Genomic DNA, 461,373 nt, shown 5'->3' on the forward strand with positions numbered 1-461,373 from the left:
GGTAATGGTCAGCGGGCTGGAGTACGAGAGCTACGAGTCTGTATTGCCCGTACCGGGACCGGATCTGACGGTGACGGATATCGGCTGGCATATTGTGAACAGCGACGGCAGCCCTTCCGCGCACAGCACACCGCAGCTGGGCGACTCCCTGATCTTCTGGGCCAAAGTGAAGAACATCGGTGTCCGTCCCACACCGCTGAATGCCTCGACCGGACTCGGACAGATTACCGGCGGCGCCTTCTCGGTTAACGGCGGAGTGGTCTCGTGGACGGACACGAATACCAGTGTGATTCAGCCGGGCGAGGAGATAACATTGACGGCTAACGCCAGTGCGCAGGGCACCCCCCGGTGGACGGTGCCGACCATCGGCGAGTTTACAGTCAGCTTTTTTGTGAATGATATCTGGCGGTATGCGGAGATGAACAAGGAGAATAACAAGCGGGCACGGGCGCTGGAGATCAGCCTGCCCTGACGGGCTAATCAGCCGGTTGGCGGATCGGTGCAGGCAGTCTGTAGAATTTTGAACTTATATTATAGCTGGCTGTATGTAGAGCAGCTTCGTGATCCGGTACACTGGATTTAGAACAGAACCTGCCGGGAGGAGCCTTAAATGATGCAGAAGCCGTTAAGCAAGGAAGAACAGGAATGGGTGGAGGAGACGCTTGAAGCGATGAGCCTCCGGGAACTGATCGGGCAGACGATGCAGGACCATGCGGGCAGGCTGCCGTTCAAGGGGGATGATGAGGCCGCTCTCCGCCGGTATCTGGAGCAGTATCCGGTGGGCAGCTTCTTCATCGGCGGGGAGGTTATTCAGAAGGCCGCAGGCAAAGCGGAGGATTACCGGGACTGGGCGGGACTGCTGCAAGGTATCAGCAGGTTCCCGCTGCTGTTCTCCGGTGATCTGGAATTCGGGGCAGGCTCGGCGGTGAGGAGTCTCACGGCCTTCCCGCCGCTCCTCGCGCTTGCGGCAGCAGATGATGAAGACCTGGCTTACGAATACGGAAAATATACCGCGCTGGAAGGCCGGGCGGCCGGGTTCACCTGGGCGCTGGCCCCGGGAACCGATCTGTTGCTGAATTGGATGAATCCCGTCATTACGACCCGTTGCCTGGGAGATGACGCCGGGCGGGCGGCGCGCCTGTCCGCCGCTGTCATGCGGGGCATGCAGGAGCATGGCCTTGCGGCCTGCGCCAAGCATTTTCCCGGTGACGGGGTCGACTACAGGGATCAGCATATCATTACTACGGTGAACAGCTTATCTGAAGAGGAATGGTTCTCCACTTACGGGCAGGTGGCCGGGGAGATGATCAGCCAGGGGGTCATGTCCTATATGACCGGACATATTGCCCTCCCCTGGATCGAAGACGGGGCAGGCGGTGCTGGATCGGGGCCGGTCCCGGCAACCGTCTCGGAGCGGATTACAACAGGACTGCTGCGGGAGCGGCTTGGCTTCGACGGAGTGGTGTTGTCGGATGCGCTGGATATGGGCGGATTCTTATCCTGGGGAGACTATACACAGCGCATCATAGACTGCTTCAATTGCGGTACGGATGTGCTGCTCTGGCCGGGAGTACGGTACTTCGCAGTGATGGAGCAGGCGGTGGAGGACGGACGCGTCAGCCGGGAACGGCTGAAGGCCAGTGTCCGGCGGATTCTGGAGCTGAAGGCACGGCTTGGTGTGCATGCTGCCTGTGATGGGAGAGAGGACGCAAGGGCTCAGCCGCTGCTGGACGACAAGCTGCCGCCTGGTCTCGACCGGCAGGTCAGACAATTCAGCCGCGAGCTGGCCGGGCGCTGCATTACCCTGGTCCGCAGCCGCACCGGCCAGCTGCCGCTGAATCCGCAGGAGGTCCGCCGGGTGCTGGTCATCATGATGAACAAGGTGACGGAGGGGCGCAGATATGAGCGGATGAATCTTTTTGTGGAGCAGCTTAAGGCCAGGGGGCTAGAGGTGGATATTCTGGATGAATTCGAGCCGTTGACGACACTGCGGCAATGGGAGCAGTCGGGGGTCCGCTGGGATGCTGCCTTCGCCCCTTATTTCCTTCCGCTGCACGGAATGATGAATACCGCCCGTCCGGTGGGTGAAGCGGCCAAGGCCATCTGGGCCATGCAGCATGCGGAGACAGTCCGGCCGATCGGTATTTCGTTCGCTACGCCATATCTGCTGCAGGACATTCCCTTCTTAGATACCCTGGTGAATGCGTATTCTCTGCATGAAGATACAGTAGAGCTGACGGTTAAGGCGCTGTTCGGAGAGATTCCGTTTCAGGGAAGCTCCCCGGTGAAAGCGGAGATTTGAGAGGGCGATTACGGTTCAGGGAGGCTTCAGACGTCTTGAGTGCGAAACAGGAATCAGAGGCAAAACGGGCAGCGGGCAGGAAGCGGGAACTGGAGGCGAAGCTGCACAAGATCTTTGAATATATGCGTCTTGAAAGGCACCAAGGGAATTGGGGAATGGATATTAACCACTGGGACTGGGTGCCCGGTGTCGGGGTCATCTCTATGCTTGAATATGGCACAGGGACTGGTCAGGATGAGGTGACGGATTACCTGCTGCATTGGGTGAACCGGAATAAGCAGAAGGCCGAGGGGGTTAGGGTTATCAATTCCCTGGCTCCCTACGCGGTCTTTCCTGAGCTGTACCGGCTGACCGGGGACCCGTGGTTTCTCAGCCGGGCGCAGGAGGTTGCCGCATGGATGCTGGATACTGCCCCCCGGACCCGGGAAGGCGCGCTGGAGCATACCGTGACAGAGGCGGTGGAATTCCCGGAACAGGTATGGGCCGATACGGTGTATATGGCCGTGCTGTTCCTGGCCCGGCTTGCCGGTCTGACCGGCGACCAGGAGCTTGCTGCCGCCGCCGTGCAGCAGACCTTGCAGCACCTTCGGCTGCTCCAGGACCCGGCGACGGGGCTGCTATTTCATGGCTGGAACAGCCGGGCAGGCAGCCATATGTCGGCAGCCCGCTGGGCCCGGGCCAATGCCTGGGTGGCACTTGCGGTCCCGGACATTGTGGCCGGGACCGGAAGCCTGACTGCTATTCCACAGGAGCTGTACAGCCGCTACCGCAGGCTTGCTTCTGCCCTGCGGCAGGCGCAGGGGGCCGGCGGCTTGTGGCATACGGTGCTCGACCGGCCGGATTATTACGAGGAGACCTCGGCCAGCGCCGGTATTGCCTGCGGCTTCCTGAAGGCGGTGAAGAGCGGACTGCTGGAGGATGCCTATCTGGAGAGCGCGGAGGCGGCACTTGCGGGGATTCTTCCGCTCATCCGCGAAGACGGTGAGGTGCAGGGGGTATCGGGAGGCACTCCGGTAATGCCGTCGATAGCGGCCTATAACACCATTGAGAGATATCCGGCACTGTATGGGCAAGGGCTGGTGATGCAACTGCTGACAGAGGCATTGGATCTGGGGGAAATGAAGCATCGGCTTGAGAGGCAAGAGCATGAGGAGCGTCAGGAGCACCAGGGGCCTGAAGAACATGAGGAGCGCCAGGGACGACAAGAGGACCAAGGGCATGAAGAACATGAGGAGCGTCAGGGAGGACAAGAGGACCAAGGGCGTGAAGAGCATGAGGAGCGTCAGGGAGGACAAGAGGACCAAGGGCGTGAAGAACATCCAGAGCGTCAAGGGGGTCAGCGACGTCAGGAGCAATCCGAGGGGATAGGTTCATTAAATGTTGAATGGGAGGCAGGGGGATGACGGTGAAGGATAACGCAGAAGCTGCGGGTGGAGGCCTGGATCAGCGGCAACGGCTGATTCATAAGGTGACCGGACTGGAATCCCGCTATGACTCGGACATTTGCATGCTGCGCTCCCCGTTCAGCAGCCCGGGGTATCATACGACGCTGAAGCAGGCGGAGTTCATCCACTCCACCAGAGACTCGCTCAGCTATGCGCTTGGACTGCTCGACACGGAGCTGGCCTGTTATGAAGAGCGGGCATTCGATATTATCCGGCAGGTCATCTCCTTGCAGGATACGGACCCGGCGCATGATACCTTCGGCATCTGGTCCTGGTTCTATGAGGAGCCGCTGGACCAGATGGCTCCGCCGGACTGGAATTGGGCGGACTTCTGCGGCAGCCGACTGGTGCAGGCCCTTTCGCGCCACGGCCACCGTTTCCCGCACGATCTGCGGGAAGCAGCCGTCTTGTCCATAGAGTGTGCCTGCGAAGCCATTATCCGGCGCAATGTCGGACCGGATTATACCAATATTGCGATTATTGGCGCATTCGTGACCAGAATTGCCGGGGAGAAGCTGGGGCGTAAGGATTATGCGGACTATGGGCTGGAGCGGATCAGGAGGCTGCATGCTCATACCCTGAAGCATGGGGCTTTTCAGGAATATAACAGCCCGGTCTACACCTACATTGCCATTCTGGAGCTGTCGAAGCTTCAGTCCGAGACCTCGGACAGCAGGGTTAATGCATGGACCAGAGAGCTGCTAGAGCTGACCTGGAGGACCGTGGCCGGGTATTATCACCCCGCCACGGCCCAGTGGTCCGGCCCGCATTCCCGCTGTTACGGAGTGTTGCTGGAGGACCAGAGCAAGGCGTTTCTGCAACTGGCGACAGGAGGAGCCGTGATGTTCTTCCCATGGGAGGAGCTGCCCTACGAAGAGGAATGGTATATGAGCGGCATCCATTGTCCCCCTGCCTATCTGAAGGGCTTCAAGGTTCCTGAGACGAAGGAGATAAGGCAACGCTTGGAAGGGGAGGAGAAAGGGCAGGAGCAGGGGACAGGGAAAGAGCGGAAGCGGGAGTTGGGCCAGGAACAAGGGCGGGATCAGGAATGGGATCAGGAATGGGATCAGGAATGGGATCAGGAGCGGAATCGGGAGCAAGGTCGGGATCAGGAGCAAGGTCAGGGTCAGGTGCAAAATCAGAATCAGGGGTATGACGGCAAGTGGGCGGTCACTTATATGACTCCGCAGTGGAGCATGGGCTCCTTCACCCATAGTGATCTGTGGAACCAAAGACGGCCGCTGCTGATCTATGCCAATAATAACGGACAGCCCTCATATCTCCGGCTCCGCTGCCTGCATGACGGCTATGACTACTGCTCCGCACGCTTCCAATCGCTGCAGGAAGCAGGCCGTGTGCTGTTCGGGATCGATTTCATGACAGATGGCGGGGATACCCATCCGAATCTGGACCGGACCGGCGGTGTGATTGCGGCTTCGGACCTGCGGCTGCGGCTGGAGGTTGGCGGCGCTCTGGAGGGAGTTACAGCCACATTAACAGAAGAAGGTACGGTTATCACCATTGCAGGGACGGAGTTTGGCCTGACAACCTGGTTCGCGGCATTCAGCGGGCAAGCGGATACAGGCAACCGATTGGTGTGGGAACTTCATAAGGCAGACGGCCAGATGAATATCGATATGATTCTCTACGCCGGTCCGCGCAGGATGCTGGACTTCACCTCCATGCAGCAGGCTGCGCTGGTGTTCTCTCTGGCGGCTGGGGAGGAGGGGAGATTGAACTCTGCCCCGCTTCTGGAGCTGACGGATGAGGGCGGCCTGCGGGTTAGCAGTGGAAGCGAGCACGAAGGGGGCAGAGCGCAGGGAGTTGCAGGAGGGAAGGCGGCGGGAGCGAATAAAGTCAACGAATGGAATGAAGCGAATGAAAATGATGAAACGAATGCTGCGAAGGGAGAGCGGGGTGTAAGAGTCGTGAACAGCATGAACAGCGCGAACAGCATGAATAGTATGAAGGGAGGTTTCGTACTTAACCTGCGGCCCGCTCCGGGAGAGTAGCTGACATCACCCCTCAAAGGCTGAATGTATGCGAAATACCGAACACAATAGGCAGGTACAAGTGCGCGAAGCCGAATGTAGTCGAAAAACCGAACACATTACACGCCGCGACGGCTGACGGGCCGAATGCTCGAAAAACTGAACACAATCGGTGCTGCTGCGAAGAGGGATGGGCCCCATGCTCCGCAGCCCGTAACATTGTAGAGATCCTGCAAAATGTGCAGCAATATTGCCCAGTAGAAGCGACTTAGGCTGAAATCTTGCATGAAATGCAACAATGTCAGCGCTAAGTTGCAGTACACACCGGAATTCCTGCAAATGATGCAACAATGTACCGTAGGTGGTAAACATTTTTAGAGGAATCCTGCAAAATGTGCAACAATGCTATCCATACAATCGGTCGGTGAGAGAGAATACTCAGAATGGGGAAGAGATAGGCGGAGCACCGCCTGGAAAGGAAGAAGCACTTCAGAACGAATGCGATAACCGGTTACAAGGTGTGGCCAAAAAGGCATATGACTGGAGGTATGTCGCCAGAAAGCGATGAGGCACCAGTATCGTTCACCCGCAGGGTAATTTGACCCTATAGTCTCATGGACAACACAAGGAGCTGGCCCCGTATTGCGGGGACCAGCTCCTGTGACTTTCAGCGATTTTATTGTGGCAGCTCTACAAAATCATCTCTGAACCGCTCGTAATCGGCGGCCCGGCATTCCAGCTTCAGGCGTGTGCCCTGCTCTTCGTAGCTGACGGACTGCACATCGGCATGTTCGTTGAAATAGGAGACAATGCTGCCCCGGTCGAAGGGGACCAGGATCTCACACTGTACATAGTCGGTGAAGATGCGGCTGCGGATCAGAGTGACCAGCTCGGCGATCCCGCGGTTTTTCTTAGCAGACAGGGTTACAGAGTTCTCCTCCACCTGCGGGTAAGGGTCCTCCCTCAGATCAGCCTTGTTGTAGGCGTACAGGGTAGGGATTCCGTCAGCGCCCAGCGCCTTCAGGGTCTCATTCGTTACCGCCATATGCTGCTCATGCTGCGGATCGGCAATATCGACGACATGAATCAACAGATCGGCTTCCGTTACCTCCTCCAGGGTCGAGCGGAACGCCTTCACCAGATGATGAGGCAGCTGGCTGACGAAGCCTACGGTGTCGGTTAACAGGAAGGTCTTGTGATCGGGCAGCGCAATGCTGCGCACTGAGGTCTCAAGCGTCGCGAACAGCATATCCTTGGCGAGCACGCCTTTGCCTGAACCGGGATGATAGGTCTCTACCAGGGTGTTCATTAAGCTGGACTTGCCGGTGTTGGTGTAGCCGACCAGACAGACCACAGGCACCTCATTCTTATGCCGCTGCTTACGCTGGATCTGACGCCTTGCGACCTGCGTCTGCAGCTCTAACTGAAGCGCCGAGATCCGCTCTTCAATCCGTCTGCGGTCCAGCTCCAGCTTCGTTTCCCCAGCTCCCCGGTTCTTCAAGCCGGCCCCGCCGCCCTGTCTGCCGAGAGATTCGCGCAGGCCGCTCAGGCGGGGAAGCATATATTGCAGCTGTGCGACCTCTACCTGCAGCTGGGCTTCCTTGGTCTTCGCCCGTGAGGCGAAGATATTCAGAATCAGAATGGTCCGGTCAATAACCTGGCGGTCCAGGGCGGACTCCAGATTGCGGATCTGGGAGGGGGACAGCTCATCGTTGAAAATAACGATCGGTGCTTCATGCTGCTCCATCAGCAGCGCAAGCTCCTGGATTTTGCCGGTTCCGATGTAATGCGAGGGGTTCACCCGGCTGGATTTCTGGCTAAGCTCAGCCACGACCTCAATCTCGCAGGCGGCTGCCAGATTGCGCAGCTCCTCCATCGAATAAGCGAAGTTCGTGTCGTTCTGCAGCTGCATGCCGACGATAACGGCTTTCTGTAGTATGGGTTCCATATATAGATCAACCTCCATAGTGTAATTTGAGCATCAAAAAAGCACAGGCAGTCTGCCTGTGCTAACAGTAGTTGGAGGAACAACAGAATAAAGTCTGGTATAGCCCGCTGCGCGGGAGCAGCTATACGGCCATGCTTGCCATAGACACCATGATGGTTCAAGCGGCAAGGGCGAGGGCCCCGGCAACTTCAAAAGATATAGAGCTAATCCTCCCGGTAAACACAGAATCTGGCAGAGCGGATACAGGCCTTATTGGGCACAGGGTACCGGTTCCGGGAATCAGTGTACGGGTTGCGGATTAACGGGTGTATGCTATGGGTTACGTGTTATGGACAGACTTATCCTGAGTCCTCTGCACAAGGCAGAGCTTTCGCGCTATGGGAAAATAATTAGCCGCGCAAAGTGCGAATCCGGATATAGTCTATCACACGCAACCCTCCGTTCTAAAAAAGTTACATTGATTTTAGCACAGTGTCTGTGAATTGACAACTGCCATGGTCTGTCAATCGACCAGAAACTTCCAATTATATCTGCATATCCTATTGAATACAGCTCTAACGGAGGGTGATAACTATGCCTATACTGACAACCAATATGTTAACAAAGAACCCTACCCCGGGAGCAGGACTCATCAGTCAGGCAGTAGTGAAGGTAGTAAACAATGGGATGGCCCAGGGATCGGTCTATTTGACTGGTTACAACAACGATGTAAGTCCCTCAACGCTGTTCGCGCAGGAGTTGTTCGAGTCGAACTATCGGGAGGTTGTGACCAAAACGTATAATATTACGCAGAATTTTTTCCAATTCAATATCTCCTACTCCCAGGAGCAGGTACGGGTGCGGATCTTCCTTGTGGACAGCAGCGGGCTCTGGAGTCCCGTTACCCTGCAGCCCGTGGCGCTTAGCCGGATTACCTCAGAGTTTCGTAACAATATCCCCGTAACGAGCAGCGACACCGCAGTCATCAGCTTCCGCAGAAGCACCACCATCGCCGTTCCTGAAGCAGTGGCCGCCGAGATCGTTCCAGACGGGCTGGAGATTCTGGCCTCTACCCCTATCCGCTATAAGGTGATAGCCGGGGGGACCGTGAATGGAGCTTTTGTGAATTACCCTACGCCGACTACGGCTATTCCAGTCACTGAAACAGCGCTGCTGGTGAACTATACCTGTACAACAGTCACCGGCGGACGGGTGCTGACTCAAGGCATCGGCTCCGGCATATCCGGAGCCTACCAGAATGTGGCGGTGAATCTGCTGAATCAGCGGCTCGCCTACGATCTTCAGCAAGTGCCGGTCACGCTGGTGGTCAGCTCGCTTGCCGGTGAGGATAATGTGGCGGCTACCTTCAGAATGTCCGAGCAATGGTGAAGGCCGAAGGGTGAAGGTCCAGTAATGCCACGCTGGCTGACTGGTAATAGACCGATGCCAGACTGATGCCAGACCTGTAGCAGATAAAAGATAGCCGGAACAGGCGGTATCCACAGTGGCGGGTTATCCCACCCATTCCCGGCGCAGCGTGAACAGATCCTTCAGCGCGTCTGTGGACAGCTCGGTGATCCAGCCCTCGGAGCCGGAGATGACGTCGTCGCTGAGCTGCTGCTTGCTCTCCAGCATCTCGTCAATCTTCTCCTCCAGCGTGCCGAGCGAGATGAACTTATGCACCTGTACATCCCGGGTCTGGCCCATACGGTAGGCACGGTCTGTGGCCTGGTTCTCCACCGCCGGATTCCACCAGCGGTCGAAATGGAACACATGGTTGGCGGCCGTCAGGTTGAGGCCGACCCCGCCCGCTTTGAGTGAGAGGATGAATACATTCGGCTGATCGGACGGCTGCGCACCGGCAGCTGCATCTGCAGTGGCTTCGCCCGCAGGCAGCGGGGGAGCCTGGAACCGCTCAATCATGCGGTCGCGCGTGCTCTTCGGCGTGCTGCCGTTCAGGTACAGCACCGGTTCCTGAAGCTCCTGCTGAAGTACTGCCTGGAGCATTTTACCCATGCCTACATACTGGGTGAAGATCAGGCAGCGCTCGTTCTCCTCGCGCAGCTCGCGCACCATCGCGAGCAGCCGTTCCAGCTTGGCGGAGCGTTCGATCAAGGAGGTGGTGTCCAGAGCGCTACCGTCTTCCGGCTCAGGCAGTGCCTCCTTGGTTAGCAGCATCGGATGGTCACAGAGCTGCTTCAGGCTGGTCAAGGCGGCGAGAATGGCCCCCTTGCGTTCGATGCCCTCCAGCTTCTGCATCCGTTCAAGCAGGCTGTTCACGTTCTGATCGTAGAGTGCGGCCTGCTCGGCCGTCAGGTTAATGTAGGTCTTCATCTCATTTTTATCCGGGAGATCAAGCTGGATCGCCGGGTCCTTCTTCTTGCGGCGCAGCATGAACGGCTTGACCAGCCGCTGCAAATCAGCGGTCCGCTCGGCATTGCGCTCCTTCTCAATGGCATTTGCGAACCGGTCCTGGAACCCCTTCGGGCTGCCGAGATAACCCGGTGTGATGAAATCGTAGATCGACCACAGCTCGGACAGCCTGTTCTCAATCGGCGTACCAGTCAGGGCGATCCGGTGCAAGGCCGGGAAGCTGCGCACGGCGGCGGACTGCTTCGTTCCGGCGTTCTTGATATTCTGTGCTTCATCCAGGCATACGGTTGCCCAGGTGAACTGCTTCAGCAGCTCCTGGTCCAGTGCAGCGGTAGCGTAAGAGGTAAGCACAACATCCGCCTGCGAAGCCGCGCCATAGAAATATCCGGCATCCAGCCGCCGGCTTCCGTAATGAAGCATCACATTCAGGGAAGGCGCAAAGCGCTGCAGCTCCTTCTGCCAGTTGCCCAGCACGGAGGTCGGACAGATGATCAGCGAAGGCCAGCCGGCCGGCTCGGTCTGCCGCCGGGCCACGGGTGCGCCGGAAGCTGCGGCTTCCTCCTCCTGCTCCTTCAGATGGAGCAGGTAGGAGATCAGCTGCACCGTCTTGCCAAGCCCCATGTCATCGGCCAGGCAAGCGCCCAGCCCGAAGCGGCGGAGGAAGACCAGCCAGGCGAAGCCCTCATGCTGGTAGCTTCGAAGCTCGGCATGCAGACCGGCCGGCACCTCCGGCTTCGGCCACTGGCTACGCTGCCCGAGCTGTCCGATCAGCTTCAAGAGGTGCTCGTTCAGTTCGACCTCCAGCCGGACGCGGACCGCTTCTTCCTCGGCACGCTGCGCTTCCGCTTCCTCCGAATCGCCGTCTGCACCTTCGTTCAGCAGGTGCAGCTGCAACACATCCTGGAAGGACAAGCCACGCGACTTGTCCATCCCGGCCATGGCCCGCTGAATCTGCGCCAGCAGCGCAGGGTCCAGCGGAATCCACTTGCCGCGGAACTGGACGAGGCGTTCCCCGCGCGCTACGAGGTCGGCGAACTCCGCCTCGGTCAGGTCGGCGTCGCCGATGGAGATGCGCCAGTCGAAATCAACGAGCGCATCCAGGCCGAACAGCGACTGCCCGCGGCTGCCCTCAGCCGTGCCGGAGCTGATCTTCGCGCGCAGGCGCGGCTTCCTGCGGCTGGCGGCTTCCCACCACGCCGGCAGCAGCACCTGCCAGCCCGCCTCCAGCAGAGCGCGGCTGTCGGCCGTAAGGAACCGCCACGCGACCTCGTCGCCGAGCGGCTCTGCCAGCACATCGGCGCCGCGCCCGATGTGCTCCGGAAGGCTGTCACGCAGCCGTGACAGCCACCCGCCCGCGCGCTCGTGGACATGCGCTGTCCACGCTGCGGGCCAAGTGCCCTGCGGCTCGCCGTCCCCGGTGAGCCGCAGCGGCACAAGCGCGGACTCGTCGCGCTTGTCCTGGAGGAGCAGCTGGAGCCGCCAGTGCGGCAGCTCATCGTCAGGCTCAAGCAGCTGCAGCACCGGCCGGAACGGCGCGGTGTCTGCCTTCCAGCCGATGGACATCAGCCAGCTGTCCTCGTCCATACCGGCTGCGCTTCTCCCGCCTGCGCTGAACAGCAGCGGGAATTCACTGCGCAGATCACCGGCCTGCGCCTCGGTGCTGTAGTGCCGCTGGAAGACTGCCGCCGAGAAGGCGGCCTGCAGCCCTTCGGCGAACCCGCTGCGCTCCTGAAGACGATGCAGCGCGGCCGCATCGTCCCAGTCTGCCTCGGCGGCTTCCGCAAGCACTTGCTCCGTCCAGGCCCAGCGGAGCTGGCCTTCACGGTAGGCTGCGAAGCTCGGGGCATACTGACGGGCCTCCAGCATTCCGGCCAGCAGCGGGGCCAGCCGGGTCAGCAGCTGGGCATCGCCCTGCCAGCTCCAGCCGACATGCCGGAGCAGCCGCAGGTCCGCAAAGAACGGCAGGACCTGCTCGGCAGGCAGCACCACCAGCTCGACCTCATCGGCCTTCGAGGTGCTGAGCTCCGTGCCGTAGAAGGATTCCTCGTGCCAGGCGAACAGCTTCTGCTTGAGCTGGACACCGGGCATATAATCATCCCGGTCATCCACACCATAGATCAGCGCATCGCCATACTGGGTAAGGGCGAGCTGGACGGTAATATTGCGCATCTTCATATTCATGGGATCAGTTTTCCTTTCCGCAGCTCCTCCTGTAGGGCGCGCAGGCGGCTGTGTCTATCTGTGAAGCCGTCCAGGAACACTTCCCAGCGTGCTTCGCGTTTCAGTTTTTTATACAGCTTGGCGAGCCGCTTCAGCAGCTTCACGGCCGCTTTGTAGCTGTGCCGGTTCTTCTCCAGCACGAAGCGCTCCACCGCCTGATGATAGAACGGCAGGAGCAGCTCCGGCGCATTCTTCTCAATCGGCTGCAGGTCGCTCACCCGGAAGTCGGAAGGCTGATGGCCGGAGGAGATCTGCATATCCATCCATTCCTGCCATTTGCCGTAGGCAAGTAGCTGGGCTTCATAGATCTCGCGGGACAGCGGCAGCATACCGGACAGCGTATCCCACATCTGCGGCTCCGCTTCGGGCAGGCGGCGCACCGCCTCATCCCAGTAGCCCGCATAATCCAGCAGATTGTACATTCGGCTGTTCAGCAGCGGGCCGAGCGCGGCCAGCCACAGGGCCAGGCGTCTCCACTGGCCGGCTTCGGCCAGCGGAGGCAGGAAGCTCATCAGCTCCTCCGGGTGCAGCCCGGGCCGTTCGGACGCTGTGTGCAGCTTCTCTATAGCCGCAGCATCCTCATGAAGCAGAGCGTACATCCGGCTCTCGGCCAGCAGCAGGGCGTGGCGGGGAGCAGCGGCGCTTAGCCCTTCTCCGGCTTGTTGCAGCTCCTTCAGCTCTTTGGTGTACAGCTCCGGTCCGCTTAGATTCGGGGTAATCCAGTTGATCCACAGCAGGCTGTAACAAGCAGAGAAATAAGGCTGTTCTCTGGCGCGGTCGCGGGCCTCCGTCAGCATCTCGCTCCGCAGATAGGCAATCGTATCGTAGACTCTCGGCCACTCCTCAGGGGCCTCTGCCAGCGGCAGCGCCCGCTGCATCAGGTCTGTAATATGCTTTTGCAGCTCGGAAATCGCAATAGAAGTGTAGTAGCCCACAGAATAACCAAGGGAGGAGAGGTTGGCCGAGAGCGGCTGTCCGCCAGGCCGGATCAGGCTCTCCAGCACACAGAGATGAGCATGGAGCTTGAACAGCATGGCGGCAGCGGGAGGCAGCTTGGGCTGGCCCCCTGTGATGGCGGCGAGCGCCCGGTCGGCATACTGCGGGTTGCGTACCGTATGGGCAAGCGGCTCCACCAGCAGCGCCATGTATTCACGCCACTGCTGCACCGTAGCCTCAGGAATCAGGGCGGCCAGCTTCTTCAGTTGTTCCCCGCGCCGTCCCGGAACAGCGGATGCCGGAGCAGAATGAAGCTTGGGCTGGTCAATCAGCGCCTTGGCGTTCGCGATGGAATGCACAGGCCGCTCCTGTTCCTCGGCGTATTGCATCAGCACAGCCGCCATATGCTTGCACATCCCGGATACAGGGCAATCGCAATGGCTCTCCTGCAGATCGTCCAGGTCAATGGAGACCGCATAATCCTCCCGCCCTTCGACCAGCGCCATGATTCTGTACGGCGTGACCATTCTGAAGGCCTGCACGCGCTGCTGCTTATAATATTGAAATCCCCGTTTCAGGGTCAGATCATCGAAAGAATGGGCAACCTCCGAGATGAGCTTATCCCACCCGGCAGCATCCATGATATAGTTTGACTGCATCGCTATCGTTCTCCTGTAGCAGATTGGGTGAATCCATCGTTCCATTATATCATTATTGTATAGCGTATCCCGGAAAAGTCTGAAATCCTGGCAGGTATGATATGCCCCATATTGAAAAATTAGGGGAACATGCTAATCTGAAATCTAAACCTATGAGCAACCGCTGGAAGGATGAAGCTTAAGCAATGCTGCGATTTAAAATGAAATACCTGCTGCACAACAAACAGAACCGTCTAATCCTGATGCTGACAGCCGGGGTATCCCTTCTGATTACTATGATTGGTCTATTCTCCTATAGAGAGTACCGTAATGCACTGGACACCGAGCTGAATACACCGAATATTGAACTGCTGCAGATTAATGTAGATGTTACGAACCGGGCCTTCCGGGAATCCGACAACAAGGCAGTGGATCTGTCCTTCCATCCCGCTGTACTGAGCTATATCGATGCGTCTGAGGCGGATAACCGAGGCAGAGCCGCAACGGCGCAGGAATACCTTAAGGCGCTGGCGACAGAGCCGGATGTACACGCGATCAGCGTGGTCAAATTCAAGGACCGGTCTGTGCTCTCCAGCCGCTACGGCTATGTTCCATCCTGGGGGGAGGCGCCTGAGCATGAGTGGGAGTCCTGGATCGGGGGAATGAAGGAGAAGCCGCTTTTGATCAAAAGAAGGCTGTATACCGGCCCCGGCTCCCGCCCCGGTGATACTGAGCTGTTATCGCTCGCCCGGCCGGTGGTGGTGAACGGCGAAGTGGCCGGTGCCGTGCTGATTGATCTGGATTACGATACGCTGTTCTCCAAAATGTACACCCATCTCTCCAGCTACCAGCTCGTCTATAACCTGGAAGGAGAGCTGATCTACCCCAAGCTGAATCTTCCGTTCCCGCAGGCGGAGCTGGGAAAGGTGCTGGAGGACATCGATGTCAGTCCCTTTGCCCATGTCACCATCGGAGGCCAAGCCTACATGGCGAATCAGACCTTCTCCAATGTGACCGGCTGGCGCCTGCTCTCGCTCGTACCCATGGAGCAGCTGCTCAAAAATGTGAAGATTGCGCGGAATATGATGCTGATGCTGTCACTGATCTCCATCGCCGTAGGTCTCGCTGCCATGTATTATTACAATTTTGCAGCCTTCCGGCCGCTCAAACGGATTAACAAGCTGCTGCTTCCTGAGCAGAAGGCAGCCGGGCAGGGCGGACTGTACGATCTGGAGCCGGTCATCGGCAAGCTGGTCGGTGATTTCCGCAGTAAATCGCTGGTGGCGGACTGGAGTCTCCCGGAGCTGCGCTCCAAATTCCTGCAGGACCTGATCACGCGGAGTATCGGCACACAGGAGACACAGACCCGGTTTGAGCACTACTTTACCGGCTGGAAGGAAGGTCCGTTCGAGCTGCTGGTCTTATCCATAGACCGGCATACCGAGTGGTCCGCGGGCTTTAAGGAAGAGGATCAAATGCTGCTCAAATACGCGATGATTAATATGGCCTATGAAATCTGCGAAGCTTCCTGGCGGACCGTGGTCGCTGCACCGCAGCAGGACAGTCTCGTCATCCTGTTACAGGCGGCAGGCGGAGAGGAGCAGGAGCTGTATGCAGATGCCCGGCGGCTGGCGGCTGCCATGCTCGATGTGCTGAAGATTCCGGTGTCCGTTGGCATCGGTGAACAAGCGGGCTCAATTACCCATATCGCCCAGTCCTACTTAGAGGCGCAGACTGCGCTCTCCTACCGGTTATATGAAGGGTATTCCCATGTACGGGTCTATTCCCGCGCAGAGAACAAATATGAAGAGAGCAGCGGGGCGGCAGATGAGCTATGGAAGCAGGAAATGCTGAACGCCCTGAGAGTATCCGATGCCGCCGCTGCACAGGATTGGATCCGCAGAGGGATTGCCGAGACCCGCAAGCGGGGAATTCAGCCGCAAAAAGTATTCCGCTCGCTAAGTGACCTGCTGGAGGAGATTCTGCATATGGCGGCTGCCGGGGGATACCCGGTGCCTGCGGAGCTGGCTGACTACACCTGGCATCAGGTGACAACGATGGAGCTTAATGAGATTGAGCAGATGCTGTGCAGCATAGCGGTTCAGCTATCGGACGCCTTCGGGGCGCACCGGCAATCGAAGGAGTTCCTGCTGGTTCAGAATCTTATAGAGTATATGAAGGAGAATCTGCAATTCAATATCGGGCTGTCTGATATCGCCTCCCATGTGAACATGGGGGTATCCTCGGTGAGCACCATCTTCAAGGAAGAGACCGGAACTACCGTCTATGACTATCTGACCAACTTGAGAATCAATAGAGCCTGCGAGCTGCTGCAGGACAGCAGTCTGAGAATTGCCGAGATTGCCCAGCAGGTGGGTTATCAGAATGAGAACAGCTTCATCCGGGTCTTCCGCAAGATTAAATCGACCACACCCGGCAAGTTCAGGGAGAGCAGCAAATCTTCCAAGGAGTATGCAGATCGGCCAAAACCGCGCCATTCCGGCGTTTCTGAGGATTCGGAATAAGATTATGCGATTGAAGGCATACCCCCGGTTGCGATAAAGTTCTATTTGAGAAAACTTTCACATCCTCCATGGCAGGCTGCTGATACTCAAATAAAACGGGGGTGAGGGCACGGGCGCAAGGCTAGGCATCAAGCATCTGGAGGCTGCCCGATTACTTCTAATTAGAGAAGAGGGATGGACTTGAAACGTACAACTCGAATAGGACTCTGGACAGCAGCTGTAGCGGCAGTGGTCCTGCTGGTGCTTAGAATCGGCAATCCGGCGGGCGGCGGCCCGGGCCAGGAGACGGTGGGCACCGGTTATCCCGGACGGCCAATCACACTGCTTGTGCCCTACGCCGCAGGAGGAGGAACGGACGCCACCGCGCGAGCGCTCGCCACCGCGACAGAGAAGGTGCTGGGCCAGCCGGTAATTGTGGTTAACCGCACCGGCGGCGGTGGCTCCGTAGGACTGATGGAAGGCGCGAATGCCAAGGGAGACGGCTATACCGTGACTTTTTTGCCGGCCGAGCTGACCATTCTTCCACATCTGGGATTATTGCCGATTACCTATGAGAGATTCAAACCGATCGCTCAGACGAATTTTGATCCTTCCGCCATCACCGTAAGACAGGACGCGCCATGGCAGGACGTCAATGAATTTCTCGACTTTGCGAAAGCGCATCCAGAGGAATTGAAAATGGGAAACGCAGGAACGGGGAGTATTTGGCACTTGGCCGCCGTAACGTTGGAACGGGAGACCGGTGTGAAGTTCGCGCATATTCCCTTTGAAGGTGCAGGGCCGGCCGTCTCCGCCTTAATGGACGGATTCGTGGATGCGGTACCGGTCAGTCCCGCCGAGGTGAAGAAGTATGTGGATGAAGGGAAGCTGCGGATATTGGCAGTCAATGCCGATAAGCGCTCAGAGGCGCTGCCGGATGTGCCGACCCTGGAAGAGCAGACCGGAATTCATGTGAACTTCACAGGAACATGGAGAGGACTGGCTGTACCGAAGGATACGCCGGATGCGATTGCGGAGGTATTGGCCGGGGCATTTATCAAAGGGACCGAAGACAGGGAATTCCGCGAATATATGAATTCGAACGGGCTGGGGCTGCTGGTGAAGGACGGCAAAGCCTTTGCGAAGCAGCTCAAGGAGAGCGATGATCTGTTCGCCGCCATGATTCCCGAGCTTGGACTAAGCCGCAAGTAGAACATACACACTCATCACGAGTAAGAAAGGGTAGGGTAATCATATGAAAATCAAAAAGACACTGGATCGGATTCCCGGCGGAATGATGCTCATTCCACTATTTCTGGGAGCGATCATTCACACTGCTTTTCCTGATGCGGGCGAATATTTCGGAGGGTTCACCAAAGGCCTGATGACCGGCACCGTGCCGATTCTGGCCGTGTGGTTCTTCTGTATGGGAGCCGCGATCGATGTCAGAGCTACCGGAACCGTACTGCGCAAATCCGGTACGCTGGTATTGACCAAGATCGCCGTAGCTTGGGTCGTAGCTATGATCGCGATCCAGTTCCTGCCTGAGGGCGGGGTGCAAACCGGCTTCTTCGCCGGACTGTCGGTCCTCGCCATCATCTCTGCTATGGATATGACCAACGGCGGGCTGTACGCTTCCATTATGCAGCAGTATGGGACCAAGGAAGAATCCGGTGCCTTCGTGCTGATGTCACTAGAATCCGGGCCGCTCGTAACCATGCTCATTCTGGGCAGCACCGGTGTGGCTGTATTTGAACCGCATCTCTTCGTTGGCGCTGTCCTGCCGTTCCTCGTCGGGTTCATCCTGGGGAACCTGGATCATGATCTGCGCGCCTACTTCGGCCGAGCTACTCAGACGCTCATTCCCTTCTTCGGCTTCGCTCTGGGGAGCTCGATCGATCTTGGCGTTATCGTTGACACTGGCCTGCTCGGTATTCTGCTTGGTATTGTCGTTATCATTATTACCGGTATCCCGCTGATTCTGGCTGACAAGTTCATTGGCCGCGGCAACGGAACTGCCGGACTGGCCGCTTCCAGTACCGCAGGTGCTGCGGTCGCCAACCCTATGCTGGTAGCGAACATGAAGCCCGAATTCCTGCCGGCCGCCCAGTCCGCTACAGCGCTGGTAGCCGCATCCGTGATCGTTACATCCATTCTCGTCCCGGTCATCACAGCTTACTATTCCGACTACATGAAGAAGAAGAATCCCCCGGCAGCAGAGGGACCTGTAGCTGCTAAAGTTCAGAAGGCAGCGGGCTAAACAGCGGATAACAACGTATATAACACATAATAATTTGTGAGACTTAGGTTGATCAGAACCCCCGGACAGCGTTAGGGCTGCTCCGGGGGCTTTTTTTTAATCATCTGAATGAAGGAAGAGTAGATGGAGAAATCCTGCAAGAAGTGCAACAATGAAATCCATACAAGCGGTTGGTGAGTGGACCCGTTAGGGTGATTTTGTTCTTAGTTCAAGCAATCAAACGAATAAATACATAATATTGATTTTATAGAAAACACCCTTTTCCCGGGAGCTAACTTTGGCATATAAGTTCCTTACTCCGGGATGGCCCGGATCAGCTCAGTATAAGAGAGGCCGGGGAACTTAAAGGTTGTTACAGTACCGTCGCTAAGCGTGTGATAACCACTATATACACCTTTGTTGTAGCTAAAAGAATCCTGGAACAGATCGGAAATATACGCTGGCTGCACACCGCCGAATGTAGTAGCAGGATAACCTGGGATATCTGCCTCCGAAGCTTGCCATACGGCTGTGGCCGCTGTGCCTGCAATCTCAACCACTGTGGTTATTTCTCCATTGCTGTAGGCATAACGGGTGGCGTCCTTTGAGGCAAAGGCATACGAGTAGTAATGGGATTGATCACTTTGTACTCTTGTACCGGGTTTAAAAGCGTAGCGCACCGGCAACGAAATGGCCGCCAGGCGGGCCTGCTTAAGATCTGCTGAATGGATGGCCTGGGCATCAGGAGTGAAATTCTTGGATTGAATGAAGATGATCTCCCTTATCTTTTCATAGTACACACTGTATCCAAATGCTTCACTGACAAACTTTGCGGGAACCATGATTCGTCCGTTGTAATTATTGGCTTCACTGTCCATCTGTACAGGCTGGCCATTCTTATAAGCATTAGACTGTCCCTGAGTCATTTCAAAGAGGTCGTTGGAGGAATTCGTGATTGTTACCATATGGCGGGTAGCGTCCCATGAATATTGGAGCCCCAGGGAAGCAAGCGTGCGGATGGGAATCATCGTTCGGCCAGACTGTATAAAAGGACTGCTATCAGCAGAGATAAAAGCACCATTGATGTTAACCTGTATAGGTCTTGTGGTTGACCGGGCCGGGCTGGAAGCAGGGGCTGCCAGAATAACGTTGGGAAGCATAAGCATGAACAGCATAATGCAACAGGCAGGAAGCCACCTTTTTAATGAAGACATAGACCAATCATTCCCTTCCAGTTATTTGTATATATTGATTATAGCGTGAGAATTGAGAGGTTAACAATCCGTTACCCTGGCCCGGAAAAAAGCCCTCCAGATGCCTTTATGGCTGGTAGAGGGCTTATAGGGAATGTTGCATTTTATTTCTTTACCACAGGAATCCATACCTCGCAAATACATTCATCGTGCTCATCATTCGTCCAGAAGTATTTCTCAATGCACGGACCTTCTACTTGTTCAAAGCCTGACGACGGGAACCATTCCGCATAGATCCGCCGCCACACATTCTTAATGTCTGACCCCAGCTCCGGGTCATTTGGCACTTTATCCAGGCAATCGAATACAGCATACGTCTGGCCGGGTATAGTCAGGTTAACCAGCTCTTCTGATACCTTCTGACCTTCCGGCAGCTCGGTTCCCATCAGATAGCGTTTCGTCCCATCCTCACGGAAGTCATAGTAATAACCGAACAGCAGCGAACCGGAAGGCCTTCCGGCACATTCGTTAATAAGGTCATGCGTACCATCGTTCCAGATTTTCTCAACGAATGCAGGGATTTCACTATAAGCATCCTGGTGGATAATAACCTCCTTACCCATGACGCGGTAGCCCTTCTCTTCAACCATCCTGTAATTCATTTCGCTTTCCCCTTTGATCTGAATTTGAAAGGAGATGCGGGGGAACGATTTGAGCTTCACGTTCTTTTTCTTCGCCATATTGGGGGTCACCCCATGCACCCGCTGAAACGCTCGGGCGAAGGCCTCAGGCGTCTCGTACCCGTACTTCAGCGCAATGTCGATCACCTTGCCGTCCGTCCCTGCCAGTTCTTCCGCCGCCAGTGTAAGCCTCCGGTTACGTACATATTCGGTAACAGTGAACCCTGTCAAGGCATGGAACATCCGCTGAAAATGGTACTTCGAGGTCATCGCCACTCCGGCAATATCCTCGACGCCGATGGCGTTATGCAGATTCTGCTCTACGTAATCAATCGCCTGTTGGAGCAGCCGTATCGTCTCCATCTCCGCACCTCCCTTTCAATATTCATTGTAGAGAAGCGGGCAGGGCGGGGCCTGACCGGGAATGCTCTGAGTTGTCCGGACTTTTTATCATATACTCCATTCGATGCGTTTCCTGAAATCCAAGGCTGTTATACAAATGTATGGCTTCATTCCCAACGACGCAGGATAGGATAACGCTGGTGTAGCCGCGACGGTGGATCTCGTTGCATAAGTACTTCATGAAGGTTCGTCCGATTCCGCGTCCCTGAAGGTCAGAACGTACACTTACACTGCTGATTTCATTCCCGTGGATGTGGCTGTAAGCCGCAATTTCCCCGTCAAGCTCATAGACCAGCCGGTCCTGTGCATCTGCTGCCCAGGCTGTTCGTCTGCCTTCATTAGGCTCTGCAACCACAGAATCGGGGAAGCATCCGACGCGTACCCGCATTTCATGAAAAGCAGTAGCATACAGCGAATGGGCGTCAACAAAGTCTTCATCTCTATACAACCTTGCTGAAGCCGTTTCCTGAGGAAAAGAACCTCCGGTTCGTTCCATATAAATAAGAGAATAGTATGGGGTATAGCCAAGGCTGCGGGCGAACGCAAGGGAAGGGGATACCCCGGACCGGACGGAAGTACTGATCTTACGGGTTCCGCCTGCCTGTAGTTGAGCTTCTGCCACCTGCATCAAAGCCCTGCCAATGCCTTGCCGGCGATACTGCGGGGCGACGAATACATTTAAATGAGACTGGGGTGCAGACGCTTCCAGTTGGACTAATGCAATAAGCGTCTCTTGCACATAAGCGGCAATAAACACTTCCGGCTCCTCTTCCAGCACCTGCAGGAGGTCATGACCGGTGTCCGCGTCCAGGCTTAATAGTTTTGTGGCGGTGAGAGAATCCTTCTCGCGCAGGCGTTCGCAGCGGATGTCTGATAGTTTCATTGGGTTCTTAGTCCTCCGAATAAAGATTGTAGTTGGATACACCACTTAGAAGCCCTAATTATAATCCAAGTAGTCAATACTAGCATTAAAATAGCTACTGGTTTTCCACTTCTGCTTGGCGAGAAAAACCCTCTGCTTCACTGTCGTAATCTTGCTCTCCTATTGCAATAGGCTGCATATGTCAAAACGAATCGTTTATACTGGCGGTAAGAGGTGATGGGGATGGACCCGCAATTGTTCGAGCGTATCTATGAAACGGTGGTGCGGCGCGAGCCGACCTATGACGGGATCTACTATACGGCGGTGCTGACGACCCATATTGTCTGCCGTCCGTCCTGCCGGGCGAGAACGCCGAAGGCAGCAAATGTTGTATTCTATGGCTCCTTGCAGGAGGCTGTTTCGGCAGGCTTCCGTCCCTGCAAAAGATGCCGTCCCGAGGAAGGCGGCACCCTCCGGCCTGATGCGGTACTAGCGGCGCAGGCGGATGCCATAATGGACGGAAGGTTCGGCAGCAAGCTGACTCTGAAGTCGATGGCTGAAGAGCTGAAGGTCAGCCCGTTCCACCTGCAGCGCACCTATAAGCGGGTAACCGGCCAGTCACCTGCTGCCAGATTGGATGCGCTGCGCACGGAAGAAGCCCGCAGGCTGCTGACGGAGACAGCGGCGGAGATGGGTGAAATCGGCCGGGCTGTGGGGTTCCGTACGCCCTCTCATTTTGCCGCCTGGTTCGTGAAGAAGACGGGGCTGTCCCCTACAGAGTACCGTAGCAAGCATCAAGAAGGAGGAGATTCGCATGAAGCCAAGCCGGAATAACAGCCGGAGTACAGATACTATAACGATTTATCATCATACCCTGAACCTCGGGAAAGGGGAGTGGACCCTGTGGGCCAGTGATAAAGGCCTGGTCCGCGTATCCTTCCCGCAGGACGAAGGGCAATTACCCGCCTCCTGGTTGAAAATGTACGCGCCTGCCTATGAGTTCTTGGAGGATGCCGGGAGATTTGAGCAGGTTGGGGTGATCACGCTGCTGGAGCGGTATTTTGCCGGAGAGCCGGTAGATTTCAGCAGTGTGGAGCTGGATCTGTGGGGCACCCCGTTTCAGCAAGAGGTGTGGCGGGGGCTGCTTACCATCCCGCATGGGGAGACGGCCAGCTACAAGCAATTGGCTGAGCGGATCGGCAGACCGCTGGCGGTTCGTGCTGTCGGTGCGGCCAACGGGCAGAATCCGGTGCCTGTCATTGTACCTTGCCACCGGGTCATCGGCGCGAACGGCACCTTAACCGGCTTCCGGGGCGGACTCCAGATGAAGCAGGAGCTGCTCCAGCTGGAAGGGATTCTGAATGTGAAGGCGGCGGGTCATGAACGATTTGCTTTTTGAGCTGCCGCTGCCGGAGGATTTCGACCTGAAGGCTTGTCTGGAGTACATGAACCGCTCGCCGCTGGAATGCCTGTTCCGCACGGATGAAGCAGGCGTCAGCCGGATGTTCAGGATAGAGGGTGGCCCGCTGCTGGTGCGGCTCAGTGTGTCCGAGAATCACAAGCTGAGTGTAACCCGGCTGCATGGGGCGATTCCCGGTGCGCTGGAGCAGGAGCAGTTGGCCCGCTACATTGTGGAGTGGTTTGATCTGGATCGTGATCTTGCCCCGTTCTACAGGCTGGCGGCAGCGGCCCCGCTGCTCGGGCCGCTGGCCAGCGAGCACCGGGGCCTGCGGATCATCGGCATCCCGGATCTGTTTGAGGCGCTATGCTGGGCGATTCTGGGCCAGCAGGTGAATCTGGCTTTTGCCTACAGGCTGAAGCAGCGCCTGACCGCAGAATACGGCGAAGCGCTGGAATGGGAAGGGCAGGCCTACTACCGTTTCCCTGGCCCTGAGGTGTTCACAGGGGTGCAGGTAGAGGAATTATGCGCCTTGCAGCTAACCCGCAGCAAAGCACAGACAGTGCTCACCGTAGCCTCGCTGATCACAAGCGGGGAGCTAAGCCGGGAGGAGCTGCTGGCGCTACCGTCCCCGGCTGCCGCCGAGCAGCGGCTGTTGCAGATCCGCGGGATCGGCCCGTGGACCTCGCAATATGTCCGTATGCGCTGCCTGCGCGATGCGTCCTCGTTCCCTGTAGGCGATGTCGGCCTGCAAAATGTAATCAAGTTCCTCACCGCCATGGACCGCAAGCCGACACCGGCGGAGCTGCTGGAGCTGGCCCGGCCGTGGCAAGGCTGGGAAGCCTACGCCACCTTTTACTTGTGGCGGGCGTTATATTAGAACAAAGCCCTGTCTCGCCGGTTGTTTCGGGAGACAGGGCTTTTTGGATGACATTGTAGAGTGAAGTGGTGCCGAACGTAGCTGAAGGATCGCCGGGAGGAGCAAGAGTAGGTGCTTGGTTCCACTGGTCAAAGGCCGAATGTATGCGGAAAATCGAATACAATTCGAGTTGGGACGGCACATGGACCAAATGTAAGCGGAAAACCGAACACATTTGCAGCCGTGGGGCGCTCGCCCTCCCACTCTCCACCCCATTCCTACTTCCTATTATCCATAAAAATCTGGAAACATACGCCGAACTTATCGGTCACCATGCCGTAAGCGGGACTGTAGTAGGCTGGGGCCAGCTCGATATCGACAGTTCCGCCTGCCTTCAGTGAGTTAAATAGCTGCTGTGCTTCCGCCTCGGTCTCCACCGTGAGACAGATGTTGATGTTGTTGCCCCGGCTGCGCGGCATACCCGGCTCATAATCCGCCACAAAAAACTTCGTCTCTCCCGCCAGCAGCACCGCATGGGCAATCTGCGCCTTCTCCTGCTCCGTCATCGGGGCGTCCGGGTTCTGCGGGCCTTCGCCCATCGTTTGCTTGAACAGCACCACAGCACCAAGCGCTTCCTGATAAAAGGCTATCGCCTCCCCAGCAGATCCGTCCACCAGAATATAAGGGTTCATTTGCAGTTTCATGTCTTGTTCGCTCCTTGGAAGGTATATTTGCCTGTACTAACCGGCTATGGTTATAGTGTAGACTATAATAGTGACAGCTCTTGTCATAGTTAAAATAATAAATGGAGTGAACCCTGTGTCGAAATCCAAAAGGCTGCTGGACCTCATGATGACCGTCAACCGCAAGCGTAAATTCACCGTCAGGGAGCTGGCTGACGAATTCCAAGTTTCTTCACGCACAATCCTCAGGGATTTGCAGGAGCTGGGGGAGCTGGGCGTACCGCTCTATTCCGAAGTGGGGCCGCATGGAGGGTATCAGGTGCTGAGCGAGAGAATCCTGCCGCCGATTGCGTTCACGGAGGAAGAGGCGGTGGCGATATTTTTTGCCAGCCATGCCCTGCGCCATTATAAATATCTTCCCTTCAAGGAAGAATCCTTATCCGCCTTGTACAAATTCTATAATTACATGTCTGGCGATGTCCGTGACCGGATTGATGAGATGAAGAACAGAATTGATTTCCTGACCCCGTCGCGGCAGGCGGAATTCCCTTATCTTCCCCAACTGCTGGACGCGGCTACCGGGCAAAAAGTGCTGCTGATCGATTACCAATCGAAGGGCCGGCGGCAGCAAAGGTGGATTCAGCCCGTCGGCATCTATGCCAGTAACGGCCTGTGGTATTGTCCGGCGTATTGCTTCCTGCGGGGCGGCATCCGTACTTTCCGCTGCGACCGGATTCAGTCTGCCGGGTATGATGAAGCGGGACCGGCCGCGCTTGATCTGCGTCATATCCACTTGGACAATACGGAGCATTACGGCAGCCCGCCGCAGGAGCAGGCCGAACAAAGCCTTATCCGGCTGTACGTGGAGCTGGGGAATGAAGGGGTCCAGTCCTGCGAAGGGGAGGTATGGTCCCCGCAGCTGCTGCATATCCGTGCAGACGGCACAGGCTGGCTGGAGGGAGAGATTCCGGGAAGCGATCTGGGCTTCTTCGCGCGGTTTGTGATTAGCCTGTGCAGCGAGGCAACGGTGCTGGAGCCGCCGGAGCTGGTGGCTGAGGTGAAGCGGACGCTTGCGGATATACTGGAGAAGTATAGCTGATCCAAAATCTATATTGATTGAACTTGAAGCATAAATTAAGGGAGGAGTGGCGGAAGGGGATTTTGGAACTGGAGGAGCGTTAGCGTCCGCCTTTGTCTGCGGATTTCCACCGCGAACAGCGGTATGAAAATTCAAGAAATCTGCAGACAACAGCGGCTGGAAGTCCAAATATTCTCTGGAGCCACGCCTCTCCCAAAATAATAAAATTAGTAGTTCAATCCATATGGCCCAGCCATATCCCCGCCAATCTGCGGATGCCCTCATCGATCAGCTCCTCGGCGATCCCGCCGAAGCCCAGGATGAATTCCGGTTCATCGTAGTCCGGCTTGGCCCACCAGGTATAGGACATGGGGGTAACGCGAATGCCCTCGGCTTCCGCTACTGCAGCGAGCTCCCTGGCGCTGGTGCTACTGCTAACTCTGTTGCCAACTTCTGAGGGCGGCTTAAAGGTCAGCAGCAGATGAAATCCGGCATCCGTTCCGCTGAGCACTGCGGCATCGCCGAAATGCTGCCTGACCGAACGCATCAGCAGGTCATGCTTACGCTGGTAGAGCAGGCGCATCCGGCGCAGGTGCTTCTCGAAATGACCCCGCTCCATGAAATAATGCAGCGCAATCTGATGAAGCCGTGAGGCCGAATGCTCCAGGTACAGCTCGCTTCTCAGGCTGTGATAGTCTGGCAGCAGCTCCTCCGGCAGCACCATATAGTGAATACACAACGCAGGGGTTACCGACTGGGCGAAGCTGCACATATAGATCACCGGACTGCCCTCAGCAAGCCCTTGCAGCGCGGGGATCGGCCGCCCGTGATAGCGGAATTCCCCGTCATAATCGTCCTCGATGATATATCCGCCTGTGGACCGGGCCCACTCCAGCAATGCGAGGCGTTTGGTGATTGGCATGGTCATCCCCCGGGGAAACTGGTGGGACGGCGAAATGTACACAGCATCTGCCCCGCTGCTGTACAGCTTGTCTATCTGCAATCCATCCTCCTCCAGCGGAATGGGCAGAATGCTATATCCGCTGCGCCGGAATGCCGCAGGCAGCAGGTGGTACCCCGGATCTTCGATACCCAGCCCGCTCACCCGTCCTTTCAGCAGCAGACACAGCAAAGAACACAGCGTATACTGGTCGCCGCCGACTACAATCTGCTTCTCCGTGCAGCGCAGCCCGCGGAATTGCCGCAGATGGGCGGCGATGCTCTCGCGGAGGGCCGGCTCCCCCTGGGGATCGCCGTACTGGAGCAGGTCTGGATTCGCGAGCTGCTCCTGGTAGAGGCTGCGCCATATTTTGTGCGGGAACAGGGAGAAATCATTGCGCGACATATGGAAATCATACGCGTAGTGCCGTGAATCACGGGGCGTGATCGGGCGGGGTGCCGGACTGGGCCGTTCCCCGGCGGCAGCAGGGCTGCCTTCCCGGTGAACGGGCAGAATATAGTAGCCGCTGCGCGGCTTGCTGGCGATGAAGCCCTCTGCCAGAAGCTGCTGGTATGCAAGCTCCACCGGAGTGGCGCTGATTCCGCATAACGCCGCCAGGCGGCGGATAGAGGGCAGGCGCGTCCCGCTCTGGAGGGTGCCGCCCAGGATTGCTTTTGCCAGATAATTATAGAGCTGTATGTAGTACGGGACCTCGCTGTGTTCATTCAGATCAGGGACAAGCAGCATCCTTCACCTTCAATCTGTCCTTTGAAATTAGACGTTTTTGTATATTTTATAGTATGCAGCTCTGCATTACCATAAGAGCTATAACAACAGGTGGGAGATGACGGAAATGAACAGGCATTCAGAACTTGTAACAGGGGATAAGGTGTATCTGCGCCCGCTTAACGGGGAAGATGCCGAAATGTATTACCATATGTTCTACGGCACGGAAGTCCGCAGGCTTACAGGAACGAAGAAGCATATTACCAAAGAGCAGATTGAGAATTATATCGCCCATAAATCAGGGGATGACAGTACGGTGCTGCTGCTGATTGCGCTGAAGGAGAACGATGAGGTTATCGGCGACATCGCCATTCAGGACATCGATGGGGATAACCGGAATGCCAATCTGCGGATCGCCATCGGGGACGAGCGGCATCAGGGTCAAGGGTACGGGCGTGAAGCGCTGCTGCTTATGCTGGATTATGGCTTCGGCATTCTGAATCTGCACAGGATTGAGCTGGAGGTCTACAGTTATAATGCCCGTGCTGCGCATGTATATGAGTCCATCGGGTTCGTGCAGGAGGGGGTGCGGCGTCAGACGCTGTTTTATAACCATGAGTATCATGATGTGATAATGATGGGCATGCTGGAGAGTGAATACCGGGAGCGTTATTTGAAGTAGAGCAGGAAGGTCAAATAAGGTCAAATCCTTAATAATGTTAAAATTTATTATAAAAAAAGAGCCGAAACGCCGGATTTTCCCGGATTTTCGGCTTATACCGGTTTTGTTTTCTCCGGAGGTGCAGGCTATAATAAAGCCATAGGTCAGACAAAGTCAAAGTCTTAGCAAGACCGAATTCAAAAAATCAAAAATCAAAAGTCAAATGAGAGGAGAATGAAAGATGTTTGATTTGGTTCCTTTTGGTAAACGCAGAGATGATGCTTTTGGTGTGCTGGCGAAGTCGCTGAACGAAATGTTTAATGATGATTTCTTCGCACCGCTGACAAGTAACGCGCTGTCTTTCCGGACCGACATCCGGGAGAGTGAAGGGGCATATCTGATCGAGGCTGAGCTTCCGGGCTTCCGCAAAGAAGAAATCGACATTGATTATTCCAGCCCTTACTTGACGATCAAGGCGGTTCGTACAGAAGAGAGCAATGAGGAGAACAAGGACCATCAGATGGTGCGCCGCGAACGGCGGTATGGTGAATATGTACGCCGGTTCTACGTGCAGGATATTGCAGAGGAAGACATTCGTGCTTCCCTGAAAGACGGTGTGCTGAGCCTGGAGGTGCCGAAACGGCAGAAGTCCCAGGGCAAACGGATCGAAATTCAGGATGGCGGAAACGATAATTCAGACCGGAAAGAGCTTCAGTAAGCGGAAGGACAGCCTTATGAGGAAGATGGACATCCAAGTCCGGCTGAAGCTGCCGCTTCCGCAGGAACTCCGGGCTTAGCGGCTGTAGCCGCTGGCCTATCCGGTTCACCGGGCGGCAGCAGGATTTCACCGGGCTTTTCATATAGCACTTCATATTAGACGCATTGTAGTGGGGGTTCCGGCTATAATGCGTCTTTTCCCGGAGGAAGGCAGAAGGTTCCCATTACACGAAAGGAGGAGGTTCCGGTGGCGGCAAATTATTATGAGCGTCTTGGGGTAGACAAGAAGGCCTCGAAGCAGGAGATCAAGAAGGCCTACCAGAAGCTGGCCAAAAAATGGCATCCCGATGTCAACAAGGCCCCGGAGGCAGAGGCGAAATTCAAGGAAGCAGCCGAGGCATATGAGGTGCTGGGCGATGAAGAGAAGCGCAAAATCTATGATGAGGAGCTCCGCTATGGAGCCGCAGCAGGCTCGCGGGGTCAGCGCAGCCATGGATCAGCCTCCTCCGCTTCATGGGAATCGCCGTTTGGCGCGGGCTGGAGCAGCGGAGCCGCTTCTTCCGGCGGTATACCGGAAGAGGATCTGTTCGGGATGTTCTTCGGCAGCCGGGGCGCGGCTGACCGTACCGGCTTCTTCTCGGGCAGCAGTGGTGCCCGTCCAGGCGGAAGCCCGTGGGGGGATGAGTTCAGTACGATGCAGGCCCAGCTTGAGATTACGCTGGAGCAGGCCTACAAAGGCGGCAATATCAGCGTTCAGGCGGCAGGCAAAGACCTGAACGTACAGATTCCGGCACGCTCGGCGGAAGGGACGCTCATCCGGGTACCCGGCGGCGGAAGCGGAGCGGCGCAGGGCGGCGATCTGCTAATCTCGCTGCACCTCCTGCCGCATGAGATCTATGAGCCGGACGGCGGGGATCTGCTCGGCACGGTTGAGATCGCCCCTTGGCAGGCTGTGCTTGGCGGGGAAGCCAAGGTAGCACTGCCGGATGGCAGCAGCGTGAAGCTGAAGATCCCTGCCGGAATAGCAAGCGGCGGAACGCTGCGCCTCTCCGGCAAGGGGCTGAGACGTCCGGACGGAACGAATGGTGACATCCTGTTCCGGATGGAGATGGTCATTCCGTCTGATACATCGGAGGCAGAGAAGAAGCTGTACCGTCAGCTGGCGGAGTCCGGCAGCTTCCAAGCCGGTGCGAAACGGCGTACCACAGGCGGAGCGCAGCGGCGAAGAGCGGCAACACGGTAAAGAACATTTAAGTTCAGCATATATAACAGCCGGGCATCCGGTTGATTAACCTATACATTAGAAAGGCGATGATTTTATGGATTTCAATAAGCTTACCCAGAAGCTGCAGGAAGCGGTAGCAGAGGCGCAGTCGCTGGCGGCTTCCGGCGGGCATCAGGAGATTGACAATCTTCATCTGCTGAAAGCCTTACTTCAGCAGAATGAGGGCCTGCTGCCTCGGCTGCTGCAGAAGATGAATGTTCCCGCAGCCGAGCTGCTGCAGGGAACCGAGGCGCTGCTTCAGCGCAAACCCAGTGTAAGCGGGAGCGGAGCTGGCACCATGCGGCGCTATGCATCGCCCGCGCTGATTGCCATGCTGGAACAGGCGGAGCAGGAAGCGGCCAAGATGCAGGACGAATTCGTCGCGGTGGAGCACGCCGTCCTGGCGATGGTCTCGGATGCGAGCAGCGGGAACCGCGAGCTGCGCGGGCTGTTCACCAGCCGGGGCGTTACCCGGGAGAAGCTGCTTGGAGTGTTAGCGGAGATTCGCGGACACCAGCGGGTGACCAGCCGGGAGCCGGAGGCCACCTATGAGGTGCTGGAGAAGTACGGCCGCGATCTCGTGGCTGAGGTGCGGGCCGGCAAGATCGATCCGGTCATCGGTCGCGATGCCGAGATTCGCCGGGTGATCCGCATCCTCTCCCGCAAGACCAAGAATAACCCTGTCCTGATCGGGGAGCCGGGTGTCGGCAAGACGGCGATTGTCGAAGGGCTGGCCCACCGGATTGTCCGCCGGGATGTGCCGGAGGGACTGAAGGACAAGACAATTTTCTCGCTGGATATGAGTGCGCTGATTGCCGGTGCGAAATACCGGGGGGAATTCGAGGAGCGGCTGCAGGCGGTGCTGAAGGAGATCCGCGAGAGTGACGGACGGATTATTCTGTTCATTGACGAGCTGCATACGATTGTCGGTGCGGGCAAGACGGAGGGGGCTATGGATGCGGGCAACATGCTGAAGCCGATGCTGGCCCGGGGTGAGCTGCACTGTATCGGGGCGACCACGCTGGATGAGTACCGCAAATATATCGAGAAGGACCCGGCGCTCGAACGCCGCTTCCAGCAGGTGCTGGTCAGCGAGCCGGATGTCGAGGATACCATTTCGATTCTGCGCGGCTTGAAGGAACGCTTCGAGGTGCATCACGGAGTCAAAATCTATGACAGCGCTCTGGTAGCAGCCGGTGTGCTGTCTAACCGTTATATCACGGACCGTTTCCTGCCGGATAAGGCGATCGACCTGGTCGATGAAGCCTGCGCAATGATCCGCACGGAGATTGACTCCATGCCCGGTGAGATGGATGAGGTAACCCGCCGCCTGATGCAGATGGAGATTGAAGAAGCCGCGCTCAAAAAAGAAACCGACGACGCCAGCGCGCGCCGCTTGGAGAACCTCCAGCGGGAGCTGGCTGACCTCAAGGAGAAGCATCTGGGGATGACGGCCCGCTGGGAGAAGGAGAAATCGGCCATTCAGGGCATCCGCGACCTGAAGAAGCGGCTGGAGCAGGCCCGCAAGGATCTGGTCGATGCGCAGGAGATCTATGATCTCAACAAATCGGCTGAATTAAGCTATGGCATTATTCCTGATCTGGAGCGGCAGCTTAAGGCGGCAGAGGAAGCGGCGCAGCAGGACCAGGAGACCCGGCTGCTGCGTGAAGCCGTGACGGAGGAGGAGATCGCCGATATTGTCTCACGCTGGACGGGAGTTCCCGTAAGCAGGCTGGTGGAAGGCGAACGGGATAAGCTGTTGCGGCTGGAGGAGACGCTGCATGAGCGGGTAGTCGGGCAGGATGAGGCGGTCCGGCTGGTAGCCGATGCCGTTCTTCGGGCAAGAGCCGGCATCAAGGACCCGAACCGTCCGATCGGCTCGTTCCTGTTCCTAGGGCCGACCGGGGTCGGGAAGACGGAGCTGGCCAAAGCACTGGCGGTCTCGCTGTTCGACCGCGAGGACGGCATGATCCGTATCGATATGTCGGAGTACATGGAGAAGCACAGTGTCTCCCGTCTCGTAGGTGCTCCTCCCGGATATGTCGGCTATGAAGAAGGCGGCCAGCTGACGGAAGCGGTGCGCCGCCAGCCATATACCGTCGTGCTGCTGGATGAGGTGGAGAAGGCGCACCCGGATGTGTTCAACATCCTCCTGCAGCTGCTGGATGACGGGCGGCTGACCGACTCGCAGGGCCGGATGGTCGACTTCAAGAACACGATCATCATCATGACCTCCAATATTGGCTCACCGCATCTGATTCAGGGCACGGATGACAACGGCGAGCTGACTGAAGCGGTGAAGGACCGGGTCATGAAGGAGCTGAGCGGGCATTTCCGCCCGGAATTCCTCAACCGGGTAGATGATATTGTAATGTTCAAGCCGCTGACTATGAATGAGACGGAGCAGATTGTCGTGAAGCTGGTAGGCGGCCTACGCTTGCGCTTGGCTGAGCGGAACATCGGTCTGGTCCTCAGTGATCGGGCGGTCCGCTTCATTGCCGAGGAAGGCTTCGATTCCATATATGGGGCCAGACCGCTGAAGCGGTTCATCCAGCGCAGTCTGGAGACCCGGGTAGCGCGCGCGCTGATCGCCGGAGAAGCGGAGGAAGGCTCAGTGATGACAGTGGACGAAGCGGACGGCGAGCTGACTGTTGCAATAGCGAAATCAGAGTCTGTGAAGCCAGTAGGATCGATGTGAAATGTAATGGGCCCCGGCGTCACCTCTTAGTACAGTGTCAGATTTAAAAGGGTGGATAAGCTTGTGAAACTCAGGGGTTCGTGTAATGAAACCCTATCATCCCAAAAAATCTAACGGACCGAAGAGACCTTATCCCCACGAGAACGCCACCTTTTGCAACGTAACGGACTCAGTGGACCTTATCGTCTTTCTGCGAGACGTTTTGGAGCTGAATTGCAGGGGATAAGGTCCTTGCGGTCCGCTAATCGCCTAAGTGACGACTTTCTTCCCGGATAAGAGCCCCTGTGTCCGTTACGCTAAGCCAAACGCCCCCAAATAACAACTCTCTATTGAAAAAAATATGTAATTTGAAGGGTAATTTATTCTACTCCACTATTTTAAATCTGATGAGGTACTAGGATAAATCTTATGTCAAATAAGGTTCGTTAGAAAGAGACAAAAGCATATCTTTGTAGATGATATAAATATGGACTGGAACTGCCGTTGGAAGCGGTGCGGGGCAAAGCGAACATGGGCCTTTGGCGCTTTTACAGACCTCCCGGCTAGGTCTTTGGTATGGTCCAACCAGCATCCGATTGAGACTATGCGACGATTTTTTGTAAATATGTGGTTGGAATGTTGTCATGGCGGGAGCTGCCGGGTAATAAAAATGATTAGAACTTTCGAATATGGCTGGATTTGCAGCAGAAGCCAAGGAAACGGAGGGAGAGATCATGGCGGCACAGACGGTATCCGGTATCAGCCCGGTACAGGCCACTACAGCTTACGGCAGCACACAGAGCGATGTCAGTTCTCTGGAGAAGCAGCGCAACCGGCTGCTGATGGAGCTGGACAAGGTGAATGCGGCGCAGGGCGGAGAGATGCAGACTCCTTATCGCCGGGAGCAGCTGCAGCGGCAAATACGGCAGCTGGAGGCCCATCTGGTGCAGAAAAGCGGGAGTACCGCTTCGGCTTCATTTGTACCTGCTCCCCCGCTTCAGGATCATACTCCGCCCTGGCGGACTGAGGGAAAGGGAGGCCTTAAGGGCATCGGTCTGACCGATCCCCGGACAGCGACGGTAGACGCAGAGGGCCATTTCGACGCGTTGATTTAGATAAGGGAGTAGTGAACCCAATCCTTCCCTTTGACCGCGTTCATGTTTTCAAAGAAGCTTTGAGCGCGTTTGTTGTTAGTAGAAGTAATCCAAGTCATGTTGGCATAGCCATGATTCTGTGAGTATTTTTGACATGCCAGGAATATTTGTGATTCCACTTCGGTATCTCTAAAGGGTTCTCTTACAAAGAGGTCGTTCATAACACTGATTTTATCTGCTTTCATAGTGCTGAATGTAAAGAATAGGGTAGCAAAGCCGACTAACTCTCCATTCTGCTCTGCCACGAACTGCACCCCCTGCTGCTGGTCAAAAAGGGTCTGGATTAAAGTGTTGATTTTATCGGCAGGAGGTTTAGGATTCTGATAAAAACCAACGATGTATTCATACATCAGCTCGGTCAGACTGTTTACATCCTAAGGCTCAGCGTTTCTAATTATCAATGGCATAGGTATGCTCCTTTTTCGCGAATAATGAATAATAATACAACTATTAGAATAATAATTCAATGCGCGATAGACATATCCGTACAAAAAAGGCCATCCATAAAGGATGACCTTATCCAAAATCTAAAAGATTCTCACTATATTGTTAGAAACGGCCGGATAGTGTTCGAATATTTGCAGATCATGGAATGGGAGCGGAATTAATCCGCTGTGATGAGCCTCATTTAGAAACCGTTCGTTATTTTCTGTACTGGAAAAAACCCCGTTCGGCCGATTGCTTAGCAAATTATCGCACCAGTAGCATTCATCGCCGGTGATTATATAGTTGGTATTAACCGATTCAAAGTAAACCACCGATGAACCAGGGCTATGCCCGCCGATCACCTTGAATCTGAACTGGTTGTCGTAAATATATTCGTTGTCTACGGTGACAACCGGGCCTTGAAGCAGCTTCTCCTTGATGGCCGGCGGGCACTGCTGTAGCGCAGTTTCATAGTCGGTTTTTGAAATAATGATTTCAGGCTTATCAAACAAGTCAAGATTCTCAATATGGTCAAAGTGACTATGCGTAATGATGACTGTATCTACGGAGCTTAGATTGCCAATGATGCCTCTTAACTCGTCTGCAACGTCTGTTAGTGTAATCCCCCATTGCTGTGCCACATTCTCATCGCGAAAGCCTGCATCGATACAGATTGTTTTATTATTATGCTTGGCAATATAAAATGACCACGCAATCTGGACTAATTCCTCCGAATGATGCATATCGCGGTATACGTTGCTTAAGCGAAATGAAGATTCACCAAATTTTACGGCGTAGAGTTCCATGGATTGGTTCAACCCCTTCTCGTGGCATCCGAGTTATACAATGTACGATTCAATATTTAATGAGTTTACCCCATTTCGCCGTGCCCGGTCTAGAGTGTCGATGGAAGCCTCGATAATGATGCGGATATCTGTGCTGGCTCCGAACGGTCCGACCAGACCTCCGATGTAACATCCCATGGGCCTCAAGCTGCGAACTCTCCGATCTTCAACGCATGAACACCCTTTCATAAGTTATTCCGTCCGGAACTTCTTATAGTAACCATAAACCTTACCCTAGCAGGAATGTCAATACCTAGGGTGCAGTCAGCATGAATGCTGGTCTTGCCTGATAGATTAGCTATTCCCAATGAATGACAAGCGGGCAGCGCCACGATAGGTCGGCGTTTGCCCGCTTGTTCATGTGCTATCCCCCGCCTGTATGAAGTTAAGAATCTCCGTCACAATATGTGAAATGGCATCCTCCCGCGGGAGGAGGATGCATTGACTGACTATTTCGATGTCCTCCTGAAATAGCTCGATGATCTGGAGCATGGCCTCCGGCTGTTTCTGGCGGACACCTGTCAGAAGGTCTGCGAATTCGCTGTCTGTGATAGCTGCTGGAGCATTTTTTGCTTCCATTTGTTAACCCCCTGTTGACTCATATGCAGCTGTGCCGCGACCTCAGCCTCTGTCATTTCCTGCAGATAAATCTTTTGCAGAATCACCTTTCCTTTGGCTGGAAGGGTATCTAATAGCTGTTCAACGGACAACCGGTTAATCATCTCCTCCGCTTCATCCCGCTGAGCCGGGCGGATATCCATGAAGGTACATTCATGCCGGCGGGTTCGCTTGCTGCGGTATTGTAAGCGCCAGCCGATTCGATAGATTTCCTGCCGGTAACGCTGTATCATTTGCTGTTCCATCACTGTTATGCCTCCTCTTCTATATATCCTTCTAATAATAGGGAATTATTAGGATGTATTTTACAACCAAAATACGAACTTATGTTCTGTTATTTTAGCATATTTGCCTGCGGACCTATAGTGATATATTTCCTGAAGCTTATTCGCAACAAAAGAAGAAGCTCCGATAAGGAGCTTCCTTCTCTCTTCTTATGACTTAGCCCTCCGCCTTATTCGCTCCAACTCACCAGCCGGGGCTTCGGGTCAAGGATAGACTGATACTGCTCCCTCCAGCCGTACTCGGCATCCGGGTCCAGCAGCATATAACGCAGATACTTCTCCAGCCGGAATTCCGGCTTCGACCAGCCAAGATGCTTCAGGCGCAGGTTGCTTAACTGATGGGGCAGCTCGAAGATATTCTCCGGCAGCCGCCCGCAGTGCTGCGGAAGATCATTCCAGGTATAGGTGAAGTCTTCCCGGTAACGGAGCAGGAACGGGCGGTAGCTCTGGTGGGCCTGCCAGTACATATCCTCGCGGTAACTTCCCTCATCCCAGAAGTCGTAGAGCCGGAAACAGAATAAGTCGCAATCTGCTGTCCGCAGCAGGGAGTCAACCTCCTCTGGAAAACAGGACTCGAACAGCTCATCCCCGTCCAGATTAAGAATCCACTCCGGACGGGTTGCAACCACCGCCTCCCACTGCTGCTTGCGCAGCTCTGATTCATTATGGAAGCGGGAGACAGGATTCTGTATCAGGTGGAGCGGAATCCCCTCAAGAGCCTCCCGGCAGATATCGGCTGTATCATCGGTGCTTGCGTCGTCGATAATGACGGCCTCATCAATATACTTGCGGTGCTCCTCAAGCACCTGGCGCAGGAATCTGGTGCCTTCGTTCTTGACGATCATCGTGAGGGTCAGCTTGGGCCGGCGGGAAGCAGGGACTGCCGGGATGACGGGGGACGCTGCAGAAGCGGATTGAGGCTTCTGCAGACTTGCTCCTCCGTCCCTGCCTGTGCTGGCTCCTTCTGCCGTCTCGCCTGCGTCAGCAGGCAGAGGCTCCTTGGACAAGCGCTGCCGGGCTTCGGCTTCGGTCCACAGCACATCCCACTGCGCTGCTGCCTCTTGTACTCTTTTGTCAGCAGGGGACGGAGCTATCTCTGCATGGCCCGGCAGATCAGCAGCGGCTGCTGTATCGCCGTCCTCCGGGACCGCTGCTTCAGTCCGGGCTCCGTATGCTTCATTGTCATCCCCGGTCCCGGGCACCCCTTCTGCTATAGGAGCAGCTTCCGCGCCCGAGGTGTGCCGGATGAACTCCGCGACCAGATCCAGATCACTGTCTCTGTAGAGGTGCAGCGCAGGGAAGTGGGTATCCACGAAGAGCGGAAGGCCGAGGGCCGCTGCACGGATGCAGAAATGACGGTCCTCTCCCCAGTAGGAGATGTTGTGTACCCGATCATAGCTGATCCCGGAGCTGAGGGCTGAGCTGCTGATCAGCGTGCAGGCGCCAAGTCCGCCAACCTCATAGATTCCAGGCTGCTGCATCTTCAGCAAAAAAGCATGGAAACGGCGCTGAATCTCCTCCGGCGAGAGCTGCTCCCCCGGATGAATCTCCCACTGGTTGTATTCGTCATGCATCCATACCTGCGGCTGCAGCAGTGTATTCGGCTGCCACTGTGTCCAGAAAATCTCGGAGATAATATCCTTGCCTGTACCGATCAGATGCAGCAGCGTATCCGGGTGCAGAATGAGGTCGGAATCAATCAGGAACAGGTAGTCATAGCCGAAGGCCTCCGCCCGCCGGATCATCAGATTCTTGAATCCGGCCACCTTCCAGACCAGATTGGAATGCCAGACATGAGTATGCTCATCTCGGATATAGTCATCATGGTAGCCGGAGGATTGCAGGAAGACGGATCTGCCGTTCCGGGCGAACTGCTGCAGCAGCTGGCTTGCGGCTTCATCCGGGTTATCGTCAATTAGATAGAAATCAAGATCGATATCCTTCAGGTTCAGACGCAGCAGAGAGTTCAGGAATTGCTCCAGGATCGCCGGTTTTTGATGGATCGGGCTGCCCAGCAGCACCCGGGTTCTATTCGGATTCATAGCAGCCACTCCAGAATAAGGTCAACATGATAGAACATCCCCTTGGATTCGCAAATAGTTGATATAAATTATATGTATTCGATATTTTTAGAGAAGTACCAGACTTTCCCCATTTCCCCGAAATAATCACCTGCATGTATAGAAGAGAGCCGTATTGCCGTTTGCCCTGAGCTATTGTACAATACCGCTAATATATATAATCCCCGGAAGAGGGCTGGCAGGAGTGAGAGGATGGACAAGCCAACGTTAAAAGTACAGCAATTGATCAATGTCCTCCTGGCGATGAATCCGCGCGCTGAGGTGTTCCTGCATATGGAGGGCGGAGAGCTTAGGCCGCTCGTGGACGAGGATATCGAGGAGATTTATGCGCCGCTGCATGCTGCCAAGACGGCCGTCTATATCGGTGTACCGGCAGACACTGCAGCCCGTGTAGAGGAGGAGGCGCCATGAAGCAGGCTCTGATCCGTCTGGAGCAGGGACCGGAGGTTCGGCTGGAGCTGTTCGATCAGGAAGCGCCGGGAACCGTAGCCAATTTTGAAAAGCTTGCGAACAGCGGCTTTTACAACGGTCTGGCCTTTCAGCGTGTGGTTCGCGGCTTTGTTGCCCAGGGCGGCTGCCCGGACGGCAACGGCAGAGGCGGCACAGATCCCATTCCCTGTGAGACGCAGGGGAATCCCCATAAGCATGTGCGCGGGGCGCTGTCTATGGCGCATTTTGGACCAGGCACGGGGTCCTGCCAGTTTTTTATCTGTTATGATACGTTCGATTATCTGGACGGCTGGCATACGGTATTCGGCAGGGTTACGGAAGGAATGGAGCATGTCGATGCCCTGCGGCGCGGAGCGGTCATGCAGGAGGTCCGCGTCTGGTAAAGCCCATGGTAAATTCATACATTGTAATTCCTAGTATTCCGATATATAATGACTCAACAACGAGCGGGAATGCTCATAGACATGGAGGAAGAGACAATGCGTAAAGGGATAACAGGGGTTGCTATTCTACTATTATTAACACTGATGATCAGTGCATGTTCGAGTGGGAATAACGCTTCATCTACCAATGCCGCACAGACACCGGCTGCATCGCAAGAGCCTGCTGCCGGCGAACCGAAGGATGGAGGCAGTCTGATTATAGGGGTCGCTTCCGACCCGGTAGTGCTGAATCCGAACTATGCGGGTGACCGTGTCAGCCTGACCATTGACCAGGCCCTGTATGCTCCGCTGTTCCAGGTGAACAACGGCAAGAAGACCTTCTACCTGGCAGACAGCCTGACACCGTCAAGCGATAATCTGACGTATACATTGAAGCTTAAGGATGGATTGACCTGGCATGATGGAGAGAAGCTGACGGCGGATGATGTGGTATTCACCATCGACAGCATTCTTGATGAGAAGCAGAACAGCTTCCTGCGTGCCAACTTCCTGATTGGCGACAAAGCGATTAAGGCTGTCAAGGTCGATGACCTGACTGTGGAGTTCAAGCTGCCGCAGGTCAGCCCGGCTTTTGAAGCCACGCTGGTACAGGTATTCCCGATTCCGAAGCACATTTACGAGAATGAGACCAACATTGAGAAGAGCACGAAGAACGCTTCTCCTGTCGGCTCCGGTCCCTTCAAGTTCAAGGAATACAAGGCCGGCGAGTATCTGACGCTGGAACGCTTCGACAACTACTTCGGGGGCAAGCCGCATCTGGATTCGGTCACTTACCGGATTGCCAAGGATACCAATGCTGCGAATCTGGCTCTGCAGAACGGCGAGATTAATGTACAGTATCTGGACCCGAAGGATGTTCCTACGATTCAAGCGACGAATAATTTTGAGATTCTCCCGTATAGCGAAGGCCGCCTCGCTTATCTGATGTTCAATGCGAACAGCGATACCGGTGCCCTCGCCAAAAAAGAAGTCCGGCAAGCCCTGTCTTTGGCCCTCAGCCGCGACGAGCTGATTCAGACGGCGTACACTTCCAGCGAATATGCTGATCCGGCAAAGTCTTTCCTGACTCCGGATGCACTGTACTTCACCAACGATGTCCCTACCTTTGACAATGATGCTGCCAAGGCGAAGGAACTGCTGGCCACTGCCGGTGAGAGCAACCTGAAGCTCCGGTATATCGTACAGAGCGGTAACAAGGCGCAGGAAGCCATCTCGCTGTATGTGCAGCAGAAGCTGAAGGCAATCGGCGTAGAGGTTGAATTGCAGAACATGGATTCCTCGGCCTGGGTGCAGAAATTCATTGATCTGAAGGCGACCGACTATGAGCTGGCTCTGACCGGCTATATCATGGGCTATGATCCGGATGCGTACCGTATCCTGTTCACTACGGACAGCTCGTCCAACTACTCGCATTATTCCAACAGTGAAGTCGATAAGCTGATGAATGACGGTGCAGGCGAAGCAGATCCGGCTAAGCGTGCAGAGATCTACAAGAAAGCACAGGAGCTGGTAGCCGAGGATGCACCGATCTATCCGATCGCTTATACGAAGACTGTTGTAGCTGTCTCTAAGAACTACGGCGGAGTTGATGAGGCTGTCCTGAAGCCAGTCGTTATCTTCGAAGACCTGTCCAAGATCTACAAGAAATAATCTGCCTCACAAAATAAGCAAGGCAAAAAAATAAGCTGGTTCTCCCAGCTTATTTTTGCCTGTTAAGAGCTGGGAGAAGCTGCGTATGAGACAACTCATCGTCCGAAGGTTGCTGCAAACATTGCCGATGCTGTTTTTTGTATCGGTGGTCTGTTTTACCATGATTAAGCTGGCTCCGGGAGATCCGGTGCTGTCTTTCGTGACGCCCAATATGCACGCTGATGATATTGAGCGCATCCGTCATAATCTGGGGCTGGATAAGCCTGCTTATATCCAATATTTCATCTGGATCAAAGAGATGGTCCAGGGCAATTTCGGGTACTCGCTGGTCAATCACCAGCCTGTGCTGGATCAGATTCTGGACCGCCTCCCCGCAACTGCAGGTCTGATGGGCAGCGCCATTGCCCTGGCCGTCCTTCTGGCCATTCCGCTGGGCCTCGTGGCCGGTGCGAACCGCAACCGCTGGGTAGACAAGCTAATCAATTTTATCGCTTATATCGGCATCTCCATCCCCTTATTCTGGCTGGCTATCCTGCTGATGTATCTGTTCGCGATCAAGCTGCACCTGCTTCCAAGCATGGGGATGCGCACCATTGGTGTGGAATCGCCGATTGATGTGCTGAAGCACGGGATATTGCCGTGTACGGTGCTGGCCTTCAGTTTCCTGTCCGGGTATGTGCGCTATATCCGCTCCAGCACGATCGGACAGCTTAAGGAGGAGTATGTGCAGATCCAGTACGCTTTTGGCTCGAAGAAATCCACCATCCTGTTCCGGCATGTGCTGAAGCATGTACTGCTGCCGGTGATCACGCTGATCGGTATGTCGATGGGAGATCTGGTGGCTGGGGCGATTGTTACGGAAACGGTGTTCTCTTGGCCGGGGATCGGCTCCCTGGGGATGACGGCGGTGAAGGGGATGGATTATCCTGTCATTATGGGGATTACCCTGTTCTCTTCCTTAATGCTGATCTTCGGTAATCTGGTGGCAGATATTCTCTACAGCGTTGTCGATCCAAGAATCAAACTGAAGGGGTGACCTCATGAATCGCAGTAAATGGAAAAATCTGAAGTCCGAGCTGTTTACGAACGGTCTGGGTGTCGCTGCTCTTGTCATATTGCTGGTGTTTACACTGGGGGCGGTCTTTGCCTTCCTGTCCGGTCATGATCCGAATGCCATGGATGCCATGGCCCGCCTGACGAAGCCCGGCGCCGCGCATCTGTTCGGCACCGATGATTATGGCCGCGACTATCTGTCCAGAGCCTTATACGGAGGCCGGGTCTCGCTGCTGGTCGGGTTTGCCTCCATGGTCGTAGCAACCTTTGTGGGCGTGCTGGTTGGGGTGATTAGCGGATATTTCGGCGGCTGGATCGATAATCTGCTGATGCGGATGCTGGATATTATCATGTCGATCCCGTCCTTTCTGATCCTGCTGCTGCTCAGCGTCTATCTGAAGCCGAGCATCGGCAATCTAATCATTATTATTGCTCTCTTGATGTGGATGAATGTGGCACGTGTCGTCCGCGCGGAGACCCTGACAATCAAGGAACGGGAGTACGTGCTATATGCCAAAGCCTCGGGACAGAGTGCCTTCGGAATGATCTGGCGGCATATTCTTCCGGGGCTGATACCGGTGATTATTGTAGGTGCGACGAATAATATTGCCTCGGCCATTATGATGGAATCGTCGCTCAGCTTCCTCGGCTTCGGGGTACAACCGCCGAATGCCACATGGGGGAGTATGCTGAACAGCGCACAAGGGTATATTGCCCAGGCGCCTTATCTGGCGCTGTTCCCCGGGCTGATGATCCTGTTTACGGTGCTGAGCTTTAATGTGCTGGGAGATATTTTGCGGGTCGGCTTTGAACCTAAGCTGATCCGAAGATAGGAGGGCTTAACATCATGACTGAACGGCTGCTGACTGTTGAGAATTTACAGGTATCCTTCGCTACCCGGGACGGGGAGAATCAGGCCGTCCGTGGCGTTAGCTTCCATATTGATGCGGGTGAGACCGTAGGCATTGTCGGGGAATCCGGCAGCGGCAAAAGCGTTACAGCCAAGGCGGTCATGTCACTGATCACACCGCCGGGCCATATGACTGCCGGGAAGCTGGAATTCCGCGGCAAGAGCCTGAAGGGGCTTACGGAGAAGCAGTGGCGGTCCTTACGGGGCAACCGGATTGCGATGGTCTTCCAAGACCCGATGACCTCGCTGAATCCGGTCAAGCGAATCGGCCAGCAATTGACAGAGGTTATCCGCAGACACCGGGGACTGGATAAAGCGGCGGCGTATACCGAAGCGGCGGAGCTTCTCCGCCAGGTCGGCATCCGTGATCCGGAGCAGCGGCTGAAGCAATATCCCCATGAATTTAGCGGAGGGATGCGCCAGCGGGTGATGATCGCGATGGCGCTCTCCTGCCGCCCGGAGCTGCTGATTGCCGATGAGCCTACCACCGCGCTGGATGCGACCATCCAGGCGCAGATCCTCGATCTGTTCAAAGAGCTGAAGGAACGGGGAGATACAGCTGTTGCGCTTATTACTCATGATCTGGGAGTGGTAGCCCAGGTCTGCACGCGCGTCATTGTCATGTATGGCGGACTGGTGATGGAGGAGGGGACGGTGCAGGATATCTTCTACCGGCCTCAGCATCCGTATACGCAGGGCTTGCTGCGTTCCATACCGAAGCGCGGTGGCGGTGAACGTGAGCGGCTGATTCCGATCGAGGGCACACCGCCCGATCTGCTGAATCCCCCGCCCGGCTGCCCGTTCATGGACCGTTGTCCGCATGCCTTCGCCCGCTGCAGTGAACGTCCTCCGGTAGTCGAGTTTGCACCGGGGCACCGCTCGATGTGCTGGCTGACCGAAGGTACAGAAGAGAAGACGGCAGTTACAGCGGGGAGGGATTTCACTTGAGTGAGCGCAAGGTGCTTGTGGAGGTTAGCAATCTGAAGAAGCATTTCCCGAAGGGCAAGGATTTGCGCGGACGGGATAAGGGCGTACTTAAGGCTGTGGATGGGGTCAGCTTCCAGATCCGTCAGGGCGAGACCTTCGGACTGGTTGGTGAATCCGGGAGCGGCAAGTCCACGGTCGGACGCTGTCTGCTCCGTCTGTACGATTATACAGACGGCGAGGTGTTCTACGACGGGAAGCCGCTTGGCAAGCTGGGCGAGAAAGGGCTGAAGCCCTTCCGCAGGCGGATTCAATCGATTTTCCAGGACCCGTATTCCTCGCTTAATCCAAGCCTGAACGTACTGGAGCTGATCAGTGAGCCGATGCGGATTCACGGTCTCTATCCGGGCGAAGAGCGCAAGGAAGCGGTGGCAGAGCTGCTGGAGAAGGTGGGGCTGAAGCGGGAGCATCTGTACCGCTTCCCCCATGAATTCAGCGGCGGGCAACGCCAGCGGATCTCCATTGCACGGGCGCTGTCGGTCCGGCCTGAGTTCGTCGTCTGCGATGAGCCCATCTCTGCGCTGGATGTCTCTGTCCAGGCTCAGGTCGTTAATATGCTGGAGGATCTGCAAGCCGAGTTCGGACTGACCTATCTGTTCATCGCCCATGATCTGTCGATGGTCCGCCATATTGCTGACCGGATCGGCGTGATGTACGGCGGCCGGCTGGTGGAGGTTGCTCCAAGCGATGAGCTGTACGATAATCCGCTCCACCCCTACACCAGAGCCCTGCTGTCCTCCATTCTGGAGACAGACCCGATGAAGGCCAGCCGCAGAATCCAGCTGGAGGCTTACCCGGCTACGCGCGGGACAGAGGAAGCCGCTGCACTGCGGGAAGTGAGTCCCGGACATTATGTGGCCGGGGAATATGCAGACTAATATTATGAACGAATCTTAGAAGATACACATCTGTGAATCAAGGAGGAGATACAATGACAATACCGACTAGCAAGGTCAAGCTATCACAATGGGATGCCCTTCTGCTGGAATCGCTGCGCGCGCTGTCCGGATCTGACGAAGAGCTGCTGCGCAGAGTCAGCGAAGGGGATCTGCCGGCCGATGAGAGTAAATACGAGTTCGATTACGGGCAGTTGTCTGCCCTTGCAGAGGAACAGCCGGAGGGATTCCGCCGGGCCGTTCTGGAAGGCTACCAGATTAAATACAATACCATCCGCGGAATCCGCAGCTGGATAGAGGTTGCGCTGGGTATTGAAGCGAAGCTGGAGCTTGCGGAGGGGCAGGAAGCGGTGGAAGCGGAATTAACGGAGGCTGAACGCGAACGGTTAGAGGATGTATTGTCTTACGGCTGGGCGGTCACTGGCGGGCCTGCTGGAGACGGCAGTACCGGAACGTACCGGATTGAGCCGATTCAGCGCTAGCATCTGATAAGGGAAAGCCAAAGACAGCCGCTCCTGGAATGGGAGCGGCTGTTTACATTTACATATTCAACTGAATTCTGCGCGTGCTTAGTACGCCTTCCAGTCCGGTAGGGTCAGTGCTGACCTTGCGGGCCACGAAGGCTTCGGCCCGCTCCGAGGTGCGCAGGCGCAGCGGCTTGGTCTCAAGCTGTACCAGCTCCCACATCACATCCGCAACAGAGTCTGCCGTCTGCGGCTCCACATTGCGCTCCAGGAAGGTCGCTCTATAAGCATCCAGAATCGGCTTGTACTCGTCTTCCAGAACGCCGCCGGTGCTGGCGACATGCCCCATGACGGTTGAATTGAACTCAGTAGCAATCGCTCCTGGCTCCAGCAGGGTGATATCGATATTGAACTGCGGCTTGTAATAGGTGGCCAGACTCTCCAGCAGCCCTTCCACTGCGAATTTGCTGGCGCAGTAGACCTCATTCATCGGTTGCCCGACCAGTCCGCCGACACTGGAGGTCGCCACAATCTGGGCGTAGCCAGTCTTTTGCAGCAGCGGCAGTGCAGCCCGGATCGTATGCATGACCCCGTACACGTTGGTATTGAAGACATCCTCGATCTCAGGGAACGGTGCCTGCCCAAGCGCTCTCAGATATCCGAATCCGGCATTACAGAATAATAGATCCAGCTTGCCTTGCTCTGCTTCTATCCGGTCTATAACCTGCTGAATACTCTCCGGCTGTGTCACCTCCAGCTCAACGAACTGCAGACCCTCCACATTCTGGTACAGCTCCTGTTCACGCTTCAGATGGCGGGTTCCGGCATAGACCGTCCAGCCCTCATGGGCGAACTTCAGTGCAGTGGCAAGGCCGATGCCGGAGGATGCTCCGGTGATACAGATTACTTTGTTCATACCAGCTTTCGCCTCCATTAGTTTGAACTTCATTGATTTGGACCTGTTGAAAAAGGTATATATGTTCCAGTTTTGCCCACATTATAGCATATAGCAATAGAGCTTCCTGTAAATCGACATAAAGTTCGCGGTTTCGCGGGAATTGGGCGATGCCAAAGTTGCTATATTTGTTTTCAGTACGGTACACTATAATAAAAATCTTATCTGCCAGCGAATGGAGAGGAACAAGGGAACAATGGAAGTATTCAAGCGTTATGTCGCCAATTTAACAGTCCGGCGCTTCTTGATTCTGGGATTGATTGGACTGCTGCTGTACAGTATCAGAGATATGCTGAATCTGGTGCTGCTGACCTTCCTGATCGCTTATGTGATGAACAGCTTTCAGGTGCTATTAAGCAAGCGGATCGGCAAATTTGTGAAGGTGAACAGCAAGGTCATCATCATTATACTGTATGTGGCGCTGATCAGCATGATCGTCATGGCACTCGTCAAATATATGCCCAAGGTATTCTCACAGATCAAGCAGTTAACCACTTTTCTCGGCACGCTGACCTCCGATGATATTCCGCAGAATGAAATTATGCAGTACTTGTTCCGAAAGGTCAGGGAGCTCAATTATCAGAGCTATTTGAATCAGGGGATCGAATATGTCTTCAAAATCAGCAACTGGGGCACCACCTTCGTCCTGTCCACGATTCTAAGCCTTGTCTTCATTCTGGAGAAGAACCGGATCGTCAGCTTCACCTCCCGTTTGAGAGACAGCAAGATCTCCTGGTTCTATGTGGAGCTGGAGTATTTCGGCAGAAAATTCATCTCCTCCTTCGGCAAGGTCATTGAAGCACAGATTCTGATTGCGCTGTTCAATACTTTGTTTACCGTGGTCGGGCTGTGGGTGCTTGGTTTCTTTTTCGAGCCATTCCCGTATCTGTTCGCCCTCTCCATTATGATCTTCATGCTCAGCTTGATTCCGGTCGTCGGCTTTGTCATTTCGCTGATTCCGCTGTGCATTATCGGTTATAACACGGGTGGACTGATGCTGACGGTCAACATTCTGGTGATGATTGCCCTGTTACATGTCATAGAGGGCTACTTCCTCAACCCGAAGCTGATGTCCTCCAAAATGAACCTGCCGATGTTCTACACGCTCGTAGTGCTTTTGTTCTCCGAGCATTATATCGGGGTATGGGGACTGATTCTCGGGATTCCAATCTTCGTCTTTTTCCTGGATATTCTGGATATCAGCCGGGACAATAAGCCTTCACTGGAATGACGCAGCCAATGATATAATCCGTAGTACGCATAGGGCGATATTCAACCTGCTCAAGGTTCGGGTATCGCCTTTTTTATAGAATTTATATGTTTTGGGGTCCCCGCAAAGTACCTGAGTCATCATCGAAGCTAAAGCCCCACTTGGTGGGGTTACCTTAGGAGGAATAACCGGATGATCAGATATCCCGTATTAGAAGCAGAAGCTGTTATTGGTGTAACTGCACCCTCATCAGGAGTGGGGGAGGAGCTTCGTGAACTGCTTGAGCTGGCTGTAGAACGGCTGCAAAAAAGAGGGTACGGCGTAGTCTGCGGACCCACAGCATGGACACAGGAAAAGGCTAAATCGGCTCCGGCTGCTGTACGTGCCGCTGAATTCAACGCGATGATGGCCGATGAGTCCATCGGACTCGTCGTGCCTCCCTGGGGCGGGGAGCTGCTGATTGAGATGCTGGAGCAGGTGGATTTCAGCAAGATGAAGTGTAAATGGATTCTCGGGTATTCCGATATCAGTGTGCTGCTGCTGGCTGTCACGCTGAAGACGGGGATTGCCACTGCTCATGGCACGAACTTCATTGATCTCCGGGGAGAAGAGACAGACCCGACAACCGCCATGTGGGACAAGGTGTTGTTTACGTCAAGCGGTGGTTCTGTACTCCAGCAATCCTCACAGCAGTATCAGCTGGAATGGGGAGGCGGCAAGCCGTCGCCCCATGTGTTCAACCTGACAGAAGCGACTAGCTGGAAGACGGTGGGGAATCAAAAAGTGACGATGCAGGGCCGCTTGCTGGGCGGCTGCATTGACGTTATCCGGCATCTGATCGGGACGCCGTATGGAGAGGTCCGGCATTTCCAGCAGCACTATATCCATAATGAGCCGATTGTGTGGTACTTAGAGAACTGTGAGCTGTCCGTGACCGACCTGCGCCGCTCCCTGGTGCAGATGAAGCTGGCGGGCTGGTTCGAGCATTGCAGCGGACTTATGTTCGGCCGCAGCGCGGCTAACCGCCCTATGGACGGGTACACCGTAGAGGATGTCTACCAGGAGCTGGCCGATGAGCTGGGCCTGCCAGTCGCATACGATATCGACTGCGGACATCTGCCGCCGCAGGTTACTTTGGTGAACGGTGCTTTTGCAGAGGTGGTGGTTGGTGCAGGTAAGGGAAAGGTGACGCAGTACTTCCGGAAGTAGAGGAACTTAGTAGGATGCTCGTACGAACTCTATTTTCCGCTTTTTCTCATACCATAATCAAACCTCTCTTAAACAGGTATATTCGTCATATATAATGTGAATTTATGTCGAATTTAGTTGAAAAAAAGTGCTGGAATTATGCAAGGATCGCTCTACGCATGCCTGGCTTCCTGTATAATTTACGAATATACAGACAGCCATAGCTGCCGATTCCTGATCGCAGTGAATTCCTCACGAAAGAGAGTAATGACTATGAAATCCATCGCCTGGGTGACTGACAGCACCAGCACCATTGATTCTGAATTCGCTATGAATAACCATGTGTATATCGTCCCCCTCCGTCTAATCGTCAATAATGAATGTTATAGAGAAAATATAGATATTAACGCTGATCAGTTCTATGACAAAATGCGTCAGCATGACAAGGTAGGCAGCTCCCAGCCGCCGATTGGCGAGTTCGTGGAATTATACGAGCGTCTGAAGGAAGAGTATGACGAGATTATTGCGATCCATTGTTCCTCCGAGCTTAGCGGGACCTTCAACACCTCGATGCAGGCGGCAGACATTGCTGGAGTGAATGTAATTGGTATCGATTCCAAAGTAGGCGCATACCCCATCCGTGAGATGCTACTGCGCGGTATGCACTGGCAGCAGGCAGGCTGCTCTGCACAGGAGATCAAGAACAGAATTGATAATATAATCGAGGAAATGTCCTTCTATATCATCCCCGCCAGCCTGAGCCAGCTGCACCGCAGCGGGCGGCTCTCCGGCTCCCAGTTCCTGCTGGGCCAGCTGATGCGGATTCATCTGCTTCTGCGGTTCGATGAGGGCAAAATTGTCGTTGTTGATAAAATCCGCACCTTCAAGAAGACGAAGCAAAAGCTGCTGGAGACCATCCAGGAGGAAATCGGCCGCTTCCAGGATATATGTATTATGCACGCGAACAATAAAGAAGAAGCGCTGAGCCTGGAGTGGGCCATTAAGGCCATGTCCCCTTCGGTGCGTACAGAGATTATGACCTTTGTCCCGGTGGTAGGTGCTCATATGGGCGAGGGAACACTGGCGCTGTCTTGGATTAACCGTACGGCATTGAATAGTATTGATGCTGAGGATGAAGTGCTGGAGTCTGTACTCTAGGCTGATTTGCGCCAGGTTTAACTGCCGCTCCCGTCCCTAATGAACCTGATAGACGCTTGGACTTCCGCATGTGGGAGGCAAGCGTCTTTTTGCTTTTGAGAAGACTCCGGTCAACCCGTGTTGACAGTACGAATCCTATTCGTTATGGTGATTAAAAACAGGATTCAATTGAGAATGATTATCTGTTAGATCATTTAGGGGGAGCTTGCGAATCAGCTATGGATGCTCTGAGAATTATACAATTGTGGAATCAGGTGACGGTGCGCGTGCTTGATGTGCGGCTGAAGCAGGCCGGAACCGGCGGGGATTTGAAGCAGTACCGCTTACCGGCGAGCGCATTTTTATTTGTTTTCCAAGGACAGGGTGAGTTGTGGGTTGACGATGAGGTATGGCTATGCGACCGTTTTTACGTGCTGCACGCCGGTAAAGGTGCTCAGGTGACGATCCGGAGCCAGGAAGCACTAAGCGTATATATCGTACTGTACAAAGCTTCGCTGCCCGCTTCGGCCTCGTATGAATTTCATAGGATGATGCATGAATCCGACCCGTTTCTGGACAACTGGGGCTTCCCGCCCGTTGAACCGCTGGCTATGTTAGAGCTGCTTCAGACAATATGCGGCAGTTGGCTTCAATTGGATGACGGATTGACCCGGCTGTCGGTCAAGGGAGATTTCATCCGCTTCGTCCACGCAGTTCTAAGCGAGCGCTTGTTCAGACCCGGTGAGCTATCCTTGTCAGAGCAGGTCATCCGGTATTTGTCCAGAAATTACCGTAAGCACATCTCGCTAGAGGAGCTAGCGCGGCAACTGAATTACAGCCAGCAGTACATTTCGAGAAAATGTAAAGAACAGACAGGACTCAGTCCGCTGGATTATGTTATCCGTTTCCGGATGGAGGAAGCGAAGAATCTGCTGGCCGGTACGATGGCAACACAACAGGAGATTGCAACCCATGTCGGTTATCCAGATCTTATGTATTTCAACCGCATGTTCAAGAAATATACCGGCATAACGCCAGGCCAATATCGTAAACGATACGGACAGTCCGTTTCAGATTATGCAAGGAATAGGTCACAATCGTCCGTTGTTCCAAGCCGGTCATTACGCTATCCTTTTCATGTGAGTGATATTGATTATCAATTTCAATGGAATGAGGCGAATAGAATGACCAGAGCAACCAGAAGCTTGTATGCAGTGATGCTGTTATGCTTAACCGTTATGTTAACGGCTTGCGCTGGGCCGGTGAACAACGGGAGCGCAACGCACAGCCAGGTTGCCGTCAGCGCTTCTCCAACCGTAACCGGGGCTAAGGCCTCTTCGGGGACCAAGATGGTTAGTACCGCTTTTGGCGATGTCGAGGTTCCTGAGCACCCTCAGCGCATAGCGGCAATCTCTTATCTCGGTACTGTACTTGCGCTGGATGTTCAGCCGGTTGCAGCCGAATCGTTCCTGATGTCGAGCCCGTACCTGGAGGGAATGCTGGATGTTGTGACGGATGTCGGCGACTCGCTTGAGAAGCTGCTGGAGCTGAATCCGGATTTGATCATAACGCATAATCCACAGCCTGAGGTAGTTGAGAAATATCAGAAGATTGCGCCAACGGTATCTGTGCCTTACAATCAGTTCGCATCCATTCAGGATGAGATGCTGTATTTCGGCAATTTGCTGGACCGGCGCGAGGCCGCGGAGCAATGGAACGAACAATTCGAGAAGGAAATTGCAGACATTCGGGCGAAGGTTAAACAAGCGGTTCCTGAAGGGAAGACGCTTTCGATTATGCAGGAGTATGACGGAAACGTGAGCCTGTTTGGTCCGAAGTCGGGTCGGGGCGGCCGGCTGATGTATGAAATCATGGGGCTGAAGCCGCCGGCTGCCGTTCCCGGATATATGCTGGAGGAATCCTATTACGAATTTTCACTGGAGAAGCTTTCAGAGTACATGGGGGATTATTTAATTCTGACTACAGAGTCCAGTTTAGAATCGTTGCAGGCTGATCCGATATGGGGGTCGCTGGGCCCCGTTGCCCACAATCGGGTGTTTATATGGACGGAGAACCAATCCTGGTACCGTGACCCGATCGCTGTGAAGAGTCAAATCAACGAACTGACCGACTGGATCATCGAGGTAGCTAGCCGGTAAGGATTTAGAATTGGGTTGACATAAGCTACGCTGGGAGGGAGCGGAACGATGTTCTTATATCATTATTATGATGCATCTGTGGGTCCGTTTGTTAGCCTATCTGATTTGCCGGGCGATCAGGCGAGGGCCGTGCTGGAGACGATTAAGCAGACCAAGCCCAAGGCCCAGAGCGCCCAAAGACATGATAAGTATGTGGAATATCGGCGGAACTGCGAGAGCATCATCCGGGCGGAATTTATACGTAAGGGCGGTGTGGTCCAGCGGTCCTCCCCGCATTATATGGTAGTTGAACACAGTCCGTGGCTAAGCACATGGTTCGAGAATGGCGCATCGCTCAAGATTCCGATTGAGGAATTTGATGTGAACACGATTTCTTTTACCTATGGGGACTCCATGCCCACCTTCAGCCCGCTGATTAACGATGGCAAAGAGTACAGGCACACTCTGTATACCTATCCCGAGATTGTGAGCATCATTGACAAGTACGGGTTACCGCAGAATTGGAACAATGACGGAAAGTACGGTCCGGAGCGGTACGTCGAAGCGCATGTCTGGAGCGATGGGGCGGTTGGCCGGTATCTGAGTGAGCGGAGCTGGGCCCGATAATATGGTATCGAAATAACCAGAAAACGGCTGGATCAGGGGAACCTGACCAGCCGTTTTTAATGGAATAGTATTATTATCAAGACTTCAATCTAAATGATAACAGAATTCAAATGAATAGTCTAGTAATTTTTGGGCGAGATGTTAACATAAGGTTACCGGTAAAACAAAATGTGAGTGCGCACTGTTACATGAAATGGAGTCTGCAAATGAAGGGTTTAGACTTGAGCGAGGAGTTCTATTGGGAGATTGTGAGGCCGCTGATCGCCAGACGTTTCCCGCAACTAATGGAGAAGCATGCTGCCGGATTGATTGGATATGGCTCGGATGTTCTAGGGCATGATGACGACTTATCAAGAGATCATGAATGGGGAGCCAGATGCTACATTTGGCTGCAGGACTCGGACTAAGATCAATATGCTGTAACCCTCGATCAAGCGTTGGATGAAGAGGTTCCGGCTTTATTCAAAGGGTATCCCGCCCGCTTTTCTGTAGATGAGTCTCACAAGGTGCTTATACCCTCTAATGGTAGTGGCAATCTGCATCATATTGCTATTACATGTGTCTCCCGGCATATGCGAATCCAACTGGGTCTGCATAGTGTGCAGCCTTCCTTACACGAGTGGCTAATGCTTCCTGAGCAGAAATTGCTCGAATGGACAAGAGGGAGAATCTTCACAGACCCTATAGGGGAAATAACAGAAGTGCGTAAGACCCTTGCTTATCTGCCAGATGATATCTGGCGCTATAAATTGAAATATGCCTGGAGTTCATTCTGTCATCTCTATGTGGTAAAGCTCGCTGAACTTCGGGGAGAAACGTTGTCAGCCCGGCTGCTGTTAAACCGGATGGTGGAGCAGGCGGTGCAATTGGTCTTTCTCTACAACAAAAGGTATCGGCCGGGGACCTACAAATGGCTGTCCAGGGAGCTGGCGCAGATCAGCCCTGTGGTCAATGAGCATGTTAAGCAACTTGAAGCGATCCTGATGGAACCCTCTATTGCAATAGCAGTGCAACAACTGGAAGGCTTGTTAATGAAATTGGCGTATCAACATAATGGATTGAAAATAACCGAATTTATTGAACTTCAGCCAGCGCCGTTCTACGCAAGAGGCCTGCAATCGTATTCTTATGTAAATATAGAAGATGCGATACTGGCTACGTTACCTGGAGAACTCCAGCATCTTGAAATCCCGGGTGCACTGGATCAGTTGATTACAAGTGATCACGTGTTGATCTGGGCGGATCATTATTCCAAATTCAGGCCAGTATACAGTGCCAAGTCTGATATAACAAGAACCGGGATAGGGGATATGATTGTCTAGCTGACCGTGTTTAATAGTCACCGCCGAAACGATGAACATGATATTTTTAACAGTTTTTTTACCAGAAGATGAAATAATATATTTTATAACATCTGGGATTATATATCATAAATGAATCTTTATCACATAATTATATTTCTCTTGAAATAGACCGTGAATGGAGGTGAAACTATGAAAAAGCCAGTAATGATCCATCCTTCGTCTGTTAAAACAAATTTAAACCCATTGACGACTAATCGTCCTTGCTAATCTAACCAGGGATATCTGTGGACCTCTTAGGGCACTCAGATATCCCTTATAACTTATAACGGAGGATAAATATGAAGGTTTTGTATAAGCTAGCCCCTAACTTAATCAAGTATTCTATTACGGATGACTATTACTTTATCTACAATGCACTGTACGGAAATGGAAGAATAGTTTCTAAAGAATGTAATGACTTTTTTGATGGTCATACTATAATTTCGGAGCATGAAGTATTGGAGTATTTTGGCGATGAAATGTTCAATGATTTAATTGCTTTGAATTTTATCTATAAGGTTGAGGAAGATGAACGGGCCTTGTTGGAGAAAGAATTGGATCAACGGCAGCAGGAGTTACATACTGGTATTTATTTTGACAGGCTTCATCTTTCTACAACTAACAAATGTAATATGAGCTGTAGCTACTGTTTTTGTAGCACCTTTGACTATAGTGAAGCTAACCCGCAAGATGATAAGCTGAGATTTCCGCAGCAGGCAATGTCTTTTGAGGTTGCCAAGGAAGCTATTGAGAAATCGATTCAGGTCATTCAAATGAACGGAAAGAACAAACTGTCAATTGAGTTTTTTGGTGGAGAACCTTTTTTGAACAGTAAGCTGATTGAAGAAGTATTATTACACTTTGGCGATGGTACAAGCTTTGGCATGGATTTGGAATACGGAGTCACGACAAATGGTTCATATTTGCCATCCAGCATATTGGAGCTGTTGGCTAAGTATAAGGTGCGAGTGGCTGTAAGCATTGATTATATTGATTACCTTACAGGTGAGTTCCGTGGAGAAGGAAATAATCTGATTAAATGGGCTACACTGGACAAGAATATTGGCAAGCTTAGAGATCGCAATATCAATATTGAACTGCAGTCAGTGATGTCAGAAGAGACTTGGGATCATTTTAATTATGAGCTCATAGACTATGCTGCAGCAATGGGAATAAAAAGTATTGAGATTATCATGTCTTTTGATTTTGATTTTTATAGGAAGTTTGGTTCCAAAGAGATTGGTGACCGAATTCTTGATGCTTATGATTATGCTCAGACTAAAGGCGTGTTGTTATCAGGGTATTGGTATCAATCATTCTGGGGAATTGTTCATCCGGACGAATGGGTGGAAAGAAGAGCCTGGAAGACCTGTCCTACCATCGGGCGTCTAATAAGCATTGAGCCGGATGGCAGTGCCTATGCCTGTAAAACAACTTCAAAAAAATTAGGAAATACAGATTTATTTCAGGAGATTTTTGCCGGTGAAGCATACCGTTATTATGCGATGAGAGCGTATTCCAACTCCACGGGTTGTGTCGATTGCGAATTGGAGGGATTTTGTTCGGGGAACTGTACAGGCGCTGTAGAGAATGAATTTGATGATATCTATAACTATGATGAAGCATACTGCAAAACAATTAAACATATAGTTAAAGGATTGCTGGAACGTTATTTCGTGGAAATTAAAGCGCAACTGCCGGAGACCGAGAAAAAAGCAGATTATATATCAGGATAAAATATGTTAACCAGGCTCCGTCTTGTTATAGGATGGGGCTTTGTATAGTTTAACTATTTAATTTCGCAATAAGTGAAGGGATGAACAGTTTGACTAACCCGAATCAGAGCCGCTCTCTTGAAGAGATATCAAATCCTATTCAAAGGATATTTTTTACGTGGACACGTTCGTTTACTAAGCAAGCTATTCGTAAGGATCAGCCGCTAAGTACCATCCAAGAATCCATTCTCACTATTCCTTCCACATATGGAATCGGTCGGTTTCAAGAAGAATCAGCATCCGTACGCAGATCCAAAAAAGTGATGCCGCTGGTTATTCATATCGTATGCCAATTAAAATCCTCTTTCCTGGCCTATGCACTACTTTCGTTTCTGACCCTGGCCCTACAGTTCTCTATCCCGTATTTGTTTCCTGATATCCTTCGCGCCATTATTAACGATAGCTCACAGCCTCACGGGGCAACACTGGGAGCGATCTTTCTGTTTGTCGCCATTCAAATGGTGAAGGTGATCTCCAATTCTCAATTTCTGCATTTCCGCTGGAAGCTAATTATCTCCACTGAATTCAATTACCGCAATATCCTGTTTAAGAATATTCTGCGGAAAAAAGAATCCGCGCAGCGTGCAGGGCAACTGATAGATTTGTACGGAAATCAAATTAGCTGGTTCAGAGGAATAGTTTGGTTTATAGACGGCATAAGCAGCGCGCTCGGGATTCTATTTGGCGTTGCACTCCTGGTAATGTATTTAGGCGCCGGGGGTCTTATGGGGTGTATTTTGCTATTCGCAGCACCTATGTTTTCGAGGCTGCTTCATAAACTGAATCGGGTGGATACTGAGCTCAGCCGTGCAAACAGTAAGCGATTATTTGAAATCAACGATTACCTTAATAAATATAGAGAAGCTAAACAAATGAACTTCACCAATTACTTCATCCGCAAGATTAATAAAGCAAGATCGCGTCAATCGGAATTTTTACATAAAAAAAGTAAGATTCAAATTCTGCTAACTCTAATCAACTATTCTCTGGTTCCGTTGACGGCCATGATATGTATTGGCTTCTCCTCTCTAGTGGGCTATCCGCTAAGTGTTGAGAAAACCATGGCATCCTTTATTGTATTTGGCCTGCTGGATCGGTGTATTAACGATTTCCTCGTCAGTATCAACACAGTTAGACAAGGGCTAAAGGCTGCCTCACTCGTAAAGGAATATGTTAGCCTGGATGAAGAAGAATGGGAGGGAAGCAGAGGGACTGTAGAGAAGGCAGGGACGATCTCACTGAAGAAAGCAACGTATAGCAGACCTAATGACCCTGGCCAGATTCTGCTTACAGATATAGATCTAACGGTCAATCCAGGACAGTTAGTTATCATTGTAGGTGAAACGGGGTCCGGGAAAACGAATCTGCTGCGAGCCCTTGCCGGATATCTGGAACGCGTTCAAGGAGAAGAATCTGCGGAGCTGCGCTGTGAGGAGGTCATGGATCATTCACCTTTATTCCCGGTAAGCATCAGAGATAATATCATCCTTGACAGGCCTTATGAGGAGGCGCGTTATCGTCAGATCATTCATTTATGCGAGTTAAGCAAGGATTTGGAACAGTGGACAAACGGTGATTCTACTGTTATCAACACAGATATGGTCAATCTGTCAGGCGGGCAGAAAAAAAGAATTTTGCTGGCCCGGGCTGCATATCAGAATGCTAAGACTGTATTGCTGGATCAGATTCTGAATTCTTTGGATGCAAAGGTGCGAAAGAGAGTACTTAAAAATTTGATTCTGGATTATTGGAATGATACAACTAGAATTATGGTGGCAGCCACTATTGATCAGGAATTATTCGAACGGGCAGACCAAGTGATTGTAATGAAACAAGGCCGTATCAACAATGCTTTCCAAAAGAATGCATTCGATTACAATACACTTCGTGACTTTCTTCCTGATGAAAAAGTAATTCAAATGAATAACGAAAGTATCACAAAGGAATTGTCAGAAGAACAGAGCTTAAAGCGGGAAGAGCCGGGCCCTGAAGAGCAGGAGAAGATTAAGCAAGCTAGTCTTAGAGTACTGAAGCAGTATTTTTTAGCATTAGGAAGCAGGCCGCTGCTGATTCTTTTCATAGCTTTATTTATATTAGCGCAGGTTATCGATGCTGCCTCTATCTATATTGTGCCGAGGTTTGGTGGAAATACTGCAAACCCTATGTTATTCGCCTCTATTTATTTTGGCATAGCTCTATTGCTGGTTATTACCAATGTTGTGCGTATAAGTATAATCTACTTGGGGAATGTAAAAGCCGGTGAAGCCCTTCATCAGCAATTATTACAGCGGGTATCGAAACTCAGTTTTTTGCAGTTCAGTAAACAACAGAACGGGGCATTATCCGCGCGTTTTTCCAATGATATGAAGATTATTGATATGGATATGAGCGGGTACACCAGCAATCTGCTGGAATCGTTTTTCAAAATTATTGCCGCAGCAATTCTAATTGCTTACTCGGATTTCTATATGGTGCTGGTTCTGGGTGTATTTTTAATATTTTTTAATAAAATTCAGAAGGAAGTTCGGATCACAGGCAAAATTACATCCAGGCTAGCCAATGAAGCCCACGAGCCCTGCCTCGCTATTCTTAAATCTGTGGCCGCAGATTCTAATTATGTAAGGAAGCAAAGCCTGCAAACTTATTTTACGAATATCTGGGAAGGGAAGATTACAGACGCATTAAATGCAGAGTATACAAGACAGTCAGTGAATAGACTTTATCTGTTCTGGATAGAGGTGGCAGGGTATTTTACATTTTCTGTTTTCTTGATCCTTATGAGCTTGAGGGGCTTCTCGGGAGACTCCGTTATCATCTATGTGACTTTAACCTATACGTTAACGGCATTTTCCAATTTTGAAGTGCTGCTCAGAGATCTTCGTCATATGGAAATTGGGACTAATTCACTTGAAAGAATTTTGGGGCTTGAGCGCGGAAAATCCCCGGTAAGCGCAATGGAGGCTACACCTTCAGTTATGGATACAGCAGGCGGCCTGACAATCAAGAATTTGAGCGCCAAATATAGTGATTCAATACCAGTCATCTCCGGATTGACACTAAAACTGGAACCCACTGAAAACCTGCTGGTCAAAGGAAGAACGGGAAGCGGTAAATCTACGTTATTTTACTGCCTGACCCGATTTATGGAGTATGAAGGCGAGATTCTGCTCGGAGATACTAATGTTAAGTCCATTCCAGATCATCTGCTGATGAAAAAAATAGTCACCCTGCCGCAGCGTCCGGTGCTGTACCATGGAACGCTAAGAGATAATTTGGACCCCGAGCAGCAATGTACGGATCAGGAGATATGGTCAGTGCTTGAAAAGTTAAACCTTAGAGGGAGAGTAAGCTCACTTCAACAAGAAATTGATGAAGATCAGGGGAGCTTCAGCCAGGGTGAAAAGCAGCTTCTTAATTTGGGAAGATGTCTGTTACTCAAGCCGGAATTGTTATTAATTGATGAAGCAACCACCGATATTTATGGAGCACAAGAATCAGATTTGTACAGACTGATAAGCAGGGAATTGCCGAATACGATGGTCATTGGCATTTCACACAAAGAGACCCAGTCCAGCTTTTATCATAACATTCTGGATATGGAAGAGATGAAACTCCAAAAAATACGATAAGGGTCTCTTTGAATTAGATGCAGGAAACTGCAGGCAGCCTTTAGGCTATCAAGCTTATGCTTGATGGTCTTTTTTTAAATTTTCTTCCTCTAATATTCCAATTTATACAATTTCCTAGTATCAATATACATAGTAAATGTACATAGTCCTATTGTAGAATCAAGAAGTTGTCGAATTATGGAGCGATATTCCATCCTTGGAACTCTGTAGGGCGATGGTTTATGAATTTTTTTACAAAGAAAGAGGGGGAAGAAATTTTGTTATTCCAAGCAGCACGCCGTAAACTCAGTCTGTTGATTGTATTTGCCCTGTTAATCAGCAGCCTTACGCCACATCTGGTGTTCGGGGAGTCCGCGCAATTGAAAGATATCGCAGGCTCTTATGCTCAAAAGGAGATTCAATCTTTAACTGAAGCAGGAATCATCTCGGGGTATGAAGATAACACCTTCAAACCGAATAAGGCTATGTCGCGCGCCGAACTGGCGAAAATTATAGTCCTGTCCTTAGGACTGGAAGTAAGTGGTGATCAGGCCGCAGCATTCAAAGACGTTGCCGCTACCAGCTGGTATCGTGGTTATGTAGGTGCGTTGGTGAAGGCAGGCATCACAGAGGGGACATCGGCGAGCACGTTCAGTCCTAATTCGAGTGTAACCCGGGAAGAGCTGGTTGTATTTTTCATCCGGGCCTTTGAATTAGATGAAACGGCGAAGAAGCTGCCGCTTGGCAGTAAGCTGTCGGATATGTCTGAGGTGTCTGAATGGGCAAAAGCTCAAGTATCCCTCGCCTTCAACAATGGGTTCATCAACGGAGTAGAGGGCATTGACGGCACGCTGAAATTCAAACCTAAAGAGCGCGCAGAGCGCCAGGCTCTGGCCCGTCTCGCATATGAGTTCAAGACGAATAAGGCACTATATGTTGAGAAGTCCAAGCAGCTCCTTGCTGAAGAGACGAACATTGTTAAGACTCCGGTGGTTACTCCGGCTCCTACAGCGACACAAGCTATCCGTGATACGTCTGTGAGCGCTCCGGCAGCCCCGGGTCCAGGAACGCCAGCATCGGCAACGCCTGCACCCGCAACACCGGCACCAGCGGAGCCGACTCCAGCACCCGCAACACCGGCACCAGCGGAGCCGACTCCAGCACCCCCAACACCGGCACCAGTGGAGCCAACTCCAGTACCGGCCAATGCTCTCCAGATTGTAGTGAAGGGGGAGAGTACAGATGCTATTTATGCAGAAGAGTCCACTGAAGTTATTTTCCGTACAACGCTTAATGCGGCAGAGACAGTAACTGCAAGTGTCTATCAGGTAGATGACAGCGGAAAAATGATGTCACAGATCACCCTGCTGTACGATGATGGTCAAGAAATTCATGGAGACAGCCTTGCGGCAGACGGACTCTATAGCGGCAAAGCAGCATTAACTGAAAATACAGAGGGCTACATAAATCTGCAGGCCTTTGTTGGAGAGGTACCTAGCAGTGCAGTCTTTAAACTGTCTGTACTGAAGCATCTTACAGATGAACAGCTTGCACAAACAGAAATGATTGAAAATAATACACAGAGTATGCTTGATCAACTGGCTGCTTCTACAGGTGATTTGCAACAGGCAAAGGAAGAGACAGTGGCTTGGCTTCAAACCCAGGACGAAGTAGAGCATGCAGGAATATCAGGTGAAGGAGGAAGCATCTGGTATTTGCTGGACAACGGGATTCTAGGCGGAATATCCTCGGCCCCTGAGAATACAAAAGGATTAAACAACACTGTAGAAGAGGCTGCGTCCAATAATGCTTTGACGGCGCTCACGCAAGATGTGGAACAAACCGTAGCCACCATAGGAAGCCAGCGGGTTGCTGTGGTCTCTCCATTCTCCGTCACCCTTCCATCTTCGACGGTGTATGACGCTGTATATCAAAGCTTCGAGCAGTCGAATTATCCCTTCCTTGCGGAGAGAGTAAAGGACAGCGCAGCGGGCGTTAACTTCTTCAAAGGACTTGATCAGTATGGTGTTGTGGTCTTAGATTCTCATGGGGATACGTACTATGATGAGATTGTGCTCCAGACATTCCATGATAAATACGGTGTTGATTTCAAATATGCGGGGCCGCAAGTCATGTTCCTGACTGGAGAGAAGGCAAACGCAGAGAACAACAAGACCTATGAACTGGATCTGAAAAAGGGAAGATTGGCTATCATATCAGGTTATTATGCGATTACGCCTTCTTTCATTACACGGTACAATGATATGCTTCCCGGCACTATTGTATATAACGGCAGCTGCCGCAGCGCATACAACGATTCCATGTCGGATGCGTTCATCAACAATGGCGCCAGCACTTATTATGGTTACACCGATTATGTAAAGCTTGCTTATGATCAGGTCATTGCTCCATCCGTATTCAATGCCTTGAATAATGAGAATATGACAACCGGACAAGCTTTTGAGGCAGCAGTGGCTGCTCATGGAACCGATGACGGGTTGGCAGCATTCGTTATGAAGGGAAGCAGCATCGGTACGAAGACCGAAGGGATTATCAACGGAACCTTTGAGAACGGAAAATGGACCGGCTGGAATGGAAACGGAGATGTCCGGGTCATCTCAAAGCTGGGGCCGCTTAAGCCTACAGAGGGTAACTACATGGTGATTATCAGTACTGGCCTTGGGTTTGAAAACAATGATAAGGGAGGATATGACTACAATTCCGATAGTTATATCGAGCAGAGCTTCATTGTCCCGGCGGGAGCCACAACCTTGTCGTTCGATTACAATTTCATTTCTGAGGAGCCAAAGGAGTTTGTTGGAACCAAATACAACGATACATTTAGAGCAACAGTAACTTCCAGTGTATACATCAATCCGGCTTCCCTCGTCACCTCACACTTGAATGGCGGACCTACGGTGACGTCCAGTGTCTACGGACAGGAATCTGTGATTGTGGGTAAGGAATCGATTAATGAGTCCACAGCCTATTGGATTGATGAGAACAAAGTAGACGTTAATTTCTACGGCGGGGATGATACGGCCTACATGACGAATTGGAAGCACGTCCAATTTGATGTGAGCCAATTTGCCGGCAAGGGCTCCATTGTCCTCCGGTTCCATGTGTGGGATCAAGGTGACAGCGTTTTTGACACGGCAGTATTGATCGATAATGTAATATTGAAATAACCGTAAATGGCTGGATCAGGGGAACCTGACCAGCCGTTTTCTAATGGAATGAGCAATCAAGACCACTACATAGCCTTTTGCAACCTAGAGTTGCAGAATAAATTTAGAATACTCTACTTACGCTCGATTTCGATATCAGCTCCTCTATGCTACTATTGGCTGTGTTGAGTGATAGTAGAGTGGAGGTGTGGTCACGTTGATAGATAATAACAAAGCCGGGCAGAATATATTGAACTTAAGGAAGGGGCTATCCCTGACCCAAGCAGAGCTGTCCAGCTTAGTGGGCGTAAGCCATCAGGCGGTTTCCAAGTGGGAGCAGGGTGACTGCCTGCCTGATATCGGGGTGTTGCTGAAGCTTGGACAGGTCTTCGGGAAGTCGGTGGAAGAGCTTCTGTTAGGGGAGAGCGTTAGCCGCGATTCAGCTTCTGAGGAAATTGTAAGCCCTCCCATCGAGCTGCCGGATGAGGTCTGGACTGCGGCCTTGGATCGTATCCAAGGCCGCATCTCACCACCCAGCTTCAACACCTGGTTCAAGGGCACGAAGGGGAAACAGCTGGGGGAGACTTACTGCGTCTACAGTCCGAGCCGTTTTGCTTCAGAATGGTTATATCACCGTTATTCCAATTTGATTGTACCGGTTCTCGAAGATATTACAGGCACATCCAGCCTTAAGGTCGAGTTCTGCTCTATGGGAGCATGGGACACCAACCGTAAGGGTTAGGTTTCTGCCCGGTAGGTTTTGCCAAGCTGATGACCCAGACCAAAATAATGGCGGAAATTGTAGATGAGCGGACTCCATTTCAGAGGATCGATATGATTGTCATCCATAATAATTAGGTGCAAGGAATGAAGCTACCACTCCATAAAATTCTCTTCAATCAGCGCAGCAAACGATTCTGCGATCACCTCGTAATCCCCGTTATCATGGTCGATGAGCAGCACGCGGCCCTCGGGGTCAAGCAGGATCGGGTTGCCCGAGCCGTCCATGGAAAAGACTGCACTTCGTGCAAGCAGCCCGCTCATAGCGGTATCCTTGTAATCCTCGCGGAAGGACAACGTTAACTCGGTCACACTCTCCCGTCCGATGGAGGAACCGTTGCTGAAGGCGTGTACGGGTAGTCCGGCATAAGCGCCGCCAAAGCTTCGGATGAATTGAACATAATCCTGATCCAGCGACAGACCCAGTTGCTTCTCTGCCTCAGCGATTTGTTCCTCTGTTGCCGGTGTACCGAGCAGACTCTGATTCCCTTCTTTGGTTAAAAAAAGCTGTAAACGTTCCATTAGCGCATCATTCATTGTTCTTCCTCCATTTCTAAGAGTATCTATTAATCATAACAAGAGCGGGACTTAGGTCAATAGTGCTCTTTGAATGATCTAAATGTGTTGCTGCGAAGGCATATGAGCCGGATATAAAAAAGCTGTCCCATACGCAGTAATTCTGCGAAAGGGACAGCTTTTTAAATACTTTCAACCCTATTTAGTTATCGCTGCGCCCATTCACTCAGCCAAACGAAGTTTCGACACTCTGCGCGACAATCTCCCTCAGCTCGGCCTTCTGTGCGTTGAACTGCTGCGGGGTGATGCTGCCGCTGGCGAGTCTGGCTTCGAGCTGCTGGGTCAGCTGCTTGACTTGCAGGTTGATGACCTGGGTCACGTTGCCGCCATTCTCTTCTGCGATGTTACGCAGGGACTTGCCTTCATATAAGGCGTCGTATAGCTCTTCGTCAGAGGTCGGGTTCAGGTTCAGGGCATCCAGCAGCTCATCGGTATCGGCCACATCAGAGGTGGACCATTTGGCGACAGGAAGGGTATGTAAAGCCGGCTTACCCCAGGCCGTTCCTCCGAACGACATAGCTACGATCATTGTTCCTACAATCATTACACGCTTAATATTCATATGTTTTATATTCATGTGTATAATCCTCTTTTCGTGGTTGGTTATATCGGTCAAGGTTCATCATTTACGGCGGCTAGTGAACTTCAGCTAAGTACAGTTTACCCAATAATACTGAAATGAAGCTTAAGTCTTCTTAAAGATAACCTAAACTTTGCTTGGCTCTGCCGGTTCCTTGCTCCGGCTTCTTCATCTGCGTTATTCTTGAAGGGCAGTAACAGATCAGAACAAGCGTGAGCGGAAGGATGAACCGTCTATGAAAAAAATACTGGTCGTCGATGACGAACCGGCCATTGTAAGTGCGATTGCCTACGCGCTGCGGCGTGAAGGCTATGAGGTCGATACTGCCGGTGACGGGGAGGAAGCGCTGAGCAAGGCGAATACCTTTCGTCCGAATGTGCTGGTGCTGGATGTAATGATGCCGAAGCTGAGCGGTTATGATGTCTGCCGCAAGCTGGAGGACCGGGATGATATTGGAATCATCCTGCTGACTGTCAAGAATGATATTGTTGATAAAATTGTCGGTCTGGAGCTGGGTGCAGACGATTATATGACCAAGCCCTTCGAGATCCGCGAGCTGCTGGCCCGGGTGAAGGCGCTGCTGCGCCGGCTGGAGAAGAATACGGCTGAGATCCGCAGTGAGCTGATCGAATACGGCCTCCTGCAGGTTCACCCGGACCGGCGCAGCGCCGAGCTTGGCGGGGAGCCGCTGGAGCTGACCCCGAAGGAATTCGATCTGCTGCATCTGCTGCTCTCGCACCCGCAGCGGGTGTATATGCGCGAGGAGCTGCTGGAGCAGGTCTGGGATATGGACTATGCCGGGGGAACGCGCACCGTGGATATTCATATCCAGCGGCTGCGCAAAAAGCTGGGCGAGCCCTACCAGAATATCCTGCAAACCGTCTACGGTGTAGGCTATAAGGCCGTGCCTGCGGGGAGCTACTCATGAGAATCAGCATCAAGCTGAAATTCAGCCTGTTCCTGGCGGCACTGCTGATTCTGGCCGTCGGCGTGCTGAGCTACTTCGTCCTGCGCGGCGTGGAGCGCAATGAGCAGGGCCAGACGGAGCGCAGTCTGGCCCAGCATGTCAACACGGTCAATCTGCGTGTGAAGCAGACATACTATACCGGTGCGCGCCTTACGCCGCAGGTCTTCATGCAGCAGCGCGGCAAGGCGCTGGCTGCAGAGCTGGCCGGATTCACCGGCTTGGAGGTGACCCTGTACGACAGCCAGGGCCAGCAGGCGGGCACCTCGGCGCAAGGCGGGCCTGTGCCGGGTCCGGGTAAGCCCGATCTCAGCACAGCGCTGGACTACGCGCTGAATAACAAGGTCGCCTACCAGAGTGAAGGCGATAAGCTGTTCTACCTGGCCCCGCTGCAGGGGCCGGAGGGCCAGATGGGCGTGGTGCAGCTGCAATACTCCCTGGAGGGAGCCCGCAGCTTCCAGCAGACGCTGCTGAATCTGTTCCTGACGACAGGCGGCGTGGTTCTGGTGTTCAGCTTCATCCTCGGGTATCTGTATTTCAACCGTGCGGCTGCCTCCATCGGGCGGCTGAAGAAGGCGGCGGAGGATATCCGCGGTGCCAACTATATCACGGCTCCGCCGGTGCGGCGTAAGGATGAGCTGGGTGAGCTGGCCGAGGGCATCTACTTCATGAGCCGGGAGATCGAGCGCAGCATTGCCGCCAAGGATGAAGAACGGCGTAAGCTGGAGCTGGCGGTGGAGAAGCTTCAGGCGCTGGAGCAGCAGCAGAAGCAGTACATCGGGAACATCAGCCATGAATTCAAGACGCCGCTGACCTCGATTAAGGCGTATGTTGATCTGCTGAATATGTATGACGATGACCCCAAGCTGCTGCATGATGCCAAGCTGAGTATCGCCAAGGAGACAGAGCGGCTGTACGAGATGGTGGAGAAGGTGCTGCAATTAACGGCGCTGGAGAAGTATGATTTTGAATCCCAGGCAGAGCTGCTGGAGGTTGAGAGTACGCTGCGCGATATCTGCGGACGGATGAAAGGCAAGGCGGAGCGCTACGGCCTCACAGTCACGCTTGACGCCCAGCCCGCGCATATCTGGATCGATAGAGAAAGCTTCATGCATATCTTCATCAATCTGCTGGACAATGCGATCAAATATAATGTCCCGCAGGGGAGTGTTCATCTGTACAGTGAGGTCAGGGAGCAGCGGGTATGGATCACCGTGCAGGATTCCGGCATCGGCATTCCGGAGGCGTCGCGGGAGAAGATCTTCGAAGCGTTCTATACGGTCAATCGTGACCGTTCCAGAGCCTCGGGCGGCACAGGGCTTGGTCTTTCGCTGGTCCGTAATCTGGTGGAGAAGCAGGGCGGAACCATTGCCTTGCTGGAAGGCTCAGGCGAAGGGGCGGCGTTTGAGCTGTCTTTTCCGCTGGTGACCTGAAGGGATAAAGTTTACAAGTTGGAGATATTTGCGATGCGGTTTGGAAATAAGCGTCCGCTATGCTGAAGTGGCAACATGAGCGATGAGCTGGAGGGAAGCCTGAATGAATCATAAGAGCCATAGAGCCAGGGGCAAGATCTGGAGCATTCTGCTCTGCGGAGCTGTTCTGCTAACGGTTACTGCCTGTAGTACTGAGAGCACAGATACACGTGAGGTTGTAGAGAAGGCAGGCCGCAAAATTACAGTCCTCGATAATATCAGCGAACCGGTCTATACAAAGCTGAAGCTTGCGGGCATACAGAAGGTGGAGGGGGTGCGGGGGACGGATTTTGCCGGTGAGGATGTAATGGTAGTGACCAAGGAGAACCGCAGTCTTCCCTCGCAGATTATTGAAGGACAGGAACGGTATCCGCTGAATCTCTATCTGCATACCCTGTCCACAGGTGAGGAAGCACCGCTTCAGACGGGAGAGCTGAATTACGGCGCGCCGCAGTTGTCTCCGGACAAGATGCATGTCTTCTTCAAGGAGCTGTATGACGTCACAGGGTTCGGCTATATTATGGATCTGTCCGGGAGCGCACCGGTGAAGGTAAGTGATGCAGAGTTTCGGCTGGAGGAAGGAAAGTGGGCGGATGACGCGCATGTGATTTTTCCTGATATGGAAGGCAATATTCTAAGTGCAGATCTAACCGGCAAGCAGGAGACGATCGTGAAGACGGGCATCCCGTATGTGCATGAGGTGGTTCAGACCGGCAGCCGGATTCTCTATGTTACAGGTGAAGACAGCCAGCTTAGCGCCTATGACACAGCGACGAAGCAGACCAAGGTGCTGCGAAAGAATGTGATCTGGGCGGTTCCCTCTCCGGACGGAAGTCAGATGGCGATTGTCGAGCGTATCGGACGCGGAGAGATGACTCTGAAGCTCTGTGACAGCGAAGGCAATGAGCAGTCTAAGCTAGCTTCAGGGCAGCAGATCTTCGGCACCAGCTGGTCGCCGGACGGCAAGCTGCTGGCTTATGCAGTGACGGCGGCCGGTTCAACGGATGACCAGCAGGACCTGTTCATTACCGAGGTGGAGACCGGAGAGCAGACGCCTGTGCTGAATGATTTTCATCTGGCTGATCCTCTCCACTGGAGTCCGTCCGGCAAGAAGCTGCTGGCTACAGCTACGGTACTGAAGGATAATATCTATCAGTTTCTGACCTATGTGGTTAGCCTGTCTTAGCTTTCTTATTCGCCAAAAGGTAAAGGCCGCTGGAATGGCGGAATCGACTGGCGGGATTCGTGGTATAATGGGGGAATGTGCAAGCAGGATGAACAGGAAGGAGCAGTACCCCCAATGGAAGTAACCGCACAGGAAGTAGCGGAGTGGATGGTGAAGGAGATTAAGTTCACAGGAACTTTATACCAGACCGCTGCGATTGAATATGTGAAGGCGAATTTCGGTGAGGAATTTGTATTCGTGAATGAGAATGGCAATGCCTCGTTATCCAAGGAAGTGAAGAAGGCCTTCCGCAAGCTGCATGGCGGCCGGATTGCCTGGGACCGCGACGGGTTCCTGTGGGCCTGGACCTGAGGCTGAACGAGTAGAGGATAACCATAAGAACATAACAAAGGGAGCATTGCTGTAATAGCAGTGCTCCCTTTTGTATGCAAATAGAACTTACGTGGCATCCCCTATACATATTCCAGCATGCCCTTGTCCTTGAGCAGATCAACGATATCTTTAACCGACTGCGCCTTATCCTTGGGACAGATCATGACCGCGTCCCCGGTGTCGGCGATAATGAAGCCGTCCACGCCGATGGTGGTAATCAGCCGCCCGTTGCCATAGATAATGGAATTGCGGGTGTCGATGCCGACATGATTGGCCTTGATAATGTTGCCTTCATCATCAGGCGGGAAGATGGCGCCGAGTGCGTCCCAGCTGCCGATATCATTCCAGCCGAACTGGCCGGACAGCACCACTACCTCATCAGAGCGTTCAAGTATGCCATAGTCAATGGAGATATTCTGCAGCAGCGGATAGATCCGGTTAATCGTCTCCTGCTCCTGGTCTGTACCGAGCGCTTCACTGATCGGCAGCATCGTATTATATAGCCGCGGCAGATAACGTTTGAAGTTATCGATAATGACCGAAGTTTTCCAAATGAAGATCCCGCTATTCCAGAGATAATTGCCTGAGGCCAGATACCCCTGTGCCTTCTTGAAATCCGGCTTCTCCACGAATTCAGCTACATCGTATACAGCAACCGGTTTGACTGCGATCGGCTCCTGGTCATAAGCGATGTAGCCGTAGCCGGTGGACGGGAAGGTCGGCTTAATCCCGATCGTGACAATGGCGTCACTCTCCATCGCGACGGTGCAGGCTTCGTCCAGCGTAAGCCGGAACTGCGGCTCATCGGTAATATAATGATCGGAAGGCAGGACGACCATTAGGGAATCCCCTTCACTCATCTGCTGGATGGAGAAGGCGGCGAACAGGATGCTTGCTGAAGTATTCCGGGCCACAGGCTCGATCAGAATATTGCTCTTCTGAACACTGCTGTGCATAATGCTCTCCAGCAGGACCGCCTGGGTGCGGTTCGTCACAATAACGGTATTCTCCTGCGGTATGATGCCCTTGAAGCGTTCGATCGTATCGTTCAGCATAATATCGTTGCCGCTGATGTTCAGCAGCTGCTTGGGGATTTCCTGTCTGGACAGCGGCCAGAAGCGGGTGCCGCCACCGCCTGCAAGTATGGTTGCGTATTTATCCATGATGAGTCACCAGATGGGCAATCGAGAAGGATATAATGCTCTCCGATCCCTGATTGAGGTTCAGCCCTGAGCTGTGAATGCCGTCGTAGCAAGCCCCGGACTGGGGGTCAATCAGGGAGATCTGCAAGGAATTATTCCCTGTATACCAGGCGTAGCACAGGTCAGCCCGCTGCAGATAAGCCGGGTCCTTCAGCACAACGGCCGCTTCCTCGCAGGCCAGCAGCATTTCGCAGGCTTCGATGGGCTGTTCATCATATAACGCAGGGCTGCCGCCGCGCAGCAGCCAGCCGTGGCTGCCAATGGGCTTGTAATAGCCTTCCGGCGCGAAGGTCCGGGAGATCAGGAAATCGAGGCTTTCCTTAGCCGTGATTCTCAGCGCCGGATTGCCGGAAATCTTGTAAGCCTTAAGCAGCGCCCAGGGCAGCATTGAGTTACCATACGTAAGACTGTCTTCATACCAGTTCCAGCCTTCGCCCTTGGTGAGATTGTATTGGTCATTCAGCCGGACGGCAACAGATTCAATAAGTTCTGTGATGAAGGCTTCAGGCAGGAAGGCACGTTCTTCTTCTGTACTTGGTATATGCGTATAAGGGAAGGAGTAGGTGAGTGCTCCTGGAGTCCCGGGTAAATAGCTGAGTCCGATCACGGCATAGGCCAGAGCCCGGGGTGACCGCAGGCCTGCGATATGCGGCAGCGCCTGGTTGATTAAATAACGGCAGGTATTCAGCAGATTATCAGGCAATATGGAGGAATAGGAGAGTACGAAGCCCAACGCCCAGAGGGTACGCCCCTGGCAATCCTCAGAGCCCCGTTCTTCCAGGAAGGAACGGTTATAGTCCATGAAGTTCCGGAAGTTGCCTTCTTCAGTCTGTGCATGGTGGACGAAAGAGAGGTACGTATGGATCAGGTCGAGGGAGGCGTTGTCCTGATTTTTTTTGTACATCAGAACGGCTGCAATTAGAGCCCGCGCATTATCATCGGTAGTGTAGCCTTTGGCACGGTCGGGAACCCCGAATTTCGTATGCTGAAAAATCCCTGTATCATCGGTAATCCGGCGCATATAGTCCGGCTTGAACTGTAACACTGCTGGCGCCTGCATCAGATCACACTCCGGTCAGCCGGTGTGGCAAGGCCTATAATGTCCTGGAAGATGGCGGCATAGGTCTTCGCAACCTCACTCCACATCATTGTACTGCCGAGTTCCTGTGTACGCTGTTCCATATCCCGGACTTTGGCCGGACTGTCCAGCAGCTCCAGAATACAGGCCTCCAGGGAAGCCGAATCGCGGAATTCTGCCAGCAGTCCTCTGCCTCCCGCCAGCATTTCTTCGGCATAGCGGTAAGGGGTGGAGATAATCACTCTGCCATAGCCGACTCCATAAGCGAGCGTTCCGCTTACGGCCTGTTCCTTGCCCAGATAAGGAGTCATATATATATCCGACATCACCAGGGACTCAATGACCTCTTCCTGGGTCAGTAGCTTGTCGACGAACAGCACATTATTGACCAGGTCTAATTCATGCACCAGATCGGTCAGCTTTTGCCGGTAGACTTCACCGGTCTCCTGCTTAACGACCGGATGCGTCTTGCCCCAGATGATATAGAGCGCGTCAGGATGCTGCTTCACTACGCCGCTCATAGCCTCAATCGCATATTCAATGCCCTTGCCGGGACTCAGGAAGCCGAAGGTCGAGAGGATTTTGCGTTCGCCGAACTTGTACTGGAGCTTCAGCTCTGCACGTGTGGAGGTCTGGACAAAAGGAACGCCGTGATGAATGAATGCTATTTTGGCGGCGTTAATATGATAGACAGAGATTAGATCCTCTACTGTGGACTGGGCCATGGTGACTACCTTGACGCTTCCTTCGGCGAGCCGGGTGATAATCTCATGCTGCTTGGGGGTAGGCTTGGTTAAGACAGTATGGAAGATAACCACGTAAGGGATCTGAAGCTCTTCTGTGAACTGCAGCAGATATTCGCCGCTCTCTCCGCCGTAGATGCCGAATTCATGCTGAATGACTAGCAGATCGGTATCTGACTGGTTGATGTCCCTGGCTGATTCTATATAATCAGATAGCTGATGTTGGTTGATTTCCCGCATGACCTGATCCGTGTAACGGTAGTTCCCGTTGTTATTCATGGCGATGATGCGCGGTTTGTTGAAGCCCTGAAGCTTCGTGAATTCATCCAGCAGATCCTGGGTGAAAGTAGCAATTCCGCATTCTCTAGGCAGGCTGGTGGACAGGAAAACAATGTTTTTATTGCGGTTGCTGTGGTTCATAATAGAAAGCCTCCCTATTGATTATCGAACTTTTGGGGACAAAAAAAGAAAATAAAGAGGACTTTATTTTCCGGGGATGAGTGGTATAAAGTTTTGTTTCTGCAAATTATTTCCTGACCAAACTATAACATGACCATTTAATCTTGTCAATTTATTGACTCCCTTGAAATCACCGGATATAGTGATGTAGGAGGTGTATGGATGCCAGTCATACGCAGTAAATTGAGTGAGGTTATGGATAAGCATGACCCGAAATTATCGATTCGCAAGCTAGCGAAGGACATTAATTACCATTTCGATTCCGTCCGGCGGATGTACAAAGACGAGATGGTGCAGTATCCCCGGGATCTGCTGCTGAAGCTGTGTACGTATTTCAATATTCAGCCTGGGGAATTGATCCGGATGGAACCGGATGAGAACGATTGGGCAATAGATAAGGCAAATGAATATGAGGAGGAAGGCAATGACAAGGAGCCCGGCGAAGACAGCAACCTGTAATGAACTGCTGGATACCTTTTATGCCAATCTCCGTACCGTGCACGTGGAGAAGCTGGTCTTCTCCGGTGTGGGCGGACGCGATGTATACAATATAACAGCTCCGTTTCTGCATGACGGGGAGGAAGTGATCTTGGGAAGAGTTGAGGAACGGGATAGCGAGTTCTCTCAAGTCTTCTTTTTTACATCCGGCGCAGATGGGGTATGGGTTCCCCGTGCGCATACCCATACCTATAATCTGCAGGACCCCTGCGTAACCCGCGTTAAGGGAGAATTGATTGTCGGCGGAGTTGAGGTGATTACGGCTGGGGATAATCCGCCCAAGATAGTCTCCTGGGTTACCCAGTTCTACCGGGGATACCGGATTGATTCAATGCATCATTTCTCCTCCGGTCCGGCAATGATGAAGGATATCCGGCTGATTGAGCTGCTGGATGGCAGAATTGGCGTGCTCACCAGGCCTCAGGGAGAGGTAGGCGGCAGAGGACAGATTGGCTTCACCATTATTGATTCACTGGAGGAGCTGCATGAACAGACCTTACTGGAGGCGGAGATTCTGCAGCATCAATTCGTGCCGGAAGAGTGGGGCGGAGCCAATGAAGCCCATCTGCTGCGCAATGGCCATATAGGTGTGCTGGGGCATATTGCCTGCTTCGACCGTCTGGGGAAGAAGCATTACTACTCTATGGTCTTCTCACTTAATCCGGACACTTTGGAGACTACCCCGGTTAAAATCATCGCAGCCAGAAGCGATTTCCCGATCGGTCCGGGCAAACGTCCTGATCTGCAGGATGTCATCTTCAGCGGCGGACTGGTACGCGGAGCGGACGGCCGGGCGGTATTGTCTGTAGGCGTCAGCGATGCGGAAGCCTATAGAATCGAGATCCCTGATCCTTTTGCCGAATATGAAGTCTGATTGCCGCAGGTTTGACTAGATTCTATGGTCATGTTACACTTGAGGTGACAAGAATTTATGGTCGAAGAGAGCGGGAACCAAGCAATGAGTAAATTTATTCAACTAAGCAATCGTACGTCTGACACGAAGTCCAACCTGAATGTGGCAAGAAAGCAGGGCCGCATCCCGGCTGTACTGTACGGAATTGGTAAAGATACTCTTAGTCTTGAAGTGAACGAGAAGGAACTGCTGGAAGTGCTGAGAACGAATCCGCGGGCGATCCTGCAAGGGAAATTGACCGACGGTACAACCGTTCCGGTAGTGGTTCAGAACATCCAGAAGCAATCCATGTCCGGTAAAGTGCTGCATATTGATTTCCAGCATGTGAACATGAGCATCAGCATGGACAGCAAGGTGACCATTCATTTTGCAGGCGAAGCTGTTGGCGTCAAAGAAGGCGGCGTACTGCAGGTGGAAATTTATGAAGTAGAAGTCCGCTGTATGCCGGGCGATCTGCCTACTTCCATGGAAGTGGATATCAGCGGCCTTGCCATCGGCGACCAATTGCTGGTGTCGGATCTGATTTTCCAGGATGGCATTGAAGTGCTGACCGATCCAAGTACGGTCATGATTCAGATCAAGACTGTACATGAAGAAGTTGAAGAACCGGTAGTAGTTACTCCGGCTTAAATACAGTATGACGCATAGCCCTTTCGGGCAGAACGTCTTGGAAGCTCATGATATATCATGATTCCGCTACGTCTGCCCGAAGGGGCTTTTTGTTGTTGTGGGGGACAGGAAAGAAGTCAGGGGGAGGTTATTTCAGCGCCCCTTCTGTCAGGCCGGCAACGATATAGCGGTGGAAGAAGAGGTATACGACAATCATTGGGAGCGTAATAATCGAGAGTGCTGAGAACAGCAGCTTATAGTCGGTCATATACCGGCTGGAGAAGGCCAGCAGACCAACCGGTATCGTCTTCAGTGCATCATTCTGGATGTACAGCATGGCCAGCAGCAGCTCATTCCATGCATTCAGCGCTGAGAAGATCCCGACGGTGGCCATGTTCGGAATAAGCAGCGGAAGGATAATCCTGCTGTACATTCTCCAGTTGCCGCAGCCGTCTATCCGGGCAGCCTCCAGCAGCTCTTTCGGTATAGAATCCAAGTATGCCTTGAGCAGGAATATGGCCAGCGGAAGGCCGGTTCCAATGTAAGGGAGGATTAAGCCCATATAGGAATCCTTCAAATTCAGCTGCTCAAAAATATAGCTCTGGGCAATGAAAAAGGATTGCAGCGGCATAAACAGTCCGAATACGAACATCAGCATCAGGAAGCTGCTGCCGCGGAAGCGGAGCTTGCTGAAGGCGAAGGCTGCGAGGCTCGCGAAGAGCAGAATGCCCGCAACGGTGGCCGAGGTTACAATTACACTGTTGCCGGCGTAGGTGCTCATATTGCCGACGGTCCAGGCTTTGGACCAGTTCTGGAGATTGATCTGTTCCGGCAGTGCGAATGGAGCGGAGAAGATCTCCCGGTTCTCACGGAAGGAGGAGAGAATAAGCCAGAGAATCGGGTAGAAATAGAAGCAGGAAATGAAGATCATGAACAGATAATACAGAATATGCGAGAACGCTCTGCGGCTGGCCGCTTCCCCGCCGCTGTAAGCGTCTTTCTTGAGATCCAGGGCTGTGGTCGTCAAGCGGTACACCTCACTTTCGTATAATGTACATGTATCGGGGTCCCCGCAAAGTACCTGAGTCATCACCCGAAGCCTCTTTCAGAGGACTGCGAAGCCGTGTCTTTCTAATACTCCAGTACACTGGAGTCTTTCTTATTCAGTCTGCCGGCCACAAGCCCGATCACTGCGATCACAATTGTCATGATGACGGCAAGTGCGGAGCCGTAGCCGATGCTCATATGGGTGAAGACTACTTTGACCAGGTAGGTCGTAACGATTTCGGTTGAATTATACGGTCCGCCGTTGGTCATTACATAGAACAGATCGAAGGACTGGAAGCCGGTAAGTACACACAGCATGATGCCTGTCTCCACCAGATTACGGATCATGGGCACCTTGATTTTGAAGAAGATCTGTCCTTCCCCTGCACCGTCCAGATAGGCCGATTCATAGACTTCTCTAGAGATGCGCTGGATTCCTGAATAAAAGATGGTCATATAGAAGCCTGCGTAGACCCAGCCGGATACGATGCAGATGGCATAAAGCGCGGTATCGGGGTTGCCCAGCCAGACACGGGTCCAGCTCTCCAGGCCGATCTTCTCCAGCAGGATATTGATGAGGCCAAAGTCGGAATTATAGACGAATTTCCATAAGTAGGAGACGACTATCATCGGCAGCATGACGGGCACGAAGAAGGCGAGCCGGAAGAGTCCGCTTCCCTTGCGGCCCATCGTGATCAAGCCTGCGAGCCCGAGTCCGGCAATGACTTCAACAAAGACAGTGGCGACAATATAGATAAGCGTGTGTCCGTAGGAGTTCATGTAGACACGGTCCTGAAAAGCCCGGATGTAGTTGTCGAAGCCGGTGAATTTCATAGTGCCGATCCCGTTCCAATCGTAGAAGCTGAATACGAAGGTCATAAGGACGGGGACAAGTACAACAAAGCCAAAGAGCAGGAGGGCTGGAGATATGAACAGGTAGGGAGATAACTTATTGCTTCGGCCGGACATGGGTCCACCTCCAATTCAAGGTATAAGGGGGGATGCGTAATCTTCGATTTCCGGATGAAGCCGCCTTATGGACGTACTCATCGTTACTTTAGAGGGGCGATAGTTGTCTCCAGCTCAGCCAGAGCCTCTTCAGGTGATTTAGCGCCGCCGATAACTTCAGAGGTGGCCATATTGAGCGCGTTGGCAACTTCGATGGAATAGCCGGTATCGGGCGGCGACACAAGCGCTGGAGCATTTTCCATCAGATCGTTCAATTCCAGCGAGAGCGGAAGCATGGTCTCCTTGTCGATCCCGTCTTTGGTAATCGGAACAGCTCCGGCATCGGACAGCTTCTTGGAGGATTCGGGGGAGCTGTAGAGCTTCATGAATTCAATAGCCTCGTCGATCAGCCTGGAGTTTTTATTGACCACCATTCCGTTCAACACGCCGATTACACTGTCCTGATTGCCCTTGCCGTCCGGTATGGCCGGAGTATTGAAGTAGCCAAGCTCAAGTTCCGGCGTCTCTTCGACTGCGGTTGGAGCCAGCCAGCTTCCGATCGGGTGCATGGCACCGCTGCCGTTCAGGAACAGCATGTCCGCCTCACTGTCGCTTGCGGCAGTTACATTCTCGTTAATATAGCCTTTATCCCAGAGTTCCCGTACGTAACCGTAGGCTTTGACGAAATCAGGCGAATTGAACGGCTGCTTCAGCTGCATAGCCTCACTGTAGGCGTCTTCGCCCACAACCCGGGAAATGATATGGGCGACCCAGTTGCCTGCTGTCCACAGATCGGAGTTGCCGATCACGAGCGGGGTGATGCCTGCCTGCTTGATAGTCTCGCATATCTTAAGGAATTCCTCCCAGGTGGCCGGCGGCTGAAGACCCAGATCATTAAATACCGCTTTATTGTAAAAGATTACGTTCGTCACATCGCCCGCAGTAGGAATCATATACGTCTTGCCGTCGATCACCATACCATTGAAGGTACCCTCCGCGAACATATCCTTCAGTCCTGAGCTTTGGAGCTGCTCTGTAATATCCGCCGCATAACCGTCCGTTACTCTTGTCTGCAGGCGCTGCCCCGCCCATTCAAAGTACAGGTCAGGAGCGTTCTTGCCGCTTAGTAGATTTGGCAATCCGATCGTCTGATAGGTGTCATCGTCCTGATAGCTGAATTCCACCTTAATCCCCTGATGCTGCGCTTCAAACTCCTTGCCGATCGTTTCCCAGACCTTGATTAATCCTTCGCCGGGCGAACCCATAGCAATACGGAGTGTTTCCGGTTTGGCACCGGAGCCTCCGTTATTGGCCGGGCTGTTATTAGAAGCTGCAGAAGAGCAGCCCGTTAAGGCGGTAATCAGCATCGTTGAGATCAGTGCAATCATCCGTTTGTTCATTTGTTAATCGCTCCTTTGATTGGTATTGGCAAATAAGTTGACCTAAATGTAATGTTATATGACTCATCTGAGTGAGGTGTTTCTGATTTTTGTTTGTGATTGGTTGAGTAACAAATATTTGTAGTAACAATATTGCTTTCATTATTCATGATAGCAAGAAGCCTGTCAATTGTTTTTTCATGCAAAAAGACATATAAAAATCATTTTATCCAGAAAGTAAGCAGTAAATATTTTTGACCAATGGATTATTGTAAGCGCAAACAACATTGATTTTACATGGAAATTTACGATGTTATGGGAGTTTGTGGAAAAGAGAGGAAGAATATCTCTCTAATTAATAAATGTATTGACAATTTGTTATGATTAAAAATAGAATGTGGGTAAATGTTACTACAATAACATTGATAACATGACATGGAGGTGACATTAAAAAACCTGCAAATTTGAAAAGATAACCTGAAAAGGATGTCACCCCTGGAGATTATGCAGCACATGCTTCCGAAGCAGTTGTGTACGAAGTTATCAGCTGAAGTACCGCTTAACAAAACCTTGAGGAGGAGTGCATATGAAGTTCAAATGGAAGCAGACGCTTGGAGTATTCGCCGTAGTGTCATCCGTGGCGTTTACGGGCATGCCCGCAGCATCTGCAGAAGTAGCGGAGAAGATTCCTGCATGGGCCGCAGAGGAAATAGCCTCGTGGAAAGAGATGGGGCTGCTCAAAGGCAATCAGGAAGGTCTCGTTCTGCCGAATGAAGGAATCAGAAAAACAGAATTCGTCGCCCTGATTAACCGGATCTTTCATTTCAGTGAGGAGAGCGGCCAGAGCTTTACTGACGTCCCTAAGAAGGCATGGTACGCCTCTGACATCAGCAAAGCGGTTGCTGCCGGTGCTCTTATTGGTAACGGCGAAGGCAGGATCAATCCGCTGGAGGTCCTGACCCGTGAGCAGGCGGCGCTGATTCTCAGCAGAGTATTTAATGTTGCAGCCTCCGGGAATTCCTTCGTCCCGTTTACCGATGATGCTCAACTTGCCGGCTGGTCCAAGGAAGCGGTCTATGCTATGAAGGAAGCTGGTTATGTGGCGGGCACACCGCAAGGCGCGTTCCAGCCCAAGAAGGCACTGACGCGGGCCGAGGCCGTGAAGATGATGAATAACACCATGGGCCTCTTGGTTGCCGACGGCGGAGATCATTCGGGAACCTCCGGCAGCAACCTGATTGTTAACACAGCTGGAGGCACGCTATCGGATCTGAACTTCTCAGGGAATGTATATATTACTCCCGGCGTTGGCGAAGGTAATCTGAGTTTCATCAATGCTAAGATTGGAGGCACCGTTTACATAAACGGCGGCGGTATGAACAGCATCACCTTAACGGACAGTCATGTGGGCAGAATTGTAATCAGCAAGCCCGCATCTCCGGTAAGGGTTATGCTGAAGGGAAAGACGATAGCCGGGAAGATTGATGTAACTTCTGCTGCCCGGATTGTCAATGAATCGGATCAGACGGTAAGTACCGTTAACCTGCTTACGCGGGCTTCCGATGCTGTCTCTGTATCAGGGGATGTTAATGAATTGAATGTAGCTGCACCGGCAAGCTTCACGCTGGAGGGCGGCCAGATTGGAAGCTTCAACGTCTCGTCCAAAGCAGGCGGCTCAGCGATTAAGCTGAATAAAGGCGGGGTTGTCAAGAAAATGACCTTGAACAGCGCAGCAACTATAACCGGTGAAGGAATAATCGCAGAAGCGGTGGTCAATGGAGAAGGCGTGACTTTCTCTGTCAAGCCGGACAAGCTGACGATGAATGCCGCGAAGGTAAGCATAGGCGGACAGGATTTTGATGCTTCAGGTCAACTGATCACTTCAGCGGCCGGCCATTCGGGAGGAACCGGTTCAAGCGGCGGCACGGGAAGCCAGGCCCCTACTCCTACTCCAACTCCGGCTCCAACCTCAAGCCCGGGTACATGGAGTCCAACGCCAACCCCGACACCAGTGCCGACACCGACACCAACAACGAAACCGACACCAACACCAACAACGAAACCAACACCAATACCGACACCAACACCAACACCAACAACGAAACCGACGCCGACACCGACACCAACACCAACACCAACAACGAAACCTACCCCAACCCCAACACCTGAGCCCAAAGGTCCGGAGCTGTATACCTATGCCGAAGCCTTAAGCTCCTTCAGCTCCACAGGAGCGGAAGGATTGGCCAAGCAATACCTGACCTTCCTTCAGGACCCTTCATACACGCCTTCGATAGCGAACAAGGGTGTGACCATGCCGAACCTTGTGAATGCAATAACCTTTGTAAATTATGAATTTAATATCAAACCTTCCATATTTGCTTCGATGCGGGGGATTAACACCTCTGTATTGGATAAAACCCGGACTTATTTGTGGATCGGAACAGACAGCGGAGTCACCAAAATCAATCTCGTCACGAATGAAATGACCAGTTATTCCGCTCAAGGCAAGCAATTGTACGATGACAAGGTGCTTTTGCTTTTACCGGATGAAAGTACGGGTGTACTGGTTATTACACAAACCGGCGTATCGCATATCTACCAATAAGGAAAGGGGAGCTTACCATGTACATGATGAAAAGAAATGGCGTGAAAATCACGGGTGCACTGCTTGCCTTAACGCTGTTCGTACTGCCGGCAGCGCCCGTGCTTGCGGAGAAGCTGCCGGGTGCGGGCTACTCTCCTGTTCAGCTGGAGGCTGTGCAGACCAAGGAAATGACCTATTACAAAGCCGGATCTGCCTCCATCCCGGGCACCCTTGAATGGGTCACCGGTACTGCTGCGCTCAAATTCCTGCCGCTCTCGGTAACCGGTGATGTAACCAGTGTAGTTCTGGACGGGGGGGTCTACTGGATTGGAACGGAGACCGGCCTGCAGCGGGTTGACTTCGGCGCAAGCGACACTAAGGATATCGTTCAGTATATGGCCGGACCGAGGTATTTGTACGGTGGTGATGATCATGTGACAGGGCTTGCCAGCGACGGGAAGGGCGGTATCTGGGTCCGGACGGCAAGCGGTGTGACCCATATCGCCATGCCGGAGAAGACGCTGCATGACAAATCGTTTATCTATGAGGATCTGGTGAAGTCGATTCTGGACCGGCGCGGCATGGTTCATGGCGCAGGCTTTACGTTTACGGAGACGGACAGCAAGCTGGATGCGGTTAATTACAACTCTGCAACCGGAGTGTTCACATCCACACCAACCACCAGTGACAATGACGGTCTATGGACAGCGATGTATGCAATGGGGGAGATTTTCCGCTATAAAGCACTGCAGGAGCAGTACGGAGCCAGCCCGGCTTCCGGGGAGCAGGCAGAAATTGCGGATGCAAGAGCGGCGGCGCTTGGAGCGACCAAGGCCGTTCTGCTGCTCGATTATGTCTCCGGACGCGGAAACGGATTTCCGGCACGCTCCTATATGCTGACCAGCGAAGCGAGTGCGGCTACAGTGGGCAATTCAGTGTACGGCTACCAATCTCAGAACGGCTTCTGGTTCCAGAACTTTGTCGGGCCGGACATGACTAACCCGAATGGAATCATTCCAAGCATGCAGCGTAACGACGGGGTGGAGCCTATCGGCTATTCCATGGTGAGGGTAACCAAAGACGCAGAGAACAAAAAAGGCTCCACGCTGTTCCCGAGCGGAGGTACCGATGTGCTCAATTACAATGGGCTTGGGCTTAGTCAAGCCGCCATTGACGAGCTGAACCTGACGCGTCCTGAAGGCCAGAAGCTGGGGATTGATATCAAGACACGGGTTGGAACTACCGTAACCGGCGCAGTATATCAGGTGCTGCCTGTCATTACGGCCGCCACTAACAACAATGATGCGAAGGAAGATAAGACAACGGGCATCAATAATAAGCCGCTGTTTCAGCTGACAGCTCCCGTCTATGAGCAGATTCCGGAATTCTTTAATGATTTGTTCCCGGATAGCGCAATTGTGGACGGCCATATCGACATGAACCAGATTGTGTATAAGGCAGATACTTCTGCAGATGAAGTGGATGGCCATTATGCCATGTTCTATACGGCTTATAAATATCTGGTCGGTGACAGCACCGATCCTGAACTTCTTGAGCTGAAATCTCTCATTGAAGAAACCACGCACCGCATGACAGAGCTGATTTTGAAGGACGACCATTATTATATTGAGGATGCCACCGGCAAATCAACACAGTGGTCCAGATGGTTCGCCAAATACTTCAACGACAGCCTTGGCGTTATGGAGCAGCAGGTACAGTGGCAGTCCAAGATCGGCGTTGACGAAAAAGGGGATGATGCGCTGTCCTACGGTTACGAAGACGGCCCGCTCAACGCACTGCAAGTCATGGCTGCGCTGAAATCAGCAAGCTATATTGTCGCAGCGAGCTATCCGGCTGATTCGGCCAAGTATGAGCTGGCGTATGAGCAGGCTTTTGCAGGCAGCTACAGCAAGGAAGAGCCGTATATCAACGGTAAGGGCTATATGGCCATGGCACAGGACTATATTGAGCGCAGACTGGTGCGTCAGGCTACCAATGCATATAGCGAGAACGACAACCAGCCGGTAACTATGGATAATGCAGGCGACGGCACGAACACCAATGCGACGCTTCATAATGACTGGACCCAATATATCAATTACTCGGATGAAGAGCTGGGCTGGTTCCCGGTATTCATACTTGTTACGCTTGAGCAGGATGCAGGCAGACATGCGCAGATTGTAGCAGCCTATGATCAATGGTACTCCAATGAGGTGCGGGAGGAGAATCCGTTCTACACCTTCCTCTACCAGCTTGCGCATCCGGACAAAACCGATGTCGATCTGCAGTCGGCGGTCCGCTTCCTGTACCGTTTCCCTGAATTCCAGATTGAATTCCCGGTGCAGTGGGACCGTCAGGATGTGCTGTATATTGAACCGGGTGACCGCGATGATTATAAACAGACGAACTACGCACTGGCTCCGGATGAGCGGCGCATCATTAAGCATAACTCGAATCCGTTTGAAAATGACAGCCAGACTACCGGGGCCAATCCGGGGTATAACTACCATACAGGCAGCATTGAGGCGGGTTCGGTATTCACACTGCCCTACTGGCTGGGGCGCTATTTTGAGATCATCAAGGAGTAACAGGGCTTACTGAACTGAAGGTAACGGAGCCGGAGCGCCCCATCCAGGGGTGCTCCGTATGCTCTCTGGGCTGACGGTCGCCCGGCCTTCCTTCATCCAAACTGTCTCTCGATAGTATAGCTGGGGAAATCACCCCGGAATACGCCGAAGCTGTATTCCAGAGGGGAACCGTCGGCCAAATACGTAAAAGTTCTCACTTGCAGGCAGGGGGAGCCTTCTTTGACACCAAGCAGCCTGCTGGCTGTTTTGTCCGCGAGTACAGGCTTCAGCTGCTCCACAGAGCGGTGGGCCTTCAGGTTATACTCTGACTCAAGGAAGGAGAAGAGCGATCCATCCTTATATTCATTAATGAGCCCCGGGGCGAGATCCCAGGCAATATAAGTAGTCTCATACAAGAGTGGTTCATTATCGGCATAGCGGAGCCGCAATAGCTGGTTTACCGGTGCTTTCAACGGAATATTGAGGAATTCATTGAGCGGGATTTCCGCAGGTGTCACTTTGGCTTCAATAATTGTACTGGTCGGCTCTTTGCCGCTCATCAGCACATCTTCAGTGAAGCTTCGTTTCTGGTTAAGCTGGAGCTCCTTACGTTTGACAAAGGTGCCCTTACCCTGGTGCCGCTCAAGAATATCCTGAACCTCCAGTTCGCTGAGCGCGAGGCGGATGGTGGTCCGGCTGGCGGAGAACATCTCGCATAACGCGGCTTCGGTGGGAAGCTTCTCTCCGACAGCATAGAAGCCGGATTGGATCTGTTTGAGCAGTTGTTCTTTAATATTGAAATATAATGTATTATTTGTTCTCTTTGTCATTACAAGTTTCCTCCGATGCCAATTTGTTATATTATATCACGGAAAAAGAGCAGGAGAAACCATATGGAAATGACGGGATTTTGAATCCATAATGTGTGCACCCTTTACCGGGTATAGAGATTCACAAATCATTTGAGTGATTAGAAAATCCAATGAGGAGAAAAAAGGTTAAAAAAAGACATGTATTTGTAGGAACAATAAATGGGATTGTTATTATAAACATCTAACCGGGGCAATAATAGAGCATTTCAAGAGAGACGGAGGAAATCACAAATGAAGAAGAAACACTTGAAAATCGCAGTCATCGGAGGAGGTTCCTCCTATACGCCGGAGCTTGTTGAAGGGCTGATCCGGTATCATGATGAATTTCCGGTTGCTGAGCTGTATCTGGCAGATATCGAGGCAGGGGCGGACAAGCTGAGAATCATAGGGGAACTGGCGCAGCGTATGATTGATGCAAGCGGCAAGCCTATCAGGCTGCATACGACACTGGACCGGCGCGAAGCGATTCGCGGTGCGGATTTTGTCGCTACGCAGATCCGTGTCGGTATGCTGGATGCACGCTCCAGAGATGAGAAGATCCCGCTGGCCCACCATTTAATCGGCCAGGAGACGACGGGCGCGGGCGGGTTCGCCAAGGCGCTTCGCACCATTCCGGTCATTCTGGACATTTGCCGGGATATCGAGGAGCTGGCTCCGGGTGCGTTCATGATTAACTTCACCAACCCGGCCGGTATCATTACGGAAGCCGTCTCGAAGCATTCCCGGGTCAAGTCTGTGGGGCTATGCAATCTTCCGATAAGCACGAAGATGCAGATCGCTGAGCTGTACGGGGTTCCGCAATCGGAAATGTTCATTGAGATTGTCGGGATCAATCACCTCAACTGGACGACCCGGGTGCTGATTGAAGGGGAGGACGTGACGGAGGACTTTCTCAATAAGCTGTCGGGAGCCAAGGGGCCTTCGATGGCCAACATCCCCGATCTGGAGTGGGATTCGGAGTTCATTCAGTCCGTAGGTGCACTTCCCTGCCCGTATCACCGTTACTACTATATGAAGGAAGAGATGTACCGGGAGATCTCTGAGCATTACCAGGAGAGCGGCAAGACACGTGCCGATGATGTGAAGGAAGTAGAAGCCGAGCTGTTCGAGATCTATAAGCAGCCTGAAGTGAACAGTAAGCCGGCTCAATTGGAGAAACGCGGCGGTGCCTACTATTCGGAAGCGGCGGTTCAATTGATGAAGTCTATCTATAATGATACCGGCGATATTCAGACCGTCAATGTGCGTAATCAGGGGGTTATTCCGGATCTTCCGGGTGATGTCTCCATTGAGATCAACTGTGTCATCAAATCCGATGGGCCGCATGCGCTTGCACCAAGCAAGCCACTTCCCCCGCAGATCCGAGGTCTGCTGCAGGTAGTGAAGGCTTACGAGGAGTTGACCATAGATGCTGCAGTAAGAGGAGATTATGCCTCTGCACTGCAGGCCCTGACGATCCATCCGCTGGTAGGCGACGAGCGGATCGCCAAGGAAGTACTGGCCGACATTCTGGAGCAGAATGCCGAGTACCTGCCCCAATTCCAGGTGCGGGCCAGATAAACCCGGGAATAACGGCATCAGCCCCTTTCTGCAGCGCCGATTAGCTGCTGAAAGGGGCTGATGTTATGCATGGCAGCCGTGCGTCCTGTTATACCGGGACCTCCCGGGTGCTAGGTTCCATCGGGGAGCTGCAGAGCGGACACGGCTTCGAGGTCAGGTGATCCTCTGCGCCGCCCGCCTTCTTGCGGGTCCAGCCCGGACAGGCTTTGCCGGTGCACTGCCAGACCGGAACAGTATGTGTTCTCACTGCGGCTGAACCGTGTGTGCCGCTGCGTGTTACATGCGTTCTGTTCGGGCTGCTGGCTCCGGCGGCTGGAGCCGGTGCCTGTGGGCGGGCCGCCGAGCGGAAGGCCGCGAGCATGAAGCGCGAGACCTCCGCTTTCTTGCCCCGATGCCTTGCCGGCGAGCTGATGAACAGCTCCTCCCTGGCCCGGGTAACGGCCACGTAGGCGAGCCGGCGCTCTTCCTCCAATGCGGCAATGCCCGCTTCGGCTGCGGCTTTTGCAGCAGCCGCGCTGATCACTTTGACCGAGGCCTTCGCTGGCTTGCGGTCCTTCGCACGGCCCTCCTCCAGAGCGGAGCTATGCGGCAGAATGCCTTCGGAGGCTCCGATCAGGAAGACGACGGGGAACTCCAGTCCCTTGGATTTGTGGATGGTCATCAGCGCCACCCGGTTGCCTTGCTCCTTCAGCCCCGGCTGCCGGTTCTGCTCGTTACGCTCCGTTACGTTGTCGATGAATTCGAGGAACAGCGGAATTGTAGCGAAGCGCTCCGCCGAGGACTCCAGCTCATCCAGCATTTCCTTCAGCGTCTCCCGGTGCAGCGTAGCCTGATGGCGCTCGCTGCCTTCGATGAAATAATCATAGAATACCGTGCGGATCTGGCGGATCGCTTGTAGCGGTGTCAGCTCCCGCAGGCCGCGGATCAGGTCCAGCCGCTCGCGCAGCTTGACGCCCTTGAAATCTTCCATGCCCGGCATGGACAGCAGATGAATCAGCGGGCCCTGCTTCGCTTGCACCGCCTCCATACGCCGGATGTGCTCCATTCCCTTGTCCCGGTTCATGTAGAGTGTCGGCAGAATGTTCTCCATGGCGGCGAAGTCACGGCGGTTCACCGACAGGCGCAGGTGATCCAGCACCGGAGAGATTAGCCAATGCTCATAGAGCAGCTGGCCTTCGCCGTAATCAATATAAGGAATATCGCGCAGCAGCAGCAGCTCCAGCACCGCCCGATTACTGCTTGTGGCGCGGTACAACAGGGCGAAATCACGGTATTCCCGGGCCCCGCTCTGCGTTTCACGCTCAATATGCTCCACGATTTGTCCAGCCTCGTCATCTGCTGTCTCCGGACGCAGGTAACGGGGCGGCAGGCCGCTGCTGCGGGCTGCCTGCAACGTCTTGGCGCGGCGCCGCGAATTATGGCGGATAATGCCGTTGCCCAGCCCGATGATCGCCGGACCGGACCGGTAGTTGATATCCAGTGTGATCACCTTGGCCTGCGGATACAGCTTCTCGAACTCCAGGATGAACTCGCTGCGGGCACCGTTGAAGGAGTAGATCGTCTGGTCATCGTCGCCGACCACCATCAGGTTATCCTGCGGAGCAGCAACCATCTTCACCAGCTCATATTGCAGCGCATTCGTATCCTGGAACTCATCAACCATCACATATTGATACTGCTGCTGCAGCTCCCGCAGCAGCGCCGGCTGTTCCCGGAGCATCTGGTAGGCGAGCAGCAGCACATCGTCGAAATCGATTTTGAAATGATCGGTCTTCCACTGCTCATACTGAGCCAGGATAGCCTTCATCTCCTTCTCTGCCTCGGTAGTCTCCGGCAGCTGTACGGGCAAGCCCATATTCATCTTCCAGGCGGAGAGCAGACTGAGCAGATTCTCAGGAGGATAGGCATCCTTCGGCAGTCCCAGCTCGCGCATAATCTGCTTCAGCAGAATATGCTGGCGGCGAGTCTCGCTGAAAATATCCTGCCGCAGTCCCTGCCGCCGCAGGAAATAAAGAAAGAACGAGTGGAACGTACGCGCCTGCAGGCGAGCAGCATCCCCCTCGTTCACCCCCGGCAGCAGGGCAATCCGCTCGCGCATCTCTGCTGCTGCCTTGCTGGAGAAGGTCAGCAGCAGCAGGCGACCGGGGGCGATGCCGCGCACAGACAGCAAATACCCGGCTCTGCAGATCAGCACCGAGGTTTTGCCGGAGCCGGCTCCAGCCAGTGTCAGCAGCGGCCCGAGATGATGGCGTACCGCTGAGATCTGCGGCGGATTGAGCAGAATGCCGCCTGCCTCCAGCCTGCGGAAGTATGCCGCATCGCTGTCCCCCGGCTGTACCGTCTCCCGGCTTGTCCGGGCTGAGGCTACCTTCGCCTGGGGGATATGCTCACCGCTGGCTCCCAGCGGGATATTATGAAATAAGAGCTTGTTCATTATGTTCACCTTCGTTTGTTTCTGAATGCGTAATCAGTCATGCGGTTTTGGCCAGTATACACTATACCATTCCGCACTCTATTCTGCACGAGGCTATCTCCCGGATGCATTCAGCTTGGCCAGAAAAGAATTCACCTTGCGCTCGTACAGCCGGGGCTGGTCCTCCTTGATCTCCTCCAGCAGGAAGGCCAGGCACTGCCGGATTCTTGGCGGCATACGGACGGCGATCTCGGCGTAATCCTTGCGGTAGCGGTCGTCCTGGAGAATTCTTTGATTCAGCACAATCGCCCAGTTGCGGGCATGCTCCAGCATCTCCGGCAGCGACTCCAGCAGCTGGGTCAGATACATCTCCATTTGGATACTCTCTACAAAGTGAACAAGGCTGAACATCACCTCTTCCTGCTCCGTATCATCGTCGAATACTTTGAAGATCTGGTGAATGACGGCATCCTCTGTATCACCGGCCAGACCCTCCAGTGCCTGATCGAACTGCTCGCATTCCAGCTCGGTGCGCAGCAGCCGGTTCTCATATAACCGGGCAATCCCGGGGTATAGGTGGTTCATAGAGTAATTCCTCCCAGCAGAAAATAACGCCATTTATCATAAAGTCCACTTTTTGACAGATAATACTAATATATTGAACAAAGGACTAGCTGATTATAACAGATAGACAAATAGAAGTGAGGTATGGAGGGATATCATGTTTATTCCGGTGCTTATGGAATTAACCAATGCCGAACGGTTGACGCTCATTCTATATTTGGCAGTCAACCTGGGCGCCATCTCATTATTATGCTTTCGGCGCTCGGGAACCGACCGCCGCTAGCGGAAACAGCCTTCATTTGAAGGCTGTTTTGCTGTTCAGAAGATGCCGCAGTCCCGCCGCAACACCGTTCTCCGTATGGCTCAACGTAATGAAGTCGGCGGTCTGCTTCAGCACGGGGGCGGCATTCTCCATGGCAATCTTGTACCCCGCCATCTCGAACATAGGCAGATCATTGTAGCTGTCGCCCATCACCGCCACTTGCTCCGCAGGAATCCCGTAATGGGCTGCGAGCATGCTAACACCGGTGCCCTTATTCGCTTCCTTATGGTTGATCTCGATATTGTTGACATGCGATGCGGTAATAATCAGCCCGGGAATGGCGGCGAACCGCACAGAGGCTTCCTTCAGCAGTTCACGGTTCAGCGAGAAGACCAGAGTCTTATAGATCAGATTCTCTTCCTTGCTCCAGACGTCCTCCATCTTCTCCACGTAGGTTACCGCTGCCTGCTGGAACTGCTGGTCTACCATCGCCTGGAGCAGCCAAGCTAATTCCTCGGGTACCTCAGTATCCTTAAGAGTAGCCAGCTTCTCCAGCTTTACCCGCTTGTCCAGCTCTACATATACGTTATCCTCAGTGTATACCTCGTAATACAATTCAGGAATTTCATTCATCCAGCGCAGTGCGGGGATAATATCCTCTTTATTCAGCGGAGTGCTTGCCGCCACCGTCCGGTCAGCCAGCGTGATCACAGCACCGTTAAGACTCACCACAGGGCACTCCAGATCAGCCAGCCGCAGCTGCCGTTCAGCATCCATGTAGGAACGGCCCGTAGCGATAATCACGATATGCCCCAGGCGCTGTGCTTGAAGAATAGCCTCTTTATTCTCGTTGCTGATTTCACCCTCCGCATTGAGCAGTGTTCCGTCCATATCCAGTGCAATGAGCATGTGATTGTTCTCCTGTTCTATCTGTTTATTTTAGGTTCCCCTTCAAGGGCGCGCAGGCTTTGCCTGAAATATAAGAAATTATATGTTTCACACGATAAATTATCCTTCTATTTCTCGCTGAAACGGTACCGTCCCTTAAAAGGACGGCAAAGCCGTTTCCACTTATATTTTATCATTATTTACTCGGAAATTTAAAATTAAAGTGTTCATCTATAGTATTACAGAACTGCTTCCCTGCTGCATGCAGCGTGACGGATTTTCAGAAAAGAGTGCTCCCGTGGTACAATGTAAGGCAGACCTGTAACCTGACAGCCTGGTTCGTCTTCTGCATGAGCAAGGGATGATGACCGGGATGCAAGCGGCATGGGGTCGCTATGTAAGGGGGAAAAGATACTGATGAAATCCAGAAATTTAGCTACGATCTCTCTGGCTATTATGGCCTGCGGCTTTCTGTTCACCTTGTTTCTGCCGGAGAATCTGGCAGTTATTCTGCTGAGAGGCGGCTTCGAGGCAGGTCTGGTCGGAGGAATCGCCGACTGGTTTGCTGTGACAGCGCTGTTTCGTCACCCGCTGGGCCTTAGAATTCCTCATACCTCGCTGCTGCTGAAGAACCGGGATAAGCTGATCCAGTCCCTGATCTCTGCGATGGAGAATGAACTGCTGAACAAGGAGAGCATTGAGAACAAGCTGCGCACCTTCAATATAGTCTCGCTTGGAGCTGGCGTACTGACCCGGTTCTTCTCCAGAAAAAAAGCGCGGCAGGAAGTGCTGGAGCAGCTGAAGGGCTTCGTGCTGCGGCTTCCGGTAGAGCAGGCTGTTCCATATATTCAATCGGCAGCAGCAAGCTATCTGCGTGAAGCTAAGCTCGGAGTCGCAGCAGATACCATAGCAACCAGCCTGATGAATGAGGGCAAGGATATTGCAGCCCTTGATTTTGCGCTGGAGGGGATCTCCGCCTGGAGCGGACGCCCGGAGACGCGGGCCATGCTGGGCAAGATCGCCAGTGAGAAGCTGGCCGAGGTTAAGCTTGGCGGACTGAAGGGAATGGCCTTCCAGGCCTTCGTCGGGTTCGTGGATGCTGATATGCTAGGGGAAATGCTCCAGGGTATGGTGCAGTCTACGATCCGTGACTTTAAGGAAGAGGACAGCCCTTACCGGGAGGAGGTCATCCGGGAGATCCGGGTGGCTCTGTTCCAGCTGCTGAGCGATGAAGAACGGATTGCCTCACTGAAGAATTGGGCGCTGAATGAGCTTCAAGGGGAAGCCGCTGCCGCATTTGTACTACAGCAGCTGCAAGGGCTGCGCGGCAAGGCGGTTACGCTGCTGGAAGAGGACCGGGGCCGGGGCGGGCGCAGGCTGTTCTCGCTGTATGCCGCGCTGGTCCGGCGGGTTAGCCAGGAGAAGGAATGGATTCAGACATCAGAGGACCGGATTCGCGGTACACTGATCTCCTTCGTGGAAGCTAATCATTACCGGATCGGGCAACTGGTCAAGGAGAACCTCGATCAGATGGACGATGCCGCTCTGGTGAATATGCTGGAGGAGAAGGTCGGCAAGGATCTGCAGTGGATTCGTGTCAACGGGGCCGTCTGCGGCTTTGTGGTCGGGCTGGTGCTTACCGTCATCCAGCTGATCTGAGGTTGATGTATCAGGAACTCAGGAATTCATAAAGGCAGCAAGGCAGTCCCCGGTCTTCCGTGAAGACGGAGAGCGGGGGGATGCTTTGCTGCCTCTTTCATAGACGCTCTATAACTGGTTCTTGCCGTTGCTGATGGTGAAGACCTCCTGTACCGGCAGGACAAAGATTTTGCCGTCGCCGAAGGAGCCATGCTCACCGGATCTGGCCGTACGCATAATAATGCTGATGACGTCATCCTTATCTTCATCCTGAATGACGATCATCAGCAGCTTCTTGGAGATTTGATTGTAATGGTTGGTTCCGACCTGAATGCCCTTTTGCTTGCCGCGCCCGAGCAGATCCATCTTGCTGATGGAGGGGAAGCCGGCCAGCAGCAATTCGGCCATTACTTCATCCGCTTTCTCAGGTCTTACGATAGCTTTGATCATTAACATAACGATGCACCCTTTCTACAGCGAATAATAGGTTGTAGGGGGTTGCCAATATCTCGGTGGCTTACTGTATAGTGCATTTGTTTAATGGTAACGCTTACACGTGTAGTATATTATTAACTCCGGCTGCATCCTGCGAGAAGGATCACAAAATCCGTATTACACATTGTCGTATCCTGACTGGACTTACAGTTCGGCGCTGTCCGCCCGCCAGGAAAGTATTTCAAGGTAAAGTGTTGTGCCCCTCGTTAACCGGAGGAGCCTTCTAGAAGGATGCTTCCTCTGGTTAACGTGAAGGAACCAGCTTCAGATAAATATTCTCCAGCAGCTCTGCGGTATGCTGCCACTCATACATCTGCAGCGCATCACTTCTTCCCTGCAGTCCGATCCTTGCGGCAAGGTCCGGATTGCGGCCGATCTGCAGCATACGGCTGGCAAAAGCAGCGGGGTTCCTGTACTGCTTCACCAGATAGCCGTTACGGCCCGAATCAATAATCTCCCGGATTCCGCCGTTGCTGGAGGCAATTACCGGCAGCCCCGAGGCCATTGCCTCCACATTCACCAGCCCGAAGGCTTCATGCTGCTGGGAGGGGCAGATAAAGCAGTCGGCAGCCTGATACATACTGTGGATATCCTCATGGGGAATATTGCCGAGAAATGACACCTGTACGCTCAGCCGCCGGGCAAGGGCTCTCAGCTGCCGGAGATATGGCGGCTTCCCTTTGCCCGCGATCAGCAGCCGTGCGGGCATATGCCGGTTCAGGCGGTGCATGGCCCGGAGCAGCACAGGCACTCCCTTGCGCGGAATGACCCGGCCTACGAACAGGACCGTGAAGCCGGGGCCAAGACCATGCAGCGTGCGCAGGCGCGCCTTCTCCTGCGCAGATGCAGGAGTGAAGCGCGACAGGTCTGCTCCCAGAGGAACCACGCGAAGCTTGCTGCGGATGCCGGGGAACCTCCGGATAAGCCGCTGCTCCAGGGAGCTGCTGTTGGCCGTGACGGCATCGGCCAGGGCCAGACAACGGGCGATGCCGGGCTCCTGCGGCACGAATGTGAGAGAGTGAAGAAATATCATCACCGGAGTGCCGGGGTACTGCCGCTTCACAGCCGCCGCCAGCCGCGGCCGGTTGTCGATCTGAATAAGATCGAACGGCTCTGAGGCTTCCAGGAATGTAAGAACGGAGCTGCGGTACCGGGAAGGGGTGCCTGAGGGCAGCCGGATGAACTGGACCTGCTCGAGCTCATCCGTGTCAGGAAGCCCGGCGGCTCTGCGGCTCACAATGGTTACCTTGTGTCTCTTGGTCAGCCTCCGCGCGATATTCCAGATGCAAATCTCCACAGAGCCGTCCCCGGGAACCGTGAACTGCTCCGGTGCAATCATGCAGATGTGCATTGTGGCTGCTCCTCCCGCTGCATAGTAGTTAGGGTTCTTAACCTAACATATGCGTTCAGGCGTGCAGAAGACACAGGAGCAAGCAGGGAGCGGCCGTCTGCGGTCTAGCTGCCTGTCTGTCTAAGAGTAGCTGCAATGACTCCGGCAATCGTCTGCTCATACTCCAGGATCTTCAGCTTCCCCGCCGCGATCTGCTTGTACCCGGCGACCATAGAAGATAAGGATTGTCCGGCCAGAGCCGGATTCTGCTTGCGGATAGCCGCTTTGAAGTCACTCCAATCTGCCGTTAGCCGCTTGTTCAGGGCAGAGACTGCGCTTTTCTGTGATTTGATTAAGCTTTGCGGTCTGTCAATGCCCGCCAGGGTCTTGCGGGCAGCGGCCATCCGGCGGGTACGGGTATCCTTGGCGGCCTTGAGCAGCGCTTCCTTGTCGCGGATCTCCTGGCGGGCAATCTGGACCAGCAGCTTCATGGCTTCCGACTGGGCCTTCAGGACGGAGTTCAGCGTCTTGTCCTTCAGTCCCTTGAGCAGGGAGATCCGCTTGTTCAGCGCGCTGTATTGATCGAACAGCGGCTGATAACGCTGCTTGGCACTGCTGACGGCGGCGCTCAGCTTGGCGATGGAGGCCTGGTCCATATTCTTGATGGACTCCCGGACTGCATTCAACGCCTCTGTATTCTGATCATGGAGCGTCCTGATCTGCACCTCCCGGCTGTCATACCCGGCAGACAGGGTGGTCAGCTCTGTGAACTGGCTCTTCATCCGGGCGCGGGCAGTGCTGTCCGCCTTCGCAGCAGTCAGGTCAAAGGAAGCCTGAACCGATGAGGTTATCACCGTCGCCGCTGCCGAAGCCGGACCGGCCGGGAAGCTTAGGGCAAGGGCAATCAAGAGGGACAGCAGCAGACAACTTGGCTTATACAGATTGTTCATTAACATTCCTCCGCTTGTCTCCATGTCCCGGAACACAAAGAAAGCACCCGCAGTAAAGGCCAACAGGCCTCTATTACGGGTGCTTCCGGCGTAATGAGTCACGAAGATAGTTTTGCTTTTTATTATAGATATAATATCTTATTTTTGTCAATATTATCAATTTTAACTTATGCGAATCAAGGGGGAGGACCTTCATTTCATTCCGTGACGGTCTTATCGTATACTGTGAAGGAAGAACGTCAAGTGAAGCACAACAGAGGGTCAGCAGAAGCGCCAGCCCCAAGATGAAGGAGGCCTTAGATGATGGATAACCTGGCTAGGAATAACAGCATTCTCGATCAAGCCTTCCAGTTATCTCCGGTGGGGATGGCTGTATTGTCTCCGGAAGGAGGCAGATGGATGAAGATTAATCCTGCTTTTTGCAGTATGCTGGGCTGCACTGAGCCTGAATTTCTCTCAGGGACTCTATCGGGGGCCGGCCGGGACCTGCAGGAAGAATTCTCTATTCAGCGAATCGGGACAGAGCTTGCACAGCGGCAGGGACAGCCTCTTCAGGTGGAGCAGCGGTTCTCCGGCAGTGGCGGGAAGCCGTTCTGGCTCGCCCTGACCTTCATTCCGGCCCAAGAGGAGCCTTCCGGCCGGACCGTTATTGTATATGCACAGGATGTAACAGACCGCAAAATTGCTGACCAGCTGACCGTAGACAGCCGCGATCTGTACAATTTATTCATAAAAGACGATCAGAGCATGATCTCCTTCTCCCTGCCCGACGGGACGATAACCTTCATATCGCCGTCCTCCTATTCCCAGATCGGATACCATCCGGAGGAGATCGTCGGCAGGAACCGCGCCGAATTCTATCACCTGGAGGATGTTGAAGCAATCAACAGCTCCGGCAGCCTGCTGAAGAACAATATCTCCAGTCGCCGCCTGCGCCATAAGGAGGGCCATTATCTATGGTTCGAGACATCCTTCCATGTGGTCCGCGGCGATAAGGGTGAAATCACACGGATTATGGGGATTGGCCGTAACGTCACCCGGCGCAAGCACAGCGAGGAGGCCCTTGCGTCCGCGCAGCGGGTGGCGCGAATAGGCTCATGGGGCTGGGATCTGGTGAAGGGCAGAATCACGTTCTCCGACGAACTGCGGCGTATTCTGCAATATAGTGTGGAGACAGGCCAAGTGAATCAGGAGGCCTTCCTGGCACTGGTCCATCCGGAAGATGTCCGGATTCTGCAGGAGGCCGTAGAACGGGCTATGGGACTAGGGGAGCCGGGGAATACGGCTTACCGGATGATTTTGCCGGATGGGGAGGTCCTGATGGTGCATGTCCAGTGGGATGTCATCCTGGGACCGGAGGGCCAGCCAGCCCAGCTGTTCGGCATGATGCAGGATATTACGGAGCGTATGCATATGGAGGAGCAGCTGCGGGAGAGTGAACGGAATTTCCGGCTGATGTCGGAGAACTCCCTCGACCTGATCTCGCGCCATGCGATTAAGGACAGTATCTTCCTGTATTGCTCACCGGCCAGCCGTTCGCTGCTCGGTTATGAGCCTGAGGAGATGATCGGCACCAGTGCCTACGATTACCTGCATCCTGATGATCTGGAGATGATTCTGAATCAGATGTCGGAGAGCGTGGATTCGGGATTGATTCCGCCGGCCTCCTACCGCTACCGCCACAAGAACGGTACCTATGTCTGGTTTGAAACGAACAGCCGGTATATTTTTGACGCGCAGGGACAGAAGACAGAGATTATTGCTGTAGGCCGTGACATTACTGAACGCAAGCAATTCGAATCGAAGCTGCAGGAGAGTGAGCAACGCTACAAATCCCTGTTCGAGTATAATCCTGCGGCGGTATATTCCATGAATCTGCAGGGGGATTATCTGACGGCGAATGCCAATCTGGAGAAGCTGAGCGGCTACTCGCTGGAGGAGCTGCTGGGCAATTATTTTGGACCGCTGGTGGCTGAGAAGGATATCCAGAAGACGCTGCATCATTTCACCCTGGCCAGCCAGGGGGAGCCGCAGAGCTATGATCTGACGCTGATCCACAAAGACGGGCATCCAGTGGAGATCAATACGATTAATATTCCAATAGTTGTGGATCATCAGGTGGTTGGGGTATATGGGATCTCCCGCGACATTACGGATCATATCAGGTACACGGAGCAGATTGAGAAGCTGAGCAATGATTATACCCTGATTCTCAATGCCGTGTCCGAAGGAATATTTGGTCTGGACAACGAGGGGCGGGTCACCTTTATTAATCCTGCGGGGGCGCATATGCTGGGCTTCGAATGTGATGAGATTACCGGGCATCCTTACCTGGACCCCATCCAGCAGACCGCGCTTGACGGCAACCATTACCGGCCGGAGGAGTCTCCGCTGATGCGGGCAGTCCGGGCAGGAGAAGCTCATCAGAGCCTGGATGCGGTACTGTGGCGCAAGGACGGCTCCAGCTTCCTGGCCGAGTACCAGGTAACCCCACTGTTCGACAAGGGTGAGCGCAAGGGAGCGGTTGTTGTCTTCCGTGACATTACCGGGGAGAAGGAGATTATCAGAGCCAAGGAGCTGGCGGAGAAGGCGGACCAGGCCAAATCGGAATTTCTCGCCATCATGAGCCATGAGCTGCGTACACCGATGAACGGAATTATGGGCATGACCGATCTGCTAAGTGAGACGGAATTGACGGAAGAACAGCGGGGGTATGCCCAGATTATCAGCGAGAGCAGTGCATCCCTGCTATATATTCTTAATGAAATTCTGGATTTCAGCAAAATCGAAGCTGGTAAAATGACGCTTACCCACGAGCCGGTAAGTCTGGTGGAATTACTCGACAATATCACGGAGCTGTTCATGCCGAAGGCCCGTGAAAAGAATATTGAGCTGTCCTGCCGCATGGCTGCGGATGTGCCGGAGCTGATCATGGGAGATGCGGCCCGGCTGCGCCAGGTGCTGGTGAATCTCGTCAGCAATGCCGTGAAATTCACCGAGACGGGACAGGTCTCCATTCTGCTCAGCAGAGAATATAGCAGGGAGCGCAAGAAGCTGACGCTCAAATTCAGCGTGGCCGATACAGGGATAGGAATCCCTTCTGAGAAGCAGCCGCTGTTGTTCCAGTCCTTCTCGCAGCTGCACCCGTCCATTAACCGCAAGTATGGGGGAACCGGACTGGGGCTGGCCATCTGCAAAAAGCTGGTGGAGCTGATGGGCGGTGCCATCACTGTGGATAGCGTAGTCGGGGAAGGTTCGAATTTCTATTTCATCCTGCCTGTAGATATGGAGCTGGAGCCGGAAGGCGGCTGGGAGGATACGGTGATTGTCTCTGATCCGGCGCCGATCTCTGAACATAGTAGCATCCCGGAAAAAGGCGAATCCGCTGCTGAATTTGGGCCTCTACGTATCTTGGTGGCGGAGGATCATCCGGTGAATCAGAAGCTGCTGGTGACTATGCTGGACAAAAGAGGCTATTCCGCCGATCTGGTCGATCATGGCGAAGCGGCGGTGCAGGCAGTGCTCTGTGAGCAGTATGATCTGGTATTCATGGATGTACAGATGCCGGGGATGAGCGGGCTTACGGCAACAGCCAGAATCCGCGAGCAGGCGCCTGCCCCGCATCAGCCGTATATTGCAGCTGTGACAGCGTATGCCAGAAAAGAGGACCGGGAGCGCTGCTATGCGGCGGGCATGGATGACTTTGTCAGCAAGCCGTTCCTGGCTGCCGATATTGACCGGGTGCTGGAGCGTTGCAGCCATAGGGTATCTCTATGAGCCGGAGGCCTTCTGGTGAGCGATTGAAGGCGAAGGCGTATACACAGTGGGAGACAGGCGTAGCCTCGCCTTCCTCAGCCTGCGGGCCGGCGACCATGGCGGCCCTCCTGGAATATTGGCATTCGCATATGGGCCGGACGTTTATTCCGGGAATCCGTCATTTTGATTCCATGGCCGCGCATATCAATTACATCTACACCCATCATGGCGGGACGCCCTGGGGCATGAGTGCACGCAGCTTTGTCAGAGGCCTCCGGGCGTACATCGGCGAAGCCCTGCCGCCTTTAAGTAACCGCTCCGACCTGATTAAGGTATCCGTGTTCAATGATATCGGTCGCTACCGGGCCGAGATTGATGCCGGGCGTCCGGTCGCGCTCAAATTCGACAAGTGGTTCAGCTTCCGCTGGCGCGGAAGATATGCGTATGACTATCATTGGGTGCTGGGAATCGGTTATGAGGCTGAGGAGGACGGCTCCTGTAAGCTGATTGTCCATGACAACGGGATGCAACATCCTGGCGGCGGTTATACGCCGGGCAGAGAACGGCAGATATCCTATTCCGCGAATAAAAAAATACTTACAATGGTTTCGCTCAATCTGCCGGAATCGCCAGATGTGCCGTGACAGACGGGCAACTCCTATTCTGGAAGGAAGCCACCTTTAGCAAGTAAAGAACTCCTTGGAGTAAAGAGGCAGGCATTCAGTTCGTAGCGAACCATATCAGAGATAAATGTATTCTATGCAACTAAAAACACTGAAACGGGTAGAATCCCTCTTCTAATTGTAGTCTGTACAACTAAATTTGCCCGAATGGGCGAAAATCCAGGTATAGAGGGATTATAATTTCAGGAAATACAACTAAACGTTGATTAAGCGGCACATAGGGAGATTTAGTTGTACAAATTACAATTAAGCCTACCCCTTGCAACCTAATTTTGGCCCAGTAAAGCCTCAACAAGCAATTAGTTAAAATAATTTCTCATGCATTTAAATCTGATGAGCTACAGTCTGCTTCAAGATCATGGCCGGGCCGGGGCAGGATATTTCTTGTGTCCCGGCCTTTTCTAAATATAGAATTTATATGTTGCAAAGGATAACTTATCCTTCTATTTCTCGCTGAAACGGTACCGTCCTGTAAAAGGAAGGCAAAGCCCTTTCCACTTGCAGAGTGTGATTCAAACGTTTGCACAATGTTGGCGGTTAGGATAAAATTTCAAATAGAGAAAAGAGGAATTGTATAAATCCCAGGAGCCCTGCCGTATATTTAGTTAAGGGTAAAGGAGGCGGTATGCCTTGTCAGTACAGAAGGAAATGAAGGAACCGATTGATTACGGGGACCCGGCGGCTACTAGCGGAATCTCCGTCTTCGACCGGAATTTCGATGAGCTGTTCAGCTATGACGGAGAGGATCTTGGCCTAACCTATTCGGCGTCCGGCTCCGCGTTCTGTCTGTGGGCCCCGACGGCCCAGGAAGCGGAGCTGGTGCTGTATCCATCCTGGAAGGATCCTGCGCAGCGGCAGATACCCATGGTGCGAGACGTCCGGGGAACCTGGAGACTCAGCGTTCCGGGCGATCTGGATGGGATGTTCTACACCTACAGGGTGCGTATCGGGGAGCTATGGAATGAAGCGGTGGACCCGTACGCCCGCGCGATCGGCGTGAACGGGGACAGAGGGGCTATACTGGATCTGCGCAAGACCGATCCCGCGCGCTGGACGCAGGATAAGCCGCCGCTGGAGGACCCGGTGGATGCGGTGATCTATGAGCTTCACCTGCGTGACTTATCGGTTCATCCTGCCAGCGGGATTAAGCATACAGGGCAATACCTCGGCCTTGCAGAAGCCGGAACCCGGGGTCCTGAGGGCATTGCCACCGGTCTTGATCACATTGCCAGTCTGGGTGTTACCCATGTGCAGCTGCTGCCTATCTATGATTATGCGACAGAGAGCGTAGATGAGACCCGCCTGGAGGAGCCGCATTATAATTGGGGATATGACCCCAAGAATTACAATGCTCCTGAAGGCTCTTATGCATCAGATCCGTATGTTCCGGGCCTGCGCATCCGGGAGCTGAAGACAATGATTCAGGCGCTGCATGACCGCGGCCTGCGTGTCATTATGGATGTGGTCTACAACCATGTCTATGACGGCTTCCGGGTGAACTTCACCAAGCTGGTTCCCGGCTATTATCTGCGGTATAAGCAGGACGGGCGGTTGTCGAACGGCTCAGGCTGCGGGAATGATACTGCTTCCGAGCGGAGGATGATGTCCCGCTTCATCGTTGAGTCCGTGCTGTACTGGGCCAGGGAATACCATATCGACGGCTTCCGCTTCGATCTGATGGGTCTTCATGATGTAGGGACTATGAACGAGATCCGCCGTCGTCTGGATGATCTGGACCCTTCGATTATAACGATAGGCGAAGGCTGGGTGATGGACACGGAGCTGGCCGAGGACCTTCGGGCCAACCAGTGCCAGGCCAATCAGATGCCGGGCATTGGCCACTTCAATGACGGCTTCCGCGATGCAGTGAAGGGTAATATATTCCTGCATGACCAGAAGGGCTTCATCAACGGTGGGTTCGGCTTCGAACGCAATGTGAAGGCAGGCATTGCCGGAGCGATCTACTACGGGCCCGGCCTCGGGCAATACGCCCAGGAGCCGCAGCAGTGTGTGAACTTCGTGGAGTGCCACGACAATCATACACTGTGGGATAAGCTGGTCTTGTCTACGGCAGGAGTGGAAGACGGGCAGCGCCGCGCTATGCACCATCTGGCCTCGGCTATGGTGCTGACGAGTCAGGGGATACCTTTCATTCATGCCGGTCAGGAGTTCCTGCGGACCAAGGACGGTGTGGAGAACAGCTATAAATCGCCAGTGGAAGTGAACTGGCTGGACTGGGAACGCTGCGCGGAACATGCCGGATCTGTAGCATACATGAAGCAGCTGATCGCGCTGCGCGCCGCTCATCCCGCCTTCCGGCTGCGTACCGCAGAGGAAATCCGCGACCATCTGGTGTTCGAAGAGGCACCGGCGCATGCGGTGGCCTTCACGCTCCGCGATCATGCCGGAGGAGATTCGGCGGAGTATCTGTACGTTCTGTACAATGCCAATCCCGAAGGTGCAACCCTGATGCTGCCCGAACTGGGCGAATGGGACATTGTATTCGGCGAAGCGCATATTGGACGGCTGGAGAGCGGTGCTTTAACCACTGCAGGAATAGGAATGATCGTACTTGCTGTGAACTAAATCATAGGTACCGGGATTGTAGGTATCGCACAAAAGCAGGCTGCCGGGGCAGTCTGCTTTTTGCTGTGGCGGAAATATGCTTAGTGTAGGCGAAAAACCGAATACAATGTGCTGGGGTCGGGGGCTGTATTAAGCCCAAACACTCACCTTTTGTTAAACATTAGAGCCGAAATGACAGTGAGCAGCCAAACCAGTAAACAGAGGAGGGCAAATATCGGGAACAAGCTAATCTCAAACATAGAACGGCCAAGACTGGTCTGAACGGCTATTACCAAAATGGCAATCAGCCAAGCTATACAACCTGTATGCAGGAGCAGACGCTGTTTGCCGGACCCTAGATTCGAATGTTCCAGCAGCCAGGCGGGTAACAGCAGGGTTTGGAGAGAATGGAGGCCAATTCCATGTAGTACAATATAATTGCCTCCAGCTCCGGTAAAACGTCCTTGTAAGCTCATCATGATCAGTCCGGCCAGATTAGCTATAAATACCGCCAGCAAGGCATAACGGATACCGTTGATTAGTACAGGGCGCGATAAGGGAGCCTTCATTTTCAGAAATTGGACAGCCAGCAGGATACCCCCGATGACAAAAGAAAGAGATACGACGCCAAATAAAGCTCCCCCAAGGGTATCCACTAGGCCGCCGGCTTTAGAGAAACGGGGATTGAAGCCCCGGAAATTCTGCAGGGTTTCAATTACATAGCTGTATGAAGCAGCAGCAATAAAAAGCCGGCGAATCACTTTTCTCATGCGAGTGGTAAAGCCTGCAAAGGGTAAGATCGCAGCAATGGATAACAGAAAAATTCCTAAGGCTGCTGCAAACGAGAATACATTTTTGATATTACCCTCCGGTAGAACAACTGCTCCTTGAAAGAACATAAAGACAGCAGCACATCCCGCAATAACAAACCCGAGCCCTCCAAGCATAACGAGTCCTTTTTCACGCCTATAAATAGATACGGCAGATGTCATCAATTCGGTTAACATAGTATGCATGGTTAGCTCACCCCTTTATTTATTTATCGATTAATAAATAATTATCAAAATAATTGCAAGCAGTAACAGATAAGATTTATCCGTTTGCTGCTTGCATTTACTTCATTCTTTAGTCATCAGTATGGATTGTTTTATTTCTGACAGATCAAGCACCTCGGATAACGTGACTAGCAGCCCTATGCTCATAAAGCGGATTGCATTTCCTTCCGCATCAGGTACCCCGGCTTTCTGAAATTTGGCAGTCACTTCGTCAAAAATAGTCGTATAGAGCTTAGCAGAATGTTGTTTGATCCCAGCTTCCGATATGGTGTAAGCCTGCATGACCATCAGTACTTCGGAACGATGTGTCTCCATTAAGTTGAAAAAACTGGCGCCCATCGCGCCAACCAGCTGATCAGCAGGTGCCTCGACTTCCATGAAAGTGTTATGAATCCGATCGTAGGCACGTTTTAGCACAGCTATATATAAGTCTTCTTTGTTGTCAAAAAAATGAAAGATGTAGGGCTGCGTAACTCCCGCGGCTTTAGCTACCATAGCAGTTGTTGTCCTGTAGTAGTCATATTCTGCAAATAAGGTCAAGGCACTTTCCATAATTTTTTGCTTCTTATCTTCCTTTGCTGCCATTGTGATCATTTCCAATCGTTTATTTATCGAGCGATAAATAAATCATATAAAAGAAACATTTGTCTGTCAATCCTGCTGTTCTTGCTAACAGCTCGATGCACGGATAACGCCCATAAACCCGCTTTTAAAAATAATTCTCCATTCATCATAAACACTACTTCATCTGTCGTAGTAATTGTGCTACACTGAATTTAATTACTACGACAGATGAAGTATAGGAGGCAGGCAATTGATCAGCAGTGATGTGATTAGGGGATACAACGACACGATGATCCTCTACATGCTTCTGGACGGGGAGTCTTACGGCTATGAGATTTCCAAGAACATACGGAAGCTATCGGAAGAGAAATACATTATGAAGGAAACCACTCTCTATTCGGCATTCACCCGGCTGGAGAAGAACGGTTATATTGATTCCTTTTATCTGGATGAGACGTTTGGCAAAAGACGCACCTACTACCGCATCACTCCGCAGGGTCTTGCCTACTACCGGGCCAAATGCGAGGAATGGCAGATCACGCAGGAAGTTATCAACAAATTCATAAAGGAGCTGTGAGGAACTTGGATACCATCATTGGATACTTGAACAATATGTTCGCATCTCTGCCCAGAACGGAACAGATGGCGATGCTGAAGCAGGAGCTGCTTGGCAACATGGAGGAGAAATACTATGAACTGAAGCATGAAGGGAAGTCGGAGAACGAGGCGGTGGGCATCGTCATTTCCGAATTCGGCAACATTGATGAACTGGTCAGTGAGCTGGAGCTTGGAGAGGTTCGTAAGGAGGAAAGACTAGGGCTGCCCATGCTGGATGAGCTTGCTGTAGAGGGATTTATCGCTGCCCAAAAAAGATCCGGCTTGCTCGTAGGTTGGGGCGTTGGGCTAATTATGTTTGGTGCTGCTCTGCTTATCCTGATCTCAGGTCTGGGGGAGAACGGGTTCATGGGAAATGTATTCTCTGAAGATGCTATGAGCATGATCGGGCTGATCCCCCTGTTACTGCTGCTCGGTCCGGCTATCGCATTATTTATCTACAGCGGTACGAAGATGGAGAAATACAAATACATGGAGTCGGGTTTCAGTCTGCCGTATCCGCTGGAGGCGTATATTGAGCAGAGACAGTCCGCTTTTGCCGCCACCTATACGCTGTCGCTTATCATGGGTGTTTGTTTATGCGTATTGTCGCCGATTGCCATCTTTGTATCTTCCGCGTTTGGAGATGAATACATTTCCTACGGGGTAGCTGTTCTATTGATTATAGTGGCTGTAGCCGTTTTCCTCTTCGTGTATTACGGGAATATCCGGGGGGCTTATCAGAGACTGCTGAAGACCGGCGATTTCAGTGAGGAGAAGCAGGAGGAGAAGAAGGAGGAGGACCGGATTGTCGGTGCGGTTGCCGCTATTATCTGGCCGCTGGTTACCTGTGTTTTTCTGGTCAGCGGTTTCGTGTTCGACCAGTGGGAGATCAACTGGATCGTCTTCCCGTTAACGGGCATTCTGTTCGGGGTGTTCAGCTCGGTCTACAATATGTTCAAGAAAAAAGATGCTGCCTGAGTCTGCTGTACATTATTTGCCACACAACGTTAATAAAAAAGGTGACATTGCTCATGTTCCCTCCCTGCGGGTAGATGGTAATATGAAGGCATTTATTCCCCTTATGATAACCGTGCAAGAGCCTGTACCGGGGTGATTTGAAGCCCCGTTATAGCCTCTTGCTTCGCTGCTTTACAGTGACAGAATAACGGACGGTGACAGAAGAGTGTGTTTCTTTTTGGAGCCGGGTGTGGGCATGAATGCCGTCTATTACCTTTCGGCGGCCAATCAGAGAGACTCGGAGGATGACAGGGATGGGTAAAACAACCGGATTTATAGAATATCAGCGGCGGACGCCTGCTGAATGTGAGCCAATGGAGCGGATTAAGAACTGGAATGAATTCTCGGTTCCGATGGAGGAAGAACAGCTGCGTGAGCAGGGTGCCCGCTGTATGGATTGCGGAACACCGTTCTGTCATGTGGGGCGTATGTTGTCAGGGATGGCCAGCGGCTGTCCGCTGCATAATCTGATTCCAGAGTGGAATGACATGGTGTACCGCGGGAACTGGCAGGTCGCGCTGAAGCGCCTGCATAAGACGAATAACTTCCCGGAATTCACGGGACGCGTCTGCCCTGCGCCATGCGAAGGCTCTTGTACAGTAGGGAAGAACGGCGATTCGGTAACAATTAAATCGATCGAAAAAGCGATTGTAGATAGAGGGTTCGCTGAAGGCTGGATCGTTCCTGAGCCGCCGCTTACCCGTACGGGCAAGAAGGTGGCTGTCGTAGGCTCCGGCCCTGCTGGGCTGGCCTGTGCCGCCCAGCTGAACAAGGCGGGACACAGTGTAACGGTGTATGAGCGGGCGGACCGGATCGGCGGTCTGCTGACCTATGGCATTCCAAACATGAAGCTGGATAAAAAGAAGGTGCAGCGCCGGGTGGATCTGCTGGCGGCGGAGGGCGTTACCTTCGTCACCCGGACTGAGATTGGCAGAGATATTGCAGCAGCTCAGTTACAGGAGGAGCATGATGCAGTTGTCCTCTGCGGCGGCTCTACCAAGGCGCGTGACCTGCCGCTGGAGGGGCGGGATCTGAGTGGCATTCATCAGGCGATGGAGTTCCTGACGCTGAACACCAAGAGCCTGATGGATTCCGGGCTGGAGGACGGAGAGTATTTGTCGGCGGCAGGCAAGGATGTTGTCGTCATCGGCGGCGGAGATACGGGGACGGACTGTGTAGCCACTTCGATCCGCCACGGCTGCCGCAGCGTGATCCAGCTGGAGATTATGCCGCAGTCGCCATTGACCCGCCAGCCTGGCAACCCTTGGCCGGAATGGCCGAAGGTGCTGAAGGTGGACTACGGACAGCAGGAGGCTGCTTCTCTATATGAAGAAGATCCGCGCCGCTATCTGGTGAACACCAAGCGCTTCATCGGCGATGCAAGCGGACATGTACAGGAGCTGCACACGGTGCGTATTGAATGGAAGCGCACGGAGGACGGACGGATGGCCCCTGTAGAAGTGCCGGGCAGCGAAGAGATCATTCAGGCGCAGCTGGTGCTGCTGGCTCTGGGCTTCACTGGACCGGAGGAGACAGTGCTTGGAGAGCTTGGCGTGGAGCGCGATGAGCGTTCCAACGTTAAGGCAGAGTTCGGCGCGCAGGCAACGAATGTGGAGGGAGTCTTCACGGCAGGTGACATGCGGCGCGGCCAGAGTCTGGTGGTCTGGGCGATTAACGAGGGCCGCCAGGCCGCCCGCGAGGTAGACCGCTTCCTGATGGGCTCGTCCAATCTGCCTTGAGGCATGACGGAGTAAGGGGAGAGAGTTTGAGTTTGGCGCTCGCTCCATTATGAGACGTCCTGTTAAGGAACGCTGATAAGGCGTGTTCTGCCAAGCGATGTCTGCCAAGAGACGCCCTCCCGGGCGTCTTGCTTTACGTTCACCCGCCAAGGCTGATCATCTATAATAGGATGCAGGTGTGGCGTTCAGCGTTCGCATCTAATGTTGCACATAATGCAATTTCTACCTGGCAATATGCGGGCTTTACGCGGAATTGTTGCACAGAATGCAGGATTCAGCCTGCTATTTCGCCCGGAGGAGAAGGAATACTGCCTTTTATACAACAATTGTGGATTGGGACTGGAGTGCTGAGCGGAATGTTGCATTTTGGGCAGGATTTTGGCTGAGAGTCTTAGCTGGAGTGGCACAAGGCGTTATAGTAGAAGTTAGTGTATAAGCAGCAGTCAGGCATTAAACTATACCAATAAACTATACCAACAGAAAGGAAGCACTCACATGAAGCTGATGTTTATTTCCGATATTCACGGATCGCTGTACTGGCTGGAGCAGGCGCTGGCGAAGGCGGAGGAGGAGCAGCCGCACACGCTGGTTATTCTGGGGGATTTCCTGTATCACGGACCTAGGAATCCACTGCCGGAGGGGTACAACCCGCAGGGGGTCGCCGACAGGCTGAATGCTTACAGCCAATCGAGCAAATCGTTGGCGGCGGTAAGAGGTAACTGTGACGCCGAGGTGGATCAGATGCTGCTGCACTTCCCGATGATGGGCGATTATGTGCTAATTCTGCACGAGGGCCGCAAAATCTACGCCACGCACGGGCATGGCTTCAGCATCGACCACTTACCGGCGCTGGCTCCGCAGGATGTGTTCATTCAGGGGCATACGCATCTGCCGGTGGCAGAAGTGAAGGACGGCATTACTGTGCTTAACCCCGGATCGATTGCGCTGCCGAAGGAGAACAACCCGAACTCCTACGGCGTTCTGGAGAATGGGGAATTTCTCATTAAGGACTTCAGTGGCAATATCATCAAGCAGATCGGGTTGTAGCAAGTCAGCTTCACACTCTAATCCCTCTGGATATTTCCAGAGGGATTATTGCTGCGCGGCAATTGAGCCTGCCGGCATATTCATGTATGATGGGTGAGGAGCTTGCGGGCAGATCCCCGGCTTCAAAAACTAAACAGCAGAGGTAACTAAATGATGCATCCACGTGATTTACACTATACAATGCCGGCCGAATGGGCCAAGCATGAACGGACCTTTATTTCCTGGCCGGTGAAGGACTCTATGGTACACCCTGATAATCATGAAGCGGTTAGTAGGGGCTATGCTGAGATTATCCGGGCGATTGCCGAATTCGAGCCGGTGACGGTTATCGTCAATCCGGATGAGCTGGATACGGTAGAGAAGCTGGCGCTTGGGGACAATGTAACGCTGCTCCCCATCCGGCACAACGATGCCTGGCTGCGGGACAACGGACCGACCTTCCTCACGGGTCCTGACGGGAAGCTGGCCGGAGTCAACTGGAAATTCAATGCCTGGGGCGGCAAATACTCGCCTTGGGATCTCGATGATGAGGTAGCTCCGCAGATTCTGAAGCACCTGGAGGTCAGCGCGTTCGATGCTCCGCTGGTGATGGAGGGCGGCTCCATTCATACGGATGGCGAGGGCACCCTGCTGACCACGGAGGAATGTCTGCTCCATACGAACCGTAATCCTGAGCTGAACCGGGAAGAAATTGCTGATTATGTCAAGCAATATACCGGGACGGAGTCCATCATCTGGCTGAAGCGCGGCCTCAGCGGGGATGAGACGGACGGGCATGTCGATAACATCGCCTGCTTCGCGGCACCGGGCAAGGTGATTATTCAGGTCTGCGAGGACCCGCAGGATGAGAACTATGCGATTACGCAGGAGAATCTGCGCATCCTGGAGCAGGCCGTCGATGCCAAAGGCCGGAAGCTGGAGATTATCCGCATTCAGCAGCCGCCCCGCGTGGACTTCGAGGGTAGCCGCCTGACGCTGAGTTATCTGAACTTTTATTTTGTGAACGGCGGCATTATCTTGCCAGTCTTCGGCGGTACAGCGGCTGAGACGGACAAGCTGGCTGAAGAGACGCTGGCCGGGCTGTTCCAAGGCCGCAGAATCCGCACGGTGAACGGAATGGCCGTGATCGGCGAAGGCGGAAACGTGCATTGCACCACCCAGCAGATGCCTGCGGTGGATGGAGCTTAGCGAAAAGCGAAAAGAAGCGGAGGGGAAATTTGGAACTGTAGGAGCGTTAGCGTCCGCCTTTGTCACCGGATTTCAACCGCGAAGAGCGGATTAAATCAAGAAATCTGGTGACAACAGCGGCCGGAAGTCCAAATGTTCACCGCAGCGACGACCAAGCTTTGAGTTCTAAGTGTTATAAGTTCATACAAGGAGGAACAACCATGAGACAAGTAAAAGTAGCCGCGACGCAAATGAGCTGTTCCGGCGACATCGATGAGAATATCCGCAAGGCGGAGACACTGGTTAGGGAGGCGGCAGCCCAAGGCGCGCAGATTATTCTGCTGCAGGAGCTGTTCGAGACGCCGTATTTCTGCCAGAAGGAGAAGTCGGATTACTATGCCTATGCTACAGAGCTTGAGCAGAACAAGGCGGTGAACCACTTCAAGGCTATCGCCAAGGAGCTTGCGGTGGTGCTGCCGATCAGCTTTTATGAGAAGAAGAATTATGCGCGGTACAACTCGCTGGCGGTCATTGATGCAGACGGAACCGTGATGGGCAAATACCGCAAGAGCCATATTCCTGACGGTCCGGGCTATGAAGAGAAGTTCTACTTCAACCCGGGCGATACCGGCTTCAAGGTGTGGAATACCCGCTATGCCAAAATCGGAGTCGGCGTATGCTGGGACCAATGGTACCCGGAAGCTGCCCGGGTGATGAGCCTGATGGGTGCGGAGATTCTGTTCTATCCTACAGCCATCGGCTCGGAGCCGCAGGACGGGTCAATCGATTCCAAGGATCACTGGCAGACCTGCATGCTGGGTCATGCTGCCGCTAACCTGATTCCTGTCGTGGCCTCCAACCGGATCGGCAAGGAGACTGACGAGGATTCCAGCATTGATTTCTACGGCTCGTCGTTCATCGCTGGTCCGCAGGGCAACAAGATTGTCGAAGCCGGACGGGATGAGCAGACCGTGCTGGTCAGCGAATTCGACCTGGATGCGCTTGAGGTAGGCCGGATTGAATGGGGGATCTTCCGTGACCGCCGTCCGGAGCTGTACCGGATGATTGCTTCCTATGATGGCGATCTGACCTTCTAACTTATGCGCTAATATGTATAGACCATTAAGCAGCCAGAATGCTGCCGGAGCTCTCTCCGGGGCATTCTGGCTGCTTTTTTGCATGAGATGTTACAATATATCGATAATAATGTCATATTATATTACACAAAAGGATAAAGTTAATTGTCATCACTACTTTAATCTGATAAAATCTCCTTAAGTTATTTTACAAATAAGTAGGGGGATTGGAGAATGGGAATCCGGAAAAAATGGGCGATGTCAGGTATGGTGGCACTCCTGGTCTTGGCAATGGCGGGTTGTAGCTCTGGTAATGATGCGAAAGGCGGCAGTGCGGACGGGAAAAGCCTCAAAATCGCTACCGATGCCAGCTATGCACCAATGGAGTATATGGATACCGATACGATCAAGGGCTTTGACATTGATTTCATTAAGGCGGTGATGGCGGAGGCCGGCATTGATTACACGGTCACCAACACAGGCTGGGATACCATGCTGACCAGTGTGAAGCAGGGCACTGAATATCAGGCGGGTGTATCCTCGGTATCAATTACAGATGAGCGCAAGGAAACCTATGACTACTCTATCCCTTATTTCGAATCTACGAACATGATCATGGTGAAGGAAGGCAGCGATATCAAATCCGCCCTGGACCTGAAGGGGAAGAAGGTTGCGGTTCAGGCAGCCACGACAGCAGATGAGCTGATGAGCGGCATTATGGGCGTCGACAACGGTAACCTGAAGCGGTTCGACAGCAATGCGGTAGCGCTGATGGAGCTGAACGGCGGCGGAGCGGATGCGGTGGTCGCGGATATCGCCATCGTGAACGAATACATCAAGAACAATCCGAAGGAGAAGCTGACAGGCATTATTGATAAGGAGAATTTTGGCTCCGAGTACTACGGCATTCTGTATCCGAAGGGCAGTGAATGGAAGGCGAAGCTGGACCCGGCGATCAAGAAGGTCATCGAGAACGGCAAATATGCGGAGATCTACAAGGAATGGTTCGGCGAAGAGCCGGACACGGCGGCGCTTATGAACGCGAAGTAGCATAGGGGCCAGCAACAATTAAGCATGCGTAATGATTGCTATTGCGCGTGCTTCTTTTTTTGAGCAAGCCACAAGCAGAAGAGAAGGGAAGAATTCTATGGATTTCAGATTCGACATCATCATTCATTATTTACCGGTTCTGCTAAAAGGGACCCTGTTCACCATCGGCGTATCGCTGGTCTCCATTCTGTGCGGTTCCCTGCTGGGACTGGTGATCGGCTTCGGCAAAATGGCGCCCAAATGGTATTTCCGCTGGCCGTTTCACGCGTATATTAACCTCTTCCGCGGTACGCCGCTCTATGTGCAGATTCTGATCGTCCACTTCGGGCTGATCCCGTTGTTCTATGGCAAAACCTATGCGCTGATGAGCGCATTCGTGGCGCTGTCGCTCAATTCCGCCGCCTATTCTGCGGAGATCTTCCGCGCCGGTATCCAGTCCATCGACCCCGGTCAGCGGGAAGCGGCCCTATCCCTCGGAATGACCCGGCAGCAGGCGATGCGCTTCATTATTCTGCCTCAGGCCATCAAACGGATGGTTCCCGCCTTCGGGAATGAATTCATTGTGCTTGTTAAGGATTCCTCGCTGCTGGCGCTGATTGCCGCCCCTGAGATTATGTACTGGAGTAATACCATGAAAGGCCAATACCTGCGGATCTGGGAGCCGTATCTGACCGCTGCACTGATCTACTTCATTCTTACTTATTCGCTCAGCAAGCTGCTTAATTATATCGAACGGAAGGTGTAGCCCCTATGGAACCGGTTATTTCAGTCAAGCATCTGCACAAATCATTCGGTGCCCATCAGGTACTGACGGATATCAGCGTCGACATTCACAGCCGGGAGGTTGTGGTTGTCATCGGGCCTTCGGGCTCGGGCAAATCGACCTTTCTGCGCTGCCTTAATCTGCTGGAGCAGCCGCAAGCGGGCGATATTATGATTGAAGGCACTTCCTTGATGGCCAAGAGCACAAGGATTAACGATATCCGTACCGAGGTGGGAATGGTCTTTCAGCAGTTTAATCTGTTTCCGCACCGTAAGGTGATCGAGAACATCATGCTGGCCCCGATGAAGGTGCGGAAATGGACGGAGGATCAAGCGAGGCAGAAGGCGCTGGAGCTGCTGCAGAAGGTAGGGCTTAGCGAGAAGGCGGAGATGTATCCGGCCTCGCTCTCCGGCGGTCAGGCCCAGCGGGTGGCGATTGCCCGGGCACTGGCGATGGAGCCGAAGATCATGCTGTTCGACGAGCCGACCTCAGCTCTGGACCCCGAGATGGTGGGCGAGGTGCTGGCGGTTATGAAGGAGCTGGCAAGTGAGGGGATGACCATGGTTGTGGTGACTCATGAGATGGGCTTCGCCCGTGAGGTGGGGGACCGGGTGCTTTTTATGGAGCAAGGGGCCATAGTGGAGCAGGGTGCGCCGGAGCAGCTGTTCGGCAGCCCGTCGCATGAGCGTACACGGGAGTTCCTGTCCAAGGTGCTGTAAGAATCGCCCAAAGTAGAATATTGTTATTTAATCGGTTATATTAGAGGAGTAAGAAATAGGCAATAAGTCCAAGCGTGAATAGCTGCCCAGGGTGGCGGGGAGGAGGCTCGGGGATATCTTTTTTTAAAGTATAAGGATGACAGCGGTTCTGCATAATGATTTATCCTTATATTTCCGGCAGAAAAGGATAGGGTGCTTAATAAGACGGCATAGGCTTTCTGCTGGTCATAATTCCATAATGATAGAAGGAGAATACGATGAGCACATTCAAAAATTGGCTGAATACCACCAAGAGCGGACTGACGGATCAAGTGAAAAAATTTAAAAATAAAGACTTTATGAATGCGGTAGTAGCTGGCTGCGCGCTGGTCGCTGCTGCTGACGGCAAGATTGAGGAAGCTGAGAAGAACAAGATGGCGGGATATATGAATCTCAGCAATGAACTCAAGGTATTTGACATGAGGGACGTCATTGCCCAGTTCAATTACTATGTAAGCAACTTCGAATTCTCGCCGGAGATCGGTAAGCAGGAAGCGCTGAAGGCTATCGGTAAGTTTAACGGCAAACCGGAGGTTGGACGGTTAATCGTGGGCGTATGCTCGGCGATTGGTGCAGCCGACGGTGACTTCGACGAGCATGAGAAGGCAGTTGTGCGGAATATCTGCAGCGTACTGGGACTTAGCCCAAGCGAATTCAGCCTGTAATTACAGGCTGGATTTCATTTGCTAATTACTGAAACTTTAGGCGATGGACCGCCGTATCACTGATGTAACACCCGCAAGCACACTTCTATCTGGAAACGGAGGTACTTCAAGTTGGCTGGAATTAATCTGGTAAAAGGTCAGAAGATCGATTTAACCAAAGGCAATGCCGGACTGTCTAACGTAATCGTAGGACTGGGCTGGGACCCTGCCGAACCGGCAAGGGGATTCTTTGGGGTTAAAAAACAGGCGAATGTTGACTGCGATGCTTCAGCGCTGCTGCTGAATGAGAACGGCAAGCTGACGAACAAGCTGAACCTTGTCTGCTTTCACAACAAACAGAATGCGAATAACTCTGTAGTCCACTCGGGGGATAATCTGACGGGTGAGGGCGACGGGGACGACGAACAGATCATGGTGAATCTGAAGCAGATTCCTGCCGATGTCCATAAGGTCCTTGTTGTAGTTAACATCTACGATGCGGTGAACCGCAAGCAGGATTTCGGAATGATCAAATCTGCGTATATCCGCATTATTAATGCGGCAGGGAATGCAGAATTGGTTAAGTTTAATCTGACAGACAATTATACAGGCTTCACGGCACTGATCTGCGGCGAGCTGTACCGTCATGGAGAAGAGTGGAAATTCGCAGCCGTCGGTGAAGCGGCCCACGCCGCGCATATCAATCAGCTGGCAGAACGCTATATCTAAATCCAATTTGAGAAAAGAGGGCTCTATTCATGGCTATTAACTTATCCAAGGGACAAAAAATTGATTTAACCAAAACAAATCCAGGCTTGTCCAAAATCACAGTCGGCCTCGGATGGGATACGAATAAATATGATGGCGGCAAGGACTTCGACCTTGATGTGTCTGTGTTCCTGACCAATGCCAGCGGTAAAGTGGACAAGGAGTCCAACTTCATCTTCTTCAACAACAAGCAGAACGAGAACGCTTCTGTTGTTCACACCGGCGATAACCGTACCGGGGAAGGCGACGGAGACGATGAGCAGGTTCAAGTCGATTTGCTTAATGTTCCTGCAGATGTGGACAAAATTGCCTTCACCATTACCATCTATGAAGCAGAATCCAGAAGCCAGAACTTCGGACAAGTCTCCCGTTCTTATGTACGTATCGTCAACGATGCGAACAGTGAGGAACTGATCCGCTTTGACCTGGGTGAAGATTTCTCCGTTGAAACAGGCGTAGTTGTAGGCGAATTGTACCGTAACGGCGCAGAATGGAAATTCAATGCGATTGGCAGCGGCTACAAGGACGGTCTCTCCGGCTTGACCCGTGATTACGGTCTGCAATAAGGCTCTGACATTACGGGAATTTAATCTGTAAGGAAAGAGGGTTTTTGACAGTGACGATCAGTCTTTCCAAAGGACAGCGGATTGATCTTACCAAGACCAATCCGGGTCTGACCAAAGTAGTTGTAGGACTGGGCTGGGATACAAACAAGTACAGCGGCGGCAAGGATTTCGACCTCGATGCATCAGCATTCCTGCTGCATGAGGACGGCAAAGCCAAAAGCGAAAATGACTTTGTATTCTATAACAACCCGAGCGGCGGTACAGGCTCTGTAACCCATACAGGGGACAATCGCACAGGTGAAGGCGACGGGGATGATGAGCAGATCGTCGTAGACTTCAGTCTGGTGCCTGCCAATATTCAGCGGATCGGGATTACGGTCACGATCTATGATTATGAGGCCCGGGCGCAGAACTTCGGACAAGTCTCCAACGCTTTCGTCCGTGTAGTTGATGCATCCAGTGACCGTGAGATTCTGCGGTTCGATCTGGGCGAGGATTTCTCCACCGAGACGGCTGTGGTCTTCTGTGAATTCTACCGCCAGGGGGCGGATTGGAAATTCCAGGCGATTGGCAGCGGCTTCGCTGGCGGACTAAGCGCATTATGCAAAAACTACGGGCTGGACGCGCAATAAGAGCTTCAAAGGCGGGATCATCATCGATCCTGCCCTTTTTATACACAAAATCTGATAAGTTGCGCTCTTATCCATGTATAAAGGTGGCGTAAGAATGAACACAGAAGTAGTCAAAGGACAGAAAGCAGATCTGACCAAAGGGAACCCGGGGCTTCGCAGCATTACGGTTGAGATCGGGTGGAAAGCTCCGTCTTCCATGGATATTGATGCTTCCGCATTCCTGCTTGGAGCTGGCGGTAAAGTGAGCAGTGATGACGATCTGATCTTTTACAATAACCCGTCTACTCCATATATCACTTATAAGGATGTGCCGGGTACGGCTTCGGGCGGACTGAAGCAGTTCGAGGTCTCGCTGGAGCGGATTCCGGCAAACATAGTGAAGATTGCCTTCACGCTTACTCTGTATGACGGAGAAAACCGCAAGCAGATGTTCGGACAAATGAGTGAAGCGGAGTGCCGGATCGTGAATCAGACGACAGGTGCGCAGCTTCTGCGGTGTAACCTTGGAAATCAGTTCTCTGTGGAAACGGCTGTTGTAGTTGGAGAATTATATAGACATGGTGAAGAATGGAAATACAGTGCGATTGTTGCGGGCTTCTCGGGCGGGCTTAAGGCGCTCTGCGGCAACTATGGCATAGAAGTAGAGGACGAGCCTGCACCGGCACCGAAGCCGCCTGCACCGACACCGACGCAGGCACGCCCGCCGCTTCAAGTACCGCCGCCCCGCGCAGAGTCGTCCAGACCGAATATTGTGATTCCGCCACCGCCTGCACCGGCACCGCCTAAGCAGGAGGCTGCTCCCGCACCGGCGCTGAATCTCAATCTGAAGAAGATTGAGCTGAAGAAGAAGGGCGATTCGATTAACCTGAAGAAATCCGCTTCCGGTCTGGGTGAGCTGCTGATTAACCTGAACTGGAACCAGAAGCAGGGCGGAGGGCTGTTCAGCCGTAACAAGGGCGGGGTGGACCTCGATCTGGCTTGTCTGTATGAGCTGAAGAACGGCAGCAAAGGCGTGGTGCAGGCACTGGGCAATGCGTTCGGTAACCTGCAGCAGCAGCCTTATATGATGCTCGATGGAGATGATCGGACAGGCTCCGTAACATCCGGCGAGAATCTGCGTATAAACGGAAGTAAGGTAGCCCAGATCGAACGGATTCTGGTGTTTGCCTTTATTTACAAAGGAGTTACCAACTGGTCTGAGGCGGATGGGGTGGTTACCCTGAAGCAGGATGGAGGGCCGGATATTATCGTGAATCTGGACGAGCATAACAACCGTAAAGGCATGTGCGCCATCGCGCTGATCCGGAATGTGGATAACGAGACCTTCAGTATTGAACGGCTCGTGCAATATTTCAGCGGTCACCGGGAGATGGATGAGGCTTATGGCTGGGGGCTTCGCTGGGTAGCGGGAAGTAAATAATTTGATATTACCGGAGGCGCAAGTGGAATGGACTGGTTCAGTGATTTTTTTAGGAGTATCGGTGAGAATTACGGGCATTTCTTCTCATGGAGTGATATTGCAGGAACGCTCTCCGACCCTGTCAGCTGGGGGATAATCGGAAGCCTGATTCTGCTGGAGGGTCTGTTGTCCGCTGATAACGCGCTTGTACTGGCGGTCATGGTTAAGCACCTGCCGAAGGAGCAGCAGCGTAAGGCGTTGTTCTATGGTATTATCGGTGCTTATGTATTCAGATTCCTGGCGATTGGGCTGGGGACCTATCTCGTCAAATTCACGCTGGTGAAGGTGCTTGGAGCCTTGTATCTCTTCTACATTGCCTACAAAGGGTTGTTCAAGGGCAGCGGAGAAGAGGGAGAGATTAAGAATAAAGGCGCATCCTTCTGGAAGACGGTACTCCTCGTTGAATTAATGGATATTGCCTTCAGTATTGACAGCGTGGTAGCCGCATTTGGTCTTAGCAGTGAAGTATGGGTACTCTTCCTGGGCGGTATTCTCGGCGTGCTGATGATGCGCGGAGTGGCACAGGTGTTCCTCAAGCTGATTGCCAGATATCCTGAATTGGAACAGACAGCATTCCTGCTTATTGCACTGATTGCCGGTAAAATGCTTGCCGGAGCCTTCGGCTATGAATTGCCGCATGTAATTTTCTTCGGTATTCTAATTGCGGTGTTTGCAGGTACTATCGTGTACAGCGCAAGCAAACGCAAGAAGGCTGAGAACCACAAGGCCTGATGGTTGTGCGTGCTTCATCTCTTTATCCTTTATAGCTGTGCAGGAAGGCGCGGGGTTCACGGGAAGGGTGGACTCCGGCACGCCTTTCGGGTAATCGTAACAGGTTTATAGCATGGCCTTTGCTTGGGTTCTAAGCAAGCCGGATACCGTCCCCGAGAGGACGGCATAGCTGGTTCTGCTCGCAGCCAAAGGCCATTTGGATTGTGCTGGCACAACATTAAGGGGGAAGGGCCTTGAGATATTTCGATTACCTCACACAAGAACAGGAAGCCTCATTATTCCATGTTCCGCCGGTTTCATTTGATCATACTACCTGCAAGGATTTACTGGCTTATGCCGTCGGAGCAGCCCTTTATATGCCGGCCACCCGTGCCAGTGTTGCCGAAGATATTATTAAGCTGAGAGCCTCGGGGCTTATCACGGTAATCATAGATTTGGAGGATGCCATAGGAGACGGTGAAGTGGATTATGCCGAAGAATCCATCGTCAGGCATCTGGCATTTCTGTCCGCTTATGCGGAGAATGAGCCGGACCAGCGCGGCAGTCTTCCGCTGCTGTTCATCCGCGTACGTAACCCTGCACAGCTGCGGGATCTGATCTTTCGGCTGGGATCATTAATCACCATGCTGACCGGCTTCGTCTTCCCCAAGTTCTCCGTAGAGAACGGTACGGATTATTTCGAGGCCATTGCCGATTACAATGACACACGCAGCTATTCAGCCCCGGTGCTGTACGGGATGCCAATTCTGGAGAATGCACCGATCATCTACCGGGAGAGCCGGATGGACACTCTGCTTGGGGTCCGGGATCTGCTGGGGCAATACCGCGAGTATGTGCTGAATGTCCGGATTGGGGCTACGGACTTCTCCAGTCTGTTCGGATTGCGGCGCAGCCCGGATATCAGCATCTATGACCTGACGCCGATCCGCGACTGCATGTCGGATATCATTAACGTATTTGGCCGTGTGGAGGAAGGATACGTGATCTCGGGTCCTGTGTGGGAGTATTTTGCCAGCAAAGGACACCGGGTCCTCCGCCCGCAGCTGAGGGAGACGCCCTTCGAGGATACTTATGGCAAGCATGGCCGCGAGATGCGCAACAGCTTCATTTCAAGCTCGATGGACGGGCTGATCCGGGAAGTAATTCTGGACAAGGAGAACGGCATTGTGGGCAAAACCATTATCCACCCTTCCCACCTCAGACCCGTGCAGGCGATGTATACCGTAATGCATGAAGAGTATGTGGATGCCTTAAGTATTGTAGACAGCAACGATGGCAGCCGCGGCGTGTTCAAGAGTGAATACTATAACAAAATGAATGAAATCAAGCCTCATTTGAACTGGGCCAGACGAATCTTATTACGATCTCAAATATACGGGGTGTTACATGAACAACAGCATTTTGTCGGATTACTGCCCGAGAACGAATACACACACGTTTAATATCGTCGAGAATCTGCAGGTTACGGTAACAGAAACCTCCAATCCTTTTCATATGCCTGTGGAGTCCTTGTTCTCCATGGCTGCACGAATCAATAAGAAGCGCTCCTTCCTGTTCGTCAGCAAAGTGCTTGGCAAGCACATTCCCGTAGGGCCCTATACCCCGCTGCTTAGCGGAGCGGCACTCGCCTTGCTCCTGTATCTGGAGATGAGTGGGGATACCGCTGACCGGGAGGTTATGGACCCGCTGATGAACCAGGCCGTTCATGGCCTGATCCATCCTGAATATGCGGAAGAAGCTTATCATGCTCTGCTTGCTGCGCGCCTGGCTCTGCCTGAGCCAGTTCTGTTTATCGGGTTCGCCGAAACCGCTACCGCCCTGGGCCATAGCATGTATAATGCATTCGCCGGCGGCGCGTCTTATATTCATACCACGCGTGAGATGATTCCTGAGCTGGAATCGGTGGTGACCTTCGTGGAGGAGCATTCCCATGCGATGGACCACCTCTGTTACGCGCTGGATGCCAGCCTGCTGTCAGGGACTGAACCGGTCATCCTGGTGGATGATGAGATTACCACCGGCAATACGGCGGTCAACATCATCCGGGACATTCAGTCGAAATTCCCGCGCCGCGAATATGTAGTGGCTTCGCTCCTCGACTGGCGGAGCGAGGCGAATATTCAGGCGTACCGTGAGCTGGAGCAGGAGCTGGGGATACGGATTACCGCTCTATCCCTGCTGCAGGGAAGCATTAAGGTTGAGGGGGTTCCGCTGCTGCAGCCTGCAGCCGATAACGGAGCCGCTGCTACCACAGGTGCAGAGCTTGTAACTACTTATGTGCGGGACGGCCTGGAACGGCTGCCTGTAACCTCTGTGGATGCACAAGGCGTGATCAATCCTGCGGCATATTTGAAGCTCAGCGGCCGCTTTGGCCTGAAATCTGCGGATAATGTGCAGCTTGATGCCGGTGTAAGCCGCGTGGCCGAGCAGCTCCGGAGCTTGCGGGAAGGCTCCCGTGCCCTGGTGATGGGCGTAGGCGAGTTCATGTATCTGCCGATGCGGATCGCCGCAGAGATGGGAGGGGGCGTGCTGTACCAGTCCTCAACCCGCAGTCCGATCCATCCCGAGCGGCGTGCGGATTACGGCGTGCACAGTGCGGCCGCGTATCCATCCGCAGGGGATACGGAGATCATGAATTTCATCTATAATGTGGACCCCGGCCAGTATGACGATATCATCGTCCTGCTGGAGCGCGAGGTGCCCCGGCAGCGGATTGCGCCGATGACGGATATTTTACAGAGGCTGGCGGGCAATAAGGTACATCTTGTTGTACTCAGCTCAGAACCAGATACGGGAGGCTCAGGGCTATGAAGGGAATAGATATCGAAGCCATTCACAATAGAACAATATCCCCTCCGGTGGCACTGGGCAGCTATCCTGCTTCCGATGTTACCTTCCTGCTCAAGGATCTAAGCGATGTATCCCTGGAGCGGGGAACGGCTGAGCGGGAGGAAGCGATTCAGTCCGGCGTGCATTATTCGGAGATGCTTCCGGTGGAATACCAGCCGACAGAGCAGTATATCGAATTGTTTCATGAGACGCTGCAGCAGACTGCGAGGAAGGTGGCGCAGGCTGTAGCTGTGGTGTCCGAGATGATTGTAGCCCGGCGGGGAACGGCGCATACCGTGCTGGTCTCCCTGGCGAGAGCAGGGACTCCGATCGGGGTATTGATCAAACGTTATATTCTTGAGAAATATGGAGCGGATCTTCCGCATTACAGCATCTCGATTATCCGCGGCAAGGGGATTGATGAGAATGCGGTGCTCTATATGCTACAGCAGCATGGAAGGGATGCCGAACTGCAATTCATCGATGGCTGGACCGGTAAGGGGGCCATCCGGCAGGTGCTGATAGAGGCCTGTGAGAGTATGCATAAGAAATATGGCATTACGCTAAATGATGATCTGGCGGTACTCGCAGATCCCGGGCACTGCTCGGGAACCTACGGCACCCGGGAGGATTATCTGATTCCAAGCGCCTGCCTGAACTCCACGGTGTCCGGCCTGATGAGCCGTACAGTGCTCCGTGATGATCTGATCGGGCCAGAGGAATTCCACGGGGCCAAATTCTACAAGGAATGGCTGGACAGTGATCTGTCCAACGTATTCGTTGAAGCGATTACCCCGTATTTCGCGGAAGTAGCAGCAGAGGCACTTGCACAGGCTGCGGAGATGCTGGAGCATCCGCCGGAGATTACCTGGCAGGGGCTGGCCGATATCCGCAGTATCCAGGATACCTTCGGCATCGATAATATCAATCTGGTGAAGCCAGGAGTGGGGGAGACGACACGTGTGCTGCTGCGGAGAGTGCCCTGGAGAATCCTTGTTGACAGGCTGGACAATCCAAACCTGCGGCATATTCTGCTGCTGGCGGAGGACCGGGGCGTGCCGGTAGAGGTCTATCCCGGGCTGACCTACTCCTGCTGCGGAATCATCAAGCCGCTGAAAGGGGAGAGTGAATGATCTACGCCAGCGATCTGGACCGCACGCTGATCTACTCTCTTAGCGCGATAGGCGTTCCTGAGGATACCCCCGGTCTGGTTCCGGCAGAGGTTGTTGACGGCAAGGTGGTATCGTATATCTCACAGCAGGCTCTGGCTACACTGAAAGAGCTGGCGGCGAAGATCGTCTTCATGCCGGTGACTACACGTACCATTGCCCAGTACCGGCGGATTAACCTGTTCCAGGAGACGGTCATTCCGGATTATGCCATCACCAGCAATGGCGGCAATATTCTTGTGAACGGGATAGTGGACCAGGATTGGCGGACGGCTGTCGGCAGAGCGGTGGAACGCGGCTCCGCTGCGGCGGAAGAGGCCGAGAGCATCGTGCGTGCTGTTGTTCAGGAAGAATGGATCATTAGCCGGCGGTATTGCGATGAGCTGTTCTATACCTTCGTGGTTCACCGTGATTCGCTGCCGCTTGAGGAGATTGCCCGGATGTCTCAACGGCTGGGTGAGCTTGGCTGGAGAGTATCCCTGCAGGGGCGCAAGCTCTATATCGTGCCGGAGGCGGTGAACAAAAGCGATGCCATTCTTCATGTCCGCCGCACCGTGCATTCAGAGCCGATGGTCGCCTCCGGTGACTCTCTTCTGGACAAGAGCCTGCTCGCCGCCGCCGACTATGCCATAGCTCCCTGCCACGGAGAAATATTTGCCGAGCAGCAGGCGGGTTTAGTACACTTAGAGTATCCGTTTACTGAGCGGCCGGGGGTATTTGCCGCGGATGAGATTATGCAGTATGTTCACAGGATCTATACACATTCGACAGCATTGGGAGTTGGACCGCCACCATGAAAAAGGTAAATATATATTTCAACCGCTGGTTCTCTGTTGCCTATCACTATATGAATCTCATCCGGAGCAATGAAGACGGGATTCCGGTGCAAATCTTTGCCACCCACCCGGATATCCACCATATGTCGCTGCAAGGCGCGGATGTGGCCGGAACCGAGCCGGCGCTCGAAGGCATTGAATATGTGCAGTTCTGTGTTGATTTTTGCCGCCGGAACGAGATTGATATCTTCATCCCCCGGCTGCATATGCTCGATATCGCGCTGCATGCTTCGTTGTTCGATGAGATCGGCACGAAGGTGCTGGTCTGCCGTGATCTGGACTTGCTGGAGATGATCATGGACAAAGGCAAGTTCTATGAGAGTGTGAAGACCACCGGGATTATGACGATTCCTGATTATCATGTGGTTAGTAATGCGGAGGAGTTCAGGGAAGCTTATGAAGACCTCTCGGCTAAAGGACACAAGGTCTGCTTCAAGCCAACCGAGACGGAAGGGGGACTCGGATTCCGGATCATAGACAATGACCGCAGTCCCGTGGAGGAGCTGTTCGGCCATGTGACTCCGCTGATCTCCTTCGAGGAAGCTTACCGTATCCTTGATGAAGCCGGAAGCTTCCCTAACCTGATGGTGATGGAGCTGCTGGAGGGATATGAATATAGTATTGATTGCTTGTCGGATGAGAAGGGCAGGCTGCTGGCCGCAGTTCCCCGCCGTAAGGCAGGCGGCCGCCTGCGGTTGATGGAGTATATCCCGGAGCTTGCGGAGGTGGCCCGCAGGGTGGCTGAGACGTACCGGATTCCGTTCAATTTCAATATCCAGATGAAATACAGCGGTGGCGTCCCCAAGCTGCTGGAGATTAACCCGCGGATGTCCGGCGGCCTGCATATCTCCTGTCTGTCCGGAATCAATTTCCCTTATCTTGCTGTCAAAAGCGCGCTCGGCGGCGAGGTTATGCCTGCATCGTTCGAGCATAATGTCTTGGCCAGCCATGTCGAGCAGCCGCTGATCATGAGAATAAACGGAGAATCCGTCATTACGGATTCCGTGAATTGAGCGTGTAGCATTCACGCTCATAAGAGGTGAGAAGGAATGCAAGCTAAATTCAAAGTACTGGCGTATGCCGGTGCCGGTTATGTTGTAGCCGTACTGACCAGCGGCTTCCTGCCTGAGCTGGTCTCGCTGCTGCTCCCGGTAATCGGGGCAGCACTTGCAGTGCCGGAGCTCAGGCGCACCAAAGTGAATCTCCCGGTAGAGGTGATTCCTGCCGGACAGGAGCCGCAGGCAATTCCGGCGGCATCCTCCGCCGCGCCGCAGGCTTCGTCTGCTGCCGCTGCCTCTCCTGCTGCTGCGGGACAGGCCTCCCCGGCCCATTCGGGTGCCGGACACAGGGAGGACATACAGATCGGAGCAGAGTTCGCTCCGGTGGTGGAGTATCTGGGCATCCTGGAGGATATGATCATCTCCGAAGGGCAGAAGGATACGCTGGACAATGAGATTGTCGAGAAGTCGCTGGCGCTGTTCGCCAGGCTGCAGCGCGTCATTCCACTGCTGCAGGAGCTGGGTAACGGTGAGATTAACCATACCGTCCGCAGGCTGGTGCTGAAGGACCTTAATGGAGTAATCAACCCGTTCCTGCGCCTGGGCGGCGAAGCCAAGACAAGAAACCGGAGAATGCTGCTGAACGGTCTGCGTGATGTTGATGCCAAAATTTCCGATATTGCGTCGACGATCGAGCACAAAGACCTGATGGAACTTCAGACCAAGGCGGAACTGATTCATCAGCGCTACAGCAGTTCCGAATTATAGGAGGAGGATAGCCATGTCCACGCAGTTAATTGAGCTTAGAAAAGAAGATGAGCAGAAGGTAGTCCAGGAGGCTTCCCAGTTAATTGAGCAGGTGGCCAAGACTGACACGGTGGCACTGGATTCCCTGATGGATGATATCGGGAAGCTTGGGGTGAAGACGCAGGAGAAGGCAGGCCAGACCCTGAAGCTGCTGGACCGCCCCGTCAATGACCTGATGAGCGGCAAGCGGGTGGAAGTGCCGAATATGATTATGAAGCTGCGCAATGAGTGCGAGAACCTTCAGCAGAGTAAGAATGTCAGCTTCTTCGGCAAAATGCTGCGCAAAAGCCCGCTTAAAAATTATGTCTACAAATATCAGTCGGTCCGCACCAACATTGATGCCATTATCACCGGTCTGCGTGACGGCCGGGATACGCTAGAGGAGAGCATCGTTAACATGCGCCAGTTGAAGCGCACCTCCATGGAGGAGATCTATAACCTCCAGACCAAGATCGCCTTCGGCAACAAGCTGAAGGAGCTGTTCGAGGTGGAGATCGCCAAGCCCGAGAATGAATTCCGCAAAGCGTATCTGGAGCGCGGGCTGCGCAAGGTTATGGTGCGGATTCAGTCCATGACCGAGATGATTCTGCTCTACAATCAGGCGATTGCGGCAACGGATATCATCAATGACAATAATGACAAGCTGATCGATTCCGTAAACAACGCGATCGATAAGACCTCTAACCTGATCACCGTCTCAGCGATGATTGCCATGTCCCTGGCCGATCAGGAGAATGTCATCAATGCGGTCGAAGCCACCAACAAGACCATCGAGGACCAGTTCAAGGAGAATGCACGGCTGCTGCGCACGACGACCGAGAAGACAACGGAGCTGCTCTCCAAGCCGTCCATGTCGCTGGAAGCCGTGAATCAGGCTATTGGCGACTTGCTCAGCGCCCTGGATACCTCAGAGCAGTCCAACCGGCGGATCATCGAGAGCTGTCAGGACTATACGTCCAAAATGACCACCATCAACACCCAGCTGAACAACCGGCTCGGGCTTAACGAAGGCTCACAGCCGCAGGCTTTGAAGCAGGCGGAGAACGGCCTGAGCAGCTTTTTGAATTAAGGGTTTGCTTCTGGGCCGGTAAAATAACTTGAATAATGCACCAAGCCTGCTGATATGGATTCGGCGGGCTTTTTTTGTTGTTAAATTTCTAATTTACTAATATATTCCGGTGAGATATTATGAGATGGGTTCAGTCGTACATTCAGGGGGAGAGTATTGATGATCAGGAAGTTAACGGGAATATTGGCAGGTATAGTCGGAGCGGGGATGCTGTTTGGTTCTATGGGGACAGCGGTAGCCGAGTCTACAGTGACAAAGGATTATGAGGGACATTGGGCTCAGCAAACGATTCAGAGCTGGTTGGATAACGGCTTGCTTAAAGGCTTCGGAGATGGATCGGTTAAACCGAACCAGATCATAACCAGAGCGGAGTTCATGACGCTCATCAACCGTTCTTATCATTTTACGGAACAGAGTAAGGTGAAATTCACCGATGTGCCTTCTACCAGCTGGGCGTATAGTGAGGTTGCGAAGGCTATAGCGGCTGGATATATCCAGGGCTTCAACAATGAGATGCGCCCGAATGCTCCGATTAACCGCCAGGAAGCAGCAGTTATAGTCAGCAAGCTGCTGAAGCTGGACGCGGGCAGTATAGAGGTATTGGAAGTATTCAGTGATGCAAGCCAGATTGCATCCTGGAGTAAAGGGAGTGTTGCTGCCGCAGTCACAGCGAAGGTGCTTAAAGGGTATCCGGATGGAACCTTCGGGCCTGTCAAAGCCTTGACCCGTGCAGAATCCTTAGCGCTGATCGATGCGGCAGTCTCCCGATCGGGTCAATCTGCACAGGGAGCGGCGACGCCTGCTCCAGCCGTAACACCGTCGGCTACTCCCGCAGCTACAGCTGCACCAACTGCAACTGCTGCTGTAGCTGCGGGAGGAAGTGGCGGCGGTAGTGGCGGTGGCGGTGGTCCTCAGGTGACACCAACCCAGGCTCCGGCGGCAACACCAACGCCGGTTCCAACACCGACACCAAGCCCGGAATCTGTTAATGAATTACCGGTCAAGGAGCTTCCGGCGCTGGATATCAGCATCACCTCTCGCCCTGACGATTCAGTTACGAATGCTGTTTATCTAGAAGTTGATTATAGCAGGGTGATTGGAAGAACTATCAGTCTAAATGACCAGATAACTTATTATGTAACAGCGAAGCCGATCAGCTCTAGAGATCTCCACTGGGAGCTTACCAATCTCCAGTACGCTTCTATTAGTACGGGATACTCGTTGAAGACGCTGACATATACCGGTGTTTCGATTCCAAAGAGCAGGATTGGCACAGCAGGCGATAAATATGTCTCGGTTGTGGTACGGAATTCATCTAATGAAGTGACCGGATTCTATACTCAAAAGGTGAATTTGCAGCCCTCAGTTACTGAGGCTTATAGCAGTATAATGTTACTAAACAGTGGTGTGACTATTACCCAGGAGAAATTCAGCACAGTGTCTTCCCAAGTATATTATCGGGATACTATTGATGTGGAAGATGCTGCTTTGCAATTTGGCGGAAGAGCAGTGGGATATACAATTACCCCGAAGTACTATATGGACAGTAACCTGAATTTGGAATTGAATGATATCATTCATGCTTCGCGTAAAGTGTACAGAGACGGCTGGGTCAGTGTGGTTGATGCCACAGTATCCTCTAATGCAGCAGCAGGTGCTTCGTCACCGGGCTATATCCCGTTTGCCTATGACACATTATATAATTTCAAAACATATAACGAAGATGAATACACCATTATTTTCCTCGATTCCGAGATGAAGCCATTGGGTTATTACACGGGTAAGGTGATACTTAGCACAGACCTGAAATTAGAAGCAGCCATGAAAAGAATTGACGAGCTTCCTTCGAATGTAACTTTAATGGATGAAGATGCAGTTAACAGGGCTTATAGAGCCTACTTGCCGTTTGATGATTCTTTCAATTGGGGAGAACGCAAGACTAAGCTTAAGAATGCTGTATCAGCTCTTATGGACGCCAAGAGATCGGGACCACTTCAAAATATGGATCTGGTTCAATCCGTAATTATTGATGGGTATAATCAATTCAACGGCAAGACAATAAGTATGAATTGGATGGGTTTCCCGGATGAGTTGAAGGGAAGCGTAGGCAGCTTCTCGTATTACATTACAGCCAATCCTGTTCGTGCAGAGGATTTAGCACAACCAAGCCCTTATGGGGAATTTGATTTTGCTGACATTCATTCAGTAGTTCTTCCGGTGACAGATAAGAGCGGACAGAATTACGTTACAGTGGTCTATTATAATAAGGCAGGGCAAGCAATACGTTATACCACCAAGCTGGTAGATTTCTCGTCGAAGCGGCCGGTGTGGGACGGAACGGCGGCACAGATTGGGGATGGAGTTAAGCTGGTCCGGGATTATAATAACGGTACCCGTATAGACTATGTATCTTTAAAAGATTATCAGAAAACGCATCCCGAGGCGGTCTATTTCACAGCGACCTCTAAATCAGCGTTGGCAGCAGCTAAGCAAGAATTCTCTGCAGAATCTGCAGTACAGTATTTAAATGATTACCGGAATACTAACAGTATCTATCCTTATGAGCGAATTCAGTTATCTGATGATGCGGCGCGGAATGGACAGCCGGAAGACTACATTATCCTGTTCTATGATGCTAATTATAAGGCGCTTAATTATTATATTGGCGGTTTGACTGACTGATTCTCCGCTAATCCTACTCATATTATCCCGCTCCTCCACATACGTTGTCACTAAGGCGACCTGTGGAGAAAGAGGGGATAAGCGGGATGATTCTGGGATGCTTGATCGTGGTGCTTATCGTCGTAGCCAGCAGTGAGAAGGCGGAGGCGATTGCCAGCCTGAATGATCGGGAAGATAATGTCCTGTGACAAGGGTGCAGACAGTGAACGAAATCCATAAATTATTGATGCTCTGTGATTCAAGCAATTTCCAGTGGTTTATTGGGTATAATAGCTGGAGGCTGTACATCAGTCTTCCGGCACCACTGAAAATATAAAGTGAATACGGAGGGTCAAATGGAGAACGAGGCACTGCTGCAGGTAGAGAAGCTTGCACTTAAGAAACAGAAGATCTTCCGGCAAAGCGTATGGCGGTACATTGCCAGGGCCATGCTCGCCAGCATGTTTATCGGATTCGGCGTGATCGTAGCCTTTAAGACAGGCAACTTCTTCTATATGGAACAATCGCCGATGACCTATCCGATGGCTGCGATCACCTTCGGCGCAGCCATCATCCTGATTTCCTACGGTGGAGGAGATTTATTTACCGGGGACACTTTTTATTACACCTATGCGGCACTGAGGCGCAAGCTGGCATGGACTGAGGTTGTGCGGATGTGGGTCGTCAGCTATCTGGGCAACATTCTTGGGGCTACGGCGTTTGCCCTGCTTATTTTTCTGACCGGATTGTTCTATGATTCCTCTGTCAACGGGTTCCTGCTGAATGTGGTGGCCCATAAGATGGAAGCACCGGCGATGCAACTGTTCTTCCGGGCGATTCTCTGTAACTGGCTCGTCTGTCTGGCCTTCTTCGTGCCGATGTCAATGAAGAACGACGGTGCCAAAATGTTCGCCATGGTGCTGTTCGTGTTCTGCTTCTTCATCTCGGGGTACGAGCATAGTATTGCCAACATGTGTACCTTCGCGATTGCTCTCGTCCTGGATCACCCCGGTACGATCTCCTGGGGAGGCGTGGTGCATAATCTCGTCCCGGTCACATTAGGCAATCTGATCGGCGGCGGCGTGCTAATGGGCGTGATGTATTACTATGTGAACAAGCCGTTTCTGGAGGATGAGTCTCACTGAACGGCAATAACATGACACAACAGCGATTCTCCGGTTACCGGGGGATCGCTGTTGTGCGTGCGCAGCTCGGAATAGGGAACTGGGGGATATCATAGTGAGCTGTCAGATATGTTCCAGTATAAGGGGCATACTCCGGCAGCAGGGAGAGCTGGGGTGCTAACCCAGCAGCTTCAGCTCCTGGGCCTGGGCGATAGCTTTGGTGCGGCGGTTGACCTTGAGCTTGGCAAAAATATTCTTGACATGCACTTTAACGGTACTTATGGCGATGATCAGCTGGTCGGCAATTTCTTTGTTCGATAATCCTGCTGCCAGCAAGGTAAGAACCTCCAATTCACGCTCTGTGAGCGGTTCATCCAGCAGGGCAGGCAGTGGCAGTAGCGCCTCGGTCTGCTCTGTTTGTGAACCCGGAGTCTCGCCCGAACTCTGCAGCACACACATAAGCAGGGCGCGGGAGGCCAGTGCCAGCAGAACCGCCTTATGTTCATCCGCGAAGATGCCGCTGGTCAGCTTGTTCTCCAGGTAGAGGACGCCAAGCATCATACCGTGTACCGTTACGGGAATACACAAGGCAGAACCGGGCCGGTGGTAGGCCATGTAGGGGTTATGAATCAGCCAGCTGTCGCTTCCGCCGGTATAATGCACCTCCTCCTGTGTACGGTACACATACCGAATAATCCCTTCCGGCAAAAGAATGCTGTCTGTCAATTCGGCAGGTGACGAGACCGAAGGGTTCTCAGAATCCGCATAGGTTTGAATGTACAGGGTATCCTGATTGCCTGTCAGCAGTGAGCCTTTGCTTGCCCCGGCATATTTCATCAGCGTACTCATCATCTCTCTGAGCACAGTGTCTATATCCAGCGGATTTGTGATGGCCTGGGAGGTTTGAAGGATTGCAGCCAAATCCATCGGTTCCACAGCATGCGCCTCTTTCTGGACTGAATGTAAGGGTTCCGCGCTCTGACGGGGATTTCCCTGGCTAATGGCTGTCGATGCAGGCACAGGTACCGGATCGACTGCAGCCTGCCATTGGAGGCGCAGCTCTTCTATCTGGGACACCTTGATCAGCACCTCCCAGTCGCTGTAGCCCCCGGCAGCCGTCTCTAAATAGAACAACGCCGTGGTGCTTTTGCCGCAACTCCAGTAATATCTGGCAGCCAGTTCACCGGTAAGAGCGGTGATCTGCACCTCTTCATATTCCCTGGCCTCGCGGATCGCACGGTCATACATCTCCTCAGCTCTTGGAAGCTGCCCTGATACCCGGGCGAATTCGGCTTGCAGCAGATCATATCTGGACTGGTAATTGACCGGACTGGCCAATGACCATTGTCTGAAGCGGCGTAGAATGCGCCGCAGGCGGCGGTGTTCAGGTGCGGATTTGCGCCAGTGTACAGGCATGGACATCAGAGAGAGAGCTTCGTACATCAAGCATTCAGGCAAATGGGGCAAATGGGTGGCATACGCCTCATGTACACGAGCCTTCCTCGCCCACTGCAGCGCCTGATCGTAACGGCCCAGCAGCCAGCATAGCTGCGTTTTGTAGGTACAGTATTGAAATAAAGTGGTGGACGAGGTCTCTTCCTTACGGATTTCCTCCAAAAACAGCTCTTCCCTGAAGCCAGCTCCGCTGAAGGAATCGGGTTCAGCCGACCGGCCTTGCAGCGCCAGAATCCATTGCTGGAACAGCTGAATGTTCTTCTTCACGAACTCGTCTTTGGTGGTATCAAGCACTACGGCATACTCGGCCAGTGTCCGCGCGAATTCCCCCAGCGGTGCTCTTGAGTACAAGGCGTTGATATGCGCGCCTATGGCATAGCTGGCAAACACATAATCCCCCGCATCCAGGCCATGGCGCAGCGCTTTCGCCAGATAGGCCTCCCCTTCACGTGAATTTCCGGCAAATTGGCACAGAACGCCGCCGAATACGGTGTAGGTCTTGCTTTTAATGGAAGGAATATTATAACGATCCGAGAGCTCCAGCCCTACCTCGCCGATAGTATAACCTTTGCGGGCTTTGCCCGGTGTATTGCCCAGAATCATACCATAAGCCGAGTATACGGCTGCAGAAGCAGGCGTGTTCCCGTATGTGAGCGAGAGCTGGATGGCACGGCACACCAACAGGAAATACACCTTCTTGTTGGTGAAAAAGGTTGAAGGCACCACGGCAAAAAGCAGATTCATAGCAGCAATCCGTTCAGGGTCCGACATTTCCTTCAAATGCGCGAGGCGGTCATACCGGCCGTTCAGCAGGAGCTCAAGCTTCATACTCTCCATCAAAAGCATGACTTTGCCGGGCCGGGGAGAGATCATAATGCGATGCTCCCGCAGACTGCTGAGTCCAAGCGCAGTGCCTTCCAGATATCTGCCCTGGTTGATGTACTGCATGATCCGGATTAACTGAATCCGGCTGCGTTCAACCGGATTGCGGGCATGCTGCAGCAGAGCATCAAGCTCCAGTTCGGATTGTCTGATATTTCCGCATAAATATTCGCATTCTGCTTTATGTATATACAATTCGAAACAAAGGTCGAACTCGTTCTCCCAATCCTTTGCCGGCAGCAGCTCCAGTCCTTGGGCAAAATACTCCAGCGCGATGTCGTAAGCAGAGGAGGTTTTGGCCCTTATTCCCGCCTCCAGATTGAGGCGCACCAGCTGCAAGATCTCTCGCGGGTCTGTTATTCCCGCCGAGCCCAGGTTCAGCTGATTGACTGCATCAAAGGCATGCGCTATCCAGGCGCCGTCTCTTTCAAGCAGGAACCTGCCAATCCTGAGATGGAGGTTATGCCTTGCCTCATCGTCTATTCTGCTATAGATCAGCTTCTGAATATTGTCGTGGGCAAACCGGAATTGGCCGTCGCCGCACGAAATCATCATGCCTTCGGCTTCAAGGATCGACCAGGCGTCGCTGCGCTCAGAGTGGGTCTGCCCGGCGATATGCACAATATCCTGCGCTTGAAGCACACTCCCGATACAGGCGGCAATGGCGAGCAACTGCCGCGCATCCTCTGGGAGACGGTGCAGTCTATGCTCCAGCAGATCCTTGACGGCATAGCTGGGAGTCTGCTCTATAATCTGTCCCAGATTCCATTGCCAGCGACGCTGCTCGGGACTGTAGCGCAGAATGCTGTCATCTTGAAGCCGGCGGAGAATTTGCTTGAAATGAAATGGATTGCCTCCTGAAGAGGGATACACCAGTTCGGTCAAAGCAAGTGCTGTATCGGCCGGACTGTTCAGGGCTTCCATCACAATCGGATTCATCTGCGCAAGGCTCAGCGGAGCCAGATGAATGTGATGGACAAGTGCCTGATCGGTTACCGTGCCATCCTCTTCATATCCCGGAAGCTTGCTGAGATCCGTCTCATGCCGGTAGGCACAGACGAACATCAGATACTGGCACTCCGGATCACATAACAATTCATGGATCAGCTGGAGCGAGGAGTCATTCGCCCATTGCAGATCATCAATGAACAGGACGAGCGGATGCTCACGGGAAGCGAGGGCCTGCACAAACTTGCGGAAGACATAAATAAACCGTTTCTTGGATTCATTGGCCGGCAGTGTCTCGGCCTCCGGCAAGTCTCCCAATATCCGTGCGGCTTCCGGAATCATCGCAGTAATGATGTGGGCGCTTGAGCCCAAGGCATTCCGCAGCCGCTCCGCCCAGAATTCGGACGTGTCCCTGCGCTCTCCCAGCAGATGACGCAGAAGTCCGCGAAAGGCCTGGATAATCGGATGATAGGGACTTTGGCTGGAGATTTGCTCGAACTTGCCGGTGATATAAAAGAACTGCCGGGCATGCTGCTGGTTCTGGAACATTTGCTCCATCAGGCTGGTTTTGCCGATTCCGGCTTCTCCGGATATGTACACCATTTCCGTGGAGCCCAGGCAAGCGGAATAGAAGGCTTGTGTCAGAGTAGCAAGCTCATGCGTTCTCCCGTGATAACGTGTTTGTGTAAGGATTCTGTCCTGGACTAGTCCAAGGGTATCCAGGTCCGAGATCAGCACATGAGTACTCGGATAGCGCTTATCCGGATTCTTGCTGAGCAGCTTCATGATGATGGATTCCAGCCCCTCAGGCAGATCGGCTCTTGTATGTGCAAGGGGGGGAGGGCTTTGGGCCAAGTGCATATATACCCATTCGAGTGAATCTTCAGCCTGAAAAGGAAGCCTGCCTGCAAGCATTTCATAGAAAATAATGCCTAACGAGTATAGATCACTGCGCTCATCTACCGCTCTGTGCATCCTGCCGGTATTCTCCGGTGAGCAGTACGGCAGACCGGCAGCTGGGAGGCTGTAGCCGGGGGGGAGGATATACCCTTCTGCTGAGCGGTACACGGCAGAACAGGGAGCTGTTATTTCAGCCGTCTGCTCACCTTGGTAAACAACGATATGTTCCGGCCGCAGAGCAAGATGGAGAAGCTGCTGCTGATGCAGCTTCCCTACCGCGGCGGCAATGGCCCGGGCCAGATGCAGAAACAGCTCCGGCTTCAGGCAGGGCTGCCCGTTCATCAATGCCCTGAGCGTAATTTCTTGAGTATACTGAACTTCTTCCATTTTATTAACACCCCTACTGTATGCGTACTGGTGATTTCTATCCTATATTCTAGAGGATACTCCTTTATAGGTATAGAGAATTTGAAGCATTTGCTCTATCTTGAAATTGAAGCAATATAGGTCTGCGGCTTACTAGACGGCGGAACAGGTTCCTCTTGTTCGCTGCATCAAACTTAAGGAGGTAGGGGGATACATTAAATGGAGAACGCACTCATCGCTTTTGTAAGTATATTAATCCTCGGAATCGTCGTCTTTGTCAAGATCTGGTGGGAAGGTACCGGAGCGAGTCTACGGTTCACCAAATGGTATTTTGGCTTTTTTACTTTGGTGGCCGCAGGGGTTGGAATGTACACGTATTTCGTGAGCTAATGAGTTCATTACATAATGCAGGAAGACAAATGGGGAATTCAATCAAATCTCTGCCGTGAAGTGGGCAGCAGGGAGCCGGGATATTGCCTATTTCACTGCAGCAGGTACAGAGATTAAAGATCATTTTACCGTGCAAGAGAATGGAATTTATTCCGTATACGTGGCAGACGGGGCGGGGAACGCGAATGTCAGCGTCATTGAGATTAGCAACATTGTCCCTCTGAGCAGTAACACAGACTTAATAGCTTGGGAGCTCACAGGTTTGGGAGGGCAAGTCGGATTTGATTTTAAGCCGGGGGTAGCAAACTATACGGTAAAAGCAGATCACGCTGTATATGCATTGAAGATGCGGATTACTGCTGCAGAGGAGCTGTCGGCCCTTCAAGTAAACGGATCGCAGATCAGCCCTAACTTGACCACCGGGGAATACCCGCTTGCAATCGGTGAGAACCGGTTTGAGGTAACAGTCACAGCGCAAGACTATACTATCCGCACATACATCCTGACTGTGATTCGTTCAGCTGCGCCAGCAGAGCCGGCTGTCGATTCAGGCACAAACCATTCGTCATCGCCTGCGGTTACTCCAAGTCAGCCGCCGCAGAACCGTTCAATAATGATTCGGATTAATGATAAAGGGGTATCTGGAATGGCTTCATTTGAAATGAGTGCGGACAAAATAAAGGCGATTGCTGTACGGATAGATACAGGCTCACTTAAGAACGTTCTGGATTCGCTGTCCCTTAAGCCGGAGGAGGCTCTTACGATTGCCATTGAAGAAGAGGCGGATAAGATGACGCTTCGGCTACCGGGCAGTGCGATTTCGTTCATGGAGAAGCAGGTAGGGGCAATTACACTGAAGACCCGGAACGGGCAATACCGTTTGCCTTTGGCTGAAATCGTACATCAGCTGCCGGACTTCACAGACGGGACCGAGGTTCAAATTACAATCGAGCGCGGGGACAGTGAAGCGCTTGCCGGATTGAAGGAAGCGGCCGATCAGGGCGGGTTCCAGCTGGTTGCGGCCCCGATTTATTTCGATGTGCATGTGGTGCGTCAGGAGGTCAGGCAAGAGATTTCCAGCTTCAACCATTACGTGGAACGGGTCATCTACTTGCCTAAGGATGTCCTGGCAGCATCCACTGTCATGGTCTGGGATCAAAAGCTGGGTGCGCGTCCGGTATCTACAGCATTCGTCGAAGTGGACGGGCAGCGGGCTGCGGTGATTCATAGCCTTACGAACAGCGCGTATATACTGGTCGCTAAGACACCGGCATTTATAGATCTGGAGGGTCACTGGGCTGCAAAAGAAATCAGCAACATGAACAGCAGAATGATCGTTCAGGGGATAGACGGAACAAGATTCGCCCCCGAGGCGGCGATTACGCGGGCCGAGCTTGCTGCACTGCTTGCCAGAGCGCTGGGTCTGCCGGAAGCCGAAGGTCATCTGGATTTCAGCGATGTAGCAGAGTCCGGCTGGTACAGCGGAGCCGTAGAATCTGTCCAGGCATACGGAATTATGGATGGCTTCGCCGACGGGACCTTTAAACCGCATCAAGCGGTAACACGGCAAGAAGCGATCGTTACGATAATCCGGGCCTTGCAGATGGCCAATGCGGCCTCGGTTACAGATTCTGCGGGGAAGGCTGTCGATTTGTCAGTCTACGTGGACAGCGGTGAAGTTGGGAGCTGGGCTGATGAGGCGATCCGTATAGCTATTGCAGGGGGACTAGTGCAAGGGTATGAAGACGAGCTTCGTCCAGGCAAGGCGTTAACCCGTGCAGAGACAGCTGTGTTATTGTACCGTATGCTGATTCATGCGCGGCTGATCAATGGCTGAGTCCTGTCTCATGGGGATACTTCAATTTCAAGAAGAATGATCATGAATAAAAAAAGACTTCAGCCATTAACCCTGGCTGAAGTCTTTTTGCTTGTGTCCGTGCCCACTGCTACCACTTGGAGCCGCCGGAGCTTCGGCCGGATTTGCCGCCGCCAAACGAAGAGCCGCCGGAGGAACGTCCGCCGCCACCGCCGCCGCCCCAAGAAGAGCCGCCGGAGGAGCGTCCGCCGCCAAGCCCGCCGCCGAATCCTCCGCCCGGCGGGCCGGAATTGCGTCTGCGGGCTTGTTCCCGGCGCTGCTGCTCCCGCAGCATGGCCATTTGGGCTGCGCGTTCGGCCTCTTCCTTCTGACGGACCAGCCGGTTCGCTTCTTCTACGAAGGAAGCAATCTGTGAAGCATAGGAGCGTCCTGTCTCCTCCAGTTGATCCAGATCGTAAGGACCCGAGGCCAGACGCTGCTCCAGCTCGGTATACTCAGGCAGCAGGGATAGCTGGAAGCGGTTCTGCGAGGCAATTCCTCTGCTGTGCAGCAGATTGTAGGCGGCATCCACCCGGCTCTGCCCTTCTGTGAACAGCCTGCTCAAGCTGTCGAGGCGCTCCTCCAGAGTGTCCAAACTGCTGCTCATGCTACTCATGCTGCTTGCCGTCTCATCCTGCAAAGCAAGGAGCCGGTCCAGCCCGCTGCGGGCATTGTCATACTCTCCGCGTGCATCGCTGGTCCAGGTCTCAAGCTGAGGCACTTCCGCCGCGCCTTGCCGCAGCGTGCCTCCGGCCTCCTCAAGCAATTGCTCCAGAGCGTCCAGGTGCTTCCGGGCGAACCGGTTCTTCGCCCCGGCAAGCCGGCTCTGTAATTCGTTCCGCCGCTGGCTAAGCGTTGCCCATGTGCTGCGTACAGTCTCCAGATCCTTGAGGTTATTCTGCCGGATCATAGCCTGGCGTTCCGTCATGGCCACGGCTTCAGTCAGAAGGGCATCCATGTCAGCGCCAATCCGGCGCACTTCGTCCATATCGCCGCTGTGCAGCGGCGCTTCCATGGAACTGGCGGCAGCGGAAGACTGCTCCAGGCTGTCGTAAGGCTTAACCTTCATATTGTGCAGGGAGTTCTGGTCGATCAGCCCGGCAATCCGGCTGCGGGTAGTCGCCAGGACACCGGGGAAGGCCTTCAGCTTATCGTCAAAGGTCCCCACATCCTGCATATCCTGCTCAATCTGCTGTTGCCGCTTTTTAGCTTGTGCAGTAATCTCCTGGGCAGCAATGGGGTCGAACAGCTCCAATTGATCTGCCTTGGCCGTCTCTTCGGCCAGCTCTTGAAGATCTTGGGCAATCTCCTCCAGCGTATAGCCCGTCTCCAGGGCCGCTTGCTGCCGCTGTTCTTCAAGCTCCGGGGCAGCCTGCTTCAGCTCGGTGATCTGCTGCTTGACGTTCCGGTCGGCATCGCTGACGACTGCGATATTCTTCTCCTCTTCCTCCAGGGAGGCACGGAATTCCCCCTCTGTCTGCTGAAGCTGCTCTGCCGCCGCCTTAAGCGCAGACAAGCGGTAGAACGGCGGCAATGGTGCTTGCCCGGCGGTCTGCAATGCAGAGATTTCGACCAGCCGGGAGGTCAGGCGCTTCGAGATGCCCTCGACCCTCTCACCAGTCTTGCCCTGCACAATCCCCTGGAAAGGCTGAAGGGACTCCAGAGCGCGGTTCGCCCGTACCAATAGGTCGGCGAGCTGCTCACGCTGCACGGACAGTCCCTTGCGGCGGCGCATTCCGGTAATTGCCACATACAGCAGCAATATCAGCAGGGCGGCCAAGACAAGACCGCCTGCGACCGGCAGGAGAGGGAATCTGCTGCTGCTGCCGTTAGGACCGGAGCCAGCTCCTGCCGTACCGGCATCCGCACCGCCTGCCGCACCGCTGCCGGTATTACTGCTCTGTCCGCTGCTGCCAATGGCTTGCATCTGCTGGATCACAGAACGTATGCCTTCAGGGATATCTCCGTTTTTGGCATAAGGATTGAAATATTTCTCCAGCAGCTTGTTAATTGCTGCGTTACCTGCAGCTCCGCCCTGTTGTAAGGACCAGGCATCGAGCGCATCCTGCAGCCCGGGGTTAATGAAGCTGATCTCAGTCAGCTGATTTTCATAAGCGATCAGGAGCAGGATGTCCCGGGACTTCAGCCCCCAGGTATCATATACATCCGCGGCATAACTGGACATGTTGCTTCCGGCCAGCGAATCAACGGTTAAGACATGGAAGGTGTACCGGTCTGTAGTAGCAATCCGGGCAAGGCTCTCTGCTTCCTGGGCAGACAGCAGCCGGGCTTCATCCGTAATTACTCCTTGCTGTGCAGGAATATTTGCAGCATAGACCCCTGGAATCCACAGCAGGGAAAATATCAGGACCAAGGCGAGGGTGAGGTTTTTTCTCAATCTGACACACTCCGATCTATAGGCTATTGTTCATTGTAGTATGCTGATCATTATACTATATCATTACACATTCTAAGCCCCGCAGATGCAGGTACCCCGGAATTGGCGGAATAAACGCACAAAAACCGCACCCCGGTAAGGGATGCGGCTGTGTAAGAAGTAAGCTATATTCATCTATTTCTGTATGAAATGGGCTATCTGGTCTCTAGGCACAGGATATACTGCAACCGGGACTTGATTTCTTTCTGCCATTTCATATCTCCGACTTTCACAGCAAGATTGAGCAGGTCCAGGTAATCGTCAACCTGCAGGGCGGTCCGGGTAGTGGCTGCGTTCATGGGGGTTCAGTCTCCTTTTAGCTCAAATATAGAAAATAATGAATGTTGTACATCCAATAATGATAATCATTATCAACCGTTACTGTTATTATCCACACTTTAACCGCAAAAAGCAATACAAATCTAAAGTTTTTGATTAAATCTAAGATGATGCACTAAAGAATTAAGGATATGAAACCGCAGGATGTGCACAATTTATCGGAAATGAGAAAAAAGGAGCAGGAACCCTACCATATTTTGTCGAATAAGCTTGTATACATAGTTATGCCGATCTTACTTGGGATAAAGGAGAATTGCGATGAAGCGGTGTAAATTGTTGCTTCTAATTAGCATTGTGCTCATGCTTGCACACCCCGCTGCCGCTTATGCCGAAAGACAGGAAATTAAGTACCAGGCAGAACTGGAGTATCCACCTTATAAGTACATACAGAATGGTTATCTGACGGGCTTCGATATTGACCTGACAAGTATGATCTTTGAGAAGAACGAATATCTTGTCCACTACAGCACCGGGAAGTGGGAGCAGACGTACCGGCGGCTGAGTGAGGGCGGGATTGATACTACCGGGCTTATGGCTGTCAGCGAGGAGAGGAAGCAGAACATTCTTTTCTCGAAACCCGTGTTAAAAAGCTATATTTCTGTCTATTCGCGTCAGGAACTCCAGGTTGACGTGACGCTGGGCACACTCCGTAAGTACAAGATCGGTGTTGGCAAAGGACAATATGCAGAGACCATCCTGCAGAACGAGGCGGGTATCCCGCCATCAGAATACATAGAATATGCAACCGTACCGGATGCGTTGGACGCTCTGCGTCAGGGGGAGATCGACCTGCTGTTCGAGAATCAGGGGGTTGTCGATTATCTGATTGTAGAACAGGGCTTAACCGGTAATATTATCCGCAAAATGAGCAATTTGTATCCGCAGGATGTGGCCTACGGCATCAGCAAGTCCAAGCCGGAGCTGGTGTCCTATGTAAATGCAAGGCTAGAGCATCTGGTAAGCTCAGGTGCCTTCGAAGAGCTGTACCAGCAGTATTTCTTCGTGCATTCCGACCATTATAATGAAAAGATGCGTAACCGGATTTTTACCGTATTCTCCATCGGGACCCTTCTGCTGGTATTCGGTGCCGTCCTGCTCCGGATGTATATCCGGCGGCTGCGCCGTACGATTCACTCCGAACAGGAATTCTTCAAGGATGTGATCGAGAATGCCGGAGTGATTGTGTGGGCTGTTCACGGGGACAAGCGGAGCGTGCGCTTCAATAAATATGCCGAGATGATGACCGGGCTGGAGGAGAAGGAGGTGCTGGGCGTAAGCATAGAAGAGCTGCCCGGCCTGGAAGACGGTGCAGCCGTGCTTAGAGATCTCCTTGCCAGGGCGGCAGCCCGGGATTATGTGACCAATGTCGAGCTGAGGCTTCCCGGCCATTCTTCGGGTGCGCATTATTTCTCCGTCCGCACAGCCCTCATTAAGGGAATGGACGAGCAGGCGGAGGATATCTTCGTACTGGTCGGCATCGATATCGATGAACGCAAGCAGAATGAGCTTAAGCTGCAGCTTAGCTACGAGGAGCTGGAGTCTACATATGAGGAGCTGGCGGCCACAGAGGTAGAGCTGCAGGATCAGTTCAATAAGCTGGGGGTCAGCGAACGGCGGTTCCGCCTGGCCTCGGAAGGCTCTGGTGCGTACATGTGGGAGCTGGACTGGGACAGCGGCTTCTACAAGCTCTCGGACCGGTGGTACGAGGTGATGGGATATACCGAGGCGGAGATCAACTCCTTCGAGGGAGGCGTGCTCAGCATTATTCACCCGGACGATCAGGAATCCGCGCGCAAGGCCAGACAGGAGCATCTTACCGGATTGACCCCGATCTATGAAACCGAATACCGGATGAGAACAGGGCAGGGGGAGTACATCTGGTTCGAGGTGCGGGGCAAGGCAATCGTTGACCCGAAGGATCAGATCGTCCTGTTTCTTGGTTCCCTGATCGATATCAGCAAGCGCAAGCAGGCAGAATTCAAGCTGAATAACAGCTACCAGGAGCTGGAGGCGACTTATGAGCAGCTTACAGCGACCCAGCAGGAGATTGTAGGACAATATGATATGCTGCTGGAGAATCAGAAGAATATGCACCGTCTGGCCTATGTGGATTCGCTCAGCAATCTTCCGAACCGGCTCAGTCTGCTGGAGACGATGGAGAGTTATTTCCGCCGGACGGGAGGCAGTGCGGCGCTGCTTTTCGTAGATATGGATAATTTCAAATACATCAATGACACGCTTGGACACAAGTCCGGCGATATTCTGATCCGCAAGGCCAGCGAACGGCTCCAGTCTGTAGTGCGTGAGGAGGATCTGCTGTCGCGGCTGGGCGGGGATGAATTTGTGATTTTCCTCAAGGATATTGAGAGCCGGGTGGATGTGCTTAATCTGGCCGAGGATATTATGCGTGCGTTCCGCAAGTCTTTTCTTATCGGTGAGAGCAATCTGTATGTGTCCTCCAGTATCGGGATCTCCTTCTACCCGGAAGACGGCGAGACGACGGAAGAGATTCTGAAGAACGCCGATGTAGCGATGTACCGGGCCAAGGAAGAGGGGAAAAGCACCTACGTCGTATATGATAAATCGATGCATACCGCCTTCAATGACCGGATGAATATTGAGAAGCATCTGCGCAGTGCGATGAATAATAACGAATTCGAGCTGCATTATCAGCCGCAGGTACAGATGGAGACCGGGCTGATCTCAGGCTTCGAGGCTCTGATCCGCTGGAACAGTCCGGTCCTCGGCTTTGTCTCCCCGCTCTCCTTCATTAAGATCGCCGAGGATTCCAGGCTGATTATCTACATCGGCGAATGGGTGCTGCGGGAAGCCTGCAAGTCCATGAACAGCATCCATCAGCGGACCGGCATTCCTTATAAAATATCTGTCAACATCTCCATCATTCAGCTCCTGCAGGATGATTTCGTAGAGATTGTGCTGGACAGTCTGGAGGAGAGCGGCCTTGTGGCATCCAGTCTGGAGCTGGAAATCACAGAGTCTATCTTCATGGAGTCGTTCGGGAGTACGGTCAGCAAGCTGGAATTCCTGCAGTCCCGGGGGATACGGATTGCCCTGGATGATTTCGGAACGGGGTATTCCTCCCTTAGCTATCTGCAGCAACTGCCGATCTCTACGCTCAAGATGGATAAAGTCTTCATCGATTCCTTGGCCGATAAGGCCTTTAGTGAATCTTTTGTGCAGACGATTATTACTCTGGGCCACAAGATGGGTCTGGATGTAGTAGCCGAGGGCGTGGAGGATGCCAGCCAGTGGGCCTTCCTTAGAGAAGCTCATTGCGATAAAGTGCAGGGTTATCTGATCAGCCGGCCGGTGCCGCAGCGCCAGGTCATGGAGCTGCTTGTTCCGCAGAGACGGTATGGGGCGGAGGAGCTGGAATAGATATCAGACAGGTTCAGATGACAAGCGGGTCCCCGGCATAGGCTGCTATGCACGGTGGACCCGCTTTTTTGAAATATAGAAATCATATGTTTGGGGGCCCCGCTAAGTACCTGAATCATCATCGAAGCTAAAGCCACACTTTGTGGGATGGACGGACTTAGAAGATGACGATTTTGTTCTTGCCGGTTTTCTTGGCCTCGTACAGGGCGTCGTCCGCCTTCTGAAAGATAGAGCTCTTAGAATCCCCGCCGTTATATTCATGCATTCCGATGCTCACGGTAACCGATTCATTGTCCATTTCGCTGATCGGAAGGCTTGCAATTCCTGCGAGGATATTCTCCATAATGCGGCCCGAATCTTCTAATGTCTTGGATGTCAGAATAATCACGAATTCCTCCCCGCCGTACCGCGCTGCGAAATCATCCGAGCCGATATGCTGGAGCATGACAGCGGCGACCTGCCGGAGAACGATGTCTCCGACCCAGTGCCCGTACCGGTCATTGACCTTTTTGAAATTGTCGATATCAATAACCGCCAGCTGCATCGGAAAAGGATTGCTCTCTTGATGGTCAATCAGCCAGCCCAGGTACTCATGAAAGGTCTTATGGTTGTACAGGTCGGTCAGCGGGTCGATCTTGGACAGCCGGTCCATAATAATATTCTGGATGCGCAGCTCCTGCTCTGACTTCAACGAATTCTCCAGCGAGCGCATAAGATCCTTGCCCCGGGCTATAACACCGAAGCCGGCCAGGGAGGTTCCGGCTAAGATCAGGGTGATAATGATGTTTTGGATGCGTAGCGTGTAATCGGTAATAGAGGTGTTCAGAAATAGTATGATGATGTAGATCAGGCAGATCACAGAGGAAGCCCTCAGATAATTCTCCCTCAGATAGATCATGGACACCAGCAGCGGAAGCAGCATAATCAGCGGCTTCACATGATATTCGGAACTAAGATTCAGGATGAACACGATACCGCACAGGTGACTTCCAAGAATAATTGAGAATTCGGATAACAGCGGCTTGTATTTATGAACAGCCTCCAGAATCAGCAGCAGGGCGAACAGAATAGCATCTGGAATCCAGATATGCCTAATGAGATATGGCTTGTCGGACAACTCGGGCCGGTGGCCCCACATGGATAAGTAAACATATAGCTGGCTTGCCATATAAACAAAAAGCGCCATCCAAAAGGTATTGAGGAGGACGCGGTTCCAATACATTTGGCGAGGAGTAGGGGGTGGGATCTGCATAAGATGTTCCTCTTTTCCAGTGGCAATGTACTTATATATTCGACAATGTTCTCGTTTCTCCTTCTAGGTCTTATGTCAGGGAATAGGTCTGGAATAACGTTCGTGTTTCTAAGGTGTGTGTTAGGTTATCTGGGTATGTGATTCTGCATAATGCTATAAACACGAACTATTCATGCTATTCATCATTGACACATTCGGATTTATTCGGTAAAATTCCAATTGCCCCGTAATAACGGGTTAAGTTGTTCGTATATCCTCAATGATAAGGTTTGGGGGTTTCTACAGGGGACCGTAAATTCCTGGCTACGAATAGGGTGCATTTTGCATACCTATGAAGAGGCCGGGTTTTTTTGTGTGCTGTTGTGTGCTGCTTGGTTAAGTGGACTAATATACTGCAGAGACGCTTTGCGGCCCCTGTCAACCGCAGGCCGAAGCCGTTTCACCTTGGGAGGAACAGAGAAGATATGAGTAAATACGATGTAATTGTTGTTGGAGCCGGTCCGGCTGGAATATTCGCCTGTTATGAATTAACACTGAAGGCCCCTGAGCTGAAGGTGCTGCTGGTGGACAAGGGACATGATATCTACCGCCGCAACTGCCCGATCCTGGAGGAGAAAATCAAGCTCTGTCCGCCCGCCTCCGGCCGCAAGGAATTCGCCGGGTGTCTGCCGGCCTGCTCCATTACTGCAGGCTTCGGCGGCGCTGGTGCGTACAGTGACGGCAAATTCAACATTACCACCGAATTCGGCGGCTGGATGACGGATTATCTGCCTCCTTCCAAGGTGATGGAGCTGATTGAATATGTAGATGGAATCAACCTGGAGCACGGGGCAACCCCGGTCATTACCGATCCGACTACGGAGAGCATTCGCGGTATCGAGCAGCGGGGATATGCCGCTGGGCTGAAGCTGCTGCGGGCGCAGGTCCGCCACCTCGGAACCGAGCAGAACCTGGAGATTCTGAAATCGATCTATGAATATCTGCGGACACGCATTGATATGTTATACAAGACAGAAGTTGAAGATATCGTTACCGTCAAAGAGAACGGAACGCACCGCATTACAGGCATTATGCTGAAGAACGGGGAGAGTCATGAGGCTGGCCTGGTGATGATTGCTCCGGGACGGGACGGCTCGGCCTGGCTGACCGAGGTGCTGAAGAAGCGCAGGCTCAAAATGTACAATAACCAGGTCGATGTCGGGGTGCGTGTAGAGACCTCGGATGTGGTGATGCGGGAGATCAATGAGCATCTGTACGAGGGCAAATTCATCTTCAATACCTCCGTAGGTACACGCGTCCGCACCTTCTGCAGTAATCCCTCGGGGCATGTGGTTGTGGAGAATCACAGCGGAGCGATGGCCGCGAACGGGCACTCCTATAAGGACCCTGCGCTGGGCTCGAAGAACACCAACTTTGCGCTGCTGGTCTCCCATACCTTCACCGAGCCGTTCGACAAGCCGAATGAATATGCCCGGGAGATCTGCAAGCGGGCGAATGATCTGTCCAGCGGCGGGGTCATTGTACAGAAATACGGAGATATCCTGCGGGGCCGCCGGTCTACGGAGACCCGGATTAAGGAAGGGTTCCTGGAGCCGACGCTGAAGGAAGCGGTGCCCGGTGACCTGGGTCTGGTGCTGCCGTACATCACGATGAAGAGCCTGATTGAAATGGTGGAGGCCTTGGAAAAGGTAACCCCGGGCATCGCCTCCGAACATACGCTGTTCTATGGCGTGGAAGCGAAATTCTATTCCGCCCGTCCGAAGCTGACGGATGAGTTCGAGACCGAAATCTCCGGCCTCTACTGCGGCGGCGACGGGGCAGGCATTACCCGCGGCCTGGCCCAGGCCGGAGCGGCTGGCGTGTGGATCGCCCGCGGCATGATGGCGAAGAATGCCCAAGAGGTTAGCGTACAACCGGCAGGGGTATAATCCTGGGCGGGATGACGCCGGAAGTCCAAAACTTCTATGGAGTCACGGCAATCCCATATCAGAAAAAATATAAGTGCAATCTATATAGTAGTGGTTTCCTTAATTTAACTCTGCTGATATTATGTTAGAATACATAACATGATAGAGTGGAGTGAACGTGCAGAATGGGAATTCGCCGGAGCAAGGCCGCTATCGTTATTATTTTGCTGCTAGGTGTGGGGTTGTATGGCTTATGGATGGAGATGTACTGGGTACATAAGGTTGTCTATCTGCTGCTGATGGTAGCGCTGGCCGGGTTTGCGCTGGATATGGGGCGGAACGGAGCGGTTGGAGCCCGGAAATTGGCGGAATCACAGAGCAAGGTAGAGCGGCTGGGCAATGAAATTGTTGTCACCTCGGACCGGCTGCATGGTGCTCTGGAGGAGATTACCCGTCATACCGAAGGGCTTCAGCAGACAGCGGACTATTCGCATGCCTACGAGGTGGAGCTGCAGACCCGCAGCAATGAGGCGAAGGCCAATATTGAGGGGGCTTTTGCCAGGATGGGCGGAGTCGCAGCAGTTACCGGACAGATTGGAGAGCTGACCGGACGGCTGAGTATGGCGATGCAGGCAGCACGTACAGGGATGGCGGGGATGGTGGATTCTCTGAAGAATACAGATGAGGTCATGGAGGAATTGCAGGAGCAGAGCGGAGATATGCTGGGCAAATTCACCGTGTTAAGCGGACATATTGCGCTGGTGGAGGAGATGAACGCCCTGATCGTAGGCATCGGCAATGAGACCTCGCTGCTGGCCCTGAACGCCTCGATTGAAGCTGCGCGGGCCGGGGAAGCGGGCCGCGGATTTGCTGTGGTCGCAGGCCGGATCAGGCAGCTGGCCGATCAGAGCCGGGATTCCGTGGAGCGCTCAACGGCGGTGCTGCGGGATCTTAATCATGGCGTACGGCAGGTGCTGGAGTCGGTCACGAAGGAGCAGACAGCGGTTGCGCATGGCGTGAATGAAGTGGCGAAGGTGAAGCAGCGCCTCGGGGATATCTCGGCCCGGGTGGAGGAAGTCGGGGTCATAGTTACGGAGTCAGCGGCTGCGGCCGAGCGGCAGAACAGTCTGATCGAAGAGGTGACCGGCGAGCTGAGCGGTGCAGTGGGGATTGTCAATGAGACCATAGCAGGCGTAGACCTGACCTTGGAGCAGGTGACCCGCCAGCGCACGCAGATTGGGCAGCTTAATGAGATCAGCGCAAGTCTGCTGCTGGAATCTCAGACCTTGCAGCAGTCAGTGAACGGCATTGCCGGACGCGAAGTCATTGAGCTGAGTCAATATACGGCGCGGCTTGAGGAAATGCAGACGGTGCTTCAGGAGATAGCAGCCAAGCAGGAGATGTGTGCAGCGGATGCGGACATCCATGGCAGAGTTCTTACGGCCTGTAAGAATAAGGTGCCGGATGTGCAGGCCATCTGGTCCAACCGGACGGATGGCACCTTCATCTACTCTGAGCCTGCGGCCGGCCTGCTGAATGCGAAGCGCCGCGACTGGTGGAACGGGGCGATGGCGGAAGGCCAGTACGTCTCCCAGCCGTATGTCTCGGCCATTACGAAGCGTTCCTGCATTACGCTCTCCAGAGCAATTACGAACGGGGACGGGGAGATTGTGGGTGTGGTGGGGATTGATCTGGCAGTCTAGAGGCATTGAACAGTGGACGCATACGGCGCAGTAAGAGAGGGATAGTAGGTTGAATTGATTAGCGGGTCATTAGGCTGGAATGGAGATATAAGCATTTTGCGAACAAACTCAAATTTGCATAAGGTGCATTAAAAACATTGGCCCCAAAAATTTCAACGACGACAGCTCTTGAACGAGATAATAAAGTCATAGACTGCCGTTGTGTTATTGAGTTAACGTGGCTCTTTAGCATAACGAAGGACTACCATACGGTAGCCCTTCGGTGTTCAAGAGTCATTCCCTGTTAATTCAACGCTTATCGCCGTACTTTCTTGCCAACAGCGAGCCCTAGACTCAACCAACGTCCTTCATCGTGCAAAATAAAATCCTTCTCGCCTTCGTAATATCGGAAATTATCGAGCATCCATTGGTAACTCTCAGAGAAGTAAGAACTTTCGGTAATTAAAAAACCTTGATTTCGAAGTAAATTGCAATTCCAATCTAACGTCCGAATCCATTTTTTATAAGACTGTAAGATATCGAAATTCTCCAAACCAAGCGGTATTGGATTCAATGTACACATAGGTTCTGCAATTCCAAAAAAACTGTTAGTGCGAGTAATGCGTGTGATTTCTTTCAGAGCTTGTTCCCTATCCTCTATCATAAAAAAAGAGCCGATACTAAAGACTGCATCAAATGCTTCGTCAGGAAATGGCATAAGTTCAGCATTCGCTCTTACTGCCAGAACGTTATTATCTACACCCTGTTCTGATGCATATTCCTGGATAACACTCAATGTTTCCCACAATTCCAATGTAATTACAGTTACTCCCCAATGTTTAGCTACCGTTGCCGCAACTTGACCAGTACCAGCGCCTATTTCCAATACACGCATACCTGGCTTCAATTCTAAAGCAGTAATTAGTGGCAGAGCCATTTCGTATGAACCCGCGCCTAATGGAGTTGGGTTTTGGATACTTAGAAAAGGATTATTCAAGACATTTTTCTCCCTAATGGGGAGTCGCAGTTATAGGGCTAATTAGGCGCTATATTCCCCGTTTTTTTGCCCATTATTCTTCTTACTTTTCATGTTAACCGCCTCCAATTCTTATATATTCCAAGTTTATCAAAAAACAATCAAGGATACCATCATCTACTATCCTGCCTTGAAACTTTTTCATCGAGAGTCATAGTGACTGTTGCGCAGTCCGAAGAAAAGGTGCAGCAGTTATTTTGAGGGGCTGTTATAGCCCCTATAGATTACTTTCGTTTGTTACGGCCAATTAGGCCGCCCACAATCCAAAAGATCAAAATGCCAACAAAGGCAAATACAATCCAAAAAGCTATACGCACAAGCTATCACTCCTTTAAAACAACCTTACGATAATAGTTAATTTTCCGCAATAGAAGGGCTTTTATACTCAGGAGGGAACACGACATGCCTGGTTTGGAAATCCAATAGGATTACCTCAACCCTTAGCGGCGGCTGCGCAGATTGCTATAACCATTATCCCAACTTATAATGGACCGATAGCTTGTCCTATGGAGGCGTGAGTGTGCAATATAATCTGAGTATTTTGCTCCAATTGTTTGAGCGGGCAGCGCTGCTGCTGATGTGTCTGTTCGTTCTGAGCCGGGTGCCGCGGTTCAAGGAGATTTTTGCCAAAGGCGTTCATGCGCCGCAGGAGCTGGCGATTGTTACGGTCATCTTCAGCCTGTTCGCCATCTTCGGAACCTACAGCGGGATTAATGTGGAAGGGTCTCTGGTCAACGTGCGGATTATCGCCATCATAGCCGGAGGGATTCTGTTCGGTCCTTGGGTCGGGCTGATTACCGGGATCATCTCGGGCGTACACCGCTTCCTGATCGATATCGGCGGGGTCACCTCGCTCCCGTGTCTGATTACCAGCATTACGGCGGGCGTGGTATCCGGGATCATCTACCGGCGCACTTCGCCTGAACGCCGCTGGATCGCTGCCATTGCCGCCGGGATGGCCTGCGAGGCATTGACGATGGCGCTGATTCTGGTAATGGCTGATCCCCATTCGCTGGGCGTGGATATCGTGTCCAAGATTGCTTTTCCGATGATAGTGGGGCAGATCTGTGCCGGGCTGATCGTTACGCTTGTGCAGAGTGTAGAAGGGGAGAAAGAACGGATTGCCGCGAAGCAGTCCAAGCTGGCGCTGGAGATTGCCAATAAGACGCTTCCGTATTTCCGCAGTATTACTCCCGAGTCGCTGCGTACCATCTGCGGAATCATCCAGGAGGATATCGGGGCGGATGCGGTGGCAATTACCGATACCAGAGTCATTCTGGCCTACGTGGGTGTCGGGGAAGAATATTATGCCGAAGCTAATGAGATCATCAGTGAGGAGACGAAGCAGACGCTGAGCAGCGGGGAGATTACCATCCGTGACGACGATACCGAATACATGAACCGTGACATCCGCTCGCTGATCATTATCCCGCTGAAGGAGAAGGGGGAGGTGACGGGATCACTCAAGATCTACTATACCCACGCGCATAAAATCACCTATTCCCTCCAGGCTATGGCGGTAGGGCTGTCACAGATCATCTCCACACTGATGGAGGTGTCACGGGTTGAGGGGATCAAGGAGATGGCCAACAAGGCCGAGCTGAAGGCACTGCAGACCAGCATCAACCCCCATTTTCTGTTCAATGCGCTAAATGCAATTATCTCCTCCATCCGGATCGACCCGGACAAGGCGCGCGAGCTGATCGTCAATCTGTCGGGGTATATGCGGTATAATCTGGAGCTGACCGATGAGTCCATAGATATCCGGCGCGAGCTGCAGCAGGTGCAGCATTATGTGGAGATTGAGAAGGCCCGCTTCGGCAGCCGGCTGAGCGTTCTGTACGATATAGATGAGGTAACAGTACGTATTCCGAGTCTGGTCATTCAGCCGCTGGTGGAGAATGCGATTATCCACGGGATTTTGAAGGGGAAAGGGAACGGAACGGTAGACATCTCGGTCAAGGATCACGGAGACAGCGTAAGGGTGCGGATTGCCGATACCGGAGCGGGGATCAGTGAAGAGACGATTGCGAAGGTCTACAGCGGAAGCATGGAAGGCAACAAAATCGGCCTCAACAACGTGCACCAGCGCATCAAACTGATCTATGGCACGGGTCTGACCATCCGGCGGCTGGCTAAGGGGACGGAAATCTATTTTGATGTGATAAAGGAGCAGCGATGAGAGCGATCATTGTCGAGGATGAAGTGCTGGCAAGACAGGAGCTTACGTATCTGATTCAGACCCACAGCCGGATCAAGATTGCGGCGGAATTCGAGGACGGGCTGGATGCGCTGAAGTATCTGCAGACGGATACGGTGGATGTGATTTTCCTGGATATTAATATCCCTTCGATTGACGGGGTGCTGCTGGCCCATAATATCAGCCGGTTCGCGGTCAAACCGTATATTGTGTTCATTACAGCTTATAAGGAGCATGCCGCCGAGGCGTTCGAGATTGAAGCGTTCGACTATATTCTGAAGCCCTACAGTGAGACGCGGATCAGAGCGATGCTGCAGAAGCTGGAGGGGGCCATCACGGCCGGAAGCCGCCAGGGGGAAGAGGGGCCGGTGAAGCTGGGCAGCGATAAGGTCAATCTGTGGAAAAATGAAAAGATTATCGTCGTCGATGCAGACGAAATCTATTATGCTTCGGCGCAGGAGAAAATAACGAGTGTGATCACCAAGGGGGAGGAATACAGCATGGCCCTCAGTATCAGTGAATTCCATACCCGCCTGCCGCAGGAGCAGTTCTTCCGCTGTCACCGCTCCTATCTGGTCAATCTGTCCAAAATCAAGGAAATCATCCCCTGGTTCAACAATACCTATCTGCTAAGGCTGCGGGATCTGAATGTGGAGGTTCCAGTCAGCCGCAGCAAGGTGAAGGAATTCAGGCAGATTATGCGTCTCTAACGGCAGTTCATGCCCCGTCAGTGTCATCTCATTCCGGATTTCTCTCAGAAGGAGCTCCTTTCGCTACAATGAAGAGGCAGAGTAAGCCTTGAAGCGACTTCAGAGAGAAAGAGGGAAATTCTGATGATAACGGATACAGCCAGTAAAAGGTGGCTCATCGTATTAGGTACAGTGATTATGCAAATGGGACTCGGCACCATCTACACCTGGAGCCTGTTCAACGCACATCTTGTCAGTACATTTGGTTTTGAGCTTAGCTCAGTTTCGATAACGTTCTCTATTACCAGCTTTGCCTTGGCCTTCGCCACACTGTTCGCAGGCAAGCTGCAGGATCGGTTCGGTCTCCGCAGACTGACCGCAGCTTCCGGTATCCTGCTGGGGCTGGGGCTGATTCTAAGCTCACAGGCCAGTTCCCTGCCGATGTTCTACCTGCTGGCTGGCGTAGTGGTCGGGTATGCGGACGGAACGGCGTATATTACTTCGCTGTCTAACCTGATGAAGTGGTTCCCGAAGAATAAAGGACTGATCTCCGGGGTGTCCGTGGGTGCTTACGGAACGGGCAGTCTGATCTTCAAATACATCAACGGCAGCCTGATTGAATCGGCGGGGGTGTCGAATGCTTTTCTATACTGGGGCCTAATGGTCATGCTGATGATTCTCCTCGGCTCGCTGCTGATCCGGGAGGCTCCGTTGGCTGCACCTGCTGTAACTGCTGCGGGAAACCGGGTATCGTCCGCTTCCGGGGCGGCTCTGCTGCCCAAGGATTATACCGTGAAGGAAATGCTCCGCACGAAGGAAGCGTACCTGCTGTTCGTGATTTTCTTCACCGCCTGTATGAGCGGCCTCTATCTGATCGGTATCGTGAAGGATATCGGTGTGCAGCTGGCGGGTATGGATGTGGCGACGGCGGCGAATGCTGTAGCGATGATCGCTATTTTTAATACGGCTGGACGCCTGATTCTTGGCGCATTATCCGACCGGGTAAGCCGCACTAAGCTGATTAGTATCACGCTCGCGGTAACGGCTGTGGCGATGTTTACCCTCAGCTATGCCACACTGAGCTATGGCCTGTTCTTCACCTGTGTGGCGGCCATCGCCTTCTGCTTCGGCGGTAACATTACCGTCTTCCCGGCGATTGTCAGTGACTTCTTCGGCCTGAAGAATCACAGCAAGAACTACGGCATCATCTATCAGGGCTTCGGGATCGGCGCGCTGTCCGGTTCGTTCATCGCCGCCTTCCTCGGCGGGTTCAAGCCTACTTTTAACATCATCGGTCTGCTGTGTATTCTGGCCTGTATCCTGGCGGTTTCGCTTAAGCCTCCGGTAGCCAGAGCAGCCAAAGCCAAGGGAATGAGCCTGAAGCCTTCACGGCATACGGCTTAAACCATATAGAGTAATATGTCGGCTGGACATAATTAGAGACAAAGAGATCGTTTTGGAGAAGAGACGTTCCTGCGCTTGCGTAAGCGGGTGGGGAGTGTCTTTTTTTCGTTGTTGTTAGGGGGAAAACGAACACATTCGGCGTTGCGTGGGAGCGTGGGCCAGATGCAATAGGCTCGCGAAAGGCGTGTGGGCTCAATGTATGCGGAAAACAGTATACAATGGGGCTCGTGAAAGGCGCGTGAGCGCATGAGTTAAATGTAATCGAAAAACTGAACACAATGGTACATCGAGGGTGGCTGCCGGAAAAAGGAGGATGGTGGTATGAGCGGGTATGGCGGAGGCAGAGTCAGCGGATATAGCAAAAAGGCATCCGGGAGGGCGTAGGGTTACGCTCTAACGGGTGCCTTTATGTTAATTAAATGGTTGGAGAAGCGATGGGCCGGGGGCTTAGCCTTCCAGCAGCAGGGATTCCGGGTCCTCCAGCAATTCCTTGACTCTGACCAGGAAGCTGACCGCTTCTGATCCGTCCACGATCCGGTGATCGTAGGACAAGGCGATGTACATCATCGGACGGTTGACCGTGCGCTCCTCATCCAGCGCGATGGGGCGCAGCTGGATTTTGTGCATGCCGAGAATGCCGACCTGCGGGGTATTGAGGATCGGTGTGGACAGCAGGGAGCCGAACACTCCGCCGTTCGTGATGGTGAAGGTGCCGCCCTGAAGCTCCGGCAGGCTGAGCGTATTGGCGCGCGCCTTGGAGGCCAGCTCGCCGATACGCCGCTCGATCTCTGGGAAGCTAAGCCGGTCGGCATCGCGGACGACTGGTACGACCAGGCCTTCCTTGGCAGCTACGGCAATGCCGATGTCGTAATATTTCTTCAGCAGGAGATCTTCTCCGTCGATCTCGGCGTTCAGCATCGGATAAGCCTTGAGCGCGCCGATGACGGCCTTGGTGAAGAAGGACATGAAGCCGAGTCCGACCTCGTGCTTCTCCTTGAAGGCATCCTTGCGGCGCTTGCGGATGTCGAGAATGGCGGTCATGTCCACCTCGTTGAAGGTGGTCAGCATCGCGGCCGTCTGCTGCGCTTCGACCAGGCGGCTGGCAATCGTCAGCCGCCGCCGCGACATGCGCTTGCGCTCGGTGGCCTTGCCGTCCTCGGCGTGCGGCGCCTTGCCCGCTGCCTGCGGCGCGGGCTTCGCCGGCTCCGGCCGCACGGCCGCCGGAGCTGCTGGCGCAGCGGCCTGCGGCCCGGCTGCGCCATGACCATCCACATCGGCCTGACCGATCCGGCCGATTGGGTCGCGGGCACTGACCTCGCCGAGGTCGATGCCCCGCTCCCGCGCCAGCTTGCGCGCCCCCGGCGAAGCCAGGGCCGCAGTGCCTGCCGCCGCACCTTCGGCGGCGGCTGGAGCCGTTACCGCAGCGGCCGGTTCAGCCGCTGCGGCACTTGCGGCACTTGCGGCACTTGCGGCAGCAGCAGGCGCGCTGCCGCTCTGCGGAGCATTATCTGCTGCAGGCTTGCCCCCGCTGGCAGCACCTGCCCCGGCGGCGCTGCCGATGATGCCGATGGCTTCGCCAACGGCAACGTTCTCGCCCGCCTGGCGCAGGATGGAGGAGATGACGCCGTCCTCCTCCGCACTGATCTCGAGATTGACCTTGTCGGTCTCAAGCTCGGCAAGCACATCTCCCTGGCCGACAGTGTCGCCTTCTTTAACCAGCCATTTGTAGATCGTTCCTTCGGAAATCGATTCGCCCAAATCGGGTACTTTTATCTCGGACACAGGCCGTACCTCCCCAAATATAGTGGTGTGCGTGATATCGGATGACCGCCTTGCTGTGCTCAGGAAGACGGTACAGGTGCTTGCACTGCAGCATTCAATTTCAGGGCTTCCCGGACAATGCGCCGCTGCTCGAAGCTGTGGACATCTGCGTAGCCGCTGGCCGGACTGGAACGGTCCGGACGGCCGATATACTGGACAGTGACCTTCTGCGGTGAGATGGCGCGCAGCCGGGATTCGGCATACGTCCACCCGCCCATATTCTTCGGTTCTTCCTGCACCCAGACGATCTCCTCCAGAGAGCTGAAGCTGCTAAGGTGAGCGCCAAGCTCGCGTTCCGGGAACGGATAGAGCTGTTCCATGCGCAAAATGTGCAGCCAGGAGAAGTCCTGTCCGCGCGTTGCCTCCAGCTCCGTCTGCAGGTCGATGGCCACCTTGCCGCTGCATACCACGAGGCGCTTCACGGCTTCCGGCTTACTGCCGAGCAGCGGCTCGGGAAGAACCGGCTGGAAGGTGCCCGAAGCGAGGTCCGCTCCGGCTGAGGTGCTGCGCGTGTTACGGATCAGGCTCTTCGGCGCCATGATCACCAGCGGCCGGGCATCCGGTTGTCCGCAGAGCGCGGCCTGACGGCGGAGCAGATGGAAATACTGCGCAGCGCTGGTCAGGTTGGCTACAGTCCAGTTCTCCTCGGCGGAGAGCTGGAGGAACCGTTCCATTCGGCCGCTGGAGTGCTCTGGTCCTTGGCCTTCATAGCCATGAGGCAGCAGGATCGTCAGATTGCTGCGCTGCGTCCACTTGGCACGGCCGGCGGAAATGAACTGGTCGATAATGACCTGAGCGGCATTGGCGAAGTCGCCATATTGAGCCTCCCAGATGACGAAGGTCTCCGGTGCGAACACGTTATAACCATATTCGAAGCCGAGGACAGAGGCCTCGGACAGCGGACTGTTGTAGACGCCGAAGGAAGCGCTGGAATCACTCAGCTGATGCAGCGGCGAATAGAGTTCGCCGCTCTCGCTGTCATGCAGCACCAGATGGCGGTGGGCGAAGGTGCCGCGCTGTGAATCCTGTCCGCTGAGGCGGATCGGCGTGCCATCCTTCAGGATGGTAGCGAAGGCAAGTGTCTCTGCCAGTGCCCAGTCTACCCGCTCTCCGTCATTCAGCGCATCCTTGCGGCGCTGCAGAATCCGTTCCAGCTTCGGATAGACCTTGAAGCCTGCCGGTACGCGCAGCAGCTCGCGGTTAATTTCCTGCAGACCGGCCAGAGGGAAGGCTGTCGGACGCTGCTGGGGACTGCTGTTATCCAGCGCGACGGCGGTTTTGGACTCCGCATTCTTCTGCTTGCCTTCCTTCATCTGATCGAAGGCCTGCTGGAGGACGCTCTCCGCCTCGGCAATCATGTTCTTCAGATCATCGGCTGTGATTACCTTCTCGCGCTCCAGGCGTTCTGCATAAGCGCGGTACACAGTAGGGTGGTTCCGCACTTTGCCGTACACAATCGGCTGGGTCGTCTCGGGATCATCCATTTCATTATGTCCGTGGCGGCGGTAGCCGATCAGATCAATCAGGAAGTCCTTCTTGAACATATGGCGGTAAGCGCTGGCCAGACGGACTGCGGCAATACAGGCTTCCGGGTCATCGGCATTGACATGCACGATTGGAATCTCATACCCTTTGGCCAAGTCGCTGGCATAATGGGTGGAGCGGGAATCCTCGCTCTCGGTGGTGAAGCCGATCCGGTTATTGACGATAATATGCACGGTACCGCCATTCTGATAACCCTGCAATTTGCCGATATTAAGCGTCTCAGCGACAATACCTTCGCCAGGGAAGGCTGCATCGCCGTGCATAAGCACAGCCATAGCCTTGCTTGTGTTCAGCTTAGGCAGTCCCGGAGCGTTGCGTTCTTCCTGTGCGGCGCGTGTGAAGCCCTCGACGACAGGATTGACGAATTCAAGATGGCTCGGGTTATTGGCCAGCGTGATCCGGGTACGTACGGTCTCGCCTTCGCGGACGGCACGGTCAGCCCCGAGATGGTACTTCACATCACCGCTCCACCCGTAAGTCACGCCCATGGAGCCTTCCGAAGGGAACAGCTCTTTGTTCGGCGAATGATGGAACTCTGAGAAAATAATATCATAAGGCTTGCCCAGAATATGGGCCAGCACATTAAGTCTTCCGCGGTGGGCCATACCCATCAGGATATGCTCGGCGCCGTCATGCGCGGCAGCCCGCACAATCTCATCCAGCATCGGCACAAGGGCATCATTGCCCTCCAGGCTGAAGCGCTTTTGGCCGACGAAGGTCTTGTGCAGGAAGGTCTCGAAATGCTCCACCTGAACCAGCCGCTTCAGCAGCTCTTTGCGTTCTGTATTATTCAGCGGGGCAGGGGAGGTCATAGATTCCGCCTGGCTGTTGAGCCAGCGCAGCTCGCGTTCATCATGCACATGCCCGAATTCATAAGCAATGGTCTGTGTATAGGCCTGGCGCATTCTGTGGACGGCATCCATTGCGGTATGCACATCCGCAGGGGCATTATCCCAGATCAGCGAAGCGGGCAGGGCATTAAGATCCTCGCGGGTAAGCTCGTAGGTCTCCAGCTCCAGCCATTTGGCCATCGGGTTCGTGCTGCGCTCCAGCGGGTCAATGTCTGCGGCCATATGGCCATATATTCGAATATTGGCGATCAGCTTCGAGGCCTTGACAGCCTTCTTGAGCCACTCGGCATCTGCTGATACGGCAGGCCTTGGAGCCCTCTCGGCATCGGGTGCCAGTGGAGGGGGGCCGGATACGGTGAAGAGATCGCGGTAATGCTGTTCAACAGAAGAGGGGTCCTTGACAAATTGCTCATATCTTTCTTGGATGTAGCCCAGGTTGGGGCCGTAGTATTTGCTCCATACTGTGTCGTTATAGGGCTCTTTGACTGCCATGAATAGGTCCTCCTAACGGATAAACTCCACGCGAGGCATCCAGTGTGCCACTTGGCGGAGCTGCAAATGTTTGCGGTTTCATTCTCATCCTATTGTGCTACTTTCCGGCGGGGTAATCAATTCATACTTTCGGTCAATCCGTTCGCAATTTGGCATGATTCATTACAGTATTCATACGGAACTATCATAAATAGAAAAAACTCATATAACAGCCCGTTATACATACAAATGGGTAATTGTCTCTATACGATGTTGCGTGCAGCGGCAAGTCGGGGCGGATGGGGTTCCCTTTAGTATATTTAAACTATTAGCTAGTGTTTGAACTTGGAACTGGAAATATTTATACAAGCCGCTGGCAATTTCAGCTAAGTTTCCTCACATTTTTTCATAAAAAAATTCCAGAAAACGACACACTAATCGCACATGATCTTGTATAATGTTATTGCGGAGAACGGTTTCATCGATTCTTGCCAGATCCTTTCATGATGGAAAGGGTCCAGTAAAAGGTAAACCTGCCGAAAGACAGGGGCACAAAGTCTCGGATCTAAAGTAGAAATACTACAAAGTAGCAATACTACTATGATGGCCGGACTGCCTGGGGACGCGAAAATTCTAGGAGGAGATTTCTTGGATATGTCCAACCAGGGGAATGACGAGCTGCAGGCAGTAGATCTGGATTTAGAATGGGTGCACTTGCTGATGTCTGCCAAGCAGGCGGGGATCGCGGCGGAGGATATCCGCCGGTTTCTAAGTGAGAAGGCGCTCCAGGCGATGTAAGGCGGTCATCATTGTTCGGATACATACAGAAAAGGCACAGCGTCCGGTACGCTGTGCCTTTTCTGTATGCCGCTTGAAAGGCTGCCTTCGCCGAAGGCGGCCTCCCTGCCGTGCGGAGTCTTCCCTGTGGCATATAATGCTCGTCTAGTTGTCCTTTTGTTCCATGCGCCATTTCTGGTAATCGAGGAATTCCTTGAATTCGCGTTTGCTTATACCGGAGGCCATGGCCTCCTGAACAAGCCGGAACCATTCCCCGTCCAGAGCCTGTTCTTCCGTCTCTGCCAGTCCGCCATACAACAGTGCATGAATGGATACCTGAAGCGCGTCAGCGATTTTTTCGATGAATTGAATGGAGGGGTTGGATTGAATGTTCCGTTCCACATTACTGAGGTATGATTTCGCCACATCAGCCTTATCGGCAAGCTCGGATAACGAATAGCCCTTCTCCAGTCGGAGTTTGTGGATGCGGCTTCCCATAGTATCTGACACGATTACAACGCCCTCCGTACTTTTTTTGGTGAAAAATAAGAAGTGATATGCTTCGCGCTATACATTCTCCTTATCTTTCTCGTTGAAACGGTACCGCCCGTTCAAAGGCCGGCAAAGCCGTTTTCTCTTGTCAGTATAACAAAAATCCGCAAAACGGACAAAAATCCTTGAACCCGGCAGCGGGGAAAAAGAAACGGCATACCCGGCCCGGATGGGGGAGGATATGCCGTCTTGATGGATTGCTGAAACGCTGCCTTCCTAATAAAAGGACGGCAAAGCCATTTTCACTTGTATAGGCTGGCCCCTGATCTACTTGGCTTCTCCCACTCCTTGAAGAGCATCGAAGGTCCAGTTCAGAGCTAAGCCGTCACCCTGGAAAATGTTCTGATCGAGCGTGTTGTCTACGAATTCGAAGGCGATCTTGAAGGTCTTGGACCCGGCGGCGGCAATCCCTCCTGGCAGTACACCTGCTGCTACGAGATCGTAGCTGGGGGTGTTTTTCAGATCCTTCAGGGAGATCTCGGACAGCACATGACCGCTTAGTGAACCGCCGGTGTACGTATTATCCAGGAGCTTGACCTTGAAGTGGTCTCCGAGATCCTGGCCCGCGTTATCGCCCTTGGCATCGGTCACGGTGTAAGTGGTGGCAAGCTTGAGGAATTTGATATCCAGTGTGCCGTCATTGGACAGGGTGAAGGTGCGGACGGTGTAGTCTCCCGGCTTCAGATTCGTCAGCGCTACCGGAGTATTGAAGGAAGAGCCGAGCTTCAGCGTACCGGCTGCGAAGGTTGCCGTGCTGGTAGCTGTGGAGCTGAAGTAAGCGAAGGTGCCCCCGCCGATTAAAGACAAGCCCAGTGCTGCCGATGCTACGCCAAGACCCAATGTTTTTTTGATACCCATTATTTATTTCCTCCTCGAATGGTTTGTTTTTGTGGAATTATTTGAGCGTGCCTTTTTCCTGGTTGGCTTCGAAATTCAGAGTCAGTGCAAGCGTGTCGCCCTGATAATAGTTCTGCGGCTGGAGGGTCTCCTTGAAGGCGAACTGGATGGTCAGGTTATCCGAGGTGCCGGCTTTGATGCCGGACTTCTCTCCGCCTAAGATCGCTCCGAGAATTCCCCGGGCCACCAGATCGGGACTCTCCTGCTCCAGATCGGCCAGCGAGATGACCAGGAGCGGCGATTCCTTCTTATCCTTGTTCACGAGGAAGGTCACAATAATATCATCCTTGAAATTATGGGAGCCGTTGTCTCCCTGGGCGTCTGTAATGGCCGATGAGGTGCGCAGTACCACTTTGGGAATATTGAGCGTCCCGTCATTTTTGAGCTTGAAGTCCCGTAAGACGGTATCGCCCGGCTTGAGATTGCTGAGATTAACAATGACGGAGGGATCAGATTGTAATGATAGGGTTCCGTTGTTAAAAGAAGCTGAGGAAGTAGAAGTGCTGCTGAAGTAAGCGAAGGTGCCTCCGCCGACCAGGGTTAAGCCTAATGCTGCCGATACAACGCCGAGACCTAATGTTTTTTTGACGTTCATTTGTTCATCCCTCTCTTATGAGTCTGCTTTGTGCATAGCCGGTGCTTCCGGCAAGCTGTATTGTGGCTCCGCGTTTCGTAAACGGGAGAGGACAATTGATCATTGTACGAGATCAGTCAGAGTATCCGGCCCGCCGCTGCTGGCTGCGGATGACGGGGCATTCTTCTTTTCCAGTGCTGCAACGGCCTTCCAGGAAGAATACAGCGCGTAGAGAAGCAGGAGCAGTCCGGGAATAATCATCAGCACTACGCTTCCGGCTTTGGAGACTGCGAAGCTCATGGCATAGCCCACATAGGGGACGGTCACGCCGGTGTACTCACCTACCACATAAGTGGAACTGACGGCTGCGGTGTCGGCTGAATCATTATTGTCGCCCTTGGTGGTGTAGCTGGCTTCCCCCAGAGCACTGTTCAGCTCGGCAGCGACCACGCGGTGGGTAATCAGGATATTATCGGGATTCAGAAAAGTGATCACATCGCCCTTCTGGAACCGGGTCATGTCCCCGCCCGGCTTAATGGCCACAATGGAACCGGTCTGGATGCCGGGCTCCATGGAGCCGGATAATACCGTCTTGATCTGGTAGCCGAAGAAGGAGGGCTCGCCGCCGGAGGCTTTGGAGATGACAACGGCTGTGATTAGCACCAGGAACACTATAAGAATCAGAGTGGAAATTATCGTATTGACTATTTTTCGGATGCGCATCTTATTCGCCGCCTTTGCTGGATTCAGATTGTGGAGCCGGTGTAGCTGTAGGAGCAGGCTGCGCGCCGTCCATTACAGTGCCTGGAATTACACTGCCGGGTAATGGATCTGGAGTTGCTTCCGGTAAAAGAATCTCAGTCGCCGGAGTGGCAGTGGGAATAACCTCTGCTGCTGCTGAAGCTGTGGGGACTGGATTGTCCTCTACAGGCACTGCGGGAGCAGGCTCCTCTCCCGGCTGGCTTTTGTCAGGAAGACTGGTTGCGGCCGGCTGGTTCTGTGCTTGTTCATGCTCCAGCTTCAGCGCTTCGTCAGCAGCCTTCTGCTTCTCTATGGCGAGCCGCTGGGCTTCCTCCGCTCTGGCTTTATCGGCCTTTTCAAGCGCCAGGCGTTCCTCTTCCTCTTGCTGTGCCTTCGCTTTGTCCTCAAGGGTTGTTTTGGCTTCAGCGATTTCTGTGAGCCGCTCCTGTAAGGTATGGATTGTGGAGAACAGGGTATCCTTGGACGCAGTTAATTCGGTATTCAACTGCTCATACGTGGCCAGCAGCGCGGGGGATACCTGCGAATCTGCTTGGTAGGCGCTGGTTACGAATGAGAGGATAGGCTCTTCAGCAGGGAAGCTGTAGTCATCCTGCCGGAGCAAGACGCGGTCCGGATTGCCGGTGGGCAAGGATCCGCCGATATCATGAATCGAGCCAAGATACTGCACAATTCCGCTTAACGTCTCTGCCAGCGATTCGGACAGAATCCCGCTTTGATGAAGGCTCTCTTGAATCTGGTCGAAGAACTGGGCATCACGGATTTCCAGACAGTTAGGATCGAGGTTCACCATATATCCTCCAAGCTTGTGCAGAATGGCCGCTGCATTGCCAATTTCCTGCAGAATGTGTTGCCAGACCGTCCCATTGAAGCTCAGCTGCTTCTCCAGCAGGTCGATCTCGCTGCCAGCTTGAGTGAGCTCGGACGAGAGTTCATCCGCAGCCTGATCCAGCTCTGCAAGCGACAGCTCTCCGGCAGCGACTGAGGTGTTATACACTCCGCTGATGCTATGGCTGCCAAGGGAAGCTTTCAGCTCTATGACGGTGTTTAGATGCCCGCTGAATTCCGACAACAACTGCTCAATCTGACCCGGGAAAACCGAACACAGCCCGATGGAGCTGATCTGTTCCTGGGAGGTGTTGAACTCTCCATAGGTGCTGCCGATCTGGCCTGAGGTGTACATCAGGAGCACAGATACGGCCATACCCGATTGCAGAATCCGCAGGCCGAGCTTCCTGGTTTTCCGTTTGCGCCGCTTGGCAGATCTGGGGTACATAGCTAAGCCCCCTCTCGAGTTGCTAATGAATAATTCGTTATATTCGTTCTTAATAAAGAACGATATCGTAAGCAAATCATACACTGTGCTGCTCAGAAAAGAAAAATGTTATTTTCAGCGAAATGTTCGCAATAAAGTACGAAATGTATTAGATATCTCTATTTATCTGACGATATCGCTGTTTTTCACAAATTTTCTTTATAAAGAACGAGTATTAGGGGCGGGGGAAGGTGAGGGGGAGATAAAGTGCCTGTGAGGAATGCGGGAAAGTGGGCGGTAGGCGAGAATGAGGGGCATTAGTGCCCCTGAATGGTGCAAAAGTGGGCGGCGAGCGGGAATGAGGAAAGTAATCGGACTCAATGTATGCGAATACAATTCGGATGCTGCACCAGTTGGCTAAACGACAGGGTTAGCGTATTTCGACACAAAGAAGGGACTGTCCATACAAGGACAGTCCCTCTCCGCTATTTTATGAAAATGTCCGGTTTCCCTGAATCTGAACCTGTTCAATCATGTATTTCCAGTAAAATTCAATCTCAAGGAAGCTTCTCCCCGCGGGAGGTGACGTACAGCTCATACCATTCCTTGCGGGAGAGCTCTAGCTGGTCTGCGTCTGCACAGGCGGCGATCCGCTGCGGATTCACCGTGCCAATGATAGGCTGGATGGCTGCGGGATGGGTCATCAGCCAAGCCAGCACGATAGCCTCGGGCGTTGTGCCCTTCTCGTTAGCAAGCCTCTGTACCATGGCTGCTGTATGCACAACCTTCTCCGGCTGGCCTTCAAGCGGCCGTCCGCTGAAGAGTCCTTGGGCCAGGGGGCCCCAGGCCTGAAGCTGGATGTTCCCGGCGCGGCAATACTCCATGGTGCCCTCCGGGAATGTAATGTCCTTCCACGGGTCGCGGTTCACGCTGAGTACGGCGTCGACCCAGCTGATCCGGGACAGGCTCATGTGGAGCTGGTTGACAATGAACGGCTCGTCGCAATAAGTCTGTAACAGCTGGATCTGGGCGGCGCTCATGTTGGAGACGCCGAAGTGGCGCACCTTGCCGGAGGCCTTGAGCTGATGGAGTGCTTCCGCCACCTCTTCAGGGTCCATTAACGGGTCGGGGCGGTGCAGCAGCAGAATATCAATATACTCTGTGCCCAGCCGTGCGAGAGTTCCATCGACGCTGGACAGAATGTGCTCCCTGGAGAGGTCGAAGCTATTGGAGATATCGCCTGGCTCCATCAGCTTGATGCCGCATTTTGACTGGAGGAGAATGTCCCCGCGCAGCCCCGGCCGCTCCTTGAAGATCTGCCCGAACACCTTCTCCGCCTTGCCCCGGGTATAGATATCCGCATGGTCAAAAAAATTAATACCTATAGACAGCGCCGCATCCAGCGCCTCGTGTCCCTGCTTTATGTTCGCAGCCGTGACCGGTTCACGGTCCCACCCGCCGCCCAGCCCCATGCAGCCCAGGGCGATACGGCTGGCAGGTATGCCGCGCCGGTTAAGGGGTAACGCTCTCAGCAATGTGATCCCTCCATACCATTAAGCTTGTAAATGCTCCGATGATACTACCGGAAAAGCATACATCTTTAGAACCCGGTGTGGTATCTCTTGTCACTGGAGGAGCGGTGTTTTGTGGTCTCTTTATCCTTCTCTTCCTCTTTCTCAAGAGTCAGGTCCTCTACCGGTATCGGGTCCACATGCTGCTCGCTCTCATCTACATCGAACAGGCTGGGCTTGTCTGTAGGGTATTGCTCCGGGTGGTCACGCTCGTCTCTGATCGGCTTTTTATCATCGCTCATAGCGGCTTCACTTCCCTTTCCAGAGTATCCGCCAGGGCGGGGCCGGCACACCGCACGAATACAAACTGTAGTACAGCCGGATGCCCAAGCCGCTCGCCAGCGGTTTGCTCCAAATATAAGAATTTATATGTTGCACACGATAACTTATCCTTCTATTTCTCGCTGAAACGGTACCGCCCTTTAAAAGGTCGGCAAAGCCGTTTCCACTTGCTAATAAACACATATCGTCTTCGCTAAACAATCACATCGGCTATCTACTTCTTTTAGTCTGCGATAATCGGTCTGCCGATATCATTCATTTTGCGGACGGCTACATCCTCATACAGGCGCTTCAGCCATTTCAGCTCGGTCTGGCTATGCTCATATCTGCCGTACATCATATGCAGCACCGAGCGGGGCACGATGGAGATATGCTCCTCGTATACTTGGTAGGCATAATTCACCTGATGCTCCGCCTCCCGGATGCGTTCCTCCAGCAGCTTCGCCACCTTGCCCTGGTCGATATGACGCGCGAGGGCCAGGGCCATGTACAGCGGATGATAGGGCGGATCACTTTTCTTAATCTGCTGGAGAATGAGCTGCTCCATCAATTCTTTGCCTTTATCCGTAATGCGGTAGATGGTCTTATCCGGCCGGTCCGGGCTGTGAATGATCTCCACCGCCTCGATATGGCCGCCTGCAGCCAGCTTGTCAACGGCATAATATAAGGAACCGGTCTGCAGCTTGATGACTTGATCCATGGAGCGTTCCTTCATGACCAGGGTAATCTCATAGGGATGCATATCCCGCTCCAGCAGAAGTCCCAGAATCAGCAGCTTCATCGGCATGGGCTTACCGCTGACCTTGATTTGCACCGTGCTGGCTGCCCTGCGGCAGCAGACGGTCCTTCGGCATCAGCAGGACGAAGACCACCGTAAGCACCGCCGGAACGATGGCCCACAAGAAGGTATGCGAGATCGACGAAGACAGTGAGTTCGTGATTTTCTCCAGTACAGGCGGCGGAATCTGCGCTCTGGCCTCGGGCGTCAACGCGGAACGCGGGTCGCCGAAGGAAGCGGCCTGGCCGCTGTCTCCGAAGGCTGTACTAAGCTCGGAGGCGAAGTGGTTACGCTGGATGATGCCGAAGATCGTTATCCCCAGCGTCATCCCGAGCGAGCGCATGAAGGTACTGGTGGACGTTGCCGAGCCGCGCTGGCGCATGTCGAAATGCTGGATCGAAGACAGGCTGAGCACGGAGAAGGAGAAGCCGACTCCGAAGCCGGTCAGGGCCATGAAGGCATTAAGCGCCATCCGGGAGGTCTCCGGGGTCAATGTGCTGAGGGAGTAGATCCCGCCTACGAAGCAGACTGCTGACAGCAGCATGATGTTGCGGAAGCTCGTTTTGGTGGTAAGCAGGCCGCCGGACTGGCTGCCGATAACGGTACCGATCATCATCGGCATCAGAATCAGGCCGGAGTTGGTGGCCGAGCCGCCGTATACCCCCTGGACGTAGATCGGGATATATACCGTTGCTACGATGAATGCCGAACCATAGAACAGCCCCAGGATACTGCTGGTTGCGAACAGGCGCCCCCGGAACATGGCGAAGGAGATGACCGGCTCTGCCGCGAATTTTTCAATGACAATGAAGGCGATCAGAAGCACGGCGAACGCAGCGAACAGTCCGATAATGGCCGCAGAGTCCCAGGCATACTGATTACCGCCAAGCTCCAGGGCGAACATCAGGCAGATAATCCCTGCCACCAGGGTGAAGGCGCCGCCCCAGTCAATCCGCTGCTTGGAATGCGATATGGATTCCTTGTAGGAGGTCATAATAAGGAAGAACGAGACAATCCCGATGGGCAGGTTAATATAGAAAATCCAGTGCCAGCTCATATATTCGGTGATATAAGCACCAAGCAGAGGCCCAATCACACTGGAGATCCCGAAGACAGCGCCGAAGAGTCCGGTGAGCTTGCCTCTTTTCTCAGGCGGGAAGATGTCGAAGACAATCGTGAAGGCAATCGGCATCAGTGCACCGCCGCCAATCCCTTGAATCGCACGGTAAATACTGAGCTGGGTAATGCTCGCCGACGTTCCGCACAGGGCGGAGCCAATCAGGAACACGATAAGCCCGAAGATGAAAAACCGCTTGCGCCCGTACATATCGGACAATTTGCCGAAGATCGGGGTGCCGGCCATAACCATGACCATATAAGCAGAGGTGACCCAGACGATTTTATCCAGTCCTCCAAGATCGGACACAATCGTGCCCATAGCTGCGGCAACAATGGTATTATCCATGGCCGACATCAGAATGCCGAGCAGCAGTCCGACAATGACGAGCTTGAGATTACTTTCTTTGGTGTGCATGTTAAGCTCCTTTATGTTTAAAATTCAATGGAATTTTATTATATTCAAATTTGAATAGGGTGGCAATTGTTTTTTTTAGGAGGACAGACGGGTTGGGATCTGCTTGGGAACTTGCATGCGTGTACTTGGTATTCCTTATCGGCCGGTCCTTTATTCCAGCTGCAATAGGGCAAAATATCTGAAGGAGGGGCGGAGGGCGCTTGTCCGCTAAGGTCTTGACATACCCATGGGGGGTATATTATATTGGTACATAAGGAGGTTGATTCCTGTGTCTACAAATGAGAAGGACCCTGCCGGACAGGATTTCGCCGAAGCCTGCCATTCTTCTGCAGCATCCGGCGGCCGCAAGAGTCATCATTCCCCGGAATTCAAGAACGGGCTGACGACCCGGCTGAACCGGATTGAAGGGCAGATCCGCGGTGTGAAAGGCATGATTGAACGCGATACCTACTGTGATGATGTGCTGAATCAGCTGGCGGCGGTGCAGGCGGCCCTGAACAGTGTCGGCAAGCTGCTGCTTGAAGGCCACATGAAGAGCTGTATTATTGAACGGATCGAAGCCGGTGAGCATGAGGTGATTGACGAGCTGCTGGTCACGGTGAACAAGCTGATGAAATAAAGGTGGGGCCTGGAGAAATGGAACGGTGAAGATCACCTTTGTAGGGGATTTAATAGTTCAAGTTCTCAAAGGTCTGATTGTACTTAGTGCAATAGAATTCCTGCTAAACAATCCAAACACCTATTCTATTGTATTCCGTACAATTGAAGTCAGGGAAATAAGGTTAAAGTGCCTAAAAGTTGAAAATCTAATGTACAAAATACAATAGATTCGATTTGGAGGCTGATTTATCCGGTATCTGTTGTACAAAGTACAATCAAGCACAGCCATCCCTTCCTCGCGTATCAAAATCTATATAGCTGGCTGTCGAATATGAACACAAATTATGTGTATATCAACAACAATTAGGAGGTTATTCAAATGTCGAATGTAACACTGAATGTTGAAGGAATGTCCTGCGGTCATTGTGTAAGTGCTGTAGAGAAGGCTGTGAGCGGTGTAGGCGCTGCGGCGAAGGTGGATCTGCCGGCGAAGACGGTGGCGGTTGAATTCGATGAGAATACGGTAAGCCTGGATAAGATCAAGGCCGCTATTGAAGATCAGGGCTACGACGTAGTGTAAGCTAAGGGTTGTAATATAAGGGCTTGGAGCAGGGAACCCTGGGGTACAGGGCCGGGCGCCAATGCCTTTTCTTTTCAAAATAAATATACCCCTTGGGGGTATGCGGAGGTGCATGATGATGGAAAAGAGTGCTGAAGCCCCGGAACAGCAGGCTACCCTGCAGATTACCGGCATGACCTGCTCCGCCTGTGCGGCGCGGATCGAGAAGGGCTTGTCCCGCATGGAGGGGGTATCCCGGGCGAATGTCAATCTGGCGCTGGAGCAGGCTACGGTGGGCTTCGATCCGGCCGTTGCGGATGTGCCGCAGATCGAGGAGAAGATCCGCTCCCTTGGCTACGATACGCTGAAAGAGTCGGCGGATTTCGATATTACCGGGATGACCTGTGCCGCCTGCTCGGCGCGCATTGAGAAGGTGCTGGGACGGATGCCGGGGATCGCGGCCGTCAATGTGAACCTGGCGCTGGAGACTGCGCATGTGGAATATTCGCCGGGCAATGTCAGCACAGCCGAGATTATGGATAAGGTGAGCAGCATCGGCTATAAGGCCGCACTTAAGCAGGACCGGAAGGATATCGCGGAGCAGCGCAGCGAAGAGATTACACGCAAGCGGAATAAGTGGATGCTCTCCGCGTTGTTGTCCCTACCGCTGCTCTGGGCAATGGCAGCTCACTTCTCGTTCACAACCTGGATCTGGACGCCTGAGCTATTCATGAATCCCTGGTTCCAGCTTGTGCTGGCGACCCCGGTTCAGTTCGTGATCGGCTGGCAGTTCTATGTCAGCGCCTATAAGGCGCTGAAGAACGGCAGTGCCAACATGGATGTGCTGGTGGTGCTGGGCACCTCTGCGGCTTATTTTTACAGCCTATACCTGACGATCGATTCCCTGAAAATGAGCGGGATGAACCATACCGTGGAGCTGTACTTCGAGACCAGCGCGGTGCTGATCACGCTGATTCTGGTGGGCAAATGGTTTGAGGCGCTGGCCAAAGGGCGTTCATCAGATGCGATCCGCAGCCTGATGGGGCTGCAGGCCAAGACTGCGCTGGTGCTGCGGGACGGTGCAGAGCTGAGTATTCCCGTCGAGGATGTAGTGATCGGCGATATTGTGCTGGTGAAGCCCGGCACGAAGGTGCCTGTAGACGGTGAAGTCGTAGAGGGGCTATCCTCCGTCGATGAATCCATGCTCACGGGCGAGAGTATCCCGGTAGAGAAAAAGCCGGGGGATTCCGTTATCGGAGCTACGCTCAACAAGAACGGAATGCTGCGGGTTAAAGCCCGCAAGGTCGGCCGCGATACGGCGCTGGCACAGATCATCAGAGTCGTGGAGGAAGCGCAGGGCTCGAAGGCGCCCATTCAGCGGGTTGCCGATGTCATCTCTGGGATCTTCGTGCCGATTGTGGTCGGTATTGCTGCCGTAACGTTTGGTGTCTGGTATATCTGGGGAGCGCCCGGTCAGTTCGCGGAGGCCTTGGAAAAAGCCATTGCGGTGCTTGTCATTGCCTGTCCGTGCGCACTGGGACTGGCGACGCCAACCTCGATTATGGCCGGGTCCGGGCGGGCTGCTGAGTTCGGCATTCTGTTCAAGGGCGGGGAGCATCTGGAAGCTGCGCAGGGCGTGAAGGTAGTGGTTGTGGATAAGACCGGGACCGTGACCAACGGCAAGCCGGTGCTGACCGATATTGTAGCGACTACAGCAATAGCTGCACAAGGCCGGGTGCTTGGCGAGAACCGGCTGCTGGCCATAACAGCGGCTGCGGAGAAGCTCTCGGAGCATCCGCTGGCGGAGGCCATTGTGGCCGGAGCACAGGGCAGAGGAATCGACCTGCCGCCTGCGGGCCAGTTCGAGGCGGTACCGGGGCGCGGGGTGTCGGCGGTAGTGGACGGCCAGAAGGTAAGCGTAGGCACACGGCGGATGATGGTGGAGAACGGGCTGGATATCGAGCCGTGGACAGGGATCATGACCAAGCTGGAGCAGGAAGGCAAAACAGCGATGCTGGTAGCCGTCGATGATGCGGTAGCGGGAGTGATTGCCGTGGCTGACACCATCAAGGAGACCTCACGTGAGGCGGTATCCCGGCTGCATGCCATGGGTATCGAGGTTGTCATGATTACTGGAGACAACAAGATTACGGCCCAGGCAATTGCAGATCAGGCGGGTATCCGCACGGTTCTGGCGGAGGTGCTGCCTGAGGGCAAGGCGGAAGAGATCCGCAGGCTCCAGAGCGGCGGGGTCAAGGTGGCTATGGTCGGCGACGGCATCAACGATGCTCCGGCGCTGGCGACTGCGGATACGGGCATGGCGATCGGCACAGGCACGGATGTGGCGATGGAGGCGGCGGATATTACGCTGATGCGCGGCGATCTGCTGGGCATCCCGGATGCGATCCTGATGAGCCGCAAGACCATGCGCAATATCAAGCAGAATCTGTTCTGGGCGCTGGCCTACAATACGGTCGGAATCCCGATTGCGGCACTGGGCTTCCTGGCGCCCTGGCTGGCCGGAGCCGCGATGGCCTTCAGCTCGGTGTCGGTTGTACTGAATGCGCTGCGGCTACAGCGCGTCAAGCTATAAGAATTATGCGGCCTGCCGCAGCCGGAGTCATCCGGACGGACAGAAGGCCGCAACTCAAAGAATCGCCGGCAAGCATCTGCCGGCGATTCTTTATTTAAATATAAGAATTTATATGTTTTACTCTATAAATTATCCTTCTATTTCTCGCTGAAACGGTACCGTCCTTTAAAAGGACGGCAAAGCCGTTTCCACTTGTTATCGAAGAAGCTGAATGGATAGGCGAATGAAGTCTAAGCTACTCTATTCGCTGGCTGCTGCGGAAGCCGCAGCGGTCTTTTTCCGGCCAAGCAGGTTCGTGCCAATGACCCCGGCGATGATCAGGAAGGATCCGATCCAATGATAGACCGTGATCTGCTCACCCAGGAAGACCGCTCCGGCTGCAATGGATACGATGGTAGACAGATTAGTGAAGACGCTCATGAGTGAGGCCTCGATTTTGGATAAAATATAGGTTGAAGTCAGGGTTGTGACCAGCGAGGCGACCACCCCAAGATATACGGCGGACAGGACAAACGTTGCGCTTCCCAGCGGATTCAGGAACTCCCCGAGCGTCCCGCTGACTGTATGACCGGTGAGCGAGATGATCAGGAAGGTGGCGAAGCCGACCCCCATCATCAGGTAGCTGAGCTCAGCGGGGCTGAAGTGGCTGGAGAGAGAGCGGGCCAGCACACTGTACCCGGCAAAAGCGAGACAAGTCATGAACAGCAGCACAATCCCGGTCATATTGGACAGCTGAATGCCGCTTCCCTTCATGACGAAGATGAATACCACGCCGAATACCGAGAGGAAGATGCACAGCTTTTGCAGCAGTGTGGTCTTCTCCTTCAGGAAAATCGCAGCGATGATCATCGTCACCACCGGAGTGAATGAATAAAGGATGCCTCCCTCGGCTGAGGTGGCACGCTGAAGTCCGAAGACCTGCAGGGTGAAGAAGCCGAGCGGGTACATCGCGGCGAGCAGCAGGGCCCGGCCAATCGGCTTGCCCCGGTAGGAAACCTTGACCCAGCCGAGGGCGACCGGAACCGACATCACAGCAAAAGAGGCGGCGAACCGGAAGGTCAGCGTGTCGAGCGGCCCGGCATGAACGAGCGCCACTTTGGTGAACAGGAAGGAGAAGCCGATAATGACCGCATTGAGTACGGCGAAGCTGTAGGCCAGCTTGAGTCCTTGTTTGTGCATGGGTACATCTCCTTGTAGGTTAGTGAAGATTGGATGCTGTAAACATTCGATCTATTACTTTAAAATTAAAGGAAAAGGCGTACACCAACAATACAAGGTTTCCTTAACTGTACCGGTACAGTTTGCAGCGATCCCTATATAATAAGGGAAGAATAATAGGATAAAATACAAGGCATAGCATGGTAATGACGGCGAACGGAGGCGGGCGATGAACAAGTATCATCAGGTGATCACAGAGCTGGAGCGGCAGATGAAGGAAGGGCAGTACCGCCCCGGGGATAAGCTGCCGTCTGTGCGCAGTGCTTCAGAAATCTATGGCTGCAGCGTCAGTACCATTCTGAAGGCTTACGGGGAGCTGGAGCGGACGCATACGATCTACTCTATTCCGCAGAGCGGCTATTACATGGTGGACAAGAGTGACGATTCGGCAGCGGCGGGGAGCGAAGGGACGGTTGATTTTGCTTCGGCTTCGCCGGATCTGAACGTGTTTCCGTACCTGGACTTCCAGCATTGCCTCAATAAAGCGATTGACCAGTACAAATACCATCTGTTCACCTATGGCGATGCGCTGGGGCTGGAGACACTGCGCCGCACCCTAGTGTCGCATCTGGCGGAGTATCAGGTGTTCGCCAAGGCGGAGTCGATCCTGATTACCTCCGGGATACAGCAGGCGCTGGAGATTCTGGCCAGAATGCCTTTTCCCAGCGGCAGGACGGAGATTCTGGTAGAACAGCCGGGATATGATATCTATCTGCGGTATTTGGAGGCTGAGGGGCTGCCGGTGAGCGGAATCGGGCGTTCGGCGGCGGGCATCAACCTGCAGGAGCTGGAGGAGCGGTTCGCTAGCGGAAGATTCAAGTTTTTTTATACGATGCCCAGGTATCACAACCCGCTTGGGACAACCTACAGCACAGAGGAACGCAAGGCCATTGCCGGCTTGGCAGCTAAATACGATGTCTACATCGCCGAGGATGATTATATGGCGGATCTGGGGATCGGACGGCGTTATGACCCGATCTATGCGTATGACCAGACCTCCCATGTCATTTATCTCAAAAGCTTCTCCAAAATCATCTTCCCGGGCCTCAGGCTCGGTGCAGTGGTTGTGCCGCAGCCGCTATTGGAGGCCTTCCGCTCCTATAAAGGCTACACCGATACCTCGCTGCTGTCGCAGGCTGCGCTTGAGGTATACATCAAGAACGGGATGTACGGGCATCACAGGCACAAGATCAAAGCTATGTACGCCAAAAAAATCCGCGCGGTATACGAAGCGCTTGGGCGGCATAATACGGACGGCTTCATCGAAGCCTCTGCGGACAGCTCCGGCATCTATATCCAGTTCAAGCTGCCGGTCACCGTCAACCTGGAGCGTCTGGTCAAGCGCCTGGCCGGGCGGAAGATCCACGTGGTGCCGGGGAACGGCTTCTATCTGCCGGGTTACCAGACCCGGGACAAATTCCTGCGCATCAGTATTTCCCGGGCGGGGCTTACGCAGATTGATGAGGGAATCCTGGCGATTGTCCAGGAGGTGAAGCGGGGGAGCCGGTGGTAGAGGCGGAGGCGGAAGAGGAAGAGGAAGAGGAAGAGGAAGAGGAGGAGGAAGAGGAGGAGGAAGAGGAAGAGGAAGAGGAAGAGGAAGAGGAAGAGGAAGAGGAAGAGGAAGCCACGCTTGTTGTCTGTGCCGTGAAATGGGATCATAATAGGCTTATATATGAGTGAAGAGAGGCGGAACGATAATGAAACCTACGAATGAAACCCTTGAGCTGTTGAACCGTCATACCTCTGTCCGCCAGTACCAGGACAAGCCGGTCAGTGACGAACTGCTGGCAGCAGTGATTGGAGCGGGGCAGATGGCTTCGACCTCCAGCAATGTCCAGGCGTACACAGTAATTGCTGTAACGGAGCCAGCGCTGAAAGCCCAGTTATCTGCCTTATCCGGCAATCAGGCCTACATCGAGCAGTGCCCGGTCTTTCTGGTCTGGTGTGCGGATCTGTACCGGCTGCGGGAAGCGTCTGCTCCGCATTTGGAGGGGAAGCCGTCCTATGAGGATACGGCCGAGAATCTGATTGTAGCGACTGTCGATGTGGCGCTAGCCGCGCAGAATGCTGCTGTTGCCGCAGAATCGTTCGGTCTTGGCATTGTCTACATCGGCGGCATCCGCAATCAGATCGCTGCGGTATCTGAGCTGCTCGGCCTGCCAGAGCTGGTCTATCCGGTCTTCGGCATGTGCCTGGGGTATCCGGCCGCCGTGAATGGCATCCGCCCGCGCCTGCCGCAGGCAGCGGTGCTGCATCATAACGGCTACAATGCCGAAGCCGCAGTGGAACAGGCCCGCGTATACGACACCATCTCCAGCGACTATATGCGCGAGCGTACCGGCGGCCAGAGCGCAGCCTCCTGGTCGGAGATGATGGCCGGCCGGCTGGCTCAGCCTGCCCGGCTGCACATGAAGGAATTCCTGCTTAGCAAGGGATTCATGCAGAGGTAGTGAACAGTAAGGCCTTCTCCAGAGTCAGTGGGGAAGGCCTTTTTTGATTGGAGGAGGATGGACAGAAGGTATGCGTAAAAGTGAAAAATGTAGGCTTGTGCGAAGGTACGCACGTTCAATACGCCACAGCCAGTAACAAATATTGAAATTTTCTGCAAGAAATGCAACAATGCTGCCCAATATAAGCGGCCTATGCAGAAATCCTGCACCAAATGCAACAATGTCAGAGCTAACCTGCTCCAAACACCAAAATTCCTGCAAATGATGCAACATTGCACCGCAGCCAGTAACATGTCTGGAGAAATCCTGCAAAAACTGCAACAATGTTGCTCCATACAAGCGGTTGGTAAGAGTGAAAACCATCAAAATTAGCCAGAGATAGGCAGAACGTTGCCATGATGTGCTGATGCGGGGATATCGGGGTAAATGTATGCCGAAAACAACACACAATGTGCAACTGCAAGGGTTAGCGGGGTAAATGAATGCCGAAAACAACATACAATGTGCAACTGCGAGGGTGAGCGGGGCGAATGTATGTGGAAAACAACACACAATGTGCAACTGCAAGGGTTAGCGGGGTAAATGAATGCCGAAAACAACATACAATGTGCAACTGCGAGGGTGAGCGGGGTAAATGTATGCCGAAAACAACATACAATGTGCAACTGCAAGGATGAGCGGGGCGAATGTATGTGGAAAACAATATACAATGTGCAATTGCAAGGTGAACGGGGCGAATGTATGCCGAAAACAACATACAATGTGCAACTGCGGGGGGGATCGGGGCAAATGTATGCGGAAAACCGAATGCAGTGGGTTCGAGTGGAGGTGAGGGAGCCGAAGCGAGCGGAATACTATTCCCCCATTTGATTATTTTGCACGTATTGAAAAATTGCATTACAAGAAATATTGCGTGTTGCGCAAAAATATGGAAAGTGCTAAAATCTGGTTAGAGGCCGAATTTCGCTGGACGCCAACACCCGGGCCCGGAATCGCGCCGTAGCCTGATTCCCTCTTCCGCTTCGCGGCTGTGTCTGCTGTGGATGATCTTGAAAGGATAGATTGGAGAAGGAGGAGAATGGTATGGTACAGGTAGATGGGCAAGAGACAAAGGTGGCTGCACGGTTGACACACAAGGTATTCTTTGAGCGGGATGACATTGAATTCACGTTCCAGTGGCTGCTGTCGTTCGTACACTGCGGCGGTGTGGCACAGGGGGAAGTATTCAAGCTTGCAAGGAACATCGATCCCGGCTCTTTGACCAGCTGGAAGACTGAATTCGAGAAGGAAGCCGTTAAAATCGAGGCAACAGCAGAGCGCTGCCTGAAGAAAGGGCATCTGATCAGCGCCGGTGAGGCATTCATTCGTGCCCATTCGTATTACAGGGCAGCCTTCTATGGAGCTTTTCCCGGTGAACCGGATTTCGTTCGGTATCACGGCAAAAGTGTGGAATGCTTCCGCAAGGCGCTTGATGCGAAGTCTGAGCAGATCCCCCATGAGTGGGTCGAGGTGGAATACAAGGGGTATAAGTTCCCGGGCTGCTTCCTGAAGGCGGAGCACAGGAATGCGCCTAAGCCAACGATTATTTTCCATAACGGCGGGGAGACGCACAAGGAAGATACCTATTTTCTCGGAGGGCAAGCGGCTATTGACCGGGGATACAACGCGCTGATCGTAGACCTTCCTTATGATGTATGTGTCAGATTCTATGAGCCTGAGGCGACAGCACGGAACTTCCCGCGCGAGGAGCTGCATAATGTCTACAGAGCCACCACGGATTTCGTCCTGGCCCGTCCGGATGTGGACCCTGAGCGGCTGGTGGTCAGCGGCATGAGCTATGGCGGGGCCAAGACGATGGTGCATGCCAGCTGTGACGACCGCTTCGCTGCGGCAGTGCCGAACTCGCCGGTGTACTCTATGGCGTCCTTCATTGAACGCGGGATGCCTTCATTCCTGCGGGGCACCGCGGAAGAAGCGGCGGAGCAGAGCAAGAAGATGCCCTATACCGGCCAGGTTCTATTCGCCGGATCGGCTTGGTCGCACGGCTTCGACAGTATTGCCGAGTGGTATCATGTAGCCAGGGAAGCTATCGAGGTGGACCCGAAGGACGTCAAATGTCCCCTGCTCTCCATGTATTCGGAAGCAGAGCATCCTGAGATGCAGCGGCAAGCGATAGACACTTACGAGAAGGCTCCGAATGAGAAGAACGCGATATTCAAGGGGACGGAAGAGGATGGTGCCGACCTGCATTGCCAACTGAACAATCTGCCGCTCAGCTATCAGGTGATGTTTGACTGGCTGGACGAGGTGCTGGATTATAACATTCAGCTTCCAGTGGCGCAGTAAACCATTCCGCAGAATGATACCAGGGTCTGTAGTGCTGAAATTTTCAGCACCGCAGGCCTTTGAATACATATTGAATTGACTACATACAGGAATGGAGACATAGACGGACATGACGACTGAGAAACCGGGCTTGAGAGAACGCAAGAAGGAAGAGACCAGGCGGACGCTAAGTGATGTAGCCTGCAGACTTGCCATGGAGAAAGGGGCCAGTCAGGTTCGGGTGGAGGATATTGCCGCAGCTGCGAATGTCTCCATGCGGACGTTCAATAACTATTTTACGTCCAAAGAGGCTGCTATTGTCGGCAATGCCTATCAGCGTTCCGAGCGGATAGCGGCTACCCTTGCCAGCCGTCCTTCAGGTGAACCGCTTCAGGACTCCATCCGTGCCGCTGTGCTTGACGGATTCGCTGAGACTACAGACCGGCAGTGGTATGCACGCATCGTCCTCCTCCGCGATGATCCTGCATTGTTCGGCGCGACACGGAAGGTGGAGATCGAGATTGAGCGGGAGCTCGCCAAGGTGATATCGGAGCGTACACACAAGGATGTGAAGCTCGACCTGTACCCGGATTTATTGGCCGCGCTGCTTATGGCAGCGATACGCACAGCGGTTTTCCATTGGGTAAGCGCCCCTCCCGGAGGGGAGACGCTGAACGGCATGCTGGAACAGGCGATTGGGCAATTGAGGTTTGAATAATATGCACACGGAGGCGCTCCTGCTACGATAACGGAATCGTGGATAGGAGCGCTTTATTTAAATATAAGAATTTATATGTTTCACATGATAAATTATCCTTCTATTTCTCGCTGAAACGGTACCGTCCTTTAAAAGAACGGCAAAGCCGTTTCCACTTGTTGCCCGGGTGACAGTTGTCACTTTGAATCGGTGACAGTCCATACTGATGCTTCTCTCCGGTCTCCGGTACTATAGCAATATAGCCAAGAGGGCAGAAGGACACGGAGGGATACACGATGGAACATGTCATTGAAATGAACAATGTCAGCCGCAGCTTCCAGGAGAAGCAAGCGGTAAAGCAGGTGAGCTTTACGATTAGCCGCGGCTCGATCACAGCGGTGCTTGGCCCTAATGGAGCCGGCAAAACCACTACACTGGCGATGCTTCTGGGCTTGCTCGAGCCCTCGGAGGGCAGCGTGAAGGTGTTCGGTCTTAAGCCGGCAGACGTCAGAGTGAAGCAGCGGACCGGAGCCATGCTCCAGGAGGTCAGTGTCATGGACCGGCTCAAGGTCCGGGAGCTTCTGGCCCTGATCCGCAGCTATTATCCGCAGCCCATGGAGATGGAGGTGCTGCTTCAGGCGACGGGGCTGGGGGAGGCGGATCTGAACCGCTATGCGGAGAAGCTCTCCGGCGGGCAAAAGCGCAGCCTCAGCTTCGCGCTGGCGCTGGCGGGCAACCCGGATCTGCTGTTTTTTGACGAGCCCACGGTGGGGCTGGATACGACAGCGCGGCGGCATTTCTGGGAGAGGGTGCGGGGACTGGCCGGTCAGGGCAAGACGATTCTGTTCAGCACCCATTATCTGCAGGAGGCGGAGGATATCGCGGACCGGATTCTGCTGTTCAACCGGGGAGTGCTGGCGGCGGACGGAAGCCCGGATGAGATTAAGGCGAGACTGGTCAAGAAGTCGCTGTCCTTCCTGGCGTCCGGCGACCCGGCGCTGCTGCGCGGTCAATTGCTGGAGCTGCCAGCCGTGGAAGGCTGCTACGAGAAGGATGGACGGCTGCATGTGTCGACAGGGAATACGGATGAGGCGCTGCGGGCTATTTTCGTGAACGGGCTGGCCGTGCAGGATGTACGGATCGACCAGGGGAAGCTGGATGAAGCGTTCGAGCAATTGACCCTGAATCAAGAGGAGGCGGCAGTATGATGAACCCTATGATAGCCCAGTGCAAGGCAGAGCTGCTGCGGATTATCCGCAATCCCTATTATGTATTCTGGTCGCTGCTCATGCCGATTATGTTCTACTTCATCTTCACCCGGGTGGTGAATACGGGGACGGACGATACGAAGCAGTGGCAGGCGCATTATCTGATGTCGATGGCGGCCTTCAGCGTGATGGGCTCGGCGATTATGACCCTCGGCGTCCGGCTGGTGCAGGAGCAGACGCAGGGCTGGAATACGTTTATCCGCATTACTCCGCTGCCGTCTTCGGTATATTTTTCCGGTAAAATGTTCGGTCAGAGCATCATGCATCTGTTCTCGGTTCTGTGCATTTTCGCAGCCGGGTACCTGATTAACGGGGTATCGCTGACAGCAGCGCAGTGGCTGCTTAGCGGACTGTGGCTGCTTGCGGGCTCTCTGCCTTTTCTGGCGCTGGGTACGATTATCGGTTCCATGAAGCGGGTGGATACGGCCAGCGGGGTGAGCAATGTGCTCTATATGGGGCTGGCGGTGGCCGGGGGCATGTGGATGCCTCTGGAGATTATGCCTAAGCTGATGCAGAAGATCGGACACTGGCTGCCGTCCTACAATTATGGAGATGGAGCCTGGGCGATTGTAGCGGGAGATTCCCCGTCGTGGAAGGCCGTACTGCTGCTGCTCGGTTACCTGGCTGTATTTATGTTATTATCGGTCTATATAAGGCGAAAACAGGAAGCGGTGTAATCCATGGTGGCACGTAAGCAGTTCCGGATATTTCCGAAAAGATTCGGCTTCTTCCCCTATATCTGGCTGTTCTATCTGGTGTTCCCGGTGCTGAATCTCGATGGCTACAGCGGCTATAAGCTGATGTGGGGAGTGGCGCTGCTCCTGCTGTTCCTGGTGATTTACCGCCAGCTCTACTGGGCGGAAGAGAGAACGTATACGGCCTGGCTGGGGCTGCAGATGCTGATTATTGTCGTGCTAACCGTAGTCTATAGCCCCTACAACATGTATATGGGCTTCTTCACCAGCAACTTTATCGGCTGGTATACCGACTTGCGCCGGTTCAGACGGGCCTTGGCCATATTCACAGCTATGCTGATCGCGTTGGCTCTGCTGTCCCTGGATCAAATGTATAGCACGGGGGGATTGCTGTTCATGGTGCCCTTTGCGCTGATGATGCTGATTACTCCCTTCGGTATCCGCTCCATGAACCGGCGGAGGATGCTGGAGAAGGAGCTGGATCAGGCCAATGAGGTGATTAGAGAGATGATCAAGCGCGAGGAACGGATGCGCATCGCCCGCGATCTGCATGACACGATGGGACACACGCTGTCACTGATTACCTTGAAGAGCCAGCTTATTGAGAAAATGGTGGTGAAGAACCCCGAGCGGGCGCAGGCGGAAGCCCGTGAGATCCAGTGGACCTCGCGGGCCGCGTTGCGCCAGGTGCGGGAGCTGGTCTCAGAGATGCGTGCAGTCTCAGTTGCCGAAGAGCTGGTTGAGGCAGCGGAGATGCTGCGCAGTGCGGAGATCGCGCTTGAAGTTGAAGGGGATGCAGCACTGCTAGGCGTATCCGCTCTGACGCAGAGTATTCTCAGCCTCTGCATCAAGGAGGGCGTGACCAACATCGTCAAGCACAGCCGTGCGGACCAGTGCCGGATCAGCATCGTAATGACACCCGGCGAGGTACAGATTACGCTGGAGGATAACGGCATAGGGGTAGATGCCTGCGGCTCGGAGAGCACGGATCGCCGGGACGGCAATGGCATGAAGGGAATGGGCGAGCGGCTGGCCCTGATTGACGGTTCACTGACGCTTGCCCAGAGACCCGGAGGGGGAACCCGGCTGACGGTGGTCACACCAAGAGTAGTTAAGGATGGAAAGGATGGGGAAACGGCATGATCAGCATCATAATTGCCGAAGATCAGCGGCTGCTGCGCGGCGCAATGGCATCGCTGCTCGATCTGGAGGAGGATATTGAGGTAGCGGGCGAAGCGGGAGACGGGGCGGAGGCGTTGGCTCTGATCGAGCGTGTCCAGCCGGATGTGTGTCTGATGGATATTGAGATGCCGCTGATGAGCGGTCTGGAGGTGGCCGAGCTGCTGAAGTCGCGGGGCTGCCGCACCAAAATCATTATCCTGACCACCTTCGCCCGTCCCGGTTATTTCGAGCGCGGGGTGAAGGCCGGGATTCAGGGGTATCTGCTGAAGGATGAGCCGGTGGATAAGCTGGCGGATGCCATCCGCCGCGTGATGGGCGGGGGCCGCGAGGTTTCCCCGGAGCTGGTCTTTGGCAGCCTGCGTGAAGAGAACCCGCTCTCGGACCGGGAGCGGGAGATTCTGAAGCTGGCTGCCGCAGGCCGCAGCGCCGGAGAGATCGCCGCGGCGCTCCACCTCTCCTATGGCACGGTCCGCAACTACATCTCGGAGATCCTCAGCAAGCTGGAGGTAAAAACACGGATTGAAGCGGTACGGCTGGCGGAGGACAAGGGCTGGATGTAGGGCGGGGGAACCTGGTATTTATAGCTTGATATTACTCATTCGGGCAGATTTAATTGTACAGACTACAGTTATAGGAGGCGAGCGATCCTTTTTACTGTTTTTAAATGTACAGAATACAACTACACGGGTGAAGTGGTTCGCAACTTACATTACACCACCTGAGTTTGTTCTAGACCATTGTATTTTCTACAACAGATGCTCCTTAAATCCACCGCAAATTTGAATCTAATGCACTTCGTACAGCAGAAATCTGCGAAAAAGGCTCTTTGGGGCCAAAGAACAGAAATCTGCTGTACGAAATACAGCAGATTTGAGTTTGGCCCGGAGTATTGCGGATTCTATTGCACCAAATACAATCAGTTAGAAATAAGTTGCTGCCGAGACGGCACAGCAATGAGCGCAGCAGTACCAGCAGGCAAAGAGCCTACTTAGCTCTGGCTCTTCGCCTGCTCCTCGCGCATCCACTCTGAGAGCTGGCGCCGCATCCGGAGGAACTCCGGCGAATCGGCGATCTCTTCGCGGCGCGGACGCGGGAACGGGACCTCCACGGTGTGGAGGACGGAGCCGGGACGCCCCGAGAAAACATAGATGCGGGTGGAGAGCAGCAGTGCCTCTTCAATGTTATGAGTGATGAACAGCACGGAACGGCGGTTTTCCTCCCACAGCTCCAGCAGCCAGCGCTGCATCTGCTCGCGGGTCAGCGCATCGAGCGCGCTGAACGGCTCGTCGAGCAGCATCAGCTCCTGCGGCGCGAGCATGGCCCGCAGGAAGGCGGCCCGCTGCTGCATGCCGCCGGACAGCATGTGCGGGTAGGCCCGCTCGAAGCCGCCTAGGCCGATCTTCGCCAGCCAGTGGCGTGCAGCCTCGCGGGCCTCCCGCTGCGGGGCGCCTTGCAGCTCGCCGCCAAGCAGGACGTTATCCAGTGTGCTGCGCCACGGGAACAGCGCGGGCTGCTGCGGCATATAGCTGATCTTGCCGCGCTGCCCGGTCACGGGGATGCCGTTCATGCGGACGGTTCCGGTATCCGGCAGCGTAAGGCCGCCGATGATATGGAACAGCGTGCTTTTGCCGCAGCCGGACGGGCCGACAATGGAGACGAATTCCTGCGGCTCCACGGTCAGGGACACCTGATTCAGCACCTGTGTCTCCCGGCGGCGGTGCTTGAACGACTTGCTGATGCCGCTGACTTCGAGCGCAGGCGGCACACTCCGTGTACCCAGGCGTCCGTCTCCGTCCGCCTTCTCCAGTTCAATCCTCGTAAGCTCAGACACTTCGCGTAACCTCCTTCAGTTGATTATAAGTACTTCCGTGTTGGGGTATCCTCCCGTGGCATTAAGCTTCCTTGCGCGGCTTCCAGCGCACCAGCCATCTCTCCAGCAGGGCAATGAGCGCGAATAATACGAGACTCAGCAGCACGATAATAGCGATGGCCACGAACATCCGGTCCGCACGGTAAGAGGACTTCTGCAGCAGCATATAGTAGCCGATCCCTTTGTCGGCGCCGATCCATTCGGCCACCACTGCGCCCATCACCGCATAAGTGGCGGAGATTTTGAGCCCGGAGAACAGGGAGGGCAGCGAGCCGGGAAGCTCCAGCTTGGTGAAGATCTGCCACTTGCCTGCACCGGCCATCTTCATATAATTCAGCATTACCCGGTCGCTTTGCGTCAGCCCGCCCATGGTCGCAACAGCCACAGGGAAGAAGCAGACGAGGGTGATCAGGATGATTTTGGGCAGCAGGCCGAACCCGAACCAGATAATCAGCAGCGGGGCAAGCGCAATGGAGGGCACATTCTGGCTGAGGATCAGCAGCGGATAGAGCGCTCGCTTGACCCAGGGCAGCAGATGCAGCAGCAAGGCGGTGAGCAGGCCGATGCCTGTGCCGACCGGGAAGCCGATCAGGGTCAGCCGCAGCGTGGCGGCGGTGTGCTCCCAGATCCCGGAGGCGTTGTTCTTCGACTCACGCGCGATATCCGTGGGACTCGGCAACTGGTAAGCTGGGATGTCGAACAGCATGACTGATAGCTGCCATATCCCGACAAAAAAGAGGACCGCCACAAAGGGCGGCCACACTAGCTTCCAGGTGCTTCTCACGGCCGGTATTTCTCCGTCAGTTTCTCCATGCTGATGCCGCCCGGATTATGGGCGATCTTGATCTGTGAGATCACACTCGGACTGCCGGAAGCGATCAGCGCCTCATGCATGTCACGCACAATATCCAGCAGCTCGGACAGCTCGCCTTCCATCGTGGTCTCCAGCGGATTCACCTGATGCTTCACGCCTGACTTTTGAATGACCTCTATAGCCTTGTCCACGTAAGGGATGGAATCCTCGTTGTTCGGTGTCTTGGGAATTACCTGAATGCTGAGCAGTGTGTTAGCCATGATGAATCCTTCCTCTCCAAGTTAGGTATAAGATTCCCGCCATGCGGGCTCATTATGATTCCGGCAAAAATTCATTCGTAAACGTACTCTCCGCATCCAGCGGCTTATCCAGCAGCTTCAGGCCGTACATCCAGTCGGCGTAATTCTTCCAGATCTCAAGCTTCTGCTCACCCCAGCGCGGGGCGTCGTCCTTGTATTTCGGGCTAAGCCATTTCTGGCTGGCCAGCACCAGCTTGGGGTCCAGATCAGGTACAGCATCAGACAAGACCGTCGCGGCTTCTTCCGGGTTATCGATAGCATACTGATACCCCTTGGACGTAGCCTTAAGGAAGGCCTTCACCACTTCAGGATGCTCGGCGATCTCCTTCTCGCTGGTGGTCAGCACCGGTGTGTAGTAATCAAGCTGCGGCGCATAATCCTTAAGATACAGCATATCCAGCGGCTCGCCGCGCAGCTCGGCCTCTACCCCGGTCCACGCATAGAAGATCCAGGCGAAGTCAATATCCCGCTTCACAGCTGTGAAAAAGTCCGCTTCGCCGATATTCACCAGCTTCACCTTGGAGACATCCCCGCCTTCGGGGTCCATAATCGCTTTCATGGCGGCCTGCTCCGCAGGGGAGCCCCAGCCTCCGTACGTTTTGCCTTCAAAATCCTTCGGCGTCTTAATATTGCGGTCCTTCGGAGCCGCGAAGCCCGAGGTATTATGCTGAATGATTGCAGCAATCGACACCAGCGGCACATCCTGCAGGCGGGCCAGGGTCAGCGCCTCCTGGGCGCTGATGCCGAACTGGGCTTCGCCGGAAGTGACCATTGTATCCGACCCGGCAGCGCCTGGCTGTACAATCTGTACGTCAAGACCTTCCTCCGCGTAATAGCCCAGCTCCTTGGCTGCATACAGGCCGGTATGATTCGTGTTCGGCGTCCAGTCCAGGGCAATCTTGACCGGAGTCAGCGCCTTAGGTGCATCTGTGGGTGCGGCTGCGGTTGCATCAGGTGCAGCCGTACTGTTCCCGGCAGCAGGTGCGCTGGCCCCCGCATTGCCGCTGTTGTTCCCGCCGCCACATCCCGCGACCGTGAGAACCAGCATGGAACTGAGCAGCAGCATTACTGTTTTTTTGACTCCCATTTCTCTTTTTCTCTCCTTCCAGCAACCCCTGGTCTTCAGAGCTTACAGAAACCCTATTCCTGTACATCCATATAATCAAAAAAGCGTCCCGAAGATCGGGACGCCAGTTACTTGCGTGAGGGGAATTCAGCTTCAGTACCGCTTAAGGCACTGTGCCGAATGAAGATTCCTACGCTGGCATTATCCAGATCAGGTATAAGGGTCAGTATCTTGTGGGATACAATCTCAGCCGGCCAATTCCAGCACCCCTGGTTCTATAAAGTTCACGGGTATTGCTATGTTCTTACGGTGTATTATAGACGGCAGCTTCGACATTGTCCACCCTCTGTGTCTTAATCCCTCGTATAATGCCGCTTCTTGCGGCGGCTGCGGATGCCGTTCCAGATCTCTCTCAGCGTTAAGCCGACACTGACGGTGATCCCCGAGAAGGTCAGGAACAGAGCCAGATACTCGAACGCGGAGTACTCCAGCATTTTGCTCCAGTCGATCTGGCCCTTCAGATCCTCGATGACCTGATTCATCCCGTATATCCCGCTGATGACCGTAAATACGGTGAGCACCATCAGGAGTGTATCCCGCCGTTTGGCCTGGAATTTGTCCTGGTACTGGAACAGGTCATTCAGGGTCATTTTCACCTCATCGAACAGAGCATCATTGCCATATACCTTACGCAGTTGAAAAAAAATCTCCCGCCCCTGCGACTGTGAAATCAGCTCCAGGAAGTAGAATTTGGCCGAGAATTTGTTGATCAGGAAGATCAGATTCTCGATCTCGTCGTTATCGTGGTTGATGCGCAGCCGGGAGTGGAGGTTGGCGAGCTTCAGTAGCACGATTTTATGAAAAATACTCAGCAGCATTCCGTAATAATATTCGCCGTACATCTGGCTGATCAGGCCTGCGGCAATCTCCGGCTTCGCCCGGCTCACGCAGCAGAAGGTCTGCTCATTGGTCATATAGTAGGTGTCCGGTCCCCAGCGGCTATAGCAATGCTCCCGGGTGTACTGCTTGATATAGTCTGGATCACTTGCACTCATGTAGGGGCTGCCGTCGATGGTCAGACCATCCACCTGAGAGGCACGGTAGAGCATTTCGACACTGATCTCTTCCTCATCCTCCGGGAGATTAACGCCGTAGAAGGCCTGCACCAGCATCCGTTCATCGACGAAGAAGGGCAGGGTCTCGAAATAATTGCCATTGGTCTCCGCAGGATCGAGATACGGCTCCAGCCCGGCTGCCAGATGCCTGAACACGAAGTCCTCCACCCGGGCAAAAGACTTCTTATGACAATGGATGAAGGTATGCTCATCCTGAACACTCACATCCTCCAGGTTGCGGAACCGGTCGGCGAATTCCAGCACCATGCTGAAGGGGAGATTCTCCTCCTCAATAGCCACTCTTACCGTCAGAAAGCCCAGCTCGAACGGGCAGAGGAACACATCGGTCGACAGCACGCGGAAGGGAACCGTCTGAAAGGGCATTTGCAGCCCGCACAGCAGATCATTGGCCCGGGAAAAGCGGCGGAAGGAATCCCTGTCCTTCTCACGCGGAAACAAGACATGGGCGGCAAACGGAAGATAGCTGCGCTCCATTTTCTCATGGGATACACAGTGGCTCTCTCCGTAATAGGCATGCTCCAGTTCCTTGTTCTCAAGAAAAAAACGCGTAAATCCATCCTTCTGTAAACTCTCAATCAGCTCTTCATCGACCTCGGCCTTGATGGAGAAGGGGAAAATGAATTGCAGCAAGGCGGTATGCAGAGTGGGCTCGGAATGCGGTATAGCCATGGGTGGGTTCCATCCTTATTCGCAGAATATGGACCTTGTAGCTTCAATTACCCGATTCTCCAGGCGGTTACGCTCAGCACGAATAACAGCGCGGCAAAAGCGGCCAAAAGTCCTGAGGTCTGGGCGATCTGCAGATGATCCATGGACCAGCCGGTCAGCAGCGGCAGCACTGCGCCGCCAATTCCGCCGGAGGCGATCATAATGCTGGGCGTGGATTCTTCCGCGCCGGGCAGCAGCTTGCTGGAGAAGACCAGCGCGATCGAGAAGATGCCGGACATGAACAGGCCAAGCAGCAGGATGATCGCAAAGGCGGCAAGCCGGTGACCGGCGAACGGGAAAATAACGAGCAGCAGCAAAGCGGCAAAGCAGCTGACGAGCACATAGATGCGGTAGGAAATCTTCTCGGCGATGACACCGGCGAACAGTCTGCCCGCCGACATGGCCAGCCAGAAGAAGGTCACCGTGAGTGCAGCCGCGGCCTCGCTCATGCCCAGCTTCGCAATGAAGATCGCCGGCATGAAATTCACCAGGCTCATCTCAGTGCCTACATAGAGAAAGAAGAACAGAATGAACAAGCCCAGCACGACCCATTGCTTGCCCTTGTAGGGCAAGGACAACCGTCTGGTGGTTCCCGCTTCCGCTGCCGCAGCGCGGTCAGGGCGGGCAGGCCGCTCATTCAGCGCGCTGTCCAGCGGGCCGAATCTGCTCTTCGCCCAGAAGAGCAGCGAGAGGAGGGAGAAGGCGGCAACGATCAGGAAGGCCAGCCTCCACTGCCCTGCGGCAATCAGCGGACTGGCCGCCAGCGGCATGAGCAGCGCCCCGACACCGAACAGCACCTCCAGCCGGCTCATGGCAACCGCCGTTCCTTCGGTGACTGCGGCTATAATAATCGTGCCGATGACGGCTTCGATCATCCCGAAGCCGAACCCTGCGGCTACGGCAATTACGTACATCCAGCCCCAGGGCGGGAGGAAGGCGTAGGTAATCTCGGCGCTGAACAGCAGGCCGGTGGCAATCAGAATGCCGCCGCGCTTGCCGAACCGCCGGTTCAGCAGCGGCGAGACCAGTACGCCGGCCAGGAAGCCCGCGAACTGGCTGAAGATCAGCTCGCCCCCTGCACTGTAGCTGCGGTCATAATGCTGGAGCAGCACTGGAAGAATGGAGCCCAGGACGACATGGGCGAGGCCGATTACGAAATAGGAGAGACAGCCGATCCAGATTAGTTTTTTCAAGAATAAGACTCCTTATGAATCAATTTATGAACAGATGGCGGGATTCAGAATGAACGGGAAGGGTACACTATATTAGGCACAGGTTAATCATAAATCCAAACCGTGGACGTGAATATATAAACTTATATTCACATGAATTTGAAGGGAGCTGTGACGTCAATGGATAACAAAGAGCTGGAGAAAACAATCATACAGGTGCTGGACGATAACAGGTTCGGTTCCTTCGGCACGATTGAGGCCGGTAACAAGCCTAAGGTGCGTTACATGGCGATATTTCATGACGGACTGTCCATCTATCTGGCAACTAACCGCAAGACTCATAAGGTAGAAGAGCTTCAGGATAATCCGAATGCTAGTCTCTTGCTTGGCTATGAACAGGGCGGCGGTAAGGATGTACTGGAGATTGAAGCTACAGTTGCTGTGACGAAGGATGATAGCTTGCGCTCTAAGGTATGGAATGAATCCCTGGAGAAATGGTTCAAGGGACCGGATGATCCCGATTATGTCATTCTTGAGCTGTCCCCTTCGCGGATTGAATATATGGGCAAGAACGGTGAGCACGGGGTATGGCAGTCTTAAGCGGTTGTCTCCGGTAAAAGGATGGCAGTGGCCGGTAACGGATAAGTTCCGCCTAAGCCTAAGTACTATATAGTCCGGCAATCCGGGCCTCTTAGGAACCTTCATGGTTCATAGGGGGCCCTTTCTGCTGCTGCTTTTCGGATTGTGCCGGAGGAATCATGATATAATGACCTCAGGTTATCGACATCATGAGGCGGAGGGGATTGCCATGAACTGTGTTGATTGTGCTGACATCGACCCGATTGAGGATCAAGGGGAGCTGAAGCTCCGCCCCTGCTCTGATCCGCTGGCTGCTGCCATCCGGAATGCCGGTTATGAAGTATTTCAGACAAGCAAGACCTGTATCATTCCATATCATAGTAAGGAAGAGCTGTTGAAGCTTATAGAAATGCTTGTGGCGGCTAAGGACATAGCGGACTCCTTATCCGTATGCGTTAAGAGCAAAGGTGCTCCTGCGGCTCCGGACCGGTGGCTGACCTTCGATCAGCTGAAGGTCCGCTTCGCTAACGAGAATCTGGTGTCCATCATTATGAGCCATGATTTTTGCAGCCACATGCAGCCGATTGTGAATTTCAGCGAGGAGATTGTCGGCTTTGAATTTCTGCTGCGCCCGCTGCCCCAGGGCAGTTATTTTCAGCCCTATGAGCTGTTTGAGATTGCCCGGCGGACAGGATTTCATTCCTTCCTTGACCGGGCCGCCCGGATCTCGGCGATCGAGACCGGCAGTAAGCTGCTGCCTAAGGGCATCAAGCGGTTCATTAACTTCCTGCCCTCTTCTATTTATAATCCCAAGTATTGTCTGACCCATACCTTCGAGGCGATCCGGAGGCTGGACCAGGACCCGGAGGATTATGTATTTGAAGTTGTGGAGACCGAGCAGATCAGCGATATTGCCCATCTGCGCGCCATCTTCGCTGAATACCGCCAGCAGGGGATGCGCGTTGCGCTGGATGATGTCGGCGCGGGCTACTCCACGCTAGAGCTGATGTCCCTCCTTCAGCCGGATTATGTCAAGGTTGACCGTAGTCTGATCAGCTTCTGTGACCGGGATGAGGGGAAGCAGCGGATGCTTAGGGAGATTATCTCCAGGGCCGGAGAATTCGGTGCAAGCCTGCTGGCCGAAGGCATTGAACGCCGTGAGGAATTCCTGATCTGCCGTGATCTCGGTATGGACTTGGGACAAGGCTATCTGTTCGGGCTGCCGGAGGATAAGCCGCCGGGAAGGTTCGGAATTACGGCCTGAACAGCAAGTATGATTCTCCCCGGATACCGGCAGACCTCAAGACTGCCGGTATCCGGGGATTTGTGATGTCACTTGGAAGGAAGAAAGGACGGTTAACAACGTGAGTGTAACCCTATTGTACGTAGAAGACGACCGGGAGATCGGCAGTGTCGTAGCTGCAGATCTGCGGGAACGGGAATATGCTGTGCGCTGGCTGGAGAGCGGAGACGGGGCGCTTGAAGCTGCAGAGGGCTGCCAGCTTGCGATTCTGGATGTGATGCTGCCGGGGCTGGACGGCTTCACCGTCGGCCAGCGGCTGAAGCGGGCTTATCCGGAGCTGCCGGTTCTGATGCTCTCGGCGCGCACCTCCATTGACGATAAGCTTCAGGGGCTGGACTTCGCGGATGATTATCTGACCAAGCCGTTTCATCCCGATGAGCTGGCGGCGAGAATCGAGGTTCTGCTGAGAAGAAGCGGCGCTGCCGCGCCCGCTCAGTTGACCCTTAAGCATCTGGTTGTCATACCGGGGAGTAGTGTGGTCACGGAAGCTGCGACCGGACGGGAGATTATGCTTACCGGTAAGCAGTTTCAGATCTTCTCTTATCTGCTGCGGCATCTGGGCCAGATTCTGACCAAGGAGCAGATCTATGAGGCGGTCTGGGGGGAGAGCTATATCGAAGGCGACAAGACGCTGATGGTACATATCCGTTATCTGCGCGAGAAGCTGGAGCTTGATCCGGCCGCGCCGGAGATTATTGAGACGGTCCGGGGGATCGGCTACCGGGTGAGAGGGTGAAGGGGGCAGGGCGTTTCCAGCTGCTGCACCGTTCGCTGCTTTTTCGTTATCTGCTGATTATTGTAGCTGCACTGCTGTTCGTGCCGGTTGTTATTCCGCTGACGATTGCCGTATACAGCATCTTCGCGGGGGCTACTCATACAAGTCCACCCAAGGAGTATGAACAGTATTCCAGTATAGATAAGCTGGAGATTCTGTGGCATGAGGAAGCGCGCAAGCTTCTTGGTGAACCCCCGGCGGATATTACCAAGCGGCTGTCGGCCTTAGGTGAAGCCTATCCGTTGTCGAGAATATTCTGGGTCGATCCTGCGGGCACAACACAGCTGGTTACAGAGCCTTCAGGACCGCCGCTGCTCTTGACGGGAGAGGCTCCGGCTGTTCCCGCCCAGTGGAGCGCCGCTGAAGCGGTATCCTTCATGAAGGACAGTGCGGCGCTGAAGCCGCTGGCGATTGTCGCTTTTATAGGAGACCGGGCAGAGGCCGCAGAGGGCTTCATGGTCATGCAGATTCCTGAGGATATTACGGAAAGCAAATATGCGGCAGGACTGGATAAATGGTATACGATTGCCATGCTGGTGTTCTTCCTGCTGTTCATCACCAGCTCCTGGTTCTTCTTCATCATGATCCGCAGAAGACTGCTGCGGCTGCAGACCGCTATGGTGTTCACCGGGCAAGAGGGCTTGCCGCAGATTGTTCCGCCGGGGAAGCCGGATGAGATCGGGCGTCTGGAGGAAGCCTTCAATACCATGGTGACGGAGCTTAAGGCAGGCCGTGCCAGAGAGGCGGAAGAAGAGGCGCTGCGCAAGCGGCTGGTGGCCGATCTGTCGCATGATCTGCGGACTCCGCTGACCGTCATTCGCAGCCACCTCCATGTACTGGGCAAGGAGCCGTTGTCACCGCATGGCCAGTCCTCCCTTGAGCTGATGGATCAGCGGATTGAGAGCCTTGGCATCCTAATTGAGAACCTGCTGTCCTACAATCTGCTGAACAGCGGACGCATTGCGCTGCACCCGGAACGCCGGGATGTGCTGAGACTGGTGCGGGAGAGCGCCGCCGCCTGGTATCCGGTGTGGGAGAAGGAGGGGTACCAGATCGAGATTGATCTGGAGGGAGCGCCGCTGTACTGGGAGATCGATGACAGCTGGTTCCGCAGAGTGCTGGATAATCTGTTCCAGAACATTCTGCGTCATGCGCGCAGCGGATTATATGTAGGCATACTTACGGAGATCCGTGAGGGCAACCGGGTGATTATCATCTCCGATCACGGCGGCGGCCTTGCGCAGAGCACGGATTCCGCAGGAGCCGGCCTGGGCCTGTCGATTGTCGATCTGCTGCTGAAACGGATGGACCTGGAATGGAGCATGGAGAGCACGGCGAAGGGGACCGAGGTTGTGATCTGGAAGCGGGACGCCCCGAACAATTTAAACAAAATTTAAACTTGCTGCTTCCGTGCTTTTAACCTTGGGGCGTTATGCTGTTACCGAGGTGAAGAGAATGAAGGATACAGTGATAGAGACAAGAAATCTGCTTAAGGAATACCGCGGCCGTGCGGCTGTGAAGAACCTGAATCTCAATATTACAAAAGGGGAAATCTACGGCTTCCTCGGACCGAACGGTGCCGGCAAGACAACAACCATCCGCATGCTGCTCGGCCTAATCAAGCCGACCTCCGGCAGCATTGAAATCTTCGGCAAGGAGCTGCGTGCGAACCGGATGCAGATTCTGCGCAAGGTAGGCTCGCTGGTGGAATCGCCGTCCTACTACGGGCATCTGAGTGCATGGGACAACCTGGAGGCGATCCGCCGCATTCTGGGTGTGCCCAAGGTGCGTATTGCCGAGGTGCTGGAGATCGTATCGCTTACCGGGGAGGAGACGCGGCCAGTCAAGGGCTTCTCGCTGGGCATGAAGCAGCGGCTGGGGATTGCGGCAGCCCTGCTGGGCAGCCCGGAGCTGCTGATTCTCGATGAGCCGACCAACGGACTGGACCCGTCAGGCATACAGGAGATCCGCTCCCTGATTAAGCGGCTGCCTGGAGAGCAGGGCATTACAGTTCTGGTATCCAGCCATCTGCTGAGCGAGATTGAGCAAATGGCCGGTACGGTCGGCATTATCCGCGAGGGGCAGATGGTCTATCAGGATACCATTGCACATCTCCAGCAGCAGGCGGCCGGCCATCTGCGTCTGGCGTTATCCGAGCCGGAGACTGCGCTGATGACGGCGGTGCGGCGCGGCTGCGGCGGCGAGCTGCAGGAGGGCCGGCTGGTTCTGCCCCGGATGAGTGATGCGAGAGTATCGCTGCTGGTCAAAGAGCTGGTCGAGGAGGGTCACGCAATCTACAGGGTGGAGGAGCACAGGCAATCTCTGGAGGAATTCTTCCTGCAGGTGGTTGGGGGAGGGGAGCTATGATGTGGCGTGCGCTGTCGGCGGACTGGCTTAAGATCCGCGGCAAAGGCATTTGGTTCCTCGCCTTCCTCGGCCCGCTGGGTCTTATCGCTATGCAGGGGCTGAATTTCGGCCTCCGTTATGACTATCTTCGCGGGCAGTACCGGGAGGACCTGTGGGGTGGACTGCTCAGTGAGGTCGTACCCTTCGTACCGATTGCCCTGTATCTTGGAGGCACACTGATCTGCTCTCTGATTGCGAATGTCGAGCATCAGACCAGCGCCTGGAAGCAGCTTCTGGCGCTGCCTGTCTCCCGTACGGCTGTGTTCATGGCGAAGCTGCTGCTCTGCCTGCTGTTGCTTATCGTGTCCTGCCTGCTGCTGTCGGCAGGAACTGTCGTCCTCGGGCTGCTGCTCGGATTCGGCGCTCAGCCGATACCGCTTGCAGATGTCCTGCGGATAGGCTTCGCCGCTTATGCTGCGGCCATGCCTGTCATTGCACTCCAGCTGTGGCTCTCTCTATCCAGCCGGAACCAGACCCTTCCGGTATCGGTGGGATTGACCTTGTCGCTGGTCAGCCCGTTCGGTGTGTACTTCACGGAATGGTTCCCGCTCTCCTGGCCGGTCTTGGCCTGGAGTGATCCGCGTCCTTGGCTGTTCAGCGGAGCCGGCCTGTTGCTTGGACTCCTGGTAATCCTGCCTGGAGCCATACATTTCGCGCGAAAGGATGTGGACTGAATATGCGGACTTTTCTGCGAATAATGTCTGCGGAGTGCATGAAGATAGCCGGATTCCGCACCTGGCTGTTAATACTGCTCAGTCCGCTGATCTCCCTGCCGATAGGCGCGCTTTCGGACATGCAAGAGGATAGGGTGATAACCTGGCAGGTTCTGCTGAGCACAATGTCAGCGGTACATGCGCTGCTGTTTCTTCCGGTACTCTCTGGACTCTTCGCCGCTTTAATCTGCCGCAATGAGCATAGTGACGGCGGCTGGAAGCAGCTCCTGGCGCTTCCGGTTACACGAACCTCCGTATATTTTGCCAAATATGCATTAATTGTAGCGCTGCTGGGTGCGGTTCAGCTGCTGTTTCTTGCAGGGGTTCTGGGAGTGGGATGGTATCGGGGTGCAGAAGGGGGAGTTCCTTGGGGGCTGATGCTGAGCAGCCTGTTCGGGGGCTGGTTTGCCTGCCTGCCGCTGGCTGCACTGCAACTGGCGATATCTCAAGGCTGGAGCAGCTTCGGCGCCCCGCTTGCGCTGAATGTCTGCTTCACCATTCCCAATATACTGATTGCGAACTCCTCCACCTACGGTCCTTATTATCCATGGGTGCAGCCGGTGCTGGCCATGTCCCCCTTCGGCGAAGAACGGTTCGGCGCCTTCAACCTGCCGCTGGAGAGCCTGATGATTGTCGTGGCGGGTAGCCTGCTTCTGTTCCTGGGTGCTGGCTTGATAGCCTTTTGGCGTAAGGCGGTATAAGGTTAGCAGGTATCGGAATGCGGCTGGCGGGAAATGTTAAACTAATCCTATGTTAGGGTTCACGTACGATTTAAGTATGCGATTAAGGTATACGAGGTATGCTTAAATGCACTCTGTACAACTAAATCACCTGATATATGGCCTAGGAGTGGTTTAGTTGCACTTCGTACATTTAAAAATCCATCTGTACCGGATTCTGACCCATTCGGGCAGATTTAGTTGTACAGACTACAGTTAGAAGAGGAAAACCTTTCTTTTCGGGGTTTTTAGATGTACAGACTACAACTATCACTGAATGTTCGAAGCGAACCCGAACGAAACTGATCATACTAGCTGATCTCGCTGACGGATAGGCTATACATCGCCGCATGTTTAAGTGAATTCCCTCCCGTATTTTCTTCTCAATGGACATTGGACGCCATTTTTTCTATAATTAATCGTAGAAGATACTATTAAGCGCCGGTGACACCGGATGAGCATATGGAGGAGGGCGGGAGCATGGAACCAGCGGCACTTGAAGAATGCGACAACACCTGTAATGGTTCCGAACTGGAACCGGAATCGATGGCCTTGATTCTGCCGGACCGTGAGATCACAGATAAGATGGCAGAAATGTTCAAGGCACTGGGTGATCCGACAAGAGTTCGGCTGATCTACGCGTTATCCCAGCAGGAGCTATGTGTGCATGACTTGTCCTCTATACTGGATATGGGACAATCGGCAGTCTCCCATCAGCTCCGCTATCTGCGCAATCTGCGGATTGTGAAGCGCCGCAAGGAAGGTAAGACCGTATATTATTCGCTGAATGATGCACATGTGGAGCAGATTTTCCTGCAGACCCATGAGCATATCCGGCATGAATAGATTGTTATGATAGCAAAGGGGCTGCCCCCAAGCCAGGTAACGGCTTGGGGCAGCCCCTTTTATATTATGATGTGCGATAAACCAAATATATGTGGAAAACAGCATACAATCGGTCGTTGTGAGGGCAAGTGGCCGAATATATGTGGAAAACAGCATACATTCGGCAGGCATACAGAATCGTTAGATTTTCCTCGGACTCCCTCATTCTCCCTTACCCGCTTACCACCTCTTCCTCAGACCGGAAGATCACCGTGCTTCACAGCAGAATTCTCAATTTGCAGTGTGGAGTGCTGGATGCCGAAATTCTCTTCCACTAATTTAAGTGCCTGCTGCAGCACCTGCTCCGTATTCACCCCGTCTTTGATCAGCAGATGACCGCTGAGAGCATCCAGGCCGGAGGTGATGGTCCAGATATGCAGGTCATGCACATCCTGAACCCCTTCAATTTGAAGTAGCGCCTTTTCGACCTCTTCGGCATTCACGCTAAGCGGAGTTCCTTCCATAAGGATGTGGAAGGCCTGCTTGATGACACCCCAGGCGCTGCGCAGGATGAGCAGGGCGACCAGCACACTGATGATAGGGTCTGCCACATACCAGGAGAACAGGTTCATAATCAGTCCAGCCGCCAGCGCGCCGACGGAGCCGAGAGCATCGCTGATTACATGCAGGTAAGCGCTGCGGATATTGATATTGTCTTTAGCCCCGCTTTTGCGCATCAGTGACCAGGCGCTGACGAGGTTGGCCAGCAGTCCGACACTGGCAATCAGCATCATCGTTCCGCTGGCTACCACCGGAGGGGCGGAGAAGCGCTGGAAAGCTTCATACATAATGAATCCGGAGATTACAAACAGGGTCACCCCATTGAACAAAGCCGCCATAATCTCAAACCGGTGGAAGCCGTAGGAGTTCTTGGAGGATGCCGGTTTCACCGCGATAATCATGGCCACAAGGCTAAGGGCAAGGGAGGCGGTATCGCTGAGCATATGCCCCGAGTCGGACAAGAGAGCCAGGCTCCCGGTGAACAGGCCACCGAAGAATTCAAGGAACATAATACCGCCGGTGATAATTAAGGCGATCAGCAGGCCTTTCTTATTATCCGGTGCGTGGGAATGTGCATGTGAATGTGCATGTGAATGGGAGTGGGAATGCGAATGCCCGCCAGCGTGCGAATGAGTGTGTGTTCCAGCATGTGAGTGAGTGTGTGAATCGGTTTTGGAATTGTTCATTAGATAGGACCTCTTTTCAGTTAACATATGAATGATTGCTCATATGTTAATATTATGGCCAGCTCAGACAAATTACAAGCTTTTTTATATAGATGAAGAATAGTTTGTCCAAAATAACTCCATCGGCATCCAGATTCTTCACAGTACATAATTAGCCACAATCTGTGGGCTGAATGCATTGACACTGCATGATTCAGGGGAATATAATAGGTGTAAGTTAACATATGAACAAATACTCATATATAGGGACGATCAAGGGAGATGAGTCATTTGAGTACGGTAGAAGACAATGTGAAGCGCAAGTGGGTCCTGGATGGGCTGGACTGCGCGAACTGCGCTATGAAAATCGAGAATAAGGTCAAGAAGATTGAAGGCGTGTCCTCCTGCTCCGTCAACTTCGCGACGAAGACCATGACACTGGAGACAACAGCTGCTGCTGCAGATGAGATCGCGAAGCAGGCTGAGCATACGGTAACCAAGCTGGAGCCGCATGTGAAGCCGCGGGCGGTTCGAGCTTCGCGGGCTGCTAAGAAGCCTTTGTCTGCCGAAGGTGTAGCTCAGGTGCGCGGCGCAGCGGTTCAAGGACAGGGTCATGTTCATACCCACGGCGAACCGCACGGTCATGAGCATGCCCATGGAGAAGGACATTCCCATGAAGAGGGGCACCCGCATTCACATGCTGCTGAGCATAGCCACGGCCAGGAGGATTCACATGGCCACGGACACAGCCATGAGCATGGGGAGGGCGATACGCGCCGCATCCTGATGCGGCTGGGCGGCGGTGCCATTCTGGCTGCGGCCGGGATGTTCCTGCCGGTCAGCGGGATCACCGAGCTGCTGATCTTCCTGGCAGCTTATCTGATTGTCGGCGGAGAGGTCGTCCTCGCCGCTGCCCGGAATATTGTAAGGGGCCAGGTGTTCGATGAGAACTTCCTGATGGCCCTTGCGACCATCGGCGCCTTCGCCATCGGCGAATATCCCGAAGGCGTTGCGGTTATGCTCTTCTATCAGGTAGGTGAGCTGTTCCAGGGAATGGCGGTGAATCGTTCACGCCGTTCGATCACAGCGCTGATGGATATCCGGCCGGAGTTCGCCTATCTGAAGGAAGGCAGTAATCTGCGGAAGGTGTCCCCCGAAGAGGTTAGAGTAGGAGACAGCATCGTAGTTAAGCCCGGTGAGAAGGTTCCGCTGGACGGGATTATTCTGGAGGGCAGCGCGATGATGGATACCTCGGCACTGACCGGAGAATCCGTTCCCCGTTCTACTCAGCCGGGCAGCCAGGTACTCAGCGGATTCATTAACCGCAATGGTGTGATTACCATTGAAGTGACCAAGGACTTCGGTGAATCGGCAGTCTCGCAGATTCTGGAGCTGGTCCAGAATGCTACGAATAACAAAGCAAAGACAGAGAATTTCATCACCAAATTCGCCCGTGCCTATACGCCGGTCGTAGTCATAACAGCGCTGCTGCTGGCCGTGGTTCCGCCGCTGATTCTGAGCGGAGCCACCTTCTCCGACTGGATCTACCGTGCACTGGTCTTCCTCGTTATCTCTTGCCCTTGTGCGCTTGTCGTGTCGATTCCCCTCGGGTTCTTCGGAGGGATCGGTGCCGCGTCGAAGAACGGGATTCTGGTGAAGGGCAGCAACTATCTGGAAGCCTTGAATGATGTGAAGATCGTTGTGTTCGATAAGACAGGAACCTTGACCAAAGGCCAGTTCACCGTGACCGGCAATGTTCCGGCAGAAGGCTTCACCGAGCAGGAGCTGCTGCGGGTAGCGGCGTATGCGGAGAGCCACTCCAGCCACCCGATTGCGGAATCCATCCGTGCAGCCTATGGCGAAGCTATTCCGGGTGAAGCCATTAAAGGCTATAATGAAATTTCCGGCCACGGCATCGCCGTTACCGTGGAGGGGAAGGCAGTGCTGGCCGGGAATGCGCGGCTGATGGAGCGTGAAGGGATTGCCAGCGTAACTCCGCAGGAGTACGGGACGATCGTTCATATTGCTGTAGATAAGCGCTACGCAGGCTATCTCGTCATTGCAGATGAAGTGAAGGACGATTCGCTTAAGGCCATTCAGGCTCTGAATGCACTGGGAATCCACAAGACGGTTATGCTGACTGGTGACGCTGCCCCTGTAGCCGAGTCTGTCGGCAGACAGCTGGGCATTCAGGAGATTCATGCTGAGCTGCTGCCGGGAGATAAGGTCGCGGCGATTGAACAGCTGGAGCGGGAAAAGGGACCGAAGGAGAAGATCATTTTTGTCGGGGACGGGATTAATGATACTCCGGTGCTGGCCAGAGCGGATGTCGGGATTGCCATGGGCGGACTTGGCTCGGATGCGGCCATTGAGGCAGCGGATATTGTAATCATGACGGATGAGCCTTCCAAAATCGCTTCCGCCATCGGGATCGCCAAACGGACGCGGACCATTGTCTGGCAGAACATTGCTTTTGCGCTGGGAGTCAAAGCGGTCTTCCTGCTGCTGGGAGCGTTCGGAATTGCCACGATGTGGGAGGCCGTATTCTCAGATGTCGGAGTTACTGTACTCGCTGTACTGAACAGCATGCGCGCCTTACAGCCGCCGAAATCGGTATAATCGTGTAAGATGAATCCATAATGAAATAATTATGAAAAGTATAAGCCTTAATGATCCTAATTTTTGGGTCTTAAGGCTTATTTTTATTGTATGTATTATGTTTTTTGTCTATTTATGCCGATATATCAATATATATATTTACAGCATATGGAAGACCAGAATGGGTTTCTAGGGGGATTTTGCGGTGAATGAGGGAAGTGTACGGTCAAAAATGAAAATGAATGCAAAGAATGGAAAATCATTATCGCTGCAAAGCAAGTATTCGCTTGTTATTTTGGCAATTGCTATTGTACCTCTGCTCGGCGTCACGATTTTTTTCATGCAGTACTTCGGGGGTGTAACCAGAGACGACAGTGAGGAGCTGGCCCAGAATATTCTGGAGATGAACACCACACGGATCGTAGAGTGGCTGAATACGCGGACATCTGCGGTTCAGGAGCTGATTGCGCAGCATCCTGAATTCGATACCGCAAGACCAGATACTATTTTTCCCGTGGTCAAGGTACTGGAAGAGAGCGATACGCAGTCCGAAGGCTACAGTGTCATTAACAAGCAAGGTATTCTGGCTAATTCCCTTAAGCTTACGGCGGATGTAGGCCAATCGGCATATTTCATGCAGGCCAAGAAGAGTCTTGCCCCGGCGGTAGCGGAGATGTCTTATCTGGAGCAGCTCAGTAAATATATTATCCCGGTATTCGTTCCCGTAGTGGACAAGGACAAGCAGTTTGGCGGCGGCATCGCCTTCTCGGTGACACCGGACATTCTGATGGAGATGGGCAAAAACATCCACGTGGGCGATACCGGCTACGGATACGTGATCTCGGGCAAGGGAGATTATTACGCCTACTCCGAGACCGAGCGGATCGGCAAGAATATCGCGGATTACGCCAAGACCACAGAGATGAAGCAGGCCGTAGCGCATATTCTCGGCAAGGAAGCAGGCTCGGAGGCCTACAAGGGAGAGGACGGCCAACAGGTGATTACCTATTTCCGTACCGTCCCGGGCACAGACTGGAAGCTGCTGATTACGGTTCCCAAAAGCGAGATTACCGCCAAAGTTACCTCAGCCCAGCGGATAACCACACTGTTCATTGTAATCATCATTCTGGCGGTCATTGCCTTGGCCTTGTATCTGACCCGTCTGATTGTGAAGCCGATTGTGGCAATCTCCGGGGTGATGAAGAAAGTAGCGGACGGCTATCTCAGCGAACGGGTGACCGTGCGCTCGGGTGATGAGATCGGCCAGATGAGCCAGAGCATTAATGATATGATCGGATCATTGTCCGGCATTGTTGGCAAAATCGATGCTACCGTGGCGCAGGTTGCTGTCTCGGCAGAACGCGTGCTGAATTACGCCAGTCAGACCTCGAATACGTCGGCTGAGATTGAGATGGTCGTCCAGGAAGTGGCCCAGGGAATGGGCGAGCAGTTCAAGGGCTCGGAGCAGGCGGCCAGAGCTACGGAGGAGATGGCGATCGGGCTGCAGCGGATTGCGGAATCCTCCGTTAATGTGTCCGACCAAGCGGAGACGGTCAGCACTGAGGTCGAGAACGGCTACGTGGAGATTCAATCCACACTTAAGCAGATGACTGTAATCAGCGGCGCTGCGGAGGAGACCTCGGCTCTGATCAGCAATCTGAGCATTCAATCCGAACAGATTGGCCAGATTGTTGATGTAATCTCCGAAATCTCCAATCAGACGGGGCTGTTATCGCTCAATGCGTCGATTGAAGCGGCCAGAGCAGGCGAGCACGGGCGTGGGTTCGGCGTGGTGGCGAATGAAGTGAAGAAGCTGGCGGAGCGCACGAACAGCGCCATTGTGAACATTGTGGAGCTGATCCGTCAGATTCAGGAATCCACCAGAGCGGCCGAGGTCTCTATGGAGAAGAGCATTGCTGAGATCGGAGACGGGATGGGTAAAATGCAGAATGTAGGCACCTCCTTCGACCATATCCGCTCGTCCATCCGTGAGGTATCGGTTCAGATCCAGGACGTCTCTGCCGTCAACGAGCAGATGTCCGCCGGGACAGAAGAGATTACGGCCTCCATTTCCGACATGCTGATTATTGCCAGAGATTCTGCCGAGAGCGCCGAGATGGTGGCGGAGGCTTCCACCGAGCAGCGGAATCTGATGGGTCAGGTTGTCACCTCAGCCCAATCCCTCAACCAGCTGATGAGCGAATTGCGCAGCGAGATCGAGAAGTTTCAATAATATCAGGTAAAATCATCGCAAACACCCCTCTGCCCCACAGGTTACTGTGTGAAGCAGAGGGGTGTTTGCGGTATAGGCTGTGCTGTTTAGCTTAGTGCTGCTCCTCCAGCGTGAGACTATCAATTCCCGCGCGGATGATATTACAGGAGTCAGTGAATTTAGCCATCTCTGTATCGCTGAGGTTCAGCTCCAGCAATTCCTGAATACCGCTGCTGCCGATAATGGCCGGAACTCCGGCGCATACGCCGCTTTGTCTGTATTCCCCGTCCAGGATGGCGGAGACGGCGATAATTTTGTGCTCGTCATTCAGAATGGAGCGGGTGATATAGGCAAGGGCACTGCCGATTCCGAAGTGAGTCGAGCCCTTGCGCGTAAAAATCTCCCAGCCTGCATCCTTCGTCTTGCGGGCAATATCCATAAGGTCCAGGCTGCTGAAGCGCTCGCGGTGCTGCTCCATAATCTGCAGAATCGGCTTGCCGCCGATTGTCACATGGGACCAGGCTACGAACTGCGACTCCCCGTGCTCGCCAAGGGCGTAGCCGTTAACGCTGCGCGGATCAATCGTGAACACCTCCGACAGCAGTGTCTTCAGCCGGGAGGAGTCGATGGAGGTGCCTGTGCCGATTACCCGGTGCCGCGGCAGGCCGGAGATCTGCCAGACCATATAAGTTACAATATCTACAGGGTTCGCAGCGACGACGAAGATCCCATCGAAGCCGCCCGCCATAATCTCGGTGATGATCTCCCGGGTAATTACAGCAGCGGCATCCAGTACATCCAGCCGGGTCTGCCCGGGCTTGGGGTTGGCGCCTGCCGTCAGAATGACGACATCCATCCCCGCACAGTCACTGGCGGTGCCGGCATAGACCTTGGTGCGTGTTCCGGTGAAGTCCATGCAGTGCGAGAGATCAAGCGCTTGTGCCATGGCGCGGTCGTAGGTGCGGTCGATCATCATGATCTCATCGCATATGGCTTGATTCACCATGGAATAGGCAACGCTTGAGCCGACCATGCCGGAGCCGACGATTGCCACTTTTCTCGATTTACTTTTCAATTGCCCAGTCCCCACTCTCTACAAGTATGGTACTATTCTAACTGATCTCATCGCAAGTTACCTGACATCGCACCGAAAATGCCCGCCGCACTCGTCCGTTATTTGGCCATAATTCACATGGAAGGTTAGAGTATCAGGGTTCTTATGAATTATAATATGCAGCTGATGGGCATTTGGGAAGGCAGAAGGAGAGGGTGTCTCCGGCAGTCATCCCAACGGCTGCCGGGGACACCCCCTTGTACATAATTATATAATCCATCCCGCCCTCACCCTAGACCCGGGGCTGCGGAATCTGCGGCTCGGCAGGCAGCATTCCGGTATAGTGCTTATACATGAACAGTCTCCAATGGAGGATCATGCCGAAGGCCAGAATGAAGAATAATCCGCCGGACTGCGGAACAGAGACATACCGGTTGATGAACTCATGGAGCAGGGTGCGGACCAGCAGCAGTCCAAGCAGAATGAAGGCGAAGCTCTTGGAGCGCTGGGCATAGATCAGCCCTTCACGTTCTTCGAACCGCGTACTGCGGATTAGCGGGTAGGCAAAAATAAACCAGCCGACCAGGAAAGCCGCTACCGCCCACCACCAGGGGAAGCGCACTTCCGGTACGACGAACATGGCGAAGCCGGTGGACATGCCAAGCGGCGGAATCCATATTTTGCGGATGGTTACCGGGCGGGCGCTGGCCTTCATGCGGATAAAAATCACCATCAGCGCCATGAATACAGCTCCCAGCGTGGAGCCCACATGCAGAAGTGAGGGGTTGATGTTACCCATAATTCACGTTCCTCCTCTGTGATATCGGTCACTATTTACTTCATTATAGCAGATAATGAACGGATTTCATTAATGATGCGCAGCCTGCTCTCATGCGGGTGATCTGTCTGAAGCACACAGCAAACCCGCCAGAGTCTAACCCCGGCGGGTCTGCTTGCTAAGTATAGTACAGCAGCTTCGTTAAAGCATGCTGCCATAGAGCTTAAGAACGGCTACGTCCGCCAACCGAACGCAGAATCAGGCTTACGATAAAGATCAGAACCACAGCACCGATCAGTGAAGGGAAGACATAGTAGTCGCTGATCTTAGGTCCCCAGCTTCCCAGCAGCATGCCGCCGAGCCATGAACCGAGAATACCAGCGATAATGTTGCCGATAATTCCGCCTGGAATGTCTCTACCCATAATCAACCCGGCCAGCCAACCAATTACGCCACCAACAATCAACATCCATAGTAAACTCATTAACTCTCAGCTCCTTTTGTGTTTGTTGTCTTCGATGGTTACTATTAACCTTATGCACAGCGTTTAAACCAGTGTTAAATTTTGCCGGCACACATTTATTTAGTATTCCAGTCTGTCCAAAATTATGCTGTTTAACCCTGATAACGCAGTGGGTACATAAAGATGTTATAGTGAATTTATGGTTCACCCGCTGAGTGAGTATAGGGGTGTACAGGGTATATAAGCTTATATACTATACAAACAAAGGAGCCGCTGCCATGCACCAGCCTAATGAAGTATTATTCTATATTGGAACGTACAACAGTGAGGAGAAAGAGGCCATCCTGCTCGGTGCGCTGGATAAGGAGACCGGAGAAATGAGGGTTATGGGCGGTACCCGGGGGACCCGGAACCCTTCCTATCTGGCGGTTAATGCGGCGCAGACGGTATTATATGCAGTGAGTGAGCAGGATGAGGGTGCGGTTCATGCCTACGCCATTGATCCCGGCAGCAAAGCGCTGCATCCGCTGGGCAGCAGAGCGACCGGGGGCGGCGCGCCCTGCTATGTCTCGGTGGCTCCGAAGGGAGATTACATAGCCGTGTCTAACTATACGGGAGGGAATGTCAATGTGTTCCCGCTGAACCCGGACGGGTCCTTGCAGGAAATGTCTTCTCAGGTGAAGCATGAAGGCTCGGGAATCCGCAGCGACCGTCAGGATGCCCCCCATCCCCATTCCGTGATTCCGGACAAGACGGGTGATCATGTGCTGGTCTGTGATCTCGGTCTCGACCAGATCGTGTTCTACCGTGTGGAGGACGGGAAGCTGGTCACTCACCGGGAGGTAGAGCTTCCTCCAGGCTCAGGACCGCGCCATCTGGCGGTTCATCCTTCGCGGCAATGGATCTATCTGGTTAATGAACTGAACAATACGGTCACCGTATTCGCCAATGATGAGCCTCAGGGCAATCTGAAGCTCCTGCAGAGTATCAGCAGTCTCCCGGAGCATTATACCGCCGGAAGTGATGATACGGCTGCCGATATCCATGTATCCCCATGCGGACGCTATCTCTACGTATCCAACCGTGGGCATGACAGCATCGCACTGTTCCATATTGATAAGGCTACGGGTCTGCTGGAAGCGGAGGACTGGGTGACTTCCGGAGGACGGACACCGCGTAACTTCGCTCTGATCGGCGGCATGCTGCTCGCTGCTAACCAGAACAGCGGCAATATTGCCTCCTTCCGCATAGACAGTGAGACCGGACGGCTGATCCCCACCGGCAATGAGCTGGAAGTGCCGGCACCTGTCTGCCTTGTAGCCCTGGACTAACCTGTACAAGCATCTCTGTGCAGGAACAGCAAAGCCCCCTGTGAGCCGGAGTATGGCGGACAGGGGGCAATTTGGGCTGTTGTTATTATTTATTTTATAAATAGAATGATGTCCGGTTAATACACTCCTGTCAGCGGGTCCTCCCGTTCATAGAAGCCGATGTCATCCAGCATAATTTTGTCTTCTGTCCCTTGCAGATAAAAGGTAATATCGGTCAGACTAGCCGGATCAAGCTCGGGCTCTTCCTCAAGGAACAGCTCGAAGGGCAGCTTGTACGTCTGGTAGACGGCTTCCGAGCGGTTGCCGAATTTGCCGTCACTGATCCGCTCCTCCAGCCACGGACTAAGCGTAAATTCCGTCTGCGGCAGCGGCAGAATATCCATCACCTCGTCCAGGGGGATTCTTGCGGCGGTGTCGTTGCTGTCAGTCAGCTCCACCTCCACATCCGGGGAGAGCTCAGTTTCCGGCAGCGGTTCAGCATCGCCGTCCTGGTTAGGATCGGAGTTATGGTTCGCCAGGGAGAAGGTCAGTCCCTCTACGGCAGGAGATTCCGCAAGCGTCTGAGTCAGCGTGTCGCTAAGCCTAATGCTGTAAGCGGCCTCGGCATCCGTATGATCCTGATCAGGGCTGCTACTGCGCTCCAGCAAAATACCGTAAGAGGGCTTGTTGTTCTGTTCGCGGTCCTTCGCGGCCTCTTCGCTCCAGTGAAGCCCCGTAGTAGTAGAGACGGTCCCGCCTTGGACGGCGCCCCGGTTGCGGTCTTCATCATAGTCCGCCACCGTGATATAGGCCCCGCTCTGGAAGCGGTTATAGTAGGCGGTATCCGGCAGCCACCGGGCACCGCTGCGGTAATCGCGGAACATTTGCCGGTACTCGCTCCTCCCGTGCAGCGTGGTCTCCAGGAAGGCAGAGACATAGACCTTGGCGATTCTCCGCTGCTCCTCCCCGTCCATGATCCGGGAGCGCTTCAGGAACAGGCCGGTAGGCAGCGTCTGGTCATATAGCCCCCAGTCCGTATTGAACTGGCTGTGATTAGCGTCGGCAATATAGAGCGAGCTTTTGAAGCCAGGGGTATTGCCGGTGTAGGAAGAGCGCATATATTGACGGTCCCCGTAGAAATCATGTACATCGCCGTCACGGGCGCCCTGGAGTGTCAGATAGCTCACATCGGTTAGACGGGCCTGCTTGCTGTCGATCATTTTATCCGTAGGAGCCAGGGCAATGACTGAAGTAATATGGAACTGCTGAATAGCGTCCAGAACCGGATCACTGCCGAACCAGCGCGGCGCATCCGCAGCCATGGCTACGGCCTGTCCGCCGCGACTGTGGCCAAGCAGTGCAACAGAGTCATAATCAACCTTCTGGTAAAAGGGGGTGCCAGGCTGCTCCGCGAAGCTGCCGATCTGCTGCAGATGCTTCAGAATCATCCAGGTCCGCGCCTTGAAGTCGTTGTCCGGAATACCCGACCAGGCCGAATAATTCAGGAAATTCTCATCCAGGGTGACCGCGATGAAGCCCCGGCTGGCCAGTAATTCACCAAGATAGGCATAGCCGTCCTCGGAGAAGTCCTCCATCATATGGTTGCCATGGACCATGAGCACCAGCGGATAAGGCCCGTCCCCATCCGGCATCCACACTCTGGCATTCAGCGGGAGGGAAGCGGGATCGAACCCCCAGAACAGGGTCCGCAGCACGGGCCAGGAAGAGATATATTCAGTAGCATCCACGGAAGCAGAGGCTAGCAGGACATCCTTGCCATACGCCTTGCGCTGCAGATCCTTGCCGCTGCCATAGGTGAAGGTGTGGAACTCATAGACGCCCGGCTGGGCGGGATCGTCCGCCGTTACGGGAAGTACCTGTCCATCCGCCGCCAGACTCTGAAGCGAGGGTACAGGTACCGGGCTGCTTCCCGTCTCATAGCCATAGGCAAGTGCGAAGGGGGAGAGGAAGAGTGCCGCTGCCAGCAGACCACCGGTGAACATTCTCCGGGTCCGCAGCAGACCGGCCGCTAGTCCCCCTATCCCGCAGGCCAAGGCTGCGATACAGGCGATAACGGCTGCAGCTCCAAGCTCCAGATCGGAAAAATACAGAATCAGCAGTACAGCCCCATAGGTGCTGAGTAAAGAGCCTGCGAACAGATGCGGAAGCCGCAGTCCGGTTAAGGAGAGCAGCACAGCCAGCAGATTGCAGGACAGTGCCATAACAAGTGTTCCCGCACCGGCTGCCAGCATGATATCTGCTGCGCTCCCGAGGCCGGTAGGGATACCCATGACAGCTATAGTAAAAGCCAGAATACATAGAATCCAAGGACCGCTCAGCGCAGTCCTCCATAAAGTAGTATCATACCTGTAAGTTTCCAGGATACGTCTGCCCAGTTCTCTGAGTACACGCCTGTGCAGCCGCGGTCCCTGCGGCGCGGGGCCATACTCCAAATCCATTCCCATGATTATTTCCCCCGGTGTAAGCGGCAATAATAGAAACTGCGCTGCCGTTTCTATTTATATGAATTCGCTCTATTTTCGCTCAATAAGATGTAGCAATGATATTACTTTGGGGCAACAATAACAAGTGGGTCTTACAGGAACGGAAGCCACTTCCTGTCCTGGGTCCATCGGTAACTGTCTTTCATTCAAAGTGAAAAAAAGGTTTGACAGCGCGGGAAGCGTTCAGTATTATATCTGTATAACCTACTAAATGGGTAGGAATAATCGAATAAGTTCTTACCGTACAGACGGAGGAACGCCTGCTTCAGGCTCGCAGATACGTGTCTACAAGACCGGTTTGACTTGCCGCAAGCGGGCTTTCCTGCGTCTATTGCTTGTTACAAGACTATTATGGGGGAGTGGACTAAGATGACAAAAGGGATCAAGAAGGGGCTTCTCGCCGGGGTTGCATTGATATTGACGGCAGGGCTTACGGCTTGCGGGAACAGCAATACGGGGAACAGTGCGGGTGCCGGAACAGCGGCCCCGGCCCCCACAGAAGCGGCTGCAAATTCTCCGGCCGCAACGGAAGCTGCCCAGACACAGTCAAAGGAACCGGTCGAGCTGCTGAATGTATCTTACGATCCGACGCGTGAGCTGTATGAGAACTATAACAAAGCCTTCGCCGCCTACTGGGAGCAGGAGACCGGCCAGAAGGTAACAGTCAAGCAATCACATGGCGGATCAGGCAAGCAGAGCCGGGCGGTGCTGGATGGCCTGGAGGCGGATGTTGTTACGCTGGCGCTCGGGTATGACATTGATGCTCTTCAGGAAGCTGGCTTGATTGGCGCGGACTGGCAGAGTAAATATGAGCATAACAGCTCCCCGTATACCTCCACCATCGTCTTCCTGGTCCGCAAAGGCAACCCGAAAGGCATCAAGGATTGGCCGGATCTGCTGAAGGAGGGCGTAGAGGTCATCACCCCTAACCCCAAGACCTCCGGCGGTGCCCGCTGGAACTACCTGGCTGCCTGGGGCTATGCGCTGGACCACAATAATAATGATGAAGCCAAGGCGCAGGAATTCGTGCAAAAGCTGTTCAAGAATGTACCTGTCCTGGACACCGGCGCCCGCGGCTCGACCACTACCTTCGTGGAACGCGGCATCGGAGATGTGCTGATCGCCTGGGAGAATGAGGCGTATCTGTCCATCAAGGAGCTGGGGCCGGATAAATTCGAGATTGTGAATCCGTCAGAGAGTATTCTGGCTGAGCCGCCGGTTGCTGTAGTGGATAAGGTCGTCGATAAAAGAGGAACGCGCGAGGTAGCAGATGCCTATCTGAAATATCTCTACACCGAGGAAGGCCAGAAGATTGCTGCCGAGAACTATTACCGTCCGACACTGGATAGCGTAAAGGCCGAGTTCAAGGATCAATTCCCGGAGATCAAGCTGTTCACCCTGGCGGATAAATTCGGAACCTGGAAGGAGACGCAGGCGAAGCACTTCAATGACGGCGGGATTTTCGACAAAATCTACGTACCGGGCAGCTGACAGCGGAGTTCGTGAACGATGATGCAGAAGCGGCAAGACCATACTGACAGGCGGAATTCCGCCAGAGGCTGATCGGCCATATGCCGAAGGCAGGAAAGGATGAATGGGCAGATGAATGTCACGACCAAAGCTGCTGCAAGGACGGTGTCACGGCGCAGGCTGCTGCCGGGGTTCGGGATTACGATGGGATTCAGCGTGCTGTATCTGAGTCTTGTGGTCCTGCTGCCGCTGTCCGCGCTGCTCTTTAATTCAACGGGGCTGAGCTGGGCGAAATTCTGGGATGTGGCTACGGATGCCCGCGTCCTGGCCTCCTACCGTGTCAGTCTGAGTACGGCGGGCGCTGCGGCCCTGATCAATGTTGGTCTGGGACTGCTGCTGGCCTGGGTGCTGGTGCGGTATGAATTCCCCGGCAAAAGAATCTTCGACGCCCTGATCGACCTGCCGTTCGCGCTCCCTACAGCCGTGGCGGGCGTATCGCTGACCGCCCTCTATTCCCAGAACGGCTGGATCGGTTCCCTGCTGACGCCGCTGGGCTTCAAGGTAGCCTTTACGCCGCTGGGCATCACGCTGGCGCTGATGTTCATCGGCATTCCCTTTGTCGTCCGCACGGTGCAGCCGGTGCTGGAGGATCTGGACAGGGACATGGAGGAAGCCGCTGCTACGCTCGGGGCAGGCCGCGGGCGCACCTTCCTGCGGATTGTCCTGCCCGAGCTGCTCCCGCCGCTGCTTACGGGCTTCGCCCTGGCGTTCGCCCGGGGCATCGGCGAGTACGGCTCTGTCGTGTTCATCTCCGGCAATATGCCGATGCGCACAGAGATCGCCCCGCTGCTGATCATGTCCAAGCTGGAGCAGTTCGATTACGCCGGAGCCACCGCCGTGGCCCTGATTCTGCTGCTGCTCTCCTTCCTGATGCTGCTGGTCATCAACAGCCTTCAGCATTGGGCACGGAGGAGCTCGCGGTAAGGGAGAACGGGTATGCTTCATAAAACTTAAGCGTATGCTTCCGAAGCGAGTTTTGTTAGGAGCGGATTCAGGATGCATATACTAACAAAACTTAAGCATATGCTTCCGAAGCGAGTTTTGTTAGGAACGGATTCAGGATGCATATACCAACAAAACTTTTAGGAGGAATAAATATGGCCGGTACGGTTCCCTTGCATGTCCCCGGGCCGCGTACAGGCGCGTCATCGCCCTCTACCACAGAGTCCCAAGCGGTGAAATGGGTGCTCATCTCCCTGGCCGGACTGGTGCTGCTCTGGCTGATTGCGCTGCCGCTGATCATTGTCCTGGTGGAGTCGCTGAAGCGGGGGCTGGATGTCTACTGGGCCGCATTGACCGACCCGGACGCCGCCTCGGCGCTGAAGCTGACGCTGCTGGTCGCCGCCATTACGGTTCCGCTGAATACGGTCTTTGGGGTAACGGCGGCGTGGGCGGTGACCAAGTTCCGTTTTCGCGGCAAGGGCTTTCTGGTGACGCTGATCGATCTGCCTTTTGCCGTATCACCGGTGATTGGCGGGCTGATCTTCATTCTGGTGTTCGGCTCGCACGGATGGTTCGGCCCCTGGTTAAGCGACCATGATATCAAAATCGTCTTCGCTCTACCGGGCATTGTGCTGGCTACACTGTTTATCACGTTCCCGTTCGTAGCCCGCGAGCTGATTCCGCTGATGGAGGAGCTGGGCACACAGGAGGAGGAGGCTGCGATTACACTCGGTGCGCACGGGTGGCAGATCTTCTGGCGCGTAACGCTGCCGAATATCAAGTGGGGCCTGCTCTATGGCATCATTCTCTGTAATGCACGGGCCATGGGTGAGTTCGGGGCCGTCTCGGTGGTGTCCGGGCATATTCGCGGGGAGACGAATACGTTGCCGCTGCATGTCGAAATTTTGTACAACGAATATCAGTTCTCGGCATCCTTCGCGGTGGCTTCTCTGCTGCTCCTGCTGGCACTGGTGACGATGGTTGTAAAAAGCCTGCTTGTACGCAAAAATGCTCATTGACAGCTATTGGGTGCCGTGCTAAGTTAATTCATAGTATACAAGGTGGTAATAACGGAATTTAGGCAGAGTTATTCCCTAACCGGGAAAGGGAGGCTTGCGAATGGCGAAACCACTGAAGGTGGATGAGGTATGGCTTGCGCGGATAACGGAACTGCTCGACGATATGGAATTCGGCTCCTTGCACATCGTAGTGCATGAAGGCCAAATCGTACAGATGGAGCGCACGGAGCGCAAACGTTTCGAGAACAGCACAGCAAATTCACGTGGTAGTGGAGAGACCGGAAGCCGGCGGACCGATACCCGTGCAGGGGGACGAGGATAATACAGAAAGACCTTCCATTGGGCATCCAATGGAAGGTCTTTCTTGTGGTATAGGAAATTATGATTTTCTTCTGTTGTGAATAAGTGGCGCGCAGGCGTGTGGCTCAAATGTATGCGGAAAACAGCATACATTGTGCTCACATGCAGACGCGTGGCCCGAATGTATGCGGAAAACAGCATACATTGTGCTCACATGCAGACGCGTGGCCCGAATGTATGCGGAAAACAGTATACATGTCGGTTTCCCTGTAGGTTCCTCTCAGCATGGCTGCTGGAACTAATCGCTGGACTTCCTGCACAACTCCTCCCACTCCTCAAAAGACAGCTTGCTTGTGATCGTCTTCAACCCCTGAGGGACTTCGATATGACACATCAGCTCCAGAGAGTTGCCGTCCGGATCATTGAAGTAAACCGAGGCATTGCCTTGATGGGGGCGGATAAAAGGCTCAACCGTGCTTCTGCTGCCGAAAGGAACCGGGTCAATCTGTAGGGAACGCAGCCAGGCGAGCGATTGCTTCAGGTCCTCATAAGTGACTTCGAAGGCAATATGCCTCAGGGAAGGGTGATAAGGGGTCTGAACCTCCGGCCCTTCCCATAATCCGATCCAGCTCCGCCCCTCTGTAATCCAGAAGAACGCGGTGTCCTCATCACGCCAGGCGAATTTCAGTCCCAGCCTTTTATAGAATTCAATAGATGCTTCCAGATTAGAAACGGGTAAATGGGCTTCGTATAATCCTTTAATCATAATTAGTAAGGTACTCCTTGTTCATTGATTAATGTGCTTACTGTCAGTAACGTGGATTGCGCCGTGATCCGCTTAGCCCTTCTACGAGCAGAATAATAGCGGTAATTGCATGCATCACCCAGCCGACAAAAGGAATCAAGGCAACCACCGAGGTGACCACGCCCACTGCATTCCCGATAATCGGACCGCGCTCTCTCAGCAGAATGATTATGGCTACAGCATGCAGCAGAAAAGCGATTCCTAGCGGCGCCCAGGCATTTGCCACCACAAAGCTTCCCCCGATAATCGGCAGCGCCAGAAAAGCCTCATAAGCGAAAGTTCCCCATTTAAACAGTTTCCCTGTAGGAGACATAATTACTTCACCAACCTTCCAAAATAGTAGTGTTGCTTGTCTATCCACAGTTTACCCAAGGACACGGGGTAAGAATAACCTGCCCGTCTGCAGAGTGCAAGAGCTGTGTTTTGAGTTATTGTACGCCGGAGGAGGCGGGGCGTTTCAATTTTGAACAAATACATATATATTGGTATCAGTATAGCAGGCGGGTTATGCATGCAGATTGCAGTAAATAGGAGGAGTAGCATGACAAATTCAGCACAGCCGGAGATCCGGCAGGAGTTGCCCTCAGTAGAGGATTATATCGCACTGCGGCAGGAATCCGGGCTTAGTCCGATGAGCATAGAGGGGGCGGCAGCCGGACTGCCTAATTCTGCTTTTGCAGTTACTGTGTATGCGGGCGAGCTGCTGGTGGGAATGGGCAGGGTTATTGGGGACGGGGGATGTTTTTTTCAAGTGACGGATATAGCAGTGAAGCCTTCCTTCCAGGGACGGGGTCTCGGAAAAATCATCATGGGGGAAATCCGCGCATTCCTGGACAGTGTGCCGGAGAAGGCATATATCAGTCTCATTGCTGACGGGGAAGCGGCCAAGCTGTATGCCAAATACGGGTTCGCGCCGGTAATGCCTGCTTCACAGGGAATGTTCCTGCGGCGATAAATCGTGTGAATTCGTGTAATGCTAATGGATAGCAGATTAGGAAAGTGAGGCAGCGGGAGAATGGATATTGTAGTGTTTGGAGCATCGGGCAGGGTTGGAAGTGCCATCGTACAGGAAGCGTTAAAAAGAAAACATGAGGTCACGGCTGCGGTACGCAGACCTGAAGCCTTCAGCCTTCAGCATGAGCGGCTGCAGGTGACGGCTGCTGATCTGCTGGACCCGGCCTCGGTAACGGCAGCCGTGCGCGGACATGAGGAGGTAATCAGTGCTTTCGGTCCGGCGGCAGGGCATGAGAATGATCTGCTGCGGGTAGCGGATTCACTGCTGGAGGGGCTGCGGGCGGCTGGGCTTGAGCGTCTGATCATTGTCGGCGGAGCAGGCAGCCTCAAGACGGAATCGGGAGAATGGCTGATGGACACCGCCGGATTCCCGGAGGACTACCGCGCGCTGGCTTCGGCTCATGCTAATGCCTATGAGATCTATAGGGGGTCGGAGCTGGACTATACGTATCTTAGTCCGCCTGCCGCTCTGGTAGACGGGCGCCGTACCGGCCAATTCCGCATCGGCCTCGACCGGCTGATTGTAGACGAAGACGGCCGGAGCAGCATCAGCATCCAGGATTTTGCCGTGGCGGTCATCGATGAGCTGGAGGAAGGCAATTTCAGCAGAGCCAGGTTTACTGTAGGGTATTGATGGGGGGTACGCGGAGGCGGAAGGTGAAAAGGCAGAGGTAGAGTCGGCGGCGGGTTTAATCGCACTCTGTACAACTAAAACGCCTGATTTTCCACCGATTATCCGTTTAGTTGTAGTCTGTACATTTAAAAATGCCGCTGTGCCGGGATTCTCTCCAATTGGGCAGATCAGATTTAGTTGTACAAACTACAGTTAGAAGAGGCCAGCCTTGATTTTGAGTGTTTTTAGGTGTATGGAATGCAACTATGGATCCAATTATGCTTATCTGATCCTCAAGACTAAGCAGTTGGGATCATAACCTATCTAACATAGAAGTCCTCTTCGTAGCGGGAGGGCTTTTTGCTGTTCTGGGGGCTTGTTGCTCGTTGGCTGCCATGAGCTACCTGGGTTATTTGCTTGCTGAAACGGGACTTAGTACAATCGAAGCAACTATGAAGGAGGTCTGGACCAATGGATGTGGTGACAGCGGAGGAGATGCGGGCATTCGACCGCGACACGATCGAGCGGCTGGGCATCCCGGCCATCGCCCTGATGGAAAATGCCGGACGGGCCATTGCCGAGGAGGTCATCGCCCTATGCCGCCGCCGGGCAAGTGAAGCTGGTGTGCCTGGTGGCAGGGTGTGGGGGGCTGGAGCGGGAGCGGCTGGAGGTGGAGCGAAGCGGGATGGAGCGGGAACGACAGGTGGCGGAATGATGCGGAACGGAGCGGAAGCAGCTGGTGACGTAGCGGGCGCCTTAAGCGGGCGCGGGGCGCCTGGCTTCGGCGCTGACGCTGCGGGCTTCTCCGTCAGCGGAGATGCAGCGCTGACGCTTGCCGGTGCCGGAGGAGAGCATTGGCTCGTCCTCGCCGGCAAGGGCAACAACGGCGGCGATGGCCTCGCCGCCGCCAGGCACCTGCGTGAGGCCGGCATCGCCGTCACGCTGGTGTACGCGGCCGCGCCGGAGTCGCTGGCCGGCGAAGCCGCGCTGCAGCGTGATGCCGCTGCAGCTATGGGCATTCCTGCCGTAGTCTACGGCAAGGACGCCCTGGACCTTGCCTCATGCAGCGGCATCGTAGATGCGCTGCTCGGCACAGGCAGCGCGGGAGCCCCGCGCGGTGCCTATGCGGAGCTGATTGCCGCTGCGAACGCCAGCGGCAGAGCCATTGTGTCCGCGGACATCCCCAGCGGGCTGGATGCGGACACGGGGGAGACGCATGAGCCCTGCATTCATGCGTCAGTGACCGTCTGCCTCGCGTTCCTGAAGCGGGGGCTGCTGCAATATCCCGGCGCGCAGGCCGCCGGGCGGGTCGTGGTCCGCTCCATCGGCATACCCGCTGCCCTTGCCCGGGAGGGCGGCGTCCAGGTCAGCCTCCTGACGCCGGAAGTACTGACGGCGCGCCTGAAGGTTGACCTGGCGCGCCGCCGTTCGCCCGAGGGCCACAAGGGCACCTACGGGCATGTCCTGCTTGCAGCAGGAAGCCTGCGCATGAGCGGCGCAGGCCTGTTGTCTGCCCGCGCTGCACTGCGCGCAGGCTGCGGGCTGGTAACCTGGGCGCTGCCGGAGAAGCTGCTGCCCAATGTGATCGGTTCTGTACCGGAGCTGATGCTGGCCCCGGTCACCGGAGGTGACGGGGAGTGGAATGCGGGTACGGCCGCTGAAGTGCTGCGGCTGAGTACCAGCCGCGATTGTACAGCCATCGGCCCCGGCCTGGGCCGGTTCGAAGGAGACACGGAGTGGCTCCGCAGACTATGGGAGGAGACGGAGGGTCCTATGGTTATTGATGCGGATGCGCTGAATATACTGGCGGATACCGATTACCGGAGCTGGAGCCGCCGCCATCCGGTTATTCTGACCCCTCATCCGGGGGAGATGGCCCGTCTGGCGGGGATATCTACAGCGGAGGTGCAGCGGGACCGGATCGGATTGGCATTGTCTTACGCAGTTCAGCATGGGGTAATCCTTGTGCTAAAAGGAGCCCATACCGTAATAGCAACGCCCGAAGGGCAGGCCTATATCAATATCACCGGGCATCCCGGTATGGGTACCGGCGGTGCGGGCGATGTGCTGACAGGCATCATCTCCGGTCTGCAGGCCCAGGGCCTGGAGGCGGATCAGGCCGCCGCGTTCGGAGTCTATCTACACGGGCTGGCTGGAGAACGTGCTGCCCGGAAGCGGGACCATCCTGCTGCCCTGATCGCCGGGGATATTATCGAGGCGCTGTAAATGTAAGCACCGGGTTTGATGTCTCCAACCAACAGCGCCAGCCCTCCATTTCATTAACAAGTTCAAGCTCTTGCTCGCTCTGGCGCACGGGCTGCTTGGAGTTCAAAGTCTATGTTAGTCTGCTGTCTGCTTTAGCGGATAACAGGTGGATTTTGTCCACCTGCTGATGAGCGGATGAGCTCTGGCGGGACGTTAGTTGGATAAACGGCACTTAATTTAGCACATTTCACCCCAGGCGACAAAACTAACTTTATTAGTTGGAGCTTTTCCACTTGCCTGCCTGTAAACGGCAGAAACGGATGAAATAAGACACATTTCTCCAATTGTTTGCTTCGGGCATCCTATTGAGCGCGATGCACCGGACGATAAGAGTTAACGCAATGTGCCAGCGCGAGGTCATCGGGCCCAATGTAATCGAAAAACCGACCACATTGGGCGTGACGGAGACGTGTGGTCCAAATATAGTCGAAAAACCGACCACATTGGGCGTGACGGAGGCGTGTGGTCCCAATGTATGCGGAAAACCGAACACAATGTGCCGTGAGAAGGGTTTGCGGTTTCCGGATACTGATCCCATCCAGCCCGGTATCCAGCCTTACCCGCCATCCCGGCCCTCCCCAATGCTCCGCCCTGCCTGAACCCGCCAGGTCAGAACAAGACCAGACAGATCAGCGGAATGAACAGAGCGAAGAAGGGAAGCAGGATCGGGAAGCGTTCGCCCGCGATCTGGGCGATGCGGAATAGCAGCAGGATTGCGAGGCCGGTAAGGCCGGAGACAAGGGAGTCGCCGCCCTGCTCCGCAGCGAGCCACAGGCCGGCGCCATAGCCGGCAATGGCGTACAGGGCCAGCGCCGGGCTGAGCGAGGTGGAGCGGAACATGCGCAGGAGCGCATCGGCCAGGATGGCAGCCGGCAGGCCGTAAGCGTAGATGGCATAAGGCACCGATACCGGCCAGCCGGACGGAATTCCGTTCTCATAGCCATGGATCAGCATGAACAGGGAGATCAGGATGAAGGTCAATCCGGCGGCCGACAGCTTGGTCAGAGCGTACATGCCCGCATTCAGGCGGACAGAAGGCAGGTTGAAATCCTTGTGTTGATTCATCGCTATACATCCTCTCGGGTTGGGAATAAACAAGGCCGGCGTGACCGGCTGAAGCCTGGACATGGATCAGCTGGTAACGGTCCTGGTGCTGAGGGGGAAAAGCAACAGGCTGCACATGGGAGACCGTCTTTTCAAAATATAAGAAACTTATAGGTTTCACACGATAACTTATCCTTCTATTTCTCGCTGAAACGGTACCGTCCTTTCAAAGGACGGCAAAGCTGTTTCCACTTGCCATAATAAGGATACATGGGGTTCATCGGCGGTTACTCCTCCTTGCCTGCTCAGCTCTTCCGTATATGGGTATGCATGCGCCCAGAAAAGCGTGCGGCGTGAAGTGGAGTCATAAACATAGAAATGGGGAGAATGCATGATATATAGAGCAATGATAGGGGACGATTACGAGGCGGCTTACCGGTTGTGGGAGAATACGGACGGAATGGGCCTCAGTGAAGCCGACTCACGTGAGCATATTATCCGTTATCTGGAGCGGAATCCGGGGATCAGCCAGGTATGCGTGAAGGAGGACGGTACCCTTATGGGCACAGCGATGTGCGGGCATGACGGACGCAGAGGCTATATGTATCATGTGGCTGTTGACAGCAGCAGCCGGGGAAGCGGTGCAGGCCGTGAGCTGGTGAGGCGTTGCCTCGCGGAACTGCGGGAAGCAGGCATCACTAAATGCCATCTCATGGTGATCGAAGATAATGCCCTTGGCCGCAGCTTCTGGACCGGTATCGGCTGGCAAGAGCGGGACGGGCTGTTGCTTTTCTCAAAATAAGAATGTATAGGTTTCACGTTATAAATTATCCTTCTACTTCCCTCACAATTCATGTAATAGTGTAGCTTTGGTGCGGACGCAGTATAATATATAGGTGCTGTACAATGAGCGGATGGACATCATTACATCATTCGCTGTACATGGCCGAATTCAGATAGCGGGAGACCAGAACTATGAGATTTAAAGATGTATTCTCAATTATAGGTCCGGCCATGGTCGGGCCTTCCAGTTCTCATACAGCGGGAGCCGCGCGGATCGGGCGGGCCGCAAGGCAGGTGCTTGGTGAGCTGCCGCGAGAGGCCGAGGTTACGTTCTTCGGTTCTTTTGCCGCGACTTATCAGGGACACGGGACAGACCGGGCGATCGCCGGAGGTCTGCTTGACTTCGCCACGGACGACCACCGGCTGCCGGATTCCATTGAGCTTGCGGCCAAAGCCGGGATGAGCATCTCCTTCGGTCAGGGAACGGGGCTGTTTCCCCATCCCAATACGGTCCGTCTGCGCCTTACAGGCAGGGAGAGCGGGACGGAGATGACCCTTACCGGCACATCCATCGGCGGCGGCAATATTGAGATTGTAGATATTGACGGCTTCAGCGTGAAGCTGACCGGCATGTACCCGACGGTGCTGATTCAGCATATGGATTATCTGGGTGTGCTGGCCAGTGTTACGGATGTCATGCGGGAGGGCCAGTTCAATATCGGACATATGTCACTCGACCGGAAGAACCGCAGCGGGGCGGCCTTGACGGTGCTGGAGCTGGATGAGCCAGCCACGGCGGAGCTGCTGGAGAAGCTGCGGGCGCTTCCGGCAGTGAACAGCGTCAAGGTAGTCGATTTGAACGGCAATACACAAGAACAGACACAGAAGGGGAAGGACATCACAACATGAATTTTCAAACACTCAGCCAGCTTGCTGTACTATGCGGGGAGCGGGAGCTTGGAATCGGTGCTCTGATGCTTGAGGAGCAGAGTGCCGAATCCGGCCGTTCCCAGGAGCAGGAATTCGCCACCATGCGTGAGTATTACGGGGTAATGAAGGAAGCGGTGCAGCGCGGCATGACCGAAGATACCACCTCACGCAGCGGCTTGACAGGCCTGGATGCCCAGCGGGTGGCCGCCTATAATGCAGCGGATGAGCCTTGTCTCGGGGGACCGGCAGGCCAGGCGATGGCGTATGCCCTTGCCGTCTCTGAAGTGAACGCTTCTATGGGCCGGATTATTGCCACACCGACTGCCGGCTCCTGCGGAATTATCCCCGGTGTGTTCCTGAGCTGTCAGGAGCGCTTCGGCTGGGACGATGATTATATGGTCTCCGGTTTGTTCGCGGCTGGAGCGATAGGGTATGTTATTGCTAATAATTCTTTTGTATCGGGTGCGGAAGGCGGCTGTCAGGCCGAGGTGGGCTCAGCGATCGGTATGGCGGCCGGAGCCTTGACCGAGATGCGCGGCGGGACTCCGGCACAGGCTGTACATGCGGTAGGGCTCGCGCTCAAAAATACACTGGGGCTGATCTGTGATCCGGTAGGCGGACTTGTGGAGATTCCATGCATTGTCCGCAACGGCTTCGGTGCCGTTACGGCGCTTGCGGCGGCGGATATGGCCCTGGCCGGCGTCCGCAGCGTGATTCCGTCCGATGAAGTGATTAAGGTCATGCTGGAGGTTGGCTCTGCGATGCCCGAGAAGCACCGGGAGACGGCCGGGGGCGGGCTGGCCCAGACCCCGACCGGCCGCCGGATTATGAAGGATCTGCGGAACCCGAAATAACCGCCCGGTCGCAGGCGCTCCGCAGTCTGCCGTTCATCAGAGCATACGGAAGCGTTCCAGGTGCTCCCATAAGCCCTCCTGCCTGAGAATCTCCACCTGCTTCGGGCCCATGAGGTCGAAGTGGGGGAACGGCTGGCGGTTATGAATATACCGCGCCGGGAGACCGTGCTTCCTGCACCACTCTCGCAGGCGGGGCAGATCGCTGCAGCCCACCTTGGTGACTGTTGTGATCTCAGGGTAACGTTTATCGATCCAGTAATGGGTCAGGAACGCAATCTCCCCTGCGGAGACGGCCTGTTTCCAGCGGGTTAATTCCGCCCGGTTGATTCCAAAAGCCATGGCTGTTCATCCTTATCTGTAAGAGTAAGTAGACTATATATTACGCGAATATTAGCGGAAGGAGAGTGTATTATGAACGGACAAGTAAGAGCAGATATCCGCCCCGGCATTCAGGTAGACATCGTGCTGAAGCAGGATCAGGCAACCGGCAAGCTCACGCACGGCACAGTGAAAGACATCCTGACCAACTCGCCCCGCCATCCGCACGGGATCAAGGTGCGGCTCTCGGACGGCCAGGTTGGACGGGTCAAGAACATTACCGGCTCATGAATTGCTCCACCAACTGGTCGGCCTTCGTCTGATTGCATAGATTGCAGGCACAGACGCAGTTATCCGGCGTAGTATGCCCGCCCTTGGCGCGGGGGAGTAGATGATCGATGGTATCCCCGTATTGACCGCAGAAATAACAGGTATAGTTGTCTCTCGTCAAAATATAGGCGCGGAAGTCCTTGTTGCTGTATAAGCGGCGGATCGTCCGCCGGTTCACGACGATGGCCGCATGCTCCTTGACCAGCGTCACGGCAAGCTCAAGGTCGATCTCCTGATGCCAGCGGCGGCCCTTATCGCTGTGCCCGCGCATGAGAATCATGCCCTTGGCCGAAGGAATCAGGGCAGAGGCATCCTGCGGATCGGGCTTCGGCCCGCGCTGCTGCGGAAGGCTGCGCCCGGTCTCGGCGGCATGCCGGGGACGCGCCTTGCCCTTAAGGCCTGGCGCTCCCGCGCTGCCTCTGGCGTCCCGGGCACGTTCCGGCCGGGAGGCTGGACGGGGCTGGGCCATGGGCGGCTTTGCCTTCTCGGGTGCAGCTGCCCCGGAGATAGAGACCTGCCCCTTGTCCCGCTTGAGGGGGCCGGCCGGTCCGGCCTGGCGCTCCGGCAGGGCAGGCGCTATGCTTGAATGCACTGGCGGCAAGGAAGCTTCGGCCTCGCGGAGCTTGCGGCATTCCCGGCACGCTCCGCGCCGGGACATGCCTTTGGCGCGCTTGCCTGTGCGCCTGCGGAATTCAGCGAGCGGCTTAAGCTGATGGCAGTACGCGCATTTTTTGGATGGTGGTAGAGTTGTGGTCTCAGTCATAAGTGTACTTGGCAGAAGCAGCCCTTAAGCCGCAACCGTCCAATCCCTTCTGTATTGTGAATGATAAGTACATATACTTGCATGCATCCATTGATGTCAGTAGTTGTCCTAATTGATACTAGTATAGCGTAAACCGCAGACATTCACACAGCAGGCACATCATGCAAATTTTCCGGAGTGTGATTTCTTTCCCGGCAATCTTGAGGAGAAATCTGTAAAATCTCAATAAAGCATAGGCGCTAACCAGAAATAGCCCTAATCCGTAGCCGGAAAATAGGTGCCTGAAATGAGGAATGAGGATGAACGCTGCTAAAAAAATGCCAGGTGCTGTTAGGGTGCTGTTGGTACTTCAAGGTTTTTTGAGCTTGGGGGCCATCGCAGGCGGGCTGGCGCTGCTAACTGATCCCAGCGGGGAAATGCTCGGTATGCCGGTCTCGGCAATGGTACGAATGCCCTTTCACAGCTTTGCGGTCCCTGGGCTGATGCTCCTGTTCGTATTCGGCGTGCTCCCGCTGCTCGTGCTGTACGGCCTCTGGAAGCAGCCGCAGTGGGCTTGGAGTTACGCCTTGACACCATTCAAGGAACGGCATGCGGCCTGGAGCTTTTCGCTCTATATCGGCTTCGGCCAGATTATCTGGATTATGGCGCAGACCTACATGTGGAACATGGTCAGCTTGATTCATGTGTTCTATATGTCGCTGGGAATGCTGATTCAGATCGTGACGCTGCTGCCTGAGGTCCAAAGATATTTTATGCTGGACGGCCGTGCCGAAAGAAGTTAGAATGTCAGTGAACATAAAAGGGCTTTCATTGAGCTGCGGGAGTGAACCGGAAATGACCACGATATACGATATTGCCAAAAGGACCGGTTACTCACCAACCACAGTGTCCAAGGCGTTCAATAACTATTCCGATGTGCGGGAGAAGACGCGTGAGGAGATTCTGCGTACCGCCCGGGAGATGGGTTATCTTCCCAATGCGCATGCACGTACACTGACGACCAAGAAATCCTGGACCATCGGTGTGCTGTTTGTGGAGAATACGGGGGCGGGAATCCGCCATCCTTTTTTCAGCGCAGTGATTGAGAGCTTCAAGCAGGTTGCCGTAGCCAAGGGCTATGCCCTCATGTTCATCTCGAAGGATGTAGGCGGCAAGCAGAGCGGATATCTGGAGAACTGCCGGATTCGCGGCGTCGACGGGGTGGTAGTGTTCCTCTCTGATTATGATGACCCGTATTTCCGGGAGCTGCTGGAGAGTGATATTCCGACCGTGGTGCTCGATTTCGAGACGGAGCTGTCGCATACAGTCTGCTCGGATAATATGACGGGTGCGCTGCAGGCCGTGGAGTATCTGGCCAGTCTTGGACACCGCCGGATTGCCCATATCTCGGGAGGCGGGAACACCTATCCGGGGCAACAGCGGGAGCTGGGGTACAGAACGGCGATGGAGCAGCAGGGACTTGAGGTGCCGGATGAATATGTGGCTGAGGGAGCCTTCTACGCGCTGGAGAATGGTTATGGTGCAATGAAGCGTCTGCTGGCGTTGCCGCAGCGGCCGACGGCTGTTTTTGCTTCGGGTGACTTGCTGGCCCTGGGTGCGGTAATGGCGGCCAAGGATCAGGGGCTTGCGGTGCCGGAGGATGTCTCTGTGATGGGCTATGACGACATTGAGCTTGCCGGATATGTTACGCCTGCGCTGACCACTGTACGACAGAATACCGAAATGCTGGGGACCCGGGCGGCGGAGCTGCTGCTGGCATCTATGAACGGTCCAGGTACGGCTCAGGAAGCACTTGTGCTGCCTGTGGAGATTATTGTGAGGGATTCCTGCGCACCGCCGCGCATGTGATGAAGGTGCGTACATTCAGGAATACCTTTTTTTTCGGCAAAATCGAAACCGGTTTCGATTTCTTTCGTCCCTGGTTTCGCCTAGCAAAAATAATAAAGGAGTGATAGACATGACAACCGTTCAAACCGTAGTCACCGCCAAAGATACAGGAGATCGCTTGAGTCGCAAGGATGGCATTCAGTTTAGCGCAGAGGGCACAGTAGCAAAAGCAGATATCGTGCTGCACCCGGAGCAGGCGTTCCAGACCATTATTGGTTTTGGCGGCGCATTCACAGAAGCAGCGGCGTATACCTTGTCCCGGATGAGTCCTGCGAAGCGCACAGAGGTCATCCGGCGGTATTTTGACCCGGTAGACGGGCTGAATTACAGTATGGGCCGTGTGCATATCCATAGCTGCGACTTCGCACTCGGCAATTATACGTATGTGGAGGATGGGGATACGGAGCTTAAGACCTTCGATATCTCGCGTGACCATAAGTGGGTTCTGCCGCTGATTAAGGATGCTATGGAGGTCCGGGGCGGACCGTTCACCATGCTGGCCTCCCCGTGGAGCCCGCCCGCCTGGATGAAGACGAACGGGGAGATGAACAACGGCGGCTCGCTGAAGCCGGAGTATGCGCCGATCTGGGCGCGGTATTATACCAAATTCATCGAGGCCTACCGCAAGGAAGGCGTTCCGGTCTGGGCCGTCTCAGTGCAGAATGAGCCGGCAGCGGTGCAGACCTGGGATTCCTGTGTGTACAGTGCTGAGGAAGAGCGTGATTTTGTCAAAAACCATCTCGGCCCCGTGATGCACGAAGCCGGAATGGGCGATGTGAACATCGTGATCTGGGATCATAACCGCGACATTATGGTCGAGCGTGTGACCCCGATTCTGTCAGACCCGGAAGCTGCACAGTATGTCTGGGGGACCGGTATCCACTGGTACGGCGGCGAGGAGTTCGGCAATGTGAAGCAGGTGCATGAGCTTTTCCCGGATAAGCATGTGCTGTTCACCGAGGGCTGTCAGGAGGGCGGCGTGCGTCTGGGAGAATGGTTCACGGGCGAGCGCTACGGCCGCAATATGATCGGCGATCTGAATGCCTGGACCGAAGGCTACCTGGACTGGAATCTGGTGCTGGATGAGACAGGCGGGCCGAACCATGTGGGCAATCTCTGCGATGCTCCGGTGATCGCGGATACGGCTACTGACGAGGTCCACTACAACAGCTCGTATTACTACATCGGGCATTTCAGCAAATTCATCGCTCCGGGTGCGGTGCGGATCGGCCTGGAATCGGCGGCAGAAGGTGTGCTGTCGGCCGCATTCCGTAATCCGGACGCCAGCCTCGCCGTGGTGCTGATGAACGAAGGCGGGGAAGCACGTACACTGACGCTGGGACTGGGCGCTGAGACTGCCGAATGCACGCTGCCTGCGCACTCTATCGCGACACATCTGATTACGCAGGGGTAGGCCTGCACTGCAAGCATTCATTGATATTTTAGGAGGAGTAAATATGAGCCGTTATACTTTTGACTCAGGAAAATTTGTGATCAAGCAGTTCCATGAAGGCAAGCCGTTCGCCAGCTTCCTGCCGGGCCTTGCCGGACTGAAGGGGATACCGATGTGGACATTCTATGTGAACCGCGGCCAAGGGATTAGCAGCTTCGGCGTGCGGGACAAAAACTCGCCGATCATGGAGTTCTCGCCGGCCAATATCTCCTACAAGAATGTAACATCGACCGGCTTCCGCACCTTCATCAAGCTGAAGGGGAACGCAGAGATCTATGAACCGTTCCAGTCGGCCCGCCCGGACCAGGCAGCCCAGCGGATCATGACCATTCTGCCGAACGGACTGACCATTGAGGAATCGCATGCCGGACATGGCCTGAAGACCACAGTCCACTATTTCAACCTTCCGGGGGATGATTATGCCGCGCTGGTCCGTCAGGTGGAGATTCAGAATATCGGCGGAGTTGAACTTGCGCTTGAACTGCTGGACGGTCTGCCGGAGGTGCTTCCGTTCGGAGTGGCGAACGGAGGCTATAAGGAGATGGGGAACCTTCTCCGCAGCTGGATGGATGTGTTCAACCTTGAGCACGGGATTCCGTTCTACAAGCTGCGCTCCGGCACGAATGACGATGCCGAAATCGGCAAGATCGAGAGCGGGCATTTCTATCTCTCCTCCACGGCGGAAGGAGAGCTGCTCCGCCCGCTTGTAGATTATGAAGTGATCTTTGGCGGAAATACGTCACTGACCTATCCTGACCGCTTCGCGGCGCTTCCGCTGGCCGAGCTGCTGGCACAGGCGCAGTATCCGGTCAACAAGGTGCCGTGCGGATTTAGCGGCACTGCCCGGACGCTTGCCCCCGGGGCTTCGCTGAAGCTGAACACCATCATCGGGCATGTAAATGATATTGCCCGGATTAATGAACGGACGGCGGAGCTGTGCCGTGAGGAGTATTTTGCCGCCAAGTCCCTTGAAGCTGCCGCACTGACCGAGGAGTTAACTGCGGATATCGCCACCCGGACGTCCTCGCCGATCTTTGACGCGTATTGCCGCCAGTCCTATCTCGACAATTTCCTGCGCGGGGGATATCCGTTTATCTTTGACAATGGGGAAGAGGGCTTCGTGGTCCATCTCTACTCCCGCAAGCATGGCGATATGGAACGGGATTATAACTTCTTCTCGCTGGCCCCCGAATATTATTCGCAGGGGAACGGGAATTTCCGCGATATGAACCAGAACCGCCGCAACGACGTCTTTTTCCATCCCAAGGTGGGCAGCTTCAATATCAAAATGTTCTATAGCCTGATTCAGGCAGACGGCTACAACCCGCTCAGTGTACAGGGCACCAGCTTCGAGATTCTGCCGGGTGCGGAGGAGCAGCTTAAGGCATGGCTGACCGGGGCGCTTGCAGAGCAGCATGCGGGACTTACTCAGCTCCTGGCCGGACGCTTCACCGCAGGCAGTCTGATTAACTATATTGCCGATCAGCAGATCGTGTTAACCCTAAGTGAGCAGGAATTCCTCAGCGGGGTGCTTGCGTTGTCGCAGCAGAACATTGAAGCCGCCTTCGGCGAGGGGTTCTGGTCGGATCACTGGACGTATAACCTGGACCTGGTGGAAGGCTATCTGGATATTTATCCTGAGCGCCTTGGAGAGCTGCTGTTCGGGGATGAGACGTATGCGTTCTACGACTCTCCGGCCTATGTCCTGCCGCGCAGCGAGAAGTACGTGATCAGCGGCGGCAAGGTGCGGCAGTTCGGAGCTCTGCTGGAGGATGAGGAGAAGCTGCATAAGCTGAAGCGCAAGGCATCCGGTACCGAGTGGCTGCGCACACAAGGCGGGCACGGGGAGATCTACCGGACCAGTCTGTTTGTGAAAATGCTGTCGCTCGCCCTGAACAAATTCGCCACGCTTGATCCATACGGTATGGGTGTGGAGATGGAGGCGAACAAGCCGGGCTGGAACGATGCGATGAACGGACTGCCGGGCCTGATGGGCTCGGGCATGAGCGAGACACTGGAGCTGAAACGGATGCTGGTCTTCATGGTGGAAGCGCTGGAGAACAGTGCCGGGCTTCCTTCCACAGTGGCTCTTCCATCGGAGATTGCGGCGCTGCTCACACAGGTAGGCCAGGCTGTAACGGAAGTGCTGGACGGTTCGCTGGCTGAGTTCCCGTATTGGGACCGTGTGGCCGCAGCGCGTGAGGCATACCGGGCGTCCGTTCGGTTCGGGATCACGGGCGAGACCGGCGAAGTCTCCCTTGAAGTGATCCGCGGAATGCTGGAGCAGTGGCTGCACAAAGTGGATCAGGGGATTGCGCGTGCGGTAGACATGGGCGGCGGACTGGTGCCAACCTATTTCCGTTTCGAGGCTACGCGCTTCCGGCCGGTCACGGATGCTGCCGGCGAGCCGGTCATCAGCGGCTATGGACTGCCGAAGGCAGTCGTAGAAGAATTCGAGGCTTCGGCGCTGCCGTATTTCCTGGAAGGCCCAACCCGCTGGCTGAAGACACTGGAGGATCAGCAGACCGCCAAGGCTATCTACAGCAAGGTGAAGCGGAGCGGGCTGTTCGATCCGGTCACCTCGATGTACCGGACTTCGGTATCACTGGAGGAAGAGGGGCATGAGATCGGACGCATCCGGGCGTTCACCGCAGGCTGGCAGGAGCGGGAATCGAACTTCCTGCACATGTCCTATAAATACTTGCTTGAGCTGCTGAAGGCGGGACTGTATGAAGAATTCTACAGTGAGCTGAGAACGTCGCTGATCCCGTTCCTTGATCCTGAGGTATACGGACGCAGCACGCTGGAGAATTCGTCGTTCATCTCCACCGGCGGCAACCCCGACCCTGCCACACATGGCAGAGGGTTCGTGGCCCGGCTGAGCGGATCCACGGCCGAGTTCCTGAGCATGTGGAGAACGATGATGGCAGGCAGCAGCCTGTTCGCTACCCGGGATGGCGAATTAACGCTGGCGCTGCATCCGGCTCTTCCCGGCTGGCTGTTCGACGAGCAGGGAGAGGTCTCCTTCAAGCTGCTGGGCAGCACGGAAGTGACGTATGTGAATCCGCGTCATGCGGATACCTTCGGCGACAGCAAGGCAGTTATTCAGACGCTGGCACTGACCTTCCGGGACGGTGCGGAGCGCATAATTACCGGTGGCCTGCTGCGCGGCGCAGATGCCGAAGCCTTGCGGCGCGGGGAGATTGCCGCGATCCGTGCGGTGATGGAATAACGGGCATAGAAAGTGGTGGATAGGAGGTCCTTGCGGGGGCCTCCTTTCTGATGTATAAGAAGTCTGGATTGAATGCGAAATACAGAATACAATGGCTGATGTGAAGTTGCTTATAATAATGGGTATACATCTGTTAACAGGAGAGGGGCAGGATGAAGGAATGAGCGAGCTTAAGATCGGACTGATTGAGAAATACTCCATGATTATTCCCGCCGCTGAACGGGAGACGTGGGAGGCTAAAGGCTGGACGGAAGAAAGTTCGTTCAGGGACTTCCACTATGAAGCGGAGGAAGGCGAGGCGATGATGACCGCCAGACCCCGGACGATGACAGAGATGGACAAGGACGCGCTGCTGGGCAGCAGGGCAGTGGGATTCTCTACCCATCTGGGAACCTATGGCATGGGAGGTCCCGGGTTCTTCGGACTGCTGCTGGAGAAGGAAGGCGTTAGACAGTATCTCGTATATGCCGTCTGGGCATCGGGCCAATATATTCTGCTGGACGGCAGAGTGATTGAATGCCACCTGAATTATAACAAGAGCCACCGGCCGTGGATATCCAGCTGGGCAGGGGAGCCTGAGGAAGAGCAATGGGATGAGCTGACGGCAAAAGTAACGGGGAGCGTGGTGTCCGCTGTCTGTCTGACCGATGAGGAGCTGCGGCTTGAGCTGACGCAGGAGGGGGCGCGATCCCAGCTTGTTTTCTACAAATACCATCAGGATCTGCCCCCGCTGGGAAACGGCCAGCCCCGCAAGCCTGCCTTTGAGGACGGCGTGATCGGTGACTATCTTGTTTTGTCGGAGGAGCATGCGGTTCTGCATGTGTAAGAGGCTCGGCTTGGGGAGCCCAGAAGAATACTCCAAGCCGAAATATGAGCCCCTAAATACGAAATATGAGGCCTTTTACCGTATACCTAAAACGCATACAATACTTACATAGAGATGAAAACGCTTCACATAAACAGATAGGTATCCTGGAGGTCCACACGATGGAGAACAAACGAAATACCAAGCAGGACCCGGTCATGGGTCCGCTCATTCCGGCGTCAATCGAAACCGGTTCAGGTCGGAAACATTCACTCTGGAGGAAATTTGTAGCCCAGCGGCATTTGCAGACGATGGCCCTGCTTGGCGTAGCCTGGATGATTGTATTCAACTACATTCCAATCTATGGCCTGATTATTTCCTTCAAGGAGTACAACATCGTCAAATCGATTGCCGAAGCCCCCTGGGTGGGCCTGCAGCATTTCAGGGAATTATTCGACGACGACGAGTTGCCCAATGTTATACGCAATACGCTGGGAATCAGTCTGATCAAGCTGATTATCGGATTCCCGCTGCCGATTATCTTCGCTTTATTTCTTAATGAGGTCCGTTCCCTCCGGTATAAGAAGGCGATTCAGACGATCTCCTATCTGCCGCATTTCCTCTCCTGGGTCGTGCTTGGCGGGATTCTGGCCACCTGGCTGGCCGATGTGGGGATTATCAATAGTATCCTGATGGCGCTGCACCTCATTGACCAGCCGATTACGTATCTGGCCGAGCCAAGCTACTTCTGGACCATTATCATTAGCTCCGACATCTGGAAAGAGCTGGGATGGTCAGCCATTATCTATCTGGCGGCGATCGCCGGTGTCTCTCCGGAGATGTATGAGGCGGCGACGATTGACGGAGCCGGGCGGTTCCAGAAAATGTGGTTCGTTACGCTGCCGTCCGTCCGGGGCACGATCAGCATTCTGTTCATTCTCGCGGTCAGCGGAGTGCTGAGCTCCAACTTCGACCAGATTCTGGTGCTGCGCAACTCGCTGAATGAAAGTGCTTCTAACGTCATTGACTATTATATTTATCAGACAGGTATTGTCTCTAACCGCTTCTCCTACTCTGCGGCGGTCACTCTGGTTAAGGCGGTCATTGCACTGATTCTGCTGCTGATTGCTAACCAGGTATCCAAAAAAATCAACGACACGTCGCTGTTCTAGAACAAGGAGGATCTATCTATGTTTGCACTCAAACGCAGAACCAAAGGCGAAGTCATCTTCGACATCATCAATAATCTGGTCATGCTCTGCGTCTGCTTCCTGACGCTCTATCCGATCTGGTATGTGCTGGTCAACGCCTTCAATGACGGCAATGACGCCATGCTGGGCGGAATCTACTGGTGGCCGCGCATCATCACACTGAAGAACTTCGAGGCGGTCTTCGCAAGTCCGGGCATTATGCTGGCGATGGCCATTACCGTAGCCAAGACAGTAGTCGGTGTTGCCGTGCATGTATTCTTCACAGCAATGGTCGCGTATGCTCTATCCCGCAGGGATCTGGTGGGCGGCAAAATCTACATTCTGATCGGTACGGTCACCCTGTTCTTCAACGGCGGGCTAATCCCGACCTTCCTGCTGAACCGCGACCTGCATCTGCTGGATAACTTCCTGGTCTATATCATCCCGGTGATGTTCAGCTTCTTCGACCTCATTATCTTCATGACCTTCTTCCGGGAAATTCCGGATGGTCTGGATGAAGCGGCGCGGATTGACGGGGCCAACGACTGGTCGATTCTGCTGCGGATTGTGCTGCCGGTCTCCATGCCGGTCATTGCCACCATCGCCCTGTTCCACGGAGTCTACCAGTGGAATGATTATTTTACAGGCATTATCTACATCAACAACGTGGATCTTCAGCCGATTCAGACCTATCTGTTCCGGGTCGTGGCCCAATCCAGCTCCAATACCATGATGACCGCTGTCCAGGGCAGCGCGGCCACAAGAACGGTCACCTCACAGTCGATCAAGCTGGCCACCATGGTCGTGACCACACTGCCAATCGTATTCGTCTATCCGTTCCTGCAGCGTTATTTCGTCAAAGGTATGATGATTGGTTCGATTAAGGGCTAAGTATCTGCAAGCCACAGGTAACTCCTCCAACGCCCGGGTGTCTGAAGGGCTACGGGGTTGAGCTTATAAATATTATGATCTAGAAAAGGGGTAAACAAATGGGCATGAAACATAAGCCGAAGAAAACGGTCCTGCTGATGTTGGGACTCATGCTGGCCTTATCTGCAACGGGCTGTGGTAACAGCAATAATGCTTCATCCGGAAACAAGGCGAATGACAAGCCGGCGAACACGGAGGCTACGGCGGCACCTGCAACAGACGCTGCAACTCCGGCACCTGCGGCTTCGGCCGATGAACCGGGCTGGAAGAGCGATACTTCACCGATTACCTTTGACTGGTATCTGAACTTTGCCTGGTTCCCGAATAAATGGGGTGTAGACCCTACTTCCCAATATGTGACCAAGAAGACCGGCGTTAACCTTAACTTCATCGTGCCTGCAGGCAATGAGAACGAGAAGCTGAACACGCTGATTGCTTCCGGCAAGCTGCCGGATTTCATTACCCTTGGGTTCTGGGAAGATGCGATCAAAAAAATGATTGAAGGCGATCTGGTTCTTCCGCTGAACAAGCTGGCCGATGAATATGACCCGTACTTCTACAAAGTATCGGATAAGGATAAGCTCGGCTGGTACACTCAGCCGGACGGCAATGTCTACGGGTATCCGAACTCCTCGTCCTCCCCGGCTGATTATAAGCAATATGGCGACGCCTATGTATCCAACCAGACCTTTGCGGTTCGCAAGGATATCTATGAAGCGATCGGCAGCCCGGATATGCGTACTCCTGAAGGTTTCCTCGCCGCGCTGAAGGCTGCGAAGGAGAAATTCCCTGAGGTGAACGGCCAGCCGCTGATCCCGCTGGGGCTGCATGAGTTTAAAGAGACCGGCAACGACTCGCTGGAAGGCTACATTCAGAACTTCCTGAACATTCCTTGGGAAAAGGACGGCAAGGTCTATGACCGTGAGACGGATCCGGAGTATGTCCGCTGGATGAAAACGCTCCGCCAGGCCAACCAGGACGGGCTCTTGGCCAAGGATATCTTCATTGACAAGCGTGCGCAGATGGAAGAGAAGATCGTACAAGGGCGCTACTTCGCCATGCTGTATCAGCGCACAGACTTCGCTTCCCAGCTCGGTACGATTTTCCAGAAGAACCCTGAGCAGGTGTACATTGCAGTTGACGGACCGGCCAACACCAAGATGGACCCTCCGGCCCTGGACGGCCCCGGAATCTCAGGCTGGACGGTGACCCTGATCTCCAAGAACGTGAAGGATAAAGCGCGTGCGATTAAATTCCTCAGCTATCTGAACAGTGAAGAAGGCCAAAAGGATCTTTTCCTGGGTGAAAAAGGGGTCAGCTATGATACAATTGACGGCAAGGACCAATTCCTGCCTGAAGCGCTGAAGCTGATGAACAGTGACCGCGGAGCCTTTGATAAGCAATACGGTTCATCCTTCACCTTCTGGATGATGCAGAACACCAATATTACCGAACAATGGAAGCCGGAATCTGTGGAGCCTTACAAGCAACTGGAAGACTGGACAAAGGGCAAATCCGTCAATACCTCTGAATTCCAATTGATTGACCCTACCGGCAACTCGCCGGAAGGCATTATCGCTACCAAACTGAAGGAACTGCGCGGTAAAACACTGCCGAAACTGCTGATGGCGGATTCCGATGCAGACTTCGATAAGATCTGGAGCGATTATCTCGCCAAGAAAGAAAAGGACGGCCAGGCGACCTTCGATGCCTACCGCCAGACGAAATATGAAGAGAACAAAAAGAAACTCGGAATGTAAGTTTTTAAATATAAGACCCATTGGCCCGCAGACTGCGGGCTTTTGGGCTATTTTCAAGAGGTGAGCATGCGCGAACGAACAGGGGCATTATGGAATTCCTTCCGCTATTGGTGGGGGCGGAGGTCACTGCAGAGCCGGCTGATTGCTGCATATATCTTCATTATTCTGGGACCCAGCCTGCTGGTGTCCCTCTATTCGTACAGAGCGATCAATAATACTTATAAGCGTGATTCTATTGAGAAGAACAGCTATCTCCTCCAGATGGAGAAGCTGTATGTGCTCAACCAGATTGAAGCGATGGAACGGGTCGCCCAGATGGCTTCCTCGGATAAAGGGGTGGAGAGCTATCTGGTCAGCGAGGATGAGCCTTCGCTTGGAGAACTGATCGATTTCAATACAACTACCTTTGTGAGCTTGAGCCAGATGCAATTCAATAATCCGAATATTGAGCATCTGCGGCTGTTCTCCAGCAATAAGAATGTGCATGAGCTGTGGCCGGTTATTTTCAGTGAGGACCGGGTATCGATGGAACCGTGGTTTCAAAAAGCGCTGCAGATGGAGGGACAGCATTACTGGTCCTTTCAGAAGCGGGATCCCGACCTCATGAAGCGCTACGCAGGGGAGGTGGAGGCTGGTCCGGCCAAGGTGTCGCTGCTTAAAGAGAAAAGCATTCCTGCCGGGCATCATGTCGGGATGGTGCAGGTCGATATGCAGCTGAGCAAGTTCGCACCTAAGGCATTCACCTCTGTGCAGGACAATGAATCGCAGATGATGATCGCAGATGAGGAGCTGAACCTGTTCACCCGGACGGACCACTCCTTCTTGGAGGAGAATCCGGGACTCTCTGCGGCCGTTAAAGAACGGCTGGATGTCTACCGTAAGATGGGCGGATGGGAGATGGATTACGAGGAGAACGGGAATTCATTCCTGCTGATTCAAGCGCCGCTGGAGCAGATTAATGCTTCCCTGGTCACGGTGGTCTCCATGAAGGGATTAATGAAGGATATTTCGCGTACCCGCAACCTGATTATTGGGGCGAATATCGTTTTTATTTTCCTGGTAACGGTCATTGCCTATATCATGAACGCATTTATTCTGAAGAATCTCCGCCGCCTGACCGAGACGATGAAGAAGGTCCGCAGAGGTGAGCCTTACGGCAGCATCCGGGTCAACGGCGGCGGTGAGGTCGGGGAGCTGGCCCATCATTTCTCGAAGCTGCTGAATACGATCAATACGCTGGTGGCCCAGGCGGTCCATAAGCAGGCGCTCTCCAAGGAAGCGGAGCTGCGCACCCTGCATAATCAGATCGATGCCCACTTTCTCTATAATACGCTGGAGAATATCAAGATGCTGGCCGAAATCGAGAACCAACGGACCATCTCGGATGCATTGACCCGGCTGGGCGGCATGATGCGTTATAATTTCAAGTGGAGCGGAGAATACGTCAAGCTGAGGGACGAGATCCGCCATATTGAGAATTATGTGGAGGTTATGAACATCAGGTTCGAGCATACCATCCGGTTAGAGCTGGATATTGACAGCGCTTATCTGGAAGTGGAGGTGCTTAAAATGTCGCTGCAGCCGATTGTCGAGAACAGTGTGAAGCATGCCTGGAATGCGGACGGAGTCGAGCTTAAGGACCGCGTGGTGCGGATTGATCTGACGGAGGTCGGGACGGAGATTCTAATTGTCGTGCGCGACAATGGTCTGGGACTGACGCCGGAGCGGCTGCTGGCGCTGCATGAGGCGATCTATGCGAAAGAGGAGCCTGGAGCGGACGCTTCCGGGATCAGCAGCGGAGGATATAAGGCGGGCGGCGTCGGACTGCGCAATGTGCACCAGCGGCTGCAGCTATTCTACGGTGAAGCCTACGGGCTGGAGGTACAGAGCGAAGCGGGAAAATGGACGGCCGTGTACATGTCACTGCCCAAAGTTCTATTGACGGGGGATAACAGCTATGACTAATCTGCTGATTGTGGATGATGAAAAAATGATCCGTTTAGGCCTGAAGGCGATGATTGAACGGGAATATCCGGCTGTCTACAGCATATCGATGGCGGGCAACGGCGCGGAAGCACTGGAGCTGTACAAACAGGAGCGGCAGGATGTGATTATCACCGATATCCGGATGCCGATCATGGACGGAATTACACTGCTGGCGCGGCTGTCTGCGGAAGCAGCGGCGGATGGGGCTCCGGCTGTCATTATACTCAGCGGCCATGATGATTTCGAATATGCCAAAAGCGCGATCCGCTACCGCGTCAAGGATTATCTGCTGAAGCCGATCCGCCGTGAGGAGCTGTTCGAGATTCTGGAGCGGATAGCCAAGGAAGGGGAAGAGCGGGAATTCAGCAGCCACAAGCAGCTGCAGGAAGCAGAGGGCTACCGCCGCGAGCTGCGGGCGGCCCGTCTGCGCAGCCTCCTGATGCAGCAGGAGGGCGAGGTATCGTCTGCGCAGCATGAGGAGCTTGCGGGGCTTGAAGTGCCTTTTACAGTAGGAGTGCTGAACTATTATCACAGTGACGGTACACGGATGAAGCCTGCAGAAGTGCAGGGGCTGCTGGAGCAGCTGGGCGGACCGCTAGAGCACAAATTCAAGGAGATTCTGACGGACGGAGACGGGAAGCTGGTGCTGGTCGGTGGCGGGGAGAGCTTCCTGGAGCTGGCCAAGAGGGCCGAGTCCAAGGAGCTTACGCGGCTGCTGCTCGGAATCAGCAGGGAGAGCCGCAGCGCCGGGCAGTTCCGCGCCTGTTATCTGGAGGCTTGCCGGGCGCTGCAATATACCTTCCTGTCGCCGCAGGCCAGCTTCGTGGACTATACGGATATTCAGGCTGGACGGCTGAGCTTCCCGCTCCCGGAGGAAGAGCTGCGGAAGCTGCTTAATATGCTGGGAACCGGGCGGGAGAAGGAAATCAAGGCGCTGCTTGGCGTTATTTTTCAGACGGAGCATCTGCTGAGGCTGGATCTGAGCTACCTGGAGAATGTAGGACGGAGTATGAATGAACGCGTACTGGATGAGGTGTTCCGTACGCATGGCGAAGCTTCGGTGGAGGTGCTGAAGCTCTACCGCCAAGTGGGCAACCTGCATAATTTCCGCCATTTCCACGACTATTACCGTGCGCTGGAGCATCTGCTCCTGAGCGTTAACGATTATATTATAGGCATCAAATCCGCTCATACCGAGCATGCCGATATGGAGGAAGCGCTGGCGTATATCGAAGCGAATTATGCGCGTCCGCTGAACATGGCGATGGTCAGTAATTATGTGTCCCTGAACTATTCTTATTTCAGTGAGGCCTTCAAGGCCTATACCGGGGAGAGCTTCGTGCTGTATCTCAAAAAAGTCCGCATCCGTCACGCCAAAGAGCTGCTGGCCGATAACCGGGTCAAGCTGGCCTCCGTCTCCGAGTCCGTCGGCTTCGAGAACAGCAAGCAGTTCGCACGGGTATTCAAGGAGCTGGAGGGTATCTCTCCCGGGGAATACCGGGCGAAGCTGCTGATGGGGCGTTATCCCGGCCAGGCTGAGGATAAGGAGTCTTAGGATTAGAGCAGCTGCAGGAATGATAATGAGCGGGAGTTAAGGGCCGGGTGGCAAGACTTGAGGTTCAAATATAAGAATTCATATGTTTCACATGAGGAATTATCCTTCTATTTCTCGCTGAAACGATACCGTCCTTAAAAGGACGGCAAAGTCGTTTCCACTTGTGATCTATGATAGGATAGATGGAAGGTCTGGAGGTATTTGTATGGAAGAGATCCAAGGAACACTGATTACGGCAGACAGACTTGCCGCCGATTTCCGGCAGCTGGGTGTGCAGGAGGGGATGACGCTGCTGCTGCACTCCTCCTTGAAGTCACTCGGGCAGTGGGTGGCAGGCGGACCCGTTGCCGTGATCCTCGCGCTGGAGCAGGTGCTGGGTGAAGACGGCACGCTGGTGATGCCGACGCAATCCTCAGACCTGACCGATCCGTCCGGCTGGAGCCGGCCGCCGGTGCCGGAGGCCTGGTGGCCGGAGATCCGGGAGCATATGCCGGCGTACGACCCGGACCTGACGCCTATTCGCGGTATGGGGATTATCCCGGACTGCTTCCGCAAGCAGCGGGGTGTGCGGCGCAGCAGCCATCCGATTGATTCTTTTGCCGCCTGGGGGAAGCACCGGGATGTCATTATTGACAGCCATGGCCTGGAATATGCCTTCGGAGAGCGGTCGCCGCTGGCCCGGATCTATGAGCTGGGGGGAAGCGTGCTGCTGCTTGGCGTGGACCATGGGAACAATACCTCGCTGCATCTCGCGGAGCACCGGGCCGATTATGCAGGGAAGCAGGAGGTTATCGCAGGTGCTCCGATGCTGGTGGATGGCGTCCGGAAATGGGTGGAGTTCAGTGATTACAACTGGAATTCGGATGATTTCGCTCAGCTTGGCGCGGACTTTGACAAGGAGACCGGGCGGATTGCCAAGGGCTTCATTGCAGCATCTGCGGCGCAGCTGGTCCCGCAGCGGGAGATTGTCGATTATGGGGTGAAGTGGCTGGAGCGCCGCCGCAGGTAATTATCGATACATACTTGGGTAAAGGGGAATCGGAATTCATGACTACTACGGTGTATATTACAAGACACGGGCAGACGGAATGGAATGTGCAGAAGCGGATGCAGGGTCATCAGGATTCGCCGCTTACGCCGCTGGGCGTCCAGCAGGCGGAGTGGCTGGGCAAGGCTATGAAGGATGTCCATCTGGACGCGGTCTATGCCAGCTCCAGCCCCCGGGCGCTGCGGACGGCAGAGATTATCCGGGGCGGGCGGGAGATCCCGCTTACCGCTTATGATGAGTTCAAAGAGATTAACCTTGGCGTCTGGGAAGGCCGGGAGGCCGGTGAGCTGGAGGAGCAGTACCCGGAGCAGCACCAGCTATTCTGGGGGGACCCGGCGCTGTTCAGCATCCAGGGCGGCGAGACCTTCGCAGCAGTGCAGGAGCGTGCGCTCGGCAAGCTGCGTGAGCTCATAGACCTGCACGAAGGCGGCACGATCCTTATTGCCACCCATACGGTAGTAGTGAAGGTGTTGATGGCTTATTTTGAAGACCGGGCCATGGACAAGCTATGGGATCTGCCCTACATTCACCCTACCTGCCTATGCAGAATTGATATTACTGACGGCGTGCCGGAGATTGTGCTGCACGGGGACACCAGTCATTATGTGACCAGTGAGGGCGGCTGGAGTCCTGAGTAGCAGTTACTGGATAGCAGCACAGCAGGTAGAGTTACGATAAACAGGCGATGCGCATGTGGCATCGCCTGTTTGGCGTGGGGCGGCGTAAGGCGTGCGCGGGAATTTTGCACATTGTGCAACACTGGGGCTCGCTAGGGGGCAGTGTGTAGGAATCCTGCATGAAATGCAACAATGGGGCTCGATAAGAACGGCCTGTGCGGAGATCCTGCACGAAATGCAACAATCCAGCTCCCGTTAGCCCCGAATCGCCCGAAATCCTGCAAAAGCTGCAACAATGTGCCATAATCAGTAACAAATTAAGAAAAATCTTGCATAAAGTGCAACACTGGAGCTTGATAGGGGCGATCTACGCAGAGATCCTGCACGGAATGCAACACTGTCAGCTCCTTAAGGTCCATCTACATAGATGCATTGCCCGTCAGCGCAGCCTCCTGGCGCTGGCGGTCCCGCTGCTCCAGCACAGACAGGTCGCCGTCCAGCGCTTTCAGGCCGGGCAGGCGCAGGGCCACTCCGGCGTACAGCACCGGAAGAAGGCCTGCGGCAATCAAAAGCACAGGAACCCCGTACAGCTCAGCGACCGTACCGGCTGCCAAGGCGCCAATCGGCGACAGGCTCCCGCCAATCAGGAAGCGGACCGAATTCACCCGGCCCTGAAGCTGACCGGGTACGAGCCGCCCGTGCAGGGAGGAGCTTAGGGAACTGAAGAACGGCCCCATCAGCCCGGCGGCGAATACGGCGAACAAGGCGAAGGCATAGCTGGGGATGAAGCCCCACAGCATGGTGACGATACCTGACAAGCCCAGGCTGCCCAGCATGACAGCGCGCCGCTGCTTAATCTCGCCCATGATGGAGATGACCCCGAGTCCGGCGAGGTACCCAAGCGCAGAAGCTGTAGACAGCGTACCTACAGCCGCCGCATTGCGGTGCAGCACCTCGCGGACATAAGGGACCATCATCGTCCATATGGCTGTGGAGCTAAGATTGCTGACGGCAGCCATCATCATGATCGTCAGCATGGCCGGGAACCGCCGATAGAACGAGAAGCCTTCGGCTACCTCCCGCAGATAGCCGGATACGGAAACGGCAGCAGCAGGCGGCCCGGCGGGCTTGCCCATCCGGGGCAGCCACAGCAGCATGGCAATCGCAGCCATATAGCAGACGGCGTTGACCCCGAGCGCTGGCAAGGCGCCGCTGGCCGCGGTCAGGATACCGGCAAGCGCTGGACCGAGCAGCACGGCAGCGCCCTTGCAGCCGTCAATGATGGCGAAGGCGCGCATCAGCTTGCCGGTTCCGGCGATTTCCGGGATGACGGCCATGGCCGTCGGCAGGAACAGCGCGGAGCAGGCGCCGCTCAGGCTGGCGGCCGCGAACAGCTGCCAGAGCTGGAGATGGCCGGCGAGGCCCATGCCGAGCGGAAGCAGGAGCGCCAGCAGCCGCAGCACGGCAAGGCAGGCCATGAACCGCACGCGGGGCAGCCGGTCGGATAGCGGCGAGCCGAGCAGGCGCAGCACTTGCTCGGGAATCATGGAGCTGAGCGCAAGCGCCCCCATCGCTACCTTGGAGCCAGTCAGGTCATAGACCAGCCACTCCATGGCCAGCAGCCCAAAGGCGTCGCCGAAGGCGCTGAGTGAAACCGTGGATAACAATCCGTAATAGCTCCGTTTCTGCAACTTTCTCACCCCTTCAGGTAATCCTCAATTTGCCCAGGCAGATCGTCCAGAGCCTCCAGCCGCAGGCTGTAGGAGACACTTTTGCCGCTGGTGTGAACGATGACCAGACCTGCTGCGCGCAGCGCGATCAGGTGGTAGTGAATCGTGCTTTTGGACAGCTGGACCGCCTTCACAATCTCTGTGAAATTCATCTGGCTGCCGGTAAGCTGCCGGAGAATGAACAGCCGGGTCTCATCCGATAACGCCCGGGTAAGCCGCAGTAGCGCGGCAGTGGGCCGTCCTTCTTCGGGGGGAAGCGCATCACAAGAGTAGCTGGTGAACACAAACTCATCATATTGAGAGGAGATGACCAGCGGTCGGGCATGATATTGCGGAGTGATAATAACCTGCTTCAGCGTCTTAGACGGATAGAGCCGCATTCCTTCGGTAGCTGCCTCGTAGATGGCCATATCATTCGTGCCGTCCAGCATCGCTGCCCGTGCTTCGGCCTCCTGCCGCAGCCCTTCCATAATGGCCGGATCAATGCTGCTGAAATAGCTGTCATTCCACACCCGGATCACTTCAGCCGCAGCATCCCGCAGCCCGGCAAGATTCGCAGGCACACTCTGCCCGAACCGCCCGGCAATGTCGTAGAGCTCCCCCGGAGACAATTCTTCGAACCAATGCAGGAATGCCTCCGGCGTACGCTCTCCGGGACAGCTCCAGATGTAGGGGGAGAGACTGAAATTATCGGTGAGCTTCAGCACTTCCTTCATGCGCTGGAGCATGACAGGGGCAAACTGCGTCTGGACCTGGCGGACCCAGGAGGTCCCGGCATCCATAGCCGTATGATTTTGCTTGCCGATAAAAGCGTTCAGGCTGGTAATGCATTCATAGACAGGCGCGAAGTCCACAGTTACTTTATAATCCATAAGGAATTCCTGCTTTCTGGTGTAGTGGGGTTAGATATAACAGAGATAATAGATAGTGAAGGATAACTGAGCTTGGAATTAAAAAAAGTTCTATAAACATAGAACTTATATTTGTTTTATCATAAACGAACTTTTCTGGTTTGGCAAATCTTATTATTCAAAAAAAGGCGGTTCCCGCAGCGCATCATGCGCCTTGGGAACCGCCTTTACTGATTTAAACCTCGTATAACGCTGTAGCGTGCGTGCGTTAGTTAATGAATTGCAGCGACTTCAAGGTCTTCTCCAGCATCGTAGCCGCTTCCGCACGGGTAGCCAGCTTCGCCGGAGCGAACGCACCATCAGGGGTACCCTGGATGATGCCTGCGGCGGCGATCTCTGCTACCGCTGCTCTGGACCAGGCCGGGATGCTTGAGGCATCGCGGAATTTAGCCAGTACAGCCGAATCGGCCGTCAGGGTCTTGCCGGTGTATTTCATAGCTTTGGACAGGACGGCTGCCATCTCCTGCCGGGTAATCGGACTGCCCGGCTTGAAGCTGCCATCGGTATAACCGGTAATCAGACCTGCGGCTGCTGCTGTCTGTACAGCATCCGTGTACCATGCGCCAGCACGGACATCACTGAAGGATGTTCCTGTTGCTGCCGGTGCAAGCCCCAGCGAGCGGGTGATCAAGGCTGCGAACTCTGCCCGTGTAATAGACTGCGCAGGTGAGAAGGCGGTATTGCTGGTGCCGTTAATCACCAGCTTGGAGGCCAGCAGCTCAATGGAGCCCTGTGCCCAATGGCCGGCAGTGTCACCGAAGGTCTTGGACGATTTAACGACAGTGTAGTAGCTGTTGCTGTTGCGCTTGATCGTTACCTCTGTATGTCCGTCTGCCGGGCTTGCGAAGACAGAAGGCACGAAGGAAAGCTTGCCCGTGGCCGGGTCAAAGGCGACACCGGTCGCACCCTTGGCATCAAGTGCACCTGTGGCCGTGATTGTCCGCTTCACATAAGTGCTGCCGAAGCTGTTCAGCGGTACATTGGTGGTGCCTGCCTGGGCAGTGACACTGAATTCAATGACGGGGCCGGCTAGTGTGACCACATTGCCCTGTGCGGCAATGGCCTTGTTCAGACCGTCAAGTGCAGCAGGTCCGGCCTGAAGCAGCGAGACAGTGACCGTGAACTCCCCGGTGCCAAATCTTGCAGCCAGTGCTGATCCGTTCACAACGCTCAGCGGCAGGGAGTAGGAGGCTCCGCCTGATGAGGTGAAGGTAAGCACGGTATCAGGGCGGGCAGCCGCCTGCTGAACCAGCACACTGCCTGGCAGGACAACCTGTGCGCCTCCTGCCGACGCTGTAAGCGGAATGATCAGCTCACTAGAACCGGCTGGCAGTGCGGCCAGCTTCGCTGTAAGCTCTGCTGCTGTAAGCGTGGTAACCTGCGGTGCTGCCGCGCTTGGAGTAGAGGTTACTGATGGCGTTGCCGTAGGAGTCACTCCTCCGGTGCCCCCTGGGCTTCCGCCTTCCGGTGCCGTGGTTGGAGCCGGAGTAGGCGTTACAGTCGGACTTGGGTTTGGAACGGCACCCTTCAGATCGGTGATCCGTCCTTCAACGCTTGAAGTTACCGGATTATGCTTCTTCAGATAGGCCAGCAGGACTTCGAAGTCGGGAAGACCCAGTTCATAATAACGTCCATCCGCCTTGGCTGAAGCCAGTGCGCGGTAGAAGTCCCCGCCGCCAGCCATGAAGGAGTTCGTGGACAGAATATAATAGCCTGCCGGATCAATCGGCTGGTAAGATCCGTCCGCCTGCTTGATCTCAACGGAGATGATGCGTTCCCCGGTCTGGGTCACCTGACCGGTCAATGAACTCACAATCTCTGGTTTTTTAGTCGAATCATACGTGTATTTCATCCCCGAGACATGGGCGAAACGTCCCTGGTCTAGCTCCAGGCCGCTGACTGCGTTCTCCAGGGAGGAGATAATCTCCGCGCCGGTAACCTTCAGGGCAACCAGGCTGTTATTGAATGGGAGTGTGGTTAACACTTCGCCCATCGTAATCTCACCCTTATCAATCGCTGCACGGATCCCTCCGCCATTCTGGATGGCCACGACGCCTTTGATCGTACCAAGCTCCTCCTTGGACACGAAGTTAGGCATCAGCTCGGTAACCTTCTCCGCAATACTGTCCGCAATCATATTACCTATCGGCGTCTCTTCCTTACGCACCACGCGGACGGATTTCCCGTCGATGTCGCGGTTTGTGTAGAGATCAACGTCTGAATATCCTACCTTCTCAGCCCGAACGGCGGAGAGCTTAGAATCGTATTCAGAAGCGAGCTTGGCTTTGGCCGCCGGATCTTCAGCGTATTTGGCTACATCCAGCAGCTTTCCGTTGTACGATACAATTTCACCGTTTTTGTCAAAGACAACATTCAGCTCACCCAGATTTTGGCCGTATTCTCCTGTCTGGACCACCAGCACAGGCTTACCTGTACCAACGTTGGTAACCGGCTCAGGAGGGTTGTCGATCTTGGTATGAGAATGCCCGCCGACAATGATGTCAATGCCGTCGACGGCGGCAGCGAGATTCTTGTCTACGGTATACCCCAGATGGGTTACCGCGATAATCTTATTAACCCCTTTAGCTTCGAGCATCGCTACAGTGTTCCTCGCGCTCTCTATATGGTCCTTGAAGCTAATCTTATCCCCCGGAGAAGATAATCCGACCGTATCCTCAGTGGTCAGGCCGAAGACACCGACCTTCTCCCCGTAGACGTCTTTGATTACAGCCGGATAGATGTTCCCGTTATACGCGGTGTCACCTTCGCCGATGGTAACGATATCGTTGTGGTACCGGTCTGCAAGCTCACTGTTCTTAGAGGTAAAGTCAATGTTTGCGCTCGCGAACGGGAATTTCGCCGCTTCCACGAAATTTCTCAGGTATTCAGGATGCTCCTTATTCTGATCAAATTCATGGTTGCCGAAGGTCATCGCGTCATAGCCGAGGTCGTTCATGAAATCAACATCCGCCATGCCTTTAAACGTAGTGGAATAGAGTGTCCCTGAGAACACATCTCCTGCATCTAACAGTAGAGTATAGGGATTGCGTTCCTGCTTGATCGCCGTAGCACGCTTGGCAATCGTCTCCAGATGTCCATGCGTGTCATTCGTGTGCAGCACACGCAGAGCGAAGTTGGATAGGTCGAACTGAGCGACTACCGGATCATGGTCGGATGCCCGTCCACGCGATGCCGGGAAGTCTGCATTAAGATGGACAACGTCCATTTCTGCGGATTTCGCAATATTTTTACTCGCCAAAATATGATCCAGTACCTGTGAGTTTCCGTCATACGTATAAGTGTACTGTTCATTAAGCGGCAGCTTGTCAATCAGATTGTCCAGCTCATTACCTTTGAGAATATCTGCGGTCTTGGTGAATTGGAAATCATTCAAGTCGCCCATGGCAATAATATTCGCCGACGGGTTGGCTGCGAGCACATCCTTGACGAAGCCGTTCACGACGGCGGCAATCTTGTGACGCTGTGTCTCACTTGACAAAACCGGTGGCTGAACGTTCTCAAACGGGCCGTTGTCCCCCGACTTGGAATTGAAGTGATTGGCAATTACAATGACCTTCTTGCCTTTGAACTCGAATTGTGCCGCAAGCGGCTTGCGGGATTCTTTAAAGGCATCGTTCGCCGGGTCAATTCTTCCCGGATTGTAGGTGAGCTTGTCCGCAGCCGCATTGTAGCTGACCGCTTGCAGAGCGGAACCCTTCTGTCCGCTGATGCTGTCAGACAGCTTGACTCTTACCGGATTGTAGAGGAATCCAACCCGGATGTTACCGCCGGGAGCACCGCCGTCTGCTTTATCCGATGGAGCAATATCAATATACTGGTACGCCGGGCCTCCGGCGGTCTGAATCGCTTCGATCAGCTCGGCGGCATTGGCTTCCACGATACCGTTGTCAGTCTCGCCGTTGCTGTCCTGCATTTCAACGACGCTGATAATATCCGGCTTCTGGAGATTTACAGCGATGGACTGAGCCAGCTTCTGAATCTTCGCGGCTCCTACGCCAGGGTAATAGTTCTCGATATTATACGAAGCCACCAGCAGCTTGTCCTCAGCTACAGCAATCGTAGAGGTCTCCTGTGTGAAGCTTCCTTGCGTAATGCCGGGCAGACTTCCATTCGCCGGAATAACCTTGAAATTTCCATTGTTGTAGCCGATTACTCCGGTCACATCACCGTTGAATGTATCACCGGTACCAACCTCTTGGCCGGGATTGCCATAGGCGATCAGCAGCCGTTGCGGATTAAGGTTTTTGGCGCCTTTTAGAACAAGTCCGCCTGCCGGTGTAATAACATCGTCCATCATATTGTCCACTCTCGTAGGAATGTTATATACGGTGGAGGTACCGCCGCCGCTTGTCCAATACGGACTGAGAATCGTAGGAGTCGGAAGTGTAACGAGCATCCCCTCAAGCGATTCATAAAAGTCCATAGCATCCTCATCGGGCTGGAATTCGGTTAGTTTATCATCGTCGATGACTGAGGACGGGATGATCCGCCCGCCTTTGCCCAGAACTACAGGCTCTGGAAGTTTTACGTTTTTGGCAACTGTCTTGATTGTACTGAGTGTAATTTGGGTGGAAGTCAGATTCTTGCTGCTGCCCTCATTGTACTCCGACACCATACCCGATACAGTCACATGATCTCCAATATCGGGCTTCAGGCTGGCATTCGTGCTGTATACGAATATGCCTTCAGAGGTATTGTCATTGCTATCCGGCTTAGGGTCCTGGATGAAAAATCCTTTATAATTGCCGTTCGCAAATGTATATCCATATTGGGTAACAATCCCCTCGACATCAGTAACGGTCTGGCCGGCATATTCAGAGGAATGGGATTCCCCTTGAATATCATGGATGCGCGGAGGCGCTGAAGCGGTATAACTGAACGTGAATACTTTGCTGGTCTGGCCCGGAATGGAAGCGATAGCTTTAATTACAGTATCCTTAGTAATCGTAACCGGAACGGTATACAACGTACTGGTCACGGTAGGTTCTGAGCCGTCGAGCGTATAATAGATAGCTGCTCCTTCTGTAGGACTGGATAGTGTTACAGAGCCTCCGCTAATGATTCGTCCGGCGCCGGGGCTGGCGGTCACAGAGAATAGCTCTTCTACCAGACTCTCGGCATTCAGCGGAATGAATTGATAGACATCATTAAACTGTTCAATAACACCGGTGATTCTATCAAAATGCTTTTCTGCGGTCAGTTGAGGCAGGTCAGAGTAAATTCTGAACGGCTGCTCAGCTTGAATGGCGGTGACATTCTTACCGTCTTTACTTTTGATTGTTACATTCTCAAGTGTGACAAGTTTAGCCTCATAAGCTTCACCATTTGCTGTTGTCAGTTCTGCGGCGGTAATTAACTGGGGAGCAGGAACACCGGCATCCGGAGTCACTACACTGTAGTTAAGCCCGGCGGACGGTTTAAGTTCCTGGAGGTTACTGTAGATATCCATAACACCTTGAATATTAACAATATCTCCTGCTTTGGCGAAGTCAGGGTACCCGTACAGCACAAGGCCAGCAGTGGCATCCTGAATGTACATTTTTGCGCCGTCGATGTGTGTAACCGTTCCTTCCGTCCATACGTTCTGACCCTTAGGTGCCGGGCGGACAGAGGCAATATCCTGTTGTTTAAGGAGAGTGTAATCATAGCTCGATTCTGTGCTATAGACTGCATCGGATACAGCATAGGTTTTGATTGTCGTGGGTGCATTTAGTAGGATAGGGGTGCTGTATGGCTTGAATGCCGCTTCGGCGCCGTCTATGTAGACTGCGGCGTACACGGATGCGCCAACGGTTGAAGTATTAAGGGAGATTTCAGTGCCTGCGGGCCAGGCATTGGCAGACGGAGTGGCAATAACCGGCGCTACAGTCTGACTGAGACCATAATGGCTATTGCGGGGATCAGGGGGCTGGACGGTGAAGTCCTTAGAGTTATTATCGGTATCGAAGGCACGGTTATCTGCAGGTGAAATGTCTGCGGTCTTGCGCACTGCGGCAAGGGTACTGCTTAGTGCGGCTGTAGCTCCGCTGCCTTCATAAGTAGTGGCAGTTCCGAAGCCAACCATATCAACACCTGCATTGGAGGCATCTACAAGGTCAATTTTGCCATTGGTAGCTCCAAGCTTTAATGTTCCTGTATAATCAGGGGCTGGCAATTCAACCGTACCTCCGGTACCAGCCGATTGCTGGATCAGAAAGTATCCCTTCGCGGCAATGGTTCCTGTTAATACTGAGATGTCGGATGTGTTAATTAGGTCACCATTGGCACTGGCATAACGCACCTTCCATCCCTCAAGACTCACTGCTGTATCCGTAGGATTGTATAATTCAATGAAGTCATTTTTGTATTTAGCGCCGCCGTTGCCGCCGCCACCGTAGACTTGTGAGATTACAATATTACTGTTATCCGCTGTTGCCTGTGCACTTTGTCCAGCAGGCGTTAACAGTCCGAGCAGCATTAGCACGGATAACCCTGTAGACAGCCATCTTCGCATCCTGTGAGAAATAACCATGATCCTAAACCCACTCCTCTCAAAACTATGATTGGCATTCCCCATTATTCTACCATTTAATTGTTAAATAAAGGGTCGCTTCATATAAATATATATTAAATTGAGACCAATTCAAAAGAATAATAGAGAAGTTTATTAGAAATGCATAAAAATAGTAGTAATGTTTAGTATAAAATCTATATAAATAGCCATTCCCCAATATTGGGGAATGGCTATTATCGATTATTAATAGAAAATCAATTATAGTCGACGTTGTAGAACCGGATATCAGCCGTGATTCACTCCCGTTTCAATCCGCTCCGCCCCGCCCATATACGGCCGCAGCGCCTGCGGGATATAGATCGATCCGTCCTCCTGCTGGTGGTTCTCCAGCAGCGGAATCAGAATGCGCGGCGTGGCCACCGCTGTGTTGTTCAAGGTATGGCAGTATTGCAGCCGCCCGTCTTCATCACGGTAGCGGATGCCCGAGCGGCGGGCCTGGAAGTCGAGCAGATTGGAAGCCGAGTGGGTCTCCCCGTAAGCTTCTCTGCCCGGCATCCAGGTCTCGATGTCATACTGCTTATGGGTCTTCATCGCCATGTCTCCGCTACAGACGGCGACTACCCGGTAAGGCAGCTCCAGCAGCTGAAGAATATGCTCGGCATTGCCGAGAATCTCCTGGAGCATCTGCTCTGATTCTGCCGGATCGTTCTTGCACATGACCACCTGCTCGATCTTCGAGAACTGGTGGACCCGGTACAGCCCGCGCACATCGCGGCCGGCCGAGCCGACCTCGCGGCGGAAGCAGGCCGACATCCCGGCCAGCCGCAGCGGCTGATCCAGCTCCAGAATCTCATCGCTGTACAGCGAGACCAGCGACACCTCCGAGGTCCCGGCCAGCCAGCGCTTCTCGCCTGTCAGCTCGTAGGTCTGGTCCCGGCCGCCGGGGAAGAACCCGGTCCGCTCCAGCGCTTCCGGCCGGACGATCACGGGCACATCCATCGCGGTGAAGCCGCGCTGCATCAGCACATCGAGCGCCAGCCGCTGCACGGCGAGGTGCAGCAGCAGCCCGGCCCCCTTCAGCACATAGCTGCGGGGCCCTCCGGCTTTGACACCGCGCGGAAGGTCGATGATGTCGTGCAGCTCTCCGAGCTCGACATGGTCCCGCGCGCGGAAGCCGAATACCGGCGGCGCGCCATGCCGCCGCAGCTCCACATTCGCGCTGTCATCCGGCCCGATCGGCGTATCCGCCGACACGGGATTCGGCGCTTCCAGCAGCAGCTCGCCGCAGCGCTGCTCCGCTTCTGCCAGCTCCGCCTCCAGCAGCGCCAGCTCGCTGAGGGTGCCCCGCACCTGCGCCTTTGCGTGCTCGGCGCCTTCAGGGTCGCCCCCGCGCAGCAGGCGCTCGACCTCCTTCGTCAGCGCGTTGCGCTCCGCGCGCCGCTGCTCGGTGGCCCGGCGTACCTCCCGCCGCCGGTCATCCCACTCCAGAAGTTCCTCCAGGGGGAACTTCAATCTTTTCCATTCGGCCGTCTTCCGTACAAGGTCCTCATTCTCCCTGATCCAATTCATATCCAACATCTGCATCCGCTCCTTAAGTGTGGGTAAAAAAACGCAAAAAACGCCCTCATCCATGGGACGAGGAGCGTCAGCTCGCGGTGCCACCCAGGTTGACCTCATTCGCGTATAGCAGCTAAGCAGCGCGGAATCAGGCCCTCTTTGGTCTTCGCGGTAACGGGCGAAACCCGGTAAACTTAGGGAACAGGAAGCTGCTCCGGTCGCAGACGCCTCGCGGTTGGATGCCGGTCGTTGGCCTGGTCGGGATATAGGTTTGCCGTTTATTATAACCAGAGCGGCAGCAGTTTGCAAGCATAAGAGGGGTTTGACAATATTCCTTGTACTCTGCTAGGATTATTACTAATTTAAAGTATTGATGCCCGGCGAAGCAGCCCGGTTTATCCTATTATGCGGACGGAAGAGGTGCGGAAATGGCCAAAATAGTCGTAATTAACGGAACACCCTCGCTGGTCTCACGGATCAATGCCGTGATTGAGTATGCAGAGAATGCCCTGCGGGAGCGCGGGTATGAAGTGGAGCGGATCAATGTGGCGGAGCTGCCTGCGGAGGATCTGATCCATACCAAATTCGAGAGCGAGGCCATTGTCAAGGCGAATGGGCTCGTAGCGGAAGCTGATGCGGTAATCGTAGTCAGTCCGGTATATAAGGCTTCTTACACGGGAGTACTGAAGACCTTCCTGGATCTGGTGCCGCAAAAAGGGCTGGCCGGCAAAATCGTCCTGCCGCTCTTCATGGGCGGAAGTCTTGCACATCTGCTGGCGATCGACTATGCACTGAAGCCGGTACTGTCCGTGCTTGGCGCCCGCTACATTCTTGGCGGCGTCTACGCCGTAGACTCCCAGGCGGTTCGTAACGACCAGGGCGTAGTTGAGCTGGCTGAAGAGCTGCGTTTACGCCTGAACAGCGTGCTGGAAGAGCTGGCGGAGGAGACGGAGCATAAGGTGGGGCGCAAGGCAGGACAGACAGGAGCCGCGGAATAAGGTTACGCTGCCGGTCCGATCATCCCCGGTACAATCAAAAGGCACTAAACCACCCGGATGCGGGAGTTTAGTGCCTTTGTCTATTTAGGAGTTATACTCCTTGAAAGCTCAGCTCCGGCTCCCACAGAACAACCCTATCTCCCGCCAGACTCGCCGGAATATCAATGATCCGCTGGTTGCTGCTTCCCCGGTAGGAGAGGGTAAGGTCTTTGAGCTCTTCGACGAACCGTCCGTCGATCACGACCTGGCACAAGGCCAGCAGCTTCCATTCCGCAGAGCCCGGGGAAGCCGTAAGCTCCTCGTACGTATAGCCGGTATAGATCCAGACCGGGAAGGCCGGCAGCTCGGCGCGCAGCTCGTGTATGAAGTCTGCAGCCTCCTCAGCCGAGAAAAAAGGGTCCCCGCCCGCCAGCGTCAAGCCGTCCAGCAGCGGATTGCCTGCAATCTCCTCTATAATCTCCCGCCGGCGCTCCGGGGTAAAGGCCTCCCCGTAGTTAAAGTTCCAGGTCTTCGGGTTGAAGCAGCCCGGGCAGCGGTGGCGGCAGCCGCTGACGAAGAGGACGGCCCGCAGGCCTTCCCCTTCATTGATCGACTCCGGATAATATCCGCAGATGTTCATAGATGCTTAACACGGTCCCGGACTTCGGCTTGCTTGGCCGCATTGAAACGGGTCTGATAGTCACCGGTCAGATACCCGGTAACCCGGCGCAGACGGCGGATATGGGTGGTATCCTCATGGGCATTGCAGGTCGGGCAATTCGTGCCGATGACCCCTTCATAGCCGCAGCCGGAGCAGCGGTCAATCGGATGGTTGATGCTGAAGTAGCTGATGTCCTGCTCCAGCGCATATTTGATGATTTTGACGAAGGCTGCAGGATTGCTCCGGGCATTGCCGTTCAGCTCGACATAGGAGATCGCTCCGGCGTTGCAATATTCATGGAACGGGGCTTCCAGGCTGATCTTCTTGGCTGCGCTAAGTTCATGGTAGACCGGAATGTGGAACGAGTTCGTATAGTATTCACGGTCGGTTACCCCAGGGATAGAACCGAGCACCTTGCGGTCGATCTTGGTGAACTTACCGGAGAGACCTTCGGCCGGTGTTGCGAACAAGGTGATGTTGAGGTTAAGCTCCTCGCTCTTGCGGTCGCAATATTCACGCATGTGGCGGACAATGGCTACAGCCTTGGCGTGAATCTCCATATCTTCGCCGTGATGCTTGCCGTACATGGCTTTCATGCATTCGGCCATCCCGATGAAGCCCAGCGACAGGCTGCCGTGCTTCAGCAGTTCGCCTGCACTGTCATCAGGGGCAAGCTGCTCGCCGCCCTCCCAGACGCCTTCACGCATCATGAAATCGGAGGCTTTGGCCTTCTGGGAAGCCTGGATACGGAAGCGGTGCAGCAGACCGTCCAGCGCAATATCCATATAGTGATTCAGGTCGTCGAAGAACCCTTCTTCATCAGCAGCCAGGCGGCGGCCGGTTATCGTGCCGTGGGCCAGTCCAAGACGCACCAGGTTGAGCGTATTGAAGGACAAGTTGCCTTTGCCGGAGCAATGGTTGCGTCCGAAGCGGTCGCCGAGCACACGGGTCCGGCAGCCCATCGTAGCGAACTCGGTATCCGGGTCAGCCGGATCATAATATTGCATGTTCAGCGGAGCGTCCAGGTTGGCGAAGTTCGGATACAATCTGCGCGCCGAGCACTCCGCTGCCTTCAGGAACAGCTCATAGTTAGGGTCACCCGGTTGCTGGTTGATGCCTTGCTTGCATTTGAAGATCTGAATCGGGAACACCGGCGTCTCCCCGCTGCCCAGTCCGTTCATCGTAGCCGTCAGCAGTGAGCTGATCACAAGCTGGCCCTCCGGGGAGGTGCAGGTCCCGTAGTTGATGCTGGTAAAAGGAATCTGGCCGCCGGAGCGGCTGGACATCGTATTCAGGTTATGTACCATACTCTCTGCGGCCTGCAGGGTCTCGCTCTGCGTCTCCTTCAGGGCAAAACGGAAGGCGCGCGGATACTGCTCAGCCAGATCGCTGCGGCTCATCGTAATCTCCCCAAGTTCTGAAACCTCTGCATTCTCCTCGAAATACTCCAGACCTTTGCGGAAGAGCTTGGAGAAGGACTTGGTCACATAAGGAGCCAGATCATAATCCAGCTTGTTGGCGGACACACCGCCGTACTGCGCATTCTGCTGCGACTGGAAAATAATCGCCACCAGCGACATCGCCGTCATAATCGAGTTGGGAGGCCGTACGCTGCCGTTGCCGGTGTTGAAGCCTTCACGGAGAAGCCGTTCGAACGGGATGAAGATGCAGTTGGTGGTTCCGATGGCGTATTGATCCAGGTCATGCACATAGACGACATTATCCAGGGTAGCCTGTACCAGCTGCGGCGGCATGGTGAAGTTGCGGGCATACCATTTGGAGTATTCACTGCCGAATTTGCTCATTTTGCCGGAGAAGCTCTCCCCGTTCAGGTTGGCGTTCTCGCGCAGCAGATCCAGATCCCGGCTGTCGATAATATCCCGTCCCAGATGAATGACCTCTTCCAAAAGATCCTCCTGTGCAGCTTGTCCTTCGTTATAACGTTTCTCCAGCAGCGTCATTATATAACTCTCTCCTCTCGGGTATTGTAAGCGTTAAAAAAGCACCTCCGGCCGGGAAGGCCGGAAATGCCCGAATGCATGATGCAAAGATCCGGGAAGCGGAAATTTGCCTGTGGTCTGGGTGGAATATACGAGCAGACAAGGGGCAAATAGCTTACGCCCGTTCTTGTATATTCCGCAGAGCCGATACCTGAAAATAATCCGCGATCGTCCTCAGGTATCGGCAGCCTCTGGCCCGATTGACGGAAGGCTAACTCTGCTATTGCAGGCCGCATACGGACACCTTCCCTGTTCCTCGCAGGAGTCTAAGCGGTGCCACCGAAACAGGCAGGTCTCCTGGCTTCCGGCAACTCCTCCGGCGCCTTCCCGGGGGGCTTATTCCGCCCCTTAGTGGCAATTAGCCGGAGAATGCGGCCCTGGGCATCGCACCCTGGGAGCATCCGGTTACAGTGGCGGGACCGCAGCGGTTTTGCACCGCGCTTCCCTATTAAGTCGCACCTCTATTACAAGGGGTGAAACACCCGTTTCTACTATATTTTGTTGTTATCTATTAAAGCTACCGCAATATATTGTGTTTGTAAATGTTTTTTTGCAATCCCGCACGGGGAGCGGGTTCGGCGCTTTTACTCACAGCTGATCCACAGTTAGTCCACAGGTAATCCACAACTTTCCTATGAATCTGCCGTGAATTTTTCATAAAATCTCCGAAAATACGCCACAAAGAATCCATAAATAGAGTGCGTCTAATCCTGGTAATCATTTTGACGGATATTAATAGAATAGAGAGGGTGCAGGTGATTTGTAGCAAGCCTGGCGAAGCGTTACAATAAGAGGATAAGTTAGAGGCAGGCACATCAGATCATTAGGAGGCAGTTCACAATGGCAATTGGCGAAGTGACCGTTATTCCGATTGGGACAGGCAGCACCAGTCTCAGCAGCTATGTGGCCGAGATGCAGCGCGTGCTGGAGACGGTGGAGGGCATTACCTACGAGCTAACTTCTATGGGTACGATTATTGAGGGGCCGGTAGCGCGGATTCTGGCTGCGGTAGAAGCGCTGCACGAGTCGCCGTTCACCGCCGGGGCGCAGAGAGTCTCAACCTCGCTCAAGATCGATGACCGGCGCGACAAGATCTCGACCAGTCGCAGCAAGCTGGAATCCGTGGAGCGCAAGCTACAGGGAGAGTAGCGGGAATACAGTATCTAATCAGAAATGATAATAAGGAGCGGATTATTCATGGCAGAAGCAGCTCAGCAGATCGGAATTCAAATGTATACACTGCGTGACCAGACGGAACGCGATTTCCTCGGCACACTGGCCAAGGTGGCAGAGATGGGGTACCAGGCAGTGGAATTCGCCGGTTATTTCGGTGTATCTGCAGGGGAACTGCGCCGTAAGCTGGATGAACTTGGCCTGGCGGCTCCTTCGGCGCATGTAGGCCTGGACTTCAGCAGTCTGGATAAGATGGAACAGGCATTAGCCAAAGAGATTGAATACGGTGTAGAGCTCGGACTGCAATATATGATCACCCCGTCGGCACCGCTTCCGCCGAACCCTTCCATAGAGGATGTAACGAGAATCATTCCATTCCTGGAGAAGGCTTCCGCGATGGTCCGGGCGGCGGGGATGCAGTACGGCTACCACAACCATGATTATGAATTCAAAGAGGTTGACGGCAAGGCGGTCATCGATATCTGGCTGGAGCAGATTCCTGCCGAGCATATGCTGGCTGAGTTTGATCTGGGATGGGTATACAGGGGGGGAGCCCGGCCCGTTGATTATGTGTCACGGTACGCCGGCCGTGTTCCGCTGGTTCACATGAAGGACTTCGGAGCAGACAATGAGGAGACCGATCTCGGAAAGGGAGAGGTTGATTTCCGGAGCGTCTTCGAGATCGCGGAGCAGAGCGGAATTCTCTATTATATTGTGGAGCAAGAGGCCTATGAGGAGTCCTCCCTTGCAAGCGCTAAGCTCGCACTGGATTATTTCCGCGGGCTGGGGCTGATGCACGGCTGAGGACACAGCAACCAGCGGAAAAAGGGCTTGCGTTTTCCGCTGGAAGAGTTATAATATTTTTTGCTTGGCAGACGCAAACGTCTGTAAGCTGGTGTAGCTCAGGGGTAGAGCAACGCACTCGTAATGCGTAGGCCGGGGGTTCAATTCCCTTCACCAGCATTCTTACAAAGTCGATAGTGGCGCGGGTTTCCGGTTTTTTGGAACTGCGCCTTTTTTCTATGCAAGCATCAACATCTACCATTCTTCTAACCTTTAGTTAAGTAAAGTGGGGAGCTTATGGTTGGATGCTAGGAGGCAAGGAGGCAAGGATCTTATATGGGAAACCGGACATTCCTGAGTGTTACCAGTGCCGATACAGATTTGATTGATTATGAGAATACAGCTTTCGAAACGAATAATTTTCTCGCTCCAATATGGTTTTGTCTAGTCAGCCAAGACCAGTTCCAGCGCTATAGCAGGCAGCTTATGCAAGCTTGGAGCAAGATTCAACCCCATATGGACCAACCGGATGTGGAGGATTTGCCTGAGTGGGAACATTTTTCAGAGGCCTTCCAATGGCAGATTCCATGGGCGGATGCTGCAGAGCAATTGCGCCTGAGTTTACCCGGCACGCTGGCCCATTTCCCAGCGCTTTCCACTCCTGTACATGAGTGGCTGGTAACCTTATCGACCCATGTACAGCGTTATTCTTCTGCTGTTATTCATCTGGAGCTTTCGCAATATTTCTCATTCACGGGCGATCCTGCCCTGTATCTAAAAGACATTCAAGAATACGTTACCCTCTGGCAGTCGCCGCATCCCTCGCAGGAGAAGGTCTGGCAGGGAGCAGCCGATAACTTTTATATGCTGAATGGGGAGCATTTGCCTAGGAGGGAACGAACGGCAGCTCAACCGGAGCAAGCTACCGATATTCAACCAGCACAGTCCATTCCTCCAGTATCCGGGAAGCGCCAGTCCAAATGGAGGCAGGAGCTCTACATCTGGTTGCTTGCGATTCTATCCGCAGCCCTCTTTTTTGCCGTCTATATCAAGACCTCCAGTGGTTGGTTGGCGGTGCTCTGCTTCTTCATCCCCTCCCTGTGTATCGTTTTGTGGAAAATAGTTATCGGTCGTAAACAAACCTCCCGCCATCAGCTGGAAGCCGCTAGGACCTCGAAGAGGAACAGTCTCCCCTCTTATCCTGTGCTAAGGATTGAGTATTTCGACGGGCGTTCACCTATTGGGGTGGATGGCATGGAAATTGGTCCTTCGGAGGATAAAGCGTTACCGGATATTATCCCCTGGCTGCAAATCCTGCAAGCAAAGGTGCTTTCATCTCATGAGGTCGAGCTCATTGTTTCTGCTAACCAATCATCAGTCTCTACCTTACAACTTCATTTGAGGCTGGATGAACAGTTGGATGCCAAGGATATCGTATCAGCGGTTAATGCGATGGTGCTGGCTCATGACAAAGCATTGGTATGATTACATTCACTAACCGGCTTGGTGGCATCTCCCTGGTCGTTGGTACACCAGGATTGGGATTGGAAGGCCAGGAAGATAGCCACCCATCTGTGTTCATTCTCGAAATGAATAAGGACGCCGCCGTCTTGCCATGTGCCATTTTCACTGGCGTACCCGCCCGCATTGCCTTGGTTCATATGAATATTATGAACGCCCTGCCCAGGGGAGAAGCCGAAGTACTTATCAGGCTTATCCTCTTCGGGTCCCCAAGGCTCGCCGAATACGTACAGGGTTGCATCCTGTTGCTGTGCCTCCTTGAGATAAGAGGTGATTTTATCATAAAGATTGTTGCGGGGATCGCTGTCTTCGGGTTCATTCCGGTTCGTATTAGGCAGAGCTACCATCTTACTGGGAATCACCAGGTTTCCCCTGATATAATCAAGGGCAAGGCTCCGGTTATGCCCGGTGATCTTCGTGAAGCCGGATTCAAGCGTGAGCCAACGGGCCGTTTCTTCCGCTTTGAAATCTTCGCCCACATAATAAAGCACCTGATTTGCGGTGTCCTCCGGTAAATGTTCCGCTTTTGCGCTTGATCTGATATTGATAGCCACCCTGTACTTTTTATTAATATCACCTTCAACCTCAACCAGTACCTGGACATGATTATTTTTGACACCTAGCTTATATATGGTATTCTCATTAGATAATTTGCATTTTAATACCCCGTACCCTTGATCTAATCCGTTACCCATAGTTCGTCAGTCCCCCTTCTTAGCTATTAATGTTTCCCATAGAAGGCCATAGTCATTCTGAATAAAAAGGTGTTCAACAGAGGAGGCAAGCTGCATTATGAAATGCCTAACCATTCGCCAGCCGTGGGCCACGTTAATTGCGCTGGGAGAAAAACAAATCGAAACCCGGACCTGGCGGACCGCCCACCGGGGAGAGTTAGCCATTCATGCCGGGATGCAGGTGAATAAGGCGATCTGCCGGACGGAGCCGTATCAGTCGTTGCTGGCACGTTACGGTTACACTGCGGACAACCTGCCAACCGGCAAGATCATTGCAGTCAGCCGCATTGCGGATTGCTGTGAGGTGACGCCGGAGCTTGCGCAGCAAGGCTGGCCGGGCGGAAATGAATATGTATTCGGCAATTATGCCGAAGGAAGGTATGCCTGGATGCTAGAGAAGGTTGTTCCGCTGGTACATCCCATACCTGCTAAGGGACGTCTGGGTTTCTGGGAATATCCTGTGCTGGAAGAGGAATTGTGAATTTCTTGACGGCAATGTGAAGAAAAATTGCTCCAGATTGGCTGTCAGCTGGTATAATTGGGATATTCGGCGGGAAATCTTCCTATATATAAGGAGAGTTGTGCTCTGAGGCGGTCTACCGCTGGAGAGGGGCAGAAATGCCGGGAAGGAGCGTATGCATAATAGATGGGAAGCCTTCTAATTGCATGGCTTTGTATGCTTTGTTTGTTTCTTGCGTTCAGGGATCAGGTAAGCCGGAGAATCCTGTACCCGGTAGCTGTGGTGGTGATATGCGGCACATTGGGGTATTGGACGTTGTTAATGTAGCCGCATCCGGGCGATCATTTAATGCAGAAGTCTGCCGCTTGCGGCAGGCTTCTTTGTTAGCGCTGCTCCATCTTCTCCATACCCAGATATCTGCGCATATGCAGAGTGGCCTGGGCGGCAATCACATCATCCAGCAGCAGCATCCGTTCGTGATAGCCCCTGCAGACAAATTTGGCTTCAACACCCGTCTCCAGCCGCTGCTGCTCATAGACCTTCAGACCACGTGCGCGCATTCCGGCACGGACCTCCCGCAGATCGGCAGAAGCGGCATGAGCGGCCGACTGGATTACCTCCAGATAAGGTGCAGGCGTGCGCAGCTCAGAGGCTATAGCAGAAGCATCGCGCTCGAAGGCGGATAGAATAAGCGGCAGCAAAATATAAGATTTGACCAGCAGGTTGTCCTGGCTCTCTGCTCTTTGCATCCTTCTCAACCCCTCGAAGAGAACGTATATTCGCATTGTAACTCATCCTTCAAAAAATAATCAATGGGTTTTATAAATTAACTCAAATAATGTGATATATTTCACAAAAAAATAAGATGAATTATTTTATATTAAAATTGAAATATTAAAGATTGAAAAATAAATCAGCTCAAAGGAGAATGGCAATGAGTCGTGAAGGAAGCCTCCGCCGTGGTTTGGTATTCGGGATCATTCTAAGTGTTCCGCTCTGGGTATCGATGATTGGCTGGGTTCAGCTGTTCGGGTCTGCCTAGGCGACATTTTATTCAAAATATATGAAGTCTATTAGCAGGTGTCGTCCCTATGGGCGGCACTTTTTTTTCGAGCTGAGGTGCCTGTAAATAGGTAAAATTGCATTGAACAGGAGCAGACAATGAGTAGGAGGGGTCTGAAGGCGATAAAATAGGACAAATGCATCAAATTTAAATAATATAAATTGATATTATTATAGGTAAGAGAGATAAACGGCTACAGCCAATCCTCTGATTTCTCGACTTTTTTCGTCAGCATATAAAAAAAGATTCGCCCCTGAAGCCTTATGATAAAAGGGTTAAATGAGGAATCTTCGCAAAAATAATTTCAAAAAATATACTGGGAATGGATTGACAACAGGGTGGGGGAGCGGATAAACTGAAATTAGTACAAAAGTAACAAATGTCATAGACTCAACAATGATCTTACATAAGCAAATCTTAATTGCATACCGAAATCATGTACAAACGCAAACCGTATCGAAAGAACGGGACGCAAAGTCAGGAATCTACTGTCTCTAAAGTTGAGGCTAGGGTCGTCCGGCCGCCGTGAAGCTAACCCTTCGTGGCGGTCTTTTTGTTGTTATAGTCGCGTGACAGATTCATAGAATAGTAACTAGGAGGTGTGGACTATTGAAGAAAAGAGTACGTAAAACAGCTGCCATCCTTATGGCAGGCCTATTGACCCTATCCAGTGCCTTTACGTGGGGGACGGATGTTAGAGCAGCTTCAGGGGTGCCGTATACGCCAACACCGGTTTTGGGGGTTGCAGGGAATTTTAATGCTTTTATCCTCGGGGATTTTAAACAAGCCAATGACCAGATTGAAGGCCGCCTGGCAGCGGCGGGGAACATTACCCTCTCCGGAGGATACGGAGTAGCCAGGGCATACAGGGATGCTTCGCCGACGGATGTACTTGTGGCCGGTAAGAATTTTGTACATTTAGGCAGTGGAGAGATCTATGGAAATGTGGTATTTGGGGATAGCTTTACAGCCAATGAGCCTGGTGTCAACATCAAAGGCGGGAAGAAAAATGCCAGCCCGATTGATTTTGCAGCCGAGCAGCAAGCTCTGATCTCCCGATCCACAGAGTATGGGGCCTTGGCCGACACGAATGAGATTGGCGATAATCATTATGGACAGCTCAAGATAAGTGCACCGGATCGTTTCAATGTAGTTCATTTGGATGCCTCGACACTGGCGAAGACCAACTATATCGAATTCAACATTGCACAGAACGCTACGCTGATTATTAATATAAGCGGGTCTACAGTCAATGTGCCGAGCTTTTCAATGAATAACGGCAGAGCCAGTCAGGTATTGTTCAACTTTTACGAAGCTTCTGAGGTGAATATCGCTTATACCTCATTCTTCGGGACGATCCTCGCACCTAGAGCGGATGTTCATTATGCCGGAGCAGAGCTGTACGGAACCCTGATTGCAAAATCTTTTAGCGGCGGGGTAGAGATGCACCTGGGATTGTACGAGGGAGAGGGGCCGCCGCCGAGTCCGACGCCGACCGCAACGCCGACACCTAGTCCATCACCGACACCAACGCCGACAGTGAAACCAACACCAACGGTAACGCCAACACCGACTGTGAAACCAACACCAACGGTAACGCCAACACCTACAGTGAAGCCAACACCGACGGTAACGCCTACACCTACAGTGAAGCCAACACCGACGGTAACGCCTACACCTACAGTGAAGCCAACACCGACCATAAAACCGTCACCTACACCTGTGTGCACTCCAACTCCAAAGCCAACACCGACTGTAAAACCGACACCAACGCCGACCGTGAAGCCGACACCAACGCCAACGGTGAAGCCGACACCAACGCCGACCGTGAAGCCGACACCAACGCCGACCGTGAAGCCGACACCAACGCCGACCGTGAAGCCGACACCAACGCCGACCGTGAAGCCAACACCAACGCCGACCGTGAAGCCAACACCAACGCCGACCGTGAAGCCGACACCAACGCCGACCGTGAAGCCAACACCAACGCCGACCGTGAAGCCAACACCAACACCGACCGTGAAGCCGACACCAACGCCGACTGTGAAGCCGACACCAACGCCGACCGTGAAGCCGACACCAACGCCGACTGTGAAGCCAACACCAACGCCGACTGTGAAGCCGACACCAACGCCGACTGTGAAGCCGACACCAACGCCAACGGTGAAGCCAACACCGACGCCGACCGTGAAGCCAACACCAACGCCGACCGTGAAGCCGACACCAACGCCAACGGTGAAGCCAACACCGACACCAACAGCGGTGCCGACGCCAACACCAACGGCAGTTCCGACACCAACGCCAACAGCGGTACCGACACCAACGCCAACAGCAGTACCGACACCAACGCCAACGGCAGAACCGACACCAACGCCAACGGCAGTACCGACACCAACACCAACGGCAGTACCGACACCAACACCAACAGCAGTACCGACACCAACGCCAACGGCAGTACCGACACCAACACCGACGGTAGAACCAACACCAACGCCAACGGCAGAACCGACACCAACGCCAACGGCAGTACCGACACCGACGCCAACAGCGGGACCGACACCAACGCCAACGGCAGAGCCGACACCAACACCAACGGCAGAGCCGACACCAACACCAACGGCAGAGCCGACACCAACGCCAACGGCGGTACCGACACCAACGCCAACGGCAGAACCGACACCAACACCAACGGCAGAGCCAACACCAACACCGACGGTAGAACCAACACCGACACCAACGCCAACGGCAGAGCCGACACCAACACCAACGGCAGAGCCAACACCAACGCCGACAGCGGAACCGACACCAACGCCAACGGCAGAACCGACACCAACACCAACGGTAGAACCAACACCAACGCCGACAGCAGAGCCGACACCAACGCCAACGGCAGAACCGACACCAACGCCAACGGCAGAGCCAACACCAACGCCAACGGCAGAGCCAACACCAACACCGACGGTAGAGCCAACACCGACACCGACGGTAGAGCCGACACCAACACCGACGGTAGAGCCAACACCGACACCGACGGTAGAACCGACACCAACGCCAACGGCAGAGCCAACACCAACACCAACGGCAGAGCCAACACCAACACCGACGGTAGAGCCAACACCGACACCGACGGTAGAACCGACACCAACGCCAACGGCAGAGCCAACACCAACACCGACGGCAGAGCCAACACCAACACCGACGGTAGAGCCAACACCGACACCGACGGTAGAACCGACACCAACGCCGACGGTAGAGCCGACACCAACGCCGACGGTAGAGCCGACACCAACGCCAACAGCAACACCGACGCCAACGCCAACACCGACACCGACGGTAGAACCGACACCAACGCCGACACCAGAACCAACACCAGTAACAACACCAGCGCCAACATCGCCGCCGTTCAGTTTCCCTCCAGTGCCTACGCCGACTCCGATTATCGGATTTATCGTGAGCAATGATGTGGTTGTGAATGATGATCCGCTGCCGCTTGGACCTGTAGCAATTCCAATAGCTACAACAGTGCCGACACCGACACCGGCTGTTGCGGTTGCGCAAATAGTAGCAACACCGGAGCCAACGCCTTCAGCAGAACCGGCACCCGATGTAGTCCTTATTGATGATGAGGTTCCTCTAGGCGGTGTGCCTGTGGATGGAACCTTGCCGAAGACGGGCGAATCCAGTCCTGCGCCTTATTATATTGCCGGTTTGGCACTCGCTGGTCTGGGCTTGATTCTTAGAAGAACCACCAGAAACAGCAAACGTAAATGAGTGACCGGAACTGAGATTTATATAAACAAACGATGATCCTGTAATTTGACAAGGGCTGCTTTCGGAGAAGATGTTCTCCTGGAAGCAGCTCTTTTTTTGTTGGAAGTAAGTACCCGGATACAGAATGTATGCGAAAAACAACATACAATGTGCCGGTGAGAGAGTCAGCGGACCAAATGTATGCGAAAAACAATATACAATGTGCCGGTGAGAGAGTCAGCGGACCAAATGTATGCGAAAAACAATATACAATGTGCCGGTGAGAGGGTCAGCGGAGGTAGCGTCAAGAAGTTTGTGTAAAAGAGTAGAAGTGCCTCCCCCGGGTTACGGGTTGGGATGTAGTGTTTCTGGGGGGAGGGGGAACCTCGACCCCCAGAAACTGGATTTCTCTGCTATGCCTCTTCCGGTGTGGGCAAAGAGGGGTAGCGTGTTTCGAATAGCTCTTTTAGCTTCTTTTTAACGGCATCCACTCCAAAGCCTTGGGCGACCCGCCCTGCATGACGTTCATTGTATTCCAGCATCTCCAGGTACACGATTTTCTCTGCGGCATCCATGTTTGTCAGACTGTTCATCGGTTTCAGACGCTTGCGGATTTCCTTGTTCATCCGCTCGATGGGGTTCGACGTGTAGATCGCTTTACGGATCGACAGCGGATAGTTGTAGAACGTCAGGAGTGTGGATAACTGTTCCTCCCAGGACCTCATTTCCTTCGGATACAGCTTGTTCCACTTCGCTTTGACCGTATCAAAGTTAGCCCGGGCTACCACTTCATCCGGTGCCGTATATACGGTTTTCAACGCCTCCATGACATCGGTTTTGTGCTCCACCCGAATTTTATGAAACGTGGCCCGCACTTTGTGCACTACGCAATGCTGTACATCCGCCTGAGGATAGGTCTCTTTAAACGCCGCATCCAGTCCCGGTAGCCCGTCAAACACACCCAGCAGGACTTCCTGCGCTCCGCGGTCGTACAGGTCTTTGAGTACCTCCCGCCAGCCATTTGAACTCTCTTGGCCACCCACGTAGAACCCGAGAATTTGACGCTGTCCCTCCTCGTCAATTCCCATCGCAAAGTAGACCACTTCACCACGAACCGTGCCCCGTTTCAGCTTCACGTACAGCCCATCTAAGTAGATGACGGAGTACCGTTTGCTCAGTGGCCGCTTTTGCCACTGGTGGATATCGTCCAGCACTGTAGCCGTAATATTGCTGACCGTCGTTGGGGAGTAGTGGCTGCCAAACATACTTTCAATGAACCGGGCCACATCCCGCGTACCCATGCCCGATTTATACATTTGGATAACGGCCTCTTCTAACCATCCGTCCCGCCGCTGGTACGGCTCAAACAACTGCGTCTGGAAAAGGCTTTGGCGGTCCCGGGGCACCTGAAGATCCTCGATATGGCCGTATTTCGTGTGTAAATCTCGCGTATAGTAGCCGTTGCGACTATTGCTGGCACCGGCTTCTTCACTGTCCATAAACCCCTGGATTTCGGCGCGCAACAGGCGTTCCATGTTGTCTTTCACAAAATCTTTAACAAGTTTTTCAAATAGATTATTCAGAGAACTTTCGGGTAAAATATTCATTGGTAGGGTTCCTCCTTGGTGGTTTCGCAATCCCGAGGATACCCTACTTTTTTGGTGCCTGACTAGGCTCCAAATCTTGGTACACAACTTACTTTACGCCATCTCAGCGGACCAAATGTATGTGGAAAACAGCATCCAATCTGCTGCAGGAAGACGAGTGTGCCCATTGGAGTCCATCTGCTTCTTTCAAGAGTCTTGCAAAGTACAATGGAGTTGAAGTTTGCGCCCCAGCCGTATTTTTAGTTGGCCGTACTCCCATGCTATACTAGGCTCAAATTAATATGGTTGCTTACTGAAGGAGGAACGTTGATGTGGATGATATACCTGCTTGTGGTGCTGATCGTGGTGGCCGGAGGGGTGGGGTATGCCGGATTCTATTTTTATGGAGTAGCCATTAAACGGGCCCCTAAGGAATTCCTGGCCAAGACCCCAGACCTAAAGATCGATCCGCCGCCGGTGGCCGGAGCCTCGTGGGGAGAAGGAGCGGAGTGGGTGTCCCGGCAGACCTTCCGTGAGGTGGAGCTGGTCTCTGAGGATGGGCTCAAGCTGCAAGGCTATTATCTGGCGTCGGAGCGTGCTGCGGGACGGACGGTCATTGTTGCCCACGGTTATTCCGGGAAGGCCAAGGATATGGGAGCGACCGCCAAAAACTATTATGAGAACCTGGGGTATAATGTGCTGCTGCCTGATGCCAGGGGACACGGGAAAAGTGAAGGAGATTATATCGGCTTTGGCTGGCCGGAGCGCCGGGATTATCTGAAATGGATCGGATTCGTCCTGCAGGAGAACGGCCCGGACGCGCAAATCGTGCTGCATGGCGTATCTATGGGCGGAGCCACGGTGCTGATGACGTCCGGCGAGGAGCTTCCTCCGCAGGTCAAGGCGATTGTCGCCGATTGCGGCTACACCTCGGTCAAGGCACAGCTGTCCTATCAGCTGAAGCGGATGTACCATCTGCCGAGCTTCCCGTTTGTGCCGGTGGCCAGTCTGGTGACCCGGATGAAGGCCGGTTATTCCTTCGGGGAGGCGTCTGCGCTGAAGCAGGTTCGCAAGGCCAAGGTGCCGATTCTGTTCATCCACGGGGATGCGGATAAGTTCGTGCCCTATGCAATGATGAATGAGCTGTATGAGGCCTGCCGGAGTCCGAAGGAGCAACTGGTGGTGCATGGAGCGGGGCATGGTCTTGCCTATGATACGGATAAAAGCACATATATCCGCACAGTAGGCGAATTCGTGGAACGCTATGTACACAGCCCGGCTGCCGCTGAGTCTGTCAGATAAAAGTCCCTGGAACGTAGACGCGCCCGATATCCGCTGACAGCGGTTATCGGGCGCTAATTATGTTCCACACATGGAGCCTTTCCCTGAAGAACAGAGAAGCAGCTATCCATGTCTTATTCGGTATATTAATCCCCCGCCGTCTGTGAGCAAGACGGGTGTCGTTATTCCTTGTTATTTCCAGCAGCCGTGTGGCGAGAATAATCCTTCCAATACGACAAAAGCCCTACCTCTCTTTTGTCCTTGCGGCTCCGTGGCCGCGCCAGTGTGAATCGGAATGCTATGTTCGAATTTAGTCTCATAAAAGGGATAAGTACTGCAAGAAAACGTAAGATATTGTGTCCAAACCGCCGATAATATAGAGAAGTGATTCATCGGCCTGACATCTTCTTGATGGGGATAAACATACTCGAAAACAAATATTATTTTAATATAGCATGGTCTTTACATAAATGCAACTGTATATTGGGCTGAGGCCGGACGGGGATGAGGGGACAGATGAGACTATACAGAAGCTTTTTGAGAAATCAGATCCGGAACTATATCTTCGGCTCAGCGGTAGCGGTACTCGCGGTCGGGAGTCTGCTTATGTTATCTTCCCTGGAGATCAGCCGGGTTGAATATTACCGCCTCTTGCTGGTGCTTGCTTGTTCTTTCTTAATAATGGCCTCTATTGAGATTACTGTCTTTCTCAGACAGATCAGGCCCGTACGGGCTGCGCTGGTTCAGGAGAATGCCGCATTGTCTATGCTGGAGGAAGCTTATCTGCACACGCACCAGCTGCCCAAACGGGCCATACAGCGGATTATGGGGCCACATCTGCTCGGATTATCGGTGCCGGCCCTGCTGTTAACGTTCTGGATGATTCATACGGGCTGGGTTACGTTCCCTTATATCTATCTGATTCTGGCGATGTGCTGCGCAGTACTTGTGGCTTGTATGCATTCCCTTATTGAATTCTTCCTGACCTGCACCTCCATTATTCCGCTGATCAAGGAATTCAGGAACCGTGCACTGGAGCAGTATGGTGTGGATTTTTCCCTGGAGGGCCATGTGTTCGTGCCGATACGCCCCAAATTCCTGGTAAGCTGTATGCTGATCGGCACCTTCCCGCTGTTCCTGTTTATTATGGCCACGCATATCCGTATGAACGGTGAAGGGGATTCGATAGTTGTCGTCGGACTTCAGAGCTACTGGGCCTGGGCGGGGATGGTGCTGCTGATCGGCACGCTGTTCTCCTCCATTGCAGCCTGGCTGCTCACGAACAGCGTGCAGCATCCGATCCATGAGCTGTATCAGGCGATGAACCAGGTGAAGGACGGGAATCTGGTCCAGGTGCAGGATGAGTACTCCGATGAGTTCTCGAAGCTGGTGGCGGGCTTTAACATGATGGTCCGGGGGCTGCAGGCGCGGGAGCAGCAGAGCCGCCAACTGCTGGACAGCTACTTCTCCACCCTTGCCGTGGCGCTGGACGCCCGCGATTCCTATACGGCAGGACACTCGCTCCGTGTAGCGGAGTATTCGGTGATTATCGGACAGCTGGCCGGACTGAGGGGGCAGGAGCTGGATGATCTGCGCAAGTCAGCGCTGCTGCATGATATTGGTAAGATCGGGGTGAGAGACAGCATCCTGTTCAAGGAAGAAGCCTTAACGGATGAGGAATTCCTCCAGATTCAGAGTCATACTGTGCTGGGAGAGAATATTCTGCGGCAGATTGAACCGGCGGACAAAATGGCACCCTATCTGGGCGGCGTCCGCTCGCATCATGAGCGTTATGACGGCCGGGGCTACCCGGATGGTCTTGCCGGTATGAATATTCCGTTGCACGGCCGGATTATCGCTGTGGCGGATGCTTATGATGCTATGACGTCCGACCGGCCTTACCGGAAAGGGATGGACCATGAGCGGGCGCTGAATATTCTGGAGCAGGGCAGGGGGAGTCAGTGGGACCCTGAATTCGCCGGACTGTTCCTGGGGTACTTCGGCCGGAATCCGGAAGCCCGTAAGGGTGCTCAGCCCGTCCAAGCCGGGTAATTCTATAAATGATTGCATTATCCTTATATTCCTTGCCGAAGCGGATACTATCCAGTTTATGGAGGATCCGCTTCAGCTTTGCGTGCCTATTTTGTGAACTGACATGGAATTGCGACAATTAACGACTACATTCATTGAAGGATTGAGGGCAGACCGTTATAATTATTAAGTCTGGATTTTAATTAAAAAATAAGGGAGATTTCTATGAAACGCGCAGATGTGCTGCTGATTTCTATCGTTCTGATTGCTGCGCTCGCTTTTCTCATGCCAAGATGGCTGTCAAACGATGCTGATAAAGGTGGGCCGGGCAAAGAACTCAAGGCCAACATCACGGTAGATGGTAAGTTATTCAAAACGATAACCCTTACCAAAGAAGAGCAGACTATTGAGGTCCGCACCGAACGGGGCTATAACATTCTGAAGGTGCATGATTACGGGGTCGAGATGTTTGATGCGGATTGTCCCGATAAGGTATGTCTTGGCTTCGGATTCATCACGTTGCCCAAGCAGACCATCGTCTGTCTTCCGCACCGGGTATTGGTTGAGATTGCAAGTGCGGCCGGGGAGGATGAAGTAGATGGCTATGTCCAGTAGTGAATCGGCTACAGCTCTGAAGCGGACCGTAATTATCGCTATATTCGCTGCCGTTGCTGTGGTGCTGAGTATTGTGGAGGCGCAGATCCCGCTGGCTGGAGTGGGGCTCATGCCCGGGGCGAAGCTGGGCTTCGCCAATATTATGATTTTGACCTGTATTTACTTTTTGCGCGGACGGGATGTCCTGGTTCTGGTGATCCTGAAGACACTGCTGACCGCCTTCCTGCTCGGTACGCTGTCCAGCCTGCTGTTCAGCCTGTTCGGCTCCCTGTTCAGCTTCATCGTGATGTTCGCGCTGGTGAAGCTTGGCCGCAGAAAGTTCAGTGTCATCGGCATTAGCATTGCAGGCGGATTGGCTCACAATACGGGGCAGCTACTGGCAGCCTCGTTCGTTTTCAATTCAACGAGTATTTTCTATTACCTGCCGGTGCTGCTGATTACCGGTATTATTACGGGCATTGCTGTCGGCTTCGCCGTCCGGTATGTGGTTGACTCGCTATCCAAAATATCCTTGTTTGAAGAGTTCCTGAACGGACCGGGTCACTAGCTGCGGAAGGATGAGTAACATGAACCAAGCGTACAACGATACAAAAGCCGGTGAGAAGCCGGCAGTGATTGCCCTTGAGGGAGTATCCTTCGGCTATGACCCGGAGCATCCGATTCTCCATGATATCAATGTGTCGATCCCGCAGGGCCAATGGGTGAGTATTGTGGGGCCTAACGGCTGCGGAAAATCGACCCTGGTCAAGCTGTTGAATGCGCTGCTCCCGAAGAGCGCCGGCCAGATCTCTGTCTGCGGACATACGCTGCAGGAAGAGACGGTTCAGTCCATCCGGCAATGCATCGGAATGGTCTTCCAGAACCCCGATAACCAGTTCATCGGTCAGACGGTGGAAGAAGATATTCTCTTCGGCCTGGAGGGCCAGTGCCTATCCTACGAAGAGATGAAGGAGCGGCTTGAATTCTATACTGGTAAGCTCGGGATTGGCCATCTGCTGTCGAAGCATCCCGGAGAGCTGTCGGGCGGGCAGAAGCAGCGAGTGGCCATCGCCTCGATTCTCGCCATGAAGCCAGGCATCGTCATCTTCGACGAGGCCTCTTCTATGTTGGACGAAGGCAGCCGCGATGAGCTGATGGGGATTCTGCGGGACATGCAGGCCGCGGGCAGCTACACGATTCTGCTGATTACCCATGATGCCGATGAGATTCTGGCTTCGGACCGGGTGCTTGCGCTGCACGGGGGAAGCATTGCGGCAGATGTATCACCTGCGGAGCTGTTCCGTGATGCGGAGCTGCTGGAGAAGTGTCATTTGCGGGAGCCTTATACTTGGCAGCTAGCCCGTGAACTGGAGAGCCGGGGAATTACGGTGGATGTACCCGCCAGCGAAAAGGAGCTTATAGACACACTATGGCAATACAACTACAGCAAGTAAGCTACACGTATGCCGACCGCAGTATGTGGAAGCAGACGGCGCTGCACGGGATTAATCTGGAGATTGCCGAGGGTTCGCTGACCGGCATTGCCGGAGCTACCGGCTCCGGCAAATCTACACTGCTCCAGCTGTTCAATGGCATTCTTAAGCCGACGGAAGGCACGGTGCAGGTGCTGGATGTAACGATAACTGCTGGGGAGAAATCACCGAGGCTGCTTCCGCTGCGGCGGAGGGTAGGCCTCGTCTTTCAATTCCCGGAGCAGCAGATGTTCGAAGATACGGTGGAGAAGGATCTCTGCTTCGGGCCGCTGAACTTCGGAGTCAGTCTGGAGGAGGCCAAGGCACGGGCCCGCAAGTCGATGACGGACATGGGGCTGGATCTGGCGCTGCTGGAGCGCAATCCCTTCCGGCTCAGCGGAGGACAGATGCGCAAGGCGGCTATCGCTTCCGTGCTGGCAATGGACCCGGACATTGTGGTGCTGGATGAGCCGACAGCCACCCTGGACCCGGTAAGCCGCGCGGAGCTGATCGCGCTCTTGGAGCGGCTGTGCCGCGAGCAGGGCCGGACGATCATCATCGTGACGCACCGGATGGATGAACTGTTGCCGTATGCCGACAACTGGGTGCTGCTTAAGGATGGGGAGCTCGCCTTCCAGGGCAGTGGCGGCGAGCTGGCCGCTGATCCGGCGATTCTGGAGCGCTGCGGACTGCGGGTTCCGCAGTCTCTGCGTTACTGGCAAGCTGCCGCTGAGCGCTTCGGTCTTAGCGGCGAGAAACCGCTCCTTACAGCGGAGGGCCTCGCGGGGCGGCTTGCGGCCTTGCTGGAAGAGCGCCGCACGCTGAATGTCTCCGGCACGGAAGAAATGGGGAATGGCCATGAATGAGCGTCTGCTGCTGGGACGCAGCATTGATACGGGCTCCTGGGTCCATAAGCTGGATGCCCGGTCCAAAATCACCGGGATGCTGCTCTATGTAGCCATCATCCTGCTGTCTACTTCGTGGATATCAATCGGGCTGGTTGCGGTCTTCTCCATCGTGGTGATGGCGACGACCCGCATTCCACTGAAATATTTCATCAAGGCTGCGAAGCCTCTGCGTTATCTGATGTTGTTCATCTTCATCGTACAGGCGCTGTCCGTGAAGGAAGGGGAGGTGCTATGGTCGCTTGGCTCGTTCTCGCTGCATGCGGGCGGCCTGCGGATGGGAGCATTTTCTGTCATCCGCATGTTATTCCTGCTGACCTTCACAGCCCTACTGACCTTCACGACGACACCCGCCAAGCTGAATCAGGGGCTGGAGGGAGTGCTGGCCCCGCTTAAGAAGCTCCGGCTGTCACCGGACCGGATTACGCTGATGATCAGCATCGCGCTCCGCTTCATCCCGACGATTCTGGATGAGGCGCAGATTATTCTTAAGGCGCAGGCCTCGCGCGGAGCGGATCTGAAGGAGCTGCCGCTGAAGGAGAAGGCGCGGATGCTTGTCTCGCTGCTGGTCCCGGTTATCGCCAGTGCGTTCCGGCGCGCCCAGGACCTGATCTATTCCATGGAAGCCCGGGGCTTCCGCATGGATGCGCCGCGCAGCCGGTATCACCGGCTCAGGTGGGGCGCGGCGGATACGCTTTTTGTTGCTATGTTCGTTGTACTGGGAGTTGCAGTTGTATTATTGTAAGACATTTAGGGGGATACGGGAATGGCACGTTATTTTAATGGTAAGGAAGTAGAGTTACTGGCACCTGCGGGAACCTTCGAGATCTTCAAGGCTGTTATTGAATCGAAGTGTGACGCGGTGTATTTCGGCGGTCCGGTGCTGAACATGAGAATGATGCGCAAGGGCTACAACTTGAGTCATGAAGAGATTATCGAAGCCCTGAATATCGCTCATAGTATGGACAAAAAAGTATATATCACGGTCAACAATCTGTTCAGCGAAGAGGATGTGGAAGAGGCCAGAGCGTACCTTAGCTTCCTGGACACGGCCCGACCGGACGCGCTGATCGTGCAGGATATGGCGGTGCTGGAATTGATCCGCGAGATGGGGCTGAATCTGCCGGTTCACGCATCCGTCATGATGAATGTGCATAATCTGGAGATGATCCACGCGCTGAAGGAGCTGGGCGTCAGCCGGGTGGTTACCTCGCGGGAGATGGATCTGCAGACTGCGAAGCTGCTGGGACGCCAGAGCGGTATGGAGCTGGAGTATTTCATCCATGGCGATATGTGCTCTGTCCACGGGGCGAACTGTTATTTCAGCTCCCAGGTGTTCGGGATGAGCAGTAACCGGGGCAAATGCATGAAGCCTTGCCGCTGGGATTACCGGATCAAACGTGACGGCTATGTCTTCCCTGCGGAATATCCGCTGGCGGTGAAGGATATGTTCATGTATGAGCATCTTCCGGAGCTGATTGAATCGGGCATTACTTCCTTCAAAATCGAAGGCCGTATGCGCGATAAAGACTTCATGGTGATGCTGTCCAACAGCTATGGCGATGCGATTGACCGTTATATCGATGATCCGCTGGGCTTCGACCGGACCCAGGATTCCAAAGAGCTGTATAACAACCGTAAGCGTGATTTCTCCACGGCGTATGCTTTTGGCAGACCGGGACTGTCGAATATCAACCGCCGTTATGAGGGAACAGGCAAGTTCTACAGTACCGGCAAAGTGTTCAGTACGCCGACTGCCGAGCGTGAGCTATCTGCAGAGCGGGTGACTGAACTGCGGGCACGAATGGCTGAAGACAGACGCAGTACCCTTATCAAGCCTGAGCTGGCAGTGCGTGTGAATAATATGGAGCAGGCGCGTCTCGTACTGGAGATGGGAGTAGACAGCTTGTATCTGCCGGGCGATGTGTTTGAGCCGGACCGTCCTTTTACGAAGCAGGATATTAAGGATCTTGGAGCGGTAAAAGGCCATACCAAGCTATATCTGGGTCTGCCGCGGATGATGAACGAGCTGCATTTCGACCAATATGATCATCTGCTGAACGGGGAACGGCTGCCGATTGACGGCCTGATCATTACGAACCTGGGAGCGATCCGCCGCTACCGTGGCACCGGTTACCCGATGATGGGCGATGCCAATCTGAATGTATACAACCATCTGTCAGCCGGACTGTATGCCGGACTGGGCCTGACGAAGCTGACCGTTTCGCCGGAGATGACGCTGGAGCATTTCGCCTCCTTCACCTCGCACAGTGACTTGCCGCTGGAGGTTGTGGTTCACGGAACGCCTGCTCTGATGTATATGGAGCATGATCTGTTCGAGAATACAGAGGTGATGGAGCCGATTGGGGAGGAAGACAACCAGTATGTCCGCAATGAAGTGCTGGTGCTCAAGACCGACAAGGGCGAGAACCCGGTCTACCGTGACCAATATGGCCGCTGCCATCTGCTGTTCGCTAAGGAGCTATGTTATCTCCCGATGCTGGGTGAAATGAACGGCCTGGGAATTACAAGCTTCCGGATTGAAGGTGCGACATACAGCATAGAGGAGCTGCGCGCCATTATTGCTGCTTATCAGGCTGCGATGGATGGGGCGAAGCCGGAGGAGGAACTGCTGGGCGGGCTGAAGCCGGTCTATGCGGGATACACCCTCGGTTCACTGCAATTCAACTAATGTTAATAATTCAATTTTAAAATAACGCCGAGGAGAGTATAATAGGGCATATGGCGCAATTATAAGTACCTTTTTTCACAAACTAGTCATCTTGAATTATCAGCAGTTGAAAGTGAGGGATTTACATGGAACAGAGCGTCATCATTGGAAGAGAAGCGGTAGCTGCCAAAAGAAAGCAGTATTTCTACCCGTGCACCGCACATTTTTACCGGGATGCCCCGCAATTGGTGCGCGGAAGCATGCAGTATGTCTACGATGAGAACGGCAAGGAATACACCGACTTCTTCGCAGGAGTCTCAGTGGTTGCCTGCGGCCACTGTAATCCGGCTATTACTTCCCGTACGATAGCACAGCTTCAGCAATTGCAGCACACTTCGCCGATCTACCTGACCCAGCCGAATGTAGATTTGGCGGAACGCCTGGAAGAAGTGCTGCCGGGCGCGCTGCGCCGGACATTCTTCGTCAACAGTGGCTCGGAGGCGAATGAAGGGGCGCTGCTGCTGGCGCGGATGCATACCGGCCGCAAAGGCTTCATCGCCCTGGAAGCTGGCCTGCATGGCCGGACCAACCTCACCATGAGTGTGACCGGGCTGCAAATGTGGAGAACCGATGCCTACCTGGATGAGGATGTTACGTTCATTAAACGCCCGTATCATCCGGAATTGACGCTGGAGGAAGTGGCGGCGCAGTCGATCAAGAATCTGAAGGAGGTACTCGCTGCCCAAGGAGACACCATTGCCGCCATGATCGTGGAGCCGATTCAAGGGAACGGCGGGATCGTCATGCCTGCGCTGTCCTATTTCCGTGAGGTGAAGGCGCTGCTTGAGCAGTACGGTGTACTGCTGATTGACGACGAAATCCAGACCGGCTACGGCCGGAGCGGAGCTATGTTTGCAATGGAGCATTTCGGCGTCGTGCCGGACATTATCAGCATGGCCAAGGCGCTGGGGAACGGAGTGCCCATCGCTGCCTTTTCCACAACAGATGAGATTGCGGCATCGCTGAACAAGCCTTCCGCCTCGACGTTCGGAGGGAATCCGGTCTCAGCGGCTACGGCGCTGGCGGTGCTGGACTACATCCGTGATGAGCGGCTGGCGGAACGTGCGTCTGTGCTCGGCGGACAGCTGAAGCAAGGCTTGCTTGCTCTCCAGGAGCGTTACCCTGCGTTGATTACCGACGTACGGGGCAGCGGACTTATGCTGGGGGCCGAGCTGGCCGGTTCGGAGACTGAGGATGCCGCTGCGGTGACAGACTATGTGCTGGAGGAGCTGAAGGACCGCGGATACCTGATCGGCAAAAACGGTATAGGCCGCAACGTCCTCGCCTTCCAGCCGCCGCTTGTGGTCACTTCCGGTAATATCGATGCCCTGCTGGATGCACTCCATGAAGTGCTGCAAGCGATCCACTGAGAAAGAGGCCTAACAATATGGTTATCATTAATGCTTTTAAACATACGGCGCTTAAAATGAAAATGTTCAGCGAGCTGGTGATGTTCTCGCATACGCTGTTCTCACTGCCTTTTGCCATCATCTCGATGGTCTGGGCGGCGGGAGGCTGGCCTTCCGGCCATATGATGTTATGGGGACTAATCGCGCTGATTGGGGCACGCAACGGGGCGAATGCGTTCAATCGTCTGGTAGACCGCACCTTCGACGGCAATAATCCGCGAACCGCCCACCGGCATCTGCCGCAGCGTCTGCTCGCAGAGAAGGAAGTCATTCTGTTCATTATCATCAATTATGCCCTGTTCATTGTGGCCTCCGGGATGCTGAACCTGCTCTGCCTGGTGCTGTCCCCGGTAGCTATTGTACTGATCTCATCCTACTCTTATACGAAGCGGTTCACCTTCCTGAGCCATCTGTATCTGGGCTTCGTGATTGCTTCGGCCCCGATTGGCGCCTGGTTTGCGGTTACCGGGAATATCGCGTTCACGCCATTCGTGATCGGAACCGTGGTGATGCTCTGGATTGCCGGGTTTGATATCATCTACGGGACTCAGGACATTGAGTTCGACCGGAAGAACGGCTTATGGTCCATACCGAGCTTCTTCGGCCTGGAGAACGCGCTGCGGATCTCCAAAGGGCTGCATTTCATTATGGTTATGCTGCTGCTGTTCCTGTACGTCTGGCGTGATCTCGGCTGGATGTATCTGGTGGGCATCGGCATCGCTACGGTGCTGCTCATGACGGAGCACAAGATCATCAAGCCTGCTAACCGCAAGCTGATGAAGGTGGCTTCTTATAATTTGAATCAGGTGATCAGTATGGTGATCTTGCTGTGTACGCTGATTGATTATTTTTACGTTAATTAGGTTGGGGGGGGAAGGAGGTTGGGATGCTGCACTGCGCGGAATGTTTGGACTTCCGGTCGCTGTTATATTTGGATTTCCTGATTAGAACCGCTGGCCGAGGTAGAAATCCAAATATAAAGGCGGACGCTACCGCTCCTCCAGTTCCAAAATTCCTCTCCGTTCCGTCCTAACCTCCCCCAGGCAGGATTAACTTCAAAAAGACAACAGGCCTACCCAGAGGGGGGAGGCAGAAAAAGCGCGAATAAGCTTAGAGCTTCGCGCTTTTCTTCTTTTTGGGCGGCAAACAACCCCGAACCCCAACCCCCAATAGCCAAAGCTCCCTGCTAAACTCACTCACGTACGCTCCGCTGCGTTCGCTATTTAGCGGATAGGTGAGATGTGGGCGGTTAAGTGTATTTCGTACAACTAAAAGACATCCAAAAAGCTAATTTCGTATGATACATGTATTCTGTACAACTAAAATAATGAAAAGTAGCTTTTGAGGGCATTCCAGCCTAAATAGGTGTACAGAGTGCAATTAAAGCACCTGCCAGCTCATTAGAGGGGACTTTAGTTGTACAAAATACAATTAGCGCGGCGAAGTGTGATAAAAAACAAAAAAACGAGCCTTACTCAGGCTCGTTTACTTAATATGTGTTAATACATATAGTGTGAAGGGTGGAGCGTACAGTATGAACTAATAAAGCAGCGTGGAGCTTGCAGCATCATAATACAGCTGAGCTACGTAAGCATTGTACGAAAGCTTACAGATGCTAACCGATTGCAACAGCCTTGGCCAGGTATTCTCTGCTGACGGCCACAATGCGTTAGAGCATCGCTGGCTATAACCCATTCAGTCCGGAGCTCAGCGGTCACGCCCAGCGAAGTACTGCAGCAGGGTTTCCAGATCGGCATGCGCCGGGAAGCTGGAGAGCTGCTCCACAATCGCAGCAGCCCGGGCCAGATAGTCCTGGCTGACGGCCTCTGAGCGGGTTAGGGCATCACTGCCCCTTACCAGCTCCAGGACTTGTTCGATGTCGGCGGGAGATGAGCCAGGGCCTATTCTGCGGATGACAGGGGCAAGCTCGGCATCCTCTAAGGCAAAGAGCACCGGAAGGGTAACCTGGCCGTGGCGGAGATCGCTGCCGGCCGGCTTGCCTAGTACATCCGCCGATTGCGTGAAGTCCAGGATATCATCCTGGATCTGGAACGACATCCCCAGCGCTTCGCCGAAATCATAGAGGAGCTGGGCTGTCTCTGTGCTGCTCTCCGCCGACAGTGCGCCTACCCGCAGGCAGGTGGCCATTAGCAGCGCGGTTTTGTTACGGGATTTCTCCAGATATTGCTCCAGCGTAAGATCATAATCGAAGGCATGCTCTAATTGCTGATATTCGCCAAGACACAATTGGGAGGTGGCGACAGAGGACAGATCGTGAACGTAACGGTCCTTATCCCCGGTGTACTTGCTGAGCAGTTCAATGATGCGGGCAGACATATAATTACCGATATGAACAGCGGATAGAATGCCTGTCTTGATATGAAGCGCAGGCTCGCCCCGCCGCAGCTCGGCGTTATCAATAATATCGTCATGAATCAGTGAGGCCACATGGATAAATTCAGCCGCAGCGGATAATTGCAGAGTTCGGCGTCCGGCAGGTCTCAGGCCAAACCGGCTGCCGACAATAACCATCAGCGGGCGGAGGCGTTTACCGCCGGAGCCTGTTAATTCGAGAATGCTCTGCGCCAGCTGCGACTTTTTGGGAACATCCTTATCATGGGTGACCAGATTCTTAATTTCACGGTTAATTTCATTCAGATCAATATTCAAGGCTTCATGCAGCTTCATCGTTCATGTTCCCACCTGTCAAATGGCTTTACTGGTACGGCTTCGTTGTCTGCGCTCCTGAATGAGGAATTCATCCAACTCCCGGGCCGGATTGTGTTCGGTGAACTCTCCATTTGAACGTGCGATCTGCATTTTTTTGATGGAAGGGGCCATGTAGGCAACCAGATCCAGCTCCCGGCATTTCACTGCAAACTGCAGATAGAAGCTGTACAGGTAATCTCCATCCAAAATGTTACGGGTCAGGTCAGGATGATGTGGGACACATTCCATATGGCGCTGTGCTGCCACGGTAAGAATGGTATAAATACCTAGCAAATGGGTTTTGCGGTCATATTCCAGATCATGGCGTTCCAGTACCGAGAGCATTTGCTCACATTCTGCCGGAGAGAGAGACAACTGAATTCCGGCGATCTTAGACATCTCAGCCTGAAGCAACCGGAATGTATCTTGGGCGATTTTTTGGTTCACAAGCTTCTCTCCTTCATGTCGGTTTTGCTGGATAGAACCGAATCCCTGATTATCCCTACAAAACCATTTTGTTGAAAACGAACATATAAATGTACTTTCACCTCGTTAAACAAGGAGAGTAATGTGTCCTAGGGACACATTACTCTTAAGAATATCCTATTCAGCTTGCAGCAGCGCAGCTTGTGCATACGCTGCTGTTATAAATGGATGTAGTTCTTAACCACCGGTTACCCGGTTCATCAGTCGGTATACAGATACCAGCGCCGGACCAGAGGTATTCTCTTCCACTGCTTCTTGAGCCAAGGAAGAACATAGTAATCCAGGCTGAACACGGTGCCGGAACCGCCGATGCAGGCAATCGCTGCCCCAACATACCAGAGCATTTCTGTTGCTGCCATCTTGGTGGTCCAGATCATAACCGCCATACCTATCGTAGCTATAGCAGAGATAGCTGTGAACAGACCGACGATCAGCATTACACCGAAGACGATCTCGGCACAGACCATACCGATTTGGAACCATTTGGCCAGGAAGGTGTAAGAACCATCCGGGTTATAGAACATGAGATCCATGAACCAGTTAGAGATATCATAAATGAAGCCTGGAACCGGAAGAGCCGATACAGCTTCTTTGGCAGTGGATACTGCGGAAGCGGCAGATTGGGCATCTACGGTAGTTTTGACTGCATCCACAGCCTGACTTGCTGCCGATGTGGCGTCTGCATAAGGAGCCGCAGGAATCAGGAAAATCTTATTCGGATCAACCCAGATCTTGCGGATCTTCTCTATACCTTCATATAACCACATTCCCCCAAGGAGCATACGGAGCGGAACGAGCCAGAAGTTCGGCGAGCGCTTGGAGAAGTAACCGCCAACGAAGCTCTTGCGGTTCTCAACATGGAAGAACTCGTGCATCATGTAAGTCCAGACCTTATTGAAGCCTACAACCTGTGACAGATAGAACATATTGATGAAATGTTTGGACAACATAGCCATGAAGCCGGTCAGCATGAAGAACTTGCCCGGAAGACCAACGTTCGCTACACCGTAGCGGCTGCCGATCGAAACCATGGTGCCGTGGAAGCCTGGTTTGTATGCTTTTTTAGGCGTACCCTTGATATCGGCAGTGATATTGCCTGCGATAACCGGAGCCGCTTGTTCAGCATTCTCAACCATTTGCGGAACTGGACGTTCTTCGCCTTCAGGGATGAAGAAGATGTTATCCCCTACAACGTATACGTTCTTATGGTCAACACTTTCAAGGTGTTCATTGGTAACAATACGTTTGCGGCCTTGCTGCTGAACATCAAGGTTGCCGACAATTTCGGAGCCTTCAACACCGGCTGTCCAGACAATTGTCTGTGCATCCACGATGTTCTTCTCGCCGAGGGCAACAGAGCCTGCGCCTACTTCGGTGATTTTGGCGCCTGTAACAATTTCTACCTTCAGCTTGCGCAGACGGGCTTCGGCTTTCTGGATCAGCTTATCCGGCAGGATAGGCAGGATCTTCGGAGCCATATCAGCCACGATTAATCTCACTTCGGAAGGATCGATGAAGAATTCTCTGCAGAGCTCATCGCGCTGCTCGGCCATTTCACCTACAAGCTCAACGCCGGTAAAGCCGGCACCGATAATTACGAAGGTCAGCATAGCGCGGCGTGTAGCCGGGTTCTTTTCCTTCGCAGCTTTGGTGTACATGTCGCGGATTTGACGCTTCAAGGCAACTGCATCATCATAGGACCAGAAGGAGAAGGTGTTCTCTTCTGCTCCGGGGATTCCGAAGAAGGTTGGCTTGCTTCCTGTGCCGATGACCAGATAATCATAAGCATAAGTGGCTTTGTCGGACTTCAGCTTCTTGTTCTTGAAATCAATGTTGCTGATTTCGTCCAGAACAACATCTACCTTCAGGCCGGCAAAGATTTTCTTCAAGTCAATTTTGATCGAATCCTCAGGTGCGCGATTCGCAGAAACCTCATGCAGCTCAGTCAAAAGAGTGTGGTATGGATTTCGGTCGATCAGTTTGATTTCTACATCTTTGTCGTTCTTAAATTTCTTTGCCAGTTTCTTAGCCGTGAGTACGCCGCCGTAGCCGCCGCCCAAAATGACTATTTTCTTCAAGAGAAACTCACCTCATTCATCTGATTAGCTGCAAAAGGGTAGCGAATAATTATTTCGCGCCTTCGAGTGCTTTTTGTGCAAGTGTGAAATATTCACCAACGTGGATGGATACGCCGGAGATTGCATCTGTTTTACCTTCAGCATCCAGGGTAGGAGCTACGCCTTTGTTCTCAAGGAAGTATTTCTCGGCAAGGGCGATTTCTTCATGCCATTCAGCAGCAGCGCCGCCGGCTTTCATGCCGTATTTGCCATCTACAGAATATTGTTTCTTATCGTCGCCTGCAGCATTCACACCGCTGAAATTAACAGCTACAACGTTGCCGTTAGCAACAGAGAGAGCTACTGTGGACTTCCAGCCGGATTTAGCATCCATTTCACCTTCAGCAGTATATCCGCCATCTTTGTATGGGCCTGCTTGTGCAGGGCCGGCAGCAAGTGCAGCCTGAGCCGCGCCAACGAAATCACTAACGTGTACGGATACACCGGAGATTGCATCTGTTTTGCCTTCAGCATTTACAGTGAGAGCAGCAGGATCTTGTTTTTCAATCAGGTAAGCTTCAGCAAGAGCAGCCTGTTCATGCCATTCGGACTTCGCTCCGCCGATTTTTACCAGGCCGTAGTTGCCGTCTTCAGATACTTTTTTCTTCAAATCGCCCGCTTTTTTAACATTGAAAGCATTCCAGTCAGCTTTGGTGATTTTGCCGCCTTCTACAGTCAGTTGTGTAAAGGTCTGCCAGCCAGTCTCTGGATCGGCATCCACCGTACCGTAGTAGGTTCCGTCCTGGTACTTGCCTGTTTCGGCTGCAGGTGCAGTAGTTGCTTCAGTTGCAGCAGTAGCAGTTGCCACAGGTGCTGTTGTTGCAGCAGCGTTCTCTGCTTTGTTGCTGTTGCCACAACCTGCGAGTAAAGTACCCAATACCAGAGCGCTCGACAAGATTACAGAAGCTTTTTTCATTTTGATATGACCTCCAAGAAAATAGTTTAAAATATATATATTAAAATGTAAAACATTTTAATAGCGGTGGAAGTGATAAAAATCACTTTATAAATGATAAATGTCACTTTCATCTCGGTCTTAAGTCCCTTTTTGTAGCAGGCATACGACATATATCGGCAGGCAATAAGAAAAAATTTAATCATATCGTTTCTTGTTCGATGGCATTTTAGCACAAGCTATGGAACTATCATGTGAAAATAATCACTTAAATCATAAATAAATTTACTTCTGAAGTATATCAAATTTTAAGATAGTTGAATAGCTTTTTAAAAAGACTTTTATGTGACAAAAGTTGAGTTGTTTTGCATGGTTTCAAGCAATTGTAGGTGCAGCCCCTGCACAGCCTGGCGATTCAGCCAAAAGTCATGGGGGTAATAGTTCACAAGCAATTATAAGCTTTCGCCAGACATTAAATAGACAACTAAGGAGATGAGCTTGTAGTGGATAACAATGTGATCAAAGGTAAATGGCTGCAGATTAAAGGTGAAGCCAAGAAGCAATGGGGCAAGCTGACAGATGACGACCTGGATATCATCGATGGTGAAAAAGACAAGCTGGTAGGCAAGCTGCAGGAGCGTTACGGCCATTCCAAGGATGAAGCCGAAGCGGAGTACCATAAATGGGAGTCCTCCCACCGCAGCTAATCAGAAGGATAATTTATAGCGTAAAACATATAAAATCTTATATTTCAAGGAAAGAGCGCAAATCGTATCTGATTTGCGCTTTTTTGCTGTCCCCGGGACATTCCGCAGCTATCACTCTCATACATATACATATGCAATAGCTCTCACGCTTCATGTTTTTCATTCCTCCAGTATGATACTATAAATATTATTGTGAACTTATTTTCGCTGCAGGAGTGAAGCCATGGAATATGTCAAAATCTTTTTTGTGAATACAGCTTTACTAATCACTCTGTCGTATCTGGCGAATCTAATATACAAGTACACTGTAACCCACGCATCCGAGCCTGTAAAAAGAGTAAGCTGGGTGCTGCTTGCGGTCTTTGCAGGGTGGATCAGCACCTTTTTCGGCTACAGACTGCATGAGCATGTCATTTTTGACCTGCGGTATGTACCGCTGATCATCTCTACACTGGCTTACCCCCAGCCCTTGGTCCTGATTATCATCGGAATCGCAACCGGGCTTACGCGCCTGACCTTTGGAGTAAACGAGGCAGCGCTGGTAGGCGTGCTGAATCTGACTATCCTGGGCTTTGTCTGTGCCGCGCTAAGCGTACAGATGAAGCGTTCGTCTTCATCGGTGATGTATAAGGGAATTGCTACTATTCTGGTAGTCAATGTAGTGAATGTGCTGAATATTGCCGTATTTGGGGTCATTCCCACACATGATTACATAACGAAGATTCTGCCGGTTACCTTTCCCGCAGGCCTTGTCCTCAGTGCGTTGTTCGCGCTGATTATCCGCGATTTTCATCTGGACCTGATGCGTACAGGACAGATCATTAGAGCGAATAAGCTGTTGTCCGAGCAGACGGAGGAGCTGCATAAGAATAAAATTGTGCTCGAGGAAAGAGCCAAGCAGCTCATGCTAGCCTCACAGTTCAAATCGGAGTTCCTGGCGAACATGTCCCATGAACTAAGAACCCCGCTGAACAGCATTATCAACCTGTCCCAGATGATTGAAGAAGGCGGTGAGTCCCTGAGTGCGGAGGAGCTTGCTGAATATGGGGGGATCATTCACCGCTCCGGGGAGGATCTCCTGTCGCTCATCAATGATATTCTCGATCTGTCCAAGGTGGAGGCAGGGAAGCTGGATATTATTATAGAGGATTTAAATACCAGCGAGGTCCCTGATCTGCTCGTCCAGCAGTTCGGCGTCTTAGCCAGACAGAAGCAGCTCACCTTCAGTGTCTCCCTGGACGAAGGGGTGCCTGCGGTAATCTACACGGACCCCCAGCGGGTGCAGCAGATTCTGCGCAATCTGCTCTCGAATGCGTTCAAGTTCACGATGACTGGCGGGGTCACTATGAATATCCGTGTAGTGGAACGTCAGGAGGGGGCTGCTGCACAGAAATGGATTGCCTTTGAGGTGCAGGATACCGGAATTGGCATTCCCCCGGAGAAGCATGATCTGATCTTCGAGGCCTTTGAACAGGCGGATATCAATGTCAGCCGCAAGTATGGCGGTACGGGGCTGGGCCTGTCTATCAGCAATGATCTGGCCAGGCTCCTGGGCGGCTTCATTACCCTGCATAGCCGCGAAGGCCAGGGCAGTATATTCTCCTTATATTTACCACTGCATTCAGACGCGTCCGTATAATCCCCGCAGCTCCAACTTTATTTGTGATTTCGGTGTATTGACAGGAACCTGGTGCTGAGTAGAATGAAGCAAAAGCCGCATCAAAGGAGAGTCAACACCCCATGAACATCATGAGAAGCCGGCCGCTGCGGAACCGTTCCAAGGATTTGCGCAAGGCCTCCGTACACCGCAAGAATCTGCAGATCGCTACCTTTGAGGGGATACCATCCACCATATTCCAGGTGCTGCTGCAAGGCCAATTTCTTACAGGATTTTTGTTATACCTGGGTGCCAGCTCCAGTCAGATCGGATTTGTCCTCGCGCTTACTACGCTGGTGAACGTCGCACAGATCGGTGTGGCTTTCCTGATTCAGAGGCTGCCGAGCCGCAAGTGGGCGCTCGTGACTTTTATTGGCTTACACCGGCTGTTGTGGGGATCTACGGGCCTGGTTCCGTTTATTTTTCCGCAAGAGCACTGGGTTACTGCCTTCATCGTACTATATACCATTGCCTTTATTGCCAACACTGCCGGCGGTGTGCTCTGGAATTCGGTCATCAGTGACCTGGTGCCTGCAAGGGTCCGGGGCCGGTATTTCGGTATTCGCAATACGTTCCTTAATGCGCTGGGAAGCCTGGTGATGTACGGAGGCGGTATTATTCTTGACCGTTATCCGGGCGGACACGGATTCCTTATCCTGTATATTGTAGTGTGGATTTTCTCGATCTCGAATATTGTGGTGTTCTTCTTCTACCCGGATGTGCCGTTTGAGAAATCGGAAGAGAAGGACTTCCTGCCGATGCTCAGGAAGCCGCTTCAGGACAAGATGTTCATGAAATCCACGCTGTTCCTGTCTGCTTGGCTGCTGCTGCAGAACCTGACCGTGCCGCTGTATTCCTATGTCATGCTGCAGCTGCTGAATATCAATTATGAGAAGCTGTCCCTGCTGAATGTCGCGCAGACGGTCTTCATGATGGCCAGCTTCTATGTATGGGGCAATCTGAACGCCAGGCACAGCAACAAGAAGCTGCTGCTGTGGACGCTGCCGATTATCGCGGTCTCTTCCCTGATCTGGGGACTCTTGTCTGTGCTGCCGATGCTTCCGGTATTATTTGCGGCCCATATTGTGTTCGGCGTGGGTGTGGGAGGCTTCAACCAGCTCGCCTTCAACTTCATTATTGGCGATACGCCGAAGCGCGAACGGCCGATGTATATGGCGATGTATGCGGCGCTTACCGGTCTGGCGGCCTTCTTCGGCCCACTGCTGGGCGGCCGTATCTATGAATGGATTAAGGAATGGCCCCAGTGGATGCAGATCTACGGCATGCAGTTAGTGGTAGGCGTGCTGATGATTCTGCTGGCACTGCTGCTGGGCCGCCGTATTCTGCGGGATGAATAAGGAGGAATAGAAGGAGGCTATTTCGGTGACAAGAATTGCACTGGTACTGGGAGCTACAGGGCTGGTCGGCAGTGCGCTGACCCGGGACCTGCTGGGCGGGAATTGGGACGAGGTCCGTGTACTGGTCCGCCGTCCGCTTGCGCTTGAGCATCCGAAGCTGAGACAGATTCAAGTGGATTGGGACCGGCTTGAGCAATACAGCGAGCAATTCGCCGGTGTATATGCAGTATTCTGCTGCCTGGGAACGACGATTAAGCAGGCGGGCTCGCAGGAGCAGTTCGAACGGGTGGACCTGGAATATCCGCTTGCGGCTGCGGCCCTGGCCAAAGAGCATAATGTGAAGCAGTTCCTGGCCGTGTCCTCTATGGGAGCCAGCGCCAAATCGCGCACCTTCTATAGCCGGATCAAGGGGCGGACGGAGGAGGGCCTGATTGCTGCCGGATTCCACGGCCTGCATCTGTTCCGGCCTTCTCTGCTCCTTGGGGACCGGGCAGAATTCAGGCTGGGTGAACGCGCCGCAGCTGTGGTTATGAAGGCGCTGGATTTCGCGATGGTCGGCAAGGCTGCGAAGTTCCGGGCCATTCCGGCTGCAACGGTAGCGCGGGCGATGATGAACATTGCCCTGGCCGATACAGGCGGCGTTCATATCTACACCAATGAGGTTATTCATGTGATTGGCAAGCATTAGCTGGGCAGCAGGGTTTGCAAACCGCAGACCCCAGGACTTACAATAAACTTACGATTAGAATGTACATAGCGGTCTACAGGCCGCGTACAGCATGCAGGAGGCGTTCACTATGACCAAAAAACAAGTAGCTACAAAGAAAGCTCCAGGAGCGATCGGCCCTTACAGCCAGGCCATTGTTGCCGGCAACTGGGTCTACACTTCAGGCCAGCTGGGAATGGACCCGGAGACGGCGGAACTGCCGGGCAGTGTGCAGGAGCAGGCACGCCAGTCGCTTAACAATGTGAAGGCCATCCTGGAAGAGGCCGGAGCATCAATGGATCAGGTGGTGAAGACAACCGTGTATCTGAAGGATATGAATGATTTCGCGGCGGTTAACGAGGTGTACAGCACCTTCTTCACCGAGCCTTACCCGGCCCGCAGTGCCGTTGAAGTAGCCCGTCTGCCGAAGGACGCGCTGGTCGAGATCGAAGCGGTAGCACGCAAGAAATAACCCAGGCCGGTTACAACCGGTAAGGGTATGGTACAACGAAATCCCCCGCACGTGAATCAGGCGTGCGGGGGATTTTGCGTGCATATATAAGCATATCTACATAGATTGAACTTGAATCAAAACTTCTCTGGAGTCACGGCTAATCCCAAAATAGAAAACCATTAGTTCAATTTATTTAGTATCTGCTGCGGGAACGGCGCGGAGTCAGCAGCAGCCAGATACTGTAGAGCAAGAGAAGGCCTGCTGCAATCAGGCCGGTGAAATACACCTCATTCGTGTCCTTATGCTCGATAGCAATGGCGATATAGGCCCAGACGAAGACGAGCGGATAGATGCTGTCCCGGTACGGGAAGCTTACCAGCACAGCGAGCACAGCACCGACGCAGAGCATGATGACGGCCCAGAACGGGCCGCTGAGTCCGAAGCCTCCCCAGTCGTTCTTCACCAGCACAACGCTGACATTGACGATGGTGGCTACCGAGATCCAGCTGAGGTAGAGGCTGAACGGCAGCTTCACGAGCCATTTCTCGCCTGTCGTGGGATCTGCGATGAAGCGGGTTTTGCGGTAAATGACGATCAGGGAGAGCAGCAGAAGCACCATCGCCACCAGCGACAGCTCAATGTACAGGTAATGCCAGAGGAGCAGCCAGCCCATATTGAAGAGACAGCTGAGCATGAACCAAATCCCGATCCGCTGGACGGAATCCCTGCCCCCGGTATCGCTGCGGAACTGATAAATAATGAATCCGGCCAGCAGCAGATAGATCAGGGACCAGATGGAAAAAGCATATCCGGCCGGTGTGAGGTACGTATGATACCTGTCCGAGATTTCGGCGGTGCTGTTCCCGCCAAGCGGCAGGACGACCGAAAGGGTATTGACGGCAATGACGCCGAGGAAGAGCAGTAAATTCCCCCACTTATAAGGATTAGTTCTAGTCATATGACCACTCCCTAACTTGTTTGATAACTACGTTTTGACCTTGGCCTATATAGAATATACCCGCTGTGGCGGCAATTAAGACTAATCCGGCAAAAAAAATGACCAATTGGTCATAAGAATCGCGGATAGTATTCCTTAGGCCCGGGGTAATATGTAGTCAAGAAGTAGATCAGCAAGCAGCGAAGGGAGAGAAGATTCATGGAGAGCAGTGAGGCGATACGCCCCGAGAAGATGGGGCCGATGGTGATGAAGGAGACCTGGAACACGCCGGGCAGCGTGGTGTCCTGGGAACGCTCCGAGAATATCTACATCGTCCGGGGGGAATGCGCCGGGATGGCTTTTATCTTCCTGAGCGATGATATGTTCCGGATGAAGGTCTTCCATAGCAAGGTACCGGACCTGACCACCTCGGAGGCTGTGCTGAAGGAGTGCTGTATTCCGCATCTGTTTCCGGTAGAGGAGACGGAGGAGCAGCTCATTTTTTCTACAGGCGCTATCCGGCTAATTATTGAGAAGGCCTCGTTTCTGCTCCGTGTGGAGAATACATCCGGAAAAGTGATCATGCAGCAGAATCTGGCGAGCTGGAACCCGCGCGGCGCAAGCCATGCGGAATATGATATGCAGCCGGACTCGCATTTCTACGGACTGGGTGAGAAATCAAGCTTCCTGGACAAACGCGGGGAGCGTTATACGAACTGGAACACCGATGTGTTCGCCCCTCATCTGCCGGAGATTGAAGCGCTCTATGAGTCGATACCGCTCATTATCCACATGCACGGTGACCTCTCCTACGGGCTGTTTCTGGATAATACGGGCCGGAGTGATTTTGACATGCGCTCGCACGGCGTTGCTTTTACCATTGGCTGTTCTACGGGAGCTTACGATATCTATTTCATTAATGGGCCCGAGATGAAGGATGTCGTCCGAAGATACACCACGCTCACCGGCCGGATCGCACTTCCGCCTAAGTGGGCGCTCGGTTATCACCAGTCCCGCTACAGTTACATGAATCAGCAGGAGGTGCTGCAGCTGGCCAAGACCTTCCGTGAGAAGAATATCCCATGCGATGTGATCTATCTGGATATCCACTATATGGACGAGTACCGCGTATTCACCTTCGACCCTGTCAACTTCCCTGATCCGCAGAAAATGATCTCGGAGCTTGCGGAGCTGGGTGTGCGCATTGTCCCGATTGTAGATCCCGGCGTCAAAAAAGACCCCAAATACGAGGTGTATAAGCAAGGGGTGCTGGAGAAGCATTTCTGCCGCCGCCTGGAGGGCGATATTTTCTTCGGTGAGGTGTGGCCGGGGATCAGTGCCTTTCCTGATTTCAGCGACAGCCGGACCGCCGAGTGGTGGGGAGATTTGCACAAATACTACACAGAGCTTGGCATTCAGGGCATCTGGAACGATATGAACGAGCCTGCGGTCTTCAATGAGACCAAGACGATGGATCTTGATGTGATGCATTTCAACAACGGGCGGCCGGTGACGCATGAGGAATACCATAACCTGTACGGGATGATGATGTCCAAAGCGACCTATGAAGGGCTGGCCGAGCATATGGGGGGTGAGCGTCCCTTTGTGCTGACCCGTGCGGGGTATGCGGGCATCCAGCGCTATGCAGCCGTATGGACCGGCGATAACCGCAGCTTCTGGGAGCACATGGCGATGGCGATGCCGATGGTGCTCAACATGGGGCTGTCCGGGCTGGCCTTCTCGGGGCCGGATATCGGCGGGTTCGCCCATCATACGTCGGCGCAGCTGCTGGTGCGGTGGACGCAGATGGGCGTCTTTTTCCCATACTGCCGCAATCACTCCTCCATCGGGACGCTGCGCCAGGAGCCGTGGTCCTTTGGGGAAGAGGTGGAAGGGATTCTGCGTGAATTCATCGGACTGAGGTACCGCTGGATGCCGCATTTGTATAATCTTTTTCATGAGGCGGAGAAGAGTGGTCTGCCTGTCATCCGTCCGCTGGTGCTTGAATATCCGCGTGATCCGCATGTCAGTAACCTGTGTGACCAGTTCCTGCTGGGTGAAAATGTGCTGATTGCCCCGGTCTACCGCCCGGATACGGATCACCGCTCTGTCTATCTGCCGGAAGGCCGCTGGCTGGATTATTGGGACGGAGAGATTCACGAAGGCGGACGGCATATTCTTGCGGCTGCACCGCTGCACATCATGCCGATGTATGTGAAGGCCGGCAGCTTCGTGGCTGAAGGCCCGCTGAGACAGTATGCGCTGGAGGACACGGAGGAGAAGATCATCTTCCACCTCTACGGGGCGGAAGCGGCTGCGGGCTTCTCTTCGTCCTTCAAGCTGTATGAGGATGACGGCCACAGCTTCAGCTACCGCAAGGGGCAGTGTACGGAGCTTGCCGTGCAGGCCGAAGGCGGGGAAGGTCTGCTTGCACTGAAGTGGGCGTATGCGGTGCATGATTATAAGCCGCGCCGGGAGACGCTCCGCTTCGCGCTCTGCTATCCGTTCTTCACTGTCGCTGCGGTGGAGGGACTGGCAGAGATTAGCCTGGAGCAGCTGAATGAGGGGGCGCTGGGCTGGGCCCGGAACGGCAAGAACGGCGCGATCATCGTTCAGGTAGCGGATGCTGCCGGGGGCGGGGAGCTGCGGATTCTGGCAGGTACGGATTAGAGGGCAGGTAGATGTAGCCCGTCAGATTTTGGTAGTCCAGCACGAGTTGCTGCACAGGATTTCAGGACCGGCTAGCCTGGAGAGGGCGGGCCGGTTCTTTCTGCTGCAACGCTATCTGGACAGTAATCGCCTGATCTGAACAACAATCTGCTGAAAATCACAGAAAATGTGCAGAAAAGTTTTTAAATATAGGCTTTTTCGTATAAGATGAAGGGATGAAGAAAAAGTTGCAGCAGACAACGTAACAGGAAGGCTGTACGGCTAGAGCTATTGCTGCCGGTGCAGCTTCATAATATATTTCTCGCGCAGCAGGAGGCAGTCTTCCGGATTGGAAGGGCTGCTCTTGCTGTTTGCTCACAAGAATGGAGATTAACCAACAATGATTAAGCATCTGTATGCAATATGGTTAGGGGACGTATTATTCTGCTTCTCGGGCGAAACCTCCGAGCCGAAGGTGGACGCATGGACACGCGTGATCAAACGGCTGGAGCTCCGCAGCGGCTGGCGTCCTTTTGCGGGTGCTGCACTGCGGCTGGCGGAAGTGAAGTATCCTGCGGCCGCCGCCGTGGAGGGCAAACCGGCGCGGCGCGGACTGCCCGGACGCACGCTGGAAGGGCTGGCGCTGTCGCCGAAGGATGCCTTCGAGCTGCTGCTGGCTTGGGATGAGCAGGCGAGCCGTGCCCAGGGCATTGAACCCGGGGGGGAGCTGCGCTACTGGTCGGCAGCCGCCCGCTTCGCGCTGGAGCTGATGGGCAAGGGCGGGATTGTGCCCGGCGCCCAGCCGCCGCGCAAGATCGGTTCGCGGCGGCGCGGCGGCGAACAGGCCGCTGCCGTATGCTGGTCACCGGCGTTCCGGGAAGAGGCGGATAAGGAGTTCTTCCTGCAGATGGCGGCTTCCATGCCGGTGCTTGCACTTGGCACACACGTAGCTGAGGAAGGCGACCTGTCCTCGCGGGAGGAAGCGGGCGGGTATGTGCTGTATTCCTTCCTGCAGGCGGTCATGACCGCCGAGATCAAGAATGTGGTTGCCGCCCATGAGAGCGTGCTGTCGCCGTATAAGGCCAATTACCGCCGCGGCTATTCTCCGCTGACGGAGCTGTGGTGGAACAGTCTGCTCACGGGCAGCCGGGATATCCCCGTGCAGGGGACTCCGGCTGAGGTAACGGAGCTGCTGGCAGTGGTGAACGAGACGGCGGGCCATGAGGTGCCGCATTTCGAGACCGAGGAGGCCCGCAGCGGACAGCTAAGCCTGGGCCTGCGGCTGGAGCCTCCGGCGGAGGAGAGCGAGCTGTGGCAGCTGACCTTCTGGGCGGAGAGCCGGGAGGAGGGGGAATTCTGGATTCCGGCGGAAGCGGTGTGGAGCAGCCGGGAGCGGGAATTCACCCTATGGGGCAAGCGTTACCGCAATATTCAGCAGCAGCTTCTGGCTGCGCTGGGACGGGCGGCGAAGAGTTCGCCGGACATCCGGCGCTCGCTGGCTGAACCGGCCCCGCGCGGGATTGAGCTGCCGCCGGAGCGGCTGTATTTCTTCCTGAAGGAGAGCGTGCAGCAGCTGCGGGAACGGGGAATTACCGTGCAGATGCCTTCGCGCTGGAGCCGGGAGGGACGGCGGCGGATCGGCATGAGAATGAAGATGCAGCCCCCGGCGGGTGCAGCGGATGGCCCGGTGCAGTCTGCGCTGGGTATGGAAGAGCTGATCTCTTTCCGTATTGAAGCCTCTCTGGGAGATTCAGACATCACAGAGGAGGAACTGAATGCCCTGGTGGAAGCAGGCGTGCCATTTGTGCGCTTCCGGGGAGAATGGATTGAAGTGGACCCGAAGGAAGTTCGTCAGGTCCTGAGATATATTAAGCGTGGTGAGAGCGGAGAGATGACCGCAGCCGACTGGATGCGCCTGGAGGCTGAAGATGGTGAAGAGCGGCTGTGGAAGGGAATGTCGGTTACCGGCATGGAGACCTCTGGCCTGTTGGCCTCCCTCATGCACGGCGATGTGCTGCGCGGGATGCCGCTGCGTCCGGTGCCGGAGGATCTGAACGGAACGCTACGGCCATATCAGGAGCGGGGTTATCAGTGGCTTACGGCACTCAGCAATCTCGGCTTCGGCGTCTGCCTGGCTGATGACATGGGCCTCGGCAAAACCGTGCAGGTCATCACCTGCCTGCTCGACCGGGCGCTGAATGCCCCGCCGGGCGAGAAGCAGGAGCCTGTGCTGATCCTCTGCCCGACTTCGCTGCTGGGCAACTGGCAGCGGGAATTGCAGCGCTTCGCCCCTTCGCTTAGCTTGCATATTCACCATGGAGGGCGGCGGGTGCGCGGTGAAGGATTCAGGGAACTGGCGGCCAGCCATGAGATTGTGCTAACTACCTACCATCTGGCGGGCCGGGACAGCGAGGATCTGGCCGGGGTGCGCTGGTCCACGGTTGTGCTGGATGAAGCGCAATACATCAAGAATCACCGCACCAAGCAGGCGCAGAGCGTCATGAAGCTGAGCGCGCCGCACCGGATCGCAATGACCGGGACTCCGGTGGAGAACCGGCTGGGCGAGCTGTGGTCGATTTTTCATTTTCTCAACCCAGGTTATCTGGGGACGTATCATTCCTTCCGCCAGCGTTATGTGTCGGGAGAGGGCGGCGAACGGCTGCGTGAGCTGCACCGGCTGGTCTCGCCCTTCCTGCTGCGGCGTCTCAAGAGTGACCCGGATATCTCGAAGGATCTGCCGGAGAAGCTTGAGCTGAAGTCCTATTGTCCGCTTACGGAGACCCAGGCCGCGCTGTATCAGGGGGTTGTGGATGAGATGCTAGGCGTCATCGGCGAGCGTTCGGGCATGGCCCGGCGGGGACTGGTGCTGTCTTCCCTGACCAAGCTGAAGCAGATCTGCGATCATCCCCAGCTGTTCCGCAAGGACGAGGGGCGGAGCCTGCGAAGTGAGCCTTCGGGCAAAATGGACGTCATGTTCGAGTTGCTCGACAGCATCTCTGAGCTTGGCGAATCGGCGCTGATCTTCACCCAGTATGTAGCGATGGGCGAACTGCTGGTCAGCCGGCTGGCCAGACGATACGGGCAGACGCCGCTGTTCCTGCATGGCGGCATCTCGAAGCGTGAGCGCGACGAGATGGTGCATGCTTTTCAAGAGGGGGACGGTCCGGCCTTCTTCGTTCTGTCGCTTAAGGCGGGAGGCGTAGGCCTCAATCTGACACGGGCGAATCATGTGCTGCACTATGACCGCTGGTGGAACCCGGCTGTAGAGAATCAGGCGACGGACCGCGCCTTCCGGATTGGACAACATAAGAATGTACAGGTGCATAAGCTGATCTGCCAGGGAACGCTGGAGGAGCGGATCGACGAGCTGATTGAACGCAAAAAAAGCCTGTCCGAGCAGGTCGTCGGCTCCGGCGAGAACTGGTTGACCGAGATGTCTAACCATGAGCTCAAAGAGCTGATTGAACTCCAGGGACAGGACTGGATGTAAACAGGGCAATACATTGTAAGGCAGAAGGAGGCAACATCTATGAATGAGCTGCTGGAGCTGCGGCTGGAGGTGCTGCCCGGGGTCATTAAGGCCATCGGGAGTGTGGGGCCTGCTGCTGAAGGAGCAGACAGACGCAGCAGCAAAGCCGGAGCAGAGATAGAGAAGCAAGGGGAACAGGGCCAGCGGGCGGTTGTTACTCTGCGTATTCCGCAGTGGACACCCGCCAGGAAGAATGAAGTGCTGCATCAGCTCGCTGCGCATCCGGGCGAATTGTATGATCTGCTGCAGGGTAGCCTGAATGGCGGGCTTGCTGCACTGGAGCTGCTGCCTGTAGATGACGAGCTGAGGCTGGCTGCAGAGGAACAGGGCACGGGTCTGTTGCCTGTTGATGAGCTGGTGCAGCGGGTCCGGCAGCAGCTGACCCAGGAGCCGCTGCTTGCATTCGCCCTGCGCGGACTGTCCAAGGAAGAGCTGCTCTCCGGCGTATTCGCCTTGTGGGCGGAGCAGGAGAACGAGCGGAGCACTGAAGAAGACGCGCCTGCGTCTGTGTCGCTCGCGTCCGAGCTGGCCCGGCTGGAGCGTAAGGGGCCGGCCGTATCCTCTGGAGAGTGGCTGGCTGAGGCAGCGGCTGAAGGCTCTCTGCACCAGCCGGGGCCGCTGTTTCACGAGATCTCCTCACGTCCGTTTCCGGCTATACCTGAGGTAATGGAGCCAGAGGAGGATTGGAGCGCACTCCTGCCACAGACACCCAAGGCGCGTGAAGGGCTTGCGCTGCTGATGCGCCGGGTCTCGGAAGCTGCTGCGAAGCGCGCGGCGGGCTTGAATAAGCTATAGCTGCGCGGGGTTCGTGAGATGGGGCTTGAGTAAACTGGAGGAGCACGGATAGGTGTGATGGGAATGAATGAGCTATAGCTGGTCGGGTTCGTGAGATGGGGCTTGAATAAGCTGTAGGAGCATGGATAGGTGTGATGGGAATGAATGAGCTATAGCTGATCGGGTTCGTGAGATGGGGCTTGAATAAGCTGTAGGAGCAAATGAGCTATTGTTTGTGCGGCGACTGAAACTGCTCTTTAAGTAATATTGAGGGTAAACTAGGCCAACTGGTGGAATTGAATCGGATGCCGGGACACGAACGTAAGAGTTGTTCTACCAAGTAACATTAGTTTTGAGCGCAGTGCGCCGGGTAGGTTGCGAGGTGGCTGCACGGGAATAAAGTAGATAAATCCCTCTGGATCGGCTAGAAGTCGGCGTGCGGACATTTTGCTACTATTCAGCAGGCGGGAATGAGGAGCAGAAGAAGTGGCAGAAGAGCACCTCACTTCCGTCCTGATCGCCAGAAAGAAGTGAGCAAAACAAAAGAGGAGCACACAAGTGCCCCTCTAGTAGCCGGATAACGACCTGGCTGCAGCCATTTTACCCTAAGATTATGTCTGCTTGGTTATGTTATTCACTTATACTACGGCAACAAGCGCAATTAAGACTCGTTGCCGCCGCTGCCTTCTGACAGCTCCAGGATCTCCCGGCGCAGGCGGAGCATCTTCTGGTCCAGCTCATCGGCAGCACGAGCGGCTTCCTTCAGCTCCTCGGCCACATGGGAGGGCAGCTGTTTGTCGAATTTATAGTAGAGAATATGCTCCATGCTGGCCCAGAAATCCATGGCTAACGTACGCAGCTGCATTTCTGCCTTCACCCAGCGGGTGCCATCAAGCAGTACCAGCGGTATAGCCACGATAAGGTGCAGGCTCTGGTAGCCGTTCGGCTTCGGGTGGGCAATATAATCCTTAATCTCAAGCACACGGATATCCTCGCGGGCGCACAGGTGGTCCACCAGCCGGTAGATATCCTTCACGAAGGCGCAGACAATCCGCATCCCCGCAATATCATGGATGTGCTGTTCCATATTATCCAGGTTAAGCTCATAGCCCTTACGCTGCATTTTTTGCACAATGCTCTTCGGTTCTTTGATCCGGCACTTCACATGCTCAATCGGGCTGAAGCCGTCACGCACCTGCCACTCGGTCCGGATGATATCGATTTTATTCTCAAGCTCATTCAGAGCATGACGGTACAGCGCCGGCAAAGCCTTGAAATTCTCAACCTGCTTGGCAAAATCCTCGTTAATCTGCCACTTCTGCATATCCTTCACATGGACCTGTAACTTGTTCAATGTTACTTGTGTACTATCATATTCTTCCACTGAAACTCTCCCGGTTTTCGTTATTTGTGACTGTAGACCATGAATGGATGACTACGGCAATCTTATACAGCGCTAGCTGCGGTTCTGATTCTATTTTAACCGATGTACAGCCCCGGAAGCAAAATAAAACCGTAACCCTGACCCAAGAGAAACATTCTTCCCTCCGGCGCGTATTAGCTCAGTATAGGCTTTAGGCCGTCCTTATGGTGCAGCTCCGTTCATTCTTATTTGTTGGTGGGAGAGCCTGTGCCGTAGCCTTCATCCTGATAGCCTGTATTCTCCAGCTTCTGCAGGACGTTCAAGCCTTCGATCTGAAGGCGGGTCTCGTCAGTGCCATGGTCGTGCAGATACTGGAACAGGCGGATGGTGGTGTCATCGAACTGCTCTGCGGCATCATCATGATCGGCTGACTTGTAGGGAACCAGAGCACGCCGGAAGGCGTAGTCATCCCCGCTGGCCAGATCGGCCAGAAGATCCTGAAGCACAGTCAACCCGTCACTGGACAGCAGAACCTCATACTCACTGGAGTCGCCTCTCTCTTCCTGAATCAGACCGTGATTCACAGAGACGAAATATCGGTTAAGGTTATCGTCAGGCACAATTCATCCCTCCATCATTCGATAATGTACGGGTACGCAGGAACGGATCCAGCAGAAGGCAATATGTATGATTGCTTCTTCCGCAGCATACTCATTCCAATAAGAACGCTAACCGCCTCTACTTGGTATTTACCACATGACGACAAATAATGAATCTGCCGTGGACTTTTGGTATGATAGAATCACGTTTCCGCTGCTGCGTGGGGCGGCAATCGGAATGTAAGGATATACGCGGCTGCGAATCAGCCTATTCTCACTCTGGAGAAGGAGGAACTACAATGAATTTACTGCAACGCATTAAAGACGGTGCCAGCCGGGTGAGTGAAAAAGCGCAAAGCTCGGTGGAAGTGAGCAAGCTGAATGGGCAGATTTCGGATATTGAGCACGAGATGCAGGTTGAATTTCTGAAAATGGGGAAGCTGTTCTACGAGGGATATCGTTCAAGGGATATGTCGGTGGCTGAAGGCCAGATGATCGAGCTTGCGCGGGGCTGTAACAAGCTGCAGGAGCAGATCGAGGACGTACGCTCAAGAATTGCCGAATTGAGAAATGAACGCTTGTGTGCCTGCGGTCAGCTCGTAGGGCTGGATGCCAATTTCTGTCCGCATTGCGGACGTAAGCTGGAAGCACGCAAGCCGGAAGATAAGGAGATTTCACTGCGTAAAGAGCCGTCTTCGGCCGCCGCCGCTACCGCAGCACCGCCTGTGGTTACCGTACATAAAGTACTGGAGCATGAAGATGAGGAAGACCAGTACTACGGTGAGGAAGAGCTGACCGAAGCGGAACGGGAGCTGGCCAGAAGACCCGAAGCACGTGTGCAGTATGCGGAGGTGTTGCCTGAACTGGAAGAAGAGGCAGAGCTGGAGGATGCGGACCGGATGGCTTCAGGTTCTGACCGGAGCCGCCGGGAGGCAGATGAACTGGAACGGGAACGGGAGCGGCAACTGGAGCTGGACCGCCGGATCAGGGACTGGAAGGCAAGTGAGCCAGCCGAAGAGCGGGTAGCCGGAGACGCGGATACACGGGAGATTGTGAACTGCCAGATCTGCCGCGCCGATCTGCCGAAGGGCTCCATGTGGTGCCCGCGCTGCGGCTCGGAGCAAATATAGACAGTGTAGTACTGACAGCTTAGGGGGACAACATAGATGGAACAGTTGCTGCTGCATCTGCGCAATTTGGGTTTCACAGAGATGGAATCCAAAATTATGGTTGAGCTGGCCACCAAGGGCCAGGCTTCGGGCTACGAAGTGGCAAAGCAGCTAGGAGTATCAAGATCGAACGTATATGCGGCGCTTCAGCGCCTGACTCAGCAAGGCTACGTGCGCTGCGGAGAAGGGGAGCCGGCACGCTACAGTGTACTGGACCCGGAAGAGCTGGCCACGATGATATCCGGCCGGGTGCAGGCCTCGCTCGCCTATATGGAGAGTGAAATGCCGCGCGGAGGTCCGGTCAGCCCCTCCTTCTACAACGTGGAGGGTGACCGGAATGTCATAGGAGAGCTGGTCCGCCAGCTGAATCTTGCCGCCCAGGAGATTGTAGTGGATGTGTGGCGGGAGGAAGCCTCGCTGCTGCGCAGTGAGCTTGAGCAGGCGGAGAAGCGCGGAGTGAAGCTGCTGTGGGCTTTTGACGGCGGTGATGCTGTGCCGGCACCTTATCCGGTATGGCCGCCCCTGCCGGGGAAGCCGGAACGCAGCGGAGGCCGGAAGTTCTCCTTCGTCGTGGACCGGAGCTGGTGCATGCTCGGCATGCGTTATGAGGACGGGAGCGCCCAAGCCGTGATTACCGAGCATCCGGTGCTTGTGGAGCTGCTGCTCAAATCTTTTACACAGGAATTGGTATTGTTCGAGCTGGAGGAAGATATGGGCCCCGAACTGCAGCGACGCTACGGGGAGCGCTATAGCCGGATCTACAGCAAATATGTGCTGCATGATCAGGAGGAATCGGGGGAAGAGCCGGAGGAATAGGGCTGCAATAGTAAGTGCCCAAGTTCACTAAGCAAGGGAGGTGACAAGCATGGAGTGTATTGTACATTTTGAAGTGCAGCATGCAGAGGCCGTCAAGCCGCTGCGCGGACTGCTGTTCCTGGAAGAGGGCAAGACCCCGGGAGAGCGGGAGCTGGTGGAGATGTTCAAGGACATGAAGTTCAACGTCCGGCTGGATAACCGGGAGAAATGGATTTTCAAGCCCGTGGCTCCGGGAGAAAGTTATTCCGAGATCCGCATTACCAGCTTTGACAACGGGAAGAAAAGCAGCACGACGGAGGGTGAGCTGAAGTCGATTGTCGGCAACCTGCTGCCCCAGAAGCCAACCGGGATATAACCGGAGCAGCGTGGTTCCAGCGGTTTTTATCCAAAGATAAGAATGTATATGCTTCGCGCTATAATTATCCTTATCTTTCTCGCTGAAACGGTACCGTCCTTTAAAAGGACGGAAAACCGGTTCAGCTTGGCCAGCAGAATTACTGCTGCTAGCGGAAGATATCTTTGAGATGAAGGTCTATTCCTGCACGAAGCAGGAAACGGACCCGGCGGAAACGTGAAATATGTAACAAAGAGCAGGCCCAGGGGAATACCCGGACCTGCTCTTTGTGTTGGGAGAAATATCATTCCAACTTCTTCATTAGCCAGACCAATCTGCTCCTATCGGACCTGAGAGACCTTATCCCCTGGAAAACACCACTTTTGGTGTCTTAACGGACCGAGGAGACCTTAAGGTAGCTCAGAACGATACTTAAGAGCAGTGTTTCAGAGAATAAGGTCCTTGTGGTCCGTTGCCTGCCTAATTTATGACTTTCATCCAGAATAAGAGCGCCTCAGTCCGTTACGCGGAGCCACATATGTGCCCACCGCGCCGCGTCCCGCCGCGCCCGGCCTAGCCGCCCGCGCGGCAGGACGCGGCGCCGGCAGCCACCGCCGGGGCTGCCGCCAGCGGCGAGAGCACGCGCAGCGCGCCCGGCTCGCAAGCCACGGCCAGCGGCGCTGTGCCGAGCGCTTCGCCGTCGCCGATGGCGTGGCGCGGCTGCGCGAAGTGCACGGCTACGCTGCGTCCGCGCAGCATCGTGACATAGGGCAGCTTCGTGTGGCTGCCCTTCACCACCGTCGGGAACAGCCGCAGCAATTGCATACGGCTGACCCCATGCACGACGCAGACGTCAAGCAGGCCGTCGCCTGATTCCGCCTGCGGGCAGATCAGCAGCCCGCCGCCGTAGCTGGGCAGGTTGCAGACCGAGACCAGCCACGCCTGGTCATAGGCCTGCTCCTTGCCGTCGCAGGTCACGCTGACGCGGCAGGGCTTGAAGGTCATCAGCGTATGCAGCACGCCGATGATATAGGCTAGGCGCCCGGCGCCAATGGCGTTGCACAGCCGCTTGTAGCGGCTGCCGTTCACATTGACGGCCACCTGCGCGTCGAAGCCGCTGGCCACCGCCGTCAGGGTGAGACCACCTGCCGCGCTCATCAGATCGGCTTCGATGCAGTGTTCCTGCAGCGCGGTGTCCAGCGCAGCCTCAGGCGCGAGCGGGATGCTGAACCCGCGCGCAGTGTCATTGCCCGAACCCGCCGGGATGACTCCCAGCGGGACCCCTCTACGCCGCAGTGCGCCCAGCACGCTGTGGATCGTGCCGTCGCCGCCGACAATGATGGCGGCGCGCCAGTCCTCGCGGCGGGCAAGCGCCTGCAGCACCTGACTCTCTGCACTGTCAGCGCTCTGGGTGAACAGCGCTTCATACGGAACAGTCCGCGCCGCAAGCAAGGCCTGTACGGTGTGCCAGATCCGCCGTCCCGCCCCGCCGCCGGAGCGGGGATTTATGATGAACAAATACATGGATGCTTCCCCCAGCCTGTAGATTCCTGCATGTCTTATCCCATTGTAAGGAGCGGGCAGGCAAAAGGGAAACTATTTTCTGCTGCGCGGGGCTACATCTACAGCTATAGCTGCCGCAGCTGGCTTTCGGCGATCTCTCCCACCCAGGGGAGCTTGAACCATCTGCTGCCAAGGGCATGGTAGATCATCAGGAGCCAGACTGCGAAGCTGCATAGGGAGATCAGGGCGCCTGCCACATCACCGAGAAGCGGAATGAAGCCGCTGAGCACATGGGCGATCATAAGGACTCCGAAGGCAATCAGAGATTGAAGCGAGTGGAACAGGACAAAGCGGCTGCGCTTCTCCAGAGCGAGGAAAATAATCGCACCGATAAATGGAAAAAAATAACACAAGGCGGCGGCAAGGTTATCGGGCAGTCCGGTCGAAGATCTGAAAGGCGACAAAGGGCTCACTCTCCTTGGATTGTAGAAGAAAAAGGCAAAGATTATTCGTGCTTCTTCCCTACAAGCCTATGAGGTGTCCGGGCAAAGTATGAGCTGTGCGGAATGCTGTCCAATAATTTTTGGGGATAGGGGGCATACTATGATCAGGTTCCCAAACGGAAGGTCAAGCATATACTATAAAAAAATTCCATTTGCATTTTTACATGGAAAGGTGGAAGTTAATCTGGAATATGATACAATATAACGATAAGGCCCGAAAGGAGTGATTCAGCAAGTGGCTCTTCGGGTAATTAAAGTGTCAAGGTGTCTTTGCAGTGGGACATCCTTACTCTCAGCCCAAATCACGACGAACCTGCTTCACCGGCAAGGCGGATTTCCAAGTTCATGGAATGGTAGTCTGGACGGGTAATGCAAGCCGCGTATGTGTAATGGTTTCTTACTTGCATTTCAAGGTTACGGCGAACTTTTCATCATGCATTCTCTACAACGGAGCATTCATTTTCAATGTTTTGGGAGGGAACTGATCATGGCAAGTAAAGGTCATAACGAAGTCAAGGAAAGTCTGCGGGAAATGACACGTATTTTCCGGCCCAAAGATCCCAAGAAATTTGTGAAAGAGTACGTCCGGAAGTATCGGATCACGGGAGGATACGAGGAAGAGCTGACCATGGTTGTGGAGCATGAGCTGGTTAGAATGAATTCTTCCGTCTCCTGAAGAAGCGGGCAGAGAGAGTGATTCTGTTTCGTGCTGTTTGATGCCGACAACTATACATTTAATCTACATTCAAGCGATAACATCCATGAGGATTCTCATAAACCGTGCCCGGGCAGCCTTCTGCTTCTGGAATCGGTTTTTTTTGTATGCATATTGCAGATCATCTTCGTATGTCAAATGAATGTTTAGACACAAATAAATATGAATACGCTTCAAAAGTAGTTTAACAGTTTTCCGGGAAAATTGAAAGCGCTTATAAAATCAGTATTGACAAGCTTTCCGCGACTTTAAAATGATTATGTGAATTTGTTGTGAACGATTGACAAAAACGTAGACCGAACTTATATTAATAGTGATTGTTATAATTGACAGGAAAATACTCTAATCTACGAATTCGGGAAAAGCGGGGTAGATCAATGATGAAAACGTGGCAGGCTGGTAAGCGGCTTCTTCCCATGACCGCAGCACTTGGACTCCTTCTGGCCGGATGCGGGCGGGAGGACTTGTCGGTACTCAGACCGCAGGGACCCGTAGCGGAAAGCTCTTACGGACTGATGAAGCTGTCGATCACGATCATGATTGTGGTGCTGCTGATCGTCTTCTCCATTGCGGCTTATGTATGGATTCGCTTCCGCCGGAAGAAGGATCAGGATGAGATTCCGAAGCAGGTGGAGGGCAGCTTCAAGCTGGAGGTGCTATGGACGGTCATCCCGCTTATTCTCGTCATTGTGCTGGCGATTCCTACGGTGAAGGTGGTCTTCGCTGCCGGCAATGATCATTCGGATGACAAGGACGCCATCAAGGTCAAGGTGACCGGCCACCAGTACTGGTGGGAGTTCGAATATACGGATTACGGAATAACGACCGCGCAGGATCTGATTATTCCTACAGGTAAGCACATTGCCTTTGAGCTCAGCACCAAGGATGTGCTGCATTCCTTCTGGGTACCCTCGCTGGCCGGGAAAATGGACACCAATCCCGACGGCACGGTGAACCGCTTCAGCTTCAGTGCGCCGAATGAAGGCGTTTACCGGGGGAAATGCGCAGAGCTGTGCGGACCCTCCCACGGGTTCATGGAGTTTAAGGTGAAGTCGGTCAGCGGTGAGGCCTTTGACAAGTGGGTGGCTTCAATGAAGGCGCCGGAGTCGGTGATGCCGGAAGATCCAGTACTGGCTGAGAAATTCAAGTCCCAGTGCCTGACTTGCCATGCGATTGGCAGCATGCCTGCATCACCGGTGGCTCCAAGCCTGACCGGAATCGGCTCCCGTGAATCGGTTGCCGGAATTCTGCTTAATGATGACACTCGAGAAGACGGGGCGCCGGTCCTTGAGAATCTGAAGACTTGGCTGCATGATCCGCAGAGCGTGAAGCCCGGCAACAAGATGCCGAACCCGAAGGATATGGGCTTAAGTGATGAAGAGATCGACGGCATTGCCGAATATCTGGCCGGTTATACGCTGGAATAGGGGCCTATGACTGAAGCGGAAGCAGCATATTTGATAAGGGGGTACATACCTTGGCTCACGCAGCGCAATCCTTGCAGCCCTCCCAGCCCTTGCAGCCCGGCCACAGCGCCAAGCGGCATACCGGGCTGATGGACTGGATTACCACCGTCGACCACAAAAAAATAGCCATCCTGTATCTATGGGCCGGCGGCCTTTTCTTCGGCATTGGCGGCCTGGAGGCGATCCTGATCCGTATTCAGCTGATCAAGCCGATGAATACCTTCCTGGATGCCCAGACCTTCAACGAGCTGATTACCATGCACGGCACGACCATGATCTTTCTAGGAGTCATGCCGGTTATTTTCGCGCTGATGAATGCGGTGATTCCGCTGCAGATCGGCGCGCGGGATGTCGCCTTTCCTTTTCTCAACTCGCTGGGCTTCTGGACCTTCCTGTTCGGCGGTCTTCTGCTTAACCTGAGCTGGGTGATGGGCGGCGCGCCGGATGCGGGCTGGACGGCCTATACCCCACTTTCAAGTACGGGCTACAGTCCCTCACACGGAGTGGACTTTTATACGATAGGGCTGCAGATTGCCGGACTCGGCACACTGATTGGCGGGATTAACTTCCTGGCTACCATCATCACGATGCGTGCACCGGGGATGTCCTTCATGCGGATGCCGATGTTCGCCTGGGCTACCTTCATTACCTCAGCCATTATTCTGTTTGCATTCCCTGCGGTTACCGTAGGACTTGTCCTGCTTACCTTCGACCGGATTCTGGACGCCAATTTCTTCAATGTTGCCGGAGGGGGCAATCCCGTGCTGTGGCAGCATATCTTCTGGATCTTCGGGCATCCCGAAGTGTATATTCTGATTCTCCCGGCCTTCGGCATCATCTCCGAGGTCATTCCGACCTTCTCGCGCAAGCGGCTGTTCGGGTACAGCTCCATGGTCTTCGCGACAATTCTGATCGCCTTCCTGGGCTTCATGGTCTGGGCGCATCATATGTTCACCACCGGCCTCGGTCCGGTCGCGAACGCCTTGTTCTCCGTCTCTACGATGCTGATTGCCGTCCCGACCGGGATCAAGATCTTCAACTGGCTGTTCACCATGTGGGGCGGACAGGTACGGTTCACGACCCCGAATCTGTTCGCGGCCGGGTTCATTCCTACCTTCACGATGGGCGGAGTAACCGGGGTGATGCTGGCCTCCGCGCCGGCAGACTTCCAGTTCCATGATACGTACTTCGTGGTGGCGCATTTCCACTATGTAATCGTTGGCGGTCTGGTGCTCGGGCTGTTCGCCGGGCTGCACTACTGGTGGCCGAAGATGTTCGGGCGGATGCTTAGCGAATCCTTGGGCAAGTGGACCTTCTGGACCTTCATTATCGGGTTCCACTTAACGTTCTTCGTGCAGCATTTCCTGGGACTGATGGGGATGCAGCGGCGCGTATTTACCTATTTGCCGAACCAGCAGTTCGATACGCTCAACCTGGTCAGTACGGTGGGGGCGTTCCTGATGGGAGTGGGCATGATTATCTTCCTTGTAAATGTGTTCTTGACCTCCAGACGGCCGGCGGATGCGCCGGAAGACCCGTGGGAAGACGGGCGGACCCTGGAATGGACGATCCCTTCGCCGCCGCCGGAATATAACTTCAAGCAGACGCCGCTGGTGCGGGGCCTGGATGCTTTCTGGAAAGAGAAAATGGCCGGGCATAAGGCCATGACCCCGGCGGAGCCGATTGGTCCGATTCATATGCCGTCGGCCACGATTCTGCCGTTCCTGATGTCCGTCGGTATCTTCATTGCGGGCCTTGGCTTTATGTTCAGCCGCGATGAATTCAGCAGCAGCATTATGAGCTTCCTGTTCAATAATTATATTGTTACAGCGCTGGGGCTTCTTATTACCTTCGGATCGATGCTGATGCGGTCGCTGTTCGACGATCACGGCTGGCATATTGAACCCGAAGAGCTGGAAGGAAGGTGAGCAGAGATGACAACGGCACATGCTGAAGCGGCGGACGGTACACTCCCGCATGAACCCGAGAAAGCGACCCTGGAAGGACGCAATAAAGTGTTGGCCTTCTGGCTGTTCCTCGGAGGGGAAGCGGTGCTCTTCGGCACCCTGTTCGCTACCTTCCTGGCGCTGCGTAATCAGACGAATGAGGGACCCTCGGCGGCTGAGCTATTCCATCTGCCGCTTGTTGCGGCAGCGACCTTCCTCCTCCTGGTCAGCAGTCTGACCAGTGTGTTCGCCATTCAGGCCATGCACCGGGGAAATGTGGCCCAGCTACGGAACTGGCTGGTGGTGACTGTCCTGCTCGGCCTTGCTTTCCTGATCCTGGAGATCTACGAGTTCAGTGTATATATCCGGCATGAGGAATTCGGGATGACGACGAGTGCGTTCAGCTCGGCTTTTTATACGCTGGTCGGGTTCCACGGTGCCCATGTCGCCTTCGGGATTCTGTGGATCTCCGTGCTGATCGGGCAATTGGCGCATAAAGGCTTGACGGTCGTTACTGCACCGAAGATCTATGTCTCGGCGATGTATTGGCATTTCATTGATGTGGTGTGGGTCTTTATCTTCACAGTCGTATACCTGCTCGGAAAGGTGGGGTGAAGCCATGACGACGAAGCAGCCTTCTTCAGATTCTGCGGTGAAGCACCGGCACCGTCCGGAAGGACCGCAGCGGCATATTGTGGTGTTTGTGTTCTCCGTGGTGCTGACGCTGATCGCCTTTGCCGCGGTGGCGGCCGGAGGGGTGAATGCTACCTTTGCGATTATCCTGCTGCTAGTAATGGCTGTGCTGCAGGTGTTCCTGCAGATGGGCTTCTGGATGCATCTGAAGGACAAAGGGCATATGCTCCCGATTATCTTCATGCTGGGCGGCTTTTTTATCGCAGGCACCTGTATTGTAATGGCGCTCTATTGGGTATGGTGGGATTGATTCTATCTCCGGGGAGGTCTTGAGGATGATACCGGGATTGCAATATTTCAGCTTTACGGAACTATGGAGTCCGTTGTTTCTGGCCCTGATGCTCCTCCTGACTGCCGGATATTTTGTGCTGATCGGTCCGCTGGCCTCCCGTTTTGAGGGCAGCACTGCAGTCCCCTTCTGGCGGAGGGGGCTGTTCTTATGCGGAATGCTGGCCCTCTATCTTGCGCAGGGAGGACCTGTCAGTCTGCTGGGACATATCTTATTTTCCTTCCATATGGTGAGTATGGCCTTATCCTATCTGGTGGCGGTCCCGTTGATTATGCTCGGTATCCCCGACTGGTGCTGGCGTGCTCTGCTGCGGGTGAATCCGGTGAAGGGACTGGCTTTTCTCGCGAAGCCGGTGGTGGCGGCCCTGCTCTTCAATGGTCTGTTCTCGCTCTACCACATCCCCGCCATCCATGATTATGTCATGCTGCATTTCACCGTTCACCGTCTGTATTATGGCATCCTGTTCCTGACCTCGGCGCTGATGTGGTGGAATCTGATTAACCCCTTGCCGGAATACCGGGCGCTTAGCGGTCTGGGGCAGGTGGGCTTCATCTTCCTGAACATGGTGCTGCTGACACCAGCCTGCGGGCTGATTATTTTTGCGGGCTCCCCCCTCTATGCTACGTATAGCGACCCGGGCACCTGGGCGAAGGCGATGGGCTACTGTGTACCGCAGAGTCCGGCTGCATTATTGCAGGCTTTTGGCGGTCCCGGCTTCTTCGGATCTCTGTCCCCCAAGGTAGATCAGCAGGTCGGCGGCATCGTGATGAAGTTCATTCAGGAATTTATTTTCGCCTCGATGCTTGCTTATGTGTTCTATCATTGGTATAAAAAAGAGAACGGACAAGAGGACACAGAAGTGTCCGCGTCACCCTCTGCCCTGGCGGAGGAGGTCTGAACTATAACGAGCTGGTAAGTACCGAGGGGGATATTCATGGATATTTTCACATTGTTTCCTACGATCAGTACATCGTTCATCGTCATAAGCGCGGTGCTGGTGGCCATCGGCTGGAGACAGATCATTCAAGGCAAACGCGAAGCGCACAAGAAGACGATGATTGCAGCTGCGGTGGCAGCGATTCTGTTCTTCCTGGTGTACTCGTCAAGAACGGTGTTCGTAGGCAATACCTCCTGGGGAGGACCGGATGAGCTGACGACGATCTACCATGTCTTCCTGATCTTCCACATTGTACTGGCTACCGTCGCTGCCGTATTCGGCATCACCACGCTGACGCTTGGCTTCAAGGCCAAGTATGCCAAGCACCGCAAGTGGGGCAGAGTGACCTCCGTCATCTGGTTCATCACCGCTATTACGGGAGTCGCTGTCTACGTCCTGCTGTATATCTTCTATCCGGGCGGACATACGAAGCCGGTCTGGGAAATCATCCTGGGCGCTTAGGCCGAGGGAAGAGAAGTCCTGGATCATTGGGGAAAAGCCTGTCCATCTGCCGCTGCTGCGGGGGAGGGGCGGGCTTTTTTGAATGAGGAGCCGGGAGGGTGCAGGCGAAATGTAGTCGAAAAACCGAACACATTGGGCGGGTACTATCGGTGAATGGAAAGGATTTTGAGCGTATTCATGGAAATACGATGGATTTTTACGCAGCAGCGTTCGATTTTGCACCCGGCACAAAAGTCGGATATCCGGAATGCCTGGGGAATCCGATGCTATACGAACAATGTGGCCGTATTACAGGCCATATTCATGAACTGACTAAGCAGTACAAACTGGTATCCAGAAGACATACCTGGGAAACTAATGAATACCTTGTGCGGGCGAAAGATTATTTGCCGGCAGAGCTTGGGCCCATTCTGCATGCCCTAGACGCACTAAAAGCTGATTTGAGCAGTTTGCCTGTTACCTCAGATAATTTCGGTTTAATTCACGGGGATATCAACGTAGGTAATTTCTTGGTAGATGAGTCAGGGCGGATAACGCTTTTTGATTTCGATGAGTCTCAATACAGCTGGTATGCTGAGGATATTGCTATCCAGCTCTATTATTTACTGTATGTATTTGGGGAGGATTCAAGGTCTGAACGTAAGGCGCAATACGAGCTTTTTATCCGGCATTTCGAGCTGGGCTACGCGGAGGATGGCCGGCAGTTCCCCGATGGCTGGAAGAGTCAACTGGATTTGTTTCTTAAACTGCGTGAAATTATCGTAGTCGTCGGCATGCACCGGAGTTGGGATTTAACCCAGGCTGACGATTGGACGCGTGGGTTCTTGCAAGAGAGTACAGTGCGTATTACCAAGGGGATTTCATTAATTGATGGGTTCGGCGAAGAGGGACAATGATGATAGTTGGAAAAAGCACACTTAGTTCCAGCGATACAGCCAGTTGCAGGTAAGCAATTGGAAAAAGTCCACCTAATTCCCCGAAAATCATCGAATTGGACGGAATCGTAGAAATTAAGTGTTGTTTGTCCAACTGCTGTCCGTGAATGGGGCGGTGCCGCAGGATTGGATGGAAAAAATCCAATTAACGCCATTAGCTGCGTTCAGAACTGTACACTAAAACCTTTGAATCGGTGTATCCCTGTTCTGAAACGTTCCTGGGTATGATACTTTTCTTATGGGAACCCGAAAAATAGAATGAAATTTAGTTAGGATGGGTGAAAATGGACAACCACTATGAATACCTTCTGCTTGCCTTCGAAGAAGCTGAAAAAGCAAAAGAAGAAGGGACTTACCCAATTGGGGCAGTCATTATTGATTCTAACGGAACCGTTGTTAGCCGGGGTAGAAATAGAGTTTTTTCCAGCTATGATACAACTTCACATGCAGAAGTAGACGCTATAAGAAAGGCTGGACATAAGATATTAGATGTTGAAAGTAAGAAATTTGTTGTAGATAACGGGCTTACGTTATATACGACGTGCGAGCCCTGTCCAATGTGTACGGGGACTATAGTTCTCTCCAAGATAAAAAAAGTGGTGTGGGCTGCAAATGATGCTGAAATCGGAGCATTTAAAAAATTCAAAGAAAGGACAAGTCCGTTGCCGATTTATAATGATTTATTTAATGACATTGAAATTGTGGCTGCTCCCTACTCTGATTTAGAAATTAGACAAAGACTAATGCTGGCTGAATGGAATAATAATCGGGGTTACACCGATAATCATTGGAATAAAGAATTCATACGTGATGCGGAGTGATAATTTACGAAGAGCATATTCTCAGGCGGTTAAGCTCTAACGACCAAGGCATGATCGACACGGCTCATCAAACCGTGGCGGAAAGCTGGATGTTGTTACGTGAACAGCTAAATCTGAAGAATATCGTTAATCGATTCAGCTAACGGTAACCGTCAGCTCAATAAACAGCGACAGTCTAGGACTTGAATTTCTGTCCACCACTGCCGCTGTTTCACTTTCAAGGTTTGTCTAAATATTGATGCTTGGAGCAAGGATGAAGCTACAACCGAAACGAAGACACCGTGCTCTGCAGCTCCTCAGCCAGGCTGGCCAGGGACTGGGCGGAGGAGGCGGTCTCTTCGCTGCTGGCGGCGGACTGCTGGGTGGTGGCGGAGATGCTCTCCACGGCAGCGAGAACGTTGGTGGACTGGGCGGCTTGTTCTTCGCTGGCGGCGGCGATTTCGGATATCTTCTGTCCGGCGTTGTTGACCATCGTCACGATCTGATGAAAAGAAACGCCGGTCTTCTGCGACAGCTCCGCACTCTCCTGCACAGCGCTCACGCTGTAGCGTGTATTCACCTGCATCCCCTTGATGATGCTGGTGATCTGCTTAGTGGCCTCGCCGCTGCGCTCGGCCAGCTTGCGCACCTCGTCAGCCACCACCGCGAAGCCCCGGCCCTGTTCCCCCGCTCTTGCGGCTTCAATGGCGGCATTCAGAGCAAGCAGGTTGGTCTGATCTGCAATATCCTCAATAACATCGATAATCTCGCCGACCTTCTGCGAGTCCTCCTCAAGCTTAGCCATCTGTCCGCTGACAGCCTGCATACTCTCCATCGACTCCTGAATGATGCTGTTCCCGTTCTCGGCAATCGTAACGGTCTCATCGGAGATGACCGAGGCCTGCTCGGTATTCTGGGCTACAGAGTGGATCGCGCTGGACAGCTCTTTGAATAACTCGCTGATGGTCCCGGCATCATCCGCTGTGGTCGTGCTGCCGCTTGCCACCTCTTGCGTACTGGCGGAGATCTCCTCGGCGGCGGCGGACAGGCTCTGGGAATGCAGCAGGATGGAGCCCACTGTGTTACGGAGGCTGCTGACCATCTCGTTCACCTTGGCAGCCAGGATGCCGATTTCATCTCTGGTGTCGATATCGGATTGGCTGCGCAGGTCGCCGTCAGCCACCTTCGAGAGAACCTTGACAACCTTCGCCAGCGGATTAGAAATAATCCGGGAGATGATATACCCTAGCAGGATGCACAGAATGACTGCACCGATAATGATACTGAGGGTAATATTACGCGAAGAGCTATAGAGTGCGGCTCCGCTCTGTCTGGCCTGATCCGCTTCCTTGGTGTTGGTGAGAATCAGCTCGTTCAGAATATTCTTCAAGGTATCGCCTTGGTTGTTAAGCGTGCTGCCGCGCAGCATCTCCAGCAGCTTCTCGTCCTGTCCCGTCAGGGAGAGGCTGACAAGAGAATCGTACGTTAACAGATAATCATTCCATGCCGCTTCAAAAGGGGCAATGGCTTGAACCGATTCCGCGCTCAGCTTGGTTTTGCGGAAGGCCGCGATGTTATCGAGTACGTTCTGCTTCTCTTTTTTATAATCGTCCACCCGCTGCTGGCGTTCCTCAGGGGTCTTCTTAATGTACAGATCCCTGACGATAACGCGCATGACCGAGAAGCTGTTCTGTGAGCTTTGCAGGGAGGAGACGGGAACCAGATTGTTCACATACATATCGTCCAGACTGTTATTAATCGAGCCGAGGTTGCTGAGACCGTAGAGGCCCACGAAGGAAAGAATGACAGCGACGGTCAGGAAGGACGAGATTAATTTCACGCTTGTTTTTAGATTATAGAACCATTTCATACCTGTTTCCCCCAGTAAAGATGATTTTGTTAAGCGAAGACTCCCGTATTGAAAAATAAGCTGGCTGTATCTATGATCAGAGCGATATTGCCATTTCCCAGGATGGTAGCTCCTGATATGTTCTCAGTCTTGCCCATGTAGGCCCCGAGCGATTTGATTACGATATCCTGATTGCCGATAAGTGTATCCACGGCCAGTGCCAGCCGTTTCTCTCCCCGCCCTACGATAATCAGCGGAATGGATGCTGATCTGCCGCCCGCACCTGCGGGGAGCCGCAGGATATCCTGCAGCCAGACCACCGGTACGAGCTGTCCCCGTGCGGTAATGACAGGCTGGCCCCGGACAGAGCTGATCTCCTCTGGAGTGACGCGGACAATCTCGGCCACACTGCTCATGGGAATCACGAAGGTGGCTCCCCCGGCATGAACGAGCAGACCCCGGATGATGGCGAGCGTCAGGGGCAGACGAATCCGGAAGCGGGTGCCTTGCCCCCGCGTGGTTTCGATATCGATCATACCGTTAATCCGTTCAATATCATTGCGGACGATATCCATTCCGACCCCGCGGCCGGAAATATCGCTGATGTGCGGGGCGGTAGAGAAGCCGGGCCGGAAAATAAGCCGCAGCGCCTCATCCTCAGTCATCCCGCCGGCCTCTTCAGCCGTAATGATGCCCTTCCGCAGGGCAGACTCTGCAATCAGGCTGGAATCAATCCCGGCCCCGTCGTCCTCGATGACCAGGATAACCTGATTATCCTCATGGGAGGCCGCGACGCGGACGGTTCCGGTCTCGCTTTTGCCGGCGCTGCGGCGGATTTCAGGGGTCTCTATACCGTGATCAACGGCATTGCGCAGCAGATGGATCAGCGGGTCGCCAAGCTCTTCAATGAGCGTCCGGTCCAGCTCCGTCTCCTTGCCTTCAAGAACCAGCTCAACCTGCTTGTTCAGGGAGCCGGACAAGTCCCGGACCATGCGGGGCAGACGGTTGAACAGCTGCTCTATCGGCAGCATCCGCACCTTAATCATGCTCTCCTGCAGTTCCCCCGTAATCATAGCCAGATGGTCGGCAAGCTGGCCCAGCTCCTCTGTCAGATCATTGGTTCCGTATTGCTGGTGGAATCTGCGGTTCAGCAGATGGAACCGGGTCTGATCGATGACCAGCTCACCCGCCAGGTTCATCAGCTTCTCCAGACGCTCCACCTGGACGCGGATCGTTTGCGGCTTGGTTTTGTCAGCGGCAGACGGCGGGGATTCTGGTACTTCCGGGAGCTCCCGGCTCCCCGTCTCCGGATGGGGCGGTCTCACGAATTCACCGGGACGCGGGGAATCGTTAAGCACTTCTTCTATGTATATACGATCAACATCCATAATGGATAAGACCTCCTGACGGAGCTCCTCGATATCGATCTTAGGCGACAGCAACCAGGAGGCCTCGTCGATCCGGCTGTCGTGGTCCTCTATCTCTTCCAGCTCCGGCTTCATGCGCAGGACCGCAGCGACACTCCGCAGCTTGGCATCGATCAGGTGAAGACGGGGCAGCTTCATCTCACAGCCGGGAGAGAGCCACACATGCACCCAGAACAGCTGGAGGGGAAGCTCTGCCTGACTTGTCTGCACAGCAGGGACCTTATCCTCCGGCTTCTGCAGCTCCTCCGCTGCGAATGTACTCAGCCGCTGCACCAGACCGGACACATCTGTGGTCTCCTGATCCGTAGCAGCGATCTCGCTCTGCAGCGCGCGCATTCCATCCAGCGCTCCGAAGAACAGGCGGATCAGCTCCGGCGTGACCGTCCGCTCCCCTCCCCGCATCTGATGAAGCAGATGCTCCAGATGATGCGTGACTTCCTTCAGCCCGTTGTAGCCCATAGAGGCCGAGGAGCCCTTAAGGGTATGGGCCGCCCGGAAAAACTGCTGGATTCCGTCTTCTGTCTCCCCGGTCTGCTCCAGCCTGAGCACCTCATCCTCGATCAGCTGCAGCTGGTCCTCAAGTTCCTCCAGAAATATCCCTCGGTATTCCGATAAATCAACCATGGTTCGCCTTCTCTCCGTTTAGCCTTTGTTTAGTCTCGCAGCAGGATCTCATCCAGCCGCAGAATGCCGACCAGCTCGGAAGAAGAGAAGCCTACTCCGTTGAAGAAGGAGCCGCTGACTCCAGAGATGCTGCCCTGTGCAGGCTGAATATCGCTGAAGGTCGTCACTTTATTCACGTTGTCGACAATAACGCCCAGGGATTCCTCCTGGTGATGGACCACCAGAATGCGTGTGTGTTTGGTCGGCTCCACTTCTTCCATCTGAAGCAGCACTCTAAGGCTGAGCACCGGCACAATTTTACCCCTGAGGTTGATAATGCCCTTAACGTAGTGACGGCTGCTGGGGATTTCCGTTATTTCCTGCATTCTTATAATTTCATGAACATCTGAGATCGGGATCGCATAATGCTCGTGATCTACCCCGAATTCAACATATTGTTTCTGCAAAACGGTCTCCATAGTTACCCTCCGGCTTCTCATATTACTTAGCTGGCCCGCAGCCGCTATTCTGTCTCCGTCCCCCTCCTGAGTTCTTCGCGTTACCTTCTGCTGATCTTGTGTATTCCGGTCTTTGGCCATTCCTGTGTGATAATGGGACAAAATACCACAAAAATGTCGTACAATATCACTTATGCGACATGTCTATTCCTGAGGAGTGATGAAAAAAGAATGAGCCAGACCGAATTTAGCCGTACGGCGCTCAGCTTGGTGTACCCGGAAGAGGGCTACCTAAGCGATGATCAGATTGTTCAGATGTTTATGGCTACCTGCTGTACGAATGTTAATACAGGTCGGAATTATAAGCGGGCGATTGCCGATTTCCGCAGATTTATTGCAGGCACCTCCTTAAGGGCAGTGACCTGGAGGGAGATGGAGGCGTATAAGATTTTCCTGACGCAGGGGGGCTACAGTTATCAGAGGCAGCTGGCACCGGCAAGCATAGCGGCATTCCTTGCGCCGTTGAAGTCTTTTTATAAATGGGGGAGTGACCAGCATATCGGGATTTTTGCAGTGAATCCGACCTCTTCGGTACGCATCCCCAAAATAACCGTTACCAGCCGCAAAAACTTCCTGACCAAACGGGAGGTGGGGGAATTACTGAATGTACTGGAGAAGCAAGGACTGCGCAATTATCTGATCGGGCTGACGCTGGTAGTGCTCGGTCTGCGGGTGTCAGAGCTGACGGCGATGAAGTGGGGGGACTTCCATAATGATCTGCTGGAGACCTCGGTCTGGCTGACCGTGGAGAACGGCAAGGGGGGCAAGCCTAGGGAAATTAAGGTTCCGCCGACCCTGTGGCAGCTGTATTCCAAGTTGTCTGATACCTTGCCAGGGAAGGAAGAGGCCAACCCGGAGCAGCGGATGTTTCCGTTATCTTCACGGCAGGTGGAACGGATTATCAAGAATGCCGGAGAAGCCAGCTCAATTGAGAAAAAGCTGACCCCGCACTGGCTGCGCCACACGAATGCCACACTGGCCTTGCTCCAGGGAGCGTCGCTTCAGCAGGTTCAGGAATCGCTGGGGCATTCCCACATCAACACCACTCAGCGTTATCTCCACACCGTTCAGCAGATTCAAAAGGCTGCCCCGGATTTTGTCGAGGACAGCCTGCGCACGTTCATACAATAGATTAGATTCGACAAAAATTGCAGAAGCACGAATGGAACATAATTGTGGAAACAGAGGGGCTGATCCAGCGAAGTTTCTATACAGAAGTTAGGAAATGACCTATAATAAACGCATGGCTGCTTGATTATGCGCAAGTATGCATGGTTTATCGTATTTTACTCAAAAAAAGTCGCATAAGTGATATTGTACGACAAAAAACGTCAAAGTATACATACAGACTTAGCTTCATGTGGTTTGTTGCATCGAAATCCGGTCCTTGTGCCGCAAATCCCGCGTATGCTCCAATAATAAAGTCCAGACTCCGCCTATGTGCGGGGTTTTTTTCGTGCGTGGAATCGAAATACTAAGAATAGTAGAGTTTTTCTGTTGACAGTGGAAAACACAGGTCATATACTGTGTATATAGATATATACAGTAAGCACACACAGATACACACTGAGGCTAGCTGATCTGCCAGCTCCTGCTGTTCAAGACGAATAAAGCGAGGTTAGAAGTTATGACAACATTAAAGCAAGCGTGGGTCATCGTACGCAGCGAATTCCACGGTGACCGCTGGAAGCTGCTGTGGGCGCTGCTGTTCTCGCTCCTGTTCATGGGATATTTTGCCGCACTGTCAGGAATGGTCATCGACGATACGCTAACGGGACATGACAAGCAGTTGCTCAGCGATGTTCTGATGGTTACGATGATGCTCATGCTCACGATCACCTTCTCCCGGCGGACAATGAAGTATATCTCGGAGGATTCCTATACCCGGATGCTGGCGTATATGCGGGCGTTGCCGGTACCGGTAGCAGCTATTCTCTGTAAAAGAAAGCTGGACACCCTGCTCGCCGTTGCCATGAACAGCACGTTGTTCTTCAGCCTGATCTATCTGCTCAGCCCCGGAATACGCGCTGAACTGCCGCCTGCTTCGTATCTGGCTTTTGCTTTTACCTGGATCGGTTACAGCCTGATTGTCGCTGGCATGTACATTATCATCGAGTTCTCGGTCAGCGGCGTCATGTACTTCTGGATCATCTCAGCCGTTATGCTGCTGGCGCTGGGCGTGTCAGGACTAGTCTACCTGGCGGGAGGCAATATACTGCTCGCCACGGTCGCTGTATCCAAGGAGTGGGGCCTATTGTCTCCCTTGATGTGGGGGGCGCTGGCACTTGGCATGCTATCGATTCAGCTATTCTCCAGATGGACGATTCACCGGCTGAAGAGCCGTGATCTCGTATGAGACGGGGCAAGGCGTTCATCCGGGGGCCGGGCCTGGAAGGCAGGTGTAAATGATGTGGATACCTATACAAATTAATGAGAACAGCGCAGAGCCGCTGTACCATCAGATCGAGACGCAGCTCAGATCGCTGATTATCTCAGGTGCGATTACAGAAGGGACGCTGCTTCCTTCCATCCGCGAATTCGCAGGTGACCTGAAGTGCAGTGTCATAACGGTCCGCCGCGTCTATCAGGATCTGGAGAACGAGGGCTTGCTGCGGACCCGGCAGGGGACGGGCACCTTCGTATCCCATATCGGGACCGGAGCCATGGAGGACTATAAGCAGGAGACCGTCCGCAAGGCGCTGGAGAGCGCCGTGGAGGCGGGACTGTCCGTCCATTGCAGCGAAGAGGAACTAACCAGGCTGTTCACAGAGATCGTGAAGAACAAATACGGGAAGCAGGCAGAAAGAGGGGGAAGCTGATGGGACAGCAAGCCATAGAACTGCGGGATGTATGGAAGAAGCGGCGCAACAAGACCATCGGGCCGATGAATCTCCGGCTGCCGCAAGGATATATTACAGCGCTGGTGGGCCAGAACGGCGCGGGCAAAAGCACGCTGCTGAATATGCTCCTGCAGCTGATTTTGCCGGATGAAGGGGAGATCCGCTGGTATGAAGAGACTTACCGCGGTGTGCTGCCGATGGAGCTCCGCCAGAGCATCGCTTACGTGCCGGAGATGCCCCAGCCTGAGGAGAACTTCTGGACACCCGGTGAGGCGGCCGCCTTCCGCAGCCATTGGTATCCTTCCTGGGACCAGACTTACTTCGAGGAGCTGACCCGTAAGTTTGAAGTGCCGCCGAATGCCAGACTGGGCAAGATGTCCAAGGGCGAGCGCCGCAAGTTCGAGCTTGCCGCCGCCCTCGCGGTGAAGCCCCGGCTGCTGCTGCTGGATGAGCCGTCTTCGGGCCTGGACCCTTTTGCCTGGAAGATCATGATTGAGACGCTGCAGAGATACATGGATGAACACGAGGCCACGATTGTCATCTCGACCCATATTGTTGAAGAGGTCCGGCGGCTGGCGGATTATATCGTGCTGATGCACCAGGGGCAGCTGCTGGGAATGACCGAGAAGGACAGTCTGTTTGGTTCATGGAGTGAAATATGGGTTCAAATTGAGGGAGAGCAAGAACTGCAGGAGCTGGCAGCCGAGCTGCCGCAAGCGTTGGAGCTGAAGCTGGAAACGCCGGGTGTGGCTTCATTTTTAACCCAGCAAATTTATCTGTATGAGAAACGCATTCACGATTTGGGCGTAAAGGTACTCAAGAGCCGCAGCCTGGAGCTGGATGAAATCCTAAGCTTATGGACCCGGGGACATCGTCCGGTTCTGATTGACCAGAAGAGAGGGGAATAAGAATGGAAGCATTGCAGTTGAAGCAGGTAGTGAAGCAGTACGGTGAGAAGACGGCAGTCAACCGAATCAGTCTAAAGGTGGAGCAAGGCGAGATTTACGGTCTGCTGGGTGCCAACGGCGCTGGCAAAACAACGACCATGCGCATGGTGCTCGGCCTGATCTATCCCGACGAAGGGAGCATCCTGTATAACGGCAAGCCGTATAGTAAGGAGCTTCAGCATCTGATGGGCTATCTGCCGGAAGAACGGGGATTATATCCGAAGGTCAAGGTAAGCGATCAGATTATCTATCTGGCTCAGCTGCGCGGGATGTCCGCGAGTGAAGCGGATAAGAGCCTGAAGTACTGGCTGGAGCGCTTCGATGTACCGGAATATTACAATAAGAAGATTGAAGAGCTGTCCAAGGGAAATCAGCAAAAGATGGGCTTCGTCGCCGCTGTGGTCCATAAGCCGAAGATTCTGATCCTGGATGAAGCCTTCAGCGGCCTCGATCCGGTCAATGTGGAGCTGCTGAAGGATACCGTCAGAGAGATGCGGGATCTGGGAACGAGCATTCTGTTCTCTACGCACCGCATGGAGCATGTTGAGGAATTATGCCGGAATATCACGATTCTTGACCGCTCGAACACCGTGGTTCAGGGAGATATCCGTGAGATCAAGAAGGGGTATCCGCGGGAAGAAGTTGTACTGCGCACCGCCGGGGAAGTGAACGGACTTGCCGAGCTTGCCGGAGTTACCGGAGTGCAGCGGCAGGAGCGCGGGTATGTTTTAACCATCAGTGACCTGGGAGCCGCACAGCGCATTCTTCAACTGGCTGTGGCTCAGGGCGAGGTCGAGCATTTCGAGATTAAGGAACCGACGCTAAACCAAATCTTTATCAGAGCGGTGGGTGAATCCAATGAATAAAATGGCAACCATTATCGGCTTCACATTCAAGAATAAGGTAAGAACGAAATCCTTCATGATTACCACCTTAATTCTGGTGCTTCTGCTTAGTATCGGGATGAATATCCCTTATCTGATCAAAGTGTTCAACGGAGAAGACGGGGCCAAGGACGCGACACAGATCGGAGTCGTTGCCCAGCAGGGCTTCCGGCCTGCCGAGCTGCTGCTCGCTTATACTCCGCCGGCTGAAGCCGAAGATAAAGTCGTATTTACCGCTTATCCTTCCGCAGATGATGCAACCCTTAAGAAGGGGCTGGAGGATGAGAAGATTGAGGGGTATCTTACCTTTGCCGACAAGGGCAGTGTAGGGGTGCCTCCGGTAACGTATCACAGCAAAGACGGAGACATCAGCAGCAAGCTTAGAACGAATCTGCAAGCCGCTCTGCAGCAGGTGAATACCGGCCTGATTGTCGGCGATAAGCTGACCGAGAGCCAGGTGGCGGCGATCTTCGCTCCGGTGTCGATTGATAGCGCGCAGCTAAGTACTGACGGGGCTGCGGGTGGCGTAGACCAGGATCAGGACAAACCGATTATCAACTATGTCATTGTCTATATCCTGCTGATTCTGTTCTTCATGTCGGTGATGATGACCGGCAACATGATCTCGGCCGAGATTACGTCGGAGAAAAGCTCGCGCATTATGGAGATTCTCATCACCAGCGCCTCGCCACTAACCCAGATGTTCGGCAAGGTCATCGGAATCTTCCTCGTCGGTCTGATGCAGATCGCCATTATCTCGGCTGCCATCGCCGTCAACCTGATGCTGCCGCATAATTCCACGATCCTGAGCGATTTCGATCTGAATCTGGGACAGCTTAATGTCAGCATGATTGTCTATGGCTTCATCCTGTATATCCTGGGGTACTTCCTGTACGCCCTGATGTATGCCGCTGTCGGCTCCATTGTCAGCCGGACAGAGGATCTGGGGCAGGCCGTGATGCCGGTCATGATGCTGGGCTTCGTCAGCTTCTATCTGCCGCTGTTCAGCATCTCGAACCCGGATACGCTGCTGGTGAAGGTAGCGAGCTTCGTACCATTCACCTCTTCGCTCAGCCTGCTGCTGCGGATCGGGGTCGGGGAGGTCGCCTTCTGGGAGATCATGGTCTCGCTGGCGATCCTGCTGGCTACAACCTTCCTCTTCGGCTGGCTCGCCGCCAAGATCTACCGCACCGGCGTCCTGATGTACGGCAAGCGCCCTAGCATCAAAGAGATCAGAAAAGCGATGAAGGCTTATAAAATTTAGGATTTGACGGAAGTAGTGTGATGGATTTCTCGCAGGGAGCAGTTACCTCAGGTAACTGCTCCCTGTTGTATATTCAGCCATCCCCTCCAGGATTCAAACCCCTTGTTTGATTAAACTCCAGAGGCGTTCAAACCGTTCTTGGTAGTCTGGTGAATTCCAGGATCCTTTAAAAGAGGGGAGACTAAACACTGCAAACGCAGATAGAATGGCCTCTGCCCGTTCAAATTGAGGATCATGATATTCCATGAAACCATCAATGATTTGATAAGAATCCCAAAGCACATCACGTAATACCAATGGATTACTGTCCACATATTGTGTATTCAAGGCGAACATTTGGGGATTCTCATTATAAGCGCGTTTTTTGGCATTAACAAATGCCCATAGCCAATCGTGGAGCACTTCCTGCGGGGAGGCTGAATTAGTCATGTTTATACGGATTTGTTCTGAAATCATCCGGTTGAACCAGCCTTTAGCTACTGCCGCCCACAGTTCTTGTTTGTTTTTGAAATGTTTATAGAGTGCAGCGTGGGTGATGTTCAATTCATCCGCTATTTGAGAGAGCGTCACCTCAGATTTTTCCGTACGCTCAATTAATGTCTCGGCAGTTTCAATAATAAGCTCCTGTGTGATTTTAGCCATTTGTTGTGGCAGGTGAATGGGGGAGTGCAGGCACTTACGATTAACCCCCCAGTGTAACACCATGCTGCCAACCCTTCTTTCGTTAATTAATAATATCCACTTATAGTTTAGCATGAAAAAACAAAGTAACAAATGTTGACTTTTGTAACTTCTAGTCTTATGCTTGGTGTGCAAGTTACAAATCATCGTAAATGTTACTTAGGATCTTGCGGATAGGAGGGTATTAATTATGAAGGCGGCACAGATCACCAAATATTCCAAACCGTTTCAAGTTGAAGTGCGCGATATTCCAGTCCCGGAAATAAGTGATTACGAAGTTTTGGTTAAAGTAAAGGCGGCGGCGGTTAACCACTTGGAGCTGCTCATCGCTACCGGAAGCGTGAAGTTAATCCAGGACTATGAGTTCCCCTTGACCCTTGGTAACGAACTCACAGGTGTTGTTGAGAAGATGGGTAAGAAAGTCGCTGGCTTCAAAGTAGGTGATGCCATTTACTCCCGCCTGCCGCTGCGAAAAATTGGAGCATTTGCCGAATATGCGGCGGTTCATGTAGAGGCTATGGCTCACTTGCCGGGTAATCTGGATTTTGTAACCGGTGCGGCTGCGCCTTTAACGGGATTGACAGCCTATCAAAGCCTGCATGAAGAGTTAGCTGCCAAAGCTGGCGAAAGAGTGTTCATTCCAGGGGGCTCTGGTTCATTTGGCCAAATGGCGATTCCTATCGCTAAAAGCATGGGGCTGAAGGTCATCGTCAGTGGAAGTCCACAGGCGCGCGAACGTACAATGGCCGCGGGAGCAGATCAATACATTGATTACAAGGCGGAGAACTACTGGGAACGACTTCGTGATCTTGACTATGTGATTGATACCTTGGGCCCCGGTGAATTTGAGCGCGAACTCTCCATTATTAGACCAGGCGGCCATCTTCTTTCTCTACGGACCGGACCAAACAAACGATTCGCCAAAACTATGGGCTTGGTAGGTTGGAAGCAAAAACTATTCAGTATTGCTGGTGCTAAGTATGATCACAAAGCCAAGAAGAAGAAGATTGAATATCATTTTGTGTTTGTACGCAGTGATGGAGAACAATTACGGCAAATCACAAAAATCATTGAAGAGAACCAAATTATACCCGCGGTAGACGCCCGGGAGTTCCACATTGAAGATATTAATGAAGCTCTAAATCTGGTTGCTACAGGTCACCCCCAAGGGAAAGTGGTTATCCGATTTTAAATATTATATAATTATTTACCGATCGTTCTCAATATGTTATATTGAATTTATAGGACATCACTGCATGATGAGATTAGGTTATTATATCTTCTCCTGTGCATTTTCTAGAACGATCATTCTCATATAGGGAGCGAATACAATGAACATTTCTGAACAAGTGGCATTGGTTACTGGAGCAAACCGGGGGCTTGGCCGCCAGCTTACGCTTGAACTTCTAGCTAGAGGGGCTAAGGTCTACGCGGGAGCAAGAAATCCGGAAACTCTGGATATTCCAGGAGTTACACCTGTAAAGCTTGATGTTACCAACCCTCAAGAGGTAGCGGCAGCAGCCAGCCAGGCTAAGGATGTTACGATTCTGATCAACAATGCAGGATCATCTACAGGCGCTTCTTTGCTGGAAGGGGATGTGGAGCAGATCCAGCTGGAATTGAATACGCATTTCTTCGGTACGTTATCCATGGTTCGCGCTTTTGCACCGGTCATCGAGAATAACGGGGGAGGATCGGTTCTGAATATTCTTTCCGCATTATCCTGGTTTAGTGGCGGAGCTGCGGGTGCCTACACGGCGGCAAAGGCTGCAGCATGGGCGCTGACGAACGATCTTCGTTTGAATCTGTATCCCCGTCATATTAGAGTAGCAGGCTTACATGTGGGTTATATGGAGACAGACATGACGGCCGGCCTGGATGCTCCCAAATCAAACCCTTCAGATATTGCGAAAATAGCTATTGACGGCATAGCAGCCGGCAGCTTCGAAATTCTTGCCGACGATACCAGCCGTATGATCCAAGCCGGACTTGCAGGCGGCGTGTCCGCCCTCTACCCGAATCTGTCCTAATCCCAATATTACGCAGTAGCAGCGGCGCAGAAAGAACGGGCTTCCATATTTCACCTGGAACACCTCTTGGAGGGATTCAAGGCGGAGAAGGCCTTGGCTAAAGGAAAAGTATACAGGAATCCCGATGATGACCAATCTGGTCAACCATCGGGATTTTTGTTCTAAATAAGTAGTTTGCTAGAGAAGTATTAAAAATTATCTGATGTATTATCGTCGCAAAAATCATGTATGACATCCTCAGCATCGTAAAGAGACACTTCAAGGTTGATTCACTTGATATTTTTTCCAAGCGATTGATTAAGGATAGGAATGTGCAAGTCTGTCGGCAGAGCAAATTAAGGAGCTTCGTAAAGAATATCCTTTATCCACCGGCTCTCCTGTAAATGTTGATTTGCGGGATTTAACATTCGAGGAGGTATTGGATCATACGGACACGTTCATAGTTGCTGAAGTCATTCAGCAACTGCCGGATTTCAGCGTGGATCTGATAACTGAACCTGGAACTCCAGAGGGTAATTTAGCGGAGAAATTGAAGGATTCCGGTCTGGAGCCTTACAAGCCTATGTTTACCTCTTTTCAAGTTAATGTAGATCAAGTAGTTACTGGTGAAGAGGTTGAAGGGACCTTTAACCTGATTTATGACTCTGAGTTCAAGGGGATTGAACCAGAACTTAAGCCGGGAATGAAGATCGTCGCTGCAATCAAAAAAGGGGTAGGGGAAGAGCAAAAAGGAAGCTACTCTTTCACCCGTTATGGGACATATTATGTAGTTGATGGTGACTATGTTCTATCTGCATTCCAGGGACAGAGCGAAGAGATGAAAGCTTTCTCCAGGGATACCAACGGTTACAAGCTGAATCATCTCATTGCTGAGATTAAAGAGCTGAAGGAGAATTAAATAACGATAACTTATTGGCATAACAACAAAACACCCATCCGCCCCATAAAGGCAGATGGGTGTTTGCTATACACAATTATTTTTACGATAGTCGGAGGGGTTGATTCCTGTCCATCTTTTAAATTGTCTGCTGAAGTGAGAGAGGTTCTTGTAGCCTAAACGACTTGAAATCTCATTTAAAGATATCCTGGGCTGCTGTAGTAGTATTTTGGCTTCCTGCAGCTTTAAGTCGGATAGATAGGTGCGGGGCGACATTTTATATATTTTTTGAAATACCTCTAATCCATAGTTGGGGCTGATCCCAAGCGAAGCAATGATGGGCTGGATGTGAATGGTGTAATCTGAATTTCCCTGGGTGCAATTTTTCTTAAAAGCCCTCTTGATGGCTTCGGCAATTTCTTTGGCATACTTTGCAGTGGTCATGGATTCGTTAGCATGTATCCCCGTCTGTACCGGCTGGCTATCTACAAGCACCTCCAATAACTCGAACAAGACCATTTGTGCTTTTAGCTTTGCTTTGGTGAACGACAACTCAGGCTCATGCAGAATATCGATCCATTTTTGAAGGCATTTTTTCAGCTGGCTATGATACAAATGGGAGGGCTTATAGACCCAGTCACAGTTCTTCATAATTCTCATCCGTAAGGAAGGCTCGTCTATATCAAAATGAGCGCAGAAATAGGTCATCGATGTAGCGGAAATGCATTTATTCGTATGCTCGAACCCAGGCGGAATCAGCAGAATATCATCACTGTTCACAATGAATGGTTCATGATCTATCCTAGTCTCTTGAGCCCCATCCAGCACAATTAGAATCTCAAAGGCATGATGGGATTCTGTAGTCATGCTCCAATCGGCAGGAACGGTTTGTGTATGTGCGCCAAAAAAGCGTATATTCCAATCAATGCGCGGCAGCAGCAGCGTCTGTGCACCTGTGAGATAGCTATTCATATGTTCCAATTTGCAGCACCTGCCTTTGATTTGGGTAAATCTAGCCGTAATCATCCCATCGCATAAATACGTTAGTAGTTATTATAATATACATAGACAACAGGAAAAGGGTAAATAATATGGCTAAACAGCGAAGGGAAGCAGAGAAATGACGAAGATTAATAATCCTATTATCCCTGGAATGGCACCAGATCCCTCTATTATTAGAGTGGATGATATGTATTATATTGCGACATCCACGTTTCATTGGAATCCCGGCGTTCAAATTTTCAAATCAACCGATTTAGCCCATTGGACGCTGACTGCCTCCGTATTAAATAAAGGTGAAGTGAATTTAAGAGGCACAAATACTCCAGCCGGAATCTGGGCACCGCATCTATCCTATGATTCTAGGGCGAACCGGTACTGGTTAGCCTATTCGCATATGTTGAACATGGCAGGCCGTGAATTCAACTCGGATTCGTATGCCATGTGGGCAGAAGATATCCACGGACCCTGGTCGGAGCCCATCTATCTGACATCCATAGGCTTCGATCCGGCGCTCTTCCACGATGAAGATGGCAAGCACTATGTGTCCATTCTTGAATGGGAGACCCGTGAAGGGTATCAGGCGCCTGGACATATTGTGATCGCTGAATTTGATTTGAATGAGGGTAAGCTGGTTGGACATTGGCACCGGGTGACGCAAGGCTTCACCAGCCGCGGCTGTGCTGAAGCACCGCAAATTTATAAGTATAAAGATAAATACTATCTTTTATTAGCTGCGGGCGGAACGGGTTATGCTCATGGCGTAGAGGTGGGACGTTCGGAGAATATTTTTGGTCCCTATGAACCGCATCCGTCGGGAGAGCCGATCATCACCTCCTCGCCGCGCCATCTATTTTCACTTGGCAATCCGGATGCCGGGCATTTTGAGATGTATAATCCAAGTTCAATTATGCAAAAAGCAGGTCACGGCTCATTAGTGCAAACTCAAACAGGCGAATGGTATATTGCTCATCTCATGTCACGGCCTGTGGAAGGAACGCTCTTAAATCCATTAGGCCGTGAAACCTCTATTCAAAAAATGCATTGGACAGAGGATGGCTGGCTGGAAATGAAGGATGGATCGAATGTAGCGAAAATGGAAGTTGAGGGGATGACAGGTGTTGAATTAGAGGCCGATGGAATCTCTCATGACGTATTTGATGATTTTAATCAGGAGAAATATGATCTTCATTTTCTGACTCCATACCGGGACCAGCAAGCGGCATGGGTGAATACGGTTGAACGTCCGGGTTACTTACGCATTCATGGAGAGAATTCTTTGTTCTCGCAGATCCATCCGGCGATTATGGCCACACGCGCAACTTCCCTTCATTATGAAGTTCAAACCAAGGTGGAATTTCATCCCGATCACTACTCGGAAACGGCCGGTCTGGGGCTATACTATGATTCGAATAATTGGCTGTACGTTCACTTGACCCACTCCGAATCAGAGGGTACCGTTCTATACGTACTTCAGGCCAAGCTGGGGCAACGCATTGAGCTGGTCCACCATTACATTCCAGTCCCTGAAGACACAGCGGAGCTCAAGATTATCTATCATTCAGGCATCGCGAGTATCCTTTACCGTTTCGGGGATAACGGGGATTGGCAAGCTTTTGTAGAAAACATTGATGTACTCTATCTGTCGGATGAAGGCGTGAACGGGGAGCCAGGGGAGATTGGCGGATTTACAGGCTTGTTCAATTTCATCGGTTCCGTTGATGCCCACCAGCATGACTCCTTCGCTGATTTTGACTACTATGGAGTGAAGAATTACTAGCCAAGGACGCCATACGTTCTTCCGCCTGGGTGTGCCCGGAGCCGTGGTGAACTGGTGAAAACGCCGGAGATGGTGTACCTTAGTAGTATTAGTCTTTAGGAGTGGTGAAGTGTTGTGAAGAAAAGTAGACAAACCCCCGTGCTGGTCGCGGCCTCGATCCTGCTGATTATTATCAGCAGCCTGATCCCGTCGGATCAATCGGCTTGGCTGGGGGCGTTACAGACCCTTCTGCTGGGAGCCGGCCTGCTCGGCTGCTGTATGGCTTTTTGGCGGTTTGCCAAGGGCGGCAAGGGTGGGAAGGGCAAGAGCTGAGTTCGATGTACTGAACGGCTGACAAAAACAGGATTCTATGTTTTGGAGTAAGCAGAAGATTATTCTTAATTTATGGAGAAGACAAGGCCCCTGATGCAAGCATCAGGGGCCTTAAGGACTCCTCAAGGGAATCAGTGTATGTTTACTGCTAATTGCAATGGGTTCCTAGCTAGTTATAAAGCCGAAACCAGTGTTGTTGGTACAGTACATTATTATATTACGGAATAGTATATAATGCAACAAAAAATGAAAAATAGGCTTAACGATTAGTCCGGTTTAATCCTTTGGTAGTGAACCTTTGTTTAATTTTATCATATAATCGGCGTAATTCTGGAGTAGGAACAAAAATAATCTGATCTCCAGATCGTACGGGTGCACTAATTCGTATTTTGCTAATGGCTCTAATTTGGCTAACTGTAGCAATACTTTTAGTGTCAGCGGGGTACCTACTTAAGGCATTAATACCAGGAATAACACCTAAATCTACATCATTAAAGTGAACAGCTTTCGTTGGTTTAGAAGATCCTAAAGGCACTACAACAACAATAGGTGAAGTTTTAGCGTTGTCTTCAACCACTACGGCATAATGGCTGCCGCCATGTTCAGAGCCTGGGTTATATCCGAGCTCAATAGACACAATGGATCCAGCTTCATACTTTATGGTATCCGTTACAGGATTAAAGGTTTGTTCCTTGATCAAATAATCGCTGTATAGCTTTAGCCATTCGGTAATTAGGGTTTGTTGTTTAGAATTTAGTGATTGAACTACATTCTTCAAATTTTCTAGTGTGTGATCAAGATCTGATTTAGCTTGTCCATTCGTCAAATGATTACCCCCATTAAGTATGTATTTCCAACAATTTCAATAATAAAAGTATTGGGAAAGAAAGTCATCACTGTTCTGCGTATCAGAGAAAAACAAAAAAAGCCCTGCCGCAATCAATGCAAACAGAGGCTGTTATATTTGAAACCAATTCCGCCACGTCCAACTCATTCCGCGGTACTAATTCCTATATCCCGCGTTATTCCCAGTCTCAACCCGCCGAAGGGCGGTGCACAGCAGGCAGTGCTGAATGGGCGGCTGCCATCTGTTCGCGTATTCCTCTGAGCCGGGCCTTGAGCTCGGGGATGCTGCACTCCAGAATCTGGCTGATGTCGGACAGGGGGAGCTGGATGCCGTACCATAAGGCACTGGCAACGTGATCGTCCCAGCTCAGCGGCGCAGAAGCGCAGCGGCTGCGGTCGTGGGCGAGCATGGCACACTGGCGGATGCACTCTCTGTAGGCAGCCGCAGCAGCGGCGTCCCCTGAGAGGCGGCCCTTCAGCCATAGTGGATGGAGTGCAACGAAGGTGGCGGTTGCAGCTTGTTCGGCGCGGACGCCTTGCTCCAGCAGCAGGCAGCTAAGCGCATAGACGGGACCGCTATATTGCTGGGTGTAGTGGTTGAATCCGGCAGCGGCGGTTAGTTTGGGCGATAAGGGGTCAGGCATGTGGTCACGTTCCTTCCTGAATCTATACTGTGCAGTTCATTACAGCGCGCAAAAAACCGCAGGTAGAGGAGGACCTCTGCCTGCGGTTGTGGGTAACAGGCTTAAGACGCCTGGCACAAAAGCGTGGCGGATCAGGGCTCTCTCTTGGCGCTTACGAGGTTAGCTGTCGGATTCGGACGGTGAGAGTCGCCCTACCTGCCGGAGACCTGCGCGTAGCATTCTCCTTCGGATTCACCCCAAGTCGGCCTGACGGCCGGATGGTTCCCCCGTTTTCCACATGACGGAAATTCAGCGTGCATGCATATGCTCATTTTCATGAATGCATTCATTTGCTTTCAACACGAATCATACTCTCTTCAGAGGGGGTTTGTAAAAATGGAAAAGAGTGCTATTCGCCTTATTTTCAGCAAATGGCTGAATGGCTGTGCATAGGGAAGCCAAAACACCTATATGTAGCAGATTATCTGCCATTTATCTCGCTCAAGCGCTGTTTTTTATTTTTGGCAGACGGCGGTGGGGAAGAAGGGTTCTCCATGTATCGTTGCCGCCTACCTCGATGAATCGCAAAAAAAAGGCGCTGCTCCTGTTGAGAGGACAGCACCTTTGCGTATATTACAGAACAGCAGCATCCATAAGCTCCTGAAGCTCAGGGAGATTGAAGCCCTTGACCGCCCGGTCCCCGGATACGGTGACTGGAATGCCCATGAAGCCCAGCTTCTCCACTTCCTCCTGATAGACGGAGCTGGTCATCACATCCCGGACCTCGAAGGGAATGCCCTTGCTCTCCAGCAGCTGTTTGACCTGATTGCACTCGCCGCAGCCGGAGGTTGAATAGACAATTACGTTCGCGCTCATTGTTCCACTGCTTCCTTTATCGCTTTTTGGGTAATCTTCCAGTGTGAGGTGTTCCAGCGGACTTCGCTGTCCTCCAGCAGGAAAATTTGCGGGGATTCATGCTTGATCCCGAAATCCTCAGCAATCTGATTGGAGACAGGACGGTCTTCGATCACATGGACCACGGCTGCAGGAGTATCTGAATGCTGTGTATAGGCCTGGAACTCCTCGTTGGCCTTGGCGCTGATCGGGCAGGTGGTGCTGTGCTTGAAGAGCAGTTTTTTGCCAGGCTGCCCGATATATTGCTCTAATTCTTCCTTAGTGTGGATTTGTTGAATAGACATCGTAGGATCACCTTCCTGGGTAAGAGTTAATGAAACCTGTTGTCAACAATTGTGTTGTTAACAACTATTAATCATGATTGTAGCATAGTTCAAAATTAAAGCAAAAGTAAAGTTCTGCTTAGCCTGCCCTCCCTTGCAGGATGTTGTTAACGGCCTGCAGCCATGCTAATGTGAGAGGGATGGACCTAGGCTCGTAGCATAATTATGCAGATAGGAGGGGGGAGCTCATGAAAAGGGTTGCCTGTGTTACCGGTGCTGACCGTGGACTGGGATTATGCCTCGTTCGTTCTCTTTTGGAGAGTAAATACATGGTGTTTGCCGGACAGTATTTGCCGGACCCTGCGCTACTTGAAGCTTTGAAAGCGCAATACCCGGATAGCCTGAAGCTGGTTCCTCTTGATATCGGCAGTGCAGGGAGCGTAAAGGAGGCCGCGCGGAGTATTGCCGGAAGTACAGGGCACCTTGATATGATTATCAATAACGCAGGGATTATCCACAAGTCTGATGATGCAACAGTGCTCGTGGATATGGATGATGAAGCGATGGCGGAGATTTATAACGTGAACACGCTGGGTGCGCTGAGGGTGAGCAATGCATTGATGGGCTTACTGCTGCAAGGCCGCCAGCGTCTGGTGGTTAATATCTCGTCGGAGGCCGGAAGCATCGGGCGGAACAAGCGGATCAATATGTATGGCTACTGTATGTCGAAGGCGGCGCTTAATATGCAGTCTTCGCTGCTGCACAATCACCTGCGTGCGATGGGCGGACAAGTGCTGGTCTTCCATCCCGGCTGGCTGCAGACCTATATGAACGGCGAGAAGGATGCAGAGGCGCCTGTAACTCCTGAAGAATCAGCAGGCAAGATTATGACGATCGTTCATAACCACAAGATGTATCTGGCCGAAGAACCGGCTTATATCGATCTGGACGGCAATCTCTGGCCCTGGTGACACGAACATTCAGGACAGGCTAACTTGGCAAAAGAGAGGTGTGTGTAGCATGTCTTCATACAAAGCATTGGCGTTCGGCAGCTATACCGAAGTGAAATATCATCCCTTCGAAGGGGTAGACCGTGAGCTGGAGCAGCTCCTTGAGCCGGAGCTTCAGGTGGTCTCTACGGAGGATTACGGACGGATGAACCAGGCAGAACTGGCAGAATGCAGGCTTGTGATCTCCTATACGGAATTCTCCGAGGAGCAGTTACCCGCTGCGCAGAGCGGAGCCCTGCTTGCTTATGTGGCTGGCGGCGGCGGGCTGCTTGTCGTGCATAACGGCATATCTCTGCAGCGTAATCAGGAGCTTGGGGCGATGCTCGGTGCCCGGTTCACCCATCATCCGGCGTTCACGACGCTTCAGATGAAGGTGACTGCGCCGGAGCACCCGATTATGGAGGGGATCTCTGATTTTGTGATCGAGGACGAGCCTTACTATTTCGAGAAGCATCCCCACTTCGAGACAACGGTGCTGGCCGAATATCCTCATGACGGAGCGATGAGACCGGCGGCATGGTGCCATACCTTCGGCGAAGGCCGGGTGGTCTATCTGATGCCTGGGCACCATCTGCCTTCCTTCTCTTCAGAGCCGCTGCGCCGGATGATCCGCAGAGGCGGATTATGGGCTGCCGGAATGCTATAGTACGTGACGTTTATGATAAAAGGCAGGATACCGCTTGGATAACATGCGGCGTCCTGCCTTTGTGTATAGGATGTATGGGATGATCAGCTATGATGCCCTATTTTGGGGGCTTAGCCTCAGCAACAGGGACAACCCCGTTCTGATGAAGAGCCTCCAGTACCTCTGCCCGCAGCGTATCGGTGAAGGCAGCCCAGACTTTTTTGCCGACATCCAGCTCTTCGCGTCCAATCGATTGCAGCGTCTCAAGCCATACCCGCTTGTCATTAATGAGTCCGAGCTGGTCCTGGATGTCCTTATAGAAGGCTTCATGGGCATGGAATTTCTGATCCAGCGCAAAATCAGCCGCATTCGCCGTATACCGCAGTTCCTTGGCGGCGATTCGCAGCTCATGAAGAGCTTCGAAGGCTTCTTTTGATTCAGCTTGAGGACCCTTGAATAAGGTCTTGCAAGCTTTTTTCTTCTGTTCAAAGGCGACTTCAAGCTCGCGCATGGCGACATTGGCGTCTTTTTTGGCAGCGAGGGGCTCTAGCCCTGTCTCGATAAAAGGTGTCCACAGCACTTCGAGCGCTTGGCCGGACAGCTTGGGCAGTGCCTTCCTCAGCTTCTTGCGGGCGGCCTTCCGTGTATCCTTCTGGTGTTCGATTACCGCCTTCAGCAGCTTGGCAGTCTTCTTATCACCAGCAGCCTTCGCTGCCTTGCGCCGGGCTTCAAACGACCCGATCAGCACATCTGCATCACGGACTCTGCCGAGCTTCTTCTGGGCCTGCTTGAAGCTGTCATACAAGTCTGCCGTTGCAGTATGGCCCGGATCAAGAATGGACAACAGGGTCAGCAGCTTGCGGCTATTGACTCTGGCCTGATGAATATCCTCATCGTTGAACTCTTTGCGAGCATCCTTGCTGTAGTCCTGAAAATTGATGTACAGCTTGCTCATGGCCTGTTCCCATTGCCTGAATTTGCCTAGTTGCCTGTCTTTTGCCTGTGGTTCGGTTGTCATGCAGCATCACTCCTAGAGGTTGTGTATAGCATGAGCTTATGCGCGAATCTTATGGCTGGTATATTCTTCTTCACTACATTAAGGATAACGGGTTCGCTTCGCTATTACAAATCTGTAAGGGGATACACTGCCGGTTATACGGTGCGGGGAGAGATCGGTTACAATGTGAATAGTTAACGGAGTTAAGATTGGCCAGGACTTATAGATAGAAAGGGGAATCAGCATGCGGAGTGAACCTTATGATGTACTGGAGAGCGGGGCGGCGGGAAGGCTGCCGGAGGAGATGATCCTCTTCACGCATACCGGCGGTGAAGCAGGGAAAGAAGGGGAAGAGGCATCTGCGGAGGATATGCTGATTCCGTTTGCTTTTGAAGAGGTGCTGTGCCGTGATGTCGGGGCCGGTAAGGTCCCGCCGGTGCTGCATCTCTGGAGCCATCCCGGCGGAGTGGCGCTGGGGCTGCGGGACAGCAAGCTGCCCCGCGCAGCAGAGGCGATGCAGGCGCTGGAGCAGCAGGGCATCCGTACGGCAGTCCGCCATTCGGGCGGCGCTGCGGTGCCGCTGGATGCGGGAGTGATCAACGTGTCCCTGCTGCTTCCGAAGCCTGCGGGCAAGCTGGACTTCCACGATGATTTCCGGCTGCTGGCTTCGGTGATTACTGAAGCGGTAGCTGCGGGCCATCCGCAGGCAGCGGCGCAGATCCGGGCAGAAGAAGTCACCGGGTCGTATTGCCCCGGTGACTTCGACCTGGCGATCGGCGGCCGCAAGTTCTGCGGCATTGCCCAGCGCAGACAGAGCAACGCGTACTTCGTCCACGCGTTCGTGATTGTGTCCGGCACGGGGCTCGCGCGCGGAGAGTGCATCCGCCGCTTCTATCAGGATGCAGCGGACGGCGATGCTTCCCTGGACTATCCGCGCGTGCGGCCGGAGACCATCGCCGCGCTCGCGGAGCTTGGCGGCCCGTCTTCGGCGGCCGAATTCACTGCGGGTATCCGGCAGGCGCTTGCCGGCCGGGGAACCCGCCTGCTGCCGGCGGAGCTGCTGCAGCAGGCGACGGGCTACAGCCTGCGGTACAGCGACCCGCAGGTGCTTGAAGCAGCGCGTATGCTGCGCGAGAGGTACGCCCGCTGAAGCGGGCGGCTACTGGCGGCAGCGACGGGTGGCCAAATGTATGCGGAAAACAACATACAATGTGCAGGCTGGAGTATGCGCGGGCCGAATGTATGCGAAAAACAACATACAATGTGCAGGCTGGGGTGTGCACGGGCCGAATGTATGTGAAAAACAGCATACAATGTGCAGGCTGGGGTGTGCGCGGGCCGAATGTATGCGGAAAACAGCATACAATATGCAGGCTGGGGTGTGCGCGGGCCAAATGTATGCGGAAAACAACATACAATGTGCAGGCTGGGGTGTGCGCGGCCGAATGTATGTGAAAAACAGCATACATTCTGCAGGTTGAGGGCGCACGAGGGAGTACAGGCGAAATGTAGTCGAAAAACCGAACACAATGGGCCAGATGAGGGAGCGCAGGCGAAATGTAGTCGAAAAACCGAACACGATGGGCCTGACGAGGGAGCGCAGGCCAAATGTATGCGAATAACCGACTACAATGTGCAAGCGAAGGGTGTTCGGGCCAAATGTAGTCGAAAAACCGACTACAATGTGCACGCGCGAGGGTGAGCGGGCCTGAGGCAGTCCAAGAGGCTGATTGCGGGGGCAAGAGATGCCGCCCCCCTGCGATCAGCCTCTACATATGCCCTGCCGCCCCTACTACCTATACAACTCCGGACGCCGGTCCGCGAAGACCGGGATCTGCCCCCGTACCTCCCGGACCCGGGCGAGGTCAAGCTCGCCGCGGAGGATCTCTTCGCCCCCGGAGGCCTCGCTGACAATCTCGCCCCAAGGATCGATGATCAGGGAATGTCCAGCGAAGGTATTCGCCGGATCTGCCCCTGCCCGGTTACATGCTACAACGTAGCACTGGTTCTCAATCGCCCGGCTGATCAACAGCGCGCGCCAGTGAGAGAGGCGGGGCAGCGGCCATTCGGCGCTGATGAACAAGATCTCCGCCCCTCCGGCCATATGGACGCGGACCCATTCAGGGAACCGGATGTCATAGCAGATCAGCCCGGCACAGAGAATGCCTTCCAGCGTGAACAGTCCTTTCGCACCGCCGGGCTGGAGGTAGAGATGCTCCTCCATCAGCTTGAACAGATGCAGCTTGCTATACTCCCCGGTGCACGCCCCGCTGCGGTCAAAGACATACATACTGTTCGTAACGCCGCCGTTCTCCTGCCTGACGGCAATGGAGCCGGCAACGATATTCACGCCGTATTCCCGGGCCAAACCTGACATTAAGGCACCCGTGGTATGTCCGCCGGGATCTGCGATTTCGCCCAGCCGGGTCAGGTCATATCCCGTTGTCCATAGCTCGGGAAGAATGATGCAGTCTGGACTGCCGGCGGCAGCCTCACGAATTTTGCGCTCGGCGGCAGCATAATTCACCTCCGGTTTGCCAAATGCTATATCGAGCTGAATCAGGGCTATTTTCATACTGGCAGCCTCCTCCAAAAATTATTAGTTGACGGGTCAATGAATTGGGTGTAAAGTATGTTTTGTCGAAAAGGTTTTGCACAATTTATTTGCGTGAGGGGGTTAATTTTGAGCGAAGTTCAGCCCGATGAACATAAGATCTTCGAACTGCTACAGGCCCTGCACAAAGAAATCGGCCCCAAATTCGAGCGCTGCGCCGGCATGACTCCGACCCGCTTCAGGCTGCTGCAAGAGTTGTACCGGATTTCCGAGATCAGTCAGATTTCCCTGCAAAAGCTTCTGGAAATCGATGCAGCAGCGGTTACCCGCCACTTAAAAGGACTTGAAGAGAACGGGATGATCGCCCGCCGCAATAATCCAGCCGATAATCGGGTGACTCTCGTCTCCCTGACTGGTCAAGGCCGTGAGCATATCAATGCCTACCGGGAGAACAAGACCGAGTTCATCAGCGATCTGCTGAACGGATTCAATGAACAGGAGCGCACTGTGCTCGCAGAGATGCTTACCCGGCTGCAATATAACATTAATTTACTGTAGCCGGAAACAATAATCAAACCATTTTAAAGGAGCAAATTATCATGAACACTACCAAAAACAATGATTACATCAGCATTATTACAGGACGCCGCTCTATCCGCAAATATGATTCATCCGTCAAAATCAGCAAAGAGGAAATGACAGAGATTCTTACTGAAGCCACGCTGGCGCCTTCCTCCGTGAATATGCAGCCTTGGCGTTTTGTGATCATCGAAAGCCCGGAAGCCAAAGCTAAGCTGGCCCCTATTGCCAAGTTCAACCAGACTCAGGTTGAAACCTCCGCAGCGGTGATTGCCGTATTCGGTGATATGAATAACTTCGATTACGCTGAACAAATCTACGGAACGGCTGTAGAACGCGGACTTATGCCTGCCGAGGTCAAAGAAAGACAGCTGGCCGCCCTGGGCGCCCACTTCGCCAAGCTGCCCGCAGATGTGAACAGAGAGACCGTGATGATTGACGCCGGTCTGGTCTCCATGCAATTGATGCTGTCCGCCCGCGCACACGGGTATGACACCAATCCGATCGGCGGATTTGAAAAGGATCAGATCGCTGAAATGTTCGGTCTGGACAAAGAACGCTACATTCCGGTCATGCTGATTTCGATCGGCAAAGCACTGGAAGAGGGCTACGCCTCCGTCCGTCTGCCTATTGACACGATTGCCCAGTGGAAATAATACTCTATACCCATGAAATTCTAGGAGGAATATCCAAATGATTATTATCCATGCGCTGCTTCATGTGAATCCTGCACGGGAGGAAGAGTTCCTGGCCACAGCGAAGCCGCTGATTGCCGCCACACACGAAGAAGAAGGGAACCTGTCCTACGAGCTGTATAAGCATGCAGCAGACGGAAGTCTCTATATTATGGTTGAGACCTGGCGTGACCAGGCCGCCGTTGCCGCTCACAACACAAGCCCTCACTTCACCGGCTTCGCCGCCAAAGCGGGAGAGTTCCTGACCGCACCGCTTGATGTTAAGGTGTATAGCGCTGAGGAATTGAGCAAATAATTACGTTATCAAGTGATTAACCCTATACAATCTGGAATCCCGGGATGCTCCGGCAGTCTAATGACTGCTGCGGCATCCTTTTTTTAAGAGAATAATTTATATGTTTTGGGGTCCCCGCAAAGTTTTTGAGTCATCATCGAAGCTAAGGCCCCACTTTGTGGGATTATTTTGATAGGTGCCATGCCGTTTATAAAACGTACAAGCCGGGTATCTTACCTTACCCTTACTTGGCTTGTCATTTGCTGACGAAGCAAGGCGGGGAAGAACGAAGGAGATGAAGACAGCATGACTAATCTACATAATAATCACCGGTTAACCTCAATCCCTGCTGCTGCCGAGCAGGACGGGCAGCTTCAGCAGGATCTCATAGATTACGTGAATTATCATATTTCGGGCGGCTCCCTGGCCTCGCTTACCGAAGGGGCGGAGGAGGCTGAGCCGGCGTTAACCCCTCTTTTGCAAAATGATACCGCACGCGCTTACCGGCAGGAGTGCGGTGGCGTCATAACCGATATGAAGCAACTCGGGCAACTGCCGGGTATAAGCCAGGAATGGCTTAATCAGCTCGCGGATACAGTAGCAGGACTCGATTCCGGTAAGCTCAGGGCTCTGGCCCCGCAGACCACCCGGCATAACCGGGTAGATCCTTATGTGAACGGGCCGCAATGTCTGGACATGCTGCTCGGCGAGATCGGCAAGGCTGAGCGTTATATTCATCTGTCCGTGATGCTGTTCTTCAATGACCATTCAGGGAACCTTATCGCTAGTGAGCTGCTTCATGCACTTGAGCGCGGAGTAGAGGTTAGAATCATGGTGAATTATACGGTCACTGCGCTAGGATACGGCCAGAACCTGGAGGTGGGGCAATTCTCCAAGATTGCCGGGCGTCTGGAGCAGGCAGGTGCGAGGCTCCTGGATACCTTCCACTCCTATTACGGTGCAGAGGAATGGGCTGCGAAGCGCAAGGTGCTGAAGTCACAGGGCGTGCCTGAGAGCATCCTTTTTCTGCAGGATAAGGTTCAGGAGGATGTGGAGGTGACCGGGCTGAATGTGATTGACCACCGCAAATTCATGATTATAGACGGAATAACTTCCGTTATCGGCAGTCTGAATATCGGGGACCAGTATACGTTCGCCTCCCCCATTCAGGAAGCCCCGGATCAGCAGGTGGATGGACGTCCGCTCGGTATCCCCGCGAAGGAAGAGGAGTGGCATGACGGCTGCTTCCGCATTCAGGGGGCTGTGGCCCAGTCGCTGAACGCTGTTTTTCACTCCAGGTGGCTGCTGCTCGGGGGAGATCACTTTGACCTGGCGTCACCCTTCTATCGTCCTGCGGTGGACTATGCGTTCGGGGAGGAGGAGTGCACGCTCTTCGCGAGCTTTCCCGGCAACCCGGTGAATCTGATTCAGCAATATATTCTGGATGTGATCACCTATGCGGCCGATGAGACTCTTATTGTGAATCCGTATCTGATCGATCAGGCCTTCTGGGACCGGCTGGGTGAAGTGGGAGCGGAGCGCGCCTGCCATCTTACCATCTGCAATCCGCTGGAGATTAATGACCATCCGACGAACCGGGCGGCGGTGCGCAGCAACATGTACGTTCCCTTTTGTAACGGCGTATCCTTCTATGATTATAGTGCGACTGAACGCTTCTCCCACTGGAAAATCATCTACGACCACAGAGCGCAGGCGGTATTTCACGGCTCTTATAATATTAATGAACGGAGTGCCTGCCATGATTACGAGCTGGGCCTGCTGGTGAAGGGCAGAAGCCTCGCGGAGAAGGTGAAGCGCATGATTGATTATGACCTCAGCGTCTCCCGCAAAGTTACCGACAAACACGAGTTCTTCAAGCATCCCTGGCTGCATCCCAGCACGTATCTGAACAAAGCAACGCAGAATTACACCTGATATCCTCTCCGGCGCCCTGTCATGTATAATGACGTTATACCAATGAACGAAGATGGAGCTAATGAAGATGAACATACACATTCTTGGACAAGGTCCCCGGACCGGGGAAATCAGATTCGCGGCAGCACAATGGGGGGAAGCCAGAGCCATCTGGTGCGGGCCGCCTGTTCAGCCGGGTGAGGAATGGGTGGCAGAATGGGAGCTGCCGGCGCTGTTCATGAGCTGGGTCGATATTCTGCCTGCTCCCGGCAGTGCCTTTGGCCTGCGTATCGAAGGGGACACGGTCATCCTGACAGGCGTGCTGGAAAATATAGAGGAGGACGGCACGGGTTATCTGCGGATCGGCCGCGACCTGATCATGTTCGAATGCCTGGGTGAACCGATGGCGCTGGGCGGCTTCGTCGAGCTGAGGACCCGTGAAGCGAGGCTGTATCCGGTGAATCTGTAGGGGCCGCAGGGCCCCCGGCGGACGAACTATTTCCTCCCCCGGCATAGCCACCTTCAGGCAAATGAGCTAATATAATATAGATTGAAACAAGTAACAGCATAAGGAGCAGAAGTCTGATGAACAGCGATATTCAACAATTTAAGACGGAATTCTTCAAGGCGCTGGCGCACCCGATGCGGATTCGGATTCTGGAGCTGCTTAGCGAAGGCGAGAAGAATGTGAACGAGCTGCAGGCGATCCTGGGGTCGGAAGGCTCTGCGGTATCCCAGCAGCTGGCCGTCCTCAGGGCCAAAAATGTGGTCACCAGCGTCAAGGAAGGGACCACTGTCATCTATGCCCTACGTGATCCTCTGATTAAGGAGCTTTTGGCTGTAGCCAGACAGATCTTTGACAATCATCTGGTGAGTACCATTTCCCTGCTTGAAGGCATCCGCAGCGAATAACCCCGGGCTCCGGGGGGCGGATTACCCCGTTGACAAGAGCAGCGGGCAGGAGTAATGTGGGTATTATATTCAAATAATCAGATATTCAGAGAAAAGAAGGTTATAGGATGACAGGGTGGGGCCGTTTCAAAGGCTATAACATTGCTTCGCTGCGCAAGGATATCATTTCAGGGACAATCGTCGGCGTTATTGCCATCCCGCTTGGGATGGCATTTGCTATTGCTTCCGGTGTGAAGCCGGAGTACGGAATCTATACAACCATTGTGGCCGGAATACTGATTTCCTTATTCGGCGGGTCCAGGTTCCAGATTGGCGGGCCTACGGGTGCATTCATTCCTATTTTGTTCGCTATTGCCATGCAGTACGGGTACGAGAATCTGCTGATTGCCGGAATGATGGCCGGGGTGATTCTTGTTTTGATGGGTGTTCTGCGGCTGGGGGTATTAATTAAGTTCATTCCAAAGCCGGTAACCATCGGCTTCACGGCCGGGATTGCCGTTATTATCTTCAGCGGGCAGATTGCGAACTTCCTTGGCCTGAGGGACATGAAGCGGCATGAGAGCTTTATCGACAATATGAAGGAGATCGGGGCGCATCTCCCCACAATCAATCTGTACAGCATTCTGACTGCGGGAGTATGTCTCGGCGTAGTGGTGCTGGGGTTGAGGTTTGCCCCGAAGGTGCCGGGTTCCCTGATTGGACTGTTGTGTGCCACGGTTATCGCAGCCCTGTTCTTCAGCGGCAAGGTGACGACCATCGGCTCCGCCTACGGAGATATCCCGAATACACTCCCCAGCTTTCACTTCCCGGTCATTACATGGGAGAAAATCAAGCTGCTGATCCGTCCGGCCTTTGTCATTGCGCTGCTGGGGGCCATTGAGTCGCTGCTCTCCGCAGTCGTGGCCGACGGCATGTCGGGCAGCCGCCATGACAGCAACCGTGAGCTGATCGGCCAGGGGGTCGCCAATATCGCCGCGCCGCTCTTCGGCGGGATACCGGCTACCGGTGCGATTGCCAGAACTGCCACCAATATACGCAGCGGTGCCGCTTCTCCGCTCTCCGGGATCATTCACGGTGTGGTGGTCTTCCTGATCTTGCTGCTGTTCGCCCCTTACGCCTCCAGCATTCCGCTGGCAGCGATGGCTCCGATTCTGATGGTCGTAGCCTGGAATATGAGTGAACGCAAGGAATTTCTCCACCTGCTGAAGCTGAAGACCGGGGATTCACTGGTGCTGGCGATTACCTTCCTGCTGACGGTATTCGCTGATCTGACCGTGGCGGTAGAGGTGGGGCTGATCCTGGCCGTTGTGCTCTTCGTCAAGCGTATGGGTGAGGTGCATAGAATCTCCAAGGTGCTGCCTGACCCGTCTTCCGTCAAGGTCGAGGCCCATATGGTAACAGAGAGCCACGACTGTCCGCAGATCGGAATCTACAATGTGGAGGGACCGCTGTTCTTCGGCGCTGCCTACCGCTTCGACCACACCATGCCCGAGCTCGGCCCGGATCAGCCTAAGCTTATCCTGCTGCGCATGGGCAAGGTGCCGCTGATGGATACGACAGGCGAGGCCAATCTGGCAGCGCTGGTGAAGGAGCTGCAGGCCGCTGGCGGCAGACTGATGATCTCAGGCATCCAGAGCCAGCCGCTGGAGCTGCTCAAGAGAACAGGGCTGTACGACCGGATCGGTGCTGCCCAGTTCTATGATCATACCGGCGAAGCGATCAATGAAGCGCTGGGCAGCGTGAATCCGAGCCGGTGCCGGGGCTGCGCGCATGCGGCCTTCAGAGAATGCAGCGCCCTCTCGGGGCTGGAGGAATCCTCATCGCGCAGCGCGGCCTTCAAGGGCCGCACACCTGCGGTGGCCCGCAAGCTCAGCGGCGGGGTATAATCCTTGTAATCCGGAAAAAGAAATCGCCTTTTTGGTAAAATGGAGGGTCCGCCTTCCATTCCAAAAGGAGCGATTTCTTTGTCGTTTAATATACCAAGTCCCCGCTTTATCATATATTATTCTAAGTCTCCTGTGTGCAGAATCATTTCGACCAGACCTGGGAAACGGGTATTTAAATCATCTTTTCTGAGTGAATAAAAGTGCTGTTTGCCTTCTATGCGCGGCTGGATAATTCCAGCTTCACGAAGCATTTTAACGTGATGGGACAACGTTGATTTTGAGATGTGGTCGACTTCAAAGGCGGAGCAGCGTTTCTCGCCAGAACTGGCTAGACAATAGGCAATCTTCATACGCAACGGGTCACCTAATGCATTACAGACCGTGGTCAGATGCATCTCTGAAACTGTAGGTATCGATAAATTTCTCATAAGGTAGATACTAGCATATTCAATATCTTCTTTCAATGTTCGAAAATTTTCGAATTATCATTTACGTTGCTTATAGAGTGTGATATAGTTCTTCTTATGTTAAATAGTTCGAAAATATTCGAACTATAAAACCCGACTAAATATAACACTACAGAAAATTCAGGAGGTAATAAAATGTCTAACACAACAACTGCCGGTAATACCACTAACGATCAACACACGGATAAGAACATAACCATGTTAAATAACTATTTCCGTTTGTATGATGCCTCCCGCACCGACGATCGGGCTATGCACGATTTGTTGTCACTGTTCACGCAGGATGCTGAAATTGTGTCGGGCGGGAGAAGCCGCACAGGATTCGAGGTAGTGATTAAGACTTTTTATGAACACAACAAAGACATTAAACATATGTGGGACGCATGGGTACTTCAGCCTGACGGCAGCTACCTGACCAACTGGGCAGTATGCGGACAAGCTGCCGATGGCACGGTCTATGCGAAGGCGGGTATAGATATTATGCGTGTGAATGATATGGGGCAGATTACGTATCTGAAGAACGTGCAGACGACTGAGGAAGAGTACAGTGAATTTAATTCGTAAGCGAAATGTATGTCTTTTCAAAATATAAGAATATCCTTCTATTAAAAAGACGGCAAAGCCGTTTCCGCTTATCACCGGATTCCCCGTAAACCCTCCCGTATTGGACACTCCCGCCCCATATTTGTACAATTATATCATTGTACTATATCAAGGTAAGGAGATTATCCTTCATGAAAGAACTGAATTATACCAAGGTCTTCATCCTTCTGGCTGCTATGACGGCGGCAACACTTGCGGTATACCGCGTAGTTTCCCTGCAGACAGATACGTTCTATGCCTTTCTGCTCTGGAATCTGTTTCTGGCTTGGGTGCCGTTCTTCTTCTCCATGGCTGCGCATGAGCTGGATAAGCGGAAGATCGGGGGGCTGCTGATTTTGCCGCTGGGCGTAGCCTGGCTGCTGTTTTTTCCGAATGCGCCTTATATTATGACCGATCTGATCCATCTGACTGTCCGCAAAAGCAAGTATATCGTCGGCGGAACGATCCAGAACCGGTACTGGTATGATCTGACCACCCTCCTCCTGTTCACCTGGAGCGGCTGGCTGACCGGATTCTTCTCCCTGTACCAGTTCCAGCACGTGATCTACCGCAAAAGCAACATGCTGCTCTCGTGGGTCTTCGTCCTGTTCGCCTGTGTCATGGGCGGCTACGGCGTCCTGCTCGGCAGAGTCTACCGGCTGAACAGCTGGGATGTGCTGACGGACCGCCATCAGCTGTACCGGCTGGTCATGGACAGTCTGAACCGGCAGTCTGTGTTCTTCAGCCTGTTCGTCGCCTTTGTGCTGCTGGTGATCTATGCCACGATGTATTGCCTGCTGAACGGGCTGGCGGGCGGGAGCCGCAGGAGTTATTCCGAGGGCCGGAGGAAGATAGGTTAAGTGTCCTCCTCATCGCCGAGTTCAGGCGGAAGCTCCATGTACATGTCCATCTCAAGCTCAGGAGCCGGAACATACTGGTAGCGCTCCAGGTCAACCACGCCCCGTTCATCGAAGATAACGCCCTCTCCGGTTAAATATAGCTGCTGCAGGGAGGCGGATTCGTCTTCGGTGAGCGAGATCATACCTTTGGCGTTGATGACCCTGTGCCACGGCAGCTTGTACTTCCTGCTCATGGAATGCAGAATGCGCACAACCTGCCGGGCCGCCCGGGGACTTCCGGCAGCCCGGGCAATCCCGCCGTAGGTCATGACGGAGCCTTCCGGGATCGACTGAATAATGAGAATAACTTTTCGCGTGAATGGTGTCATTTTACGTGCTCCTTTTACCTTTCTCTGTAACAGTCCCACCGCTGTTATCTAACTGTACTAACCATAACATAAAGCGGCTGCTGCAAGGAGCATTTGCCTTAGTGGAGCAGCGGCTGACGATATCATACGAAGCCTGGACGCAACCGGCCCCTCTTTTACAGAGCGGGCTTATTTGTTGTGCCGTTCAAGGTCCGGGCGGCTTCTGCTTCTCCTATCCAGCAAATTCTGGCGAATAGGAGTTAGAGAGACGGGGGATAATCAGAGCAATAGATCTCTGAGAGGAGTGATAGCGGTGAAGAACAAGCAACCTGCACTGAACAGCGAAGCTGCCGGTACCCTATCAGCGCATCCTCCACTAAGCCCTTCGCTGGAGGAGACGGTGGATCGGCTGCGGAAGATATTCAATAACGACGGGACACTAAGAGTAAGGATTATAGAGAACAGCCAGGGCGCTTCCGTCCGCTGCGGGTTAATCTATGTCGATGGAATGGTGGACCGGAATCTGATTCAGACGGGGATTATCAAGCCGGTACTCGCCTACCAGCCCGCAGAAGAAGAGCACCGGGACCCTAAGGTTCTGATGGAGAGAATCCGGTTGACTGTCATTGATACCCCAGATGTCATGGTCTCCGAGGAGATGGATGGACTGATCGGGGCGGTCGTCAGCGGGAAGGCGGTGCTGCTGCTGGAAGGCTATGCCGGAGGGCTTCTCATCAATGTTCAGGGATGGGACTCCAGAGCGATAGAAGAGCCTACTACAGAGAAAACGGTGCGTGGCCCCCGTGAGGGCTTCACCGAATCGCTGCTTGTGAATCTGACCCTGATCCGCCGCAGGGTGCGCGACCCGGATCTGAAATTTGAATTCACGGAAATCGGAACACGCAGCAAGACGCAGACCTGTATCTGCTATATGGGGAGCCTGGCCTCTCCCGACATTATTAAGGAGCTGTATGACAGGCTGGAGAAGGTGGAGCTTGATCTGATTCTGGACACGGGTTATCTGTCCGAGCTGATCCGTGACGAGCCCTACTCTCCGTTTGAAACCGTTGGAAGTACCGAACGGCCGGACACACTTGTGAGTAAAATCATGGAGGGCCGGGTTGCGGTCCTCGTCGAAGGCACCCCTTTTGCGCTGACCGTTCCTTATGTATTCGTTGAGAACTTCCAGGCCAGTGAGGATTATTATATCAACTATTATTTTGCATCGTTTAACCGTGTGCTTAGAGTGTTGGGCGCCTTCATGTCGATCAGTATCCCGGCCGCTTATATTGCCCTTGTAACCTATGCCCAGGAGATGGTCCCCACTCTGCTCCTGCTTAGTATTGCGACTGCCAGGCAATCGGTGCCTTTTCCAACCATAGTGGAAGCGCTGCTTATGCTGACCATCTTCGAGGTGCTGCGGGAAGCGGGGGCACGGATACCGACATCGATTGGCCAGGCTGTAAGCATTGTCGGGGCGCTGGTGCTGGGCCAGGCTGCTGTGGATGCGCGGATTGTCAGTGCGCCGATGGTCATTGTGGTGGGATTGACAGGGATAACGACGCTGCTCAATCCGAGGCTGACCGGACCGCTGATCATCGCCAGACTGGTTCTGCTGGGCACAACCTTCTTCCTGGGCCTCTACGGGTATTTCTTCGGTCTGCTCGGTCTGGTCATTCACCTAATGAGCCTGCGCTCCTTCGGCGTCTCATACATGCTCGGGGTAGGCTCGATCCGCCCCCAGGATATTAAGGATACAACCGTCCGGGCGCCCTGGTGGGATATGAACTTGCGCCCTGCGGTGATTGGCATGCGCAACCGGAGACGGAAACCGGCCAAGAGACCGGCCAAGCGGTCATGAGATCTCTGCTGAGAAGGTGTACCTCTCTTATCGCACTGTTGCTGCTGCTGAGCCTGGGACTCACCGGCTGCTGGAATTATGCCGAGGTGGATGATATGGCGATTGTCGCCGGAGTGGCCATTGATAAGAATGAGAATGGGAAGCTGCTGCTTACAGCAGAGGTAGTGGATACAGGCGGGTCGGCGGACAAGGCCCAGGCGGGCTACAAGATGGTCAGCCTCAGCGGGAATACGATGTTTGAGATCGTCCGCAATATGATCTCTATGACAGGCAAGAAGCTTTTCTGGAGTCATGCGAAGGCAATCATCATCAGTGAGGAAGCGGCCAGAGAGGGGCTGGTCAAAGTCATTGACTGGTACAGCCGGGACACGGAGACCCGGTCGGATGTGTTCATCTTCGTGTCCGGAGAGAAGACGGCCCGCGAGGTGCTCAATCTGAACAGTACCACGGAAGCGATCCTGTCCTTTGAATTGGCCCAGATGATGCGTGACGAGAGGTATACGAATACCGCCCCGACTGTGGAGATCTGGGATTTCATCGATAAGCTGGAGACCTCGGGGATCAATGCGACGGCCCCAATCATTCATATTCACCGGAAAAATGGTGAGGAGAGCGAAAGGGTGGCAGGTACCGCCGTATTCGTGAAGGACCGGATGGTGGGCAAGCTGAGCGGCGATGAGACGAAGACGATGCTTATCGTCAAAAATGTACTGAAGGGTGGGGTGCTGGCTGTAGATGATAAGCGGGGGAATCCCGCGTATTCGCTGGAGATTATCTCCAATCAGACCAAGCTGAAGCACCAAATGGTGGATGGCAAGCTCCAAATAGACATTCGTACTGTAACCAAGACAGGGCTGGATGAGGTGATGACACCGGATGGATTCCTTAAGGATGAGACGCTTCAAGATATCGAGCAAAGGGCAGCCGAGCAGCTGCAGGCAGATATTCTTGCGTTAGTTCATAAGATGCAGCAGCAATATGAGGCTGATATTTTTGGCTTTGGCGAGAGCTTGTACGAGAACCAGCCTAAGCTCTGGGACAATGTGAAGGACCGCTGGCCTGAGGTCTTTGCCGGTCTTGAAGTGAGCGTCAAGTCCAAGGTGACGATACAGAGCAGTGCCAAGACTTCGCGGGCCATCCGGCTGGGGGATTAAGCATGGTCATTTACGTGGTATTAATCTACGCATTGATAGCGGTCATTGATCCGTATGGGCTGCGGAAGAAGGGAATGAAGCGGGATTTCCTGGTCTGCTCCGCCCTGTATCTGATCTCCTTCGCGCTGGCCTTCGCCTTGTCGATGCACTGGGAGATTCCCAGTCCGTCCCCGCTGTTTGTGGATTGGGTGAAAAAGCTATATTAGAGCGCAAGAGCGCACCGCTGAAGGAGGAGGAGAGTGTGAGCAAAGAGACTATTCCGGCTGGCCAGTCGATCAGCATCGCTGTATTATTTGTCACCGGTGCTTCATTGTTCCTGGGAACCTCGTCACAGTCCGGCAACAGCAGCTGGATTGCCCAAATGTTGGCGATTCTGCTGGCGATTCCCCTTATGCTGATCTATGCAAGACTCCATGTCCTGTTTCCGGGCAAGGATCTGTATGACATGCTGATTGAAGTGTTCGGCTCCGTCCTGGGACGGATGCTCTGTTGTCTGTATATCTGGTATGCTTTACATCTGGGCGCGCTGGTGCTGCGCAATTTCGGGGAGTTCAGCAAGACTGTGGCTTTAACCGCAACTCCGATGCTCGCACCCATGCTTATGATTGGCCTGCTCTGTATGTGGGTGGTCCACGCCGGGATCGAGGTGCTTGGAAGAAGCGCCAAATTCCTGCTGCTGTTCTCGCTGATTGTAATTGTGATCTTACAACTACTCTCCGTACCCAAATTTGAATACCATCATCTGAAGCCGCTACTCCATACCAGATTCAACCTTATTCTTGCAGATACAGCAGGCTCGTTCACCTTCCCTTTTGCCGAGATTGTAGTCTTCCTTGGCGCATTCAGCGCTATTCCGGCCAAGGGCTCTGCCAAGCGGGTGCTGGTCAGCAGCACATTGATTGCAGGGGGGATCATTATTATGATCACGCTGCGTAACCTGCTGATGCTCGGCCCTGATATTCTGTCCAGCCTGTACTTCCCCTCTTACGTGGCGGTCAGCCGGATTAATATTGGCGATTTCGTCACCCGGATTGAAGGCTCCGCTGCCATTGTGTTTGTTACGGCGCTCTTCATCAAGGTCAGTCTGTGCCTGTATGTAACCTGCAACGGGGTAGCGAAGGTATTCAAGCTGGGGAGCTACCGGTCTGTAGTGCTTCAGATGGGGCTGATCATGATCTATCTGTCGGACTTCATTTATTCCAATATTATGGAAATGGAGGAGTTCGCTTATCACATCTACAAGGTATATGCCCTCCCGTTCGAAGTGGTGATTCCTGTGGTACTATGGCTTACAGCCGAGCTTCTTGCCCGCAGAAGGAACAGTAGACACAAGGCCCTTCCAGAGCAGCAGCCGGAAGGTTCATAGAGCAGCGTCAGCTATTCAGCCCCGCCCTGCGGGGCTGTCCGGTTTTCAACCTGTGCTGAAGTTAGCTATAATGAGAGGCAAGAGAGAATCTCATAGAACAGGTAGGAAAGGCGTGGATGATAGATGAGCGTATCCAGCATTGTAATGTCCTCACATTGGGGCAGAGAGGTCAGACATAAGCTTATTACGCAAGGCTCCAAGATGCTGGCTGTGGTGTTTCCGGGACAGAATTATTCCGCCGAGCGGCCGCTGCTGGATTATGCGGGCAAGCTGGCCCGGGAATACGGCTGTGACCTGCTGCTGCTTGAATACGGCTACCAGGCTGCGAGAGTATCCTTCAAGCGCGAGGAGATTGATATTGTTGCCGAGGAATGCAAGATTGCGCTTGCTTCACTTCCCGACTACGAGCAGCTTTTGTTCATCAGCAAGAGTATGGGGACGATTATTGCGGGTAAGGTTGCGTCGGAGCCCGGAGTGGGCGAGAAGGTCTCGCATCTGTTCCTTACCCCTGTTCCCGAGAGCCTTCCGTTCATACGGCAGAGCCGGGGCAGTGTAATTTATGGCGGGAGTGACCCGATGTTCACCGGGCAGCATCCTGCCGAGCTTAGCAGCATGAAGCAGGTAAGGGTATACAGGATTGACGATGCCAACCACGCTCTGGAAGTGGATAGCGTCAACGAATCACTGGCTGTGCTGCTGGTTATTATTAATTTCTATCATGAGTTTTTCCGCGATTCACTATAAAGGGAGATGAGAGCATTTACTCGCGGATCAGTCTGGATTAGCCTGGAGGGCTTGATATGCAGGGGAAGGTAATCGGTCAAGGCAGAACGGCGGAAGTGCTGGAGTACGGGGAAGGAAAGATTCTTAAGCTGTACCGCGATGACGTTCCGGAAGAGCATGTGGACTTAGAATACCGTTTCAGTAAATGGGTCTATGAACAAGGTGTTGCTACTCCGCAGCCCCATGAGCGGGTAGTGGTAGAGGGCAGACCGGGAATTGTGTATCAGCAGATCGCCGGTCCTACCCTGTTACAGCAGATGAACCGGAAGCCGTGGCTGAACTTCAGCGGCTTCAAGCAGATGGCCGGCCTGCATCATAGCCTTCATCAGCTCGATGGCATGGGCGAAGCAGGTGCGCAGAAGCAGCGGCTGGAGCAGCAGATTATCGCCGCGCCCATGCTTGAGACGGAGGAGAAGACGCAGATTCTGTCCCGGCTCGCACAGCTGCCTGACGGGGAGAAGCTGTGTCATGGAGATTTTCACCCGGACAACATCCTGATGGACAGCAAGCTGTGGGTGATAGACTGGATGACCGGTGTCCGCGGCAATCCTGCAGCAGATGTTGCACGTTCGGTGATCATGTTCAGTATCGGGTCCGTGCCTGAGTCGGCTTCTGTGTTCACTAAGGGGTTCTTAGGGTTCGCCAGGAAGCGGCTGACCGCGCAATATGTCCGCAGATATCTGAAGCTGTCAGGCTTGACGCTTGCAGATATCAACCCGTGGATACTGCCGGTAGCAGCCGCACGGCTGGTTGAAGGACTTCCGGTTCCCGAGAAGGAACTGCTGGTCCGCGAGATCCGCAGACGCATGAGAGCATAGCGCTGCGGGCAACAGAATAATAGATGATATAGAGAAGGCGGAACGCAGATGAATACATACATTGCCTTACTGCGCGGCATTAATGTCGGCGGCAACAAAATCATTAAGATGCAAGAACTGAAGGCGATGTTCGAAGCGCTTAAATATGAGCATGTACGCACCTACATTCAGAGCGGCAACGTTGTGTTCGAGAGTGAAGGAGCCTCCGCTTCCGGGCTTGCCGGGACCATCAGCCAGCGGATTCAGGAGACCTTCGGCTTTGAGGTGCCTGTAATCATCCGTTCTCTGGAGGAGCTGGAGGCGGCCATTGCTGGCAACCCGTTCCCGCAGAGTGAGCCGGAAGCCTACAAGCGCCTGTACGTCTCGTTTCTGGCAGCGGAGCCAGCTGCTGAAGCACTGGAGAAGCTCCGTCCCTATGAGGATGGAGCCGATAAGGTGCGGGTGATCGGCAGGGAGCTGTATGCCTTCTATGAAGTGAGTGTGAGCGAGTCGCCGCTGTTCAAGGTGTCATTCGACAAGCTGCTGGGAACGGCGCTTACCGCGCGCAACTGGAACACCCTGAACAAGGTAGCAGCGCTGGCCCGTAAGCCGTAAAGGAAATAGTTGCTCTCCCAAATACCCCACCAGGATATATCACTTGGTGGGGTATTTGGCGTGTCCGGCACGTTCAGCAAACATTCAGCGGGCATTCATTGCCGGTTAAGGTACGGATGCCATAATACACCTAAGAAATGAACGAATCGGAGTGGATCAAACGATGAAAATACTGAAGAGGCCGGGTACCGATGTTGTACTGGTAATGATTATGCTGCTGGCAGCCGTCCTGTACGGATACGGAATCTGGAATGACCAATATGCCAATACGTACTATACAACCGCAGTGGGCAGCATGCTGCAGAGCTTCCATAACTTCTTCTTCGCTTCCCTGGATTCAGCAGGGTCTGTAACAGTTGATAAGCCGCCGGTAACCTTCTGGCTGCAGACCTTAAGTGCACTGGTCTTCGGCCTGCATGGCTGGAGTGTCATTCTGCCGCAGGTGCTCGGCGGTGTAGGCTCGGTACTCTTAGTCTATCTGCTGGTGAAGCCTTCCTTCGGACGGGCGGCGGCACGGCTTGCAGCGCTCGTTATGGCGGCTACCCCGGTAGCAGCGGCGGTAAGCCGGACGAACAATATTGATGCGCTGCTGGTATTCACTCTACTGCTGGCAGCATGGTTTCTCTTCAGAGGCACCCGGACCCACCGGCCGGGTAGCCTGCTCGCCGCCTTCGGGCTTATCGGTGTCGCCTTCAATGAGAAGATGCTGCAGGCTTATATGGTTCTTCCGGCTTTTTATCTATTCTATCTTTTGGCAGCCAAGGTGAACTGGAAAAAGAAGACCGGCACCCTTGCAGCCTGCACTGCCGTACTGCTGGCAGTGTCTCTATCCTGGGCTGTAATTGTCGATTCCATTCCGGCAGATAAGCGGCCTTACATCGGGAGCAGCGGCACCAATTCAGTGCTTAATCTGGCTTTTGGCTATAACGGTGTGTCCCGCTTGACCGGTGACCGCAGCACTGGAGGAGCCGGGGGCGGCGGCTTCGACGGCGGTATGCCCGGAATGAACGGGGAAATGCCGGAATTCAGTGGTGAATTCCCGCCCATGGATGGAGCTGGCGGGCAAGGGGGCGCAGACGGGCAAGGGACGACGACCGGCCGTGATTCCGCCGCCGGGGACAATCAGAGCCGTGACAGCGGCGGGACTGCTCCAGGCCAGGACGGACGCGGTGGCGGAATGGTGCCGGGCGGTCAGGACGGCGGACGGCGCGGAGAAGGAGCGGAAGGCGGATTCGGCGGGTTCGGCGGCCCGAACGGACGCGGAGGGATGAACGGCGGCGGCATGTTCAACACAGGCACTGCCGGTCCGCTGCGGCTGTTCCAGCAGGAGCTGTCCGGCCAGGCGAGCTGGCTGCTGCCGTTCGTGCTGTTTGGCAGCATCGGGATCTTGGCCAGCCTGCGCCGCAGGAGCTTCACCCGGCAGCATAAGGAAGCCCTGTTCTGGCTGGCCTGGCTGGTTCCGGTCATGGGATTCTTCAGCATTGCCGGCTTCTTCCACCAGTACTACCTGATTATGATGGCTCCGCCGGTGGCGGCGCTGGCAGGTGCAGGCTGGTCTCAGCTCTGGAGCTACTATAAGGAACGGAAGGACTGGCTGTCCTGGCTGCTGCCCGCAGCGGTGCTGGCTACAACGGTGCTTGAGGTGTACATTATCCGTCCGTATGACGATACCATCGGCAGCGGCTGGTCCGTGGGCATACTGGCAGCAGGTATTGCAATGACAGTAGTGCTAATAATTCTGCGGCTGCTGAAGGCGGTACGGGGTAAGCATTCCTGGCTACATGCTGCTGCGGTAACAGGGTTCCTGGTGCTGCTGATTGGCCCGCTCTACTGGGCATTTACACCGATTGTCTATGGAAATAATAGCATGACTCCAGCAGCAGGACCGGATAGCGGCAGCCCCTTCGGGATGGGGGCAATGAGCAACATGCCCAACATAGCCAACATGCCCGACATAGCCAACATGGGCGGCATGGGGGGGAGGAATAACGCTGCCGGTATCAATGAGTCTCTGCTGACCTATCTCAAGGAGCATAATACCGGCGAGAAATATCTGTTCGCAGCGATGGATTATGGAACGGCAGGCCCGTATATCATCGACGAAGGGGAGCGGGTCGTCATCCTGAACGGCTTCAATGCGTCAGATACGCCCTACACCCCAGCCACTCTGAAGGAGCTTGTAGAGAGCGGGCAAGTGAAGTACTTCCTGGTCACCAGCGGCGGCATGGGCGGGATGCGGGGCGGCGGCAGCTCGGAGATTACGGAATGGATTACCGCGAACGGGACGGAGGTTCCGGCCGCAGACTGGCAGGGAACGCAGAACAGCGGCAATGCCGGAACCTTGTACGAGATCACCCTGAACTAACCTGCGTGAGCAGGAGATCAGGAAGCGCGTATATCCGGCCGTGTGCCGGCGCGCTTCCTTACTACTTTTAAGGAGGAGCTGCCCATGAGTGTTCAAGTGCGCTATTCCATTATAATACCGATGTTCAATGAAGAGGCTGTTATTCAGGAGACCTACCGGCGCATCAAAAAAGTAATGGGCATAACAGGCGAGCCCTACGAGCTGATCTTCGTCAATGACGGCAGCACGGACAACTGCGCGCAGATGATCGAGGAATACAGCTATTGGGATGAAAGTGTGAAGCTGATCGATCTGTCCCGCAATTTCGGGCATCAGGTCGCTATTACCGCAGGTATGGATTATGCGCTGGGCGATGCGGTCGTGATCATTGACGCGGATCTCCAGGACCCGCCCGAGCTGATTCCGGAGATGATTGCGGAGTGGAAGCAAGGCTACCAGGTCGTGTGTGCCAAGCGGATCAAGCGAAACGGAGAGTCCCTGTTTAAAAAGTGGACAGCCAGCTTATTTTACCGGGTGCTGCGTTATTCAACAGATATCTCCATTCCGGTGGACACCGGTGATTTCCGCCTGATGGACCGCAGAGTCTGCGATGAGATGAAGCGTCTGCCGGAGAAGAACCGCTTCGTGCGCGGTCTGGTCAGCTGGGTCGGATTCCGCCAGAAGGCGATAGAATACGAGCGGGAGGAGCGTCTGGCCGGAGAGACCAAATATCCATTCAGACGGATGCTGAAGCTGTCGCTGGACGGGATTACCTCCTTCTCTTATAAGCCGCTGAAGCTGGCGGGTGTTCTTGGAGCACTGCTGTCCGTATCCGGGTTTCTGTACCTGATGTATGTGCTGTATCTGGCGCTCTTTACGGATGCGGCCGTGAAGGGCTGGGCATCGATGATCGGGATCACCTTGACCTTCAACGGGTTCGTGCTGCTCATGCTGGGTATTCTGGGGGAGTATGTCGGACGGATCTATGATGAATCGAAGGGCCGTCCCCTCTACATCGTTCAGGAATTCTACAGCGGCAGGCCGCAGCAGAGCGCGCAGGAGCAGAGAGTCGCCAGTCTCAACAAATAACCATATTCCTTCCACATCAAAAAACCGCCTCTCCTCCAAAAAGGAAAGGCGGTTCTTATGTAACAGCTGTATCTGCTAAGCCTTCAGCAAATCGTGATCGACATAACGTGCGCCGTTCAGCTCACTGATAATGTTAACGGCAACCTTGGCGCCGTCCCCGGCAGTGATAATCGCGTGGACACTCATTCCGGCAACGGTTCCGGCGGCCCAGATTCCGTTGATGTTGGTTCTGCCTTCCGGTGTGGCGGCGATCACCGTCTTGATTCTTGGCTCCGTACCTTCTTTGGTCGTTACCCCGGCTGCGGCAGCCAGATCCGTCAGAACACCTGTCGCCAGCACGACATGCTTAGCTTCATAAGCAGCTCCGCTCTCTGTCCCGATGACGAAGCCCTCACCGCTGGCTTCCAGTGAGGTCGCCTGTCCGGCAACCAGCTCGGCCCCGAACTTCACGGCCTGCTTATGTCCGGTTTCTACCAGATCAGGTCCGCCGATCTCGCTAATTCCGTAATAATTCTCATACCATCCTCTGCGGGTCATACCTTTGTCGTTGTCAATCAGCAGTGTTTTTTTGCCGGCCTTGGCAGCAAACAGGGCTGCGCTTGCACCGGCAGGACCGGCTCCGATAATGGCGATTTCGTACATGAGATACCCTCCTAAAAGTTTTGATAGCATAACCCCTCATGGAACCACTTCGCAAAACTCACTTCGGAAGCATATGCTTTAAGTTTTGATAGCATAAACCTCATTAATTCACTTAGCAAAACTCGCTTCATTCCTGCCTACTATTATATCGCTATTTACAGCTCATTGGCTAATCCTGCAGGCATGGAAGGGAGACCTTGAAGGCAGCGCCCTCACCCGGAGCGCTGGATACTGTCACCTCTCCGTGATGCGCTTCGGCAATGGACCTCGTAATCGATAATCCAAGCCCGGAGCCGCCGTATTTGCGTGTGCGGGAGGAATCGCTGCGATAGAAGCGGTCGAAGACATGCGGGAGATGCTCCGCAGAGATGCCGGAGCCGTTATCCTTCACGGTCAGCTCTGCCAGTTCTCCTGCGGCGTGCAGAGATATATGGATGATGCCCTTGACCGCATCGGTATGCTGAACCGCATTGTGGAATAGATTAAGAAGAACCTGTCTGATCTGGTCAGGATCAACCAGGCACTGGATGCCGCAGGCCAGGTCGAAGACGACCTGCCGCTCTCCGGCCAGTACCCGCAGCTGCGCCTGCATGTCGTCGATCAGCTCGCCCAGCAGTACCTGCTTGACCTGCAGCCGGGGGGCACCGTCCATCCGGGCGAGCAGAAGCAGGTCCTCCACCAGCTTGTTGATCCGCTTGGCTTCACCGTGCATGCTGCTGAGCGCGCTGTAGAGCTGTTCCCGGTTATCGGCAGCTCCGCGCAGCAGCACCTCCAGGAAGCCGTAGATGGACGTCAGCGGCGTCCGCAGCTCATGGGAAGCATCGGCGGCGAACCGGCGCATCTGCTCTTTCGCCTCCCGCTCATTCTTGAACGAAATCTCCAGCCGCTCCAGCATGCCGTTGAAGGACTGGGAGAGCTGGTCGATCTCAAGCTGGCCCTGCTCCTCGGGGAACCGCACATTCAGGTTGCCGGCATCGATAATCTGGGCCGAACGCCCCATGTTGGATAAGGGGACCAGCGTCTTGCGCAGCGTAGGCAAATACAGCAGCAGCCCGGCCAGCAGAGCCGCTACCGACAATGCGCCGAAGATAAGCAGCTGCTGCAGGATGACATCCCTCAGCGGTCCGGTCTCCACTGTCATCTGCAGAAGCATCCGGGCAGCACCGGGCCTGCCCAGATTCATGAAGACAGCCAGATGTCCGCTGCCATCCCCGGCGGTAATCAACTGGTAATTCCCGCCCCTCTTGTCCTGGGGGAGCTTCAACAGCTGGTCATAAGCCTCATTACTCATTCTCGGTGCAGGCGAAGCGGACAGAGTCTCTTCCTTCAAATCCATGAAGCCGCCATCCTGATTGTAGATAGCGAGGGTAGTATGGGCGTCCAGCAGCAGGGGACGACGGTCTCCTCCGGGTCGTCTGTTACCTGCATTATTGAAGATTTCAAATGGCACAGAGCGTATCTGGGTCTCCATCGCCTCTGCCCGGTTGCTGTATATGAAATTTCGCATGAGTACATACTGGAGTGTGCCGATCAGTATAAGCAATCCTGAGAGAATGAACAGCGAGGTGACGAGCAGCTGCTTGCGCAGGGAACGCGGAGCATGGAATCTGCCCGTGAATCTACGGGTCCGGGCAGTCATACCAGATCCACCCGGTACCCCGCCCCGCGCAGGGTGCGGATGATCCGGTGCTCCTTGTCGCCGAGCTTCTCCCGGAGGGAGCGGATATAGACCTCCACGATATTCTCCTCTCCGCCGAAGTCATAGCCCCACACCTTGTCCAGAATCATCGGCTTGCTCAGGACCAGTCCGTGGTTGATCACCAGATACTGCAGCAGCTCATATTCGGTCGGAGACAGCTCCAGCACCTCCTCCTTATGGCGGATCTCCTTGCGGCGGCCGTCAATCCGGAAGGGGCCGCAGCGGACCTCGCCGAGCAGGCCGGGGAACTGGTTGCGCAGCCGGGCCTGAATCCGGGCCAGCAGTTCCTCGAAGCTGAACGGCTTCACCATGTAATCATCTGCGCCCAGGGACAGGCCCGTGACGCGGTCGTCCACCTCATCCCTCGCGGTCAGCATAATGATCGCCACCTCTGCTTCCTCAGCGCGGAGGCACCGGCAGACCTCGAATCCGTCCATGCCGGGCATCATCACATCGAGAATAACGACATGCGGCTTGAAGTCGGCCGCTGCTGCCAGGGCCTCAGCGCCATCGGCGGCGGTCTGTACCTCAAAGCCTTCGTTAATTAGGCCCAGCTCCAGAAACTGAAGGATATGAGGCTCATCATCCACCAGGAGTAGCCGGACACCTTGGGCTGCTTTCATTAGCAATTCCTCCATATCCAGTAATTAAGTAAGTATAGTATGTCCATAGTTTGAAGCTACAGGTTGAAGGTTTGCTGAAAATAGGTCTTTGGAGCCAAACCTTCGATTCATTCGCGCTGATTGCGGTTAATCATATTAATCTAATTATAGTGATTTATCGCGCCATGAATATGAAATATAGTTAGAAATTACTCAGTTTAAGGCGGGCAATAAAGGGTTTTGACGGCGGGTATAGAACACTATTAGAATAAAGGATACAACCTGGTTTTTGCTTTTGATTCGGCTTAACCGGTAATATGTCCCGATCAGCTGTTTTCCTCCCCGTATCACCCGTATTCATCCTGTCTCTGCATTTCTTTTGGGCTACATCTTTTCACAACACTTCTTTTTAGGGTATTTACTTAGGTCTAACTTCACAGCATCACTCATTCAACCTAATTTATTACATGTTCCATTACCCATAAGTCAAGGAGGCTCTTCCATGAAGAAAAAAGAGATGGTAGCCATGCTATTGGCGGGAGGCCAAGGGAAAAGATTAAAAAGTTTGACCAAATCGATTGCCAAACCGGCTGTTTATTTCGGAGGAACCTATCGGATCATCGACTTCCCCCTAAGTAACTGCTCGAATTCGGGCATCGATACCGTGGGTGTGCTGACACAATATGAACCGCTGGTGCTGCATTCGTATATCGGAGTCGGCAGCGACTGGGATTTGAACCGCAAGGATGGCGGCGTATTCGTATTGCCTCCGCATGAACGGGAGAATGGAAGCAGCTGGTACCGGGGAACGGCGGATGCCATTTACCGCAATCTTAAGTTCGTGGATCAATTCGATCCGGAGCATGTGTTAATTCTGTCGGGAGACCATATATACAAGATGGATTATCATGCCATGCTGCAATATCACAAATCCAAGAACGCCGACTGCACCATCTCGGTCATTGACGTTCCATTGGAGGAAGCGAGCCGCTTCGGCATACTGAATACGGAAGATGATCTGAAGATTTACGAGTTCGAAGAGAAGCCGGCCCAGCCTAAGAGCACACTTGCTTCTATGGGGGTATATATTTTCAAATGGGATGTTCTGCGCAAGCATCTGCTTGAGGACGGGGAGAACGCCGGATCATCCCATGACTTCGGTAAGGACATTATTCCGATGATGCTGGGTGAAGGCCAATCCCTGTACGCTTATCCTTTTGAAGGCTACTGGAGAGATGTAGGTACGGTAGACAGTCTGTGGGAAGCGAATATGGATCTTCTGAGCGATACGCCTCCCCTGAATCTGAACGATACCGGCTGGAGAATCTTCACCCGTAATCCGAATCAGCCCGCACAATATGTGGCACCGGGAGCCAAGGTATCGAGCTGCATCATTAATGAGGGCTGCATCGTGCATGGCGAGGTGAAGCACTCTGTCCTCTTTTACGGGGTTGAAGTGGGCGAAGGCAGTGTCATCACCGACTCTGTCATTATGCCCAAGGTGAAGATCGGCAAGAACGTGAGAATTCATAAAGCCATCATCAGTCAGAACACGGTCATTGAGGATAATATGGAAATCGGCGTCGACCGGGAGAATGAGAATGAAATTCTGCTGATCGACAAACGAAGCAAGAAGCTCAAATCTGTAGCAGCCAAAACCATATAACCACAAGAGGGCGGGGGATTCCGATGAAAGAGCTTATGGGTGTAATTAATCTTGATCATGAATTGGATAATTTAAATGAACTGACCTATTTCCGCTGCGGGGCAGCGGTCCCCTTCGCCAGCCGGTACCGGCTGATTGATTTCGTTTTGTCCAACATGATGCGTGCAGAGCTGGAGAGCGTGGGACTGTTCGTCCGCCGCAAATACCGGTCGCTGATGGATCATCTCGGTGACGGCAAATCGTGGGATATGAACCGTAAGCACGGCGGACTGTTCATCCTGCCGCCAGACTGGAATGACCCTACGGACACCTCCCTGGGAGACCTGCAGCATTATCATAACAATCTGGATTTCTTCAAAAGGGCTTCAGCCAAATACATCGTCTTCTCCGGCAGCCAGCACATTAACACGGTGGATCTGCAGGACCTCTATCAGTATCACCTGGAGCAGGGCGCGGATGTAACGATGGTCTACAAGCAGATTGACGAGCTTCAGCCGGAGCATGATCCGTGTCTGCGGGTCGAGCTTAATGACGACAACCTCGTTACGAATATTCACCATGAGAAGCATCATCCGAATGTGTATCTGGACATCTTCATTATGGAGAAGAAACTGTTCCTGGAGCAGGTGGAGCATTGCATTGCCCATGGCGAGAGCTATTTCTTCCGCGATGCCATTCAGAAGAACCGCCACAAATTCAAAATCTCCGCCTATGAATATAAGGGTTACCATGCCGTTATCAATTCGCTGGAGAGTTACTATAAGAACAGTCTGGAGCTGCTGAAGCAGGAGAATTACTTTGGCCTGTTCAAAGAGAATCCGGTGCAGACCAAGATTAAATACGAGGCGCCTACCCGTTATCTGGATAGTGCGTCGGTCAGCAACTCGCTGGTGGCCAACGGCTGTGTAATCGCCGGGACGGTGGAGAATAGCGTTATTTTCCGGGGCGTACAGATTCGTAAGGGTGCGAGAATTATTAATTCTGTGATTATGCAGAAATGCGTGATTGAAGAGAATGCCGTGATTGAGAATGTGATCATGGACAAAGATGTGCATCTCAGCAAAGACCGGATACTCGTTGGAGACAGCAGGCGTCCATTTGTCATAGCCAAGAGCAGCAAGATATAATATCTGGATCAGGGGGAATGTGCCACTTCGGGGCATTTCTTCTGATCCAGTGTTGTAATAGGCACTATTTTCAACCAATACATGCATCTGTAAGGAGGAACCTGCTGTTGTTCAACGATAAAGAGACTTTCAAACAAGTGTTCCGTGAGAAACTCATCGGGAAATTAGGCAAGCCGCTTGAAGAAGCTTCGAACGCCGACATCTATAATATTCTCGGCAACATGATCCGGGAGAGTGCCGGTAAGGACTGGGCGGACACCAATCAGAAGTTCAAGATCGATAAGGATAAGCAGGTATATTATTTCTCCATGGAATTCCTGATCGGCAGGCTGCTGGGTAATAACCTGCTGAATATGGGCGTGCTGGAGGTTGTCCGTGAGGGCCTCGCGGATCTGGGCTTCTGTCTGCAGGATATCGAAGAGGTGGAAGCCGATGCCGGTCTGGGCAACGGTGGGCTGGGCCGCCTGGCCGCCTGCTTCCTGGACTCGCTCGCATCCCTGCAATATGCGGGACACGGCTGCGGTATCCGTTATAAATACGGCTTGTTCGAGCAGAAGATTGTAGACGGCTATCAGGTGGAGCTGCCCGATTACTGGCTGCAGAATGACAACGTGTGGGAAGTACGCCGCGAGGACAAACAGGTCGAGGTGCATTTCTGGGGACATGTGGACACCCGCTGGGAGAACGAAGAGCTTGTATTCGAGCATAGAGATTATGAAGCTGTACGGGCGGTTCCGTATGATATTCCGGTTATCGGTGCAGACCGCAGACATGTGAACACGCTGCGGAACTGGAGTGCCGAGTCCATCACCCAGCCATCGAGAGTCTTCGGCGCTCAGGGCGGTACGGATTATCACAAGTTCCTGGAATACAAGCGTTCGGTGGAATCTATCTCTGAATTCCTGTATCCCGATGATTCCCAGTACGAAGGCAAGCTGCTTCGTCTGAAGCAGCAGTACTTCATGTGCAGTGCCGGCCTGCAGAGTATTATCCGGACCTTCGCCAAGACGGGGCTGCCGATTGACAGCCTGCCTGACAAGGTAGCTCTGCATATCAATGACACTCATCCTACGCTGGTGATCCCTGAGCTGATGCGCATCCTGATGGATGTCTATCATCTGGGCTGGGATCAGGCCTGGAGCATGACTACCCGGATGGTGTCGTATACCAACCATACCATTCTGAGCGAAGCACTGGAGAAGTGGCCGATCGGCATGGTCAGAGAGCTGCTTCCGCGCATCTTCCTGATTATTGAGGAGATTAACGCCCGCTTCTGCGGCGAGCTGATGAGTAAATATCCCGGAGACCAGGACCGGATCAATCAGATGGCGATCATCCATGACGATCAGGTACGGATGGCACATCTGGCGATTGTCGCCAGCCACAGTGTGAACGGTGTAGCGGCGCTGCATACGGAGATTCTGCAAAAGCGTGAGATGCGGCTGTTCAACGAGATGTATCCGCACCGCTTCAATAACAAGACCAACGGCATTACGCACCGCCGCTGGCTGCAGCATGCCAATCCCGAGCTTGCCGGACTGATCAGCGAGTCCATTGGCACCCGCTGGATGCATCAGCCCCAGGAGATGATCGGACTGATCAAATACAGTGAGGATGCCTCCTTCCAGGAGCAGGTGGCCGCCATCAAACGCCGCAACAAGCTGCATTTGGCTGAATATATCACGAAAAAGCATGGTATTGCGGTAGATCCCGACTCGATCTTCGATGTACAGGTCAAGCGCCTGCATGCCTATAAGCGCCAGCTGCTGAACGTGCTTCATATTATGCATTTATATAATCAAATTAAGGATAATCCATCCATTAATATCGTGCCGCGGACCTTCATCTTCGGTGCCAAGGCTGCTCCAAGCTATCATCTGGCCAAGCGGATCATTAAGCTGATCAATACGGTGGCTGATGTTGTGAACCGAGATCCTGACATTAACGGGAAGATCCGTATCTTCTTCCTGGAGAATTATTCGGTATCGCTGGCGGAGAAGATTATTCCGGCCGCCGATGTTAGCGAGCAGATCTCCACGGCAAGTAAGGAAGCCTCTGGTACCGGCAATATGAAGTTCATGATGAACGGTGCGCTGACGATTGGAACCATGGACGGGGCTAACGTGGAGATGCATGAGATGGTAGGGGACAATAATATGTTCCTGTTCGGCCTCCGGGCAGAGCAGGTACTTGATTATTACCAGTACGGCGGATACCACGCCCGCGATATCTATAATGGCGACGGCCGGGTAAAAGAAGTCTTGGATCAGCTAATCGTCCCTGGCCCCTTCATCTCCCATGCCCAGGAGTTCGATACACTCTTTCAGTCGCTGATTGATAACAATGACGAATTCTTCGTGCTTAAGGATTTCGCCAGCTATGTGGAGACCCATGTCAAGATTGACCTGGCTTACCGGAACCAGAAGGAATGGCTGAAGAAGTCCATCATCAATATCGGCCATTCCGGCAAATTCTCCAGCGACAATACGATTAGCCGCTACGCCGCCGAGATCTGGCATATCGATCCAGTCCGGCTGTAACGCCATCGGTACAGGCTGCAGCTTCATAGCCGCAGCTCCAGTCGGTATAATCAGAACAGCAAAGCAAAAGCCGCCCTATCCAGGAAAAACTCCTGCGTTGGGCGGCTTCTTTGGTACATAAGAATTGATATGTTTTGGGGTCCCCGCAAAGTACCTGAGTCATCATCAAAGCTAAGCTCCACTTTGTGGGGGTATTTTGCGGTTCAGGACTTACTTGCTGCTGATGATGAAGGCTAGCCTTACAGCACCTCGGATACCATGGCTGCGAACCGTTCGAGGAAGCGGCGCTCCTCGTCGTCGAAGCGGTGCTTGAGCGGGCTGTCGATATCCAGTACGCCATAGAGGGTGTCCCCTTTGACCAGAGGAACAACTATTTCGCTGTTAGAGGCAGCATCGCAGGCAATATGCCCCGGGAAGGCATGAACATCGCCGACCACTAGCGTGCGGCGCTCGGCGGCTGCGGTTCCGCAGACACCGCGGCCCAGCGGAATCCGGATGCAGGCCGGAAGTCCCTGGAAGGGGCCGAGCACCAGCTCTGTGCCGTCGTACAAGTAGAAACCGGTCCAGTTGGTGTCCGGCAGAGAGAGCTTTAACAGCGCCGAAGCGTTGGCCAAGTTGGCAATGGCGTTCGGTTCACCCTCCATCAGTGCCCCGAGCTGGCTGAGAACGGCTTCGAACCGTTCGCTGCGAGTGCCATCATAAGGCATGGCTTGAAACATGAAGCATCACCTTCCTGTACCTTGAGTCAGTATGAATCCCATAACTGTTAACTATCAAGATAGTACAGTGAAGCGCTATACGTCAAGCATTAACGGGGGATTAACAGGTTTTACCGCTTAGTGGAAGAAGAGGAAGAAGAAAGGATTACTTAAGCGGGGATGTTTCCGGGAACTCAGGGCAGGGTAATGCTTTTATAAATACAGCAGGCTAGTAGCCAGAAGGAGTGAAACATGCGCGCCGACGTACAGAACTTGTTTATTGGAATCCATATGCTATATTGTGCACATGAGAAGGATCTGACACTAACGGAAATGCTGCCGGAGCTGGAGAACCTGGGGTATCGGGTGGCGGAGCGCGAAGTGAAACAGGAGCTGGAACGGCTGACCCAGGAGAATTTCCTCACCGCCCATGGCGACGCTTATAGTGTCACGGGAACAGGAATCGAAGAGTTCAAAGCCATTCAGGCCAAGCTTGGTGTACTGTGCACCGAAGTGCTTAAGCCAGTTAAGGCAGCGGGTGCTTCGGGTTAAGTCTGAACGTAGCTGCACCGAATGGAATATAACATTAGGGATAAGGTACAGCGTCTGACCGTGTGGCGGCAAGCCATGGGGGCAGACGCTATTTGTGATGGATAAGCGGGAGTGACAGGTAAATACGCCGTCCGGGCAGAATAAGATGTATACTGATAGGGTTGAAAGGGGACGGGGACATGTATGTGTGCGGGGGGGTTATCCCGGAATTAAGCGGACGGAGGGTACGTCTGCGGGCGATGCTGCCGGCGGACGCACAGGCGCTGTTCGCGATTTGGAGCCATCCGGAAGTAGCGCCCTGGCTGGATGGCCCGCCTCTGTCCTCTGTGGAGGATACGGAAGCACTGATTGCCCTGCTGGCGGAGTGGGCGGTGGAGGAAGAGAGCCTGCGCTGGAGCATCCTGGGGCCGGAAGGCCTTGTCATCGGCAGCTGCGGCTATAACCACTGGCAGCTTCAAGGCGCTTACCGGGGAGAGATCGGCTTCGAGCTGTCACCGGCAGCCATGCGCCAGGGGTACATGCAGGAAGCGCTTACGCTTGCGCTTGCGTTCGGCTTCCAGAGCATGGGGCTGAACCGGTTGGAAGCCTTGTGCCATCCGGGCAACCTTCGGGCAGAGCGTCTGCTCACAGGACTTGGCTTCCGGCAGGAAGGCCTGCTGCGGCAATACCGGCATACAGCATCGGGCTATCAGGATGTAGTGATGTATTCCCTGCTGCAAGGAGATACGGGCGCAGGAGAGAGAACATAGAGAGAAGGTATGGATTCATTGAGTTCACTGGGGGACAAGCAGCGGAAGTTAATATTGACAGGCGTACTGCTGGCTACATTTCTGGCAGCGATTGAAGGGACGGTAACGGGTCCGGCGGGGCCGGCCATCGTAGGGGATTTCCAGGGGATGCAGTGGCTGAGCTGGATCTTTACAGCTTATCTGCTGGCGATGGCAGTGACCACGCCGATTTTTGGCAAATTGAGCGATCTGATCGGAAGGAAGCCCGTGTTCATTGGCGGCGCCGTAGTCTTCCTCGCAGGCTCGCTGTTATGCGGAGTCTCGCAGAGTATGCAGCAGCTGATTATTTACCGGGGGATTCAGGGGATCGGTGCGGGGGCGCTGATTCCGATGACTTTTACCATTATCGGAGATATCTACAGTCTGAAGGAACGGGCGAAGACGCAGGGGCTGCTTAGCTCAGTGTGGGGGATTTCTTCGCTGGTCGGGCCGCTGCTTGGCGGTTATGTAGTGGATTACTTAAGCTGGCGCTGGGTATTCGTGTTCAATCTGCCGTTCGGCCTGCTGTCGATTATCTTCATCTCGCGTTATCTTAAGGAAGAGAAGGTCCGCCGCAAGACGAAGATCGATGTAGCCGGAGTGCTGCTGTTCGCTGCGGGAATGGGGGCGCTGCTGTTTGGCCTGACGACTGGGGGGCAGAGTCTGCCCTGGAATTCTCCGCTGCTGCTGGCTATTCTCCTGGCGGCTGTGCTGCTGCTGGTGGTGTTCCTGTTCGTGGAGCGCCGGGCCGCCGAGCCGATGCTGCCGCTGGAGCTGTTCTCCATCCGTAATATTGCAGTCTCTACAGGTGCGAATCTGCTGGTCAGCACGCTCATTATCGGCCTGTCTACGTATGTTCCGCTGTGGGTGCAGGGCGTATTCGGCAAAAGCGCCGCCCTCTCGGGCCTGCTCCTGGCACCGATGTCGGTCGGCTGGATGCTGGGCTCCATCGCGGGCGGGCGGATGATTCTGCGTGCAGGCACGCGCCGTACGGGAATGCTCGGCCTGTCGCTGATTGTTATCGCAGCCGTGGGGCTTACGCTGATGAATGCAGACTCCTCGCAGCTGCTGCTTCTGGTGCTGATGCTATTCTGCGGGGTGGGCTTCGGCTATGCCTCGACCGTCTTCACCATTATCGCCCAGTCCTCGGTGCAGCATGAGCAGCGCGGTGCGTCTACGGCGCTGAACACCTTCACCCGCTCACTCGGGCAGACGGTGGGGGTGGCAATCTTCGGCTCTTGGCTGAACTTCAGTATTGACCGGAGCCTGGCGGAACAGCCGGGGGCAGCCGCCTCCGGCGCAGATATTAACCAGCTGCTTAACCCGCATAGCGGAAGCGTGCTGCCTAAGGAAGCCTGGAGCAGTCTGCAAGGTGCGCTGGAGGGCGGTCTGCACTCCCTGTTCATCGTGATGGCAGTGTTCGCTGTGATCTCCCTGGTAATCTCGGTGCGTCTTGACCAAGGGGTGCCTTCCATACAGGAAGTAAATACACCATCGAAGCGTTAAGCTTCAAGTCTTAGCACGGATTGTCCTGATTAGGAGATTTATCGAGTGAGGGCTTGAACATACAAAAATCGCTCCTTTGGGGATGGATGGCGGATCTTCCATTTACCAGAACGAGCGATTTTTTGTGTTTATTTAGGGAACTATGATTTTCTTCTATTGTGGATTATAGAGAAATCTTGCAAAAAGTGCAAGAATATTGCCCCGTAGGAGCGGTTTATGCTGAAATCCTGCAGGAAATGCAACAAATTTAGCGCTAACTTGCTCTAAACATCGGAATTTGTGCAAATAATGCAACATTGTGCTTCAGTCAGTAACTTTTATAAAGGAATCCTGCAAGATGTGCAACAAAGCTGCTCCTTACAAGCTGCTTACGCCTGATCCTGCTCAAAACAAAGGGCTGTTCCAAGCAGCCGTTACCTGCTTTTTGGAACAACCCCTACATTGGCTTAATTAGTGAATAGATTCACAACCGCCGATTCCTCAACTACCCTTATTTGCGCGGGAGCGGGGAGAGCTTCTCGGCCTGCAGGCCCATCTTCTTCAGCAGCACAATCATCTGTTCCTTCTCTTCGTCGCTGAGTCCGCTGAAGGCCAGATGCAGGCGCTCCGAGTACTTCGGATACATCTCGTTCATTAGGCGTTCGCCCTCGGTAGTCAGCTCGGCAAAAATAACACGGCGGTCACTGGGGCAAGGCTTGCGCTGCAGGTAGCCGCGTTCTTCCAGCTTGTCGATCACATAAGTAACGTTGCCGCTCTGCAGCAGCAGCTTGGCACCGATCTGCTGGATCGGCTGCGGTCCCTTGTAATAGAGAACCTCCATGACTGCGAAGGCGGTCGGGTTGAAGCCTTCGATCTTGCTGCCGGTTACAGCATGCTCGTTAATGCTCTTGAAGGACTTGGCAAAAACTCTGTACAAATGCAGGGTCAACTGAGTATCGCGTTCATAGGATTGTATCATGCTTCTCCACCTCTATTGTTAATCGTACGGGCTTATCCGCACGGTTTGGAATACTTCCTTCCGGATATCTAGCCTTTACAATACGTCAAACAAAGATTGAAAAACATGTCATTTGTCACAATAAGCACACTTTTAATTATAAAAAATTGAACAATCTTTTGAAGGACGGGTAAAGGGTGAAAATTATTGCAGCAAAGGTCCGTCTATGGTGCTATGATCGCATTATATTGAATGATGATACAGGAGATGGAGATAGATATGGAAGAGACAGAAGGCTCAGAGGAACAGAAGGCTCCGAAGCAGACGGAGGACCGGATCAACAAGTATTACGACGACGATGATGACTACGATGAAGAGGATACCGTGCTTGATGTGGTAATTGAGGAAGCAGGCTATGAGGCAGGGGATATCCGCATCTCAGGAATCTCCTTCCAGGTGAGAAAGGGCGAGCTGCTGGGACTGATCGGACCGAACGGGGCCGGCAAAAGCACTACGATCAAGACGCTGCTTGGTCTGCTGAAGCATGCCAAGGCCCGGGTGAAGCTGGGCGGCGAGAACCAGTCCTACGCCTATGTGCCGGAGCAGCCGGTATTCTACGAGGACCTTACCCTGTGGGAGCATCTTGATCTGGCTGCCGCTGCCTACGGCTTAAGCTATGAAGCCTTCGAGTCCACGGCGGAACAGCTGCTGGTACAGTTCAGCATGACCCATGTGCGGGATGATCTGCCGGCGGGCTTCTCCAAGGGGATGAAGCAGAAGATGATGCTCATGCTCGGCTTCCTGGTACAGCCGGATGTCTATATTGTGGACGAGCCGTTCATCGGCCTTGATCCCAGGGCCACCAAGGATTTCCTGCGCCTGCTGGAGGCGGAACGGGAACGCGGCGCCGGGGTGCTGATGTCCACGCATGTTCTGGATACAGCGGAGAAAATCTGCGACAGCTTCATTCTGATCTCCGGAGGCAAAATTGCCGCCGAGGGGACACTTGCGGCGATACGCGGGGAAGCGGGGCTGCCGGAGGGATCGCTGTTTGATTGCTTCGACGAATTAACATGAGCCGGAATTCATTTGCGTTCCCGGCTGCAAGGAATCTCTTAAGACGAAGACTGTTCTCCCATTTCCGGGAGCAGACTGCTATTATCCGTACGGCTGTAGACTGGACGGTCCTGCTGTATATCCTCATCCCGGGGGGCCTTCTCGGCGGCCGCTTCTATTATGGCTACTGGAACGGCAATCTCCCGGGTTGGTTCAGCCATGTACCCTTTGTGGTCGTGCCTTCGCTGCTGGCCATTCTGCTGGCTACCGGAGGTATCGTACTGCTGCTCCAGGAAGGCGATCTGCTGTTCCTGCGGCAGCGGCAGAACTGGATCAGCACGATCCTCAAGGGCGGGATGGTCTATAGCCTAGCGGTAACTGCGCTGAAGATGGCGGCGGTGTACGTCATTCTGCTGCCGTTTCTGATCCGCGGCTACGATCTGAGCACGGCAAGCGCCTATGGCCTGCTGGCGCTGACCATAACCTGTGGCTGGGCCGTTAAGCTGCTGGGCCATATCGTCAAGGTACAGCGGCAGGGCTTCCGCCGCCGGCTGTGGCTGATCCTGGCGGTGGCCGTACCCTGCGGGATCTACCTGCGTCTCGCGCTCTTCTGGAAGGACAGCCCGGCCCTTCTGTTCCTGGCGGCAGCCGCCTACGCGGTAGTGACCGTTCTGGCCTTCAGAGCCCGCCTGCGTCTGCGCGGTACGTTCATGAATGATGTGCGCGAAGACTACAAGCAGCGGATGAGAATTGCAGCGATTCTGCTGCGCCGTGTGCTGGATAAGCCGCGGCCGACACGCTATAAGCCCTGGATCTTCCGCAAGTCACAGCCGCTGCTGGCTTCGAAGCTGCCCGAGAGCCGCTTCGCCGCCGCAGGGATGAAGGCGCTGCTGCGCAATCCGGCCCACCTCAAGCTGTATTTGCAGTTCACCGGGGTGTCGCTGGTGGCCATTCTTATTGTGCCGGTAGTGCTGAAATGGCTGCTGTACGCCATCTTGACTTGCCTGATGGCCTACTGGCTGACCTCCTTCTGGAATCTGTTCTCCGGGGATGATTATATCGGCATTCTGCCGTTCACCAAGGAGCAGAAGGCGGACGCCGGCTCCAAGGCGATGCCCATTCTGCTGACGCCCTTTGCCGTCCTGTGCTCCGCTATGCTCTGCATTCCGGCCTACGGCTGGTTGGGCTTGCTGATCTTTATCCCTGTCGGGGCTGCCGCCGGAATCTGGATCGGCCGTATCTTCAGTGTCATAAGGTTTGCAAGATAATAGCAAAGAGCCTTCCTCCACAAGCCGGGTGAAGGCTCTTTGCTGTTACGGCTCTTCTGGCTGTCACTGGCAGCATCCGGGATGTTTCTCAGATCGCAGGCCAGACAGAAGAAGCTAACTATAGGCGCTGCTTATGCGCCTTACTGCTCCGCCGCATGCTTACCGGCAGTATAGCCGGTAGAGAAGGCAGCGGTAATATTATAGCCGCCGGTATACCCGTGAATATCGAGAATCTCACCGCAGAAATAGAGGCCTGCGGTCAGCTTGGACTGCATGGTCTTGGGGTCGATCTCCTTGAGCGCAACTCCCCCGCCGGTCACAAAGGCTTCCGCCAGCGAACGTGTCCCATGAACCTGAACGGGCATCCGCTTCACCAGGGCAGCCAGCGCCCCCAGGCCAAGCTTGGGCAGATGATGGCCTGTAATCTCCCCGTCCAGCCCGCTCTTCGCCAGCAGCAGCGGGATCAGGCGCTCGGGCAGCAGGCCCTTCAGCGAATTGCGGATCGCCTTCTTCGGCTCCAGATCGAGCTTATTCTGGAGCATAGACTCCGCCTCCTGAAGGGACAGGTCCGGGAACAGGTCGATGGACATCTCCACGGTATCGGTTCCCGACTTCTGCTGAACCTGGCGCAGGAACTGGCTGCAGCGCAGCGCAATCGGGCCGGATAAGCCGAAATGGGTGAAGATCATATCCCCCCTGTGGGAGATCACCTTCTTGCCCTTCTGATTCCAGACGCTCAGCGTGACATCGCGGAGGGACAAGCCCTGCAGCTCCCCGGATTTGATCCACGCCTCCCGGGAGAGAATGGGGACCTCGGTCGGGAACAGCTCCGTGATCGTATGTCCGGCGGCGGCAGCCCAAGGGTACCCGTCGCCGGTAGAGCCGGTCTGCGGCACGGACTTGCCTCCGGTGGCGATGATTACAGCCTTCGCGCCGAACGCTTGGCCTGACTCCAGGCGGATGCCCCGGACGGCTCCTTCCCCGTAGAGAACCTCACGGACCGGGCTGTCCGTCATGATCTGCACACCAAGGCTCCGCACTTTGCCTATCAGAGCGGATACTACGCTTGCGGCCTTGTCCGATACAGGGAACATCCGCCCGTTATCCTCCTCCTTCAAGGCAATGCCCAGCCCCTCAAAGAAATCTATAATATCCCGGTTGTTGAAATGATCAAACGAGCTGTATAAAAAACGGCCGTTGCCCGGAATATGGGCGATCAGCTCCGAGGTCTCCTTTATATTGGTAACATTGCAGCGCCCGCCGCCCGAGATTCCCAACTTGCGGCCCAGCTTCGCCCCTTTGTCGATCAGAAGTACGGACGCTCCGTGTCCGGCTGCGGCTACGCTGGCCATCAGCCCGGACGGGCCGCCTCCAATGACGATTACATCGTAGTTACTCATTCATTTGCTCCTTTTGCTTATTGCGAGACTCTATTAACGGCATCATACCATTCCAGGCGGAGTGTAGCCAGGTCCAAGCGACCGAAACCTGATTATCGTTGTCAGGAATGCGCGGTTATGCTTTAATCTAAGTGGAAAAGGAATTTTAACCAATTTGAGGAGTGATTGCAATTATTTATGCGGTAAAGGATATTTTATTGCAAATATCGGCTGCCTGCATTTTTCTGTTTCTCTTTCAGTGGAGGCTGGACCGGGGCCATCCCTTGCGCAGGAACATCAGGTTTCCGGATGACCAGACCTTTCTGATGATCTGCTGCGCGCTGGGGATTACGCTGTGCATGGCACTGTCGGCCACGATGTTCGGGTTGGTCTATTTGAATCTGGCTATTCTCCCAGCGTATATTGGGATCTTATATGGTAATCTGCGCTCCAGCGTCTACCTCGCGCTATATTTCTTCTTCTGTACTGCATTGTTCTCGGTGCCCTCAGGTCTGGAGCATCTCTTCCTGAATACAGGGGTGCTGCTGTATCCGCTGCTCTTCGGTATGTCCGGGATGTTCAAGAAATCTGCGATACCCGGCAAAATCTTCATCCTGTGGGGCGCACTTTTCCCGAGCATGTTATTCATAGTCATTGTACCGAATATACAGGGCAGGAACGTCATGGATATACCTCCCAGCGAAGCGGCTCTCGCCGGACTATACGGATTAACGGCCTTAATTCTGGGCGCCTTGTTCATCATCTATATCGATAAGGCGTGGGACAAGCTGCAGGTTAGGGTCCAAATGCAGGGAATCTCGGAGAAATTCCAATGGGAATCGGAGAAGCTGCAGCAGATTACAAATGTGGTTCCGCTGAATATTATGGAGTTCGATGACAACGGGTATGTGACAGAGGTAAATGAATATATGCTGAGCCTGATGCAGCGTCATTGTCCCTTGTTGACCAGAGAGTTTATTTTGTCCAGGCCGGCTAGTGATATCTTCGGCCAAAGCATGGATCAGGCTACCCTGGACCGGTTACAGGCGGTTCTGAGGAGCAGACAGCGCTCCAATACCAAGATCAGGGTCGATTCGATGACCTATCATATTTTTACCGCGCCGCTCCAGCATGAATCGGGACTGCCGGGCGGCATCGTCATGATTATTCAGGATTTGACGGAAGAGGAGAAAATGCGCAGTGAGCTTGACAATGTCGAGCGCCTGTCGCTGGTCGGGCAGATGGCTGCGGGCATTACGCATGAGATCCGTAACCCGATGGCGGTAGTTCGCGGCTTCCTGCAGCTGATGCGGGAGAAAAGCCCGGAGGAGCTCCACTCCTATTATCATATTGTCATGGAAGAGCTGGACCGGGCCAACAGCATCATCAATGACTTTCTGTCGCTGGCACAGACCCGTGTATCGGACAAGGAGCCTGCCGGCCTCCAGCATATTCTGGAGGAGCTTACGCCGCTGATCTGGGCGGATGCCAATCTCCGCGGCCAGAGTGTGGAGCTGAAAATCAGCCCGACGATGCCGCTGCTGCAGCTGAATGTCCGAGAGATCAAGCAGCTGATTCTGAATCTGGCCCGCAACGCCATGGAGGCGATGGAGGCCAAGGGCGTACTGACGCTGGCTGCCTATGAGCATGAGGATAACGTGCTGCTGATTATTACGGATACCGGAGAAGGCATGCCCCAGAGCCAGCTGAATCAATTGTTCACTCCGTTCTTCACCACCAAGAGCCAGGGGACAGGTCTTGGCCTGCCGCTCTGTCTCAGTATTGCGGAGCGGCATAATGGAACGATCCGGGTAGAATCGGAGGTAGGGTCCGGGACCTCGGTCATCGTTACTTTTCCGGTGGAGTCCAGAGAGGGAGCGGTCCAGAGCCCTGTATATATGTAGCAGATTTCACGGGGACGGCACCGTTTCGGGGCTGTGCAGCGGCAGGCTGCGTCTCTTGCTTTCGCAGAGTATGTATGTATAATAAAGTTAGCAAGTAGTGCTGGAACGCGGTAACGTTATCCGGGTTCTGACCTTATCTCAATTCAAGTGATGAAGGAGAGTGCAGAGAAATGTCCATGTCTTTTAATCAATATATGAGAGATTCTATCCAACCTATGCGCGACGATCTGACAAGCATCGGATTTCAGGAGCTATTGACCCCGGAGGATGTGGAAGCAGCCCTTCCGGCAGCCAAGGGAACTTCGCTGGTTGTTGTGAACTCCGTATGCGGCTGTGCCGCCGGACAGTGCCGTCCAGGGGTAGCCCAGGCGTTGCAGAACGAGATTCTGCCGGATCACCTGTTCACCGTATTTGCCGGGCAGGAGAAGGAAGCTACCGCCAAGGCGCGTGAATTTTTCGCACCGTATCCGCCATCATCCCCTTCCATCGCGCTGATGAAGGACGGCGAGCTGGTTCACTTCATCGAACGTCACGGTGTGGAAGACCGTTCGGCCGCCGAGATTGCTGCGGAGCTGAAGGAAGTTTTTGACCGCGTGTGCCAGTAATAATGTCCTGCAGCCTGAGGACAGCAGCATGAATAAGTAATGATCCCGCATCAGCCAGCCGTCAGCCGGGGGCTTGGCTCATGCGGGATTTTTTTTCTAATGTTAAGAGTAGGGATTACAATTCTAAGAAACGGGGTGGTCTTGTGAGTCTGCAGGAAGAGATTATTGCTACGCTGGGAGTTAAGCCGGTGATTGATACGGATGCGGAGATCCGTAAGCGTGTAGATTTCCTGAAAGCGTATGCGCTCCAGGCGGGGGCCAGAGGTCTGCTGATTGCGATTAGCGGGGGTGTGGACAGCGCGGTGGCTGCGGGCCTGTGCAAGCTGGCTACGGACGAGCTGACGGCGGAGGAAGGCAAGGAGTATATGACACTCGGGGTGTTCCAGCCTTACGGGGAGCAGGAGGATATTGAGCACAGCTATGCGGTGGCCCGGGCTTTTGAGCTGACCCATACGGTGGAGACCAATATCGAAGAAGCGGTGAACGAGATCGCCCTGGAGGTCGAGCATAGCCTGAAGGCCCTGGGCCAGCACAAGCATATTACCCATCAGGGCAAGGGGAATGTAAAAGCGAGAACGCGGATGGTGATGCAGTATGCGCTTGCTTTTGAGAACAATCTGCTGGTGGTGGGTACCGATCATGCCTCTGAGGCCATTACCGGATTCTATACGAAGTGGGGCGATGGCGCCGTCGATATAACACCGCTGTCCTCCCTGAACAAACGGCAGGTACGGCAGCTGGCTGCGGCGCTTGGCGTGCCGGCGGATATCGTAACCAAAGCGCCGACGGCCGGACTCTGGCCGGGCCAGACGGATGAGACTGAGCTTGGAATCACCTATGAGGAGAACAGCGATTATCTGGAGGGGAAGACCGTCAGCCCTGAAGCGGCTGAGAAGCTGGAGCGCTTCTTCCGGAGAACGGCGCATAAGCGCGATAGTATTCCGGGGATCTAGACAGGTTATGCCGGAGCCGCCGGGGCGCTGCGCTTGATGCAGACGCTCCGGCGGTTTTTGTGTAAGAGTATGCTGGTGCGAAGGTGCATCGGCCGAATGTATGCGGAAAACCGAATACAATATGTGGCGCGAAGGTGCATCGGCCGAATGTATGCGGAAAACCGAATACATTGTGTGGCGCGAAGGTGCATCGGCCGAATGTGTGCGGAAAACCGAATACAATGTGTGGCGCGAAGGTGCATCGGCCGAATGTGTGCGGAAAACCGAATACAATTAGGCAGCCAGGTATGTGAGGCTCATTATAAATGGATGGTCTACTTCGCCAGCACCCGGTCGATGAACTCTCTGGTAGCGGATATCGCCTGTTCTAACTGGGGGGTAGTTCCGGCAAAAGGATGAACGGTGCCAAAGGTATGATTGCCGCCGGGAATCTGCACCCATTCGATATCCGGCCGCAGCCGGACCAATTGCTCGGAGCCGCGCCGCAGATGCTCGCCGTCCTCACTGCCTTGAATCAGGACAACGGGGAAGTTGGCCTGCTTCATCCGCTCTAGAATCTGGTAACGCTCCGCCTGCTGCTCCAGATCCTCTATAATGATGGCGTCCAGCGGCATTTGCTGGCCGGTCCGTCCGTTGAGCACGTGGGTCCGGCCCTTTTCCCGCATTTCACTCTTCTGCTGCTCTGTGAACAGATCCAGGTTAGTGATCCCGTTCCAGGAGATGACCCCGGCAATTTCTGCCGGATGATCCAGTGCGTAGAGGAGTGAGTCGCCCCCGCCGCGGCTATGGCCCAGCAGGAAAAGCGGGAGGCTGCCGAACCTGTGGTGCTGGCTCAGATAAGAGAGCAGGATCTCCATATCCTTGATCTCACGCTGGTAGGTGTTGCGGGCGAACTTGTCCAGCTCGGTGAAATTCTGCAGATCCTCGCCGATGCCGGCATGGGAGAAGTTGAAGCTGATCACTTCATGCTCGTCGCTGAGCGACTGTGCCGTGTACGGGAACATCCCCCAATCCTTGAAGCCTTTGTAGCCGTGAGCGATAACCACCACACTCCGGGCCTCTCCCTGAGCGGGAAAATGGGAGCAGCGAAGCACCGTATCCTCTCCTGCGGGTAATTCAAAATTACGGGACATAAGGTATTCTTCCTTTCCTTCATCTCTTGGAACTGGCGGTTGTACTTCTTTACCAGATATACCTGATTTGCGGGTGATAGACTTTAAGTTTTTTTTCTTTTAAGATAGCAGAAAGCTGACGCTAAGACTATTATTAATAATACTTGGTCAAGAAGCTGACAGGCTTCACTGTTACATGAGATCTGTGGAGTCCTAGCAAGATCATATCATTAGACGAAGGGTAAGGATAGAAGGTAATATAAGAGGGTTAAGGAATGCAGAGCCAGGAGAGGTGTGGGAGTGTGATTTACGGAATCGGGCATGATGTGCTGGAAATCGGCAGGGTTGCCGGGATTGCAGAGGGCAGCCTGGGCGACCGGTTCGCACGGAGAATTCTGACCGGGCAGGAGCGGGTGCTGGCCGCAGGCAAAGGCGCGAAGACAGCGGAATTCACCGCCGGGAGATTCTCGGCCAAGGAAGCGGTTGTGAAGGCGCTGGGCTGCGGAATCGGTCAGATGGTGGGTTTTCAGGACATTGAGATTCTGCCGGATGCGCTGGGCAAGCCAGTAGCCATACTGTCGGCGGAGGCCTGGGCCCGGCTGGGGCTGCCGGAGCAGGAGTATGTCATTCATCTCACCATTACGCACAGCCGCGGACTGGCCTCGGCCTTCGCGGTGGTGGAGCGGACGACCGGCCACAGCCTGTAACTATATAATTTTGAACGGCAAGGAGAATAACGATGACCACAGATGAGAAGCACATAGAAGCGCAGCAGGAAGCCAAGTTATTCTTCAGCCGGTTCCTGCTGGAATGGTACCACCTCCAGAAGCGGGACCTGCCGTGGCGGCGCCACCGCAATCCGTATTACATCTGGATCTCGGAGATTATGCTGCAGCAGACCCGGGTGGATACGGTAATTCCTTATTTCAACCGTTTTATTGAGCAGTTTCCAACCGTGGAGGCGCTCGCAGATGCACCGGAGGAAGAGGTGCTGAAATGCTGGGAGGGTCTTGGCTACTACTCGCGTGCCCGGAATCTCCAGCATGCCGCGAAGCAGGTCAAGGAGCTGTACGGGGGGCAGGTGCCGGATGACCGTGATGCCGTATTCGGCCTCAAGGGCGTAGGCCCGTATACAGCCGGTGCTATTCTGAGCATCGCGTTCAACCGGCCGGAGCCGGCGGTGGATGGCAATGTGATGCGCGTCTTATCCCGGTATTTCCTGATTGAGGATGACATTGCCAAAGGCCCGACCCGTGTGAAAATGGAGAAGCTTGCCGCCGAGCTGATCCCCGAAGGGGAGGCGGGCAGCTTCAATCAGGCGCTGATGGAGCTTGGCGCGCTCATCTGCACGCCGAAATCACCGCGCTGCCTTCCGTGCCCGGTGATGGAGCACTGCGCCGCGCGGCTGGCGGGCTGCGAGGCCTCGCTGCCCGTCAAGACCAAGGCGAAGCCGCCGCGTCCGGAGGAGCGGCTGGCTGCCTTAGTGGAGGGCCGCGGCGAGCACGCGGGCCGGGTACTGATCCGGCAGCGGCCGGCCAGCGGGCTGCTGGCCCGCATGTGGGAGCTGCCGCACTGGCCGGCGCCGCCTGCTGAGGCCGGCGGCGCGCGCGGTGCGCTGCTGCCGGAAGCGGCAGCGCTGGACCGGCTACGCCGGTCCATGAGCCAGGCCGGGATTCACGCCCGGCCTGAGGGGCACTGGATGGCTGCGGAGCATACATTCAGCCATATTGTGTGGACCCTGCAGGTGTACCGCTGCAGGGAAGAGGCGGCGCTGCCGCTGGCAGCGGAGAGCCGCGCCGTGTACGGGGCGGCGCAAGCGGAGCGCGCGGATGGCGCGTTGGGGGCACAGCCGGCGGAAGACGCACCGCTGGCGCTGTTCGACAGCGGGGATGCCGCAGCTGATGCAGCAGACAGCGGAGCGCAGCGCTGGATCAACCGTGAGGACATGAAAAATTACGCCTTTCCGAATGTGTTCCTCAAGCTGCTGAACAGCTATTTCGATGAGCAAGGGACGTAGGCTCCAAGCTGCTACCGCTATGCTAATCCCTGCTGAGCCATACAGATCACCAACGGACAAGCATCACTGCTGCCGATTGCAGTGTAAAGATTAGTATGTTTGGTGCTAGACGGGGGTGCTTCTCTCATCTTGTTGCCAACGCTGCAACGGCTGCCGTCCTTCTCAATAGAGTGCCACCGCTTCCGTATGCTGTTGAGCAAATGTAGGGGGCTTCGGTTGTGGACAAACTGGAATTAAGTACTACCTGACCTCAACGCCGAAAGTATAGTATATGTGCGCCATTGACCGCGCCGGAATCAGACTGCAAAAACCCATTAAAAGTGCCGGAAGTGAGCCGCACGGTGAAATCAGAGGGATAAATCCCATTAAAAGTGCCGGAAGTGAGCCGCACGGTGAAATCAGAGGGATAAATCCCATTAAAAGTGCCGGAAGTGAGCCGCACGGCCGAACCAAAGGGATATATCCCATTAAATGTGCTGGAAGTGGGCCACACGGCCGAACCAAAGGGATAAATCCCATTAAAAGTGCCGGAAGTGAGCCGCACGGAGAAATCAGAGGGATAAATCCCATTAAATGTGCCGAAAGTGGGCCGCACGGCCGAACCAAAGGGATAAACTCCATTAAATGTGCTGGAAGTGGGCCGCACGGTGAAATCAAAGGGATAAATCCCATTAAAAGTGCCGGAAGTGGGCCGCACGGCCGAACCAAAGGGATAAATCCCATTAAAAGTGCTGGAAGTGGGCCACAGACGTAAATGAGGAGCACAAGTACCCCTGAATTGGCCGAAAGTGGGCGGTTGAGCGAAATGAGGAGTCCAAAGTACCCCTGAATTGGCCGAAAGTGGGCGGGTCGAACGAAATGAGGAGCACAAATACCCCTGAATTGACCGAAAGTGGGCGGGGCGCACGAAATGAGGAGCACAAGTACCCCTGAATTGGCCGAAAGTGGGCGGGTCGAGCAAAATGAGGAGCACAAATACCCCTGAATTGCCAAAAGTGGGCGGGTCGAACGAAATGAGGAGCAGAAATGCCCCTGAATTGGCCAAAAGTGGGTGGTTGAGTGAAGTGAGGAGCAGTTGGCGGCTGGCACGAATAAAGGGCCACTAAGCACCCGCCCCATCTCCCGCGTCTGCCAACTCTAACTCGCCCTGCCCCCCTGCGACAACTCCCGCTCCACCCCAATCCCCACCCCACCCCAACCCCCCGCACCCATCCGCCCCGGATGTAAGTTGCTATAAGCCAGGAACGCGAGACCAAGGAGGTAAAGGATGAAGACGATTACCATATATGATATCGCCAAGGAGGCCCAGGTGTCCGTAGCCACAGTCTCCCGTGTCCTCAACAATACAGCTCCGGTCAAGGAGAGCACCCGGGAGATCATCATGGCTGTGATTGAGAAGCATCAGTTTCAGCCGAACGCGCTGGCCCGCAGTCTGCTCAAGAAGGAGACTGGCACCATCGCCATGATTCTGCCTGACATCACCAACCCCTTTTTCCCGGAGGTCTTCTGGGGAGCCGAGAATGTAGCCAGAGAGAAGCATTATACCTTCTTCCTCTGCGATACGGCGGGGGAGCATAGCCGCGAGTCGGAGTACCTTAGCATCCTTCGGGAGAAAAGAGTGGACGGGATTATTTTCCTGGGCGGCAGAATTAACCTGAACCAGTGCCCGCCAGCGTTGTCGCAGGAGGTCGTGGAGCTGTCGAAGCATGTGCCGATCGTGCTGGTCAACGGCAATCTGCCCCGGAGCGGCCTGCACCGCATTTACACCGATGAAGAAGAAGGGGCGGCGCTGGCTACCCAGCATCTGCTGGACCTGGGGCACCGGAGAATCGGATTCCTTGGGGGAATGGAGGAGACCTCCACGACCCAGGTGAAGCTGAAGTCCGTGAGGATGAAGCTGAAGGAGCGGGGGCTTACGCTGCGCAAGGATTGGGTCATGTTCCATGACTTCTCGATCGAGGGCGGGCGGACGCTGATGGACCGGATGCTGGAGCAAGAGGAACGGCCGACAGCGGTGCTGTGTGTGAATGATTTTACGGCCATCGGGGCGTTGAAGTCGGCTACCCAGCATGGGCTGAAGATACCGGAGGATCTGTCGATCGTCGGATTCGACGATTCGCCCTTATCCAGAGCGGTTATTCCGGAGCTGACCACCGTGTCGCAGAACACCAACCAGCTGGGGGAACTGTCTGTAGAGATGCTTCATGAGCTGATTAGCGGCGGAAATCCCAGGAAACGTACGGTGCTCCAGCCAAAGCTGGTGGTACGGGACAGCACGGCACGCCCGAAGAATTCCGCAGAATAATCTTAGAGTAGCCAGTAATATCACCCGCCGGAAGCTGCTTACCAGACAAGTCTGCTGTGCACGCATTCAAGTATGTTCATCCAGGGCCGGTCAAGAACTTTCCAGGCGTATGTGGAGTGCGTCAGCACGAGGGGGCCTGTATTCTGGAAAGTTTTTGGATTGAAGCATGAAATTTGTGTAAAGTAGGATTGACCAGGGGATAACCAGAAGTTATAATGAAATGGATTTCATGAAACCCATTTCATTATTTTTTAGAGTTTGAGTAAGCGGTTACTCTGGCTGTACATATGGGACAAGGGGATTTTTCGAATTTACTGATAATTTGAAAAGTATAAGAATTCGCAGCCATAACCCACCAGTCATCCTGATATTTCCCACGAGAGAGGTGCCGCCTCAGAGAGACGTTAGGGGCCGTACAACAATCCTGATCCTTCCCTCTGAAGCAGTATCGCTCTTAATGGGGCGGCAGGGGCCGTACAACAATCCTGATCCTTCCCTCTGAAGCAGTATCGTTCTTAATGGGACGGCATGGGCCGTACAACAATCCTGATCCTTCCCTCTGAAGCAGTATCGCTCTTAATGGGACGGCAGGGGCCGTACAATAATCCTAATCCTTCCCTCTGGAGCAGCACCGCCCTTAAAGGGACGATTCGGCCATGCAATGCTCCTTATCTTTCTCGCTTATACGGCACCGCCCGTATCCAGGTTCATTTATTTCCAAGTTTTCTTTTCATCATCTCAAGGGTAGTCTTAAGGGCTTATATGCTGGCATACGCCACTATATAAATATGACATCGGAAGGGAGCGGGGGACGGACGCAGACATGCTTGAATCAGTTTAATCTTGGATCAGTTTAATCTTGAATCAGTTCAATCTTGGATTAGCTTAACATCACTGAAATTAGGGGAGCGTGGCGAACAGTGAAACAGTTGAAGAAGAAAAGCTCGGCGTGGTTCATGCTGCTGACAGCCGTAGTTACACTTGTAACCGGTTGCAGCGGAGGGAATAACGCGTCTGCACCGGCAACAACACCGGCGGCGGAGGCGACTCAGGCTCCGGCAGCCAGTGAAACGCCAGCAGCGGCAACGGAAGCGCCGAAGGAGCCGGTTGCTAATCTGAACGGGCGGGAGATCCGCATATCCCACTGGTGGGATGCCACTCCTGTCGGGGATTCAGAGGCAGATGAGCTTGCCCGCGAACGGATCAAAGCGGTGGAAGAGAAATACAACGTCAAGATTAAATACCTGAATACAGAGTATTGGTCCACCGCCGAGAAGCTGTCCTCTTCCGTTATGGCGAGCGATCCGTTTGCCGAGATTGTCCGGCTGCCTGACGGCTTCATCTGGGGCCTGATGCATGGCGGCTTCCTGACACCGCTGGATGATTATCTGAAGGATTCACTCATCGATCAGAGTGTGATTGATTCCATGCGCTTCGGCGGCGACAAGGTCTATGGCCTGGAGAGCTGGTATAGCCCGAACGACAGCGGCGTGTTCTACAACAAGCGTATTTTCAAGGAAGCGGGCCTGAAGGACCCGCAGCAGCTGATGGATGAGGATAACTGGAACTGGAATAAGATGCTTGATGCGGCGAAGAAGCTGACGATTGACAAGAACGGGGACGGGAAGATGGACCAGTACGGTCTGGCCGGAGCCCATTATGTGATCTCGGAGCTGCTGATCGCCAGCAACGGCGGCAAAATCTACGATGAAGCTACTCAGAAGGCGGTCTTTGATTCACCGGCATCTATGGAAGCGCTTAACTTCCTTCATAAGCTGTACACGCAGGATAAGGTATTCAAGCCTAACGAGGGCAATGACTGGGAAGACCCGGCTAAGTATTTTGGAGAAGGCACCGTGGCTATGTATCCGGGCGGTCTCTGGGAAATCGAGGGGCGTATTCTTGGCAAGATGAAGGATGAATGGGGATATGTCTATATTCCAAAAGGCCCGCAGGCCGATAAGTACTACGATCCGCTGGGCCAGACAGCAGCCTATGCCATTCCCAAAGGGGTTAAGGATGCGGATACCATCGTAAAGATCTGGGAGGATCTGCAGCCGTTCGACAGCTGGCAGGAGAACCGCAGATTGTCGATGGAGAATATTTTGCCGGATGAAGCCTCTATCGCCAATGCGATGAATGATGAAGGGAAGGTGGAGCGGGTCTTCGGCGGACGTTACGGCGGTCTTGGCGTCAAGGATCAGCTGGATAAGGTGACTGAGAAATTCCTGAAGGGCGAGATTACACCGTCCACCGGGGTGGCCCAAGTCATTGGAACGGCGCAGGCCGCAGCCAAGAAAGTACTGAGCGGTGAGCAGGATAAAGAGAAGAAATAGGTAGCTGGACAGCTCATAACAAGGGTAATACCTGCTTGTCTTGCGCAATACCTGCTGTGTTTGTCTGCAAAATCGGCAGCCGCCCTTATAGGGCGGCGTAGCCGTGTGCGCTTGAATTATAAGGATTTATATGTTTCACACAATTATTTATCCTTCTATTCTGCACCACCTGTATCACTCTTAATATGCAAGTCTGCTAGAGGAGGGAACCCGAGTGAGAATATCATTATCCCGGCGGATGATGAACCGGACACTTGTAACCGTCATGCTGATCTCCATGATGGCGCTGCCTGCGGCAAGCGCAGAGCTGCCTGCTGCCCAGGCGCAAGGTGTGACGGGGAACGGGCAGGAGGTGCGGCAGCTGCCTGAGGGCAGCTATGAGCATTATCTGCAGCAATATGAGGGCGAGGAGCAGCCCCGCGAAGAAATTATGCTGAAGGGAGCTGATTATACCGGGGCCGAGGGGATGAGTCCGGAGGTGCTGACGGAGCTTGGCGGGGAGACGGGAAGATACGTCAGAACGGAGGAGAGCGGTTCGGTAGAGTGGCAGCTGGATGTGCCGAAGTCCGGACTGTATCACATCTCTGTCCGGTATTATCCGGTGAAGGGCAAAAGCTCGGCGATTGAACGTGAGCTGCTGATCGACGGAAAGCTGCCGTTCACCAGCGCCCGCAATCTGTCCTTCGGGCGGATCTGGGTCAATGAGAACCCGGAGATCCAGCAGGATAACCGGGACAATGATCTCCGGCCGCGCCAGATTGAGGCCCCGGCCTGGCAGGAGACGCTGCTGAGAGATACGGAAGGCTACTATGAGGAGCCGTATCAATTCTATCTGTCGGCCGGACGGCACACCTTGACGATGGTGTCCAGCAGAGAGCCGATGGTCATCGACTATATTAAGCTGCACAGCTACGATGCACCCGCTGCCTACGCAGAGGTGAAGCAGAGCTACGAAGCTAAGGGGTATAAGGCTACCAGCGGCCACGCGGTCAAGGTGCAGGGGGAAGCGGCGGCCTACAAATCCTCCCCGACCTTGTATCCGATCACAGACCGCTCAAGCCCTTCAACAGAGCCGTACGATGTGTCCAAGATCAGAATGAACACGATTGGCGGCAACAACTGGCGGGTACCGGGACAATGGATCGCCTGGGAGGTGGAAGCGCCGGAGGACGGTCTGTACAACATCACCATCAAAGGCCGGCAGGAGCTGCTAAGAGGGATCTATTCCACACGCTCTATGCGGATTGACGGAGAGATTCCGTTCCGGGAAATGCTGCAGATTCCGTTCTACTACGATTCGGATTGGCAGATGAACCGGCTGGGGAACGATGATGAGCCGTATTTGTTCTATTTAAGCAAAGGAAAACACGAATTACAGCTGGAGGTCAGCCTCGGGGCAATTGCACCGCTCTTGCGCCAGGTGGAGGCCAGTGTGCTGGACATTAATGCGATGTACCGGAAAATCCTGATGATTACAGGGAATGTGCCAGATCCGTACCGCGATTACAGGCTGGAGGAGCAAATCCCGGATATGACGGCGGTCTTCCGTGAGCAGAGCCAGATTCTATATGGCGTATCGGAAGAGCTGGTCCGGCTTACAGGGGAAAAGAGTGATAAAACCGCAACCTTGAATAAAACTGCCTATCAGCTGGCGGACATGGCCGACAAGCCGGAAACGGTGCAGAAGCGGCTGTCGCAGTTCAAAATCAATGTCGGCAGCGTAGGCTCCTGGATTCTGGAGGTACGGGAGCAGCCGCTGGAGATTGATTATCTGCTGCTGTCTTCGCCGGATGTGAAGCTGCCGAAGGCGAATGCTTCCGGATTCAGGAAGCTTGTGCATGAGGTGTCGTCCTTCACCCATTCGTTCTTCGAGGATTACAACACAATTGGCAATACCACGGAGAACGGCGAGACCATTGATGTATGGATCGGAACCGGCCGCGACCAGGCGCAGGTGCTGAAGGCAATGATCGATGATACATTTACCCCGCTTACCGGCATCGGTGTCAATCTGAAGCTGGTGAGTCCGAATGTGCTGCTGCGCGCCTCGCTGGCCGGGGAAGGCCCGGATGTGGCGATGCAGGTCGGCAATGATATGCCAGTGAACTTCGGGATGCGCAAAGCGGCGGAGGATCTGTCGAAGTATCCCGGCTATGAGGATGTGGTGAAGCAGTTCAGAGACAGCGCGCTCGTGCCGTACCGGTTCGAGAATCAGGTCTTTGCCCTGCCGGAGCAGCAGATCTTCAACATGCTGTTCTACCGGAAGGATATTCTGCAGGAGCTGAACCTTGCGCCGCCGCAGACCTGGGATGAGGTATACGCGATGATTCCCGTGCTGCAGAAGCACCGGATGGATATGGCGCTGCCGCTCGCGCAGACCACAGGCGTGCCGGTGCTGGAGGTCAACCGCGCCTATGCCATGCTGCTCTATCAGATGGGCGGATCATTTTATCTGAATAACGGAGCGAAGAGCGGACTCGATACAGAGACCGGGCTGGCTGCCTTCAAGAACTGGACCAATTTCTATACCAGCTACAAGCTGCCGCTGATCTTCGACTTCCCGATGCGGTTCCGCACCGGCGAGATGCCGGTCGGCATTCAGGATTATACCTTCTATAACTATCTGAGCGTATCTGCGCCGGAGATTAAGGGGCTATGGGAATTCATTCCGGTTCCGGGGACGAAGCAGCCGGACGGAAGTATCCGCAGGGACGTTGCCAGCGGGGGCACTGCCGCCCTGATGCTGAGGCAGGCGGGGAACAAGGATGCCGCCTGGGAATTCATGAAGTGGTGGGTCGACAAGGATTCGCAGGTCCGCTTCGGCCGGGAGATGGAGGGCCTCATGGGCGCGGCTGCGCGGTATCCGACCGCCAACGTTGAAGCGCTTAAGGAGCTGCCGTGGCCGACTAGCGATTACCGCCATCTGGAGGAGCAGTGGCAATGGGTGCAGGGTGTACCTGAGGTGCCTGGCGGTTACTTCACAGGCCGCCATCTGGACAATGCCCTGCGCGAGGTCATCAACAATGGAACGAACACCGCTGATGCCCTGTACGATTATGTGCAGGAGATCGACTATGAGATTGATCAGAAGAGAGCAGAGTTCGATTTGAAACGAAGGGAATAGGGAGGGACTCTTGTGCAGAAAGTGAAAAATACGGCCGAACCCTTGATTCAGCCCCGGCTGTCCCCTTCCGGGCTGCGTAATTACTGGGCTTTGTTCGGCAAGGATGTGCGGCGGGATAAGCACCTGTACGTCCTGCTGGCTCCATATATGGTGCTGTTTCTGTTGTTTACCGTACTGCCGGTGGCGATTTCGATCATCTTCAGCTTCACGCACTTCAATATGCTGGAGATGCCGCGCTGGATCGGCTGGGAGAATTATTCCAAGCTGCTCTGGAACGATGATGTGTTCCTGATCGGGGTCAAGAATACACTGATTTTCTCGGTCGTTACCGGACCGGTCAGCTATATCGCCTGTTTTCTGTTTGCCTGGTTGATCAATGAGCTGAATCCCAAGCTGCGGGCGTTTATGACCCTGATCTTTTTTGCGCCGTCGATCTCGGGGAATGTATTCTTCATCTGGCAGATCATCTTCTCCAGTGACTCCTACGGGATCATCAACGGACTTCTCATGCAGCTTGGCGTAATTTATGAGCCGATCCAATGGCTGCAGGACCCCAAGTATATGCTGGGGATCATCATGCTGGTACAGCTCTGGCTAAGCCTCGGGACCAGCTTCCTGGCCTTCATCGCCGGACTGCAGACCGTTGACAAGACGCTGTATGAAGCAGGGGCTGTGGACGGTGTCAAAAACCGCTGGCAGGAGCTGTGGTTCATTACGCTCCCTTCCATGCGCCCGCAGCTGATGTTCGGCGCGGTTATTCAGATCACTGCGTCGCTGGCAGTTGCCGATGTGGCTATGGCGCTGGCAGGCTTCCCGAGTGTGCAGTACGGGGCGCATACGATTGTAACCCATCTGGTGGACTACGGTACGATCCGCTTCGAGATGGGCTATGCCTCGGCGATTGCCACCGTGCTGTTCGTGATGATGCTGGGCAGCAATCTGATTGTTCAAAAGCTGCTGAAGAGGGTGGGTGAATAAGCGGGATGAAGCTGGCGATACGTCTGAACAAAAAAGTAAACCGTTCCTGGCAGGTCGACGCTCTGCTGTTCCTGGCCCTGGCCGGATTCGGATCATTCATGGCGGTTCCGTTAATTTATGTCATTAACAATGCATTCAAGCCGCTGGATGAGCTGTTTATTTTCCCGCCTACGCTGTTTGTACGCAATGCCACGCTTGAGAACTTCGCCAATCTGTTTCAGGTGATGAAGAATTCCTGGGTGCCGTTCTCCAGATATATATTCAACACGGTATTCATTACCGCTGCCGGTACAGCCGGGCATATTCTGCTGGCCTCGGCGGCGGCTTACCCGCTGGCGAAGCATAAATTCCGCGGCTCCAAAGTGCTGTTCACCGTGGTTGTCCTGTCGCTGATGTTCTCGCCGCATGTCACCGCGATACCGAACTATATGATTATGTCCGCTCTGGGCTGGATGGACTCCTACCAGGCGGTTATCGTTCCTGCCTTTGCCTATCCGCTGGGACTCTATCTCATGAAGCAGTTTATGGAGCAGATCCCGGATGCGCTGCTGGAGGCGGCGAAGATAGACGGGGCAAGTGAATACCGCATCTTCTGGCAGGTTGTCATGCCGCTGGTGAAGCCGGCCTGGCTGACGCTGCTCATTCTGATGATGCAGATGCTATGGGGCACGGACGGGGGCAGCTTCATCTACAGCGAGCAGCTCAAGACGCTGCATTACGCGATGGGCCAGATTATTCAGGGCGGGATCGCCCGTGCAGGAGTCGGAGCCGCGGTAGCGGTGATTATGATGACCGTGCCGATTGTGACGTTCATTCTGTCACAGAGCAATGTGATTCAGACGATGGCTTCGTCCGGCATGAAGGACTGAAGCGATGGAGGCGTTAGGGTTGAGAATAAAGTCATTGATACTGGTGCTTGTATCCGTGCTGCTGCTTGTGAGCCTGTGTCCAAGGCCGGCCGGGGCTGCGCCGTATGAAGGATATACCTACTCCTACTGGGGAGATGCGGTTCAGTCGCCGATTGCTTATCTTCCTTCGAGGGCCATCAGCGGGCTAGAGGCAGGGACGGGAGCCTGGAATGCTCCGGGGGACCTGTTCGTCTCGGCGGAGGGGCTGCTCTACGTGCTCGATTCCGGGAACGGGCGGATTGTGGTGCTGGATAAAGAGTGGAACACACTCCGTGTCATTGAAGGCTTCCAGAACGGGGAGAAGAAGGACAGCTTCAATAACCCGGAAGGTCTCTTCGTTACGGACGCCGGCCGGATCTACGTGGCGGATACGGAGAACAGACGGCTGGTCGAGCTGGACGGCACAGGGACCTTCGTGCGGGAGATCGGGGCGCCGAAGGCGGATGTGATAGGAGCGGGTTTTGAGTATTTTCCGCGGAAAGTGATTGTTGACAAGGCAGGCCGCATTTATGTGGTCGGCAGAGGGGTCTACGAAGGGCTGATCGAGTTCGACAGCGACGGGCAGTTCACAGGCTTCATGGGCACGAACAAGGTGCAGTTTGATCCTGTGGATCTGTTCTGGAAGTCGGTATCGACCAAGGAGCAGCGCGAGAAGATGGTGCAGTTCATTCCGCTGGAATTCAATAATGTCGATGTCGATGAGGATGGCTTCATCTATACCACTACGGTGGATAAGAAGACCTTCTCTCCGGTAAAAAGATTGAATCCCTCCGGCATCGATGTCCTGCGGGTTGGCGGGGAGATTCCACCGATCGGAGATCTGAGTAAGGACCGCTCCGCCTTCATTGACATTGATGTGACGGGAAACGGGGTCTACCGGGCACTGGACGCCACGCGCGGGCGGATCTTCACCTACAATGAGGACGGCAAGCTGCTATATGTAATCGGCCAATTGGGCAGCCAGCTCGGCACATTCAAGAACCCGGCGGCGGTGGAGAGCTATGAGAATGCGATTTATGTGCTGGACCGTGATCTGGGGAGAATTACCGAGTTCACGGTGACCCGGTTCGGCAGCATGGTGAATGAAGCCAACACCCTGTACAGCTCCGGCAAGCATGATGAAGCCGCGAAGCTGTGGCGGGAGGTGCTGAAGCTGGATGCCAACTATGAGATGGCGTATGTTGGCATCGGCAAATCTCTGCTCCGCCAAGGCGAATACAAGGAGGCTATGACCTATCTGAAGCTGGGCAATGACCGCGAATATTACTCTAAGGCACTGGGGAAATACCGCAGGGAGTATATGCGCGATCACTTCAGCATCTATATGACGGGAATGATAGCCGTGCTGCTGGGCGGCTACGTGATTGCCCGCCTGGTGAAGCGGCCGAGAAAGGGAGGGAGGGTCCAGGATGCTATTTCTTAAGGACATTAAATATTCACTGCATGTAGCTCTGCACCCCTTCGACGGATTCTGGGATCTGAAATACGAGAATAAGGGTAAGCTGCGAATGGCACTGGGCATTCTTATATTCCTTACCCTGACCATGATCGTGAAGCGCCAATATGTGGGCTATGTGGTCAATTATAATCACCCGCTTGAACTGAACAGCATCAATGAGCTCAAGTATATTATTTTCCCGTTCCTGCTCTGGTGCCTGGCGAACTGGTCGCTGACGACGCTGATGGACGGGGAAGGGAAGTTCGCGGAGATCGTCATTACGACAGGCTACGCCCTGCTTCCGCTGATTCTGATCAACATTCCTAATATCCTGCTCAGCAACGTGATTACGCTGCGGGAGGCTTCCTTCTATCATTTGCTGGATGCTCTGGCTACGCTGTGGTTCGTGTGGCTCCTGTTCATCGGGACCATGACGGTTCATCAGTACACGGTGCTCAAAACGATTACAACCATGCTGCTGACGCTGGCTGTGGTAGGCATTATCATCTTCCTGGGCCTGCTGTTCTTCAATCTGATCCAGCAAATTGTCAGTTTTGTCTACACCGTCTACCAGGAGCTTTCACTTCGCGGATAAGAAAGGAGGAGCCAGGCTTTGAAGAAGAAGCTAACCATCATTGCAATTGTGCTTATGCTCAGCGGCGCAGCTGTCCTGCCGTACGCGGACTTGGCCGAATCCGCACCTGAAGCTGAATCGGCGGTACAGTCTGAAGCAGCGAAACCATCCGAAGCAGCGATACAATCCTCAGCGCAGAGCGTGCAGGACACCCCGACCCCGAAATCGCCGGAGCTATCCGCAGACATGAAGGAGGCACTGGACAACGAATATCTGACCCTGTATCTGAATCAGATGACCACGGAGATCGCCGTTAAGGATAAGAAGAGCGGAGCGCTCTGGTATTCTAACCCGCAGGACCGCGAACAGGATGCTGTCGCCACCGGATATAACAAATCCAAGCTGAATGTGCAGGTGGAGCTGACCTATTATGACAGCAAGGGCAATCTGATGAACTACGACAACTACACCCACAGTGTGCAGAGCAGCCAGTTCACCATCGAGGAATCGGGCGACAGCCTGAATATCGTGTATACGCTGGGGGAGGTCAAGAGCAATATCGACGGCATTCCCAAATACATCAGTGAAGAACGCTTCCGTACCCTGATCATCGGGCGCCTTGAGAAGGACAGTGACAAGAAGGAGATTGAGAAGCGGTTCAGGTACGATGAGCCGAACAAGCGGTATGAAAGAAGGGATACCTCCTTCAAGGGAGTGGGGCTGAAGAAGGTAACCTCCCTGTTCGGGCAGATCGGCTATGATGAGGCGCAAATCGCCATCGATAAGGCGGCCTACGGTGAAGAGGAGGACGGAGCCGCTCTGGTGACGCTTCCCCTGGAATACCGGCTGGACGGGAAGCTGCTGCGGGTAAGCATCCCGGGCGATAAGGTCCGTTATCCGGATAATATGCATATTCAGAGTTTGTCGCTGCTTCCGTTTTTTGGGGCGAGCGGGACGAAGGATGAAGGCTACAGCCTGGTGCCTGACGGCTCCGGGTCGCTGATACACTTCAATAATAACAAGCTCTATGCAACCCCTTACCGTACCGCGATGTACGGGCCGGATGCTGCGCTGACCCAGCTGGGGCAAGTGCAAAAGGAGGAGACCGCACGGCTGCCTGTATTTGGTATGAAGGTTCAGGACCGCGGCTTCCTGGCGGTGATCGAGAGCGGAGATGCGGTTGCAGCCGTGGAGGCAGACGTCAGCGGGCGGCTGAATCAGTATAACTATGTCTTCTCCAGCTATACGCTGGGCAGTCTGGAGGAAGTGACGCTGACCAACGGCTGGCGCTCCAGTACGGTGAAGCAATTTCAGGCAGGTATCTTCCCCGGAGATATCACTGTAGCGTACAGCTTCCTTGATCAGGAGGAAGCCAGCTATTCAGGCATGGCTGCGAAATACCGGGAGTACTTAATCGAACATACCGGGATGGCAAGGCTGGAAGGGGCAGAGGACGTTCCCTTCTACCTGGAATTGATCGGCGGCATTCCGAAGAAGAAATTCTTCCTGGGCATTCCTTACAGCGCTTATGAGCCGCTTACTTCCTTCAAGGAGGCCGAGGTCATTCTGGAGCAGATGCAGGAGAAGGGGATCGGGGACATTCAACTGCGGTATACCGGATGGTTCAACGGCGGCATCAACCATAATTACCCGAAGGGCGTATCGGTGGACAGCAAGCTTGGCGGGGCAAAAGGGCTTCAGGAGCTGCAGTCTTACGCACAGGATAAGGGAATTACACTGTATCCCGATGCTTCGTTCCTGCAGACCTTCCCGGAAGCCAAGGGCTTACGTAAATCACAGGCCTCCCGGCTGATTACGGGCAAGCTGGCGCATACGTATCCCTTCGACTTCTCCATGCTGAAGCTGGATGTGAAGCAGCCCTCCGGTTATGTCGTCAGCCCCCGGGTACTGCCGGGTGTGGTAGACGGCTTCCTCGGGGATTATGCAGCGCTTGGAGTGGACGGCTTGTCCCTGCGGGATCTCGGCAGCGGGTTGAATTCCGATTTCAATGCGGAGGATCTGGTGGACCGCCAGCGGGCCGAGGGAATCGTCAAGGAGCAGCTGGAGCGCATGAGCAGCTCGGTGCCCCGCTTGATGGTGGAAGGCGGCAATGCGTACGCGGCGCCCTTCGCCCGTCATATAGTGGCTGCGCCCATGCAGAGCAGCGGGTTCAATATTACGGATGAGAGCATCCCCTTCTTCCAGATGGTGTACCACGGCTATCTGCAATATGCCGGAACCGCCTGGAATATGGCTGACGATCAGGATGCATCACTCAGCCTGCTGAAGGCGCTGGAGACCGGGAGCGCACCTTATTATACCTGGTTCTATGCAGATCCCTCTAATATCAAGATGACAGGCTTCGACCGGCTGTATTCAGCCGATTACCGCAGCTGGATTGACCAGGCAGCCGGGCAGTATCAGGCCTTGAGCCGTGTACTGAAGAGTGTCCAGTCCCAGACGATCAAGGAGCATAAGAAGCTTGCGGCCGGTGTCTATCAGACGACCTATGAAGCGGGTACCGCAATTATAGTGAATTATAACCGTGCACCGGTGACTGTGGGCGGAGTAACCATAGACGGACGGAATTACCGGGTAGGAGGTGAGCAGCCATAATGAAGCTTAAGAAGCTGTCCCTGGAGCAAAAAAACAGATATTACGGCCTGTACTTTATTCTTCCCTGGTTCGCGGGCTTCTGCTTCCTGTTCCTGACGCCGCTGCTGTCTTCCCTGCGGTTCAGCCTCAGTAACCTGCAGGTCAATGATGAGGGCTTCACGCTGAAGTATATCGGACTCGCGAACTTCCGGGAGGCGCTGTTCTCCCATGAATCCTATGTCCGGACATTAACGGAATCCGTGATGAATATCGTGCTGAACACCCCGCTTATTCTGATTTTCAGCCTGTTTTTCGCCGTGCTGCTCAATCAGAAGTTCCATGGCAGGGTGCTGGCCCGGGCCATCTTCTTCCTGCCGGTCATTCTGGCCTCGGGCATTATTGCCAGCATTGAGAACGGGGATCTGATGCAGTCCGTTGTGCGCAGCGCCAGTGATTCCACGGGCGGAGGCCTGTCGGTGATCAAGAATCTGGAGCTGACCACGCTGCTGATCGAATCCGGTCTGAGCCCCACCGTGGTGCAGTATCTGACTGGAGCGGTGAGCCGGATCTATGAGATTGTCAGCCAATCGGGCGTGCAGATTCTGATCTTTTTGGCGGGGCTGCAATCGATCTCCCCTTCCCTGTATGAGGCGGCGAAGATTGAAGGCTCCACAGGCTACGAGGCCTTCTGGAAAATTACGTTTCCGATGATCGGCCCGCTGATCCTGACGAATCTGGTCTATACCATCATCGACAGCTTCATCAGCGACCAGACCAGCCGGATGGTGGTGGATACAGCGTTCAAGAGCTTCAATTTCGGGCTGAGCGCAGCCATGTCCTGGATGTATTTTGCTATCATCGCGCTGCTGTTGTGGGTAACGACGGCGCTGATCTCACGTAAAGTCTTTTATCAAGACTAGCGGCTTGGAAGGAGGAGCATTCATGAAGACAGAGACCGCAGCAATGCCGCACCGCTCTAAGAAAGAGCAGCTGCACCGGCTGGCTTCGGCCGCCTATTGGGTGGAATTTTCAAAAAAATGGTTGTGGGTGATCGCCCGTTTTGTGCTGGTCTTCGGCATATCGTTCGTCATTCTGTACCCAATCCTGCTGAAGCTGTCGATTGCGTTCAAAAGTATGGACGATTTGTATGATTCCACCGTGATCTGGGTACCGCAGGCGTTCACCCTGGAGAACTTCAGGCTCGTATTCAAGGCGATGAACTATCCGGCAGTACTGCGGAATACCATGCTGTTGTCCTCAGCGGTCATGGTGCTTCAGACGATCATCTGTGTGCTGGCCGGTTACGGCTTTGCCCGGATTAAGTTTAAGGGGAGCGGGCTGCTGTTCGCGGCAGTGATCTTTACGATTCTTGTCCCCTCCCAGACAATCATGATCCCGCTGTACCTGCACTTCAAGAACTTTGACCTGTTCGGCCTGATTGAGCTGTTCACGGGGAAGCCGGCGAATCTCATTAACACGTATTGGCCGTTTATTATTTCTTCAATGCTCGGGATGGGCGTTAAGACAGGGCTGTATGTCTATATTTTCCGCCAGTTCTTCAAGGGCATTCCACGGGAGATTGAGGAAGCGGCCTATGTGGACGGAGCGGGCTATTTCACGACCTTCGCCCGGGTGATTCTGCCCAATGCCATTCCGTCTATGGTAACGGTGATGCTGTTCTCCTTCGTGTGGCAGTGGAATGACTCATTCTTCACCAACATGTATCTGAATGAACCGAAGGTCATGTCATCGATGATGTCATCGGCCGGCTACGGCATTGCTACCTACATGACAGGCGGCGGCCAGGCGGCGAATTCGCTCGTTCAGGACCCGTTCTTCATGTCCATGATGATGAATACCAGTGTGCTGATGGCGATTCTGCCGCTAATTATTCTCTATGTATTCGTTCAGCGGCATTTCGTAGAGAGTGTGGAGCGGTCCGGTCTGGTCGGTTAGGAGGAGGATAGGAGCATGAAGCGGCTGGCAGCTATGGCGGTTACCGGCGTTGTTCTAGCGTGTGTTGTTATGATTCTGTTCAGTAATAGGAAAGAGGAGGAAATCCCTGTGCAGCACCAGAAACCGCCGGATGCGGCAGTGACGATAGACGGCAATGTCCGCTATCAGACTATCGATAACTTTGGCGCGTCCGACGCCTGGTCCATGGACCCCCTGGGGAAGGAGTGGACCGAAGAGAATAAGAACAAGGTGGCAGATTTGCTGTTCTCACGCAGCAGAGGGATCGGGCTGTCGGCCTGGCGCTTCAATATAGGCGCAGGCTCGGCGGAGACCGATCAGGCAATCATTCCAGATCCGTGGCGTAGAACGGAAGCCTTCAAAATAACGGAGGAAGCGCCGTACGACTGGAGCAGGCAGGACGGCCAGCAGTGGTTCCTGCGGGCGGCTAAGGAGCGCGGAGTCGAATCCCTGATTGCCTTCGTCAACAGCCCGCCGGTCTGGATGACCGGCAACGGCCATGCCCAGCCTGATCCGGAGGTAGGGTCCAGTAATTTGAAGGAAGGCTATGAAGCGGCCTTCGCCTCCTTCCTGATTGAGGTGCTGGAGCATTTCAAGCAGGAAGGGCTGGAGTTCGATTATATCAGCCCCGTTAACGAGCCGACCTGGGACTGGAATCATGCGCAGCAGGAAGCCAGCCGGTACAACAATGACGATCTGAAGCGGGTGATTCTGGAGCTGCATGCCCAGCTCCGTGCCAGCGGGCTGGAAGCGCAGATCAGTGCCCCGGACGGGGTGGAGATTACCTCTCTGCTGGATGATGAACACTACCGGGAATTCACGGGCAGCGGCGTCTACTCCAGCGGGGCTAACAGCCTGGGGCTGGGAAAATACCGGGAATACATTAAGGACCTGCTGGGTGACCCTGTGCTGAAGGAAGCGGTAGGCAACAAGATCGCCTCGCATTCCTACTGGTCCGACTACAGTCATTCTGGCGACGACCGGCTGGTGAAGCTAAGAAAGCTGCTGGAGCGCAATCTGAAGCAATATGATCCGCAGGCCAAATATTGGGTCACCGAATACTGCATTATGGGCGACTATGGCCCTGGACGGGATCTGGGGATGGAGCCCGCGCTGCAGGTGGCGCGCACCATTCACTTCGATCTGACCGAGGCGGATGCAGCCGCATGGCAGTGGTGGACCGCAGTGTCCAAGGTAGATTACAAGGACGGCTTGCTGTACACCGACTACAATCAGCCTGGAGACGGGCAGAACATCCTGACCTCGAAGATCCTGTGGTCGCTAGGCAATTACAGCAAGTTCATCCGCCCCGGAGCGGTGCGGATTGCGCTCTCCGGTCTGAGCCAGGACGCCGGAAGCGAGCTGCTCGGCTCTGCTTATGTACACGAGGAGGAGCAGAGCATGACGGCGGTGCTGGTGAATGACAGCCTGGAGGAGAAGCGGGTGCAGCTCACCTTGAGCGGACTGGGACTGAAGGCATCTGCCTTGCGTTCCTATGTAACCAATATGCAGCTGGATCTGGCCCGCAGTGAGGATCTGGCCGTTGATGTAGCTGCTGATTGGACAGCAGATGGGGAGCAGGTATTCCAGGCCGTTATCCCGGCCAAGTCGGTGGTGACCCTGGTGGCAGGCGGGCCGGAGCTAGAGGAGCAGGCAGGCCAGCCGGGTGAGGTTGCCGGAACTCAGGTTACCGGAAATCAAGCTGCACAGGACATTCCGGCGGCGGCGGACTATGCGGGCTATCTGTTCACCTATTTCACAGGCGAAGGGACCGGGGACGGCGAGCAGGTATACTTCGCCCTCAGCGAAGGCAATGACCCGCTGCATTGGAAGGAGCTGAATAGCGGGAAGCCCGTGCTTAGGTCCAGCTTAGGCAACAAGGGGGTCAGAGATCCCTTCATCATCCGTTCACCTGAAGGTGGACAGTTCTATCTGATCGCCACCGATCTGAAGATCAACGGCAACTGGGATTGGGGCGCAGCCCAGACACAGGGCAGCCGGGCGATTATCGTGTGGGAATCGGATAATCTCGTGGACTGGTCGGAGCCTTGGGAAGCCAAGGTCTCACCTGAGGAAGCGGGGAATACCTGGGCACCTGAGGTGATCTATGACCAGGAGAGCGGAGAATATATCGTATTCTGGGCCTCGCGGATGTACACCGATTCTACTCACACCGGGGACGCCTACCAGACAATCCTGTACAGCAAGACACGCGATTTCCGCGCGTTCACAGAGCCGCAGGTCTATATGGACTACGGGTATTCGATCATTGATACCACTATGGCGGCATATAACGGGAAGATTTACCGATTCACCAAGGATGAGCGCGAGCAAGGCCCGGAATCGCCTTTTGGCAAAATGGTGTTCCAGGAGTCCCTGGATTCAATATTTGCGCCTGAGGTGAAGCTGCTAAGCGGGAGTGTCGGCGGACTAAAGGGCATTGAAGGGCCAACCCTGTTCAAATCCAATACAGAGAAGAAGTGGTATCTGTTTGTGGATGAATTCGGAGGGAGAGGGTACATCCCGCTGGAGACGGAAGATCTTGATTCGGGTAAGTGGACGGTATCCACTGATTATGAGCTGCCGGCCAGCCCCCGCCATGGAACGGTAATTCCGGTCACCCGGCGTGAGTACGACGCTCTGAACGCCAAGTTCAGGCAGTGAATTCAGCCTGGCTTAGCGTGGCAAGTGGAAACGGCATTGCCGTCCTTTTAAAGGACGGTACCGTTTCAGCGAGAAATAGAAGGATAAGTTATCGTGTGGAACATATAAATTCTTATATTTTAAATAAAAACAGGTTCACCCCCGCCATTACGGCAGAGGTGAACCTGTTTGCTTAGAGCATCATGCTGAAGGCAGATGCTTATTTCGCGCTTTCGTAACGCTTGCCGACTTCTTCCCAGTTCACTACGTTCCAGAACGCCTTGATGTAGTCAGGACGTTTGTTCTGGTAGTTCAGGTAGTAGGCATGCTCCCATACATCGAGGCCGAGGATTGGAGTTGCGCCTTCGCTGATCGGGTTGTCCTGGTTCGGTGTGCTGGTTACGGCAAGCTTGCCGTCCTTCACCACGAGCCAAGCCCAGCCGCTGCCGAAGCGTGTAGTAGCTGCAGCCGCGAAGTCTTCCTTGAATTTATCGAAGCCGCCCAGCTCGCTGTCAATGGCAGCAGCCAGTGCGCCGGCTGGTGCGCCGCCGCCATTCGGTCCAATCACTTCCCAGAACAGGGTGTGGTTGGCATGTCCACCGCCGTTGTTGCGGACCGCTGTGCGGATCGCTTCCGGTACAGCGTTCAGGTCGGTCAGAAGCTCATCGATGCTTTTGTTTTGCAGTTCGGGTGCCTTTTCCAGTGCGGCGTTCAGGTTCGTCACATAAGTGTTATGGTGCCTGTCATGATGAATCTCCATCGTCAATGCGTCGATGTGTGGTTCAAGTGCGTTGTTCGGATACGGAAGTGCCGGTAATTGAAAAGCCATGGAAAAATCCCTCCTGATTATATGTTGGTTTGGGTATATATCCGTTGAGATACTATTATTAAAACGCATCTGGAACAATAATGCAACATTAAATAAACAAAAATGTTTAAAAAGTATTTTCCCGCCCGCAGCTCACTGAAAGTGTTAAGGCTGTGTTAAACTAGTGAGGCTTCGTAACCGGGACGTTTTGACTACTGTAATCTCCTAATAGATGTTAAATATGAAACTATATTGAATGTAAACGCTTCATATCAAGCGCTTTCAAAAGAAAAATGATGATAACGCGAGAAAAGTGTGCTTTAATAGAGACAAAAGCAGGTATTCCTCGGTTTTTGATGCTTTTTTCCACTTTATGCTGTTATGGAAACTCCTTCTTTTTGTAAAATCATAAGCCATAGAAAAGGGAGACTTGAAAGTATGCACGTTCGTTCCTTTCAATTAAGCGATGTAACTCCAGTGACTGAATTGCTGCAGACCGCATTATCGGAAGAATGTTTCGAGAGCACGATCGAGCCTTTCTCCAGGCAATTGTCATGGGATTCTGATCTCATTGTAGTTGCTGAGGATGAAGGAGAAATCATCGGTGCGCTGATTGGTACGATTGAGAAGAATCACGGCTGTTATTTCCGCATTGCCGTCCATCCGGATTACCGCCGCAGAGGAGTCGGTAAGAGTCTTGTAACGGCTATGGAGAGCAGATTTCAGGCGCGGAAGGTCAGCGGCATTTATGTTGCCGTCGATGAACACAATTCTTTTGCAATGCCTCTATATGAAGCCATGGGTTATGACGAGAACCACATTTTCAAATCCGTGCGCAAGCTGAGCATTGTCGGGTAACTGTTGTTGAACCGCTGCTGTAAGCGGAATCAAAGGTCAGAGTAGAGAACTGTTGCAGGGCGGATACTTTGAATATGGGTATTCCTGCATAGTCTGTTTCATTATACTAAAGCATATCTTCCCTATGTCCATTGCAAATGGGCGGGAGATATGCTTTTCTATTGTTAAGGAACGGATAACCCAATCGAAGCAAGTAGGTGGCCTATGAACCGGGAGCTTGAAGAAGATTTCATGCGGAGCCGCAGACAAAGATACAGATCAGTGACGCATAACAAGTCCAGACAGAAGTCCCGAAGAACATGGATCAAGGATATGCGGGAGTGGATCATTACGGCGGGGATTGTGTTCGCTGTGATGTCGCTGCTTAATATCTATGTGTTCAACGTGTCAACTGTAATCGGCCAATCCATGGAGCCTACCCTCTATCAGGGGGAGAAGCTGATTATTAATAAAATCGCCCTCAGCTTCGGGAATCCGGGCCGCGGGGAGGTTGTCGTCCTTCATGATCCCAGTACGGGACCCAGCCGCAAGGAATATCTGGTCAAGCGGGTGATCGGCATTCCCGGCGACATTATTGAAGTACGGAACCAGCAGCTCTATCTCAACGGCAAGCTGCTGGATGAGCCATATATCGATACATCTATAGAAGATCCCGATTTCAGCAGTCTGACCGTGCAAGCGGGGACCTACTTCGTCATGGGGGACAACCGGCATGCCGGAGCCAGCAAGGACAGCCGTTATTTCGGCGCTGTCGCAGGGGAGAGTATTGTGGGTAAGGTCTCCCTGATCTGGTGGCCTCTCTCTAAGATGAAGGCCCTGTAGAGCAACCTTATTCAATCTATAAAGGAGAGGCGGATATGCATCTCAACATCCAGAAAGGCTACGCTCCGCCTCCTTCCAAATGGGAGGAACTTAAGGCTGAGATTAAGGCGGCTGCAGCTGCGCTCGGTATCGATGATATCGGGTTCACCACTGCGGAGCCGTTTTTATATTTGAAGAACATTCTTCAGGAGCATCGGGACAAGGGGTACGAATCCGGCTTCGAGGAGCCTGACCTGGACAAGCGGACGATTCCCGCCCTCCAGTCCGGGGAGCAGCCGCTCTCCATCATTGCGATTGCCGTGGCCTATCCCTCCAAGATGGAGAATCCGCCCAAATCCGAGCCGGGTGCACGCAGAGGCATTCTGGCCCGCGCCTCCTGGGGCCAGGATTACCATCATGTCCTTCGTGAAGCGCTGGCGAAGCTGGAGAGCTTCATCCGTGAGCGTGTCCCGGATGCTGTGCTGGAGAGCATGGTGGATACGGGAGCGCTGGTAGACCGGGCAGTAGCGGAGCGGGCAGGGATCGGCTTCAGTGCCAAGAACTGTGCGATTATCTCTCCCAAGTGGGGATCATGGATCTATCTGGGGGAGATGGTGACGAATCTCCCGCTCCCTCCGGACCAGCCGGTGCAGGAGGGCTGCGGTGACTGCACGAAATGCATCGATGCCTGCCCTACCGGCGCGCTGGTCGGACCGGGACAGCTCAATGCCCAGGCCTGCATCTCCTTCCTGACCCAGACCAAGGGCTTCCTGAGCGAGAACTATATGACCAAGATCGGGAACCGGCTCTACGGCTGCGATACCTGCCAGATTGTCTGTCCGCAGAACCGTGGCAAGAACTGGAATCACCGCCCGCAGCTCCAGCCTGACCCGGAGGTGGTCAAGCCGCTGCTGCTGCCGATTCTGGACCTCAGCAACCGGGGGTTCAAGGAGAAATTCGGCAGCAGCTCCGCCGCCTGGCGCGGCAAGAATCCGATCCAGCGCAATGCGGTCATCGCGCTGGGTAACTTCAAGGAGGCATCGGCCGTGCCGAAGCTGACTGAGATTGTGCTGAAGGAGACGCGGCCGGTGATGCGCGGGACGGCTGCCTGGGCGCTCAGCCGCATCGGCGGCGAAGAAGCGCTTGCGGCAGTCCAGCAGGCGCTGGAGAGCGAAGCGGACGCTACGGTGCGCGACATGCTGGAGCGGGCCGCAGGCAAGCTGCGCGAGCAGAGAGCAGCGGACGGGAAATGAACCGGCTGCCAGCGGGATTTGCCAATTGCTGTCCAGTTGTTGAAATGCTATGATAGATTCGCGTGCCTGAACAGGGTTATCGCCAGACAATAGAGTACAAAGGTGGATTACAGATGAATATTGCATTGCCTATTATTACGCTTGTGGTAGGTCTGATCGGCGGATTCTTCATCGGCGTATATTATCTGCGCAGACAGATGACAACGATGCAGAATGATCCTGAAATGCTGCAGAAGGTTGCCAAGCAAATGGGGTACAACCTGAACGGGAAGCAAATGCAGCGAGCCCAGCAGATGATGAAGAACGGCAATCCGCCGGGGCGTCCCGCTGCGGGCAAAGGACAGTCCCGCAAGAAGTAATAATGATGATCGTATGAAATAGATAAGAGTCAGCTGCAGGTGCGGAAGGGGGGAGTTTTCATGGGGGGCATCAAGGAGTACAAGAACGGGAAGGTTTCTGTAAACCGTGAGCAGATTGAGTATCATGTAGAGAAGATTCTGGAATTAATCGGTGAGGATACGAGCCGTGAAGGCCTGCTGGAAACACCGGCCAGAGTGACCCGGATGTATGAAGAGATCTTCGGCGGTTATTCCGTTGATCCGCGTGAAGCGCTGGGCGTCACCTTCGACGAGTCTCATGAAGAGCTGGTCATTGTGAAGGATATTGTCTACTATAGCCAATGCGAGCATCACATGGCTCCATTCTTCGGCAAGGTGCATATCGGTTATGTGCCCAGCGGCCGCATTGCTGGACTCAGCAAGCTGGCCCGGCTCGTGGAAGCGGTCAGCCGCCGGTTACAGGTGCAGGAGCGCATCACAGCCCAGATCGCCGACATCATGACCGAGGTGCTGAATCCGCACGGTGTCATGGTTGTAGTCGAAGGGGAGCATCTGTGCATGTGTGCCCGGGGTGTGAAGAAGCCGGGCAGCAAGACGGTTACGATGGCCACCCGCGGCACCTTCCGTGAGGACGCTGCGGCAAGGGCCGAATTCCTGGCCTTGATCAAGGAATAAAGCCGGAGCCGTGAAGGATAAGCTTGCCGGACCGGCCCTGCAAGCGCAAAAGCCCGCCTGCCACTTCAACAGTGGCGGCGGGCTTTTGCGCGCGAAGGTGCGTGGCTCAAATGTATGCGGAAAACAGCATACATTTGCTGGCACGCAGGCATGTGGCCCGAATGTATGCGGAAAATAGCATACATTTGCTAGCGCGCAGGCATGTGGCCCGAATGTATGCGGAAAACAGCATACATTTGTTAGCGCGCGGGCATGTAACCCGAATGTATGCGGAAAACAGCATACATTGTGCTCGCAAGCAGGCGCACGGACCGAATGTATGTGAAAAACAGTATACATTATGCTCGCTAGCAGGCATATGAACCAAATATATGTGAAAAACAGTATACATTGTCTCGCAAGCAGGCACACGGACCGAATGTATGTGAAAACAGCATACATTGTGCTCGCGCGAAGGTGTGTGGCCCAATACTCCACAGCTTCTAATAAATTTAGAGAAATCTTGCAAGAAGTGAAACAATGCTACTCCATTCAAGCAGCCGGTGAGAGTGAACAACCTCAGAATTGGCCAGAGATACGCAGAGATATGCAGAACGCCGCCATGAGAGGGAGAAGTTCATCAGAACGTATGCGAAAGACGAATACAATGTGCCGCGCTGAAGGTGCGCGTGCTTGTTGTATGCGGAAAACGAATACACCACAGAGCCTCAGAAAGGCTGCCAGACCAGCTTGCGGGCAGCCCGGTAACGCTCGGTGACATAAGGCCAGTTCACGACTCTCCACCAGTCCTGGATGTAATCTGCACGGTTGTTCTGATGCTTGAGGTAATAGGCATGCTCCCACACATCGAGCGCCAGCAGCGGAACGACATCCCATTGGGACAGATTCTGATGCTTCTCAGCCGTCAGAATCTCCAGTCTGCGGCTGCGCGGGCTCCAGACCAGAATAGCCCATCCGCCGCCCTCGACTTTACCCGCGGCCTCAGTGAACTGGGCCTTGAAGGCATCATAGCTTCCGAAGCTGCGTTCTATAGCGTCCAGCAGGGCGCCGGAGGGGCGGCCGCCTCCTTGCGGGGACATGACATTCCAGAAGATCGTATGCAGATAGTGTCCGGCCCCATTGAAGGCAAGCTCCCGCTCCCAATGCTTAACCAGATCATAGTCGCCACTCAGGCGCGCTTCCGCCAGCTTGTTCTCCGCCTTGTTCAGCCCGTCTACATAGCTCTGGTGATGCTTGTCGTGATGAATGATCATCGTCTTCTCGTCAATATACGGCTCCAGAGCATTATAGGCATAAGGCAGAGGGGGAAGCGTATGCCCGCCGATGGGAACCGAGCCTGCCTCGCGGGATTCCCATAACGGAACTGCGAAGCTTCCTGTTCCCTGGAGACTGTCTCCGCCTGCAGCAGGAGCGGGTGAAGGAGCGGGTTCACCCTGTTCCGGCGGATTCATCCGCAGCATCCCGGGTCCGTAGTCCGCAGGAGTCAGAGCGGCCAGTACAGCGAGGAAGTATTCGGACTCCCGGATGAAGTGCAGCAGCGTGGTTCCCGCGAGGGGGAAGGCATTGACGGCGGCGCTGGCCTCCTTCATGGCCTTCAGGTGCCGGATGAATTCGGCGGACTGGTCGCAGGCGGTGTGCAGCAGCAGCCCGGCTTCGGCAGATGGACTCCCCGGACCGCCTGTGTCCGGTGCCTGGGGACTAGCGAGCAGCTGTTGCGCCGTCTGTTCTGTAGCCAGGAAGACAATGGCCCAGTCCTCCAGCAGCTTTACATATGGCTCCTCCAGGCGTGGGATGATCTGGATCAGGACCTCGGCATGCTCCTTCTCCTGATTTTTCCAGAAGGCAATCTCCCCTAGAATCTGTACTGGCGGCGGTGCAACGAATACATATGGCATGACATGCAGTCCTCCCGTCCTAAAGTTTCATCGGTTCATTATATGCCGGAGAAGGACAGCTTATGAGACTGGCCTGCGAGGGGAATTGCGGCGGAGGGATTGGAGGTCCTGTGCCCCGCACAGTAAAAAGGCATGCACAGAATGTATCACAGGATACATCTGCACATGCCTTAGGTAACGATAAGATGCTATTTGCTTGCGGTGGGGTTGCCTTGGCTCCCGCTGATCTGGGCCAGCTGCACATTCCCGAGAAAAGCGGATACCCGCCGCAGATACTCACGCGGGTGCTCGCGGAACAGCAGCTCATGATGGCTGTCCTCCACGATCCATGAATCCGAATACGGATTGCTCTGGTTCGCTGCCAGCTCCTCGGCAATCGGATAAGGTGCCTTATCGTCCTTGGTGCCGTGCATGAACAGTACCGGGAACGGATAATCCTCCGATTTGACCTTGGAGTAAGGAATCTGATTCAGTCCTGTGCCGTTCAGCACCGGGAAGAGCATCTCCATAATCTCCAGCGAAGGCTGGCGGGGAAGATTGATGTTCTGCTTGATGTTATGGTACAGGGTGTCCGGCTCCAGCAGGAAGGTGCTGTCCAGAATCATCGCGTCCACATCTTTGGTTACAAGTCCAGCTTGCAGGGCGGTGCCTGCGCCCATCGAGAAGCCCCAGACCACAATCTGGTCTGCCCCCTGCTCCTTGGCGAACTCAATGGCTCCGAGCAGCTGCTGGGATTCTTTTTTGCCGCCGGTTGCGATATCCCTGTCGGTCTTGGAGGCGAAGCCGTAGTCGAACATGACGACATTGAATCTCAGGCTGTGCGCGTAGTGGGCCAGATCATACATGGGAACCCAGCTCTCCTCGCGGTTCGCGCCATAGCCGTGACTGAAAACAATAGTTTTGGTGGCTCCTTTGGAAGGAATATACCATCCCTCCATCATCCGGCTGCCGTCCTTGGCAGGGAAGCTGATATCCTCGTAGGCGAGCCCCTTGGCCTGATAAGGATTGGAGTAGAGTGGGGCTACGGTAGGATTCGAGAGTACCCAGGCGATATAGGCATGCAGGGCGATGAAGCAGAATACAAAAAAGAAGAATACGGATAACAGCAGGGCCACAATGATGTGCTTGACGCGTATCATCCGAAGTGGAATTAGTGGTGACGAAGCGGGCTTACCCTCGTTAGGCATACGGGAGACCGGCGCGCCGGGATGACTAGTTGCCAGATTCATAAGGTCCCCTCCTGGAAAGTTTCAAGATTCAGAGCATGAATAGTTCATATATTTAATCGTAAATTTATGCCCTTACAAAGTCAATGGAAATGGTTCTTTTGTAATGTAACTGTAAACTGCGGACGGCTGATTATGGATACGGAATCTGCTGGACTTTATTTAGGCTTTTGCACTAAGATAGGGATATCTTAATAATTATGTAACCGGGTTTCAATAGGTGAAACATGTGAAGGGGAGATCGGGGTGGAAGACCGGAAGCTGACTGTACGCGCCGTAGAACGTGCGCTGGATATATTACTGTGCTTTACTCAGGATAATGATGATTACGACCTTAGTCTGACGGAGATCTCTGCGAAGATCGGCCTGCATAAAAGCACAGTGCACCGCCTGCTGACCACACTGGAGGAGAAGGGCTTCCTGCAGCGGGATGAGGGGACGGACAAATACCGCCTGGGCATCCGCATCTGGGAGCTGTCCACACATCTCCCGACGCTGAACGAGCCGGCGGTGCTTCTGCTGCCCGCCATGGAGCGGCTGCGCGACCGCCTGGGAGAGACGGTCAGCCTGTATCTGCGCGACAATCTGGAGCGTGTGCGCATTCAGGCGGTGCAGAGCCGGCAGGCTATCCGCCGGGTAGCCCAGATCGGCGCAAGGCTGCCGCTCTCGGTAGGCGCATCAAGCAAGGTTCTGGCTGCTTACGCGCCGCCGGAAGTGCAGGTCCGGCTGCTGGCCGACCCCGCATGGCCGGACAGTGTAGACCGCAGCCAGTACCTGGAGCAGCTGAAGGAGATCACCCGCTGCGGCTATGCAACTAGCTTCGAGGAACGGGAGCCGGGAGCGGCAGCCGTGGCTGTGCCCATCGCCGGACGGGCCGGGGGCGTGGTAGCAGCGCTCTCGATGTCCGGCCCGGTCAGCCGTCTGTCGCGGGAGACTCTGGAGGAATATGCTGTCATTTTGGCTGAGGCTGCTGCTGAAATGGGCCTAATGATGGGCTGATCTGAGGCCCCCGGCAGTAGATCTATGAAGGAAAACTTTAGGACATACAGGCTATTCAGCCTTCGTCATTCATTGTATATCTAGTTAAAATGAACTATCATTAGTAATGATTAGCTAAATTAAGAGTGAAGAAATAATAGGAATCCAGGGGCACGAGGTGATGGGATGAAAGTAGCTATACCCGATTCACTGATGGGAGAAATTCAAGAGCTCCAGGATACGTTCGGCTCTGTTACGGGTCAGGCGCTTGTGCTTACGGATCAGGCTGGGAATGTGGTTACGCGCCCGACGCTTTCCGGAATATTCTATCAGAAGATGTTTAAATCTTTACAGGTCATAGAGCGTCCCTTCGAGCCTGCATTGCTCAGAATGGGCCCCTTATCATATCCTGCCGTACTTGAAGAGTGGGTCCCCGGACTGAAGTATGTGGTCAGTCCGCTGGTTCCAGACTATGGGCAGACGTACTATTTATGGTCCGGCTTATATATGGAAGAAGGTACCCGTGGGCTTGTGCTGCAGGCGTTCGAGGCCAAGATGCGGAAACACCCCGACTATGAGATGTTGAAGGATGTACTGGCCGCCATGCCTGAGCTTAGCCGGGAAGGCATCGTCAGCATCAGGGGGAAATTGAGTGTGCTCGGGAATGTGCTCTCCAAATTGCTGGCGGGGTGCGCAGTGAAGCCGCTGGAACAGAGACGGAGCCTGGTGATTACCCAGCTGTTATCCAATCTGGAGAGTGAGTTCCTGAAGATAGAGGTTGTGCTGCAACAGATGGCCGGTATGTTCTCTGATGCGGAGCTGTATGCCTTTGCCCAAGAGGAGGAGGCCGGACAGTTCAAGGTCAAATATTCTGCCGGCAAAGAAGCAGGACTTCTCATGAATGCCGGGTTCCAGCAGGGAGACGGCTTCCTGGGACAGGCAGTTCTGGGCAGGGAGCCCCGGCACTGGCAGGACATTGCCCAAGATCCGAGATCGTTATTCTTCACTCAGCGCGCAATGACGCAGCCGGAATATTTGTCATGCTATCCGCTGAGAATTCACAGCGGGAAGAGGGCATTGCTGCTTGCTGTAGGCTTTGGGAAGAGCCGTCCAATCCAGGATTATGCCCAGTATGAGCAGAATGTTGCTGCGCTCCTGGGCTTATCCGGACGGGGAGAGCAGCTGGTGCAGCGCGAAGCTCTGCGCAGGGAAGCCACCCAGCGCTTGAAGGAGGCTGCCCGCCTGCTGCCGCAGGCCGCATCCACTCAGGAGCTGGGCACTGTGCTGCTGGATATGGTAATGGGCATGCCGTTCTTCCCGTCATCGGTGCTCGTATTCTTTGAGGAGCAGCCGGGGGATACCCATTACGCCAAGGGGTGGAGGCCGGAGGAGATTGCGCCGTATGTCCAGGACCTCCAGTCCCGTTACTCCTCGCAGGCCTTTCTCTCTTCTGCGATCATCAACGGGGAGGCCGAGGGGCAGGTCTTGCTCGAATGTCCGCTGATTGCCGAGAAGGTATTCAAGGGCATTCTGTCAGTGGGCTTCAGACGCCGCAGCGAAGCCGAGGAGTGGTTGTCCTTAACCGGCTGTCTCGCCAGTCTGGCGAGTACTTCGATCCGTCTGATCGAGAAGGAAGCCAGACATATGAAGCAGGCAGGGGTCTTCACCGGGCAGACACTTCATTATCTCCGGCTCAGTAATCCCGAGCTGCACCGCTTATCGGCAGAGGCTTCTGCCATGGCGTATGAGCTTGCCCGTTATACAGGACTGCCGGAGCGGGAGTCAGAGCAGATGAGAACGGCTGCTCTGCTGGCGCCGTTCAGGCTGGATTTCCTGCATGGGTACGGGTTCTACCCGGAGGAGCTTTCTTTGCTGGAGCAGGTGGACCAGTTTGCTTCGTTCTATTTTCAGATCAATAAGCCTTCGGTCTCTGTCACTGCCCAACTGCTCGCGCTGGTGCTTCATCATGCAGGCAAGGGCGCGGATAAGGAGCTGCTGGCGGACTCGGATCTGGAGTGGCTGGACCCCTCCCGCTTCAACCTGGATGATCATGTAGTCGGGGAGCTGTACAGTGAGCCGCGCACTACCTTCCAATCCTTCTTGCGCAGCCGCTCGGAAGCGATGTCCGCCAAAAGAGGCGTGTCGGCAGGGAAGCTGCTGAACAGTACGGCACTGAAGACGCCCAAGGAGGAATGGGGAATCTCGCCGCGCGAGGAGGAAGTGCTGGAGCTGATTATTCTGGGCAAGACGAACAAGGATATTGCCAGCGCCTTGTTTATCAGCGAGCATACCGTCAAGAATCATCTGAGCCGTATTTTTAATAAAATGGACGTAACAGACCGCTCACAGATCATAGCACTGGTCTACAAAAGAATATTCGATTCCGAGCGTATCGAGATGTCCTGAAAGCCCTCCTGGAGTCACGATTATTCATTTGCTTATGCCCATAACCTATCTTGCTACTTCTCGCTGAAACGAAGCCGTCCTTACTAAGGACGGTTTTTTTGGATATTACATTTTCATACTTTTATTTACCATATTTCGACAGAAAACCGAACACATTGGACTGGGCGCGCCGCGTAGGCCAGATGTAATCGAAAAACCGAACACATTGGACTGGGCGCGCCGCGTAGGCCGTGTGTTTATCGCAGTGCCAGACGTATTTTCACAGAAAAACCGAATACAATGGGTGCCGCTGCGCGGAGGGAATGGCCCCATGCATCACAGGCAGTAACATTTTAAGAGGAATCCTGCAAAAAGTGGAGCGACCGAGCCTAGGTTGAGTAACTTAGCAGGTGGAACCCCTGCTTGGAAAGGCGAAAGCCACGCCACCAATAGCGAGTCTTGGAGCGGCAAGGGTAACCCTGCCGTTTAAGCGTAGACAGTTAGGATGCAGGCCTGAAAGTGATGGAGCCTCGAAATGCAGCAAACGGGAAGGTCGACGGGCTCACTTTCCCGGAAGACAACATGACTCCAGCCGAAAAAAAAAAAAAAAAGGCGAGGATGGAGGAGCTTCCCCGGGGTCGAAGAGCCAGGCATGTATACCCATGGTTACTCAGCAACTCGGGAGACCCTGACGCTCTTCTGCGAGAGAAGTACTATTTAGGAACCTTTGCAGGAGTATGGCAAACAAGCCGTAACACGTAAGAATGTCAAACGGCGTTCAGGGAGTCGGATTGCCGCATAAGACCTGTGAAACCCCTGTAATGGGGGCGGAGGAAAGGCAGGCGACACCCCATCAATCTTGGTAAGGACACATTGGCCACACACAGAGGTGGGAAAAAAATGGAAACGAAATTAACAAGAATAGCAGAAATGGCCAAAGCAGATCCGAAGTTACGGTTCAACTCCATCGGACATCTCATTGACACAGAAGCATTAAAGAGAAGTCACAAAGAGATGAAACCGGGAAAGGCAACCGGAGTCGATGGATCGACCAAAGAGACGTACGAAGCCAACGTGGAAGCGAATGTAACACACCTGGTGGACCGGTTAAAGCGAAGAAGCTACAGACCTCAGCCCGCGAGAAGAGTGTACATCCCAAAGGACGGGAAAAACATGCGGCCCCTAGGAATTCCTGCGTATGAAGACAAACTGGTGCAACATGCGCTGAAAAGAGTACTGGAAGCCATTTATGAACAAGACTTCATGGATTTCTCGTATGGATTTCGCCCGAACCGAAACATGCACAGTGCGCTGAAACATCTAAACCGGGTCATCGAGCAGGGAAAAACCAGCTATGTCGTCGATGCAGACATCTCCGGCTTCTTCAACCATGTAAATCACGAATGGCTGATGAAATTCCTCGAACTGCGAATCGGAGATCCAAACATCCACCGGCTGGTGAGACGGATGCTGAAAGCAGGTATTCAGGAGGATGGACACTTTGAACCGACGGAGGAAGGAACTCCCCAAGGTTCGGTGGTGTCGCCCCTGCTAGCCAACGTCTACCTGCACTATGTCCTTGACCTATGGTTTACCGTGACGGTGAGGAAGCAGTGCGGGGGGCAAGCCGAAATGGTGCGCTTCGCCGATGATTTTGTATGCTGCTTCCAGTACAAAGAAGATGCAGAACGCTTCTATACCGCACTTGTGCTCCGGCTGGAGAAATTCGGGTTAAGCATTGCGGAAGAGAAGACGAAAATCATCGCGTTCGGTCGTTTTGCGGAAGCAGAATCACGGAGGAAGGGCGAAGGGAAACCGAAAACATTCGATTTCCTAGGCTTCACGCACTACTGCGCCAAGAGCCGAAAAGGAACCTTCCGGGTAAAGCGTAAAACGAGTGGGAAGAAATTCAGACAGAAGGTCAGAGCCATGAAGAGCTGGGTCAGGTGGAATCGCCACATGAAGCAGGAGGATTTCCTAGGCGTCATCCGGTCCAAACTGTCGGGACACTACCGATACTATGGAATCACGGATAACTCGGAGAAAATAAAAACCTATTACATGCAAACGCTCGACTTGATCTATACATGGCTAAACCGCAGAAGTCAGCGCAGGAGTTTCACCTGGGAGAGGTTCTACGAAGTGCTAAACGAATTCAGGCTACCTAAGCCGCGGATCTACGTCAATATCTACGATTAAGGCCAATTGTGAACGATGGGGTGAAGAGCCGTATGCGTAAATTGCGCACGTACGGATCTGTGAGGGGTAGGGGCACAATCCACGAAGGAAAGGCCCCGCCTACTCGACCAACAATACTGCCCCAAAGAAGCGTTCTATGCTGAAATCCTGCACGAAATGCAACAAATCCAGCGCTAACTAACTCTAAATACCGAAAATTCTGCAAAAGATGCAACAATGTATCACAGCCAGTAACATTTTTAGAGAAATCCTGCAAGATGTGCAACAATGCGGCTCCAAGCAAGTGGCCGGTGAGAGAGAAAGCCCGGAATTGGCAAGGGATAGGCGGAGCACCGCCCGGATGGAAGAAACACTTCAAAACGTATGCGAAAACCGGCTACAAAAAAGTTCCCGGAGAGTTGTCAGCCTGCCTACTCTGTGATATATTACTAATGATAATGATTATCAATATCATATATACATAGGGGGATTATCTTGCGATACTCTAAACAAAGTCTTGTCCTGATTGTCTTTACTCTCGTCATGGCTGTCCTGCTGGCAGCCTGCGGTTCATCGGGTAATTCCGGCTCTGGCTCCGGGGCAGCAGCGAATGCTCCTGCACCTGCAGCTTCTGAAGCACCCTCTGCTGCTCCGGCTACTGATAAACCCTCCGCTGAAGCAGAGATGGTTACTTTCCAGGATAGCGCCGGTGAGGTTCAAGTGCCTAAGAATCCGCAGAGAATCGTGGATACTACAGCCTTTTATACAGGATATCTTCTGGCGCTGGGTGTGAAGCCGGTAGGAGTCATGCAAGGAGCCAAGGATAGTCCCTATCTTGCAGAAATGCTTGAAGGTGCAGAAGGGCTTGGTGATGATGTCACCCCGGAGAATATCCTGTCCCTGGACCCTGACCTGATTATTGTGTATACCGGCACAGAAGGCATCGATAAGCTGAAGGAAATTGCGCCTGTGGTACAGATTCAGTATGGCGCCAAGAATTATAAGGATCAGATGCTCGACTACGGCAAGCTGGTGAACAAGAATGATGAAGCTAAGGCCTGGATCGCCCAGTGGGAGGCCCGCATTGCTGAGCTGAAGCCGCAGGTACAGGCTGCTGTTGGCAATAAGACGGTATCTATCCTGAATCCATATGCCAAGGGGTTGTATGTCTTTGGGCATAACTATGGCCGGGGCGGTGAGATTCTGTATGGGGAGTTCGGGCTGAAGGCTCCCGCAGAAGCGCAGAAGGAGGCCATCGACAGCGGAACTGGCTGGGCTTCCATCTCCCTGGAGAAGCTGCCGGACTTTGCCGGAGACATTATCTTTACCTGCCCGTGGTCAGGGGATACTACAGACCCGAAGATTGTCTATGACAATCCGCTGTGGAAGGGGCTTCCGGCGGTCAAGGCAGGGAATGTATTCCAGTTGAACCCTGCTGCCGATACGTACAATGACCCGATCTCTCTGGAGAAACAGCTGGATTTCATTACGACCAGCCTGCTGTCAGTCAAATAGGGCATTCCTGAAAAAGACAAAAAGCTGCGCCGGTATCAGACTGAAATCTGATACCGGCGCAGCTTGTATAATGATCTATCCTTATGAAGCCGATTATTCTACCGGCTGAGCCGCTTCCGAAGCTGTAGCATCTGCCAGCATCTGGCGGAGGACTGTCTGCAGAATACCGCCATTGCGGTAGTAGTCGATGTCTACGGTACTATCGAGACGGGCAATGACCGGGAAGTCGAACTGGGTGCCATCTTCACGGGTAGCAGTGACTGTCAGCTCCTGTCCGGGAAGGACATGGTTGTCAAGACCGGTAATGTCGAAGGTCTCGCGTCCGGTCAGCCCCATGCTGCTCCAGCCATGGCCTTCCTGGAACTGCAGCGGCAACACGCCCATGCCGACGAGATTGCTGCGGTGAATCCGCTCGAAGCTCTCAGCGATGACGGCTTTGACTCCGAGGAGGAGTGTTCCCTTAGCAGCCCAGTCGCGGGAGCTGCCTGTGCCGTATTCTTTACCGGCGATAACGATCAGGTTCTGTCCGGCCGACTGGTACAGCATGGAGGCGTCATAGATCGACATGACCTCATCGCTCGGGAGGAAGGTGGTTACGCCGCCTTCTGTTCCAGGAGCCACTGCGTTGCGGATACGGATGTTAGCGAAGGTACCGCGCATCATCACCTCATGATTCCCGCGGCGCGAGCCGTAGGAGTTGAAGTCAGCGCGTTCCACGCCATGGCCGCGCAGATATTCTCCGGCTGGACCGGAAGTGGAGATATTCCCGGCTGGCGAGATATGGTCGGTAGTGACGGAATCGCCAAGCAGGGCAAGCACACGGGAGCTCTTGATGTCCTTAATGTCAGAGACACCGTCTGCCAGATGCTCGAAGAATGGCGGATTCTGAATGTAGGTAGAGTTGTTATCCCACTCATACAGCTCGCCTTCCGGTACCGGAATGTTATTCCAGCGTTCATTGGCTGTGAATACATTCTCGTATTTGCTACGGAACATTTCCGGACTGAGTGAGAGCGCTACGGCTTCGCGGATCTCGGCTGTAGTCGGCCAGATATCGGCCAGGAAGACAGGCTCACCCTGCGGGTCATAGCCCAGCGGCTCGGTCTTCAGGTCAATATTCACCGTGCCGGCCAGTGCGTAGGCGACAACCAGCGGCGGTGAAGCCAGATAGTTGGCTTTGACCTGGGCATGCACGCGGCCCTCGAAGTTACGGTTCCCGGATATTACGGCGGCAACCGTCATATCATGCTCTGTAATGGCTTCGCTGACTTCATCCGGCAACGGACCGGAGTTGCCGATACAGGTAGCGCAGCCGTAGCCGGCCAGGTAGAAGCCGAGCGCTTCTAGCGGCTTCAGCAGATCTGCCTTCTGCAGGTATTCCGTAACGACCAGCGATCCGGGAGTCAGGCTGCTTTTGACATAGCCCGGTTTGGTCAGCCCGCGTTCTACAGCCTTCTTGGCAAGCAGTCCTGCGCCCAGCATTACGCTCGGGTTAGAGGTGTTCGTACAGCTCGTGATGGCTGCAATGACTACCGCTCCTGTAGAGAGCTTGCTAGTGCTTCCGTTCTTGTGCTGAATCTCAACTTCTTCCGCAATCTTCTCGTCGCTGAGGCCATAGCCGCCCTTGTCGACAGGTGTACGGATAATGCCTTCGAAATTCTCCTTCATATGGGTAAGCTCTACCCGGTCCTGCGGACGCTTCGGTCCGGCCAGGCTGGGAACCACAGAAGCCAGATCCAGCTCAATGACATCGCTGAATGTCGGGTCCGGTGTCTCTGCGGTGCGGAACATACCCTGCGCCTTATAATAATCCCCTACCAGCTCTACCAGCTCATCCGGGCGTCCGGTGCTGCGCAGATAGGCCAGTGTCTCCTCATCTACAGGGAAGAAGCCGACGGTTGCACCGTATTCAGGAGCCATGTTGGCTACTGTCGCCCGGTCTGCCAGACTGATGTTCGCCAGACCCGGACCGTAGAATTCGACGAACTTGCCGACTACGCCTTTTTTGCGCAGCATTTGGGTAACGGTAAGGGCCAGATCGGTAGCTGTAGCGCCTTCCATCAGACTGCCGGTCAGCTTGAAGCCAACGACATCCGGGGTAACGAAATACAGCGGCTGTCCAAGCATTCCTGCTTCAGCCTCAATTCCGCCGACGCCCCAGCCTACTACGCCAAGGCCGTTAATCATTGTAGTATGGGAGTCCGTGCCGACCAGGGAATCCGGGTAGACAACTGTCTCTCCGTCAATGGTCTTGGTGGCCGCAACAGAAGCCAGATACTCCAGGTTCACCTGATGCACAATTCCGGTTGCCGGGGGAACCGCACGGAAATTATTGAAGGCGGTCTGTGCCCAGCGCAGGAAGCGGTAGCGCTCCTCATTACGCTCAAATTCTACGTTCATATTATATTCAAGGGCATCGGCCGTTCCGAACGCATCCACCATAACCGAATGGTCAATAACAAGGTCAACCGGTACAAGCGGGTTGATCTTCTTCGGGTCTCCGCCCGCCTTCTTAACGGTATCGCGCATAGCGGCGAGATCCACAACTACAGGTACGCCGGTGAAATCCTGCAGGACAATCCGGGCAGGAATGAACGGGATTTCCTTATTGCGGTCAATGCCGCCGGACCAGTTGGCCAGCTGCTTGACATGTTCTTCAGTAATTGCCCGTCCGTCATATTGGCGGACAGCCGCTTCGAGTAAGACCTTAATGGAGAATGGCAGGGAGGAAATGTCGCCTGCACCTTGCTCCTCCAGAGCATTCAAATGATAGTAGCGATAAGTTTTGCCACCTGATTTCAGGTTCTTGGCCAATGAAAAATGGTCCTTGCTTGGCATATATGCGCCTCCTCGTTTCATCTGGTGAAACTACATTTCATAATTCCTATACTTTAAGTATAACGTTTACAATGGGGGGAGTAAAGTTTTTTTTGCTCCTTGATGTAAGGTATATTCAGGGTTTCCACGGATGCATAGAACCGCCGGCTCCCTGACTTCCTTGCAGTTAAATCGCTCCCGCTTCCGTATAGGTGCGAGCAATCCTTCATATACATAGGACAGCAGCCATTGTGGCGGTGAAACCGTGAAGGAATATTCTTAGCTTACATCATATACATTCTTATCTGTGAACGAAAGGGCGGAGGATGAATGGAGCAGCAGTGGAAGAAAAGTCTCTATGTCTATGTGGACCAGCTGAACAAGGGGCGGGTTGCACCTGGCGCCGAACCGCGCCATACCACAATTAGGGACCCCCGGTTCCTGGACGAACAGCGCACGCGTTCCCGCCGGATCGCCCAGTGGTACACCCGCCGGGGCATTACTCCGCTGCGCGGGGAGACAGGGGTGCGGACGCTGCGAACCGTGCGGCAGAATCCTGCCGAGGTGGTCGCCGATGTGGCGCTGCACAGCGCCTTCTATTATGAGAAGGGCGGGATGACGCATCGTGAGGATGTAGTGGAGTCGGAGCGACTGACCTTTGTACGTGAAAAAGACGGCTGGGAGATTGTGAACGTGGAGCGCCGTGTGCCTGAGCGGAATGGAGTGCGCAAGGTGGTGGAGAAAGATCCGGCACTGCGGCTCTCGGAATGGGGGGAGGCTCTGCCCGATCCGCGTCCTTCCCAGCCGCTGCTGAACCGCCGTGTCCTGAAGGGCGCAAGCGGCGCAAGGGAGGTGCGGTACCGCAGGGAGGAGGCTGCAGCCTATGCCGACCTCTGGTGGAAGGAGGGGAATCCGGAGTTCGAGATTTTTGAGGTGGACTGCACGAATTATGTCTCCCAATGTCTCTTTGCAGGGGGAGCGCCTATCAACTATACTGGTAAAAGAGAAACGGGCTGGTGGTACAAGGGCTATAATGGAGCCCAGGAATGGTGGAGCTTCAGCTGGGCGGTCTCCGACAGCCTGCAGCGTTATCTGAGCGGGAGCCGTAGCAGCGGGCTGCGGGCGGAGATTGTCGAGCGGCCGGAGCAGCTTCAGCTGGGCGACATTATTCAGTATGACTGGGACGGCAACGGGCATTATCAGCACAGCACGATCGTTACCGCTTTTGATGCTGGCGGGCAGCCGCTGGTGAATGCGCGGACGGTTAGCAGCCGTCATCGCTTCTGGGATTACAAGGATTCCTACGCCTGGACGGACCGGACGGCATATCGTTTTTTTCATATCAATGACTATTTATAGATCAGAAAGAGGTTAGGGCATGGGGAACGCTAAAACTACCGTAGGACTGGTGTACGGCGGCAAATCCGGAGAGCATGAGGTATCGCTGCAGACGGCTTATGCGGTTATGAACGCTTTTGACTACGATAAATATGAGATTATTCCGTTCTATATCTCCAAGCAGGGGGTATGGAAGGTAGGTGCAGTGCTGGAGGCTCCCTTCCCCGCGATTGAGCAGCTTAAGCTCTCCGGGGTGGCTGGTGACATGGGTACAGCCCTGAATGCCTTGTTCAGCGGGCTCAGCGGAGGCGAGCAGGTAATAGACGTCATGTTCCCGCTGCTGCATGGTACGAACGGCGAGGATGGCACCATTCAGGGACTGTTCGAGATGGCGAATATCCCGTATATCGGTGCAGGGGTGCTGGCTTCATCGGCGGGTATGGATAAGGTAGTTATGAAGAAGCTGTTCGGCGAGGCGGGGCTGGAGCAATGTGATTACTGCTACTTCAATGCTGCGAACTGGAGACAGCGCAAGCATGAGCTGATTGTAGGTCTGGAGGATAAGCTGGGATATCCGGTATTCGTCAAGCCTGCCAACCTGGGCTCCAGCGTAGGAATCTCCAAGGCCACGGACAAGGAAAGTCTGATCAAGGCTGTGGATTATGCCTTCCGTTATGACACGAAGGTGATTATTGAGGAGTTCGTGGATGCGCGGGAAGTAGAGGTGGCGGTACTCGGCAATGAGGAGCCGGAGGCCTCGGTTCCGGGTGAAATCGTCTCTTCCGGTGAATATTATGATTATGCGGCCAAGTACACCGACGGCAAATCGCAAATGCTGATCCCGGCACCTGTCGATCCCGAGGTAGCGGACCACTTGCGCGAGTCGGCGATATTGGCCTTCAAGGCTATTGAGGGCAGCGGAATTACCCGGGCCGACTTTTTCCTGCGGAAGTCTGACGGCAAGATTCTTATTAATGAAGTGAATACCATGCCAGGCTTCACCCCGTTCAGCATGTATCCTCTGCTGTGGCGTGAGACCGGTGTGTCCTATAAAGCGCTGCTGGACCGTATGATCGGGCTGGCGCTGGAGCGTTACCGGTTCAGACAGGGCCTGAAGTACGATAATGAATAAACCACGTTGATCGGCGGGAGCATTCCGGCCGGGAAGGAGAGAGAAGCATGGGGTTTCAATCAGAATTCAATTCGGTGTGCAAGTTCAAGAATGAGCAGGAGCTGTACGAGCTGCTGGAGTACGGACGTACCAAGATGGTGAAGCAGGGCTTCCGTGTCTATCCGACCGGCCAGAAGGTGATCGCCTATACCCCGGAGAATGTAGCGGTGGCCATTGTCAAAATTTCTGCGTCGATTGCTGAAATCAATTTTCAGGGCAATGAGGTTACGGCGGTGGAAATGGATCTGGTCCGGAAGCTGAATGAGGAAGAGTCGCGCGTTCAGACGGCTCTTGCCTACGAGATGTTCTTCGGGGAAGAGGGATGATTGTCCGCTTCGGCTATGTTGCCATGTCTACGGTGATTCCTGACTGTTCTCCCTCCAAAACGATGACGATGGCAAGCTTCAACAAGCTGGGCGACCGGGAGGCGGGCCTTCGTAAGCTGGAATCCATCGCCCGGATGAATCTGCATAATACGCTCCGTCTGCTGAAGCATAATGTCGGATCGGATATTAAGGTCTACAGGCTCACCTCCAAGCTGGTTCCGCTGGCCACCCACCCTGATCTGGCGGACTGGAATCCGCTGGCTGCTCTTGCGGAGGAATTCGCTGAGGTGGGCAGCTATGTGAAGAAGCACGGGCTGCGCGTCAGCTTCCACCCGGATCACTTCACGGTGCTGAGTACGCCGCGGCCGGAGGTGCTTGCAAGCTCGATCCGTGATCTGCAGCATCATACGGACATGCTGGACGCGATGGGGCTGCCGGCGACGGCTAAGAGCAATATCCACATCGGCGGCGCTTACGGGGACAAGCCTCTGTCTGCGGAACGCTTCTGCGTACAATGCTCCGCGTTGCCGCTTGCGCTTAGAGAGCGGATGACGCTGGAGAACGACGACAAGACGTTCAACGCGGTAGAGACGCTGGAGGTTTGCCGCAGAATGGAGCTGCCGATGGTGCTGGATATCCATCACCAATGGGTCAACAATGAAGGTGAGCTTCCCTGGGAGCTGTGGCCGGAGATCCTGAAGACATGGACAAGCCCTCTGGCACTGAAGGATGTACCGCCCGGAGGGCAGCTGCCGCCGAAGATCCATGTGTCCAGCCCGCGCAGCCCGTCTGATCCGCGCAGCCATGCCGATGGGGTGGAGCCGGCACCGCTGGTTGCTTTTCTGAAGCGGATTGCTGCGGACACTCCCGCCGTAGATGTGATGATTGAGGCGAAGCTCAAGGATGGGGCCCTGTTCGGTCTGATGGAGGAGATGAAGGGACTGTCGGAAGGCGGGAATGGAATTATGGTACTAAACGGAGCGAGTGTGAATATAGAACCATAACTGGCAAAAAACTTGCCGGCCAGGCCCGTGAGCGGCACCAGTCATGACTTGATAAACCGGCCGAAATGAGGTACGTTGAAAGAAAGTTGAGCAGTCATGTTCTAAGGCAGAGAAAGGGTATCCTGCGGAAACAGCGGTCCCCGGGAGAACAATCATGCGCAAAGAAAGCGGAGTGAAGAGATGAGTCCTGTAAGTCCTGATAACCGAAATGAACGGCAGCCCTATGTAGTTACAAGCAAGGGACATACGGCGGCAGCCATCAATGCTGCGGCCAAAGCGGGGGAATGGATCAAGAGCAGACAAGGCCAGGTGAAGGAGCTGGGCAGTAAGACATCGGCCCAGGATCTGGTCACGGAGGTCGATAAGGGTGTGGAGCAGATGATCCGCCGGCTGATCCTGACCCATTATCCCGACCATGCCATCCTTGGCGAGGAGGGTGTTGAGCCTGGTGCGGAGGCACTGACGGCCGCGCTGGATGAAGCACGGGAGCATGAGTATCTGTGGATCGTCGATCCGATAGACGGCACGACTAATTTCGTGCACGGCTTCCCGTTCTATTGTGTATCGATTGCTCTGGTTGTTAAGGGAGAGCTTACGGTAGGCGTGATCTATGATCCGATCCGGGACGAGATGTTCGTGGCGGAGAAGGGGAAGGGCGCATACATGCACGGGATTCCCACGAAGGTATCGGCTGAGACTCTGCCGGGTAACAGCCTGATCGCCATGGGCTTCCCGCCGGACCGCGTGGTGGCCCAGCCGGCGAATATGGCCGGGCTGCAGCAGATTATGCCGCAGGTCCGCGGCATTCGTGCCGGAGGATCGGCGGCACTGCATCTGGCTTATGTTGCTGCCGGACGAGTGGACGGGTATTGGGAGGTTGGACTGAGCCCTTGGGACTGCGCAGCGGGGGTGCTGCTGGTGCTGGAATCCGGCGGCAAGGTCACGAATACGCTGGGTGATCCCTACGATATCGGCACACGCCATGTAGTCGCAAGCAATGGACGAATTCATGATTATCTGGTTACGTCCCTGCAGGCCGCAGATGCTACAGGCTTCAAGAAGCAGTAGGAGGGCTTACACCGTTATGAATGAGAATGAAGATCTGGAGCGGAGGCTAAGCGAGCTTCTGGAGGACGGCGAGATGGAGCAGGCGGACCGGCAGGCCAAGGAGATCCGTCAGATTTCGCCCAAGTATGAGATCCGCATACAGACTACACTTGACCCCATAGTCGAAGAGACGCTTCGTTACCGCAAAATCGCCTATGAGCTGGATGACCGGTATGATAAATATGTGAAGCGCTCAGACCAGGCAAGCGGTCCGCCCAGCACTAGCGAACCGAAGAAATCTTCAGAATCCGGCAGCGGAGAGCGATAAGCTGCTGTTATCCACAGGAGCGGTTTTCCGAATTATCGGGAGACCGCTCTTTTGCGCAAAGATCAGCTGTTGAAACGTTATCTGCTATAAAAAGACGGCAAAGCTGTTTCCACAGGAGCTGGGCGGGATGTTAGAATAGAATTATACTAATTTAGGAGGAATACGATGCTGAAGACATGGAGAAGGTTAATATCAGCTTCTGCTAGCGGACTGCTGTTGTTCACCGTATTAATCAATGTGCATGCAGGTCCGGCGGTTGCCGCTGCAGCAGCCGTGGCGCAAGGAACGGAGCAGGATGTCTTTCGCATCGTGGCACTTGGAGATTCTATTACTGCCGGGTATGAGCCGGGGATGACTGATCCCTCCGTGAAGCCGTACGGATACGCTGAGCGATTACTGGAGCAGGGCTGGTACCGCGGCAGAAGTGAGCTTAAGAATTATGGCATTTTGGGCCTTAAGACAGCGGGACTCCTTCAATATACCGGAGCGATTAAGGACAGCGCGGTAATTACGCCGGAGGCCATTCAGCCGGGGCTGTCTGATCCGCGTACCTTGCAATTTGCTGCGCTGGCCCCGCAGATTAGAACGGAGCTCGCTGCGGCGGATCTGATTACCATTACCATCGGCGGTAATGATGTCAGCAGTCTGTTCTTGAATTACAAGACGCTGACCGATGCCGATTTCGCTTCCCAGCTTGCGGAGCGTCTGACGGAATACAGCAGTAATGTAACAGCGCTGCTGAAGAATATCCGGGAAGTGAATCCGCAGGCAACCATTCTGCTGGCCGACCAGTATCAGCCTGCTCCGAAAATCGCCCTGGGGGCTTCGTATGACAAGCTGATGAATGCGGCTGCACAGTTCACCATCGCGGCTGAGAATATCGCGGCTACCCTGAACCAGGCAGGCGCTCCGCTTAAGGTAGCTCATGTAGCCGCAAAGTTCGCCGGTGTAGAGGGATCGCTAACTCATATCATCGGAGCCGGGGCGGCAGACTTCCATCCTACGCAGCTTGGATATGAACGGATTGCCACTGTATTCGCTGAAATGCAATGGGGGGAATACCGTACGCCGGCAGTAACGGCGATGGCTTCGGAGACAGCGCCGATGTCCATCGTTGTGAAGGGGAAGGAACTGAATACGCCCAATAAGCCCATTTTGAAGAACGGGCAGAACTTTCTGGCGCTGAAGGATATTCTGAATGCAGTGGGTGCGGATGGCAAATGGGATAACAAAACCTCCAGTGCGACTGTAATTTACGGAGGAAGAACGGTGGTTATTACGATCGGCTCGAAGACCATTAAGGTGAACGGTGCGGATGTAGCGATTGATACTCCAGCTTTTCTGCATAAGGTTGGCAAAGAGGATAAAACCTATCTTCCGCTCGCCGCGCTCGCTACCGGACTGGGCTTCGATGTGAATTACAGCAGCAAGCTGCGGACAGCTTTCATTAATCCTTAATCGCGCATAATCTAACCATAGCATCATCAAATCAGTCCCGTAGTGGAAAAGGTGGATGAACCCAGTTGTCTAGTACAAAGTATAATGCTGATTACATCATCACGATGGAGGATATCATACGGGAAGGCGACCCTGTCCTGCGTACGGTAGCGGAACCCGTACAGCTGCCGCTGCAGGCAGAAGACCGTGGTGTACTGCAGAGCATGATGCAGTTCCTGAAGAACAGTCAGGATGCCGAAATGTCTGCCAAGTATAAGCTGCGTTCAGGGGTAGGCTTATCCGCTAACCAGATCGGAATATCGAAGCGGATGTTTGTCATGTTTTTGAAGGACGATAATGGCAAAAATGTGGAATATACCTGGGTGAATCCCAAGATTATTAGCCATTCGATGGCAATGGTCTATCTGCCGGAGAGCGAGGGCTGCCTGTCTGTGGACCGGCCGGTGCACGGATTCGTACCGCGTTATGAGTCTGTGAAGGTCAGGGGCTTCGATCTGAACGGCGAGGTGGTAACCCAGAAATTCAAAGGCTATCAGGCGATCATCATCCAGCATGAGATGGATCACCTGGACGGAACGATGTTCTATGACCGGATCAATCCGCAGAACCCGTTCAAGCTTCCGCAGGATGTGGAGATCCGCAGCCTGTATGAGCAGAAGAGCAAGTAGACATTAAGCTATGTAGTTGTCGCCTTCACGGGCGGGAGCATCCCGCTTGCCGTACGGCTGGTGACCCCGCTTACGGTGGCAGCGTTGTTTGTGTATGGATGGCGGGAGAATGATAAGCAGTGATTTTATCTGGGGTATTTTTACAAATTATTTCATTGAAATCCGTGCTAATATCATGTAAAGTGGGTATAGTAATATTAAGTTGTATCTCATTCTTAGATACATGCTGGACACGGTAGCGTCCGGTACCCTGCGGGAGGGTCTCACAAAATCCTGGAATATCACCAATCGGCTACCACGTAATCATCATTCTTGGTTTCACGGAATATCATATAAGTATGTCGCTTGAAGCGAGCTGGACATGGTAGCGTCCGGTACCCTGCGGGAGGGTCTTATAAAATCCTGGAATACCACCAATCGGCTACCTTTAATAATAATGTATTGCTCTGATGTCTTTCTCATCAGGGCATTTTTGTTATTAAGAAAATAGTTCTAGGGGGAACATCATTGCTAACTGCCGCAGCTCTTATCGCACTTCAATCGAAACCATCATTTACGGATGTCGAATTACTGCCGCTAAGCGATTTATATTACCAACATCTATATCCAAATGTCTTTGAATTTGGTCTAGCAAGCGGTGAAATAATAATATTGAAGTTCAATTTAGAGGCATTCTGCCATTTACTTGGCCTTAAAAAAACTGTTGAACAGGCGCGAAGGCTCAGCCGGGAAGTGAAGAATGAATACAAGGGAATGGCCGGTTGGAATGCGATTCGTGAAGGGCGGTCAAGCAAAGCAATTATACGTGCGTATGGAGTTTCGTTGGACCCGATGAAAGACAAGATGTTGTTTTTTTATTACTTGCCTGAACTTCTCCGAGTTGGCTCATTAGCAATCAAGTTTGTTCCTTCAGGTTCAACCCGAATTCCTTCTGAAATTATTATTTATAATTTGCATGTTGCAGACAATACATACATCCAAATTGGAATCAGCAAGTGTGACCACGGAAGATGGTACTATCCTGAGACCTTTTTAATTGAGCGTGTCAAAGTTTCTCGGCCTACTAATAAATTTGCCGACCCGCCAAGCACTGTTGTTTCTATCACCAGTCGGAACATTTATCCGCGATATTCTTCTCCAATCCGACCAAAAGTCAGAAGAGCAGCTTGTCAGCTACCAAAGCGTTCAAATCGATTAAGGAAGCACTAGAGTTGAGGCTATTATTCATATATTAAAAACAAACCCCTGCCGCTTAAAGGCAGGGGTTCTCCTATAGGGTCAAAATCGATTACTTCTCCGCCGCCATAGCTGCGAATGAAGCCTCTGCCGCCTCCAGGGTGAGGTCGATGTCGGCATCCGTGTGGGCTGTGGTCAGGAACCACGCCTCATATTTGGACGGGGCCAGGTTGATGCCCCGGCTCAGCATATGCCGGAAGAAGCTGGCGAACAGTTCACCATCGGTATCCTGCGCTTCTTCATAATTCGTAATGGGATGGCTGCAAAAATGTGTGGAGAATGCACCACGAATTCGGTTGATGGTTAGTGGAATACCGTGACGGTCAGCGGACGCCTGAAGTCCTTCGGTCAGGCGGATGGCCAGCCGCTCCATCTCGTCATAGACGCCTTCCGCGCTAAGCACCTCCAGGCAGGCGATCCCTGCCGAGATCGAGGCGGGGTTACCGGCCATCGTGCCGGCCTGATAAGCAGGACCGAGCGGAGCGACCTGCTCCATGACATGCTTGCGGCCGCCGTAAGCGCCAATAGGCAGCCCGCCGCCGATGATTTTGCCAAGGGCAGTCAGATCGGGAATGATCTCCTCATGATTCGCCAGACCGGCATAGGTCTGTGTGGAGCCGTAGTGGAAACGGAAGGCGGTAATGACTTCATCATAGATAACCAGGGAGCCGTTCTCGTGCGTCAGCTTGCATAAGCCTTCCAGGAAGCCTGGCTCCGGCATAACCATACCGAAGTTGCCGACAATCGGCTCGACCATAACAGCAGCCACATCCTGGCCCCATTTCTCTAATGCTTCACGCAGGGCATCCAGATCATTGAAGGGAACGGTGATGACCTCTTGGGCGATACTGGCCGGAACGCCTGCGCTGTCAGGGATGCCCAGCGTCGATGGACCTGAACCTGCGGCTACAAGCACAAGGTCAGAGTGGCCGTGATAACAGCCGGCGAATTTGATGATTTTGCTGCGCTTCGTGTAGGCGCGGGCGACGCGGATGGTCGTCATGACGGCTTCTGTACCGGAGTTGACGAAGCGTACCTTGTCCATCGAGGGAATAGCTTCCTTCAGCATCTTAGCCAGCTTGATCTCAAGCCGGGTTGGCGTTCCGTAGAGCAGTCCGTTCTGTGCGGCCTCAGTAAGAGCGGCGGTGATATGCGGGTGGGCATGTCCGGTAATGATCGGGCCATAGGCGGCCAGATAATCAATATATTCATTGCCGTCCTCATCCCAAAAGCGTGAGCCTCCGGCGCGTTTCATGAAGACAGGGGCGCCTCCGCCCACGGCCTTGAAGGAGCGGGAGGGGCTGTTCACGCCTCCGACAATATGCTGGAGAGCTTCCTCGTATAACTGTTCTGATGTGCTGCGGTTCATAGCTAATGTTCCTTTCTTCTTGGCTTGCGCTCATGGGAAAGGGCGAACCGCGTCTGATTCCCGCTGTCCGCCCGCCCCGTGTGCCAAGCATGGTTATATTGGATGTTACTTTGTTCCCGGTGATGTGGAAGGGCTGCTGCCCGGTGAAGCCTCTGCTCCAGGAGTTGGCGATGGTTCGGGTGCAGTGAGCGTATCCTCTACGAACTGCTTCAGCGCCCGCTCGCTGCTGAACCCGATCACCTGGGAGCCGTCCTTGAGGGTCTTCTCCCGGATCAGATTCATCGGCGGAATCTGCGCGCTGCCGCCCATAGAGCTGTCATAGCCTACAGCGCCGAGCTTCCACATGTCGCTAATATCAAGATTCGTGTCAATATAAGGTGTAACCTCACCAAGAATGGTCGGCAGCTTGATAATGGAGGTGGTGCTGATCACCTTATCTGCTACAGCCTTAAGGAAGCCGCGCTGGCGCTCTGTCCGGGTGAAATCGGAGGTCGCGTCATGACGGAAGCGCACATACTGCAGAGCCATTTTGCCATCCAGGTGCTGGAAGCCCTTCTTGAGATCGATATCGAACTCAGGCCCGTCCGCCTTGGTGGTATAACGCATATCCTTCTCGACCTCATAATCCACACCGCCTACAGCATCCACCAGCTTCATGAAGCCCTGGAAATCGGTATAGACATAATATTGAATCGGGATACCGAGCAGGTCGCTGACCGTCTGCATCGCCGTGTTGGGTCCATAGGTAATGGCGGCATTGATCCGCTGTGAACCGTGGTCAGGGATGTCAACATAAGTGTCACGAAGAATGGAAAAGACATAGAACTTCTTCTTCACCGGATCAAGTGAGGCGACCAGCATAGTGTCGGAACGCGGCACCTCGCCCTTCTTCACCCCGCGCGCATCCACGCCCATGAGCAGGATATTGACCGGCTCTGTGCCTTCCCATACAGGGGGCTTAACCGCCTCCGCCGAGGCTGTGGGAACATTGGCGAACGGAGAATCTTCACCTGTCTTGTGGAGGTTATCGAGCTGATTGTAAATTGCAGTGAAATAGTAAACCAGACCTCCGATGATTAAAAGGAGTATGATTGCCAGAGTCCAGAGCAGCGTTTTCTTCTTTGACTTGCCGGCTTTGGCGTGCCGGTTCTTTCTTGGTGGCATTTCGTTCGTCCTTTCCAGTTCACATTCTCTACATTATAATTTCTTTTGGGAAGACACGCAATTTCAGAAATCAACAACCACATTAAGAGGAGTGAATAATAAATGAATATCACAGTAGGTGACAAGGTTCCGGACTTCACACTCCCTGCCTCAACAGGGGGCAATATCAGCTTAAATGATTACCGCGGCAGGAAGGTGCTGCTCTATTTCTATCCTAAGGACAGTACCCCGGCCTGCACCCAGGAGGCCTGCGATTTCCGTGATGCCCACGATACGATTGCCGCGAATGGGGCGGTTGTTCTTGGAATCAGTGCCGATCCGCTGGCCTCACACAGCAAATTTATTGCGAAGAATAGCCTGCCCTTTCCGTTATTATCCGATGAGGAGCATACGGTGAGCGAATTGTTCGGGGTATGGCAGCTTAAGAAGCTCTACGGCAAGGAATTCATGGGGATTGTGCGCTCTACTTTTCTGATTGATGAGGAAGGAATTCTGAGAGCGGAGTGGCGAAAAGTCAGAGTGAAGGGCCATGTGGAGGCCGCATTAGAACAAATCGTGAAATAATTAAGTATGCTGGTAATTAATTGTATTTGTCTGTTACTTTTCTAACAGCTATAGTCAGGCGCTCTCGTGATATAGTTGCCTCATATTACTTCAAATTTGGAGCAAGGTATGGGGGATGGCATGAAGAGACTGCGTATTGGGCTTGACGTCGGATCAACTACAGCCAAATTGGTGGTTATGGAACGGGATATCATTATATATCAGGATTATGTGCGTCATTTCAGTGATATAAAAAAGGCGGCAGTTACCCTGCTGTCAGAGGTGCAGCAGAGGTTCACAGGTAGTGAAGCGGCGCTCACCGTAAGCGGCTCCTCCGGGTTGTCCCTGTCCAAGCTCGGGGAGATTCCGTTTGTCCAGGAGGTCATTGCCTGCACGAGGGCGATCAGCGGACGGATTCCAGAATGTGATACCGCGATTGAGCTGGGCGGAGAGGATGCCAAAATCATCTACCTCAGCGGCGGCATTGAGCAGCGGATGAACACAGCCTGCGCAGGCGGTACAGGGGCATTCATCGATCAGATGGCCTCTCTGCTGCAGACGGACCCTGCGGGTCTGAATGCGCTTGCGGTGAAGCATGAGCGGATCTATCCCATCGCTTCGCGCTGCGGGGTATTTGCCAAGAGCGATGTGCAGCCGCTGCTGAATGAAGGGGCGCGGCGTGAGGATGTGGCGGCCTCGATCTTCCAGAGCATCGTGAACCAGACGATCAGCGGCTTGGCCTGCGGACGGCCGATCCGTGGGCGTGTTGCTTTTCTCGGGGGACCATTGACCTTCCTGTCCGCTCTGCGGGACCGGTTCACGGAGACGCTTGGACTGAAGGAGGAGGAGGTGCTGTTCCCGGAGCACTCGCAATATTTCGTCGCCATCGGTTCGGCGCTTGCCGGGTCAGATCCCGTATTCCTGCCGCTCAGCGGCTGGATCGCCCGGATCATGGCTGTAGACTTCTCGCAGGACCGCGCGGAGGATGCAGAGCTGGCGCCGCTGTTCAGAGCGCCGGATGATCTGGCACAGTTCAGACTTCGTCACAGTCAGGCTACAGCACCGCGTTCCGCGCTGGCTGCCTACCGGGGGCCGGTCTATCTGGGCATTGATGCCGGCTCTACCACGACCAAGCTGGTGGTTACCGGAGCGGCGGATGAGATTCTGCATACCTTTTACGGGAGCAATGGAGGCAATCCTCTGCAGTCGGTTACGGACGCGCTGAAGGAGCTCTACCGGATTCTGCCCTCAGGCTGCTACATTGCGGGAGCTTACGCAACCGGTTATGGAGAGGGTCTGGTTAAGGCGGCGCTGCGGATGGATGGCGGAGAAGTAGAGACGGTGGCCCATTACAAGGCAGCCTCCCGGTTCATGCCGGAGGTCGACTTCATCCTCGATATCGGCGGACAGGACATGAAGTGCATCAAGATCCGCGGGGGAGCGATCGACAGCCTGATGCTTAATGAGGCCTGCTCGGCGGGCTGCGGCTCCTTCCTGGAGAGCTTCGCTTCCGCACTGGAGCTTGGCATAGAGGAGTTCGCCGCTGCGGCACTCGAATCGAAGGGACCGGTGAATCTCGGCTCGCGCTGTACTGTATTCATGAATTCCAAGGTGAAGCAGGTTCAGAAGGAAGGGGCTTCCCTTGCTGATCTCTCGGCCGGGCTGGCCTATTCCGTTGTGAAGAATGCGCTGCAAAAGGTGATCAAGATCCGTAATCCCGAGGATTTGGGCCGGAATATTATCGTCCAGGGCGGCACCTTCTACAATGAAGCCGTCCTGCGGGCTTTTGAGCTGCTGACCGGAAGAACGGTAGTCAGACCTGATATCGCCGGCGTGATGGGCGCTTACGGCTGTGCGCTGATAGCCAGAGAACAGGCTGCCCCGGAAGGAATCAGCACGATTCTCGGACCGGAGGAGCTGGAGGGCTTCCAGTATTCAGTCGCTCCAGGCCGCTGCAGCCGCTGTGCCAACAACTGTGCGCTGACCATCAGCCGGTTCCCGGACAAGAGCTTCCATGTGACGGGGAACCGCTGTGAACGCGGCGCAGGCGGCAAGAAAGAGAAGAACACGCTGCCGAACCTGATGCAATATAAATATGAGCGGTTCTTCGCGTATGAGGGCCTGCCTGAAGTGGCAGCGCTCCGGGGAACGGTTGGACTTCCTCGCACAATGAATATGTTCGAGAATTACCCGTTCTGGCATACCTTTTTCACCTCGCTGCGCTACCGGACCGTGCTGTCTCCGAAGTCTAGTAAGAAGCTGTATGAGAGCGGAATGGATACCATTCCTTCGGAATCCATCTGCTATCCGGCCAAAATGGCCCACGGGCATGTACAGCAGCTGATCGGCCAGGGCGTGGACTTCATCTTTTACCCGGCGGTGGTGTATGAGAAGAAGGAGGATGATGCGGCGCAGAATCACTTCAACTGCCCGGTGGTTGCCTCCTACCCCGAGGTGATCCGCAATAATATGGACGGTCTGAAGGAGCAGGGGGTTCCGCTGGTCAGCCCGTTCCTGACCTTCGACGATATTCCGGCGCTGACCCGGGTGCTGGCGCGAACCTTCGCCGAGGTACCTAAGGAGGAGATTGCGTCTGCTGTCCAGGCAGGACTGGCGGAAGCGGAGCAGGCGAAGAACGATGTGCGCACCAAGGGCGAGGAGACGCTGGTCTTCCTCACGGAGACAGGTACGAAGGGGATTCTGCTCTGCGGACATCCGTATCATGCCGACCCTGAGATCAACCACGGGATTGCCGATATGATTACCGGTATGGGGCTTGCGGTGCTGACCGAGGATTCGATCTGCCATCTGGACCGCAGCGAAGGGGATGTTGGCGTAGTGAACCAGTGGACCTACCATGCGCGGATGTACCGTGCGGCCCGGCTGGCAGCGGGAAGAAGTGATCTGGAGCTGGTCCAGCTCACCTCCTTCGGCTGCGGGATCGATGCGATTACCTGCGATGCGGTTCAGGAGATTATGGAGCGTCACAACAAGGTCTATACGCTCATCAAAATCGATGAAATCAGCAATCTCGGAGCCGCGCGGATTCGCCTGCGTTCGCTCCAGGCCGCAATGCGTGAGCGCGAGAGAGTTGAGGTTAAGCCGCAGCTGCTCTACAAGCCGCAAGCCAATGTGCCGTTCACCAAAGAAATGAAGGATACCTATACCATCCTTGCCCCGCAGATGTCGCCGATTCATTTCGAACTGTTCGAACGGGTCTTCCAGGATGCGGGCTACCGGCTGAAAATTCTGGAATCGACCGGTCCGCAGGAGACGGAGGAAGGCCTCCGGTACGTCAACAATGATGCCTGTTATCCGGCGATTGTAACGATCGGGCAGATGCTGTCGGCACTGAAGAGCGGCGATTATGACCCGGACCGGACGGCTGTAATCATGTCGCAGACCGGCGGCGGCTGCCGGGCGACGAACTACATCTCTCTGCTGCGCAAGGCGCTGAAGGATGCCGATCTGGGGCAGATCCCGGTGATCTCCCTGAATGCCTCCGGGATGGAGAACCAGCCGGGCTTCCGCATCAGCCTGAAGCTGGCGAACCGCCTGATCGCCGCAGCCTGCTACGGAGATCTGATGATGCGCCTGCTGCACCGCTTCAGACCGTATGAAGCGGTGCCGGGAAGCACAGAGGCCTTATTCCGCCAAGGAATGGGACGCTGCAAGGGCAGCCTGTCGAACTTCTCGTTCCGTGAATACAAGCGTCTGACCCGTGAGATTGTTGCCGGGTTCTCGCGGCTGCCAGTTATCTCAGCGGATAAGCCCAAGGTGGGCATTGTCGGGGAGATTCTGATCAAGTTCCATCCGGATGCCAACAATCATATCATCGACATGATAGAGGCGGAGGGCGGAGAGGCCGTGATGCCTGATTTCCTGGACTTTATTTTCTATTGTGTCTACAATCCGATCTACAAGGCCGAGCAATTCGGCAAAAGCAAGCGGCTGGGCTATATCAATCCCATGCTGATCTCCTATCTCGAAATCTACCGCAAGCCGGTCAAGGTAGCGCTGGAGCAGGCTGGACTATCCAAAGGCCGGGAGAATATCTACGGTCTGGCCGAGAAGGCAAGCCGCCTCGTGTCGGTAGGCAACCAGATGGGCGAAGGCTGGTTCCTGACGGCGGAGATGATGGATCTGCTGGATAACGGCGTGAACAATATTGCCTGCATTCAGCCGTTTGCCTGCCTGCCGAACCATATTACCGGGCGCGGGATGATTAAAGGGCTTAAGGATCTATATCCTGGTGCGAACATCGTCGCCATTGATTATGATGCCGGAGTCAGCGTGGTCAATCAGGCCAACCGGATCAAGCTGATGATGTCGATTGCCAGCGGCCTCGCCGCCGGTACCCAGCCGTCAGCGGACGATCTGGCACAGCTGGTGCCAGTCATGGCCGGTAGTGTGGGATGTCAGGGGTAGAGCAAGCTGCCTGCGGATAAGCAGCGGTTGAATAGATGAAGAGCGGACCGGAGGAAACTCCGGTCCGCTTGTTTGCCTTCCAGGGCTCAACCCCCATGTGTGTGGAGAACCGAACACATGGGGCCCGCAGGAGGCAAGTGGAGAGAATGTAGTCGAAAAACCGAACACAATGTGATTGGCGTGAAGGTGAGTGGGATGGATGAAGCCAGGGAGCAAAATGAGGGGCAGTAGTGCCCCTGAAGTCTCCGGATCATCCACCCGTTTCACTTCTGCAGCTTCTGCTTCACCCGCATCGCTTTGTTCAGATGGACGAAGTTATGCCGGGTGGCCGGCATCAGTACCTGACCGGCAAAGGTCTTGCCGCCCCAATAATCCATTAGCCACTGCTCGCTGTCGAGTACCGCTTTCTCCTCCCGGACTCTCTCGAACTGCGCCGGAGTTGCCTTCATCCCGAGCTGTCCCGGCTCCAGAGCGGATAGGATGGAACGTGTTCTGCGGGCGACATCGCGCCGGTACTCGGATAGCGCTCCGAGGTTCACCTCTCTACTGAGTGTAGCAACATCCTGTTCACTCATTCCGTTGCCGGAATGAACGTAAGGAACCCCCAGCCTCCGGGCATACTGACCGGAGTATAGCACCTGCTCACGGTCTGCCCCCAGGATGTTCATGGTGATATCCTCTATTCGTGCACTGTGCCACAGATGCCAGACTATAGAATTACGGCTGCCGGGTGTCTGCACCGGGTAGCTGCGCGCGGTGGACTCCAGCAGCTGGTCCCATAAGGCATCCTCATAGGTTGCCTGTTCCCCGTTGCCTTCTTCAGAGGCGTAGAGGGAGGTATGCAGCTCCAGAATGATAGCGACTGCTTCAGTATGCGCCTCCGGCTTGGTGATGATCCTGGACAACATTTTATGCTGCCTGTTCCAGTGATTTCGTTGTTCTGTATTCATGTTTAATCCTCGCTTTCCGTAATTTTCAGAAAATTTCTGCAAGAAAACCATTGACGGATAAATAGGTAAATAGTAAAATAGTTCGTATGCGAAGTATTATTGTGCATTATGCTTGTGGAGGGATAAGGCTTGGAAGAAAAGGAAAAGCAACTGGACGATATTCTGTCCTCTTTCCGCTGCATCACCCATAATTTCCAGCAGCTTCTGTGGAAGGATGCAGAGGAGCTTAACATCACATCTACCCAACTGATGGTATTGCGTAAGTTATCCTTGCATCCAGATATCGGGATCACGGAGCTGGCCGATCTTCTGCATCTGGGCAACAGCGCAGCCAGCGGTGTAGTGGACCGGATGGTGAAGGCCGGACTGATTACCAGAGAACGCTCGCAGAGCGACAGACGAATATTTAAGCTGGCGATGACTGAGAAAGGCAAGGAGATCCGTCTGCTCAGCAGGCAGTCACTCCGAAGACATTTGCAGCCCTTGGCAGACATTCCTGCGGAGGATGTACAGGAGCTGCTGCGGCTGCATGGTGAAATTATCCGAATTCTAGAACAAGGGAGAGACAACAAGAAGCTATGAGTACAATTACAGCCGGTAATGCACCGTCTAAGACGGTCCGCAGAGGCCCGATTATCGCAGCGCTCCTGATCGGCGCCTTCGTGGCGCTACTCAATCAGACGCTGATGAATGTGGCGCTGCCCAAAATGATGGAGGACCTGAATATCCTCGCCAATACGGCCCAATGGCTGACGACAGGGTTCATGCTGGTTAATGGTGTGCTCGTGCCGATCAGCGCCTATCTGGTGGAGAAATTTACGACCCGCCAGCTCTTTACGACGGCAATGATGTTATTTTCGATAGGTACACTGGTCTGTGCAATAGGAACAGGCTTTGAGATGATTATGGTCGGCAGAGTCATTCAGGCTGTAGGTGCCGGAATTCTGATGCCGCTGATGAACATTGTGTTCCTGCGTATCTTCCCGATTGAAGAACGGGGCAAGGCGATGGGACTGATGGCGGTTGCGATGATTTTTGCTCCGGCTGTCGGCCCTACCTTGTCCGGCTGGGTCGTGCAGAACTATTCCTGGCGCGTGCTGTTCTACATCGTGCTTCCGCTGGCCATTTTCTCAATGCTGCTCGGCATGAAGACTATGCAGAATGTCGGTAAGCTGACTTCTCCGAAGCTGGATAAACCGGGTGTGATTCTGTCTACACTGGGCTTCGGCGGGCTGCTCTACGGCTTCAGTGATGCCGGAACAGACGGCTGGGGAAGCACGACCGTTATTCTCTGCCTGATCCTGGGTATCGTGTCCCTGGGGCTGTTCGTATGGCGTGAGCTGACCACGGATAAGCCGCTGCTTGAGTTCCGCATTTTCCGCTACAACATGTTCTCCCTGACTACCGTGATCAACATTATCGTCACTATGGCTATGTATGCAGGGATGATCCTGCTGCCGATCTATCTGCAGACCATCCGCGGCTTTACACCGATGGAATCCGGACTGATGCTGCTCCCGGGTGCGGTTCTGATGGGCGTGATGTCACCGATCACCGGAATTATATTTGATAAAATCGGAGCCAGATGGCTGGCGGTTATCGGCCTTGCCATCACCACTGTAACGACCTGGGAATTCAGCCAGATCAGCACCACTACCACTTATACTCATCTGATCCTGACGTATACGGCCCGCATGTTCGGGATGTCGATGCTGATGATGCCTATCGTCACCGCCGGTCTGAACCAGCTGCCGCAGCGTCTGGCTTCTCATGGTACAGCCATGTCCAACACCCTGCGTACCGTGGGCGGTGCACTGGGGATGGCCCTGTTCGTCAGCCTGATGACCAACCGTACGAAGAGCAACATTACCGATGCACTGGTAAGCGGTGCGGTGTCGAAGACCGATAAGGCTGCGATGCTGAAGCTTACACAGGAAGCAACGATTAACGGGATTACCCATGCTTTCGCTGTAGCAACCTGGGTGACTGTTGTTGCCCTGGTGCTGGCGCTGTTCATCCGCAAGACCTCTCCGCAGCCCGACTTCCTCAAGACGGAAGAAGCGGAAGGCGGACAGCCGCAGCCCAACCTGACGAAATCACAGAGAGCATAATCCTGAATAAAAAAAGACGATCCGCTATAACCGTTAACGGTTGCCGGGTCGTCTTTTTTGCGTCTGCAAACTAGGGTGGAATTGCCCCACTGTCCTTCATCCTCCCCAGTCTCCCAGTCAAAAACCGGCTTCTCCCTTAGAGTATAAACCGGCAAACCTGACAACATGGATTCAGGTTCGGATGCGGATGGAAAAAGATTGTACATGCTTGAATGCGGGTGGGGTGGAAAGATGGTCATGCGATGGCGAATTGAAAATGCTTAGGTTCGGGTTTTATTGCCGCTCCGGCAAGTCTGATGAATATACCGCCGCGACGCCGCGGGCCACCTCGCCTAATCTGCGGCGGATGTGCTCCGGTCCCAGCACCTCCAGGACGGTTCCGAAGCTTAGCAGGAAGCCGTATAGCCAGTCATTCTCAGGGTACTGGAGCGTTAGGGTGTATCCGCCGGTATCATCCCGCTGGAGCGTCTCACAGTCGAAGTATTCCTCGGCGAGATGCTTGCCTTCCGGCGTGAAACGCAGCTTGACTGGTGTGAGATTCTGCGGTTCCTTCCAGCTACTACTCCACGGCAGCTCTGTAAGAGGAATATCCTGGCGGATATAGTGCCTGTTCTTCTTCACTAGCGCTTTCATCCGCAGCAGCTTGAAGAGGCGGAAATCCTGACGCTCCTCGCAGAACCCGTATAAGTACCAGAATTGTCCCTTGAGGACCAGCGTATAGGGCTCGACCGTACGCTGGCTTACCCTGCCTTCGGCAGTTATGTATTCAAAAGTGACCATGACCTCCTCCTCTAAGGCTTCTTTAAGGAGGTCCAGCCGCTCCTCCAGCGGAGCTGTCAGCTCCCAGGGGGAGAAATCGACGATCATTTGCGTGGTTTTGCTGCGGAAGGCGGAGATCTGGGAGGGAGGGACAACACTGCTGATCTTCTCCATCAATAGCTGATGGCCCTCTCCGCCGATGGAGGAGGCGCTTTGCAGCGCACTGAAAATGTCGGCCAGCTCGCGTTGCGATAATACGTTGCGGTCCAGCCGGTAGCCCTGCATGAGGCCGATGCCGCCCCCTGCCCCCTGATAGGTAACTACAGGGATGCCAGCGCTGTTAATGCTGTCTATATCGCGGTAAATCGTACGCACGGAGACCTCGAACATATCGGCCAGCTCCTTGGCCTGAATCAGCGGCCGGTTAAGCAGCAATATGACAATGGAGAGCAGACGGTCTATTTTCACAGGGATACCTTCTTTCAGACGTTAGGTGAGGCTATAGTCAGCGGGTCTTGGAGGTCTCTTTGACCTTCACTTGGACCTTGGCATCAAGCGTAGCCACTGGCTTGCGCCGGCGCAGCCGGAGAGAAATGGCAGCCCGGTAACGGTAAATGACAATCAGCGCGGCAATAGCCAGCACGCTTACTGCGATCCAGAGGGCATAGGATTCGATCAGGTGGAAGATGCCCATCCACTGCGGGCCGAAGATTTTGCCGATTCCGAGAAATAACACTACCCAGAATATTGCTCCCCCATAGGCATACATAGCGAATTTACGGAAGGGCAGGGCAATAATCCCGGCAAAATAGCCGGTGAAGTGGCGGACGCCGGGGATGAAATAGCCGATGGAGATCAGCACACTGCCGTATTTCTCGAACCAGCGCTGCGTCTTTTCCAGCTTGGCCGGAGAGAACATGAACCATTTGCCGTACCGCTGGATAAAGGGCAGACCGGCCTTGAGCCCGATGAAATATGTAATGGTCATCCCAATTGTAGTCCCTAAGAAGGCTACGATCACCAGGGTGAAGAAATCCAGCCTCCCCGTGAAAGAGAGAAATCCTGCGAAGGCCATCGTGGTCTCCCCGGGAAAAGGCAGGGCGATAAATTCGAGCAAAAGCCCGAAAAACAATACGCTATAACCATAGCTCGCAAACAATTCTTGTATCCATTTCAGCATATCCATAGATTCTTCACTCTCCAAAGGCTGCGCGCCTATTCTATTCTGAAGCTTGTCTTCATACAATCTACCAAATGGTGCGGGTGCGCCAATAGAATGCTGGAGGTAGAGAAGATGAAGGACAATCTGGAAAATCCTATCCGCCGCATCATGATCTGCGGGTTGCTTGTTATTGCTGTTGTGCTGAGTCTGGGTGTGTCAGCCTATGGAGGGCAGGGGAATTCATCCGGTTCGCGGATTACGTACTCCCTGCAGGCTGAAGCAGGCAGTGCGTTACCTCTACTCTCTAAGAATAATGCTCCGGCTGTCCCGGTGCAAGATTTGCCTCCGGCAGCGGCCAGAATGACAACCGCAGAATCACGGCAGCCGCATATTTCGGGCGGTTCAACCCCTAAGGCAGATGCAGAGCGTCCTGCTCCCGCTATACAACAAGTAGCTGCTGCTGCGGGGAAAGCTGCTCCAGCAGCCGGTCACCGTAAGGAGAAGGTGGTCTATCTGACTTTTGACGACGGGCCAAGCGCAGTTACTCCCAAGGTGCTTAGCATATTGCAGGAACAGGGGGTTAAGGCTACCTTCTTCGTGCTGGGGGATCAGGCCGCAGGGCGTCCCGAGCTGATCCACGCCATCTGGGAGCAGGGGCATGCTATCGGCAACCATACCTATAATCATAACTATCATGATTTATATAGCGGCTTCACGGAATTTTGGCGTCAAATCAAACAGACGGAGGAAACGGTACGTGAGATCACAGGCGTCCGTCCGCAACTGGTCCGTGCGCCGGGCGGCACGTTCGGCCATTTCGACAGTACATACTTCAATCTGCTGAAGCAGGCAGGCTACCGGGTGATGGACTGGACTGTGGACAGCGGAGATTCCCGCCGCCGGGGAGTGCCCGCTGCGGAGATTGTGCAGGCATCTGTGGCTGACTTGAACTCCGCCAGTGTGGTGCTGCTGCTGCATGACGGATCAGGCCATGAACAGAGTGCCAAGGCGCTGCCTGCCATTATTGAACGCTACAGAGCGGCCGGTTATGAGTTCGGCGTTCTGGATACGCAGAGTGATCCCGTACAGTTCAGGGTGTCCTCCAAGGCAGCCTCGCTTCAGCGGAGCAAGCCGTCACAGGATTGGATATCGGCCAATATTGCTCCGAATGCGGAGCTGTTTGCACCAGGCAAGGCGCTTGCGCTTGAGATTGGGCGGATGGAGATCAAGCTGAAGCCCGGAGAGTACCGTCTCCAGGACGGGCAGTACTATGTTCCGCTACGCGCCACCGTGGAACGGCTGGGCGGGCGGGTCGGCTGGGATGCGGACACCCGCAGCGCAGCTGTAAGCTGGAACGGCCGCAGCATGACGTTAGACTCACAGAAGCAGGAGGTTGGCATTTACTGGCCGGACGGTACAGCAGAGTACAGGGCGGCACAGGTGCAGCTCCAAGGCTCCTCCCTCTGGGTACCCCTGCGTATGCTGCTTGAGGCGGCAGGTCATCCGGGTGCGGAAGCCTTTGTTAATGCAGAGGAGCGCAGGGTTACTGCAGCTTAAGGCGGATATCCGTTTTGGAGGAGGGCTGGACGGAGGGGACGGCAAGGAGAGCAGGGAGGGCCAGGAAAGCTAGGAGAACTGGTGGAAGGCAGCGGAAGCGGCGGAAAAGCGGCTGTTAAATGTCTGGGCATCCTTTTTCGTGGAAAGAATAGATAGCAACAGGCCTCAGCAAGTAGTATAGCCAGAGAAAGTACAGGCTGTCAGGGGGCTAGTCTATGACCATGGAAGGGTGTCCTCGTTGTCCTCATCATCATTGACAGATCCAAAATCACAGGTATATTCACAGCAGAACAGGTACGGGAATGCAGAGATAGCCGGGTTCCCCCGGAAGCGCGTCCGCCGCGCAGCGAAGGAGTGGGGGCGAATGCTGCTCCTGATGGCGGTTACCGGAGGACTGTATATGTGGCGCGGCGGAGAATCGCTCCTGCTGCTGCTGACAGCCGGCGGAGTGGTCATGTCCGGCGGCCTGCTGATGCAGCTCTGCGGTCCCCGGAGAGTTAGTGTCCAGCGTACGATTGTTCCTGGGCGTCTGTCTGCGGGGGATGACGCCGTTGTGGAAGTTCAAATTTCTTTTGCCGCCAGAATCCCGCTGCCCTGGATGATTGTGACCGATTACTGGAGCGGGGGCAGCCATCAGGAGCTGCTGTTTCCCGGCTTCCGGCGTTCCTTCAAATATTCTTATGAGCTGCTGTCCGTTCCAAGGGGTGTACATCAGCTTCATGGGTGCAGTGTAACCTGGGGAGATCTGCCGGGGCTGTTCACCGGCGGCTGCCAGCCGGGCGGCAAGGCGGACTTCAAGGTGCTGCCAAGGGCGTTATATATGGGCACAGTTGTGCCGGATACCGGCTTGCTGCCGGGAGACCATGTGTCCGGGCGGGGGAACCACAGCAGCCCGCAAGCAGCGGATATCCGTGATTATGCGCCGGGTGATCCGTTCAGCCGGATTCACTGGAAGAGCAGCGCCCGTAAAGGCAATTTGCAGAGCAGAGTGCCGGAACGTGAAGCGGGGCAGATGACCTGCATCGTGCTTGCGAGCAGTCCGGCGGATTACGAGATTCCCGGCGGTGCGCACCCTCCCCGCAGCCAGCGGAGGTCGGTGATCCCGGCCTTTGAACAGGCGGTATCGGCTACGATGGGGCTGCTGCTCTCTGCCGAGCGTACCGGCAGCTACATCCAGCTCTTCAGCGGCGGCTGGCCGGAAGGAATGGCCAGACATGAGGGACTGGGCCAGATCCCCGGGAGGGTCCGGGATCTGCTTACAGAGATTGCCCCATCCGGTTCACAGAGTCTCAGCAGACTGCTGGAGGATGCGTCACAGAGCTGGATTCCCGGGATGACGGTATCGGTCGTTACCGGCAGGCTGGAGGAGGAGTCAGCGAGAACGCTGGCCCGCTTCCTGGTTCAAGGAATCAGGGTGGAGCTGTATTATGTCTGGGACCAGCCTTCTCCGAGCCGGACTCCGGGTAGTCCTGTGCGGAGCCCGGCCGGAGCAGCGGGGACGCTGCCGGAGCTATCCCGCAGCAGCAGGCTGGCACCGGAGGGGTGGGAAACAACCGGGCAGCATGATCCCGCAGCTTACGGGAACAGCAGACCGCCTGCCTCGGATACGATTGCGGGAAGTCTGATGCGGCTTGGCGCGAGGATTCACTGTCTGGGCTATGCTGCTCCTGCACAAGGGTACAAGGGGGCGGAGCCTGATGGATTCCCGGATAACTCCACCTCCTGCTAGTGCGGGTACGGATAGCGCCAGTCCGAAGGGCTCAACCCACAGCGGGCATCGCCGCTACGGAAGCATCATGTTTACAGCGGCAGGGATGGAGGAATCAGACCTTGCAGAGAACAGCTCCGCAGGTAAAAGAGAGAACAGTCCTCTGTATTATCGCGGTCTGTTCTCTTTGGCGATTATGGGCGTCTTTGGGCTGTGGCTGCTGCCGCTCTACAGATTGCCTGCGGCAGCGGACCATACACAGCTCCTGAGGCTCCTGATGCTCTCCGCAGCAGCACTTCTCGCATGGGGCTGTCTGCTGTTGCCCCGTCTTGTCCAGGCAAGCGGGCAGCTTCTGCTAATCTTCTTGACCTGGTATGGCCTCTGTGCTGCTGCGGAAGGTGGGGGCGTGTGGCTGAAGGTCTATGCCATGGAGAAAAGTGGACAGGATGCCCTGCTGCTGCTCTCTGGCCGGATCTCCGCATTAAGCGAGGACAGCAGGCTGCTGATTCTGGTGCTGGGCTGGGGGCTGCTGGTGTCCTCCGTCCAGCAGCTCGCGCTGTACAGGGGAAGTATTGCGCTGTTCACCGGTGTAACGCTAGTGTATCTGCTGGTGCTGGATATGGGCTATGCTGTTAATACTTCCGGGGATGTCCTGGTCACTGCGGGGCTGATCCTGTGGCTGCGGGCTTTAAGCGGGCTGCTCCACCTGCAAGAGAGGACAGAAAGGCCTGTTCTTCCATACGCCCGCTGGGGAGCCAGGGCATTCTCGGCAGCTGTACTGGTAACGCTGGCCGCCTGGATGGCCGGGCAAGGGCTGGGCGCGCGCCCGGCTGCCCCGGTTACGCTGCAGCCGGTGCTGGACAAGCTGGAGCACTGGGCAGCGGCGCAAAGACCGGAGGAGGCAGGCGTACCCGGCACCGGCAGCACCGGCTATAGTATGGAGGACAGAGAGCTTGGCATGCCCCTGACTCCCAGCCGGGAGGCGGCCTTCACGGTCACTGCTTCCCGTCCCTACTACTTGCGGGGGGAAAGCATGGCGTATTATGACGGCCGCCGCTGGATCAGGAGCGGAGCCGCGTATTCAGCGCTGAATCTGCCCCGGCTGTCCGGGGCGCTGCCCGCTCTGGCAGATGCTGCATCAGCCGGGGGCCAGACGTTTATTCAGCGGATTCAGCTGGCCTCGCCTTCCGCTGGAGGTATGCCGCTGTTCAGTGCAGGCGCTATAACAGACGTACAGAACATCCGGCTTGCGGACGGAAGCCAGCTGGGTTACGTACTGGCCAGCCCGGACAGGCTCAGCTTCCGCCTGCCGGAAGTCTACAGCTCCGCAGGGGTTACGGAATATACCGTCAAGTCTGTTCTGCCGCCAAGCGATCCGGTAGCGCTGCGGAAGCTGAAGGGGAGTGATCCCGAAGGGGTACGCAGCCAGTATTTGCAGCTCCCCGCTGCTCTGCCGTCCAGAGTGCGTGCCCTGGCCGGCGATCTTACCGCAGCTGCGGCGAGCCGTTACGATGCCGCCGTAGCCGTAGCAGGTTATCTTCAGGAAGGCTATACCTATTCGCTGAAGACCCGCTTGCCGCCGCCCGGTGCCGATTTCACCGATGATTTCCTGTTCGGGACCCGTCAGGGCTATTGTGTGCATTTTGCCACTGCGATGACGGTCCTGCTGCGCAGCAGCGGCATTCCGGCGCGGTACGTCCAGGGCTACGGCCCGGGAACCGCCGTGCCCGGTTCTGTGCCGCAGCGCTACAGCGTGACCGGCGGCGATGCCCACGCCTGGGTCGAGGTCTATTTCCCCGGCGCGGGCTGGGTCCCCTTCGACCCCACGCCCTCCGCCGCTGCCGCCGCTGCCCTCGGCGCGGCGGCTACGGACCCGGCGGCTGCCGTCGCGCCGCCGGACCCCCGCCGCTCCGCTGCGCTGCACGCGGACGCGCTCACCGCCGCCCTGCCGCAGGCGGGCGGCCCGGACACTGCGCCGCTCGCGCTGGCGGCGCTGGTGCTGGCTGCCGCCATCCGCTGGCGGCGCAGCCTGGCCCTGCTGCCGGCGGTGCGCCGCGCCGGCAGGCTTGGCCGTGAGCGGCAGCTGCGCGCCGCCGCTGCGGCCTGGCACGGGCTGGCGGCGCGCTATGGGCCGCCGCTGCCCGGGGTTACCGCCAGGGAGTACGCAGACTCCCTGGCTATCGAGGACGGGCGGCTGCGCGCCGCCGTCCGGGGGTTTGTACGCCAGTGGGAGACCCTGGCGTATGGCGGCGCCGGAGGCGGCGTGCCTTTAGCGGCCGCACGCTCCGCGGGAGACGCCGTGCCTTTGCCGGCGTCGGGCTCTGCTGGCGGTGCTGCGCCCTTGGCGGCGTCGGGCTCCGCTGGAGACGCCATGCCTTTGTCGCACTCTGCGCGGATGTTGCCCGCCTTGCCCTCGTCAAGCCCCAAGCCCCCCAGCGCTGCCGATACCATGGACGCAGAGGCTTTTATGGCCCGGTGCCTGATGATCACCTTCCATCTAACCTGATTAAGAATCGGCGTCCGTTCATTTGCAGCGGACGTCTTTGTGACGGCTAAGCTTGCCGCTCCAAATGTAATCGAAAAACCGACCACATTTAGCACTGCGTAGGCACGAGGGCCAAATGTAATCGAAAAACCGACCACATTTAGCGCTGCGTGGGCACGAGGACCAAATGTAATCGAAAAACCGACTACATTCGGCGCTGCGTGGGCACGAGGGCCAAATGTAATCGAAAAACCGACCACATTTAAATCCACGCTCCCCATGCCAGACACTATCCACCGCCAGCCACGGCTACAATTCTTCTCTTTATCCCTATAACTTGGTGTCGGCTCCCGGCAGCGGTGAATCGGCAGACATTTGCTCATCTGCAGGTATTCCATACAGTCATAGCCACGAGCCTGTTTCCACTACCTTTGCACTGTGCAGGTATTCCCTCCACCCCTACCACAGCTATCCCAAAACCTTGAAACAGAGGGACCCCATTTCCTTGACGCTGAGAATTAACCATGAGTATAATGAATCCAATAATCAAGGGAGGCAAGTAATGAACAAGCCAAATGAAATAATCGTTGTTCTGGATTTCGGGGGACAGTATAACCAGCTTATCGCGCGCAGAATTCGTGACCTGGGGGTATACAGCGAGCTTCTGCCGTACAATACACCGATGGAGAAGATTAAGGCCTTATCACCCAAAGGGATTGTATTCTCAGGCGGGCCAAGCAGTGTCTATGCGGAGAATGCACCACATGTAGACCCGGCGATTTACGAGCTCGGGCTGCCGATCTTCGGAATCTGCTATGGGATGCAACTGATGGCACAGCAGCAGGGAGGCAAGGTGGAACGCTCCGCCAAGCGCGAGTATGGCAAAGCAGATGTGGAATTCGCACCCAGCTCCGTGCTGGCAGCGGGCCTTGATAGCAAACAGACCGTCTGGATGAGCCACGGCGACCATGTAGTGGAGCTTCCGGAGGGCTTTAAGCTGGATGCCGGTACAGAGAGCGCGCCGATTGCAGCCATGAGTAATGATGAACGCAAATTCTTCGCCGTTCAGTTCCATCCTGAGGTACGCCACTCCGTGAAGGGGAATGAGATGATCTCGAACTTCCTGTACGAGGTCTGCGGCTGCGAGGGCAAATGGACGATGGAGTCGTTCATCGAGGATGCCGTTAAGGATATCCGTGACAAGGTCGGCGACCGGAAAGTGCTCTGCGCACTCAGCGGCGGCGTGGATTCCTCTGTTGTGGCGATGCTGATTCACCGTGCGATCGGCGATCAGCTGACCTGTATGTTCATCGACCACGGCCTTCTGCGTAAAGGTGAAGCGGAGAGCGTCATGGAGACTTTTGTCGGCAAGTTCGATATCCATGTGGTCAAAATCGACGCCCGTGACCGCTTCCTCGGCAAGCTGGCCGGTGTCTCCGATCCCGAACAAAAACGTAAAATCATCGGCAACGAGTTCATCTATTGCTTCGACGAAGAATCGGCCAAGCTGGGTGACTTCGCGTTCCTGGCTCAAGGTACACTGTATACCGATATCGTAGAGAGCGGAACAGCAACGGCGCAGACGATCAAGTCGCACCACAATGTGGGCGGGCTGCCGGAAGATATGAAATTCAGTCTGATTGAGCCGCTGAACACCCTCTTCAAGGATGAAGTCCGTAAGCTGGGCGAAGAGCTGGGCATGCCGCATGCGATCGTGTGGCGTCAGCCTTTCCCGGGTCCGGGTCTGGCGATTCGTGTACTGGGTGAAGTGACTGAAGAGAAGCTGACCATCGTCCGTGATTCCGACTATATCCTACGTGAAGAGATTGCCAAGGCGGGTCTCGACCGTGAGATCTGGCAGTATTTCACTGCACTCCCTAACATGAAGAGTGTTGGCGTAATGGGTGACGAGCGCACCTATTCTTACACCGTAGGCATTCGTGCGGTAACCTCCATCGACGGCATGACCGCTGACTGGGCACGTATCCCATGGGATGTGCTGGAGAAAATTTCGGTCCGCATCGTCAACGAAGTAGATAACGTGAACCGCATCGTGTACGATATTACTTCTAAGCCGCCTGCCACGATTGAGTGGGAATAAAATAATAAGAGCTGAGCATCCGGTAGCTACCGGACACTCAGCTCTTTTATTTTGTTAATCAACAATTGTATGTTGTATCCGGCTTCAAAATCAGGAAGTGAATCCAAGCCATTGTGAATATCTCCCGCCAGAGTATGGTATATGGACTCGAAATAGCTTTGCAGAGAGGCTGCCCCGGTGTCCCTGCCAATGATTTCAAAGGAATAGCCGCTGCTTGACTTGATGAGCTGAAGATCTGGGTGGAGGCATTCTTCCAGCACTAAGTTTCCAAATTGAGGATGACCCATGGAGGCATCCTGTGTTAACCGCAGGGAACCGGCTTCTCCGCGAATCAATAGCGTAAATCCGGGCAGAGCGCCCCCGTGTATTGAAACGTTGCTGCTGATGCTGTTGTTTATTAGCCCGATCACTTCCCAGCTACTGGGTGCGCCTTGCCTAATATTCTGGTGAGTCTCGATATTGCGAATCTGCCCGAAGCTGCTTTGAGCAACGGCCGCAAGTGGAGTGAATTCCCCTAATAGCGTGGTCATAAGGTCTAACGAATGGCCGCCGTTGATGTCCAGCAGCGTTGCCCCGCTTTCCGGATTGAACTGATATTCTGTCCGGTTTGTTGCTGTGTTTCCTTTTCCCTGCGTGGTGACTTGCATATGCGCAGATAGAATTCTTCCTAATCTCCCCTGATTAATTATGCTTTTAGCCTGCTTCAGCACGCTGGACTGTCTGGCCTGTAGTCCAATGATATTATGAACCTTGGCATTTTGCGCTAACATCGTGAGTTCTTGTGACTGACGGATATGGTTGGTTAACGGCCATTCTGAATATACATGCTTGTGATGCTTAATCGCTTCTTTAAGTATTTCATAGTGCCATGGAGCCTTGACACTCACAACTACGAGATCAATCTCCGGGTTCTGGACAAGCTCCTGATAATGATCATAGGCATACTTGATATCAAGGACTTCTTTAGCCTGCTTCGCTGAGGCCGGATTTGAAGTGCTGACTGCCATTAAATCATATTGCTCATTGTTCTTCAGCACAGGAATATGTGATTTGATCGCCCAGCTTTCAGGATTAACGGACCCGCCCACAATGCCGACTTTAATTTTTTTTGAATGGTTCATTGTATTTCGCTCCTTGTCTTCTATGGTGAACCTAAGTATAATCTGGCTCAAGTATCATTTGAAATGCATGAATCGCATGGGGATATTACTTTTTTTGATACCCGAAGGAGAAGGCTATGCATATCGAGAACATGAGAGCTTTTATGAAAGTTGCAGAATTGCGAAGTATGACTGCTGCGGCGAACGAACTCAATCATCTGCAATCGAATATTACGAATAAGATTAAGAATATCGAGAAGCACTTTGAGGCTAAGCTATTCTACCGGCATTCTTATGGGGTAGAGCTAACCCCGGATGGGGAAAGGCTATATGCACAATTCAAAAAAATAATCCTGCTATGGGAAGAAACAGAAGAGCTCCTCGCCCATAAGGAAGAGCATATTTTGATTGGAATTATGCAGTCTTCCTTTCCGCTGCACCTTAATAATATTGCTAAAGAATTTCATCAGGCATTCCCGAACAAAAGGTTGTCCTTAATGAGCGGAAGCACAGATGAATTAATATCCAAGATCCTCAAGGGAGAATTGAATATTGCTTACATTACCGAGCTTGAGAATGCAATTTATAACCAGAGTAAATCCATGCTGGCGGAAATGCTGACAAGAGACCGATTGGTGTTTACGGGGAATACGAAGGGTAAGTCTCTCTACAGATTATTAAGTGAAGAGCCTATTTATGTGTTCAGTAAACAGTGCTCCTCGTATCAAGCACTTATGTCACTGATGGCTGATTTCGATGTGCATAACGCATCCATTTCAGAGGTGAATATTGTCGAAACACTGTTGGAGATTTGCAGCAACGGATTCGGTATAGGAATCATTCCTGAAAGTCTGGCGCTCAAATACCATTATCTGAACTATCAAGCTTTGCCGGATGGATATTCTGCACTCCGCAGAACCCTGATTTATCATCCTGAACATACACTATCCAGTGCAGAGAAGTGGTTTATTGAGAAAAGCAAGTCGCTCCTCCAGCAGTAGCTTTCGCTGCCCCTGTATCATAGAAAAAGGGCATAGGTCTACACCATGTCGTGTATCCTATGCCCTGGATCTTAGCTTATTGTAGGGTCAAACTCTTCAATTCATACACCTTCTCCAGCGTATCCAGACACTCTTTCTTCTTATCATCATCCTCCGCATGAAGATATCCCTCCACCAGCCGGTATCCGAAGACGAGCAGAATGAATTCGTAGACGCAGTGGCCGGCAAGCGGGGCAATCTCTCCCGCATATTCCGCGAAGCCCCTGTAATAAGCAGGGACACACCGCTGATAGTATTCAATCATATGATCAAGATCCACCTCATCTGCAATCAGGCTGGCGATGTCCTCGCCGAGGTAGCCCCAGCCGCTGGTATCCCAGTCGATCAGCGCGATGGTCCCGCCAGAATAGATGATGTTGGTTACCCAGAAGTCCCGGTGGCATAACACCAGAGGCAGGCTTTCAATCCGGGCAAAAATATCGTCCGAATGCTCATCGATGTCGATGAGCATTTGCCGCACATGCTGCGGGAATTCGCATTCCTCAGAACGGATATAGTCGTAGACAACCGGCCAAGACCGGTAGTGCAGATAAGTATTCTTCATAAGGTCTGCATGGCTCAGGTTGGTCAGACTTTGCGGCACCTCAGGCTGCTCCGCGTACAACTTCCCTTGATACCGTCCCAACTCCAATGCGGCCTGTTCATACATGTCACCGGTCAGCTCCAGGCCGGAGATGCCGTTGATATATTCCAGCCATAGCTGGTACTCATTCTCTTCATCATTCATCTTCGCGTGATAACACACCGGCCAGCGGAAGGTATCATTGAAGGTCGCTCCCAGCTCAGAAGCGTAGAGATCATATTCCCGCCGCCATGAGTCCGGGTCATTGTAACGTTCCCATTTCTTTTGAATTTTCAGCACGATGCGGAACGGCAGGCTCTCCCCGGCAGCACTTGCAGCGGTTCCGGTGACCAATTGCACATCCCCCATAGTTCCGCCGTGTAACTGTAGCGTTTCGTAATCTGCAGAGGTAATCGTTGTATTAAAAAGCTGAGATAGAGCAATATATAAAGCATCTTGTTTTATCTTCATTTGTATCGTCCTCCGTTTTTCTTCATTTGCTTGCGCTGCATCGCAGCTGACTGATTACGGGCATCCTTGCCCCTGAGATAGCTGGTTCTGTCCTGAACAAATTGGTTCTCCTGCTGCTGGGCCTTATAATGCTCCCAGCGTTCACGCGGCAAGGAACCGTCCGCAAGGGCGGCGAGCACCGCGCAGCCCGGCTCGGACTCATGGCGGCAGTCATGGAACCGGCACCCTGCGAACCATTCCTCCACATCGCTGAAGCCTGCAGAGATGCCTTCGTCAGCATCGAATAATCCAAGCTCACGCATCCCGGGGGTATCGATTACCATTGCTCCCGAGGGGAGCATGAACAACTGACGGTGGGTCGTCGTATGCCGTCCCCGGCTGTCTTCCTCCCGGATGGCACTGACCTTCATAACATCCCGTTCCATCAGGGCGTTAAGCAGCGATGATTTGCCGACTCCGGACATGCCAAGGAAGACGACAGTTGAACCTGGCTCAAGGTAGACATCGAGCTCATTCAGCCCGAGACCGTTATGACTGCACACTGCGTGCACGGGAACATCCGGCATGCTCTGCCGGACTTCTGCCAGCGGGAGGCTGTAGTCTTCTGTGAGATCCGCCTTCGTCAGAATGACGACCGGCTGCCCGCCGCTCTGCCTGGCCTGGGTCAGATAACGCATCATGCGGGTGACATTGAAATCCTTGTTCAGGGAAGACAAAATAAATACATAGTCGAAATTGGCGGCTACGACCTGTTCCAGAACGGTTCTGGTATATTCTGCGGCATGGCCGGAATAATTCGCACGCGAGAACTTGGAGCGGCGGGGGAGAAGCGCTGTAATGAGCGATTCCCCGCTTTCGTTGGGACGCAGCAGGACGAAGTCGCCGACGCACGGGAAGTCCCCGCGCGATTCCGCACTGTGATAGAACGTGCCTTTGAGTACAGCGGTCAGCTCGCCCCGCTCTGTGATTACCGTGAAGCGCTCCCGCCGGAGCTCTGTAATTCTGCCAGGCAATAATCCGGATGGGATTTCCTCTATTTCTGTGTATCCATAGGTTTTTAGATCCATCATGGTTTTGGGTTAGCTCCTTATCTGTTGTTTGGTGGACGCAAAAATGCCGCGGAACAGCAGCCTCAATAAGAAGCTGCTGTTCTACGGCATCAAGATGCAAAGAAGATACGACCTTCATCGTATCCCGCAAACAGCAATATTCACGAAAGGTTACTTGGGATGGCATACCAAATAATCCAGGCGTTCGCCTGATTTTTAAGATGTATGCCTGCTATGCAGTTTTAAACGGAAACCACCATATAAGTAGTAGCCAATCGAAACATCCCCTTTCGGATAAGGAACTTGATTAGAAATTTAATGCTTATCGCTAAGCACATTCAGATTAACATAGATTTGGTATGCAAATCCATGTAGAGTTTGATTATAGTTAATTTAGTGCGGAACTATCCGCATTTATGCTGCAATGTTTGGCGGATTCTCCCTGAACCAAGCAGTATTTGTCATAGAAATGTTCAATTTACGAACATTTGTGTAAACCTGACGGCCAATGTTCGTATTTACCATTGACAAGAGCTGTCATCTCCCCCTAAAATGATAAAGCGCTACAGCAAATATATTCGTATAATTCCGGGGATCGGCCCGGAAGTCTCTACGAGGTCACCGTAATGACCTGGCTACGATTAAGAAGAGCAGCTTGTTCTGGGATTTCCGGCGATTGTCCGGAATTCCCGGCAGCCATCTCTTTTTCGGGCCGGTGTCTTCCCAGATGCCGGCTTTTGTGTTGCTGTATTGGCACAACATACAACCTTAGGGGGAGAACGATTTGAACCGCTTTTTCAAATTGAAAGAGAACGGCACCACAGTACGTACAGAGATCATGGCCGGTATAACCACGTTTATGGCAATGGCTTATATTCTGTCGGTTAATCCAAGCACTCTGACTGCCTTCGGCCGCATTGATATGGGCTGGTATTCCGTATTCCTTGCGACTGCGCTGGCAGCCGGTATTTTCACCATTGCCATGGGGGTATTCATTAACTTCCCGGTCGCTCTGGCACCTGGTATGGGCCTTAACGCATATTTCGCTTCCGTCGTCTTATCCTCCGCCACCACTGAACATGAGTTCACCTGGCAGATGGGTCTTACCGCCGTATTTATCTCCGGGATTATCTTCATCCTCCTGACCGTTACCCGGGTCCGGCAAATCCTGCTCACTGCCATTCCTGACAGCCTGAAGCATGCGATCACTGTCGGGATCGGGATGTTTATCACCATTATCGGCCTGAAGAACAGCGGACTGATGACCATCGGCGTTGAAGCCGGTAAAGACATCTCCGCCAATACATTTACAGATGTACTCTCCTTTGAAACGGTTATTCATATGGGCAGCCTGGAGAACACCAATGTTCAGCTCGTGATTATCGGCCTGCTGCTGATCTCCATCTTAATGGTACTGCGCGTTCGTGGCGCCATCCTGTTCGGAATTCTCGGGACTACCGTGGCTGCAATCCTAATGGGGGCTGTGGATTTCAGTTCATTGAGCAATCCGCAGACACCATGGATTCCTGACTTCACCCAGCTGAACTTCTGGGAATTCGACTGGGAAGGCATTATGCACACCGGTATCGTATCGGCGATTGCCACTTTTACCTTCGTAGAACTGTTTGATACCTTCGGTACGCTGGTAGGTACTGCTGAACGTGCCGGAATTATGAAGAACCCTGAAGAGGGCAAGAAGCGTGTCGGCAATGCCATGTTCGTAGATGCGGTAGCTGTTGCGGGCGGTGCGATGCTGGGTACTTCCACCACTACCGCTTATGTAGAAAGTGCAGCCGGTGTAGCTGAAGGCGGACGTACGGGTCTGACTGCAGTAACTACAGGGATCTGCTTCCTGCTTGCCTTGTTCCTGGCTCCGGTAGTCGCTCTGATCCCTGGTCCGGCCACAGCGGCAGCGCTGATTATTGTCGGTGTACTCATGGCTCAATCGATACGTGAGATCGACTTCCAGGACATGGTGCTGGCGATTCCGGCCTTCCTGACCTTCGTGATCATGCCGTTTACGTATAACATTGCTAACGGGATCTCGTTCGGGATTGTTACTTACGTGATTCTGGCTTGTGTAGCGAATATCGCCGGGAAGAAGAAATATGATATCCACTGGATGATGTGGGTGCTGGCGATTCTGATCATCCTGCGTTATGTTCTGATCGGCAGCCAAGGCTAATAAGCTCCACGGATTCTGACTTACATTCTGCGGTCTCTTCATTATATGAAGGGGCCGTTTTCTTTTTATTCTTTTAAGGGGGGAGCCGCGCGGGACAAGCTGGGTTTTACCCTTTTCATCAACCAATATTTAGATTATATTGTTGAAGAGGTGATAAATGGTGTCCGGTGTATTCAATCGAGTGTACAAGTTCTTCCGTAGCCAGCCCTGGCCGGTGCTGCTGTTCCTGCTTGGGGCAATAGTCCGTATTCTATACATAACTTCTATTCCACCGGGACTGAACCAGGACGAAGCCTCTATCGGCTATGATGCCTACGCCATTCTGCACTACGGGATGGACCGGAATGGTGTTCATCTGCCAATTCACCTGATCGCCTGGGGGAGCGGACAGAATGCGCTATATGCCTACTTGTCCATGCCGTTCATTCTGTTGTTCGGTCTAACGCCATTGTCTGTAAGGGCGCTTAGCCTGATCATGGGACTACTGGGCATGCTGTTTTTCTATCTCATTATGAAAAGACTATCGGCCTCGTCTGGAGCCGGGACCGCTGCCATGTTCTTTATCGCCATTAACCCGTGGCATATTATGATGTCCAGGTGGGCATTGGAATCGAATCTGTTTCCTACAATGATTTTGATATCCGTATACTTTCTGCTGCGCGCCTTTGCGAATCCAAGGTGGCTGTACGCCTTTACCGGCATGCTGGCCCTCTCGCTGTATGCTTATGGAACAGCCTACTTCTTCGTCCCGCTATTTGCGCTCGGTACGGCAATTCTTCTATTATATAGCAAGGTCCTGAGACCTCGTGCCCTGGTCTGGAATTTCGTATGGTTTGCGGTACTGGCGCTGCCTATATTACTATTTATTATCATTAACCGTTACGCTATGCAGGATATAGCTACTCCGCTGTTCACAATTCCGAAGCTCACGACCCCGCGCGTGGAGGAGATTTCATCCGTATTCGGCGGCAGGCTGTGGCAGGCGGCTGCGGATAACCTCACTGCGTTCAGCAAGCTGATGTGGAGCGGAAGTGACGGCTTGGCCTGGAACTCCATCTCTCCTTACGGGTATGCGTACCCGCTGGCGCTGCCTTTTGCACTGCTCGGCCTGATCGTTCTCCTGCATTCCTGGTGGGCAAGCCGGCGGGAGAGGGAGAGCGCTGGTAGGGGAGCCGTGCTGCTATGGTTCCTGGTGGCGGTGCTAATGGCGCTGATTACAACTGTGAATATTAACCGGATTAATATTATTTTTTATCCGTTCATTATGCTGGTAAGCACCGGATTCGTCTGGCTGGCAGGCAGAGTCAAAGGGATAGCCATCCTGGCCGCGGCCGGGTTCGCCATGATGTTTATTTTATTCTCCAATACGTATTTCCGCGAGTTCCCTGAACGCATCGGTCCAGTCTTCTATGAATCCTTAGGGGAGGCTGTACAGTATGCTTCGGAACACAGCTCCGGTGAAGTCTATCTTACGAACCAGGTGAATATGCCTTATATTTATGTGCTGTTCTATGAACAGATCAGCCCGCATGATTTCCTGAAGTCCGTTCAGTATGCCAATCCGGGAGAGGCCTTTCAGCGCGTCTCTTCCTTTGGAAGATACAGGTTTGATGATCTGAACAGGGTGCCTGCGAATGCCGCATATATTTATGCGAATACTGCTGCGCCGCCTGCGGCAAGCGCCGGGTCCAGAGTGAAGCGTTTTGCCAACTACAGCGTAATGCTCACCAGTGAACAGAATGGCGGGCCTCAAGATACACCCAAGACTGCTGCATTTGAATTTGTGAATGGCGGATTTGAAGAAGGGACGGCAGGCTGGTCCTTCTCTGCGGGAACGGGAGTTGCTGTCAACAACCCCTTCGCCGGGAGTAAGCTGGCATATCTCGATCCCGGAACGGAGAACATCGTTTCGCAGGCTTTCACTGCACCAGCCGGTGAGTACAGACTGACCGTCATGTCCAGTAGCGGCGGCAGCGGCGGGAAGATCGGCATCCGGGCAGCCGGTAAGCTGCTTGCAGAGACAGAGCTGCCTGCGGCGGAAGCCTATCAACAGGTCACACTTCCTGCGGTCACTCTGGAGCAGGGGATACAGGCAGAAGTATACATAACCGGCGGTAATGGCTGGATTAACATTGACGAGGTGAGGGTAGAACGATGACCAAGAAGGTACGTGCAGCGGCAACCGTTATACTAATGCTCTTATTATTTATTCTTCCTGTAACAAGCATTTATGCCGAAGGGAATTTGTTGCAGAACCCGGGCTTTGAAGAAGGCGAAGAGGGGGCACCGGCAGGCTGGACCAAGGACATGTGGATTGCCGGAGATGCGGCGGGCTCCATATCCGTTCAGTCGGAAGAGGTTCATTCCGGCAGCAAAGCGGCGGTTATTGAGAATCTGGAGCCCAATCACCTGAAGTGGGTGCAGACCGTTACCGTCTTGCCGGATAGCTATTACAGAATCTCTGGATACGTCAAAATAGCCAGCACCGCAGGCGGGGGAATCGGGGCCAATATTTTCCCGGTAGGCATTGGGGGCGGTTATCCCGCTACCAGCGATACCGGCGGTGAATGGCAGCGTCTGGAGTTCATCGGCCAGACCGGCAAGGAGCAGACCGAGATCGGAATCGGCGCTGCGCTGGGCGGCTATGCCAATCTGATTCAGGGTAAGGCCTATTTCGATGATCTGTCCGTAGAGAAGCTGGATACAGTACCGGAGGGATCGAATATCATCTCGCTGGACAGCGGAGCCCAGGCTCCGCCGGCAGATGCGGACGGCGGAAGCAAGCCGGAGGAAGTACCGCATAAAGTATCGCCGGCCAAGCTGCTGCTGCTTTCGGGAGTATTCTGCCTGTTCTTTGCTTTTCTGTACACAAGAGCCTTCCGCAGTGAGCGTTTGCTGAGACAGGAGGATGTAATCTACACCCGCTGGCTGTACGTTTTGTTTGGAGCGGCATTCATCCTGCGGATCTGGATCGGCCTTACGGCACAGGGCTATAAGAATGATATGAACACCTTCATGGCCTGGGGCCAGCGTCTGACCGACCTTGGACCGGGCAAATTCTATGAGGAAGGTTATTTCGCCGATTACCCGCCGGGGTACTTATATGTGCTATACCTGCTTAGCCTGCTGCGCGGATTATTTAACTTTGCGGGCGGCTCAGGTGCCGAGACGGTTCTCTTCAAGCTGCCCGCGATGCTCTCGGATCTGGTGCTTGGCTGGATTATCTATAAGAGCGCGCGAACCAGGCTCGGCTCCGGGCTGGCTATGGGGCTGATGATGCTGTTCCTGTTCAATCCGGCTGTGCTGATGGATTCGGCAGCCTGGGGGCAGGCGGATTCCTTTTTCCTCATCTTTCTGCTGCTCAGTATGATCGGGGTTGTCGATAAGCGCTTCGTACGTGCAGCGATCTTCTTTGCCGTCGCTACATTAATCAAGCCGCAGGCGCTGATTTTCACACCTGTGCTGCTGCTTGCCTTCTACCATCACCGGGCCTGGAAGCAGCTTGCGCTGGGCGCCCTGTACGGACTGGGGATTTTCCTTGTCCTCGCAGCCCCGTTCTTCTGGAACAACGGCGGTTTTGCAGGCTTGATTAACCTCTACAAAAGCACACTGTCCTCCTATCCGTATTCCACAGTGAATGCATTCAATCTGTATGCCTTGACTGACCCGATGTGGTCGGCGCTGGATGTGACCTGGCTCGGCATACCGTATCGTATATGGGGCTTTATTTTCATCCTGGTGGCAGTAGCACTTGCTGCTTATTATTCCTTCAATACCAAGGACCGCAAGGATCTCTCCAAGTCCTACTTCATCGCTATGGTGCTGATCACGATTGTCTTCGTATTCGGTACCAAAATGCATGAGCGTTACTTGTATCCGGTACTGATTCTGTCCTTATTCGCCTTCATGGAGAGCCGGGACCGGCGGTTCCTGACCCTGTTCCTCGGGTTCTCCCTGACCCAGTACATCAATGTTGGTTATACACTGGCGTATCTGAATACCGGCGGAAATCCGCCGGCTGACGGCATTGTTCTGGTTACAGCTATTACCACTATCATACTTGCGATATATCTGCTCTATATTGGATACGATGTATATATCCGCCGAACTGCGAAGCTTTTGCCTGAGCCGGTTACCCCCAAGGAGGCGTACGCAGCAGATCTGCTGCTTGCAGAAGGCATCAAGCCGCTTGCCCCTGCTGAGCGCCGTTCTCCGCTGAAGCTGAAGCGCAGAGACTGGATCTGGATGCTCGGTATCACCGTACTATACGGGGCGCTTGCCCTCTATCATCTGGGAGATAACAAGGCACCTGAGACTCTGTGGGAGCCAGCAGCCAGCGGCGAGAGCTTCTATGTGGATCTGGGGCAGGCCCATCAACTGGAGCGGGTTAATGTGTTCGGCGGTGTCGGAACAGGGAAGTTTCAGCTGGAATTCAGCCAGACCCCTGATAATTGGAGCAGCCCGCTTGAGGTAAGCGAGGATGTGGGCAATGTCTTCATCTGGAAAAGCCAGCCGCTTAACGTATCTGCAAGATATGTCAAGCTCTCGGTTACGTCTCCAGGCTTCACTCTCAATGAGATGGCCTTCTATGAGCAGGGGGCACCGGAGGTTCCTCTGACGATAGCAAGCGTGACACCCGATTCGGGAGCAGAAGCTAAAAGAGGAACGCCGGCCAATCTGTTTGACGAGCAGTCCGTCATACCGGGGAACTCTAATTTCATGAACAGTACGTATTTTGATGAGATCTATCATGCCCGTACGGCTTATGAGCATTATCATAATATTGTTCCTTATGAGAACACGCATCCGCCGCTTGGCAAGCTGCTGATCGGGGTAGGGATGGAGCTGTTCGGCGTCAATCCGTTCGGGTGGCGGATCATTGGCACCTTGTTCGGGATTGCGATGCTGCCGCTGATCTATATCATGGCGATTCGGTTGTTCCGTAAGACTACCTATGCTGCACTGGCAGCGGGATTATTCGCTCTGGACTTCATGCATTTCACCCAGACGCGGATATCGACCATCGATGTGTACGGTGTATTCTTCATTATGCTGATGTTCTATTTCATGCAGCGGTATTTCACGATGAATTTCTACCGGGTGCCGCTGCGGACCACACTGGCTCCGCTGTTCTGGTCCGGCCTGTTCTTCGGCATCGGGGTTGCTTCGAAGTGGATCGTGATCTACGGAGGCGCAGGACTTGCTATTATGCTTGCGCTGGTACTCATTGAACGCTATAGAGAATACAAGGCTGCCGGACGCCTGCTGGCTGAAGGCAAGCTGAGCGGTCAGGAGCTCAAAGCCGCCTGCCGGACTGCAGATCAGTCCTTCTGGAAGAACACGATCATCACGCTGGCCAGCTGCATCGGATTCTTCGTCATCATTCCGGGAATCATATACAGCCTGTCCTTCATTCCTTCACTATCTGCGTCGGCAGAGGGCTTCACCGTTAAGGGGTTGATTGATGCCCAGAAGAATATGTACAACTATCACAGTCAGCTTGTAGCTACACATCCGTTCGCCTCCTCCTGGTGGGAGTGGCCGTTCATGAAGCGTCCGGTATGGTTCTTCAGCGGCGGCGAAGGCTTGCCTGCAGGCAAGGCGAGCAGCATAGTAACGATGGGCAATCCGCTGATCTGGTGGACAGGAATCTTCACGATGCTGGCTGCTGTATGGTTCACCCTGAAGCGCCGGGACAAGAGCCTGTATATGATTTGGATCGGCTTCTTCTCACAATATGTTCCATGGATGCTTGTGCCGCGTGAGACCTTCCTGTACCATTACTTTGCGATGGTGCCGTTTATGATTCTATCCATTGTGTACATCCTGAAGCTGCTTGACGGCAGGTTCCAGGGTGCCAAATATCTGCGGTACGCCTATGTTGCGGCCGCCGCCATCCTATTTGTAATGTTCTATCCGGTATTGTCCGGCATGCAGGTGAACAGCAGTTATATCATTCATGTACTTCGCTGGTTCCCTTCCTGGGTATTCTAGGAGGGGAGCTGTAAGAGCCGCATAGTTGCTCAAAGCTGATGTTGATGAAGCGCATCAAGGAAGCTGTGGCTTACAATAAATTGAGGAGGAACCCTTGTGAAGGCCAGATATAGTGTAATTGTGCCCATGTATAATGAGGAGGAAGTCATTCAGATAACCTACGAACGGCTCAAAAAAGTAATGGATGAGTGCGGGGATTCCTATGAGCTCGTGTTCGTCAATGACGGCAGCCGGGACCGTACGGCTGAGATTATGCGCGAAATCAGTAATAGGGATGAGCATGTCAAGCTGATTGACTTCTCCCGTAACTTCGGCCATCAGGTGGCGATTACGGCGGGTATGGATTATGCTGAAGGCCAGGCTGTTGTGGTGATTGACGCAGATCTCCAGGACCCGCCGGAGGTCATCCTGCAGATGATCGCCAAGTGGAAGGAAGGCTACGAGGTAGTCTATGCCAAGCGGCTGAAGCGCCACGGAGAGACCTTCTTTAAGAAGGTGACAGCCAAAATCTTTTACCGTCTGCTCAGCAGCATGACCAGTGTGGAGATTCCCACAGATACCGGGGACTTCCGGCTCATCGACCGTAAGGTCTGCGATGTGCTGCGCGGTCTGAAGGAGAAGAACCGTTATGTACGGGGGCTGGTAAGCTGGGTCGGCTTCCGGCAGACCATGGTGGAATATGTGCGGGAGGAACGCTTCGCAGGGGAGACGAAATATCCGCTCAAAAAAATGATCCGCTTTGCGCTCGACGGAATCACCTCCTTCTCGCACAAGCCGCTCAAAATCGCCTCTTATGTCGGCTTCTTCCTGTCCTTCTCCAGCTTCATCTACCTGTTCCTGGTCTTATTCCAGAAAGTCTTCACCTCTTGGACTGTGCCGGGCTGGGCATCCATTGTCGGGGTGAACCTGCTGTTTAACGGCATTGTGCTGATGCTGCTGGGCGTGATCGGGGAATACATCGGACGGATCTATGATGAATCTAAGGATAGACCGCTTTATATCGTACGCGAGACCCGAGGCTACCCGGAGGCAGAGGCCGAAGACACGCGGAAGGCAAGCGATTATGCAAGATAAGGCTTGGCGCGCAGGCATGATCCAGTTTCTGAAATTCAATGCGGTGGGCCTGCTTAACACGTTCATTGATTTTGCAGTATTTACCCTGCTGCATTCCCTGGGCATGCTTAACACCCCTGCACAGATTATTTCCTACAGTGCCGGGACGGCCAACAGCTTTTTCTGGAATAAGAAGGTGACCTTCAAGGGAAGGGACAGAGGCGGGGATGGCCGCTTTGACCGGATGCAGCTAGTAAGATTTATTGTGCTGAATCTGCTGGTGCTGGGCATTTCGGTGCTGCTGATTCATCTGCTGACTGATCGGCTGGGAGTCCAGGTGCTGATGGCCAAGGTGCTGGTTACCTTTGTTACAGTAATCATTAATTTCTTTGGAAGCCGGAAGTGGGTATTCTAGAGGTACAGTATGTCTTCCCCGTCCCCTGCGGGGGCAGCACTTATTCTATATTGCGGAGGCGATTGTCATGCGGAAGTTATCCTATTTGATTATACTTGCCGGGGTCCTGATTATGCTCTACCCCAAAGGAAGCGAATGGTACGAGGACCGTCAGCAGCAGAAGCTGCTGGAAGAGGCTGAACAGGCCTATAGTGAAATCGTTCCTTCGGCTACGGCTCCTGCCAGCCAGGATCTGAGCAAGCCTTATGCGGAAGTCACCCAGCTGCTGGCGGAAGAGTCTGGTGCGGAAGAGCCGGTGCCCACTACAGCGCCCGAGATTGAAGTGGGAGGCAAGATCACCGCTATTATTGAAATCGATAAAATCGATCTGAAGCTGCCTGTACTGGAGGGCGCCACCAAGACCAATATGAAGCATGCGGCGGCGCATATGAAGGAGACAGCTCCGATTGGCGCGGTAGGCAATGCAGCGATTGCGGCACATCGGTCAAGAACGGCAGGGCGGCTGTTCAACAGACTGGATGAGGTCGGTAAAGGGGATGCCATTACTGTTATTACAAGCGGACAGGAATACAAATATGTTGTATATGATGTATCTATTGTAGAGCCTACCGATATTTCAGTTCTGAAGGGTAAGGATGATGATAAGATTCTGACCCTCATTACCTGTGATCCGCTTGTCAACCCTACCCACAGACTCATTATTCATGCAAAGTTGACCTGATTGTCATAGGACAATGCTGAGAAAGGTCAAAAAACATAAAATTTTAGTCTATTTTTGCGGGAATCTAGTGATTTGGGTCTTGCTAATAGATTGAGATATGGTAAGCTATAACTATGAAAGCTAATACACGATAACGGCAAACCTATCGAAAGGTAGGGACGCAAAGCTACAGGGCCTTCCCGTCATGGATGGCAGCCAGTTACCGAATGAAGAGGCTTTTTTTGTTTGTTTTCATTCTGAATCTGTCATTATGTGGCAGTAGATTGGACAGATAAAGCTTATACGATAACGGCAAACCTATCGAAAGGTAGGGACGCAAAGCTAAAGGGCCTTCCCGTAAGAATGGCAGCCAGCTACCGAAAGGGGTTTTATCCATGAAGAAGTTTTATTTAATGCTGATTACACTTTTTGTGATCGTCACTTCCGTGCAGACAGGCACTGCTCAAGCAGCAAATGCAGATTCAAGCTGGTTAAATGTTGGACAACTTGATCAAGGGGTTATCGGGGTATCGTACGATGTTCCTAAAGACAAGAAGATGAAGCTCATGATTACCAAGGACAATAACAGCTATACTTACAACTTATACACTTCCAAACCGACCGAGACGTTCCCGCTGCAACAAGGTAATGGCTCTTACAAGGTCTCCGTTCTTGAGAATACTACCGGCAACAAATACAAAGTACTATCTTCCGAGACTGTATCTCTTTCAATGAGCAATGTGAATGCCGTATATTTGAGCTCTGTACAGAATGTAAAGTGGAGTTCTTCCGATAAATCCGTTCAAAAGGCAGCACAGCTTACAAAGGGTCTGACCACAGATGCAGACAAAGTTAAGGCTATCTACAATTACATCGTAGCTAACGTGAAATATGACTACTCTCTGGCCAACAGCGTAAGCACAGATTATATTCCGAACAACGACAATACACTGGCTACCAACAAAGGTATCTGCTACGATTACGCTTCCTTGTTCGCTACTATGCTCCGCAGTGAAGGGATTCCAACCAAGTTGGTTATGGGGAATACAAGCTATGTAACTTCATACCATGCCTGGAACGAAGTGTTCCTGAACGGCAAATGGGTGACGATTGATACTACAGTGGATGCAGGTCTGGGTAAGAAAACAGCATCAACAGAACTGATCAAATCAGCAAGCAAATATACTGCAGCGAAATTCTACTAAGAATAGCTGTAACTATAGCATTATCTGAGAATAACCCGCTTAGTCATTAAGCGGGTTATTTTTATTTATATAAAGGTTGCTTTTTAATAGAAGGATAGGTTATTATAAATAAGCGTTGTTGGAGCGGCAAAGGAAATGAGAGATTACTTAAATAAGTGATTTCAAAAATAAAGCTTGCATTGCTCAGATGAACGTGATATATTATAAGAGTTGCTGGTGACGACAACATCGACACTAACAACGAGCTTGATCTTTGAAAACTGAACAACGAGTGAGTATCGGAGATCACTTCGGTGAGATCCAAAAATGAGAATGTAAATTCTCGTCAGATGTTTCAAAATGAGCAATCGCTCTTTCTAAATACCAATTTGGAGAGTTTGATCCTGGCTCAGGACGAACGCTGGCGGCATGCCTAATACATGCAAGTCGAGCGGAGTTTGAGAGGAAGCTTGCTTCCTTTCAGACTTAGCGGCGGACGGGTGAGTAACACGTAGGCAACCTGCCCTCAAGCCTGGGATAACTACCGGAAACGGTAGCTAATACCGGATAATTTCTTTTTTCTCCTGAGAGAAGAATGAAAGGCGGAGCAATCTGCTGCTTGGGGATGGGCCTGCGGCGCATTAGCTAGTTGGTGGGGTAACGGCCCACCAAGGCGACGATGCGTAGCCGACCTGAGAGGGTGAACGGCCACACTGGGACTGAGACACGGCCCAGACTCCTACGGGAGGCAGCAGTAGGGAATCTTCCGCAATGGGCGCAAGCCTGACGGAGCAATGCCGCGTGAGTGATGAAGGTTTTCGGATCGTAAAGCTCTGTTGCCAGGGAAGAACGTCCGGTAGAGTAACTGCTGCCGGAGTGACGGTACCTGAGAAGAAAGCCCCGGCTAACTACGTGCCAGCAGCCGCGGTAATACGTAGGGGGCAAGCGTTGTCCGGAATTATTGGGCGTAAAGCGCGCGCAGGCGGTTATTTAAGTCTGGTGTTTAAACCTTGGGCTCAACCTGAGGTCGCACTGGAAACTGGGTGACTTGAGTACAGAAGAGGAAAGTGGAATTCCACGTGTAGCGGTGAAATGCGTAGATATGTGGAGGAACACCAGTGGCGAAGGCGACTTTCTGGGCTGTAACTGACGCTGAGGCGCGAAAGCGTGGGGAGCAAACAGGATTAGATACCCTGGTAGTCCACGCCGTAAACGATGAGTGCTAGGTGTTAGGGGTTTCGATACCCTTGGTGCCGAAGTTAACACAGTAAGCACTCCGCCTGGGGAGTACGGTCGCAAGACTGAAACTCAAAGGAATTGACGGGGACCCGCACAAGCAGTGGAGTATGTGGTTTAATTCGAAGCAACGCGAAGAACCTTACCAGGTCTTGACATCCAACTAACGAAGCAGAGATGCATCAGGTGCCCTTCGGGGAAAGTTGAGACAGGTGGTGCATGGTTGTCGTCAGCTCGTGTCGTGAGATGTTGGGTTAAGTCCCGCAACGAGCGCAACCCTTGACTTTAGTTGCCAGCAGGTTGAGCTGGGCACTCTAGAGTGACTGCCGGTGACAAACCGGAGGAAGGTGGGGATGACGTCAAATCATCATGCCCCTTATGACCTGGGCTACACACGTACTACAATGGCCGGTACAACGGGAAGCGAAGCCGCGAGGTGGAGCCAATCCCAGCAAAGCCGGTCTCAGTTCGGATTGCAGGCTGCAACTCGCCTGCATGAAGTCGGAATTGCTAGTAATCGCGGATCAGCATGCCGCGGTGAATACGTTCCCGGGTCTTGTACACACCGCCCGTCACACCACGAGAGTTTACAACACCCGAAGTCGGTGGGGTAACCCGCAAGGGAGCCAGCCGCCGAAGGTGGGGTAGATGATTGGGGTGAAGTCGTAACAAGGTAGCCGTATCGGAAGGTGCGGCTGGATCACCTCCTTTCTATGGAGAATGGTCTTCTGCAATGAAGACATTCAAATCTTAAATCTAGCCGGTCGGCTAGTTGCTCACTCGTTGGTCAGTTTTGAGAGTTTAAGCTCTCATCTTTACTGGCTGTAACTTCTATCGACACAGTCGTGTTCGACCAGAACTTACAGCAACTTGATCCTTGAAAACTGGATACCGAAACGAATTTGCGTTTTAGAACATCTTTTAGCTGAAACTTGTGTAAGCAAGTGGAAATAGTTATTAGTTGCTACCGTGATTTTCCTTAGGGAAAACGCATTGGTTAAGCTACTAAGAGCACACGGAGGATGCCTAGGCGCCAGGAGCCGACGAAGGACGTGGCGAACAACGAAACTGCCTCGGGGAGCTGTAAGCAAGCTTTGATCCGGGGGTGTCCGAATGGGGAAACCCAGCTGTGGTAATTCGCAGTTACTCATTTCTGAATACATAGGAAATGCAGAGGCAGACCAGGGGAACTGAAACATCTAAGTACCCTGAGGAAGAGAAAACAATAGTGATTCCGTCAGTAGCGGCGAGCGAACGCGGAACAGCCTAAACCAAGGGGCTTGCCTCTTGGGGTTGTGGGACGTCTCACATGGAGTTACAAAGGAATTCAGTAGGTGAAGAGGTCTGGAAAGGCCCGCGATAGAGGTAAAAGCCCTGTAGCCTAAACTGTGTTCCCTCCGAGACGGATCCCGAGTAGTGCGGGGCACGTGAAACCCCGTATGAATCCAGCAGGACCATCTGCTAAGGCTAAATACTACCTGGCGACCGATAGTGAAACAGTACCGTGAGGGAAAGGTGAAAAGCACCCCGGAAGGGGAGTGAAATAGAACCTGAAACCGTGTGCTTACAAAAAGTCAGAGCCCTCTTTATGGGTGATGGCGTGCCTTTTGTAGAATGAACCGGCGAGTTACGTTTAACATGCAAGGTTAAGGTGAGAAGCCGGAGCCGCAGCGAAAGCGAGTCTGAATAGGGCGATTTAGTATGTGGACGTAGACCCGAAACCGTGTGATCTACCCCTGTCCAGGGTGAAGGTGCGGTAACACGCACTGGAGGCCCGAACCCACGCATGTTGAAAAATGCGGGGATGAGGTGGGGGTAGCGGAGAAATTCCAATCGAACTCGGAGATAGCTGGTTCTCCCCGAAATAGCTTTAGGGCTAGCCTCGGTGAATGGAGTGGTGGAGGTAGAGCACTGATTGGGTGCGGGGCCCGCAAGGGTTACCAAGCTCAGTCAAACTCCGAATGCCATTTACTTCTTGCCGGGAGTCAGACAGTGAGTGCTAAGATCCATTGTCAAAAGGGAAACAGCCCAGACCATCAGCTAAGGTCCCCAAGTGTGTGTTAAGTGGGAAAGGATGTGGAGTTGCACAGACAACCAGGATGTTGGCTTAGAAGCAGCCACCATTGAAAGAGTGCGTAATAGCTCACTGGTCGAGTGACTCTGCGCCGAAAATGTAACGGGGCTAAACACACCACCGAAGCTATGGCTAGGATCGACTTCACTGCGCCTTTGAGGCGTGTTTATCCAGATTGACATTGATGCCGTGAACCATCCGAAGGGATCAATGGCTAAATGCTTTCAGGGGATAAACATGAACTTCGAAGCTGGAGTGAAGTCGATCCTGGGGTAGGGGAGCGTTGTATATACGTTGAAGGTGTACCGTAAGGAGCGCTGGAGAGTATACAAGTGAGAATGCCGGTATGAGTAACGAAAAGATCAGTGAGAATCTGATCCGCCGAAAGCCCAAGGTTTCCTGAGGAAGGCTCGTCCGCTCAGGGTAAGTCGGGACCTAAGGCGAGGCCGACAGGCGTAGTCGAAGGACAACAGTTTGAAATTACTGTACCACCGTAATCCGCTATGAGCGATGGGGTGACGCAGGAGGGTAGTGACGCGGACTGATGGATGTCCGTCTAAGCAGTGAGGCTGGTGTGCAGGCAAATCCGCACATCGTTAAGGCTGGGCTGTGATGGGGAGCGAAAATTATAGTAGCGAAGGTCATGATCTCACACTGCCAAGAAAAGCCTCTAGTCAGGAGAAGGTGCCCGTACCGCAAACCGACACAGGTAGGCGAGAAGAGAATTCTAAGGCGCGCGGAAGAACTCTCGTTAAGGAACTCGGCAAAATGACCCCGTAACTTCGGGAGAAGGGGTGCCTCGGTAGGGTGAATAGCCCGAGGGGGCCGCAGTGAAAAGGCCCAAGCGACTGTTTAGCAAAAACACAGGTCTGTGCGAAGCCGTAAGGCGAAGTATACGGGCTGACGCCTGCCCGGTGCTGGAAGGTTAAGGGGAGCGGTTAGGGGTTAAACCCGAAGCTGTGAACCGAAGCCCCAGTAAACGGCGGCCGTAACTATAACGGTCCTAAGGTAGCGAAATTCCTTGTCAGGTAAATTCTGACCCGCACGAATGGCGTAACGACTTGGGCGCTGTCTCAACGAGAGATCCGGTGAAATTTTAATACCTGTGAAGATGCAGGTTACCCGCGACAAGACGGAAAGACCCCATGGAGCTTTACTGCAGCTTGATATTGAATTTGGGTACGATCTGTACAGGATAGGTGGGAGCCGTGGAGGCAGGAGCGCAAGCTTCTGCGGAGGCGCCGTTGGGATACCACCCTGATCGTATCTAGGTTCTAACCTAGTGCCCTCATCGGGTACGGGGACCGTGTCAGGCGGGCAGTTTGACTGGGGCGGTCGCCTCCTAAAGAGTAACGGAGGCGTTCAAAGGTTCCCTCAGAATGGTTGGAAATCATTCGCAGAGTGCAAAGGCATAAGGGAGCTTGACTGCGAGACCTACAAGTCGAGCAGGGACGAAAGTCGGACTTAGTGATCCGGTGGTACCGCATGGAAGGGCCATCGCTCAACGGATAAAAGCTACCCTGGGGATAACAGGCTTATCTCCCCCAAGAGTCCACATCGACGGGGAGGTTTGGCACCTCGATGTCGGCTCATCGCATCCTGGGGCTGAAGTAGGTCCCAAGGGTTGGGCTGTTCGCCCATTAAAGCGGTACGCGAGCTGGGTTCAGAACGTCGTGAGACAGTTCGGTCCCTATCTGTCGTGGGCGCAGGAAATTTGAGAGGAGCTGTCCTTAGTACGAGAGGACCGGGATGGACGTACCGCTGGTGCATCAGTTGTTCCGCCAGGAGCATGGCTGAGTAGCTACGTACGGACGGGATAAGCGCTGAAAGCATCTAAGCGTGAAGCCCCCCTCAAGATGAGATTTCCCAGTATGTAAGACCCCTTGAAGACGACGAGGTAGATAGGTTGGAGGTGGAAGTGCAGCAATGCATGGAGCTGACCAATACTAATCGGTCGAGGGCTTATCCAAAAAAAAATAATTCGCAGATTCGTTTCGGATTCAGTTTTCAGGAATCAATTTCCTGAAGCATTTACGCTGTAAATGCCCGTTTGGTGGCGATAGCGGAGGGGTTCCACACGTACCCATCCCGAACACGACCGTTAAGCCCTCCAGCGCCGATGGTACTTGGACCGAAGGGTCCTGGGAGAGTAGGACGTTGCCAAGCACACAAGACCACTGTTGAGAAATCAATAGTGGTCTTTTTGTATTTTCGGGGAAGCTTTGTGGACAGGTTGTGAGTAGATTCCAGGTCTTCTTACAAGTGGCGCATAGTTATACACATGTGGATAGATTTAGTTTTTTTGATACTTCTCCCCAAATGATGTGGATATCCGGTACAATAATGTGGATAGGTACCGGAAATTGGGGATAGACAGGTGAAGGAGCCGAAAGTTATGGACAAGCGTAGCAGCTTTTTGTGGACAGAGCAGTTCAGGGTTCAGGCAAGTGACACGGATTACCGGTCAAGGGGCAAGCTCTCCTTCCTGCTGGATATTATGCAGCGTGCTGCGGATTCGGCTGTAAGCAGCCTGGGGCTAAGTATGGAGAGTATGCTCAAGGCGGGCATGGGCTGGATGGTCATCACCCTGGATCTGAATCTGCAGCGTCTGCCATCCCCGGGTGAGCTTCTTGAGGTACATACCTGGAGTAAAGGAAACAAAGGACCGCTCTGGCAGCGGGATTACCGGATCTATGACGCCCAAGGTGTAGAGCTTGCTTCGGCGCGCTCGATCTGGGCCCTTGTGGATATCGGGAAGCGGAAGATTTTGCGTCCGTCAGCCTTGCCTATTGTTGTTGAGCCGTATTTAGAAGATTCCGTAGGGAGTCTGCCGGATAAAGTAATCCTTCCACCCGAACTTCTCTTGCAGGAGACTTACCGTTATCAGGTAAGATATAGCGGGCTGGATAACAACAAACATCTTAACAACGCGCGATATGCAGATTTATGTTGTGATGCCCTGGCGCTGGAGGAGTGGGAGGAGTTAGAGCTTACGGGGCTTCATATCACCTATGCCCAGGAAGCCAAATATGCTGAGGAGATTAGTGTTATGCGATCTTCTCTAACTGAAGAAGGTATATATGTGCGCGGGCAAGGCGGGGAGCGGATCTTTTTTGAAGCTTGCCTGAAGCTTGGAAGAAAGGTTGATGTCTGAGAGAGACTTACATAGCGTTAAATCTAGACAGTTGCTCGAATTTCAGGGGAACTGTCTTTTGTCATATTTGCTATTTCCTTATATGTCACAAATACACAATTGGCATTCGTTATACAGGTGTAAAAGGAAAGTGGAGGTGATTCCTTTGGAGCAAGGCAACCCCGGGGGCCCAATGAATCCAAATAAGATTGAAGAAGCCATTCATCAGGTACACGCAGGAGACAGGCAAGCGTTCTCAACAATAATTAAGGAGTATGAAAGAAAGATTTACACGTATTGCTACTATCTCCTAAGGAGCCGTGAAGAAGCGGAGGATGCTGTGCAGGATATATTCGTTAAGGTGTATCAGCAGCTTGGGCGTTATGAACGGCGGGTTTCTTTTTCGGCCTGGCTATATAAGGTGGCTTATCATCATTGCCTGGACCAGCTTCGCAGGCGTAAGCGCCGCAGCCGGTTACTGTCCCTTTATAAGCTGCAACTGATGACGAATCAACAAGCGTTGCCGGAGGAGTCGCCGGTAGACCGGATTTTTGAAAATCTCACTTCGGAAGAGCGGGGGCTATTAATCCTTCGTGTCATTGAACAATACAGCTTCGAAGAGATCTCAATGATTACTGGAAGCAGTTCGGCGGCGCTGCGCAAAAAATATGAACGGCTCCGTAAAAAACTGATTCAGCAAAAAGCGGATGAAAAGGGAGGGTGTGCTCATGGAGAAGTGGCAGAATCAAACTGAGAAGCAAATGCTGGAACGTATTCGCAGCAGCGTCGGAAGAGTAGAGCTTCCTGTAGATAGCTATAATGAGCAGATTATGAACCGGATCGAACATTTGGAGACCAGAGGAGGAAGCAAATTGCTTAAGAAGACGTTGGCAGCCGCAAGCATAGCCGCCCTGATAGGATTAGGTACGATAACTGCAGGATTCATCTCCCCGGCCTGGGCCGATACCTTGAGTCAGCTCCCCGTGTTCAGCAGTATATTCAAGCATACGGAGAACCCGGGACTGAAATTAGCGGCGGAACAGGGCCTGACTACTTCACCTAATATGAGCGTTACCAAGGATGGAGTGACTTTAAGTGTTACGGAGGTATTTTATGACGGAATCCAGTTGGCCATCGGCTTCGAAAGAACCGGAGTAGCAGATGAGCGGGTGCTTGCGGAGATTACTGATTTTAAAACCCATGAATTCGATCAATCAACTAAAGGACTGCTGGGTCTGCCAGAGGTTACTCTGGCGACAGGAGAGCCTATCGGCTTCGGTTCTTCTATCACAGGTGACGTAAAAGGACAACCGAACACCCTCTTATTGGAGCTTAGAGAACTGCACAATGCTTCGGCTCTCGGAGACGAATTCAAGGTGAATATCCGCGTACCGGTTGCCCAGATCGCCGAGCCGTTTGAGTTCGAGGTAACAGCGAAGAAGCTTGCGGAGGGAATCATCAACCTTACCCCGGGCCAGGGAGCGAGCAAAGACTCCTTCCATTATAAAGTAAAGAGTCTGGACATCACGCCTGCTGCGATGAGGCTGGTCGTCACCAGCGAAGGAGAGGTGCCTGCATCGCCGGAGCAGACAGGGGAATATGGTCCAACGGCGGTATTCTATGAGCTTGTGGATGATGTCGGTAATGTGGCTACTTCTGGCCAGGGATATGCCATGATGAAGGCTGTTCAGCATCCTATTGTGGATAGCCTGTACAATATCTTCCCGCAAACCCCTAAGACGATTACGGTCAGACCGTATACCATGACTTTGGATAATGATCTGAAGCTCTTGTTGGATGACAATGGGAAACCGGTGAGAACTTATCATAAGGATCTTGAGAGCACTATAGTGATTCCATGAACCCGCGAACCGTGAAAACGGGAATGGGTAAGATAGGCTGAGCTTGTCCGCGTCTGCTGTGCAGATGCGGGCTTTTTGCTTATTAGAGTATCGTTAATGGAATGTAGACTTCACTTACCGAGTTCGGATGGTGGGGTCCCAGATGCTCCTTTCGGCTGGGGGATGATTCTAGTCTAGCTGAAGTGAAGGGAATTCGGCCTGATGATAATTGCGGACTTGTATGTCATGGTATAATAGGTTGTTGAAGACAGGGAGGGGTTTGGACGATGAAGGTATTAGTATTGGCAGAGAAGCCGTCGGTGGCCCGTGAGATTGCGCGGGTGCTGGGCTGTGGGAATAAACAGAAGAGTTATATGGAAGGTCCGAAATATGTGGTGACCTGGGCACTGGGGCATTTGGTTGGCCTTGCAGAGCCTGAGGACTATAACAATAAATATGCAACCTGGGCGCTGGAGGATCTGCCGATTCTTCCAGAGAAGGCCAAGCTGAAGGTGCTGCGCGAGACCAGCCAGCAATATAAGGCTGTGCAGCATTTAATGAAGCGGCAGGATATTGAGGAGCTGATCGTAGCAACGGATGCGGCGCGTGAGGGTGAACTGCTGGCCCGCTGGATTATGAATATGGCAGGCTGGAAAAAGCCGTTCCGGCGGCTGTGGATCTCTTCGCAGACGGATAAGGCCATTAAGGAGGGCTTCGCTTCGCTGCGGCCTGGACGGGATTTCGACCGGCTGTATGAATCTGCCCGCTGCCGTGCTGAGGCGGATTGGATGATCGGGCTGAATGTGACGCGGGCCTTAACCTGCAAGTTCGGCGCGCCGCTCTCTGCGGGGCGTGTGCAGACCCCTACCCTGGGAATGATTATGGACCGGGAGAATGAGATTATCGGCTTCCGTTCCCAGGAATATGACCTGCTGACTGGGGATTTCGGGAATTTCCAGGCGGGGTGGCGTGCTCAGGGCGGGGATGGCCGGATTTTTGACAGGGAGAAGACGGGGGGCCTCAAGGAGAAGCTCACGGGCCGCAGCGGACGGATCACAAAGGTGCAAAAAAGCGAGAAAAGCGAGCCGCATCCGCTGGCTTACGATCTGACTGAGCTGCAGCGGGATGCCAACCGTAAATACGGCTTCTCAGCGAAACAGACCTCAAGTGTGCTCCAAAAGCTGTATGAACAGCATAAGCTGGTCACCTATCCGCGTACAGACAGCCGTTATCTGACCGCTGATATGACGGGCACGCTAAAAGAAAGGCTCGACAGCGTGGCTGTCGGGCCGTATGCAGCCCTCGCCAGACCGCTGCTGCGGAAGCCGCTGCCGATTACGAAGCGGATTGTCGATGACAGCAAGGTCAGCGATCACCACGCGATTATTCCGACAGAGCAGACGGTGCTGCTCAATCTGCTGAGTGCGGAAGAGCGGAAGCTCTACGATCTGATCGTAAGGCGGTTCATCAGCCTGTTCTATTCTCCGGCCCGTTATGATGCCGTAGCTGTGACGGTAACCGTAGATGGTGAAAGCTTCTATGTGAAGGGAACTACCATCAAGGATGCAGGCTGGCGTGAGGTATACGGCGGAGATATGAGCTCGGATGACGACGAGGAGGATGCGGGGGATGAACCCGCAGCAGGCAGTGTGAAGCTGCCGGAGCTGCGGGAAGGTGACCCTGTGAAGCTTGCGCGCTGCATCATCAAGCCGGGACGGACACAGCCGCCGAAGCGTTATAATGAAGCCACGCTGCTGACGCAGATGGAGAAGCATGGGCTGGGGACACCGGCCACCCGTGCGGATATTATTGAGAAGCTGGTCAGCTCGGATACGATTGAACGGCAGGGCAATCTGCTGCATCCGACCGGCAAGGGCAAGCAGTTGATTGAGCTGGTCTCGGGACAGCTGCGTACACCGGAGCTGACGGCACGCTGGGAAGCGGAGCTGGAGAGAATTGCGCGCGGGCAG

At 53.8% G+C, this 461,373-nt stretch carries 373 protein-coding genes, 1 tRNA gene, 3 rRNA genes, 1 pseudogene and 9 riboswitches (2 of these 387 only partly in view); of the genes and pseudogenes, 263 read left to right on the plus strand and 115 right to left on the minus strand.

What is annotated here, in order from left to right:
• From NST26_RS00765 to NST26_RS00780, 4 genes are all read left to right on the plus strand, one after another.
• Nucleotides 1-472: the 3' end of a carbohydrate-binding domain-containing protein gene (locus NST26_RS00765; RefSeq protein WP_340978256.1), read on the plus strand. 3,059 nt of this gene lie to the left of the window's left edge; only the last 472 of its 3,531 coding nucleotides appear in the window; the start codon falls outside the window, past its left edge; it ends in the stop codon at nucleotides 470-472.
• Between the two features lie 138 nt (nucleotides 473-610).
• Nucleotides 611-2,302 carry a glycoside hydrolase family 3 protein gene (locus NST26_RS00770; RefSeq protein WP_339252961.1) on the plus strand — a complete coding sequence of 564 codons (1,692 nt, stop codon included), beginning with the start codon at nucleotides 611-613 and terminating at the stop codon, nucleotides 2,300-2,302.
• A 35-nt stretch (nucleotides 2,303-2,337) separates the two neighbouring features.
• A complete protein-coding gene (locus NST26_RS00775; protein WP_340978257.1) occupies nucleotides 2,338-3,705 on the plus strand; it encodes a glycoside hydrolase family 88/105 protein in 1,368 nt (455 codons plus the stop codon).
• A complete protein-coding gene (locus tag NST26_RS00780) occupies nucleotides 3,702-5,759 on the plus strand; it encodes a hypothetical protein (protein ID WP_340978258.1) in 2,058 nt (685 codons plus the stop codon). The genes NST26_RS00775 and NST26_RS00780 overlap by 4 nt, the downstream gene beginning before the upstream one ends.
• A gap of 655 nt (nucleotides 5,760-6,414) precedes the next feature.
• Here the strand turns inward: NST26_RS00780 and hflX are convergent.
• On the minus strand, nucleotides 6,415-7,686 hold the full coding sequence (gene hflX, locus NST26_RS00785) for a GTPase HflX (protein WP_340956692.1): 1,272 nt from the start codon (nucleotides 7,684-7,686) through the stop codon (nucleotides 6,415-6,417).
• A 573-nt stretch (nucleotides 7,687-8,259) separates the two neighbouring features.
• Between hflX and NST26_RS00790 the strand changes: the two genes are divergently transcribed.
• Nucleotides 8,260-9,054 carry a hypothetical protein gene (locus tag NST26_RS00790; RefSeq protein WP_340956690.1) on the plus strand — a complete coding sequence of 265 codons (795 nt, stop codon included), beginning with the start codon at nucleotides 8,260-8,262 and terminating at the stop codon, nucleotides 9,052-9,054.
• Nucleotides 9,055-9,177: 123 nt separating this feature from the next.
• On the opposite strand, the gene NST26_RS00795 is transcribed toward NST26_RS00790, so the two are convergent.
• Together NST26_RS00795 and NST26_RS00800 are read right to left on the minus strand one after the other, a co-directional pair.
• On the minus strand, nucleotides 9,178-12,219 hold the full coding sequence (locus NST26_RS00795; protein ID WP_340978259.1) for a DEAD/DEAH box helicase: 3,042 nt from the start codon (nucleotides 12,217-12,219) through the stop codon (nucleotides 9,178-9,180).
• Nucleotides 12,216-13,853 (minus strand): SWIM zinc finger family protein, encoded by a 1,638-nt coding sequence (locus tag NST26_RS00800; protein ID WP_076077344.1) that lies wholly within the window; start codon nucleotides 13,851-13,853, stop codon nucleotides 12,216-12,218. Before NST26_RS00800 ends, NST26_RS00795 begins: the two co-directional genes overlap by 4 nt.
• A 185-nt stretch (nucleotides 13,854-14,038) precedes the next feature.
• Here NST26_RS00800 and NST26_RS00805 point away from each other — a divergent pair, with 185 nt between their 5' ends.
• The 3 genes from NST26_RS00805 (at nucleotide 14,039) to kdgT (ending at nucleotide 18,596) form a co-directional block, all read left to right on the plus strand.
• Nucleotides 14,039-16,357 (plus strand): helix-turn-helix domain-containing protein, encoded by a 2,319-nt coding sequence (locus NST26_RS00805; RefSeq protein ID WP_340978260.1) that lies wholly within the window; start codon nucleotides 14,039-14,041, stop codon nucleotides 16,355-16,357.
• A gap of 174 nt (nucleotides 16,358-16,531) precedes the next feature.
• Nucleotides 16,532-17,548: a tripartite tricarboxylate transporter substrate binding protein gene (locus NST26_RS00810; RefSeq protein ID WP_339312361.1), complete on the plus strand. Its 1,017-nt coding sequence runs from the start codon at nucleotides 16,532-16,534 to the stop codon at nucleotides 17,546-17,548.
• Between the two features lie 43 nt (nucleotides 17,549-17,591).
• The gene (gene kdgT / locus NST26_RS00815) at nucleotides 17,592-18,596 is read left to right on the plus strand and encodes a 2-keto-3-deoxygluconate transporter (protein ID WP_340956681.1); all 1,005 of its coding nucleotides are present in this window, start codon (nucleotides 17,592-17,594) and stop codon (nucleotides 18,594-18,596) included.
• A gap of 293 nt (nucleotides 18,597-18,889) precedes the next feature.
• On the opposite strand, the gene NST26_RS00820 is transcribed toward kdgT, so the two are convergent.
• The 3 genes from NST26_RS00820 to NST26_RS00830 all read right to left on the minus strand — a co-directional run bounded on the left by NST26_RS00820 (nucleotide 18,890) and on the right by NST26_RS00830 (nucleotide 21,733).
• Entirely contained in the window at nucleotides 18,890-19,789 is a 900-nt protein-coding gene (locus NST26_RS00820) for a copper amine oxidase N-terminal domain-containing protein (protein WP_340978262.1), read from the minus strand.
• Between the two features lie 143 nt (nucleotides 19,790-19,932).
• Nucleotides 19,933-20,811, minus strand: coding sequence for an AraC family transcriptional regulator (locus tag NST26_RS00825; protein WP_340956676.1), 879 nt, complete (start codon nucleotides 20,809-20,811; stop codon nucleotides 19,933-19,935).
• 22 nt (nucleotides 20,812-20,833) lie between these two features.
• Nucleotides 20,834-21,733: a GNAT family N-acetyltransferase gene (locus tag NST26_RS00830; protein ID WP_340956674.1), complete on the minus strand. Its 900-nt coding sequence runs from the start codon at nucleotides 21,731-21,733 to the stop codon at nucleotides 20,834-20,836.
• A 222-nt stretch (nucleotides 21,734-21,955) separates the two neighbouring features.
• Here NST26_RS00830 and NST26_RS00835 point away from each other — a divergent pair, with 222 nt between their 5' ends.
• Genes NST26_RS00835 through NST26_RS00845 form a run of 3 tightly spaced genes read left to right on the plus strand, consistent with a single transcriptional unit; the run spans nucleotide 21,956 to nucleotide 23,991 of the window.
• Nucleotides 21,956-22,546: a bifunctional transcriptional activator/DNA repair enzyme AdaA gene (locus tag NST26_RS00835; RefSeq protein ID WP_340956672.1), complete on the plus strand. Its 591-nt coding sequence runs from the start codon at nucleotides 21,956-21,958 to the stop codon at nucleotides 22,544-22,546.
• Nucleotides 22,527-23,111 (plus strand): methylated-DNA--[protein]-cysteine S-methyltransferase, encoded by a 585-nt coding sequence (locus NST26_RS00840; protein ID WP_340956670.1) that lies wholly within the window; start codon nucleotides 22,527-22,529, stop codon nucleotides 23,109-23,111. Before NST26_RS00835 ends, NST26_RS00840 begins: the two co-directional genes overlap by 20 nt.
• Complete coding sequence (locus NST26_RS00845) at nucleotides 23,092-23,991, plus strand: DNA-3-methyladenine glycosylase family protein (protein WP_340956669.1); 900 nt, start codon at nucleotides 23,092-23,094, stop codon at nucleotides 23,989-23,991. Before NST26_RS00840 ends, NST26_RS00845 begins: the two co-directional genes overlap by 20 nt.
• Nucleotides 23,992-24,248: 257 nt before the next feature.
• Here NST26_RS00845 and NST26_RS00850 read toward each other — a convergent pair whose 3' ends face one another.
• Nucleotides 24,249-24,674, minus strand: a complete 426-nt coding sequence (locus tag NST26_RS00850; protein WP_036723662.1) for a VOC family protein — start codon at nucleotides 24,672-24,674, stop codon at nucleotides 24,249-24,251.
• 115 nt (nucleotides 24,675-24,789) lie between these two features.
• Between NST26_RS00850 and NST26_RS00855 the strand changes: the two genes are divergently transcribed.
• The gene (locus NST26_RS00855) at nucleotides 24,790-25,752 is read left to right on the plus strand and encodes a helix-turn-helix transcriptional regulator (RefSeq protein WP_339312364.1); all 963 of its coding nucleotides are present in this window, start codon (nucleotides 24,790-24,792) and stop codon (nucleotides 25,750-25,752) included.
• A gap of 214 nt (nucleotides 25,753-25,966) precedes the next feature.
• Here NST26_RS00855 and pdxR read toward each other — a convergent pair whose 3' ends face one another.
• Entirely contained in the window at nucleotides 25,967-27,418 is a 1,452-nt protein-coding gene (gene pdxR / locus NST26_RS00860) for a MocR-like pyridoxine biosynthesis transcription factor PdxR (protein ID WP_340956664.1), read from the minus strand.
• A gap of 106 nt (nucleotides 27,419-27,524) precedes the next feature.
• On the opposite strand from pdxR, the gene NST26_RS00865 reads away from it, so the two are divergent.
• The 5 genes from NST26_RS00865 (at nucleotide 27,525) to NST26_RS00885 (ending at nucleotide 33,831) form a co-directional block, all read left to right on the plus strand.
• Complete coding sequence (locus tag NST26_RS00865; protein ID WP_340956662.1) at nucleotides 27,525-28,079, plus strand: GNAT family N-acetyltransferase; 555 nt, start codon at nucleotides 27,525-27,527, stop codon at nucleotides 28,077-28,079.
• A gap of 220 nt (nucleotides 28,080-28,299) precedes the next feature.
• Nucleotides 28,300-28,776 (plus strand): Hsp20/alpha crystallin family protein, encoded by a 477-nt coding sequence (locus tag NST26_RS00870; protein ID WP_340956660.1) that lies wholly within the window; start codon nucleotides 28,300-28,302, stop codon nucleotides 28,774-28,776.
• Nucleotides 28,777-29,022: 246 nt separating this feature from the next.
• Nucleotides 29,023-30,018, plus strand: coding sequence for a DnaJ C-terminal domain-containing protein (locus NST26_RS00875; RefSeq protein WP_340956658.1), 996 nt, complete (start codon nucleotides 29,023-29,025; stop codon nucleotides 30,016-30,018).
• A gap of 76 nt (nucleotides 30,019-30,094) precedes the next feature.
• Entirely contained in the window at nucleotides 30,095-32,737 is a 2,643-nt protein-coding gene (gene clpB, locus NST26_RS00880; protein WP_340956657.1) for an ATP-dependent chaperone ClpB, read from the plus strand.
• Nucleotides 32,738-33,405: 668 nt separating this feature from the next.
• Complete coding sequence (locus tag NST26_RS00885) at nucleotides 33,406-33,831, plus strand: hypothetical protein (protein WP_036723643.1); 426 nt, start codon at nucleotides 33,406-33,408, stop codon at nucleotides 33,829-33,831.
• Here the strand turns inward: NST26_RS00885 and NST26_RS00890 are convergent.
• The 5 genes from NST26_RS00890 to NST26_RS00910 all read right to left on the minus strand — a co-directional run bounded on the left by NST26_RS00890 (nucleotide 33,828) and on the right by NST26_RS00910 (nucleotide 38,085).
• Entirely contained in the window at nucleotides 33,828-34,220 is a 393-nt protein-coding gene (locus NST26_RS00890; protein ID WP_340956655.1) for a GNAT family N-acetyltransferase, read from the minus strand. The two genes, NST26_RS00885 and NST26_RS00890, sit on opposite strands and share 4 nt — an antisense overlap.
• Before the next feature lie 177 nt (nucleotides 34,221-34,397).
• Nucleotides 34,398-35,102: an MBL fold metallo-hydrolase gene (locus NST26_RS00895; RefSeq protein WP_340978264.1), complete on the minus strand. Its 705-nt coding sequence runs from the start codon at nucleotides 35,100-35,102 to the stop codon at nucleotides 34,398-34,400.
• A gap of 396 nt (nucleotides 35,103-35,498) precedes the next feature.
• Nucleotides 35,499-35,720: a hypothetical protein gene (locus tag NST26_RS00900; protein WP_076077403.1), complete on the minus strand. Its 222-nt coding sequence runs from the start codon at nucleotides 35,718-35,720 to the stop codon at nucleotides 35,499-35,501.
• Nucleotides 35,663-36,004 (minus strand): sigma factor-like helix-turn-helix DNA-binding protein, encoded by a 342-nt coding sequence (locus tag NST26_RS00905; RefSeq protein ID WP_036723635.1) that lies wholly within the window; start codon nucleotides 36,002-36,004, stop codon nucleotides 35,663-35,665. The genes NST26_RS00900 and NST26_RS00905 overlap by 58 nt, the downstream gene beginning before the upstream one ends.
• Before the next feature lie 209 nt (nucleotides 36,005-36,213).
• A complete protein-coding gene (locus tag NST26_RS00910; RefSeq protein ID WP_340956652.1) occupies nucleotides 36,214-38,085 on the minus strand; it encodes a glycosyltransferase family 2 protein in 1,872 nt (623 codons plus the stop codon).
• Between the two features lie 231 nt (nucleotides 38,086-38,316).
• Between NST26_RS00910 and NST26_RS00915 the strand changes: the two genes are divergently transcribed.
• The 8 genes from NST26_RS00915 (at nucleotide 38,317) to NST26_RS00950 (ending at nucleotide 44,992) form a co-directional block, all read left to right on the plus strand.
• Complete coding sequence (locus NST26_RS00915; protein ID WP_036723633.1) at nucleotides 38,317-38,535, plus strand: hypothetical protein; 219 nt, start codon at nucleotides 38,317-38,319, stop codon at nucleotides 38,533-38,535.
• Nucleotides 38,532-38,957, plus strand: a complete 426-nt coding sequence (locus NST26_RS00920; protein ID WP_036723630.1) for a peptidylprolyl isomerase — start codon at nucleotides 38,532-38,534, stop codon at nucleotides 38,955-38,957. Before NST26_RS00915 ends, NST26_RS00920 begins: the two co-directional genes overlap by 4 nt.
• A 96-nt stretch (nucleotides 38,958-39,053) precedes the next feature.
• Nucleotides 39,054-40,667: an ABC transporter substrate-binding protein gene (locus tag NST26_RS00925; RefSeq protein ID WP_340956650.1), complete on the plus strand. Its 1,614-nt coding sequence runs from the start codon at nucleotides 39,054-39,056 to the stop codon at nucleotides 40,665-40,667.
• Nucleotides 40,668-40,752: 85 nt separating this feature from the next.
• Nucleotides 40,753-41,703, plus strand: a complete 951-nt coding sequence (locus NST26_RS00930) for an ABC transporter permease (protein ID WP_340956648.1) — start codon at nucleotides 40,753-40,755, stop codon at nucleotides 41,701-41,703.
• 4 nt (nucleotides 41,704-41,707) lie between these two features.
• Nucleotides 41,708-42,553, plus strand: coding sequence for an ABC transporter permease (locus tag NST26_RS00935; RefSeq protein ID WP_340956646.1), 846 nt, complete (start codon nucleotides 41,708-41,710; stop codon nucleotides 42,551-42,553).
• A gap of 14 nt (nucleotides 42,554-42,567) precedes the next feature.
• Nucleotides 42,568-43,578, plus strand: a complete 1,011-nt coding sequence (locus NST26_RS00940; protein WP_036723621.1) for an ABC transporter ATP-binding protein — start codon at nucleotides 42,568-42,570, stop codon at nucleotides 43,576-43,578.
• Entirely contained in the window at nucleotides 43,575-44,492 is a 918-nt protein-coding gene (locus tag NST26_RS00945) for an ABC transporter ATP-binding protein (protein WP_339253020.1), read from the plus strand. The genes NST26_RS00940 and NST26_RS00945 overlap by 4 nt, the downstream gene beginning before the upstream one ends.
• Nucleotides 44,493-44,545: 53 nt before the next feature.
• Nucleotides 44,546-44,992: a hypothetical protein gene (locus NST26_RS00950; RefSeq protein WP_340956643.1), complete on the plus strand. Its 447-nt coding sequence runs from the start codon at nucleotides 44,546-44,548 to the stop codon at nucleotides 44,990-44,992.
• A gap of 58 nt (nucleotides 44,993-45,050) precedes the next feature.
• Here the strand turns inward: NST26_RS00950 and NST26_RS00955 are convergent, their stop codons facing one another.
• On the minus strand, nucleotides 45,051-45,890 hold the full coding sequence (locus NST26_RS00955) for an SDR family oxidoreductase (protein WP_339253022.1): 840 nt from the start codon (nucleotides 45,888-45,890) through the stop codon (nucleotides 45,051-45,053).
• A gap of 235 nt (nucleotides 45,891-46,125) precedes the next feature.
• Between NST26_RS00955 and NST26_RS00960 the strand changes: the two genes are divergently transcribed.
• The 11 genes from NST26_RS00960 to NST26_RS01010 all read left to right on the plus strand — a co-directional run bounded on the left by NST26_RS00960 (nucleotide 46,126) and on the right by NST26_RS01010 (nucleotide 62,864).
• A complete protein-coding gene (locus NST26_RS00960; RefSeq protein ID WP_339253024.1) occupies nucleotides 46,126-47,160 on the plus strand; it encodes an AI-2E family transporter in 1,035 nt (344 codons plus the stop codon).
• 171 nt (nucleotides 47,161-47,331) lie between these two features.
• Nucleotides 47,332-48,348, plus strand: coding sequence for a S66 family peptidase (locus tag NST26_RS00965; protein WP_340956639.1), 1,017 nt, complete (start codon nucleotides 47,332-47,334; stop codon nucleotides 48,346-48,348).
• A gap of 252 nt (nucleotides 48,349-48,600) precedes the next feature.
• A complete protein-coding gene (locus NST26_RS00970) occupies nucleotides 48,601-49,485 on the plus strand; it encodes a DegV family protein (protein WP_340956637.1) in 885 nt (294 codons plus the stop codon).
• Between the two features lie 218 nt (nucleotides 49,486-49,703).
• Nucleotides 49,704-51,623 (plus strand): AraC family transcriptional regulator, encoded by a 1,920-nt coding sequence (locus NST26_RS00975; protein WP_340956635.1) that lies wholly within the window; start codon nucleotides 49,704-49,706, stop codon nucleotides 51,621-51,623.
• A 48-nt stretch (nucleotides 51,624-51,671) separates the two neighbouring features.
• Nucleotides 51,672-52,229 (plus strand): hypothetical protein, encoded by a 558-nt coding sequence (locus NST26_RS00980; RefSeq protein WP_036723603.1) that lies wholly within the window; start codon nucleotides 51,672-51,674, stop codon nucleotides 52,227-52,229.
• Nucleotides 52,230-52,435: 206 nt separating this feature from the next.
• Complete coding sequence (locus tag NST26_RS00985; RefSeq protein ID WP_340956634.1) at nucleotides 52,436-52,636, plus strand: hypothetical protein; 201 nt, start codon at nucleotides 52,436-52,438, stop codon at nucleotides 52,634-52,636.
• Between the two features lie 219 nt (nucleotides 52,637-52,855).
• On the plus strand, nucleotides 52,856-53,551 hold the full coding sequence (locus NST26_RS00990) for a DUF4037 domain-containing protein (RefSeq protein ID WP_340978267.1): 696 nt from the start codon (nucleotides 52,856-52,858) through the stop codon (nucleotides 53,549-53,551).
• A 320-nt stretch (nucleotides 53,552-53,871) separates the two neighbouring features.
• Nucleotides 53,872-55,308, plus strand: coding sequence for a radical SAM/SPASM domain-containing protein (locus tag NST26_RS00995; protein ID WP_340956630.1), 1,437 nt, complete (start codon nucleotides 53,872-53,874; stop codon nucleotides 55,306-55,308).
• 89 nt (nucleotides 55,309-55,397) lie between these two features.
• Complete coding sequence (locus tag NST26_RS01000) at nucleotides 55,398-58,976, plus strand: ATP-binding cassette domain-containing protein (protein ID WP_340956628.1); 3,579 nt, start codon at nucleotides 55,398-55,400, stop codon at nucleotides 58,974-58,976.
• 257 nt (nucleotides 58,977-59,233) lie between these two features.
• Nucleotides 59,234-62,143, plus strand: a complete 2,910-nt coding sequence (locus tag NST26_RS01005) for an S-layer homology domain-containing protein (protein WP_340956625.1) — start codon at nucleotides 59,234-59,236, stop codon at nucleotides 62,141-62,143.
• A gap of 196 nt (nucleotides 62,144-62,339) precedes the next feature.
• Complete coding sequence (locus NST26_RS01010; RefSeq protein WP_340956622.1) at nucleotides 62,340-62,864, plus strand: helix-turn-helix transcriptional regulator; 525 nt, start codon at nucleotides 62,340-62,342, stop codon at nucleotides 62,862-62,864.
• Here the strand turns inward: NST26_RS01010 and NST26_RS33945 are convergent.
• The 3 genes and pseudogenes from NST26_RS33945 to NST26_RS01020 form a co-directional block, all read right to left on the minus strand.
• Nucleotides 62,861-62,992: pseudogene (locus tag NST26_RS33945) on the minus strand (flavin reductase family protein); the annotation flags it as partial. The gene NST26_RS01010 and the pseudogene NST26_RS33945 sit on opposite strands and share 4 nt — an antisense overlap.
• A gap of 3 nt (nucleotides 62,993-62,995) precedes the next feature.
• On the minus strand, nucleotides 62,996-63,439 hold the full coding sequence (locus NST26_RS01015; protein WP_036723598.1) for an SMI1/KNR4 family protein: 444 nt from the start codon (nucleotides 63,437-63,439) through the stop codon (nucleotides 62,996-62,998).
• A gap of 205 nt (nucleotides 63,440-63,644) precedes the next feature.
• The gene (locus NST26_RS01020) at nucleotides 63,645-64,055 is read right to left on the minus strand and encodes a hypothetical protein (protein WP_340956619.1); all 411 of its coding nucleotides are present in this window, start codon (nucleotides 64,053-64,055) and stop codon (nucleotides 63,645-63,647) included.
• A 238-nt stretch (nucleotides 64,056-64,293) separates the two neighbouring features.
• Here NST26_RS01020 and NST26_RS01025 point away from each other — a divergent pair, with 238 nt between their 5' ends.
• The 4 genes from NST26_RS01025 to NST26_RS01040 all read left to right on the plus strand — a co-directional run bounded on the left by NST26_RS01025 (nucleotide 64,294) and on the right by NST26_RS01040 (nucleotide 68,031).
• Complete coding sequence (locus NST26_RS01025; RefSeq protein ID WP_076077487.1) at nucleotides 64,294-64,986, plus strand: response regulator transcription factor; 693 nt, start codon at nucleotides 64,294-64,296, stop codon at nucleotides 64,984-64,986.
• On the plus strand, nucleotides 64,983-66,455 hold the full coding sequence (locus NST26_RS01030; RefSeq protein ID WP_340956617.1) for a sensor histidine kinase: 1,473 nt from the start codon (nucleotides 64,983-64,985) through the stop codon (nucleotides 66,453-66,455). Before NST26_RS01025 ends, NST26_RS01030 begins: the two co-directional genes overlap by 4 nt.
• 103 nt (nucleotides 66,456-66,558) lie before the next feature.
• Entirely contained in the window at nucleotides 66,559-67,680 is a 1,122-nt protein-coding gene (locus NST26_RS01035; protein ID WP_340956615.1) for a TolB family protein, read from the plus strand.
• 114 nt (nucleotides 67,681-67,794) lie between these two features.
• Nucleotides 67,795-68,031 (plus strand): DUF6953 family protein, encoded by a 237-nt coding sequence (locus NST26_RS01040; RefSeq protein WP_036723590.1) that lies wholly within the window; start codon nucleotides 67,795-67,797, stop codon nucleotides 68,029-68,031.
• A gap of 101 nt (nucleotides 68,032-68,132) precedes the next feature.
• Here NST26_RS01040 and NST26_RS01045 read toward each other — a convergent pair whose 3' ends face one another.
• The 3 genes from NST26_RS01045 to NST26_RS01055 are packed head-to-tail and all read right to left on the minus strand — an operon-like array spanning nucleotide 68,133 to nucleotide 71,495.
• Entirely contained in the window at nucleotides 68,133-69,215 is a 1,083-nt protein-coding gene (locus tag NST26_RS01045) for a mannose-1-phosphate guanylyltransferase (RefSeq protein WP_340956613.1), read from the minus strand.
• A complete protein-coding gene (locus NST26_RS01050; RefSeq protein WP_340956611.1) occupies nucleotides 69,208-70,314 on the minus strand; it encodes a glycosyltransferase in 1,107 nt (368 codons plus the stop codon). Before NST26_RS01050 ends, NST26_RS01045 begins: the two co-directional genes overlap by 8 nt.
• Entirely contained in the window at nucleotides 70,314-71,495 is a 1,182-nt protein-coding gene (locus NST26_RS01055) for a glycosyltransferase family 4 protein (RefSeq protein WP_036723587.1), read from the minus strand. The genes NST26_RS01050 and NST26_RS01055 overlap by 1 nt, the downstream gene beginning before the upstream one ends.
• Before the next feature lie 201 nt (nucleotides 71,496-71,696).
• Between NST26_RS01055 and NST26_RS01060 the strand changes: the two genes are divergently transcribed.
• From NST26_RS01060 to NST26_RS01070, 3 genes are all read left to right on the plus strand, one after another.
• Complete coding sequence (locus NST26_RS01060; protein WP_339253067.1) at nucleotides 71,697-71,993, plus strand: helix-turn-helix domain-containing protein; 297 nt, start codon at nucleotides 71,697-71,699, stop codon at nucleotides 71,991-71,993.
• Nucleotides 71,959-72,906: a DUF1861 family protein gene (locus NST26_RS01065; protein WP_340956607.1), complete on the plus strand. Its 948-nt coding sequence runs from the start codon at nucleotides 71,959-71,961 to the stop codon at nucleotides 72,904-72,906. Before NST26_RS01060 ends, NST26_RS01065 begins: the two co-directional genes overlap by 35 nt.
• Before the next feature lie 84 nt (nucleotides 72,907-72,990).
• Nucleotides 72,991-73,575, plus strand: coding sequence for a 50S ribosomal protein L25 (locus NST26_RS01070; protein WP_339253070.1), 585 nt, complete (start codon nucleotides 72,991-72,993; stop codon nucleotides 73,573-73,575).
• Between the two features lie 127 nt (nucleotides 73,576-73,702).
• Here the strand turns inward: NST26_RS01070 and NST26_RS01075 are convergent, their stop codons facing one another.
• The 3 genes from NST26_RS01075 to NST26_RS01085 form a co-directional block, all read right to left on the minus strand.
• Complete coding sequence (locus tag NST26_RS01075; protein ID WP_081751059.1) at nucleotides 73,703-74,644, minus strand: carbohydrate ABC transporter permease; 942 nt, start codon at nucleotides 74,642-74,644, stop codon at nucleotides 73,703-73,705.
• 41 nt (nucleotides 74,645-74,685) lie between these two features.
• Nucleotides 74,686-75,570 (minus strand): carbohydrate ABC transporter permease, encoded by an 885-nt coding sequence (locus NST26_RS01080; RefSeq protein WP_340956605.1) that lies wholly within the window; start codon nucleotides 75,568-75,570, stop codon nucleotides 74,686-74,688.
• 83 nt (nucleotides 75,571-75,653) lie between these two features.
• On the minus strand, nucleotides 75,654-76,949 hold the full coding sequence (locus tag NST26_RS01085; protein ID WP_340956603.1) for an ABC transporter substrate-binding protein: 1,296 nt from the start codon (nucleotides 76,947-76,949) through the stop codon (nucleotides 75,654-75,656).
• A gap of 565 nt (nucleotides 76,950-77,514) precedes the next feature.
• Here NST26_RS01085 and NST26_RS01090 point away from each other — a divergent pair.
• Entirely contained in the window at nucleotides 77,515-79,533 is a 2,019-nt protein-coding gene (locus NST26_RS01090) for an S-layer homology domain-containing protein (protein WP_340978269.1), read from the plus strand.
• 23 nt (nucleotides 79,534-79,556) lie between these two features.
• Nucleotides 79,557-82,100, plus strand: coding sequence for a hypothetical protein (locus tag NST26_RS01095; protein WP_340956599.1), 2,544 nt, complete (start codon nucleotides 79,557-79,559; stop codon nucleotides 82,098-82,100).
• A gap of 92 nt (nucleotides 82,101-82,192) precedes the next feature.
• Here NST26_RS01095 and NST26_RS01100 read toward each other — a convergent pair whose 3' ends face one another.
• Nucleotides 82,193-82,909, minus strand: coding sequence for a GntR family transcriptional regulator (locus NST26_RS01100; RefSeq protein WP_036723582.1), 717 nt, complete (start codon nucleotides 82,907-82,909; stop codon nucleotides 82,193-82,195).
• 273 nt (nucleotides 82,910-83,182) lie between these two features.
• Here NST26_RS01100 and NST26_RS01105 point away from each other — a divergent pair, with 273 nt between their 5' ends.
• Entirely contained in the window at nucleotides 83,183-84,511 is a 1,329-nt protein-coding gene (locus NST26_RS01105) for a 6-phospho-beta-glucosidase (RefSeq protein WP_340956597.1), read from the plus strand.
• An 88-nt stretch (nucleotides 84,512-84,599) separates the two neighbouring features.
• On the opposite strand, the gene NST26_RS01110 is transcribed toward NST26_RS01105, so the two are convergent.
• The 3 genes from NST26_RS01110 to NST26_RS01120 form a co-directional block, all read right to left on the minus strand.
• Nucleotides 84,600-86,945 carry a UvrD-helicase domain-containing protein gene (locus NST26_RS01110; RefSeq protein WP_340956595.1) on the minus strand — a complete coding sequence of 782 codons (2,346 nt, stop codon included), beginning with the start codon at nucleotides 86,943-86,945 and terminating at the stop codon, nucleotides 84,600-84,602.
• A gap of 93 nt (nucleotides 86,946-87,038) precedes the next feature.
• Nucleotides 87,039-87,509, minus strand: a complete 471-nt coding sequence (locus tag NST26_RS01115; RefSeq protein ID WP_209876271.1) for an Imm30 family immunity protein — start codon at nucleotides 87,507-87,509, stop codon at nucleotides 87,039-87,041.
• Nucleotides 87,510-87,783: 274 nt separating this feature from the next.
• On the minus strand, nucleotides 87,784-88,659 hold the full coding sequence (locus tag NST26_RS01120) for a Cof-type HAD-IIB family hydrolase (RefSeq protein WP_340978272.1): 876 nt from the start codon (nucleotides 88,657-88,659) through the stop codon (nucleotides 87,784-87,786).
• Nucleotides 88,660-89,055: 396 nt separating this feature from the next.
• Here NST26_RS01120 and NST26_RS01125 point away from each other — a divergent pair, with 396 nt between their 5' ends.
• Nucleotides 89,056-90,297: a DUF445 domain-containing protein gene (locus NST26_RS01125; RefSeq protein WP_339312416.1), complete on the plus strand. Its 1,242-nt coding sequence runs from the start codon at nucleotides 89,056-89,058 to the stop codon at nucleotides 90,295-90,297.
• Nucleotides 90,298-90,405: 108 nt separating this feature from the next.
• On the opposite strand, the gene NST26_RS01130 is transcribed toward NST26_RS01125, so the two are convergent.
• From NST26_RS01130 to NST26_RS01140, 3 genes are all read right to left on the minus strand, one after another.
• A complete protein-coding gene (locus NST26_RS01130; RefSeq protein WP_036723574.1) occupies nucleotides 90,406-90,732 on the minus strand; it encodes a P-II family nitrogen regulator in 327 nt (108 codons plus the stop codon).
• Nucleotides 90,733-91,015: 283 nt separating this feature from the next.
• A complete protein-coding gene (locus tag NST26_RS01135) occupies nucleotides 91,016-92,122 on the minus strand; it encodes a glycosyltransferase family 4 protein (RefSeq protein ID WP_340978275.1) in 1,107 nt (368 codons plus the stop codon).
• Between the two features lie 104 nt (nucleotides 92,123-92,226).
• Nucleotides 92,227-93,051, minus strand: coding sequence for a hypothetical protein (locus NST26_RS01140; RefSeq protein WP_209876275.1), 825 nt, complete (start codon nucleotides 93,049-93,051; stop codon nucleotides 92,227-92,229).
• 300 nt (nucleotides 93,052-93,351) lie between these two features.
• On the opposite strand from NST26_RS01140, the gene NST26_RS01145 reads away from it, so the two are divergent.
• The 3 genes from NST26_RS01145 (at nucleotide 93,352) to pulA (ending at nucleotide 100,076) form a co-directional block, all read left to right on the plus strand.
• Complete coding sequence (locus NST26_RS01145; protein WP_340978280.1) at nucleotides 93,352-96,828, plus strand: PAS domain S-box protein; 3,477 nt, start codon at nucleotides 93,352-93,354, stop codon at nucleotides 96,826-96,828.
• Nucleotides 96,825-97,451 (plus strand): C39 family peptidase, encoded by a 627-nt coding sequence (locus NST26_RS01150; RefSeq protein ID WP_340978281.1) that lies wholly within the window; start codon nucleotides 96,825-96,827, stop codon nucleotides 97,449-97,451. The genes NST26_RS01145 and NST26_RS01150 overlap by 4 nt, the downstream gene beginning before the upstream one ends.
• A 669-nt stretch (nucleotides 97,452-98,120) precedes the next feature.
• On the plus strand, nucleotides 98,121-100,076 hold the full coding sequence (gene pulA / locus NST26_RS01155) for a type I pullulanase (protein WP_339253096.1): 1,956 nt from the start codon (nucleotides 98,121-98,123) through the stop codon (nucleotides 100,074-100,076).
• Nucleotides 100,077-100,219: 143 nt separating this feature from the next.
• Here pulA and NST26_RS01160 read toward each other — a convergent pair whose 3' ends face one another.
• Nucleotides 100,220-101,071 (minus strand): hypothetical protein, encoded by an 852-nt coding sequence (locus NST26_RS01160; RefSeq protein ID WP_340978284.1) that lies wholly within the window; start codon nucleotides 101,069-101,071, stop codon nucleotides 100,220-100,222.
• Between the two features lie 102 nt (nucleotides 101,072-101,173).
• On the minus strand, nucleotides 101,174-101,695 hold the full coding sequence (locus tag NST26_RS01165; RefSeq protein ID WP_209876284.1) for a TetR/AcrR family transcriptional regulator: 522 nt from the start codon (nucleotides 101,693-101,695) through the stop codon (nucleotides 101,174-101,176).
• Nucleotides 101,696-101,924: 229 nt separating this feature from the next.
• Between NST26_RS01165 and NST26_RS01170 the strand changes: the two genes are divergently transcribed.
• From NST26_RS01170 to NST26_RS01285, 24 genes are all read left to right on the plus strand, one after another.
• On the plus strand, nucleotides 101,925-102,251 hold the full coding sequence (locus NST26_RS01170; protein WP_036723569.1) for a PadR family transcriptional regulator: 327 nt from the start codon (nucleotides 101,925-101,927) through the stop codon (nucleotides 102,249-102,251).
• A gap of 5 nt (nucleotides 102,252-102,256) precedes the next feature.
• Nucleotides 102,257-103,249 (plus strand): permease prefix domain 1-containing protein, encoded by a 993-nt coding sequence (locus tag NST26_RS01175; RefSeq protein WP_340978289.1) that lies wholly within the window; start codon nucleotides 102,257-102,259, stop codon nucleotides 103,247-103,249.
• A 293-nt stretch (nucleotides 103,250-103,542) separates the two neighbouring features.
• Nucleotides 103,543-105,027: a glutamate synthase subunit beta gene (locus NST26_RS01180; RefSeq protein ID WP_340978291.1), complete on the plus strand. Its 1,485-nt coding sequence runs from the start codon at nucleotides 103,543-103,545 to the stop codon at nucleotides 105,025-105,027.
• 495 nt (nucleotides 105,028-105,522) lie between these two features.
• Nucleotides 105,523-106,074: a phosphodiesterase gene (yfcE, locus tag NST26_RS01185; RefSeq protein ID WP_340956579.1), complete on the plus strand. Its 552-nt coding sequence runs from the start codon at nucleotides 105,523-105,525 to the stop codon at nucleotides 106,072-106,074.
• Nucleotides 106,075-106,227: 153 nt separating this feature from the next.
• The gene (locus NST26_RS01190) at nucleotides 106,228-107,262 is read left to right on the plus strand and encodes an agmatine deiminase family protein (RefSeq protein ID WP_340958168.1); all 1,035 of its coding nucleotides are present in this window, start codon (nucleotides 106,228-106,230) and stop codon (nucleotides 107,260-107,262) included.
• 200 nt (nucleotides 107,263-107,462) lie between these two features.
• Nucleotides 107,463-108,338 (plus strand): N-carbamoylputrescine amidase, encoded by an 876-nt coding sequence (gene aguB / locus NST26_RS01195; RefSeq protein WP_036723561.1) that lies wholly within the window; start codon nucleotides 107,463-107,465, stop codon nucleotides 108,336-108,338.
• Nucleotides 108,339-108,551: 213 nt separating this feature from the next.
• The gene (locus NST26_RS01200) at nucleotides 108,552-109,367 is read left to right on the plus strand and encodes a transporter substrate-binding domain-containing protein (protein WP_036723560.1); all 816 of its coding nucleotides are present in this window, start codon (nucleotides 108,552-108,554) and stop codon (nucleotides 109,365-109,367) included.
• A 97-nt stretch (nucleotides 109,368-109,464) separates the two neighbouring features.
• Entirely contained in the window at nucleotides 109,465-110,112 is a 648-nt protein-coding gene (locus NST26_RS01205) for an amino acid ABC transporter permease (RefSeq protein WP_340956577.1), read from the plus strand.
• Between the two features lie 5 nt (nucleotides 110,113-110,117).
• Entirely contained in the window at nucleotides 110,118-110,849 is a 732-nt protein-coding gene (locus NST26_RS01210; RefSeq protein ID WP_340956575.1) for an amino acid ABC transporter ATP-binding protein, read from the plus strand.
• Nucleotides 110,850-111,106: 257 nt separating this feature from the next.
• Nucleotides 111,107-111,553, plus strand: coding sequence for a tellurite resistance TerB family protein (locus tag NST26_RS01215; RefSeq protein ID WP_036723555.1), 447 nt, complete (start codon nucleotides 111,107-111,109; stop codon nucleotides 111,551-111,553).
• A gap of 111 nt (nucleotides 111,554-111,664) precedes the next feature.
• Complete coding sequence (locus NST26_RS01220) at nucleotides 111,665-112,261, plus strand: TerD family protein (RefSeq protein WP_036723553.1); 597 nt, start codon at nucleotides 111,665-111,667, stop codon at nucleotides 112,259-112,261.
• A 29-nt stretch (nucleotides 112,262-112,290) separates the two neighbouring features.
• Nucleotides 112,291-112,866 (plus strand): TerD family protein, encoded by a 576-nt coding sequence (locus tag NST26_RS01225; protein WP_036723552.1) that lies wholly within the window; start codon nucleotides 112,291-112,293, stop codon nucleotides 112,864-112,866.
• 50 nt (nucleotides 112,867-112,916) lie between these two features.
• Nucleotides 112,917-113,498, plus strand: a complete 582-nt coding sequence (locus tag NST26_RS01230) for a TerD family protein (RefSeq protein WP_036723550.1) — start codon at nucleotides 112,917-112,919, stop codon at nucleotides 113,496-113,498.
• A 94-nt stretch (nucleotides 113,499-113,592) separates the two neighbouring features.
• Nucleotides 113,593-114,918, plus strand: coding sequence for a TerD family protein (locus NST26_RS01235; protein ID WP_340978295.1), 1,326 nt, complete (start codon nucleotides 113,593-113,595; stop codon nucleotides 114,916-114,918).
• A 27-nt stretch (nucleotides 114,919-114,945) separates the two neighbouring features.
• Nucleotides 114,946-115,689: a TerC family protein gene (locus NST26_RS01240; RefSeq protein WP_036723548.1), complete on the plus strand. Its 744-nt coding sequence runs from the start codon at nucleotides 114,946-114,948 to the stop codon at nucleotides 115,687-115,689.
• Between the two features lie 233 nt (nucleotides 115,690-115,922).
• Nucleotides 115,923-117,131 carry an HpcH/HpaI aldolase/citrate lyase family protein gene (locus tag NST26_RS01245; protein ID WP_340978296.1) on the plus strand — a complete coding sequence of 403 codons (1,209 nt, stop codon included), beginning with the start codon at nucleotides 115,923-115,925 and terminating at the stop codon, nucleotides 117,129-117,131.
• Nucleotides 117,132-117,207: 76 nt separating this feature from the next.
• On the plus strand, nucleotides 117,208-118,500 hold the full coding sequence (locus tag NST26_RS01250) for a phosphoribosyltransferase family protein (protein ID WP_340980771.1): 1,293 nt from the start codon (nucleotides 117,208-117,210) through the stop codon (nucleotides 118,498-118,500).
• Nucleotides 118,497-119,651, plus strand: coding sequence for a cysteine protease StiP family protein (locus NST26_RS01255; protein ID WP_340978298.1), 1,155 nt, complete (start codon nucleotides 118,497-118,499; stop codon nucleotides 119,649-119,651). Before NST26_RS01250 ends, NST26_RS01255 begins: the two co-directional genes overlap by 4 nt.
• Nucleotides 119,648-120,484, plus strand: coding sequence for an HAD family hydrolase (locus NST26_RS01260; protein ID WP_340978300.1), 837 nt, complete (start codon nucleotides 119,648-119,650; stop codon nucleotides 120,482-120,484). The genes NST26_RS01255 and NST26_RS01260 overlap by 4 nt, the downstream gene beginning before the upstream one ends.
• Nucleotides 120,481-121,536, plus strand: a complete 1,056-nt coding sequence (locus NST26_RS01265) for an ATP-grasp domain-containing protein (protein ID WP_340978302.1) — start codon at nucleotides 120,481-120,483, stop codon at nucleotides 121,534-121,536. The genes NST26_RS01260 and NST26_RS01265 overlap by 4 nt, the downstream gene beginning before the upstream one ends.
• Nucleotides 121,537-121,572: 36 nt before the next feature.
• The gene (locus NST26_RS01270) at nucleotides 121,573-122,289 is read left to right on the plus strand and encodes a hypothetical protein (RefSeq protein ID WP_340978304.1); all 717 of its coding nucleotides are present in this window, start codon (nucleotides 121,573-121,575) and stop codon (nucleotides 122,287-122,289) included.
• A gap of 13 nt (nucleotides 122,290-122,302) precedes the next feature.
• Nucleotides 122,303-123,397, plus strand: a complete 1,095-nt coding sequence (locus tag NST26_RS01275; RefSeq protein ID WP_340978306.1) for a toxic anion resistance protein — start codon at nucleotides 122,303-122,305, stop codon at nucleotides 123,395-123,397.
• A gap of 159 nt (nucleotides 123,398-123,556) precedes the next feature.
• Nucleotides 123,557-126,079, plus strand: a complete 2,523-nt coding sequence (locus tag NST26_RS01280; protein ID WP_340978307.1) for an S-layer homology domain-containing protein — start codon at nucleotides 123,557-123,559, stop codon at nucleotides 126,077-126,079.
• Between the two features lie 335 nt (nucleotides 126,080-126,414).
• The gene (locus NST26_RS01285) at nucleotides 126,415-127,203 is read left to right on the plus strand and encodes a formate/nitrite transporter family protein (protein WP_036723535.1); all 789 of its coding nucleotides are present in this window, start codon (nucleotides 126,415-126,417) and stop codon (nucleotides 127,201-127,203) included.
• Between the two features lie 156 nt (nucleotides 127,204-127,359).
• Here the strand turns inward: NST26_RS01285 and NST26_RS01290 are convergent, their stop codons facing one another.
• Nucleotides 127,360-131,754: a helix-turn-helix transcriptional regulator gene (locus tag NST26_RS01290; RefSeq protein WP_340978308.1), complete on the minus strand. Its 4,395-nt coding sequence runs from the start codon at nucleotides 131,752-131,754 to the stop codon at nucleotides 127,360-127,362.
• Between the two features lie 198 nt (nucleotides 131,755-131,952).
• On the opposite strand from NST26_RS01290, the gene NST26_RS01295 reads away from it, so the two are divergent.
• Complete coding sequence (locus NST26_RS01295; protein WP_340978309.1) at nucleotides 131,953-132,123, plus strand: hypothetical protein; 171 nt, start codon at nucleotides 131,953-131,955, stop codon at nucleotides 132,121-132,123.
• 262 nt (nucleotides 132,124-132,385) lie between these two features.
• The gene (locus tag NST26_RS01300) at nucleotides 132,386-133,960 is read left to right on the plus strand and encodes an S-layer homology domain-containing protein (protein WP_340978310.1); all 1,575 of its coding nucleotides are present in this window, start codon (nucleotides 132,386-132,388) and stop codon (nucleotides 133,958-133,960) included.
• A 109-nt stretch (nucleotides 133,961-134,069) separates the two neighbouring features.
• Here the strand turns inward: NST26_RS01300 and NST26_RS01305 are convergent, their stop codons facing one another.
• Nucleotides 134,070-136,376, minus strand: coding sequence for a TPM domain-containing protein (locus tag NST26_RS01305; protein ID WP_340978312.1), 2,307 nt, complete (start codon nucleotides 136,374-136,376; stop codon nucleotides 134,070-134,072).
• Nucleotides 136,377-136,570: 194 nt separating this feature from the next.
• Nucleotides 136,571-136,714 carry a hypothetical protein gene (locus NST26_RS01310; protein WP_200869518.1) on the minus strand — a complete coding sequence of 48 codons (144 nt, stop codon included), beginning with the start codon at nucleotides 136,712-136,714 and terminating at the stop codon, nucleotides 136,571-136,573.
• Nucleotides 136,715-137,012: 298 nt separating this feature from the next.
• Between NST26_RS01310 and NST26_RS01315 the strand changes: the two genes are divergently transcribed.
• Nucleotides 137,013-140,153 carry an EAL domain-containing protein gene (locus NST26_RS01315; protein ID WP_340978314.1) on the plus strand — a complete coding sequence of 1,047 codons (3,141 nt, stop codon included), beginning with the start codon at nucleotides 137,013-137,015 and terminating at the stop codon, nucleotides 140,151-140,153.
• A 157-nt stretch (nucleotides 140,154-140,310) separates the two neighbouring features.
• Here the strand turns inward: NST26_RS01315 and NST26_RS01320 are convergent, their stop codons facing one another.
• Nucleotides 140,311-141,321: a GGDEF domain-containing protein gene (locus NST26_RS01320; protein ID WP_340978315.1), complete on the minus strand. Its 1,011-nt coding sequence runs from the start codon at nucleotides 141,319-141,321 to the stop codon at nucleotides 140,311-140,313.
• A gap of 310 nt (nucleotides 141,322-141,631) precedes the next feature.
• Nucleotides 141,632-141,731: riboswitch (purine riboswitch) on the plus strand.
• Between the two features lie 138 nt (nucleotides 141,732-141,869).
• Here NST26_RS01320 and NST26_RS01325 point away from each other — a divergent pair.
• Nucleotides 141,870-143,333 (plus strand): NAD(P)/FAD-dependent oxidoreductase, encoded by a 1,464-nt coding sequence (locus NST26_RS01325; RefSeq protein ID WP_340978316.1) that lies wholly within the window; start codon nucleotides 141,870-141,872, stop codon nucleotides 143,331-143,333.
• A 164-nt stretch (nucleotides 143,334-143,497) separates the two neighbouring features.
• The gene (locus NST26_RS01330; protein ID WP_340978317.1) at nucleotides 143,498-145,015 is read left to right on the plus strand and encodes a methyl-accepting chemotaxis protein; all 1,518 of its coding nucleotides are present in this window, start codon (nucleotides 143,498-143,500) and stop codon (nucleotides 145,013-145,015) included.
• A 295-nt stretch (nucleotides 145,016-145,310) separates the two neighbouring features.
• On the opposite strand, the gene NST26_RS01335 is transcribed toward NST26_RS01330, so the two are convergent.
• Nucleotides 145,311-145,991: a class I SAM-dependent methyltransferase gene (locus tag NST26_RS01335; RefSeq protein ID WP_340978318.1), complete on the minus strand. Its 681-nt coding sequence runs from the start codon at nucleotides 145,989-145,991 to the stop codon at nucleotides 145,311-145,313.
• A 616-nt stretch (nucleotides 145,992-146,607) separates the two neighbouring features.
• On the opposite strand from NST26_RS01335, the gene NST26_RS01340 reads away from it, so the two are divergent.
• The 3 genes from NST26_RS01340 to NST26_RS01350 all read left to right on the plus strand — a co-directional run bounded on the left by NST26_RS01340 (nucleotide 146,608) and on the right by NST26_RS01350 (nucleotide 150,323).
• Nucleotides 146,608-148,212, plus strand: a complete 1,605-nt coding sequence (locus tag NST26_RS01340) for a LytS/YhcK type 5TM receptor domain-containing protein (protein ID WP_445253479.1) — start codon at nucleotides 146,608-146,610, stop codon at nucleotides 148,210-148,212.
• Nucleotides 148,209-148,940 (plus strand): LytR/AlgR family response regulator transcription factor, encoded by a 732-nt coding sequence (locus NST26_RS01345; RefSeq protein ID WP_340978319.1) that lies wholly within the window; start codon nucleotides 148,209-148,211, stop codon nucleotides 148,938-148,940. Before NST26_RS01340 ends, NST26_RS01345 begins: the two co-directional genes overlap by 4 nt.
• Nucleotides 148,941-149,063: 123 nt before the next feature.
• A complete protein-coding gene (locus NST26_RS01350; RefSeq protein ID WP_340978320.1) occupies nucleotides 149,064-150,323 on the plus strand; it encodes an L-lactate MFS transporter in 1,260 nt (419 codons plus the stop codon).
• Between the two features lie 447 nt (nucleotides 150,324-150,770).
• Here the strand turns inward: NST26_RS01350 and odhB are convergent, their stop codons facing one another.
• Complete coding sequence (gene odhB / locus NST26_RS01355; RefSeq protein WP_340980773.1) at nucleotides 150,771-152,105, minus strand: 2-oxoglutarate dehydrogenase complex dihydrolipoyllysine-residue succinyltransferase; 1,335 nt, start codon at nucleotides 152,103-152,105, stop codon at nucleotides 150,771-150,773.
• Nucleotides 152,106-152,164: 59 nt separating this feature from the next.
• Nucleotides 152,165-155,032 carry a 2-oxoglutarate dehydrogenase E1 component gene (locus NST26_RS01360; RefSeq protein WP_340978321.1) on the minus strand — a complete coding sequence of 956 codons (2,868 nt, stop codon included), beginning with the start codon at nucleotides 155,030-155,032 and terminating at the stop codon, nucleotides 152,165-152,167.
• A gap of 495 nt (nucleotides 155,033-155,527) precedes the next feature.
• Nucleotides 155,528-155,631, plus strand: a riboswitch (cyclic di-GMP riboswitch).
• A gap of 34 nt (nucleotides 155,632-155,665) precedes the next feature.
• On the opposite strand from NST26_RS01360, the gene NST26_RS01365 reads away from it, so the two are divergent.
• A complete protein-coding gene (locus NST26_RS01365) occupies nucleotides 155,666-155,809 on the plus strand; it encodes an anti-repressor SinI family protein (RefSeq protein WP_143803895.1) in 144 nt (47 codons plus the stop codon).
• Between the two features lie 144 nt (nucleotides 155,810-155,953).
• Here the strand turns inward: NST26_RS01365 and NST26_RS01370 are convergent, their stop codons facing one another.
• The 9 genes from NST26_RS01370 to NST26_RS01410 all read right to left on the minus strand — a co-directional run bounded on the left by NST26_RS01370 (nucleotide 155,954) and on the right by NST26_RS01410 (nucleotide 163,990).
• On the minus strand, nucleotides 155,954-156,286 hold the full coding sequence (locus NST26_RS01370) for a helix-turn-helix domain-containing protein (RefSeq protein WP_036732876.1): 333 nt from the start codon (nucleotides 156,284-156,286) through the stop codon (nucleotides 155,954-155,956).
• Between the two features lie 321 nt (nucleotides 156,287-156,607).
• Nucleotides 156,608-157,198, minus strand: coding sequence for a TasA family protein (locus tag NST26_RS01375; RefSeq protein ID WP_036732873.1), 591 nt, complete (start codon nucleotides 157,196-157,198; stop codon nucleotides 156,608-156,610).
• Nucleotides 157,199-157,235: 37 nt separating this feature from the next.
• Nucleotides 157,236-157,832, minus strand: a complete 597-nt coding sequence (locus tag NST26_RS01380; protein WP_036732870.1) for a TasA family protein — start codon at nucleotides 157,830-157,832, stop codon at nucleotides 157,236-157,238.
• 99 nt (nucleotides 157,833-157,931) lie between these two features.
• Nucleotides 157,932-158,534 carry a signal peptidase I SipW gene (gene sipW / locus NST26_RS01385; RefSeq protein ID WP_340978322.1) on the minus strand — a complete coding sequence of 201 codons (603 nt, stop codon included), beginning with the start codon at nucleotides 158,532-158,534 and terminating at the stop codon, nucleotides 157,932-157,934.
• A 1-nt stretch (nucleotide 158,535) separates the two neighbouring features.
• On the minus strand, nucleotides 158,536-159,846 hold the full coding sequence (locus tag NST26_RS01390; RefSeq protein ID WP_340978323.1) for a hypothetical protein: 1,311 nt from the start codon (nucleotides 159,844-159,846) through the stop codon (nucleotides 158,536-158,538).
• Nucleotides 159,847-160,382: 536 nt separating this feature from the next.
• The gene (locus tag NST26_RS01395; protein ID WP_445323308.1) at nucleotides 160,383-161,360 is read right to left on the minus strand and encodes an aldo/keto reductase; all 978 of its coding nucleotides are present in this window, start codon (nucleotides 161,358-161,360) and stop codon (nucleotides 160,383-160,385) included.
• Nucleotides 161,361-161,425: 65 nt separating this feature from the next.
• Nucleotides 161,426-161,638, minus strand: coding sequence for a hypothetical protein (locus tag NST26_RS01400; RefSeq protein ID WP_339253130.1), 213 nt, complete (start codon nucleotides 161,636-161,638; stop codon nucleotides 161,426-161,428).
• Nucleotides 161,639-161,901: 263 nt separating this feature from the next.
• Complete coding sequence (locus tag NST26_RS01405; RefSeq protein ID WP_327196509.1) at nucleotides 161,902-162,492, minus strand: PadR family transcriptional regulator; 591 nt, start codon at nucleotides 162,490-162,492, stop codon at nucleotides 161,902-161,904.
• Nucleotides 162,470-163,990 (minus strand): MDR family MFS transporter, encoded by a 1,521-nt coding sequence (locus NST26_RS01410; protein WP_340978324.1) that lies wholly within the window; start codon nucleotides 163,988-163,990, stop codon nucleotides 162,470-162,472. The genes NST26_RS01405 and NST26_RS01410 overlap by 23 nt, the downstream gene beginning before the upstream one ends.
• Before the next feature lie 268 nt (nucleotides 163,991-164,258).
• Here NST26_RS01410 and NST26_RS01415 point away from each other — a divergent pair, with 268 nt between their 5' ends.
• The 3 genes from NST26_RS01415 (at nucleotide 164,259) to NST26_RS01425 (ending at nucleotide 167,742) form a co-directional block, all read left to right on the plus strand.
• A complete protein-coding gene (locus NST26_RS01415) occupies nucleotides 164,259-164,609 on the plus strand; it encodes a metal-sensitive transcriptional regulator (protein WP_076086814.1) in 351 nt (116 codons plus the stop codon).
• 360 nt (nucleotides 164,610-164,969) lie between these two features.
• Nucleotides 164,970-165,170 (plus strand): copper ion binding protein, encoded by a 201-nt coding sequence (locus NST26_RS01420; RefSeq protein ID WP_036732845.1) that lies wholly within the window; start codon nucleotides 164,970-164,972, stop codon nucleotides 165,168-165,170.
• 118 nt (nucleotides 165,171-165,288) lie between these two features.
• A complete protein-coding gene (locus tag NST26_RS01425; protein WP_340958166.1) occupies nucleotides 165,289-167,742 on the plus strand; it encodes a heavy metal translocating P-type ATPase in 2,454 nt (817 codons plus the stop codon).
• A 240-nt stretch (nucleotides 167,743-167,982) separates the two neighbouring features.
• Here NST26_RS01425 and NST26_RS01430 read toward each other — a convergent pair whose 3' ends face one another.
• Nucleotides 167,983-168,921, minus strand: a complete 939-nt coding sequence (locus tag NST26_RS01430) for a DMT family transporter (protein WP_209877405.1) — start codon at nucleotides 168,919-168,921, stop codon at nucleotides 167,983-167,985.
• Between the two features lie 208 nt (nucleotides 168,922-169,129).
• Between NST26_RS01430 and NST26_RS01435 the strand changes: the two genes are divergently transcribed.
• The 9 genes from NST26_RS01435 to NST26_RS01475 all read left to right on the plus strand — a co-directional run bounded on the left by NST26_RS01435 (nucleotide 169,130) and on the right by NST26_RS01475 (nucleotide 178,137).
• A complete protein-coding gene (locus NST26_RS01435; RefSeq protein ID WP_340956544.1) occupies nucleotides 169,130-170,473 on the plus strand; it encodes an aminotransferase-like domain-containing protein in 1,344 nt (447 codons plus the stop codon).
• Complete coding sequence (locus NST26_RS01440) at nucleotides 170,467-170,640, plus strand: hypothetical protein (RefSeq protein WP_340978326.1); 174 nt, start codon at nucleotides 170,467-170,469, stop codon at nucleotides 170,638-170,640. Before NST26_RS01435 ends, NST26_RS01440 begins: the two co-directional genes overlap by 7 nt.
• Before the next feature lie 17 nt (nucleotides 170,641-170,657).
• Nucleotides 170,658-171,410: an oxygen-insensitive NADPH nitroreductase gene (gene nfsA / locus NST26_RS01445; protein ID WP_209877401.1), complete on the plus strand. Its 753-nt coding sequence runs from the start codon at nucleotides 170,658-170,660 to the stop codon at nucleotides 171,408-171,410.
• 1,083 nt (nucleotides 171,411-172,493) lie between these two features.
• Nucleotides 172,494-173,756 carry an alpha/beta hydrolase family protein gene (locus tag NST26_RS01450; RefSeq protein WP_340956540.1) on the plus strand — a complete coding sequence of 421 codons (1,263 nt, stop codon included), beginning with the start codon at nucleotides 172,494-172,496 and terminating at the stop codon, nucleotides 173,754-173,756.
• A gap of 109 nt (nucleotides 173,757-173,865) precedes the next feature.
• Nucleotides 173,866-174,453, plus strand: coding sequence for a TetR/AcrR family transcriptional regulator (locus NST26_RS01455; protein WP_036732836.1), 588 nt, complete (start codon nucleotides 173,866-173,868; stop codon nucleotides 174,451-174,453).
• Nucleotides 174,454-174,728: 275 nt separating this feature from the next.
• Nucleotides 174,729-175,640 (plus strand): ABC transporter ATP-binding protein, encoded by a 912-nt coding sequence (locus NST26_RS01460; protein WP_340956536.1) that lies wholly within the window; start codon nucleotides 174,729-174,731, stop codon nucleotides 175,638-175,640.
• Nucleotides 175,640-176,377, plus strand: coding sequence for an ABC transporter permease (locus tag NST26_RS01465; RefSeq protein WP_340958165.1), 738 nt, complete (start codon nucleotides 175,640-175,642; stop codon nucleotides 176,375-176,377). Before NST26_RS01460 ends, NST26_RS01465 begins: the two co-directional genes overlap by 1 nt.
• Before the next feature lie 3 nt (nucleotides 176,378-176,380).
• On the plus strand, nucleotides 176,381-177,538 hold the full coding sequence (locus tag NST26_RS01470) for a sensor histidine kinase (RefSeq protein WP_340978327.1): 1,158 nt from the start codon (nucleotides 176,381-176,383) through the stop codon (nucleotides 177,536-177,538).
• Nucleotides 177,535-178,137, plus strand: coding sequence for a response regulator transcription factor (locus NST26_RS01475; protein WP_340956532.1), 603 nt, complete (start codon nucleotides 177,535-177,537; stop codon nucleotides 178,135-178,137). The genes NST26_RS01470 and NST26_RS01475 overlap by 4 nt, the downstream gene beginning before the upstream one ends.
• A 428-nt stretch (nucleotides 178,138-178,565) precedes the next feature.
• On the opposite strand, the gene NST26_RS01480 is transcribed toward NST26_RS01475, so the two are convergent.
• From NST26_RS01480 to NST26_RS01505, 6 genes are all read right to left on the minus strand, one after another.
• Nucleotides 178,566-179,390, minus strand: a complete 825-nt coding sequence (locus tag NST26_RS01480; RefSeq protein ID WP_235192090.1) for an ABC transporter ATP-binding protein — start codon at nucleotides 179,388-179,390, stop codon at nucleotides 178,566-178,568.
• A gap of 79 nt (nucleotides 179,391-179,469) precedes the next feature.
• Nucleotides 179,470-180,231 carry an ABC transporter permease gene (locus NST26_RS01485; RefSeq protein WP_340978329.1) on the minus strand — a complete coding sequence of 254 codons (762 nt, stop codon included), beginning with the start codon at nucleotides 180,229-180,231 and terminating at the stop codon, nucleotides 179,470-179,472.
• Nucleotides 180,228-180,521, minus strand: a complete 294-nt coding sequence (locus NST26_RS01490) for a thiamine-binding protein (protein ID WP_036732817.1) — start codon at nucleotides 180,519-180,521, stop codon at nucleotides 180,228-180,230. Before NST26_RS01490 ends, NST26_RS01485 begins: the two co-directional genes overlap by 4 nt.
• Nucleotides 180,522-180,573: 52 nt before the next feature.
• Nucleotides 180,574-181,647 (minus strand): ABC transporter substrate-binding protein, encoded by a 1,074-nt coding sequence (locus tag NST26_RS01495; RefSeq protein WP_036732815.1) that lies wholly within the window; start codon nucleotides 181,645-181,647, stop codon nucleotides 180,574-180,576.
• Between the two features lie 149 nt (nucleotides 181,648-181,796).
• Nucleotides 181,797-181,907, minus strand: a riboswitch (TPP riboswitch).
• A 72-nt stretch (nucleotides 181,908-181,979) separates the two neighbouring features.
• The gene (locus NST26_RS01500) at nucleotides 181,980-183,431 is read right to left on the minus strand and encodes a hypothetical protein (RefSeq protein ID WP_076083459.1); all 1,452 of its coding nucleotides are present in this window, start codon (nucleotides 183,429-183,431) and stop codon (nucleotides 181,980-181,982) included.
• A gap of 47 nt (nucleotides 183,432-183,478) precedes the next feature.
• Nucleotides 183,479-184,663, minus strand: coding sequence for an MFS transporter (locus NST26_RS01505; RefSeq protein ID WP_340978330.1), 1,185 nt, complete (start codon nucleotides 184,661-184,663; stop codon nucleotides 183,479-183,481).
• Nucleotides 184,664-184,822: 159 nt separating this feature from the next.
• On the opposite strand from NST26_RS01505, the gene NST26_RS01510 reads away from it, so the two are divergent.
• From NST26_RS01510 to NST26_RS01545, 8 genes are all read left to right on the plus strand, one after another.
• Nucleotides 184,823-185,242 (plus strand): pyridoxamine 5'-phosphate oxidase family protein, encoded by a 420-nt coding sequence (locus NST26_RS01510; protein ID WP_339221824.1) that lies wholly within the window; start codon nucleotides 184,823-184,825, stop codon nucleotides 185,240-185,242.
• A 208-nt stretch (nucleotides 185,243-185,450) separates the two neighbouring features.
• Nucleotides 185,451-186,485 carry an EAL domain-containing protein gene (locus NST26_RS01515; RefSeq protein ID WP_340978331.1) on the plus strand — a complete coding sequence of 345 codons (1,035 nt, stop codon included), beginning with the start codon at nucleotides 185,451-185,453 and terminating at the stop codon, nucleotides 186,483-186,485.
• A 100-nt stretch (nucleotides 186,486-186,585) separates the two neighbouring features.
• Nucleotides 186,586-187,260 (plus strand): response regulator transcription factor, encoded by a 675-nt coding sequence (locus NST26_RS01520; RefSeq protein ID WP_036732799.1) that lies wholly within the window; start codon nucleotides 186,586-186,588, stop codon nucleotides 187,258-187,260.
• A complete protein-coding gene (locus NST26_RS01525) occupies nucleotides 187,257-188,696 on the plus strand; it encodes a sensor histidine kinase (RefSeq protein WP_340956521.1) in 1,440 nt (479 codons plus the stop codon). Before NST26_RS01520 ends, NST26_RS01525 begins: the two co-directional genes overlap by 4 nt.
• A gap of 58 nt (nucleotides 188,697-188,754) precedes the next feature.
• Complete coding sequence (locus NST26_RS01530) at nucleotides 188,755-189,666, plus strand: ABC transporter ATP-binding protein (protein WP_036732796.1); 912 nt, start codon at nucleotides 188,755-188,757, stop codon at nucleotides 189,664-189,666.
• A complete protein-coding gene (locus NST26_RS01535; RefSeq protein ID WP_076083440.1) occupies nucleotides 189,663-190,379 on the plus strand; it encodes an ABC transporter permease in 717 nt (238 codons plus the stop codon). The genes NST26_RS01530 and NST26_RS01535 overlap by 4 nt, the downstream gene beginning before the upstream one ends.
• Nucleotides 190,380-190,381: 2 nt before the next feature.
• A complete protein-coding gene (locus tag NST26_RS01540; protein ID WP_340956518.1) occupies nucleotides 190,382-191,119 on the plus strand; it encodes an ABC transporter permease in 738 nt (245 codons plus the stop codon).
• 498 nt (nucleotides 191,120-191,617) lie between these two features.
• On the plus strand, nucleotides 191,618-191,983 hold the full coding sequence (locus NST26_RS01545) for an ArsR/SmtB family transcription factor (protein ID WP_036732785.1): 366 nt from the start codon (nucleotides 191,618-191,620) through the stop codon (nucleotides 191,981-191,983).
• Between the two features lie 233 nt (nucleotides 191,984-192,216).
• On the opposite strand, the gene NST26_RS01550 is transcribed toward NST26_RS01545, so the two are convergent.
• The gene (locus NST26_RS01550; protein WP_340956516.1) at nucleotides 192,217-193,209 is read right to left on the minus strand and encodes a cation diffusion facilitator family transporter; all 993 of its coding nucleotides are present in this window, start codon (nucleotides 193,207-193,209) and stop codon (nucleotides 192,217-192,219) included.
• Between the two features lie 270 nt (nucleotides 193,210-193,479).
• Here NST26_RS01550 and NST26_RS01555 point away from each other — a divergent pair, with 270 nt between their 5' ends.
• Nucleotides 193,480-195,807: a heavy metal translocating P-type ATPase gene (locus NST26_RS01555; RefSeq protein ID WP_445323309.1), complete on the plus strand. Its 2,328-nt coding sequence runs from the start codon at nucleotides 193,480-193,482 to the stop codon at nucleotides 195,805-195,807.
• A 184-nt stretch (nucleotides 195,808-195,991) separates the two neighbouring features.
• Nucleotides 195,992-198,019 (plus strand): methyl-accepting chemotaxis protein, encoded by a 2,028-nt coding sequence (locus tag NST26_RS01560; RefSeq protein WP_340978333.1) that lies wholly within the window; start codon nucleotides 195,992-195,994, stop codon nucleotides 198,017-198,019.
• Between the two features lie 91 nt (nucleotides 198,020-198,110).
• On the opposite strand, the gene NST26_RS01565 is transcribed toward NST26_RS01560, so the two are convergent.
• The 3 genes from NST26_RS01565 to NST26_RS01575 all read right to left on the minus strand — a co-directional run bounded on the left by NST26_RS01565 (nucleotide 198,111) and on the right by NST26_RS01575 (nucleotide 200,314).
• Nucleotides 198,111-199,073 carry an L-lactate dehydrogenase gene (locus NST26_RS01565; RefSeq protein ID WP_340978334.1) on the minus strand — a complete coding sequence of 321 codons (963 nt, stop codon included), beginning with the start codon at nucleotides 199,071-199,073 and terminating at the stop codon, nucleotides 198,111-198,113.
• Between the two features lie 271 nt (nucleotides 199,074-199,344).
• Nucleotides 199,345-199,851, minus strand: a complete 507-nt coding sequence (locus tag NST26_RS01570; RefSeq protein WP_036732774.1) for a CcdC family protein — start codon at nucleotides 199,849-199,851, stop codon at nucleotides 199,345-199,347.
• A 202-nt stretch (nucleotides 199,852-200,053) separates the two neighbouring features.
• On the minus strand, nucleotides 200,054-200,314 hold the full coding sequence (locus NST26_RS01575; protein ID WP_036732764.1) for a GlsB/YeaQ/YmgE family stress response membrane protein: 261 nt from the start codon (nucleotides 200,312-200,314) through the stop codon (nucleotides 200,054-200,056).
• Nucleotides 200,315-200,571: 257 nt separating this feature from the next.
• Between NST26_RS01575 and NST26_RS01580 the strand changes: the two genes are divergently transcribed.
• Nucleotides 200,572-201,624 (plus strand): lactonase family protein, encoded by a 1,053-nt coding sequence (locus tag NST26_RS01580; RefSeq protein WP_340978335.1) that lies wholly within the window; start codon nucleotides 200,572-200,574, stop codon nucleotides 201,622-201,624.
• 116 nt (nucleotides 201,625-201,740) lie between these two features.
• On the opposite strand, the gene NST26_RS01585 is transcribed toward NST26_RS01580, so the two are convergent.
• Complete coding sequence (locus tag NST26_RS01585; protein ID WP_340978336.1) at nucleotides 201,741-204,068, minus strand: poly(ethylene terephthalate) hydrolase family protein; 2,328 nt, start codon at nucleotides 204,066-204,068, stop codon at nucleotides 201,741-201,743.
• Nucleotides 204,069-204,476: 408 nt separating this feature from the next.
• Here NST26_RS01585 and NST26_RS01590 point away from each other — a divergent pair, with 408 nt between their 5' ends.
• The 4 genes from NST26_RS01590 to NST26_RS01605 all read left to right on the plus strand — a co-directional run bounded on the left by NST26_RS01590 (nucleotide 204,477) and on the right by NST26_RS01605 (nucleotide 207,920).
• The gene (locus NST26_RS01590; protein WP_076083417.1) at nucleotides 204,477-205,598 is read left to right on the plus strand and encodes a sulfate ABC transporter substrate-binding protein; all 1,122 of its coding nucleotides are present in this window, start codon (nucleotides 204,477-204,479) and stop codon (nucleotides 205,596-205,598) included.
• Between the two features lie 111 nt (nucleotides 205,599-205,709).
• The gene (gene cysT, locus NST26_RS01595) at nucleotides 205,710-206,561 is read left to right on the plus strand and encodes a sulfate ABC transporter permease subunit CysT (protein ID WP_051478705.1); all 852 of its coding nucleotides are present in this window, start codon (nucleotides 205,710-205,712) and stop codon (nucleotides 206,559-206,561) included.
• 173 nt (nucleotides 206,562-206,734) lie between these two features.
• Nucleotides 206,735-207,598 carry a sulfate ABC transporter permease subunit CysW gene (cysW, locus tag NST26_RS01600; RefSeq protein WP_340978337.1) on the plus strand — a complete coding sequence of 288 codons (864 nt, stop codon included), beginning with the start codon at nucleotides 206,735-206,737 and terminating at the stop codon, nucleotides 207,596-207,598.
• A gap of 100 nt (nucleotides 207,599-207,698) precedes the next feature.
• The gene (locus NST26_RS01605) at nucleotides 207,699-207,920 is read left to right on the plus strand and encodes a YezD family protein (RefSeq protein ID WP_036732753.1); all 222 of its coding nucleotides are present in this window, start codon (nucleotides 207,699-207,701) and stop codon (nucleotides 207,918-207,920) included.
• A gap of 276 nt (nucleotides 207,921-208,196) precedes the next feature.
• Here NST26_RS01605 and NST26_RS01610 read toward each other — a convergent pair whose 3' ends face one another.
• Nucleotides 208,197-208,664 (minus strand): VOC family protein, encoded by a 468-nt coding sequence (locus tag NST26_RS01610; RefSeq protein WP_036732749.1) that lies wholly within the window; start codon nucleotides 208,662-208,664, stop codon nucleotides 208,197-208,199.
• 43 nt (nucleotides 208,665-208,707) lie between these two features.
• The gene (locus NST26_RS01615; protein ID WP_036732747.1) at nucleotides 208,708-209,016 is read right to left on the minus strand and encodes a hypothetical protein; all 309 of its coding nucleotides are present in this window, start codon (nucleotides 209,014-209,016) and stop codon (nucleotides 208,708-208,710) included.
• A gap of 228 nt (nucleotides 209,017-209,244) precedes the next feature.
• Here NST26_RS01615 and NST26_RS01620 point away from each other — a divergent pair, with 228 nt between their 5' ends.
• From NST26_RS01620 to NST26_RS01630, 3 genes are all read left to right on the plus strand, one after another.
• Nucleotides 209,245-209,658, plus strand: coding sequence for a GNAT family N-acetyltransferase (locus NST26_RS01620; protein ID WP_340978338.1), 414 nt, complete (start codon nucleotides 209,245-209,247; stop codon nucleotides 209,656-209,658).
• Nucleotides 209,659-209,718: 60 nt separating this feature from the next.
• Nucleotides 209,719-210,351 (plus strand): NAD(P)-dependent oxidoreductase, encoded by a 633-nt coding sequence (locus NST26_RS01625; protein WP_036732742.1) that lies wholly within the window; start codon nucleotides 209,719-209,721, stop codon nucleotides 210,349-210,351.
• 450 nt (nucleotides 210,352-210,801) lie between these two features.
• Nucleotides 210,802-212,556, plus strand: coding sequence for a bifunctional ADP-dependent NAD(P)H-hydrate dehydratase/NAD(P)H-hydrate epimerase (locus NST26_RS01630; protein WP_036732739.1), 1,755 nt, complete (start codon nucleotides 210,802-210,804; stop codon nucleotides 212,554-212,556).
• 648 nt (nucleotides 212,557-213,204) lie between these two features.
• Here the strand turns inward: NST26_RS01630 and NST26_RS01635 are convergent.
• Entirely contained in the window at nucleotides 213,205-213,660 is a 456-nt protein-coding gene (locus tag NST26_RS01635; protein WP_036732735.1) for a hypothetical protein, read from the minus strand.
• Nucleotides 213,661-214,030: 370 nt separating this feature from the next.
• Here NST26_RS01635 and NST26_RS01640 point away from each other — a divergent pair, with 370 nt between their 5' ends.
• The 3 genes from NST26_RS01640 to sdaAA all read left to right on the plus strand — a co-directional run bounded on the left by NST26_RS01640 (nucleotide 214,031) and on the right by sdaAA (nucleotide 216,206).
• The gene (locus tag NST26_RS01640) at nucleotides 214,031-214,441 is read left to right on the plus strand and encodes a GNAT family N-acetyltransferase (RefSeq protein ID WP_076083393.1); all 411 of its coding nucleotides are present in this window, start codon (nucleotides 214,031-214,033) and stop codon (nucleotides 214,439-214,441) included.
• 173 nt (nucleotides 214,442-214,614) lie between these two features.
• Nucleotides 214,615-215,331, plus strand: a complete 717-nt coding sequence (gene sdaAB, locus NST26_RS01645; protein ID WP_340978340.1) for an L-serine ammonia-lyase, iron-sulfur-dependent subunit beta — start codon at nucleotides 214,615-214,617, stop codon at nucleotides 215,329-215,331.
• Nucleotides 215,328-216,206 carry an L-serine ammonia-lyase, iron-sulfur-dependent, subunit alpha gene (sdaAA, locus tag NST26_RS01650; RefSeq protein ID WP_036732726.1) on the plus strand — a complete coding sequence of 293 codons (879 nt, stop codon included), beginning with the start codon at nucleotides 215,328-215,330 and terminating at the stop codon, nucleotides 216,204-216,206. Before sdaAB ends, sdaAA begins: the two co-directional genes overlap by 4 nt.
• A gap of 36 nt (nucleotides 216,207-216,242) precedes the next feature.
• Here sdaAA and NST26_RS01655 read toward each other — a convergent pair whose 3' ends face one another.
• The gene (locus NST26_RS01655; protein ID WP_076083386.1) at nucleotides 216,243-216,545 is read right to left on the minus strand and encodes a hypothetical protein; all 303 of its coding nucleotides are present in this window, start codon (nucleotides 216,543-216,545) and stop codon (nucleotides 216,243-216,245) included.
• Between the two features lie 72 nt (nucleotides 216,546-216,617).
• Here NST26_RS01655 and NST26_RS01660 point away from each other — a divergent pair, with 72 nt between their 5' ends.
• Complete coding sequence (locus NST26_RS01660; protein ID WP_036732721.1) at nucleotides 216,618-216,815, plus strand: YwbE family protein; 198 nt, start codon at nucleotides 216,618-216,620, stop codon at nucleotides 216,813-216,815.
• On the opposite strand, the gene NST26_RS01665 is transcribed toward NST26_RS01660, so the two are convergent.
• A complete protein-coding gene (locus NST26_RS01665; protein ID WP_076083383.1) occupies nucleotides 216,802-217,617 on the minus strand; it encodes an HNH endonuclease in 816 nt (271 codons plus the stop codon). The genes NST26_RS01660 and NST26_RS01665 overlap by 14 nt on opposite strands.
• A gap of 299 nt (nucleotides 217,618-217,916) precedes the next feature.
• Between NST26_RS01665 and NST26_RS01670 the strand changes: the two genes are divergently transcribed.
• From NST26_RS01670 to NST26_RS01725, 12 genes are all read left to right on the plus strand, one after another.
• The gene (locus NST26_RS01670) at nucleotides 217,917-218,399 is read left to right on the plus strand and encodes a hypothetical protein (protein ID WP_340978341.1); all 483 of its coding nucleotides are present in this window, start codon (nucleotides 217,917-217,919) and stop codon (nucleotides 218,397-218,399) included.
• A gap of 52 nt (nucleotides 218,400-218,451) precedes the next feature.
• Complete coding sequence (locus NST26_RS01675; protein ID WP_340978343.1) at nucleotides 218,452-219,465, plus strand: LacI family DNA-binding transcriptional regulator; 1,014 nt, start codon at nucleotides 218,452-218,454, stop codon at nucleotides 219,463-219,465.
• A gap of 109 nt (nucleotides 219,466-219,574) precedes the next feature.
• Nucleotides 219,575-220,918: a glycoside hydrolase family 30 protein gene (locus tag NST26_RS01680; RefSeq protein WP_340978344.1), complete on the plus strand. Its 1,344-nt coding sequence runs from the start codon at nucleotides 219,575-219,577 to the stop codon at nucleotides 220,916-220,918.
• A 43-nt stretch (nucleotides 220,919-220,961) separates the two neighbouring features.
• Nucleotides 220,962-224,189, plus strand: a complete 3,228-nt coding sequence (locus tag NST26_RS01685) for a cellobiose phosphorylase (RefSeq protein WP_340978345.1) — start codon at nucleotides 220,962-220,964, stop codon at nucleotides 224,187-224,189.
• A gap of 160 nt (nucleotides 224,190-224,349) precedes the next feature.
• Nucleotides 224,350-225,015: a hypothetical protein gene (locus NST26_RS01690; protein WP_340956477.1), complete on the plus strand. Its 666-nt coding sequence runs from the start codon at nucleotides 224,350-224,352 to the stop codon at nucleotides 225,013-225,015.
• Between the two features lie 197 nt (nucleotides 225,016-225,212).
• Nucleotides 225,213-226,166, plus strand: a complete 954-nt coding sequence (locus tag NST26_RS01695; protein WP_051478710.1) for an ABC transporter permease — start codon at nucleotides 225,213-225,215, stop codon at nucleotides 226,164-226,166.
• An 18-nt stretch (nucleotides 226,167-226,184) separates the two neighbouring features.
• On the plus strand, nucleotides 226,185-227,075 hold the full coding sequence (locus NST26_RS01700) for a carbohydrate ABC transporter permease (protein ID WP_036732706.1): 891 nt from the start codon (nucleotides 226,185-226,187) through the stop codon (nucleotides 227,073-227,075).
• A 98-nt stretch (nucleotides 227,076-227,173) separates the two neighbouring features.
• On the plus strand, nucleotides 227,174-228,874 hold the full coding sequence (locus NST26_RS01705; RefSeq protein ID WP_036732697.1) for an extracellular solute-binding protein: 1,701 nt from the start codon (nucleotides 227,174-227,176) through the stop codon (nucleotides 228,872-228,874).
• 66 nt (nucleotides 228,875-228,940) lie between these two features.
• Nucleotides 228,941-230,839: a sensor histidine kinase gene (locus NST26_RS01710; protein WP_036732696.1), complete on the plus strand. Its 1,899-nt coding sequence runs from the start codon at nucleotides 228,941-228,943 to the stop codon at nucleotides 230,837-230,839.
• Nucleotides 230,832-232,415, plus strand: coding sequence for a response regulator (locus NST26_RS01715; RefSeq protein WP_340978346.1), 1,584 nt, complete (start codon nucleotides 230,832-230,834; stop codon nucleotides 232,413-232,415). The genes NST26_RS01710 and NST26_RS01715 overlap by 8 nt, the downstream gene beginning before the upstream one ends.
• Before the next feature lie 205 nt (nucleotides 232,416-232,620).
• Complete coding sequence (locus NST26_RS01720; RefSeq protein WP_340978348.1) at nucleotides 232,621-233,424, plus strand: aminoglycoside N(3)-acetyltransferase; 804 nt, start codon at nucleotides 232,621-232,623, stop codon at nucleotides 233,422-233,424.
• Between the two features lie 38 nt (nucleotides 233,425-233,462).
• A complete protein-coding gene (locus tag NST26_RS01725) occupies nucleotides 233,463-234,101 on the plus strand; it encodes a histidine phosphatase family protein (RefSeq protein WP_340978349.1) in 639 nt (212 codons plus the stop codon).
• A gap of 398 nt (nucleotides 234,102-234,499) precedes the next feature.
• Here the strand turns inward: NST26_RS01725 and NST26_RS01730 are convergent, their stop codons facing one another.
• The 4 genes from NST26_RS01730 to serS all read right to left on the minus strand — a co-directional run bounded on the left by NST26_RS01730 (nucleotide 234,500) and on the right by serS (nucleotide 244,813).
• On the minus strand, nucleotides 234,500-235,771 hold the full coding sequence (locus NST26_RS01730; RefSeq protein ID WP_036732687.1) for an MFS transporter: 1,272 nt from the start codon (nucleotides 235,769-235,771) through the stop codon (nucleotides 234,500-234,502).
• Between the two features lie 5 nt (nucleotides 235,772-235,776).
• Complete coding sequence (locus NST26_RS01735) at nucleotides 235,777-236,682, minus strand: ArsR/SmtB family transcription factor (protein WP_036732679.1); 906 nt, start codon at nucleotides 236,680-236,682, stop codon at nucleotides 235,777-235,779.
• A gap of 247 nt (nucleotides 236,683-236,929) precedes the next feature.
• Nucleotides 236,930-243,253 carry an S-layer homology domain-containing protein gene (locus tag NST26_RS01740; RefSeq protein WP_340978350.1) on the minus strand — a complete coding sequence of 2,108 codons (6,324 nt, stop codon included), beginning with the start codon at nucleotides 243,251-243,253 and terminating at the stop codon, nucleotides 236,930-236,932.
• A 267-nt stretch (nucleotides 243,254-243,520) separates the two neighbouring features.
• Nucleotides 243,521-244,813, minus strand: coding sequence for a serine--tRNA ligase (gene serS, locus NST26_RS01745; protein ID WP_036732676.1), 1,293 nt, complete (start codon nucleotides 244,811-244,813; stop codon nucleotides 243,521-243,523).
• Between the two features lie 407 nt (nucleotides 244,814-245,220).
• Between serS and ssuE the strand changes: the two genes are divergently transcribed.
• Complete coding sequence (ssuE, locus tag NST26_RS01750) at nucleotides 245,221-245,790, plus strand: NADPH-dependent FMN reductase (protein ID WP_036732673.1); 570 nt, start codon at nucleotides 245,221-245,223, stop codon at nucleotides 245,788-245,790.
• A gap of 91 nt (nucleotides 245,791-245,881) precedes the next feature.
• Here ssuE and nrdG read toward each other — a convergent pair whose 3' ends face one another.
• The gene (gene nrdG, locus NST26_RS01755) at nucleotides 245,882-246,409 is read right to left on the minus strand and encodes an anaerobic ribonucleoside-triphosphate reductase activating protein (protein WP_036732670.1); all 528 of its coding nucleotides are present in this window, start codon (nucleotides 246,407-246,409) and stop codon (nucleotides 245,882-245,884) included.
• Entirely contained in the window at nucleotides 246,406-248,391 is a 1,986-nt protein-coding gene (locus NST26_RS01760; protein WP_340956466.1) for an anaerobic ribonucleoside triphosphate reductase, read from the minus strand. Before NST26_RS01760 ends, nrdG begins: the two co-directional genes overlap by 4 nt.
• Nucleotides 248,392-248,700: 309 nt before the next feature.
• Nucleotides 248,701-248,931: riboswitch (cobalamin riboswitch) on the minus strand.
• Nucleotides 248,932-249,270: 339 nt separating this feature from the next.
• Here NST26_RS01760 and NST26_RS01765 point away from each other — a divergent pair.
• The 4 genes from NST26_RS01765 (at nucleotide 249,271) to NST26_RS01780 (ending at nucleotide 251,871) form a co-directional block, all read left to right on the plus strand.
• Nucleotides 249,271-249,579 (plus strand): MTH1187 family thiamine-binding protein, encoded by a 309-nt coding sequence (locus NST26_RS01765; protein ID WP_340956464.1) that lies wholly within the window; start codon nucleotides 249,271-249,273, stop codon nucleotides 249,577-249,579.
• A 48-nt stretch (nucleotides 249,580-249,627) separates the two neighbouring features.
• Nucleotides 249,628-250,407, plus strand: coding sequence for a sugar phosphate isomerase/epimerase family protein (locus NST26_RS01770; protein ID WP_340956462.1), 780 nt, complete (start codon nucleotides 249,628-249,630; stop codon nucleotides 250,405-250,407).
• A gap of 87 nt (nucleotides 250,408-250,494) precedes the next feature.
• Nucleotides 250,495-250,566 (plus strand) — tRNA-Thr (locus tag NST26_RS01775).
• 156 nt (nucleotides 250,567-250,722) lie between these two features.
• On the plus strand, nucleotides 250,723-251,871 hold the full coding sequence (locus NST26_RS01780) for a hypothetical protein (RefSeq protein ID WP_340956460.1): 1,149 nt from the start codon (nucleotides 250,723-250,725) through the stop codon (nucleotides 251,869-251,871).
• Here the strand turns inward: NST26_RS01780 and NST26_RS01785 are convergent.
• Nucleotides 251,850-252,602, minus strand: coding sequence for a YukJ family protein (locus NST26_RS01785; RefSeq protein WP_340978353.1), 753 nt, complete (start codon nucleotides 252,600-252,602; stop codon nucleotides 251,850-251,852). The genes NST26_RS01780 and NST26_RS01785 overlap by 22 nt on opposite strands.
• Nucleotides 252,603-252,699: 97 nt before the next feature.
• On the opposite strand from NST26_RS01785, the gene NST26_RS01790 reads away from it, so the two are divergent.
• A complete protein-coding gene (locus tag NST26_RS01790) occupies nucleotides 252,700-253,122 on the plus strand; it encodes an ASCH domain-containing protein (RefSeq protein WP_340978355.1) in 423 nt (140 codons plus the stop codon).
• Between the two features lie 362 nt (nucleotides 253,123-253,484).
• Here NST26_RS01790 and NST26_RS01795 read toward each other — a convergent pair whose 3' ends face one another.
• On the minus strand, nucleotides 253,485-253,850 hold the full coding sequence (locus tag NST26_RS01795) for a hypothetical protein (RefSeq protein ID WP_051478700.1): 366 nt from the start codon (nucleotides 253,848-253,850) through the stop codon (nucleotides 253,485-253,487).
• Between the two features lie 749 nt (nucleotides 253,851-254,599).
• Nucleotides 254,600-254,692: riboswitch (cyclic di-GMP riboswitch) on the plus strand.
• 81 nt (nucleotides 254,693-254,773) lie between these two features.
• On the opposite strand from NST26_RS01795, the gene NST26_RS01800 reads away from it, so the two are divergent.
• Nucleotides 254,774-257,935, plus strand: a complete 3,162-nt coding sequence (locus NST26_RS01800; protein ID WP_340978356.1) for a choice-of-anchor A family protein — start codon at nucleotides 254,774-254,776, stop codon at nucleotides 257,933-257,935.
• A 392-nt stretch (nucleotides 257,936-258,327) separates the two neighbouring features.
• On the opposite strand, the gene NST26_RS01805 is transcribed toward NST26_RS01800, so the two are convergent.
• Nucleotides 258,328-259,521, minus strand: coding sequence for an IS256 family transposase (locus tag NST26_RS01805; RefSeq protein WP_340958357.1), 1,194 nt, complete (start codon nucleotides 259,519-259,521; stop codon nucleotides 258,328-258,330).
• 315 nt (nucleotides 259,522-259,836) lie between these two features.
• Between NST26_RS01805 and NST26_RS01810 the strand changes: the two genes are divergently transcribed.
• The 10 genes from NST26_RS01810 (at nucleotide 259,837) to NST26_RS01855 (ending at nucleotide 270,786) form a co-directional block, all read left to right on the plus strand.
• Entirely contained in the window at nucleotides 259,837-260,802 is a 966-nt protein-coding gene (locus NST26_RS01810; protein ID WP_340980776.1) for an alpha/beta hydrolase, read from the plus strand.
• A gap of 495 nt (nucleotides 260,803-261,297) precedes the next feature.
• Nucleotides 261,298-262,833 (plus strand): HD-GYP domain-containing protein, encoded by a 1,536-nt coding sequence (locus NST26_RS01815; protein WP_340978357.1) that lies wholly within the window; start codon nucleotides 261,298-261,300, stop codon nucleotides 262,831-262,833.
• A 204-nt stretch (nucleotides 262,834-263,037) separates the two neighbouring features.
• Nucleotides 263,038-263,427, plus strand: a complete 390-nt coding sequence (locus tag NST26_RS01820; RefSeq protein ID WP_340978359.1) for a NusG domain II-containing protein — start codon at nucleotides 263,038-263,040, stop codon at nucleotides 263,425-263,427.
• On the plus strand, nucleotides 263,411-263,974 hold the full coding sequence (locus tag NST26_RS01825) for a Gx transporter family protein (RefSeq protein WP_036700635.1): 564 nt from the start codon (nucleotides 263,411-263,413) through the stop codon (nucleotides 263,972-263,974). The genes NST26_RS01820 and NST26_RS01825 overlap by 17 nt, the downstream gene beginning before the upstream one ends.
• 19 nt (nucleotides 263,975-263,993) lie before the next feature.
• Nucleotides 263,994-264,860 carry an ATP-binding cassette domain-containing protein gene (locus tag NST26_RS01830; RefSeq protein WP_051477769.1) on the plus strand — a complete coding sequence of 289 codons (867 nt, stop codon included), beginning with the start codon at nucleotides 263,994-263,996 and terminating at the stop codon, nucleotides 264,858-264,860.
• Nucleotides 264,836-265,744, plus strand: a complete 909-nt coding sequence (locus NST26_RS01835; protein ID WP_340978361.1) for an energy-coupling factor transporter ATPase — start codon at nucleotides 264,836-264,838, stop codon at nucleotides 265,742-265,744. Before NST26_RS01830 ends, NST26_RS01835 begins: the two co-directional genes overlap by 25 nt.
• Nucleotides 265,737-266,528: an energy-coupling factor transporter transmembrane component T family protein gene (locus NST26_RS01840; protein WP_076085408.1), complete on the plus strand. Its 792-nt coding sequence runs from the start codon at nucleotides 265,737-265,739 to the stop codon at nucleotides 266,526-266,528. The genes NST26_RS01835 and NST26_RS01840 overlap by 8 nt, the downstream gene beginning before the upstream one ends.
• A 21-nt stretch (nucleotides 266,529-266,549) precedes the next feature.
• A complete protein-coding gene (locus tag NST26_RS01845) occupies nucleotides 266,550-268,475 on the plus strand; it encodes a peptidase U32 family protein (protein ID WP_340978362.1) in 1,926 nt (641 codons plus the stop codon).
• 125 nt (nucleotides 268,476-268,600) lie between these two features.
• A complete protein-coding gene (locus NST26_RS01850; RefSeq protein WP_340978363.1) occupies nucleotides 268,601-269,884 on the plus strand; it encodes an aspartate aminotransferase family protein in 1,284 nt (427 codons plus the stop codon).
• 17 nt (nucleotides 269,885-269,901) lie between these two features.
• Nucleotides 269,902-270,786, plus strand: a complete 885-nt coding sequence (locus NST26_RS01855) for a UbiA-like polyprenyltransferase (RefSeq protein WP_051477771.1) — start codon at nucleotides 269,902-269,904, stop codon at nucleotides 270,784-270,786.
• Nucleotides 270,787-271,630: 844 nt separating this feature from the next.
• Here NST26_RS01855 and NST26_RS01860 read toward each other — a convergent pair.
• The 4 genes from NST26_RS01860 to NST26_RS01875 form a co-directional block, all read right to left on the minus strand.
• Nucleotides 271,631-272,611 carry a polyprenyl synthetase family protein gene (locus tag NST26_RS01860; protein WP_340978364.1) on the minus strand — a complete coding sequence of 327 codons (981 nt, stop codon included), beginning with the start codon at nucleotides 272,609-272,611 and terminating at the stop codon, nucleotides 271,631-271,633.
• Nucleotides 272,612-272,629: 18 nt separating this feature from the next.
• Nucleotides 272,630-273,079 carry a hypothetical protein gene (locus NST26_RS01865; RefSeq protein WP_036722118.1) on the minus strand — a complete coding sequence of 150 codons (450 nt, stop codon included), beginning with the start codon at nucleotides 273,077-273,079 and terminating at the stop codon, nucleotides 272,630-272,632.
• Nucleotides 273,080-273,318: 239 nt separating this feature from the next.
• Nucleotides 273,319-275,196 carry an FAD-dependent oxidoreductase gene (locus tag NST26_RS01870; RefSeq protein ID WP_036722120.1) on the minus strand — a complete coding sequence of 626 codons (1,878 nt, stop codon included), beginning with the start codon at nucleotides 275,194-275,196 and terminating at the stop codon, nucleotides 273,319-273,321.
• Nucleotides 275,197-275,245: 49 nt separating this feature from the next.
• The gene (locus tag NST26_RS01875; RefSeq protein ID WP_036722123.1) at nucleotides 275,246-276,151 is read right to left on the minus strand and encodes a hypothetical protein; all 906 of its coding nucleotides are present in this window, start codon (nucleotides 276,149-276,151) and stop codon (nucleotides 275,246-275,248) included.
• Between the two features lie 482 nt (nucleotides 276,152-276,633).
• On the opposite strand from NST26_RS01875, the gene NST26_RS01880 reads away from it, so the two are divergent.
• From NST26_RS01880 to NST26_RS01900, 5 genes are all read left to right on the plus strand, one after another.
• Entirely contained in the window at nucleotides 276,634-276,837 is a 204-nt protein-coding gene (locus tag NST26_RS01880) for a CsbD family protein (RefSeq protein ID WP_036695255.1), read from the plus strand.
• Nucleotides 276,838-277,060: 223 nt separating this feature from the next.
• The gene (locus NST26_RS01885) at nucleotides 277,061-278,476 is read left to right on the plus strand and encodes an ATP-binding protein (RefSeq protein WP_036722127.1); all 1,416 of its coding nucleotides are present in this window, start codon (nucleotides 277,061-277,063) and stop codon (nucleotides 278,474-278,476) included.
• Between the two features lie 101 nt (nucleotides 278,477-278,577).
• Nucleotides 278,578-279,852, plus strand: coding sequence for an MFS transporter (locus tag NST26_RS01890; protein ID WP_036722129.1), 1,275 nt, complete (start codon nucleotides 278,578-278,580; stop codon nucleotides 279,850-279,852).
• Nucleotides 279,853-279,877: 25 nt separating this feature from the next.
• Nucleotides 279,878-280,540 (plus strand): oxidoreductase, encoded by a 663-nt coding sequence (locus NST26_RS01895; protein WP_339253239.1) that lies wholly within the window; start codon nucleotides 279,878-279,880, stop codon nucleotides 280,538-280,540.
• Nucleotides 280,541-280,649: 109 nt separating this feature from the next.
• A complete protein-coding gene (locus NST26_RS01900; RefSeq protein ID WP_036722134.1) occupies nucleotides 280,650-281,030 on the plus strand; it encodes a RidA family protein in 381 nt (126 codons plus the stop codon).
• Nucleotides 281,031-281,205: 175 nt separating this feature from the next.
• Here NST26_RS01900 and NST26_RS01905 read toward each other — a convergent pair whose 3' ends face one another.
• Nucleotides 281,206-281,970 (minus strand): tryptophan-rich sensory protein, encoded by a 765-nt coding sequence (locus tag NST26_RS01905; RefSeq protein ID WP_340978365.1) that lies wholly within the window; start codon nucleotides 281,968-281,970, stop codon nucleotides 281,206-281,208.
• Between the two features lie 198 nt (nucleotides 281,971-282,168).
• On the opposite strand from NST26_RS01905, the gene NST26_RS01910 reads away from it, so the two are divergent.
• The 3 genes from NST26_RS01910 to NST26_RS01920 all read left to right on the plus strand — a co-directional run bounded on the left by NST26_RS01910 (nucleotide 282,169) and on the right by NST26_RS01920 (nucleotide 288,922).
• Nucleotides 282,169-284,619 carry a glycoside hydrolase family 31 protein gene (locus NST26_RS01910; protein ID WP_340978366.1) on the plus strand — a complete coding sequence of 817 codons (2,451 nt, stop codon included), beginning with the start codon at nucleotides 282,169-282,171 and terminating at the stop codon, nucleotides 284,617-284,619.
• A 379-nt stretch (nucleotides 284,620-284,998) separates the two neighbouring features.
• Nucleotides 284,999-288,088 (plus strand): DEAD/DEAH box helicase, encoded by a 3,090-nt coding sequence (locus NST26_RS01915; protein ID WP_339253246.1) that lies wholly within the window; start codon nucleotides 284,999-285,001, stop codon nucleotides 288,086-288,088.
• A gap of 39 nt (nucleotides 288,089-288,127) precedes the next feature.
• Nucleotides 288,128-288,922 (plus strand): hypothetical protein, encoded by a 795-nt coding sequence (locus NST26_RS01920; RefSeq protein WP_340978368.1) that lies wholly within the window; start codon nucleotides 288,128-288,130, stop codon nucleotides 288,920-288,922.
• 640 nt (nucleotides 288,923-289,562) lie between these two features.
• Here NST26_RS01920 and NST26_RS01925 read toward each other — a convergent pair.
• Both NST26_RS01925 and NST26_RS01930 read right to left on the minus strand, forming a co-directional pair.
• Nucleotides 289,563-290,225 (minus strand): GTP pyrophosphokinase, encoded by a 663-nt coding sequence (locus NST26_RS01925; protein ID WP_051477780.1) that lies wholly within the window; start codon nucleotides 290,223-290,225, stop codon nucleotides 289,563-289,565.
• Between the two features lie 284 nt (nucleotides 290,226-290,509).
• Nucleotides 290,510-290,884 carry a hypothetical protein gene (locus NST26_RS01930; RefSeq protein WP_036722142.1) on the minus strand — a complete coding sequence of 125 codons (375 nt, stop codon included), beginning with the start codon at nucleotides 290,882-290,884 and terminating at the stop codon, nucleotides 290,510-290,512.
• A gap of 278 nt (nucleotides 290,885-291,162) precedes the next feature.
• Here NST26_RS01930 and NST26_RS01935 point away from each other — a divergent pair, with 278 nt between their 5' ends.
• Genes NST26_RS01935 through NST26_RS01945 form a run of 3 tightly spaced genes read left to right on the plus strand, consistent with a single transcriptional unit; the run spans nucleotide 291,163 to nucleotide 293,203 of the window.
• The gene (locus NST26_RS01935; protein WP_340956426.1) at nucleotides 291,163-291,993 is read left to right on the plus strand and encodes a zinc ribbon domain-containing protein; all 831 of its coding nucleotides are present in this window, start codon (nucleotides 291,163-291,165) and stop codon (nucleotides 291,991-291,993) included.
• 36 nt (nucleotides 291,994-292,029) lie between these two features.
• Complete coding sequence (locus tag NST26_RS01940; RefSeq protein ID WP_036722147.1) at nucleotides 292,030-292,848, plus strand: TrmB family transcriptional regulator; 819 nt, start codon at nucleotides 292,030-292,032, stop codon at nucleotides 292,846-292,848.
• A gap of 49 nt (nucleotides 292,849-292,897) precedes the next feature.
• Nucleotides 292,898-293,203 (plus strand): hypothetical protein, encoded by a 306-nt coding sequence (locus tag NST26_RS01945; protein WP_340956425.1) that lies wholly within the window; start codon nucleotides 292,898-292,900, stop codon nucleotides 293,201-293,203.
• Nucleotides 293,204-293,755: 552 nt separating this feature from the next.
• Here the strand turns inward: NST26_RS01945 and NST26_RS01950 are convergent.
• Together NST26_RS01950 and NST26_RS01955 are read right to left on the minus strand one after the other, a co-directional pair.
• The gene (locus NST26_RS01950; protein ID WP_340956424.1) at nucleotides 293,756-294,706 is read right to left on the minus strand and encodes a diacylglycerol/lipid kinase family protein; all 951 of its coding nucleotides are present in this window, start codon (nucleotides 294,704-294,706) and stop codon (nucleotides 293,756-293,758) included.
• A 104-nt stretch (nucleotides 294,707-294,810) separates the two neighbouring features.
• Nucleotides 294,811-295,149 carry a DUF4870 domain-containing protein gene (locus NST26_RS01955; protein WP_036722151.1) on the minus strand — a complete coding sequence of 113 codons (339 nt, stop codon included), beginning with the start codon at nucleotides 295,147-295,149 and terminating at the stop codon, nucleotides 294,811-294,813.
• 526 nt (nucleotides 295,150-295,675) lie between these two features.
• Between NST26_RS01955 and NST26_RS01960 the strand changes: the two genes are divergently transcribed.
• The 9 genes from NST26_RS01960 to NST26_RS02000 all read left to right on the plus strand — a co-directional run bounded on the left by NST26_RS01960 (nucleotide 295,676) and on the right by NST26_RS02000 (nucleotide 303,452).
• Nucleotides 295,676-295,864, plus strand: a complete 189-nt coding sequence (locus NST26_RS01960; RefSeq protein ID WP_019913840.1) for a hypothetical protein — start codon at nucleotides 295,676-295,678, stop codon at nucleotides 295,862-295,864.
• A gap of 416 nt (nucleotides 295,865-296,280) precedes the next feature.
• Complete coding sequence (gene coxB, locus NST26_RS01965; RefSeq protein ID WP_209877254.1) at nucleotides 296,281-297,330, plus strand: cytochrome c oxidase subunit II; 1,050 nt, start codon at nucleotides 296,281-296,283, stop codon at nucleotides 297,328-297,330.
• Between the two features lie 128 nt (nucleotides 297,331-297,458).
• Entirely contained in the window at nucleotides 297,459-299,297 is a 1,839-nt protein-coding gene (gene ctaD / locus NST26_RS01970) for a cytochrome c oxidase subunit I (protein ID WP_076086550.1), read from the plus strand.
• A gap of 6 nt (nucleotides 299,298-299,303) precedes the next feature.
• Complete coding sequence (locus NST26_RS01975; protein ID WP_036722156.1) at nucleotides 299,304-299,930, plus strand: cytochrome (ubi)quinol oxidase subunit III; 627 nt, start codon at nucleotides 299,304-299,306, stop codon at nucleotides 299,928-299,930.
• Between the two features lie 4 nt (nucleotides 299,931-299,934).
• Entirely contained in the window at nucleotides 299,935-300,258 is a 324-nt protein-coding gene (locus NST26_RS01980; protein ID WP_036722158.1) for a cytochrome C oxidase subunit IV family protein, read from the plus strand.
• A gap of 25 nt (nucleotides 300,259-300,283) precedes the next feature.
• Nucleotides 300,284-301,195, plus strand: coding sequence for a cytochrome c oxidase assembly factor CtaG (ctaG, locus tag NST26_RS01985; RefSeq protein ID WP_445165059.1), 912 nt, complete (start codon nucleotides 300,284-300,286; stop codon nucleotides 301,193-301,195).
• Between the two features lie 36 nt (nucleotides 301,196-301,231).
• Nucleotides 301,232-301,696, plus strand: a complete 465-nt coding sequence (locus NST26_RS01990; protein ID WP_036722160.1) for a DUF420 domain-containing protein — start codon at nucleotides 301,232-301,234, stop codon at nucleotides 301,694-301,696.
• Between the two features lie 149 nt (nucleotides 301,697-301,845).
• Nucleotides 301,846-302,592 (plus strand): phosphotransferase enzyme family protein, encoded by a 747-nt coding sequence (locus NST26_RS01995; protein WP_340956420.1) that lies wholly within the window; start codon nucleotides 301,846-301,848, stop codon nucleotides 302,590-302,592.
• A gap of 323 nt (nucleotides 302,593-302,915) precedes the next feature.
• Nucleotides 302,916-303,452, plus strand: coding sequence for a nucleoside deaminase (locus tag NST26_RS02000; protein ID WP_340825695.1), 537 nt, complete (start codon nucleotides 302,916-302,918; stop codon nucleotides 303,450-303,452).
• A 259-nt stretch (nucleotides 303,453-303,711) separates the two neighbouring features.
• Here NST26_RS02000 and NST26_RS02005 read toward each other — a convergent pair whose 3' ends face one another.
• The 3 genes from NST26_RS02005 to NST26_RS02015 are packed head-to-tail and all read right to left on the minus strand — an operon-like array spanning nucleotide 303,712 to nucleotide 307,789.
• The gene (locus tag NST26_RS02005) at nucleotides 303,712-305,301 is read right to left on the minus strand and encodes a methyl-accepting chemotaxis protein (RefSeq protein ID WP_036722164.1); all 1,590 of its coding nucleotides are present in this window, start codon (nucleotides 305,299-305,301) and stop codon (nucleotides 303,712-303,714) included.
• Nucleotides 305,302-305,330: 29 nt separating this feature from the next.
• A complete protein-coding gene (locus NST26_RS02010) occupies nucleotides 305,331-307,331 on the minus strand; it encodes a chemotaxis protein CheA (RefSeq protein ID WP_340956415.1) in 2,001 nt (666 codons plus the stop codon).
• 29 nt (nucleotides 307,332-307,360) lie between these two features.
• Nucleotides 307,361-307,789 (minus strand): chemotaxis protein CheW, encoded by a 429-nt coding sequence (locus NST26_RS02015; protein WP_036722168.1) that lies wholly within the window; start codon nucleotides 307,787-307,789, stop codon nucleotides 307,361-307,363.
• A gap of 210 nt (nucleotides 307,790-307,999) precedes the next feature.
• Here NST26_RS02015 and NST26_RS02020 point away from each other — a divergent pair, with 210 nt between their 5' ends.
• The 6 genes from NST26_RS02020 (at nucleotide 308,000) to NST26_RS02045 (ending at nucleotide 313,763) form a co-directional block, all read left to right on the plus strand.
• Nucleotides 308,000-308,959 carry a tyrosine-type recombinase/integrase gene (locus NST26_RS02020; protein ID WP_340956413.1) on the plus strand — a complete coding sequence of 320 codons (960 nt, stop codon included), beginning with the start codon at nucleotides 308,000-308,002 and terminating at the stop codon, nucleotides 308,957-308,959.
• A gap of 496 nt (nucleotides 308,960-309,455) precedes the next feature.
• A complete protein-coding gene (locus NST26_RS02025; protein WP_339312549.1) occupies nucleotides 309,456-310,184 on the plus strand; it encodes a hypothetical protein in 729 nt (242 codons plus the stop codon).
• Nucleotides 310,185-310,236: 52 nt separating this feature from the next.
• A complete protein-coding gene (locus NST26_RS02030) occupies nucleotides 310,237-310,647 on the plus strand; it encodes a GntR family transcriptional regulator (protein ID WP_209877957.1) in 411 nt (136 codons plus the stop codon).
• Nucleotides 310,647-311,576, plus strand: a complete 930-nt coding sequence (locus NST26_RS02035) for an ABC transporter ATP-binding protein (protein WP_340956411.1) — start codon at nucleotides 310,647-310,649, stop codon at nucleotides 311,574-311,576. Before NST26_RS02030 ends, NST26_RS02035 begins: the two co-directional genes overlap by 1 nt.
• A gap of 2 nt (nucleotides 311,577-311,578) precedes the next feature.
• A complete protein-coding gene (locus NST26_RS02040; protein WP_340956410.1) occupies nucleotides 311,579-312,481 on the plus strand; it encodes an ABC transporter ATP-binding protein in 903 nt (300 codons plus the stop codon).
• Entirely contained in the window at nucleotides 312,474-313,763 is a 1,290-nt protein-coding gene (locus NST26_RS02045) for an ABC transporter permease (protein WP_036722184.1), read from the plus strand. Before NST26_RS02040 ends, NST26_RS02045 begins: the two co-directional genes overlap by 8 nt.
• A gap of 93 nt (nucleotides 313,764-313,856) precedes the next feature.
• On the opposite strand, the gene NST26_RS02050 is transcribed toward NST26_RS02045, so the two are convergent.
• Nucleotides 313,857-314,468, minus strand: a complete 612-nt coding sequence (locus NST26_RS02050; RefSeq protein WP_200869499.1) for a TetR/AcrR family transcriptional regulator — start codon at nucleotides 314,466-314,468, stop codon at nucleotides 313,857-313,859.
• A gap of 166 nt (nucleotides 314,469-314,634) precedes the next feature.
• On the opposite strand from NST26_RS02050, the gene NST26_RS02055 reads away from it, so the two are divergent.
• The 3 genes from NST26_RS02055 (at nucleotide 314,635) to NST26_RS02065 (ending at nucleotide 317,372) form a co-directional block, all read left to right on the plus strand.
• Nucleotides 314,635-315,636: an NADP-dependent oxidoreductase gene (locus NST26_RS02055; protein ID WP_339312556.1), complete on the plus strand. Its 1,002-nt coding sequence runs from the start codon at nucleotides 314,635-314,637 to the stop codon at nucleotides 315,634-315,636.
• A gap of 139 nt (nucleotides 315,637-315,775) precedes the next feature.
• Nucleotides 315,776-316,474 (plus strand): SDR family oxidoreductase, encoded by a 699-nt coding sequence (locus tag NST26_RS02060; RefSeq protein ID WP_036722186.1) that lies wholly within the window; start codon nucleotides 315,776-315,778, stop codon nucleotides 316,472-316,474.
• A gap of 418 nt (nucleotides 316,475-316,892) precedes the next feature.
• Nucleotides 316,893-317,372 carry a hypothetical protein gene (locus NST26_RS02065; protein ID WP_340978371.1) on the plus strand — a complete coding sequence of 160 codons (480 nt, stop codon included), beginning with the start codon at nucleotides 316,893-316,895 and terminating at the stop codon, nucleotides 317,370-317,372.
• 66 nt (nucleotides 317,373-317,438) lie between these two features.
• On the opposite strand, the gene NST26_RS02070 is transcribed toward NST26_RS02065, so the two are convergent.
• On the minus strand, nucleotides 317,439-318,323 hold the full coding sequence (locus NST26_RS02070) for an AraC family transcriptional regulator (protein WP_063830864.1): 885 nt from the start codon (nucleotides 318,321-318,323) through the stop codon (nucleotides 317,439-317,441).
• A 148-nt stretch (nucleotides 318,324-318,471) separates the two neighbouring features.
• Between NST26_RS02070 and NST26_RS02075 the strand changes: the two genes are divergently transcribed.
• A complete protein-coding gene (locus tag NST26_RS02075; RefSeq protein ID WP_340978373.1) occupies nucleotides 318,472-320,130 on the plus strand; it encodes a family 43 glycosylhydrolase in 1,659 nt (552 codons plus the stop codon).
• 114 nt (nucleotides 320,131-320,244) lie between these two features.
• On the plus strand, nucleotides 320,245-320,442 hold the full coding sequence (locus NST26_RS02080) for a hypothetical protein (RefSeq protein ID WP_340978375.1): 198 nt from the start codon (nucleotides 320,245-320,247) through the stop codon (nucleotides 320,440-320,442).
• Nucleotides 320,443-320,701: 259 nt separating this feature from the next.
• On the opposite strand, the gene NST26_RS02085 is transcribed toward NST26_RS02080, so the two are convergent.
• The 4 genes from NST26_RS02085 to ytxJ all read right to left on the minus strand — a co-directional run bounded on the left by NST26_RS02085 (nucleotide 320,702) and on the right by ytxJ (nucleotide 323,110).
• On the minus strand, nucleotides 320,702-321,268 hold the full coding sequence (locus tag NST26_RS02085) for a type II toxin-antitoxin system PemK/MazF family toxin (RefSeq protein ID WP_209877930.1): 567 nt from the start codon (nucleotides 321,266-321,268) through the stop codon (nucleotides 320,702-320,704).
• Between the two features lie 208 nt (nucleotides 321,269-321,476).
• Nucleotides 321,477-321,932, minus strand: a complete 456-nt coding sequence (locus NST26_RS02090; protein WP_209877928.1) for a hypothetical protein — start codon at nucleotides 321,930-321,932, stop codon at nucleotides 321,477-321,479.
• A 134-nt stretch (nucleotides 321,933-322,066) separates the two neighbouring features.
• Nucleotides 322,067-322,236, minus strand: a riboswitch (cyclic di-AMP (ydaO/yuaA leader).
• 308 nt (nucleotides 322,237-322,544) lie between these two features.
• Nucleotides 322,545-322,787: a glutaredoxin family protein gene (locus tag NST26_RS02095; RefSeq protein WP_036722203.1), complete on the minus strand. Its 243-nt coding sequence runs from the start codon at nucleotides 322,785-322,787 to the stop codon at nucleotides 322,545-322,547.
• Nucleotides 322,784-323,110 (minus strand): bacillithiol system redox-active protein YtxJ, encoded by a 327-nt coding sequence (gene ytxJ, locus NST26_RS02100; RefSeq protein ID WP_036722206.1) that lies wholly within the window; start codon nucleotides 323,108-323,110, stop codon nucleotides 322,784-322,786. Before ytxJ ends, NST26_RS02095 begins: the two co-directional genes overlap by 4 nt.
• A 227-nt stretch (nucleotides 323,111-323,337) precedes the next feature.
• On the opposite strand from ytxJ, the gene NST26_RS02105 reads away from it, so the two are divergent.
• Both NST26_RS02105 and NST26_RS02110 read left to right on the plus strand, forming a co-directional pair.
• Entirely contained in the window at nucleotides 323,338-324,060 is a 723-nt protein-coding gene (locus NST26_RS02105) for an SDR family NAD(P)-dependent oxidoreductase (protein WP_076083811.1), read from the plus strand.
• Between the two features lie 49 nt (nucleotides 324,061-324,109).
• The gene (locus tag NST26_RS02110; protein ID WP_340978377.1) at nucleotides 324,110-324,745 is read left to right on the plus strand and encodes a ThuA domain-containing protein; all 636 of its coding nucleotides are present in this window, start codon (nucleotides 324,110-324,112) and stop codon (nucleotides 324,743-324,745) included.
• A gap of 97 nt (nucleotides 324,746-324,842) precedes the next feature.
• On the opposite strand, the gene NST26_RS02115 is transcribed toward NST26_RS02110, so the two are convergent.
• Entirely contained in the window at nucleotides 324,843-325,742 is a 900-nt protein-coding gene (locus NST26_RS02115) for a CHAD domain-containing protein (RefSeq protein WP_340978378.1), read from the minus strand.
• 223 nt (nucleotides 325,743-325,965) lie between these two features.
• On the opposite strand from NST26_RS02115, the gene NST26_RS02120 reads away from it, so the two are divergent.
• Nucleotides 325,966-326,871 (plus strand): lipoate--protein ligase family protein, encoded by a 906-nt coding sequence (locus NST26_RS02120; protein ID WP_340978380.1) that lies wholly within the window; start codon nucleotides 325,966-325,968, stop codon nucleotides 326,869-326,871.
• Between the two features lie 642 nt (nucleotides 326,872-327,513).
• Here NST26_RS02120 and NST26_RS02125 read toward each other — a convergent pair.
• Nucleotides 327,514-328,296: a carbon-nitrogen family hydrolase gene (locus NST26_RS02125; RefSeq protein WP_339253295.1), complete on the minus strand. Its 783-nt coding sequence runs from the start codon at nucleotides 328,294-328,296 to the stop codon at nucleotides 327,514-327,516.
• Between the two features lie 108 nt (nucleotides 328,297-328,404).
• Here NST26_RS02125 and NST26_RS02130 point away from each other — a divergent pair, with 108 nt between their 5' ends.
• The 7 genes from NST26_RS02130 to NST26_RS02160 all read left to right on the plus strand — a co-directional run bounded on the left by NST26_RS02130 (nucleotide 328,405) and on the right by NST26_RS02160 (nucleotide 334,535).
• A complete protein-coding gene (locus NST26_RS02130; protein WP_051477777.1) occupies nucleotides 328,405-328,833 on the plus strand; it encodes a MarR family winged helix-turn-helix transcriptional regulator in 429 nt (142 codons plus the stop codon).
• A 41-nt stretch (nucleotides 328,834-328,874) separates the two neighbouring features.
• The gene (locus NST26_RS02135) at nucleotides 328,875-329,510 is read left to right on the plus strand and encodes a nitroreductase family protein (protein WP_155991204.1); all 636 of its coding nucleotides are present in this window, start codon (nucleotides 328,875-328,877) and stop codon (nucleotides 329,508-329,510) included.
• Nucleotides 329,511-329,547: 37 nt separating this feature from the next.
• A complete protein-coding gene (locus NST26_RS02140; protein ID WP_076083848.1) occupies nucleotides 329,548-329,844 on the plus strand; it encodes a putative quinol monooxygenase in 297 nt (98 codons plus the stop codon).
• A gap of 285 nt (nucleotides 329,845-330,129) precedes the next feature.
• Entirely contained in the window at nucleotides 330,130-331,758 is a 1,629-nt protein-coding gene (locus tag NST26_RS02145; RefSeq protein ID WP_340978382.1) for a phospholipase D-like domain-containing protein, read from the plus strand.
• Between the two features lie 67 nt (nucleotides 331,759-331,825).
• Nucleotides 331,826-332,206, plus strand: a complete 381-nt coding sequence (locus NST26_RS02150; RefSeq protein WP_340978384.1) for a hypothetical protein — start codon at nucleotides 331,826-331,828, stop codon at nucleotides 332,204-332,206.
• A 116-nt stretch (nucleotides 332,207-332,322) separates the two neighbouring features.
• Nucleotides 332,323-332,649 (plus strand): ArsR/SmtB family transcription factor, encoded by a 327-nt coding sequence (locus tag NST26_RS02155; RefSeq protein WP_036700195.1) that lies wholly within the window; start codon nucleotides 332,323-332,325, stop codon nucleotides 332,647-332,649.
• Between the two features lie 107 nt (nucleotides 332,650-332,756).
• On the plus strand, nucleotides 332,757-334,535 hold the full coding sequence (locus tag NST26_RS02160) for a SulP family inorganic anion transporter (RefSeq protein WP_340978387.1): 1,779 nt from the start codon (nucleotides 332,757-332,759) through the stop codon (nucleotides 334,533-334,535).
• Nucleotides 334,536-334,651: 116 nt separating this feature from the next.
• Here NST26_RS02160 and NST26_RS02165 read toward each other — a convergent pair whose 3' ends face one another.
• Entirely contained in the window at nucleotides 334,652-334,963 is a 312-nt protein-coding gene (locus NST26_RS02165; RefSeq protein ID WP_340958161.1) for an ArsR/SmtB family transcription factor, read from the minus strand.
• 174 nt (nucleotides 334,964-335,137) lie between these two features.
• On the opposite strand from NST26_RS02165, the gene NST26_RS02170 reads away from it, so the two are divergent.
• Nucleotides 335,138-335,566 (plus strand): nuclear transport factor 2 family protein, encoded by a 429-nt coding sequence (locus tag NST26_RS02170; RefSeq protein WP_340978389.1) that lies wholly within the window; start codon nucleotides 335,138-335,140, stop codon nucleotides 335,564-335,566.
• A 170-nt stretch (nucleotides 335,567-335,736) separates the two neighbouring features.
• On the plus strand, nucleotides 335,737-336,444 hold the full coding sequence (locus NST26_RS02175) for a DUF1361 domain-containing protein (protein WP_340978390.1): 708 nt from the start codon (nucleotides 335,737-335,739) through the stop codon (nucleotides 336,442-336,444).
• On the opposite strand, the gene NST26_RS02180 is transcribed toward NST26_RS02175, so the two are convergent.
• Nucleotides 336,441-336,812: an MGMT family protein gene (locus NST26_RS02180; RefSeq protein ID WP_340978391.1), complete on the minus strand. Its 372-nt coding sequence runs from the start codon at nucleotides 336,810-336,812 to the stop codon at nucleotides 336,441-336,443. The genes NST26_RS02175 and NST26_RS02180 overlap by 4 nt on opposite strands.
• Nucleotides 336,813-337,104: 292 nt before the next feature.
• Here NST26_RS02180 and NST26_RS02185 point away from each other — a divergent pair, with 292 nt between their 5' ends.
• The 9 genes from NST26_RS02185 (at nucleotide 337,105) to NST26_RS02225 (ending at nucleotide 346,800) form a co-directional block, all read left to right on the plus strand.
• A complete protein-coding gene (locus tag NST26_RS02185; protein WP_340978393.1) occupies nucleotides 337,105-338,652 on the plus strand; it encodes a spore germination protein in 1,548 nt (515 codons plus the stop codon).
• Nucleotides 338,649-339,806, plus strand: coding sequence for a Ger(x)C family spore germination protein (locus tag NST26_RS02190; RefSeq protein ID WP_339312586.1), 1,158 nt, complete (start codon nucleotides 338,649-338,651; stop codon nucleotides 339,804-339,806). Before NST26_RS02185 ends, NST26_RS02190 begins: the two co-directional genes overlap by 4 nt.
• 2 nt (nucleotides 339,807-339,808) lie before the next feature.
• Nucleotides 339,809-340,012, plus strand: coding sequence for a hypothetical protein (locus NST26_RS02195; RefSeq protein WP_036722240.1), 204 nt, complete (start codon nucleotides 339,809-339,811; stop codon nucleotides 340,010-340,012).
• A 35-nt stretch (nucleotides 340,013-340,047) separates the two neighbouring features.
• Nucleotides 340,048-341,172: a GerAB/ArcD/ProY family transporter gene (locus tag NST26_RS02200; protein WP_339312588.1), complete on the plus strand. Its 1,125-nt coding sequence runs from the start codon at nucleotides 340,048-340,050 to the stop codon at nucleotides 341,170-341,172.
• 123 nt (nucleotides 341,173-341,295) lie between these two features.
• Complete coding sequence (locus NST26_RS02205) at nucleotides 341,296-341,916, plus strand: alpha/beta hydrolase (protein WP_036722244.1); 621 nt, start codon at nucleotides 341,296-341,298, stop codon at nucleotides 341,914-341,916.
• A gap of 56 nt (nucleotides 341,917-341,972) precedes the next feature.
• Nucleotides 341,973-342,773: a phosphotransferase family protein gene (locus NST26_RS02210; RefSeq protein WP_340978394.1), complete on the plus strand. Its 801-nt coding sequence runs from the start codon at nucleotides 341,973-341,975 to the stop codon at nucleotides 342,771-342,773.
• Between the two features lie 48 nt (nucleotides 342,774-342,821).
• Nucleotides 342,822-343,367, plus strand: a complete 546-nt coding sequence (locus NST26_RS02215) for a DUF1697 domain-containing protein (protein ID WP_340956371.1) — start codon at nucleotides 342,822-342,824, stop codon at nucleotides 343,365-343,367.
• A gap of 163 nt (nucleotides 343,368-343,530) precedes the next feature.
• A complete protein-coding gene (locus NST26_RS02220; RefSeq protein WP_340978395.1) occupies nucleotides 343,531-345,732 on the plus strand; it encodes a glycosyltransferase family 39 protein in 2,202 nt (733 codons plus the stop codon).
• Nucleotides 345,733-345,816: 84 nt separating this feature from the next.
• A complete protein-coding gene (locus tag NST26_RS02225; RefSeq protein WP_340956365.1) occupies nucleotides 345,817-346,800 on the plus strand; it encodes a glycosyltransferase family 2 protein in 984 nt (327 codons plus the stop codon).
• 75 nt (nucleotides 346,801-346,875) lie between these two features.
• Here the strand turns inward: NST26_RS02225 and NST26_RS02230 are convergent, their stop codons facing one another.
• The 3 genes from NST26_RS02230 to NST26_RS02240 form a co-directional block, all read right to left on the minus strand.
• Nucleotides 346,876-347,442 (minus strand): FAD-dependent oxidoreductase, encoded by a 567-nt coding sequence (locus tag NST26_RS02230; RefSeq protein ID WP_340956361.1) that lies wholly within the window; start codon nucleotides 347,440-347,442, stop codon nucleotides 346,876-346,878.
• Between the two features lie 169 nt (nucleotides 347,443-347,611).
• Nucleotides 347,612-349,081 (minus strand): sensor histidine kinase, encoded by a 1,470-nt coding sequence (locus tag NST26_RS02235; protein WP_340956359.1) that lies wholly within the window; start codon nucleotides 349,079-349,081, stop codon nucleotides 347,612-347,614.
• Entirely contained in the window at nucleotides 349,078-349,764 is a 687-nt protein-coding gene (locus NST26_RS02240; RefSeq protein ID WP_339253325.1) for a response regulator transcription factor, read from the minus strand. Before NST26_RS02240 ends, NST26_RS02235 begins: the two co-directional genes overlap by 4 nt.
• Nucleotides 349,765-350,245: 481 nt before the next feature.
• On the opposite strand from NST26_RS02240, the gene NST26_RS02245 reads away from it, so the two are divergent.
• From NST26_RS02245 to NST26_RS02255, 3 genes are all read left to right on the plus strand, one after another.
• Entirely contained in the window at nucleotides 350,246-351,409 is a 1,164-nt protein-coding gene (locus NST26_RS02245; protein WP_036722262.1) for a glucose-1-phosphate adenylyltransferase, read from the plus strand.
• A 23-nt stretch (nucleotides 351,410-351,432) separates the two neighbouring features.
• Entirely contained in the window at nucleotides 351,433-352,536 is a 1,104-nt protein-coding gene (gene glgD / locus NST26_RS02250; RefSeq protein WP_036722265.1) for a glucose-1-phosphate adenylyltransferase subunit GlgD, read from the plus strand.
• Between the two features lie 107 nt (nucleotides 352,537-352,643).
• Nucleotides 352,644-355,076, plus strand: a complete 2,433-nt coding sequence (locus NST26_RS02255; RefSeq protein WP_209877890.1) for a glycogen/starch/alpha-glucan phosphorylase — start codon at nucleotides 352,644-352,646, stop codon at nucleotides 355,074-355,076.
• Between the two features lie 239 nt (nucleotides 355,077-355,315).
• Here the strand turns inward: NST26_RS02255 and NST26_RS02260 are convergent, their stop codons facing one another.
• The gene (locus tag NST26_RS02260) at nucleotides 355,316-355,795 is read right to left on the minus strand and encodes a GAF domain-containing protein (protein WP_036722270.1); all 480 of its coding nucleotides are present in this window, start codon (nucleotides 355,793-355,795) and stop codon (nucleotides 355,316-355,318) included.
• Nucleotides 355,796-356,026: 231 nt separating this feature from the next.
• Between NST26_RS02260 and NST26_RS02265 the strand changes: the two genes are divergently transcribed.
• The 3 genes from NST26_RS02265 to NST26_RS02275 all read left to right on the plus strand — a co-directional run bounded on the left by NST26_RS02265 (nucleotide 356,027) and on the right by NST26_RS02275 (nucleotide 358,599).
• On the plus strand, nucleotides 356,027-356,326 hold the full coding sequence (locus NST26_RS02265; protein ID WP_036700151.1) for a hypothetical protein: 300 nt from the start codon (nucleotides 356,027-356,029) through the stop codon (nucleotides 356,324-356,326).
• A 179-nt stretch (nucleotides 356,327-356,505) separates the two neighbouring features.
• Nucleotides 356,506-357,075, plus strand: a complete 570-nt coding sequence (locus NST26_RS02270) for a GNAT family N-acetyltransferase (protein WP_340956353.1) — start codon at nucleotides 356,506-356,508, stop codon at nucleotides 357,073-357,075.
• Between the two features lie 9 nt (nucleotides 357,076-357,084).
• The gene (locus tag NST26_RS02275; protein WP_036722274.1) at nucleotides 357,085-358,599 is read left to right on the plus strand and encodes an MDR family MFS transporter; all 1,515 of its coding nucleotides are present in this window, start codon (nucleotides 357,085-357,087) and stop codon (nucleotides 358,597-358,599) included.
• 490 nt (nucleotides 358,600-359,089) lie between these two features.
• On the opposite strand, the gene NST26_RS02280 is transcribed toward NST26_RS02275, so the two are convergent.
• A complete protein-coding gene (locus tag NST26_RS02280) occupies nucleotides 359,090-359,557 on the minus strand; it encodes a MarR family winged helix-turn-helix transcriptional regulator (protein ID WP_036722277.1) in 468 nt (155 codons plus the stop codon).
• Between the two features lie 258 nt (nucleotides 359,558-359,815).
• Between NST26_RS02280 and NST26_RS02285 the strand changes: the two genes are divergently transcribed.
• Both NST26_RS02285 and NST26_RS02290 read left to right on the plus strand, forming a co-directional pair.
• Complete coding sequence (locus NST26_RS02285; protein ID WP_209877884.1) at nucleotides 359,816-360,613, plus strand: ABC transporter ATP-binding protein; 798 nt, start codon at nucleotides 359,816-359,818, stop codon at nucleotides 360,611-360,613.
• Nucleotides 360,592-361,860 carry an ABC transporter permease gene (locus NST26_RS02290; RefSeq protein ID WP_340978396.1) on the plus strand — a complete coding sequence of 423 codons (1,269 nt, stop codon included), beginning with the start codon at nucleotides 360,592-360,594 and terminating at the stop codon, nucleotides 361,858-361,860. Before NST26_RS02285 ends, NST26_RS02290 begins: the two co-directional genes overlap by 22 nt.
• Nucleotides 361,861-362,000: 140 nt before the next feature.
• Here the strand turns inward: NST26_RS02290 and NST26_RS02295 are convergent, their stop codons facing one another.
• A complete protein-coding gene (locus NST26_RS02295) occupies nucleotides 362,001-363,260 on the minus strand; it encodes a BaiN/RdsA family NAD(P)/FAD-dependent oxidoreductase (protein ID WP_340978397.1) in 1,260 nt (419 codons plus the stop codon).
• A gap of 263 nt (nucleotides 363,261-363,523) precedes the next feature.
• Here NST26_RS02295 and NST26_RS02300 point away from each other — a divergent pair, with 263 nt between their 5' ends.
• The 3 genes from NST26_RS02300 (at nucleotide 363,524) to nadE (ending at nucleotide 366,701) form a co-directional block, all read left to right on the plus strand.
• Nucleotides 363,524-365,143 carry an ATP-binding protein gene (locus tag NST26_RS02300; protein ID WP_340978399.1) on the plus strand — a complete coding sequence of 540 codons (1,620 nt, stop codon included), beginning with the start codon at nucleotides 363,524-363,526 and terminating at the stop codon, nucleotides 365,141-365,143.
• A gap of 170 nt (nucleotides 365,144-365,313) precedes the next feature.
• Complete coding sequence (locus tag NST26_RS02305) at nucleotides 365,314-365,748, plus strand: BrxA/BrxB family bacilliredoxin (protein ID WP_036722287.1); 435 nt, start codon at nucleotides 365,314-365,316, stop codon at nucleotides 365,746-365,748.
• Between the two features lie 143 nt (nucleotides 365,749-365,891).
• Nucleotides 365,892-366,701 carry an ammonia-dependent NAD(+) synthetase gene (gene nadE / locus NST26_RS02310; RefSeq protein WP_339312604.1) on the plus strand — a complete coding sequence of 270 codons (810 nt, stop codon included), beginning with the start codon at nucleotides 365,892-365,894 and terminating at the stop codon, nucleotides 366,699-366,701.
• Between the two features lie 314 nt (nucleotides 366,702-367,015).
• Here nadE and NST26_RS02315 read toward each other — a convergent pair whose 3' ends face one another.
• A complete protein-coding gene (locus NST26_RS02315) occupies nucleotides 367,016-367,834 on the minus strand; it encodes an alpha/beta hydrolase family protein (RefSeq protein ID WP_340978400.1) in 819 nt (272 codons plus the stop codon).
• Between the two features lie 281 nt (nucleotides 367,835-368,115).
• On the opposite strand from NST26_RS02315, the gene acpS reads away from it, so the two are divergent.
• The 13 genes from acpS to NST26_RS02380 all read left to right on the plus strand — a co-directional run bounded on the left by acpS (nucleotide 368,116) and on the right by NST26_RS02380 (nucleotide 388,726).
• Nucleotides 368,116-368,520, plus strand: a complete 405-nt coding sequence (acpS, locus tag NST26_RS02320) for a holo-ACP synthase (protein WP_209877871.1) — start codon at nucleotides 368,116-368,118, stop codon at nucleotides 368,518-368,520.
• Between the two features lie 32 nt (nucleotides 368,521-368,552).
• Nucleotides 368,553-369,830 (plus strand): A/G-specific adenine glycosylase, encoded by a 1,278-nt coding sequence (gene mutY / locus NST26_RS02325; protein ID WP_340978401.1) that lies wholly within the window; start codon nucleotides 368,553-368,555, stop codon nucleotides 369,828-369,830.
• 1,267 nt (nucleotides 369,831-371,097) lie between these two features.
• Nucleotides 371,098-372,135, plus strand: coding sequence for a LacI family DNA-binding transcriptional regulator (locus NST26_RS02330; protein ID WP_339253346.1), 1,038 nt, complete (start codon nucleotides 371,098-371,100; stop codon nucleotides 372,133-372,135).
• A 920-nt stretch (nucleotides 372,136-373,055) separates the two neighbouring features.
• Nucleotides 373,056-374,471: an extracellular solute-binding protein gene (locus NST26_RS02335; protein WP_339253348.1), complete on the plus strand. Its 1,416-nt coding sequence runs from the start codon at nucleotides 373,056-373,058 to the stop codon at nucleotides 374,469-374,471.
• 265 nt (nucleotides 374,472-374,736) lie between these two features.
• Nucleotides 374,737-377,595 (plus strand): extracellular solute-binding protein, encoded by a 2,859-nt coding sequence (locus tag NST26_RS02340; RefSeq protein ID WP_445253480.1) that lies wholly within the window; start codon nucleotides 374,737-374,739, stop codon nucleotides 377,593-377,595.
• Between the two features lie 72 nt (nucleotides 377,596-377,667).
• Nucleotides 377,668-378,573, plus strand: a complete 906-nt coding sequence (locus tag NST26_RS02345; protein ID WP_425355130.1) for a carbohydrate ABC transporter permease — start codon at nucleotides 377,668-377,670, stop codon at nucleotides 378,571-378,573.
• A 5-nt stretch (nucleotides 378,574-378,578) separates the two neighbouring features.
• On the plus strand, nucleotides 378,579-379,442 hold the full coding sequence (locus NST26_RS02350) for a carbohydrate ABC transporter permease (protein ID WP_209877862.1): 864 nt from the start codon (nucleotides 378,579-378,581) through the stop codon (nucleotides 379,440-379,442).
• Nucleotides 379,443-379,461: 19 nt separating this feature from the next.
• Nucleotides 379,462-380,904 (plus strand): tetratricopeptide repeat protein, encoded by a 1,443-nt coding sequence (locus tag NST26_RS02355; protein WP_339253353.1) that lies wholly within the window; start codon nucleotides 379,462-379,464, stop codon nucleotides 380,902-380,904.
• Nucleotides 380,891-381,514, plus strand: coding sequence for a Yip1 family protein (locus NST26_RS02360; RefSeq protein WP_339253354.1), 624 nt, complete (start codon nucleotides 380,891-380,893; stop codon nucleotides 381,512-381,514). Before NST26_RS02355 ends, NST26_RS02360 begins: the two co-directional genes overlap by 14 nt.
• 18 nt (nucleotides 381,515-381,532) lie before the next feature.
• Nucleotides 381,533-384,109, plus strand: a complete 2,577-nt coding sequence (locus tag NST26_RS02365; RefSeq protein ID WP_339253356.1) for a DUF5696 domain-containing protein — start codon at nucleotides 381,533-381,535, stop codon at nucleotides 384,107-384,109.
• On the plus strand, nucleotides 384,109-385,008 hold the full coding sequence (locus tag NST26_RS02370; protein ID WP_209877854.1) for a carbohydrate ABC transporter permease: 900 nt from the start codon (nucleotides 384,109-384,111) through the stop codon (nucleotides 385,006-385,008). Before NST26_RS02365 ends, NST26_RS02370 begins: the two co-directional genes overlap by 1 nt.
• A gap of 22 nt (nucleotides 385,009-385,030) precedes the next feature.
• Nucleotides 385,031-386,044, plus strand: coding sequence for a carbohydrate ABC transporter permease (locus NST26_RS02375; RefSeq protein WP_081751074.1), 1,014 nt, complete (start codon nucleotides 385,031-385,033; stop codon nucleotides 386,042-386,044).
• A 15-nt stretch (nucleotides 386,045-386,059) separates the two neighbouring features.
• Nucleotides 386,060-388,726 (plus strand): glycoside hydrolase, encoded by a 2,667-nt coding sequence (locus NST26_RS02380; protein WP_340978403.1) that lies wholly within the window; start codon nucleotides 386,060-386,062, stop codon nucleotides 388,724-388,726.
• Nucleotides 388,727-388,925: 199 nt separating this feature from the next.
• Here NST26_RS02380 and NST26_RS02385 read toward each other — a convergent pair whose 3' ends face one another.
• Entirely contained in the window at nucleotides 388,926-389,534 is a 609-nt protein-coding gene (locus tag NST26_RS02385; protein ID WP_339253361.1) for a superoxide dismutase, read from the minus strand.
• Between the two features lie 417 nt (nucleotides 389,535-389,951).
• Here NST26_RS02385 and NST26_RS02390 point away from each other — a divergent pair, with 417 nt between their 5' ends.
• The 5 genes from NST26_RS02390 to folE all read left to right on the plus strand — a co-directional run bounded on the left by NST26_RS02390 (nucleotide 389,952) and on the right by folE (nucleotide 393,438).
• Complete coding sequence (locus NST26_RS02390) at nucleotides 389,952-390,371, plus strand: GNAT family N-acetyltransferase (protein ID WP_036723776.1); 420 nt, start codon at nucleotides 389,952-389,954, stop codon at nucleotides 390,369-390,371.
• Nucleotides 390,372-390,575: 204 nt separating this feature from the next.
• Nucleotides 390,576-391,193 (plus strand): signal peptidase I, encoded by a 618-nt coding sequence (gene lepB, locus NST26_RS02395; protein WP_081751075.1) that lies wholly within the window; start codon nucleotides 390,576-390,578, stop codon nucleotides 391,191-391,193.
• A gap of 35 nt (nucleotides 391,194-391,228) precedes the next feature.
• Nucleotides 391,229-392,425, plus strand: coding sequence for a tRNA epoxyqueuosine(34) reductase QueG (queG, locus tag NST26_RS02400; protein WP_339253363.1), 1,197 nt, complete (start codon nucleotides 391,229-391,231; stop codon nucleotides 392,423-392,425).
• Nucleotides 392,426-392,538: 113 nt separating this feature from the next.
• A complete protein-coding gene (locus NST26_RS02405; RefSeq protein WP_036723780.1) occupies nucleotides 392,539-392,784 on the plus strand; it encodes a YneF family protein in 246 nt (81 codons plus the stop codon).
• A 60-nt stretch (nucleotides 392,785-392,844) separates the two neighbouring features.
• Entirely contained in the window at nucleotides 392,845-393,438 is a 594-nt protein-coding gene (gene folE, locus NST26_RS02410) for a GTP cyclohydrolase I FolE (protein ID WP_036723782.1), read from the plus strand.
• 707 nt (nucleotides 393,439-394,145) lie between these two features.
• Here the strand turns inward: folE and NST26_RS02415 are convergent.
• Both NST26_RS02415 and NST26_RS02420 read right to left on the minus strand, forming a co-directional pair.
• A complete protein-coding gene (locus tag NST26_RS02415) occupies nucleotides 394,146-395,333 on the minus strand; it encodes a Fe-Mn family superoxide dismutase (protein WP_340956314.1) in 1,188 nt (395 codons plus the stop codon).
• A gap of 188 nt (nucleotides 395,334-395,521) precedes the next feature.
• On the minus strand, nucleotides 395,522-396,520 hold the full coding sequence (locus NST26_RS02420; protein WP_245368518.1) for an alpha/beta hydrolase: 999 nt from the start codon (nucleotides 396,518-396,520) through the stop codon (nucleotides 395,522-395,524).
• 285 nt (nucleotides 396,521-396,805) lie between these two features.
• Here NST26_RS02420 and NST26_RS02425 point away from each other — a divergent pair, with 285 nt between their 5' ends.
• The 4 genes from NST26_RS02425 (at nucleotide 396,806) to NST26_RS02440 (ending at nucleotide 403,615) form a co-directional block, all read left to right on the plus strand.
• Nucleotides 396,806-397,558 (plus strand): IclR family transcriptional regulator, encoded by a 753-nt coding sequence (locus NST26_RS02425; protein WP_036723784.1) that lies wholly within the window; start codon nucleotides 396,806-396,808, stop codon nucleotides 397,556-397,558.
• 165 nt (nucleotides 397,559-397,723) lie between these two features.
• The gene (locus NST26_RS33950; RefSeq protein WP_445323310.1) at nucleotides 397,724-399,943 is read left to right on the plus strand and encodes a response regulator transcription factor; all 2,220 of its coding nucleotides are present in this window, start codon (nucleotides 397,724-397,726) and stop codon (nucleotides 399,941-399,943) included.
• Between the two features lie 879 nt (nucleotides 399,944-400,822).
• Nucleotides 400,823-402,121 (plus strand): group II intron reverse transcriptase/maturase, encoded by a 1,299-nt coding sequence (ltrA, locus tag NST26_RS02435; RefSeq protein WP_340950427.1) that lies wholly within the window; start codon nucleotides 400,823-400,825, stop codon nucleotides 402,119-402,121.
• 474 nt (nucleotides 402,122-402,595) lie between these two features.
• Nucleotides 402,596-403,615: an ABC transporter substrate-binding protein gene (locus tag NST26_RS02440; protein ID WP_339253368.1), complete on the plus strand. Its 1,020-nt coding sequence runs from the start codon at nucleotides 402,596-402,598 to the stop codon at nucleotides 403,613-403,615.
• Nucleotides 403,616-403,708: 93 nt separating this feature from the next.
• Here NST26_RS02440 and acnA read toward each other — a convergent pair whose 3' ends face one another.
• Nucleotides 403,709-406,453, minus strand: coding sequence for an aconitate hydratase AcnA (acnA, locus tag NST26_RS02445; protein WP_036723790.1), 2,745 nt, complete (start codon nucleotides 406,451-406,453; stop codon nucleotides 403,709-403,711).
• A gap of 309 nt (nucleotides 406,454-406,762) precedes the next feature.
• Here acnA and NST26_RS02450 point away from each other — a divergent pair, with 309 nt between their 5' ends.
• The 9 genes from NST26_RS02450 to NST26_RS02490 all read left to right on the plus strand — a co-directional run bounded on the left by NST26_RS02450 (nucleotide 406,763) and on the right by NST26_RS02490 (nucleotide 414,981).
• Nucleotides 406,763-407,791 carry an amidase domain-containing protein gene (locus NST26_RS02450; protein WP_339253371.1) on the plus strand — a complete coding sequence of 343 codons (1,029 nt, stop codon included), beginning with the start codon at nucleotides 406,763-406,765 and terminating at the stop codon, nucleotides 407,789-407,791.
• A 19-nt stretch (nucleotides 407,792-407,810) separates the two neighbouring features.
• Entirely contained in the window at nucleotides 407,811-408,902 is a 1,092-nt protein-coding gene (locus NST26_RS02455) for a D-alanine--D-alanine ligase (RefSeq protein ID WP_036723792.1), read from the plus strand.
• Nucleotides 408,903-408,949: 47 nt separating this feature from the next.
• Nucleotides 408,950-409,267, plus strand: a complete 318-nt coding sequence (locus NST26_RS02460) for a hypothetical protein (protein ID WP_036723794.1) — start codon at nucleotides 408,950-408,952, stop codon at nucleotides 409,265-409,267.
• On the plus strand, nucleotides 409,264-410,271 hold the full coding sequence (uvsE, locus tag NST26_RS02465) for a UV DNA damage repair endonuclease UvsE (protein WP_036723795.1): 1,008 nt from the start codon (nucleotides 409,264-409,266) through the stop codon (nucleotides 410,269-410,271). The genes NST26_RS02460 and uvsE overlap by 4 nt, the downstream gene beginning before the upstream one ends.
• A 180-nt stretch (nucleotides 410,272-410,451) precedes the next feature.
• Nucleotides 410,452-411,339 carry an inositol monophosphatase family protein gene (locus tag NST26_RS02470; protein ID WP_036723796.1) on the plus strand — a complete coding sequence of 296 codons (888 nt, stop codon included), beginning with the start codon at nucleotides 410,452-410,454 and terminating at the stop codon, nucleotides 411,337-411,339.
• Nucleotides 411,340-411,355: 16 nt separating this feature from the next.
• A complete protein-coding gene (locus NST26_RS02475; RefSeq protein ID WP_036723798.1) occupies nucleotides 411,356-411,646 on the plus strand; it encodes a hypothetical protein in 291 nt (96 codons plus the stop codon).
• Between the two features lie 165 nt (nucleotides 411,647-411,811).
• Nucleotides 411,812-413,104: a stalk domain-containing protein gene (locus tag NST26_RS02480; protein WP_340956301.1), complete on the plus strand. Its 1,293-nt coding sequence runs from the start codon at nucleotides 411,812-411,814 to the stop codon at nucleotides 413,102-413,104.
• Between the two features lie 104 nt (nucleotides 413,105-413,208).
• Nucleotides 413,209-413,772: a peptide deformylase gene (def, locus tag NST26_RS02485; protein WP_340958159.1), complete on the plus strand. Its 564-nt coding sequence runs from the start codon at nucleotides 413,209-413,211 to the stop codon at nucleotides 413,770-413,772.
• A gap of 507 nt (nucleotides 413,773-414,279) precedes the next feature.
• Nucleotides 414,280-414,981, plus strand: coding sequence for a PBECR4 domain-containing protein (locus NST26_RS02490; RefSeq protein WP_339312632.1), 702 nt, complete (start codon nucleotides 414,280-414,282; stop codon nucleotides 414,979-414,981).
• Nucleotides 414,982-415,060: 79 nt separating this feature from the next.
• On the opposite strand, the gene NST26_RS02495 is transcribed toward NST26_RS02490, so the two are convergent.
• Both NST26_RS02495 and NST26_RS02500 read right to left on the minus strand, forming a co-directional pair.
• A complete protein-coding gene (locus NST26_RS02495) occupies nucleotides 415,061-416,377 on the minus strand; it encodes a glutamate-1-semialdehyde 2,1-aminomutase (RefSeq protein WP_036723801.1) in 1,317 nt (438 codons plus the stop codon).
• A 105-nt stretch (nucleotides 416,378-416,482) separates the two neighbouring features.
• Nucleotides 416,483-417,541: an LCP family protein gene (locus NST26_RS02500; protein ID WP_051477898.1), complete on the minus strand. Its 1,059-nt coding sequence runs from the start codon at nucleotides 417,539-417,541 to the stop codon at nucleotides 416,483-416,485.
• A 102-nt stretch (nucleotides 417,542-417,643) separates the two neighbouring features.
• On the opposite strand from NST26_RS02500, the gene bcp reads away from it, so the two are divergent.
• Nucleotides 417,644-418,105 carry a thioredoxin-dependent thiol peroxidase gene (gene bcp, locus NST26_RS02505; protein WP_340978406.1) on the plus strand — a complete coding sequence of 154 codons (462 nt, stop codon included), beginning with the start codon at nucleotides 417,644-417,646 and terminating at the stop codon, nucleotides 418,103-418,105.
• A gap of 120 nt (nucleotides 418,106-418,225) precedes the next feature.
• Nucleotides 418,226-422,512 (plus strand): acyl-CoA dehydratase activase-related protein, encoded by a 4,287-nt coding sequence (locus tag NST26_RS02510; protein WP_340978407.1) that lies wholly within the window; start codon nucleotides 418,226-418,228, stop codon nucleotides 422,510-422,512.
• 263 nt (nucleotides 422,513-422,775) lie between these two features.
• Here the strand turns inward: NST26_RS02510 and NST26_RS02515 are convergent, their stop codons facing one another.
• The gene (locus NST26_RS02515; protein ID WP_036723805.1) at nucleotides 422,776-423,462 is read right to left on the minus strand and encodes a hypothetical protein; all 687 of its coding nucleotides are present in this window, start codon (nucleotides 423,460-423,462) and stop codon (nucleotides 422,776-422,778) included.
• Nucleotides 423,463-423,591: 129 nt separating this feature from the next.
• On the opposite strand from NST26_RS02515, the gene NST26_RS02520 reads away from it, so the two are divergent.
• On the plus strand, nucleotides 423,592-424,044 hold the full coding sequence (locus NST26_RS02520; RefSeq protein ID WP_036723807.1) for a MarR family winged helix-turn-helix transcriptional regulator: 453 nt from the start codon (nucleotides 423,592-423,594) through the stop codon (nucleotides 424,042-424,044).
• The gene (locus tag NST26_RS02525; protein WP_036723809.1) at nucleotides 424,041-425,573 is read left to right on the plus strand and encodes a DHA2 family efflux MFS transporter permease subunit; all 1,533 of its coding nucleotides are present in this window, start codon (nucleotides 424,041-424,043) and stop codon (nucleotides 425,571-425,573) included. Before NST26_RS02520 ends, NST26_RS02525 begins: the two co-directional genes overlap by 4 nt.
• 273 nt (nucleotides 425,574-425,846) lie before the next feature.
• On the opposite strand, the gene NST26_RS02530 is transcribed toward NST26_RS02525, so the two are convergent.
• Together NST26_RS02530 and NST26_RS02535 are read right to left on the minus strand one after the other, a co-directional pair.
• Nucleotides 425,847-426,800, minus strand: a complete 954-nt coding sequence (locus NST26_RS02530; protein ID WP_340956289.1) for a helix-turn-helix transcriptional regulator — start codon at nucleotides 426,798-426,800, stop codon at nucleotides 425,847-425,849.
• 37 nt (nucleotides 426,801-426,837) lie between these two features.
• On the minus strand, nucleotides 426,838-427,518 hold the full coding sequence (locus NST26_RS02535) for a DedA family protein (RefSeq protein WP_339253397.1): 681 nt from the start codon (nucleotides 427,516-427,518) through the stop codon (nucleotides 426,838-426,840).
• A gap of 108 nt (nucleotides 427,519-427,626) precedes the next feature.
• On the opposite strand from NST26_RS02535, the gene NST26_RS02540 reads away from it, so the two are divergent.
• From NST26_RS02540 to guaA, 4 genes are all read left to right on the plus strand, one after another.
• A complete protein-coding gene (locus NST26_RS02540) occupies nucleotides 427,627-429,051 on the plus strand; it encodes a polysaccharide deacetylase (protein ID WP_340978409.1) in 1,425 nt (474 codons plus the stop codon).
• A gap of 364 nt (nucleotides 429,052-429,415) precedes the next feature.
• On the plus strand, nucleotides 429,416-430,780 hold the full coding sequence (locus NST26_RS02545; protein ID WP_340978410.1) for a DUF58 domain-containing protein: 1,365 nt from the start codon (nucleotides 429,416-429,418) through the stop codon (nucleotides 430,778-430,780).
• The gene (locus NST26_RS02550) at nucleotides 430,749-433,265 is read left to right on the plus strand and encodes a transglutaminase-like domain-containing protein (RefSeq protein ID WP_340978412.1); all 2,517 of its coding nucleotides are present in this window, start codon (nucleotides 430,749-430,751) and stop codon (nucleotides 433,263-433,265) included. Before NST26_RS02545 ends, NST26_RS02550 begins: the two co-directional genes overlap by 32 nt.
• A gap of 541 nt (nucleotides 433,266-433,806) precedes the next feature.
• The gene (guaA, locus tag NST26_RS02555; protein ID WP_340978414.1) at nucleotides 433,807-435,345 is read left to right on the plus strand and encodes a glutamine-hydrolyzing GMP synthase; all 1,539 of its coding nucleotides are present in this window, start codon (nucleotides 433,807-433,809) and stop codon (nucleotides 435,343-435,345) included.
• 26 nt (nucleotides 435,346-435,371) lie between these two features.
• Here the strand turns inward: guaA and NST26_RS02560 are convergent, their stop codons facing one another.
• Nucleotides 435,372-436,466 carry a Gfo/Idh/MocA family protein gene (locus NST26_RS02560; RefSeq protein ID WP_340978416.1) on the minus strand — a complete coding sequence of 365 codons (1,095 nt, stop codon included), beginning with the start codon at nucleotides 436,464-436,466 and terminating at the stop codon, nucleotides 435,372-435,374.
• A 116-nt stretch (nucleotides 436,467-436,582) separates the two neighbouring features.
• Between NST26_RS02560 and NST26_RS02565 the strand changes: the two genes are divergently transcribed.
• The gene (locus tag NST26_RS02565; RefSeq protein WP_036723817.1) at nucleotides 436,583-437,446 is read left to right on the plus strand and encodes a LysR family transcriptional regulator; all 864 of its coding nucleotides are present in this window, start codon (nucleotides 436,583-436,585) and stop codon (nucleotides 437,444-437,446) included.
• 76 nt (nucleotides 437,447-437,522) lie between these two features.
• Here NST26_RS02565 and NST26_RS02570 read toward each other — a convergent pair whose 3' ends face one another.
• Both NST26_RS02570 and rsgA read right to left on the minus strand, forming a co-directional pair.
• Complete coding sequence (locus tag NST26_RS02570; protein ID WP_340978417.1) at nucleotides 437,523-438,539, minus strand: aminoglycoside phosphotransferase family protein; 1,017 nt, start codon at nucleotides 438,537-438,539, stop codon at nucleotides 437,523-437,525.
• Nucleotides 438,536-439,609 carry a ribosome small subunit-dependent GTPase A gene (gene rsgA / locus NST26_RS02575; protein ID WP_340978418.1) on the minus strand — a complete coding sequence of 358 codons (1,074 nt, stop codon included), beginning with the start codon at nucleotides 439,607-439,609 and terminating at the stop codon, nucleotides 438,536-438,538. The genes NST26_RS02570 and rsgA overlap by 4 nt, the downstream gene beginning before the upstream one ends.
• A 537-nt stretch (nucleotides 439,610-440,146) precedes the next feature.
• Nucleotides 440,147-440,246: riboswitch (purine riboswitch) on the plus strand.
• A 126-nt stretch (nucleotides 440,247-440,372) separates the two neighbouring features.
• On the opposite strand from rsgA, the gene NST26_RS02580 reads away from it, so the two are divergent.
• From NST26_RS02580 to NST26_RS02645, 14 genes are all read left to right on the plus strand, one after another.
• Nucleotides 440,373-441,773, plus strand: coding sequence for an NCS2 family permease (locus NST26_RS02580; RefSeq protein WP_340978419.1), 1,401 nt, complete (start codon nucleotides 440,373-440,375; stop codon nucleotides 441,771-441,773).
• Nucleotides 441,774-441,930: 157 nt separating this feature from the next.
• Entirely contained in the window at nucleotides 441,931-443,931 is a 2,001-nt protein-coding gene (locus NST26_RS02585; protein ID WP_340978420.1) for a hypothetical protein, read from the plus strand.
• Entirely contained in the window at nucleotides 443,928-447,767 is a 3,840-nt protein-coding gene (locus NST26_RS02590; protein ID WP_340978422.1) for a glycosyltransferase family 39 protein, read from the plus strand. Before NST26_RS02585 ends, NST26_RS02590 begins: the two co-directional genes overlap by 4 nt.
• A 96-nt stretch (nucleotides 447,768-447,863) precedes the next feature.
• Nucleotides 447,864-448,841, plus strand: coding sequence for a glycosyltransferase family 2 protein (locus NST26_RS02595; protein WP_036723823.1), 978 nt, complete (start codon nucleotides 447,864-447,866; stop codon nucleotides 448,839-448,841).
• Nucleotides 448,831-449,235: a GtrA family protein gene (locus tag NST26_RS02600; protein ID WP_340956266.1), complete on the plus strand. Its 405-nt coding sequence runs from the start codon at nucleotides 448,831-448,833 to the stop codon at nucleotides 449,233-449,235. Before NST26_RS02595 ends, NST26_RS02600 begins: the two co-directional genes overlap by 11 nt.
• A gap of 67 nt (nucleotides 449,236-449,302) precedes the next feature.
• Nucleotides 449,303-449,956, plus strand: a complete 654-nt coding sequence (locus tag NST26_RS02605; RefSeq protein ID WP_036723825.1) for a class D sortase — start codon at nucleotides 449,303-449,305, stop codon at nucleotides 449,954-449,956.
• Nucleotides 449,957-450,081: 125 nt separating this feature from the next.
• Nucleotides 450,082-450,163, plus strand: a riboswitch (cyclic di-GMP riboswitch).
• Nucleotides 450,164-450,236: 73 nt separating this feature from the next.
• A riboswitch (cyclic di-GMP riboswitch) is annotated at nucleotides 450,237-450,317 on the plus strand.
• Between the two features lie 13 nt (nucleotides 450,318-450,330).
• Nucleotides 450,331-451,140, plus strand: coding sequence for a transglutaminase-like domain-containing protein (locus NST26_RS02610; RefSeq protein WP_209877807.1), 810 nt, complete (start codon nucleotides 450,331-450,333; stop codon nucleotides 451,138-451,140).
• A 365-nt stretch (nucleotides 451,141-451,505) separates the two neighbouring features.
• A 16S ribosomal RNA gene (locus NST26_RS02615) occupies nucleotides 451,506-453,066 on the plus strand.
• A gap of 284 nt (nucleotides 453,067-453,350) precedes the next feature.
• Nucleotides 453,351-456,399 (plus strand): 23S ribosomal RNA (locus NST26_RS02620).
• Nucleotides 456,400-456,478: 79 nt separating this feature from the next.
• Nucleotides 456,479-456,595: ribosomal RNA gene (rrf, locus tag NST26_RS02625) — 5S ribosomal RNA — on the plus strand.
• The 16S, 23S and 5S rRNA genes sit together here, the layout of an rRNA operon.
• A gap of 229 nt (nucleotides 456,596-456,824) precedes the next feature.
• Nucleotides 456,825-457,583, plus strand: a complete 759-nt coding sequence (locus NST26_RS02630) for an acyl-[acyl-carrier-protein] thioesterase (protein ID WP_340978423.1) — start codon at nucleotides 456,825-456,827, stop codon at nucleotides 457,581-457,583.
• A gap of 172 nt (nucleotides 457,584-457,755) precedes the next feature.
• Nucleotides 457,756-458,316 (plus strand): RNA polymerase sigma factor, encoded by a 561-nt coding sequence (locus tag NST26_RS02635; protein WP_036731006.1) that lies wholly within the window; start codon nucleotides 457,756-457,758, stop codon nucleotides 458,314-458,316.
• A complete protein-coding gene (locus NST26_RS02640; RefSeq protein WP_340978424.1) occupies nucleotides 458,291-459,424 on the plus strand; it encodes a DUF4179 domain-containing protein in 1,134 nt (377 codons plus the stop codon). The genes NST26_RS02635 and NST26_RS02640 overlap by 26 nt, the downstream gene beginning before the upstream one ends.
• Before the next feature lie 266 nt (nucleotides 459,425-459,690).
• A protein-coding gene (locus tag NST26_RS02645; RefSeq protein ID WP_340978426.1) for a DNA topoisomerase III crosses the window boundary here: on the plus strand, nucleotides 459,691-461,373 show its 5' portion. Its footprint extends 456 nt past the window's final position; the window shows 1,683 of its 2,139 coding nt (coding positions 1-1,683); it begins with the start codon at nucleotides 459,691-459,693; its stop codon lies beyond the right edge, outside the window.

It is taken from the genome of Paenibacillus sp. FSL R7-0128 (assembly GCF_038002245.1).
Classification (GTDB): Bacteria; Bacillota; Bacilli; order Paenibacillales; family Paenibacillaceae; genus Paenibacillus_AQ; species Paenibacillus_AQ silagei.

Coding starts and splice junctions, on each gene's coding strand:
- NST26_RS00770 (WP_339252961.1), top strand. CDS start 611: ATGATGCAGAAGCCGTTAAGCAAGGAAGAACAGGAATGGGTGGAGGAG.
- NST26_RS00780 (WP_340978258.1), top strand. CDS start 3,702: ATGACGGTGAAGGATAACGCAGAAGCTGCGGGTGGAGGCCTGGATCAG.
- hflX (WP_340956692.1), bottom strand. CDS start 7,686: ATGGAACCCATACTACAGAAAGCCGTTATCGTCGGCATGCAGCTGCAG.
- NST26_RS00790 (WP_340956690.1), top strand. CDS start 8,260: ATGCCTATACTGACAACCAATATGTTAACAAAGAACCCTACCCCGGGA.
- NST26_RS00795 (WP_340978259.1), bottom strand. CDS start 12,219: ATGAATATGAAGATGCGCAATATTACCGTCCAGCTCGCCCTTACCCAG.
- NST26_RS00800 (WP_076077344.1), bottom strand. CDS start 13,853: ATGCAGTCAAACTATATCATGGATGCTGCCGGGTGGGATAAGCTCATC.
- NST26_RS00805 (WP_340978260.1), top strand. CDS start 14,039: ATGCTGCGATTTAAAATGAAATACCTGCTGCACAACAAACAGAACCGT.
- NST26_RS00810 (WP_339312361.1), top strand. CDS start 16,532: ATGGACTTGAAACGTACAACTCGAATAGGACTCTGGACAGCAGCTGTA.
- kdgT (WP_340956681.1), top strand. CDS start 17,592: ATGAAAATCAAAAAGACACTGGATCGGATTCCCGGCGGAATGATGCTC.
- NST26_RS00820 (WP_340978262.1), bottom strand. CDS start 19,789: ATGTCTTCATTAAAAAGGTGGCTTCCTGCCTGTTGCATTATGCTGTTC.
- NST26_RS00825 (WP_340956676.1), bottom strand. CDS start 20,811: ATGGAGACGATACGGCTGCTCCAACAGGCGATTGATTACGTAGAGCAG.
- NST26_RS00830 (WP_340956674.1), bottom strand. CDS start 21,733: ATGAAACTATCAGACATCCGCTGCGAACGCCTGCGCGAGAAGGATTCT.
- NST26_RS00835 (WP_340956672.1), top strand. CDS start 21,956: ATGGACCCGCAATTGTTCGAGCGTATCTATGAAACGGTGGTGCGGCGC.
- NST26_RS00840 (WP_340956670.1), top strand. CDS start 22,527: ATGAAGCCAAGCCGGAATAACAGCCGGAGTACAGATACTATAACGATT.
- NST26_RS00845 (WP_340956669.1), top strand. CDS start 23,092: ATGAACGATTTGCTTTTTGAGCTGCCGCTGCCGGAGGATTTCGACCTG.
- NST26_RS00850 (WP_036723662.1), bottom strand. CDS start 24,674: ATGAAACTGCAAATGAACCCTTATATTCTGGTGGACGGATCTGCTGGG.
- pdxR (WP_340956664.1), bottom strand. CDS start 27,418: ATGCTGCTTGTCCCTGATCTGAATGAACACAGCGAGGTCCCGTACTAC.
- NST26_RS00865 (WP_340956662.1), top strand. CDS start 27,525: ATGAACAGGCATTCAGAACTTGTAACAGGGGATAAGGTGTATCTGCGC.
- NST26_RS00870 (WP_340956660.1), top strand. CDS start 28,300: ATGTTTGATTTGGTTCCTTTTGGTAAACGCAGAGATGATGCTTTTGGT.
- clpB (WP_340956657.1), top strand. CDS start 30,095: ATGGATTTCAATAAGCTTACCCAGAAGCTGCAGGAAGCGGTAGCAGAG.
- NST26_RS00885 (WP_036723643.1), top strand. CDS start 33,406: ATGGCTGGATTTGCAGCAGAAGCCAAGGAAACGGAGGGAGAGATCATG.
- NST26_RS00890 (WP_340956655.1), bottom strand. CDS start 34,220: ATGTATGAATACATCGTTGGTTTTTATCAGAATCCTAAACCTCCTGCC.
- NST26_RS00895 (WP_340978264.1), bottom strand. CDS start 35,102: ATGGAACTCTACGCCGTAAAATTTGGTGAATCTTCATTTCGCTTAAGC.
- NST26_RS00900 (WP_076077403.1), bottom strand. CDS start 35,720: ATGGAAGCAAAAAATGCTCCAGCAGCTATCACAGACAGCGAATTCGCA.
- NST26_RS00905 (WP_036723635.1), bottom strand. CDS start 36,004: ATGGAACAGCAAATGATACAGCGTTACCGGCAGGAAATCTATCGAATC.
- NST26_RS00910 (WP_340956652.1), bottom strand. CDS start 38,085: ATGAATCCGAATAGAACCCGGGTGCTGCTGGGCAGCCCGATCCATCAA.
- NST26_RS00915 (WP_036723633.1), top strand. CDS start 38,317: ATGGACAAGCCAACGTTAAAAGTACAGCAATTGATCAATGTCCTCCTG.
- NST26_RS00920 (WP_036723630.1), top strand. CDS start 38,532: ATGAAGCAGGCTCTGATCCGTCTGGAGCAGGGACCGGAGGTTCGGCTG.
- NST26_RS00925 (WP_340956650.1), top strand. CDS start 39,054: ATGCGTAAAGGGATAACAGGGGTTGCTATTCTACTATTATTAACACTG.
- NST26_RS00930 (WP_340956648.1), top strand. CDS start 40,753: ATGAGACAACTCATCGTCCGAAGGTTGCTGCAAACATTGCCGATGCTG.
- NST26_RS00935 (WP_340956646.1), top strand. CDS start 41,708: ATGAATCGCAGTAAATGGAAAAATCTGAAGTCCGAGCTGTTTACGAAC.
- NST26_RS00940 (WP_036723621.1), top strand. CDS start 42,568: ATGACTGAACGGCTGCTGACTGTTGAGAATTTACAGGTATCCTTCGCT.
- NST26_RS00950 (WP_340956643.1), top strand. CDS start 44,546: ATGACAATACCGACTAGCAAGGTCAAGCTATCACAATGGGATGCCCTT.
- NST26_RS00955 (WP_339253022.1), bottom strand. CDS start 45,890: ATGAACAAAGTAATCTGTATCACCGGAGCATCCTCCGGCATCGGCCTT.
- NST26_RS00960 (WP_339253024.1), top strand. CDS start 46,126: ATGGAAGTATTCAAGCGTTATGTCGCCAATTTAACAGTCCGGCGCTTC.
- NST26_RS00965 (WP_340956639.1), top strand. CDS start 47,332: ATGATCAGATATCCCGTATTAGAAGCAGAAGCTGTTATTGGTGTAACT.
- NST26_RS00970 (WP_340956637.1), top strand. CDS start 48,601: ATGAAATCCATCGCCTGGGTGACTGACAGCACCAGCACCATTGATTCT.
- NST26_RS00975 (WP_340956635.1), top strand. CDS start 49,704: ATGGATGCTCTGAGAATTATACAATTGTGGAATCAGGTGACGGTGCGC.
- NST26_RS00980 (WP_036723603.1), top strand. CDS start 51,672: ATGTTCTTATATCATTATTATGATGCATCTGTGGGTCCGTTTGTTAGC.
- NST26_RS00985 (WP_340956634.1), top strand. CDS start 52,436: ATGAAGGGTTTAGACTTGAGCGAGGAGTTCTATTGGGAGATTGTGAGG.
- NST26_RS00990 (WP_340978267.1), top strand. CDS start 52,856: ATGCTTCCTGAGCAGAAATTGCTCGAATGGACAAGAGGGAGAATCTTC.
- NST26_RS00995 (WP_340956630.1), top strand. CDS start 53,872: ATGAAGGTTTTGTATAAGCTAGCCCCTAACTTAATCAAGTATTCTATT.
- NST26_RS01015 (WP_036723598.1), bottom strand. CDS start 63,439: ATGAATGATGCGCTAATGGAACGTTTACAGCTTTTTTTAACCAAAGAA.
- NST26_RS01020 (WP_340956619.1), bottom strand. CDS start 64,055: ATGAATATAAAACATATGAATATTAAGCGTGTAATGATTGTAGGAACA.
- NST26_RS01025 (WP_076077487.1), top strand. CDS start 64,294: ATGAAAAAAATACTGGTCGTCGATGACGAACCGGCCATTGTAAGTGCG.
- NST26_RS01030 (WP_340956617.1), top strand. CDS start 64,983: ATGAGAATCAGCATCAAGCTGAAATTCAGCCTGTTCCTGGCGGCACTG.
- NST26_RS01035 (WP_340956615.1), top strand. CDS start 66,559: ATGAATCATAAGAGCCATAGAGCCAGGGGCAAGATCTGGAGCATTCTG.
- NST26_RS01040 (WP_036723590.1), top strand. CDS start 67,795: ATGGAAGTAACCGCACAGGAAGTAGCGGAGTGGATGGTGAAGGAGATT.
- NST26_RS01045 (WP_340956613.1), bottom strand. CDS start 69,215: ATGGATAAATACGCAACCATACTTGCAGGCGGTGGCGGCACCCGCTTC.
- NST26_RS01050 (WP_340956611.1), bottom strand. CDS start 70,314: ATGCAGGCGCCAGCAGTGTTACAGTTCAAGCCGGACTATATGCGCCGG.
- NST26_RS01055 (WP_036723587.1), bottom strand. CDS start 71,495: ATGAACCACAGCAACCGCAATAAAAACATTGTTTTCCTGTCCACCAGC.
- NST26_RS01060 (WP_339253067.1), top strand. CDS start 71,697: ATGCCAGTCATACGCAGTAAATTGAGTGAGGTTATGGATAAGCATGAC.
- NST26_RS01065 (WP_340956607.1), top strand. CDS start 71,959: ATGACAAGGAGCCCGGCGAAGACAGCAACCTGTAATGAACTGCTGGAT.
- NST26_RS01070 (WP_339253070.1), top strand. CDS start 72,991: ATGAGTAAATTTATTCAACTAAGCAATCGTACGTCTGACACGAAGTCC.
- NST26_RS01075 (WP_081751059.1), bottom strand. CDS start 74,644: ATGACTCAGGTACTTTGCGGGGACCCCGATACATGTACATTATACGAA.
- NST26_RS01080 (WP_340956605.1), bottom strand. CDS start 75,570: ATGTCCGGCCGAAGCAATAAGTTATCTCCCTACCTGTTCATATCTCCA.
- NST26_RS01085 (WP_340956603.1), bottom strand. CDS start 76,949: ATGAACAAACGGATGATTGCACTGATCTCAACGATGCTGATTACCGCC.
- NST26_RS01090 (WP_340978269.1), top strand. CDS start 77,515: ATGAAGTTCAAATGGAAGCAGACGCTTGGAGTATTCGCCGTAGTGTCA.
- NST26_RS01095 (WP_340956599.1), top strand. CDS start 79,557: ATGATGAAAAGAAATGGCGTGAAAATCACGGGTGCACTGCTTGCCTTA.
- NST26_RS01100 (WP_036723582.1), bottom strand. CDS start 82,909: ATGACAAAGAGAACAAATAATACATTATATTTCAATATTAAAGAACAA.
- NST26_RS01105 (WP_340956597.1), top strand. CDS start 83,183: ATGAAGAAGAAACACTTGAAAATCGCAGTCATCGGAGGAGGTTCCTCC.
- NST26_RS01110 (WP_340956595.1), bottom strand. CDS start 86,945: ATGAACAAGCTCTTATTTCATAATATCCCGCTGGGAGCCAGCGGTGAG.
- NST26_RS01115 (WP_209876271.1), bottom strand. CDS start 87,509: ATGAACCACCTATACCCCGGGATTGCCCGGTTATATGAGAACCGGCTG.
- NST26_RS01120 (WP_340978272.1), bottom strand. CDS start 88,659: ATGCTCATTGCACTGGATATGGACGGAACACTGCTCAATGCGGAGGGT.
- NST26_RS01125 (WP_339312416.1), top strand. CDS start 89,056: ATGAAATCCAGAAATTTAGCTACGATCTCTCTGGCTATTATGGCCTGC.
- NST26_RS01130 (WP_036723574.1), bottom strand. CDS start 90,732: ATGTTAATGATCAAAGCTATCGTAAGACCTGAGAAAGCGGATGAAGTA.
- NST26_RS01135 (WP_340978275.1), bottom strand. CDS start 92,122: ATGCACATCTGCATGATTGCACCGGAGCAGTTCACGGTTCCCGGGGAC.
- NST26_RS01140 (WP_209876275.1), bottom strand. CDS start 93,051: ATGAACAATCTGTATAAGCCAAGTTGTCTGCTGCTGTCCCTCTTGATT.
- NST26_RS01145 (WP_340978280.1), top strand. CDS start 93,352: ATGATGGATAACCTGGCTAGGAATAACAGCATTCTCGATCAAGCCTTC.
- NST26_RS01150 (WP_340978281.1), top strand. CDS start 96,825: ATGAGCCGGAGGCCTTCTGGTGAGCGATTGAAGGCGAAGGCGTATACA.
- NST26_RS01160 (WP_340978284.1), bottom strand. CDS start 101,071: ATGCATACTATGTTAACCGAATTGATGACATCTGCCGTATCTATTTAT.
- NST26_RS01165 (WP_209876284.1), bottom strand. CDS start 101,695: ATGGCAGCAAAGGAAGATAAGAAGCAAAAAATTATGGAAAGTGCCTTG.
- NST26_RS01180 (WP_340978291.1), top strand. CDS start 103,543: ATGGGTAAAACAACCGGATTTATAGAATATCAGCGGCGGACGCCTGCT.
- yfcE (WP_340956579.1), top strand. CDS start 105,523: ATGAAGCTGATGTTTATTTCCGATATTCACGGATCGCTGTACTGGCTG.
- NST26_RS01190 (WP_340958168.1), top strand. CDS start 106,228: ATGCATCCACGTGATTTACACTATACAATGCCGGCCGAATGGGCCAAG.
- aguB (WP_036723561.1), top strand. CDS start 107,463: ATGAGACAAGTAAAAGTAGCCGCGACGCAAATGAGCTGTTCCGGCGAC.
- NST26_RS01200 (WP_036723560.1), top strand. CDS start 108,552: ATGGGAATCCGGAAAAAATGGGCGATGTCAGGTATGGTGGCACTCCTG.
- NST26_RS01205 (WP_340956577.1), top strand. CDS start 109,465: ATGGATTTCAGATTCGACATCATCATTCATTATTTACCGGTTCTGCTA.
- NST26_RS01210 (WP_340956575.1), top strand. CDS start 110,118: ATGGAACCGGTTATTTCAGTCAAGCATCTGCACAAATCATTCGGTGCC.
- NST26_RS01215 (WP_036723555.1), top strand. CDS start 111,107: ATGAGCACATTCAAAAATTGGCTGAATACCACCAAGAGCGGACTGACG.
- NST26_RS01225 (WP_036723552.1), top strand. CDS start 112,291: ATGGCTATTAACTTATCCAAGGGACAAAAAATTGATTTAACCAAAACA.
- NST26_RS01235 (WP_340978295.1), top strand. CDS start 113,593: ATGAACACAGAAGTAGTCAAAGGACAGAAAGCAGATCTGACCAAAGGG.
- NST26_RS01240 (WP_036723548.1), top strand. CDS start 114,946: ATGGACTGGTTCAGTGATTTTTTTAGGAGTATCGGTGAGAATTACGGG.
- NST26_RS01250 (WP_340980771.1), top strand. CDS start 117,208: ATGGCTGCACGAATCAATAAGAAGCGCTCCTTCCTGTTCGTCAGCAAA.
- NST26_RS01255 (WP_340978298.1), top strand. CDS start 118,497: ATGAAGGGAATAGATATCGAAGCCATTCACAATAGAACAATATCCCCT.
- NST26_RS01260 (WP_340978300.1), top strand. CDS start 119,648: ATGATCTACGCCAGCGATCTGGACCGCACGCTGATCTACTCTCTTAGC.
- NST26_RS01265 (WP_340978302.1), top strand. CDS start 120,481: ATGAAAAAGGTAAATATATATTTCAACCGCTGGTTCTCTGTTGCCTAT.
- NST26_RS01270 (WP_340978304.1), top strand. CDS start 121,573: ATGCAAGCTAAATTCAAAGTACTGGCGTATGCCGGTGCCGGTTATGTT.
- NST26_RS01275 (WP_340978306.1), top strand. CDS start 122,303: ATGTCCACGCAGTTAATTGAGCTTAGAAAAGAAGATGAGCAGAAGGTA.
- NST26_RS01280 (WP_340978307.1), top strand. CDS start 123,557: ATGATCAGGAAGTTAACGGGAATATTGGCAGGTATAGTCGGAGCGGGG.
- NST26_RS01285 (WP_036723535.1), top strand. CDS start 126,415: ATGGAGAACGAGGCACTGCTGCAGGTAGAGAAGCTTGCACTTAAGAAA.
- NST26_RS01290 (WP_340978308.1), bottom strand. CDS start 131,754: ATGGAAGAAGTTCAGTATACTCAAGAAATTACGCTCAGGGCATTGATG.
- NST26_RS01295 (WP_340978309.1), top strand. CDS start 131,953: ATGGAGAACGCACTCATCGCTTTTGTAAGTATATTAATCCTCGGAATC.
- NST26_RS01310 (WP_200869518.1), bottom strand. CDS start 136,714: ATGAACGCAGCCACTACCCGGACCGCCCTGCAGGTTGACGATTACCTG.
- NST26_RS01315 (WP_340978314.1), top strand. CDS start 137,013: ATGAAGCGGTGTAAATTGTTGCTTCTAATTAGCATTGTGCTCATGCTT.
- NST26_RS01320 (WP_340978315.1), bottom strand. CDS start 141,321: ATGGCAAGCCAGCTATATGTTTACTTATCCATGTGGGGCCACCGGCCC.
- NST26_RS01325 (WP_340978316.1), top strand. CDS start 141,870: ATGAGTAAATACGATGTAATTGTTGTTGGAGCCGGTCCGGCTGGAATA.
- NST26_RS01330 (WP_340978317.1), top strand. CDS start 143,498: ATGGGAATTCGCCGGAGCAAGGCCGCTATCGTTATTATTTTGCTGCTA.
- NST26_RS01340 (WP_445253479.1), top strand. CDS start 146,608: ATGTGTCTGTTCGTTCTGAGCCGGGTGCCGCGGTTCAAGGAGATTTTT.
- NST26_RS01345 (WP_340978319.1), top strand. CDS start 148,209: ATGAGAGCGATCATTGTCGAGGATGAAGTGCTGGCAAGACAGGAGCTT.
- NST26_RS01350 (WP_340978320.1), top strand. CDS start 149,064: ATGATAACGGATACAGCCAGTAAAAGGTGGCTCATCGTATTAGGTACA.
- NST26_RS01360 (WP_340978321.1), bottom strand. CDS start 155,032: ATGGCAGTCAAAGAGCCCTATAACGACACAGTATGGAGCAAATACTAC.
- NST26_RS01365 (WP_143803895.1), top strand. CDS start 155,666: ATGTCCAACCAGGGGAATGACGAGCTGCAGGCAGTAGATCTGGATTTA.
- NST26_RS01370 (WP_036732876.1), bottom strand. CDS start 156,286: ATGGGAAGCCGCATCCACAAACTCCGACTGGAGAAGGGCTATTCGTTA.
- NST26_RS01375 (WP_036732873.1), bottom strand. CDS start 157,198: ATGGGTATCAAAAAAACATTGGGTCTTGGCGTAGCATCGGCAGCACTG.
- NST26_RS01380 (WP_036732870.1), bottom strand. CDS start 157,832: ATGAACGTCAAAAAAACATTAGGTCTCGGCGTTGTATCGGCAGCATTA.
- sipW (WP_340978322.1), bottom strand. CDS start 158,534: ATGCGCATCCGAAAAATAGTCAATACGATAATTTCCACTCTGATTCTT.
- NST26_RS01390 (WP_340978323.1), bottom strand. CDS start 159,846: ATGTACCCCAGATCTGCCAAGCGGCGCAAACGGAAAACCAGGAAGCTC.
- NST26_RS01400 (WP_339253130.1), bottom strand. CDS start 161,638: ATGAGCGATGATAAAAAGCCGATCAGAGACGAGCGTGACCACCCGGAG.
- NST26_RS01410 (WP_340978324.1), bottom strand. CDS start 163,990: ATGCACACCAAAGAAAGTAATCTCAAGCTCGTCATTGTCGGACTGCTG.
- NST26_RS01420 (WP_036732845.1), top strand. CDS start 164,970: ATGTCGAATGTAACACTGAATGTTGAAGGAATGTCCTGCGGTCATTGT.
- NST26_RS01425 (WP_340958166.1), top strand. CDS start 165,289: ATGGAAAAGAGTGCTGAAGCCCCGGAACAGCAGGCTACCCTGCAGATT.
- NST26_RS01430 (WP_209877405.1), bottom strand. CDS start 168,921: ATGCACAAACAAGGACTCAAGCTGGCCTACAGCTTCGCCGTACTCAAT.
- NST26_RS01435 (WP_340956544.1), top strand. CDS start 169,130: ATGAACAAGTATCATCAGGTGATCACAGAGCTGGAGCGGCAGATGAAG.
- nfsA (WP_209877401.1), top strand. CDS start 170,658: ATGAAACCTACGAATGAAACCCTTGAGCTGTTGAACCGTCATACCTCT.
- NST26_RS01450 (WP_340956540.1), top strand. CDS start 172,494: ATGGTACAGGTAGATGGGCAAGAGACAAAGGTGGCTGCACGGTTGACA.
- NST26_RS01455 (WP_036732836.1), top strand. CDS start 173,866: ATGACGACTGAGAAACCGGGCTTGAGAGAACGCAAGAAGGAAGAGACC.
- NST26_RS01460 (WP_340956536.1), top strand. CDS start 174,729: ATGGAACATGTCATTGAAATGAACAATGTCAGCCGCAGCTTCCAGGAG.
- NST26_RS01465 (WP_340958165.1), top strand. CDS start 175,640: ATGAACCCTATGATAGCCCAGTGCAAGGCAGAGCTGCTGCGGATTATC.
- NST26_RS01470 (WP_340978327.1), top strand. CDS start 176,381: ATGGTGGCACGTAAGCAGTTCCGGATATTTCCGAAAAGATTCGGCTTC.
- NST26_RS01475 (WP_340956532.1), top strand. CDS start 177,535: ATGATCAGCATCATAATTGCCGAAGATCAGCGGCTGCTGCGCGGCGCA.
- NST26_RS01490 (WP_036732817.1), bottom strand. CDS start 180,521: ATGGCTAACACACTGCTCAGCATTCAGGTAATTCCCAAGACACCGAAC.
- NST26_RS01495 (WP_036732815.1), bottom strand. CDS start 181,647: ATGGGAGTCAAAAAAACAGTAATGCTGCTGCTCAGTTCCATGCTGGTT.
- NST26_RS01500 (WP_076083459.1), bottom strand. CDS start 183,431: ATGGCTATACCGCATTCCGAGCCCACTCTGCATACCGCCTTGCTGCAA.
- NST26_RS01510 (WP_339221824.1), top strand. CDS start 184,823: ATGGATAACAAAGAGCTGGAGAAAACAATCATACAGGTGCTGGACGAT.
- NST26_RS01515 (WP_340978331.1), top strand. CDS start 185,451: ATGAACTGTGTTGATTGTGCTGACATCGACCCGATTGAGGATCAAGGG.
- NST26_RS01530 (WP_036732796.1), top strand. CDS start 188,755: ATGAAGGATACAGTGATAGAGACAAGAAATCTGCTTAAGGAATACCGC.
- NST26_RS01535 (WP_076083440.1), top strand. CDS start 189,663: ATGATGTGGCGTGCGCTGTCGGCGGACTGGCTTAAGATCCGCGGCAAA.
- NST26_RS01540 (WP_340956518.1), top strand. CDS start 190,382: ATGCGGACTTTTCTGCGAATAATGTCTGCGGAGTGCATGAAGATAGCC.
- NST26_RS01545 (WP_036732785.1), top strand. CDS start 191,618: ATGGAACCAGCGGCACTTGAAGAATGCGACAACACCTGTAATGGTTCC.
- NST26_RS01550 (WP_340956516.1), bottom strand. CDS start 193,209: ATGAACAATTCCAAAACCGATTCACACACTCACTCACATGCTGGAACA.
- NST26_RS01570 (WP_036732774.1), bottom strand. CDS start 199,851: ATGGGTAACATCAACCCCTCACTTCTGCATGTGGGCTCCACGCTGGGA.
- NST26_RS01575 (WP_036732764.1), bottom strand. CDS start 200,314: ATGAGTTTACTATGGATGTTGATTGTTGGTGGCGTAATTGGTTGGCTG.
- NST26_RS01580 (WP_340978335.1), top strand. CDS start 200,572: ATGCACCAGCCTAATGAAGTATTATTCTATATTGGAACGTACAACAGT.
- NST26_RS01585 (WP_340978336.1), bottom strand. CDS start 204,068: ATGGGAATGGATTTGGAGTATGGCCCCGCGCCGCAGGGACCGCGGCTG.
- NST26_RS01590 (WP_076083417.1), top strand. CDS start 204,477: ATGACAAAAGGGATCAAGAAGGGGCTTCTCGCCGGGGTTGCATTGATA.
- cysT (WP_051478705.1), top strand. CDS start 205,710: ATGAATGTCACGACCAAAGCTGCTGCAAGGACGGTGTCACGGCGCAGG.
- cysW (WP_340978337.1), top strand. CDS start 206,735: ATGGCCGGTACGGTTCCCTTGCATGTCCCCGGGCCGCGTACAGGCGCG.
- NST26_RS01605 (WP_036732753.1), top strand. CDS start 207,699: ATGGCGAAACCACTGAAGGTGGATGAGGTATGGCTTGCGCGGATAACG.
- NST26_RS01610 (WP_036732749.1), bottom strand. CDS start 208,664: ATGATTAAAGGATTATACGAAGCCCATTTACCCGTTTCTAATCTGGAA.
- NST26_RS01615 (WP_036732747.1), bottom strand. CDS start 209,016: ATGTCTCCTACAGGGAAACTGTTTAAATGGGGAACTTTCGCTTATGAG.
- NST26_RS01620 (WP_340978338.1), top strand. CDS start 209,245: ATGACAAATTCAGCACAGCCGGAGATCCGGCAGGAGTTGCCCTCAGTA.
- NST26_RS01625 (WP_036732742.1), top strand. CDS start 209,719: ATGGATATTGTAGTGTTTGGAGCATCGGGCAGGGTTGGAAGTGCCATC.
- NST26_RS01630 (WP_036732739.1), top strand. CDS start 210,802: ATGGATGTGGTGACAGCGGAGGAGATGCGGGCATTCGACCGCGACACG.
- NST26_RS01635 (WP_036732735.1), bottom strand. CDS start 213,660: ATGAATCAACACAAGGATTTCAACCTGCCTTCTGTCCGCCTGAATGCG.
- NST26_RS01640 (WP_076083393.1), top strand. CDS start 214,031: ATGATATATAGAGCAATGATAGGGGACGATTACGAGGCGGCTTACCGG.
- sdaAB (WP_340978340.1), top strand. CDS start 214,615: ATGAGATTTAAAGATGTATTCTCAATTATAGGTCCGGCCATGGTCGGG.
- sdaAA (WP_036732726.1), top strand. CDS start 215,328: ATGAATTTTCAAACACTCAGCCAGCTTGCTGTACTATGCGGGGAGCGG.
- NST26_RS01655 (WP_076083386.1), bottom strand. CDS start 216,545: ATGGCTTTTGGAATCAACCGGGCGGAATTAACCCGCTGGAAACAGGCC.
- NST26_RS01660 (WP_036732721.1), top strand. CDS start 216,618: ATGAACGGACAAGTAAGAGCAGATATCCGCCCCGGCATTCAGGTAGAC.
- NST26_RS01665 (WP_076083383.1), bottom strand. CDS start 217,617: ATGACTGAGACCACAACTCTACCACCATCCAAAAAATGCGCGTACTGC.
- NST26_RS01670 (WP_340978341.1), top strand. CDS start 217,917: ATGAACGCTGCTAAAAAAATGCCAGGTGCTGTTAGGGTGCTGTTGGTA.
- NST26_RS01675 (WP_340978343.1), top strand. CDS start 218,452: ATGACCACGATATACGATATTGCCAAAAGGACCGGTTACTCACCAACC.
- NST26_RS01680 (WP_340978344.1), top strand. CDS start 219,575: ATGACAACCGTTCAAACCGTAGTCACCGCCAAAGATACAGGAGATCGC.
- NST26_RS01685 (WP_340978345.1), top strand. CDS start 220,962: ATGAGCCGTTATACTTTTGACTCAGGAAAATTTGTGATCAAGCAGTTC.
- NST26_RS01690 (WP_340956477.1), top strand. CDS start 224,350: ATGAGCGAGCTTAAGATCGGACTGATTGAGAAATACTCCATGATTATT.
- NST26_RS01695 (WP_051478710.1), top strand. CDS start 225,213: ATGGGTCCGCTCATTCCGGCGTCAATCGAAACCGGTTCAGGTCGGAAA.
- NST26_RS01700 (WP_036732706.1), top strand. CDS start 226,185: ATGTTTGCACTCAAACGCAGAACCAAAGGCGAAGTCATCTTCGACATC.
- NST26_RS01705 (WP_036732697.1), top strand. CDS start 227,174: ATGGGCATGAAACATAAGCCGAAGAAAACGGTCCTGCTGATGTTGGGA.
- NST26_RS01710 (WP_036732696.1), top strand. CDS start 228,941: ATGCGCGAACGAACAGGGGCATTATGGAATTCCTTCCGCTATTGGTGG.
- NST26_RS01715 (WP_340978346.1), top strand. CDS start 230,832: ATGACTAATCTGCTGATTGTGGATGATGAAAAAATGATCCGTTTAGGC.
- NST26_RS01720 (WP_340978348.1), top strand. CDS start 232,621: ATGGAAGAGATCCAAGGAACACTGATTACGGCAGACAGACTTGCCGCC.
- NST26_RS01725 (WP_340978349.1), top strand. CDS start 233,463: ATGACTACTACGGTGTATATTACAAGACACGGGCAGACGGAATGGAAT.
- NST26_RS01735 (WP_036732679.1), bottom strand. CDS start 236,682: ATGGATTATAAAGTAACTGTGGACTTCGCGCCTGTCTATGAATGCATT.
- NST26_RS01740 (WP_340978350.1), bottom strand. CDS start 243,253: ATGGTTATTTCTCACAGGATGCGAAGATGGCTGTCTACAGGGTTATCC.
- serS (WP_036732676.1), bottom strand. CDS start 244,813: ATGTTGGATATGAATTGGATCAGGGAGAATGAGGACCTTGTACGGAAG.
- ssuE (WP_036732673.1), top strand. CDS start 245,221: ATGGCCAAAATAGTCGTAATTAACGGAACACCCTCGCTGGTCTCACGG.
- nrdG (WP_036732670.1), bottom strand. CDS start 246,409: ATGAACATCTGCGGATATTATCCGGAGTCGATCAATGAAGGGGAAGGC.
- NST26_RS01760 (WP_340956466.1), bottom strand. CDS start 248,391: ATGACGCTGCTGGAGAAACGTTATAACGAAGGACAAGCTGCACAGGAG.
- NST26_RS01765 (WP_340956464.1), top strand. CDS start 249,271: ATGGCAATTGGCGAAGTGACCGTTATTCCGATTGGGACAGGCAGCACC.
- NST26_RS01770 (WP_340956462.1), top strand. CDS start 249,628: ATGGCAGAAGCAGCTCAGCAGATCGGAATTCAAATGTATACACTGCGT.
- NST26_RS01780 (WP_340956460.1), top strand. CDS start 250,723: ATGGGAAACCGGACATTCCTGAGTGTTACCAGTGCCGATACAGATTTG.
- NST26_RS01785 (WP_340978353.1), bottom strand. CDS start 252,602: ATGGGTAACGGATTAGATCAAGGGTACGGGGTATTAAAATGCAAATTA.
- NST26_RS01790 (WP_340978355.1), top strand. CDS start 252,700: ATGAAATGCCTAACCATTCGCCAGCCGTGGGCCACGTTAATTGCGCTG.
- NST26_RS01795 (WP_051478700.1), bottom strand. CDS start 253,850: ATGCAAAGAGCAGAGAGCCAGGACAACCTGCTGGTCAAATCTTATATT.
- NST26_RS01805 (WP_340958357.1), bottom strand. CDS start 259,521: ATGAATATTTTACCCGAAAGTTCTCTGAATAATCTATTTGAAAAACTT.
- NST26_RS01810 (WP_340980776.1), top strand. CDS start 259,837: ATGATATACCTGCTTGTGGTGCTGATCGTGGTGGCCGGAGGGGTGGGG.
- NST26_RS01815 (WP_340978357.1), top strand. CDS start 261,298: ATGAGACTATACAGAAGCTTTTTGAGAAATCAGATCCGGAACTATATC.
- NST26_RS01820 (WP_340978359.1), top strand. CDS start 263,038: ATGAAACGCGCAGATGTGCTGCTGATTTCTATCGTTCTGATTGCTGCG.
- NST26_RS01825 (WP_036700635.1), top strand. CDS start 263,411: ATGGCTATGTCCAGTAGTGAATCGGCTACAGCTCTGAAGCGGACCGTA.
- NST26_RS01830 (WP_051477769.1), top strand. CDS start 263,994: ATGAACCAAGCGTACAACGATACAAAAGCCGGTGAGAAGCCGGCAGTG.
- NST26_RS01835 (WP_340978361.1), top strand. CDS start 264,836: ATGGCAATACAACTACAGCAAGTAAGCTACACGTATGCCGACCGCAGT.
- NST26_RS01840 (WP_076085408.1), top strand. CDS start 265,737: ATGAATGAGCGTCTGCTGCTGGGACGCAGCATTGATACGGGCTCCTGG.
- NST26_RS01845 (WP_340978362.1), top strand. CDS start 266,550: ATGGCACGTTATTTTAATGGTAAGGAAGTAGAGTTACTGGCACCTGCG.
- NST26_RS01850 (WP_340978363.1), top strand. CDS start 268,601: ATGGAACAGAGCGTCATCATTGGAAGAGAAGCGGTAGCTGCCAAAAGA.
- NST26_RS01855 (WP_051477771.1), top strand. CDS start 269,902: ATGGTTATCATTAATGCTTTTAAACATACGGCGCTTAAAATGAAAATG.
- NST26_RS01860 (WP_340978364.1), bottom strand. CDS start 272,611: ATGAAGCTGCATGAAGCCTTGAATATTGATCTGAATGAAATTAACCGT.
- NST26_RS01875 (WP_036722123.1), bottom strand. CDS start 276,151: ATGAAAAAAGCTTCTGTAATCTTGTCGAGCGCTCTGGTATTGGGTACT.
- NST26_RS01885 (WP_036722127.1), top strand. CDS start 277,061: ATGGAATATGTCAAAATCTTTTTTGTGAATACAGCTTTACTAATCACT.
- NST26_RS01890 (WP_036722129.1), top strand. CDS start 278,578: ATGAACATCATGAGAAGCCGGCCGCTGCGGAACCGTTCCAAGGATTTG.
- NST26_RS01900 (WP_036722134.1), top strand. CDS start 280,650: ATGACCAAAAAACAAGTAGCTACAAAGAAAGCTCCAGGAGCGATCGGC.
- NST26_RS01905 (WP_340978365.1), bottom strand. CDS start 281,970: ATGACTAGAACTAATCCTTATAAGTGGGGGAATTTACTGCTCTTCCTC.
- NST26_RS01910 (WP_340978366.1), top strand. CDS start 282,169: ATGGAGAGCAGTGAGGCGATACGCCCCGAGAAGATGGGGCCGATGGTG.
- NST26_RS01915 (WP_339253246.1), top strand. CDS start 284,999: ATGATTAAGCATCTGTATGCAATATGGTTAGGGGACGTATTATTCTGC.
- NST26_RS01920 (WP_340978368.1), top strand. CDS start 288,128: ATGAATGAGCTGCTGGAGCTGCGGCTGGAGGTGCTGCCCGGGGTCATT.
- NST26_RS01925 (WP_051477780.1), bottom strand. CDS start 290,225: ATGCAGAAGTGGCAGATTAACGAGGATTTTGCCAAGCAGGTTGAGAAT.
- NST26_RS01935 (WP_340956426.1), top strand. CDS start 291,163: ATGAATTTACTGCAACGCATTAAAGACGGTGCCAGCCGGGTGAGTGAA.
- NST26_RS01940 (WP_036722147.1), top strand. CDS start 292,030: ATGGAACAGTTGCTGCTGCATCTGCGCAATTTGGGTTTCACAGAGATG.
- NST26_RS01945 (WP_340956425.1), top strand. CDS start 292,898: ATGGAGTGTATTGTACATTTTGAAGTGCAGCATGCAGAGGCCGTCAAG.
- NST26_RS01950 (WP_340956424.1), bottom strand. CDS start 294,706: ATGTATTTGTTCATCATAAATCCCCGCTCCGGCGGCGGGGCGGGACGG.
- NST26_RS01960 (WP_019913840.1), top strand. CDS start 295,676: ATGGCAAGTAAAGGTCATAACGAAGTCAAGGAAAGTCTGCGGGAAATG.
- coxB (WP_209877254.1), top strand. CDS start 296,281: ATGATGAAAACGTGGCAGGCTGGTAAGCGGCTTCTTCCCATGACCGCA.
- ctaD (WP_076086550.1), top strand. CDS start 297,459: ATGGACTGGATTACCACCGTCGACCACAAAAAAATAGCCATCCTGTAT.
- NST26_RS01975 (WP_036722156.1), top strand. CDS start 299,304: ATGACAACGGCACATGCTGAAGCGGCGGACGGTACACTCCCGCATGAA.
- NST26_RS01980 (WP_036722158.1), top strand. CDS start 299,935: ATGACGACGAAGCAGCCTTCTTCAGATTCTGCGGTGAAGCACCGGCAC.
- ctaG (WP_445165059.1), top strand. CDS start 300,284: ATGATACCGGGATTGCAATATTTCAGCTTTACGGAACTATGGAGTCCG.
- NST26_RS01990 (WP_036722160.1), top strand. CDS start 301,232: ATGGATATTTTCACATTGTTTCCTACGATCAGTACATCGTTCATCGTC.
- NST26_RS02000 (WP_340825695.1), top strand. CDS start 302,916: ATGGACAACCACTATGAATACCTTCTGCTTGCCTTCGAAGAAGCTGAA.
- NST26_RS02005 (WP_036722164.1), bottom strand. CDS start 305,301: ATGAAATGGTTCTATAATCTAAAAACAAGCGTGAAATTAATCTCGTCC.
- NST26_RS02010 (WP_340956415.1), bottom strand. CDS start 307,331: ATGGTTGATTTATCGGAATACCGAGGGATATTTCTGGAGGAACTTGAG.
- NST26_RS02015 (WP_036722168.1), bottom strand. CDS start 307,789: ATGGAGACCGTTTTGCAGAAACAATATGTTGAATTCGGGGTAGATCAC.
- NST26_RS02020 (WP_340956413.1), top strand. CDS start 308,000: ATGAGCCAGACCGAATTTAGCCGTACGGCGCTCAGCTTGGTGTACCCG.
- NST26_RS02025 (WP_339312549.1), top strand. CDS start 309,456: ATGACAACATTAAAGCAAGCGTGGGTCATCGTACGCAGCGAATTCCAC.
- NST26_RS02030 (WP_209877957.1), top strand. CDS start 310,237: ATGTGGATACCTATACAAATTAATGAGAACAGCGCAGAGCCGCTGTAC.
- NST26_RS02035 (WP_340956411.1), top strand. CDS start 310,647: ATGGGACAGCAAGCCATAGAACTGCGGGATGTATGGAAGAAGCGGCGC.
- NST26_RS02040 (WP_340956410.1), top strand. CDS start 311,579: ATGGAAGCATTGCAGTTGAAGCAGGTAGTGAAGCAGTACGGTGAGAAG.
- NST26_RS02045 (WP_036722184.1), top strand. CDS start 312,474: ATGAATAAAATGGCAACCATTATCGGCTTCACATTCAAGAATAAGGTA.
- NST26_RS02050 (WP_200869499.1), bottom strand. CDS start 314,468: ATGGTGTTACACTGGGGGGTTAATCGTAAGTGCCTGCACTCCCCCATT.
- NST26_RS02055 (WP_339312556.1), top strand. CDS start 314,635: ATGAAGGCGGCACAGATCACCAAATATTCCAAACCGTTTCAAGTTGAA.
- NST26_RS02060 (WP_036722186.1), top strand. CDS start 315,776: ATGAACATTTCTGAACAAGTGGCATTGGTTACTGGAGCAAACCGGGGG.
- NST26_RS02070 (WP_063830864.1), bottom strand. CDS start 318,323: ATGAATAGCTATCTCACAGGTGCACAGACGCTGCTGCTGCCGCGCATT.
- NST26_RS02075 (WP_340978373.1), top strand. CDS start 318,472: ATGACGAAGATTAATAATCCTATTATCCCTGGAATGGCACCAGATCCC.
- NST26_RS02090 (WP_209877928.1), bottom strand. CDS start 321,932: ATGCCTGACCCCTTATCGCCCAAACTAACCGCCGCTGCCGGATTCAAC.
- NST26_RS02095 (WP_036722203.1), bottom strand. CDS start 322,787: ATGAGCGCGAACGTAATTGTCTATTCAACCTCCGGCTGCGGCGAGTGC.
- ytxJ (WP_036722206.1), bottom strand. CDS start 323,110: ATGTCTATTCAACAAATCCACACTAAGGAAGAATTAGAGCAATATATC.
- NST26_RS02105 (WP_076083811.1), top strand. CDS start 323,338: ATGAAAAGGGTTGCCTGTGTTACCGGTGCTGACCGTGGACTGGGATTA.
- NST26_RS02110 (WP_340978377.1), top strand. CDS start 324,110: ATGTCTTCATACAAAGCATTGGCGTTCGGCAGCTATACCGAAGTGAAA.
- NST26_RS02115 (WP_340978378.1), bottom strand. CDS start 325,742: ATGACAACCGAACCACAGGCAAAAGACAGGCAACTAGGCAAATTCAGG.
- NST26_RS02120 (WP_340978380.1), top strand. CDS start 325,966: ATGCGGAGTGAACCTTATGATGTACTGGAGAGCGGGGCGGCGGGAAGG.
- NST26_RS02125 (WP_339253295.1), bottom strand. CDS start 328,296: ATGAAAATAGCCCTGATTCAGCTCGATATAGCATTTGGCAAACCGGAG.
- NST26_RS02135 (WP_155991204.1), top strand. CDS start 328,875: ATGAACACTACCAAAAACAATGATTACATCAGCATTATTACAGGACGC.
- NST26_RS02140 (WP_076083848.1), top strand. CDS start 329,548: ATGATTATTATCCATGCGCTGCTTCATGTGAATCCTGCACGGGAGGAA.
- NST26_RS02145 (WP_340978382.1), top strand. CDS start 330,130: ATGACTAATCTACATAATAATCACCGGTTAACCTCAATCCCTGCTGCT.
- NST26_RS02150 (WP_340978384.1), top strand. CDS start 331,826: ATGAACATACACATTCTTGGACAAGGTCCCCGGACCGGGGAAATCAGA.
- NST26_RS02155 (WP_036700195.1), top strand. CDS start 332,323: ATGAACAGCGATATTCAACAATTTAAGACGGAATTCTTCAAGGCGCTG.
- NST26_RS02160 (WP_340978387.1), top strand. CDS start 332,757: ATGACAGGGTGGGGCCGTTTCAAAGGCTATAACATTGCTTCGCTGCGC.
- NST26_RS02165 (WP_340958161.1), bottom strand. CDS start 334,963: ATGAGAAATTTATCGATACCTACAGTTTCAGAGATGCATCTGACCACG.
- NST26_RS02170 (WP_340978389.1), top strand. CDS start 335,138: ATGTCTAACACAACAACTGCCGGTAATACCACTAACGATCAACACACG.
- NST26_RS02175 (WP_340978390.1), top strand. CDS start 335,737: ATGAAAGAACTGAATTATACCAAGGTCTTCATCCTTCTGGCTGCTATG.
- NST26_RS02180 (WP_340978391.1), bottom strand. CDS start 336,812: ATGACACCATTCACGCGAAAAGTTATTCTCATTATTCAGTCGATCCCG.
- NST26_RS02190 (WP_339312586.1), top strand. CDS start 338,649: ATGAGATCTCTGCTGAGAAGGTGTACCTCTCTTATCGCACTGTTGCTG.
- NST26_RS02195 (WP_036722240.1), top strand. CDS start 339,809: ATGGTCATTTACGTGGTATTAATCTACGCATTGATAGCGGTCATTGAT.
- NST26_RS02205 (WP_036722244.1), top strand. CDS start 341,296: ATGAGCGTATCCAGCATTGTAATGTCCTCACATTGGGGCAGAGAGGTC.
- NST26_RS02210 (WP_340978394.1), top strand. CDS start 341,973: ATGCAGGGGAAGGTAATCGGTCAAGGCAGAACGGCGGAAGTGCTGGAG.
- NST26_RS02215 (WP_340956371.1), top strand. CDS start 342,822: ATGAATACATACATTGCCTTACTGCGCGGCATTAATGTCGGCGGCAAC.
- NST26_RS02220 (WP_340978395.1), top strand. CDS start 343,531: ATGAAAATACTGAAGAGGCCGGGTACCGATGTTGTACTGGTAATGATT.
- NST26_RS02225 (WP_340956365.1), top strand. CDS start 345,817: ATGAGTGTTCAAGTGCGCTATTCCATTATAATACCGATGTTCAATGAA.
- NST26_RS02230 (WP_340956361.1), bottom strand. CDS start 347,442: ATGTACGAAATCGCCATTATCGGAGCCGGTCCTGCCGGTGCAAGCGCA.
- NST26_RS02235 (WP_340956359.1), bottom strand. CDS start 349,081: ATGACTGCCCGGACCCGTAGATTCACGGGCAGATTCCATGCTCCGCGT.
- NST26_RS02240 (WP_339253325.1), bottom strand. CDS start 349,764: ATGAAAGCAGCCCAAGGTGTCCGGCTACTCCTGGTGGATGATGAGCCT.
- NST26_RS02245 (WP_036722262.1), top strand. CDS start 350,246: ATGAAGAAAAAAGAGATGGTAGCCATGCTATTGGCGGGAGGCCAAGGG.
- glgD (WP_036722265.1), top strand. CDS start 351,433: ATGAAAGAGCTTATGGGTGTAATTAATCTTGATCATGAATTGGATAAT.
- NST26_RS02260 (WP_036722270.1), bottom strand. CDS start 355,795: ATGTTTCAAGCCATGCCTTATGATGGCACTCGCAGCGAACGGTTCGAA.
- NST26_RS02265 (WP_036700151.1), top strand. CDS start 356,027: ATGCGCGCCGACGTACAGAACTTGTTTATTGGAATCCATATGCTATAT.
- NST26_RS02270 (WP_340956353.1), top strand. CDS start 356,506: ATGTATGTGTGCGGGGGGGTTATCCCGGAATTAAGCGGACGGAGGGTA.
- NST26_RS02275 (WP_036722274.1), top strand. CDS start 357,085: ATGGATTCATTGAGTTCACTGGGGGACAAGCAGCGGAAGTTAATATTG.
- NST26_RS02280 (WP_036722277.1), bottom strand. CDS start 359,557: ATGATACAATCCTATGAACGCGATACTCAGTTGACCCTGCATTTGTAC.
- NST26_RS02285 (WP_209877884.1), top strand. CDS start 359,816: ATGGAAGAGACAGAAGGCTCAGAGGAACAGAAGGCTCCGAAGCAGACG.
- NST26_RS02295 (WP_340978397.1), bottom strand. CDS start 363,260: ATGAGTAACTACGATGTAATCGTCATTGGAGGCGGCCCGTCCGGGCTG.
- NST26_RS02305 (WP_036722287.1), top strand. CDS start 365,314: ATGTCCATGTCTTTTAATCAATATATGAGAGATTCTATCCAACCTATG.
- NST26_RS02315 (WP_340978400.1), bottom strand. CDS start 367,834: ATGTCCCGTAATTTTGAATTACCCGCAGGAGAGGATACGGTGCTTCGC.
- mutY (WP_340978401.1), top strand. CDS start 368,553: ATGACCACAGATGAGAAGCACATAGAAGCGCAGCAGGAAGCCAAGTTA.
- NST26_RS02330 (WP_339253346.1), top strand. CDS start 371,098: ATGAAGACGATTACCATATATGATATCGCCAAGGAGGCCCAGGTGTCC.
- NST26_RS02340 (WP_445253480.1), top strand. CDS start 374,737: ATGCTGATCTCCATGATGGCGCTGCCTGCGGCAAGCGCAGAGCTGCCT.
- NST26_RS02350 (WP_209877862.1), top strand. CDS start 378,579: ATGAAGCTGGCGATACGTCTGAACAAAAAAGTAAACCGTTCCTGGCAG.
- NST26_RS02360 (WP_339253354.1), top strand. CDS start 380,891: ATGCTATTTCTTAAGGACATTAAATATTCACTGCATGTAGCTCTGCAC.
- NST26_RS02370 (WP_209877854.1), top strand. CDS start 384,109: ATGAAGCTTAAGAAGCTGTCCCTGGAGCAAAAAAACAGATATTACGGC.
- NST26_RS02375 (WP_081751074.1), top strand. CDS start 385,031: ATGAAGACAGAGACCGCAGCAATGCCGCACCGCTCTAAGAAAGAGCAG.
- NST26_RS02380 (WP_340978403.1), top strand. CDS start 386,060: ATGAAGCGGCTGGCAGCTATGGCGGTTACCGGCGTTGTTCTAGCGTGT.
- NST26_RS02385 (WP_339253361.1), bottom strand. CDS start 389,534: ATGGCTTTTCAATTACCGGCACTTCCGTATCCGAACAACGCACTTGAA.
- NST26_RS02390 (WP_036723776.1), top strand. CDS start 389,952: ATGCACGTTCGTTCCTTTCAATTAAGCGATGTAACTCCAGTGACTGAA.
- lepB (WP_081751075.1), top strand. CDS start 390,576: ATGAACCGGGAGCTTGAAGAAGATTTCATGCGGAGCCGCAGACAAAGA.
- queG (WP_339253363.1), top strand. CDS start 391,229: ATGCATCTCAACATCCAGAAAGGCTACGCTCCGCCTCCTTCCAAATGG.
- NST26_RS02405 (WP_036723780.1), top strand. CDS start 392,539: ATGAATATTGCATTGCCTATTATTACGCTTGTGGTAGGTCTGATCGGC.
- folE (WP_036723782.1), top strand. CDS start 392,845: ATGGGGGGCATCAAGGAGTACAAGAACGGGAAGGTTTCTGTAAACCGT.
- NST26_RS02415 (WP_340956314.1), bottom strand. CDS start 395,333: ATGCCATATGTATTCGTTGCACCGCCGCCAGTACAGATTCTAGGGGAG.
- NST26_RS02420 (WP_245368518.1), bottom strand. CDS start 396,520: ATGCCTAACGAGGGTAAGCCCGCTTCGTCACCACTAATTCCACTTCGG.
- NST26_RS33950 (WP_445323310.1), top strand. CDS start 397,724: ATGAAAGTAGCTATACCCGATTCACTGATGGGAGAAATTCAAGAGCTC.
- ltrA (WP_340950427.1), top strand. CDS start 400,823: ATGGAAACGAAATTAACAAGAATAGCAGAAATGGCCAAAGCAGATCCG.
- acnA (WP_036723790.1), bottom strand. CDS start 406,453: ATGCCAAGCAAGGACCATTTTTCATTGGCCAAGAACCTGAAATCAGGT.
- NST26_RS02450 (WP_339253371.1), top strand. CDS start 406,763: ATGGAGCAGCAGTGGAAGAAAAGTCTCTATGTCTATGTGGACCAGCTG.
- NST26_RS02455 (WP_036723792.1), top strand. CDS start 407,811: ATGGGGAACGCTAAAACTACCGTAGGACTGGTGTACGGCGGCAAATCC.
- NST26_RS02460 (WP_036723794.1), top strand. CDS start 408,950: ATGGGGTTTCAATCAGAATTCAATTCGGTGTGCAAGTTCAAGAATGAG.
- uvsE (WP_036723795.1), top strand. CDS start 409,264: ATGATTGTCCGCTTCGGCTATGTTGCCATGTCTACGGTGATTCCTGAC.
- NST26_RS02470 (WP_036723796.1), top strand. CDS start 410,452: ATGAGTCCTGTAAGTCCTGATAACCGAAATGAACGGCAGCCCTATGTA.
- NST26_RS02475 (WP_036723798.1), top strand. CDS start 411,356: ATGAATGAGAATGAAGATCTGGAGCGGAGGCTAAGCGAGCTTCTGGAG.
- NST26_RS02480 (WP_340956301.1), top strand. CDS start 411,812: ATGCTGAAGACATGGAGAAGGTTAATATCAGCTTCTGCTAGCGGACTG.
- def (WP_340958159.1), top strand. CDS start 413,209: ATGGAGGATATCATACGGGAAGGCGACCCTGTCCTGCGTACGGTAGCG.
- NST26_RS02495 (WP_036723801.1), bottom strand. CDS start 416,377: ATGAACCGCAGCACATCAGAACAGTTATACGAGGAAGCTCTCCAGCAT.
- NST26_RS02500 (WP_051477898.1), bottom strand. CDS start 417,541: ATGCCACCAAGAAAGAACCGGCACGCCAAAGCCGGCAAGTCAAAGAAG.
- bcp (WP_340978406.1), top strand. CDS start 417,644: ATGAATATCACAGTAGGTGACAAGGTTCCGGACTTCACACTCCCTGCC.
- NST26_RS02510 (WP_340978407.1), top strand. CDS start 418,226: ATGAAGAGACTGCGTATTGGGCTTGACGTCGGATCAACTACAGCCAAA.
- NST26_RS02515 (WP_036723805.1), bottom strand. CDS start 423,462: ATGAATACAGAACAACGAAATCACTGGAACAGGCAGCATAAAATGTTG.
- NST26_RS02525 (WP_036723809.1), top strand. CDS start 424,041: ATGAGTACAATTACAGCCGGTAATGCACCGTCTAAGACGGTCCGCAGA.
- NST26_RS02535 (WP_339253397.1), bottom strand. CDS start 427,518: ATGGATATGCTGAAATGGATACAAGAATTGTTTGCGAGCTATGGTTAT.
- NST26_RS02540 (WP_340978409.1), top strand. CDS start 427,627: ATGAAGGACAATCTGGAAAATCCTATCCGCCGCATCATGATCTGCGGG.
- NST26_RS02545 (WP_340978410.1), top strand. CDS start 429,416: ATGCTGCTCCTGATGGCGGTTACCGGAGGACTGTATATGTGGCGCGGC.
- NST26_RS02550 (WP_340978412.1), top strand. CDS start 430,749: ATGGATTCCCGGATAACTCCACCTCCTGCTAGTGCGGGTACGGATAGC.
- guaA (WP_340978414.1), top strand. CDS start 433,807: ATGAACAAGCCAAATGAAATAATCGTTGTTCTGGATTTCGGGGGACAG.
- NST26_RS02560 (WP_340978416.1), bottom strand. CDS start 436,466: ATGAACCATTCAAAAAAAATTAAAGTCGGCATTGTGGGCGGGTCCGTT.
- NST26_RS02565 (WP_036723817.1), top strand. CDS start 436,583: ATGCATATCGAGAACATGAGAGCTTTTATGAAAGTTGCAGAATTGCGA.
- NST26_RS02570 (WP_340978417.1), bottom strand. CDS start 438,539: ATGAAGATAAAACAAGATGCTTTATATATTGCTCTATCTCAGCTTTTT.
- rsgA (WP_340978418.1), bottom strand. CDS start 439,609: ATGATGGATCTAAAAACCTATGGATACACAGAAATAGAGGAAATCCCA.
- NST26_RS02585 (WP_340978420.1), top strand. CDS start 441,931: ATGGTGTCCGGTGTATTCAATCGAGTGTACAAGTTCTTCCGTAGCCAG.
- NST26_RS02590 (WP_340978422.1), top strand. CDS start 443,928: ATGACCAAGAAGGTACGTGCAGCGGCAACCGTTATACTAATGCTCTTA.
- NST26_RS02600 (WP_340956266.1), top strand. CDS start 448,831: ATGCAAGATAAGGCTTGGCGCGCAGGCATGATCCAGTTTCTGAAATTC.
- NST26_RS02605 (WP_036723825.1), top strand. CDS start 449,303: ATGCGGAAGTTATCCTATTTGATTATACTTGCCGGGGTCCTGATTATG.
- NST26_RS02610 (WP_209877807.1), top strand. CDS start 450,331: ATGAAGAAGTTTTATTTAATGCTGATTACACTTTTTGTGATCGTCACT.
- NST26_RS02630 (WP_340978423.1), top strand. CDS start 456,825: ATGGACAAGCGTAGCAGCTTTTTGTGGACAGAGCAGTTCAGGGTTCAG.
- NST26_RS02635 (WP_036731006.1), top strand. CDS start 457,756: ATGAATCCAAATAAGATTGAAGAAGCCATTCATCAGGTACACGCAGGA.
- NST26_RS02640 (WP_340978424.1), top strand. CDS start 458,291: ATGGAGAAGTGGCAGAATCAAACTGAGAAGCAAATGCTGGAACGTATT.